A 419,625-nucleotide genomic window follows, 5' to 3' on the forward strand; every position below is an offset into this window, starting at 1 on the left:
GAGGCGGCCATGGCGGCCAGCCACTACGGGCTCGGCAACCTCGTCGCGGTCGTCGACGCCAACGGGCTCTCCGGCTCGGGGCCGACCTCGGAGGCGATGAACATCGAGCCGCTCGGCGAGCGGTTCGCCTCCTTCGGCTGGGACGTGCACGAGATCGACGGCCACTCCGTCGAGGCGCTCGTCGCGACCTTCGACGCCCTGCCGCCGGTCGACTCCCGCAAGCCGGTCTGCGTCATCGCCCGCACCCGCAAGGGGAGGGGCACCAGCCTCACCGAGGCGGCGCCGCAGGCCTGGCACCTCGGCCTCATGGACCCAGACCAGCGGGACCGGGCGATCCTCGAGATCAAGGAGCGGATGTCGTGACCAGCACCGACGCCAGCACCGATGCCCGGGCCGACGCCCCGACGATGGTCGACGTCTTCTCCGACGTCGACATCGACACCGAGCTGGCGACCAACCCGGCCGGCGTGGCGATCGCCCGGATGGCGGAGGCCAACCCGCGGATCGTCACGCTCACCGCCGACCTCTCGACCACGCTCGCCGACTTCCGCGAGCGCTTCCCGGAGCGCTACATCGAGCTCGGCATCGCGGAGACGAACTCGATCTCCGTCGCCGCCGGGCTCGCTGCCAGCGGCTTCCTCCCGTACGTCTACTCGATGTCGCCGTTCGGCGTCCTGAAATGCGCGGAGCAGCTGCGCACCGACGCGGCGTACAACCACCTGCCGCTGCGCCTCGTCGGCCGGCTCACCGGGCTCGCGATGGGCTGGTTCGGCACCAGCCACCACGCGGTCGAGGACGTCGCCGTCGGACGGGCGATCACCGGGCTCACCGTCCTCTCGCCGGCCGACAGCCAGTCGGTGCTCAGCCTGATGGCGGCGACCGAGGACCACCCCGGGCCGGTCTACCTCCGCATCGGGGAAGGGGCCGAACCGGTCTACGAGGAGCCGCCGACCTACGAGCGCGGGAAGTGGCTGCGGGTGCGCGACGGCGACGACCTCACCCTCCTCGCCCACGGCCTCGGGGTCGGGCTCGCCGTCCGGGCGGCGGCCGAGCTCGAGAAGCAGGGCGTCTCGGCCGAGGTCTACGACTGCGCCTACCTCAAGCCGTACGACGAGGAGGCGGTCCTCGCAGCGGCCGCGCACACCGGCCGGCTGCTCACCGTGGAGGACCACAGTCTCGTGGGCGGTCTGACCAGCATCGTCGCGGAGACACTGGGTCGCCACGGCGTCGTCGCCGAGCTGGCCCACGTCGCGCTGCCCGACGAGGACCTCGAGGTCGGCGCCCCCGCCGAGCTCTACGAGTACTACGGCATCACCGTCGACGGCGTCGTCCGGCTCGCCCTCGACCTGACGACCGGGGATGCGGCCGGGGACGGCGACGACCGATGAAGGCGGTCGTCTGCACCGCCGGCGGGACCGCGGTCGCCGACCTGCCCGACCCAGTCCCGGCCGCGGACGAGGTGGTCGTCGAGGTGGAGGCGTGCGGGCTGTGCGGCTCCGACGTGCACGCCGTCGAGCAGGGCCAGACGTACGACGGCCACGTGCTCGGCCACGAGTTCGGCGGCCGGGTCGTGGAGGTCGGCGCCGGGGTCGACCGCGGCCTGGTCGGGCAGGCGGTCGCGGTCAACCCGATCGGCGGCTGCGGCCGCTGCGCGGCGTGCGTGCGCGGCCTGCCGTTCCGCTGCAGCGTGCCGAACGTCGGCATCACCAGGCCCGGCGCCTTCGCGCAGTACGTCGCCGCGCCGGCCGCCCAGGTCGTCCCGGTGCCCGAGGACCTGCCGCTCGAGCGGGCCGCCGACGCCGAGCCGCTCGCTGTGGCGCTCGCCGCGGTCCGGCTGGCCCGGGTGCATCCCGGCGACGCCGCCCTGGTCTACGGCGTCGGCCCGATCGGCCTCAACGCGATCGTCGCGCTCCGCCTCGCCGGCGTCGAGCGGATCGTCGCGGCCGGCCGATCGCCCGGCCGCCGGGCGGCGGCCGCGCTGATGGGGGCCACCGACGTCATCGACACCCGCGAGGTGTCGGTCCGCGAGCACGCCGAGGCCGAGAAGCTGTCGTACGCCGCCGTGCTCGAGTGCTCCGCGGCGCCCGACGCGGTCCCGGACGCGCTGGGCGTGCTCGGCCCAGGCGGCGTGTGTGTCGAGGTGGCACTGGCCCCGCACGCCCCCGCCGTACCCCTCTTCCCGCTGCTCAGCGAGGGCCACACCCTCGTCGGGAGCTGCGCGTTCGACGCCCCCGACTACCGCGCCGCCGTCGACCACCTCGTGACCGGCCGCGCACCTACCCACGAGCTGGTCTCGGAGCAGGTGGACCTGCCCTCGACGCCCGACGCGCTGCACCGGCTGCGCACGCCGGGCGAGCTGGTGCGGATCCTGACCCGCCCGCAGCGGGTCCCGTCGACGGTCTGAGCCGGACGACCAGGACGACCAGGACGACCAGGACGACTCGGACGACTCGGACGATTGGAGAAGAGATGGAGCAGCTCACCGGCAGGGTCGCCGTCGTCACCGGCGCCGGCAGCGGCATGGGCGAGGCGTTCGCGAAGGCGTTCGCGGCCGAGGGCATGAAAGTCGTGGCCGCCGATATCCAGCGCGACGCGCTCGACGCGACGGTGGCCGACATCACCGCCCTGGGGCAGGAGGCCGTCGGCGTACCCACCGACGTCTCCAGCCTCCCCGCCGTCCAGCACCTCGCGGCCGCCGCCGTCGAGACGTACGGCGGCGTCCACCTGCTCTGCAACAACGCCGGGGTGGAGGGCTACCTCGACGGCCCGATCTGGGAGGCCACCGACAAGGACTGGGCCTGGACGGTCGACGTGAACTTCTGGAGCGTCGTCCACGGCATCCGCACCTTCGTGCCGCTGATGATCGAGAGCGGGCAGCCCGGTCACGTCGTCAACACCTGCTCGATGACGGCGGTGATCGCGGCGACCAACATGTACGGCATCACCAAGCACGCCGTGCTCGCGCTCTCGGAGGTGCTGCGCAACGACCTGCGCGAGCAGGAGCTGCCGATCGGCGTCACGGCGCTGTGCCCGGGCACGATCGCGACCAACCTGTTCCACGGCAGCCGCAACCGCCCCGCCGAGCTGCAGAACGAGGTCGAGACCTCCGGCGCCGTGCGCGGGCGTGAGCTGCGCGAGGAGATGCACGCGGTGCTCTCCGCCGGGATGCCGCCCTCGGAGGTGGCGGCGAAGCTGGTCGCGGCGGTGCGGGCCGACGCGCCCTACCTGCTCACCGACCACGAGTGGGACGAGCAGATCATCGAGCGCCACCGGAACCTGCTCGCGGGGGCCGTGGGACCGCTCGCGGGCGCGACCGGAGGAGCGGGCTGATGCGGTTCGACGGACAGGTCGCGATCGTCACCGGCGCGGCCGCCGGCTTCGGGCTGGAGGTGTCGAAGCGGCTCGCCGCCGAGGGCGCGCTGGTCACGATGGTCGACATCGCCGCCGACGAGCTGAAGGCGCAGGCCGCGGAGGTCCCCGACGCGCTGCCGATCGTGGCCGACGTACGCGAGGAGGCCGACGTCGACGGCTACGTCGCGCGCACCGTCGAGGAGCGCGGCCGGGTCGACCTCTTCCACAACAACGCCGGCATCGAGGGCCGGATGGCGCCGATGACCGAGCTCGACGTCGACGACTTCGACCGGGTCTGGGCGGTCAACGCCCGCGGCGTCTTCCTCGGCCTGCGCGCCGTGCTCCGGGTGATGAAGCCGCAGGGCTCCGGCGCCATCGTCAATACCGCCTCGCAGGCCGCCATCATCGGGGCGCCGACCTTCTCGCCGTACGTCGCCTCGAAGCACGCCGTCGCCGGCCTCACCCGGTGCGCGGCACTCGAGGGCGCGCCGTACGGCGTACGCGTCAACGCCGTCGCCCCCGGCCACATCGACACCCGGATGGCCCGCGACCTCACCCGGCAGATCAACCCCGAGGACCCCGACGCGGCGTACGCCGAGCTGTCCTCGCAGGTCCCGCTCGGCCGCTACGGCACCGCCGGGGAGGTCGCCGAGATGGTGGTCTGGCTGCTGTCGCCGCAGGCGTCGTACGTCTCGGGGTCGCTCCACCTCATCGACGGCGCGCTCAACGCCTGACCGATGCCGGACGCGCCGCGATGAACCCCGTCGTGTCGCTGACAGCGCGCCATCTCAGCGTGCCGTTCGAGGCCGGGGCGCCCGAGCTGGCGGTCGGGACGCCGCTGCGCCGCGACCTCGTGCTCGTCAGGGTGGAGTGTGCGGACGGCGCGGTGGGCTACGGCGAGGCGTTCCACGGCCAGGCCGGCGGCGCGGTCGCGGAGGTCGTCCGCACGACCCTGCAGCCCCTGGTCGTCGGCCGCCCGGTGGAGGACACCGCGGGGCTCAGCCGCGCGGTCCACGACCGATGCCTGTCGGGCAACGGCACCGGCGCCATCCGGCTCGCGCTCAGCGGCGTCGACCTGGCCATGTGGGATGCGCACGGGAAGTCCCTCGGCGTACCCGTCCACCGGCTGCTCGGCGGATCGGACACCGACTTCCCGGCGTACGCCGGCGGCTTCGCGCTCGGCTTCCAGCCGCCCGAGGAGCTGATGGCCGAGCTGGCGGCGACGCTGCAGCGGTCCGGCTGGAGGGCGGTGAAGATACGCATCGGTCGCGACCCGGTCGAGGACGTCGCGCGGGTCCGCGCCGCCCGGGAGGGGCTGGGGTCCGGGATGCGCCTGATGGTGGACGCCAACCTCGGCCAGCGCTACGAGATCGCCCGCATCGTGCCCGCCCTGCGCGAGCTCGACGTCGAGTGGCTGGAGGAGCCGTACGAGCGCACCGCCCGGCGCCGGTACGCCGAGCTGCGACGCACCGCCGGTGTGCCACTGGCCGGCGGCGAGAACCTGCACGGAGCCGCCGAGTTCCTCGACTGGATCGAGGCGGGCGCGCTCGACGTCGTCCAGCCGGACGCGAGCCGGACCGGCGGCATCACCGAGATGCTCCGCATCGCCGCCGTCGCCCGGGCCGCTGGGGTGCGCTTCGTGCCGCACATCTCCCACAGCGTGCTGAACCACGCGGCCGCGCTGCACGTCATGTCCGCGGTGGCCGGCGGCGACCTCGTCGAGGGCGACGCCTCGGTCGAGAACGGCTTCCGGGACGGCCCGATCTGCGGCGGCGTGACGTACGCCGACGGGCGGGCGGTCCTGACCGGCGGCGCCGGTCTCGGGGTCGACGTGGACGAGCACGCCCTCGACGAGCTGGCCGGCGGCCCGGGGTCACCGTTCCCGGCGACCCGCTGACCTCAGCGGTACGCCGGTGCCCGCGGCTCGCGCTGGTCGTCGGCGGTGGCGAGCAACGGGTCGGTGCGGCGCGGGATGAGGACCGCGAGCGCGACGACGCTGGTGGATCGCTCGACCACGGGGGAGCGGTTGAGGGTGAGCAGCACCTCCTGCAGCTCCTCGTGGGAGCGGGCGGCGACCTTGCACAGGACGTCGGAGGTGCCGGTGGTGGTGTAGGCCTCGAGCACGTGCGGGTTCGCCTCGAGCTCGGCGCGCAGCTCGTCGAGGTCGACCTGCGAGATCTCCAGGCTGACGAACGCCTGCACGGCGAAGCCCGCGGCCGCCACGTCGACGGTCGGTCCCCAGCCGGCGATGACGCCCGCCTCGGCCAGCCGGGCGAGCCGGCTCTGCACGGTCGCGCGGGCGACCTTCACCGTCCGGGAGAGCTCGAGGTCGCCGGCCCGGGGGTGCTCGGCCAGCGCGGTCAGCAGGGCCCGGTCGAGGCTGTCGACGGCGTACGGCGCGGAGGGTGGCACAGGTCACAAACTAGTCGATCTGACCAGTTCCGGTCGCCCCGAGATGGCCGGAACCGGCATTCCGACGAGTCGCGACTGCCCTGCTTGCGCACCCCCGACGGCGTACGCACGATCGTGCCAAGCCCGTCCGGAAGGAGCGCCATGACCACCCAGACCCGCTCGGAGCAGGCCCCGTCGGATCCGTTCGGCCTCACCGACGAGGAGCGCCTCGCCAGCCTCGACCTCGACACCCTCAAGCAGCTCGTCGGCCTGGTGGAGTACGACGACGCGAGCGACCCGTTCCCGGTCACCGGCTGGGACGCGATCGTGTGGGCCGTCGGCAACGCCACCCAGTCGGCCCACTACTTCCAGAGCGCCTACGGCATGGACCTGGTGGCGTACGCCGGCCCGGAGACCGGCAACCGCGACCACGTCTCCTACGTGCTGACCAGCGGCGCGGTCCGGTTCGTGATCCAGGGCGGCGCGGGCGCCGACAGCCCGGTCGCGCAGCACCACGCCCGGCACGGCGACGGCGTCCTCGACATCGCCCTCGAGGTCCCGGACGTCGACCGCTGCGTCGCCCACGCCCGCGCGCAGGGCGCCACGGTCCTCGAGGACCCGCACGACGTCTCCGACGACCACGGCACCGTCCGGGTCGCGGCCATCGCGGCGTACGGCGAGACCCGCCACACGCTGGTCGACCGGTCCCGCTATTCCGGTCCCTATCTGCCCGGCTACGTCGCGCGTACCTCCACCGTGGCGGACCGTACGCCGGTCTTCCAGGCCCTCGACCACGTCGTCGGCAACGTCGAGCTCGGCCGGATGGACGAGTGGGTCGGCTTCTACAACCGCGTCCTCGGCTTCACCAACATGGCCGAGTTCATCGGCGACGACATCGCGACCGACTACTCCGCGCTGATGTCCAAGGTCGTCGCCAACGGCAACCACCGGGTGAAGTTCCCGCTCAACGAGCCCTCGCCGGGGAAGCGGAAGTCGCAGATCGACGAGTACCTCGAGTTCTACGGCGGCCCCGGCGCCCAGCACCTCGCCCTCGCCACGGGCGACATCCTCGCGACCGTCGACACGCTGACCGCGCGGGGCGTGGAGTTCCTCTCGACGCCCGACTCCTATTACGAGGACCCCGAGCTGCGCGCCCGGATCGGCGAGGTCCGCGTGCCCGTCGACGAGCTGCAGCGGCGCGGCATCCTGGTCGACCGCGACGAGGACGGCTATCTGCTGCAGATCTTCACCAGGCCGATCGGCGACCGGCCCACGGTCTTCTTCGAGTTCATCGAGCGGCACGGCTCGCTCGGCTTCGGCAAGGGCAACTTCAAGGCCCTCTTCGAGGCGATCGAGCGGGAGCAGGAACGCCGCGGCAACCTCTAGCGCGCCTCGACCGGCTCGCCGTGGGGCTCCGGCTGCCGGCGGTGCGGCACGGTGAGGACCAGCACCGCGGCGAGCACCGCGGCGACGGCGCAGACCCCGAAGAGCCAGCGGTACGCCGTGAGGCTCGGCGCGCCTCCGACGACCTGGCCGTCGACGACCTGGTAGACGAGCGAGCTCGCCAGGATGCTGGTGCCGACCGCCGTCGCGAGCGTGCTGCCGAGGCTGCGGAAGAGCGTGTTGAGGCCGTTGGCCGCGGCGATCTCCGAGGGCGGCGTGTTGGCGTTGATGAGCGAGGGCATCGCGGCGTACCCGATCCCCGTGCCGGCGCCGATGATCGTCGTGGCCACGACGATCTCCCACAGCTCGGCGGAGAGGAAGATCCGCAGCACCCAGCCGACGGCGACGACGCTCGCGCCGATCGCCAGCGTCTGCGGGGCGCCGCGCAGGGCGATCAGCCGGGCCGCGACGGGGGAGAAGAGCAGCATCGCGATGCCGCTCGGCAGCAGGGTCAGGCCGCCGACGAGCAGGCTGACCTCGAAGCCGTAGCCGGTCCATTTGCCGGCCTCGACGAAGGTCGCCGTGCCGATGAACGACGCGAACAGCGCGAAGCCGAAGCAGATCGAGGCGAGGTTGGTCATCACGATCGGCCGGCGGCGCAGAGCGGTCAGGTCGACCAGCGGCTCCCGCCTGCGGAGCTCGACGAGCGCGAAGAGCACGAGAAGGACGACCGCGGCGGCCAGCAGGATCCACACCCGCGGCGAGCCCCAGCCCCAGTCGTGTCCCTGCTCGAGCGGCAGGATGAGACAGACCAGGCCGGCGGACATGAGCACGGCGCCGGGCAGGTCGACGTGACCGCCGGCGTGGAGCTTCGACTCGGGCACGATCGCGAGCACGCCGGCGAAGGCGATCGCGCCGACGACCGCGGTGATCCAGAACAGGACGTGCCAGTCCCAGTTCTGCGCGACGAAGCCGGCGAGCGGGAGGCCGAGCGAGCCGCCGACGCCGAGCATCGCGCTGATGAGCGCGACCGACGCACCGACCCTCTCCCGCGGCATCAGGGTCGCGAGCAGGCTGATGCCGAGCGGGATCGCGGCCGCCGAGGCACCCTGGATCGCCCGGCCGACGACCAGCAGCGCGAAGTTCGAGGTCACGGCGTCGACGAGCGAGCCGACCGTGATCGCGCCGAGCGCGACCAGCAGGATCTTCCGCTTCCCGAACATGTCGCCGAGGCGGCCCATGATGGGGACGCCGACGGCCGCCACGAGCAGCGTCGCCGTCAGCAGCCAGTTGGTCTTCTCGCCGTACTCCTCCTGCAGGTCACCCAGCACCGGCACCAGCACCGACTGGCTCAGCGAGACGACGAGCGCGCCGAGGCCGACGATGAGCAGCTCGAGGTTGGCGCGGCCGGAGGAGGTGTGCGAGCGGAGCTCGGCGTCCTCGGCCTCGGCTCCGGGCGCCAAGGCTTCACGGTCGGACATGGGCGTCCTTTCACGGAACGTACGACGGGGTTGGCACTCTAGGCCATGTGTGGCACTGAGTGCCAATGATGGCACCGATGATACGTTGGAGCTGCCATGACGACGGAGCGGTCCACCGAGAGCCTGCGCGACCTCGCGCGGCACGCGGTGCGTGACGAGGTGCTGCGCCACGCCTGGGTGCTCTTCGCCAGCCAGGGCTTCGACGCCACGACCATCGACCAGGTCGCCGAGGCGGCCGGGATGTCGCGGCGGACCTTCTTCCGGTACTTCTCCGGCAAGGACGAGCTCATCATCGAGAAGCTCGTCGAGGCCGGCGAGCTGGTCGCCGCGGCGCTCGCCGAGCGGCCGGCCGACGAGAGCCCCTGGGCCGCGCTGCGCGCCGCCTTCGGCGTCGTCGTACGCAGTGCCGAGACCCATGCCGAGCAGGCCCGCACGCTCCGCATCCTGCTGCGCGACGAGCCCGGCGTACGCGGCAGCCTCGAGGAGTGGCGGCGCCGATGGACCGAGCTGCTCGCCCCGATCGTCGCTGCCCGGCTCGCCCCCGCGGGTCGCCGCGCGAAGCGCCCCGACGTACGCGCCGACGTACGCGCCGAGGCCCTCGCCGGCAGCGCCCTCGCCTGCCTCGACGCCGCGCAGACCGTCTGGGCCGACCATCCCCGCAGCAGCCTCTCCGCCCTCCTCGACGAGGCCATGGGCGCGATCCTCCCCCTCGACCGTTGAATCCGGGGTTCTGACCGCTCGAGTCGGGGGTTTCGGTCGGTCGAGTCGGGGGTTTCGGTCGGTCGAGTCGGGGGTTTCGGTCGGTCGAGTCGGGGGTTTCGGTCGGCGTACGAGGTCAGCGCCGGTCGACCCGGGTGGCCCAGCAGCCCCGTCCGGCGTTGTGGACGTCCACGTGGTCGCAGCACTCGTCGGCGAGAAGACGGTCGAGGGTGCCGGCCAGGTCGGAGCCGTCGACCAGGGCGGCGTCGATCATCATCGCGCCGTCGTCGAACGCCCGGACCGAGAGCCGCCGGCGGGTGAGCTGCGGCGGCAGCGTGACCAGGTCGGCGGGCGGGTCGCACGGCGTACGGTGCAGGAAGATCGGGCTCGCCGAGCGGTACGGGCTGTCGGCGGAGAACGGGTCGTACGACACCAGGATCACCTCCTCGCCGACCTCCGCGTCGCGCAGGCACTGGCGGCACGGATAGCCGGGGTGGTGGTCGACGACGTACGCCGGCGCGTCGGGGTTGGCCGCCCGCAGCAGGTCAGCCACGGCGGGGTCGATCGGGTGCAGCCGGTAGGTGGTGGACATGCCTCCATCGTGCGTACGCCGGACGCCGCGATCTGGCGGATTTCGGCTACGGCACCCGGGCCAGCCAGGCACCGTCGCGGAACTTCTCCTCGGCGAGCGCCTCGGCCTCGGCGCGTGTGGCGTCGTCGAGCGGCACCCGCCGCAGCCCGTGGTCGGCGTCGAACGCGTCGAGCAGCGCCTCGACCACCTTCTCCCGGGTGAGCCCGGTCTGCGCGCGGATCGGGTCGACCCGCTTCCCGGCACTCGTCACGCCCTTGTCGGACAGCTTCTCCCGCCCGATCCGGAGCACGTCGAGCATCTTCGCCTGGTCGATGTCGTAGGCCATCGTCGCGTGGTGGAGCACCCCGCCGACCGCGCCGGTACCCCGCGTCAGCCGCTTCTGCGCGGCGCCGCCGATCTTGCCGAGCGGGGAGGTGATGTCGTTGAGCGGCGCGTACGTCGCCTCGACCCCGACCGCGCGCAGCCCGCGCAGGACCCACTCGTCGAGGAAGGCGTACGACTCCGCGAAGCTCATCCCGGCCACCAGCGTGTCCGGCACGTAGAGCGAGTAGGTGATCGTGTTGCCCGGCTCCACGAACATCGCACCGCCACCCGAGATCCGGCGTACGACGGTGATGCCGTGCTGCTGCGCGGCCTCGAGGTCCACCTCGTTGGTGAGCGACTGGTAGGAGCCGATGATGACGGCCGAGGACGCCCACTCCCAGATCCGCAGCGACGGCGTACGCCGGCCCTCGGCGACCTGCCGCGCCAGCACCTCGTCGAGCGCCATCTGTACGGCGGGCTCGAGCGGCCCGGTCTCGACCAGCTCGAACTCGTGGTCCTCCCAGGTCGTCGCGCGACCGAGCGCCCGCAGCACCGCCAGGGCGATGTCGCGCGGGGCGAAGCCCAGCATCGTCGCGTCCCGACGCGCGGCCTCGAGCCGCGTCGCGAGGTCGTCGAGGGAGATCCCGGCAGGGATGCCCTGGAGCGCCCCGGTCAGCCAGTCGAGCGCCTCGTCGGGCTCGAGGAAGAAGTCGCCCGAGAGGACGACGTCGTGGAGGACCCCGTCCTCCAGGCGTCCGTCGACGACCACCAGCTTGCCGCCGCGGACCTTGCGTTCACCGTGCACGTGTTCCACGCCGGGCATAGCGCCGGGACGGGCTCCGATATGCCCGGCCCGGGGGTCGCACCCGCCCGCGGCACCCTCGCCGAATGCCCGGCACCCCGCGCGGGCACCGAACCGGGCAAGGCACGACGAGAGGGAGACGAGATGAAGGGCAAGCTGGCAGTGCTCGCCGGAGCGGCGCCGAGCGGGAGCAGGTCGCTGTGACGGCCACCAGCGGGCACGACCCGACGACCGGTGAGCTGATCGCGCGGCTCTCCACCGAGGTCCGCGAGCTCGTCCGCGACGAGCTGCAGCTGGCGAAGGTCGAGATGACCGACAAGGCGCGCGACACCGGCTTGGGGGTCGGGATGTTCGGGGCGGCCGGCCTGATCGCGCTGTACGGCGTCGGCGTACTCGTCGCGACGGCGATCCTCGCCCTCGCGCTCGTCCTCGACGCGTGGCTCGCCGCGCTGATCGTGGGCGTGGTGCTCCTCGCGGCCGCGGGGGTCGCAGCGCTCCTCGGGAGGGGACGCGTACGCAAGGCCGCCCCGCTCGCGCCGGCCGAGACCACCGACAGCGTCAAGCAGGACGTCGAGACCGTGAGGAGGGCGGCGCACCGTGGCACCAAGTGAGAAGTCGACGATCGAGCAGGCCGAGGCCGAGGTCGCGGCGACCCGCGAGGAGCTGGCCGACACCGTCGACGAGCTCGCCGCCCGCCTCGACGTACCGGCCCGGGCGAAGGCGCGGACCCGTGAGCTCCGCGCCCGCGCCGCCGACGCCGCCTCGCAGCCCCGCGTCCGGATCGCCGCCGGAGCGGTCGCCGTCGCCGCGGCGGCCGCCGTCGGCGTACTGCTGTGGCGGCGGAGCCGCTGACCCGCGGCCGACAGAGGCGGGTCAGCGGGCCAGCCGCCGCGCCAGCGGCTCCGCGAGCCGCGGCGCGAGCGGGCCGAGGACCGCGAGCACGAGGACGTACGCCGCGGCGGTGGGCGCGAGCTCGGCGGTGACCGAGGTGGCGACCAGGCCGGCGATGATGATGGAGAACTCGCCGCGCGCGACGAGGGCCGCACCCGCGCGGACCCGGGCCGGGCGGGCGACGCCGGCGCGCCGGCCGGCGACCCAGCCGGTGGCGAGCTTCGTGGCGACGCCGACGACGGCGAGGACGACCGCCGGGAGCAGCACGCTCGGGAGCTCGCCCGGGTCGGTGGAGAGTCCGAAGAAGACGAAGAAGACGGCGGCGAAGATGTCGCGCAGCGGCTCGAGGATGGAGTGGATCCGCTCGGCGACGTCGGCGGAGAGCGCGATCCCGAGCAGGAACGCCCCGACCGCGGCTGACACGTGCGCGGCCTCGGCGAGCCCCGCGACCAGCAGCGCGAGGCCGAGCAGCCGGAGCAGCAGCACCTCGTTGGAGTGCGACGCCACGAACCGCGTCACGAGGGTGCCGAACCGGAGCGCGCCGAAGAGCACGACCGCGAGCACGCCTAGGGCCACGGCGACCGAGCCGAGCGCCGACAGGCCGCCGCTCGAGGCGGCGAGCGCGGTGATGATCGGCAGGTAGACCGCCATCGCCAGGTCCTCGAGCACGAGGATGCCGAGGACCGCAGGGGTCTCGCGGTTACCGAGCCGGCCGAGGTCGCCCAGCACCTTCGAGATGATCCCCGAGGAGCTGATGGCGGTGATGCCGAACATCGCCACCGCGGCCGTCGAACCCCACCCCATCAGGACGGCGAAGAGCACGCCCGGCAGCCCGTTGAGGACCAGGTCGAGGACGCCGCTCGGCGCCTGCGTGCGCAGGTTGTCGACGAGGTCCTCGGGGGTGTACTCCAGCCCGATCATGAGCAGCAGCAGGATCACGCCGATCTCGGCGCCGGTCGAGAAGAACCCCTCGGGCGCGTCGAGCGGTACGAGCCCGCCGGTGCCGAAGGCGAGACCGGCGATCAGGTAGAGCGGGACCGGGGAGAGTCCGAAGCGCCCGGCGAGCCGGCCCAGCACGCCGAGGGCGAGCAGGACGGCGCCGAGCTCCAGAAGCAGCTGCGCGGTGTGGTCGAGGTGCACCCCGCCTCAGCTCGGGTTCAGGATCTCGGCGGCAGCCCTCACGCCATCGTTGGTGCCGACGACGACGATCTTGTCGTCGGCGCGGAACCTGAAGTCGGGCGTCGGCGACGGCGTCACGTCGTCGCCCCGGACGACGGCCACGACCGACGCGCCGGTCCGGGTCCGCAGCGCCGCGTCGCCGAGCGTGCGACCGACGTACGGCGACTCCTCGGACAGCGGGATGCCGGTGGTGGCGAGCCCCTCGACCTGCTCGCGCAGCCGGTTGAGCCTCTCGACGACCCGCGGCGCGCCGAGCAGCTCGGCGAGCACCGTCGCCTCCTCGGGGTCCAGGTCGATGGACACCTCGACCGCGTCGGGGTCCTTCGCGCCGTACACGATCAGCTCCCGCGCGCCGTTCTTCAACGACACGACCCCGATCCGGCGCCCGTTGAAGCAGGCGAAGTCGTGGCGCAGCCCGACACCGGGCAGCTTGACCTCTTCGACCTCCATGGTCGGTTCACCTCCGAAGACTCAACCCGACCACCCTAGTGACTCATTCCTGCGGGCAGTCGGTGGCGTGGGTGTAGTCCGAGGTGAGCCGGTAGATCCCCTCGCGCGGCGCCTGCAGCACGGTCCAGCCGGTCGTCAGGTCCTTCTCGTCGGACGGCTCGTCGTCGCTGCCCGGCGGCAGCTCCTCGTGCACGCAGCCGTCGACGTTCGCGGCCATCGAGTCGGGGCTGGCGTACGGCGCACCGGTGGCGTCGACGAGCACCATGTGGCGGGAGTACTTCTCCTTGATCACGTAGCGCCCCGGTCGCGGCACGTCGACCGTCATCCCGGCCTCGTCCCAGCGCACCACCCGCGCGCCGCCCGAGACGGTCGGGCTGGCTCCGAGGACGCGGTAGACCCGCCAGTTGGCGTCCTGCCAGACCAGCCGGAGGTACGGCGCCCCCTGGGAGATCAGCTCGTTCTCCGTGATCGAGCCGTTGTCCGGCCGGCCCGGCGGCACGACGACGTACGACACCGCCCAGGCCCGCAGCCAGGTCTGGTACTCCAGGTGGGTCATTGGGTCGTGACGGTCGTAGAAGCGCTCGTTGAGCTTCGCGTCCACCTGGCGGTTCCAGCCCCGGGCGAGCACGAACGGCGGCGACAGCGCCGACACCTCCCGGTGGCTTGCGCTCGGCACGACCTCGATCCGGGTGGTCTGCGCGCCCAGGTCGCGCAGCTGCGCGACCACCCTCGCCGTGTCGACGTCCCAGGCCCGGTCGGGCGTGGTGTGCACGAGGTCGTGTACGGCGGTCGCAACCTGCCACGTGCCGGAGGTGACCAGCGCGAGGACCGCGAAGAGGACAACCGGGACCGCCCGCGACCAGCCGCCGAGCGACACGCGTCGGGGGAACGGGGTGCGGGCCTCCCCGGACACCAGGACAGCGGTCAGCACGACGCCGCCGAAGATCAGCCCGAGCCGGGTCACGTTGGTGCCGATCGGCGTCGGGATGAGCCAGCAGAGCAGCACGCCGACGACGTACACCACCGACGCGACCCGCGCGATCCGCCACTCCACCGGGGCCGTGAGGTAGACGAAAACGGCCATCAGGCACGGCAGGATCGCCGAGGGCCAGTGCATCGGCTGCACGCCGCTGAGAGGAAAGAACAGCTTCGAGAGCACCACGACCAGGACCGGCGGGACCCCGATGGCGTACGCCGCCGCCCGCTGCCGCTGCAGCCAGAGCGCGGCCGCCAGCAGGCCGAGGAAGAGCCCGTCGACCGGGCTGCCGAAGGTCGCCAGCAGCGCCAGCACCGCCGCCACCGCCTCGCGGCTGCGGCCCCCCGCGAACGACCACCGACCCGCCGCCGGCCACGCGACGAGCGCCGCGACGGCCGCCAGCCCGAACGCCATCCCGAGCACGAACGTCGTCCGCCCCGAGATCGAGTTGCCGAACAGCGCCACCGCCCCCACCAGCGCCGGCAGCAGCGCCCGGCGCCGGCCGGTCGTCCGGACCAGCAGGAACGCGATGAGCGCCGCCGACACGATGGCGGAGAGGATCATGGTGGTGCGTACGCCGAGGAACGCCATGAGGTACGGCGACATCACGCTGTAGCTGACCGGGTGGATCCCGCCGTACCACGCGAAGTTGTAGGCGCTGAGCGGGTGCCGGTGGGCGAACTCCGCCCAGGCGTCCTGGGCGGCGATGTCGCCGCCGCTGTTGGCGAGCAGGACCCACCAGACCAGCTGGAGCACCGCGGCGAGCACGGTGGTCGCCGCGACCGGGTGCGCCCGGGAGGTCCGGGCGAGGTCCGACCAGAGCCGGCGGGCGCGCGCCGCCGGCCTCGTGGTGGACACCTGTGTCACGAGGTCAATCCTGGGTCATCCGCGCGTCGCTCCGCCGCCCGGTTCCTGTAGCCCGGTTCTGCGGCGCAGCAGGGACTCGGGATGCACGGTGAGGTGGCCGAGCGCCACCGCGAGGACGGCGAGGACGACGCCGGCGACGACGTCGAGGACGAAGTGCCAGCCGAAGTAGACCGTCGAGACCATGACCAGCACGAGGTAGATCGCGAGGACCACCGTGAGCACGCGCTTGCGGTAGTACGCCGCGAGCAGCATCACCATGCAGGTCAGCCCGACGTGCAGGCTGGCGAAGGCGGAGATGCTGACGAAGGTGCTCGGGTTGCCCGGGTTCGCGAGGAACTCCGTCCGCTGCTGCATGTAGTAGGCCTGGTTGTCGGTGATGACCGTGTGCGGCAGCCCGGCGAACTCCGCGGCCGCGGAGTAGCACGGCCCCAGGCTCGGGATGGCGTAGTAGCTGACGGTCCCGAGGATCCACGCCCACATCCCCGCCACGGGCATGACCAGGCCCCGCCGGGTCAGCGTGACGAACGCCGGCGCGGCGACGATCGAGAGCGACAGCACCTGCGGGAAGGACTCGTAGACCCGGGCGAGGAAGCCCGCCGTCCCGCTGCCCTGCCCGATCAGGTCGTGGAGCAGCACCGCCGGGCTGTGGCCGAGGAAGAGCTTCTTGTCGGCCGAGAGCAGGAGGTCGTCCTTCGGGGCGTTGAACGCGTCCCAGCTCTTCATGTTGCGGTAGCAGATGTAGACCACGTGGTAGCCGACGATGCCCGCGAGCAGCACGCTCAGCCGGCGTACGTCCCAGCGGGCCTCGAACTGCGCCCGCAGCTCCGCCCGCGACCACCCGGCCCGCACGGTGCGTACGACGACGTCGGCCGCGGCCAGGACGAGGAACAGCAGCACGGCCCCGGTGAGCTTGTTGCGGAAGAGCCGTCCGGCCGGGTCCCGCACGGGTACGCCGACGTGGTTGCTCCACGCCAGCGTCACCACGACGAAGAGCGCGACGACGACCCACGTCGCCACGACGCCGACCGCCGCGACACGGCCGATGGACGTCCCGCCGGCGGCCTCCGGCGGCGACGACAAGGACTCGGTCTCGACCTGTGCGGCACCCACCCCGGAATCCTACGGCCCGGCACCTGTCGGCCGGATGAAGGCCCGCTGTCACACGACCGTTGCAGAACCTTCACGAGAGTTGTTCCGAAAACACGAAAGGGGGGATTCACACGGGGTCGCGAGTTGCTAGTGTCCTTCCCGCAACAGGTGCAAGGTTCCAGCTGGTCTGACGCCCGCGGAGTTCGTGATCCAATGGCGTTTCTGCTCTGTGCCCGGTCTTCCGGGGGACATCACAGGTCGGAGCGACGTGTCACCCGCATCTGATGTGGGGCCGTCGAACCTGGCGGCTTCTCGCCCCGACTAAGGAGTAACAGAGCAATGGCTCAGGGCACCGTGAAGTGGTTCAACGCCGAGAAGGGCTTCGGCTTCATCGCGCAGGAGGACGGCGGCGACGACGTCTTCGTGCACTACTCGGCCATCCAGACGCAGGGTTACAAGACCCTCGACGAGAACCAGAAGGTCGAGTTCGACGTCACCCAGGGCCCCAAGGGTCCCCAGGCGGAGAACGTCCGGCCCCTCTGATCGGAGGGCTCGCGCACACCGCGCGAAGCAACGACGAGGCCCCACTCGGATCCGGGTGGGGCCTCGTCCCGTCTCCGCCTCTGCGCGGCGACCGCGGAATCGTCGCCGTGCGCGCCACTCCGAGGAGGGATCACGCCCCGTTCAGCCTTCTGTGCCACGCTTGGAGGAGATCTCGGCGTGGGTTTGCCACTGATTCGGCGGCGCGAGAGGGCCCCGGCGGAGGATGATGGAAACATCCACGTGCGCCCACACGTTGGAGCAGGTGGAGGAGCAGGGAGGGAGTGCGATGGCCGACCAGTTCGACGTCACGCTCGAGGACCCTGAGCTGCTCCAGGAGGTCGAGCTGACCACCAACCTCATCGTCGCCGCGAGCGAGACCGACGAGCACCTCCCCCAGGAGGAGATCGACCGCATCCTCGGGGTCACGCCCGAGGATCGCTAGCAGGTCGCGAACAGCAGCGGCCCGGTGCTGAGGTCGGAGAGCACGTCGGCGTCCTCCACCGGATGGAGCGCCATCGTGACGACGTCGCCGTCGGCGGCGACCTTCCCGAGCCGGAACCGGTCGCCGAAGTCGCCGCCCTGGCCGGGCGCCGGCCCGGCCGCGAGCCTGGCCCGGGTGTCGGCGTTGGTGACCGCCTGCTCGTGGTTCTCGAACGACATCGCGACGCGTACGTCGCCGCCGGGCTGCGTCGCCATCGCGAACCCGTCCACGGGGTTGACCTTGCCGGCCTGCGCGAGCAGCTGGGACGCCGTCGCCTGGTCGTCGGCGCCCGCGTTGGTCATGGCGAGCTCGGAGCAGGTGTAGTCGCCGGAGTAGACCGCGGCCGCCAGCGGCTCCCCGGCGGCGTCGACGACCTGCGAGACGCCGGTCGGGAGGGCGTCGTCGTCGAGGTGGTCGACCGCCGACTGCAGGTAGTCGGACGCGTCGCTGGTCAGCACCAGGTGCCGGTCGGGCACGAGCGCGACGTACGAGATGACCGGGGTGACCTCGTCGGCCTCGCCGCCGGTCGAGCCGAACTCCACCGTGCTGCCGTCCCAGACGTCGCTGCCGTCGGCGGGCGGCGTGAAGCCGGAACGTCGCAGCCGGTCCCGCAGCCGGTCGTACGACGTCGAGTCGGGCAGTCGGCCGATCATGACGGCGCCGGTCGTCGACTCGCTGAACATCTCCCAGTCCAGCGTCGCGGGCGACCAGCCGTAGTACTTCTGCAGCAGCCCGGCCGAGTCGGTCAGGGACGACATCGGCGTCAGGTCGGCGTCGTACCCCTTGTCCAGGAAGGCCGAGACCTGTGCCGGGGTCGAGTCTGCGCCGACGTGCACCCCGAGCTTCTCGCGTACGCCGGCCCAGTCGGTCCACGTGTAGCGGGCCGCGTCGCCGGGCGCGAGCGCCATCGCGTCGCGGAGGTCGACCGGGCGGTCCCGCCACGCCCGCACCCCGGCCAGCGCCGCCGAGACGAGGAGGAGGACGGCCAGCCCGGCCACCACGCTCGCCCGCTTCGACACGTGTGCAAACCTAACGTCATGACCTCGGAGCCCAGCGCGCCCGTCCAGGCCGCGGGAGTCGTGACCTTCCGCTCGGGTCCCGAGGTGCTGCTGGTCCACCGCCCGAAGTACGACGACTGGTCCTTCCCGAAGGGCAAGCTCGACCGCGGCGAGCCGGCGCCGGCCGCGGCGCTGCGCGAGGTGGAGGAGGAGACCGGGCTGCGGGTGCGGCTCGGCCGGCCGCTGAAGTCGCAGCGCTACCCGATCCGCGGCGGCGAGAAGCTGGTCCACTACTGGGCCGGCCGGGTCGCCGAGGGCGCCTCGGACGACGTCGCGGCCTACGTCCCCAACGCCGAGATCGACCACGTCGTCTGGCTCCCGGCCGAGGCCGCGGCCAAGCGGCTCACCTACCCCCGCGACCGGGCCCTCCTGCGCGAGGCGCTGAAGGTCCGCAAGGCGACGACGCCGTTCGTGGTGCTGCGTCACGGCGAGTCCCGCGCGCGCAGCACCTGGCACCAGGACGACCGGCTCCGGCCGCTGCTGGTCACCGGCCGCCGGCAGGCCGTGACCGCTGCCGGCATCCTCGCGGCGTACGACGTGCGCCGGGTGGTCACCTCGACCAGCGCCCGGTGCGTGCAGACGGTGACGCCGTACGCGGACGACGCGCGCGTGCCGCTGGAGGGACTGGACCTGCTGACCGAGGAGGGCGCCGAGAAGGGCGCCGTCGTCGAGCTCGCGAACGCGCTCCTGGAGCGGCTCCCCGAGCGCGGTCCGACGGTGCTCTGCACCCACCGGCCGGTGCTGCCGTGGGTGTTCGAGGCGCTCGGCGTACGCGACCCGAAGCTGGAGAAGGGCGAGCTGCTCGTCATGCACGTGCGCAAGGGCCGGATCGTCGCCACCGAGCGCCACCTCCCCGGCTGAGGGCCCGACCGCACCGGCCGGCCCTTCCCGCGGGGCGTTCACCTCCTGTCCCCCTTTACCTCCCCGGACGGACCACGAAGATGCACGTCTCATTAACCCCTCGTTAACCGTCTCCAAGGTATCCGTCCACCTCGCCTCCCTACGGTCACCGCCGACCACTGTGAATCATCATCAGGAGATCTGCGTGAACACCACCTCCCTCCGCCGGGCGATCGTCCCCGGTGTAGCCGCCATCGCACTGGCTGCCTCTCTGGCCGCCTGCGGCTCCAGCGACGACGACAGCACCGCATCCGGCGGTTCCTCGAGCGCCTCGAGCGGCGGTGCCGCCTCGGGCCTCAGCGGCAAGGTCGCCGCTGGTGGCTCCTCGGCCCAGGAGAAGGCCCAGGAGTCTTGGCGGGCCGGCTTCGGCCAGGCGAACCCCGACGTCACGATCAGCTACGACCCCGTCGGCTCGGGTGACGGTCGCGCGAACTTCATCTCGGGTGCCTACGCGTTCGCCGGCACCGACTCCGCTCTCGACGACGACGAGCTCAAGCAGGCCAAGTCCAAGTGCGGCGGCGACCCGATCGAGGTCCCGGCGTTCATCTCGCCGATCGACGTCATCTTCAACCTGAAGGGCGTCGACACCCTCAACCTCGACGCGAAGACGATCGCCAACATCTTCAACGGCACCATCACCAAGTGGAACGACCAGGCGATCAAGTCGCAGAACCCGGACGCCGACCTTCCGGCGACCGCGATCTCGCCGGTGCACCGCTCGGACAGCTCCGGCACGACCGACAACTTCACCGACTACCTCTACCAGGCCAGCGGCGGCGCCTGGAAGACGGAGCACTCCTCCGACTGGCCGACCACCAAGGGCGAGACCGGTGAGGGCACCTCGGGTGTCATCGGCGCCGTCCAGGGCGGCGACGGCACCATCGGCTACGCCGACGACAGCGCGGTGCAGGGCACCAAGCTCGGCGTCGTCCACGTCAAGGTCGGCAGCGACTACGTCGAGCCGTCGGCCGACGGTGCCGCCGCGGGCCTCGCGGCGTCGAAGACGGCCACCGGCACCCCGGCCTCGGTGATGGCCTACGAGATCAACCGCACGACGACGGACCCGTCGACCTACCCGGTGTTCCTGACGTCGTACCTCGTCGCCTGCCCGACCTACTCGGACAAGACGACGGCCGACATCGTCAAGGGCTTCCTGACCTACGCGGTGTCCGACGAGGGTCAGAAGGCGGCCGCGGCGAACGCGTTCTCGGCGCCGCTGCCGTCCGACATCTCGGCGAAGGCCACGGACATCATCTCGAAGATCTCCTGACGTACCACCCAGCCCAGGCGGCGGGAACGGCTTCGGACCGGTCCCGCCGCCTCGGCCTTGAATCCGAAAGCCGCACTTCGTGAACACCACCACCGAGACAGCCACCGACAGCGGCACGTCGCCGTTCGCGTCCAGTGGCCGCCACGGGATGGGCGACCGCGTGTTCTACACGCTGGCGCTCTCCGCGGGCGTCGTCATCCTCATCGCGCTCGCGGCCGTCTTCGTCTTCCTGCTCGTGCAGGGCGAGGACGGCTTCCACGCCGACCGCGAGCTCTACCAGCCGTCGGCGACCAACTTCGTGTCGTACGCCGCCAAGCTCCTCTTCGGCACCGCCCTCGCCGCGGTCATCGCGATGATCATCGCCGTGCCGTTCGCCATCGGCATCGCCCTCTCGATCTCGCACTACGCCCCCCGCCGGCTCGCCGTGCCGATCGCCTACGTGATCGACCTGCTCGCCGCCGTGCCCTCCGTGGTCTTCGGCCTCTGGGGCGGGCGGACGCTCGCCCATGTCAGCCAGCCGGTCCAGGGCTGGCTCAACCACCACCTCGGCTGGCTGCCGTTCTTCTCCGGCCAGGTCTCCTCGACCGGTCGCACGATCCTCATCGCGGGCGTCGTGCTCGCGATCATGATCCTGCCGATCACGACCGCGATCTGCCGCGAGGTCTTCCAGCAGACGCCGCGTCTCCACGAGGAGGCGGCGCTCGCGCTCGGTGCGACGAGGTGGGAGATGATCAGGTACGCCGTCTTCCCGCACGCGCGCTCCGGCATGATCGCCGGCATCATGCTCGGCCTCGGCCGGGCGCTCGGCGAGACGATGGCGGTGACGATGGTGCTCTCCGCCGGCGGTCCGCTGGTCACCTGGCACCTCCTCACCAGCGACAACCCCGCGACGATCGCGTCCAACATCGCCTCGAAGTTCAGCGGCGAGGACATCGGGATCCAGTCGGTGCTCCTGGCGACCGGCCTGGTGCTGTTCGTGTTCACCTTCTTCGTGAACTTCGCCGCCCGATGGGTCGTCAACCGTTCGGAGAGGAAGTTCGCATGAGCGCGGTGGATCTCGACGCCGACACCGGTCTCCGGAACGGCTCCTTCTCCCACGTCAGCCTGCCGCGCTACGCGTCGCTCCTGGTCGTGGTGATCGCGCTGGCCCTGTCGGCGCTGCTGGTCCTGCTCCTCGGCTGGAACTGGGTGGCCTGCCCGGTCGTCGCCGCGGTCCTCACCGTGATCGCGCTGCCGCTGTGGTCGGCCGCCGTCGAGAACCGCCGCAAGGCGGTCGACCGGCTGGTGACCTCGCTCGTGTGGTGCGCGCTGCTCGTGGCGCTCGTGCCGCTCGTGTGGGTGCTCGCGCAGACCGTCGTGAAGGGCGCCCCGGAGCTCACCGGCTCGTTCCTGACCCACGACATGACCCAGAAGCTCGACCCGACGACCTTCAAGATGTTGCCCGGCGCCGGGGTCGCGCACGCCCTCGTCGGCACCCTGCTCGTCACGCTGGGCGCGACGATCATCTCGGTGCCGATCGGGCTGATGACGGCGGTCTACCTCGTCGAGTACGGCCGCGGGAAGCTCATCGCGCGGTGGACGACGCTGCTCGTCGACGTCATGACGGGCATCCCCTCGATCGTCGCGGGCCTCTTCGCCCTCGCGCTGTTCACCGTCATCTCCGGTGTCGGCACCAGGTTCGGCCTGATGGGCTCGATCGCGCTGTCGCTGCTGATGATCCCGACCGTCGTACGCTCGGCGGAGGAGATGATGCGGCTGGTGCCGAACGACCTGCGCGAGGCGTCGTACGCCCTCGGGGTGCCGAAGTGGCGGACGATCGTCAAGATGGTCATCCCCACGGCCTTCGGTGGGATCATCACCGGTGTCATGCTGGCCGTGAGCCGTGTCATCGGCGAGACGGCGCCGTTGCTGGTCGCGATCGGCAGCCTCGATGTCATGAACACCAACCTGTTCAGCGGACGCATGCAGACGCTGCCGGTCTACATCTTGAACGAGTACAAGAAGTCGACCCCGCACGACTACGACCTGGCGTGGGCCGGGGCGCTGCTGCTGATCCTGATCGTCATGATCCTCAACCTCATCGCCCGCATCGTCGGCAAGATCTTCGCCCCCAAGACCGGGCGCTAAGGGAGAAACGAAAACAGCTATGGCCAAGAGCATCGATGTCAGTGACGTCAACATCTACTACGGCGACTTCAAGGCCGTGGAGGACGTCTCGATGACGATCAAGGCGAAGTCGGTGACGGCCTTCATCGGGCCATCGGGCTGCGGGAAGTCGACCTTCCTGCGGACCCTCAACCGCATGCACGAGGTGATCCCGGGCGCCCGCGTCGAGGGCAAGATCGTGGTCGACGGCCAGTCGCTCTACGGCTCGTCGGTCGACCCGGTGGAGGTACGCCGCCGGATCGGGATGGTCTTCCAGCGACCCAACCCGTTCCCGACCATGTCGATCTACGACAACGTGCTGGCGGGCAACCGGCTCAACTCGAAGAAGCTCAGGAAGTCCGAGTCCGACGCGATCGTCGAGAAGGCGCTGCGCGGCGCCAACCTGTGGACCGAGGTCAAGGACCGCCTCGGCAAGCCGGGGATGGGCCTCTCGGGTGGTCAGCAGCAGCGGCTGTGCATCGCCCGCGCGATCGCCGTACAGCCGGAGGTGCTGCTCATGGACGAGCCGTGCTCCGCGCTGGACCCGATCTCGACCGCCGCGATCGAGGACCTCATCCACGAGCTGAAGTCCGACTACACGATCGTGATCGTCACCCACAACATGCAGCAGGCGGCGCGGGTCTCCGACGACACCGGGTTCTTCAACCTCAAGGCGGCCGGCCAGCCGGGCCACCTGGTGGAGTTCAACCCCACCAAGCAGATGTTCACCAACCCGGACAACCCGGACACCGAGGCCTACATCTCGGGCCGCTTCGGCTGAGCCGCCACGCTGCTCGTCAGCAGGGTGAGCAGCGCGACCACCGGCACCAGCAGGACCGCGCCGGCGACGTTCACCGCCTGGAAGCCACCGCCCGCGAGGAGCGGACCGGCGACCACGGCGGCGAGCGCGCCGGCGTAGTTCATCCCGGCGTCGGCGGCACCCTGCAGCGGGAGGCGTACGCCGTCGGCGGCCGTCGCCGCGATCACCGACGAGGCGGCGATCGTCGACGCCGACCAGCCCAGCCCGAGCAGCACCAGCGCCGCGGCGGTGACCGCCTCGCTCGCGTCCGTCGCGGCGCTCACGAAGCCGACGACGACCGCGAGGCCGAGCACCGCGGTACCGAGGGCGGCGGTCCGCAGCGCGCCCCACGCGTCGGTGAGCCAGCCGAAGAGCGGGCTGACGGCGTACATCCCGACGACGTGCAGGCTGATCACCAGCCCGACGACGGTGATCGACATGCCGTGGTGCTGCATGTGCAGCGGCGTCATCACCATGACCATCACCATCGTGGCGTGGGCGGCGGCGAGGAGGACGACGCCGAGCCTGGCCCTGGGGTGGCCGAGCGCCCAGCGGAGCGCCTCGAGCGCGGTGACGCGGGTGGCGGCGCCCTCGATGCCGGCGGCCGCGCTCGTCGGCTGGGTCAGCGCGGGCGCGGGCCCGGGGAGGCCGAGCGTGATCACGACCATCGCGAGGGCGAAGGCGGCCGCGGAGAAGAGGTAGGGCCCCGCCAGCCCGGTCGGGCCGACCGACTCGCCGGCGCGCTCGCCCACGTCGGAGAGGTTCGGGCCGGCGACCGAGCCGATGGTCGTCGCCCAGACCACGATCGACATGGTCCGCGCCCGGGAGGTGGCGGGTACGCCGTCGGTGGCGGCGTACCTCGACTGCAGGTTGGTCGCCTGCGAGACGCCGAAGCAGGCGAGGCCGAGGAGCAGGAGCGGCAGCGAGTGGACGGCGGCGCTGAGGAGTACGACGCCGGCGCCGGCCAGCGCGATCACGTAGCCGACGGCGAGCGAACGGCGCCGGCCGCGGCGCTCGGCGAGCCCGGCCAGGGGGATCGCGGCGACCGCGGCGCCGAGCACGCTGGATGCCTGACCCAGCCCCGCGATCGAGGTCGCGCCGAGGTGCTCGACGAGCAGCCCGCTGACGGCGACGCTCGAGGCGACCCCGATCCCGCCGAGCAGGTTGCTGACGACGAGGGTGCCGACGCGCCGCCGCTCGCCGGCCCCCGCGCTCACGCGGGTGCGGCTTCCCGCGGCGCCGGCACCTTCTGGAGGAACCGGTCGAAGTGGCCGGCGGGCAGCGGGGCGATCTCGGGGAGCGGGTCGGGGGTGAAGGGCGTCCCGTTGGTCATCACGAGGCGAAGGTAGTGAAGGACCGAGACGTCCTCGAGCGGGTTTCCGGCCACGGCGACGAGGTCCGCGGCGTAGCCCTCCTCGATCCGGCCCGTCACGTCCCCGACCCCGAGCGCCTCGGCGGCGTTGCTGGTGGCGAACGTGAGCACCTCCGCGGGCGGGATGCCGAAGGCGGCCATCGACTCCAGCCCGCCGACGTAGCCGAAGTGCGGGGTGTGGTTGATGCCGGCATCGGTGCTCGCGATGATCCGCGCCCCGCGGCGGTGCAGCTCGACGACCGCGAAGTCGCGGCCGGGCACGTGCCGCGCGAGCTCCGACATCCGCAGGTTGCACGTCGGCGAGACCCACGCGCCCGACGCGGCGACCCGGTCGGCGAGCTCGGGGTCGACGCGCGGCAGTCCGGTCGCCCGCTGGAACGAGCAGTGCTCGAGGGTGTCGACCCCGGCGTCGATCGCCAGGGCGATGCCCTCGATCCCGTGGCAGTGCGCGGCGACCCTCTTGCCCAGCCGGTGCGCCTCGTCGACGATGGTCCGCAGCTCCTCGACGGTGAACTGCGCGTGCCACGGCGCCGACCCGGCGGTCATGTTGCCGCCGGTCGCCATCACCTTGATCGCGTCGACGCCGGCCTTGTGGTGGAGCCGCACCATCCGGCGTACGTCGTCGGGGGAGTCGCACTCCGCTCCCATGAACCAGCAGTGACCGCCGGTCGTCGTCAGCGGGGCGCCGGCGGTCAGGATCCGCGGGCCGCGCGCGGTGCCGGCCGCGATCGCGTCCCTCACCACGACACCGAGGTAGCCGCGGGCGCCGAGGTCGCGGGCCGTCGTCACGCCGACGCTGAGCAGCTCACGGGCGCTGCGCAGCATGAGCGCGGTCTGCTCGGGGTCGCTCTCCCGGCGCATCCGGGCAACCGGGTCGGGCCCGCCGTCGAAGGCGAGATGGACGTGGCCGTCGATGAGCCCGGGCATCAGCGTGGCCGCGCCGAGCCGGCGTACGTCGGCCGTCTCGAGCAGGCTGGGGGCGAGATCGGCCTCGCGCCCGGCCCACGCGATCGCGCCGTTCTCGACGACGACGGCACCGTGATCGACAGGGACGAGGCCGCTCCCGAGCAGCACCCGATCCGCCAGCAGGATCTCCATGTTCTAACGCCTTCCGACGTGCACCCACGCAGCAACCTAGGAACCGGCGACGCCGGCCCACAAGGCAAAGACCTCAGGTGCAACAGACTCTTAACGTTGGGGCGATACGGTGCTGGAGGCGCCTGAACTCTGACCTCTCGGGCGTGTCTCCGCGCGCCCGAAGGGGGCTCCATGACCCAGACCGTGTCGTTCGACGACGTCACCGTGGCCGACCTGCGCCGTAGCGGTGGGATGAAGTGGGCGAGGTTCCCCGACAAGCTCGGGGCGTTCGTCGCCGAGATGGACTTCGGCACGGCGCCGGCGATCACCGAGGCGCTGCACCGGGCCGTCGACGACGGGCTCTTCGGCTACCTGCCGCCGCGGCTCTCCGAGGAGATGGCCGCGGCCGCGGCCGGCTGGCTGGCGACCCGCTACGGCTGGGAGGTCCCGGTCGAGCGGATCCGGCCGCTCGGTGACGTGATCGCCGGGCTGCAGGCCGCCATCGAGCACTTCTCCGAGCCGGGGTCGCCGGTGATCGTCCCGACGCCGGCGTACATGCCCTTCCTGACGGTGCCCGGCAGCCTCGGCCGCTCGATCCTCGAGGTGCCGATGGCGGTCGAGGACGGGCGGTACGTCTACGACCTCGACGCGCTCGACGCCGCCTTCCGGGCCGGCGGGCAGCTGCTCGTGCTGTGCAACCCGCACAACCCGATCGGGCGGGTGCTCGAGCCCGCCGAGATGGCGGCCGTGGCCGAGGTCGTCGACCGGCACGGCGGCCGGGTCTTCTCCGACGAGATCCACGCCCCGCTGGTCTACCCCGGCCGCCGGCACGTGCCGTACGCCGCGGTCTCCGAGCTCACCGCCTCCCACACGGTGACGGCGATGTCCGCCTCCAAGGCGTGGAACCTCCCCGGGCTCAAGTGCGCGCAGCTGGTGCTCTCCAACGACGCCGACGCCCGCCGCTGGGCGGAGGTCGGGAGGCACGACGAGCACGGTGCCGCCAACCTCGGCGTCGTCGCCAACACCGCGGCGTACTCCGCCGGCGGTCCCTGGCTCGCCGAGGTCCTCGACTACCTCGACGGCAACCGCCGCCTCCTCGGCGACCTGCTCGCCGAGCAGCTGCCGTCGGTCGGCTACGTCATGCCCGAGGGCACCTACCTCGCCTTCCTCGACTGCCGCCCCCTCGCCCTCGGCGACCACCCAGCGGAGTACTTCTCCGAGAAGGCCGGCGTCGCCCTCACCGACGGCGCCGCCTGCGGCGTCGCCGGCCGCGGCTTCGTACGCCTCAACTTCGCCACCCCACGCCCGATCCTCCGGGAGCTGGTCGGCCGGCTGGCGGACTCGGTGGTCGGGTCGGCGGGATAGGTGGTGGGGTCGGCGGGGTAGTCCGGGACGAAACGGTCGGCTACTCACGAGTAGAGCGACCGTTTCGTCCCGGACTACCCCGGAAATCGGGCATCACGCTGCCCGACCCTGCAGGAGCCGCGCCCGCTGATCGGCACTGAGAGCGCGCCGCTGCGCCACGGTGGTGACCGGCGTCCACCATGCTGGGGGATCGATGGTCCAGCGGCGCGGACCGGTCCTCGCCATGGCCCGCGCCCGCGCGTCCAGGGTGCGCCGCATGAACGCCGCCGGGTTGCGGCGGTCGGCGGCGACCATCGTGACGTACTCGAGTCCGACCCGCCTGAAGTCGGCCTCGCGGTCGAGGTCCTTCCGGCGCTGCTTCCCCTCGAAGTGGAGCGCGCCGTCGTACTCACCGATCAGACCCGCCGTCGGATCGAGCAGGTCCGGCGTGCCGATGTGCCGGCCGTCGAGGTCGAAGATCGGCTGGTTGCACAGCACGGAGGGCAGGCCGAGGTCGAGCATCCAGATGAGCTGGGCGTCGACCTCGGTGGGCGACCAGCTGTTCTCGCTGGCCAACGACATCGCCTTGCGCAGCTGCGGGATGCCGGTCCACCCGTTGAGCCCCGCGGCGTACGCCTTCATCTCGGCGATGCTGACGAGGTCGGAGTAGGCCGCCATGGCCAGCCACTTCACGGCCGTGCGGAGGTCGTCGGAGTGCCGCACCTCATAGCCGATCGACGTGACCGGATCGGTCAGTGGCACGCCGTCCAGGACGGAGAACTCGCGAGGGAGGAATCGCTCGGCGGTGACGGTGATCCCAGGTTGCGGCCGGATCCGGTGGTTGATGACGGCGAGCGTGACCGGCAGACGGTGGCCGCGGTCGTCGAAGCCGTCGAACCAGCGGGCGCCGTACCAGGCGAACGCCGCCCAGCCCGTCACGCCGCCGTAGCCCGGGGCGTCGAAGGCGGGGATGAGCTGCGCGGCCTCGAGCACGCGTTGTGCAGGATCGTCGCCGTCGATGTCTGCCGGTACGTAGAGCCCGTGGCTCGTACGCCGCCAGCCCGACCCGCGTGCCTGGCGCGGAGTCGGCCCGGCCTTCCCATCGGCATCGATGGCGATCGGACGGACGAGACCCGGGCGCGCGGCGGAGTACGCCGGCGGCCGGAAGTGGGGTGCTCGTCTCGTCACGCACCGAGGATCGGTCGTACGCCGCGGGAGCGCATCCGGCTCTCCACAGGCGGCCGAGTCAGCGGGGTAGTCCGGGACGAAACGGTCGGTTACTCGCGAGTAGAACGACCGCTTCGTCCCGGACTACCCCGGCCGGCGCGACCCCGCCCGCTCACGCCCCGAGCAGGACCAGCTTCAGGACCCAGTACGAGACAGCGGCCGCGAGCCCGGCAGCCGGGAAGGTGAGGACCCAGGCGGCGACGATGTTGCCCGCGACGCCCCAGCGGACGGCGGAGAAGCGCTTGGTGGCGCCGGCGCCCATGATGGCGGAGGTGATGGTGTGGGTGGTCGAGATGGGGGCGTGCCAGGCGAACGCGGTGGTGTAGAGGACGGTGGCGCCGACGATCTCGGCGGTGAAGCCGCGCGCGGGGTCGAGGTGGATGATGCGGCGGCCGAGGGTGCGCATGATGCGCCAGCCGCCGGAGTAGGTGCCGAGCGAGATCGCCGAGGCGGCGCACACGATGACCCACAGCGGCAGGTGGTCGCTGGACTCGGCGTGCCCGGAGGCGATGAGCGCCAGGAAGATGACGCCCATCGTCTTCTGCGCGTCCTGCAGCCCGTGGCCGAGCGCGAGCGCCGCGGCGGAGAGGGTCTGGATCAGCCGGAAGCCGCGGAAGACCTTGTGCGGGTTGCGCCGCCGGAAGATCCACAGCACCGCGAGCATGACCAGGAAGGCGAGTACGAAGCCGACGATCGGCGAGGCGACCATCGGGATGATCACCTTGTCGAGAACGGTCTTCCAATGGACGACGGCGTACGTCGACCCCGCGGCCAACGCCGCACCGACGAGCGCTCCGATGAGCGCGTGGGAGGACGACGAGGGCAGGCCGAAGTACCAGGTGATGAGGTTCCACACGATCGCGCCGACCAGCGCGGCGAGCACGATCACGAGCGCGTGCTTGGTGTCGGTCTCGCCCAGCGCGAGCACGTCGCTGACGGTGTGCGCGACCTCCTGCCCGAGGAGCGCGCCGACGAAGTTCATGACCGCGGCGAGGGTGAGGGCGATGCGCGGGGTGAGGGCCTGGGTGGAGATGGAGGTGGCGATGGCGTTCGCCGCATCGTGGAAGCCGTTCGTGTAGTCGAACGCGAGGGCGACGACGACCACCGCGATGACGATGGCGAGTTCCACCGGATCAGGATTCCTTCACGGCGATCTGCTCGACGATGTTGGCCACCTTCTCGAAGCCGTCGATGGCGTCCTCGAGGGACTCCACGATGTCCTTGAGCTTGAGGACCTCCATCGCCTTGAACTCTCCGGAGAAGAGCTTCGCGAGGATCCGCCGGTGGTTCTTGTCGCCCTGGTTCTCGAGCCGGTTGATCTCGATCCAGTACTCCTCGAGCTGATGCATCGACTGCAGCTTCGGCATGGCGGTCGCTGTCAGCTCGGCACACCGCTGGAGTACGTCGACCTGCTCGGACAGCTCGGGCGGGAGCACCTTGACCTCGTACACGAGGATCTGGTCGACCACCTCGTCCATCGAGTCCATGATGTCGTCGAGGCCGGAGCCGAGGGCGTAGATGTCCTCGCGGTCGAACGGCGTCACGAACGTGGAGTTCACCTTCCGGACCAGCGAGTGGGTGGTCTCGTCGGCCGCATGCTCGGCATCGCGCATCCGGCTGGCGACCTCCTTGTGGTCGGCCGTATCGCTCAGCATCTCGGCCAGGAGGGCGACCCCTCCGACCAGGTGCCCGGCCGACTCAGTGAACAGGTCGTAGAACGACGTGTCGACCGGACGTAGACGCAAACGCACGGAGAACTCCTGGCGTGTAGAGGCAGAACGATCCACATGCTAGGGGAGGCCGATCGCTGAAGCACAAGCGACGACGCGGCTACGCCGACGGCGTACGCCGCTGGCGCCGCTGCCGCTCGATGAGCTTCTCCTGCAGGTGGACCGGGGCGTGGTTGCGGGTCCAGTTCCCGTCCTCGCCGAGCAGCCAGGCGTCGGTGGTCGGCTGGAACGCGAGCGTCAGCAGCTCGTCGGTCTGGGTGACGAGGTCCTCGCTGGGCAGGCGTACGAGCGCCTCGACCCGCCGGTCGAGGTTGCGGTGCATCAGGTCGGCCGACCCGATCCAGGCCACCGGCGTACCCCCGTTCTCGAACCAGAAGACCCGGGAGTGCTCCAGGAACCGGCCGAGCACCGAGCGCACCTCGATGTTGTCGGAGAGGCCCGGCACGCCCGGCCGCAGGGCACAGATGCCGCGGACCAGCAGCTGCACCGGCACCCCCGCCTGCGAGGCGAGATAGAGCGCGTCGATGACCGCCTCGTCGACGAGCGAGTTGGCCTTCATCCTGATCCGCGCCGGCCGGCCCGCCTGCTGGTGGGCGATCTCGGCGTGGATCTGGTCGATGAGCCCCGAGCGGACGTTGTCGGGGGCGACGAGCAGCTGCTCGTACGACGCCTGCCGGCTCCACCCCGAGAGGTTGTTGAACAGGTGGGCGACGTCCTCGCCGATCGCCTCGTTGGTCGTGATGAGGCCGAGGTCCTCGTACAGCCGGGAGGTCTTCGGGTTGTAGTTGCCCGTCCCGATGTGGGTGTAGCGCCGGATGCCGTCCGGCTCGTCGCGTACGACGAGGGCGAGCTTGCAATGGGTCTTGAGCCCGACCAGGCCGTACACGACATGGCAGCCGGCCTGCTCCAGCTTGCGCGCCCAGCGGATGTTGGCCTGCTCGTCGAACCGGGCCTTGATCTCGACCAGCACCAGCACCTGCTTGCCGGCCTCGGCGGCGTCGATGAGCGCGTCGATGATCGGGCTGTCGCCGGAGGTGCGGTAGAGCGTCTGCTTGATCGCCAGCACGTACGGGTCGGCGGCGGCCTGCTCGATGAAGCGCTGGACGGAGGTGGCGAACGAGTCGTACGGGTGGTGGAGGAGTACGTCGTCGCGCCGCGCCGCCTTGAAGACGTCGACCGGCGCGGCCGACTCGACCGGCGCCAGCTTGCGGTGGGTGCTGGGGACGAACGCGGGGTACTTCAGGTTGTCCCGGTCGATGTCGGCGATCCCGTTCAGGCCGCGCAGGTCGAGCGGACCGGGCAGCCGGAAGACCTCCTTGTCGGAGATCCCGAGCTCGGAGACGAGCAGCTCGAGCACCGAGTCGGAGATCGACTCCTCGACCTCGAGCCTGACCGGCGGGCCGAACCGGCGCCGCAGCAGCTCCTTCTCGAGCGCGGTGAGGAGGTTCTCGGCGTCGTCCTCCTCGACCTCGAGGTCCTCGTTGCGGGTCACCCGGAAGGTGTGCACCTCCCGGATCTGCATGCCGGGGAAGAGCTTCGAGAGCCGCTCCCGCATGACCTCCTCGAGGGGCACGAACCGGTCGTTGCCGAGCGGCACGAAGCGGGTGAAGATTGGCGGCACCTTGACCCGGGCGAAGTGCTCCTTCTTCGTCTTCGGGTCCCGGATCAGCACCGCGAGGTTGAGCGAGAGCCCGGAGATGTAGGGGAACGGGTGGGCCGGGTCGACCGCGAGCGGGGTGAGGACGGGGAAGACCCGCTCCTTGAAGAGCTTCTTGCAGTACTTCTGCTCCTCGGCGTCGAGGTCCTCCCAGTGGAGCAGCTGGATGCCCTCGTCCTTGAGCGCCGGGACGATCTCCTCGGCGAAGACGCGCGCGTGCCGCTCGGAGAGCTCTCGGGTGGTGCGCCAGATCTGCTCGAGGACCTCGCGCGGCATCAGCCCGGACGCCGCGCGGACGGCGACGCCCGCGGCGATGCGCCGCTTCAGGCCGGCCACCCGGACCATGAAGAACTCGTCGAGGTTCGAGGTGAAGATCGCCAGGAACCTGACCCGCTCGAGCAGGGGCAGCGTCGGGTCCTCGGCCAGCTCGAGCACCCGCTGGTTGAAGCGCAGCCAGGAGAGCTCGCGGTCGAGGAACCTGTCGTCGTACTTCTCGACCTCGGCCAGGGCGTCGTGGTCGGGGAAGTACTCCGGCTCCACGTCGAACGGCTGGTCCGGTACGGCGGTCAGGCTCGCCGTGGTGTCGGCGGACTGGGTCGGTGCCTGCGGACTGTCGAGGCTCATGTCGCCCAGTGTCTCACCCGCGAGGTGAACAGCGGGTTGCGTACGGCTCGCCGCCCGTCGGGGCTACGGTCCAGTAGGTTGCCGTGCGTGACCCTCAAGCAGACCATCGATGAGACCCTGGTGCCGGCGCTGGGCACGGTGAGGTACGCCGCCGAGAAGGCCGCCTTCGTCGGCGCGATGAACCTCCCGCTCTCCGTGCAGCGGCGGCTCGCCGGCAGGCCCGTCGAGCTGGACGGCCAGACGCTGGCGCCCGACACGCAGCTGCTGCTGCTCCTCGAGCGGCTCGCGGGGGAGTCGGACCCCTCGCAGCTCGACATCCCGGCCGGTCGCGTCGCCATGCGGAGGCAGGCCGGTCTGGCCGGTGGCAGCCAGCCGATCGGCGCCGTCCGCGACCTGGTGGCGGCGGGTCTGCCGGCGCGGCTCTACGTCCCGACCGGCGCGGCCGCGGTCGGCCCGCTGCTGGTCTTCCTGCACGGCGGAGGCTTCATCTTCGGCGACCTGGAGTCCCACGACGCGGTCTGCCGCTTCGTCGCCGAGCGGGCCGGCGTACGCGTCCTCGCGATCGACTACCGGCTCGCGCCCGAGGCGCCGTTCCCCGCGGCGTACGACGACTCGGTGGCCGCCTTCACCTGGGCGGTCGAGCACGCCGCCGAGCTCGGCGCCGATCCGGCCCGGATCGGCGTCGGTGGCGACTCCGCGGGCGGTAACCTGGCCGCCGGGGTCGCGCTCGTCGTACGCGAGAAGTGCGCCTTCCAGCTCCTCGTCTACCCGGCCACCCAGCAGGAGCCGACCCGCAGCCGCGAGCTGTTCGCGGAGGGCTTCTACCTCACCGCCGGGTTCATCGACGCCGCGACCCGGAACTACCTGCCCGCCGGGACCGACCTCCGCGACCCGCGCCACGCGCCGCTGTTCGCCGACATCCCCGACGGCGTCGCGCCGGCGTACGTCGCCACCGCGGGGTTCGACCCGCTCCGCGACGAGGGCGAGGCGTACGCCGCCCGGCTCGAGGAGGCCGGCGTGAAGGTCACGCTCAAGCGGTACGCCGACCAGATCCACGGGTTCTTCAACGTCATCGGCGCCGGCCACACCGCCCGCGCCGCCGTCACCGAGATCGCTGCGGTCGTGCGCGGGGCGCTGTGAGGCCTCACGTTTCGCCGGGCTGACCCCTCACGTTTCCCCGGCTGGCAGGGGAAATCCGACCTTGTGGGGTGTTCAGACACCTGACAAGGTCAGGTTTCCCCGGCTGGCCGGGGATTCCTGACGCAGCCCGCCGCGCCTACCCCGCCGCGTCCGGCCGCCAGCGCAGGACCTCGCGGGTGAAGGCCTCGGCGTCGACCATGCGGCCGTCGACGACGACCGACGAGGCGTCAGAGCTGTGGAACTCGACCCGCCAGCGGCGCTGGCCGGGCTTGCCGTGGATGCGCACCTCGGTGGCCTGGTCGTACAGGTCGAACTGGTAGGTCCGGCTGCCCTTCCGGATGTCGAGCACGCCGTCCTCGGATACCGTGACCTCGCCCGCGGTGAGCAGGCCGAGCCGGCTCTCGGGAGTGAACGACCGCAGCGTGCCGGTGTCGTCGGGCTGTGCCGCGTGGGCCGACGGGTCGGGGGCGTACGCCGGCACGGCCTGCACCGGGCGCGGTCGCTCCGCCGGCTCCGCCCGGGCCAAGCGGGTCACGCTCGCCGGCGGGAGCTTGCCGGTCTCGGCCATCTCGACCGCCGCCATCCACGCGCTCTTCGCCGGCGTCGGCTCGGGGGTCGGCTCGGGCGTCGGCTCGGGCTCTGGCTCGACCGCCGTCCGAGCGGACCCACCGCTCCCACCGCTCCCGCTCGCGCCGCCGGCAGTCCCCGCCGCAGCGAGCATCGCCTCGAGCGCCTGGACGCTCTTCTTGGAGCCCTTCTCGCGCAGTGCCGCGGCGACGCCGTCGCGGAGGGCGGCGAGCTCGGTGGCGAGCTCGGCGGCGCGGCGCTCGGCGGCGAGCCGCTCCTGGAGCGCCTGCTCGACCAGCTCGGCGTGATGGCGGATGGACGCCTCGACGGCCTGCCGGTCGATCTGGTTCTTCTCCGCCCGCGCCTCGGCCTCCGCCAGCAGCCGGTGCGCCTCGGCGGCCGACGCCTCGGCGGTGAGCCGGTCCTCGAGGGCCGCGTCGACCATCGCGCGCGCCTCCTGGTGGGCGGCGTCGACGCGGGCGAGGGCCTCGGCGGTACCCCGCTCGGCGGCCTCCCGCTCGCCGATCGCCGCGGCGAGCGCCTCCTGGCCCGCCCGGACGGCCTCCTCCGCGCGGAGCCGTGCCTCGTGGGCGGCGACGGCGGCCTGCTCGGCCGCCCCGCGGGCCTGGTGAGCGTCGAGCGCGAGGTCGGCGTGCTCCTCGGCGCGCGCGTCGGCGGCCCGCCGCGCGGTGTAGGCCGCCTCCGCCTCGGTGTGCGACGCCGCGGCGGCCTCGGCGAGCTGCTCGGCGCGCTCGTGGGCGGCCTGGGCGGCGGCGTGCGCCGCGGCCGCGGCCTCGGCCTGCTCCCGGGCCGCCTGCTCGGCCCGCTCCCGCGCGGCGTGCGCCTCCTCGGCGACCCGCGCCGCCTCCTCGGCCTTTCGCGCGGCTTCGGTGACGGCCGCCTCGGCGGCGTACCTCTGCTTGTTCGCCGCTGCCGCCTCCGCGGCGTGGCGACCGGCGGTGTCCTCGGCGTCCGCCCGCGCCTGCGCGTGCTCCTCGGCGCGGGCGTCGGCCGCCTGCCGCGCGGCGTACGCCTCGTGCGCCAGCCGCTCCGCCTCCGCCCGGCCGGCGTACGCCGCCTTCGCGGCCGCCTGGGCCTCGGCCGCCGTCTGCTCGGCCTGCTGCCGGGCGGCGTGGGCCTGCTCGGCCTCCTCCGCCCGCGTCCGCGCGGCCTCCTCGGCGGCGCTCCGTGCGGCATGGGCGGCCTCGGCGGCCTCCGCGTGCGACCTGGCCCGCTCGTGGGCCTCCGCCGCGGCGGCGGTGGCCTGCTCGGCCTTCCCGGCGCTCGCCTTGGCCGCCTCCTCCGCCTCCGTACGCCGCTGCGCGAGCTCCTCGGCCGCCCGGGCGGCCTCCTCGTGGCGGCGTACGGCGTCGGCCGCCGCCTCCTCGGCGGCGACCCGCTCCTGGCTGCGGGTCTCGGCGAGCGCCTCCGCCTCGGCCCGCGCCCGCGCTGCCTCCTCGGCCGCGCGCTCCGCGGCCTGCCGCGCCTCGTGCGCCTGCGCGGCCTTCTCGGCGTGCTCCTTCGCGAGCCGGTCGGCCTCCTCGCGGGCGCGGGCGTGCTCGGCCGCGCTCTCCTCGGCGACGATCCGCTCGGCGGCCTGCTCGGAGGCGGCGCGCTCCGCGCTCGCCCGCAGCGCGTGCGCCTGCTCCGCGGCCCGGGCATGCCGATCGGCGAGCGCGCTCACCTCCGCGAGGCTCTGCGGCTCGCTGCCCTGCTGCTCGGAGTCGGTCGGCTCGTTGCCGGTACGCCGGAACCAGCGACGACCCTCACCGGGGTTCGGCGTGTCCATCCCGAGCATCGTATCGGCGCACCCGAGGCCCGGTCCTCAATACACGAGAGCCTGGACGCCGTCCTCGAGCACCTCCTCGGCGAACACCGCCGCCCCGGCGATGCGTACGCCGTCCAGCACGTCCGACTCGCCGATCTCCCGCCGGGCCGCGCACTGGCTGCACACCGTGACGCTCCCGCTCCCGAGGACCACCTGCAGCAGATCGGCGAGTGGCGTCGCCTTCGGCAGCGCGAACTCCGCCGCGCGCCCGGGCACCCCGAACCACGCCGCCTGCCCGGTCAACCACAGCGACACCGGCGCCCCGGCGGTCGCGGCCGCGGCGGCCACGGTGAACCCCTGGTTGCACCGCTCCGCGTCCTCCGCGCCGGCGGTCACCTTCACGACGAGCTTCCTCACCACGCCCTCACCCTAGACTTGGGCCCGTGCCCTTCGAGCTTCCCGACAACCTCCACCCCGACGCCGGCCCGGTCGCCTGGATGCTCGGCACCTGGCGCGGCAACGGCCATGGCGACTACCCGACGATCGAGCCGTTCCAGTTCGGGCAGGAGCTGATCTTCACCCACGACGGCCGGCCGTTCTTCCACTACTTCTCCCGCACCTGGATCATCGATCCAGAGACCGGCGAGAAGATCCGCGACGCCGCCCTGGAGACCGGCTTCCTGCGGACCAAGCCCGAGGGCCAGGTCGAGCTCGTACTCTCCCACGCCACCGGCTTCGTCGAGATCTACTACGGCCACGCCGAGGGCGGGAAGCTCGAGATCACCACCGACGCGGTGGCCCGCACCGAGACGGCGAAGGAGTACGTCGGCGGCAAGCGCCTCTACGGCAACGTCGACGGCGACCTGCTCTACGCCTACGACATGGCGGCGATGGGGCAGCCGCTGCAGCCGCACATCTGGGCACGGCTCCAGAGGGCCACGTCCTGAGGACGGTCACGATGTCGAGCGAGGACTGGCGCGAGCGGCTGCGGGCGGAGGGCTACCGGCTGACCCCGCAGCGCGAGCTCGTCCTCGCCGCCGTCGAGAAGCTCAGCCACGCCACCCCGGAGGACGTCCTGGCGGAGGTACGCCGCTCGTCCTCCGCCATCAACCTCTCCACTGTCTACCGCAACCTCGAGTTCCTCGAGGAGCTCGGCCTGGTGCGGCACGCCCACCTGAGCGACCGGGTGTCGACGTACCACTCCACCTCCGGCCACGAGCACTTCCACATCGTCTGCCGGAAGTGTCAGCGGGTCTCCTCTGTTGAACCCGATGTGGCCGCGCCGCTCGTGGAGCGGCTGCGCAAGGACTACGACTTCGAGGCCGACCTCGGTCACCTGACCGTCTTCGGCGAGTGCACGACCTGTGAGGAGCAACCAGACGATGACCACGGCCAGCCCGCTTCTTGACCTGCCCGACGCGGTAGCCGGCGACGGCATCGACGCCGCGGTCGCGGGCCACTACGGCTCCTTCAACGTCGAGCAGCGCACGCTGACGTCCGGGGAGGGGTTCGTCGACCTCTCACACCGCGACGTCGTACGCATCGCCGGACCCGACCGCCTCACCTGGCTCCACCAGCTCACCTCGCAGTACTTCGAGGACCTCGCGCCCGGCGTCTGGACCTCCGCGCTCGTGCTCTCGCCGCAGGGCCACGTCGAGCACTTCTTCTCCGGGGTCGACGACGGCACTGCCTTCACGGCGTGGACCGAGCCCGGCGCGGCCGCCGCGCTCGTCGAGTTCCTCGAGCGGATGAAGTTCTGGTCCGACGTCACCGTCACGGTCGAGGAGTCGCTGGCCACCGTGTGGCGTCCGGTGCAGGGGTACTCCTTCGTCCCGCGCGAATCCCTGCCGACCTACGCCGAGGCCGCCGGCCCCGCCTGCGGTCTGTGGGCCTTCGAGGCGCTCCGGATCGAGCGCGGCGAGCCGCGGTTCGGACTCGACACCGACGCGCGGACCATCCCCAACGAGGTCGGCTGGGTCCCCGGCGAGGTCGGCGAGACGAGCCCCGCCCTGAGAATCGACTGGGCCGCCGTCCACCTCGACAAGGGCTGCTACCGCGGCCAGGAGACCGTCGCCCGGGTCCACACGCTGGGCCGCCCGCCGCGCCGGCTCGTGCTGCTCCACCTCGACGGTTCCGAGAACCGCCTGCCTCCCGTGGGTGCGCCGCTCGAGCTCGACGGCCGCTCCGTGGGCTTCGTCGGCACCTCCGCCCGCCACTTCGAGCTCGGCCCCATCGCCCTCGGCCTCGTCAAGCGCAACGTCGACCTCGGCGCCCAGCTCACCGTCGACGGCATGCCCGCCGCGCAGGAGGTCATCGTCGACCCCGAGGTCGGGCTGCACGTGCGGCCGCGGCTCTGACCGCGCCCCGACGACGACCCAGGGAGACGTCGGTCAGTCGCGCACGTACTGCACGTGCGTGTCGGCCTGGGCGTGCGTGAAGCCGAGGCCGGAGTAGAGGCGTACGGCGGGCTCGTTGTCGGCCTCGACGTAGAGGTGGATCTCGTCCACACCAGGCCGGTCGTCGGACCGGGCGGCGAGGTGGTGGAGACCGGCGAGCGTGAGGTACCTGCCGAGACCACGGCCCTGGGCGTCGGGGGAGATGCCGACGACGTACACCTCGCCGAGCGTCTCGCTGTGCCGCTTCGTCCAGTGGAAGCCCAGCAGCCGCTCACCGCTGGTCGAGCCGCCTCCGATGGTCGAGCCTGTCGAGACCCACGCCTCGATCAGCCCGTCAGCGTCGAACCACGGCTCACCCATCCGCTCCTCGAGCCCGGCGCGGTCGAGCGAGCCCTGCTCGGGGTGATGGGCGAAGGCGGCGGCGTTGACCCGGAGCAGCTCGGACTCGTCGCCGGGCCGGAAGCCGCGTACGTCGACGCCGTCGGGCGCCGGCCCGAGGGGCGGCAGGCCGGCGGCGGGCCGCCGCATGACCCACAGCTCCCGGGCCCGTCGCCAGCCGTGCGAGGCGGCGAGCGCCGCGGCGGCGGGATGGTCGCCGTGGGACCACGCGGTGACGGGGCCGTCGGGGGTCGGCTCCGGCAGCGGCGCCTCGGCGAGGAGCCGGGTGCCGAGTCCGGTGCCGCGGTGGTGGGGGAGTACGACGAGGGACAGCTCGCGGCCGACGAGAAGCCCGAAACCGCGGTTGTCCCCCCAGGTGCGTACCCGCTCGGGATGGTGCCGAACGGTCAGCAGGGTCGCCTCGTCGAGCGGTGCGACGCCGTCGGCGGCGGCCGTCAGCGAGGCGATCCCCGTGACGTCGATCAGAGCTCGGCCTCGACCCGCGGCTGCGGCGCGGCCGACGCAGAGGCGGCGGAGGCAACAGACGCGGCAGAGGACGCAGCCGCGACGCGCGCGGCGTCGGCCTGGCTCTCGGCGGTCTTCGTGGGCAGCACGAAGCGGTAGCCGACGTTGCGGACGGTGCCGATGAGGGTCTCGTTCTCGGGGCCGAGCTTGGCGCGCAGACGGCGTACGTGGACGTCGACGGTGCGGGTGCCGCCGAAGTAGTCGTAGCCCCACACCTCCTGCAGCAGCTGCTGCCGGGAGAAGACGCGGCCCGGGTGCTGGGCGAGGAACTTGAGGAGCTCGAACTCCTTGAACGTCAGGTCGAGCGGGCGGCCACCGACCTTGGCGGTGTAGGTGGCGTCGTCGACGACGACCTCACCGGACCGGATGACGTGGGCCTCGGGGTCGGCCGCCTCGCGCTGTGCGGAGAGCCGGCCGATGGCAAGCTTGATGCGCGCCTCGAGCTCGGCGGGACCGCAGGTGTGCAGGACGACGTCGTCCATGCCCCAGTCGTGGCTGACCACGGCGAGGCCACCCTCGGTGACGATGAGGAGGACGGGGACGTCGGTGCCGGTCGTACGGATGAGGCGACACAGGTCACGCGCGTGGGCGAGATCCTGTCGGCCGTCGACCAGCAGCAGGTCAGAGTCCGGGGCCTCCAGGAGGGCGCTGCCCTCGGCGGGGAGGATCTTCACCTGGTGTCCCAGGAGTGCGAGGCCCGGCAGCACCTCCGCCGAAGGCTGGAGGGAGCTGGTCAGCAGCAAGAGGGTGCTCATGCGGGGGTTCCTTCTTCAGGAGTCAGGAGCACCGAAACGCAACGTTGGGCTTCGGCCTGTTGATCGTTGCCGCATACTAACGAAACGTGTCGGTCACATTGGAAGGGCCCCGGCGAGAAAAGTGACAAAGGCTATAACGGTCCGTTACTGGGCGGCGGCCAAAGCTGCCGCCGGCACGGGGTCCGACCTGCTCGAGGTGGACGGCCCGATCACGATGGCGGAGGTCGTACGCCGCGCCGCCGACCTGCACCCCGGCACCCGGCTGCCCGACGTGCTGGCCGTCTGCTCGGCCCTCGTCGGCGACCGCCCGGTCGGAACGGAGGACCCCGGCGGGATCGAGGTCCCACCGGGGTCCAGTGTCGAGTTCCTGCCGCCGTTCGCGGGCGGCTGATCCGCGGACGGTCGTCAGCTCTCGATCGCGGCCGGCTCGGACTTGCCGGACGGCGTGGTCGAGATCTCGATCTTGCGCGGCTTGGCCCTCTCGGCGACCGGGACGACCAGGCGCAGCACGCCGGCGTCGTACGCCGCCTCGATGTGCTCGAGGTCGAGGTTGTCGCCGAGGACCAGCTGGCGGCTGAACTGGCCGCGTACGCGCTCGTTGGCGAGCATCTGCCAGTCACCGTTGTTGGGGACTCTCTCCGCCTTCACGGTCAGGACGTTGCGCTCGACGTCGAGGTCGATCGTCTCGGGGCTGACGCCGGGGAGGTCGAACTCGATGACGAACTTGTCGCCCTCGCGCCAGGCGTCCATCGGCATGACGGCCGGCCGGTTGGTCGTACCGGTCCCGAACAGCTGCTGGGTCAGGCGGTCGAACTCACGGAACGGGTCGGAGCTACGGATCAGCATGGTGCCCTCCTTGGGACTCTCTGTCTCCTGTGACTGTCTGGGTGGGGCACGGCCCAGGGGGCCCGAGGCCGCGCCCGCATCTGTATCAACCGTTACAGGTTTCTTATATTCCAAACTTCAGCCAGAATCAAGGGTGTGAGCGAGAGAAATCGGGCCGTGTACGCCATCTCGGTGGCCGCCGAGATGGCCGAGCTGCAGATCCAGAACCTGCGCGTCTACGAGCGCCGCGGCCTGGTCGACCCTGCGCGTACGCCGGGCGGCACCCGGCTCTACTCCGCCGCCGACGTCGAGCGGCTGGTCCGGATCCGCGACCTGCTCGCCGACGGGCTCAACCTCACCGGGATCGCGCACGTGCTGGCGCTCGAGGAGGAGGTACGCCGGCTGCGCGCCTCCAACGCGAGACTGCGCCGCACGCTGGACGATGGCGCCGAGGAATGACCCGCGCGGTCGGGCGGTTGGGCCCCTCGTGAGTACCGGACTCTGGATCGCCGTCGCTGCCGTCGTCCTCGCCGTCGGGTTCGGCCTCTACCGCGCGCTCACCGACGGCCGCTTCCGCCGCCCAGCACAGTCCCCGACCTGGGACACCCTGGCCGAGGCTGCCGGCGTACGCCCCGGAGAGCGCGCGACGCTGGTCCAGTTCTCGAGCGCGTTCTGCGCGCCCTGCCGCGTGACCCGCCGGGTCCTCGCGGACGTCGCCGACTCGGTGCCGGGCGTGGTGCACGTGGACATCGACGCCGAGCAGCACCTCGACGTCGTACGCCGCCTCGGCATCCTGCGTACGCCGACGACGCTGGTCCTCGACGCGGGCGGCAACGAGGTCGCCCGGGCCGCCGGAGCGCCGCGCAAGGAGCAGGTGCTGGGCGCGCTGCCGGGCGAGCAGACCGCATCGTGATACGCGGATCCCATCATGCGGGACGTTCGTTTCTGGCCGATTTCGGGCCGCGTTAGGGTCGTCGCATGCTCTCGACCATGCTGACCAAGCGCCGGGCGGTGGACCACTGCCGCGTGCGCTCGTCGCTGTGTCGAATGTGCGGCTGACCCGCAGTGACTCCTCTTAACTAGACCCAGTTACTGCACTATCGTCGAGTCCGACGAACCTCCGTCCGCCGTCTCCGCCTCCACGGAAGAGCATTCGCCATGTCCACCACGCACCATCCGGTCGCCGAGCAGCAGCACTCGGCGCCCACTCCGCGGGCCCTCGACCCGCGACCCATCGACCCGCGCGGGCCGCAGTTCGCCGCCGCCGTGACGGCGGTCGTGCTGGTGCTCGCGTTGGCGCTGCCGACGGGCGCGTCGGTGGTGCTCACCGCCGTCCAGGCCGTCCTGTTCGCCATCGGCGCGGCCCTCGGCGTCCAGCACACGCCGCACGCCTGGGTGTTCCGCACGCTCGTACGCCCCCGGCTCGCGCCGCCCGCGCAGCTCGAGGACCCCGCCCCGCCACGCTTCGCCCAGGGGGTGGGGCTCGCATTCACGGTGATCGCCCTCGTGGCGTACGCCGTCGGCGTACCCACCCTCGCCCTGGTGGCGCTCGGCCTCGCGCTGGTCGCCGCCGTGCTCAACGCGGTCTTCAGGTTCTGCCTGGGCTGCGAGCTCTATCTCCTGATCAAACGAGTCGGTGGTTGAGGAGGTTGCCCTGGCAACCCTCGACACCACCACCACCGCACGACAACACAGACCCCGCGCCGGCCTGGCGCAGAAGAAAGGTACGAACTATGAGCCGCGAGAACGCTCTCGTCTCCGCCGAGTGGGTGGAGCAGCACCTGGACGACCCGAAGGTCGTGCTGGTCGAGGTCGACGAGGACACCTCTGCCTACGACAAGGGCCACATCCGGGGAGCCATCAAGCTCGACTGGACGACCGACCTGCAGGACCAGGTCCGCCGGGACTTCGTCAACAAGCAGCAGTTCGAGGAGCTGCTGTCGAGCAAGGGCGTCAGCAACGACGACACCGTCGTGCTGTACGGCGGCAACAACAACTGGTTCGCCGCGTACGCCTACTGGTACTTCAAGCTCTACGGCCACCAGGACGTCAAGCTCCTCGACGGCGGCCGCAAGAAGTGGGAGCTCGACTCCCGCGAGCTGACCGACGAGGCGCCGAACCGCCCGGCCACGTCCTACACCGCGCAGGAGCAGGACAAGAGCATCCGCGCCTTCCGCGACGAGGTCGTCGAGGCGATCGGCGTGAAGAACCTCGTCGACGTACGCTCGCCCGACGAGTACGCCGGCCGGCTCCTCGCCCCGGCCCACCTCCCGCAGGAGCAGGCGCAGCGCGCCGGCCACATCCCGACCGCGGCCAACGTGCCGTGGTCGAAGGCGGCCAACGACGACGGCACCTTCAAGTCCGACGAGGAGCTCAAGCAGATCTACACCGACGCCGGCGTCGACTGGTCGAAGGACACCATCGCGTACTGCCGCATCGGCGAGCGCTCCTCGCACACGTGGTTCGTCTTCCACGAGCTGCTCGGCGAGCCGAACGTGAAGAACTACGACGGCTCCTGGACCGAGTACGGCTCGCTCGTCGGCGTCCCGGTCGTCCTGGGCGACGAGGCAGGCGAGTCCTGACATGTGCGGAGCCACTGAGGGCGGCCTCTCGCTCGACGGCGTCGACGTCGCCAAGGAGGCGGTGATCCAGGGCCAGGTGACCCGTGCCGGCGAGCCGGTCCACGGCGCGTACGTCCGGCTGCTCGACCGCAGCGGCGAGTTCACCGCCGAGGTGCCCACGTCCGTCACCGGCCATTTCCGGTTCTTCGCCGGCGACGGCGAGTGGACGCTGCGCACCCTCGCGCCCAAGGCCGACCCGGTCGACAAGGTCGTCCACGCCTCCGTCGGCAACGTCGCCGAGGTCGTCATCCCGATCGGCTGACGCCTCTGGTCGGGTCTCTCGAGACCGCCCACGTACCGCGGCCCGCTCCGATGTGTCCTCGGGGCGGGCCGCTGCGGGTCCTGGCGGGTCGGCCGGGGTCGGCCGGGTGTCCCAGGTTTCCCCGGCCGGCCGGGGAAACCTGACCTTGTGGGGCATCTGAACACCCCACAACATCGGAGTTCCCCTGACAACCTCGGCGCGCTGGCCGATCAGGCGGCCATCTCGGCGAACGCCGCGCGGATCTTCGCAGCCAGCCGCTCGGGGTGGCGCAGGTCCTCCCAGTCCACCCGGATGCAGCGCCAGCCGGTCACCCGCTCGATGAGCTCCTGCCGCTTCTTCTCCTGGAGTACGACGTCGGTGACCGACTCGCCCTCGCGCAGCAGCTTCTCGTACTTCACCCGGCCGTCGAACTCGGCCCACACCTTGCGCTCCGGCCACGCGAAGTCGAGCCGACCCAGCAACGTGCCCCGCTCGTCGTACACCTCGAGCTGCGGCACTGGTCGCGGAAGCCCCTGTCGGAAGCACAGGTAGTCGAACCGGGTCTCGCCGACCGACTCGATCCGCGGGTCGGCAAGACGCAGCACGATGTTGGCGCCACTCGTGCCGGGCCAGTGGTCGATGCCGGCGTCGTACCGCTCGACGAGCTCCTCCCGCGTGAAGACCTTGTTGTGGAGCATGTGGTTCGCGACGACGAGTGCCGGCTCGACGGGGGCGTACGTCATCACCTCGAGCGCGGCCCGCAGTGCGCTCATCACCTCGACGTCGCCGATGGTGACGATGTCGTCGTCGAGGAGTACGCCGCGATGCTGCCGGATGTCGGCCTCGCGGCGGCCGGCCTTGCCGTCCCGGCGGGTGAGGTGTACGTCGGAGAGGTCCAGCCCCCACATCGGGGCGTCGTCGACGAACGCCAGCGCCGAGGCGTGCGAGATGACGACTGCGGTCTTGGCCTGGCGGGCGGCGGCACGAGCGCGTACGGCGTGGGCCGCCACCTCATCGAGTCGGGCGAACTGGCCCGCGTCGGCGTACGCGCCGTGGCGGACCCGGGTGAACACGCCATCGCGCAGGGCTTTGGCCAGGGCAGCTTCGTCCCAGCCGTTCTTCAGGAGGTCGCGCCGCAGGTGGATGCTGAGGAGGCGCGGATCATTCGGATCGATCATCATGGCGCCGATCTGCCCGCGTCACCGGGCGCGAAGCAGCGCGTGACGCGGGCTGTGGACGGACCGCGCTCGGGCGCCGCTTGTGGACAGTTTGTGGCCCGGTCCGGGAGCCGGGTCGCGGACGTGGGCGATCAGGTTGTCAGGGAAAATCCGACCTTGTGGGGTGTCTGAACAGCCCACAAGGTCAGGTTTCCCCGGCCGGCCGGGGAAACCTGGGACGCCGCCCCGGGCCTAACCCCGCGGCGACTCGAGAAGGAGCGTGACGGGCCCGTCGTTGACGGAGGCGACGTGCATGTGCGCGCCGAAGACGCCCCGCTCGACGTGGGCGCCGAGGCGCTCGAGCTCGTCGCAGAAGGCGAGGTAGAGGGGCTCGGAGAGCTCGGCGGGGGCGGCGGCGGTCCACGAGGGGCGCCGGCCCTTACGGGCGTCGCCGTACAGCGTGAACTGCGAGACCACCAGGATCGGCGCGTGTACGTCGGACGCCGACTGCTCTTCCTCGAGGATCCGCAGGCCCCAGATCTTGCGCGCGAGCCAGGCGACGTCGTCCGGGCCGTCGTCGCGTGCGACGCCGAGGAGCACGAGCAGCCCGGGGGAGGGCAGCGAGCCGACCACCGATCCGGAGACGGTCACGGAGGCGGAGGACACCCGGGTCACCACAGCACGCACGGCCGCGACGATAGCGACCCGCCGGCCGGCCTACCTGCCGGCCTGCCGGCCGGCCTACCCGCCGGCCCGCGACCGGCCGCGACGACAGCGGCCTACCGCCCGGCCCCCGGCGGCAGCCGCCGGTTGAGCGAGAACAGCCGCCCGAGCATGGGCATGAGCACGATGTTGATCGCGTGCAGCACCCCGATGATGAGCAGGATGCCGCCGACGCGGGCGACCTCGAAGCCGACCTGCTTGGCGGTGACGTCCGACGTCCCCCAGATCGTCCGCCACGACTCGCGCGGCTCGAACTGCACGGTGAAGAGGATGTACGCCCCGAAGATCAGGTAGTACACGATGTCGGTGAGCACGATGTAGCTCTTCCCCGTGCGCGGGTTGTCGTGGAACACGTCGGCGGCGTACGCCCTGCCGAAGCGCTTGATGAGCGGTCCGAGCCAGAGTGCGAGTGCGACGAGCACGACGTCGGTCGCGAGTTCGAGCGTCCACCAGGGCATGGCTGCCTCCCCGTTGTGTTCACGGTGCTTGTTGACGAGTACGACGGCCGCGACGACCGCCCCGACGAGCACGACCCCGCCGAGCAGCAGCCGCCGGCGCCGGCGGCGTACGCGGTCGTCCTCGATGCTCCGCACGACCCGCGCGAAGAGGTCGGGCGAGGGCTGCGGTGGGCGGCCGGGGTCGCCCATCGCGTCGCGCAGTCGGTCCTCGAGGCGGCTCATCGGGAGTCCTCCAGGGCGGCGCCGAGGGCCTTGCGGCCGCGCTGCAGATGGGTCTTGACGGAGTTCGCGGAGAGGCCGAGCGTGGCCGCGATCTCGGCGATCCCGAGGTCGTAGTAGTACAGCAGCGTCAGGCAGTCCCGCTGCCGTCGCGGCAGCGCTCGCAGCGCCGCGATCACCTCGGCGCGGTCGGCCCGGTCGCCGGCCTGCTCCTCCGCGGACGGCTCGTACGGGTCCGCCGGCGGCCGGTGCCGCAGCGACACGAACCCGCGCCGGTTGTGGTCGCGGGCGAGGTTGATGACGATCGAGCGGAGGTAGGCGACGGCCTTCCCCTGGTCGCGCAGCCGGTGCGCGTGCCGCGCGAGCCTGATGAAGGCCTCCTGGACGAGGTCCTCGGCGGCGGTCTTGTCGTCGACGTACCACCGCGCCATGTGCACCAGCGCCGCCGCCTCGCTCTCGAACAGCCTCCTGACCAGGGCGTTCGGGTCGTCGTACGCGGCGTCGTCACCGGCCGCGTCGTCGTCGACCCGAGCGTCCATGGCACCCGTCCCTTCACCTCTACGGACGAGTGAGCAGGCGCTCGGGGTGACAGCCCCCGAGAAGGAAAAAGACTTCTTCCGGCCGGTCACCCTCCCGGGCCGGCGCAGACGTCTCCGACCAATGTAGGGACACCCGGAGACACCAGGGAGGGTCCGATGTCCTATCGATCCAGCACCCCGACTCGATCCAGCACGACGACCGACACCCCCGCCCGGGCCAGCGGTGGTACGAGCGGTCGTACGCCGCACCCGATGCGCGACTCGCTCCTGCTGTACGCCGGCGTGGGGCTCGCCTGGGGCGTGGCCGCCCGGGTCTACATGCGGCTCATCTCCGACGACCCTGGGTTCACGCTCACGGGCACGGGGATGATCCTCGGCTTCGCGCTCCTGTGGTTCACCGGCCTCGGCGCCGTCCGCGGCGCGCGGCTCTCGCGACGGCGCTGGTGGTGGTGGCTCGCGCCGGTGCCCGGACTCGTACTGTTCGCCGGCCTCGGGATGGTCTACCTCCCGCTGGTCGTCTGCGGCCTCGTCGCCGGCCGCCAACCAAAGCGCTGGCGGCAGGTCATGCTCGCCCTCGTCGGCCTCGCGGTCATGCTGCTGCCGTTCGTCTTCGACCTGACCACCTACAGCGCGCAGGAGTACGCCGGCGGACTGCTCTACCTCGCCACCGGTGTCGCGCTCTTCGTCGCCGTCCAGGAGTGGTCGTGCGACTGACCGTCGGCCGCCCTAGTCTGACCCCCATGACCGGACTGCTGGTGACGGTGGCGCCCACGGGCGCCGAGACGGCCAAGGAGAACTGCCCGCAGCTGCCGACGACGCTGGAGGAGCTGGTCGAGACGGCGGTGGACTGCGAGCGCCGCGGGGCCCGGATGATCCACGTCCACATCCGCGACGCGGAGCACCGGCCGACGCTCGACCTCGGCCGGCTGACCGACACGGTCCAGGCGCTTCGCGCGGAGACCGACCTGATCGTCCAGCTCTCCACCGGCGGCAGCGTGCACGACCCGCTCGGCGACCGGCGCAAGGTGCTCGACGCCGCGCCCGACTCGTGCAGCCTCACGATGGGGACGACCAACTTCGGCGACGACGTCTTCTCCAACCCCTGGCCGTTCGTGACCGAGCTCTACCTGCTGACCAAGGAGCGCGAGGTCGTCCCGGAGTTCGAGCTCTTCGACCTCGGCCACGTGGCCGCGCTGCATCGCCTGCTCGACCGCTACGGCCTCCCGTACGGCGGCCGCGTCCACGTCGACTTCGTCATGGGCGTCCCCGGCGGGATGCCGGGGACGGCCGCCGCGCTCGTCGCCGCCGTCGCCGCGCTGCCGCCGCAGGTCACGAGCTGGTCGGCCACCGGCGTCGGGCGTACGACGCTCCCCGTCATGCTCGCCGCCCTCAGCATGGGCGGCCACCTGCGCGTCGGGATGGAGGACGTGCTGACGCTGCGCCGCGGCGTACCCGTCGACTCCAACGGCCAGCTCGTCGACCGCGCCGTCGAGGCCGGCCGGCTCGCCCAGCGCGAGCCGCTCACCGCCGCCGAGGCGCGCGAGCTGATCGGCCTGCCCAACGGCGGTTGAGTGGGTCGACCGACTGGTCTGGACGACCAGACCGGTATGGCTCATTTCGATGAACTGCGTGCGCGGGCCGCGGACTTTCGCCACTCTTTACTCGCGGAGATCCGCGTACGCGTACACCCCATCGCCTCGGCCCTGCTCCGGGCTCTCGGCAGGAGGACCATATGAAGAAGCTTGTCGCCGCACTCATCGCGGCGTTCCTGATGACCGCCGGGCTGGCGAGTTTGGCAGGGGACCCGGCACACGCCACCGGAGTCGTGGCCAAGAAGCAGTCCCCCAAGCCGCCGACGTCCGGACAGTGCAAGAAGGGGTCGAGCAAGTACGGCCCCTGCCCCAAGCCGCCGAAGCCGCACCCCAGGCCCCCGAAGCACCACGCGGGCCAGAAGGGCTGGTGGGGGTTCCCCAACCCGCGCCACCTCGGCGGTCGGGTGAAGATCGTGATCGTCGGCCCCCACGGCGCGAAGCGCGTCGTGTGGAAGTGGACGAGCAAGAAGGACGTCTCCGTGGCGTTCCCGCACCTGTCGGCCGGCAAGTACCGCGTCTGGGTGTTCTTCTGGCCGAACGGCAACTACCGCCCGATCTACCCGAAGTACTCCTTCAAGATCCGGTCCTGAGCGCCGCGACTGCTGAGCACGTCGGCGGGCCCCGCGCGAGGGCGCGGGGCCCGCACCATGTCTAGAGGTACCTGAAATGCGTGTCGCCCACCCGTGGCGCTGGGCGGTCTCCGGCGTCGTCCTCATCGCCCTTCTCGTCGTGGCGTACGCCGCCTGGCGGGCCCACCAGGTCAGCAGCGAGCTGTCGGCGGCGACCGACGACGCGGCCCGCCTGCAGGACGCGGTCGAGCGCGGCGACTCCGCTGCCATGGACCGCGCCCTCGACGACCTGCGCGCACACAGCACCGCCGCGCGGGACCACACCGCGGGCTGGGACTGGTCGCTGGCGACCCACCTGCCGGCCTACGGCGACGACGCCCGCGGCGTCCGTCTCGCCAGCCGGGTCGTGGCGGACCTGAGCGAGTCGGGCCTCTCCGACCTGGCCCACTCGGCCAACGAGCTCACCAGCGTCGTACCCAAGAAGGGCCGGGTCGACGTCGACGCCGTCGCCGGGCTCGCGGACGGTGTCGACTCCGCCGCCGACGCGCTGGCCGAGGCCCGCACGCAGCTGGCGACGCAGGACCCGGTCGGCTTCGTCGGGCCGCTCAAGCGGAAGTTCCGCGACCTCGAGTCGCGGGTGGACAGCGCGGCGTCGACGATGTCGACCGCGCGGACCGCCGTCGCGGTGCTCCCCGAGATGCTCGGTGCCGACGGGCCGCGCGACTACCTGTTCGTCTTCCAGAACAACGCCGAGATCCGCGCCACCGGCGGACTCCCCGGCGCCGTGTCGCTGCTGCACGCGCAGAACGGCAGGATCACCATGCCGCTGCAGGTGCCCGGCAGCGACATCGAGACGCCGACCACCTCCGTCGTGCCCCTCACCGCCGCGGAGCGGGACATCTACGGCGACCAGATCGGCACCTACTTCCTCGACGCCAACGTGACCCCCGACTTCCCGCGCGTCGCGCAGATCTGGAAGGCCGGTTGGGAGAGCGCCGGCCTCGGCGGGAAGAGCAGCGACATCGACGGCGTCGTCACGATGGACCCGGTCGTGCTCTCGTACCTCCTCGCCGCCACCGGTCCCGTCACCGTCGACGGCGTGACGCTGACCGGCGACAACGCGGTCGACTACCTGCTCCACGACGTCTACGTGAAGACGCCGGACCCGACGAAGCAGGACGCGTTCTTCCGCGACGTCGCCAAGTCGGTCTTCGAGCGGGTCGCCGGCGGCACCAGCTCGCCGCAGGCGCTCATCAAGGCGTTCGCGAAGGGCGCCGTCGAGCACCGCCTGCTCATCCACGACTTCGACGACGCGGTCCAGAAGCGGCTCGACGGCACCCCCGTCGCCGGCCAGCTCGCCACCACCGCCACCTCCGATCCGCAGGTCAGCTTCACCCTCGACGACTCGACGATGTCGAAGATGAGCTACTACCTGAGGTACGACGTCGCCGTCCGCTCCACCTACTGCACCAACGGCGTCCAGGGCCTCACCGGCAGCGCGACCCTGTCGAGCAGGCTCGACGAGGACCAGGTCGCCGGGCTGTCGTCGTACATCCTCGGCGGCTACCGCGACTACCAGATCCCCAAGGGCAGCCAGCTGGTCTCGATCTACATCCACGGTCCCATCGGCGGCTCCGTCGGCCACGTCCAACAGGACGGCAAGCCCGACGACTCCGCCTGGGTCTCGAAGGAGCACGGCCGCCCCGTCGTCCAGACGTACGCCATCCTCGCCCCCGGCCAGACCGTCGACCTCACCTGGCAGATGAAGTCCGGCAAGGGCCAGACCGGCGCGACCGACGTCAACGTCACCCCGGGCATCGAGCCGGGCAGCACCTCCAGCACCACGCCGTCGAGCTGCGGCTGATCGGTCGTCAGCCCCGGCCAGTTCCGAGCACCCGCGGCCCGAGGAACGCGATGGCGAGGGCGATCCCGGCGGCGACGAGGTAGTCGGCACTGCCGGTGACCTGACGCAGCACGGCGCTGAGCCCGAGAGCTGCCACGAGCAGCGCGGACTTGGCGACGAGAGCGCGTACGGCGAGCCGGTTGACGTGGGTCCGGTCCGCGGCGCCGAGCCGCCGCCCGATCACCCAGAGCGCGGCCGGTGCGACGACGAAGAGCAGCAGCCCGAGCCGCAGCGCGTGCTCCCAGAGCGGTGCGCCGGCCTGGAGCGCCCACAGGCCCCCGACGACGAGGCCGGTGACGGTGCAGACGCGCTGGATGGCGTCGGGATCGGTGAGCGCGGGGCTCGCTTGCTGGTCTGACATGGGTCCTCCGAGAGGCAGGGCGTACGGACGCTTCGACTCTCGCCTCCCGGACCGCCCGATGCCTCGGCGTACGGTCACGACCCCGCCATGACATCGGTCATCGCCGACCCCACCCCAGCGCGGGTCAAATCGCTCGAACCCCGCGACAACGGTCCACGGATGACGCAGTATTGGTGGTGCCCCGCTGGTGACCCGAGACACCAGCGGGGCTCTTCATTGCCCGTGGACGCCACGATGCCTGGCGGGATGTTTATAGCCTCCCTATCCGGGTAGCCCAGCAGTCATGGCCAAGCCAGACGAAGGCGGGGGCGGCGTCGACACCGGCGTCGTCGAGATCGATCCGGCCGGGATGGCCGACGTCGCCGACACCATCGGCCGCGCCGCGGCGGACGTCTCGGACGGACGGGACTCCCTCAACGCGGCCTGGGAGCTCAAGGACGCGGCGTTCGGGAGCGACTACGTCGGCGGGCTGTTCGACCGGTGCTGCGAGACCTGGGTCAACGGGACCAACTCGGTGGGCAAGCTGACCGAGGACGTCGGGACCTACACCCAGCAGGTCGCCAACCTCTTCGGCGCCACCGACACGAAGCTGGCGGGCGGGATGACCCCGATGTACTCCGGCGCCGACCTCCCCCCGGCGGACGGCGGCGACGACGACCACGCCCCGACGGACCCGAACCTCATCGCGTGAGCCGGAGCATGAGCCGGAGCATGAGCGGGAGCATGAGCGATGGTCCAGCCCTTCCCTGACGTCACCGAGGACCAGATCGAGGCCGCGGGGCACAAGTTCTCGACCGCGGCCGGGAGCATGGTCGGCGCGAAGCGCGGCGTGCACGGCGCGACGGCGTCGCGGGCGTGGCAGTCGCCGACCGCGCGACCGGCCTGGGACGACGCGCTGGAGGCGCGCGAGTCCGACCTGAAGATCGCCCACGCCGTGCTCGACGACCTGGGCGACGCGATGGTGAAGACGGCCGGCTACCTGCGCGAGCTGCGGGCGACGTACGACCAGGCGACCTTCTACCTCATGACGACCCCGGACCCGCGCGTCGCGCCGCCGGCCACCTCGTTGAAGGACCTGATGGTCCCGCCGGCGTTCAAGCCCGACCAGAAGGCGGTCGCGGAGTACGAGGCGGTCGAGCGGATGCGCGACGGTGCCGCCTCGGACGCGCGCTTCGTCCTCGACCAGCTGGGGGTCCAGCTCAGCAACGCCAGCGCGGTCACCTTCGCCGACCCGCCGACCGACCCGGTCCACGCGGTCTCGGACGTCGGGGCCGTCGTACCCCTCGGTCCGGCGTTCGGCGCGCCGAAGGGCGCGCTCTTCGCCAACGGGGTGCCGATCCAGTTCGGCCGCGGCAACAAGTTCGAGTCCGACATCCTCAAGGAGCTCGGCCTGGACAAGTTCCCGAAGAGCCTGTTCCGGCCGGCCAACGACGACGACCTCCCCTCGGACTACCCGTTCACGAAGAGCGGCCGCCTGCCGCGGGGCTCGTTCCCGGACTCGCGGTTCGCCGACATCCTCGAGATCAAGTCGGGGACGACGCAGATCAACGCGACCGACCCCCAGATCCGCGCCGAGCTCGAGCTCGCCAACCGCGAGGGCCGACCACTCAACCTCGTGACGGAGAGCCAGACGCCGGTCGACGAGGACCTGTCCTCCGAGATCGAGCGGACCGGCGGCTCCGTCTACGACAAGGTGCCGGGCGAGCCGGGGGTGTACTACGACCGCGGCACCGGTGAGTACGTCCGGCTCGAGGGCGCCCAAGGACCCGACTCCCGGGACCTGGGCCGTACGCCGCTCAGTCCCGAGGAGACCCGCGACGTCCAGACCCGCGTGCACAACCAGCCGCCCGAGCAGCCGGAGACCTCACCGCCGCAGCAGGAGGCGCCGTACGTCACCCAGGACGAGCTCGACAAGGCCTGGAAGGACGATCCCGGCGGCGAGCCGGTCGCACCCGGCAAACCCGGCGTCGAGGAGCCGGGGATGCCCGAGGAGCCGGAGATGCCCGAGATGCCCGAGCTCCCCGAGATGCCCGAGTTCCCGGAGATCATCCCGTGACGGGCAGAATCGAGCGGGAAGCCACGACGGAAGGGGCCCCGTGAGCCACTCGTTGATGTTGGTCAGCCGCGACGAGCCGACGCAGGAGCTGCTCGTGGCCGCCTGCGAGGCGTCCACGCGGCTCGGCTCGTACGCCGTCGACGGCAGCCTCGCCGACGGCGACAACGCCGTCGAGCTGAGCGCGACGGTGAGCGAGGGCGAGCCGTTCCTGGCGATGTTCGCGCCGCGGTCGGCGAGCGCCTCCGGCGCGGTGGTGTACGCCGACCGGCTCGGCCTCGCCGCCCCCCTCGGCGACGACGGCCAGTGCTGGCTGACCGCGATGTCGATGCCGGGCGGCGCGAGCGACGAGGAGATCCTGGCCGCGCTCGAGGTCGTGGCGTGGCTGGCCAGGGACCGGCACGGCTACCTGGTCGTCAACGGCGAGTACACCCCGCTCGAGGGTGTGCCAGGGCCGGCACCCGCGCCGAGCCCCGAGCCCGAGTCCGGGTCCGGGTCCGAGTCCGAGTCCGCGCCGGAGCCTACGGTGTTCGTCCGTGCCTTCTTCCCCCGGCCGCTCCCCGGCGCGGAGGGGTGGCAGTGGCTGCACGACAGGCTGCAGGCGCTCGCCGGCGCCGACCTCGCGCCGGAGGCCTTGAAGACCGCGGGTGGGACCGAGCCGTTCGTCGCGCGACCCGGCGAGGCGCCGTCAGGGTGGCCCCTCGGTGTCTCGTTGCACCGGTCGCAGCCCTGGGCTCGCTGGTCGGCGTACGGCGCGCGCTTCGCGCACGACCGCTACAGCGAGCTCGCGGTCGCCGCCGAGCTCGCGCCGGCGGCGGGCGAGGAGCTCCTCGACCGCGTCCTCCGCCTGGTCGACGACGGGGTGGAGTACGCCGCCGTGCAGCTGTGGCACGACGATGATGCCGTGGGGCCTGGCGGCCTGCGGGTGCCTGCCGGTCCGCCCGTCGCGGGTGAGCCGAGGCGGACGTTCTCGCTCACCGCGCGCCGCCTGGGGGAGTGGCTCCCCGACCTCTACTGGGCGCAGATCCTCGGCCCGCCCTGGGTGGCGCTCTTCGGCGAGGAGCGGCTGGCCACCACACCGGCGTACCGCGTCGAGGAGGTCGCCCCCGGGCACTGGCTCGTCCAGCTCACCGAGCACCTCGGCGACGTGGTCTCCGACCGCGAGGCGTACGTCGGCGTACGCGCCAAGGCCAAGCGGCACCTCGGGGAGGACTGCTTCTTCGACCCGGCCCGCGGGCCGGGCGGGGACTACCGCGCGGCGGTCATCCCCAGCCTCGGCGAGCGCGGGCTGGCCTGATTCGGGCGGCGCGCTCAGCGCCTGTCGTACGCCCCGGCCGCGATGTCCTCGAGCAGCGTCGGGCCGGTGGGCTCCCAGCCGAGCACCTCGCGGGTCTTGGCGCTGCTCGCGGGGGCGTCCATCCCGAAGAAGCGCGCCATCCAGCCGAAGTGCTCGGGTGCGTCCTCGGGCGAGACCGAGACGGTCGGCAGGCCGAGGTAGTCGCCCAGCGCCGCGGCGATGTCGCGCGTCGGGACGCCCTCCTCGGCGACGGCGTGGACCCGCATGCCGGCGGGCGCCTTCTCGAGCGCGAGCCGGGCGGCCCGGGCGGCGTCGGTGACGTGGACTGCGGCCCAGCGGTTGGAGCCGTCGCCGATGTAGGCCGCCACGCCCTTCTCGACCGCGATCTGCGCGAGCCGGGCGGTGAAGCCGTGGTCGCGCATGCCGTGGACCGTGGGGGAGAAGCGCAGGGCGACGGGGCGTACGCCGCGCTCGGCGTACTCCAGCGCCAGGTTCTCGCCCCCGCCCCGCATCGAGTCGACGCCGTGGAACGGCGAGGGGTCGTCCTCGGTCGCCGGCCGACCGGTGACGCCGGTGGCCAGGCCGGAGGCCATCAGGAACGGCCGGTCGCTGCCCTCGAGCGTCTCCAGCATCCGCGAGACGGCGGCGTGCTCGCTGTGGCCGGCGCCGACGTAGTCGCTGAAGTCGTGCTTGAACGCGAGGTGGATGACGCCGTCGGCGTCCTTGGCGCCCGCGGCGAGGCTGTCGAGGTCGTCGAGGCTGCCGCGGTGGGCCGCGGCCCCCTTGGCCTCGAGGGCGGCGGCGGACTCGTCGGAGCGGGCGAGGCCGACGACCTCGTAGCCCGCGCCGAGCAGCTCGTCGGTGACCGCCGAGCCGATCCACCCGGAGGCACCGGTGACGAAGATGCGCATGGCGTGACTCTCTTTCCCTGGCTATGTCAGTGACTGACATCGACGCTACACCTGATGTCAGGATCTGTCATCACTACACTTCTCGGCATGGGTCGCTGGGAGCCGGATGCGCGCGGGCGGTTGATCCGCGCCGCGATGGAGCTGTACGCCGAGCGCGGCTTCGACCAGACCACCGCCGGCGACATCGCCGAGCGCGCAGGCGTCACCGAGCGGACCTTCTTCCGCTACTTCCCCGACAAGCGCGAGGTCCTCTTCGACGGCTCCGACCTGATGCTCAAGGCGGCGTACGAGGCGATCGCCGACGCGCCCGCTGACTCGTCGCCGCTGGACGCGGCGCTCGAGGGAGTCGTCGCCTGCGGCCGGCTCCTCGAAGACCGCCACGAGTTCGCCGTACGCCGCGCCAAGATCGTCGCCGCCACCCCGTCCCTCCAGGAGCGCGAGCTCCTCAAGCTGGCCGCGATGACCGACGCCGTCGCCGACGCCCTGCGCCAGCGCGGCGTACCCGATCCCTCCGCCAGCCTCGCCGCCCACAGCGCCATCACCGTCTTCCACGTCGCCTTCGTGCGCTGGGTCTCCGACGACGACCCGCCCGACTACGCCGCCTGCGTCGCCGATGCGGCCGCGGCGCTCCGCGCGCTGACGTAGGCTCTCGTCACGAAGGGGGGCCGATGAGGATCGTCAAGCGGTTCTGGCGCTGGGTCTTCGCGCCCCGCCAGTTTCCCCTCGCGGACTGCTCGGTCGAGTGGCACTCGCCGGTCGATGAGCTGCTCGAGAAGCGCCTCGGAGAGCTGGACGAGCCGAAGAAGTCCTGGCATCTGCGGCGGCGGGAATGATCCGCCGCCCCGCCCCGTTGGACACCTCAGCTGGTCTGAATCATGCCCCCGGGCCTCACCATCTGCCGCTACGAGCGGCCACTCGCCGAGAGGCGGCTGACGGACCAGCGGGCAGCACCGCACAGCCACCCGCCGGGTAAGCCCCGGGCAGGGTGGCTGTGTGGATTTCGGGACCTTGGCGGGTCAGCACTCCGCGTCCCGCGGCACCGTTCTGGCCGAGGTTGTCAGGGAAAATCCGACCTTGTGGGGTGTTCAGATGCCCCACAAGGTCAGGTTTCCCCGGTCGGCCGGGGAAACCTGGGCCGCCCCCCGCCCGGTTTCGGCCGTCCTCACGCGTCACCCACCTGGAAGTCCCCCGCCTGCGGCGGGGCGAGCGGGGAGAAGAGGGACCGGTCCGGCTTCAGGTCGAGCAGAGGAGTGCCGTCGAGGCAGTCGAGGCCGCGTACGACGAGGGTGGCGCCCTCGACCCGCTCGAGTCGGACGATCGAGGTGCCGATCGGGTTCGGCCGGACCGGGGAGCGCAGCGAGAACGTCCCGCGGGCGGTGCCGTCGTCGCGCGGGCTCTGCCGGACCAGGTCGCGCCGCGACTGGTGCAGCCAGTAGAGCACCTCGAGCCGCTCGAACTCCTCGATCCCGTCGAGCGCCGCCACCCACGGCTCGTACACCTCGATCCGGCACGCCGGCCCGTCCAGCCGCCCCTGCCGCGGCGTCTCCAGCCGCGAGCTCCACGGCGTACGGATCCGCCCCACGAACACCAGCCCCGCGTCCGTCGCCGCCGGCGGCTCGACGGCGACCTCGCCCGTTCGGACCTCGTTCTCCCGGACCATCGCACCTCCTCGGACCAGCGGCTCGTACGCCGAGCCAACCGTAGACCGACGACCGTCCGGGGCCAGATAACGTTAGTTTGTAGATCGACATTGGAAGCAATACGGCAAAGGAGCCGAACGATGAACTCTCGGATGAGCCGCAGGACCCTCCTCCGCACCGGAGCGACGGCAGCCGCGACCGGCGCCGGCGCAGGAGCCGTATGGGCGACCGGCACGGCGGCGTACGCCGGCGCCAGCCGCACCGGCCGCACCAGCACACACGAGCGAGGAGCGGGCGACCTCGGCGCCCGGCTGTACGAGCGCGTGCTGGGCTACAGCAGGGCGTCGATCCACCGCACCGGCACAGCAGGCGAGGCGGCGTCGCTGGCGTGGCTCGAGCGCGAGCTGCGCGGACTCGGCGTGCGCCCCGGCCGATGGACGTACTCCTACCCGCACTACGAGTGGAGCGCGACCGTCCGCGTCGGCCGCCGCGCGGTGCAGACCGTGCCGCTCTACTACGAGGGCGTCGGCGGCGTACGCACCACGACGCCGTTCGTACGCTCCGTGACCACCTCCGCCGCCGGCAGCGACCCGGCGGTCCTGCAGGCGATCTCCGACGCGCAGGCCGACGGCGCCGAGCTGGCCGTGCTCCTGACGACCAACCAGGTGAGCGGCTACGCGCCGTACACCGGCCTCGTCGCCTACAACGCCGACCCCGACACCGCGAAGTCCGGCCTGCCCACCCTGTTCATCCCCGGCAACCTCGCCGACGCGGTCGCGGCGTACGGCGTCTCGGTGGACTTCCAGGCGGGCACTCGGCCGGGGCACGCGTACGACGTGACCGGCTGGCTCGGGACGCGTACGCCGGTCTCCGACCCGATCGTGATCACCACGCCGCTCTCCGGCTGGTTCACCTGCGCGGCCGAGCGCGCCACCGGGATCGCGCTGGCGCTCGAGGTCGCGTCCGAGGTGGCCCGCGAGCACCCGGTGTTCTTCCTCGGCAACACCGGCCACGAGCTCAACAACTACGGCGCCCGCGCCTACCTCGCCGACGAGTTCGACCTCGACCCGGTCGCGGTCTTCCACTTCGGCGCCTCGCTGGCCGCCGGCGGTACGAAGACCGCCCCCGGCTCGACGTTCGACCTCGTGCCACGCGTCGGCGCCAGCAACCCCGCCCCGGACGACGTACCCGGCCTGGTCGACGACCTCGCTGCCGGCAACTTCACCCCGACCACCGTCTTCCCCGGCGAGGGCGCGGAGTGGAGCAAGACGCTCGGCCCGTCGGTGCCGCTGCTGTCGATCGCCGGCCAGTTCCCGCAGTTCCACACCCCCGACGACCGCCCGCAGATCACCACCTCGCCCGACCTACTGGTCAAGGCGTACCGCTCCCTCCGCGCCTCGGTCCAGGACCTGCTCGACGCGATCTGACCGCGGCAGACCGGCGGGCCGGAGCCAGACAGCCGTACGCCGACCCCCTCCTCCGATTTTGAGCGAACGTTTGCTCAAACAGGGTGGGTGCTCATGGCCCCAGCGTCCGGTCTCGCGTCGCGGTTGACAACTGCGATCCGGACGCGGGCGACCTGCTCGACGCGATCTGACGGAATCGGGGAACCAACTGGCTCAGAGCTCGACGACTGCGTTGTGATCCGCGAGAACGCGATTCAGCAGCAGAAGTCCCGACCCTGAGTCGAGCGGACGCGTGTCCGCAACGCTGGCGCGGAGAGCGCCCGCGGCCCGTACCGACCTGCCGCCCAGTGTGTCGTTGTAGAGGACCCAGGCGAGCCGGTCCTCGTCGTGGCGACAGCGGTATTCGAAGCCGGCGACGTCGGGCAGCTCATCCAGCAGCCAGGCAGCCCACCGGCGGGTGGTCATGTAGTTGTCGGCCTCGCACTTCGTCAGCCACACCTCGGCCCCGACCTGCGTGAGCGCGGCGCCGTGGAGGACGAGGATCGGCAGATCCGGGTGATCTCGACGGCCGTGATCCGCCGACCCTGCACGCGCTTTCGCGGGACCTGGCGTACGCCACCGCCGACGGGGAGATCCCGACAGACAGTTTCCGCGATCGCGGCATCGGGGTCCTCGCCGACATACGTGTAGCCCCTGCCGGTGACGAGCGCGTCGAACCTTCCGCCGTGAAGCAGCGTTGGACGGGGGATCGGATTGAACGAGTCGGCTGGATGATCGCCATGAACCCGGAACAACCTGGTGCCCTCCGACAACGTCCGTACCACCGGCGCGCCCGGAATCCTTGCCGGTGGTTCGCGCATGCCGTACGGGGGAGATGCGGCTCCTGGCTCGGTCACTCGTCCGTCTCGGCACTCGCTAGCTCTAGGAGGTCCCGCTCACGGTCCGTGCCGAGGAGCTCGCGAGGCGCGGCGCCCTCCAGTCGAGCATTGCTGGTGACCCACCACGACGCCACACCCCACGGATCCTCGAGGGCTTCGAGAAGCCGATTGACATCGCCCGCGACTTCGCGAAGCTCTTGCTTGCCGAAGTCGAACTGGAAGGCGGGATAGAGGTAGCGGTTCTGCACCTTCACCCCGAGAAGGCGACCGCTACGTCGCAGGATGCTGGCGGCCTCCCGGGCGTTGGTGCTGGTGCTTCCGAGCGCTTCGCCGACGGCCGTGGACTCGAGCATCGTTTCTGCCAGCACAGCGCGACGCGCGGTCGAGAGCAGAGCAATGCGACGTAGGTGGTCGCTCAGGTGGTCGACGATGTCGACCGGTTGTCCAGCCAGCATCTCGACCTGGGTCTCACTGGTCAGGTATGCGGAGAGGACAGTCCCCACCTCAGAAGCGCGGGAGGCTCCGGTCCGTGCCGCCAGGAGGCGCTGAACAACAGTGCTGAAGTCGACCGCCGTCAACGCCGCCGCCTCGTGCCACACGACATCCGCGACATCCTGCGGCGGAAGGCCGCGAAGCAACTCGATCGCCTCGTCCACCTTGGTCTGCGACACGTGACCACTCCGTTCTACAGGATCGATGCTTTAGGCATCTGTCGAAAGTGTAGATCAGGGCGGGACGCACAGGCCACCGCTCTAGACCACCACCCCCTTAACTCTTCTGGGGCTGGACCAGTCCACCCAAAACGCGAACAGGAACCCCCTCCCGACGATCTAATTGCTTCCGCCGGACGGCAGCGCCGCCGCCGGCCCCAGCCCGCAACGCATGAGCCGCGGGCACTCGGAGAGTCGTGCTGGCGCACGACGTGGGAAGGAACCCTCGCCGGTGGAGATCACTGACTACCTCAAGGTCCTGCGCCGTCGCTGGGCGTGGATCGTGGTGACCGCACTGGTGTGCGCCGCGGCCGCGCTGGCGCTGACGCTGCTGCAGACGAAGGAGTACGCCTCGAGCGCCCGCCTCTTCGTCTCCACCTCGACGCTCGACAGCAGCAGCGAGCTCTACCAGGGCGGACAGTTCTCCCAGGAGCGCGTGCAGTCGTACGCCGACCTGGCCTCCTCGCGCGAGCTCGCCCAGCAGGTCATCTCGGACCTCAAGCTGTCGACCACGCCCACCGAGCTGGCCGGCCAGGTGAAGGCGGAGGTGGCCACGAACACCGTGAACCTCACGCTCACCGTCACCGACCCGGAGCCGCGCCAGGCGCAGGCGATCGCGCAGTCGTACGCCGAGCACCTCAGCGACATGGTCCGCCAGCTGGAGACCCCGCCGGGCAAGCACCGCGCCCCGATCAAGGCGACGATCGTCGACAACGCATCGTACTCCGCCTCGCCGGTCTCGCATTCGCCACTGCGCAACGCAGGTCTCGGCCTCGCTGCAGGTCTCCTTCTCGGGTTCGCGCTGGCAGTCTTGCGTCAGACGCTCGATACGCGGATCAACTCGGCAGAAGACCTGGGCGAAGTCACTGAGTCTCCGATTCTCGGCGTGGTCAGCTACGACGTAGAAGCCGCGAAAACACCGCTGGTGAGTGACATAGCCGGTCACTCGCCCCGCGCAGAGGCGTTCCGCGTACTCCGGACGAACCTGCAGTTCATCGATGTCGACAGCCCACAGAAGGTATTCGTCGTGACCTCGGCCATCCCGAACGAGGGCAAGACGTCGACGGCGGCCAATCTCGCGATCAGCCTCGCGCAGGCCGGCGTTCGGACGCTCCTCGTCGAGGGCGACCTGCGCCGCCCGAAGGCTCACCGCGTGCTCGGACTCGACCGGGCTGTTGGCCTCACGGATCTGCTCGTGGGCAACATAAAGCTGGATGACGCGTTGCAGCTTCACCTCCCAAGCAGCCTCGACTTCCTGCCTAGTGGGCGAATCCCGCCGAATCCCGCTGAGCTGCTCCAATCCAACGCCATGGCCGAACTGCTGCTCGAACTCCGGAAACAGTACGACGTGATCATCATCGACGCGCCGCCGCTGTTGCCTGTCACCGACGGCGCGCTTCTTGCGACGTCGGCGGACGGTGCCCTCCTTGTAGTCCGTCACGGGGCCGTGGCTCGGGACCAAGTTCGTCATTCCATTGAGCGGTTGCAGCAAGTAGATGCAACTCTCGTCGGGGTCCTGTTGAATGCCGTTCCGAACAGGGCTGCCCGCAGCGGCTACGGCTACGGCTACGGGTACAGCCAGGATGAACACGAGCAGGCCGGATGATGTCGTCGCGTGTTCTGCTTGCCCTCGACGATCCCCACCCTGACGATCCCGTCTGGCCTCGTTCTTCGTCCGAGACTGCAGGGCTCGGTGGCCTACTGAGATCTGGCACCAGACGAAGGTGCAGGGGCGATGAGTCAGGTTGAGCAGGTGGCGGACCGCAGCCGTCCGAATTCGGTTCTCAGGCGGATCACTGGCGTCGCCAACGAGTCGGCGCTGGTATCGCTGAATCAGATATTTTTCTCGGTTGGCGGAATATCGATCACCTCAGCGATCGCGCGAAGCGCGAGCAGCCGAATTGCCGCCGCGGTGTTGGCGGTCTACGCGCTCGAGTCAGTCGCGGTCGCTGTCGCTCGCGCATACTTTGTGCAGGCGCCGCTGCTTCGCCACGAGTTTCCCAAGCTCTGTCGCGGAGACGTTGCCGCTGCCAATTGGGGTATGGCGAAATTTGCGACAGCATGGCTTGCCGTCGCCCTTGTTGCCGGCGCCTGTTACCGACTTCCTCCAAAGTGGGTCGCGCTCATTGCTCTCTGGACTGTTGTCGCTCTGGTAGCTGACAACAGTCGCTCCATTGCCGTTGTTTTCGGTCGTCAAGTGTTCGCCGTCATGTCTGCTGCCACCTATGCCGGCGCGATGCTCTTGTTGGCTGCGTTCGCGGTTCCTCTTGGACCCTCATACTTCCTCATCGCCGCGTCGCTCTTGCTTCTCGCTCTGACATCCGTCACAAGACGCGTGCTTGCAACCAACTCGCAGCCCGGCAACTGCGAGTTTTGGCGTCGCGAATCCGACTTCGCCCGAAACCTCGCGATTGAGGCCGTTGGGGTGACGGCGGTTGGATCACTGGCGGCGATGTTGATCGCAGGAATCGCGCCGTCCGTGATGGTCGGTATCCAGGTTGCGAGCCAAGCGGCAGTCTATCCTGCGCTGCTGGTGACGAACGGGCTGTCCGTTCCATTGGCGCGGCGGGCCGCGGCCCGTCAACGTGCCGGGCTCTCCGACATTCCACCGCTTGCAGTCTGGGCTGGCGTCCAGGTGGCGCTCATCCTGTTGACTTTGCTCGCCTGCCTCGTAGCGGACCCGCTTCTCGCCAAGGTGTTTGGCAGAGGATGGGATGCGGCGAGGCCGCTCTTCCCAGTGTTGGCTCTGCAGCAAGGACTTCTTAACACTGCTCGCGTCGTTCTTGTGCGTTACAGGGCACGGATCGCTGCTCGAACCGTCCGCACCACCTTCCTAATTGGTCTGACTGTGTCGCAAGCATTCATCGTGGGGGGAGCGCTCGTGGGCGGATCTGTAGAGATCACCGTTGGGTACCTCGCCGCAAGCGCATGGATCGTCGTCTACTGGGTCGCCGTACTGGTCCATTGGGAGCGAGCCCCCAGAGCGATCACAACTGCGAATACGCCCCAGCAATCGTCGGGCGGAGCCTCCTGATGGCAAGATGGAATGAGAGGCACAATAGTGGCAATTGTGGCAGGCGCGTTTACGTAGTTGCCTATGCGTGCCATCCCAGGCAGGGGTCCGAGGCGGGAGCTGGATGGGCATGGATTGAGGCCCTATCCAGCCTGTTTCCTGTCACGGTCATGACGCGCCCAACAAACGACACCGACCTTGAGAGCGCAGTTCGAGCAAGCGGTGCCGATATCGTCGTGCAACGCGTCGGTTATCCCAAGTTGCATCGTGCTCTTGGGAGGCTCGGCTCCTATCCGCGGTACTTCTTCTGGATGCTCCAATGTCGCAGGGCACTGCGGAGCGCGTTTCGCGCTGGACACGTCGGTCTGATCCACCACGTGACCTTCGCGAGCGATTGGCTGCCGACGCCCGCAGTAGGCGTTGGTGCGCGCTACATCTGGGGACCTGTCGGGGGATCGACTTCGGCGCCTCGAAGTCTGGTTCGCAGGCTTACGCTGCGCGGACGGATCGCGGAACGGGTCCGCACGATCACGTCGACAGTCAGTCGAGTCATCCTGGTCCGAAGGACCATCCGGGGGGCTTCGCTCTGTATTGCGCTTAACGATGACAGTAAAGCAACGCTCCTGCGTGCGGGCGCCCGACGTGTCGTTACCCGGCCAAATGCCGTCATCGAGTTCGCCGAACGCGACCGGAGCAGCACCTATGCGGGTGTTGGACATCGCGACGGCCGACCGACAGCGGCCTACGTCGGCCGGCTCGTGGAGTGGAAAGGACTATCACTTGCGATAGAGGCGCTAGCGCGGCCCGAAATGGCGGACTGGCGCCTCATTGTTGCTGGGAGTGGCCCGTCTGCTGGCCTGTTCAGCCAACTCGCGCAGAGGCTCGGCTGCGCTGACCGCGTGGACTTTCTCGGACACGTCCCGCGCTCTGACGTTGCCAGCATACTGAGCAGTTCGGATGCCTTCGTCTTTCCAAGCTTCCATGACTCAGCACCGTGGGCAGTTGCCGAAGCGGCAGCCTTCGGGCTCCCCGTCATCTGCTTTCCGCTTGGCGGAGGGTCAACTCTGGCGGGGAGCCTAGCCCGTCTGATCGATCTGACGAATCCGGTCGAATCCATCGCTTCCCATCTCCGGGCGGTCACAGAAAGGCGAGATGAGCGCAGGCCAACTAGCGATTGGACTAGGTCGTCACTGCTGTACGATCTCGAAATGATATATGGGGAGGTCCAGCGTTGAGAGTGGCCTACATCGTTCGGACATTCCCGAAATTGAGTGAGACGTTCATTCGCAGTGAAGTAAGCGCTCTTCGCATGCTCGGCCACGAGGTTGAAGTCGTCAGTTGGGACGCCGAAGGCAGCCCTCGCCTTTACTCTTTGTTGAGGCTCCTGGCGTCGCTGCGGCTGAGATCGATACTGGCCGCCATTGCGCTAATCGATCCCAGGTTGAGAACGGCCTTCCCATGGCGGCGGCGCGCGCAGTTGGCGCTCTTGGTTAGCTTGACTCTAGCCCGTGTGCGGAAGTTTGACCCCGAGGTTATTCATGCGCACTTTGCGTCAATGCCAGCCGAACTCGCAGTAGAGTTGGGCCGCAGGCTTGGAATTCCGGTCACGGCGACGTTTCATGCGACCGACTATATCCGCCGTCTAGGTTCTGATGAGTTAGAAGAGGTCGCCTCGGCTCTCAGTCGCGTCGTGATGGTCTCCAATGTCGCCCTTTCGCAGATGAAAGACGCTCATCCGGCGGTTGCCAATAGATGCGTGCTCGTTAGGGCAAGCAGTTCAATCTCAGCGGAGGCGGTGTTGGACCGCAAGGCGTCGCGTAACCGCCTTGTGACGGTCGCGCGGCTCGTCGAAAAGAAGGGCCATGCATTCCTCTTGCATGGATTACGAGCCCATCTCGACGGCGGCGCGGACGTAGAGCTGCGGATCATAGGAGACGGACCTGAGCGGGAGAGACTTGAAGGGCTAGTAGTTCAATTAGACCTCGCGCGGAACGTCACATTTCTCGGCGAGTTGGGACACAGTGAGACAATTGCCGAGGTCGCCCAGGCGACAGCTTTTGCGTTGATCTGCGTTCCTGCGCGAGACGGTGACCTCGATGGTCTTCCGGTGTCTATAGTGGAGTCTCTGCGCCTTGGCGTGCCAGTGCTTTCAACGGACGTCTCCGGTATCCCCGAAGCCGTGCTCGACGGAGTAAATGGACTGACCCTGACTTCCGTTGACCCTTTGAGTATCGCAGACGGAATTGAGAAGATTGTTTCGCTGGCGCAGGTCTTCGACAAGGTGGCCGGAGCGAGTCGAGCGGAGATCGAGTTTGGTCCGATCTCGCAGGCAGAGAAACTGGTTACAATGTGGAGGTCGATCAGAGAATGAGGCGACCGACCCAAACTGGCCCCTACCTGCTCCTGCTGGGCCTGCTGATTCCAATCGCGTTCGGGCGATGGGGAAGTTACATCGGCGTAACTGGAACATCGATCTACCTGTCTGACGTCCTTGTCGCAGCGGGCATCTTCTTCTCGAGGCCGAGTTGCATCGAGGTGCCGAGATGGCTTCGGGTTGTCCCTGCGATCATGATTGCAGTCATTGCTCTTGGATGGGCACGCATGAGTGACTCGGCGCTCCTGGAGAACGCCATCCGAGACACAGCACCCCTCGTCTACTTCGCGCTCTTGCCGCGGATCATCCGCGTGGCGGGAAACCTGCATCCTCGAACGCTACGACGGTGGTTGGGGTCCGCGCTCTGTTTGCACTTGCTTTGGTTTGTGCCGGCGACGTTCCATGCGCTTCGGCCGGTCGAGACGCCGTTGTCCGGGGTGGCCCTTTTCACCGCGCGGGGTGACTACGATGCGCTTCTGTGTGGTCTGGCAGTGGCCTGGTTGTGCTCGGCAAACCTCCGGCCGGCACCGACGGCCTTTGTGGCCCTCGCTGGGTTGGCGGCCATGCTCGGCCAAGGCAGCCGCGGAGGACTAATCGGTGGCAGCGTCGCCATTGGGCTCTGCTTGGTCCGCTCGGGCGTGCTTGCTCGTCGAGGGGTCGGAGTCGCCCTGACCTCCGGCCTCTCCGCAGCCGGCGCAGTCTTACTGTTTGCGGTCATTGGTGGTGCGTCGGTCCCCCAATGGGCGGCGGGTGTTGTGCGTCTGTTTCCATCGACGTCTGCGGAACAGTTGCGGGCCGGCGACACATGGAATTCACGCTTGGCGGCGTGGCGCTTGATTTGGCACTGGTCGCAGGCAGATGGATCTAGGCACTGGCTTGGCGGCGGCGTGGGATCGGACTTTGTCGTCGACAGCGGCGCGCTTCCGTTTCTATCGGGAAACGTAGATGTACGACAGGCGCATAGCTTTATGTTTACGTGGCTTGCCCTGTATGGACTGGCGGGTATGGCTCTGATCACTCTTGGCCTTGGTGGGGTGCTCCTAGCTGCTCTGGTTGGTAGACGCCGCGATGGCGACGGTCTTGGCGCTGGGATAATGGCTGGACTGGTGCTGACGGGTTTGGCAGGAGTAATCATGGAGTCGCCGTTCGGTTATCAAGTCTTTGCCCTGGGCGCTGTCGTTGCCTTCACCACGCGTGCGCCGGTGGGTCGCGGACGCCTCCGCGTGGGGCACCAGAAGATCAGCGATATCAAGTCGGGTTTGAGGGGACACGAATTTGAAGATACTTGCGCTTCACGCGAATTATCGGACGTTGGGAGGTGAGGATGTTAGCCATCAGACCGAGGTTAACTACTTGACAGCTCTCGGACACGATGTCATTGACGTGCGTGAGCGCAACGCTGATTTGGCCCGCAAGACGCGACTGGCCCAGGCGCACTCCACCGTTTACAGTCGTGCCGTCGCGGACCGGGTTCGCGAGGAACTTCGTCGCAGTCGCCCAGACGTTGCCTATGTGAACAATACGTTTCCAGCCTTATCGCCGAGCGTGTACCGACCCCTCAAGTCCGCGGGGATCCCAGTAGTCGCGGTTATCAGGAACTATCGCAAGAGTTGCTTGTCGGCGAACCTTCGGACGGGTGGGGAGTCGTGTAGTCGCTGCGTCGGACACACGCTGAAACTTCCTGGAGTCCTGCGTGGGTGCTATGAGGGTTCCAGTTCCGCTTCTGCGGTGGTCGCCTGCACGCAGTTGCTTGACCGAGTAATGATGCGAAGTCTCGACGAGAAGATGCATCTGATCGCTGTTTCCTCATTTGTCAGAGGCTCCCTGGTAGCGGAAGGATTCGATCCTCGTCAAATAACGGTCAGGCCAAACCTTGTTTGGCTGGGACAACGGGAGATCTCGCGCAGTCCCAAGGTCGATAGACAGATCCTTTTCGTCGGACGTCCGACCGAGGATAAGGGATTCTACTTGCTTCTCGCAGCACTTGAACGCCTTGGGGCCAAGGCTCCGAGGGTGACGGTTATTGGAGATCCAACCACCGAGGCACGTCGAGCGTGCCGTGAGAAGTCTCTTGCTGTGACTTTTCTAGGTCTGCAAGATCATGAGCGAGTAGCGTCACTAATTGCGGGTGCGTCGGCGGTTGTGGTCCCATCGGTCTGGGCTGAGCCGTTTGGGCGAGTAGTCGTGGAGTCCCTCGCAGTCGGTACTCCGGTTATATCCTCTGATGCCGGCGGGCTTTCGGAATTCGCGGGGCTCTCGCCGTGTGTTGTAACCGTTCCCGCTGGGGAAGTTGAGCCGCTTGCGACAGCTTTGTCGGAGATATCCGCGCCGTCGGAGATGTTGAGGGCGGCGTGTAGACAGCGCTATATTGAGCGGTTATCTCCTGAGATTTGGCTACAAGGAACGATGGACGCAATCAACGCTGCTATTAGGGGCGCTATCTAGAGCGCACATCTCGCCCGACGGCAGATCCTCACGCTGCGATGGCAACCGCTCTTCCCGAGCGAGCGTGGCCGGAGAGAGTGCGGGCCGAACAAATCCGTTGATTCCTGAGACATCGGAACTGCTAGGGGCATAAACTTCCTGACCGTGACGGCAAGGTTGTTGTATTGCGGGACTGTTGTGTCCAACGGTGGCGACGCTGCAATCATGCATGCGCAATCGGAGGCACTCGCGGAGGTACTTCCTGAACTTGAGCCGCTGATGCTGGACATGCACCCGGAGGTGGCCCGCCGTCGTTTTCCGTGCATCGAACAGCGACGACCAGTTCTGCATCCAAGGCTGCGAACTCAGCGGCTCGCTCCAATCTCGGACTGGGCTAGGTCGCTGCACCGCCAGTACGTCATCGCAGCGGCCCGGTCGAGGCACTTGCCGCTGCCCGCGCGCGAGCGGCTAGCGATCGAGGCTATCCGCGCGAGTCGGCTGATCGCGTACACCGGGGGAACCACGCTCATCGAGCAGTATGGAGTGACGCCGAAGCTCCTGGAGCTGGAGATCGCGGCCGCCCTTCATGTGCCGTACGTGCTGCTGCCGCAGAGCCTGGGGCCCTTTACGAGTGGGCTGACCCGACGGAGGATGCGGCGCGTCGTCGATCGCGCGGCAGTCGCACTTGTTCGCGACGAGACCTCGAGGCAGCATCTCGATGACATCGGATGTTCGATGGAAAACGTGCGCGTGATCCCTGATGTCGTCTTCACGCTCGCCGAGACGGATGCAGCCAAGAGGCTACGCGAATCCGAGCGCCCCGTCACTGGATTCCGTGTAGTGATCAGTGCCCGCCCACTTGGACAGTTCGGCAGCGCCGACGGCGCAACGCAGGCGCGCTACAACGCGGCGATAAGGCGACTTGTGATCGTCCTGATCGAGCGCTTCGGTGCGAAGGTGACGTTCTTGTCGACCTGCCAAGGATTACCTGGGTATTGGGCGGATGACAGTCAGATCGCGTGCCAAATCGTTGAAGACCTTCCTCCAAGTGTCCAGCAGTCAGTATCAGTCGACCGCCGCATGTACGAGGCGGGGGAGCTGCAGCGCCGCTACGCCGAGTACGACCTAGCAGTATGCACGCGTTTGCATGCTGCGATCCTTGCGGTCAATGCAGGCACTCCAGTGCTACCTATCGCCTATGAGTTCAAGACCCACGGCGTGATGGGGGATCAACTCGGCCTCTCCGAATTCGTCTGTGACATATCGAATATCAGTGAGGAGGGGCTCGTCTCATCCGCGGAGCGTCTCTTGGGCGATTACGGTGCTGTCACGACGAGGCTCGCAAGCCGACTGGAAGATGTGGTGGCAGAGGCGCGTCAGGTGGGGCCACTCGTAGCGGGGGCCCTTGCCAGAATGCCCGCAGTCGGTCCCTGAATGTATCTAGCGTCGGCCAGACGAGCGCAACCAACCCTGGATCCAGTGCCGTGCTGCCGAGGAAAGAAAGCGTGGATTGCCGAAAAGGTAACGTCTGGCAAGCCGGCGCGGTTCCGATAGAAGGCGGTGGATCCACTCAAGGCCCGTTCCGTGTAGCCACTTTGGCGCTTCTGCCACGTCGCCGGACCAGAAATCGAATGCGGCTCCGACCGGAATTATGGGCATGTTGAGGCGCTGAGCGAGACGAGGGACGACATAGTCCTGGCGTGGAGTCCCGAGGCCAACCCAAACGATCGTGGCATTAGACCGCCGGATCCGGTCGGCGACCTCATCTAGATCCTCGTCAGTCAAGGCATGAAATGGCGGACATTCGGTGCCAGCGACTTGAAGGCCCGGGGCGTGTTCGGCCAGACGCTCCGCCATTCGCGCGGCAACGCCCTCCTTCCCGCCGAAGTAGTAGTGACGGAGCCCAGCGGGGACGCCGAGCTTCGCGACATCCCCAACAAGCCCAGGGCCCCGTACCGGCCCGGTTGTGCCGGCAGACCTGCCGAGCCAGGCGACGGGCGTCCCATCTGGGAGGTTGAGGTGGGCGCGCTGCAGCGAGGCGCGAAGCTCGTCGTCGCCGTCCACGAGGGAAAGGGTGTAGGCGTTGCAGAGATGGACCTCGAGCGGGGTCGAAACCATGGCCGCAGCGACGATCGTCTGTGCGGCGCCCAGCGCGGTCAGGCCAGCGATCGGGACGCTGCAGACAAGGTAGGAAGGAGTCCCCTGATTGTCGGACGCAACTGTGCTCAATGTTCCTCCCAATTGGGTACGCGTTCGCCGCCGAGACGCTAACTGGAGAGTGCCGCCTAGGGAGGTGCTTTGGTTAAATCTGCACGAGTCGAAACATAGTGGTCTAAACCGGAGAGGCGTACCGGTCTGCACCGGCCCCAAATTGGCCGATTTAGTGAACAGCGGACCTCCGGTCGACCTACGCTCCCGCTGACTTTCTCGATGGGAGCGAATGCATGACGAAGAAGGCGCTGATCGCCGGCATCACGGGCCAGGACGGCTCGTACCTCGCCGAGCTTCTGCTCAACAAGGGCTACGAGGTGCACGGGCTCATCCGGCGCGCCTCCACCTTCAACACCAGCCGGATCGACCACCTCTACGTCGACCCGCACGATCCGCAGGCGAAGCTCTTCCTCCACTACGGCGACCTCTCGGACGGCGCGCGCCTGGTGACGCTGCTGCACGAGATCGACCCGGACGAGGTCTACAACCTCGCCGCGCAGTCGCACGTGCGCGTCTCGTTCGACGAGCCCGAGCACACCGGCAACACCACCGGCATCGGCGCCATCCGCCTGCTCGAGGCGGTGCGGATGAGCGGCGTGAAGTGCCGCTACTACCAGGCCTCGAGCTCGGAGATGTTCGGCGCGACCCCGCCGCCGCAGAGCGAGCTCACCCCGTTCTACCCGCGCTCGCCGTACGGCGCCGCCAAGGTCTACGCCTACTGGGTGACCAAGAACTACCGGGAGGCGTACGACATGTTCGCCGTCAACGGGATCCTCTTCAACCACGAGTCCCCGCGCCGTGGCGAGACCTTCGTGACCCGCAAGATCACCCGCGCCGTCGCGCGGATCAAGGCCGGCGTCCAGCAGCACGTCTATATGGGCAACCTCGACGCGACCCGCGACTGGGGCTACGCCCCGGAGTACGTCGAGGGCATGTGGCGGATGCTCCAGGCCGACGAGCCGGACGACTTCGTGCTCGGCACGGGTACGCCGTACACCGTCCGCGACTTCCTCGTCACCGCCTTCGAGCACGCCGGCCTCGACTGGGAGAAGCACGTCCGCTTCGACGAGCGCTACCTGCGCCCGACCGAGGTCGACGCGCTGATCGCCGACGCCTCGAAGGCGCACGAGAAGCTCGGCTGGAAGGCCATCGTCCAGCCCGACGAGCTCGCCCGGATCATGGTCGACGCCGACATCGAGGCGCTCGAGTGCGAGGGGCGGCCGTGGATCGACCAGGTCAACCTCGAGGGCTGGATCAAGTGACCTTCCGCTACACGCTCGAGAAGGACGCCCCCTTCTACGTCGCAGGCCACCGCGGCCTGGTCGGGGGCGCCATCTGGCGGGCGCTGGAGCAGCGGGGCCACACCAACCTGCTCGGCCGCAGCTCCGCCGAGCTCGACCTGCGCGACCGAAACGCCGTCTTCGACTTCATGTCGACCGAGAAGCCGAGCTACCTCGTCCTCGCGGCCGCGAAGGTCGGCGGCATCCTCGCCAACAGCACCTACCCGGTCGACTTCCTCTCCGAGAACCTCCGCATCCAGACCAACGTCATGGATGCGGCACTGGAGTTCGGCACCGAGCGCCTGCTCTTCCTCGGCTCGTCGTGCATCTACCCCAAGTACGCCCCGCAGCCGATCCGTGAGGACTCCCTGCTCACCGGCCACCTCGAGGAGACCAACGACGCCTACGCGATCGCCAAGATCGCCGGCATCCTCCAGGTCCAGGCCGTCCGGCGTCAGTACGGCAAGCCGTGGATCTCAGCCATGCCGACCAACCTCTACGGCCCGGGCGACAACTTCTCCCCCACCGGCTCCCACGTCCTGCCCGCCATGATCCGCCGGTACGACGAGGCGAAGGCAGCTGGCTTGTCTTCGGTGACCAATTGGGGGACTGGCACGCCTCGCCGGGAGTTCCTCCACGTCGACGACATGGCGTCTGCGTGTCTCCACCTGCTGGAGAACTACGACGGCCCGCAGCAGGTCAACGTCGGCACCGGACGTGACGCCACGGTCCGCGAGATCGCCGCGCTCGTCGCCGAGGCGATCGGCTATGAGGGCTCGACGGAGTGGGACACCTCTAAGCCCGACGGGACTCCGCAGAAGCTGCTCGATGTCTCCACGCTTCGCTCGCTCGGCTGGGAGGCGGCCATCAGCCTGCGTGAAGGGCTGGCTTCCACCGTCCAGTGGTTCCGGGAGCAGCACGGCTCGCTGCGCGAGGCTGGGTGAGTACCACGCGTGCGTCAAGGGCGTGCGCGGCCGCTCCGTATCGGCGAAGTCGTTGTCGGTGGACCCGCTTAGAGTCAAGCCGTGACGCGGATCGTGGGCCTTGGCTTGCTGGCTTCGGCGTTCGCGCCGATGGTCGCGATGCTCGCGCTACTTCGGATCAAGCAGCTTGGTTGCGTTGGCTGGATTGTTGTGGCGTTGTGTATCGCGGCGGTCCTCTTGCTCAGCCTTGTTCTCCACGCGGTGTCCAAGATCCAGACCCGTACGGTGAGTACCACAGTCGTGCGCAGGGCAGACGATCGCGTCCTAGCGTTCACGTCCAACTATGTTGCGCCGACGGTCATCGCCATCTTCGGTCGCGAGGAAGTGTCGACGCTTGCGGTGTCGTCTGCCCTCGTGGCGCTGGTCGCGTTCATTTACGTTCGTGCCGGGCTCTACCACTTGAATCCAACACTCGCCGTTGTCGGCTTTCGGCTCTACGAGGTGACCGCTGACAACGGAACCGTGACTATGTTACTCACACGTGAAAGGCACATTCCGCAGCGAGGATCGATTGTGTGTCGCTACGTTGGACAGGACGTAGCCGTTCAATTGAGGAGATGACCGTGCCAGCGGGTGACGCTCGGGAGGTACTCGTCGACGCGCTGGGCGTTGAGAGCGACGCGTTGGAAAATTTCGTCGTGCGGGGTGAGGCGCTCGCGGACTCCCAAGTGACGAGGTTCGATGTCACTAACGAGATGTCGGTCGGAGTCGTCCAGGACGTGCGCAAGAGCGTGGAGGCTCTCACGGCGAAGCAATTCCTCGCCTATGACCCGTCATACCAGACCAGTACCTCGCAGGTCCTCGTCGAGGATCTCGATCAGATCCCAGAGCTTGCTGTGCTCGATACGAGCGTTCGACTCGGGGACGTTTCCGAGGATGAGGGAGGTGACTCGGTGGTGGCGATGGCACACGCGTTGGGCGTCAAAGACACCCGAATTGTGGCGTATCGGTTCAAAGGTCCTGGCATCGCGACGCGCAGAGCGAAGGGCATCACACTCATACCACGGGATGGTATCTATCGCCCCGTGGAGGGCGACATTCTCTTTTATGAGCCGCGGTTCGATGCCTTTACCTGTGGCGGCTTTGCCTACTTCACGACCGTGACTTTGATCCAAACCAAGCTGCACGCCGACGCGAAGGCGCGGGAGCTAGCACAGCGGACCCTTGTTGCGGTCACTGCGAAGGTAGAGATCGATGGCTTCGATGGGCTTGAAACGGCCGTGATGAATGACCCGACTTTGCGAGCCAAGATGGCGTACGTTGCCCGCTTGATTGAGAGCGACCCCGCTTACGCAGACCATCTGACAACGCAGAGGCTCGTGGAGTTCGTCGAGACCTATCCTGACTACAACATCCCGGTGTCGACCGTGAACGGCGCGAAGGCCCTCCTGTTCGATCCATCGCCACAGCATCGGCACCAGATTCCACGGCTGCTAGCCGATGACTACTTGCACAGTTACCTCACTGACCGCAACTACGAGGCGGGCTCGAAGCAGCGCGCGACTGGGTGAGGCGCCGTCCCTTCTTGCCGAGGGACGTCAGTCAGGGACGTTCGCCTCTGATGGTGCACGGTCCGATGGGGTAATCGCGCGTTTCCTTCGGCCCTTCGCGGACGGGGCCGGCGAATCGCGCGAAGAGCCGGTGAACCGCCGCTACCGGACCTATCCTGTTGATGCTTCGCATGCGGGCGCCGCACCGGCGCAGGGGGGACAACCAATGCACATCATCCGGAGGCTCCGACGGCCTCTGTCTCGAATCTTCGCGGCGTTGGCTCTGGGCGCGCTGCTCGTTGCCGGAATCGAGGTCTCGCCCGCGGAGGCCGCGGGCTCTACGGCCACCATCATGAAGCCGCAGGCCGAGCGTGCGCCGATCAAGGGCAAGGGCGGCATCATGTCGCCGTACGTCGAGTGCACCAACGCCAATATCGAGCCTCACGTCGACTGGACGATCCGCAACAACAAGACCGGAGCGACCAAGCGCTTCAGCTGGACCGGCGCGTACCCGGGAATGTACTTCCCGCGGGTTGTCCCTGGCGCCTACACCTCGAAGACGACGGTGACGTGCGGGAAGCAGACGACCGTCCGGACCCATCATCTCGTCGTACGCCGCAAGACCTACAAGACCACGATGTCCTGGGGCGAGTTCCGACGGATCAAGCGCGGCATGACGCGCACGAAGGTGCGCCAGATTGTCGGGTATCCCGGGCGGGACAGCTGGGCCTACAACGGGACCCGCACCGTCACGTACGACATCATGAAGTTCTGGTGCTGGACGAACATCGACTACCGCCAAGGCCGGGTCGTCGCGAAGTACTGGAACGTCGGGCACGACTGACGATCGGCCGCTGACCTGATCGGACCCCCGGAGGTCGCGACGCGATCAGCCGGTGATCCGGTCGACCTCGGCGCCGCAGTTCGGGCACCTGCCTCCGACGAGGTCGGCGTTGTCGCCGTCCTCGGCGCAGTCCGGGCAGACCCAGTCGGACCAGTAGGCCGGGGCAATCGGGTTCAGCGGGTCGAGCGGGTCGTCGTACACGACCATGAGTGTGGCCCGCGCCCAGGCAACCTTGCGGCCGATTCACGAAACTGGCTCGCCTCTCGCCGTCCATCGGCGCACGATGGTTGGCGGACGTGCAGCCGCGTCAAGCGGTCACCTCGGGCACATCGGGAGGGATGGGCCAATGCAACTCACGCTTGCAGACATCGGTGCGTGGATCCTCAAAGGCAATCCCAAGATGTACGCCGTTCAAGGGCTGATCGGGCAGCCGTCGTTCGACGATGACTGGGTGGTGAACCCGACGTATCGCACAGATCTGATGGAGCCCGGCCAGCGCGTCTATCTGTATGTCGGCGGCTCGCAGAAGGATCCGGTTCCTGGCATCTACGCCGTGGGGAAGGTCACCCGCAGGCCATTCGCTGCGAAGGCGGACGAGCACTGGGTCGACGAGAGTGACCGCGGCAGGCCCAGCCTCAAGGTCGGGATCTTGCTCGGGGAGATCGCGTTGAGATGCACCCGTCGTGAGCTGCAAGCCGAACCCGCTCTCGCCCAGATGGAGCTGCTGCGCAATCCGATCATGGGTAACCCAGTCGTCGTACGGCCTGAGGAGAATGCGATCCTCGCGCGCCTGGCGCACTCCTAGTCCGATGAGCGGTGCGGCGGGGCGCGCTTTGGGGCTACGTTGGCGCGAGCGGGGTTCAGGAGGCAGGAGTGTCAGCAGACGGCATCTTTCTCAAGGTTGGAGAGAGTCTCGAACTGCTCAGTCAGACGCCGTACGACTCCGAGGCGGTCCTGCAGGAAGCGCTAGCCGGCCATCCTGAGGTGATCGCCGGGCCGACGACGAGCGGCGATGGTGAGTCACGGCTCCTGTTGGTCAGACGCGAGATGGGGGTGCCCAGCGCCAGCAGCGCTGCGAACGTCTTCAGCCTCGATCACCTTTTCATCGATGACGAGGGCGTTCCAGTGCTGGTCGAGGTGAAGCGAGCTTCGGACACCCGCATACGCCGTGAAGTTGTGGGCCAGATGCTGGACTACGCCGCCAACGCGGTCGTGTACTGGCCGCTGGACCTGTTGCGTGAGTCCCTGGCGAGCCGGGCCACGGCCGAGTCCAAGTCCGTCGACGAGCTCCTGGCCGAGTTCCGGCCGGGCACGGACGCGGAGGAGTTCTGGCAAGAAGTGGAGGCCAATCTCCGGCAGGGGCGGATCCGCATGATCTTCGCCGCGGACAGCCTTCCCGCCGAGCTCGTTCGCATCATCGAGTTTCTCAACGAGCAGATGAACCCCGCCGAGGTACTGGGAGTGGAGCTACGACAGTTCCGGGCCGGGGATCACGTTGCCTACGTGCCCAGCGTCGTCGGTCGTACGACGACCGCTGCGCAGACCAAGTTGTCCGCGCAAGGGCAACCTTGGAACCGTGACTCCTTCGTGGCCGCGGCGAAGACGCGATGCTCGGTGGCCGAGATGAGGCTTATCGAGAGACTCTTCGCGCACGTCGACCAGCGGGGCACCCAACTCTCGTGGGGGCATGGGGTCACACCCGGGGTCGGAGGCTGGTATCGCATCGATGGCCGCCCCACGGGAGTCTGGGTCCTGAACGCCAATACAGACAGCCCTACCACCCGGGCCTACCTCGTCTTCTACTTCGGCGACATCGTCACCCGCACCGGGCCCGCGCGCATCGATGAGGCGGCGAGCAAGCTCGAGCGGATCGCCTCGATGAAGTCCAAGATCGGCGATGCGCGGGCTTCAGCCTGGAAGAAGTATCCGTCGCTCTATCTCGCCGACGTAGCCTCGGACTCTGCATCGGTGGACGCGGTCTTCGAGGCGATAGAGACAATCATTGATTGAGTCCGCTCACGGGGCGCAACCGCCGGCGCCCGCCGCTGTGCAGTTGTTATCAAGTTCGGATTGGGGTTGAAGTGCTTGTAGGCGCATACGGCACGTTTTGGGATCGCGGCCTCGTGAAGTGGAATGGGCATGGCTGGCGGTTACTGGGCAGGCAAGGTCTCAACCGTGGCAACCTACAGATTGCTGACTTCCGACGCGCTCGCGGTGTGTACGCGCTCTACGGGGACACCGGGATCTATTACGTCGGCTTGGCCTCTGGAGCCGAAGGGATCGGCGGCCGGCTTAGGGACCACACGGTCGATGATCACCAGTGGTACTGGTCGCGGTTCTCGTGGTTCGCATTCGACAGCCCTTCGGAGACTGAGATGTATCCAGACGGGGTGCTCAAACACGAGGCCTGGCCCAGTATTGAAGCCGAAGACAAGCTCGTGATCCGTGAGATGGAGGCGCTTCTTATCGCGGTCACCTCACCGCCGGGGAATGTGCAGCGGACCAGGTTTCGGTACGGGTCGAAGTGGTCGCAGGTCGCCGACTCGACACCTGAGGTCAAGACCTTTGCCGACTTGAAGGATCGGCTGACCTGAGGTGGCCTGACCCGGCGAGTGATCGACGCACTGACGGCTGGCGCCTACATCCAGGGATGCAGATAGCCGTCGCAGTCGTGGGGCTGATGGTCGGTGTACAAGCTGTCCAGATTGACGAGCGTCTCTCCCGATGGAGGGATGAGGTCGGGGTAACTCTCTCCGCCACCGACGATCTTCCCGCCTGGACCGTGGCAGATGACCTCGAACTGAGGACTCGTCAGGGGATCGGACGTTGGGTTCTTCACGGTGAACTTCGCTCCCCAAGAGCCGTATTCAGACTTGTAGATGTCGCCCTTGATGGGTCCGCCCCAACTGTCAGTGACTTGGTCCTCGAACGTCCCGTCGTCCTTGACCAGCACCGTTGCCTCCACACTCGTGGCCTTGACATGCGAGCCCAGGTCGACCTGTGTCGCGACAGGCAGTTTCTGGTCGGGCCAGTTGAAGGCCGCGGTCTGTGAGCCGCTGCCCACGAGCTTCCCGGTGTCGTCTTTGAGGTTGAAGTTGACGATCACCGTCTGTCCAGCGTGGTCGGCGTTGTTTTGGACCAGCGCCATCACCCAGGCGTACTGGTCTTGTTGTCCAAACCCGGACTGGATGATGGTGCCTTGCTCGGTCGTCGCGCTGGAGTTGTCTTCGCTTGGCGATGCCGTCGAGGTCTGAGTCTCGGTGACATCCGAGGTCTCGCTTCCGCCGCACCCCGAGAGCCCGGCGACGACAGCAGCCGTCGCAGCGACATACTTGATCATTCGGCAAAGGTAAAGCGCTCGGCTATTGATGTGCACGCGATTCGGTGAATCACGGTCGTCACGGACCCGGTTATGTGCGCAAGCCACGAGTGCGACATCTCGGCCTCTCCGGCCGTGCCACGTGGCCGCGCCCACGAGGTGGTGCTCAGAGAAGGGGTTCCGCATCGCAGACCAAGATCCTCCGGTCGGTGGCGACTGATCGTCGTGCACGACGACGTACGGCGTGCCATCGAGGGTGTGGCAGCGCAGGGTGGACCAGACCTGGCCGTCCTTCTCGGTCTTCGGCGTGCGGCTGATCCTGACCACCAACTCTGGGGCGTCGCCATCGAGTTGGATCCTCAAGCGATCGGTCCGAGGTGATCTGGTGGCGGAGCGTTGATGTGCGTCGCTGATGTTGGTCTCGAGCCCCTGAGAGCGGCACGAGCCCCGTGCCACCAGGAGGAGGCGCGGGGCTGATGTGCTGCGGGTTCAGTGCCGTTCGAGGTGCGGGCAGCGGCCGCGGCCGTACTTGCGATGGCACCTCAACCTGCGGCGCATGCGGCGGATCGTTCGGGTCATGCGTCCAATCGTGATGCGGGGCGCCGACCCGGTCGGGCGAATGCAACGCGATCCCCGATTTTGGCTATTGGCGCCCAAGGGTCCTTCGAGGGTCCCGGTCTGGACTGGCCGTAGGGACGGGCAAGCGTCCCGTCACAACCGAAGGGGGAGCGGTCCTGTGGCCGATTCACCCGTTCACGTACTTGCCGTAGTTGCTGCCCGAGTGCCGGGTGTTGCCCCAGACGATCTGGAAGGCGAACCACGCGACGTACGGCGTGCCGTCGAGGGTGCGGTAGTGCAGGGCGAGGCCGCCGTTGGCGGACCAGAGCCGGCCGTGCTGCTCGGTCTTAGGTGTGCGGCTGATCCTGACCACCAGCACCGGCGCGGTGTCCTCGGTGTTCTTCTCGACGCGCGCGCAGGCCAGCGGCTCGAGTCCGGGGTCGTTGCCCGGACGGACGCCCATCCCGATTTCGGTGTCGGAGATGAAGCTCGCGTCGAGCTTGATGGTGCTCAGGTGGACGGTGTCCTTGGGCGGGATGACCGTGACGTCGTCGAGGATGACGGGTGCGGACGTCTGGATGGGGAACGAGCTCGAGTCCCGGCGTCCCTGCATCCTCCAGGTCCAGTCGAAGCCGAACGAGTGCCCGTCCCACTCCACGGGCCCGTTGTCGTGCTCCGGCCCGTCCACGCGCTCGCAGACCGACCGATGGGAGTCGTGCCCGCCACATCCGGTGACCAGGAGCGCGAGGACGACGAGGAGGACCACAGCTGCAGCAGGCTTCACGGGGCCTCCACGAAAGTCGCACTGTCTGGCTATCGAAGAGCGCCGGTCGCCAGCGGCGATACCCCCAGAGCGGAGGAAAACCTGTTGGTCGCGCCCGCCTGCCGGGCTTAACCTGCGCGGGCGACCGTGACGCCGTACGAGGAGCTGAGTCCCATGAACGTTGGATCGATGTGGGTGCTCCCCTCGTCATCACGGTCGGGCAGCTGACGTAGGAGTTGCAGGGAGCGCCGAGACGGCACTCCGAAAGGCAACACCATGCAACCTCTGAGCTTCACCACCGAGACGTCGTACGACGGCGTCCTCGAGCGCGGCTTCACCCTCGGCGAGATCCCCGGCGTCCTGTGGACGCCCGAGTCCGGCTCCGAAGGGGCGCCGCTGGTGCTCCTGGGCCACAGCGGCGGCCTGCACAAGCGGGCGCCGGGGATCCTGGCCCGCGCACGCCACTTCGTCACCGCGTACGGCTTCAGCGTCGCCGCCATCGACGCGCCCGGCCACGGCGACCGGCCGCGCAGCGAGGAGGACAAGCGGTGGGTCGCCGCGCTCTTCGCGGCGCGGAAGGCCGGCGAGCCGCTTGGCCCGATCATCGCCGAGTTCAACGGCTCGCTGGCCGAGCGCGCCGTACCCGAGTGGCAGGCGACCCTGGACGCCCTCCAGGCGCTGCCCGGGATCGGTGCCGACGCGCGGGTCGGCGTCGGGGGCTCGACGCTCGGCACCGCGACCGGGCTGCTCCTGACGGCGGTCGAGCCGCGGGTCGCCGCGGCGTCGCTCGCCGGGGTCTTCGTGTACGACGCCCTCCTCGAGGCGGCGCGGAAGATCACCGTCCCGATCGAGCTGCTGCTCCCGTGGGATGACGAGGAGATCCCGCGCGAGCCCGGCCTTGAGCTGTACGACGCGCTCGCCTCGGAGGAGAAGATGCTCCACGTCCACCCGGGCCGGCACAGCCAGGTGCCGCCGTTCGCGGTCGACGACTCCGCGCGGTTCTTCGTACGCCACCTCGGCGGACCGGTCGCCAGATGAGATCGTCAGCCCGAGATCGAAGGGATATCAAGCGCTGGTCTGTTCAGCGATCTGGCCTTCGAGTTCGCGCCAGACGCCACCTATCGCGATCGCGAATACTCCTGATCCGCCGTGCAGCAAGTCAATGACCTCGTCTGTTGATGTCACCTCGTAGACGCTGACGCCGTCGGACATCAACGTGACGCGCGTGAGGTCGTCCGTGCCGCGTTGTCGCAGGTGCTCAACGGCCGGCTTGATTTGCTCTGAAGAGATGCCTGCGTCGAGCAGACGTTGGGTGACTTTGGCGACCAACAAGTCCCGGAACGAGTACAGCCGCTCCGCCGATGGCTCGGTGTTGTTCGATGCCGACGGGGTTACGAGACCGGATCTGGTCCAACGCTCGAGCTCGGGGAGGCGGACGCCCACAATTCTGCTTGCGAGCGCCGCATTGAACTCCGCGATCGAGTGGTCAGGTTCGGCCGCGTACGCCCCGTAGGCGCTTCTGGGCGTGTGCGCCATGGAACGGTCGCGCCGCGAACTCTCGGGATCTACTCCGTACTGGCGGAGGCGCTCATCGATGCGATGGAGCACCCGTGTGGCGAGTTCCAGGCGTCGATCATGCTGGGTCGGCATCGGGGACCACCTCCAACGACTCGACGATGATTTGGACGACCTCTCGGAGCATCGTCAACTCCTCTGCTTCAGCCAGTTTGCTCTCTATCAGCTCAAGGAGCACGCCCAGCCCGGCCTCCACCTCGACAGGTTTGTCGCTGACAGCATGATCGATGGCCCACTGAGCGCGCCGCCACCATTCAGCTCGGTCGTCCGCCTTCTTGCGGAGGATGACAGTCAGCACTCCCACCCCCAGTGCGATCACGGCACCGAACGCGGTCGCGATCGCGCTCCACTGGACCGCAGTCGCAGAACTACTTGAGTCTGCCGCCAGAAATGGGTGGATGAGGCATTGCACGTTTGCAGGCTAGGGGGTTTGCCACCCGTCGTCGCCTGAACGCAGGACGGCCCTGTGGACAGGGCGCCAGCGGTGCCCGAGCGACCACGACTTCGTTCGAACTAGCTCCGTTGACACGTGCAGACGGGGTGTGGAACGTTTTTACTTTGTCCGAAGATTCATAGGTTCCTCTCCACTCGGGAAGTGGCCCCCATGCGGGGACACCAGATGGTGCTCGTGGCAGTCGCGATGGCGCTTCTGCTGGCCGGATGCGGCGACACGGGCAACGGCTCACCACCACCGCGGAAGCCCAGCGGTGCCGCGTCATCCTCGGCCGCGGCGGCCGCGACCGACGCGTATCTCGCGGGCGAGGGGAAGCTGCTGGTCGACCTGTCGGCGTCGGCGGCGACGTTCCCGGACCGGATCGATCGGGCCGCGCTCGCGGACGGGTGTGAGCAGCTGGCCCGCTCGATGAACCGCCGCTTCCCGCCGGGCAGGTTGATCCGGCTCCTGCAGGGTCTGCCGGACGGAGTACTCAGCAGGCATCTCACCAACGAGATGTCGGCGATGCAGGAGGCGATCCGGGCCTGTTCGGACGGTGACGCCGGCAAGGCGCGTCGGCTGGCGCGGATCGCCCAGCAGAGCGCCGCGGACTTCGACAAGCGCCGGGACACGTTGCGCACACAGGGCTGAGCGATGCGACCGACAGTGCGGAGGACGACCCGGCCGGCGTTGCTGGTGGCGCTGATCGTCCTCGCGACGCTCGCCGCAACACTCTCCGTGACGCTCTTCGTGACACCGACCTCGGGAGCATCATCGAGCTACGCCCCGCCGGCGAAGAAGTTCGCGGTCCTGGCGCTCGGGGACTCGTACTCGTCGGGCGAAGGGCTGCAGGACCACGACGGGACCAGGTGCGCCCGCTCGCCCAGCGCCTACGCGTTCGTGGCCGCGCGGGACCCGTTGCTGCACGACTACACCGGCCCGGGGAACGTGCAGTTCCTGGCCTGCTCCGGTGCGCAAAGCCGGAGCGTCACCGCGAGCGAGGACCTCCCCGAGCAGATCGCCCGCGCGGTGCGGCAGGGGAGGAAGTACGGCCTGATCACGCTGACCATCGGCGGCAACGACATCGGGTTCGCCGACGTCCTCCAGGGCTGCATCAAGAAGACGTACACCTGGTTCCCCCGGGAGAAGATCGGCTGCCCCTTCACCGAGCAGCAGCTGAACGCCCGGGTCGCGCGGCTGAAGAACCGGCTGATCAACACCTACGGGACGATCACGCGCCAGCTCCTCGCCCCCGGCGGCCACCTCGCGGTGCTGGGCTATCCGAGCCTCTTCGAGGACCCCGCGCGATGGACCCAGCCGGAGCGGGCGATGGCGAGGTGCGCTCTCGTACGCGCTGCCGACGTCAGGATGCTGCGGCGTGTGGGCGATCGGCTCAACGCCACCATCCGGGCCGCGACGGCACCGCTCAGGGACGTCGAGTTCGTCAACGTCGCCTCCGGGTTCGAGGGGCACAACCTCTGCAGCCCGGACGAGTGGATCAACGGCCTCCACGACATCGTCTCCCGCGGCCCCCATCACGGGCGCATCATGACCGCCTTCCACCCGAACGAGGCCGGCCATCAGTGGGAGGGCCACCAGCTCGCCAAGGCGGTCAGGCTCTTCGACTGGTCCCGCTACGGCCGCAAGGTCGACGCCGGGAAGCCCGACGAGATCTGCCTCGACCCGTCCCAGAAGCGGGTGTGCGTCCACACCGACCTCCTCTCCGGGAGCATCGACTTCTACGGGATGGGCCACGGCCCGTACGCCCAGCCGAGTGCGATGTACGTCGGCTCTAACCTGGTCTTCAACAAGCTGAAGTGGACGCACTGGGGCGAGAACGTCGCGACGGCGTACGGCCAGACGCTGAGCAACGACTGCCAGCCGAGCTGCTCAGAGAGCACCACGCCGGTCCGGAAGCGGATCCAGATCGAGGTGTCCCGGATCGCCACCCCGTCCCGGTCCGGCGCGATCGGCGGCATCCTCGAATACACCTGTGCCCGCGTCCGCGAGGTCGGCAAGGCCTGGGGGTCCCTCGGGCCCGGCCTCGACCGCCCGGTGTGCGTGCTGCCGTGATCGGTGATCGTCGACGTGTCAGCACGGACCAGGAGAGCGATGACCGATCCGCAGGAGCCGGACGCAGCCGCCGCACGCTCAGTCTGCGTATGGGTCGAAGCCCGGCGGGATGCCGACGACCCATGCCTTCAGTTGTCCGGCAACGCTGTTGACGTCCAGTTGCCCTTCTGCGACGTCGACCACTAGGCCGACGATCTCTCCCTGGTCGATCGTGGACGTGGTGTATCCGTTCATCTGGTAGAAGACGGACATCGCGACCCAAGCCGTGCGCTTGTTGCCGTCGACAAACGGATGGTTGCGGGCGAGCCCGTGCAGCAGAGCCGCCGCCTTGGTGTGGATGTCGGGGAAAGCGTCCTCACCGAAGGCGGAGGCCTGCGGTCGGGATACTGCGGCATCAAGAAGACCGAAGTCGCGCAACCGGTCTGGGCCGACCAGTCGTCCGTTCATCCACAAGACGTCCTGTGCGGTCAGGTACAGGACCATCACAGTCCGGCCAGCTTCTCGATGGCGACCGCGTGGTCGCGCAGCGTCTTGTCGAAGGCCGCCTTGACCATGTCGGCACGGGCGTGCGCCTGAAGGAACTCAGCCACGGCCTGCTTGACGACGTCGTTTCCGGACGTGTTAGTGACGAACGCGTACGTGCGCAGCGCTTCTGCCATCTCGGTGGGGAGCCGGACGGTCAGTGAGGTGGTGTCCTTGGACATTGGCGCTGCTCTCGATCTGGGGAAGTCGGGACGGTATGACTTCATGGTGTCATGGTGTGTCCTGTGGGACAACGGCCCGAACTCCTTCCGGCCTCATTGCGTCGCCAACCCCGCAGGCGGTCGCACACGTGTTGGACCACCTGGTCGTGGCGCCGCTCTGGTGGTGGGCGGCGCCGATCTCGGCATCCTGTTGCGACGTGCGACGCCGTCGGAGCCCGTATGGCCGTGCGCTCTTTAACGAGCTCCCCGAGGGCGCCACGCCGCTGCCCTGCCTCGTGCCTCAGCCCGGCGGTGCCCGACAGGGATGAGGCGCACAAGCGGCCGGCCTACGCTTTCGAGGTCCACGTCAGAGAAACGTGTTAAGAAATCCGGAAGTACCTAACACATATCCGGAACGTGTCAGGTGATGTCACACGTCGGGCCCTCCTGGGCGCTGCGCGGGTGACGAGCGGCGTACGCACGGACGAGGATGAGCCGGTGATCAGCGATGCGGCGTTGCAGGAGCTGGCCGGCCGGCTCGTCGAGATCGGCGGGATCGAGGCGGTGACCCTGGGCGGCAGCCGCGCCCGCGGGGAGCAGACGCCGGAGTCCGACGTCGACCTGGGGCTGTACTACCGCCCGCCGCTGGACGTCGAGGCGCTCGGGCGGCTCGCCCGCGAGGTGGCCGGCGAGGGCGCTGCCGTGACCCGGCCCGGCGAGTGGGGGCCGTGGGTCGACGGAGGCGGCTGGCTGCAAATCGAGGGCACCGACGTGGACTGGATCTACCGCGACCTCGACCGCATGCACGCCAGCTGGCGCGACGCCGAGCAGGGCAGGTTCACCTTCCACTTCCAGGTCGGGCACCCGCTGGGCGTGCCCGACTTCGCGTACGCCGGCGAGGTCGCCCTCGCCCGCATCCTCGCCGATCCGTCGGGCGAGCTCGGGCAGCTCCAGGAGGCGGCGCGCGACTACCCGCCGCTGCTGCGGCAGGCGGTCGTCGGCCGGCTCCGGGAGGCCACGTTCTCGCTCGGCATCGCCCGGAAGGCGGTGACCCGCGAGGACAGTGCGTACGTCGCCGGCTGCCTCTTCCGCGTCGTACTCCTGTGTGCGCACGCCCTCCACGCCGACGCCGGCCGCTGGCTGCTCAACGAGAAGGGCGCGATCGCCTCCGCCGGCCGCCTCCCGCGGGCGCCGGCCGATTTCGGCGAGCGCGCCCAGCGGACCTGCGGACACGTCGGGCGCTCCGCGGACGAGCTCCGGGACACGCTCGCCGCCGCTCAGGAGCTTCTCGACGCCACCCGGGCCGTGTGCGGCGCGGGCTGATGGGCGCGTAGCGGCTCGAGCTTCGTCCAGCCCGTCCAGCCGCGCTCCTCGAGCAGCGCGAGGATGCGCGGCGCGGCCGGGACCGAGTCGAGGAACACCGAGTCGAGCAGCTCGGCGAGGTCGTCGGGGATCTCGGCGTTCCCCTCCCACTCCTCCGGGGAGATCGCCTCGAGCTGGCGCACCATCTCGTCCACGAGCGCGACCAGGCTCGGGTCGTCGGGCTCGCAGTCGATCGCCGCGTCGAGCTCGTGGTAGACCCTCACGCTCACCGGGTCGTCGAGCTGGCGGTCCTTGATCCGCATGTAGAGCGGCATGTGCTCGGGTTGCTGGGCGGCGATCAGGACCCAGCTGTCCCGCTCGGCCGCGACCATCCGCTCGGGGACGCCGAGGTCGCGCAGCCGGTCGAGGTACGCGACCGCCTCCGGCGGCAGCGCCAGGCTGTCTCCGGCCGCCAGCTGCGCGATCCGCTCCCGGTGGCGCTGCCGCTCCCGGATCTCGGCGCGCAGCCGCCGGTCGATCTCGGCGACCGCCGCGGCGAACTCCTCCTCGCCGGCGGCCAGCAGCTCCCGCACCCGGGCGAGGGGTACGCCGGCCTCGGCGAGGGTCCGGATCTTGATCAGCTCGGCGACCGCAAGCGCGTCGTACCGCCGGTAGCCGGAATGATCGCGCTCCGGCTCCGGCAGCAGCCCCTTCGCGTGGTAGTGCCGGACCGTGCGCACCGTGACGCCGGCGTACGCCGCCAGCTGGCCGATCGTGAGCACGGGACTAGCGTGCCCTGGTCTTCGGCACGCGGCGGTAGAGGCGGCGGGCCCACAGATAGCCGAGTACGCCGACGAGCACGCACCAGCCGATCGCCCACCACACCTCCGTGCCGGGGGAGCGGCCGTCCAGGAGGGCCCGCAGGGTGTCGATGATCGGCGTGAACGGCTGGTGCTCGGCGAACTGGCGTACGCCGCCCGGCATGCCGCCGGTGGGCACGAAGCCGGAGCTGACGAACGGCAGCAGCGGCAGCAGGTTCATCACGTTGCTCGCCGTCTCCGGGTCGGGCGAGACCAGGCCGAGCGCCACCGCCAGCCAGGTGAACGCCAGCGCGACGAGCACCACCAGCCCGACCGCCGCGAGGACGTCGACGGCGCTCGCGTGCGGGCGGTAGCCCATCGCGACCGCGACGCCGAAGATCAGCGCGACCGCGACCAGGGTGTAGACGATCGCGCCCAGCACGTGACCGGTCAGCACCGAGACCCGGGCGATGGCCATCGTGCGGAAGCGGGCGATGATCCCGTCGGTCATGTCCATCGAGACCGACAGCGCCGTCCCGATCGAGATGCTGGCCGCGGTCGCGACCAGGATCCCGGGCGCGACGTAGGCCAGGTAGTCGGCGCGGGTGCCGCCGTCCTCCGCGCCGGGGAGACCGGCGCCCAGGGTCCCGCCGAAGACGTAGACGAACAGCAGCAGGAAGATCAGCGGCATCCCGACCAGCATGATCGTCGCCGACGGGTAGCGCGTCACGTGCAGCAGGTTGCGGCGGAGCATCGTCAGCGAGTCGCGGATGGCGTACGAGCTCATGCGACGGAGTCCTTCTCGGTCGTGGTGTCCTCGGTCGTGTGGCCGGTCAGGGTGAGGAAGACGTCGTCGAGGCTGGCGGCCCCGCCGGGCACCCGGCGCTTCAGCTCGGCCGGGGTGCCCTCGGCGACCAGCCGCCCGCCGTCGAGCACGCCGACCCTGTCGGCGAGCTCGTCGGCCTCGTCGAGGTTCTGGGTCGTCAGCAGCACCGTCACGCCCTCGGCGACCTGCTCGCGCACGATCCGCCACAGCTCCCGGCGGCTGCGCGGGTCCAGGCCCGTCGACGGCTCGTCGAGGAAGATCACGCGGGGCCCGCCGACCAGCGTCATCGCGAGGTCGAGGCGGCGCTTCATGCCGCCGGAGTACGCCATCGCCCGGCGGTCCGCCGCGTCGCCCAGGTCGAACCGCTCCAGCAGCGTCTCGGTGGTCTCCCTCGCGCGGCGTCGGTCGAGGTGCGCCAGGTCGGCCATCAGCCGGAGGTTCTCCCGACCCGTCATGAACTGGTCGATCGCGGAGAACTGTCCCGTGACGCCGATCCGCGCCCGCACGTCGTCGGGCTCGCGGCGTACGTCGTGGCCGGCGACTCTCACCTCCCCGCCGTCGGCCGTCAGGAGGGTGGAGCAGATGTTCACCGTCGTCGTCTTGCCCGCTCCGTTCGGGCCCAGCAGGGCGTACACGCTGCCCTCCGGGACGGTCAGGTCCAGGCCCTTCAGCACCGGGGTTCCGGCGTACGACTTGGTCAGGTGTGTCACCTGTATCGCTGGTTCTCTTGCGTTCATGGCGCCATGCTCGGACCCTGACGCTGCGTCAGGGTCAAGCGGCATTCACGACCTAACGCCCGAATGCGGCACGGGTGGCGGCCGCGGTCTCGCTGAAGTACTCACGTGGATGGATGAACCACCACTCGCGGAACTTCACGCCGCCCTCGACGGCGCGCCGATACCCGGTGATATCGTGACTAGATATCGGAGGTAGTCGTCATGGAGCAGATTCTGATCCGGAACCTTCCGGCAGGGACCAAGGCCGCACTACGGGCACGCGCTGAGAGTCATCGGCGGTCCGTCGAGGCGGAAGCGCGTCAGATCCTCACCGAAGCGCTCGGGCGCGAGCCCGTCTCGATCGTCGAGCTGCTCAGCACTGAGGAGGGCGCCGACATCGAGTTCGAGCCGGAGCGCCTGGGGCTGGCCGGCGGGGCCCCTGAGTTGTGAGGTACGTGTTGGACACCAATGTGGTGTCCGCGCTGCGTGTGCGAGGACGCCACCCGTCCGTCGAAGCCTGGGCGGTCTCCGTCCCCGCGGCCGACCAGTTCGTGACGGCGTTGACCATCGCCGAGATCGAGCGCGGCGTGGTCGCCAAGGAGCGAACCGATCCCGACCAGGGAGAGATCCTCCGGAGGTGGTTTGATGACCACGTCCTGCCCGCCTTCGCCGGCCGGGTGCTGCCGTTCGACCTGGCCGCCGCGCGGATCCTTGCTGCGTACCGCGTGCCCGAGCACGCGCCGTACGACGACGCGCTCATCGCTGCGATCGCGCAGGCCTCGGAGATGACCATCGCGACTCGGAACACGAGGCACTTCGAGCGGGTGGGCGTTCGATGCGTGAACCCGTGGGATTGGGGCAGTGACGCAGGCCCAGGAGGGCGCGCATGAATCGGCAAGCTCGCGCGAACGCCACTGTCAGGCCCCGGCGATGCCGGGGACGAACAGGAGTCGGCGGTCGAGCGCGTCCTCGCGAATGCTCAGCGCCTCGGCGTAGTCGTCTGATGCATACCAGCTCTCGAGCCGGAGCGGTTCGGCGCCCCGGACGATGTAGCGCCCGCCGTGCCTCGCGATGGATGCTGCGGCCAGCTTCATGTACGTGTCGGCCAGGCGTTCATCGCGGATGCGCACTTCGGAGATCACGTAGGCAGGCACGACTTGGGATGCTAGGCGATGCCGCGGGGGTGCGGGAACGCCGAGAGCCATCGGCAGTCAGGCCGTGAGGGCGTAGTCGTTCGCGAGGACGAGGTTGACCAGTGGCCGGGTGGTGGGCCAGGGATCGGGTGGTCTGCTGCGGTAGGTGTGCCCGGTGGCGGTGGTGATCGTGATGCTGCCGTCGGGGCCGGGTCTGGCCTGCCAGCCGGGGGCCTCCTTGGCCTGGTTGCAGCGCTCGCACAGGCCTTGGAGGTTGGCGGCCGAGGTGGGGCCGCCGTCGGCATACCGCTGGATGTGGTCGAGGTGCCGGATCGGGGCACCGCAGTGCGGGTTGCGGCAGATGCCGCCGTCGCGCAGGGTGATGAACTCGGCCAGTCCGGCCGGCGCGGTGCGGGAGCGGGAGTCCATCGCGACCAGCTGTCCGCTGAGAGGGTGGGTGAAGAGCCTCTTGAGGAACACCTGCGCCTCGGTGAGGGTGTCGGTGAGGGCGCGGGTGACCGCGGTGCGGGCCCACTCGGCGGGGACCGGCCCGTAGCCGGGGACCAGGGCGGGTGCGTCGCCGCCGGGGCCGTCGGGGGCGAGCAGGGCGCGGTCGGTCATCACCAGCCGCAGGTCGATCCGGGCCGGGGCGCCCGCGGCGCGGCCGGTGACACGTTCGACGAGGGTGTCGGCCATGACCTGGCCGCGCGACCGGTCGTCCCCGGCACCCCCGGTGTGGCCGGTGGCGGAAGCGGTGTCGGCGACCGCCTTGAGGGCGGCGTAGACGGCGACGCCCTGCTTCATCGGGAGCAGCGCGGTCACGTAGCTCATCAGGTCGGGGGCGGGCCGGATGGTGACACTCCGCTCGGTCTCGGCCCGGGCGGCCCGGGCGACGACGGCGTGGGCGTCGAGGGTGTAGGCGAGCTTCTTGGCGGTGGCCTCGAGCTCGCGGTCGCCGAGCTCGGCGGCGCGGCCGGTGCCGGCCAGCTCGAGGTCGACCCGGCGGCGGTGCTCGAGGTCGAGGCAGGCGGTCTCGCGGGCCAGGATGGTGGCCCGCCACTCCGAGAGCCGCCCGGCGCGCATCAGGGCGAGGGTGGCGGGCATCTCGCGGGTCAGGATGGTGGCCAGACCGAGCAGCCGGGAGGCCTTGTGCGGGGAGATGCGACGGGCCAGGCCGATCTGGGCGGCCACGCCCTCACCGATGCGGCGGGCTGGCACGCCCTGCTCCCGGTGACGCGTGCGGGTGGCGGTGTCGAGGGCGACCGCGGCGGTGGCCTGGGCGGCCTCGAGCCGGCACTTGGCGTCTTCGCAGGCGGTGATCAGGTCGACCAGCTGCTGCTCGGACAGCTCGGCGATCCGCTCCTCCGACAGGTCACCCGACAGCGCACCGGCGAACACGCCGGCGGCCGCGGTGGCGCCGGTCGCGTCGGGGATAGCGCTGTCGATCACGTGATCGATAATACCGTGACACGAGGCTCGCAGCAAGGTGTTTCCGCAGGTCAAAGCCGACTCCGACGAATCCGTGGATAACTAGTGACCAGTGGTGCAGAACGGGCCAATCGATCGAGATATCGTGGTGTGTCGGAGCGTACGGCGAGAGGATGCCCATGGCCGCGACGGCACGATCGGACTCGGACGACCTGATCGAGGTGTTCAAGGCTCTCGGCAACCCCGCCCGCCTGCAGATCATGCAGTGGCTGAAGGACCCCGACGCCCACTTCGGCGACTACGCCGCGATCGCGGACCGCCGGTCGGTCGGCGTGTGCGTGACGCACATCCAGGCCAAGTCCGGCCTCGCGCAGTCGACCGTGTCCAGCTACATGAGCACGCTCGAGCGGGCGGGGCTCGTCCGCTCCACCCGGGTGGGCAAGTGGACGCACTACCGGCGCGACGAGGAGCGTGTCGAGCAGCTGGCGGGACAGATCGGCACCACCATCTGATTTACGGATCGCAATATGTCGATATGATCTCGTACATGTCGATGCCCACCGCCCTGATTGTCCACGCTCACCCTGAGCCGCACTCGTTCAGCACGGCCCAGATGACCACCGCAGCCGAGGCTCTCCGCGATGCCGGATACCGCGTCGACGTCCTCGACCTCTATGCCGAGGAGTGGGTCCCGACCCTCGCTCGCGACGAGTTCGCTCCGACCGAAGGCCACTTCAAGCCGCAGGCCGCGCAGCAGCGTGCGGTCGAGGACGGGACGCTCGACGCGAGCGTCAGGGCCCACCTCGATCGGCTGCTCGCCGCAGACCTGCTCGTGCTGTCGTTCCCGATGTGGTGGTTCTCGCTGCCCGCCATCCTCAAGGGCTGGGTGGACCGGGTCTTCGTGATGGGCGCGGTCTTCGGTGGCAACTACGGACTCTTCGGCGACGCGGCGCTGGCCGGCAAGCGGGCGATGCTGCTGTTCACGACCGGGGGCTCCAGGGACTCCTTCCGGCCCGGCGGCGTCTTCGGCTCGATGGAGGAGTTCCTGCGCCACATCCATCGCGGGATGCTCGAGTTCGTCGGCTACCAGGTCCTCGATCCCGTGGTCACCTACGGGCCGGCGCACCTGAGCGACCACGAGAGGGCGGCGGCGCTGAACAGCGTCAGGGAGTCCGTCGCCCTCATCGCAGCGACCCCGTGGCCCGCCGCTCGCTGACCTCGACGCGGTGGGCGGTCACCTGGTTCAGCCCGAGCGCGACGAGTGCCAGTGCACCGGCGGCGAGCGGAAGTACCGCGGTGCTCGTGGCGTCCAGCAGGATGCCGTTTCCAGCCGAGCCGATCGCGCTGCCCAGGTAGACGGCAGAGGCGAGGAGGGCGACCGCCGTGGCGGCGTGTTCGGGAACGGTCGTGGTCAGCTGGTACTGGAGCGGCACTTGCAGTGACCATGCGGCGAAGCCCCAGGCGAACAGCACCAGCGCGACGCCGACGGGCCCGGTGGCGAGGACCGGGATGAGGCAGAGCGCAACGGCGAGCAGGCAGATGGTGATGGTGAGCAGCTGGCCGGCGTCGCGCCCCTGGTCGAGCAGCCAACCGATCAGGGTGTTGCCCACGCCGCCGCCGACTCCCCAGACGAGCAGGTAGAGCGGCAGCTGCCCGGTCGTGACCTGTGCGCTGTGGTGCAGAACCGTGGCGAGGTAGGTGTACAGGCCGAGGTTGGCGATGCCGAGGACGAGCATGACCGTGACGCGGCCGAGCACGAACCGATCGCCCAGTGCGGCGAAGCGCTCCCGCAGCCCCGGTGGTGGCGGTGCAGTGATCGGGGGCAGGAGGACGGCAATGCCGGCCCCGGCGGCCAGGGCGAGCGCGGCGACGAGCAGCAAGGTGGCTCGCCAGCCGACGTGGACACCCAGCAGCAGCCCGACGGGTACGCCGAGCACGGTCGCGATGGTCAGCCCGCCGAGCACGACCGCCAACGCGCGTCCGCGCTGCTCGCGAGCAACCAGTCCGGTAGCGGCGGCAGCGGCCGACGGGGCGTAGAGCCCGGCGCCGGCACCGGCGACGACGCGAGCGGAGATCAGCACCCACAGGTCCGGTGCCGCGGCGCTGGCCAGATTGGCGGCGGCGAAGATCCCCAGCGCGACCAACAGGACCGTACGCCGGCTCGCTCGTGCGGACAGGACCGACAGAACCGGTGAGCCGAGTGCGTAGGCGACGGTGAACCCCGTGACCACCTGGCCCGCCGCGGCCGGTGAGGTGCCGAAGGACGATCCGATGCCGGGAAGGAGCCCGGTGAGCACGTAGGCGTCCAGCCCGAGCGCAAACGTTCCCACAGCAAGCAAGAAGACCCGCCGCATGCCACTTCCTCACCTTGTTCGTTGTTTGGCGAACAACGAACAAATTAGGAGAATGGCGGCCGTGCGACAACCCCACCATCCGGCGCTGGAGGACCTGACGCTGGCCAGAGCGTTGAAGGCGCTGAGCGACCCCGTCCGACTGCGGATCGTCACGACACTGGCGGATGGCTCCGAGCGCGGGTGGGGGGAGTTCGAGGTCGGGGTCAGCAAGTCGACCCTCAGCCAGCACATGAAGACGCTTCGCGAGGCGGGGCTCACCAAGACCCGCATGGAAGGCACCCGCTGCTATGTGTCCCTGCGCGAGGACTTCGACACCAAGTTCCCCGGCCTCGTCCCCGCTGTCCTGGCCCTGACCGGCCCGGGTCGGCGCTGAGGTCGACCGCGCTGCGTCTGGCTCCCGCCGCCGGCGGATCCGTCGTACGCCTGTTGCGCGTTGTGCAACCTATTGCGTGACCCGCAACACAGTGCTAGGCAGGTCGGGTCCGACAAAGTGGTTGGCGCCTGGAGGCGACGAATGCCCGAGAACCCAGAAATCCTGCTCTACCCCCGGATCCGCAAGTCCCCGTTCTTCTACGCGTCGAGGCGCCACGGGGTCGCGATGTACAGCGTCTACAACCGCACCTACCACCCGCGTCACTACGGGGACCCGGTGGCGGAGTACTGGGAGCTGCTCAACGGCGTCACGATGTGGGACGTCGGCGTCGAGCGGCAGGTGGAGATCACCGGCCCGGACGCGTTCGAGTTCACCAACATGCTCGTGACGCGCGACCTGACGAAGTGCCGGGTGGGGCAGTGCAAGTACGTCTTCCTGACCGACAACGACGGCGGCATCCTCAACGACCCGGTGCTGCTCCGGCTGGGGGAGAACCACTTCTGGCTGTCGTTGGCCGACAGCGACATCCTGCTCTGGGCGCGCGGGGTCGCGCTGCACTCCGGGATGGACGTGCGGATCCGCGAGGCCGACGTCGGCCCGGTGCAGATCCAGGGCCCGAAGTCGGCGGCGGTGATGCGCGACGTGTTCGGCGAGTCCGTGCTCGACGTCCCGTACTACTACCTGCGCGAGTACGAGCTCGACGGCATGCAGCTCGTCGTCTCGCGGACGGGCTACACCGCGGAGGTCGGCTACGAGATCTACGTGCGCAACGCCAGCCGCGACGGCGTACGCCTCTGGGACACGGTCTGGGAGGCCGGCCGGGCGCACGACCTCGCGGTCATCGGTCCCTGCCACATCCGCCGCATCGAGGCGGGCATCCTGGCGCACGGGTGCGACATCACCTTCGACACGAACCCGTACGAGGTCGGCATGGGCTACGACTGGATGGTGAGCCTCGACCAGGACGCCGACTTCGTCGGCAAGGAGGCGCTGACCCGGATCAAGGCCGAGGGCCCGCACCGGATGCTGGCCGGGATCGAGATCGGCGGTGAGCGGCTCGGCACCTTCAACGACGGCTCGATGATCGACGTGATGCCCGCGTCGTACGCCGGCGAGCGGGTCGGCGAGGTCACCTCCGCCTGCTACTCGCCGCGGCTGGAGAAGAACATCGGCTACGCCATGCTGCCCGTCGGGCTCACCGAGCTCGGCACCGAGATCGAGGTCGACACGGGGCGTGAGCGGGTCACCGCGACCGTCGTACCCAAGCCCTTCATCGACCCCACCAAGGACCAGCCGAAGCAGGACGTCAGCACGCTCACCGCGTCCGTGCCGGCACCGCGCGCCGACGAGGCGCCGACGCAGGCGCCGGCCCAGGCGGTCGAGCCGGCGCCGTAGCCGGGGATACCGTCGCCTTCGTGGACCCCGCCGCCCCGCCCCGCGTCCTCGTCGTCGGGCTCGACCCGCGCCGGGTGCCGGGGCCGTGGGACCCCGAACCGGTCGTCGAGGCGATCGGAGCGGGGATGGCGAGGTTCGCGGAGCACGGGGTGTACGCCGAGAGCTGCCTCGTCGGGCTCGACGGCAGCGACGACATCGAGGCGGTGGTGACCGACGCGCTCCGGGCCGGCCCCTGGGACTGCGTCACCATCGGCGGCGGCCTGCGGCACTCCGACGACCAGGTCGAGCTGCTCGAGCTGGTGGTCAACCTCGTACGCCGGCACGCGCCCGACGCCGCGATCGCCTTCAACGACCGCCCGGACACGACGTACGACGCCGCCGCCCGGTGGCTGCCCGGGCGATAAGGGATCTCCCACCTGACTCACAGCGGGCACCCAGGCCGCGCTGCGACGGTGGAGCTCCCTGCGGCGGCGCCCGGCCGCCCGTGGCCAGGCTCGGACGGGAGGAGTACGTGATCGACGCGCGCGGCTCGGCGTCCGCTCCGGTCTCCGGCTCGATCTCCGAGGTGGTGGCCGAGCTGGTCGGCGAGTTCGGGCACCGGCTCCGGCCCGCGCTGATCATGGTCACCGTCAGCAAGTGCCACCGCGACCTCGGCGGCGCCCCGAGGGCCCATCCGGGCCAGCTCGAGCGGATCGCCCGGCAGCGGCTGCGCGCGCTAGACGCGCACCTGCCCGCCGGCTCCCACCTGCGGTCGGGCAGCTAGGCACCCGTCCTTCAGGCCGCCTCGAGCTGGAGCGCGAGGTCGTCGAGACCCTCGGCGTACACGTCGAACGCGTCGGTCGCCCGCGGCGGATCGCCGACGGGGCGTACGACGTACGCCGTCCGCATGCCGACCGCCTGGGCGCCGCGCAGGTCCCACGCGTGGGCGGCGACCATGAGCAGCCGGTCGGGGGAGACGCCGGCGTCGGCGACCGCGAGCCGGTAGACCTCGGGGCGCGGCTTGTAGCTGCGCGCGTCCTCCGCCGAGAGCATCCGGTGCCAGCGCAGCCCGGCGTACGCGCTGAGCTGGATGAGGGCCGACCTGCTCGCGTTGGACAGCCCGGCGACCCACCGGTGGGAGGCGATCCGGTCGAGCCCGCGGATCGAGTCCGGCCAGGGCTCGAGCCGCCGCGCCTCGGCCGCGAGCGCGCGGACCGCGTCGGCGTCCTCCACTCCCGCTGCGGCGGCGACACAGCGCGCGGCCTCGGTGTCGACGACGGTGCTGGTGGCGTACGGCCGTCGGCCGGCGAGGATCTCGCGCTGCTGCTCGTCGACGTACGCCCGCCAGGTCCGGACGAGCTCGCCGACACAGGGGTCGTCGCGGCCCGGGACGAGGGCGCGGACCCCGCGCTCGATGCCGCCGGGCTCGTCGACCATCGTCCCGAGCACATCGAAGACGACGGCGTCGACGTCGAGCCGGGACACGCTCGCCGATGCTAGGCGTTGGTGCCGGTCGCGACCCAGCGCTTTTCGATGACGGTGGCGACGTCCTGCTTGTCGACCTCGTAGCTGACGTACGCCACGTGGTCGCCGTCGCAGGACTTGTAGCCGCGCGTGTAGCCGCCGGCGAAGCCGTCCTCGAACCATCCGGCCGTGTCGAAGATCTTGTGGACCTTCCACTTGTGCATGCCGATGGTGACCTTCTTGTACTCCCAGATCGCTGCGCAGCCGGGCGTGTCGGCCTCCACCGCGGGCGAGGTGAGGACGAGTCCGGAGACGGGTACGCCGGCGGCGAGGAGGCCGCCGGCGAGGCGTACGAGCGCGGTGCGGTGCATCGGATCCCCCAATCCAGGGACGTCGGGCGTCCCGTGCGGTCAACCTAGTAGACGGGGGAGGGGGTACGCGGGTTGCGTGGAGTTGCGTGGACCAGACAGGGTCAGCGACCGGAGCGGTCGGCGAGCCGCCACACGCCCGGTGCGCCCTTGGTCATGAGCCCCTCGGCGATGAGCGACTGGCGCGCCCGGCGGGCGGCGTACCGCCACCGCGGCTCGCCCTCCGGCGTCAGCTCCCGGTCACCGGGCAGGAGCCGCTCCTCGAGCATGGCCTCCAGCTCGGTGAACAGCTCCTCGGACTCCATCTCGCCGCCCGCGCCCTGCAGCGTCACGAGGATCGCCGGCTTGAGCGCCTCGGGCGGGGTCCAGCGGCGCTGCACCGGCCGGGAGGTGACGGCGGCCTTGCTCGCGCGCGGGGTCGTGGTCTTCTTGGGCTTGGCCCTGGGCTTCGGCGGGGCCTTCTTCGCCGGGGCCGGCGGCGGCTCGGGCGGCCGGCCGTGGATGCACTGCGACTTCGGGAGGTCGCACAGCTCGCAGTAGTCGTCGGACATCGGGGTCAACCGTAATCCGGGGTTGCACGGGCCCGTGGTGGGGCCTCCTCGGGTTGGCCCGATGTGACTATGGCAAGTGACCCTTCGGTGGTCTTTACCACCGCGCTGGCGCGACTACCGTTCTGGGTGTGTCCCCGCACACTCTGGCGGTCCTCCTCCTCGTCTCGGCCGTCGCCGTCGGACTCGCGTGGCGAGCCGGTTGTCGGCACGGATCACGCGCTGCCCTCGCGGGGCCGGAGCTCGGCGCCGGCCCCGGTGCGCAGCCGGGCGGCCACGTGCGCCCGTGGCGCCTGCCGACGGCACCGGCAGTGCCGGTGGCACCGGCCATGTGCACGCTGCTGACCGACTACGAGGACGCCGTCCACACCTACGCCTGGCACCGCGTCGCGGGCCGCGACACCCCGGACGAGGGCGCCTACCTCCTCACCGCGGCCGAGCTGCACGCCGACGTACGCCGCCTGCGGGAGCAGCTGCTCGACCGCGTCGAGCCGACCGACCGGCTCGAGGCGGCGTACGAGCGCGAGCGCCCGGCCTGACCGGTCACGCCTGCGTCGCACCCAGCGGCTCCCGGGCCGTCTTCGCCCACGACGTCGCGCCGCTGAGCTGGCGCGCGAGCGCGAGCAGCAGGGTCGGCAGCAGCAGCCAGGTGTAGAGCGGATAGAGCAGCCCGCTGCCCAGCGAGACCGGCAGCCGCCCGGTGGAGCCCGCCCGGCTCACCCCGGCGATCACCAGGGCGGGCACGAACGCCACCGCCGCCGGCAGCAGGAGCACGAGGAGCGGCGCCGCGTGGCTCGTGAACGGGTCGGTGCCGGAGGCGACGTCGTACGCCGCGGCCAGCAGCAGCTCGACGGCGACGACGAGCTGGAGCACGGGCGAGGCGAGGTAGACGACGGCGTCGAGCCGCGCGCGGCGCGGATGCGGCATCGCGCCGACCCGCGGCATGAGCGCGAGCGCCTGCCAGGCGCCCTGCGCCCAGCGGGTGCGCTGGCGGTAGAGCCGTCGCAGCGACGTCAGCCCCTGCTGGTGGACGCTCACCCGGTTCTCCTGGACGCCGCGCCAGCCGCGCTGGACGAGGCGTACGCCGAGATCCTGGTCCTCGGTGAGCCGGTCGCGCCACGGGCCGTCGGCGGCGCGGACGCTCTCCAGCGCCGCGAGCCGGTTGAACTGGCCGTTGCCGCCCATGTTGGCCGAGCCCCAGCGCGCCCGCCCGGCCTGCATCAGGTGGCCGAAGACGCCGAACTCGAGGTCCTGGACCCGGGTCAGCGCGCAGGTCCGGTTGTAGATGCGGACGAGCACCTGGACGCCACCGACGGCCGGGTCGGCGAAGTGTGCGGCGAGGACCGCCGGACCGTCTTCGTCGAGCCGCCCGTCGGCGTCCACGACCGCCACCACGGTGCGGGTGGGGTCGAACCCGGCGTACGCCGGGTCGCTCAGGAGCCGGTCGCGCACGTGGGCGTAGCCGGCGTTCAGCGCCGCCGCCTTGCCCCGGCGTGCCTCCGGCAGGTGCCGGGTGAGCACGCGCAGGGCCGGGTCGTCGATGCCGGCCAGGACGGCGGCGGTCCCGTCGTCGGAGCCGTCGTCGATCACCAGCATCACCTTGTGCGTGGCGCGGATGCGCTGCAGCCGGGCCACGCTGTCGGCGATCGTGACCTCCTCATTGAGCGCGGGCACCAGGAAGACCCACAGGAAGTCGCTCTCGGCGCTCACGGCAGCCGGCCGCGGCTGTGCGGGCCGCCGCTGCGCGCGCCGGCCGAGCACCGCGGCGACCGCGATCGCGACCGTCTGGGCGCAGGTGAGCACCATCGCCGCGAACGCCAGCCAGAACAGCGCCTGCAGCCAGGTCGGCATCCCCGACGGCAGGTCCCACCAGGCGGCGTCGGTGCTCATGCCGGCACGGCCCGGGGGTCGGCGTACGCCACCGGCGTACCGAACGCGAACGTCTCGCTGGCCAGCGCGATCCGGCGGGCGGCCCGGCCGTCGCCGTACGGGTTGGGCAGCCGGGAGCGGCGGGCGTGCTCGGCCGGGTCGTCGAGGAGCCGGCGTACGGCCGCCACGATCCTGTCCGGGTCGGTGCCGACGAGCTCCAGCGTGCCCGCGACGACGCCCTCCTGCCGCTCGGTGACCTCGCGGGTCACGACGACGGGTACGCCGAGCGCGGGCGCCTCCTCCTGGATCCCGCCGGAGTCGGTGATCACCACGGTGGAGCGCGCCAGCAGCCGGGCGAACGCGGCGTACCCCATCGGCTCGGCCAGCAGCACGTTCGCCTGGCCGGCGAGCTCGCCGAGCAGCGTGTCGCGTACGACGGGGTTCGGGTGCACCGGCAGGACGAACCGCGTGTCCGGGTAGCGCAGCGCCAGCCGGCGTACGGCGGTGGCGATGCCGCGCAGGCCCTCGCCCCAGCTCTCCCGGCGGTGGGCGGTGATGGTCACGACCCGGGTCTCGTCGTCGTCCTCGAGCGAGGCGAGAGCGGGCTGGTCGTACGGCACGTGCAGGCTCCGCGCCCACAGCAGCGCGTCGATCGCGGTGTTGCCGGTGACGTACACCTGCGAGGCGGCGACGCCCTCGCGGATGAGGTTCTCCAGGTTGCGGGTCGTCGGCGCGAAGTGGATGGTGGCGATCCGGCCGATGAGCTGGCGGTTCAGCTCCTCGGGGAACGGCGACCCCGTGTCGTGGGTCCGCAGCCCCGCCTCGACGTGGGCGACCGGGATCCGCAGGTGGAAGCTGGCCAGCGCGGCCGCCGCGGCCGTCGTCGTGTCGCCGTGCACGAACGTCGCGACCGGGTAGCCCGCGACCGACGGGTCGATGCCGTACGTCTCGCGGACGTACGCCTCCATCGCCGTCGTCACGTGCGCGGTCAGCTCGTTGAGGCTGCGCCCGGCCAGCGGTACGCCGAACTCCACGTCCGGCGTCAGGCCGCCGGCGCCCAGGACCTCGCGGACAAGCTCCGGGTGCTGGCCGGTCGAGACCACGACCGGCCGCATCCCCGGGCGCTCCTGGAAGGCCAGGATGACCGGCAGCATCTTGATCGCCTCCGGTCTGGTCCCGATGACGAAGAGGACCGGCGCGGGCGATGGTCCGGACCTGTCCGGTCCCCCCACGGCCACCGGCGCCGCGCCGGCCACTCCTCGTCCCTCCCCTATGGGCAGTCCCCCATGACCCATGTCCTCACCTACTGCATCCCAGGCGTTGTGTCGTCCGCCGGCCGCACCGTCCCCGTGGTGCGATCAACCGTCGGCCGCCTGACAGGGAGCCTAAGCACTTCTTGCTCGAAATCCCGAGAAATTGGAAAAGAATCCAATGGAATCCGTTGCTAAGACAAAGGGATTTCACAGGATCCGTAGGTATGTGACAGAGGCTGTTGACCGGAGTTGCCCGCCTCGCACGGTGTCGGCGGGCGCTCGGCGTACGCCTGTCTCGGCGGTTCTCCCGCGTGCGGACGGCGGGTTGTCTAGGTCCATCGACAAGTTTGTCCGACTTCTCTGACAGGAATCGCCCGCTCGTTCACACTGAGGCGCGTGGATGCCACGCACGCAGAGCTGTTGAGGACGGTCGACCTCGTCGACCTGGGCCGTCGTATCGCCGCGCAGCGCAAGGCCCTGGGACTCTCCCAGGCGGCGCTGGGCGGACCCGACATCACCGTCGGCTACGTCTCCCGCATCGAGGGCGGACAGCGGCGGCCCAGTGCGGACGTGCTCGCGCGGCTGGCCGAGCGCCTCGGCGTCGGGATCGACGACCTGCTGCTGGGCATCAGCACGAGGGAGTACGACGAGCTGCGGCTCGGCCTCGACTTCGCGGAGCTCGCGCTGGAGTCGGGCGGGGCCGAGGAGGCCTCGACCCGCGCCGCCCAGGTGGTCGCGCAGGCGACGTCACCCGGTCTGGCGGCGCTGCGCACGCGGGCGAGGTACGTCGGCGCCCGGGCCGCCGAGGCGCTCGGCCGCGTCAACGACGCGATCCTCGAGCTCGAGGCGCTCGTCGCCGAGCTCGAGCACTCCACGCTCCGCCTCGAGGCCGCGGTCGCGCTGAGCCGCTGCTACCGCGAGTCAGGCGACCTCGCCCGCTCCGTCGACGTCGGTGAGCAGCTCCTCCGCGAGCTGGCCGGCTCCACCTTCGAGGACACCGACGAGGCCGTGCAGCTCGCCGTCACCGTCGCCGCCGCCCACTTCGAGCGCGGCGACACCGGCCAGGCCGTCAGGGTCTGCCGGCGGGCCGTCGAGCGCGCGGAGCGGCTGGCCTCGCCGCGGGCCCGCGCCTCGGCGTACTGGAACGCCAGCATCGTCGAGGCCGAGACCGGCTCGGTCGGCAACGCCGTCGAGCTCGCCGAGCGCGCGCTCACGCTGCTCCGCGAGAGCGAGGCGAGCCGCAACCTCGGCCGGCTCCAGCTCGAGCTCGGCATCCTCCAGCTCCAGCTCGACCCGCCGCAGGTCGAGGAGGCGCGCCGCAATCTCGAGCGCGCCGCCGAGGAGTCCTCCTGGTCCAGCGCCAGCCCCGCCGACGCCGCTCGGACCGACCTCGCCCTCGCCCGCGCGCAGCTGCTCGGCGGCGACATCACCGCCGCGCGCGACCTGGCCGAGCAGGTCGGGGAGCGGCTCGGGGACCGGCTCCCGCTGCTCGCCGCTGAGGCGCGCTGCCTCCAGGGTCAGGCCCACATCGCCGTCCACGAGCCGGAGCTCGCGCGCACGGCGTACCAGCAGGCCGTCGTACTTCTCTCCGGCCTCGGCGCCGACCGTGCTGCGGGGCAGCTGTGGTACGAGCTCGCCGACATGCTGGAGCAGATCGGTGAGTACGACGCAGCCCGCGACGCCTACCGCAGTGCGGCGGCGTCGACCGGGCTGCGTCGTCTTCCGTCGATCGCTGCGGTCAGCAGCAGGTCAGCAGCACCAGCTGTGTGACGTCGACTCCCTGACCACCACGGCGCCCGCCGGGCTGACCGTACCGATCGCCAGGGTCGCGGCCACTGCCACGGCCACCGCGGCCACCATCGTCTTCGTGCGTCGCATCATGTCTTGCTCCCTCGCCTGTCCAGTCAAGTCTTGGCAAGGAGAGTAGGCCCTCTCCCGGCATACGTCAGGCGAATCGGTCAGGTCGCTCGCGCGCGCACGCGGCGCTGCGCCCCCGCGCAGGCTCAAAGCCCGCTCAGGCGGGTCGCCCAGCGCGCCGCGGCACGCGTGGGAACCGGTCCAGACGTATATAGGCGTTTTGCTGTGCAGATCCCGACAATTGAGTAGAGTTCAGTCAACACCGCGTGGCAACTAGTCCCCCCAATTCGAGTCGTCGGGCGGTGTGTGTGGTCACCCGGAGCTGGTCCCCGAAATCGCCTCCGCGTGAGCTCAATGGCGCGACTCGGCCGCCACGTTCGGCATTGGTGCTCCCAGGCCTGATGCGTAGATCGGGGCCCCACCGGCGGGTGGGGCCCCGACTCATTTGTCGAGGTTTCGCGCGTCTCGTCAGCCGTTGACCGGCCGGTGTCGGGAGATGTCGGCCTTCGGCGCCTCGGTGCGTGCCGGCCGGATCAGGGCCGCCGGGACCCAGGACTGCATGACGTGCACCTCGGAGCCCTGGCCGGTGGAGTACGTCGTCACCCGGATCACCCACCCCTCCCAGCCGTCGCGGCCCTTCCGCCAGGCGAGGAGTACGCCGGGCTCCGCGCGGGGGCCCCACGAGTTCGTGAGGTCCACCCAGACGTGGACCGGATCCGCGGCGCGCATGGGCACAGGATAGAACGTACGTTCGGAAAAACTATGAGCGCCATGAGACGAATGGAACACCCGTACGTGTGGGGACCAGATAGGGGTGCGGCAGTCATGCCGGGTGACCCGGAGCGGTGTTCACACAGGGACACTCGCGACACGGCTGCCGCACCTCACCGACATTAGGGCACGACCGGTGACGCTGGCACGGTCTCTCTTTACTCGATTGGAGCGGATCGGTTTGAGCGAACGTTCGCTCAAACGCCAAGGGGCCCTCCGAGCGCGCGCCAGATCGTCTCCGCCTCCTCGCGCGCGAGCGGCTCGGCGACCTCGGTCATCCGGATCCACAGCCCGAGGAGGAACACATGCAGCCGGCGTGCCTCCGCGATCACGGCCTCCTCGGAGACGCCCAGATAGCGCAGGAAGTCCGCCAGCAGGGACTCCTCGTCGAGGACGACCTCGGCCATCACCGCGCCGATGCGGGGATCGTTGCGGCCGAGCTCCGACCAGATCCGCCGGCGTACGGTGAGCTGGCGGTCGCGCTCGTCATAGGGCAGGAAGCCTGCCCAGCCGAGCGTGCCGACGCGGTAGCCCAGCTCGAAGCGCCAGTGGTCAGCGAAGGCGCGTGAGGCTAGCCAGAGCATCCGGTCCTTGGTCTCGAACCAGTTCATCAGCGAGGCCGCGCTGCACCTCATCGTCTTGGCCAGCGACCGCATCGAGGGCGTGCCGAAGCCCTCGTCCGCCAGCAGGGCGCCGACGGCGAGCGGCCTCAGTAGGCTCCGCGCCGCCCGAGCACCGCGCCGACTGTCCGCCCGAGGATCGAGATGTCCTGGAGCATCGACCAGTTGTCGACGTAGAAGAGGTCGAGCCGGATCGAGTCCTCCCACGACAGGTCCGAGCGCCCGGAGACCTGCCACAGACCGGTGAGGCCGGGCCGGACGCGGAGCCGACGGGCGGTGTCGGGGTCGTACGTCGCCACCTCAGTCGGCAGCGGCGGCCGCGGGCCGACGAGGCTCATGTCGCCGCGCACGACGTTGATCAGCTGCGGGAGCTCGTCGAGCGAGAAGCGCCGAAGGAGACGGCCGGGACGGGTGATGCGCGGGTCGTCCTTCATCTTGAACAGCCCGCCGGCGTACCCCTGCTCCTCGTGCAGCCGGGCGAGCAGCGCCTCGGCGTCGACGACCATGGTGCGGAACTTCAGGCAGGCGAACTCCACGCCGTTGCGTCCCGTCCGGTTCTGCTTGAAGAGCACCGGACCGCGGTCGTGGAGCTTGATCCACCCGGCGGCCACGACGAAGACCGGCAGGCCGAGCACGAGGAGGATCGACGAGCCGGCGACGTCGAAGGCGCGCTTCGCCCAGCGGGCGGCGTGCTGCCAGCGCGGCCCCTCGAGGTGGACCAGCGGCAGCCCGCCGACCGGGCGCGCCCGCACCCGCTCGCCGGAGAAGTCGGTGACGGCAGGGGCGACGACGAGCTGGACGGCGTACTGCTCGAGCTGCCAGACCAGCTTGCGGAGCTCGGTGGAGCCGTACGACAGCCCGCCGGTCATGAACAGCACGTCCACCCCGCCGCACCACGCCGGCAGGGCGCCGATGTCGTCGGCGCGGCCGAGGACGGGTACGCCGCCGGCGGTCTCGGGCTCGGCGTACGACGAGGGGACGACCGCCCCCACGACGGTGTAGCCCAGCCAGCGCTCGCGGCGCAGGACGGTGGCGACGTCGTCGATCTGGCTCGGTCCGCCGACGATGAGGACCCGCTCCTGGAGCACGCCCTTGGTGCGCGCCGAGTGCAGGAGCCGGCGCAGGACGGCGCGGCCGATGACGAGGGCGGGTACGCCGACGGCGTACGTGAGCACGAAGAAGCCGCGCGGCAGCGGGAACTTGCCGAGGTAGCAGACCACGCCGAGCAGGCCCGCGGCGTGCACGCTGGAGCTCACGACGCGCTTGAACTCGTCGGTGCCGGCCCCGAAGATCTCCGACCGGTAGGCGCCGAGCACCCACAGGGTGGCCGCCCAGGTGGCGATGAGGACCGGCCCGATCACGGTGACCCGCGAGCTCACGTCGGTGAGGCTGTGGAAGACCGGCAGGTGGAGGCGGCCGAGCACGCCGACCAGGCAGGCGCCGACCATCACGGCGAGATCGAGCAGGAAGGCCGTGGCGGGCAGGTAGCGCAGCGACCGACTGGGCCCTGCGATGCCGCGGACCCCCCGTCGCTCGGACAGGATCGTCATGCGTGCGCCCCCACGGGAAGAGATGTGCCTGTCCGCCTGAGACGGAACCGATCACCAGCGCCCCCCATTGGGCCGGTGCACGCCTCAAGTTAGGCAAAGAAAGGTCGAGTCACAGCAGAAATTGAGAAATCAGCGGCACCGGTCTGGTCGTCTGGACCAGTTGGGTCGCGCAGGGGAAGAACGCGCAGGTCAGGGCCAGTCCGACCGGCCTGCACGCGACCCGGTCGGGGCCGGTCACGGGCGGGTGAACGCAGCCCGAAATCTGCGAAGCCGCGCCGAAAGTCGCCCCGGGGGCTCCACAACTGGCGCGACGTCTGCGAATCTTAATGCGCAATCGCTTCCGTCAGTTCGACGCTGAACTGAGCCCGCCCATCGTCTCGGGCGACCATTGGAGGACTCAGATGAAGAAGCTCGTCCTTGCTGCGTTCGCGGCACTCGTCATGGCTCTCGGCCTCGTGTCGGTGTCCGGGCCCGCTGCCTCGGCGCTGCAGGCAAAGCCCCACAAGCCGGGCTTCGGTAGCCACAAGGGCTACCCCGGCACGATCCAGACCCACACCTCCTCCTGGGCCACCCCGGTGGTCCCGGCCGGCGGCGTCGCCGTGGCACTCTCGGCGGTCACGCCCTTCTTCGCCAAGGGCACGCTCGAGGTCGTCATCCAGGGCGAGGGTCACTGGGAGCACGAGGTCGCTCCCTGGCCCGGCAACTCGGCCTTCATGGTGAGCGAGCCGCTCAGCCCCGGCAGCTACACCGTCACGGCGACCTTCACCCCGGCACCGGGGTCCCTCTTCACCTGGTCGCGGGCGACGAGCCCGGTGACCGTCGTGAACGGGACGCCGTACGCCCGGCAGCTGGGCCAGCGCAGCTGAGTCAACCGGTGAGCCTCCCCGCTCCCGTGGAGGGCGGGGAGGCTCCGCACACCCGCGACGCGGGTGAGCGGGCGGGGCGGTCGACGACGACCACCCGGCACCCGCTGCGTTCCCAAGCCCCCCGTCATGAGGAGCTCCATGCTGGTCCGCCGTCACTGGCGCCTCCTGCTCGCAGCCGTGGTGATCGCCGTCCTCGCCCTCGGGGCGTACGTCGGCTATCTCGCCTACCGCATCAACCACGACCTGGCCGCGGCCCAGGACGACGCCGCGGCCTTCAAGACCGCCGTGACCAAGGGTGACAAGGCCGGCATCCGGTCGACGCTGCAGCGTCTGCAGGAGCACAGCGCCAGCGCCGCCGACCACGCGGACTCCCCGTGGTGGGGGCTGGCCACCCACGTGCCGTGGCTCGGCGACGACGCCACCGGCGTACGCACCGCCGTGGACGTCATCGACGACCTCTCGCAGCACGGGCTGGCCGAGCTGGCGGCCTCCAGCACCGACCTGCACGCCGTCGTACCCCAGCACGGGCGGATCGACGTGGACGCGGTGACGAAGCTGCACGGCAGCGTCGCCGCCGGCGCGAAGGCCCTCTCGGCCGCCGACGCGGAGCTCGGGGCGGTCGACCCGAGCGGCTTCGTGCGGTCGCTCCGGGACCGCTACCGCTACCTCCACTCGGAGGTCTCGTCGGCGGCGACCGCGCTGCGCTCGGCCGACACCGCGACCCAGGTGCTGCCCTCGATGCTCGGCAAGGACCGGCCGCAGAACTACCTGCTCATCGTGCAGAACAACGCCGAGGTCCGCGCCACCGGCGGCCTCCCGGGCGCCGTCTCGCTGCTGCACGCCGACAACGGGAAGCTCACCCTGGACAAGCAGGTGGCCGGCAAGGACCTCGGCGAGGCGCCGACGCCGGTGCTTCCGCTGACCAAGGCGGAGAAGGCGATGTACGGCCCCCAGCTCGGCACCTACTTCCTCGACGCCAACTTCACCCCGGACTTCGCCCGCGCCTCCGACCTGTGGAAGGCCCGCTGGGAGCAGGTCGAGGGCGACAAGATCGACGGCGTCCTCAGCCTGGACCCGGTGGCGCTGTCCTACATCCTCGACGCGACCGGGCCGGTCACCGTCCACCCGGAGACCGAGCTGTCGACCTCGTCGATCGCGGGCGGCGCCACCACGGTCCCGGCGGCGAGCCTCGAGCCGCTCACCATCACCTCGGACAACGTCGTGAAGACACTCCTGTCCGACGTCTACGCGAAGTACCCGCCCGAGGCGCAGGACGCCGTCTTCCGCGTCGTCGCGGGCGCCGTCTTCGACAAGGTGCTCTCCTCGGACGACAACCCCGAGACGCTGCTCAAGGCGCTCGCCGAGGGCGTCCGCGAGCACCGGGTCTACGTCCACTCCTTCCACGACGACGTCCAGAAGCGCCTCGACGGCACCAGGGTCGCCGGCACCGTCGACGGACCCTCGTCGGAGCCTCGGGTCGACGTGACGGTCAACGACACGACCGGCGCGAAGATGTCGTACTACCTGAGGTACGACGTGGACGTCTCCTCGACGTACTGCACCGACGGCGTCCAGGGCCTCGACGCCTCCGCGACCTTCAAGTCGGTCGCACCCGAGGACGCCGCGACGAGCCTGTCCGACACCGTCACCGGTGGCGCGTCGTACGGCGTCCCGCGCGGCACGCAGATCGAGACCGTGCGGGTCTTCGGGCCCGCCGGCGGCACGATCGACAAGGTCACCCAGAACGGCAAGCCGCTCGACGCGCTGCGCTTCCGGGAGCACGACCGCCCGATCGCGCAGTTCTACGTGCAGCTCGCCCCCGGCCAGACCGCCGACTTCGCCTGGACGATGACGTCAGGCAAGGGACAGACCGCCGACACCCAGCTCCGGACCACCCCCGGGATCGAGCCGGGTCGGCCGACCGAGAGCGTGGGATCGGCATGCTGATCCGTACGCCCCGGTACGCCTCAAAGGGCACCACCCGCGGCATGTGGTGCGTCACAGGCGCTCAGGTCCTGCCCCGACAGCCGCTACCCTCGGTTACTCCTCCTGGAGTTGCCGGACCCCGACCGGTGACCGCGACCGGGCGCGATGAGGAAGGAATCCGTTTGTGGAGCTGACCGACTACCTCAAGGTGCTGCGACGCCGCTGGCTCTGGGTCGCGGTGACGGCGGTCCTGTGCGCAGCCATTGCGCTCGGGCTCAGCCTGATGCAGACCAGCCGCTACTCGTCGAGCGCGAAGCTCTTCGTCTCGACGTCGTCCGTCTCCGATGCCGAGCTGCTCGCCGGCGGACAGTTCTCCGAGGCGCGCGTGAAGTCGTACGCCGACCTCGTCTCGAGCCGGGCGGTCGCCCAGAAGGTGATCAACAAGCTGGACCTCCCGATGACCCCCTCGGAGCTCTCCGGCGAGGTCTCGGCGAAGTCCACCGAGGGCACGGTCAACCTGACGGTCACGGCGACCGACAGCGACCCCCACCGCGCCCAGTCGATCGCCCAGGCCTATGCCGAGCAGCTCTCGGACACCGTCCGTGAGCTCGAGACGCCGCCGGGGCAGAACTCCGCGCCTGTGAAGGCGACGATCGTCGACACCGCGTCGTACTCCGACACCCCGGTCTCGCCGAAGCCCGCCCTCAACGCCGGGATGGGCCTGATCGTGGGCCTCCTCATCGGCCTCGGCCTCGCCGTGCTGCGCCACAAGCTGGACACCAGGATCAACTCCAGCGACGACCTCGCCGAGGTCACCAGCGCCCCCGTGCTGGGCTCGATCGTCTACGACAGCGAGGTCGTCAAGACGCCGCTCGTCAGCGACATCGGATCACACGCGCCCCGTGCGGAGGCGTTCCGGGTGCTGCGGACCAACCTGCAGTTCATCGACGTCGACACCCCGCAGAAGGTCTTCGTCGTCACCTCGGCCATCCCCGAGGAGGGGAAGACCTCCACGGCGACCAACATCGCCATCAGCCTGGCCCAGGCCGGCGTACGCACGCTGCTGCTGGAGGGCGACCTGCGCCGCCCGAAGGCCCACCAGAAGCTGCAGCTCGACTCCGCGGTGGGGCTGACCAACCTCCTCGTCGGCACGGTGAAGCTCGGCGACGCCGTCCAGACCCACCACGACACCGGCCTGGACTTCCTGGCCAGTGGCCCGATCCCGCCGAACCCGGCCGAGCTGCTGCAGTCCAACGCCATGGCCGAGGTGCTCACCGACCTGCGGGCCCACTACGACGTGGTCATCATCGACGCGCCGCCGCTGCTGCCCGTCACCGACGGGGCGCTGCTCGCCGCGAAGGCCGACGGCGCGCTGCTGCTGGTGCGCCACGGCCGGGTCACCCGTGACCAGGTCAGCCACTCGATCGAGCGGCTCGCCCAGGTCGACGCCCACCTGGTCGGCATCGTGCTCAACGCGGTGCCGGGCAAGGGCCGCTCCTACGGCGACGGCTATGGCTACGGCTATGGCTACGGCTACGCGCCGGAGCAGCGTCACCGGGCCGCCAAGGGGGCGGCGAAGGGCGCCGGCACGGGCACCGACCAGGACCGGGCGAGGCCCGCTGCCCGCGCCGAGATCTCCTCCGAGGTCGCGTCCGAGGTGAAGGCCGACGCCAAGCCCGAGTTCGGCTGAGCCGCGATGTCGAGCTCGGTGCTGTCGACGCTCCGCGAGGACCTCGACCTCGGCCCGCGCGGGATCTTCCGGCTCTTCACGGTGCGCTCGCTGGCGGTCGTCCTCGTCCGGATGGCGACGGCCGCCGGCGGCGTGCACCCGCTCCTCGGGCTGCTCGTCAAGCAGGTCAACCACGTCCTCACCGGCGCCGACATCGCCTGGCAGGCCGAGCTCGGTCCCGGGCTGCGGCTCTACCACCCGACGGGCGTCGTCATCGGCCCGTACGTCCGCGTCGGCCGCGACTGCCGCCTCCAGCAGGGCGTGACCCTCGGCGGCTTCGGCGGCGACGCGGAGGCCGTGGACACCTCCCCGGTGATCGGCGACGACGTCGAGCTCGGCTCGGGGGCGAAGGTCATCGGCCCGATCATGGTCGGTGACCGCTGCCGGGTGGGCGCCAACGCGGTCGTCACGCGCTCGGTGCCCGCCGACCACGTCGCCGTCGGCGTGCCGGCGCGGAGCCGTCCGGTCGGTGGCAGTGGCGGTGGCGATCCCACCGCGGAGGGCGACGTCAAGGGCGACGTCGCGGCCGGAGCGGCCGTCTCCACGCAGGCGTGACGCGCCGATGAGGCTGCTCCAGGTCGCCCAGCCGACCACGGAGGGGACGGCGGTCGTCGTCGCACAGCTGGCCCGCGCGGCCGTGGAGACGGGTCACGAGGTGATCGTGGCCTGCCCCGACGACGGCGACCTGCGCGCCTGGGCCACCGACGCCGGCGCGTCCTGGGTCGAGCTGCCGATGGAGCGCCGCCCCAGCGGGGCCGACCTCGCCGCCGTACGCGCCCTGCGGCCGCTCCTGCCGGCGTACGACGTCGTCCATCTGCACTCCAGCAAGGCCGGTGCGGTCGGGAGGATCGCTGCCGCCTCGCTGCCGCGCCGCCGGCGACCACCGGTGGTGTTCACGCCGCACGGCTGGTCGTGGTACTCCAGCCGCCGCCTCGGCCCCGCCTACCTCCGCTTCGAGCGCTGGGCCGCTCGCTACGCCGACGCGACGATCCCGGTCTCCCAGGAGGAGTACGCCGACGGGCTGGCCCACCTGCGCGGCCGCGGCGGGCTGCAGCTGATCGAGAACGGCATCGACACCGACGCCTACGCCCCCGGCAGCGAGCCGCGCGAGAAGGGGCTCCTCGTCTGCGTCGGCCGGCTGTCGGAGCAGAAGGGCCAGGACCGGCTGCTCCGCGCCGTGCAGCGACTGCGCGTGGAGGACGGCCGCGACGACGTACGCCTCGTGCTCGCCGGTGACGGGCCCGCCTACGGCGAGCTCCGGGAGCTCGCCGTGGTCCTCGGCATCTCCGACCACGTCACCTTCGCCGGTCGGGTCGACCCGGTCCCGCTGTACCGGTCTGCCGCGGCCGTCGTGATGCCCAGCCGCTGGGAGGGGCTCTCGATCGCGATGCTCGAGGCGATGGCGACCGGCAACGCCATCGTCACCACCCGGGTCGGCGGCTCGGGCGTCCTCGACGGCGCGGGCGTGTTCGTCGACGGTACGAGCGACGAGGAGGTCGTCGCGTCGCTCGCCGACCAGCTCGCCCGGCTGCTCGACGACCCCGGCCTACGCGAACGCACCGGCGCCGCCGCGCGCGCCCGCGCGGTCGAGCGCTACTCCGTACGACGGGTCGCCGAGGACCACCTGGCCCTGTGGGACGCGCTCGCCCGTGAGCGTCACCGCCAGGACTGACGCGTCGGGCCCGACGCGCCGGGCCTGACGCGCTAGGGTCGACGCGCGCCAGCGCCGACCGGCTCCCGCGGCGCGGGGACGGCGGGCTGCTTGCGGGTGACCTGCTCAGCGTCGGCCTCCGCGTCAGGCGTCGCGTCGGGCTCGGCGTCGGAGTGCGCCGGCTCGGTGCCGTCGGCCGCCTCGCCGGCCCGCGCCTGCAGCCGCAGCCGGAGGCCGAGGATGACGCCGAAGAGGAGCCAGACGTAGCGGACGTTCTGCAGGTTCAGCGTCATCATCTGGGCCGCGACGGCGATGACGCCGAGCAGGAAGGCCTTGTCGATCCGCCGGCCGAGCGGCTTGAGGCTGAACGTCGCCTTCGCCATCAGCACCAGCCCGGTGAGCAGCGCTCCGAGGCCGAGGACGCCGGTCTCGGAGAGGAAGCTCAGGAAGGTGTTGTGGGCGACGAAGCCGTTGCCCGTGCGGCCCGAGGTGCCGAAGACGTCGGCGGAGTGGAGCTGGTACTGCCCGATGCCGATGCCGAGGTAGGGGCTCTCCTGCCACAGCTCGATCGCGCGCGCCCACAGACCGAAGCGGGAGTCGGAGCTGGCCACCTCGCTCGCGGTCGTCAGCCGGTCGAGCGCCGGCAGCGACATCAGGTCGGGCGCGGCCGCCATCAGCCCCATGATCACCCACACCCCGACGACGGCGAGGACGATGAGCGTCCAGCGCACCCGCCGGGCCCGGATGAGCAGCGCCGCGAGCACGAGCATGACCGCGAGCGTGCCGGCGGCGCTGCGGGAGGCGGTGGCGATGATGCCGCCGGAGATCAGGATGAGCAGGATCGGCGTCTCGCGCATCCCCTTGTAGCACTCCCTCGCGATGACGACGGCGAGCGAGATGAGCAGGTAGCCGGCGTACAGGTTCGGGTCCTGGAAGAACCCGTAGGAGCGGGTGCCGCTGGTCGGGATGAGAGGTACGCCGGCGAACGAGGTCAGCATCGAGCCGCCGGCGAGCGCCGCCGCGACCCAGCCCCACATCCGCAGCGCCCGGAAGGTCTTCTGGACCGGCATCGCCGCGACCGCGGCGGCGACGATGCACGTGTAGCCGAGCACGATCACCAGCTTGGCCAGGTTGGAGATGCCGACTAGGAAGTCGAAGCCGAGCGGCGTGAGGGTGGCCCACGCGCCGGAGGCCACCGCGATCGTGACGCCGACGAGGCAGAAGCCGACGATCCGGCGCAGCCCGCGCTGCCGTTCGGCGTCGAGCTCACCGCTGGCCAGCACGGCGAGCGCCAGGAACGGGATGACCGCGTCGGAGACGGCGGCGTGCAGCGGCCCGCCGACGGAGACGTACGCCATGAACGGCGACGACACCACGACGTACTCCAGCAGCGTCAGCCACCGCAGCGCGATCGGCAGCAGCGCGACGACCAGCGCGAGGACGACGGGGCCGTGGCCGGCCACGACGGCGTACGCGCCGACGAAGGCGCTCAGCAGGACCAGGATCCAGGTCCACAGGACTCTCATCGGTAGGCCTCCATGACGCTCGGGGCCAGTGACTCCCAGTCCCGGCCCTCCAGGGCCGGGCGGGCGTCCTCGGGCCGGTGGCGGGAGCGCTCCCGTGCGGTGGTGAGCGTCCCGGCGGTGAGCTCGCCCGGGTAGGTGATGACCCAGTCCTCGCCGATCTCGTCGGCGAGCTGGCGGGTGACGGGGTTCTCCGGCACGAGGATCGGGGTGTCGAGCGAGAGCGCCAGGAGCGCGGCGCCGGAGTTGTAGAAGTCGTCGTAGGGGAGTACGACGAGCACGGCCGACCGTACCAGGGCGGCGAGCTCAGGATCGGGGACCCGGCGCAGCACCGCGTCCACCCGCGGGTCGGCGGCGGCCGCCCGCTCGATCCGGGCCCGCAGGTCGGGGTCGGAGGCGGAGCCGGCGATGCGCAGGCTGGCACCGGGGTCGTCGACGGCCGCGAAGGCGTCCAGCAGCGCCGGGACGCCCTTGTAGGGCCGCACCTGGCCGAAGAAGCAGAAGTCGACGGGCTTCACGTCCGGCGGCAGCTCCATGCCGTCGAACCAGTCGCGGTAGTGGCCGTGGGGAACCACGACGCGCCGCCCCGGAGCCTCGGCGCTCGGGTCGTCGGTGAGCAGGATCCAAGTGTCGGTGACACGGTGGATCGCGCGGACCAGTGCCCGCTCGAGGAGGCCGCCGGGCTCGTGCGGCCTCGGGTTGTGCAGCGTCTGCACGACCTTCGTGCCGGTCAGGCGCAGCCGCAGCAGCCCGAGGAGGACGACCGCCCGCTTCACCCAGGTCGCCCCGCCGCCCTTGCTGCGGACGAGCAGCTCGGGCCACTGCACGTGGAAGACGTCGTACCGCCCCAGCAGCAGGCGCTTCGGAGTGAAGTAGTGCACCTGCGTGTGCGCCCGGGTGCTCTCGACGAGCTGGGCGATGTAGGGGTTGTCGGTGCTGTAGCCCTCGCTGACCGACTGCAGCACGCGCGGCTCGGTGGCTCTGCTGCCGCTGCCCCCGCCCTTGAGCGCGGTGTAGCGGTCGCGCAGGCCGAGCTTGTTGGAGTACTGCGCCCCGAACCAGACCAGATCGCGCGGCACCTGGCTGACCGGGCGCCGCAGCCGGCGCGCGAGCATCCGGCGGGTGCCCAGGACCACCGGGATGTAGTGCCAGAAGGCGGTCACGTTGCGACCGGACTGGTGCGGGTGGACGCGGTAGGCGACGTACGCGTCGTCGACGACGGCGATCGGGCCCTGCGCCGCTAGCCGCATCGCCAGCTCGTAGTCCTGCATGCGGACGCAGCGGGTGTCGTAGCGCAGCGGGTTGCGGCGGAACATGAAGGTGGAGTGCACCAGTGCGTTGGAGCGCAGCAGCGCCCATGGCAGGTCCGACTGCCGCACCCGGGGGTAGTCGCCCACGGCGGCGCCCTCCGCGTCGACCACCTTCGCGTTGGTGACCGAGAGCAGCGCGTCGGGGTTCGCCTCGAGGGCGGCGACCTGCGCGGCGAACCGGCCCGGGAGCGAGATGTCGTCGGCGTCGAGGCGCGCGACGTAGTCGCCCCGTGCGGTCTCGAGGCCGAGGTTGTTGGCGCCCGGCGTGCCGACGCCTCCGGTGGCGACGTAGGTGACGCGCTCGACCCTGTCGGTCGGCATGGTCGCCTCCGGACCGTCCCAGACGACGATCACCTCGAGGTTGTCGTAGCCGTCCTCCTGCACGGAGCGGATCGCCTCGCGCAGGTCGGCGTCGTCGCGGATGGTCGGGATGATGACCGAGACCAGTGGCTGCATTCAGGAGACCTCACGGTCGCTGGCGGACGCCGCCGGGTAGGCGGCGGAGACGCCGTACTCGGCCAGCTCGGACAGGTCGGGCAGGGAGATCGCCTCGATCGCCGCGCTCACGTCGGGCGGGCTGAGCGGCGCCGGCCGCGCCAGCGCCTCGTCGAGCGAGCCCGCGGAGCCGGGCCTCTCGCCGATCGAGAGCAGGTAGTCGTCGTACTTGAAGGCGGGCTCGTCGCTCCGCGGGGTCACGAGCACGGCCGGTCTGCCGAGGGCGTGGGCGAAGACCAGGCCGTGCAGCGAGGAGGTGTAGACGAGCTCCGCGCGACGGATCTCCCGGCCGATCTCCGGCACGGTCGCGTCGATGTCGACGACGTCGTAGCGTCGCGTGGGCCGGAACTGCCGGCGCTCCCGGTAGTGCGGGACGAAGATGACCCGGCCCGGCTCGGCCTCCTGCCGCAGGACCTCCGGGTAGATCCTGCCGATGAGGAGACCGGGATCACCGAGGAAGCGGACCGCCGTGGTGTCGTGGCCGCCCTCCTCGAAGAGCTTCAGCGTCCTCGGGCCGCGTACGCCGAGCAGGCGCACCGGGGCGTGCGCCGCGGGAGGCACGGCGTCCTTCTTCGAGCCGATCCCGCACACGACGTCGCCGGGCAGGATCCGGTGGGCCACCGAGCCGACGAGCAGCAGCCGCCGGCCGTCGTCCGCGACGTTGTCGAGCTCCGCGCCGGGGTAGGCCCAGCGCAGCAGGTCGAGGTTGAACAGGTCGCCGGCGTTGCCGACCCGGAAGCCGGTGCCGCGGCCGAGGACGCGCCGCCAGCCCTGTGGCTGCCGGGCGGTCGCGGCGTCCCAGTAGAAGGTCCTCACGCCCACAGCGCCTCCACGGGAAGCTCGGCGAAGGAGTAGGTGAGGTCGTTGATGCCGTAGCCCAGCAGGAAGCGGCCCTCCCGGGCGACGAGGCCGGAGAAGTACGTCGCCGAGATCAGGTTCGGGTTGTGCCGGTCCCGCGGCGGCACGAGGGCGCGGTAGGAGTGGATGAGCCGGGCGTCGCCGGCGCGGACGGCGAAGCGCCCCCCGGACAGGTCCACCCGGACCGGCCGGCCGAGGTAGGCCCGCTTGCGGCCGATCACGACCTTCTGGTGGCCGATGAGGTACGCCGTCTGCGGATCGGCGAAGGAGAGCTGGGTCCCGATGGTGAGGTCGGGCAGCCTCGGCCCGCCGGAGGCGTCCGGCACGACCCGCTCGAACTTGAGGTCGTCGGAGGTGCCGACGTCCCCGGCCGTCAGGCGCAGCAGGACGAGCGGCCGCAGCGTGTAGATCGCGTGCAGCACGCCGTCACCGCCGTGGAAGAACGCCCAGTTCTTCTCCACGAACTGGCGGTCGGCCAGCAGGCAGCGCTGCGGCGGGCCGACCTCCGGGGTCAGCCGCATGACGCAGATCTCGTTGTTCGTACCGGCGGTGTAGCCGGTGTTGAACGTCGCGTACACCTCGCCGTCGAGCCTGAACAGCTTCGGATCCGCAGTCGGCGCGAGGCCCGCCGCCGCGGCGACCTCGGAGAGGTCGACCGGCGTACCGAAGCCGTCCGGCCCGCCCTGGGCGTAGAACGCGCGGAACGGCTTCTCGCCCGGCCGCGACTGGGCGCGGTAGGCGAGGTGCCAGGTGCCGTCCACCACCACGACGCTCGGGTTGAAGACGTTGAGGTGTCCGTGCTCGCTGGCGAGCCGGCCGAGCGCCTCGACGGGCGCCTCGAGCCGGTGGTCGGAGAGCCTCAGCAGGTGCATGCGGGATCCCTCTCAGGTGGACATCGGGGTCTCGGCGGGCGCGTACGAGCGCCTCAGCACGCGCAGGATGCGCAGGCACTCCTGCCAGGCGGCGGCACGCATGGTCGCCAGGTAGCACGCCACGACGATGAGGCCTGCCGGGATCAGGAAGGTCACGGTGCTCCACCCCACGTGCGCCCACGGCGTCGCCTGCAGGGCGAGGCCGACGGCGATGAGCACGGCCGTCGCGAGGATCGGCTTCACGAACTGGAGGAGGTACGACACGGGGGAGAGGCCGGTGTGCTTGTGCAGCGTGTAGATCCGCACCGGCCAGAAGACGATCTGCCTGATCGACCGGGCCGCGGCTACGCCGTTGATGCCGAACGGCACGGCCACCAGCAGCACGACGGTCCCGAAGACGAACTGGCCGGCGGCGACCTTGAGCGAGGCGTTGCCGCGGCCCCGCGCCAGCAGGACGCTCTTGTCGAAGAAGGTCACCGAGGCGAGCGCCGCCGAGGGCGCCATCAGGATCATCATCGGCACGGTCCGGTCCCAGCCCGACCCGAACAGCAGGTCGGTGATGGGGTGGCCGAAGGCGACGATCCCGCCGTAGATCGGGAACGCGATCGCCGCGCTGGCGAAGGTGAGCGCCTTGAAGTAGGTGAGCATCCGCTCCGGCTCGTCCTGGACCCGCGAGAAGGTCGTGAGGGAGACCTTCGCGAGCACGGCTGCGATGACCTCCATGACGATGGTCAGCAGCCGCTGCGCGATGAAGTAGTAGCCCAGCACCGCGGGCGTGAAGAACGAGCCGACGACGAGCTTGTCGACGTTGGACTGCATCGCGTTGAGGAACTCGATGCCGATGACCTGCATGCTGAAGGTCCAGATCCCGCGGATCGCGTCGCGGGAGTAGGTGAGCTTCGGCCGGAAGCCCGACAGGAACCACAGGATGAGCGCGGCGGCCGCGCCCGTGGCGACCGGCTGGAGGACCAGCGCCCAGACGCCCGCGCCGACCAGCGCGAGGGTGATCGCAACGGCGGCGCCGACGATGCTGCCGCCCAGCTGGCGGAAGGTCAGCTTGCGGAACTGCAGCTCCCGCTCGAGGAGGGCCGCGGGCACGCTGTAGAGCGACGCGATCGGCAGCACCAGCGCGGACACCGGGATGATCGAGGCGAGCCGCGGCTCGTCGAACGCCGCCGCGAGCAGCGGCGAGAGCGCGACGAGCGCGGCGTACAGCACGATGGCGGTGCCGACCGAGGTCCAGAAGGCGGTGTGGACGTCGCGCTCCTCGAGGTGCTTCTTCTGCACCAGCGCCTCGGCCATGCCGTTCTCGACGAAGACCTGGACGATCGCCCCGATGGACGCGGCGAGCGCCATCAGGCCGAAGTCGTCAGGCGACAGGATTCGACCGAGGATCGAGAAGACCAGCAGCGTGAGGAGTCGACCGCCCCACTTCTCGACCGCCACCCAGGCGACGCCTCTGACGGCGCGCGTGGGCAGGGACCGGGTGTCGCTCAACTGGCCTCCCGAGGGCTAGTTGTCACGTGGGATCGCCGCGGGAGGGGCACGCCGTCGTGACCTCCGGGGGGCGACCTCAGGTCCCTCACATACTGTCACCAGACCCCAACGCGGAGCACCGGCCCCGGCGGAGAGACGTGTCACACATCGCCCTCCGGAGACTGGCCGGGAGGTCTGGACCGCTGGCTAGCATCGGCCCATGCCCGCCCACATCGTGCACTGGAACCCGCGCCGGCTGCCGCTGCCCGGGCGCCTCTCCGAGATGTTCCGCGTGGGCCCGCGGGTCAACAACTTCGGTGACGTGCTGGGACCGGTCCTCGTCGACGCGATCCTGCGCGAGCGGGGCCTCGACCCTGCGGCCGGCCGCGGCCGGGTGCTGACGGTGGGCTCGATCATGCACTACTCCCAGCCCGGCGACGTGGTCTGGGGGAGCGGGGTCAACCCCAAGTCCGGCGACGACCTCGGCGGGGCGCCCGGCCTCGACGTACGCGCCGTACGCGGGCCGCGCACGCGCGAGGTGCTGCAGTCGGTCGGCACGACCGTCCCGGAGGTCTACGGCGACCCCGGCCTGCTCTGGTCGCGGTTCTTCCCCCGCGAGTCCTACACCGCCGGTCGTACGACGCGCCCGGTGACGATCGTGCCCAACATGCACGACTGGAGCGGCTTCGCACACGACCCGCGCGCGGTCAGCCCGCGCCGCCCCGTCCACGATGTGATCGCGCAGATCGCGAGCAGCGAGCTCGTCGTCGGCTCCTCGCTCCACGGGGTCGTGGTCGCCGAGTCCTTCGGCATCCCGGCCCGGCTCGTGGTCGGCGGCACCGAGCCCGGCTTCAAGTACGACGACTACTACCGCGGCACCGGCCGGCCGGCGTACGAGACGGCCTCGTCGGTGGACGAGGCGATCGCGCTCGGCGGCGAGAAGCCGCCCGTGTGGGACCCGGAGCCCCTCCTGGCCGCGTTCCCGGCCGATCTGTGGCGCTGAGACAGGTCTCACCCGCCCCCCTGGCGACATTCCCCCGTCGCCCTCGTTAGTCTCGACGCGACAGTTGACCACCGGCCGGACGCAACGATGCGTGGCTGACGACCTAGGAGTCGACGTTGTCCAACGCAGTTTCTCGGGCGGTTCGTTGGTGGAGGGCGCGGCGTACGACGGCCGAGCCGGTCGCGAACGCACGCCGCGACATCCAGGGCCTCCGCGCCCTCGCGGTCGTGGCGGTGATCCTCGACCACGTGCTCCGATGGCCCGACGGCGGCTTCGTCGGGGTCGACGTCTTCTTCGTGATCAGTGGCTACCTGATCACCGCGCTGCTGCTGCGCGAGCACGACCGCACCGGCACGATCTCGGCGAAGGGGTTCTACGCCCGCCGGATCAAGCGCGTCGTCCCGGCGGCGGTGACGGTGCTCTACACGACCGTCGTCGTCTCCGTCCTCGCCCTCGGTGCCCAGCAGGCGAAGCAGACGCTCGTCGACGCGGTCTGGGCACTCTTCTTCGCCGCCAACTGGCGGTTCGTGGCCCAGAGCACCGACTACTTCCAGCAGGGGCAGCTGCCGTCGCCGCTGCAGCACTACTGGTCGCTCGGCGTGGAGGAGCAGTTCTACCTCGTCTGGCCGTGGCTGCTGCTCCTCCTCTTCGCGATCGGCGCGAGGTGGTTCCGGTGGAGCGGCACCCACAGCCGCGTCGTCGCCGGCGTGGCGATCGCGGTGATCGGTGCCGCCAGCTTCGCCTGGGCGCTCCACGCCACCGAGGCGCAGCCGTCGGCGGCGTACTTCTCCTCGCTCACCCGGGCCTGGGAGCTCGGCCTCGGTGCCCTGGTCGCCGTGCTCGCGCCGGTCTTCGCGCGGTTGCCCGGCCCCGTGCGGCCCGTGCTGACGTACGCCGGCCTGGCCGGCATCGTCGGCTCGATGTTCGTGGTCAAGGAGGACGTCGGCTTCCCCGCCCCATGGGCAGCGCTGCCGGTGGTGGCGACCGCCGTCGTGATCGTCGCCGGCGAGGGCGCCCGGGTGAGGGCGTGGCCGCTGACCAGCGGCGTCGCCAACTATCTCGGGGACATCTCGTACTCGCTCTACCTGTGGCACTTCCCGGTGGCGATCCTGCTCGAGTCCTACCTGCTGCCCGACTCGGCGGCCTACATCGCGACCGCGCTCACCCTGGTCCTCGTGCTCTCGGTCGCGAGCTTCCACCTGCTCGAGGACCCGATCCGCAAGTCGACCTGGCTCGACGGCCGCTGGTCGCTGCGCCGCTTCCGGCGCGGCTTCTGGGGGCAGCAGCAGGGCTACCTGCTGTTGGCCGCCTCGAGCCTGGCGCTGGTCGTCTTCGCGGGCACCGCCCTCCAGTCGCCGACGCCGCCGGCGAGCTCCTTCCAGCTCTCCGCGGCCGCCGAGGCCGGCGGCTCCGGCTACCAGCCGAAGTGCTACGGCGCCGTCGCGGAGGTCCAGCCCAAGACGTGCGCCTCGGTCGACGGGGAGGGCGTCTACCCCGCGCCCGAGTCCCTGCGCGACGACTCGTCGGTGGCGTACCGCTGCTTCAACCAGTACGACGCCGTCCACTTCAAGTCCTGCGACTACGGCGACGCCTCCGGGAAGCTCAAGATCGCCGTGGTCGGGGACAGCCACATGGCGCAGTGGCTCGCCGGGCTCGACGAGACGGCGCAGGCCCGCGGCTGGCACCTGGTGTCGTACGTCGGCCAGGGCTGTGCCTGGGGCGACAGCGGCAGCTGCCCCTCGTGGTCGAAGGTGATGAGGAAGATCCGGACCGGTGGCTACGACGCGCTGGTCACCTCGGACTACCGCCGCAACTTCGGCGACGACCGCGAGGCCGCCGCCGAGCGCGCCGCGGACGCGTTCGCGGACGTCGGCAAGGTGCCGATGGTCGTGATCGGCGACGTGCCGCAGGTCAGCGACGAGGCGATGCGCTGCGTCAGCAGGCGCACCGTCAGCCCCGACGACGACTGCAGCACCCCGCGCAGCGACGCCCTCGAGCTCTCCGACCCGCTCGAGGACGCGGCGAAGGAGGCGGGCGAGCAGTTCGTGAGCATGAACGACGTCATCTGCCCGAAGGCCGACGACGGCTGCCCGGCGATCATGGGCCACGTGCTCGTCTACCGCGACGAGCTCGCCCACCTGTCCGACACCTACTCCGAGACGATCGGGAGCTACCTCGGTGCCCGGCTCGAGAAGCGGTTCGAGAAGCTCGGCGTCACCCACGCGAAGGCCGGTGGGAAGAAGGCGCAGGCGAAGAGGGGTGCCAAGGGCCGCACGAAGCCGAAGAAGGACACCTAGGAGGAACGAGTGCCCCCTCACCATCGCGCGCAGCAGATCAGGTACGCCGCGGGCATCGCCTGCCTCCTCGCGCTCATCGCCATCTTCGCCTACGCCTTCCACTGGTCCAGGCACTCGGACTCCACCGGCTCGGCGACGGCGGTCGGGCAGTCGATCGAGGAGCAGCGCTCGGAGGCGGAGCGGGAGCACGACCTCAAGGTGCGGTCCCTCCAGGTCGTGGTCCACTCCCGCAGACCGAGGATCCTCGTCGCGAGCGAGATGCTGGCGCCCGACGGAGTGGCGCGCAGGGGCACGCCCCTCGCGCTGACCACGCGCTGGCTGCGCCGGCAGCACGTCACCCCCGATGTCATCGACGTCCACACGTCCGGCCGCACGATCGAGGAGGTCCGAGGGGGGCTGACCCCCAAGGACGCGCCGGCGGACCTCGACGTCGCCGTGATCCAGCTCGGCGCCGGCAACGTCGGCAGGACGACGTCGGAGGACGCCCGGCTGCAGTACCTCGACCTGGCCCGCTGGCTGCACCGCCGGGCGCCGAAGGTGCAGCTGCTCTGCCTCGGCGCCTGGGGGGATCCGGCGCAGGTCGACGACGTCGACCACGCGATGTCGGCGGCGTGCCGGACCGCCGGCGGGAAGTTCCACCCCATCCGCCAGCTCTACAACGTCGACGGCAACCTCGGCGGGAAGCTGCCCGACGGCGCCGGCGACGACGCCCGCGCTCCGTCCGCGCAGGGCTACCGGCAGATCGCCGACGTCGTCGAGAACTCCATCCGGGTCGCGCCCGGCGCCGACTGACCGGGGCCGACCGACCGCGGCCGACTGACGTGGGCCACCGGTCTGGACCGGTCGGCCGCTCCACCTGACGAAGGTGCGCGGGCGCCCTAGCCTGCGGCCCGTGCTGAGCGAGCGCCGTTCCCGACAGGTCAGGTACGCCGTGGGGATCGGCTGCGCCGTCGCGCTGGTCGCGATCTTCGCGTACGCCGACTACGTCTGGCCGCACCAGGCCCGCTTCCCCGGCCCGGCGACGGCCGCCGGTCGCTCGCTGGACCAGCAGCACCAGGACGAGGAGGCGCAGCTGCGCCGACAGCAGCGCGCGGCCCAGGTCGTGCTCCGCACCCGGACGCCGGCGCTGCTCGTGGTCGGCGACTCGCTGACGCAGGGCTACGGCGCGACCGACGAGGACACGAAGGACTATCTCGCGCTCACCGTCGGATGGCTGCGCGGGCACGGCGAGACGCCGACGGTCACCGACGTCCACGCCTCGGGGCGCACGATCGGCGAGACGTTCCTCCAGCTGCGCGCCAAGGACGGGATCGACGAGGCGGTCCGCGGCGTCGACCTCGCCGTCGTCGAGCTCGGCACCAACAACGTCGGCACGGGCACGTCAGCCGCCGCCCGCCAGTACCGCCGACTCCTGCGCTGGATCCACGCCCACGCGCCCGAGGCACAGCTGCTGTGCCTGGGCACGTGGGGCGACCCCTCACGCACGCGGGAGTACGACGATGCGATCGCGGACGCCTGCGAGGCCGCCGGCGGGAAGTTCCACGCGCTGAGCCAGCTGTACGCCGTCCACGGCAACCGCAACCACGCCGGCACCCTGCCGAACGGCCGGACCGTCGACTCCTTCCACCCCTCCGACCAGGGCTACCGGCAGATCGCGAAGGTCGTCGAGCAGGCGATCCGGCTCAGCCGTTGATCATGCCCGCACCGACGGTGACGCCTGTGGCCTCGTCGATGAGGATGAAGGAGCCGGTGGTGCGGTTCTTGGAGTACGGGTCGCACAGCAGCGGCACGGTGGTGCGCAGCTGGACGCGGCCGATCTCGTTGAGGCCGAGCTCCTTGGTCTCCTGGTCGCGGTGGAGGGTGTTGACGTCCAGGCGGTACTGGATGTCCTTCACCAGCGCGCGGGCGGAGCGGGTGGTGTGCTTGATGGCCAGCTTCTGGCGCGGGCGCAGCGGCTGGTTGGTCATCCAGCAGACCATCGCGTCGATGTCCTGGCTCGGCGTCGGCGCGTTCTTGATCCGGGCGATCATGTCGCCGCGGGAGACGTCGACGTCGTCCTCGAGCCGCACGGTCACCGACATCGGCGGGAACGCCTCGGTGATCTCCTGGTCGAACAGGTCGATCCCGGCGATCTTGGAGGTCATCCCGGACGGGAGCACGACGACCTCGTCGCCCGGCTTGAAGACGCCACCGGCGACCTGGCCGGCGTACCCGCGGTAGTCGTGGTGCTCGTCCGACTTCGGCCGGATGACGTACTGGACGGGCATGCGGGCGTCGATCAGGTCGCGGTCGGAGGCGACGTGGACGTGCTCGAGGTGGTGCATGAGCGTCGGGCCGGAGTACCACGGCATGTTCTCCGAGCGGGTCACGACGTTGTCGCCCTGGAGCGCGGAGATCGGGATGACCTCGAGGTCCGGGATGTTGAGCTTGGTCGCGAACTGGGTGAACTCGGCGTGGATCTTGTCGTAGACCTCCTGCTTGAAGTCCACGAGATCCATCTTGTTGATCGCCAGCACGAGGTGCGGCACCCGCAGCAGCGACAGGATCACCGCGTGCCGCCGGGACTGCTCCGAGAGGCCGTTGCGGGCGTCGACGAGCACCAGGCCGAGGTCGGCGGTCGAGGCGCCGGTGACCATGTTGCGGGTGTACTGAACGTGGCCGGGGGTGTCCGCGATGATGAACTTGCGGCTCGGCGTCGCGAAGTAGCGGTACGCCACGTCGATCGTGATGCCCTGCTCGCGCTCCGAGCGGAGGCCGTCGGTGAGCAGCGCGAGGTCGGTGTAGTCGTAGCCCTTGTTCTGGCTGGTCAGCTCGACGGCCTGCAGCTGGTCCTCGAAGATCGACTTCGAGTCGAGGAGCAGTCGGCCGATGAGCGTCGACTTGCCGTCGTCGACCGAGCCGGCGGTCGCGAACCGGAGCAGGTCCATCTGGGGCATGGCCGGCGTACCGGCGTCCTGTGAAGCCATCAGAAGTAGCCTTCCTTCTTCCGGTCCTCCATGGCGGCCTCGGAGAACTTGTCGTCACCGCGGGTCGCGCCGCGCTCGGTGACGCGGGCCACGGCGACCTCCTCGATGATCTCGGGGAACGTGCTGGCCGTGGACTCGACGCAGCCGGTCAGCGTCATGTCGCCGACCGTACGGAAGCGCACGGTGCGCTCGGAGACGGACTCGCCCTCGCGGAGGGGGTTGTACGGCGTCTCGCTCAGCAGCATGCCGTCGCGCTCGAACACCCGGCGCTGGTGGGAGAAGTAGATCGAGGGGATCTCGATCTGCTCGCGGGCGATGTACTCCCAGATGTCCAGCTCGGTCCAGTTGGAGATCGGGAAGATGCGCATGTGCTCGCCCTCGTGGAGGCGGCCGTTGTAGAGGCTCCACAGCTCGGGGCGCTGGTTCTTCGGGTCCCACTGGCCGAACTCGTCGCGGTGGGAGTAGACGCGCTCCTTGGCGCGGGCCTTCTCCTCGTCGCGGCGGCCACCGCCGAAGGCGGCGGTGAAGCCGTTCTCCTCGATGGCGTTGAGCAGGGTGCCGATCTGGAGACGGTTGCGGGACGTCCGGCCGTCGTCGACGACGACGCCGTTCTCGATGGCCTCCTCGACGGAGGCGACGATCAGCTTCACGCCCAGACGGCTGACCCAGTTGTCACGGGTCTGGAGGACCTCGGGGAAGTCGTAGCCGGTGTCGACCTGCAAGACCGGGAACGGGATCTTCGCGGGGTAGAAGGCCTTCTCCGCGAGGCGCATCATCACGATGCTGTCCTTGCCGCCGGAGAACATCAGGACGGGCTTCTCGAACTCGGCGGCGACCTCACGGAAGATGTGGATCGACTCCGCTTCCAGCTGATCGAGCTGACTCAGCCGGTAGTCGGCGTGGGTTTCGGTCATAACAGAACCAAGGAACCTCTCGTCTTATGGGCAGCCGCCATCGTAATGTCCTGCCTGAACCCCAGGCGAACTGCCGCCCCGGGTGGACACAGTCTCTGACAACGGCGTCCGGCAGGTGTCGGCGCCCCTGGGTAGCGGGTGGTCGGCGTGCGAACGGCTGAAGTGGTGCTGCTGGTGGTGCTCAGCCTCGCGCTGTGGTGCGCCGTCGGCCTGGTGGTCGCGCTCACCGTCGGCCGCACGCTCAAGCGGCGCTCCGCCGACCCGACGGCCGGACGCGGCGTACCCCCTCTGGTCGAGGTCGCCGAGGAGCCCGCCGAGCCCGCTTCGCCGGTCCGGCCCGGGGAGACGCCGGCGCAGCCCGCCGTACGCCGGAAGGGGTCGAAGCCCGTCGCAGGTCCTCGCTCGGGCTGAGCCCGAACGCCGCGGTGTGGTCCGCATCACTGGACGTCACGGTCTAGACCGGTAGGTTGCTCGGGACCGCAACCACGTTCTCGGGAGACGTCCTGTGGCAGAGCTGACCGTTTCGCCGCCCCAGACCAGGGTCGGCCGCTTCGAACTCCTCGACTATCTGCGCTTCGTCGCGGCCGCGATGGTGGTGCTGATGCACTACCTCGTCAACGGCATCGCCGGCGGCAAGGTGACCAGCCTGAGTGCCAACGACTGGGCGATCCCCTGGGCGAAGTACGGCTACATGGGGGTCTCGCTGTTCTTCCTGATCAGCGGCTTCGTGATCACCAAGTCGTCGCACGGCAAGACCGCCCGCCAGTTCGCGGTCGGGCGCGCGGTCCGTCTCTACCCGTCGTTCTGGGTGGCGCTGCTGTTCACCTCGGTGGTGGCGATGTTCTTCGCCAACGACCAGATGTCGGTGACCGTCCCCCAGATTCTCGTGAACGCCACGATGATCCCCGGCGACCTCCGCGTCGCTCCCGTCGACGGCGTGTACTGGACGCTGGCGTACGAGCTGAAGTTCTACTTCCTGGTCTTCCTCTTCCTCTTCTTCGGCAAGGGCCGCTGGCTCGACCGCTTCATCCCGGCGTGGACCGTGGTGATGGTCGCCATCTCCGTCGTCTCGTTCCACCACTCGACGACGATCCCGTACGCCGGCGGCTACTACCTGCTGTTCGCCGCGGGGGCGCTGATCGCCCACATCCGCGACCACGGTCCGCGGTGGTGGACGGTCGTGCCGCTGCTCGGGGCGTACGTGATGAGCGTGCGGTTCGCGATGGACGAGGCCGACCAGTTCCTCGCGCACAAGGGCACGGCGCTCAACGCCGACGTCGTGGGCGTGATCATGACCGTCTTCTTCATGGCCGTCGCCTCGATGTGCATCCCGTGGGTCGCCGCGCTCCAGCTCCCGCACGCGCGGTCGATCGGGGCGCTGACCTTCCCCATCTATCTGCTGCACGCGCACTTCGGCTACATGATGCTCAACCACTTCGCGACCGACCAGAACAAGTGGCTGGTCTATCCCGTGCTCATCGCGGTCCTGCTGAGCCTGGCCTGGCTGCTCCACTGGGCCGTCGAGACCGGTCCACGGATGGCGTGGTGGAAGCAGCTGTTCGACAGGACGATCGGCCGGTTCGTCGGCGCGGTCCAGCCCGCCGGGGCGGAGGCCGCATGAGCGCGGCGGAGAGGCGGCCGCGCCGTACGTCGGCGGCTGGAACAGTGGGTGAACATCACATCGATCGGCTGCCGCGATCTGCAGCGCAGCCGTCGAGGCGTCCGTAGACTCGCGTCGTGCGTATCTCTGTCTTCGGCTGTGGCTATCTCGGGGCCGTCCATGCCGCCTGCATGGCGAAGCTGGGTCACGAGGTCGTCGGGATCGACGTGCTCGAGGAGCACATCGCGATGCTCGAGGCGGGTCGTCCGCCGTTCCACGAGCCCGGGCTGCCCGAGCTCCTGAAGGAGGCGCTGTCCTCCGGTCGGCTCCACTTCACGACCGACGCGTCGGCCGCAGCCGACGCGACCGTCCACTTCATCTGCGTCGGTACGCCGCAGAAGAAGCACGAGAACGCCGCCGACCTGAGCTATGTCCGCTCGGCGGTCGGCAGCCTGCTGCCCTCGCTCAAGCCGGGCGACGTCGTCGTCGGCAAGTCGACCGTCCCGGTCGGCACGGCCGAGGAGCTGCAGGAGCGGGTCCACGAGGCCCAGTCGGGCGCCGAGCTGATCTGGAACCCCGAGTTCCTCCGCGAGGGCTTCGCGGTCAAGGACACGCTCACGCCCGACCGCTTCGTCTACGGCGCGGAGCCCACGGAGCAGGGCCGGGCCGCGATGGCGGTGCTCGACGAGGTCTACGCCAAGGCGCTCTCCACCGGTACGCCGAAGATCGAGGCGGACCTGGCCACCGCCCAGCTGGTGAAGGTCGCCGCCAACTCCTTCCTCGCCACCAAGATCTCCTTCATCAACGCGATGGCCGAGCTCTGCGAGGCCACCGGCGCCGACGTCACGCTGCTCGCCGACTCGATCGGCCACGACGCCCGCATCGGCCGGAAGTTCCTCAACGCCGGCCTCGGCTTCGGCGGCGGCTGCCTGCCCAAGGACATCCGCGCCTTCATGGCCCGCGCCGGCGAGCTCGGCGTCGCCGACGCCCTGACGTTCCTGCGCGAGGTCGACTCGGTCAACATGCGCCGCCGGGTCCGGATGGTCGACCTGGCCCGCGAGGTGTGCGGCGGCTCGATCGTCGGCCGCACCATCGCCGTGCTCGGGGCGGCATTCAAGCCCGACAGCGACGACATCCGCGACAGCCCGGCGCTCTCGGTCGCCGCCCAGATGCAGCTGCAGGGCGCCCACGTGACCGTCACCGACCCGAAGGCCATCGACAACGCCAAGAAGAAGTGGCCCGACCTGGTCTTCGTCGACGGTGTCGAGGACGCCGTGGCCGGCGCCGAGGCGGTGCTGCTGCTCACCGAGTGGCCGGAGTACCTCGCGCTCGACCCCGAGGAGCTGCGCCAGCACGTCGCTGCCCCGGTGATCGTCGACGGCCGCAACGCGCTCGACCCGGTCGTCTGGCGGGCCGCCGGGTGGACCTACCGCGCGCTCGGCCGGCCCTGAGCCCAACGTCTGCAAACCGCACACTCGGGTGCATCGTCGCGCCTACGCTGAAACCGCCGACAGGAAGGCGATGACATGATCGGTGAGTCCGACAACCGTCCGTGGGGGTCCTGGCACATCCTCGACGAGGGCGACGGCTTCAAGGTGAAGCGGATCGAGGTGCTGCCGCACTCGCGGCTGTCGTACCAGACCCATCAGTACCGCGCCGAGCACTGGGTCGTCGTCACCGGCAAGGCGACCTGCGTCGTCGACGGTGAGACGGTCGTCGCCGGCCCCGGCGAGTGCGTCGACATCGCGATCGGCCAGGCCCACCGGATCGGCAACAACGAGGACGAGAAGCTCGTCATCATCGAGGTCCAGCGCGGCTCCTACACCGGCGAGGACGACATCGTCCGGCTGGAGGACGACTACCAGCGCGCCTGAGTGCCGGAGGTTGTCAGGGGAATTCTGACCTTGTGGGGTGTCTGTACGGCCCACAAGGTCAGGTTTCCCCGGCCGGCCGGGGAAACCTGGGACGACTCGACTACCGCAGCAGGTCCAGCAGATAGCGGCCGTAGCCGCTCTTGAGCAGCGGCTGGGCGAGCTCGGCGAGCTGGTCGTCGGTGAGCCAGCCCATCCGCCAGGCGACCTCCTCGGGAGCGCCGATCTTGAAGCCCTGGCGGTTCTCGATCGCGCGGACGTAGTCGGAGGCGTCGTTGAGGTCGCTGAACGTCCCGGTGTCGAGCCAGGCGGAGCCGCGCGGCAGGACCTCGACGTGCAGCCTGCCCGCCTCGAGGTAGAGCCGGTTCAGGTCGGTGATCTCCAGCTCGCCCCGCGCGGACGGGGTGAGCGTGCGCGCCAGCCCGACGACCGAGCCGTCGTAGAAGTAGAGCCCCGGGACGGCGTACGGGCTCCGGGGCTTCTCCGGCTTCTCCTCGAGCGAGACGGCGACGTTGTCCTCGTCGAACTCCACGACGCCGTACGCCGTCGGGTCGGCCACCCGGTAGCCGAAGACCGCGGCGCCGTCGAGGTCGCGGAAGCGGCGCAGCTGGGTGCCGAGGCTGGTGCCGTAGAAGATGTTGTCGCCGAGGATCAGCCCCACCCGCTCGTCGCCGTCGTCGGCGAGGAAGCCGGTGTCGGCGGCGATGGTGAACGCCTGGGCCAGCCCGTCGGGGGAGGGCTGGACGGCGTAGGTGAGCTGGACGCCGAGCTGCGACCCGTCGCCCAGCAGCCGGTGGAAGCCGGCCGCGTCGTGGGGCGTGGTGATCACGAGGATGTCGCGGATCCCGGCCAGCATCAGCGTGCTGAGCGGGTAGTAGATCATCGGCTTGTCGTAGACCGGCATCAGCTGCTTGCTGACCGCGAGCGTGATCGGGTGGAGCCGCGAGCCGGTGCCACCGGCGAGGATGATGCCCTTCATGATGCGTAAAGCCTACGGAAGACGCCGCGTCTTCATAGGATGAACGGGTGAAACGCATCCTCGTCACCGGCGGCGCCGGCTTCATCGGCAGCAACTTCGTGCACCACGTGGTCGCGCACACCGACGCGCACGTGACGGTGCTCGACAAGCTGACCTACGCCGCGACCCGGGAGTCCCTGGCGGCCCTGCCCGAGTCCCGCGTGGAGCTGGTCGTCGGCGACATCGCCGACGCGTCGGTCGTCGACCCGCTCGTGGACCGGCTGGACCCCGACACCGACGCGGTCGTGCACTACGCCGCGGAGTCCCACAACGACAACTCGCTCTCGGACCCGGCGCCGTTCGTGCAGACCAACATCGTCGGCACGTTCGTGCTGCTGGAGGCCGCGCGGCGTACGGGTGTGCGCTTCCACCACGTCTCCACCGACGAGGTCTACGGCGACCTCGACCTCGACGACCCGAAGCGGTTCACCGAGGAGACGCCCTACAACCCGTCCTCGCCCTACAGCGCCTCCAAGGCCGGCTCCGACCACCTCGTCCGCGCCTGGGTGCGGTCCTTCGGCGTCCGGGCGACGATCTCGAACTGCTCCAACAACTACGGGCCGTGGCAGCACGTCGAGAAGTTCATCCCGCGCCAGATCACCGAGGTGATCGAGGGCCGCCGGCCGCGGGTCTACGGCGACGGGCTCAACGTGCGCGACTGGATCCACACCGAAGACCACTCCTCGGCCGTGTGGACGATCCTCGAGAAGGGCCGGATCGGGCAGACCTACCTGATCGGCGCCGACGGCGAGCGCTCCAACCTCGAGGTCGTACGCGCGATCCTGCGGCACTTCGGCCGCGACGAGGACGACATCGAGTTCGTCACCGACCGGGCCGGCCACGACCGGCGCTACGCCATCGAGTCCGGCAAGCTGCGCGCCGAGCTCGGCTGGACGCCGCGCTTCGAGCACTTCGAGTCCGGTCTGGCCGACACGATCCGGTGGTACGCCGACCACGCCGACTGGTGGCGGCCCGCCAAGGCCGCGACCGAGGCGGCGTACGCCGCCCGGGGGATGTAGCGCTGGTGGTCGAGCCCGTCGAGACCCTCGCCGTCGAGGAGACCACGATCCCGGGGCTGCTCGTCGTACGCCTGCCCCTGCACGGCGACGCCCGCGGCTGGTTCAAGGAGAACTGGCAGCGCGCGAAGATGACTGCCCTCGGGCTGCCCGACTTCGGCCCGGTGCAGAACAACATGTCCTACAACGCCTCCCGCGGCGCGACCCGCGGGATCCACGCCGAGCCGTGGGACAAGTACGTCTCGGTCGCCTCCGGGCGGGTCTTCGGCGCGTGGGTCGACCTGCGCGAGGGGGAGTCCTTCGGCACGACGTACTGGACCGAGGTCGGCCCCGACGTCGCCGTCTTCGTGCCGCGCGGGGTCGGCAACTCCTACCAGGCGCTCGAGGACGGCACCGTCTACTCCTACCTGGTCAACGACCACTGGCGGCCCGGTGTCGCCTACCCGGCACTCAGTCTCGCCGACGAGAAGGCGGCGATCCCGTGGCCGATCCCCCTCGACGCCGCCGAGATCTCCGACAAGGACCGCGCCAACCCCGCCCTCGCCGACGTGGCGCCGATGGCGCCGAAGAGGACGCTGGTCCTGGGCGGCGGCGGACAGGTCGGCCGCGCCCTCGCAGCCGCCTACCCCGGCGCCGACGTGGTCGGCCGCTCCGAGCTCGACGTGACCTCCGCCGAGGCGGTCGAGGCCTGGCCGTGGGAGGAGTACGCCGTCGTGCTCAACGCCGCCGCCTACACCGCCGTCGACGCGGCCGAGTCGCCCGAGGGGCGCCGGGAGGCGTGGGCGGCCAACGCGGCCGCGGTCGCTCGGCTGGCGACCGTCGCCCGGGAGCACCGGCTGACGCTCGTGCACTACTCCTCGGAGTACGTCTTCGACGGGACCGCCGCCGAGCACGACGAGGACGAAGGGCTCTCCCCGCTCGGTGTCTACGGGCAGACCAAGGCGGCCGGCGACCTCGCCGCCTCGACCGCCCCGCGCCACTACGTCCTGCGCACCTCCTGGGTCGTCGGCGACGGCAGGAACTTCGTCCGCACCATGGCCGGGCTCGCCGACAAGGGCGTCTCCCCGAGCGTCGTCGCCGACCAGGTCGGCCGGCTCACCTTCGCCGACACCCTGGCCGCCGCCACCCGTCACCTGCTCGAGTCGCGGGCGGCGTACGGCACCTACAACGTGACCAACGCCGGCGACCCGCTCTCCTGGCACGCCGTCGCCGCCGAGGTCTTCGAGCTCTCCGGGCGCTCCCGCGACGACGTGACCCCGACCACCACCGAGGCGTACGCCGCCGGCAAGGCCATGGCCCCGCGCCCGCCCAGCTCGGTCCTCTCGCTCGACAAGCTCCGCGCCGCCGGCTTCGAGCCCGAGGACCAGCTCGTCGCCCTGCGCCGCTACCTGGGGGCCTGAGCGCCGATCAGTGGGCCCTCAGACGTGTCAGGCACGTCTGAGGGCCCACTGATGCCGGCATTCGGTCAGTCGCGGGTCTTCTCCGGCAGCCGCCAGGCGGCGAGGTTGTTGTCGAAGGCCGGGATGCCGCGGGTCTGGCGGATGAAGCCCCAGGCGAGCGGGCCGAGGAGGAGCATGCCGCCCGCGATGATGAGGAGCGCGTTGGAGGAGGCGCCGAGCATCTTGGCGCCCGACATGGTGAGCACGATGACGATGCCGCGGCGGATGACCGACTGCGAGACCCAGCGCGCGACCTTGGAGCCGATGAAGGTGCCCGGTGAGCCGCCGATGACGAGCGGGATGAGCACCGCCCACTCGACACCGTGGTTGAGCACCTGCCCGACCGCGGCGGAGAGCACCAGCGGGACGGCCTGGACGAGGTCGGTGCCGACCAGCTTGACGGCCGACAGGGTCGGGTAGACGAGCAGCAGCGCGATCATGATGACCGAGCCGGAGCCGACGGACGTGATGCCGACGAGCAGGCCGCCGACGGCGCCGATGGCCACGGTGAGGACCGGCCGCAGCTTCGGCTCGCCCTCGGGGGCGGTGTTGCCGCTGGTGACGAGCCGGAGCTGGAGATACATCCGGAAGGCGTACGACGCCGCCGCGAACAGCAGCGCATAGCCCAGGATCGTCTTGAGCAGGTCCTCCTCGTCGCCGCTCCCGGCCCACCTCGTGATGAAGGTGCCGAGGAACGCGCAGGGCACCGACCCGAGGATGAGGTAGGCCGCGAGGCGCAGGTTGGGCGAGCCGTGCCGCCAGTGCGTCGCCGCGCCGACCGACTTGTTGACCGACGCGGCGACCAGGTCGTTGGCCACCGCCGTGGTGGGGTTGATGCCGAGCAGGATCAGCGCCGGCGTCATCAGCGCTCCTCCCCCCATCCCCGTCAGACCGACGACGATGCCGATGAAGAAGCTGACGAGCAGGACGTCCAGCGCGTCGATGGTGAAGAGATCGTGCACCCTGTCACTCTTCCGTGTTGTCTTTACTTGTTCGGTCGACTTAGGACCTTCGCGAGTCTAACGGGGTGCCAGGGCGCCGAGGACAATCCGGAGCAGCTCGGCGATCCGCTCCGCGGCCGCTGCGGCCGCCTCCGGACCGCGCCGGTAGGGGTCGCGTACGTCGAGGGCCGGGTCGGCAGCGCCCCGCGCCGATGCCAGCCGCGCGAGCAGCTCCTCGCGCGACCCCGCCGACCCCGCGGGCCCAGCCAGCCGCTGCAGCGCCTCGGCCGCCTGGCCGAGGGTGAAGACCTTGCGGAACATCGCCGGGTGGTCGTCGAGGATGTAGGTCCGCTGTGCGACCTCCATCGTCAGCACGAGGTCGGCGTCGTCGAGGATCGCGGTCGTCAACGGCCGGCTGCGGAACGGCGCCGGGTCCACGCCGTCGGGCAGCACCTTCGCCATCTCCACGTCCAGCGGGTGCGCGTCCCAGCCGTGCGTGCCCGCGCTCGCGAACTCCAGAGTGCCGTCGGTGACGACGCTGCGCGCCACCAGCTCGGCGTACGCGCTCCGGCAGATGTTCGCCGTGCACACGAAGAGCACCTTGAGCGGCTTCGCCCCCACCTCCGCGGGCGTCCCGACGGCCTCGACGGTCTCGACCCCCTCGACGTCCGGCGCCGCCGTGAGGTCGACGTAGCCCGCGTCCCGGAGCGCGACGAGCACGTCGTCGAGCGCGTCCTCGATGGTGCGACCGGTGGTGTCGACGCGTACGTCGGCGTCCTGCGGCTCCTCGTACGGCGAGCTGATCCCGGTGAACTCCGGGATCTCGCCGGCCCGCGCCTTGGCGTACAGCCCCTTGCGGTCGCGCCGCTCGCACTCCTCGAGCGGCGTGGCGACGTGGACGAGGAAGAACGCGCCGCCGGCGTCCTCGACGTAGCGCCGCACGTCCTGGCGGGTCGCGTCGAACGGCGCGATCGGCGAGCACACCGCGATGCCGCCGTGGCGCGAGATCTCGGCGGCCACCCAGCCGATCCGGCGGATGTTGGTCTCGCGGTCCTCCTTCGAGAACGTCAGGCCGGCCGACAGGTTGCGGCGTACGACGTCCCCGTCCAGCGAGGTGACCGTCCGGCTGCCCTGCTCGAGCAGCCGGTCCATGAGCGCCCGGGCCAGCGTGGACTTGCCCGAGCCGGACAGGCCGGTGAAGAACAGAACCAGGCCGCGTTCCTCGGGCGCCGGCCGGTCGAACGCCACGACCTCCTCGATGTCGGAGGGGTAGTCGGCGCCGGTGCCGCCTGTCGAGCCTGTCGAGCCCGTCGAGCCCCTCGAGGTGAGCGCGTGGACCGGGTCGCCGGCGGCGTACGCCTTCGTCACCTCGACGCCCAGCTCGTGGTCGACGGTGGCGTCGCCGTGCGAGGCGAGAGGTACGGCGACGACGACCGCGTCCTGGAGGTGGCCGGTGGCCAGCAGGCTGGCGCGCAGCAGCGCGACCGGGGAGAGCGCCGGGGTGCCCGCGCCGACGAGCGCGAGCAGGACGATCGGGCCCAGCTCGGCGATCTCGTCCAGCTCGGTGTAGGTCAACGCGTCGGTGACCGGCACGAACGTGCGGCCGGCGTACGCCTCACGCACCTGCGCGGGGGAGAGGTAGAGCCGGCGGAAGGGCCCGTACGCCGCGCTCGCCAGCGGCGTCACCTCGCCGCCCGGCCACGCCACCCGGGCCAGCGGCAGCCCCTCCGGGTCGACCAGCTCGACGGCGCCGGCCCCGGCCGCCTTCGCCTCCACCTCCGGCGGCAGCGTCAGTGTCACGGGCGAGCCGGGTGCGTTGAACGGTCCCGGCAGCACTCCGTGGACGATCAGCTCGAGGTCGTCGAGCTCGCGGGGCGTCGGGTTGAACTGCGGTGCGGGCACGGATGCAACCTTCGCACAGCGGGGGTGCCCGGACCGAAGCGGATGTGTCCGGACCGACACCGGACCGACATGGGGCGCACGGGTCATCGCCCCTACCCTTGTCGCATGCCTGCGCCCGTGCCCTTCGCCGAGATCGTCCGCTCCGGCTTCGTCGAGGGGCGCCACTACGGCTCGCTCGTCGCGCTGGCCCCCGACGGCTCTGTCGACTGGTCGATCGGCGACGTCGAGTCGCCGGTCCTGCCGCGCTCGTCCAACAAGCCGGTCCAGGCGCTCGCGATGCTCGAGCTCGGCCTCGACCTGCCGCCCGACCTGCTCGCGCTGGCCTGCGCGTCCCACTCGGGCGAGGACTTCCACCTCGAGGGCGTACGCCGGATCCTCACCGGCGCCGGCCTCGACGAGGACGCGCTGCAGAACGTCGAGGGCTACCCCCTCGACGACGACGCCCGCGCCGCGATGGTCCGGGCGGGGGAGAAGCCGTCGCGGCTCGCGATGAACTGCTCCGGCAAGCACGCCGCCATGCTCGCGACGTGCGTGGCCAACGGCTGGGCCGTCGACGACTACCTCGACCCCCAGCACCCGCTGCAGCAGGGCATCATCAGCACCTTCACCAAGACCACCGGCGAGCCGGCCGAGGTCGCCGTCGACGGCTGCGGCGCGCCGCTGCTCTCCGCCTCGCTCCTCGGCCTGGCCCGGGCCTTCGCCACCATCGCGACCGCCACCGACGGCCCGGCCGCGCGGGTCGCCGAGGCGATCAGGAGCTTCCCGCAGAACGTCTCCGGCACCACCCGCGACGAGCTCGCTCTGCTGCGCGCGATCCCCGGTGCGATCGGGAAGGGCGGCGCGGAGGCGGTGTACGCCGTCGCGCTCCCCGACGGGCGCGCCTACGCGCTGAAGACCGACGACGGCGGCTCCCGGGCGCGACCGGTCGTCATGGCCGCGGCGCTCGTCAAGGACGGGGTCGACCAGCGTGCGGGCGTCGACGGGGACGCCGTACGCGCGACCGGCGTGCACCAGATCCTCGGCGGCGGGCGGCCCGTCGGGGAGATCCGCGCGCTGATCTGATTCGGACCGGGCCGATCTGAGATGGCGGGCCTCGCCCTCTTCGCGCTCGTCCTCGTGGCCGGAGTGGCCCCGCGGCTGGGGCGGCGTGGCGCCTTCGTGCTGGCGGTCCTCTCGTGCGTCTGGATGCTCGCCAACCATCCGATGGAGGGCACTCTGCTGTTCACCGTGTTCCCCGGCCACGGCTTCACCGAGGGGGACCTGGCCGGTATCGGGGGGCTGCTCGTCGCGGCGTACGTCTGGTTCACCAGCCGCCACTGATTGCTCATAGCTAGCACCCGCTGCTAGCGACAGCAGAGCCATTGAGCGCTCAACCAGCCGTCCAGCATCTGGTCGGTGCTAGCAGAAGGGTTGAATCTGCTAGCAAGAGTTAGCACCATGGAGGCATGGTCAAGAGCAAGGTCGGCAAGACCGTCGAGTCTCTGGGTGAGTACCTCAAGGAGCAGCGGATCTCAGCGAAGATGTCCCTGCGCCAGCTCGCCGACCAGGCAGGTGTGTCCAACCCCTACCTCAGCCAGATCGAGCGCGGACTGCGCAAGCCATCGGCCGAGGTCCTCCAGCAGATCGCGAAGGCGCTGCGCATCTCCGCGGAGCAGGTCTACGTCCGCGCAGGGATCCTCAGCCCCGACGACGACATCGGCGGCTCCGTCGAGCTCGCCGTTCTCAACGACCACCGCCTGACCGAGCGACAGAAGCGCTCGTTGCTGGACGTCTACCAGTCGTTCCTCGCTCTCAACAGTCGGGTCAGCGACGACGCCGACGCGACCGCTGACACCCCCCAAGGAGAGATGTAATGCCCAAGCTGCCCAAGTTCGACATCCCGAAGCCGGCGCTGCCCAAACTCGAGAAGCTCCCGAGGCTTCCGAAGGTGGAGCTGCCGAAGGTGGACCTGCCGAAGGACGTGAGCGTCCCGGTCAAGCCGCTCTACGCTGGCGCCGGCGTCGCCGACGCGGCCTACGCGACCGTGAAGGAGTACGCCGCCGGCGTACAGAAGAAGGTCGAGAGCTACCGCGGCGACGCGACCGCGAAGTACGCCGAGGTCAAGAAGAGCGTGACCTCCTTCGAGCCGAAGTCGCTCCAGAGCAAGGCCAAGGCGTCGTACGCCGAGTTCGCCGGCACCTCGAAGAAGACCGTCTCCGAGCTGCAGGCCGACGCCAAGGCGCTCCCGGGCAAGGCGCGGGCCAAGCTCGACGAGACGACCACCAGCGTCACCGGCACCTACGACGACCTGGCCAAGCGCGGTGAGGTCTTCGTCGCCAAGCTCCGCGGCAAGCCCGCTCCGAAGGCGCCCGCCACCAAGAGCAGCGCGAAGAAGGCCCCGGCGAGCAAGTCGACCGCGAAGAAGTCGACCGCCAAGAAGGCGCCGGCCAAGAAGTCGACCGCCAAGAAGTCGACCGCGAAGAAGACCGCCGCCGCCTCCTCGACGGCCAAGAAGACCAGCACCACGAGGACGACGCCGGCGAAGAAGGCCTGAGCCCGTCACACGGCTCCGTCACCGCAGCGAGGCCCGTCCCGGTTCGCCCGGGGCGGGCCTCGTCGCGTCTGGTTGTCAGGGAAAATCCGACCTTGTGGGGTGTCTGAACAGCCGACAACCCTGGGTTTCCCCGGCCGGCCGGGGAAACCCAGGGCTCCCGAGATGGGTCAGTACGCCCCGCGACTCCCGAGCACCGCGCCGGCGGTGCGGCCGAGGATCGCGAGGTCCTGGAGCATCGACCAGTTGTCGACGTAGTAGAGGTCGAGCCGGGCGGCCTCCTCGAGGGTGAGGTCGTTGCGGCCGGAGACCTGCCACAGGCCGGTGATGCCGGGGCGGACGTGGAGGCGGCGGCGCAGGGCGTCGTCGTACAGGTCGACCTCCTGCTGCACCTGCGGCCGCGGGCCGACGAGGCTCATGTCGCCGCGCAGGACGTTGAACAGCTGCGGCAGCTCGTCGATCGAGAGCCGGCGCATCCACTTGCCGGGGCCGGTGATCCGCGGGTCGTCCTTGAGCTTGAACCGCAGCGCGCTGAGGCCGTTCTCCTCCTGGAGCTGCTTGATGAGGGCCTCGGCGTTGACGACCATCGTGCGGAACTTCAGGCACTGGAACTGCGCGCCGTCGCGGCCGATGCGGGTCTGCCGGAAGAAGATCGGCCCGCGGTCGTAGAGCTTGATGCAGACGGCGGCGTACACGAGCACCGGAAGGGCCGCGAAGATCAGCAGCGACGAGCCGACGACGTCGAAGGTCCGCTTCGCCCAGCGCGTGGCGTTGGCCCACCGCGGCCGCTCGATGTGCATGAGCGGGAGGCCGCCGACCGGGCGGACCCGGACCCGGTCGCTGGAGACGTCGGTGACGCTCGGGGCGACGACGAGCTGGACATGGTCGTGCTCGAGGTCCCAGGCGAGCCGGCGCAGCTCGGTGGAGGAGTGGTGGGTGCCGCCGGTGACGAAGAGGACGTCCGCGCCGGTGGCGAGCTGCGGGAGGTCGGCGAGGTCGTCGGCATGTCCGATGACGGGTACGCCGCCGGGTGTCTCGGCGTGGCTGTAGCTGCTCGGCACGACTGCCCCGGCGATGCTGTAGCCGAGCCAGCGCTCGCGGCGCAGCACGGCGGCGACGTCGTCGACGTGGCGCGGCCCGCCGACGATCAGCACCCGCTCCTGCAGTACGCCGTGGGTGCGCGCGTGCTTGAGGAAGCGACGCAGGGCGACCCGGCCGAGCAGGAGGGCCGGGATGCCGACGAGGAAGGCGAGGACGAAGAAGCCGCGGGACAAGGAGTACTTCGCGAGGTAGCAGCCCACGCCGAGGAAGCCGGCGGCGTACATCCCCGCGTTGAAGACGCGCTTGAACTCGTCGGCGCCGGCGCCGAAGACGTCGCGCCGGTAGGCGCCGAACGCCCAGAGCACGGCCAGCCAGCAGATCACGAGGACGGGCCCGACGAGGGCGACGCTGCGGCTGATGTCCGTGTAGGCGTTGTAGACCGGGAGGTGCCGGCGGCTGAGCACCGCGACCATCACCGAGGCGGTCATGAGGGCGGCGTCGATGAGGAAGGCGACGCCGGGCAGATATTGGAGTGCTGGACTTCGAGCGGCGACGAGCCGCTGAGAAATGCGTGCAGAGACGATGGTCATGCGTGAGCCCCCCGGGTTACACGAGTCCGATTCGCCGAGATCGAGTGGACCGGCCACCCTTGGCCGGTGCTGACACATGGGGTCCGACTCGAGGTCGGACACCCACACTCTGGCGGACTAGACCGCGCGCCGTAAAGGGGGTTGCGACGACCGTCACGTTACCCGTCAGTGAACTTGACGAGGGTACGTCGGGACCTACTGACGGGTTACCCGGTGGGGTAGTCGTCGCCCGCCGCCTGACGTGCCTCCCAGGCGGTCGCGACCATGCTCCGCAGGTCGTGACGGAGCTCCCAGTCGAGGTCGCGGCGGGCGAGGTCGCCGGCGGCGACGATGCGGGCCGGGTCCCCGGCGCGGCGGGGCTGGATCTCGGGGGTGAAGTCGATGCCGGTGACCTCGCGGATCGTGTCCATGATCTGCCGGACGCTGGAGCCGTCGCCGGAGCCGAGGTTGTAGACCGGCTCGAGGTCCTCGCCGGCGGCGAGCTTCTGGGCGGCGACGACGTGGGAGTGGGCGAGGTCGGCGACGTGGATGTAGTCGCGGACGCAGGTGCCGTCGGGGGTCGGGTAGTCGTCGCCGAAGATCGCCGGCGTACGCTCCTTCGCGAGGGCGTCGAAGACCAGCGGGAAGAGGTTGTGCGGGCTGGAGTCGAACAGGTCGGCCCGCCCGGAGCCCACGACGTTGAAGTAGCGCAGGCTCGTGTGCCGCAGGCCGTGCGCCCGCGCCACGTCGGCGATGAGCCACTCGCCGATCAGCTTCGTCTCGCCGTACGGGCTCTCCGGACGGGTCGGCGTCTGCTCGGTCACGAGGTCGACGTCGGGCGTGCCGTACGCCGCGGCGCTGCTGCTGAAGACGAGCTTGTCGACCCCGGCGGCGAGCATCGCGTCGAGCAGGGTGACCGTGCCGCTGACGTTCTGGTCGTAGGTGTGCAGCGGGCGCCGGACGCTCACCCCGGCGTACTTGAAGCCGGCGAGGTGGATCACCCCCTCGACGTCGTGTCCGAGCGCCTCGTCGACGGCGGCGCGGTCGAGGATCGAGGCCTCCACGAACGGCACGCCCTCGGGCACGAACCGCCGGATCCCCGACGACAGGTCGTCGATCACCACCGGCTCGAGGTCCGCGTCGAGGAGCGCCTGCACGACGTGCGCTCCGATGTAGCCCGCCCCTCCGGTCACCAGCCAGCTCATGGCGCGCACCCTATCGGGCGCGTTCTGGCCGTCCACTACGTTGGTCGACATGCTCAAGCTGGGGCGGCACGCCTTCGCCGACGACCGGCCGCTCGTGATGGCCATCGTCAACAGGACGCCCGACTCCTTCTACGACAAGGGGGCGACGTACGCCGCCGGGGCGGCCCTGGAGCGGGTCGCCCAGGTCGTCGAGGAGGGCGCCGACATCGTCGACATCGGCGGCGTGAAGGCGGGCTACGGACCGGACGTCGACGCGGCCGAGGAGATCCGCCGGGTCGGCACGTTCGTGGGGCAGGTGCGGGCGGCCCACCCCGACCTCGTCATCTCCGTCGACACCTGGCGCTCCGAGGTGGCGCGCGTCGTCTGCGGCGAGGGCGCCGACCTGCTCAACGACGCCTGGGGCGGCCACGACCCGGCGCTCGTCGACGTCGCCGCCGAGCACGCCGCCGCCCTCATCTGCACCCACACGGGCGGGCTGGCGCCACGGACGGACCCGCACCGACAGGAGTACGACGACGTGGTGGCCGCCGCGATCGCCGACACGACGGCGTACGCCGAGCGCGCCCTCGCGGCCGGCGTCGCCCGGGAGTCGATCGTCATCGACCCGGCGCACGACTTCGGGAAGAACACCTTCCACTCCCTCGAGCTCACCCGTCGGCTCGGCGAGCTGGTCGCGACCGGCTGGCCGGTGCTGGTCTCGCTGTCGAACAAGGACTTCGTCGGCGAGACGCTCGGCCGCCCGACCGGGGAGCGGCTGGCCGGCACGCTGGCCGCCACCGCCGTCTGCGCGCTCGCGGGGGCGCGGATCTACCGCGTCCACCAGGTGCGGGAGACCCGCGACGTCGTGGACATGACCTGGTCGATCGCCGGTCGCCGCCCGCCGCTGCACGCGATCCGGGGGCTGGCATGAGCGCGTCGCTGCGGGCGGCCGTGGTCCCCGGCGCGCTCGCGCTGCTGCCGGCGTACGCCGCTGCTACCGACCCCTTCCCCGAGCTCCGGCTCGCCGTACGCGCCGCCGTCGACTGGCTCGGCCCCGCCCCCGAGATCCTCGGCGACGCCCAGGGGAGGCGGGTCGGACAGGCGTTGGTCGAGGCCCGCGGTGGTTTCGAGACGGTGGTTGAGGAGGGCGCCCCGCGCCCGTCTCGAAACCACCTCGTCGTCGCCAACGGCACCGCCCGCCGGTCCCGCACCTCGCCCGGGCCGTACGACGAGCGGGCGCGCCCGTTCGACGACCAGCTCGGCAAGGCACTGCTCGCCCCGGACCCGGACGCGCTCCGCGTCCTCGACCAGGGGCTCGCCACCGAGTTGTGGGCGAGCACGGCGGCGCTGGCCGCGCTCGCCGACCTGCTGACCGGAGAGGAGACCGTGACAGTGGACTACGACGCCGCGCCGTACGGCGTGCAGTACTGGGTCGTGAGGTACGAGCGGTGAGGGTCCTGATCGGCCCCGACGCCGACCCGGACACCGACGACGGCCTGCGGGAGATCTACACGCCGCCGCGGCTGCCGTGGCTGCGCGCCAACATGGTCAGCTCGGTCGACGGCGGCGCCACCGGCGGCGACGGCCGGAGCGGCACGGTCAACACCGGCGTGGACCAGGAGGTCTTCCAGCTGCTGCGTCGGCTCGCCGACGTCATCCTGGTCGGCGCGGGCACCGTGCGCGCCGAGCGGTACGGACCGGTCCAGACACCGATCCTCGTCGTCAGCGGCAGTGGCGACGTGCCCCCGTCGGCACGTGGAGGGGACCCCGGCGCGGTCCGGCTGGCGACCTCCGAGAGCGCCCCGCTGCTCGACGAGGCACGGGCCGTCCTCGGCGAGGACCACGTGTACGTCGTGGGGGAGACGGCGGTCGACCTGATCGGGCTGGTCGACCGGCTCCACGAGGACGGTTTCAGGCACGTTCTGTGCGAGGGAGGGCCCAGTCTGCTGGGCGACCTGGTCCGCGCCGGCGTGGTCGACGAGCTCTGCGCGACCCTCGCGCCGAGGCTGCTCGCGGGTGACGGACGGCGCATCCTGACCGGGCCGGCGCTCGACGTACCGCTGACGCTCGGATCGCTCCTGGAGGAGGACGGGACGCTGCTCGCCCGGTGGCTGGTTCAGTCGTGATTCGCGCTGTCGACACACGACGTTCACCCCGAGGGTCCCGCAGGTAAAGACGGCGTCGCTTGACTCCCGCCTCGTGACTTCGCTTGACTCCCCGACCGTGAGTCCGGGAGCCAGTGTGACGCATGCCACAAGTCCACCGCGGCGCCGGGTCACGCCCCGTCGGCTGCGCGAGTGGTTGGTCTTCCTCGCCTTCGTCGCGCCCAACGTCGCGCTGATCGTCGCGTTCACCTACCGGCCGCTGATCGTCAACGTCTACTACTCGACGCTCAACTGGACGCTGGGCTCGCCGACGGCGATCAAGGTCGGGCTGCAGAACTACCGGGACTTCTTCGCCTCCGGCGAGGCCAAGACGGTCCTGATCACGACGGTCGTCTTCACCGTCTGCAGCGTGGGGCTGTCGATGGCGCTCGGGCTGCTGGTCGCGATCGCCCTCAACAAGCGGCTGCCGGGGGCGATGTTCGCCCGGGCGACCGTCTTCGCGCCGTACGTCCTCTCCGGGTACGGCGTCGGGCTGACCTGGCTCTACATCTTCGACCCCAACATCGGGGCCCTCTCGGCGATCCTGCGGTCGATCGGCATCACCAGCCCGGAGTGGATCAACGACCCGCACTGGACGCTCACGATGGTGATCATCGTCTACGTCTGGAAGAACCTCGGGTACGCCGCGATCATCTACCTCGCCGGTCTCCAGGCGGTGCCGACCGACCTGCTCGAGGCCGCCTCGCTCGACGGCGCCGGGCCGGTCAGGAGGTTCTTCTCTGTCACGTTCCCGCTGCTGTCGCCGACGACGTTCTTTCTGATGGTGACGACCATGCTGAGCTCGCTGCAGGCCTTCGACCTGCTCATCGCGCTCGACCGGCAGGGCCGGGGCGCTAAGACGCTGATCTTCGACGCGTACCTCACCGGCTTCAAGGGCGCCAGCCAGGCCGGCGCGTCGGCGGCCATCTCGACGATCCTCTTCGTGATCCTGGTGCTCCTGACCCTGCTCCAGCTGGTCTTCCTCGAGAGGAGGGTGCACTACCGATGAGCATCGTGACGGTTCCCCTCGAGGAGACCACACCCACGCCCGAGAAGACCCCCGGCCGGGCGCCGCACCGGCGGTTCGGCGCGTGGATGATCCGTGACTACCTCGTCCTCGCGCTGGCCGTGCTGGTCGTGGTCCTGCCGCTCGCCTACATGGTCCTGTCGTCGTTCAAGACCCCCGGCGACCTCGCCTCGCGCGACCTGGTCGTCTTCCCGCACGTGTGGCGGGCGGAGAACTACTCCGACGCCATCCACCAGGTGCCGTTCGGACGGCTCTTCCTCAACTCGGCGATCGTGACCGTGATCGGCGCCGGGGTGAAGGTGCTGCTCGCGATCCTGACGGCGTACGGCCTGGTGTTCTGCGAGTTCCCCGGCAAGCGGATCGTCTTCTGGGCGATCCTCGCCACGCTGATGGTGCCGCCGCAGGTCACCGCGCTGCCGAACTACGTGCTGATCAGCAGCCTCGGGGGCGAGGACACCTACTGGGGCATCATCCTGCCGGGCCTCGGCACCGGCTTCGGCACCTTCCTGCTGCGGCAGGCGTTCCTGCAGCTGCCGTACGAGGTGCTCGAGGCCGCCCAGCTCGACGGCGCCGGCCACTGGCGCCGGCTGTGGCACTGCGTGGTGCCGATGGGTCTGCCCAGCATCGCGACGGTGGCGATGGTCAACATCGTCTACGAGTGGAACGACTACCTCTGGCCGCTCATCATCACCACCGACCCGCACATGATGACCCTGCCGCGCGGCCTCACCCTGCTCGTGAACCCCGACAACCAGGCGCAGACCTTCGGGGTGCTCATGGCCGGCACGGTGATGGTCCTCGTCCCGGTGCTGCTCGTCTTCTCGACCCTCCAGCGCCACATCGTGAACGGCTTCACCCAGGGCGGCGTCAAGGGTTGACGACGCCCCACATCCCGGAAAGGTGTCAACGCATGACCCAGTTTCAGCGTCCCGGCTTCCGCCCCGTACGTGCCGGCTTCGACCGGCGCGGCTTCCTCGGGCTCGCCGCAGCGGGCGTCTCCGCGGCAGCGCTCTCGGCATGCGGCGGCGGCCCCTCGACCAGCGGCAGCAGCAGCTCCACCGGCAAGGTCGACCAGATCGACTTCTCCGGAGTGACGCCGGCCAAGGAGATCACCTTCTGGTCCGCGAACCCCGGTGACTCGCAGGCGGTGACCCAGCAGATCATCAACGCCTTCAACAAGAGCCAGTCCGACATCACCGTCAAGCTGGTCACGGCGGGCGCCGACTACGAGGAGATCGCGCAGAAGTTCCAGACCGCGCAGACCGGCGGCAAGCTCCCGGACCTGGTCAACCTCTCCGATGTCTGGTGGTTCCGCTACATGATGAACGACCAGATCATCCCGATGGACTCGCTCTTCGACGCGCTCGACTACGAGACCGACGACTACGTCGACTCGCTGCTCAGCGACTACAAGTACAACGACGCCACCTGGGCGGTCCCGTGGGCCCGGTCGACGCCGATCTTCTATTACAACAAGGAGCACTTCGACAAGACCGGGCTCGACCCGGAGAAGGCTCCCGAGACCTGGGAGGAGTTCGCCGACGCGGCCCCCAAGCTCAAGGAGGTCTCCGGCTCGAAGTACGCCTTCCAACTCCCCGCCCTCGCCGGGTACGCCGGCTGGAGCTTCCAGAACAACCTCTGGGCCTGGGGCGGCGGCTGGTCGAAGAAGGACAGCTTCGACATCATCTGCGACTCCGACGAGTCGGTCGCGGCCATCCAGTTCCTCAAGGACCTGGTCTACAAGTCCAAGCTCGCCGGGGTGGCGAGCGTCGACTCCACCCAGGACCTCGCCGCCGGGGTTGCCAGCGCGACGGTCGGATCGACCGGCAGCCTCGTCGGCGTACTCGACGTCGCGAAGTTCGACGTCGGCGTCGGCTTCCTGCCCGGCGGCCCGAAGGTGCCGACGCCGTCCGCCGACACCCCGGTCTGCCCGACCGGCGGGTCCGGCGTGGCGATCCCGAAGGCGATCGACAAGCCGAACCAGCTCGCCGCGGCGACCTTCATCAAGTTCCTGACCTCGCCGGAGAACACCGTGAAGTTCGCCCGGGCGACCGGCTACATGCCGATCCGGAAGTCCGCCGACACCTCCGGGCTGCTCAAGGAGGTCCCGCAGGCCAAGACGGCGATCGACCAGCTCGACATCACCCGTCCGCAGGACTACGCCCGCGTCTTCATCCCCAGCGGCGACATCGAGATGGCCAACCACTGCGCCAACATCCTCACGCAGAACAAGGACGTGAAGTCCGAGATGGGCGCGCTCAAGACCAAGCTGGAGCAGATCTACACCCAGCAGGTCAAGCCGCACATCTCCTGAGCGGCTCACCGGTCAGAGGGGTCAGAGGTGTGGGGCACCGCCTGCGGGCGGTGCCCTACTCTCATGTCGCGTGAGCGACGACCTCCAGATCGAGCGCCGGCCCGGCGTCGTACGCGTGACGTTCGACCGGCCCCAGCGCCACAACGCCTTCACCGAGGCGATGTACGCCGCCCTGCACGACCTGTGCGACCAGCTGGCCGGCGACGAGTCCGCGAGGGTACTGGTGCTGCGCGGCGCCGGCGGGCGGGCGTTCGCTGCGGGCAACGAGATCTCCGACTTCCTCTCCCGCGACGCGGTGGCCTACGAGGACTGGATCCGCGACCTGCTGCTCAAGCTCTACGCGCTGCCGCAGGTGACGGTCGCCGCCGTCGACGGCGTCTGCGTCGGCGGTGGGCTGGCGGTCGCCACGCACTGCGACCTGCGCGTGGCCACGTCGTACTCGCGGTTCGGCTACCCGATCGCGAAGACGCTGGGCAACGCGCTCGCCGCGCCGATCGTCTACCGCTGCGCCACCGTCTTCGGCGAGCCGCTCACCCGCGAGATGCTCCTCGCCGCCCGGCTCGTCGGCGCCGACCGCGCCTACGCCGCCGGCGCGCTCACCTCCGTCGCGGAGACGTCGACCGCGCTCGACGAGGAGGTGGACGCCCTCGTCGAGTCGGTCCTGCCGCTCTCCCGTGTCACCATCGGCGCCGCGAAGTCGCAGCTCGCCGCCCGCTCTGCCAGCCTCGAGGCCGCGCCCGTCGGCGACGAGGACCTGCTCCACGACGTCTACACCGGTCCCGACTTCAAGGAGGGCGTCCGGGCGTTCCTGGCCAAGGAGCGGCCGTCCTTCCGTTGAGTCCGGGGTTGTGACCCGTCGAGTCCGGGGTTGTGACCCGTCGAGTCGGGCGTTGTGACCCGTCGAGTCCGGCGTTGTGACCCGTCGACTCAGGGGTTGTGGTCTGTCGACGCTAGCCTCGACAGCGATGCGTGACGATCTGGGCACGGCGTACGACGGCCCGCGGCCGGCCGGCCGCGTCGTCTCGCTGGTGCCGTCGCTGACCGAGACGCTCGCCTCGGTGGCGGCCGACCGCCTGGTCGGCGCGACCGACTGGTGCACGCACCCGACACTGCTCGACGTCGCCCGCGTGCGGGGGACGAAGAACCCCGACCTCGGCGCGATCCGCGAGCTGCGGCCCGACGTCGTGGTCGCCAACAAGGAGGAGAACCGCGAGCTCGACGTACGCCGCCTGCGTGCGGCCGGCCTCAGGGTCTGGGTCACCGACATCCGCACCGTGCCGGACGCGGTCGCGTCCATCGAGCGGCTGCTCGACGCGCTCGGGTGGGAGCGGCCGGCGTGGCTCGTGGAGGCCGGCGCGCGCTGGCGCGGCCCGCTCCCGCCGATCACCCGCCGCGTCGTCGTACCGATCTGGCGCGATCCGTGGATGGTCGTCGGCGCCGACACCTTCACCGGCGACCTGCTCCGGCGGCTCGGCTGGGCCAACGTGTACGACGGGCCGCTCAACCCCGGTCGCGAGCGCTACCCACACGTCGAGGTCAGCGACCTCGACGCCGCGGCGGCGGACGCCGTCCTGCTCCCCGACGAGCCGTACCCGTTCACAACCGAGGACGGCCCGGAGGCCTTCGTGCGTACGCCGGTGGAGCTGGTCAGCGGCCGACTGATCACGTGGTACGGCCCGAGCCTCGTCGACGCCGCCGCCCTGGCCGGCTGAGGGGCAGAACCCCCGACTCGACGGGGCGCAAGTCCCGAATCGACGGGTCGCAACCCCCGACTCGACGGGTCAGACGTTGCGACGGTAGGCGCCGCCCACCTCGAAGAACGCCTCGGTGATCTGCCCGAGCGAGCAGACCCGGGCGGCGTCCATGAGGACCGCGAAGACGTTCTCCTCGGAGGTGGCGGCGTCCTTGAGCCGGGCGAGCGCCTCCTTCGCCTCCTCGGCGTGGACGGCCTGGAAGTCGCGGACCCGCTTGAGCTGGGAGGCCTTCTCCTCCTCGGTGGCGCGGGAGAGGGCGAGGGCGGCGTTCGGGTCGGCGTCGTGGGCGACCTCCGGGCGGCGGAAGGTGTTGACCCCGATGATCGGGAGGGAGCCGTCGTGCTTCTTGTGCTCGTAGAGCATCGACTCGTCCTGGATCTTCCCGCGCTGGTAGCCGGTCTCCATAGCCCCGAGCACCCCGCCACGCTCGGAGATCCGGTCGAACTCCTCGAGCACCGCCTGCTCCACGAGGTCGGTGAGCTCGTCGACGATGAAGGAGCCCTGGAGCGGGTTCTCGTTGAAGGCCAGGCCCCACTCCTTGTTGATGATCAGCTGGATGGCGAGCGCGCGGCGCACCGACTCCTCGCTCGGCGTCGTCACGGCCTCGTCGTAGGCGTTGGTGTGGAGCGACTGGGCGTTGTCGTAGATCGCGGTCAGCGCCTGCAGCGTCGTACGGATGTCGTTGAAGTCCATCTCCTGCGCGTGCAGGGACCGGCCGGAGGTCTGGATGTGGTACTTCAGCTTCTGCGAGCGCTCGGACGCGCCGTACCTCTCCCGCATCGCGACCGCCCAGATCCGGCGGGCGACGCGGCCGATCACGGTGTACTCGGGGTCCATCCCGTTGCTGAAGAAGAACGACAGGTTGGGCGCGAAGTCGTCGATGTCCATCCCGCGGGCGAGGTAGGACTCGACGTAGGTGAACCCGTTGGCGAGGGTGAAGGCGAGCTGGCTGATGGGGTTCGCCCCGGCCTCGGCGATGTGGTAGCCGGAGATGGAGACGGAGTAGAAGTTGCGTACGCCGCGCTCGATGAACCACTCCTGGATGTCGGCCATGCAGCGCAGCGAGAACTCGGTGGAGAACAGGCAGGTGTTCTGGCCCTGGTCCTCCTTGAGGATGTCGGCCTGGACGGTGCCGCGGACGGTCCGCAGCGCCTCGGCGGGGTCGATCCCGCGCTCGCGGGCCTGGTCGATGACGGTGTTGAGGAAGAACGCCAGGATCGTCGGCGCCGGCCCGTTGATCGTCATCGAGACCGACGTGGTCGGCGCGAGCAGGTCGAAGCCGGCGTAGAGCGCCTTCATGTCGTCGAGCGTCGCGACCGAGACCCCCGAGGTGCCGACCTTGCCGTAGATGTCGGGACGCTCGTCGGGGTCACGGCCGTAGAGCGTCACCGAGTCGAACGCCGTCGAGAGCCGGGTCGCCGGCTGCCCTTCGGAGAGGAGCTTGAAGCGGCGGTTGGTGCGGAACGGGTCGCCCTCGCCGGCGAACATCCGGGCCGGGTCCTCGTTGGTCCGCTTGTAGGGGAAGACGCCGGCCGTGTAGGGGAACCGGCCGGGGAGGTTCTCGCGGCGGAGGAAGCGGAGCAGCTCCCCGTGGTCCTGGTAGCGCGGCACCGCGACCCGCGGGATCCGGTTTCCGGACAGGGACGTGCGGCCGTCCTCGTCGGCGTCGTACGCCGCCGTGGTGTCCGGCCAGGTCGCGAGCTGCTCCGCGACGTCGGTGGGGACCGCGGCCTTCGCCTGCGCGGCGAGCGCTTCGAGCTCGGTGGTTGAGGAGCTTGCGTTCGCGACCTCCTCAACCACCGTCTCGAAGGCCTGGGCCCGCCGCGCGGCGGCGACCAGCTCGTCGGTGCGGGCGTGGTAGTCGCGGACGGTCGCCGAGATCTCGGAGAGGTAGCGGACCCGCTCGGCGGGTACGACCGGGTGGAGTCCGGAGGAGTGCCGCACGGACACCGGCGGAAGGACGCCCTCGTCGGCATGGAGACCGCGCTCCACCAGGACCCCCCTCAAGTACTGGTACAGCGCGGTGACCCCATCGTCATCGAAAGTGGCGGCCGACGTCCCGAAAACGGGCATGTCCTCGGGCAAAGATCCGAACGCCTCGCGGTTGCGCACGAGCTGGCGGCTCACGTCGCGGAGCGCGTCGGCGGCCCCGCGGCGCTCGAACTTGTTGATCGCCACGACGTCGGCGAAGTCGAGCATGTCGATCTTCTCCAGCTGGCTGGCCGCCCCGAACTCCGGCGTCATGACGTAGAGCGAGACGCCACCGTCCTCGAGGAAGGGCACGATGGCGGCGTCGCCCTGCCCGATCCCGGGGGTCTCGACGATGACGAGGTCGAAGCCGGCCGCCTTCACGACGGTGAGCACGTCGGCGAGGTGGTCGGGCAGCTCGTGGGCGCCGCGGGTCGCCAGCGAGCGGTAGTAGACCCGGTCGCCGTCGACGGAGTTCATCCGGATCCGGTCGCCGAGCAGCGCGCCACCGCCCTTGCGACGGGTCGGGTCCACCGCGATCACCGCCACGCGCAGCTTGTCCTGCTGGTCGGTCCGCAGCCGGCGTACGAGCTCGTCGGTCAGCGACGACTTGCCGGACCCGCCGGTGCCGGTGATGCCCAGGACCGGGACCGTACGGCCGGCGGCAGCGGCCCGGAGCCGGTCGAGCGACGCGTCGTCCAGGCGGCCGAGCTCGGCTCCGGTGATCGCGCGGGCGACGGCGGTGCGGTCGCCGGTGAGGACCTCGTCCGCGGTGACGGGGCGCTGTGCCCACAGGTCGGTGTCGACGTCGCGCACCACCGAGTTGATCATCCCGACGAGCCCGAGCCGCTGGCCGTCCTCGGGCGAGAAGATGTGGACCCCCGACCGGGCGAGCCGCTCGATCTCGGCCGGGATGATGACGCCGCCCCCGCCGCCGACGACCTTCACGTGGCCGGCGCCGCGCTCGCGGAGCGAGGAGACGAGGTACTCGAAGTACTCGACGTGGCCGCCCTGGTAGCTGCTCACCGCGACACAGTGGGCGTCCTCCTCGACCGCCGCGTCGACGACCTCCTGCACCGAGCGGTTGTGGCCGAGGTGGACCACCTCGCAGCCCTGGCTCTGGAGGATCCGCCGCATGATGTTGATCGAGGCGTCGTGGCCGTCGAAGAGGCTGCTCGCCGTCACCACGCGGACGTGGTGCTGGGGGACGTACAGGTCAGGCATGCGGCGCTCCGTGACTAGAAACTAGGAAGTCCAAGTATCGCCCAGCATAGGACGCCGGTCACAGGACGTCGAGTGCTTCAGTCGACGGTGTCGCCGGCGGAGGCGCGCAGCTCGCCGAGAAGCCGGGTGAGCTCGCGGACGTGCTCGACGCCCGGCTTCTCGAAGACCTCGGTGTTGAGCCCGACCGTCGCCGTCTCGACGGCCTCACGGCCGGCGTCGGTGATGGCGGCGAGGACGACCCGCCGGTCCTGCTCGCCGCGGCTGCGGGCGACGTACCCCTGCCTCTCGAGGCGGTCGACGGCGCTGGTCACCGAGGTCGGGTGGACCTGCAGCAGCGAGCCGAGCCGGGCCATCGGCAGCGCTCCGGTGCGGGTGAACGAGAGCAGCCGGAGCACCTCGTAGCGGGCGAAGGAGAGGTCGAGCGGGCGCAGGACGGCGTCGATCCGCTCCATGAGCAGCTGGTGGGCGCGTACGACCGAGGTCACCATCGCCATCCCGTCAGCGGCCTCGTCCCAGCCGTGGGCGACCCACTGCCGGTGCGCCTCCCGGATCGGATCCATGACGCACAGGTTAAGGGTGGTCGACCTCCCGTGGGCGCAGGTCCGCGGATCAGCCCAGGCCGCCCCACGTGGCCCGGGCGCCGGCGTCGCCGGCACGGACCAGGACGACCGTCGCGCCCACCGCGGCGACCACCGCGAGGACGGCGAGCGCGACGTGCACCGAGCGGCGTACGCCGGTCGGGGCGCCGTCGGCGCCGACGAGGACCCGCTCCCCGGGGCCGCCCCACCACCACTGCACCGCGGCGAGCACGAAGAGCGCGATCGCCCACGGCAGCACCTGCTTGCCTAGCTGCTCGTGACGCGCGACGGCGGGGTTGGCGCCGAAGTTCCGCGCCAGGTCCTCGCCGGCCTTGATCGTCACCGGCACGAGGGCGACCACGACGAGCGCCAGCAGCGGCGTCACCACGCCGAGCCGCCGGCGCGCCGCCGGCCACAGCGTGTGCAGGACGAGCGCCCCGGCGGCCAGCGGTAGCAGCACCACCACGGCGTGGACGAGCAGGGGATGGGCCGGAAGTCCGTCGAACGTCATGCCCGTGACACGCGACAATGGCCGGAACGGTTCACGTGTCAGGTGAACCGGAGCCGCCCGGCCCCCGTGAAGGGGGTGGGAGGAGTGGGCCCACGTGACGATGCCGACCGGCGACCCCGACGTACTTCGGGAGCTGCACCGCGACCATGCGGCCGCGCTGTGGAGCTATGTCGTACGCCTGACCGGGGACCGCGCCCGGGCCGAGGACGTCGTCCAGGAGACGATGCTGCGCGCCTGGCGCAGCCGGCTGACCGACGGCGACGGCGGCTCCGCCCGGGCGTGGCTCTTCACCGTCGCCCACAACCTCGTCGTCGACGAGGCGCGCAGCGCCCGCAGCCGCCACGAGGCGGTCACCGAGTCGCCGCCGGAGGCGGTGCTGTCCGACCGGGTCGACGCACTCTTCGAGACGATGCTCGTCACCGACGCGCTGCGGTCGCTGTCGCGCGAGCACCTCGCCGTCGTCGTACGCGCCTACTACGGCCGCCTCACCACCGACGAGATCGCACGGGAGCTCGGCATCCCCTCCGGCACGGTGAAGTCGCGGCTCCACTACGGCCTGCGCGCGCTGCGGCTCGCGCTCGAGGAGAAGGGAGTGACCCGATGACCGGGCTCGAGGGCCACGAGAGGTACGCCGACTGGGACGGCGCCTACGTCGTCGGCGCGCTCTCGCCGGCCGAGCGGGCGGAGTTCGAGCGCCACCTCGCCGGCTGCGCGCTGTGCCGTCACGCCGTCACTGCGCTCGCGCCGCTGCCGGGCCTGCTCGCCCGGGTCGACCCCGAGGACGCCGAGGCCCTGCTGGAGGGCGGGCCCTCCGCCGTACCGGAGCTGCCGCCCGAGCTCGCCACGCCGCCCGCCGACCTCGAGCGGCGGCTGCTCGCCGCCGCCGGCCAGCAGAGCCCGCCGTCCTTCTGGCGGCGTACGTCGACCCGAGTCGGGCTCGGCCTCGCGGCTGCCGCCGCGGTGGCGGCCGCCGTCGTCGTGCCGGTCTCGCTGCAGGGCTCCGACGGGCCGGCGCCGCAGGCACAGGGGGTCGCCGTTGCGCTCCGGCCGCGGGTCGAGACCCCGCTGACCGCCGACGTGGCGCTGACCCCGGTGGCCTGGGGGACACGGATCGAGATGACGTGCTGGTACGCCAAGGAGCCCTACGACGCGACGCACTCCTACGCCCTCTACGTGCTCGACCACGACGGCCGGCCGTCGCTCGTCTCGCGCTGGCACGCCAGCCCGGGGGACACCGCCAACACCAGCGGCTCGACCGACCTCGCAGTCGCCGACATCCGGCAGGTCCAGCTTCGCGACGGCAGCACCGGTCAGGTGCTGCTCGCCGGTCGTCCGGGGTGAACCGGCGCCGCGGCGGCGTCGTGTGGGGAGGGTCCGATCCCCGACCGGAGGATCCTCGACCCAGGAGCAGCCATGATCGCCTCCAGGCGGCGCCCCGCGCTCGCCGTACTCGCCGCCGCCGGAGCACTGTCGCTCGCGGCGTGCGGCACGTCGTCCTCGAGCGCCTCGGGCACCTCGAGCGCCTCGGGCTCGTCGACCTCGTCGACCTCGTCGACCGGCTCCGCGCCGGCCGTCACCGCACTGAAGACCGCCTCGACGTCGCTCGGCTCGATCGTCGTGGACGAGGCGGGCCGCACGCTCTATCAGTACGACGACGACACCAAGGGTGCCTCGTCGAGCGTCTGCACCGGTGCGTGCGCGGTCGAGTGGCCGGCCGCGCACGCCGGGAAGGGTATGCCGCGGCTCGCCGGCGTGACCGGCGCCGTCGGCACGATCACCGGCGTCGACGGCAAGAAGCAGCTGACCCTGGACGGCTGGCCGCTCTACTACTTCCACGGCGATGCCGCCGCCGGCGACGTGCTCGGCCAGGGCTACGACGGGATCTGGTGGGTGCTCGGCCCCGACGGATCGAGGATCACCACCTCGCCGTCCGCGTCCTCCTCGTCGTCCCCGGACGACAGCGGCGGCGGGTACGCCTACTGAGACCCGCCGGCCCGGCTAGGTCCAGATGCTCCCCGGGCGCCCGCCGTCGGCGGTGACGACCGCACCGTTGAGGGCGACCGCCCGGGGCGAGGCGAGGAAGGCGACCAGGTCGGCGATCTCCGTGGCGTCGACGGTGCGGCCGAGGGCGTTGGCCTCCGACGCCGCCTGCATCGCCGGGGTGAAGTCCCGCGAGTCCGTACGGGTCATTCCCGGGTGGACGACGGTGACGGCAATGTTGTCGCGGCCGAGCTCGTCGGCGAGGTTCTTGGCGATCGCGACCACCGCGATGTTGCGGACCGAGCCCATGACCGACCCCGTCGTACGCGCGTTCATGCCGGAGATGTTGACGATGCGCCCGCCCCCGGCGGCGCGGAGGTACGGCGCGGCGGCGCGGGCGACGCGCAGGTAGCCCAGCGCCTTCGTGTCCACCTGGTCGAGCACGTCCGACTCGTCCACGCCGTCGAGGCCGGGGGCGCCGGCCGAGCTCGAGGCCGGCCGGGCGGCGGCGTTGACGACCACATCGAGCCGGCCGAAGTGCTCTGCCACCCGCGCCACCGCCGCGTCCACCTCGGCGGTCGAGGTGGTGTCGGCGGCGACGGTCAGCACACCGTCGCCGAGCTCGACCGCCGCCGCGTCGAGGGCCTCCTTGCCGCGGGCGAGCAGCGCGACCCGCGCGCCCTCGGCCAGCAGCGCCCTCGCGCACGCCTTGCCGATCCCCCTGCTGCCGCCGGTGACGAGGGCGACCTGCCCGTCGAGTCCTAAGTCCATAGGTCCAGTCAACTACATCCGGGCGGACCGAGCTTGTCAGGGAAAATCCGATGTTGTGGGGTGTCTGGATGGCCCACAAGCTCGGGTTTCCCCGGCCGGCCGGGGAAACCTGGCCCGGCCGGCCGGCTCACTCCGCCAGGTGTTCGTGCGCCTGCCGCAGCTCGCGCTTGAGGATCTTGCCGGACGGGTTCTTGGGCAGGGCATCGGCCACGACGACGTACTTCGGCGTCTTGAAGCCGGCCAGCAGGCCGCGGGTGTGCTCGATGACCCTCTCGGGGGTGAGCTCCGCGCGCGGCTTGGGTACGACGACGGCCGCGACCGCCTCCACCCAGCGCGGGTGCGGTACGGCGAAGACGGCGACCTCGGCCACCTCGTCGAGGGTGTAGATCGCCTCCTCGACCTCCCGGGTCGCGACGTTCTCGCCGCCGGTCTTGATCATGTCCTTCTTCCGGTCGACCACGTAGAGGTGGCCGTCCTCGGTGAGGTAGCCGAGGTCGCCGGAGTGGAACCAGCCGCCCCGGAACGCCTCCTCGGTCTTGTCGGGCTGCTCGTAGTACCCGAGCGTCGCGTGCGGCGAGCGGTGGACGATCTCGCCGACGGTGCGCACCGGCACCGGGTTGTCGGCGTCGTCGACGATCCGGGTCTCGACGTTGAGCGCGGGCCGGCCCGCGGAGCCGGCGTACGGGAGCTGCTCGTCGGGGCCGAGGATCGTCGCGAGCGGCGCCATCTCGGTCTGGCCGTAGAAGTTCCACAGGCGTACGTCGGGGAGCCGCCGGGTCAGCTCCTGCAGGACCGCGACCGGCATCGGCGAGGCGCCGTAGTAGCCCTTCCGGAGGCTCGACAGGTCGGCGGAGTCGAAGTCCGGGGAGCGGAGCAGGCCGATCCAGACGGTCGGGGGTGCGAAGTACTTCGTGACCCGGTGCTCGGCGATCGCGCCGAGGACCGCGGCCGGGTCGGGCGCGGGCAGGATGACCGAGGTGGCGCCGAGGTAGACGTCGACGCCGAGGAAGCAGTCGAGCTGGGCGCAGTGGTAGAGCGGCAGCGTGTGCAGCTCGATGTCGTCGGCGCTCATCTCGCCCTCGACGATGCAGGAGACGTACTGCCACATCAGCGACCGGCTCGACAGCAGCGCTCCCTTCGGCCGCGACTCCGTGCCGGAGGTGAACATCATCCGCACCGGGTCGTCGTCGGCGACGTGGACGACCGGCGCCGCCCCGTCGTACGCCGTCCAGCGGTGGAGGTCGGTCCAGCCGGCCGGCGGCGCCTCGCCGTGCAGGCGTACGACGACCCGCAGCTCGACGCTCGAGCCGGGCTCGCCCAGGGCCTTCTCGGCCACCGGCACCAGCGCGTCCTCGACGACGAACCCCTTCGCCTGCGACTGGCCGAGGATGTAGGCGATCTCGTCCGCGCCGAGCATGAAGTTGATCGGCACGAGCACGACGCCCACCCGGGCGGCCGCGAAGTTCAGTACGGCGAACTGCCAGCAGTTGTGCGACAGCAGCGCCAGCCTGTCGCCCTTCTCCAGGCCCGCCGCCGCGATCGCGGCCGCGGTCCGGTCGACCGTCGCCTCGAGCTCGGCGAACGTCAGCCGGGTCCGACCGTCGATGATCGCCGTCTTCGTCGGGAACCGCAGCGCGCTACGCCGCGGCAGGTCTCCGAGGCTGTGCTGGCGGGCGAGGTCGACGTCGGACATGGCTGCGCTCCTTGGGGCTGTGCCGGATGTGGGCCGGGTCACACATGCTAGGGCGCGGCGGGGTAGTCCGGGACGGTCTGCAGGGGCTACTCGCCAGTAACCCCTGCAGACCGTCCCGGACTATCCCGGCCGAGCCGCCCGGCAGCGACCCGGCTTACGCGGAGTCGCGGCGTACGAGCGCGGGGGAGAAGACGACCCGACGGGGCGCGCGGCGGTCGGAGGAGTCGAGCTGGTCGAGCAGGAGCCGGGCGGCCTCCTCGGCCATCGGGGCGATCGGGTTGCGCATCGTGGTGAGCGGGGGGTCGGTGCGCTCGGCGATGCCGAGGTCGTCGTGGCCGGTGACGGCGAGGTCGTGCGGGACCCGCCGGCCCCGGGCGGCGAGGGTGCGCAGGGCGCCGGCGGCCATCAGGTCGGAGGCGACGAAGAGGCCGTCGAGGTCGGGGTGCGCGTCGAGGAGCGCCGCACAGGCTGAGCCGCCGCTCTCCTCGGTGAAGTCGCCGTGGACGACCGCGTCGGCCTCGAGCCCGGCCTCGGCCATGGCCTGCCGCCAGCCCTCGAGCCGGTCCCGGCCCGGGCTCATGTCGGCGGGGCCGGCGACGGTCCCGATCCGGCGGCAGCCGCGCTCGAGCAGGACCCGGGTGGCGCCCCGGCCGCCGGCGACGTTGTCGGTGTCGACGTACGACACCCGGTCGGCGCTCGTCCACGGCCGCCCGATGAAGACGCAGGGCAGCCCGAGCGCGGCGAGGTGGTCGGCGAGGCTGTCGCGGCGGTGGTGGGAGACGACGATGGCGCCGTCGATTTGGTGTCCGCGCAGGTAGCGCAGCATCCGCTGCTCCTGCTCGCCCGGACTGGCGATGAGCAGCACGACCTGCAGGTCGTGCGCCGACAGCTCGCGGGTGACGACGTGCAGCGTGCGGGCGAAGAACGGGTCGCTGAAGACCCGCTCGTCGGGCTCGGGGACGACGAGCGCGACGGAGTCGGTACGCCGGGTGACGAGCGACCGTGCGGCAGGGTTGGGCGTGTAGCCCAGCCGGCGTACGGCGTCGGCGACCGCCTCCTGGGCCCGGGCGCTCACCCGCGACCCGCCGTTGATGGCGCGCGAGGCGGTGGCCCTGCTGACCCCGGCCAGCCGGGCGACCTCGTCGAGCGTGGGCGAGCCGCCCGATGCCACCGCCTCGTCCATGGCCCTCCCGCTCACGCCGCCCCGAGCCGGTTGCTGGCGGCGACGCGGGCGAACCAGAGCGCGCTGTCCTTCGGCGTCCGGACCTGGGTGTCGTAGTCGACGTGGACGATCCCGAACCGCTGCCCGTAGCCGTAGGCCCACTCGAAGTTGTCGAGCAGCGACCAGGCGAAGTAGCCGCGTACGTCGACGCCCTGCTCGATCGCGTCGTGGAGCGCGCGCAGGTGGAGGTCGATGAACCGCAGCCGCTCGCCGTCGTGTACGCCGCCGTCGGCGGCCACCTCGTCGTGGTAGGCGGCGCCGTTCTCGGTGATGTAGATCGGCGGTGCGGCGTACTCGTCGCGAAGCCGCAGCATCAGCCGGGTCAGCCCGTCGGGCTGCACCTCCCAGTCCATCGCCGTGGTCGGGCTGCCGGTGCGCGGCGTGACGATGTCGTCGCCGCCCGGATGCGGCGAGGAGGTCGGACGAGAGGGGCGGAGCACACGGCTGCCGAGCAGGTCGTCGTGAGGCCTGCCCGAGGGGATCTGCTTGTGGTAGTAGTTCACGCCGAGCAGGTCGAGAGGCCGGCTGATGACCGCGAGGTCGCCGTCGAGCACCCAGTCCTGCCACGGCCGCCCCTGGAACGTCATGCCCTCGGTGTCGGCCGCCAGGTCCTCGGCGTACCTCCCCTTGAGGATGGGGTCGAGGAAGCTCCTGTTGAAGAAGCCGTCGACCCGACGGGCGGCGTCCACGTCGACCGGCTCGGTGGGGTCGTAGGGCTCCACGGTGGTGAGGTTGAGCGTGATGCCGACCTGCTTGCCGCGGTCCGGCGTCGCACCCCGTCGGCGCAGCTCGTCGACGACGAGGCCGTGGGCGAGCATCAGGTGGTGGGCGGCGACGAGGCCCGCCACCCCCTCCTGCCGGCCCGGCGCCTTCTGGCCCGCGGTGTAGGCGAGGTAGGAAGAGCACCAGGGCTCGTTGAGGGTCGTCCAGTAGGAGACCCGGTCGGAGAGCGCGTCGTAGACGGTCGTTGCGTACTCGACGAATCGGTCGGCAGTGTCGCGCTTGAGCCAGCCGCCCTCGTCCTCCAGCGCCTGGGGAAGGTCCCAGTGGTAGAGCGTCACCCACGGCGCGATGCCCGCGTCGAGGAGCTCGTCGACGAGCCGGCTGTAGAAGTCGACGCCCTTCTGGTTGACCGCGCCACCGTCGGGACGTACGCGCGGCCAGGCGATCGAGAAGCGGTACGACGCCAGGTTCAGCCGCTTCATGAGCGCGACGTCCTCGGGCATGCGGTGGTAGTGGTCGCAGGCGACGTCGCCGGTGTCGCCGCGGACGATCGCGCCGGGGACGCGACTGAAGGTGTCCCAGATCGACGGCGTGCGGCCGTCCTCGTCGTACGCCCCCTCGATCTGGTACGCCGCCGTGGCGGCGCCCCACAGGAAGCCGGCGGGGAACTCGAGGGTCTCCTCAGTGGTCGAGCCGGTCGAGACCTCGTGGGCGTGCTCGTTCGTGCTGGTCATCCTTTGACGGCTCCTTGCATGATGCCGGCCACGAGCTGGCGGCCGGTCGCGATGAACAGAAGAAGTAGCGGCACCGTTGCCAGGATCGTCCCAGCCTGCAGCAGAGCCATGTCGCTCGTCCCCTGGCCCGGCGCGATCTTGAGCTGGTCGAGCGCTGTCTGGAGGGTCTGGACGTCGGAGCCCTGCAGCACCAGCAGCGGCCACATGAAGTCCGTCCAGACCTGCATGAAGGTGAAGAGCCCGAGGATCGCCATCGCCGGCCTCGCGGCCGGGACAGCGACCGTCCAGAACGTCCTGATCATCGAGCACCCGTCCACCCGGGCGGCGTCGATCAGCTCGTCAGGGATCGCGTCGACGAGGTACTGCCGCATGAAGAAGACCCCGAAGGCCGTCACCAGCCACGGCAGGATGACCGCGGCGTGGGTGCCCGTCAGCCCGAGGTTGCTGAACTCCTTGAGCAGTGGGATCAGCGCCAGCTGCGTCGGCACGGCCAGCGTGAGGATCACGAAGACCATCAGGGCGTCGGCTCCGCGGAAGCGGAGCTTGGCGAAGGAGTAGCCGGCCAGCGTCGCGAACAGCACGACCGAGAGGGCCGAGATCCCCGAGACGATCACCGAGTTGGCGAGCGCTGACCAGAAGTCGATGCGGTCGAAGACGCGGCCGGCGTTCTCGAGGAAGTGGCCACCGGGGACCAGTGGCGGCGGGGTCTGGATCGAGCGCTGCCGGGTGACCGAGCCGATCACGAACGACCAGTACAGCGGGAAGGCCGAGCCGACGAAGAACGCGGCCAGCAGGCCGTAGACGAGGAATCCGGGGCGACGGGTCACGTGTGGCTCCTCCGCTGGACGGCGCGGGTGACGACGAAGTTGACCAGGGCGAACGCCACGATGATGAGGAACAGGATCCAGGCGGCAGCGGCGGCCCGGGGATAGGGGTCGGTGCTGCTGTTGGCGGTGTTGAAGACGTACATCGTGAGCGTCTGGTACTCGTAGTTCGCCCCGCCCTGGTGCTGCAGGTTGGTGTCGAAGAGCCGGGGCTCGGTGAAGATCTGCAGCCCGCCGATCGTCGAGGTGACGATGACGAAGATCATCGTCGGTCGGATCGAGGGCAGGGTGACGTGGAAGAACTGCTTCACCCTGCTGGCGCCGTCGATCGCGGCGGCCTCGTAGAGGTCGCGCGGGATCGCCTGCATCGCGGCCAGCACGATGAGAGCGTTGTAGCCGGTCCAGCGGTAGTTGACCATCGTTGCGATCGCGAGCCAGCTGGCCGGCCGGTTCGAGTGCCACGAGATCTCGGGCAGCCCGATGCCGGACAGGATCTGGTTGACGAGGCCGGACTTGTCGGCGAACAGCGCACCGAAGATCAGGGCCGCGGCCGCGGGCGCGACGACGAACGGCAGCAGCACGCTCATCCGCCACCACGTCCGACCGCGCAGCGTGGTGTCGAGCAACGCAGCGACGACGGTCGCCACGGCGATCTGCGGCACCGAGGACAGCAGGAAGATCCCGATGGTGTTCCAGAGCGCCTTGTGGAACACCGGGTCGTGGAGGACGTGGGAGTAGTTGGCCCAGCCGATCCACGGGCCGTGGTCCGCGCCGAAGCGTGGCCACGAGAAGAACGAGAGATAGCCGGTGTAGAGCAGTGGGTAGAGCCCGATGACCGCGAAGACCAGGAAGAACGGCAGCACGTAGAGGTACGGCGACAGCCGCACGTCGAGGCGGGAGAGCCGGTGGCGCCGGGCGATCGTCGCCGTCGGCGCACCGCGCGGGGACGGGCGGCGCGGACCGCGCGTCGGGGACGCCGAAGGAGCGTCCCCGACGGTGGCCGTGGAGTTCTCGCTCATCAACCGCGACGGATCAGGAGAGCCCGTTGACGGCCTGGACGAAGGTGTCCCAGGACGAGTCCGCCGACTTGCCCTCGTCGACCCGCTGGATCGCTGTCTGGAAGAGGCCGAGGATGTCGGAGTACTTGTCGCCCTTGTAGGGCCGGTCGGGCTCGACCGCCTTGGCGCGGTCGGCGAGGATCTGCGCGGTCGGGGCGTTGTTGAAGTACGGGTCCGGCTTGGCCGACGAGCTGAGCTCCTGCTCCGCAGCGACGTTGGCCGGGTAGTTGCCGGCGGCCTTGAACGCGGCCACCTCCTGGTCCTGATCGGTCAGCCAGTTGGCGAACTGCTTCGCCTCGGCCTGGTGCTTGGACTGCGTGGGTACGGCGAGGAACGAGCCGCCCCAGTTGCCGCCGCCGCCCGGGAAGGCGTTGACGAAGTCCCAGCCCTTGACGTCCGGGGCCGCGTCCTTGATGTTGGCGAACATCCAGCCCGGGCACGGGATCGTCGCGAACCCGTCGTTGGTGAACTGCGCCTTCCAGTCATCGCCCCACTGGACGACACGTGTCGACAGGGTCGGGGCGTACTTGGTGACGGTGTCGTAGACGCTCTTCAGCTCCGGGTTGTCGACGTTGACCTTCTGGTCCTCGGTCTGGAACGGGTACTTCGTCTGGTTGAGCATCGCCTGGGCGATCGAGCCGCTCGAGTCGTACCACTTCGAGCCGGGGACCTTCTGGACGAACTGCTGGCCGGTCGCGAAGTAGTGGTCCCAGGTGTCGAACAGTGCCGCGACGTCCTCACGCTTCGTCGGCAGGCCCGCCTTCTTGAAGAGGTCGGCGCGATAGCAGAAGCCCTCCGGGCCGGCGTCCGTCGGATAACCGATCTGCTCGCCGTCGGTCGTCTGGCCGGCCTTGTACTTGTAGTCGACCCAGCGACCGTCGAGCGACTTGTCGGTCAGGTCGGCGAACTGGTCGGACGCGCCCTCGGCCAGGAACTGTGGCATCGCGTCGCCCTCGATGGCGACGATGTCGGTCAGCCCGGTGCCGGCCTGCAGGTCGGAGGTCAGGGTCTGCTTCCACGTGTCCCACTCGGAGACCACCGTCGGCTTGACCGTGAACGGACGATCCGGATCGGCGTTCCACTTCTTGATGAGGTCGGCATAGCCGAAGTCGCTGAAGGTGGTGATGGTGAGGGTGTCGTTCTTGCCGAGCGACGACTGCGAGCTGCCGCTGCTGCTGCTGCCGCACGCGGCCGTGAGGCCGGCGACGAGGGTCGCGACGGCGCCGAAGGCCAAGCCCCTGCGCCAGGAGGTGGAGTAGGTACGCACGTGGTGCTCCTGCCGTGTTGCACTGTGTGGACGGACCCGGACCGAGGCTCGGGCTGGGCGTGAGAGCGCTTCCACTCACGCCGCTGCGCCACTATGACGTGCGTCACATTCTGGTGTCAACCACGACTGCGACTCGGGAGGACCATGCTATGGGAGCGCTTCCAAGAAGCGGCGCTCGACCCGTTGCGCCCGGGACCTCCGGCGCGGGAGGCTGCCCGGTGTGGCCGGCGCCGCGCCGGCATACGAACGTCGAGAGGAGCCAGCAGTGACCGGACGTCTGGAGGGCAAGGTCGCCTTCATCACCGGGGTCGCCCGCGGCCAGGGCCGTGCCCACGCCGTACGCCTCGCGCGAGAAGGGGCCGACATCGTCGGCGTCGACCTCGCCAGCCCGCTTCCCGGCGTGCCGTACGACTCGCCGACCCCGGCCGACCTCGAGGAGACCGTCCACGCGGTCGAGACGGTGGGGCGCCGGGCGATCCTGGAGCAGGGCGACGTACGCGATCTCGAGCGCCTCCAGAAGGTCGTCCAGCACGGCGTCGAGGAGCTCGGCGGGCTCGACGTGGTGGTCGCCAACGCCGGCATCTGCATCCCGCAGCCGTGGGACGAGATCACGCCGCAGACGTTCAAGGACACGATGGACATCAACGTCACCGGCGCCTGGAACACCGTGATGGCGACCGCGCCCCACCTCATCGAGCGCGGCGGCGGGTCGATCACCATCACCAGCTCGTACGCCGGCAAGAAGGTCCAGCCGTGGATGGTCCACTACACGACCAGCAAGCACGCGCTCGTCGGCATGACCCGCGCGTTCGCCGCCGAGCTCGGCCGCCACAGCATCCGGGTCAACAGCGTCCACCCCGGTGCCGTGAACACCCCGATGGGCTCCGGCGACATGCAGAGCGCCATGGGCCACGCCGCGGAGACGACGCCGCATCTGGCGCCGATGGGTGGCGTCTTCCTGCCGAGGTACGCCGCCGAGGCCGACGAGATCGCCAACGTCGTCGCCTTCCTCGCCAGCGACGAGGCCGACTTCATCACCTCCGAGCACGTCAGCATCGACGGAGGGATGCAGTACTTCTAGCGGTTCGCCTTCTAGCGGTTGGCCTTGCGGGCGCGCGACGCCATCTTCGCGCGCTCGTTCTGGTCGAGGACGACCTTGCGGATCCGGACCTGGTCGGGGGTGACCTCGACGCACTCGCCCTCGCGGCAGAACTCCAGGCTCTGCTCGAGGGAGAGCTTCTTGGGCGGGATGAGCTTCTCGAAGTTGTCGGCCGTGGAGGAGCGGATGTTGGTCTGCTGCTTCTCCTTGGTGATGTTGACGTCCATGTCGTCGGCGCGGGAGTTCTCGCCGACGATCATGCCCTCGTAGACCTCGGTGCCCGGCTCGACGAAGAGGACGCCGCGCTCCTGCAGCGAAGTCATGGCGTACGACGAGGCGGCGCCGGCCCGGTCCGCGACGAGCGACCCGGACGCACGGGAGCGGATCTCCCCGGCCCAGGGGAAGTAGCCCTCCGAGATGTGGTGGGCGATGCCGGTGCCGCGGGTCTCGGTGAGGAACTCGGTGCGGAAGCCGATCAGGCCGCGGGCAGGGACGACGAACTCCATCCGCACCCAGCCGGTGCCGTGGTTGGTCATCCCCTCCATCCGGCCCTTGCGGTTGGCGAGCAGCTCGGTGATGGAGCCGAGGTACTCCTCGGGAGCGTCGATCGTCAGCCGCTCGTAGGGCTCGTGCAGCTTGCCGTCGACCTCCTTGGTGACGACCTGCGGCTTGCCGACGGTCAGCTCGTAGCCCTCGCGGCGCATCTGCTCGACGAGGATCGCCAGCGCCAGCTCGCCGCGGCCCTGGACCTCCCAGGCGTCGGGGCGCTCGGTCGGCAGGACCTTCAGCGAGACGTTGCCGACCAGCTCGGCGTCGAGCCGGTCCTTGACCAGCCGGGCGGTGACCTTGGATCCCTTGACCTTGCCGACCATCGGCGAGGTGTTGGTGCCGATGGTCATCGAGATCGCGGGCTCATCGACGTGGATGAGCGGGAGCGCGACCGGGCTCTCGGCGTCGGCGAGCGTCTCGCCGATCATGATGTCCGGGATGCCGGCCACGGCGACGATGTCGCCCGGCCCGGCCTCCTCGCCCGGCTTGCGCTCGAGGCCCTCGGTGATGAGCAGCTCGGTGATCCGGACGCTCTTCACCTCGCTGTCGCGGCGCATCCAGGCCACGGTCTGGCCCTTCCTCAGCGTGCCTTGGTGGATGCGCAGCAGCGCGAGCCGGCCGAGGAACGGCGAGGCGTCGAGGTTGGTGACGTGGGCCTGGAGCGGCGCGCCCTCGACGTACTGCGGCGCGGGGATCGTCTCCAGGATCGTCCTGAACAGCGGCTCGAGGTCCTTGGAGTCCGGCAGCTGGCCGTTGTCGGGCTTCTCGAGCGAGGCGATCCCGGCCTTGCCGGAGGCGTAGACGATCGGGAAGTCGAGCGCGTCCTGGCTGTGGGAGTCGTCGAGCAGGTCCATGAACAGCTCGTAGGTCTCGTCGACGACCTCGTCGATGCGGGCGTCGGGTCGGTCGACCTTGTTGACCACGAGGACGACGGGCATGTCGGCGTTGAGCGCCTTGCGCAGCACGAACCGGGTCTGGGGGAGCGGGCCCTCGGAGGCGTCGACGAGCAGGACGATGCCGTCGACCATGGAGAGACCGCGCTCGACCTCGCCACCGAAGTCCGCGTGGCCGGGAGTGTCGATGATGTTGATCGTCATGCCCTGCGGCGCGCTCGGCCCGGTGTAGTGGACCGCGGTGTTCTTCGCGAGGATCGTGATCCCCTTCTCGCGCTCGAGGTCGCCGGAGTCCATCACCCGCTCGGCCACCGACTCGGCCTCGTGCTCGGTGAACGCGCCGGCCTGGCGCAGCATCGCGTCGACCAACGTGGTCTTGCCGTGGTCGACGTGGGCGACGATCGCCACGTTGCGAAGGTTCGCGGACTGGGTTTCGGACATGCGTGAGCGACCCGACTTCTCAAGGGGAGGGAACGCCTCGATCCTATCGGCGGGCCCGGGTTTGGCCCGCATCGCGAGCGGCGCTCGTACGCCGGCGTACGGCTGCGGCTCCTAGGCTGGGCCGCATGCCGACCATCGCCACGAACACCCGCGTCTCGCGCAAGGAGCTGCTCGACTTCGTCCGCACCCGGCACCGGCTGGTGCTCTCGACCACGCGGGCCGACGGGCGGCCGCAGCTGTCGCCGGTCACCGGCGGCGTGGACGCGTCCGGGCGGATCGTGGTCTCGACGTACCCCGACCGTGCGAAGGCGGTCAACCTGCGCCGGAACCCGGCCGCGTCGGTGCTGGTGATCTCGGAGGAGTGGAACGACCCGTGGGTGCAGGTCGACGGCACCGCCGAGGTGCTCGACATGCCCTCGGAGGAGGCGCTCGAGGGTCTGGTGGAGTACTTCCGCTGCATCTCCGGCGAGCACCCCGACTGGGACGAGTACCGCGACGCGATGCGCAAGCAGGGCAAGTCGCTCATCCGGATCACCCCCACGTCGTGGGGGCCGGTCGCCACCGGCGGCTTCCCGCCGGACCGCGTGCCTGCCTCGTGAAGCTGACTCGTGAACCCGCCTCCTGACGCTGTTTCGTGAAATTGTCGGCGCCGCGGTGTTCTCTTGGCGCATGACCTCTCGGACACACACCCACTGCCAGTTCATCCCGCCCTACCTCATCGAGCGGCTCCAGCCCGACAAGCTCGCGCTCGACGAGTCCTTCCGTTCGGCGCGCGCCGCGGGGCCGAAGCCCGTGACCGAGACCGTCGCCGGCGGTGCGAAGGCGTGGGTGGTCCACACCTGCAACAACACCTCCGAGCTGCCGGGCACGGTGGTGCGGTCCGCCGGTGACCCGGCATCCGGCGACGACGCCGTGGACGAGGCCGCCGACGGCATCACGGCGTCGCTGGCGCTCTTCTCCGAGATCTACGGTCGCGACTCCTACGACGGGCAGGGAGCCTCGGTGAGCCTGTCGGTCCACTACGAACAGGGCTACGACAACGCCTACTGGGACGGCACCCAGCTCGTGTTCGGCGACGGTGACGGCCAGATCTTCGACCGGTTCACCAAGCCGGTCGACGTGCTCGGCCACGAGTTCACCCATGCCGTCACCGAGCGCACGGCCGGGCTCACCTACTCCGGCCAGTCCGGCGCGCTCAACGAGTCCGTCTCCGACGCGTTCGGCTCCTGCGTCAAGCAGCGCCTCCTCGGGCAGACCGCCGACCAGGCCGACTGGCTGATCGGCGAGGGGCTCTTCCTCGAGGGCGTCCAGGGCCGGGCGCTGCGCGACATGCGCAACCCGGGGACCGCCTACGACGACCCGCGGCTCGGCAAGGACCCGCAGGCCGCCGACATGAGCGGCTACGTCGACACCACCGACGACAACGGCGGTGTCCACACCAACTCCGGGATCCCCAACCGGGCGTTCGCGCTGGCCGCGCTCGCCGTCGGCGGCGACACCTGGGAGGGCGCCGGCCGGATCTGGTACGCCGCGCTCACCAACGGCTCCGTCACCGCCGACACCGACTTCGCGGGCTTCGCCGCTGCGACGATCGCCGCGGCAGGCGAGCACGCCGACGCCGTACGCCAGGCCTGGGAGACCGTGGGCGTCACCCCCGGCGACTCATCGGCGGGTGGCAGCGGCGGCCAGTCCTCGGGCACATCGACGGTCGCCGTCACGCGCAGCGGAGGCTTCGCCGGGCTGAAGCAGCAGGGCGAGGTCGACCTCGACGCCGACGACGACCGCGCCTCCGAGCTCCGCGACCTGGTCTCCCGGGTCGACGTCGCGGCACTGTCCAGCGACGAGGCCCCGAAGCCGGACATGTTCGTCTACGAGTTCCACCTCCGCGGGTCGAGCGTCCGCGTCCCGGAGCAGCACCTCACCTCCGACCTGCGACGCATCGCCGATCTCGTGCTGGGCCGCTGAGGAATCGCTCCTCGCAACATGACCGTGTTGTACTGCCGACGTGCAGACGATCGGACTCATCGGCGGCATGAGCTGGGAGAGCAGCGCCGCCTACTACGAGGGGCTCAACAAGGGCGTCCAGCAGCGGCTCGGCGGACTCCACTCCGCCCGGATCGTGCTCGCCTCGGTCGACTTCGCCGAGGTGATGGACCTGCTGGAGAAGGAACGCACCGACGAGGTCGCCGCGATCCTCGTCGAGGCCGCGAAGGGCGTCGAGGCCGCCGGCGCGGACTTCGTCCTGCTCTGCACCACCACGTTCCACCTGGTCTACGACCAGGTGGCGGCCGCCGTCTCGATCCCGGTGCTCCACCTCGCCGACGTCGTCGCCGAGCGCTGCAAGAAGTCCGGGATCACCGCCGTGGGGTTCCTGAGCACGGCCTACACCATGGAGAACGACTTCTTCGCCGAGCGGCTGTCCTCGCAGGGGATCGACGTCAACCTGCCGGATCCGGTCCACATCGACACGCTCGACTCGATCATCTACGACGAGCTGGTCTTCCGGAAGGTCAACCCGAGCTCCCGCCGCCGGGTCGTCGGCATCATCGACGAGCTCTGGGACGCCGGCTCCGACGGCGTGCTCCTCGGCGCGACCGAGCTCTCCCTGCTCGTGCGCCAGGAGGACGTCGAGGTCCCTGTGCTCGACGTCATCACCGTGCACGTCGAGGCCGCGCTCGACCGGGCGCTGGTCTGACCCGGTCTCGACGCGCGTCCTCAGTCCGACACCCGGTGGACCTTGTGCTGGGCGGCCTGGGCCTTGGGGCGGATGACGAGCTCGTCGACGCTGACGTGGGCCGGTCGGGTGACCATCCAGGTGATCGCGTCGGCGACGTCCTCGGCGACCAGCGGCTCGGCGACGCCGGCGTACACCGCCTCGGCCTTCTGCTCGTCGCCGCCGAAGCGGACCAGCGAGAACTCGTCGGTCCGCACCATCCCCGGCGCGACCTCCATGACGCGGACCGGCTGGTCGTAGAGCTCGAGGCGGAGTGTCTCGTTGACGACCTGCGTGCCGTGCTTGGCGGCGGTGTAGCCGGCACCGCCCTCGTACGCCACCCGGCCCGCGGTGGAGCCGACGTTGACGATCGTCCCCGCACCCGAGGCGACGAGCGCCGGCAGCAGCGCCTTGGTGACCTGCATGAGCCCGATGACGTTGACCTCGTACATCCGCCGCCAGTCCTCGGCCTTCGCCTCGGCGACCGGCTCGGAGCCGAAGGCGCCACCGGCGTTGTTGACGAGTACGTCGAGCCGCGGGCCGACCGTCTCCGCGAGGGCGGCGACCGAGGCCTCGTCGGTGACGTCGGTGACGACGGGCGTGCCGCCGAGCTCCTTGGCGAGCGCCTCGATCCGGTCGGCGCGACGGGCGGCGAGGAACACGTGGTAGCCCTCGGCGGAGAGCCGGCGGGCGGTGGCCGCGCCGATTCCGCTGCTGGCCCCGGTCACGACGGCGGTCTTCTGGGTCTCGGTCATGGCTGCATTGTCTCCAAGGCGAGTCGACATTTGCCCGGCGGGGTACCGATCGACTGACGCGAGCCTAGGGGAATGTCGGAACCCGATGCATGGTTGGACGCTCCGCAGGAGTAGGCCGGAGGCGTGAGGGCGGAGGTGAGAGGAGCGCCGTGGAGCGGATCGACCGGGTGGCGATGATCAGCCTCCACACCTCGCCGCTGGACCAGCCCGGCACCGGCGACGCGGGCGGGATGAACGTCTACGTGCTCGAGCTCTCGAAGCGGCTCGCCGCCCAGGGCATCGCCGTCGACGTCTTCACCCGCGCCACCTCCTCCCGGCTCGAGCCGGTCGTGCCGGCCTGTGACGGCGTCGCCGTCCACCACGTGCACGCCGGTCCGTTCGAGGGGCTGTCGAAGGGCGAGCTGCCCGGCCAGCTCTGCGTCTTCGCCCGCGAGGTGCTGCGCACGGAGGCCACGCGCCCGGTCGGCTACTACGACGCCGTCCACTCCCACTACTGGCTCTCCGGGCAGGTCGGCGCCCTCGCGCGCGACCGCTGGGGGGTGCCGCTCGTCCACTCCATGCACACCATGGCGAAGGTGAAGAACGCCGCGCTCGCCGGCGGCGACACCCCCGAGCCCGAGGCGCGGCTCATCGGCGAGGAGCAGGTCGTCGAGGCGGCCGATCTCCTCATCGCGAACACCGACCTCGAGGCGAAGCAGCTCATCGAGCTCTACGACGCAGAGCCCGGCCGCGTCCAGGTCGTCCATCCCGGCGTCGATCTCGGCATCTTCCGTCCGGAGGACAGGTCGGCCGCCCGGGCAGCCCTCGGCCTGCCCCAGCGCGCCCACGTGCTGCTCTTCGCCGGCCGGCTCCAACCGCTCAAGGCCCCCGACGTGCTCCTCCGCGCCGTCGCCGTGATGCTCGTCCGCGACCCCGGCCTGCGGCCCTCGCTCGTCGTTCCCGTCGTCGGGGGGCCGTCCGGCTCCGGGCTCGACCACCCCACCTCGCTCGCCGACCTCGCCCGCGAGCTCGGCATCGACGACGTCGTACGCTTCGTGCCGCCGGTGACCCAGCCCGAGCTGGCGCGGTGGTACGCCGCCGCGTCGCTCGTCGCCGTCCCGTCCTACAACGAGTCCTTCGGCCTCGTCGCCGTCGAGGCGCAGGCCTGCGGCACTCCGGTCGTCGCCGCCGCCGTCGGGGGTCTGACGACGGCCGTCCAGGACGGCCGCAGCGGCTTCCTCGTCGACGGCCACGACCCGGCCCGCTGGGCCGATGCCCTCACCGAGGTGATCTCCTCCGACGTACGCCGCGAGAAGCTGGCCGTCGGCGCGCTCGCCCACGCCCGGGACTTCTCGTGGGAGGCGACCGCGCGTGCGACACTCGCGGTCTACGAGCAGGCCCGCACCCTGATGCGCGAAGAGGTGGCATGACCCAGGCAGCACAGACGGCGCCCGGCTCGCCGGGCGCGCAGCTGGTCCGCGACTGGCTGCGCGACAACGACCTCGAGTGGCAGGAGACCGAGGCCGAGAACGGCGAGGTCAGGCTGTCGTTCTCACTGCCGGGCGAGAAGAAGCTGCAGACCCCGGTCCGGCTCGACGTCAACCAGCACGCGCTCGGCGTCCACGCGTTCGTCTGCCGGCATCCTGACGAGAACCTCGAGGGCGTCTACCGCTGGCTGCTGGAGCGCAACCTGCGGATGTACGCCGTCGCCTTCGCCGTCGACCGGCTCGGCGACATCTACCTCGATGCCCGGCTGCCGCTCGAGACCCTCACCCCGGACGGGCTCGACCGGCTGCTCGGCTGCGTGCTGACGTACGCCGACGAGTCGTTCAACGTCATCCTCGAGCTCGGCTTCGCCAGCTCGATCCGCAAGGAGTGGGAGTGGCGCAAGCTCCGCGGCGAGTCCACCGCCAACCTCGAGGCGTTCCGCGGCTGGCTGGAGTCCGACGCCAGCGGGCCGTGAGCCTGCGAGTCGAGACTGACTGAGTCCTGCGAGGATGGGTCGGTGGACGACCCCAGGGCCCTCGTCGGCGAGACGTACGCCGCGGTCACCGCGGCCGTCGACGCGCTGAGCGAGCGCGACCTCCTCCGCCCGACCCGCGCCCACGGCTGGGCGGTCCAGGACCTGCTGCTCCACCTGCTCTTCGACGCCCAGCGGGCGCTGGTCGCGATGGCGACGCCGGCCTCGGGCGAGCCGACGGTCGACGCGGCGACGTACTGGGCGCCGTTCAAGCCGGACATGGACGGCGCCGACGCGCACGCCCGGACCGTGCGCGTCCAGGCCTCGGCGCACCGCTGCCGGCCGCGTGGGACGACACCTCCGCCGCACTCCTCGCCTCCGGCCGCGGCGAGCCGTCCGCGGAGGACCGGGACGCCCTCGGCGAGCTCGCCGCAAGACTGCCGCTGCTGGGCTGACCGCCGCGGCGGACCGACGGCTACCAGCCGCCGGTGACCGCCTGCAGGGCGAGGCTGACGACCGACACGGTGACCCAGAGGATGCCGCCGAGCACGAGCGGCCGGGCGCCGGTACGCCGCAGCGCGGGCAGGTCGGTCGAGAGGCCGATCCCGGCCAGCGCGACGGTGATGAGGAACGTCGATACCTGGCCCGCGCCGGCGACGGCGCCCGCGGGCACGAGCTCGGTCGACCCGACCGCGGCCATGAGCACGAAGCCGACGAGGAACCACGGCACCAGGCGCGCCACCCGCAGCGGGGTGAGCGGCGCGGGCGCCTCGCCGGTCGGCGTACGCCGCCGACCGACCAGCACCGCGAGCGTCAGCACGATGGGGACGATCATCAGTGTCCGGACCAGCTTGACCACGACGGCGTGGTCGGCCGCGCCCGGGCCGTACGTCGAGGCAGCGGCCACCACCGAGGAGGTGTCGTTGACCGCGGTGCCGGCGAAGACGCCGAACGCGTGCTGCCCCATCCCGAGCGCGTGGCCGACCAGCGGGAAGACGACGACCGCGGCGATGTTGAAGACGAAGATCGTGGACACGGCGTAGGCCACGTCGGCGCTCACCGCGCCGATCACCGGCGAGACCGCGGCGATCGCGGAGGCGCCGCAGATGCCGGTGCCTGAGCCGACGAGCATGCGCAGGTCGCTCCCCACGCCGAGGCGTCGGCCGGCGACCTGGGCGACGAGCAGGCAGACGCCGAGCGTGCCCAGCATGACCGGCAGCGACGCGGCCCCGACGGACACCACCTGGCCGAGCGAGAGCCGCAGCCCGAGGACGACGACGGCGACCTGGAGAACCCGGGTGCCGGCGTACTGCAGGCCCGGCAGCAGCCGCGCGCTCGGCCGCCGGGCGGTGGCGATCACCGCGCCGAGCACGATCGCCGGGACCGCGCTGCCGAGCACCGGGACGTACCGGCCGATCACGGTGCTCACGACCGCCAGCGCGACGGCCGCCGCGAGTCCGGGCACGATGCTGCCCAGCCCGAACAGGCCGCCCAGCGTCAGGGCCGGCGCGGTCCTCGGGGCGGTCGTCGGGGCAGTGCTCGCGCTCATCGTCGCCAGTCTCCGGGGGATCGCGGAGGCGCAGTAGTGACCGCGTGGCTGTGAGGTCACAGGGCATCCCTGTGGGAACTCCACGGATGTGCCTGTGACCGGCCCTTAGGGTCGGGGCATGGCCACCCGTCCCGCGACCGTCGACGACGTCCACGCGCTGGCCCGCGCGATGCCCCACGTGACCGTTGAGCACGGCCCGAAGGGCAACGCGGTCTACCAGGTGGGACGCAAGTCGTTCGTCTTCTTCCGTACGCCGCAGCCGGACGCGGTCGACCCCGAGACTGGCGAGAAGTACGACGACGTGATCATGTTCTGGGTCGGCTCGGACGTCGAGAAGGACGCGATGGTGCGCGACCCGTCGACGCCGTACTTCACCACCCGGCGCTTCGACGGCCACCCGTCGGTCCTGGTGCGCGGCTCACGGCTCGGCGAGATCAGCCTCGAGGAGCTCACCGAGGTCGTGCAGGACGCGTGGCTGGCCCGCGCCTCCCGCCGCCGCGCCGACGCCTGGCTCGCCGAGCACGGGCCCGGGCCGGGTCCTCAGGCGCGCACCCGGGGCTGACGCCGCGCGAGGGCCACGCCGGCGAGTGCGAGCACGCCGCCGACGTACGCCAGCGTGGGCGGGGTCTCGCCGAGGAAGATCCAGCTCAGCACGATCGCGATCGGCGGGACGAGATAGGTCGTGATGCCGAGCCGCGAGGCGTCCATGTGCTGCAGCGCGTAGGCGTACGTCGTGAACGCGAGCGCCGTCGGGAAGGCGCCGAGATAGACCACCCACAGCGTCGACGACGCCGGAGCGGAGCCGACGTCGGAGACCAGCTGCCCCGCGAACGGGAGGCACACGACCGCGCCGACCGTGCACGCCAGCCAGGTGACGTGGACGGCCTGCAGCCGCGCGACCAGCGGCTTCTGGAGGACCAGGCTGACGGCGTACACCACTGCCGAGACCAGGCAGAGCACCACGCCGATCACGTCGTGGCCGCGCCCGTCGGCACTGTCGGCGCCGAGCCCGATGATCGCGACGCCGGCGAAGGCGAGGGCGAGCCCGAGTCCGAGGTACGCCGTGAACCGCTCGCCCAGGAAGGTCGCCGCCAGCAGCGCGATGAGGATCGGCGAGACCTGGATGAGCATCGACGACGTGCCCGCGTCGATCCGCTTCTCGCCGGCGTTGAGCGCGACGTTGTAGACGCCGAACCACAGCACCCCGATCGCCGCGATGGAGACCCACTGCCGCCAGGTCGGGTGGGGTACGCCGCGGCGCAGCGCGTAGGGCGCGAGGCAGAGCGACCCGACGACGAGGCGACCGAGCGAGAGCGACCCGGGCCGGAAGTCGGGGCCGAGGTGGCGGATCGCGACGAACGCCGACGCCCAGAAGAACAGCGTCACCGCCACCAGCGTGAGCGGCAGCCAGGTGCGGACGGCGGTCGCGGTCGTGGGGGACTCGGTGGTCGTCGTACTCGTCACGACACGACGCTACGTAAAGGAACCCCCGCGCGCACGCGGATATCGGCCAGCGTTGCCCGAGATGCCGCCAGCGTCGCCACAACTCCGGAATCGAGGGGGCACAACCCCCGACTCAACCGGTCAGAGGTCGAGCTTGTAGCCCAGGCCGCGGACCGTGACCAGGAACTTCGGCTCGCTCGGGTCGGGCTCGAGCTTGGCCCGCAGCCGCTTGACGTGGACGTCGAGCGTCTTGGTGTCGCCGACGTAGTCCGACCCCCACACGCGGTCGATGAGCTGGCCGCGGGTCAGGACCCGGCCGGGGTTGCGGAGGAACATCTCGAGGAGCTCGAACTCCTTGAGCGGCAGCCGCTGCTCCTGGCCGTCGACGGTCACGACGTGGCGCTCGACGTCCATCCGGACCGGCCCCGCCTCGAGCGTCGCGGGCGCGAGGTCGGGCTCCTGGCCGCGCCGCAGGACGGCACGGATCCGGGCCACCAGCTCGCGGGGGGAGTAGGGCTTGGTGACGTAGTCGTCGGCACCGAGCTCGAGGCCGACGACCTTGTCGACCTCGTCGTCCTTGGCGCTGACCATGATGACGGGGACGGAGGAGCTGGCGCGGATCTGGCGGCACACCTCGGTGCCGGGGATGCCGGGCAGCATGAGGTCGAGCAGCACGATGTCGGCACCGTTGCGGTCGAAGTCCTTGAGCGCGTCGGTGCCGTTCTCGGCCACGGCGACCTCGAACCCCTCCTTGCGGAGCATGTAGGAGAGCGCCTCGCTGTAGCTCTGCTCATCCTCGACGACGAGTACCCGGGTCACGGGCGGTCCTCCCTGATTGGCGACGTGGTGGCGGGGGTCGGGACGAGCGGCTGGCTGGCCTGCGGGCCCGACGGAAGGTGCTGGGGAAGGGTCAGGGTGAAGGTCGATCCCTGGCCCTCCACGGACCAGACCTTGACCTCGCCGCCGTGGGTGGCGGCGACGTGCTTGACGATCGAGAGGCCGAGGCCGGTGCCGCCGGTGGACCGGTGGCGTGCCGGGTCGACGCGGTAGAACCGCTCGAAGATCCGGTCGATCTCGTCGGGCGGGATGCCGATGCCCTGGTCGAGGACCGAGATCTCGACCGAGCCCTCGACGGCCCGGGTCGTGACGGTGACGCTCGAGCCGGGGTCGGAGTAGGCGACGGCGTTCGAGACCAGGTTGGTGACGGCGGCGAGGACCTGCTCCTCGTTGCCGAACACCTGCAGCCCCGGCGTGCCGGCGGTCACGACCTTGATGTCCTTCTCCGAGGCATCGACGGAGCTGGTGTCGACGGCGGTGGCGATGACGTCGTCGACGTCGACGGCGACCGGCGCCTCGAGCGGCTCGTCGCCCTGGAGGCGGGAGAGCTCGATGATCTGCTGGACCAGCTGGGTGAGGCGATCGCTCTCGGTCAGCATCCGCTCGGCGAAGCGGCGTACGGCCTCGGGGTCGTCGGCGGCGTCCGCAACCGCGTCGGCGAGCACGCGGATCGCCCCGACCGGGGTCTTCAGCTCGTGGCTGACGTTGGCGACGAAGTCGCGGCGTACGGCCTCGACCCGGCGCTCGCGGGTGCGGTCCTCGACGAGCGCGAGGACCAGACGGGAGCCCAGCGGCGCGACCCGCGCCGTGACGTGGCGGGCGGGTGCGCTGGGCCGGCCCATCACCAGCTCGGTCTCGCGGATCTGTCCGTCGCGGCGGACCTGGCGGACCTGGTCGGCGAGGTCCGCGGACACGAGCGACGACCCCCGGACCAGCCCGAGGGCGTACGCCGGTGCCGACGCCTTCAGGACGGTGTCGTCGTCGTCGACGACGACCGCGCTGCTGCGAAGCACGGAGAGCACAGTGGCCACCTCCGGCGGTACGACGGGCTCCTCAACGGGCGGGATCTGGTGTTGCTGACGGTCGCTCACATGCCAGGCAAGAACGCCGGCAGCCGCCACCACGGCTCCGAGGAGCGCAGCGAGGAACGCCTGCGTCGTCGAATCCACGACACAAGCGTAAGGCCATCATTCACCCTCGTTTCGCCGAGGGAACGGCCGCGCGCCCAACGTTCACCCAGGATTCACCCATCCCGTAGTGGTGGACACCTCTACTGGATACCGTCTCTGCCATGCGCTCCGCCTTCCATGAACAGCTCGACGCCGTCTTCGACGACCTCGCCTCCATCTGCGACAAGGTCCAGGAGGCGGTGCGGAAGGGGACGGAGGCGCTGCTCACCGGCCGCGCCGACCTCGCCGAGGGCGTGATCAGCGCCGACGCCGACATCGACCTCGCCCGCGAGCGGGTCGAGGACAACGCGCTCTCGATCCTCTCGCTGCAGGCGCCCGTCGCCGGCGACCTGCGCGTCGTCGTCGCGGCGCTGCGGATGGTGTCCGACCTCGAGCGGATGGGCGACCTGTCCGTCCACGTCGCCAAGATCGCCCGGCTGCGTACGCCGAACGTCGCGGTGCCGGACCAGTGCGTGCCGCTCATCAGCCGGATGGCCGAGGTCGCCGAGAGCATGGTCGGCCGGACCGCCACGATCATCCGCGACCGCGACGTGGCCGCCGCCGCGGACCTCCGCGATGACGACGAGGAGATGGACAAGCTCCGCCGGGCGTCGTTCACCGAGCTGCTCGGCTCGGACTGGACCGCCGGCGTCGAGGCCGCCGTCGACGTGGCCCTGCTGGGTCGCTACTACGAGCGGATCGCCGACCACGCCGTCTCTGTCGCCGGCCGGGTCGTCTTCGTCGTGACCGGGGAGAACCCGGTCTCCGCCTGAGCCTGACGGCGCGTCAGCCCAAGCGGCAGCGCCCTACTGCTTGCCCTGGTTCGCTACGGCCAGGGCGGCCGCGGCGGCGGCCTCGGGGTCGAGGTAGGTGCCGCCGACGACGGTCGGCCGCAGGTCCTCGTCGAGCTCGTAGACCAGTGGCTGCGCGGTCGGGATGTTGAGCGCGGCGATGTCGGTGTCGCTGATCGAGTCGAGGTGCTTGACCAGCGCCCGCAGGCTGTTGCCGTGCGCGGTCACCAGGACCGTCTTGCCGTCCCGCAGGTCCGGGACGATGGCGGACTCCCAGTACGGCAGCATCCGGGCCACGACGTCCTTGAGACACTCCGTGCGCGGCAGGTCGTCGCCGAGGTCGGCGTAGCGCGGGTCGCCGGCCTGGGAGTACTCGTCGTCGTCGGGCAGCGGCGGCGGGGGCACGTCGTACGACCGGCGCCACAGCTGGAACTGCTCGGGCCCGAACTTCTGCAGCGTCTCGCTCTTGTTCTTGCCCTGGAGGGCGCCGTAGTGGCGCTCGTTGAGGCGCCAGGACCGGCGTACGGGGATCCAGTGCCGGTCGATCACGTCGAGCGTGGTGTTGGCGGTGTTGATGGCGCGGCGCAGCAGCGAGGTGTGGACGAGGTCGGGCAGGAGCCCGGCCTCCCTCATCAGCTCGCCGGCGTTGACCGCCTCCGCGACGCCCTTCTCGGAGAGCGGCACGTCGACCCAGCCGGTCGAGAGGTTCAGCGCGTTCCACTCGCTCTCGCCGTGGCGGAGCAGGACCAGCGTGTAGGTCATGGGATCACCCCCCGAGTGGCGTGGCCGAGGGGTAGTTGCAGGAGTACGGGTCGGTGGTGCTGTCGCCGCTGACCAGCGGGGTCGCGGTCGGCGAGGACTTCCCCGAGGGGACGACCGAGGCGTACGCACCGCACTGCGTGACGACCGGGACCTGCACGGTGACCTTCTCGCCGTCGCTGAAGGTGAGCGTCAGCGGGACGATGTCGCCGGGCTCGAAGTCGCCGGTGACCGGGACGCCGCCGGTCTTCGGGTCGGCGAGGTTGACCAGGCCCGCGTCGCCGATCTTGACGTCGATCTTGCCCTTCGGCTGGACCGTCTGCTTCGCGTCGGACGCGGTCGAGAGGCCCGTGAACGACGGGTTCGGCGAGGCGACCGTGGCGGGGTCGACGGTCGGGTTGAGGTTGAAGGTGGCGATGAAGACCCCGGACCCCTGCTCGGCGGTCACGATCCGCGCGGCGTTGACCCGGATGTTGCTGTCCAGGTCGTAGCCGCCGTTGGCGATGTCGTTGGGGCGGTCGGTGGCGTAGTCAAAGCTGCCGCACGCGCTCAGCACTGGGACGGCGAGGGCCAGGAGGCCACCCATGAGGGCCAGCTTGCGGCGCAGGTGCGGTCGAACAAGGGTCGTCACGGCCGACAGCCTAGCGGTCGCATCGGGGGCGTCGTACGCCAGCCCGGAGTGACCGCCGGGACCCCGCCCCGACCCCCGCCTCGACCCCGCGTTCCGCGCCGCGCCGTCACCGGGAGAGACCCACCTCGTGACCGGCGTAGAGCAGTCCCGCGACGACGGCGGCGGAGTAGACGAGGTCCAGGACGAGCAGTCGGGTCGCGCCCATCCGCAGCCCCAGCTTGAGCGGGAGATAGGTCCAGCCGTCCTCGTTGTCGGCGACGAGGCCCCACAGCGCGAGCAGCACGTGGACGCCGATCCCGAGCGCAGCGGCGAGCACGACGATCACCGTCTGGGGCGGGTCGCCCTCGGCCGAGCCGCCCCATCCGCCGTACGAGAGGAAGAAGGGGTAGAGCGCGAACGAGGCCGCCCACGGGACGAAGGAGAGCGGCCCGCGGCGCAGGACGACGTTGCCGACCATCCCGATGACGACGGAGGCGAGATAGCAGAGACCGGCGGTGACGCCGTTGGACACCGCGAGGGGTACGACGAGAAGGACGCCCACGCAGAGCGCGAACCACGCGGTGCCGGCGTCGAGGCGCCCGTCGGCGATCGGCTTGCCGGTCCGCTCGTGGGCGAGGTCGACGGGCTCGTCGACGAGGTCGTTGTGCCAGCCGAGGATGCACTGCCCGACCAGCACGGTGCCGAAGACCAGGGCCAGCTCGCGGGACGGCCGGCCGTCGAGCGCGGCCGCCGCCGCGACGCCGAGCGCGGTCAGCACCGCCTGGCGGGGATGCGCCGTGCGGACGAGGAGGAACGGCGTCCAGTCGCGCAGCCCGCGGCGGCGTACCGGCTCCCTCGTCGCACCGGAACCGGCGCTCCTCGCCGCTCCCTTCGCAGGGGCGCCGGCGCCCGCGTCGTCGAGGCCCGCGTCGTCGAAGATGGTGCGGTGGTGGTCCGTGAGTCCGTCCTGCGACTTCGGCATGGCCTGCAGTATCCGGTACGCCGCCGTACCGGTCACTTCCGCACCGCCGGTCAGACACGAGCCGACCGGGTCGCGGCGATGGTCCCGGGCCGTCCCCGGAGGCGCCCCGCGAGCCTCGTTGTGGTGGCTGTCACAGCGTGCCACCATAAGGAAGGGCGATCTGTCAAGACCTCGTTGTCGGCTCTGACCTGCGGAAACGCCGAATCAGGGTTCCCGGATCCGTGGTAGTATGGATCGTCTAGGAAGGGGTACCTGACATATGACTTTCACCGTCGGCGAGACCGTCGTCTACCCGAATCACGGGGCCGCAGTCATCGAGGACATCGAGATGCGGACCATCAAGGGGGAGGAACGGCAGTACCTCGTACTGAGGATCATCGCCCAGCAGGACCTCGTTGTTCGGGTTCCGGCCAACAACCTCGATCTCGTAGGTGTCCGAGACGTCGTCGACAAGGACGGGCTCGACCGGGTGTTCGAGGTGCTGCGTGCAGCTCACGTCGAGGAGCCGACCAACTGGTCGCGTCGCTACAAGGCCAATCTCGAGAAGCTGCACAGCGGCGACGTCATGAAGGTCGCCGAGGTCGTGCGCGACCTGTGGCGCCGTGAGCGCGACCGCGGTCTCTCCGCCGGCGAGAAGCGGATGCTGGCCAAGGCTCGTCAGATCCTGGTCTCGGAGCTCGCCCTGTGTGAGCACACGAACGAGGACAAGGCCGAGGCCCTCCTCGACGAGGTCCTCGCGAGCTGACGCAGAACGCGCCCCGGGCATCGCCCGGGGCGCTTTCGTTTGTAGGTTGGCGCTCGTGATCGAGGAGTACGCCGTCCCGCCCGCGCTCGGCACCGTCGTCGAGGGCGACCGCGGCTCGCTCCCGTTCGCGCTCATCCACGGCGAGGCGCTCGTCGCCGCCGCGGTGTGGGCGCTCGGCGAGTCCGGCGTCACGCCGGTCGACTTCCCGACCACGTGGGAGGCGCTGGCGGACTCCGGCGAGCCCTTCGTGCTGCACGACCCGCTGTGCCCGATGACCCCGGCCGCGTTCATCGCCCGGTGCGTCGTCACCGCCGTCGAGCGGGGCGCGGTCGTCGTCGGCGTGCGGCCCGTCACCGACACGGTGAAGGTCCTCGACGACGGGTTCGTCGGCGCGACCATGGACCGCGGCGGACTGTGGTCGGTCGCCTCGCCGATCGTGCTGCCCGCACCGGTGGTCGCGGCGCTGGACGGCCTGCCGAGCACCGACTTCGCCGAGCTCGCCCCGACGCTCGCGGCGCGCTTCCCCGTCGTCACGCTCGAGGCGCCGGCCGACGCGCGCCGGGTGAGCACGCCCGACGACGTACGCCTGCTCGAGGCGCTGACGCTCCCGGCCGGCTAGCCCTCGCCGAGCAGCGCCGCCGCGGCGGCGAGGTCCTCGGCGAAGGTGACCTTGAGGTTGAGCGGCGAGCTCGCCACGGCGGCGATGCGTACGCCGTCCGGCCCACCGGCGTACCGCTCCAGGCAGACGGCGGTGTCCGTGCCGTCGAACCCGTCGGTCGCCGCGCGGTCGTAGGCCGCGAGGAGGTCCGCGGCGCGGAACGCCTGCGGCGTTTGCACGCCGACCAGCTGCTCGCCGGGGGCGGCCGGACGCAGGTCGCGCGTGAGGAGATGGGTGAGCGGCACGACCGGGATCGCGCCGCCGTGCTCACGGGCCTGAGCGATGGTCTCGGCGTACAGATCCGGCGAGGCGAGGGGGCGGGCGGTGTCGTGGATGGCGACGACGTCGACCGCGCCGCTCGCGATGTCGGCGCGCAGCACCTCGAGGGCCGCCTGCTCGGAGGCGTGCCGGGTCTCGCCGCCGAGGGTGACGGCGACCTCGCGGTCGCCGAGCAGGGGTACGACGGCGTCGGTGACCGCGTCCTGGTCGCCGTCGCGTACGACGAGGACGATCCGCGCGACGTCCGCCACGGCCAGTGCTGTCGTGACGGAGCGTCCCAGCGCGGTCGAGGCGCCGAGGGGCAGCAGCACCTTGTTGGTCGCGGCGCCGACACGGGTCCCGGACCCCGCGGCGAGGAGGACGAGGGCGGCTGGCACGGGCCGGACGTTACCGCCTCGGTGTCGGGCCGGGGTTGGGGCAGTGTTCACCGACTTGTTTTCACGCCCGTTACACAACGAAACAGCCGCCGAACAACTCGTCCCTACGTTCAGAGCCACCGAAGGGAGGCCCCTGAATGTCGACGAAGCTGCTCGGGCCGGCTACGTCCTCATGACTCCGCGTGCGGGCTCCGGCGACGAATGGCAGCCGGTCTGCAAAGTGGAGGATCTGGAGGTCGAGCGCGGTGCCACCGCTCTCGTGCACGGCCAGGCGATCGCCATCTTCCGGATGGCCGACGACACCGTCTATGCGCTCGGAAACCACGACCCGTACGCCAAGGCCTCCGTCATGGCGAAGGGGATCGTGGGGATGCGCGGTGACGTGCCGTTCGTCGCGTCGCCGACCCACCGGCACGGGTTCGACCTGCGCACCGGGCGCTGCCTGGAGGACCCGCACGTGGCGGTTCCGGCCTACCTCGTCAAGGTGGTCGACGGCACGGTCATGATCGGCCACCGCAAGGTGGGCGACGCGGCCTGACCGAACGCCGGGCGGGCGGTCAGGCCGGCAGGACCAGGGCGGTGGCGATCGCGGCCACGCCCTCGCCGCGGCCGGTGAGACCGAGTCCGTCGGTGGTGGTCGCGGAGACGCTCACCGGCGCGCCGAGTGCCTCACCCAGGGCGGCCTCGGCCTCCGCGCGTCGCGGGCCGATCTTCGGCCGGTTGCCGATCACCTGGACGGCCACGTTGCCGATGACGAAGCCCGCCGCGCGGAGCCGGCTGGCCGTCTCGGCGAGCAGGTCGACGCCCGCGGCTCCGGCCCATTCGGGCTCCGAGGTACCGAAGTTGGAGCCGAGGTCCCCGAGCCCCGCCGCGGACAGCAGCGCGTCGCAGCAGGCGTGGGCGGCGACGTCGCCGTCGGAGTGGCCGGCCAGCCCCTGCGGCTCCTCGGGGAACGAGAGCCCGGCCAGGTGCAGAGGCACGCCCCCCTCGAGCCGGTGGACGTCGGTGCCGATGCCGACGAGCGGCAGCAGCTGGTTGTAGGACATGGCGTGATCATGCCGGAGGCACACTGGAGGGCGTGACACAGGTACGGACCGGCGATGGTCCGACGGCGCCGGCCGACGAGCCCTCCCGCGAGCCCGCGGGAGGAGCGCTGGCGGCCCTCGCCGGCCTCGTCGCCGGGTGGGCCGGGCTGGCGGTGGCATGGTTCGCCGCGCACGCGCTCTCCGCGAAGGACGACCCGGTCACGGCCGTCGCCGAGCAGATCATCCGACGCGTGCCGGGCGGCCTCGCCGAGGAGGGGATCCAACGGCTCGGCCACCACGACAAGCCGGTGCTCGTCGGGCTCGTGCTGGCGTTCCTGACCGCGGTCTTCGTGGCGGTCGGATGGCTGTCGCGGCGACCGTGGGCGCCGGTCGCGGGGTTCGGCGCGCTCGCGGTGGTCGGGGCGCTCGCGGTCTCGGCGCAGCCGGGGACCGGCGTACGCGAGGAGCTGCCGGTCGCGGCCGGGTTCCTCACCTGGGTCGGGCTGCTCGCGGTCCTCCGCAGCCCGCTGCGTGAGCCCCGCGCGTACGGCGACGGGCGGCGGTTCCTGCTGCAGGCCGGCGTCGTGGCCGCGGGCGCGGCCGCCCTCGGGGCTGTGACACCGTCGGTCGGCCGGGCGCGGCGCCGGGTCGAGGCGGCCCGGTCCGCGCTGCGGATCCGCGGCCTGACCAAGCCGGCCACGCCCGCCGGCGCCGACCTCGGCGAGGCGCTGCCGTGGGCCACGCCGACGGGCGACTTCTACCGGATCGACACCGCCATCACGCCGTCGTACGTCGACCCGGCGGGCTGGACGCTCAAGATCCACGGCATGGTCGAACGTCCGGTCGAGGTCACCTTCGAGGACCTGGTCGCCCGGCGGCGTACGAACGCCTGGATCACGCTCAACTGCGTCTCCAACGAGGTCGGCGGCGACCTGATCGGCAACGCGTGGTGGAGCGGCGTACGCCTCCGGGACCTGCTCGCCGAGGCGGGCGTGCAGGACGGAGCCGACGCGGTGCTGCAGACCTCGGCCGACGGCTGGACCTGCGGGACGCCAATGGCCGCGCTCACCGACGACCGCCCCGCGATCCTCGCGCTGGCCATGAACGGCGCGCCGCTGCCGATCGAGCACGGCTTCCCGGTGCGGACGGTGGTGCCGGGGCTGTTCGGCTACGTGAGCGCGTGCAAGTGGGTCGTCGACCTGGAGGTGACGACGATGTCGCACGCCGTGGGCTACTGGATCACCCGCGGCTGGGCGGCTGAGGGGCCGGTCAAGCTGGCGTCGCGCATCGACCGGCCGCGTGCCGGCGCGACCGTCCCGGCCGGCCGTTACACCGTCGCCGGGGTGGCGTGGGAGCAGGAGACCGGCATCTCGAAGGTCGAGGTCGCGGTCGACGGCGGGGCTTGGCGGGAGGCCCGCCTCGGACGGGTGCCCAGCGTCGACACGTGGGTCCAGTGGGCCCTCGACGTCGACCTCCGCGCCGGCGACCACCGGGTCACCGTCCGCGCGGTCGACCGCCGCGGGACCGTGCAGACCTCCGTCCGTCGCGACGTGGTGCCGGACGGTGCGACCGGGTGGCACCAGGTGAGCTTCGAGGCTTCGTGATGTGAGGGCCCTCTTCCCTAGACTTGCCGGGTGACCCTCAGGCTCTACGACACCGCGGCCCGCGAAGTCCGTGACTTCGTCCCCTTGCAGCCCGGCAAGGCGTCGCTCTACGTCTGTGGCCTGACCGTCCAGTCGGCGCCCCACGTCGGCCACGTCCGCTCCGGCGTCAACTTCGACGTCCTGCAGCGCTGGCTGCGCGCGTCCGGCTACGACGTGACGTTCATCCGCAACGTCACCGACATCGACGACAAGATCCTGATCAAGTCGGCCGAGCAGGGCCGGCCCTGGTACAACCTCGCCTACGAGGTGCGGCGCGATCTCGACGCCGCCTACGCCTCGCTCAACGTCGCCCCGCCGACGTACGAGCCGCTGGCCACCGGCCACATCCCCGAGATGGTCGAGCTGATCGGCGAGCTGGTCGCCAACGGGCACGCGTACGCCGCGGAGGACGGCTCGGGGGACGTCTACTTCGACGTCCGGTCCTGGCCGGCGTACGGCGAGCTCTCGCACCAGTCGATCGACGACATGGAGCCGGCCGAGGACGCCGATCCGCGCGGCAAGCGCGACCCGCGCGACTTCGCGCTGTGGAAGGGCTGGAAGAAGGAGAGCGAGCCGGAGACCGCGGCGTGGCCGGCCCCGTGGGGGCCGGGCCGTCCGGGGTGGCACATCGAGTGCTCGGCGATGGTGGGCAAGTACCTCGGCCCGGCCTTCGACATCCACGGCGGCGGCATCGACCTGCGCTTCCCGCACCACGAGAACGAGCAGGCCCAGTCGCGCGCGGCCGGCCGGCCGTTCGCGTCGTACTGGATGCACAACGCCTGGATCACCACCGCCGGCGAGAAGATGTCGAAGTCGCTCGGCAACAGCCTGGTGATCCCGGAGGTCCTGAAGAGCTACCGCGGGATCGAGCTGCGCTACTACCTCGTCGCCGCCCACTACCGGTCGCACGTGGAGTTCAGCTTCGAGGCGCTCGACGAGGCGGCCAAGGCCCTCGGCCGCATCGAGTCGTTCCTCGAGCGCGCGGCCCCGCACGTGCCCACGGTGGTCGACCTGCCCGAGGCGTTCGTCGCCGCGATGGACGACGACCTCGGTACGCCGGCGGCGACCGCCGTGATCCACGACTGCGTGCGCGAGGGGAACCGGATGCTGGCCGAGGGGCGTCTCGAGGAGGCGGGCCGCTACGCGGCGTCTGTGCGGGCGATGGCCGACGTGCTCGGCATCGACCCGGCGGATCCGGCGTGGGCCGCGACCTCGGCGGGTGCGGATCCGAAGCTGACCGGTGTGGTCGGCGCGCTCGTCGCCGGCCTGCTGGAGGAGCGCGGCGCCGCGCGTGCCGCGAAGGACTGGGCACGCGCCGACGCGATCCGCGACCAGCTCAAGAAGGCCGGCGTCGAGATCGAGGACACCCCCGACGGACCGAAGTGGAGCATCTCCTGATGGCAGGCAACTCGTCGCGTCGCGGCGCTGTCTCGAAGGGCCGCAAGAAGGGCGCCACCGTCGGCTCCGGCGGTCAGCGCCGCCGCGGGCTCGAGGGCAAGGGGCCGACGCCGAAGGCGAAGGACCGCCCGCACCACAAGGCCCACAAGGCGGCGCAGAGGTCCGAGCGGCCCGGCAAGCCGGCCGGCGGCCGGCCGCGCAAGCGCACCGGCAGCGACGCGGAGTGGATCGCCGGGCGCAACTCCGTCGTCGAGGCGCTGCGCGAGGGCGTGCCGGTCAACGGGCTCTACGTCGCCGAGGGCGCCGAGCGCGACGGCCGCCTGCGGGAGGCGTTCCAGCTCGCCGCCGACGGCGGGATCAGCCTGCTCGAGGTCAACCGCGTCGAGCTCGACCGGCTCACCGGCGGAGCCGTCCACCAGGGGCTGGCGGCGCGGATCCCGGCCTACGACTACGCCCACCCGGACGACCTGCTCGACCGCGCCGACGAGCTCGGCGAGCCTCCGCTGGTCGTCGCGCTCGACCAGGTCACCGACCCGCGCAACCTCGGGGCGGTCATCCGCTCGGCGGCCGCGTTCGGCGCCCACGGCGTACTCATCCCCGAGCGGCGCGCGGCCGGCATGACCGCCGCCGCGTGGAAGACCTCCGCGGGGGCAGCCGCGCGCATCCCGGTCGCCCAGGCCGTGAACCTCACCCGGCAGCTGAAGGCCTACCAGGAGGCCGGGCTCATGGTCGTCGGGCTCGACATGGACGGCGACGTCTCGCTGCCCGAGCTCGCGGCCGAGGGCGGGCTCGCCGACGGGCCGCTGGTGGTCGTCGTCGGGTCGGAGGGCGACGGCCTCTCCCGGCTGGTCGCGGAGACCTGCGACCAGATCGTCTCGATCCCGATGGCCAACTCCGTCGAGTCGCTCAACGCCGGGGTCGCCGCCTCCGTCGTGCTGTACGCCGTGGCCCAGGCGCGCGGCACCTAGATCTCGGGCGGGGCGGTGATGGCCTTCTCCTCGGGGCGCTGGTGGATGACCGAGTCGAAGTAGTCGCGGGCGGCGTCGAGGAGCTTGACGTAGGCCCCACGGCGCTCGGACATGAACCAGCGGTGCTCGAGGATCTCGTGGAACATCTGGGCCGGCTCGAGCTTGCTGTGCGCCTCGGGCGGGATCATCGCGACCATCGGCTCGTAGATCTCCGCCATCCACCGCTGCGCGACCACCTCGCGGGAGAGGCCGCCGAGGTCGCGGGAGAGGGTGTAGGCGGCGATGTCGTTGAGGATGCGGCGGGCCTGCTCGTCCTCGACGTCGAGGCCGGTGAGGCCGCGCAGCTCGCGCTGGTGGTGGCCGGCCTCCACGACGCGGGGGCAGACCTGGATGGTGTCGCGGTCGTAGTCGGTGACGATGTCGAGCTCCTCCACGTCGAACCCGAGGTCGTTGAGCCGGTGGATGCGCTGCTCGAGCTCCCACATCCGGTCGGTCGCGAACTCCTGGGTCTCGGTGAGCTCGCCCCACAGCTCGGCGTACCGGCGGTGGAGCAGGGCGATGATGTCGTCCGGTGACTCGTCGGGGGCGACGGCGCCGCTGGCCATCAGGTCGAGGAGCTCGCCGTACACGTTCTCGGTGGCGATCTGGAGGTCCCACTCCCGCATCCGGTCCGACAGGGTGGCGCGGAGCTCGCCGGTCTCGGCGTCGACGAGGTACGCCGCGAAGCCGCCGGCGTCACGGCGGAAGAGGACATTGGAGAGCGACACGTCGCCCCAGTAGAAGTCGGCGAGGTGGAGCCTGACGAGGAGTACGACGAGGGCGTCGACCAGGGTCGGGAGCCGGTCGGCGGTGAGGCCGTGCTCGAAGAGGGCGCGGTAGGGGAGCGAGAAGGGCAGGTGCTCGGTCATCAGCGCCGCCGGCAGCTCCTGGCCGTCGCGGTCGACGCGGCCGGTGACGACGGCGTGGGGGACGACGGTGGGCAGGGAGAGCCGCTGCAGGTCGCGCAGGGTGCGGTACTCCCGGAAGGCGATCTCCTCCTGCGTCTCCTTCACGGCGTAGATCCGGCTGCCGAGCCGGACGATGCGGACGACATGGCGAGAGATGCCCTGGGCGAGGGGTACGACGACGTCCTCGCCCCACGCCTCGAGCGGTGTCGTCCAGGGCAGCGTCACGATCCCGGGGTCCGGGCGACTGGCGACGATGCGCAGTGCCATGGCAGCGAGACTAGTGGGCGCGCCGGGCCGGGCTCACCTCCGCGTGGCCCTCCGTCACAGCTGCCAGACCCAGAAGCCCGGGCCGTCGGACGGCGGGAGCTCGACCGTCGTGCCGGCCGGCTTCAGCGCCGCCGCCGCGCCCTCGGTGGCGGCCAGCAGCGAGCCGTCAGCCAGCGCGAGCTGCGCCGCCTCGAGCGTGACCGCCGGTCCGCCCGCGCGACGGGCGCACACGAGCACCGACCCGGAGGGGTGCTCCCGCAGGTAGACGAGGCAGTCGTCGTCGACGTACGCCCAGCGCAGGCCGCCGTAGGCCAACGCGGGATGGTCGCGGCGCAGCGTCGCGAGGGTCTTGTACGCCGACAGCGTGGCGGTGTCCCAGGTGTCGCGGTGTGCCCACGGCATCGGCCGGCGTCCGTCCTCGCCGTTGACGCCCTCGAGGCCGAGCTCGTCGCCGGCGAACACCATCGGGACACCGGGCAGGGTGAACTGCAGGCCGGCGGCGACCCGGTGGCGGGCCGGGTCCTGGGTGAGGGTGCGGATCCGGGCGGAGTCGTGGGAGCTGAGGATGTTCCACGACTGGGCGGTGGCGCGGTGGCCGTAGCGGGCCCGCCACTCCTGCAGGGCGCGGTGGATGAGCGGCCCGGGCCGTCGCGGGACGGCGACCGGGCGGCCGAACGGCCGGGCCGGCGTCTCCTCGGCGCGCAGCCAGGACCAGACCGGCCAGGAGAAGCCGGAGTAGTTCATCGTGCCGTGCCAGCCGTCGCCGTCGATGTCGCCCGACGCGTCGTGGTTGTGCTCGCCGATGACCCAGGCGTCGTGCTTCTCCGCCTCCGCGGTCCGGCGTACGGCGCGGGCGGCCTGGTGGTTGACGTCGATGGCACCGAGCCGGCCGGTCATGTTGGCGACGTCGATGCGCCAGCCGTCCAGGCTGTACGGCGGGCGCATCCAGCGGGCGACCGTGCTCCCGGGTCCCTCGATCATGGTCCGGCGCATCGCGTCGTCGGTGTGGTCGAGCTTCGGCAGCGTGCCGTGGCCGAGCCAGCACTCGTAGGCGCCGTCGGGGTGGAAGTAGTACCAGCTGCGGGTGTCCGCGGCAGGGTCCTCCTTGGCGCGCACGAACCACTCGTGGGTGTCGCCGGTGTGGTTGGCGGTGAGGTCGCCGAGGAGGTGCCAGCCGCGCTCGTGGACGGCGGCCGCGAGCCGGGCGTAGGCCTCGTCGCCGCCGAGCAGCGGGTCGATCCGGTCGAAGGTCGTCGCGTTGTAGCGGTGGTTGCTCTCGCCCGGGAAGACCGGGGTCAGATAGAGCACGGTGGCCCCGGTCCCCTCGACGTGGTCGAGGTGGTCGACGATGCCGTCGAGGTCGCCGCCGAAGAGCTGCAGCGGCGTGTGCGGGTCGGTCGGCTCGAAGACCACCGCGTCGTCCCACGCCGCCGGGACCGCCCACTCCGGCGTCGGCCGGTCGTCGGCCGCGCTGCTCCGGGCGAAGCGGTCGGGGAAGACCTGGTAGACGACCGCGTGCCTGGTCCACCCCGGCGCCGGCTCGTGCGAGCTCACCTTGAAGTCGAAGGCGTCCGGGCCGTCGTACTCGATCACGCCGGCGGCCGTGAGCCAGCGCTGGCTGCCGTCGGCGTACGCCAGCAGGAAGCGGTAGTGCGTCACCGGGTTGTGGACCGGCAGGTCGCCCTGCCACCAGGTCGTGTGCTCGTCGTGGCGGGTGACCGTGCAGGGGTGGTACGTCGGCTCGGCGTCGTAGGTCGTGCGGATCCAGATCCGCTCCACCGGGTCGTCGGCGGCCGTGCGGACGCGGACCTTCACCGTCCAGCCGCGCGTGGGCGACTCGTCGTCGAGGTACAGCGGCGACCCGTCGTGGTGCGGCTCGTGGAGCAGGTGCATGTCTCCATTCTCCGGATGACTGTCTACGATTGCCGCGCTGCCGCGAACGGGGCAGCGTGCCGCGTTAGCTCAGTTGGCAGAGCATTCGCCTTGTAAGCGAAATGTCGGGAGTTCGATCCTCCCACGCGGCTCGGCGCCTCAACGGAGCTGGCGGACCTCGAAGCGGGTCGGCGGCGTCGCGATGTCGTCCTGGGAGGCGACCAGCTCGAGCTCGCGGCGGCCGGAGGCCAGGGTGCGCTCGAGGATGGCGAAGAGCGTGTTGGCGGTCTTGCCGAGCGCATCCGGGGTGTTGCCGGAGAGCAGCAGGTGGGAGAGGTAGACCGCCGCCGTGACGTCGCCGCCGCCGTTCGGCGTGATCGGCAGCAGCGGGGTGGTGACCGCCCAGGCGCCCTCGTCGGAGACGGCGACCAGGTCGATGGTGTGCGGGTTCGTGGTGACGACCGAGGTGACCAGGACGTTGGACGGCCCGCCTGCCGAAGCGGAGCCCGAGGCGTTGGATCCAGCGCGTACGACGTCGACGGCGTCGAGCACCTCCTGCAGCGTCCGGGTCTCGACGCCGGCGAGGTAGTTCAGCTCGAAGTGGTTGGGCGTGATGACGTCGGCCGCCGGGACCACTTCGTCGCGCATGAACTCCGGGATCCCGGGGCGTACGAACATCCCGCGGCCGACGTCGCCCATCACCGGGTCGCAGCAGTAGAGCGAGCGCGGGTTCTCGCCCTTGACCCGGGCGACCGCGTCGAGGATCACCGCGCCGACGGCGGGGTCGCCCTGGTAGCCCGAGAGCACCGCCGAGACGGTCTGCAGCGCGCCCCGCTCGTCGATGCCCGCGATGACGTCGGCGACGTCGGACGCCGACTGCACCGGGCCGCGCCACTCGCCGTACCCGGTGTGGTTGGAGAAGTTGACCGTCAGGACCGGCCAGACCTCGTGGCCGAGACGCTGGATCGGGAAGACCGCGGCCGAGTTGCCGACGTACCCGAAGGCGACGTGGGACTGGATCGAGAGGATCTGCACCCTCGCATCCTCTCATTGTGAGCGTTGCTAAGTTTTCGAGCATGACGGACATGACGTACCGACCGCTCGGCGACTCCGGCCTGATGGTCAGCGCCGTGGGCATCGGCTGCAACCAGTTCGGTCGCCGCGTTGACCTCGACGGCGTCAGGGAGATCCTCACCGCCGCCCGCGAGGCGGGCGTGACGCTGCTCGACACCTCCGACTCCTACGGCCCACGGGGCCGCTCGGAGGAGCTCATCGGCGAGGCGCTCAAGGGGCAGCGCGAGGAGTTCGTGCTGGCGACGAAGTTCGGCAGCGACATGGGCGGGGTCAACGGTCCCGACTACGGCGCCCGCGGCGCGCGGCGCTACATCCGGCGGGCCGTCGAGTCCTCGCTCCAGCGGCTGCAGACCGACCACATCGACCTCTACCAGCTGCACTTCCCCGATCCGGTGACGCCGATCGAGGAGACCCTCTCGGCGCTCACCGACCTGGTCCGGGAGGGCAAGGTGCGCTACCTCGGCTGCTCCAACCTCGCCGGCTGGCAGATCGCCGACGCCGACTGGACCGCCCGCACCGCCGGCCTGGAGCGCTTCGTCTCGGCGCAGAACCGCTACTCGCTGCTCGACCGGAGCATCGAGAAGGAGGTCGTGCCCGCCGCCGAGCAGTTCGGGCTGGGGATCCTGCCGTACTTCCCGCTCGAGTACGGCCTGCTGACCGGGAAGTACAAGCGCGGCCAGGCCGCGCCGGAGGGCACCCGTGGGGCGAGCGGGCCGGCGCCGTGGCTGGAGAGCGCCGACTGGGACCGGATCGATGCGGTCGAGAAGTACGCCGCCGCGCGCGGCCTCACGCCGCTCGACGTCGCCATCGCGGGGCTGGCCGCCCAGCCCGCCGTCGCCTCGGTCATCTCGGGCGCGACCAGGGGCGAGCAGGTCACGGCGAACGCCGCCGCGCTGCGTTGGCACCCGTCGGAGTCCGACCTCGAGGAGCTCGACGAGATCACCGCAGTCTGAGGCTCCCGCGCGGCGGGAGCCCCAGCCCGGTCAGGACCTCGGCGAGCCGGTCGAAGTCGTCGGGCGTGGTGTACGGCGCTGCCCCGAGCCGCAGGTAGCCGGCTCCGTCGTGGAGGACGGGCGCGACCTCGACGCCGTGCGCCGAGAGCCGGTCGTAGAGGGCGACGACGTCGTCCTCCGTGGAGGCGACGCCGTCGGGGAGCCGCACCAGCCGCATGGCCGGGGCGGGCGAGCCGGGCAGGCCGTCGAGGGAGGTGCCGAGCGCCTCCGCCACTCGCTTCTGCCCGTGCCCGACCAGGTCGGTGTGGCGGGCCACCTGGTCCCAGCCGCCGACCTCCACCCAGAAGTCCAGCCCGGCGCCGGCCGCGAGCCAGCCGGCGTAGTCCCACGTGCCCGGATGGTCGAGGGCCCGTGCGAAGCCGTCCTCGAGCTGCCAGCTCTTCACCAGCGGCGCGGGCGCGGCGGCCAGCGCCGGGTCGTGCCACAGCAGCGCGGTGCCGCGCGGTGTGTAGGCCCACTTGTGCAGGTTGCCGACCCAGTACGCCGCACCGAGCGAGTCGATCCGGTCGTCGAGGTGTCCGGGCGCGTGCGCGGCGTCGACCAGCACCGGTGCGTCCACGGCCGCGGCGACGGCCGCGACCGGCAGCACTGTCGCCGTCGGCGAGGTGATCCGGTCGACCACCACCAGCCTGGTGCGCGGGCCGCACACGCCGGCGTACGCCGCCACGACCTCGTCGTCCTCCGCGCCGACGGGGAAGGAGGCCTCGATGACCCGCGCGCCGGCGCGGGCGGCGTGGTGCTCCAGCGCCAGGCGTACGGCGCCGTAGCCGTGGTTGCTCGCGACCAGCTCGTCCCCGGGGCGCAGGTCGAGGGAGCCGAGCACCGCCGAGACGCCCTCGGACACGTTGCGGACCCAGCCGACCCGGTCCGGGTCGACGCCGAGGAAGCCCGCCGCACGCACGCGCGCGGCCGCGATCAGGCCGGGCAGCTCGACCCGGTTGAAGCGGTGCGGGTTGCGCTCGGCGTGCTCGCGCCAGTCCTCGGCCGCACGGCGTACGACGACCGGGGCGACGCCGTAGGCGCCGTGGTTGAGATGGACGACGTCGGGGTCGAGGCCGAAGGCCTCCAGCATCGCGGGGTCCACGAGGTCATTCTGTCCTCAGCCGGGCAGCGACCAGTCCATCGGCTCGCCACCCTGGCGGACGAGGAGGTCGTTGACCCGCGAGAACGGCCGGGAGCCGAAGAAGCCGCGGTGGGCCGACAGCGGCGACGGGTGGGCCGACTCGACCCACGGCACCGACCCCAGCATCGGCTTGAGCGACTGCGCCTGGCGCCCCCACAGGATCGCCGCGAGCGGCATCCCGTCGGCGTCGTGGCGGCGTACGAGCGACTCGATCGCGCACTGGGTGACCTCCTCCCAGCCCTTGTTCTGGTGGGAGGCGGGAGCGCCGGGCCGCACCGTCAGCACCCTGTTGAGCAGCATGACGCCGCGGTCGGACCAGGCGGTGAGGTCGCCGTGCTCGGGAGGTGCGACGCCGAGGTCGTTCGCCAGCTCGCGGTAGATGTTGTCGAGGGACTTCGGCAGCGGCCGGACGTGCTTCTCGACCGCGAAGCAGAGCCCGATCGGGTGCCCCGGGGTCGGGTAGGGGTCCTGCCCGACGATCAGCACGCGTACGTCGGCCAGCGGCCGCCGGAATGCCTTGAAGATGCTGTCACCCGCCGGGAGGTAGGGCCGTCGCTTGGCCAGCTCCTCCCGCAGGAAGACCCCCATCTGGGCGATCCGGCCCTCCACGGGAGCGAGTGCCTGCGCCCAGTCGGGCGCCATGAGTCCGCGGTCGACGAGGCCTGCCAGCGTGGTCACGTCCAGGGAGGCTATACGTTGGCGACATGCGATTCGGAGTGTTCATCCCGCAGGGCTGGCGGTTCGACCTCGTCGGGATCCCCGACGCCGAGCAGTGGCCGACCATGAAGGCGCTGGCGCAGCGCGCGGACGCCAACCCGGGCTGGGAGTCGCTCTGGGTCTACGACCACTTCCACACCACCCCGCAGCCCTCCGACGAGGCGACGCACGAGGCGTGGACGCTGATGTCGGCGTTCGGCGCGGTCACCGACCGGATCCGGCTCGGGCAGATGTGCACCTGCATGAGCTACCGCAACCCGGCCTACCTCGCGAAGGTCGCGGCCACCGTCGACCACGTCTCCGGTGGCCGGGTCGAGATGGGTATCGGCGCCGGCTGGTACGAGCACGAGTGGCGGGCCTTCGGCTACGGCTTCCCCGAGGCCCGCGACCGGCTCGGCATGCTGCGCGAGGGTGTGCAGATCTTCCGCCAGGCGTGGACCGAGGGCACGGCGACGCTGGACGGGAAGTACTACCAGGTCGACGGCGCGCTCGTCCGGCCGCTCCCGCTGCAGAAGGGCCGCAGCGGCATCCCGATCTGGGTCGCCGGCGGCGGCGAGAAGGTGACGCTCAAGATCGCCGCGGAGCACGCCGACTACACCAACTTCGTCGGCATCCCCGAGGTGTTCCGGGCCAAGTCCGCCGCACTGGCCGAGCACTGCAGGAACCTCGGCCGCGACCTCGACGAGATCACTCGCAGCTCCAACTTCAACGTCTACATCGGCGAGACCGAGGCCGAGGCTGAGGCCAAGGTCGAGGGCCACGTGGCCCGGGTGGCGCCGTACCTCGGCCAGGCGAAGGCCGAGGAGTGGGTCGGCGGGCTCCGCAAGACCGCGCTCGTCGGCACGCCCGACCAGATCGTCGAGCGGCTGCAGGAGGTCGAGCGGCTCGGGCTGTCGTACGCCATCGCGAACTTCGCCGACGCGGCGTACGACGCCTCCTCGATGGAGCTCTTCGAGCAGAAGGTGATCCCCGCCCTGCAGTGACTCACAGCCGGTCGAGAACCTCGAGCGCGGCGCGCCTGCCGGCGCGGGCGGCGCCGTCCATGTAGCCGGACCAGTACGTCGCGGTCTCGGTGCCCGCCCAGTGCACCCGCCCGAACGGGCGGCGGATGTGCGGCCCGAAGGGCACGAAGGTCCCGGGGGCGTGGATCGCGGTCGGCGCGCCGCCGGTCCACCGCTCCTTGGTCCAGTCGTGCTCGACGTAGTCGATCGGGTGCAGCGCCTCGTCTCCGAAGAGCGCCGCGAACCCCTCGAGGACGGCCTGGCGCCGCTTCGCCCGTGTCATCGGACCGTAGGTCCGCCAGGTGCCGCCGCCGACGAACGCGAGCAGGACGCCGGGCGTGCCCGACCTCGGCGAGTTGTCGAAGACCGCCCGGGTCGCGCCGGTGGTCATCAGGCCGAAGCCGTTGAGCCCCTGGTCGCGCCAGAACGGCCGCGCGTAGACCGCGTCGCACTTCATCAGCTGGCCCATGTCGAGGTGGCGCAGCAGCTGCAGCCGACCGGTGGGAAGCCGCGGCTGCCACTCGATGTCGAGCACGAGCGGCGGCGGCGCGGCGACGACCACCCGCTTCGCGACCACCGTGCCGCGGTCGGAGCGGACGACCACGTGGCCGTCGCGCTGCTCGATCCGGCGTACGGCCGCCCGCAGCGCCAGCGTGTCGCCGAGCTCCTTCGCCATCCGCAGCGGGATCAGCTGGGAGCCGCCGACGAAGCGCCGCTCCTGGGCGCCGTCGGCGGTGTCGGAGTTGCGCGCGAAGGTACCGGTGTTGTCCTCGTCGCCCGAGCAGGCGACGTACCAGAGCACGAACAGGAACGACAGCTCGTCGGGGTCGGCACCGAACCCCGGCTGCGTCCAGGCCTTCATGATCTCCGTGATCCCGGGGGAGTTGACCGCGTTGCGGCGCAGCCACTCGCCGAGGCTCATCGCGTCCCACTCGGCCGCTCGCGGGTGGTCCCACGGCGCGCTCACGTCGATCTGCGAGGCGTAGTGGTCGATCCGGGTCGTCAGCAGCGCGGCGTCCGGCAGGATCAGCGGGTCGTACGGCACGGTGCCGGAGTAGTGCATCCGGCCGAACGTGGGGGAGACGTACGTCGAGCTGCCGGTGTCGTACTCGAGGAACGTGGGGACGGCGTACTCCTCGGCCAGGGCGGCGATGTGGGTCTGGGTCGGCCCGATGAAGGCGCCGCCGGACTCGATGGTGGCCCCATGCTCGCCCGGCTTGGTCAGGTGGTGGTTGAGCACCCGGCCGCCGACCCGGTCGCGCGCCTCGAGCAGGAGCACGGAGCGGTGGTGCCGCCGGATGGTGCGGGCGGCCACCAGCCCCGAGATGCCCGCCCCGACGACGGCCACGTCGACCTTCGTCGGCAGCGTCCCCTGCAGGCCGGCCGCCTCGGAGTCGGAGAAGACGCCGGTGCCGAGCACCACGCCGCCCGCTCCTAGTCCCGCGGCACCGATCAGCGAGCGACGGGTCAGGGAACTCTCGGGCATGCGGGCTCCTCGCGGTCGGGGTGACGGGCGCCGTTGCCTGGTGTCAGGTCCCAACGACGGGAGCCCGCGAGGGTCACGCGGTTTCGTGGTCCGCGAACCAGCGGTCGAGCAGCGGCCACGTCGTCGCACGCGCGGCGCGGCCGGTGAGCAGGCCGAGGTGGCCGCCGGGGACGATGTCGAACCGGGCCTCCTTCGCGTTGCCCAGCAGCGGCAGGACCGCCTTGACCGCGCCGATCGGCGCGATGCCGTCGCCGGCGCCGGCGACGACGAGCACCGGGACGCGTACGTCGGCGACGTCGATCGTCCGGTCGCCGAGGTCGACCCGGCCGGTGCGGAGCGCGTTGGTGCGGAAGAACCGGTGGTAGAGCTGCCCGAACGTACGGCCGGGGTAGGCGATGAGGTTCTCTGTGAACCGGTCGACCGCCTCGAGCTGGGCGAGGAAGTCGGTGTCGGCGAGGTGGGTGAGCTTCGCGACCGGCTTGGTGAGGAGCTTGTCCACCGCGCTGAGCTGGAAGGCCCACCGCACGAACGGCTTCGGCGCGCCGCCGAGCGCCTGGTAGAGCGCGGTGATGATCCGGCCGTCGGCGAGGTCGACCAGCGGCCGCAGCGGCGCGACGAGGGGAACCTGGGTCACGTCGAAGGGCGACCCGAGCACCGAGAGCGACGCGATCGGCAGGTCGGTGTCGTCGGCCGCGACCAGCAGCGCGAAGATCCCGGCCAGTGACCAGCCGACGACGTGGACCGGACGCCCGCCCGCGTTCGCCGAGACCTCGCGGATCGCCTGCGGCACCGCCTCCTCGATCCAGTGCTCGATGCCCAGGCTGCGGTTGGCGAAGGAGACCTCGCCGTACTCCACCAGATAGGTCGGCCGGCCGGTGCACAGCAGGTGCTCGACGACCGAGCATCCGCGGCGCAGGTCGTAGCAGAGCGCGGGCGCGGCGAGCGGCGTCACGAGGAGCACCGGGTCGCCGGCTTCCACCACCCCGGGTAGCGGGCGGTAGTGGTAGACCTCGCGCAGGGTGCCGTCGTCGATGAGGGTCCGCGGCATGGGCCGCAGGTCGGCGACCCCGCCGTACAGGACCTTGTGGGCGACGTTGCCGGCCGCCGCCCGCGCCTCCTGCACCACCGGGGACAGCAGGGGTTTGAGAGCGGCCCCGGCAGCGCTGTCGGGGTGGGGGATCAGAGGCACCACGGGAACATAACCGCCCCGGGGCGGCTCGGGTCACGTGTCCGTTACCGGGAGATGGACCTTGACGGCGGTGCACGCGCAACCGGCCGCGCGATCCGAACGGTTGTCAGTGCACCGCTGCTGCGGCCGGCGAGGCGGTCAGCGGGCGAGGCTGCGCGAGGCCGCCGAGCCGTGGCGCCGCTTGGGGTTGACGCCGATGTCGGCGGCCCCGGCGTGCTCGGCGCCGGGGATCCGGTCGACGAGCGACTGGGCCACGGTGAGACCGGAGGAGGCGACCGAGATCCCGGTCGAGAGCACCTTGTGGACCAGCGACCCCGCCGCGGTGACCGCGCGGCCGGGTGCGGGGAGGGCGGGGATCGAGGGCATGGCACGAAACTACCGGCCGACGAGGGCTGGCGGCCACGGTCGGCGCCCCGCGGGCCGCTCAGCCCGGCCGCACGGTGAGGACCTGGGCGCTCGTGCCGAACGGCCCCTCCGCGTCGTGGAGGACGCTGCTCGTCAGCCCGATGCCGCCCGGGCCGAAGGAGACGGTGGTGTCGAAGCCCAGCCATTCGCCCGACGGTTGGCGGAAGAGGTGCGCGGTGAGGTCGAGGTTCGGGAAGGCAACCTCCGTCGGCGCGACGCGCACGGTCATTCCGTTGGCGATGTCGACCAGCCCGACGAGCTCGGCGAGCCGGCTCACCTGCTCGCCCTCGACGAGGGGCACGTCCGTGCGGACCCAGAACGACGCCCGCCCCGGCTCCACCTGCCGGCGCCGCAGCTCGACCGACGCGATGAACCCGCCCGGCCACACGCTGGTCGGATCCCACGGCTCCATCGCGTCGGGTGGAGGGATCGCGGGCAGTGCACTGCCCTGCAGGGCATGCGTGTGGCCCGGCTGCATCAGCCAGGCGCGGAGGCGTACGGCGTCGCGCCCGCCGTGCGCCAGCACCGCCTCCACCAGCTCGATCGTCCGTCCCGGCCGGAGCACCTCCACCCGGACCTCGACCTCGTCGACGGGCAGCAGCCCGAGGATGTCGTACGACAACCGGCCGATGACCAGCCCGTCGCTGCGCCGCTCGTCGCGGTCGGCCTCGACGGCGTACGCCAGGAGGCCGAGCGCCGGGGCGATGTGCTGGGTGGCGGTGTCCCAGGCTCCGCCGACGTGCTCCGTCGCCGTGAAGGTGCGGGTGCCGGTGCGCTTGAAGTAGGCCACGCACGCAGCCTTCCATCTCCCGCCGTCTCCCGCCGAAAAGGGCTGGCGGCCACGGTCGAGGCGGACGAGGGTTCCGGCATGACGTCATCGATCTACTGCGTCGGCTTCGACTGTCGCAACGCCTACGAGCTCTCGGAGTGGTGGAAGCCGGTCCTCGGCTACACCGACGTTCCGGGCGATCCCAACGGGCCGGGCCACGAGGAGTGCGCCATCGTCGACCCCGCCGGGCAGGGGCAGGAGCTGCTCTTCCTCGAGGTGCCCGAGCCCAAGACGGTGAAGAACCGCCTCCACCTCGACCTCCAGCCCGAGGACCGGACCCGAGACGAGGAGGTCGAGCGGGTGCTGGGCCTCGGCGCGACGATGGTCGCCGACCGGCGCAACCCCGACGGCACCGGCTGGGCGGTCCTCGCGGATCCGGAGGGCAACGAGTTCTGCATCCTGCGCTCGCAGGCCGAGCGCGCCGCCACGGCGGCCGGCTGACTCAGGAGCGCTTCGCGGGCCTGACCGACTTGCCGTGGTCCGCCGGCACGTCGGCGAGGACGGCGAGGAAGCTGTCGGCCCAGTGACCCACGTCGTTGGCCGACACGGTCTTGCGCATCGCCTTCATCCGCCGGGTCAGCTCGCGGTGGTCGGCCTTGTAGGCCTCCAGCAGCGCGGCCTTCATGCCGTTCATGTCGTACGGGTTGACGAGCCACGCCTGGCGGAGCTCCTCGGCGGCGCCGGCGAACTCCGAGAGCACGAGCGCGCCGTCGTCCTCGTAACGGCAGGCGACGTACTCCTTGGCGACGAGGTTCATGCCGTCGCGGTACGGCGTGACGACCATGATGTCGGCGGCGCGGTAGAGCGCCGCCATCTCCTCGCGCGGGTAGGAGGAGTGCAGGTAGGAGATCGCGGGACGGCCGATCCGGCCGAGGTCGCCGTTGAGCCGGCCGACGAGCCGGTCGATCTCGTCGCGGAGCACGCGGTATTGCTCCACCCGCTCACGCGAGGGCACCGCGACCTGGACGAAGACCGCGTCGTCGACGTCGAAGTGGGCGTCGCGGAGCAGCTCGCCGAACGCGCGCAGGCGGGCGAAGATGCCCTTGGTGTAGTCGAGACGGTCGACGCCGAGGAAGATCTTGCGCGGGTTGCCGAGCGCCTCCCGGATCTCCTTGGCGCGGGCGTTGACCGACTCGGAGTGGGCGAGCTCCTCGAAGCCGGCGAAGTCGATCGAGATCGGGAACGCGTCCGCCCTGACCGTACGACCGTCGGGCAGGTAGACGAGGTCGCGGTGGGTCTTGTGGCCGACCCGCTGGCGTACGAGACGGACGAAGTTCTGAGCCGCTCCCGGCAGCTGGAAGCCGACCAGGTCGGCACCGAGCAGCCCCTCAAGCAGCTGCCGCCGCCAGGGGAGCTGCTGGAAGAGCTCGGCCGGCGGGAACGGGATGTGGAGGTAGAACCCGATCCGCAGGTCGGGCCGGAGCTCGCGCAGCATCTGCGGGACCAGCTGCAGCTGGTAGTCCTGCACCCAGACGGTCGCCCCCTCCGCCGCCACCTCGGCCGACTGCTCGGCGAAGCGCCGGTTCACCCGCTGGTAGCCGTCCCACCACTCGCGGTGGAACTCCGGCTTGGCCACGAGGTCGTGGTAGAGCGGCCACAGCGTGCCGTTGGAGAACCCCTCGTAGTGCTCCTCGACGTCCTCCTGCGTCATCGACATCGGCAGCAGCCGGAGGCCGTCGTCCTCGAAGGGCTCGAGGTTGCTCTCGGTGCCGCCCGGCCACCCGATCCAGACACCGTCGTTGGCCCGCATCACGGGCTCGAGCGCGCTCACCAGACCGCCCGGTGATCGCCGCCAACCACGCGTGCCGTCAGCCAGCTCGACCCGGTCTACGGGGAGCCGGTTGGCCACGATCACGAGATCAGCGTGCACGCTCCCAACCTAATGCACCGCTGTCGTGTGGGATCCTCCGGCGCGTCCTCACACGCAGGATTTCCGCGCAGTTTCATCCCTCGTGCGACGGGTAGGAGCCCCCTATGACCGAGCTTCCCGAAGCCCGCCTCGGCGACCCGACGGACGCCGGGAACCGCGAGATCGACCGGCGAAACGCGCCGTTGCGGACCGAGATCCGACTGGTCCGCGGGGGTGTCGGCAACGCCGACGCCTTCCGCCGGGCGCTCCGAGAGAGCGTGCTCTATGTGCTGCCGTGGAACGACGACGACCTGATGTGCGCCGACCAGGGCGGCATCCGGTGGGTCTACGCGTTCACCAGTGCGCTGAACGTCGCGGCGTACGCCCTCGCGCGCGGAGCGCGGCCCGACGTACCCGTCGACTACCTGACCGTGCGCGCCGACCGTCTCCTCGACGAGGCCGTGCCTGCGCTCGGTGTGCCGGCGGGGCTCGCCATCGACATCGGGAGCGAGCAGCCGATGCTCGTGCCCGCCCTTCCGGAGGCGGTCGCCTGATGGGCGGCGAGCTGAACGTCGACCCGGAGGCGCTGGCGCTCGCGGCGAAGGGGATCGACGGGACCATCGGCGAGCTCAACGACATGGGCATGCTCTCCGAGGGGGAGACCGGCCGCGGGTTCGGCTCGATGGCGCTCACCGGGATGGAGGCCGGCCACACCGGGCTCGCCGACACGTTCGCGTCGTTCTGCGACCGGTGGGGCTGGGGCGTGCGCGGCCTGGTCCAGGACGCCAACGCGATGGCCGCCGGGCTCAACATGTCCGCCGGCATCTACAGCGACGAGCAGACCTACATCACCGGAGCCCTGAAGGTCGCCGGCGCGTCGTTCGTCGCCGACCCGCACGCGACCGACGAGCAGCTCGAGAAGGAGTCCTGGGGCGACATGGTCGGCGACGCCACCTCCGTCGACTACAGCGGGGCGTCGTTCGAGGACGCCGCCCACCATGCCGGCGACACCTGGAAGGCGACCGCGGAGGACTACGTCGATACCGAGCAGCAGCAGATGACCGACCCGCTCGGCTACCTCGGTGGCGAGCTCGACGGTCTCACCGGCAAGGACGAGGACGAGGGCGAGGGCTGATGGGGTTCGGCGACTGGGTGTCCTCGACCGTCGACTCGATCGGCGACGGGCTCGAGGACGCCTGGGACCAGGGCAAGGAGTGGGTCGGCGACGGCGTCGAGGGGCTCTCCCACCTGGCCGAGGACGGCCTCGACCACGTCGGTCTCCACAGCGCGGCCGACTGGGTGCGCGAGCACGGCGACGATCTCGCAGACCAGCTCGGGGCCGACGTCGGCGAGATGAGCCTCGGCGAGACCGACGACCCGAAGCAGCTCGTCCACGGCGACACCGGGAAGATCCAGGACGCCGTCGACCACCTCACCGCGCTCAGCGGCTCCTTCGGCCAGGTGGCCTCGGGCATGAAGGGGATCGAGACCGGCGACTGGCGCGGCACCGGCGGCGGCGCCTTCGACGTCACCTGGGAGAAGACGCCCAAGGACTGGACCACGGCACAGAAGGCCTGCAGCGACGTCGCGGGCGCGCTGTCGACCTACAGCAGCACCCTGACCTGGGCGCAGGGCCAGGCCAAGGAGGCGATCCGGCAGTGGAAGGACGCCGAGAAGAAGCAGCAGGAGGCCCTCGACGCGCACAACGACGCCGTCGACACCTACAACGCCGCCGTCAAGGCCTACAACGGGAAGATCGACGCCGGGAAGGATCCCGGCGAGCCGCCGACGAAGCCCGGTGAGTTCCACGATCCCGGGCCGGCGCTGTTCAAGGCCGCCCAAGACGTCCTCGACGAGGCCCGCAAGCAGCGCAACGACGCGGCGGAGACCGCCGTCAGCACGATCCAGAAGGCGACCGACAGCGCGCCGCCGATCCCCGCGTTCCACAACCGGATGGGCGCCGACCTGCACGACCTGTACCAGTGGAAGGAGTACCAGGAGACCCACTTCGTCGGCGGCGTCCTCAAGGGAACCGGCGACCTCGTGCGGTTCGCGCGGACGCTCAACCCGACCGACCCCTACAACCTGACCCACCCGGCCGAGTACCTCTCCGGGATGTCCGACACCGCCGCCGGGCTGGTCTACGCCAGCCACCACCCCGGCGCGCTGGTCCACGGGCTCGTCGGCAGCGGATGGACCACCGACCCCGCGGAGGCGCTCGGCAAGCTCGTGCCGCAGGTCCTGCTGGCCGTCGGCACCGACGGCGCCGGGACGGCCGCGGACGCCGGCGCCGGGGTCGCGGAGCGGGCCGTCGTCGGCCTCGGCGAGCGCGAGACGGGTGGGATCGGGGAGCGTGCGGCCGGGCTCGGCGACGACCTCGCGGGCACCGCCGAGAAGGGCCGCCTGGACGACGTGAAGGTCTGCGAGCGCGACCCGGTCGACGTCGCCACCGGCGCCGTCGTCCTGGAGCAGCGCGACCTCGAGCTCCCCGGCGTGCTCCCGCTGGTCGTGAGGCGCAAGCACTCCTCGGACTGGACCTTCGGGCTCTGGTTCGGCCGGAGCTGGGCCTCGACGTTCGACGAGCGGGTCGACCTCGACGAGCACCACGTCGTCGTCGTACGCGCCGATGCGACCGCGAGCGTCTACCCGCACCCGACGGTCGACGAGCCGGTCGCCCCGGTCGCCGGCGGGGCGCCGCGGCTGGCACGGACCGAGGTGGGCGGCTTCCAGCTGACCGACCCGGAGACCGGCGAGATCAGGCACTACCTGCGTCCCGTCGACGGGCGCTCGCCGCTCGCCGCCGTCACCGACCGGACCGGCCACCGGGTGACCATCGTCCGCGACCCGTACGGCGCACCGGTGGAGCTGCGCCACACCGGCGGCTACCGCGTGCTCGTGGACACCGCCGAGCAGCGCGTCACCGGGCTGACCGTCATCAACGACGACGGGAGCGAGCCGGTCACGACCTCCCGCTACGAGTACGACGACGGGCGGCTCGCCCGCGTCGTCAACGCGTCTGGGCAGCCGCTCCGCTTCGCGTACGACGACGCCGGCCGGCTCGCCGAGTGGACCGACCGCAACGGCACCGTCTTCACCTACTCCTACGACGCCGAGGGCCGCTGCGTCGGCCAGGTCGGCCCCTCCGGCGTGCTGGCCAGCGGCTTCGGCTACACCGCCGTCGGCGACGGGCTCCGCGAGACGGTCGTGACCGACTCCGCGGGCCACGCGACGACGTACCTCGTCGACGACCGCTTCCAGGTCGTCGCCGTCACCGACCCGCTCGGTGCCCGGACCCGGTCGGTCCGCGACGACCGCGACCGGCTGCTGTCGCGCACCGACCCGCTCGGCCGGACCACGAGCTACGACTACGACGCGGACGGCAACCTCGTCGGCATCACCCGGCCCGACGGCGCCCGCCAGACCGTGGCGTGGACGACCGCCGGCGGCCGGCCGTGCCCGGTGCGGGCGACGCTGCCCGACGGGACGGTCTGGACCTTCGAGTACGACGAGCGCGGCAACCGCACTGCTGTCACCGACCCTGCCGGCGCGACGACCCGGTTCGGCTACGACGACCGTGGCCATCTCGTCTCGGTCACCGACGCCGCCGGCCGCACCCGCACGATCGACAACGACGGCGCCGGGCTGCCGCTCGTCGTCACCGAGGCCGACGGCAGCACCACCCGCCTCGAGCGCGACGCCTTCGGCCGCGTGGTGGCACTCACCGACGCACTTGGCGGCCGGGTCGAGCTGACCTGGACGCCTGAGGGCCAGCTCGCCTCGCGGACCCTGCCCGACGGGTCGACCGCGACCTGGATCTACGACGGCGAGGGCAACCCCGTCGAGCACGTCGACGCGGCGGGTCGGACCACCCGGACGACCTACACCCACTTCGACCTGCCCGCCGAGGTCACCGCGCCGGACGGGTCGGTCACCCGCTACACGTGGGACGCCGAGCTGCGGCTCACCGCCGTCACCAACCCGCAGGGCCGTGTGTGGCGCTACGCCTACGACGCCGCGGGCCGGCTGGCGTCCGAGACCGACTTCAACGGGCGGACCCTGCGCTACGAGCACGACGCCGCCGGGCAGCTCGTACGCCGCACCAACGGCGCCAGCGAGACTGTGGACTACGAGCTCGACGCGCTCGGCCGGGTGCAGCAGCAGCGCGCCGGCGACGCCGTCACGACCCTCACCCACGACCCGCTCGGCCGGCTGCTGCGCGCGACCGGCCCCGACGTCGAGCTGGTGCTGCAGCGAGACCCGCTCGGCCGGGTCGTGGCCGAGTCGCTCAACGGCCGCACCGTCTCCTCGGCGTACGACGTCCTCGGCCGGCGGGTGCGCCGGACCACGCCCGCGGGCGTCGAGGCGGTCTGGTCCTACGGACTCTCCGGGCTGCCGGAGCGGCTGACGGTCGCCGGCCACGAGGTGGCCTTCCACCGCGACCTGCTCGGCCGGGAGACCCGCCGCGAGCTCGGCGGCGCGGTCCTCGACCAGGGCTGGGACCCGCTCGGCCAGCTGGTCAGCCAGACCCTCGCGGTCCCGGCCGCCGCGCCGGAGGCGGCGCTGCGGGGCAGGCTCGAGGGCCGGCTCGGTGCATCCGGCGGAGGCGCGGGCGGTGTGCCCGAGCCCGTCGTACTCCAGCAGCGCCGCTACACCTACGCCGCCGGCGGGCGCCTCGTCGGCGTCGACGACCGGCTCTCCGGCGCGCGGCGGCTCGAACTCGACCTGGCCGACCGGATCACCTCGGTCAGCGGGCCCGACTGGTCCGAGGTCTACTCCTACGACCCGCTGGGCAACATCACCAGCGCGACGGCGGGCGATGACGCCGAGCGCCGGGAGTACGCCGGCACGCTGCTGACCCGGTCGGGCCGCAACCGCTACTCCTACGACGCCCAGGGGCGGCTCGTCTCACGGGTCCGGTCGCGGCTGTCGCGGAAGGCAGAGACCTGGGCCTACGAGTGGGACGCCGAGGACCGGCTCGTCGGCTGCCGCACGCCCGACGGGACCCGGTGGCGCTACGTGTACGACGTGCTCGGGCGGCGGGTCGCCAAGCGCCGGCTCGATCACGCCGGCGCCGTGGTCGAGGAGGTGCTGTTCGCCTGGGACGACTCGACGCTCGTCGAGGAGTCAGCGGCCTCCGGGGTGCGGTCGTGGGTGCACGACGGCCTCGCGCCGCTGGCGCAGGTCGAGCTCGCGCAGGAGCTTCCGCAGGAGGAGGTCGACGCCCGCTTCCTCGCGATCGTCACCGACCTCGTCGGCGCTCCGACCGAGCTGGTCTCCGCCGACGGCGAGCTGGTCTGGCACGCTCGTCGTACCGTCTGGGGCGCCCCGGCCGACCCCTCCGCCGACCCGACGCCGCTGCGCTTCCCGGGCCAGTACGCCGACCCCGAGACGGGGCTGTTCTACAACCTCAACCGCTACTACGACCCCGCCACAGGCCGCTACGTCTCCCAGGACCCGCTCGGGCTCGCGCCCGCGCCCAACCCCACGGCGTACGTCCACAACCCCACCACCTGGGCCGACCCGCTCGGGCTGTCGCCGTGTGACCCGGTGAACGGTCCGAGCTCCGCGGAGGGCCCGCGAGCCCTCGAGAGCGGCCGCAAGCTCGAGGCCCACTGGCAGGGCACCACGAACTACAACCACGGCGGCGAGATGACAGCCATCGAGCACATCAACTACCGGCATGCGTACGGCTCAGGGTTCACCAACGTCAGCCACTTCGCCGAGGGAACCAGCGCTCGCGACATCTACTCGATGGTCGACCAGGCGCTCCGGCGCGGCGAGGTGACCCCCAACGGCGACAGCTACAAGGTCGTGTATGACACCGGGAGGACGATTGGGACCGACAAGTGGGGTGCTCCGACCAGTCGCTTGCAGATCTATGTGCTTGATGGACGAATTCGGACAGCTTTCCCAGTGGGGTGATGACAGTGGCGCAATCGAAGAAGACAGTTCTCGAGGAGTTCCTGAGCGAGGAGATGGGGGAGCCCGGCAAGTTGGCGATCCTGCGTGCGGAGCGGGATCGTCATCAGGGTGTCGTGGAGCTGCCGGGCAACCTCATTGACGTCACCCTCGACTTCGATGCGGGCGAGGCCCAGATCGCGATGGTCGTCGATCCCGACAGAGCGGGCCACACGCAGAAGATGCCACTCACGCAGTTCTTCGACCGGGTGAGGCAAACCAACGTCGGCGCCGGACGCCCGCCGGGGCACGGTGGCGCTCGATTCCTGCTCCCGGGTGCCGGGCGGGACGGCACCGATCACTCACGGTGACCGATCGATGCAGCACGACCCCGTCGGCGCGGGTGGGGTCAGGTCTCCCGCGCGAAGCGGGCGCCGACGGTCTCGCGGATCCAGTCCATCTGCCGCATCAGGGTGAGCGTCTGGGAGAGCGGGACGAGCGGGGACTCCAGGAGTTCCTCGCGCAGGCAGCGGTTGACCTCGAGGATCTCGTTGCCGTAGCCCTTCCCGACGACCGGCTCGTCGCCGACGATCTCGACGACCCGGCCGGACGGCGTGCCGTGGGTGCCGGCGGCGTACTCGGTGAAGACTGCCTTCGCCGGGTGGTGGAAGTCGGCGAGGTCGATCCGGCCGCGGTCGGTGCCGATGGCGGCGGCCCGCGAGGACCAGGAGGACATCGAGCAGGCGAGGGTGGCGAGTACGCCGCGCGCGTACCTCCCGGTCATGACCAGGTCGGTGTCGAAGCTCCCCGCATCGGTCGTGCGTACGTCGGCCTGGGCGGTCAGCGCCTCGGCCTCGCCGAACAGCAGGTGGGCGAAGGTGAGCGGGTAGATCCCCATGTCCAGCAGTACGCTCGCGCCGAGCGAGGCGTCGAAGAGCCGGTCCGGGTCTTCGGGGGTCACCACGAAGCCGAGCTCGGCGTGGAGCTGCCGAGGGGTGCCGAAGCGCCCGTCGGCGAGCTCGGACTGCAGCGCCCGGATCACCGGGTGGCACGCCGTCCACATCGCCTCCATGAGGAACCGGTCGTTCGCCTTCGCGACTCCGACCAGCTCCTCGGCCTCGGTGGCGTTGAGGGTCAGCGCCTTCTCGCAGAGCACGTGCTTGCCGGCCTCCAGCGCGAGCCGGGCGTGCTCGAGGTGGTGTGAGTGCGGGCTCGCGACGTACACCACGTCGACGTCGGGATCCGCGACCAGCTCCTCGTACGAGCCGTGTGCCCGCGCCAGCCCGTAGTGGTCGTACGCCGCCGCGAACTCGCGCGCCCTCTCGACCCTCCGCGAGCCGACCGCCGTCAGCTGGGCGTCCGGGACGAGCATGAGGTCGGCGGCGAAGGAGTGGGCGATCCGGCCGGTGGCGAGGATGCCCCACCGGACGGGGGCGGCAGACTCGGGAGCGGGCTCGGAGGTCGACTCGGTCACGCCGCTCACGGTAGCGATCACGCGATCGGAGGCGCGCCGGTGACAACGAACTACAAGCGTGTAGTTCGTCGCGTATGGTGTCGCGTGGATCGTTGTTGTCGAGCTTTTGGGGGATCCACGGATGGACGCCGCGCACGCCCAGCCAAACGGGTCGGCCGATGGCGCGCCGCGACTCAGCGAGCGCGACCTCGAGATCCTCGCCTTCGAGCGGCAGTGGTGGAAGTACGCCGGCGCGAAGGAGACCGCCGTCCGCGAGAAGTTCGACATGTCCTCGACCCGCTACTACCAGGTGCTCAACGCCCTCATCGACCGGCCGGAGGCGCTCGAGGCCGACCCCCTTCTCGTACGCCGGCTGCGCCGCCTCCGCGCCGCCCGGCAGCGACAGCGCTCCGCCCGTCGGCTGGGATTCGAGGTCTGATCATGGGCAGGCGTGACCAGCGCGGCATCGCGCTCCCTTCCCCGGTCGTGCTCCTCAGCATCCTCGCCGTCGGCCTGGCGATCGTCGCCTTCGTCCTCACGGGCCACGACGGGCCCAAGGAGCGGGAGATCACCCCCGCCGCCGCCCCCGAGACCCATCCCTCCGCCTCGGCGAGCGCCGCCCCGAAGGTCCACAAGAAGCCCGCGAAGCCCAAGCCGAAGCCGATCGACCGCGGCAAGGTCTACGTCGAGGTCTACAACAACACCAACATCCGCGGCCTCGCCGGCACGGTCGCCGAGCAGGCCGGCACCATCGGCTGGAACGTCGTCGGCGCCGACAACTGGATGGGCACCGTCCCGGCCACGACCGTCTACTACCCGCCGAAGCTGCAGGCGGCCGGCAAGAAGCTGGCCCTCGACCTCGGCATCAAGCGCACCCACATCGCCGTCCAGGGCTCGATGAAGCCCGACCGGCTCACGATCGTCCTCACCGGCCCGCTGGGCTGAGACCGCGTCCTCCTGAGGGACGGCGAGAGTTCCGTCACGATTCAATGACGCCGCCCTGCCGCACCGGCGGCGTACGTGGGACGCTAGGGGCATGGAGTTCACCTCGCCCGAGGGCGAGCGGAAGTACGCCGCGTTCGCGGCTGCCGCCTCCGACGCGGTGGTCGCCCTCGACTTCGACGGCACCCTCTCGCCCATCGTCGACGACCCGGCGAAGGCCCACATCCACCCCGACGCCGGGGAGGTGCTGGCCGCGCTCGCCGAGAAGGTGAAGGCGATCGCGGTCGTCACCGGCAGGCCCGCCCGCCAGGTCCTCGACCTCGGCGGCCTCGAGGAGGTCGGCGATGCGCTCGCCGCGCACGGCAAGGAGCTGCACGTCTTCGGGCAGTACGGCAACGAGCGGTGGAGCTCCTCCCAGCGGGTGATCCACGGGCCGCGGCCGCCGGCCGGTCTCGCGACCTTCGAGCTCGAGCTGCCGTCGGTGCTCCGCCGCGCCGGCGCCGGCGACGCGTACGTCGAGGACAAGGGCCTCGCCGTCGCCGTCCACACCCGTCGGCTGCCCGACCCCGACGCCGCCTTCGAGCGGCTGCTGCCGCTGCTGCGGCCGCTCGCGGAGCAGCACGACCTCGTCCTCGAGCCCGGCAAGCAGGTCATCGAGGTCCGCTCGGGCGGGATGGACAAGGGCCTCGCCGTCGACAGGCTGGTCGACGACCTGAAGGCCGGTGCCGTGATGTTCGCAGGCGACGACCTCGGCGACGTCGAGGCGTTCGAGTCGGTCACCGCCTGGGGCAAGAACGGCCTGCCCACCCTGCTCGTCTGCTCGGCCTCGAGCGAGGAGAGCGCGCTCGTGCCGCTCTCCGACGTCGTGGTGCACGGCCCCGACGGCGTACTCGACCTGATGCGGCAGCTCACCGCCGACGCCCGCTGAGCGACGCGCCGCTCGCGCTTGCCGGCCACCCAAAGTGTCACCGTGACACTTCGCCGGGTCGGTGACACGTAGGACGTCAGCCTCGCGCGGCGGGCACGTCGAGCGTCACCGCCGAGCCGTCGATGGCGACGGTGCCGCGGTGCGCCTCGGCGACCGCCTTGACGAGGGCGAGACCGAGCCCGGTCCCGGGCGTGGTGCGGGAGCCCTCCGCCCGGCTGAACCGGTCGAACGCGGTCGCCACGAACTCCGGCGGGAAGCCCGGCCCCTCGTCGGAGACGGTGAGCCGCACCCGGCCGTCGTACGCCCGCGCAGCGACCGTGACGGTGCCCGCGCCGTGGCGCAGCGCGTTGCCGACGAGGTTGTCGAGGGCGAGGTCGAGCCAGTCCGGATTGCCGCAGAGGTCGGGCACGCCGGCGGTGTCGGTCGCGATCGAGCGGCCCGCCGCCTCGGCCTCCGGGCGGTGACGGGCGGCGACGCCGGTGACCAGGCCGGCGGTGTCGACGTCGCCGGTCGGCGGCTCCTGGGCGCGCACCTCCTCGAGGTCGAGGAGCGCCTCGCAGAGGGCGATCATCCGGCGTACCTGCTTCTGCAGCGAGCCCATCGTCGCCTCGGACTCGGCGGCGTCGCGCGGCCGCAGCCTCGCCCAGTCGAGCTCGGCCTGCATGACCGTGAGCGGCGAGCGCAGCTCATGCGAGGCGTCGGCGAGGAACTGCCGCTCGCGCTCGGCGGAGGCGGCGAGACGGTCGAGCAGGTCGTTGAGGGTATGGCCGAGCCGGGTGAGCTCGTCGTCGCGGTCCTCGGGCACCGGCAGGCGGTCCTCGGGCGCCGCGGAGGCGGCCGCGGCGCGGTAGCGCTCCACCGGTCCGAGGGCCGCCCGCGCCGTCCACCAGCCGACCGCGGACGCCGCGGCCAGGGTGGCGGCGCCGGCGATCGCGAGCTGGGCGAGCAGCTCCCGGAGCGCCTCGTCGTGGTGGGCCCGGCTGATCGCGTACGCGACGACGACCGGGCCGTCCGGTGTGCTCATCCGGGCAGTGACCACCCGCTCGGCGGGCTCCGTCGCGGGGAGGAGACGGCCGTGGTCGTGGTGCTGGACGTCACCGGCGTACGCCGCGCGGACCGTGGCCGCCGACGCCAGCCTGTGGTGGGCGCTGCCGCCGGTGACCGACCCGTCGGCGGCGTACGTCTGGTACGCCTCGCCGGGGGTGTCGCGGACCGGCGCGCGGCCCTCGTGGACCGACGCCTCGACCAGCTCGCGGTAGGCCGCGAGGTCCTGGTCGACCTGCCGATCGAGCGCGAAGGCCACCCGCCAGTAGACGAAGGCGCCCGCCAGGACGAGCACGACGGCCATCGCCGCGGCGACCGCGGCGACGAGGCGCCAGACGATCGGCCGGCCGGCGAGCAGCCTCATCGCCCGACCGGGTCGAGGCGGTAGCCCACCCCGCGCAGGGTCGTGATCCGGACCTGCTTCGAGCCGGCGAGCCGGGCTCGCACACGGGAGACGTGCACCTCGAGGGCGTTGCTGTTGATGTCGGTGTCCTCGAAGACGTCGTCGAAGAGCCGGTAGCGGGAGACGACGCGGCCGGCGTTCTGCATGAGCGAGACGAGGACGTCGAACTCCCGGCGCGACAGCGACACCTCCTCCTCGGCCACCCACGCGCGCCGCTCCCCGGGGGCGACGACCACGTCGCCGTACGCGAGCCGGGCGGTGTCGGGGACCTCGCGGCGCCGGGCGAGCGCGCGCACGCGGGCGTAGAGCTCCTCCATCGCGAACGGCTTGACCAGGTAGTCGTCGGCGCCCGCGTCGAGGCCGGCGACGCGCTCGGGTACGGCGCCGCGGGCGGTGAGGAGGAGGACGGGTACGTCGTACCCGTCCTCGCGGAGGCGGCGGCACACCTCGAGCCCGTCCATGCCGGGCAGCATCCGGTCGAGGACGACGACGTCGACGCCCGGCTCGCGCGCGGCGTCCAGGCCGGACGGGCCGTCGAGCGCCCCGCTGGTCGTCAGACCGACGTCGCGGAGGTAGCCGGTGATGAGCTCGACCAGCCTGGGCTCGTCATCGACGACCAGGACGTGCACGGTCTCAGGGTAGGTGCTCAAGGGGGTACTCCGGTTGGTGACAGACGTCGTCGGGCGGGATCGGTGCGAGCCGGCGGGTGACGCCGTCGCGCAGCCAGACCGGATGGCCGCACACCTCGGCCACCGCGCGGTAGCTGCCGTCGAGCGCGCCGTCGAAGCCGACGGGGTCCAGCCCGAAGCTCTCCGGGCGGTTCCAGCCGACGACCCAGGTGGGGCCGGTGGGCGCGGTGAGGGTGGCGTCGAGCAGCCGCAGGTGCGGGTCCTCGACCTGGGTCGGGAGGCTCCACAGGTAGGGGTATGCCGGCCGCAGCCCGGACGCGTCGATCACCTCGGCATGCGTGAAGGGGACGACCACGGTGTCGCCCGGCCGCGCCGACGCGGCCAGCCAGCGACCGGCGACCGCCGGTCCCTGGGCTGTGGCGTGCTCGGCGTACGCCGCGGGGATCGTGGCCACCGCCGTCGAGAGCCCGGCCGCGACGACGGCGGCCCGGACCAGTCGCCGGAGCAACCGCGGGGTCGCGCAGCCGTGGCGCAGGCACAGACCGACCAGGAGCGCGGTGGTGGGGACCAGGGCGAGCAGGTAGTGGTCCCAGTAGCCGCCGCCCGCCGCGATGCCGCCGAGCTCGACGAGGATCGCCGCGGCCAGGCCGCAGGTGAGGGGCTCGCCGCGCAGCAGGTGGCGGACCCGGCCGGCGAGGGCGGCGACGAGGAGCAATGCGAGGCCGGTTACCAGCGCCTCGAGCAGCATCGTGTGGAGCCGCTCGGGGGCGCCGCCGGGCCGGACGCTGAGCAGCGCGGCCGCGTCGAGGCGGAAGCCGAAGAGCGCGTGGCCGAGCGCCCGGACCCGTCCGTGGGCGGCGGCCCACAGCAGCGTCGCGAGGAGGGGTACGCCGGCGCCCACCGCCGCGGCGACGGCGACCCGGCGCACACGGTCCGGTCGCCGGCGCAGGCCGACTGCGAGGACGACCGCCAGCAGGACGAGCCCGTCGCCGAAGCTCTGCTTCATCGTGAGCGCCGCGCTCGCGGCGGCTCCGGACAGCAGACCGAGGGCCACCGCGTGCCGCTGCGCGCACAGCGCGTGGACGAGGAGCGCCGCGGCCAGCGACACGCACGTCGCGGCGAGCAGCTCGCCGTCGAGCCGCTGGCCGTCGAGCCGCACCGAGCAGACCAGGGCGGCGGCCGTCCACGCGGACCACGCCGCGGCGCGATGCCCGGCCACGGCCCGCGCGGCACTGCCGACGGCCGCCACGAGCACCGTCGCGGCGAGCGCCGCGACCAGCCTGACGCCGTACGTCCCGAGGTGGTCGGCGAGCGCGAACGCCGAGACCAGCCCGGGTGGGCGGTCGACCCAGGTCGGGCCGTAGAGGTAGGGGCCGGGCAGGTGCCACAGCCGCGCGACGACGGCGTACCCGCCCTCGTCGGGCGAGAGGTCGCGGGACAGGAAGAGCAGATGGACGACCAGGGTGACCAGCCCGGCCACCGCCACGGACACAGCCGGCCGGATGGGGACGGTCGACCGCCCTCGTCCGCCGCGCACCCGGTCGAGGGGGAGCGCGGTCGGGCGCGGTGCGGCGGGCCGGAGGTTCATGCCGCGGAACCTAGGAGCGCCACCTGAAGGAACCATGACCCCGGACCCGGCCGTCCGCTCAGGGCGAACAGCGGATCCGGAGGGAACATCCGGTGGCTCCCGAGAGTTGAGTCGCTATCACTCAAGTCTTGAAAGGGGACACCGTGGAGAAGCTTCCCGTCCTGTTCGTCTCCGACGTCGTCATCCTCCCCGGCATGGTCGTGCCGATCGCTCTCGACGAGGCCGCACAGGCGGCCGTCGACGCGGCCCGCGCCAGCAGCGACGGCAAACTGCTCGTCGCGCCCCGGCTCGAGGACCGCTACGCGTCGTACGGCGCCATCGCCTCCATCGACCGCGTCGGCCGCTTCAGCGGCGGCGGCCCGGCCGCCGTCCTGCGCGCCGAGCGGCGCGCGCGCATCGGCTCCGGCGTGACCGGCCCCGGTGCCGCGCTGTGGGTCGAGGCGGAGCCGGCCGAGGACTACCCGGGCGGCGCGGTCACGGCCAGGGCCAAGGAGCTCGCCGACGAGTACAAGCGGCTCGTCGTCGCGGTGCTCCAGCGCCGCGAGGCCTGGCAGGTGATCGACCAGGTCCAGCGGCTCACCGACCCCGGCGAGATCGCCGACACCGCCGGCTACGCGCCGTACCTCGGCGACGACCGTAAGCGCGAGCTGCTCGAGACGGCGTACGTCGAGGAGCGGCTCGAGAAGGTCATCGACTGGACCAAGGAGTACCTCGCCGAGGCCGAGCTGACCGACAAGATCAGCGAGGACGTCCGCGAGGGCATGGAGAAGTCGCAGCGGGAGTTCCTGCTGCGCCAGCAGCTGGCCGCGATCCGCAAGGAGCTCGGCGAGGGCGAGCCCGAGGGCGCGGATGACTATCGCTCGCGGGTCGAGTCCGCCGACCTGCCCGACCACGTCCGCGAGGCCGCGCTCCGCGAGGTCGACAAGCTGGAGCGCGGCTCGGAGCAGAACCCCGAGACCGCCTGGATCCGGACATGGCTCGACACCGTCCTCGAGCTGCCGTGGAACGTCACCACGCAGGACTCGACCGACGTCGCCGCCGCCCGAGCGGTGCTCGACGCCGACCACCACGGCCTCGACGAGGTCAAGGAGCGGATCGTCGAGTACCTCGCCGTCCGCGCCCGCCGCGCCGAGCGCGGCCTCCAGGTCATCGGTGGCCGCGGCTCCGGTGCCGTCATCCTGCTCGCCGGCCCTCCCGGCGTCGGCAAGACCTCGCTCGGCGAGTCCGTCGCGCGCGCCCTCGGCAGGAAGTTCGTCCGGGTCGCGCTGGGCGGCGTCCGCGACGAGGCCGAGATCCGCGGTCACCGGCGGACGTACGTCGGCGCCCTCCCGGGGCGGATCGTGCGCGCGATCAAGGAGGCCGGGTCGATGAACCCGGTCGTGCTGCTCGACGAGGTCGACAAGGTCGGCGCGGACTACCGCGGCGATCCGGCGGCGGCGCTGCTCGAGGTCCTCGACCCGGCGCAGAACCACACCTTCCGCGACCACTACCTCGAGCTCGACCTCGACCTGTCCGACGCGGTCTTCATCGCCACTGCCAACGTCGTCGAGACCATCCCGAGCGCGCTGCTCGACCGGATGGAGCTCGTCACGATCGACGGCTACACCGAGGACGACAAGGTCGCGATCGCCCGCGACTTCCTGCTGCCCCGGCAGCTGGAGCGCGCAGCGCTGACCGCCGACGAGGTGAGCGTGAGCGACGACGCCCTGCGCGAGCTGGCCGCGAACTACACCCGCGAGGCCGGCGTACGCCAGCTCGAGCGGCTGATCGCCAAGGCGCTCCGCAAGGCGGCCACTCTCCTCGCCACCGGCGAGGCGACCCACGTCGACGTCGGCGCCGACCAGCTGAAGGACCTGGTCGGGCGGGCGCGGTTCACGCCGGAGTCGGCCGAGCGGACCTCGCTGCCCGGCGTCGCGACCGGCCTGGCCGTGACCGGGCTCGGGGGTGACGTGCTCTTCATCGAGGCCTCGGCCGCGGAGGGCCAGCAGGGGCTGACCATCACCGGCCAGCTCGGCGAGGTGATGAAGGAGTCCGCCCAGATCGCGCTCTCCTTCGTCAGGTCGCACGCCGAGGAGCTCGGGGTCGACCGGTCGGTCCTCGACAAGGCGATCCACGTCCACGTGCCCGCCGGTGCAGTGCCGAAGGACGGCCCCAGCGCGGGCATCACGATGGTCACCGCGCTCACGTCGCTCGCGTCCGGACGGCCGGTGCGCAGCGAGGTCGGCATGACCGGCGAGGTGTCGCTGTCGGGCCGGGTGCTGCCGATCGGCGGGCTCAAGCAGAAGCTGCTCGCCGCCCAGAGGGCGGGGCTGACCGAGGTGTTCGTCCCGCAGCGCAACGAGCCCGATCTCGACGACGTGCCCGCCGAGGTCAAGGACTCGCTGACGATCAACCTCGTCGGCGACGTACGCGACGTCGTACGCGGCGCGCTCACTGCGGTCGACCAGGAGTCGCACGGCAACGGCGCGCACGCGGCCTGACGCCGCCGCCACAGTGTCACGGTGACACTTTGGGCGCCGCTGGTCGCAGGGCTCGGGGTCCGAATGGCGGACAGGCCATCCGCCATTCGGACCCCGATTTCTTGGCCCGGCCGCGTCGCCCCTAGAGTGAGTGCTGCTCATCGAGAGGGACTGAGGGAACGGCCCAGCGAAGTCCCGGCAACCGACCACGAGCCTCCGCCGCCCAGGCACGCCAGCCTCCGGGAGCGGACGTGGAGCAGGTGCTAATTCCGGCCCGCGGCGAGGGACGCCCCGGGGAAGATGAGGAGGAGGTTTCTCATGAGCGCCGCTGTGCAGGAGAGGACTGCGATCCGCGAGGGCGCCTTCGGCAACGCGACCGCACTGTCGTGTCGCGAGTGCGGGCACCGGATCGACCTCGGTCCGTTCTACGCCTGTCCGGAGTGCTTCGGCCCCCTCGAGGTGGCCTACGACTTCCCGGCCGTGACCCGCGAGGAGATCGAGGCCGGCCCGCGCAACATCTGGCGCTACAAGGCGCTGCTCCCGGTGCCTGCGGACATCGAGCAGAGCCCCAACACCGAGCCCGGCTTCACCCGGCTGCTGAAGGCGAACAACCTCGCCCGCGAGCTCGGCATCGAGACCCTCTGGGTCAAGGACGACAGCACCAACCCGACGAACTCGTTCAAGGACCGCGTCGTCGCCTGCGCGCTGAGCGCGGCCCGCGAGCTCGGCTCCACCGTGTTCGCCTGCCCGAGCACCGGCAACCTCGCCAACGCGGTCGCCGCCGCCGGCGCCCGGGCCGGCATCAAGACCGTCGTCTTCATCCCCAGCAACCTCGAGCAGCCCAAGCAGGTCAACTCGGCCGTCTTCACCGAGAACCTCGTCGCGGTCGAGGGCAACTACGACGACGTGAACAAGCTCGCCTCCGAGATCGCGGGCGAGGAGGACGGCTGGGCCTTCGTCAACGTCAACGTCCGGCCGTTCTACGCCGAGGGCTCCAAGACGCTCGGCTTCGAGATCGCCGAGCAGCTTGGCTGGCGGCTGCCCGACCAGATCGTCATCCCGGTCGCGTCCGGCTCCCAGCTCACCAAGGTCGACAAGGCCTTCCAGGAGCTCATCAAGCTCGGCCTCGTCGAGGAGAAGCCCTACAAGGTCTTCGGCGCGCAGGCGACGGGCTGCAACCCGGTCTCGACCGCCTTCAAGTCCGGGGTCGACGCGATCCGGCCGGTCAAGCCGGACACCATCGCCAAGTCGCTCGCCATCGGCAACCCGGCCGACGGGATCTACGTCCTCGACGCGACCCGCCGCAGCGGCGGTGCCGTCGAGGAGGTCACCGACGAGGAGATCCGCGAGGGCATCGTCCTGCTGGCCCGCACTGAGGGGATCTTCACCGAGACCGCCGGCGGCACCACGACCGCGGTCCTGAAGAAGCTCGTCGCGACCGGCCAGCTCGACCCCACGCTCGAGACCGTCATCATCAACACCGGCCACGGGCTGAAGACGCTCGACGCCGTGAGCGGCTCGGTCGCCCCCGCGGCGACCATCGCGCCGTCGTACGACGCGTTCGCGGCCACCGGGATCGGGCAGGCCTGATGTCGGTCTCGGTCCGGGTCCCCACGATCCTGCGCACCTACACGGGTGGCTCCTCGGAGGTGACCGCCGACGGGGCGACCCTCGCCGAGGTGATCGAGGCGCTCGAGGCGTCGTACCCCGGCATCAAGGGGCGCGTCCTCGACGACAACGGCGCGCTGCGGCGCTTCGTGAACGTCTACGTCGGCGACGAGGACGTCCGCTTCTCCGGCGAGCTGGCAACGCCGACGCCCGACGGAGCGAAGGTCTCGATCATTCCGGCGGTCGCCGGCGGCTGACCGCCGCGTGTTACGCGTGGTGTTAACGAGCGTGCTGTAACAAGGAAGCATGAGCTCACGCACGCAGGAGGCCAAGCAGATCGGCATCGCCGCCGTGACCGCCGGCGTGGCCGGTGCCGTCGGTGTCGTCGGAGCGGCCGCGGGGCTGGGGTTCGTCACCCTGCTCAAGCGTCAGGCCGAGCACGCTCGTCAGGTCATCGGGAAGCCGCTCGGCGAGGTCGCGCCGAATGCTGACAAGATCTACAAGAAGTCGTACGCCGGCCGCCCGATCGACCTGCTCATCGTCGGCGACTCGATCGCCGCCGGGCTGGGCGCCGAGACCGCCAAGGGCACTCTCGGTGCCAGGCTGGCGAAGGGGATCGCGAGGCGGGTCGAGCAGCCGGTGCGGTTGCGGACCATCGCGGTCGTGGGCGCCGAGACCTCGATGGTGCCGGCCCAGCTCGCGACGCTCCCGGCGTCCTACGTCCCCGACGTCGCGGTGGTCATCGTCGGCGGCAACGACGTCACCCACCGGATCCCGATCAGCGAGTCGGTGAGCGACCTCGTCTCGGTGATCGAGAGCCTCCGCGAGCGCGGCGCCGCGGTCGTGGTCGGCACCTGCCCCGACGTCGGCGCCGTACGCCCGCTGCCCCAGCCGCTGCGCTCCCTCGGCCGCCGGGTGGCGCGGCAGCTGGCCGCCGCACAGGCGGAGGCGTCCCTCGCCGCCGGCGCTCACGTGGTCTCGCTCGCCGAGGTGGTCGGTCCGTTCTTCATCACCAATCCCGACGAGATGTTCAGCATCGACCGGTTCCACCCCAGCGCCGCCGGCTACAAGCGCACCGCGAAGGCGATGCTCCCGTCCGTGCTCGCCGCGCTCGGCCACGTCGACGACGTGCCCTTCGGCCACCTGCTGCCGGTGCCGGACGAGCCCGACCAGGTGGGCTGACTACCCCGCCGCGACTCCCGCCCGCCGGGCCGCGAGCTCGACCCGCTCGGCCCCGTTGGAGCAGAGCGCGAGGGCCGCGTCGTACGCCGCCACGGCCTCGGCGTCGCGGCCGAGCCGCTCCAGCAGCCGGGCGCGTACGGCGGGCAGCCGGTGCCCCGGGAGGGCGACCTGCTCGAGCTCGGCGAGCCCGGCCTCGGCACCCTGTGCCTCGGCGACGGCGACGGCCCGGTTGAGGCGTACGACGGGGCTCTCGCGCAGGGCGAGCAGCTCGTCGTACCGCTGCACGATCCGCTCCCAGGCGGTCTCGTCGGAGCTCGGCGCGATCGCGTGCTCGGAGGCGATGAGCGCCTGGAGGAGGTACGGCGCCGGCGGGGCCTGCACGAGCGGCGCGAGCAGGCCGAGCGCCTCGGCGATCTCGTCGGTGTGCCACAGCGCACGGTCCTGGTCGGGGAGCAGCACGAGCCTCCCGTCGCGGACGCGCGCGTCCCGCCGGGAGTGCTGGAGCAGCATCAGGGCGAGCAGCGCGTCCACCTCGGCGTCGGGCTCGGGGAGCACCGCACGCAGCACCCGCACCAGCCGGATCGCCTCGCCGGCCTGCTCGACCCGGAGCACCTCCGCGCCGGAGCCGGGCGCGTAGCCCGCGGTGAACGCCAGGTAGGCCACGTCGGTCACCACGCCGACCCGCTCGGCGAGCTCGCGCCCCGACGGCACGCCGAACGAGGCCCCCGCCAGCCGCTTGCGCGCCCGGGTCAGCCGCGCCGCCATCGTCGGCGTCGAGAGCAGGAACAGCCGGGCGACGTCCTCGGTCGGGACGCCCAGCACCAGCCGGAGCGTCAACGCGGCCGCCGCCTCGCGGGAGAGCCGCGGATGGGCGCACAGCAGCACCAGCCGGAGCCTCTCGTCGACGATCTGCTCGCCTTCCCCCGAATCGGGCACCGTCGCCATCACCCGCTGCGCCCCCTGGGTCAGCTCCGCCTCGACCGCGAGCAGCGGCATCTTGCGGACCAGCACGTCCTCCGAGCGCAGCCGGTCGACGATCCGGCGCCGGGCGGCGGTGAGCAGCCAGCCCTGCGGATTGAGAGGTACGCCGTCGGCGGCCCACGTGCGGGCCGCCGCCTCGAAGGCGTCGGCGAGCCCGTCCTCGGCGAGGTCGAGGCGGCGGTACTGCGCGACGAGCAGGGCCAGCAGCCGGCCCCACTCGTCGCGCAGCAGCTCCTCGAGGCGCGCCGCGGCGGTCAGCGACTCACTCCTCGACCGTCGGGCGGATCTCGACGGTGAGGTCGTCCGGCAGCAGTCGTGCCAGCTCCTCGCGGCCCGCCGGCGACACCGACTCCCAGCGGTCGTAGTGGTCCGGCTCGGTCAGCATCACCATGAGCCTCATGACTGGTCCACCCCGCGGATCTCGATCGCCGACTCGGCCTTGGCGAGCAGCTTGCAGCACTCGGCGAGGTCGTCGCGGTCGTCGCTCTCCACGACGTACAGCCCGGCCAGGTGCTCGGCGGCCTCGGTGTAGGGGCCGTCGGTGATCCCGCTCGCGCGTACGGTGACGGCGGTGGCCGGGTCGGCGAGCGCCGCGCCGTAGCCCTTCAGGACGGTGTGGCCGCGCTCGGCGAGGAGCTCGGCGAACTGGCCGTGGACGGCGAAGACCGCCTCCTTCTCCTCCTCGCTCTTGGCCTGCCACTCGGCCTCGACGTTCGGGATGAGCAGGTAGTACCTGGCCATCACGCCTCCCCGTGCTCGACGACCGGCCGGATCTCGAGGGTCTGCTCGAGGTCCGCGAGGACCTTGCAGCACTCGACGAGGTCGTCGAGGTCGTCGGTCTCCACGGCGTAGAAGCCGGTGACGTGCTCGGTGGCCTCGGCGTACGGCCCCTCGGTGACGGTGAACCCGTCGCCGCTCTTGTGGACCGTCGTCGTGTGGCGCGAGTGGGTGAGCTCGGCGCCGGACGTGATCGTGTGGCCGCGCTCGGCGAGGAGGGCGGCGAACTTCCCGTGCACCTCGTAGCCGGCCGCCTTCTCCTCGGGCGAGGCGGCCTCCCAGCGGGCCTCGCCCTCGGGCAGCAGGATGATGTATCGGGCCATGTCGGTGTCCCCAATCGGTGAGTTGAAGGGAGTCTGTCACCGTGATGACGGACGAGGGAGGCCCCGATCGACAGCCGGGGACTACGTTGTACGCCGTGCAGCACCTCGTCCTCACCTTCCGCGACGCCGCCGAGCCCGACGTGGAGGGTCTGGTGGCACTCATCGAGTCCGCCTACCGCGGCGACACCAGCCGGACCGGCTGGACCACCGAGGCCGACATCCTGCACGGCCAGCGCACCGACCCCGACGGCGTACGCGAGGTCATAGCGACGCCCCACAGCCGACTCCTGGTCGCCGAGCTCGACGGCGTCCTCGTCGCCTGCTGCCAGCTCGAGCACCGCTCGCGTCCCGACGGCGAGCACGCCTACTTCGGCATGTTCGCGGTCAGCCCGGCCCTCCAGGGCAGCGGCCTCGGCACGCAGGTGATGGCCGAGGCCGAGCGGATCGCCCGCAAGGAGTGGGGCACGACGTCGATGGAGATGACCGTGATCTCGGTCCGCGAGGACCTGATCGCGTTCTACGAGCGGCGCGGCTACCGGCGTACGGGGGAGATGTCGCCGTTCCCGTACGGAGACGAGCGGTTCGGCATCCCGCAGCGCGACGACCTCGAGTTCGAGCGCCTGGTGAAGAGCCTCTTCTGAGCCTCCCGGTTTTCTTGCACTCGCCCGGGGCGAGTGCTAAACATGGCGTTGGCACTCGTAGCATGAGAGTGACAACACCGGACCGGTGACGTTGAGGCTCCTCGTCCGGCGGAGAAGGGTTCCGTCGGGTGCGCGGGGTCGTCCGTCGCGGGCAACCCATCGGACCGGGTCCAACGAACTTCCCTAAGCGAAGGATCGCAGGAGCAATGCCGAAGCTGATTGCTTTCAACGAGGAGGCCCGCCGCGGGCTGGAGAAGGGTATGAACACCCTCGCCGACGCGGTCAAGGTCACCCTCGGCCCCAAGGGCCGCAACGTCGTCCTCGAGAAGAAGTGGGGCGCCCCCACCATCACCAACGATGGTGTCTCCATCGCCAAGGAGATCGAGCTCGAGGACCCGTACGAGAAGATCGGTGCCGAGCTGGTCAAGGAGGTCGCCAAGAAGACCGACGACGTCGCCGGTGACGGTACGACGACGGCGACCGTCCTCGCCCAGGCGCTGGTCAAGGAGGGTCTGCGCAACGTCGCCGCCGGGGCCAACCCGATGGGCCTCAAGCGCGGCATCGAGACCGCCGTCGCCGCCATCTCCGAGCAGCTGCTCTCGCAGGCCAAGGAGGTCGAGACCAAGGAGCAGATCGCTGCGACCGCCTCGATCTCGGCCGCCGACACCACCGTCGGCGAGATCATCGCCGAGGCGATGGACAAGGTCGGCAAGGAGGGCGTGATCACGGTCGAGGAGTCGAACACCTTCGGCCTCGACCTCGAGCTCACCGAGGGTATGCGCTTCGACAAGGGCTACATCTCGGCGTACTTCGTCACCGACCCGGAGCGCATGGAGACGGTCCTCGAGGACCCCTACATCCTCATCGCCAACCAGAAGGTCTCCAACGTCAAGGACCTGCTGCCCGTCCTCGAGAAGGTCATGCAGTCCGGCAAGCCGCTGGTCATCATCGCCGAGGACGTCGACGGCGAGGCCCTCTCGACCCTGGTCGTCAACAAGATCCGCGGCACCTTCAAGTCCGTCGCCGTCAAGGCCCCCGGCTTCGGTGACCGCCGCAAGGCCATGCTGCAGGACATCGCGATCCTGACCGGTGGCCAGGTCATCTCCGAGGAGGTCGGCCTCAAGCTCGAGAACACCGACCTGCCGCTCCTCGGCCAGGCCCGCAAGGTCGTCATCACCAAGGACGAGACCACCATCGTCGAGGGTGCCGGCGACAGCGCCCAGATCGAGGGCCGGGTCAACCAGATCCGCGCCGAGATCGAGAAGTCGGACTCCGACTACGACCGCGAGAAGCTGCAGGAGCGCCTCGCCAAGCTGGCCGGCGGCGTCGCCGTCATCAAGGTCGGCGCGGCCACCGAGGTCGAGCTCAAGGAGCGCAAGCACCGCATCGAGGACGCCGTCCGCAACGCGAAGGCGGCCGTCGAGGAGGGCATCCTCCCGGGTGGTGGCGTCGCGCTCGTCCAGGCCGCGAAGGCCGCCTTCGAGAAGCTCGAGGTCGAGGGCGACGAGGGCACCGGTGCCGCGATCGTCAAGGCCGCCGTCTCGGCGCCGCTGAAGCAGATCGCCGTCAACGCCGGCCTCGAGGGCGGCGTCGTGGCGGAGAAGGTCGCCGGCCTCGAGCCGGGTCACGGCCTCAACGCCGCCACCGGCGAGTACGTCGACCTGCTGGCCGCGGGCATCATCGACCCGGCCAAGGTGACCCGCTCGGCACTGCAGAACGCCGCGTCGATCGCCGCGCTGTTCCTCACCACCGAGGCCGTCGTGGCCGACAAGCCGGAGAAGGCCGCCCCCGCGGGCGACCCCACCGGCGGCATGGGCGGCATGGACTTTTAGTCGGACAAGCCCAGCGACAAGGTCGAGGAGCGTCGGCACGGACCGCGCGCCAGCGCGGGACGTGCGACGCGTCTCGAGACCCGGTCGCTCGAAGCAACAACCGGCAGGGCCCCTCTTCCTCGCGAGGAGGGGCCCTGCTCCATTTCGGCGTCGAGCCGGGGTCTGTCAGCAACCCTTCGGGAGGTGGCCCGTCCAGCGGATCTGCAGCCCGGCGACACCGTCGGAGACCGAACCGCTGGTGGTGAGGTGGAGGACGGCGCCGGAGTCGGCCCACGTGGCCGGGACCGTCAGGCTGAACGCGTCCTGAGAGAGCCGTGCCCTCGTCGGTCCGCCGCACGGCCGTGTCGGCCCGTCGTTCGAGAGGTGCCTGCCGGCGCCGCTGTCGTCCCGCGCCGTCACCGACCTGCCGCCGTGGGCGGGCGCGGGCGGCGCGGCGCTGGCGTCGTAGTCGACGTCGGCCTCGATGCCGTGGGCGGCAAGGGCCTTCTCGAGGCCGGCGGCATCGTCGAGCCGGTGGATGGTGACGGTGACGTCGCCGGAGGAGTCCTCCGAGACGGCGTACGCCGCCGGCGACTGCGTCAGCGTGACGCCGACCGCGACGGCCGCGGCGGCGCCGACAGGTACGGCGGCCCAGCCCCACCGGCGGGAGCGGCGCGTGGTTGCGGGAGGAGCCGCCTCGGCGACGTGCCGGCGGAGCTCGGTGAGCAGTGACTGCTCGAAGGTGTCGAGGGTCATGGGAGTGCCTCCGTGATGCGTGGTTGGAGCTGTGACTGGACCCGGGCGCGGCTTCGGTGCAGCCGGACCCGCGCGGTGCCCGGCTTCACCCCCAGCACGGCGGCGGCCTCGGTCACGGACAGCCCGTCGACCGCGACCAGCTCCATGAGGGCGCGGTCGCGACGGGGGAGGGACGCCAGGGCGTCGTACAGGCGGCGGGTCTCGCGCTCGGCGTCGAGCCGCTCCTCGATCCGGGCGAGGGAGTCGGCGTCGAGGAGGCGGCGGCCCGAGATCCGGCGTACGGTCTCGCGGTCCTTCGCCTGCCGTCGGAACTCGGCGGCGACGACATGGCGGGCGACGCCGGTGAGCCAGCCGGCCGGCGAGCCCCGATCGGGCCGGAAGCCGCGCGCGCCGTCGATCGCGGCGAGGAACACCTCGGCGGTGAGGTCGGCCGCGAGGTGGGGATCGCTCACCCGCCGCGCGACGAACCGCTGCACCTGCTCGAGGTGCGTCCGGTAGAAGTCCTCGAACGCGTCCGGATCCTGGGCGATCCGGTGGAGGTCGGGCGTGGTCATGTCCCTACTTGGGAGAGCGTGCGTACGACGTTACAGCGGGTGTACGGCGGCGGGCGCGGCTCTCAGGAGGAGACCCGGTGCGCTCTCAGGAAGCCGGGCGCGGATGATGGGTGCATGAGCACCGACGCTCCGGAGCAGGCCCCGGACACCTCGCGGGGTCCGGACCCGGACTACCGCCTGCTGGTCCTCGCGGCGATCGTGCCCGCGGTGGTGATCGCGGCGATCCTGATCAGGATCCTCGTCGACCGACCGCACGACTCCAACCTCCATCCGGCCACCCAGACGGTGACGGTCCCCGCCGACGCGCCGGCGTCCGGCTGCGGGAAGGCCGACGCCGATGCGCTGGCCGGCCAGGAGGACGCGGTCGAGGCGACCGTGACCTCGGTGAGCGGTACGACGGTCACCCTGGAGCCGAAGCGGGTCTTCAAGGGCGAGCGGTCCCAGCGGATCGAGCTCCAGCTGCCGTCGGCGACGCCGGCGCCGGCACTGAGGCTGCCGACCTTCCAGGACGGCCACACCTACCTGCTCGCGATCGCCACGGACGGCACGCTGTCCGGATGCGGCCTGACGGGCGAGGAGTCCGGCTCCCTGGAGAGCCTCTACAGCCAGGCCTTCGGCTGACCGAGCGGGTGTCCCGCCGCAATCGACGACCGGTCGTGTCGCATCATGGAGACATGAGCCTCGACGTCGAGCCACAGACCAGCACGCCGACCCCGCCGCGCTCGCCGTGGCGCTGGGTCGCGGCGGCCGTCGCGGTCGCGGTGCTGGTCGTGGCAGCGGCCGCGTCGGCGGTGCTGTGGCTCGGCGAAGGCGACGACGGCCACACCGACGGCGGCCTCCGTGCCGACCCATCGGCCGCAGCGTCCACCGACACCGGCGCTGCGTCCGACTCGGCGTCCGACTCCGCGTCCGGGTCGCAGCCGCTGGCGCTCACCGTGACGCCGCAGACCGGCCGCTGCCTGCTGCCGTCCGCCGACCGGCTCAAGTCGGGCGCGACGCTGGCCTTCGAGGCCACCGTCGGCGAGGTCGACCAGTCCACCGGCACCGCCGTCCTCGACGTCACGAAGTGGCTCTTCTCCGACGGCTTCGGCGGCACCGACACCGTCCGGATCGCGCTCCCGGCCCGCACGACCGAGTCGACGCCCACCTTCGCGCCCGGCCACACCTACCTCGTCGCCGCGGGCGGCGACGCGCAGGTGATGGGGTGCGGCTTCACCGGCGAGAAGACCCCCCGGCTGACCAGGCTGTACGCCGCGGCGTTCCGGTGACCCCGCCCGCAACGACGCTGCACGGCCTGCTCCTCGCCGCCGGCGGCGGCCGGCGGATGGGGACGCCGAAGGCGCTCGTCGACGACTGGCTGATCACCTCGGTCGCGGTCCTGCGTCAGGGCGGCTGCGACGACGTCACCGTCGTCCTCGGAGCGGCGGCCGATCGGGCCCGTGCGCGGCTCGGAGGCGAGGAGCGGGTCGTGGTCGCCGAGGACTGGGCGGAGGGCATGTCGGCCTCGCTCCGCGCTGGGCTCGCCGCCGTCGCGGGCGAGCCGGCCGACGCCGTACTCGTCCATCTCGTCGACCTCCCCGACGTCGGCCCCGAGGTCATCGCCCGGGTCGGCGCCCTCGCCTCCCCGTCGGCGCTCGCGCGGGCGACGTACGCCGGCGTCCCGGGCCACCCGGTCCTGATCGGCCGCGACCACTGGGCCGGTGTCGCCGAGACGCTGGCGGGCGACCAGGGCGCGAAGGCGTACCTGCGGTCACACGGCACCGAGCCGGTCGAGTGCGGCGACCTCGCGACCGGGGCCGACGTCGACGCCCGACCATCCGGGCGCTAGCCGCCCGAGACCTCGTCGACGTGGATCGTGGTGCCGCCGTTGCCCACGGTGGCGTAGGCGAGCCGCCGACCGGCGGCGGCGCTGCCGACGGCATACCTCCCCGGCGGGAGCCGGACCTCCTTGGTGGAGGTCAGCGAGCGAACGACCCGGCGCCCGTCGGGGTCCCAGGACGCGAAGCCGTCGCCGGCCAGGGCGGGGGAGGAGAGGATGTAGCCCCGGTTGAGCAGGGTCGGCCGCCCGCCGTCGAGCGGTTGGGACCAGACGGTGTAGGGGTCGTCGAGGATCCCGAGGGCCGGCATCCGCTTCGGGTTCTGCTCGATGTGCTGGGTCCAGACGACGTCGTCGCCGGCGGCCGCGCACCCCATCGCGAGGGCGGTGTGGGTCAGTGGGGCCGGGTCGCCGCCGGTGATCGGGACGCTCCAGCAGTCGCCGCCGACGGTGTGGCCGCGCGCGCCGGTGGCGGCGGCGCCGAGGTAGACGAGTCGGTCGCCCGCGAGCGTCTCGCTCCCGGGCGTCATCTCGGTGTGGCGCAGCAGGTCCTTGGGCGCGCCCCAGCCCGGCTTCCACACGGACTCCCGCGCGCTCCGGTCGGACTCGGCGGAGGTCCAGAAGAACCAGCCGTCCTGGCCGAGGACGATGGGGACGTACGGGTCGGGCTCGTCGCCGTTCGAGGCGAGCTGCACCGTCTCGCCGGTCCTCGTGTCGACCGCCCGGATCCGCCACCGCACGTCGGGTGAGCTGTCGCTCTGCTCGGCCGACTGGTCGACGTACGCCACCCAGTCGCCGGTCGCGGCCACCCAGTTGATCAGGCCGTGCGGCCACGCGCTCTTAGCGACGACCCGCGGCCTGCTGTCGTCGAAGCCGGCCACGCCGACCTCGCGCCAGCTGTCGTCGCTCCCGTCCGAGAACGGGAAGACGACCTCGTCGTCTCCCAGCCTGACCGGGCCGACACTGCCGGGCACCCGCACCTTGGTCGTCGGGTGCAGCGCGAGCGGACCGGTGGACGGGCTCGACGCCGTGGCGGCCGATGGCGAGCGGCCCGTCGAGGAGCCGTCCGACGGCGTACCCCCGGACGGGCCGGCACCCGGCGACCCCGACCCACAGCCGGCCGTGATCGTGGCGAGGGCGACCAGCGCCCCGGCGACGACCACGGCCGGGGCGCGCGTCACGCCACGATCCCGTGGATGCTCGTGTGCATGACCGCCTGCCAGACGTTCCACAGCTGCTCGCGGTGCTTGCCGTAGGGGTTGCCGTACGAGCTCGAGCCGTAGGTGAAGACCGGGTCCCACTCCTCGCCGACGTAGACCATCCGCTTCGCCGCGTTGGTGTTGTCGTAGCCGTAGGCGAAGTCGAAGTGGTTGAGCGCCTTGCCGTTGAAGAACGAGTAGTACTCCGTGTCCACGTTGAGGATCACCGACTGGTGGTAGTCGTGGGTGTCGGCCGCGATCGTCGCCAGCATGGCGAACCGGTCGGACGGGCGCCAGGTCTTCCAGCTCCCGAACCGGGAGAAGTGGTTGTTGAGCGCGGCCGCGACGTTGGCCCGGGCGGTGCCGTTGCTCGTCGTGCCCTCCCAGATCGCGAACTGGTCCTCGCTGATGTTCTTGTAGCTGCCGTCGGCGTGCTCGTACATCGCGGCCACCATGTTGCGGGTCGCCGCCGGCCCGCAGGTGTAGCTCTTCCTCCCGTTGCCCTGGCCCTCCTTGAAGATCGTCATCCGCGCGACCTCGGGCAGGTAGTAGTTGCGCACCGGTGGCGACGCGGCGTCGTCGGCGCTCCTCCCGCTCGCCTGGGCGACGAACGCGGCGTGGAGGGTCGAGATCCGCTCGTCCTTCTCCGCCCGCTGCCGTCGCTGGGCGCCGGTGAGCGGATGCTGCTCCACCGGGGCCGCGCAGGTGCCCTGCTCGGTCGTGTAGCCCTCCGCGCAGGAGCTGGTGCTGGCTGCAGTGCTGGGTGCGGTGCTGGGTGCGGTGCTGGCTGTGACGGGTGGGGGCGTCGCGAGGAGTACGCCGCCGAGCAGCGCTCCCGCGACGCCGGCCGCCAGGGTCGGTGCGTGCATGGTTCCCCCGAGATCAGGACCGGGACCGGCCCGGCCGCTTTCCGACATGGTTTCCGCGGTCGCGGCAGGCTCAAACCACCCGATTGAGCGCTGAATGGAAGCCCAACCCGGATCCAACGCCGCTCGGATTACTCTCGAAGGTATGGAGCTGACCCCCGCCACGGTCACCGAGCGACTCGGTGCGACCGGCTACCTGAGCGACCCCGAGCTCGCGACCGTGGTGTTCCTCGCCCTCAAGATGGAGCGGCCGCTGCTGCTCGAGGGTGAGCCCGGCACCGGCAAGACCGCGATGGCCGAGGCGATCTCCGAGGCCTTCGGCCTCCCGCTGGTGCGGCTGCAGTGCTACGAGGGGATCGACGCCACCCAGGCGCTCTACGACTGGGACTTCCCGCGCCAGATCCTGCACCTGCGTGCCCTCGAGGCGGCCGGCCACGGGGCCGAGGTCGAGGAGGCCGAGAAGAGCCTGTACGACGAGCGCTTCCTGCTCGCCCGACCGGTGCTGGCCGCGCTCCAGCAGAGCCCCGCCGTCCTGCTCGTCGACGAGGTCGACCGGGCCGACGACGAGTTCGAGGCGTTCCTGCTCGAGGTCCTGTCGACCTACCGGGTGAGCATCCCGGAGCTCGGCACCGTCGCCGCGGCGGTGCCGCCTGTCGTCGTACTCACCTCCAACCGCACCCGCGAGCTCCACGACGCGCTCAAGCGCCGGTGCCTCTACCACTGGATCGACCACCCCGGCCTCGAGCGCGAGGTGGCGATCGTGCGCAGCCGCGCGCCCGAGGTGTCGGCCGAGCTCGCCCGCCAGGTCGTCGGGATCGTGCAGGAGCTCCGTACCGACAGCCTGCAGAAGCCCCCGGGCGTCGCCGAGACGCTCGACTGGGCCCGTGCCCTCAACCACCTCGGCACCCAGCGGCTCGACCTCGCCACCGCCGCGGCGACGCTGGGCGCCCTGGTGAAGTACCGCGAGGACGCCGACCGCGTCCGCGCCGCCCTGGACCGGATGCTGGCATGAGCGGTCCGAGCGGCGCGGGTGGTTTCCAGACGGTTGCTAGTGCAACCTCCTCAACCACCGCGTCGAACGATGCGGACGAGGTGTTCCTCGCCTTCACGCGGGCGCTGCGCGCGGCCGGGGTGCCCGTGACGCAGGACCGCGCCCAGGGCTACCTCGCCGCCGTCGCGCTGGTGGGCGCCGGCGACCCGGCCGGGACGTACGCCGCCGGCCGGGCGACCCTCTGCGCCGGGCCGGACGACCTCAGCCGCTACGACCAGGTCTTCGAGGCGTGGTTCGGCACCGACGAGCTGCCCCGGACCCAGCCGGTGGCCCGGGTGTCGACCCCCTCGCAGCTTCCCGAGACCGTCGGGACCGGTGAGGGGGCCGGTCCCGACGGCGATCCCGTGCGCGCCAAGGCCAGTGCGGCCGAGGTGCTTCGCCACCGCGACGTGGCCGGCCTTGACCCGGCCGAGCGCGAGCAGCTCGCCGCTCTCGTGGGCCGGCTCGAGGTGCGGCCGCCCCGCCGGCGTACGCCTCGTCAGCAGGCCTGGCGGCGCGGCCGGGTCGACCCCACCCGCACGCTCCGCGCGAGCCTGCGCCGGATGGGCGAGCCCGCCGAGATCCGATGGCGCCGCCGCGGCACGCGGCCGCGCCGGGTCGTCGTCCTGGCCGACGTGTCCGGCTCGATGAGCGCGTACGCCGACGCGGTGCTGCGCATCGCCCACCGCATGGTCACCTCGGCGCGAGCGCGTACCGGCTCGCGGGCCGTCGAGGTCTTCACCGTCGGGACGAGGCTCACCCAGCTGACCCGGGCGATGAGCCTGCGCGACGCCGACCGGGCGCTGGTGGCGGCGGGCGAGACGGTGCCCGACTGGTCCGGCGGCACCCGGCTGGGCGAGACGCTGCAGCGCTTCCTCGACACCCAGAGCGGTCTGGCGCGCGGCGCCGTCGTCGTCGTGATCAGCGACGGCTGGGAGCGTGGCGACGCGACCCTGCTCGGCGAGCAGATGGAGCGGCTGCACCGGATCGCGCACCGGGTCGTGTGGGTCAACCCGCACCGCGGGAAGGCGGGCTACGAGCCGGTGCAGGCCGGCGTACTCGCCGTCCTCCCGCATGTCGACGACTTCCTCGCCGGGCACTCGCTCGCGACCTACGAGGAGCTGATGGAGGTGATCGCCCGTGCGTGACGTACTGGACGAGCTCATGAAGTGGTGGGACTCGGGCGAGACCGTGGGGATGGGGACCGTGGTGGCGACGTTCCAGTCGGCGCCGCGCCCCGCCGGTGCCTCGATGCTGGTCGGGCCGGACGAGTCGGCGGTCGGGTCGGTGTCGGGGGGCTGCGTCGAGGGCGCCGTCTACACCCTCGCCCAGGAGGTCGTGGACTCCGGGACGCCGGTGCTGGAGAGGTACGGCGTCTCCGACGACGACGCCTTCGCGGTCGGGCTGACCTGCGGCGGGATCCTGGACGTCTACGTCGAGAAGGTGAACCAGGAGACCTTCCCCGAGCTCGGTGAGATCGCCGATGACATCCGGGAGGGCCGACCCGTCGCGCTGGCGACGGTGATCGAGCACCCGGACCCTGCCGTGATGGGCCGCCGGGTGATCGTCCGCCCGGACGGCATGAAGGGCTCGCTCGGCAGCTCCCGGATGGACGATGCGGTCCACGACGACGCGCTCGGACTGCTGGCTCAGGGCAACAACGCCACCCTGACCTACGGCACCGACGGTGAGCGCCGGGGCGAGGGCATGCGGGTCTTCGTGTGGGGCTTCGCGCCCAAGCCGCGGATGCTCGTCTTCGGGGCGATCGACTTCGCCGCCGCGGTGGCCCGGGTCGGCTCGTTCCTGGGCTACCACGTGACGGTGTGCGACGCCCGGCCGGTGTTCGCCACCCACTCGCGGTTCCCCGACGCCGACGAGGTGGTCGTCGACTGGCCGCACCGCTTCCTCACCACGGAGGCGGAGGAGGGCCGGATCGACGCCCGCACGGTCGTCTGCGTGCTGACCCACGATCCGAAGTTCGACGTACCCCTCCTCGAGGTCGCGCTCCGCCTGCCCGAGGTCGCCTACGTCGGCGCGATGGGCTCGCGGCGTACGCACGAGGACCGGCTCGCGCGGCTGCGCGAGGCCGGGCTCACCGAGGAGGAGCTGTCCCGGCTGTCCTCGCCGATCGGGCTCGACCTGGGCGCGCGTACGCCGGAGGAGACCGCCGTCTCCATCGCCGCCGAGATCATCGCCGGCCGCTGGGGCGGCTCCGGCGAGCGACTCGCCTCCACCGCCGGCCGGATCCACCGGGACGTCGCCCGGTCATGAGCAGGTCATGATCCGGGTCGCGGCGGCGATCACGGGGCTGATCCTCGCGCTCGCCGGCTGCGGTTCATCGGGGCCGTCCTCGGCGCCGTCGGGGCCGTCCTCGGGGCCGGACGGTCCTCCGAGCGACTCTGTTGGTCTCGGCACGCCGTCGCTCGTTCCTCGCTCCGGCGGCTCGACCAGCGTCCCGGTTCCCGTCCCGACGGCGACGCTTCCTCCTGTGACGCACCGGGTGTCGCTGCCGGCGCTGATGCGGGCGTCGTACGACGGCGGACGGCTGCGCATCGTGCGACGGATCGCGGTGACCGAGGCCTACACCCGCTGGGAGGTGACCTACCGCAGCGGCGACCTGAGCATCTCCGGCGTACTCGTGCGGCCGCACGGCCAGGGGCCGTTCCCGGGCGTCGTGCTGGCCCACGGCCACATCGAGCCGTCGATCTACGTCACCGGCCAGGGCCTCGCCCGGGAGCAGGACCGGCTGGCCCGCGAAGGCTTCGTCGTGCTCCACACCGACTACCGCGGCCACGCCGACTCCGACCCGGCCGGCCCGATCGACGTGGAGACCAGGCTCGGCTACGCCCGGGACACGATCAACGCCGTCCGCACCCTCCGCCGCCTCCCGTACGTCGACGGTGACCGGCTCGCGCTGCTCGGCCGCTCCATGGGTGGCGGCGTCGTCCAGGACGTCCTCGTCGCGCAGCCCGGGCTGGTGAAGGCGGCGGTCGTGTACGCGTCGGTGAACTCCTCCTTCCTCGACAACCTGCGCCGCTGGACGCTGCCGGAGCGGCCGGAGGCCGCGGAGGCGCTCTTCGACCGGTTCGGGACACCCCGGGCGGACCCGGGCTTCTACCGCGGTCTGTCGCCGCGGACCTACTTCGACCGGATCACCGAGCCTGTCCTCATGTTCCACGGCACCAGCGACGACTCCTGCCCGGTCGCCTGGTCCCGCACCACCTACCGCCTGCTGCGGCGGGCCGACGTCGACGCCCGGCTCGTCATCTATCCCGGCGAGGAGCACGCCTTCATCCCTCGGTGGGAGGACTCGATCCGGACCACAGTGCGGTTCCTGCGGCGCCACCTCGACCTCTGAGACCGCATCCCCGACCTCTACCGCCACCCGGAAGACCGGTCGACGCCGTCACGGGACCGGAGCCACCGTGGGAGCGTCGACATCTCGGGAGGCGACGATGCACTCGATCCGGCAGCGGCTCGTTGCGACGGTGGCAGGGCTGATGAGTGCGGTGGCGCTCGCGACGGGGGCCGGGTCGCCGGCCGACGCGCACCCGCCCGGGGGAAACTCGGGCAGCGGCCACTGGGGCAGCGGCCACTGGGGCAGGGCCGGCAGCGTGACGCTGGCCGAGCAGCGCTGCGACAGCCTCGTCGACCTCACGGTCGACCGGCGGCAGATCGGCCTGCCGACCAGCGGGGCGTACCTCGAGTCGGCGACCTGGACCACCAGCGGCGAGACGGCGTACTGCCAGGTGACCGGCTGGATCAGACCCGTCCACCAGGGGTCGCCCTCCATGCAGTTCGAGGTCAACCTGCCCGCGGAGTGGAACCGGCGGACGCTGCAGATGGGCGGCGGCGGGTACGACGGCACGCTGGTCACCGGGCTCGACGCCTACACCGCGCAGCCGAGCGGAGAGGCGACGCCGCTGCAGCAGGGCTACGTGACCCTCGGCAGCGACGGCGGCCATCAGGGCGGCCCTGGGTTCGACGGCACGTTCGGGCTCGACGACGAGGCGCTGCTCAACTACGGCAAGGAGTCGGTCAAGAAGACCCACGACGCTGCCGCGGTCGTCGTCCGCGCGGCCTACCACCGCAATCCGGCGTACTCCTACTTCATCGGCGGCTCCCAGGGCGGCCACGAGGCCCTCGACGCGGCCGCGCGCTACCCGAAGGACTACGACGGCGTCATCGCCAACTACCCGGCGTACAACGTCACGATGATGCACGAGGGCGCCGTCAACTTCCGCGACGCGCTGTACGGCGACGGTGGGGCCGGGTGGCTCAGTCCGGCCAAGACGAAGCTCATCACGGACGCGGTGTACGCCGCCTGCGACGGGCTCGACGGCGCCGACGACGACATCGTCAGCAACGTCCGCGGCTGCGACCGGGTCTTCGACCCCGACACGCTGCGCTGCCCGAGCGGGACCGACGAGGGCGACACCTGCCTCTCCGACGCCCAGCTGGCGGCCGCGAAGAAGATCGCCACCGACTACGACCTCGGCTTCCCGGTCGCGGGCAACCGGACCTTCGCCCGCAGCGCGCTCTTCGAGGGCGCCCTCTACCAGGGCTTCTCGGGCTTCGGCGCGCGCCCGCAGCCGTCCAACCCGATCGCCGGTGACGAGGCGCTGCAGTACATCGTGCTCGACCAGACCTCGAAGTACATCGTCACCCGCGACCCCTCGCTCGACACGATGAGCTTCGACCCGCGGCAGTGGCGGCAGCGGATCCAGCAGGTCGCGACGATCATGGACGTCACCGACGTCAGCCTCGAGCCCTTCCTGCGCCGCGGCGGGAAGATCATCCTCACCCACGGCACCGCCGACGACTTCATCACGCCGCACAACACGATCCAGTACTACGAGCGCCAGCTGCGGCAGTTCGGTCCGCGCCTGCGGAGCTTCCTGCGGTTCTACGAGATCCCCGGCTTCGGACACGGCCAGGGACCCTTCGACGCGACGTACGACGGCCTGGAGGCGCTGCAGGGCTGGGTCGAGCACGGGCGTGCACCGCGCAACCTGGTGGCGTACGACGGCAACCAGGGCGCCCACCGGTCCCGTCCGCTGTGCGAGTACCCGGCCTGGCCGTCGTACGTCGGCGGCGGCTCGATCGACGACGCGTCGTCGTACCGCTGCGTCGGCGGCTGACGGGCAGGTCAGCCGACGCCGACGTGCTGCCGCTCGGGCTCGATGAGCGCGACGATCCGGTCCTCACCGCGCGGGTAGGACTGGCCGGTGTACTTCCCGAAGATCCGGTCGATGATCTCCCAGCCGGCGTCGCCGTCGACCCACCGCTCCACCCGTCCGCGCAGGACCACCGGCTCGAACGGGTTGTCCGCCGAGGTCAGCGAGAGCGCCACCCGCGGGTCGTGGCGCAGGTTGCGGGCCTTGCGCGAGCCGGGCCCGGTGAAGATCGCGACCAGGTCGCCGTCCGTGCCGACACACATCGGCACGCTGTGCGGCGCGCCGTCGGGTAGCACCGTGGCCACGTGGGCGATCGGGGTGCCGTCGAGGAGGCGGCGTACGTCGGGGTCGAGCATGGTGTTCTCCTCCTGAGTTCCTTGAAGAAACTTGACCTGAGGGACGCTAGCACGCCTGAGTTCCCTGAGGGAACCCCATTTGCTAGAGTCGATCCCATGCAGCGCACGAACTTCGGCGAGATGGCCTGCTCGATCGCCCGCACGCTCGACGTGATCGGGGAGCCCTGGTCGCCACTCGTCCTGCGCGACGTCTGGGTCGGCATCAACCGGTTCGACCAGCTCCAGGCCGACCTCGGCATCTCCCGCAAGGTACTCACCGAGCGGCTCAACCACCTCGTGGACCAGGGCGTGCTGGAGCGCCGGCCGTACGACAACCGCCCTCGCCACGAGTACGCCCTCACCGAGAAGGGCCGCGAGCTCGTGGACATGCTCATGGTCATGGTCAGGTGGGGCGACAAGTGGCTGGCCGGCGAGGACGGTCCGCCGGTGCTCTACCGCCATCACGCGTGCGGTGAGATCGGCCGGGTCGACCTGCGCTGCGAGCGCTGCGGCCAGCCGATGCACGCCGGCGACATCGATCTGCTCCCGGGCCCGGGCGCCGCCTAGACCGGCGCAACGTCTGTGATCCGGGTCACGGGTCCGGTGCTACCGTGGCGACCACACATCGAGAGCGGGGGGAGCGGGAGGCACTGATGGTCCGTCCTGACCTCCAGGAGCGCCGCCTCGCGGCCGTGCGCGCCTGGTCCACGTTCGTGGAGAACGGCGATGCGGCGGAGGTGCTCGTCCGCCCCGAGATCCTCACCAGCTGGACCCGCTCCGGGGCGGCGGTGACCCCGGACGTCCCGGAGGCGCCGCTTGCCGACGAGACCGAGACGAAGGAGTACTTCCGCGAGTCTCCGCTCCAGGTCGCGGTCGAGCGGGTCGAGGAGGATCTGCGGCGTACGGCGGAGGACGGCGACCTCGTCATCGCCGTCACCGACCCGGACACCCGCATCCTGTGGACCTACGGCGGCCGGGTGATGCGCCGCCGCGCCGAGACGGTGAACTTCGTGCCGGCCGGGCGCTGGGACGACCAGTCGGTCGGCACCAACGCCCTCGACCTCGCGCAGCGCACCGGCGAGCCGGCGATGGTCTTCAGCGCCGAGCACTACGCCCAGGCGGTCCACAACTGGGTGTGCTGGGCGGCCCCGGTCTACGACCCGGCGACCGGCGCCCAGCTCGGCGTCATCGACCTCTCCACCACCTGGGACCGCACCCACCCGATCGGGCTCGCGACCGCCCGGGTGATGGCCCGGCTCATCGAGCAGGCACTGCCGAGCGTCCCGCAGCGGGCCACCTCGGGCTCGACCTCAGGAGGGCCCGAGCTCGGCGAGCCGGGCCTCGTCATGTCGCTCCTCGGCTCGGTCGAGATCTGGCTCGACGGCCAGCGGCTGCTGCTCAACCGGCGCCAGACCGAGGTGCTCGCCCTGCTCGCGCTCCACCCCGACGGGCTCTCGCTGGAGCAGCTGCACGCGATGCTCTACGGCGACCAGGCGGTCACCTTCTCCACCCTCAAGGCCGAGGTCTCCCACCTGCGCCAGGCCCTCGGCGGCCAGCTCTCCTCGCGTCCCTACCGCCTGCTGATGCCGATCTCCACCGACGTCGAGCACGTCCTGCGGCTGCTGCGTCGGGGCCTGGTCTCGGCGGCCGTCGAGGCGTACGGCGGCGACCTGCTGCCCGGCACCAACTCGCCGGCGCTCGCCGAGATGGGGGAGTACGTCGCCGTCGCGGTCCGCGAGGCGCTGCTCGCCGACCCCGTGCCGGACGCCGTGGTGCGCTACACCGAGCTGGCGCCGTACGACACCGAGGTCATCGAGGCCTGCCTCGCCACCCGGCCGAGCCTCGGCGGCCGCCCGCACCCCGCCGTACCCCTCCTCAAGGGGCGGCTCGCCGTCGCGGCGCGCTGACCGTCGAGGTCAGAGCGGGCGCACAATCCCACCACTGTGGGAATGTGGCAGCCCGGTCGGCCGGATCCGACCGCACTTCCGTGCATCTGCACGGAAGTGACAGATCCGCGCGTCTCAGCGCCGGGTTGGCCCGGGGCGGCGCGGGAGCAGGCAGCCGACCGAGCGCGACCGGAGCGCGCCGAGCCACAGTCCCGCCCCGTAGGCGAGGTCGTCGAGGCGGCGGCCGAGGAGCTGGTACGGCGCACCGGGGTGCTCGAGCTCGGCGACGACGGCGTCCACGGCGAGCGCGGTGAGCGCGGCCCGCCGGACGTGGCGGGACGGCAGCAGCAGGGCGGTGAGCGGCCACCAGTGGCGCAGCAGGAGCGCCGACTCCTGGCGGACCGCCCAGCCGAGCCCCTGCAGCGAGAGCCTCGCGGCGAGAGCCCGGCGACCGGGCACCTCGGGCAGGCGCCGGTCCAGCCGCCACGCTCCGACGGCGAGGCCCGCGGCGGCCACCGGCAGCGACCAGCGCCGGCGCAGCAGGACCGCGGCGCCGGCCACCGCGCCCGACACGGTGAGCACCGCCGGCGCTCCGGAGCGGCCGTGGCGGCGGGCGAGCGGCGCGCCGCCGGTGCCGTAGACGAGCTTGCGCCCCAGCCAGCCGCGCAGCGTCGGCCGGGTGTCGTGGTGGGCCACCTCGGCGGGGTCGTAGCGCACGGTCCAGCCGGCCTCCACCAGCCGCCACACCAGGTCGACATCCTCGCCGACGCGCATCCGCGGGTCGAAGCCGCAGGCCAGTCGGTCGGTGCGGCCGACCAGGCAGGCCGAGGGCAGCCAGCCGACGGCGGAGCCGGGGGCCACCGAGCAGGCCCGACGGCCGAGCGCGAGCGAGGAGGCCTCTTCGTCGTACCGCTCGAACCACCTCGCCCGCCCGTCCTCGCCACGGGTCGCCCGGCTGCGCACCAGCGGCCCGACCAGGGCGACCGTCTCGTCGGCGAAGTGCCTGGTCAGCCGGACGAGCATCGTGGCGTCGGCGACGACGTCGGAGTCGACGAAGGCGACGTACGCCGTCGTGACGCGCGCCAGACCCGCGTTGCGCGCCCCGGCCGGCCCGACGTTGTCGGTCAGCGCGACGACCTCGGCGCCGTGGGTGGCGGCGACCTTCGCGACCGACTCGGGGTCCTCCGAGGCGTCGTCGACGACGATGACCTGCAGGCCGTCGAGTGCGGCCAGGCAGCGGTCGAGCTGGGCGGGTCGGTCGCGGACGGGGACGACGACGGTGAGCCGCGCCGGGTCGACCGGCGCGCCGTCGATGACTGGGTCGGCGAGGTTGGCGTCGAGCAGCCGCGCGGCGAGCCGCTCCGAGCCCGGGTCGGCGGCGATGTCGAGCCGGCCATCCGGGGCGTCGGGCCCGTCGAGGCGCAGCCGCTCCACGGCACCCGGCCCGAGGCGGAGCGCCCGCAGCGGGGAGCCGCCGACGAGCAGGACGCCGTCCGGGGGTGCGGGCAGCCGGCGTACGTCGTCCCGGACCCGCACCGCGAAGCCGTCCCCGAATCGGCTCATGCGCGGAACCCGCCGTCGGCGTGCACGACCGAGCCGTTGAGGACCGCGCCGTCGCGGGAGCAGCAGTAGGCGATGGTCGAGGCGATCTCGTCCGGCTGCAGCGGCCGCCGCAGCAGCTGGTGGGAGGCGAGCTCGCCGACGTCGGCGTCCGGGTAGAGCGCGGCGGTCTCGGCGAGCATCGGTGTCGCGGTGGCGCCGGGGGAGACCGCGACCGCGGTGACGCCGGTGCCGACGAGGTCGGCGGCGAGCCCGCGGACGATACCGACGACGGCGTGCTTGGCGGCGTTGTAGGCGGCGAGGTGGAAGAGGCCGTGGGTCCCGGCGGCCGAGGCCACCGCGACGTACCGGCAGCCGGAGGGGTCGGGCCCCGTGAGCATGGCGGGTACGGCGGCGGCGGCGGTGTTCCACGCCCCGCGCGCGTTGGCCTGCCACAGCAGCTCGAGCTGGTCGTCGGGGGTGTCCCATAACGGCCGGCCGCCGCCGACCAGCCCGGCCGCGGCGACGGCCGCGTCCAGCCGGCCCCACCGCTCGACGACGGCCGAGACGGCGTCGGTCAGCGCGGCGCGGTCGCGGACGTCGGCGACGTGCGCCTCCACCTCGGCGCCTCCCTCGGCCGCGTCGTGGACGACGGTGTCGAGGTCAGCCTTCGTCGGCATCGGGTACGGGTCGGACTCGGGCCCGGCGCACCAGTCGAGCGCGAGGACGGCGTAGCCGTCGGACGCGAGCCGTCGCACGGTCGCCGCGCCCATGCCGCGGGCCGCGCCGGTGACCAGCGCGACCCGCCCGACCCCGCCCGCCATCAGCGCCTCACGACCCGAGGGCGAGGTGGAAGCCGTCCGGGACCAGCAGGTCGGTCTCGGAGAGCTCGGAGATGTCGGACTTGCCCAAGCCGAGGAGCGCGGAGTCGATGCCGCCCTTGAGGATGTCGAGGACGTTCTCCACACCCGCCTGGCCGTTGGCGGCCAGCCCCCACAGGTAGGCGCGGCCGATCATGACCGCCTTCGCGCCCAGGGCGAGCGCCTTGACGACGTCGGAGCCGCGGCGTACGCCGCCGTCGAGCAGCACGTCGACGTCGCTCCCGACCGCGTCGGCGACGGCCTTGAGACAGCGGATGGTCGCGGGCGTGCCGTCGAGGTTGTTGCCGCCGTGGTTGGAGACCGAGATCCCGTCGACGCCGGCGTCGACGGCCCGCTTGGCGTCGTCGACCCGGGTGACGCCCTTGAGCACGAACGGCCGGCCCGTCATGGCCTTCCACTCCTTGCCCATCCAGCCGACGTCCTCCCACGACGGCGGCGGGGTGGTCATCCACTCGTAGTAGGCGCCGAAGAAGGTGGGCGCGTCGCCACCCGGCGGCGCGAGGTTGGGGGCGGTCAGGTCGGGGATCGCCCCGGCCTGCGCGAACGCCTTCATCCAGCGCACCTTGGTCACGACCTTCGGCGCGAGGCGGAGCATCGTCCGGGCGTCGACCTTCTCCGGGATCTCCGGGCTTCCCCAGTCCCGTCCGATCGAGAACGACCAGTCGAGCGTCGCGATCAGTGCCTTCGCGCCGGCCCGGTGGGCCCGCTCCATCCGCTGGAGCATAACGTCGCGGTCGCCGGTCCAGTACATCTGGAAGAACGTCTGGTCGCAGGCGGCGCAGACCTCCTCGACCGGCTTGGAGGCGAAGTTGGAGAGCCCCATGATGGTGCCCCGGGCCGCCGCCGCGCGGGCGACGGCCACCTCACCGTCGGGGTGCACGGCCTGGACGCCGGTCGGGCTGATGATCACCGGCAGCGCGATGTCCTGCCCGAGCACGTGGGTGCTCATCGTCCGGTTGACCTGATGGCCCGCCACATGCGGCGCGAGCCCCAGGTCGGCGTACGCCCGCTGGTTCTCCGTCGATGTCTGGCCGCGCTCCGAGCCCGCCACCAGCGCGCCGTAGACCGGCTTGGGCAGCCGCTTCCGAGCCCGCTGCTGGGCCACCGCGACCGACTCGAACCAGGGGTTCTGCTTCCAGGGGTTCTCGATCCTCACAGCCCGACCCCTCCGGTCGTCGAGCCTGTCGAGACCCCCGCCAGCGGGTCGGGGTCGCACGCGGAGACCGGTGGCCGGCGCTGGAGGGTGAGCAGGACCGGTGCGTTGCGAGGAGGTACGACGCGGGAGTGGTCCTGGCTGGCGGCGGGGATCTGCCGCTCGGCGCTGAGCGCCGACTCGCCGTACCCCTGCACGCACTCGGGGTCCGGGCCGTCCAGCGGCAGCCCGGTGAAGAACTTGGCCGCCATGCAGCCGCCCCGGCAGGAGCTGTAGAACGAGCAGGAGGCGCACGCGCCGCCGGTCTGCGGGGCGCGCAGGTCGGCGAACAGCTCCGAGTCCTGCCAGACCCGCTCGAAGCCTCCGTCGGCGATCACGTTGCCGGCGCGGAACTCGTCGTGGATGGCGAACGGGCAGGCGTAGACGTCGCCCACCGGGTCGATCAGGCAGACCACCCGGCCGGCGCCGCACAGGTTGAGGCCGGGCAGCGCTCCGCTGCCGTCCTCGGGGCCGAAGGCGGCGAGGTGGAAGAACGAGTCGCCGGTGAGGACGTTCTCGCCGTGGGCGACGAGCCAGTCGTACAGCGTGCGCTGCTGCTCCGGCAGCGGGTGGAGCTCGTCCCACACGTCCGCGCCGCGGCCCGACGGACGCAGCCGGGTCAGCCGCAGGGTGGCGCCGTAGGAGTCGGCGATCGCCTTGAACTCGTCGAGCTGGCCGATGTTCTCCCGGGTGCAGACCACCGACAGCTTCGCGTCCTCGAAGCCCGCCTCGTGCAGGTTGCGCAGCGCGGTGATCGCGACCTCGTACGACCCCGGGCCGCGGACCCGGTCGTTGACCTCGGCGGTCGCGCCGTCGAGGGAGATCTGCACGTCGACGTAGCCCAGCGTCGCCGGGGAGGCGAGCCAGCGGGCCCGCTCCGGGGTCAGGCGTACGCCGTTGGTCGAGAACTTCACGCCGACGTGGTGGGTGACGGCGTACTCGACCAGGTGCCAGAAGTCGGGCCGTACGGTCGGCTCGCCGCCGCCGATGTTGACGTAGAAGACCTGCATCCGCTCCAGCTCGTCGATGACCGCCTCGCACTGCTCGGTGGTCAGCTCGCGCGGGTCACGCCGGCCCGAGGAGGACAGGCAGTGCGCGCAGGCGAGGTTGCAGGCGTAGGTCAGCTCCCAGGTCAGGCAGATCGGTGCGTCCAGGCCGTGCTCGAACTGCTGCTGGAGCGGGGCGCTGTCGCGGCCGCGAAGGAAGCTGAGCCGCCGGGTGGCGAAGTCGTAGGCCAGCGCCCCGAACCGCTCCGGCCGCAGCTCCGTAGTGGGCGGGAGACCCGCCCGCGCCCGCTCGAGAGCGGGCGCGAGCGGCGTGCTCGTGGCGGTCGCCATCAGTAGACGCCGCACATGCCGTCGATCGAGACCTCCTCGATGACCAGGTCATCGAGGGCGTCGGTGGCGTCGGACTGGGCGGTCTGCTCGAGCTGCGGGTCCATCTCGGCTCCTTCGTGTCGTTCCCGCGGACGGGGAGAGGGGTTGCGCTGTGTGACCCGAGCCACATTAATGGCACTCGTGGCCACAAGGAACCGTCCGAACGGACGGGCTCGATCCGGGCTTCTGCCGGACGGAAGCCCGCCGCCGGGCCGTGGGCGCCCGGTCGCGACCTCCCACGGCGAGATCGAGCAGGCCGCGTTCAGGCTGTTCGCCGAGCGCGGCTTCGCCGCCACGACCCTCGACGCGATCGCCGCCGAGGTGGGGGTCGGCCGGCGTACCGTCACCCGCTACCACCGGTCCAAGAACGACATCCCATGGGGACGGTTCGACCTCACCCTGATCGGCTTCCGGGAGATCCTCGACGGCCAGCCCGAGGACCTGCCGCTGCACGAGGCCGTCCACCGGGGCGTCCTCGCCTTCAACCGGTTCCCCGACGACGCCCGCCCGCCGCATCGCGAGCGGATGCGGCTGATCCTCACCACCCCCGAGCTCCAGGCCCACTCCGTGCTCCGCTACCAGGAGTGGCGCCGGGTCATCGCCGAGTACGTCGCCCGCCGTACCGGCGGGGCGCCCGACGACCTCCTCCCGCGCGTGGTCGGGCAGGTCTCGTTGGCGCTCGCCCTGGCGGCGTACGACGCCTGGCTGGCCGACGGGACCACCCCGGTCCCGGTGCTCCTCGACCGCGCGATGGGCGGCCTGCGGGCCTACCTTGAGGGCGGCGCGGACATACCCTGAGTACGCCGCCGGACACGTCGGTGTGGTTAGGTAGGCGTCGCTTTTTTCGCCCGATGACCGACTCGGAGGTGGGCCAGGCGGATGTGGGACTTCATCGAGGACCGTCACCGCGAGATCCTCTACAACGGCTTCCAGCACGCCTACCTGGTCGTGCTCGCGGTCGCTCTCGCGACCGTCATCGCCGTGCTGCTCGCGGTCCTCGTGACCCGGGTCCCGCGGCTGGCCGGCGTGGCCAACACGCTCAGCGCGATCGGGCTGACCATCCCGTCGTTCGCGCTCGTCGGGCTGCTGATGCCGGCCACCGGCATCGGCGCGACCAGCTCGCTGATCTGCGTCTGCTTCTACGCCGTGCTGCCGATCCTGCGGAACGCCGTGGTCGGCCTCCAGGGGGTCGACCCGGCGCTGGTCGAGTCGGCCCGCGGCATGGGCATGCACGGGTTCGCCGTCTTCGCGCGGGTGCGGCTGCCGCTCGCCTGGCCGGTGATCCTCGCCGGCATCCGGGTCTCGCTGCAGATGTCGATGGGCGTCGCGGCCATCGCGGCCTACATCCTCGGGCCGGGGCTCGGCAGCTACATCTTCACCGGCATCGCGCAGATCGGCGGGAAGAACGCGCTCAACTACGCGCTCGTCGGCACCCTCGGTGTCGTCGTCCTCGCCCTCGTCCTCGACCTGCTGCTGCTCCTGCTGGGGCGCGTGACCACCTCGAAGGGAATCCGAGTATGAGCACCACCGAGACCACGCCCGACCAGAGCCCCGAGCACGCCGGGACGGGCCCCGCGATCAGCGGTGCCCGGATCGAGTTCGACAACGTCGTGAAGCGCTACCCGGGCCAGGACGCGCCGGCGGTCGACTCGCTCAGCCTCACCATCCCGGCCGGCGAGATCGTCATGTTCATCGGCCCGTCCGGCGGCGGGAAGACCACCTCGCTGAAGATGATCAACCGGCTGATCGAGCCCACGTCGGGCACGATCAGGATCGACGGCGAGGACGTTCGGACCAAGAGCGTCGACGAGCTGCGACGCCGGGTCGGCTACGTCATCCAGGGCGGGAGCCTCTTCCCCCACATGACCGTCGCGCGCAACATCGCAATCGTGCCGAAGCTGCTCGGCTGGGACCGGGCCCGGATCAACGAGCGCGTCGACGAGCTGCTCGACCTCGTCGGCCTCGACCCGGCGCAGTACCGCGACCGCTACCCGCGTGAGCTCTCCGGCGGCCAGCAGCAGCGCGTCGGCGTGGCCCGCGGGCTGGCCGCGGACCCGCCGGTGATCCTGATGGACGAGCCGTTCGGCGCCGTCGACCCGATCACCCGGCAGCGGCTCCAGGACGAGCTGCTCTCGATCCAGCGCGAGCTGCGCAAGACGATCGTGATGGTCACCCACGACATCGACGAGGCGGTCAAGCTCGGCGACCGGCTGCTGGTGCTGGAGCCGGGCGGCCGGCTCGCACAGTACGACACCCCCGAGAACATCCTGGCGGCGCCGGCGAACGAGTTCGTCGACGACTTCGTCGGCTCCGGGTCGGCGCTCAAGCAGCTGACGCTGTCCCGCGTCTCCGAGATCGAGCTGACGCAGCGTACGACGGCGAGGGTGGGGGAGCGGACCGCCGACGCGCTCGCCCGGGCGAAGGCCGCCGGCGACGCCGCCGTGGTCGTCCTCGACAACCGCAACCGGCCGGTCGGCTGGTGGTTCCTGCGCCAGCTCCGCTCCGAGACGATCGGCGCCGGTGACCGGGAGAAGCTGGTCACGGTCGACGAGCGCGCGACGCTCAACGACGCGCTCGACGTCATGCTCACCTCGAGCCACGGCGGCGCGATCGTCACCGGCGAGCGGGACCAGTACCTCGGCATCGTCGACTTCGACAGCGTCACCGACCACATGCGCGCGGTCGAGCAGCAGGCGGCCGCCGAGACCGAGGCGGCCGCCGCGGCTGCTGCCGACGCGGGGGCCGCGGCCGACACGGAGGCGCCGGCGTGACGGCGACGACCGAGGTCACGGCCGAGGAGGCCCGCCCTCGGCGTACGCGCCGACGCCGGGCCGCCGGCGAGTCCCGCGCGCTGCTGTTCGTGCTGCCCGCGCTGGTCGTCGTCGTCTTCCTCGGCTACGTGTGGTGGCGCCAGACCGCCGACCTCGACGAGATCGAGCGGTCGACGCTGGCCTGGCCGGCGATCCGGGACGAGCTCGTCCAGCACCTCAAGCTGACGGTCGTCTCCTCGCTCATCGTCGTCGCGGTCGCCGTACCCCTCGGGATCCTGCTGACCCGCGGGCGGGCGCGCATCGTCGCCCCGGTCGTGGTCGCGATCGCCAACGCGGGCCAGGCCGCCCCCTCGATCGGGCTGGTCGTCCTGCTGGCGATCTGGCTGGGATTCGGCTTCTGGACGGCCGTGCTCGCCCTGTCGCTGTACGGCCTGCTGCCGGTGCTGCGCAACACCATCACCGGCCTGCAGGGCGTCGACCCGACCCTCGTCGAGGCGGGCCGCGGGATCGGGATGTCGGCCGTCGCCGTCCTCCTCCGCGTGGAGCTGCCGCTGGCGCTGCCGGTCATCATGGCCGGCGTACGCACCGCGCTCGTGCTCGTCGTCGGCACGGCCGCCCTGGTCACGTTCATCGGCGCCGGCGGACTCGGCGCCGCCCTGACCTCGGGCATCACCCTCTTCCGCTACCCGGCGATCGTGGCCTCCGCGGTGCTCATCGCCCTGCTGGCCCTGCTCATCGAGTGGATCGGCCGCGTGCTCGAGATCGTCTTCCGACCGAAGGGCATCTGATGCGCCTGCGCAGCACCCTCCTGGCCGTCCTCGTCACCCTGGCCGTCGCCACGTCGGGCTGCTCGATCGGGCTCGGTACGGCGGGCGGCTACTCGCCGAGCGGCCAGCTCGCCGGTCCGCTGGCCGACGTGAAGCGCCTCGACGGGGCGACCATCTCCGTCGGCTCGAAGAACTTCACCGAGCAGGTGCTGCTCGGGAAGATGACGGTGATCCTGCTCAAGTCGGCCGGCGCCGACGTCAAGGACCTCACCAACATCCCGGGGAGCGCCGCGGCGCGGCAGGCGCAGCTGGTCAACCAGGTGCAGATGGAGTGGGAGTACACCGGCACCGCCTGGCTCACCTACCTCGGCCACGACAAGCCGATCCCGCAGTCGCACCAGCAGTACGTCGCGGTCCGCGACGAGGAGCTGAAGGAGAACAACCTCGTCTGGCTGCCGCCGACTCCGATGAACGACACCTACGACATGGCGGTCACCCAGCAGACGGCGAAGAAGTACGGGCTCACGAGCCTCTCCGACATCGCGAAGGTGCCGGTCGCGGACCGGACGTTCTGCGTCGAGTCCGAGTTCACCGACCGACCCGACGGGCTGAAGGGCATGCTCGACACGTACGGCGTCCCGCTCGGCAGCGCGAAGGGCGTCCCGCGGAAGAACCTGCTGACCCTTCAGACCGGGGCGATCTACGACGCCACCGCGAAGGGCGACTGCACCTTCGGCGAGGTGTTCACCACCGACGGCCGGATCCAGGCGCTCAACCTGATCGCGCTGAAGGACGACAAGAGCTTCTTCCCGAAGTACAACGGCTCGCTCGTCGTACGCAAGGAGCTTCTCGACGAGTACCCGCAGATCGCCGACCTGATCGCGCCGGTGAGCCAGCGGCTGACCAACCCGGTGATCGCCAAGCTCAACGCGGAGGTCGACGTCGAGGGCCGCGAGCCCGCCGACGTGGCGTACGAGTGGCTGAAGAGCCAGGGTCTCGTCACCGACTGACCCCGGCTCGCAGTTCGGTCAGAAGAACTCGTCGAGCAGCCGGTAGTAGTCCAGCCGCCACGGGTCGGCCTCGACCGGGTAGGTGGCGAGCAGCCGCTGTGCGCACTCGAGGCCGTACTGCGGGTTGAGGTGCCGCGCCGCCATCGACCGCGTCATCAGCGCGAGGTCGGCGTGGCAGTCGGCGACCCCGAGCCGGCCGACGTCGACGACACCGGTGACGTCGTACGTCTCGGGGTCGACGATCACGTTCGGCAGGCAGTAGTCGCCGTGGCAGACCACCAGGTCGATGTCCTCCTCCAGGGAGGCGCGCAGTGCGCCGTCGTGGAGCTCCTCGAGCAGCTCGGGGGCGGTGCGGCCGAGGCGGGAGAGGTCGAAGTCCGTCTCGTCGACGAGACCCGCCGCGACGTGCTCGGCGGCCGCCGGCAGCGTTACCTCGAGCCTGCGGTCGAAGGGGCACTCGTCGACGTCGAGGTCGTGCAGGTCGGTGAGGTACATCGCGATGGACGAGGTCGCCCGTGCGGTGGCGTACGGCGGGACCTCGCTCGCCGGGATGCCCGGGACGGTGGTCGTCACCATCGTCCAGGTGTCCCCGCCGTCGTACCACTCCGCGACGACAGCGGTCTCCAGCCCGGCCTCGCAGAGCCAGATGAGTCTGTCGCGCTCCGCGACGAGCTCCTCCTTGGCAGGCTCCGAGGTCGCCGACTTGGCATAGCAGCGCCCGTCAGGGCTACGGCGCACGACGGTGTCCGATCGCCCGTGCGTCACCACGTGCCAGTCCTCCACGAATCGTCACTGTAAGGAACGGGCCGGTCAGCCCGCTGCTGTGCGGTCTGCACCAACCAGTACCCAACCGTCCCGCTCCTAGTGTGAATGACGCCACATCGGCTCGTTTCAGGGAGTCTTCATGACCCGGATCAACCTCACCGTCGACGGCATGAGGGTCGCCGACGACGTCGAACCACGCACGCTCCTCGTGCACTACCTGCGCGAGAGACTCGGCAAGACCGGCACGGTCATCGGCTGCGACACCAGCAACTGCGGTGCCTGCACGGTCCACCTCGACGGCCAGTCCGTGAAGTCCTGCAACGTGCTCGCCGTGCAGGCCGACGGACACGAGGTCACCACCATCGAGGGCCTCGCCGCCACCGCGGACGGCGAGCTGCACCCGGTCCAGGAGGCGTTCCGCGAGTGCCACGGCCTCCAGTGCGGCTTCTGCACACCGGGGATGATCATGGCCGCCGCCGACCTGCTCAAGCGCAACCCGCAGCCCTCCGAGGAGGAGATCCGCGAGGGTCTCGAGGGCAACCTGTGCCGCTGTACCGGCTACCACAACATCGTGCGCGCGGTGCAGTACGCCTCCGGCCACCTCGCCGCCGCCGCGAACGGCCGGGGCGCCACCGAGGAGGTCGTGGGATGACCACCACCGAGGCCCGCCCGCTCCCGGCCAAGGAGATCGGCCGCGACCGCCGCCGCAAGGAGGACCAGCGCCTCATCACCGGCCGGACCCGCTGGACCGACAACATCACGCTCCCGGGCATGCTCCACCTCGCGATGGTGCGCAGCCCGTTCGCCCACGCCCGGATCACCTCGGTCGACACCAGCGCCGCGAAGGAGAGCACCGGCGTCGTCGCCGTGGTGACCGGCGCCGACTTCGACGAGAGCCTCGGCGTCTGCATCAACGCCTGGCCCATCACGCCGGACCAGAAGGCGCCCACGCATCCGCCGATCGCGACCGACACGGTCAACTTCGCCGGCGAGATCGTCGCCGTGGTCGCCGCCCGCTCCGCCGCGGAGGCGCGCGACGCCGCCGAGCAGGTCCTCGTCGAGTACGACGAGCTCCCGGCGGTGGTGGACCTCGAGGAGGCGCTGGACGACTCCGTGCTCGCCCACCCGGACCTCGGCACGAACAAGAGCGCTCTGTGGGTCTTCGACAGCGCCCAGGCCGGCACCGGCGGCAGCGTCGACGACGCGATCGCCGCCGCCCGCCAGGACGGCATCGTCCTCGAGCGGACCTACCGCCAGCAGCGGCTGATCCCGGCGTTCATGGAGCCGCGCAGCGTCGTCGTCGACCCGACCGGCGAGCAGATCACCGTCTGGAGTGCGACCCAGATCCCGCACATCCTGCGGTTCGCGCTCGCCGCGACCACCGGGGTGCCCGAGTCGAAGATCCGGGTGATCGCCCCCGACGTCGGCGGCGGCTTCGGCGGCAAGCTCCAGCAGACCCCCGAGGAGATGCTCGCCTTCGCCGTGGCCCGCCGGATCGGCAAGCCGGTGAAGTACACCGAGACCCGCTCCGAGTCCCTCATGGCCGCCCATCACGGCCGTGACCAGATCCAGAAGCTCACCCTCTCGGCCGACAAGGACGGCCGGGTCACCGGGCTCAAGGTCGAGCTGAGCGCCAACCTCGGCGCCTACGTCGCGCTCGTCGGCGGCGGCGTACCGGTCCTCGGCGCCTTCATGTTCAACGCGATCTACAAGTTCCCCGCCTACCAGTTCAACTGCCAGACGGTGTTCACCAACACCGCCTGGACCGACGCCTACCGCGGCGCCGGCCGACCGGAGGCGACGTACGCCATCGAGCGGCTGATGGACGAGCTCGCCGCCGAGGTGGGCAAGGACCCGCTCGAGGTGCGCGAGCTGAACTGGATCAAGCACGAGGAGTTCCCGTTCACCACCGTCGCCGGGCTCGAGTACGACTCCGGCAACTACGAGGCGGCCACCGCGCGCGCCAAGGAGATGTTCGAGTACGACGCCCTCCGCGCCGAGCAGGCCGAGCGCCGCGCCAAGGGTGACCCGGTCCAGCTCGGCATCGGCATCTCGACGTTCACCGAGATGTGCGGGCTCGCGCCGAGCCGCGTGCTCGGCAGCCTCGACTACGGCGCCGGTGGCTGGGAGCACGCGGAGATCCGGATGCTGCCGACCGGCAAGGTCGAGGTCGTCACCGGAGCGAGCGCCCACGGGCAGGGCCACGAGACGGCCTTCAGCCAGATCGTCGCCGACCGGCTCGGGGTGCCGTTCGAGGACGTCGAGATCCTCCACGGCGACACGATGGTCTCGGCCAAGGGCCTCGACACCTACGGCTCGCGGTCGCTGGTGGTCGGCGGCGAGGCCGTCGTACGCGCGGCCGACAAGGTGCTCGAGAAGGCCCGCCCCATCGCGGCCCACCTCCTCGAGGCGTCGGTCGACGACCTGGAGTTCAAGGACGGCCGGTTCGGCGTGAAGGGCACCGACCAGGGGATCGCGCTCACCGAGGTCGCGACCGCCGCCTTCGCCGCGCACAACCTCCCCGACGGCGTCGAGGCCAGCCTCGACTCCGAGGCGACGTTCGACCCGATCAACTTCAACTTCCCGCACGGTACGCACCTGTGCGCGGTCGAGGTCGATACGGAGACCGGGCAGACCTGGATGCGGAAGTACGTCGCCTGCGACGACATCGGCGTCATCATCAACCCGCTGATCGTCTCCGGCCAGGTCCACGGCGGCCTGGTGCAGGGGATCGCGCAGGCGCTGTGGGAGGAGGCGGTCTACGACGACACGGGCACCCTCGTGACCGGGTCGTTCGTCGACTACCTGCTGCCGACCGCGGCCGACACGATCAGCTTCGACGTCGACCACACCACCTCGCCGGCGACCAGCAACTCGCTCGGCGCCAAGGGCGTCGGGGAGGCCGGCACCATCGCCTCCACGCCAGCGGTCGTCAACGCGGTCGTCGACGCGCTGCGGCCGTACGGCGTCCACGACGTACGCATGCCCTGCACGCCCGAGCGGGTGTGGCGGGCCATCCAGGAGGGCAGCGCCGGTGGCGAGACCACCGGTGCGGCCGCCCCGCACTTCGACGCCTCGACGGGCATGGAAGGCACCGTCGACCGCACGTCAGGAGCAGACGAATGATCCCCGCACCGTTCGACTACGTCGCCCCGACCACGCTCGACGAGGCGCTCGCCGCGCTCAACGAGCACAGCTCCGCGGGCGACGACGTGAAGATCATCGCCGGCGGGCAGAGCCTCCTGCCCGTCCTGCGGATGCGGCTCAACGCGCCGGAGTGGATCGTCGACCTCGGTCGGATCGACTCGCTCCGCGGCGTACGCGACGACGGCGACGCCATCGTCATCGGCGCCATGACGCCGCACTCGGTGGTCGCCACCGATCCGCTCGTCAACGAGCACGCGGCGCTCATCGCGCGTGCGACCGAGACGGTCGCCGACGAGCAGGTCAGGCACCGCGGCACCTTCGGGGGCGCCCTCGCCCACGCCGACCCTGCCGGGGACCTGGGGGCTCCGGCGCGGGCGCTGGGGGCGCAGTTCGTCGTCGCCGGCAGCGGCGGGACCCGGACGGTCGAGGCCGACGACTTCTTCCAGGGCCTCTTCGAGACGGCGATCACCGAGGACGAGATCCTTGCCGAGGTGCGGATCCCGAAGCACACCGGCTGGGGGGCCCACTACGAGAAGTTCGTCCGCGTCGCCCACCAGTGGCCCATCGTCGCCGTCGGCGCGAGCGTCAAGGTGGACGGAGGCACGATCTCCGGCGCCGCCGTCGGACTGACCAACATGGGGCAGACGCCGCTGCGTGCCCGCGCGGTCGAGGAGGCCCTCGTCGGCAGCGCGCCGACCGAGGACGTCGTACGCTCGGCTGCAGAGAGGGCCGTCGACGGTGCCGAGCCGCCGTCGGACCTCAACGGCGACGCCGACTATCGTCGCCACCTCGTCACCGTGCTCACCCGACGGGCGATCCTCGCCGCGCTGGGATCTTAAGGATCTGGAAGGACGACACCTTGGACCTGACCCACACCTTCACCGTCCCCACGCCGATCGAGGAGACCTGGGCGAAGTTCCAGGACATCGCCTCCCTCGCGGAGTGCTTCCCGGGCGCCCAGGTGACCTCGGTCGAGGGCGACAGCTTCCAGGGCACCGTCAAGGTCAAGCTCGGGCCGATCGCGCTCGTCTACGCCGGCTCCGGCACCTTCGTCACCAAGGACGAGGCCGCCCACAAGCTGGTCGTCGAGGCGAAGGGGCGGGACAAGCGCGGCAACGGCACCGCCGGGGCGACCGCGACGCTGACGATGGCCGAGGACGGCGGCGGCACCTCCGTGGAGGTCCTCACCGATCTGTCGATCACGGGCAAGCCGGCGCAGTTCGGCCGGGGCGTCATGCAGGACGTCTCCGACAAGCTGCTGGGTCAGTTCGTCCAGTGCCTCGAGCAGCGGACGGCGACCGAGCCCGAGCCGACCGCGGAGGCGCCCGCCGAGCCGGCGGCACCGGCCGAGGAGACGGCTGCCGCTGCGGCTGCCGCCGCCCAGTCCGCCGGGACGGTGGTCGAGCCGCCGGAGCGAGGCACGAGCGACGGCGCGTCGAGACCAACACAGCCAGCAGGCACGGCGTCGGCCCCGAGCACGGCGTCGGCCCCGAGCAGCAGCGCCCCGAGCGACGACGCGCTCGACCTCGGCGCGACGGTGCTGCCGGTGCTGATCAAGAGCTACGGCAAGCAGGTCGCCGCCGGGCTCGGCGCGCTGCTCGGGCTGGTGCTGCTCGTCCGGCTGTTGCGCAGGCACTGACCGCTGGCCGGGCGGGGCCGCGGACGGCGGTGACTGCACAACCATCCGACGCTCTGGATCGGTTGCTCAGGCACCGCTGCTGCCGGGGTCTGCGGCCTCACCACTGGTAGTCGTAGCCGAAGTCGCCGTAGTCGCGGTCGTCCCTCGACCGGTCCCGGTCGTCGCGACCCTGGCGGTTCTTCTCCTGCAGCTTCTTCAGCTTGTCCTTCTCCTCGGGGCTGGGCTGCTGTTGCTGCCGGTCCTTGTCGTTCTTGGGCTTCGACTGCTGCCTCGAGGAGCTCTTGAGCTTGTCCTCGAGGCGCTTCTTGACGGTCGCGGCGTCCTTCGACTGCAGCTTGCCCTGGCCCGAGTGGTGCGGGCAGTCGCCGGCGTCGAGGACGGCGATGCCGTGCTTCCACGCCTTGACGGCCTCCTCGTGCGACCCGGCCTCCGCGGCGCCGTCGCCGATCTTCTCGTCGGCGAGCGCGAGGTTGATCCGCACGGTGCACTCGTGCTCGTGGGGCACCGTGGCGAGCGCCTCGGTGTAGAGCGTCCGCGCCCGCGGGTAGTCGGTGAGCAGGAAGGCCGCGTCGCCGGAGTCGTACGGCGCCAGCCAGCGCTCGAGGATGTTGAACGACCGGTTGGCGGAGTACTCCTCCAGCGCCACTGCCCCGTCGCGCTGGTCCCACGCCTCGATCCCGGCGCTGTCGTGATGGGTCATCAGCAGGACCTTGACGAAGAACGCCACGGCGAGCACGAGCGGGAGCAGCCCGATGAGGTAGAGCACCCGGCGGTGGTGGGCCAGCCGCAGGTCGCGGGGGTCGGTGCGGGTCATCGCAGCAGCCCCTTCACCTCGCGGATGCGGCGGCGGTGGGGCAGGAGCTCCCAGATCAACAGCGGCACGAGCACGATCCCGAAGACCCAGGTGATCTCGCGCTCGTGGTGGCCCGTGCCACCCGACCTCGCGGGCGCCGCCCGGAAGGACCGCGCGGCCTCGGCGAGACTCGCGTCGTCCCGCTCGGTGCGGTGCTGGAACGAGATGTCGAGCTGGCTCGCCACGCTGCGCAGGTTGCCGGTGTCGATCCGGGAGACGGCGTCGCGGGCGGAGTCCGGGTCGGTCATGTAGCCCTGCCCGGGCCGCTCGTCGTCGATCAGCATCTTGCCGCCCTGCTCGGTGCCGTAGCCGAGGACGACGCCGCCGTCGACGTACTTCTTCAGCGGCTCGAACGACGCCTGGTCGCCGCCCGCGGTGTTCTCCCCGTCGCTGACGAAGACGACGATCCGGCGCCGGTCGGGATGCTGGTCGACGTCGTCGGCGAGCACCGTCTGCATCTGCTCCAGCGGGCTGTCGATCCGCGAGCCCACGCCGTCGAAGGGCCCCTCGGGCTTGATCGTCTGGGCGAACGCGCTGAAGGCGGCGGTGTCGGTGGTGTACGGCAGCTCGAGGCGTACGACGTCGCCGCCGAAGGTGATGCCGGCGAACCGCGCGCCGGGCAGGTCATCGGCGAGCGTGACGAGGTCGTCGATCGCGAGCGAGAGCCGGGGCTTGCCGCCGGGACCGTCGAGCGCGTCCATCGACCGGGTCCGGTCCACGACCACGAGGACGTCGAGGTCGGTCCGGTGCAGGACCGTCTTCGCCTCGCCCCACCCGGGCCTGACCAGGATGACGACCATCACCGCCACGATGAGCACGCGGCGTACGACGGTCAGCACCTGCCGCAGGGCCGGATTCGCGAGGCCGGGGCTCATGACGCGCTCCCGATCCGGCGTACGAGCGCCACTCCCCAGCCAAAGAGCAGCATCAGCACGCCGACCCCGGTCACGGCGATCGCGGCGCCGGGCTTCTCCTCGACGCTGAGCTGCGGCGGCTCCTGGACTCGCTCGGACTCGAGCGCGTCGATGCCGGCGACGATGCTCTCGGTCGAGCCGTCCTCGCCGAGCAGCGAGAAGGTGCCGCCGGTCGCGCGCATCGCGTCCTCGAACTCGGCCCGCGCCTGCGGCTCGGCCGCGAGGTCGAGGGAGCCGATGCCGTAGAGGCGCACGTCGTGCTTCTTGGCGTAGGTCGCCACGTCCTTCCAGCTGAAGATCGGGGCGCCGCCCTGCGGGTCGTTGTCGGAGGCGACGATGACGGCCCGGCCGCGGTCCTCGCCGGCATGGTCGAACCGCTGCGTGCACGAGACGATGCCGTCGGTGATGATCGAGGCGCGCCGGCCGAGGAAGGTGCCGGCCATGTAGTCGAGGTCCTGCATGCTGAAGGCGTCGGCGGCCTTGCGGAGCTGCTCGCGGACGAAGTCGTAGTCGTCGGTGAGCGGGAAGACCGTGACGGCCGCGTCGCTCCACAGCACCAGGCTGATCCGCTCGCCGCGGAGCTGGTCGACGATGTTCGTGTAGGCGTCGAGCACCTCGGCGTCCTCGTCGAACATCGACGTCGAGGCGTCCATGCAGAGCACGACGTCGCGGGTCGCGTGGCTGCGCTCGCTGACCGCGGTGGCCTGCGGCCGGGCCGCCAGCCAGACCGCCCCGGTGGCCGCGACGAGCACGGCCACCGTCATCCAGCGGGCCAGCAGCACCTCGCGCCGCGCCAGCGCACGGAACCGGTCGAGGATGCGGATCCGGTCGGAGTGGGCGACCAGCAGCGCGTCGGCCGGCGTACGCCGCCGCGAGCGGACCACCGACCACGCGACCAGGGCAGCCACCACGAGGGCGGCGAGGCCGAGCCCGAGCCAGGGCCACTTCAGATCCATCCGCGCACCGCCCTCATCCCCAGGTCCCCACGACCTCGCGGGCGCGCGAGACGGCCTCGGGGAAGCGGTCCTGCGCGTGGCCCTCGTCGCCGGGCGCGAACGACGGCGGGTACATCAGCGCGACCGCCTCCGCCAGCGGCCGCACGCCCGCCGCGCGGAGGTCGGCGAGGGTCATCCGGTCGGCGGGCAGCGGGGTCACCTCGCCGACGTAGGACCGGACGGTGAGGCTGACCCGCTGGTGCCCCTCGCGGGCGGTGATGACGCCGTCGACGACCGCCCGCTCGATCCGGTCCAGCTCGGCGAGGTGCAGCGGCCGCGGGTCGCGCCGCGGCGGGGGTGGCGCGGGCGGTGGCGGCGGCTCGGGCTTGACCCGCGCCCGGGTCCACCAGGTGACGACGGCGAAGTAGACCGCCACCAGCACCAGGCCGAGCAGCGCCAGCCACAGCCACAGCTCGGAGTGGCTGATCGGGCCGTGGAACTCGCGCGGGAGGTCGTCAGCGACGGGCATGCCGGTGCCTCTCCAGGAGCCGGAAGACCGCCCCGAGCGCGGTCCGCTCGTCGCGCACGCGCTCGTAGGCGATCGCGAGGCCGTCGAGGGTCTCGCGCATGATCTCGTCCTCGGCGGCGGAGTAGGCGGCGTACTCCCGGGCCAGCTCACCGTCGCGCAGCCACTCCGGCAGCCGCCGGCCCGACGCGATCTCGACGGCGCCCCCGCGGCCCTGGTCGAGGGTGGGGTCGAGGTCGTCGAGCGTCACGAACAGCACCTCGTGCTGGACCGCGAGCCGGCGCAGCGCCGCCTCCAGCCCGGGCTCGACGGTGTGCTCGTCGGAGACCACCACGAGGATCGCCCGTCGGCGTACGCTCCGGGCGACGTGGCGCAGCAGCGCGACCAGGTCGGACTCGCCGGCGGACGGCGACACCGCGTCGTGGACGGCGGCGAGCGACTGCTCCAGCGCGACCTCGGTCTCGGCGGCCGGCAGCAGCCGCTGCCGGTCGCGGTCGCCCTCGACGATGCTGACCCGGTCGCCGTGGCGTACGGCGAGCCAGCCGACCACTCCGGCCACGAAGACCGCGAGGTCGCGCTTGACCGCCGTCGGGGTCAGCTGGGCGGCCATCGAGCGCCCGGTCGACACCGCGACCACGACGAGGTGCTGTCGCTCGGCGGTGAACCGCTTGACGAGCAGCTGCCGGCTGCGGGCGGTGGCCTTCCAGTCGATGTCCTTGACGTCGTCGCCCCGGACGTACTCCCGCAGATCGTTGAAGTCCATGCTCCGACCGGTCTGCCGCGAGGCGTACTCGCCCTCGAGCAGGCCGACGACCTTCCGGTGCGCGTGGATCGCGACCCGGGCCTTGATCCGCGGGAGGTAGGTGGTCATGGGCTCGGGACCGCCCTGACGAGCGCGTCGACGATCGTCTCCGGCGCCACCCGCTCGGCGAGCGCCTCGAAGCTGAGGTGGAGCCGGTGCCGCAGCACGCTGTGGCGCAGGTCGCGGACGTCGTCGGGGGTGACGTAGCTCCGCCCCTGCAGCAGCGCCACCGCGCGGGCCGACTGGAAGAAGGCGACGCTGGCGCGGGGGCTGGCGCCGAACTCGACGTAGGCCGCCGCTTGCGGGCCCAGGACGGCGCCGATGTTCCGGCTGGCGTGGACGAGCGCCACGATGTAGCGCTTGATCGCGGGGTCGACATAGACCCGCTTGGCGAGCTCCTGCAGCTCGATCACGTCGGCGGGTGTCGCGACCGGCTCGGTGTCGGCGTGGTCGGGGCCGAGGGTGCCGCTCTCGATCCGGTCGAGCACCGTCAGCTCGTCGGCCTCGTCCGGGTAGGTGACGACCTCCTTGAGCAGGAACCGGTCCATCTGCGCGTGCGGGAGGACGTAGGTGCCCTCCTCCTCGATCGGGTTCTGCGTCGCGAGGACCATGAACGGCCGCGGCAGCGGATGGACGACGCCGGCGATCGAGGTCTGCCGCTCCTGCATCGCCTCCAGGGTGGCCGACTGGGTCTTCGCGCTGGACCGGTTGATCTCGTCGAGGAGGACGAAGTTGGCGTGCACCGGCCCGAGCTGGGTCTCGAACTCGTGGTTGCGCGGGTCGTAGACCTGGGTCCCGATGATGTCGCTCGGCAGCAGGTCCGGGGTGCACTGGATCCGGGAGAAGTGCGCGTCGACGGTCTGCGACAGGGTGGACGCCGCGAGGGTCTTGGCGAGGCCGGGGACGCTCTCGAGGAGCACGTGGCCCTCGGCCAGCAGCGCCACCAGCAGCGCGCTGCGGAGCCGCTCCTGGCCGACGACCCGCTCGCTGAACGCGGTGGTGATCCGGCCGAGGAGCTCACCGGCGCGGGCCAGCTCGCTCTGGGAGGGCGGGGGTGCTGCGGTGGCGGCGGTCGCGGTCATCGTGGCCTTCCGGTCGCTTCCGGGTCGACGGGGACCAGTCTCCCCTGGCCCCGATCTTCCCTCGTCCCCGAAATCCGCAAACCCCCGGCCGGTGGTCCGGCCTCTCGCGCGGCTCAGAAGACGTTGATCGGGCGGAACTGCACGGAGATCCGCGGACCGGCGTGGGCGACCTTCGGGACGGCGTGCTCCCAGGTCCGCTGGCAGCTGCCGCCCATGACGAGCAGGTCGCCGTGGCCCATCTCGATCGACGTGGACTCGCCCCCGCCGCGCGGGCGGAGCGCCAGCTTGCGCGGGTCGCCGACGGAGAGGATCGCGACCATCGTGTCGCTGGTGCGGCCGCGGCCGAACCGGTCGCCGTGCCAGGCGACCGAGTCGCGACCGTCGCGGTAGTAGCAGCAGCCGGCCGTGACGAACGGCTCGCCGAGCTCGTCGGCGTAGTGGGCCGAGAGCGCCCTGCGGGTCGCGGTGAGCGCGGGGTGGGGCAGCTCGTCGTCCTTCAGGTAGGTGTGGACGAGACGGGGGACGTCGACCACGCGCTCGTACATCTGCCGACGCTCGGCCCGCCACGGCACGTCGCGGACGAGGGTGTCGAAGACGTCGTCGGCGTCGGGCAGATAGCCGCGGCGGACGTCGACCCAGGCGCCCCGGGAGAGCGGGATGCGCTCGAAGCCGTCGTCGCCCAGCGGGCGCTCGCCGAGTTCGCCGTCACCGGCGGGTGCGAAGAGCGTGGCCTGGAAGTCCATGCCCTCCACCATAACCCCGGAGGTCGAAAATGTGTTCGAAGTTCGCCATTCTCAGGACGGGCGGCGATTTGCTACCTACTGTTCTCGCCATGGAGCAGGCGGTGGCACCCCCCGGAGGGACAATGAACGCGGGGAGGTCTCTGAAGCACGTGCAGGTCAGGGAGTACGTTCGGTCTCTCGTCACGGGGGTTGCCCCGGGGTCGCCGGCACCCTCCGAGCGCGAGCTGGTCCACCGCTTCGGGGTGGCCCGGATGACGGTCCGCCAGGCGATGGACGCGCTGGTCGTCGAGGGCCTGCTCGAGCGCATCCCCGGCCGCGGCACGTTCGTGGCCCGGCCGCGCCGGGCCACCAGCCCGGTCCTCGGGTTCACCGAGGAGATGGCCCGCCGTGGCCTCCAGGCCGAGTCCCAGACCCTGGTCGCCCGCCGCGAGCACGCCGGCCCCGGCGTCGCCCGCGCGCTCGCCATCCGCGAGGGTGACGGCGTCGTCCACTGGCGCCGACTGCGCCGCGCCGACGGCCTCCCGGTCTGTGTCGAGGACGCCTACCTCGACGAGACGCTGCTGCCGGGTCTGCTCGACGGCGTGATGCCGACCAGCCTGTACGCCGAGCTCACCGCGCGCGACCTGCGCCCCACCTGGGTCGAGGACAACGTCAACGCGGACGTCGCCGGTGCCGAGGAGGCGGGCCTCCTCGAGCTCGCCACCGGCGCCGCCGTGCTCCGCCGTCAGCGGCGGGCGCTCTCCTCGGACCGGGTCGTCGAGGTCTCGCGCTCGGTCTATCGCGCCGACCGCTACACCCTGCGGCTGCAGCTCGGCCGCTCCAGCTAGCTCAGCTCGTCGGGCTCCGTCGCGGGGCCGGCGGCGAGGCCGCCGAGCGGCGCGACGACGTCGCCGCTCTCCTCGCACACCCAGACCGGGTCGGGCCCGCCGAGGTCGGGGGAGATGCTCAGCGAGTGCAGCGGCGCGTGCGGCGGGCAGCTCGTGCAGACCGGCCACCGCTGGGAGCCGCCGGAGACGGCGCCGTCGAAGAGCGCGTCCTGCACGTCCTGGGCGACCAGCCCGGCGACGTACACCAGACCTTCGGGCCACTGCTCGGCCCACCACGCCCGCTCCGACATCGCCTCCTCGAGCGTCGAGACCGTCTCGGCGGTCGCGAGCCGGCGCGCCTCCAGGTCGTGCAAGACCTTCGCGCGAGCCTCGAACAGGGTGGCGGTGTCCATCGGCTCCATGGTTGCGCACGGAGTCAACCTCCGGCTCCGGAGGCGTCGCCGGCGTGCGCCTGCTTTGATGGCCGGGTGATCCTCATCGACCCGCCGAACGCCCCCGGGCACGGACGGCTGTGGTCGCACCTCGCGAGCGACGTGTCGTACGCCGAGCTCCACGCCTTCGCCGGCACGCTGGGGATCCCCGAGCGGAGGTTCGACCGGGACCACTACGACGTCCCGGCCGAGCTGTACGACGACGTGGTGGCCGCCGGGGCGACGCCGGTGTCGAGCCGGGAGCTGGTCGCGCGACTGGTCGCGGTCGGCCTGCGTCGACGGAAGACAGAGGGCCGACGCGAGGCGGGGGCCCGGCGCGCCGACGAGGTCAGGCGCAGACGCTGAAGTCCGACTTCGTCGGCTCGGCCGGGCCGCCGGGGACCGCCACCGGCACCGGACGGGCGACCCGCCGGTGGGCGGCGAGCGCGACGGCCGCGATGGCCAGGCCGCCGAGGCCGCCGAGCAGGAGCCCGGAGCTCCAGCCGCCGGCGTCCATCGCTCGGCCGACGACCGGCGCGCCGAGAGCGCTGCCGAGGGTCAGCGCCGAGCCGTGCCAGCCCATCGCCTCGCCCCGCACCCGGGGCGGGACGAGCCGGGTGAGGTCGTCGACCGTCGCGGTCAGCGTCGGGGCGCAGAAGAGGCCGCTGAGGACGATGAGGACCGCGTAGGTCGGCCGGTCCGGGGCGACGGACACCAGGGCCGCGGTCGCGCCGAGCAGCACGAGGAGCAGCGCCGCCGGCGGGTGACTGCGCAGGGCGCCGTACACCACCGCCCCGACGGCCGAGCCCGCCGCCCACAGCGCCATCACCCAGCCCAGCGAGCTGGTGTGGCCCATCGCGCGCATCGCGGCGACGGAGCCGAGGTCCTCGCTGGTGAGGATCAGCGACGCGGTGACGGTCACGACCAGCACGAGCACCACGCCGGGCGTCATCCAGCTGCGCAGGCTCGCCTTCGGGGTGTCGGTGGACGTGGTCTCCAGGCTCAGCGGCGGGTTGGCGATCCAGAGCGCCACGCCGGCGACGACCGAGAAGAGCTCGCACACCATCAGCGCGACCGGCGTGGGCAGGTAGGTGGCACCGAGGACGCCGAGGACCGGCCCGACCATGAACGAGAACTCGGTGACCACCGAGTCGATCGACAGCACGGCGGTCCGCTGGGCGGGGGAGACGGCGCCGATCAGCACCTGCCGCACGATCGAGAACGACGGCACGGTGAAGAGCCCGGCGATGCCGACGAGCACGATGAGCGGCCAGTACGACACCCACGGCGCGATGCTCCAGCCGACCGCCAGGACGACGAGGGAGGGCGCCACCGCCCGGCGCAGCCCGACCCTGTCGAGCAGCCGGCCGCGCCAGGGGCTGCTGACCGAGAGGGCGATCGCGAGGACGGTGGTGACGATCCCCGCCTCGGCGTACGACCGGTGGAGATGGCCGACCACGTGCAGCGCGACGACGACGGTCGAGGCCGCCATCGGCACGCGGAGGAGGAAGCCGAGAAGGAGGATGCGGCGTACGGCGGCGATCCTGCTGAGCTCGGCGTACGTCGAGAAGCTCACCGGAGGATTCTCCCAGCGAGGCCCTTCGGTGACCTAATCGTTATTTGCGGTCGTCTAGCCGGCCGCTTCGACCGGCGCCAGCGCGCTGAGCTCGCGGCGCAGATTGGCCCGTGCGCGGGTCTCCCAGCGCTCCCGTGCGTAGGGCGTGTGGAAGAGCTGCTCCTTCGCGAGCAGGCCCTGCAGCACCTGGGTCCGGCCGGCCCGGAAGAGCTCGTCGCCGAGGTGGGAGTACTCCTCGCGTACGGCGGCGGCGTACTCGTCGTAGCGGTCGGTGTCGGCCGCCAGGATCGCCAGGTCGGCGTCGGAGAGCACACAGCCGTTGCCGTCGGTGTCGTCGGGGGAGTGGAACTCGGTGAGCCGCACCAGTCGCGCGACCTCGGCGACGACGTCGGGGCCGAGGTAGTCCGGCAGCGAGTCCTCGGCCCACGCGGCCGAGCGCTCCTCCGCGTCCCGCTCGCCGTCGTAGACGGCGTCGTGGAACCACGCCGCCAGGATCACGACCAGCGGGTCGAACGGGGCGCCCGCCGACCGGAGCTCGTCGATGCGGGTCAGCACCTCACCGAGGTGCCGGGTGTCGTGGTAGTGCCTGCTGGGATCGGCGTACGCCGCCAGCAGCTCGTCCTTCAGCGCCGCTGCCTCAGGCAGCGGCCAATCTTGAGGCAGCTCCATGCCGCGCAACTGTAGCCGTGGGTCCCGACGGCTTCGACCCCCGATGGGGGATCTCCCTCAGCTGGTGGACGGGGCGGTGTAGGAGCGCAGCCACATCGTGTGCGGCGAGGCCTCCAGCTTGGCCAGCGTCTCGGCGCTGATGTGCTGCGCGACGTCGGTGACGACGTAGCCCTGCTCGCCGCGGGTGGCGAGGTACTGGCCCGAGACGTTGGCGCCCTCGGCGGCGAGCAGGTTGTTGACCTCGGCGAGCACGCCCGGCACGTTGAGGTGGAGGTAGCCGATGCGGGCGCCCTCGGCCAGCGGCGGCGGCTGGACGGCCGGGAGGTTGACCGACAGCGCGGTCGAGCCCTCGTGGACGAAGTTCTTCAGCTTGGTCGAGACGAAGAAGCCGATCTCCTCCTGCGCCTCCTGGGTCGAGCCTCCGACGTGCGGCGTCAGGATGACGTTGTCGAGACCGCGCAGCACCGACTGGAACTCGTCGCCCTGCGCCTTCGGCTCGATCGGGAAGACGTCCAGCGCGGCGCCGGCGATGTGGCCGGACTCGACGTGCTCGCGGAGCGCCTCGTTGTCGACGACCATCCCGCGGCTGGCGTTGATGAAGAGGCTGCGTGGCTTCATCTTCGCGAACTGCTCGGCGCCGAAGATGCCGGCGTTGCCGGGCCGTCCGTCGACGTGGAGGCTGACCACGTCGGCCTCGGCGAGCAGCTCGTCGAGGGTGTGCATCCGGCGGGCGTTGCCGTGCGCGAGCCGGTCGGCGATGTCGTAGAAGATGACGTACATCCCCATCGCCTCGGCCAGGTTGGACAGCTGGGTGCCGATGTTTCCGTAGCCGACGATGCCGAGCGTGCGGCCGCGGACCTCGTGGCTGCCCTTGGCGGACTTGTCCCAGATGCCGTCGTGCATCCGCTGGTTCTTCTCCGCCAGCCGGCGAGCGAGGACGATGATCTCGGCGATGACCAGCTCGACGACGCTGCGTGTGTTGGAGTACGGCGCGTTGAACACCGCGATCCCGCGGTCGGCGGCCGCCTTCAGGTCGACCTGGTTGGTCCCGATGCAGAAGCAGCCGATCGCCTTGAGGTCGGTCGCGGCGTCGAGGACGCGCGGCGTGATGTGGGTGTTGGACCGGATGCCGAGGAGCGTCACCCCGGGCAGCTTCTCGACGAGCTCGTCCTCGGACAGCGATCGACTGAGCAGCTCGACGTCGAAGCCGGCCCTCTCGAGGTTGTCCACGGCGACGGGGTGGATGTTCTCCAGCAGCAGCACCTTCACGGCTTCAAGGGTAGGTCGACCGTCCGCCCCTCGCGGAATCCCGCCGAGGGGCGGACGGCCAGGCCCCGACGTACGCCGGCCGGTCGGCGCACTCAGTCGCCCTTCACGTTCACGATCTGCCGCAGCGTGTGCCTGACCTCCACGAGGTCCTTGGCGTCGGCCATGACCCGGTCGATGTCCTTGTAGGCCGCCGGGATCTCGTCGAGGAACGCGTCGGTCTCGCGGTACTCGATCCCGGCCATCGCCGCGCGCAGCTGCTCACGGGTGAACGTCTTGCGCGCCCTGGTGCGGGAGTACTCCCGGCCCGCCCCGTGCGGCGCGGAGTTGAGCGCCAGCTCGTTGCCGAGCCCCACGACGACGTACGACGCCGTGCCCATGCTCCCCGGGATGAGGCCCGGTCGGCACCTCTCGGCGTTGATCGCGCCCTTCCGGGAGAGCCACACCCGCTCGCCGAAGTGGTGCTCGGGCTCGGTGTAGTTGTGGTGGCAGTTGATCTCCTCGGCGCGCACCAGCTCCTCGACCGAGCCCAGGCCGACCGACTCCGCGAACTGCCGCGCCACCCGGTCCATCATCTCCTCGCGGTTGAGCAGCGCGTAGTGCTGCGCCCACCGCATCTCCCGGATGTAGGCGTCGAACTCCTCGGTGCCCTCGGTCAGGTAGGCCAGGTCCCGGTGCGGGAGCGCGACCCCGGCCTCCTCGCAGAGCCGCGCCGCCACCTTGATGTGGTGGGAGGCGATCTTGTTGCCCACGCCGCGTGATCCCGAGTGCAGGAACAGCCACACCCGGTCCAGCTCGTCGACGGTCACCTCGATGAAGTGGTTGCCCGAGCCGAGCGTGCCGAGCTGGAGCTCCCAGCGGCCGGCGTACGCCGCAGGGTCGAAGCCGGCCTGCTCGGCCAGCGCGGTGAGCTCCTCGAGCCGGCGCGCGGTGTGCTCGCGGCTGACGGTGCGGTTGGCGGCGCCGGCGGACAGCGGCACCGCCCGCTCGATCGCCTCCCGCAGCGGCCGACGCTCGGCCGGCAGCTCGTCGCGGGTGAGCTCGGTCCGCACCGCGATCATCCCGCAGCCGATGTCCACGCCCACGGCGGCCGGCATGACCGCGCCGAGGGTCGGGATCACCGAGCCCACGGTCGCGCCCAGCCCCAGGTGGGCGTCGGGCATCAGCGCGAGGTGCGGGTGGATGAACGGCATCGTGGCCGTCGTCTCCGCCTGCTCGCGGGTGCCCTGCTCGAGGATCGAAGCCCAGCTGAGGAGCTTCGGCGTGATCTTCTCCATCGTGGTGTCCTGCGTCGTGGCCTTTCTCGTGTCTGTACCCGCCGGGCGGCGGGCCGACCGTCGACGCTAGGGACGCCGAATCCCGTTGTGCCACGGGTATTGCCTGTGCATCCGTCGTGCGCGGCCCGGTCCGGCCCGGCCCTGCCCGCCTGGTCGCGACCCCGCGCACGCGTCGCCCGGGTCCGGCCTCCGAGGGCGGTCGGGTCGGTTTGAGCGAACGTTCGCTCAACCGACGAGGACGGGGGTGGCGGTGACGGCCGTGATGTTCTGGGTGGGTCCTTGGATGGTGACGGTGCCGTTGACGTCGCGCCATGCGCCGCCGTCGACGCGGAAGTCGGCGGTGTAGGTGGTGTCGAGGCTGGGCTGGAAGGTGTCCCTGCTCAGGTACTTGTGGCTGATGTCGTGGACGTGGGCGGCCTGGGTGGTGAAGGGCTTGCCGGGGTTGTCGGTGACGGTCCAGTGGCCGTCGCCAAAGTGCCAGGTGTAGCGCGATGCTCTGATCCGGAAGTCGATCCGGTGGCCGAGCAGGTGGATCGTCCTCGTGAACGGCTTCTGGGTGGTGTAGAAGACGGTGTCAAGGTTGACCAGCGTCTTGCCGTGGGGTGGGTCGATCTTCAGCGGTGCCGCCGGCAGATATATGCGCTTGAACGCTTCGGTGATGCGCCCAATGGTAAGTGCCGGTTGTGCGGGCCGTCCTCCCGTACTCGGGCAATATTCACTGTCATAGTGATGGGCCCCGTCACTCGTCTCGAGCCAGCGATGTTGCATCACACTTCCGTCTGGGCAGGTCGCTGGCTCTCGGCAGGTTCCCGATCCCCCGAGGATGCAGAGATAGCCATTTCGCCACGTCCCTTCGTAGTGGGTTGTCGGGATGTTGCCCGAAGACTCACCTCCCCCGGCGCTGGCTCCGCTTCCGCCGCTCTGCCCCACAAGGGCGTTTCCCTGCAGGTACGACGGGCCGTGGTGTGCGGTTACGTCGCCGCCATGACCTGCAACTGCTGGTCCGGTAGGTGTAAGGAGCGCTACTACGACAATGAGAAGGGCTGGCATGAGTCGGGCTTGGCGGTTCATGACATCACCTCCCAATAGCCAACTGACCAGCCACCGGAGACTGGGTTCAGGATCAACCTGACCCGCGATGTCGATGGGTAGTAGATGTCCTTGTGGCCACTCGGCACCGTGATGACCTGCTTCGTGCTGTGCACATCGCTCGTTACCTCCATCGGGTAAGCGCTTCCCGACTTCAGGCGCACGACCTTGACGTTCTCAGTGCTGTTCGCACCCCCGGAGACCTCGGCCTTCTGTTTCCGCAGCTTCCTAATGCCGTTGAGAGCACCTCGGCATCCCGCGCATTCGTCAGACATCAGGGACGAGAACAGCGCGGTGTCGAGACTCTCGCTTGCATAGGTCGCAACCTGCCAGAAGTACTCGTTAAATGCCTTCGCCCCCGCGACCGTGTGCCGCTTGGCCGCGTCGGGCATCTCCGGCGGCTGCGGCTCGGTGGCAGCGCTGGACGACGCGGACGGCGAGGGGTCGGGGGAGTCGGTGAACTTCGGCTTCGGGTCGCCGCCGCCACAGCCGCCGAGGGCGAGCGCGGCGCAGAGCGCGAGGGCAGCGCAGGGCGCGAGGGTGGCGAGCGGCGTACGCCTCATCTGCGGTCCGTCCTTCCCGAGCTCGCCGGCGCCCGCGCGCGGCGACGGAGGCAACCTACCCATGACGAAGGCGGACGAACCACCACCGACGCCGAGCCTGTGGACAGCGTCGCGAGCCCCCGAGCCGGACGGGGCGAGCCTTAGGTCCCTGTCCACAGCGCAGGAACGGTGGCACGATGCCCGAATGGCGTACGACGACGCGCTGGCCGCGCGGGTGCGCGACGTGATCACGCCGCTCGCCGAGGCCGGGGAGATCAAGATGTTCGGCGGGCTCACGTTCATGGTGAACACGCACATGGCCGTCGGCCTGGTCCGCGACCAGCTGATGCTCAACGTCGGGCGCGACGGGGTCGACGGTGCGGTCGCCGCCGGCGCGTCGCCGATGAGGATGGGCGAGCGGGTGATGGCCGGGATGGTGAGCGTGCCCGCCGATGCGGTCGGTACGCAGCTGGAGCTGGAGTCCTGGGTCCAGCCCGCGGTGATGCGCGCGCTCGCGAAGCCGCGGAAGAAGCCGAAGCAGCCGAAGCAGCCGAAGCAGCCGGTCGGCTGAGCGGCGGGGTTCAGGCGAGGGCCGGGACCCCGGCGAGCGCGGTCGCGAGGTCGTCCTCGGAGAGCGTGTCGTCGGCGAGCCGGCCGGCGAGGTACTGCTCGTACGCGTTGAGCTCGAGGAGCCCGTGGCCGGAGAGCCCGACGACGATGACCCGCTCCTCGCCCGACTCGGCGGCCGCGAGGGCGTCCCGCCGGGCGGCGGCGAGCGCGTGCGAGGACTCCGGTGCCGGCACGACGCCCTGCGTCCGCGCGAACTCGATCCCCGCCTCGAAGCACTCGGTCTGGTGCAGCGCCATCGCCTCGATGAGGCCTTCGTGCACGGCGTGGGAGACCAGCGGCGCCATGCCGTGGTAGCGCAGCCCGCCGGCGTGGATGGGGGAGGGCACGAAGTCGTGGCCGAGGGTGTACATCTTCATGAGCGGCGTCATCCCCGCGGTGTCGCCGAAGTCGTAGCGGTACTCGCCGCGGGTCATCGTCGGGCACGAGGACGGCTCGACCGCGACGATCCGCGGTGACGCGGCGCCGGCCAGCTTGTCGCGCAGGAACGGGAAGGCGAGCCCGGCGAAGTTGGAGCCTCCGCCGGCGCAGCCGTAGACGATGTCCACGCCGCTCTCGCCGGCCTTGGCGAGCTGCTTGATGGCCTCCTGGCCGATCACCGTCTGGTGCAGCAGGACGTGGCTGAGCACCGACCCGAGGGCGTACTTCGCGGCCGGGTCCTGGGCCGCGACCTCGACCGCCTCGGAGATCGCGATGCCGAGCGACCCGGTGTGATCCTCTGGGAACGCCTTGCCTGCCTCGGTCAGCCGGGAGGGCGACCGGTGGACGGTGGCGCCGAAGACCTCCATGAGCGTGCGGCGCTGGGGCTTGGTGTCGTACGAGACGCCGACCTGCCACACCTCGCACTGCGCGCCGAACAGCGCGGCGGCGTACGCGAGAGCGGTGCCCCACTGGCCGGCGCCGGTCTCGGTCGTCAGCCCGGTGATGCCGTTCTGCACGTTGTAGAAGACCTGCGGGACGGCGGTGTTGACCTTGTGCGACCCGGCGGGGGAGACGCCCTCGTACTTGTAGTAGATCCGCGCCGGCGTCCCGAGCCTCCGCTCCCACCGACGGGCTCGGTAGAGCGGGGAGGGGCGATACTGCCGGTAGACGTCGAGCACCGGCGCCGGGATCTCGACGTACCGCTCGCCGGTGACCTCCTGCGCGATCAGCTCGGGCGGGAAGAGCGGCGCGAGGTCGTCGGGCCCGACCGGCTCGTGCGTCGCCGGATGGAGCGGCGGCGGGGGCGGGGTCGGGAGGTCGGCCACCAGGTTGTACCAGTGCCTGACCTCGTCCTCGGGCCCGAGCGTGTACGTCACCTGGTCGTCCGTCATGGCGCTAGCCTGCCAGCCGGTCGCCGGGCGGCGCCATGACCCAGCGGATGGTGCCGGTGGCGAGCTGGCCGAGGGCGGGGACGACGGTCCGCTCCGAGACCGGGAGCCACGGGAGCCGGAGCGGCCACCGGGTCCACACCGGCATCAGTCCGACCGCGGCCGCGACGAGCACGCCGTACGGCGCCCGGGCGGGCAGCGGCATCGGCGGCCGGAAGAGCAGGTACCTCACCGCCTCGCGGGCCGCCGGGGTGGCCCGCAGCTCGGGGCGGTACGACGCGAGCGTCTCCTGGAGCTCGGCCTCCGTGGTCGGAGGCTCGACGACGCCGAGGCGCCGGGCGACCTCGGCCATCTGGGCGACGTACTCGTCCCGGCCGGAAGCGTCGAGCGGCTCCGCGCCGTACCGCTGGTGCGCGAGGAGGAAGCTGTCGACCTCTGCCGCGTGGACCCAGGCGAGCAGGTGCGGGTCGGAGGCGGCGTACGCCGTCCCGTCCGGCATCGTCCCGGTGACCTGCTCGTGGATCCGCCGCACCTGGTCGACGGCCGCCTCGGCGTCCTCGGCGTGGCCGAACGTCGTCACGGCGAGGAAGTTGCTGGTCCGCGCGAGCCGGCCCCACATGTCGCCGCGGAAGCCGCTGTGCTCCGACACCGCCCGCATCGCGGCCGGGTGGAGCGTCTGGAGCAGCAGCGCGCGGATCCCGCCGACGAACATCGACGCATCGCCGTTGACCCGCCGGATCGCGCTGCCGGACGGGAACCACCGCGCCCCCGGGCGGCCGTGGATCCGGTCGCGTCGACGCGGCCCCTCGGGCCCCGCGACCAGCCCGAAGAGCGCCTCGCCCAGCCTCGTCCTCACGGTCTCGATGACCATGCTCCGAGCCTAGCCGCGGCAGATTTTCCGCCGCCGGTGTCCTTCTCGGCGCTTCCGGTTCGTCGTCTGGTTGTGAGCGCAGGATCCGGAGCGAGAGGGTGGGCGACATGAGGAAGTACGTGGCGTTCGTGGGCACCGAGGGCGGCATGCCCGAGGAGGCGCTCGCGGAGATGAACCGCGACTGGCCGGCGTACAAGGCGGAGCTCGAGCGCCGCGGCACCTGGCGGTTCGGCCGGGAGCTGGAGTTCCCGGAGACCGCGGTGACGGTCCGGGCGCGTGACGGCGAGACGCTCGTCGTCGACGGGCCGTTCGCCGAGACGAAGGAGTACGTCGCCGGCATGGACGTGTTCGAGTGCGCGGACCTCGACGAGGCGATCGAGGTGGAGGGGCTGAGCCCGGTGGCGAGGTTCCTGCCGTTCGAGATCCGGCCGCTCCGGGGGGAGCTGCGGCTCGGCGGGCTGGTGGACGCGTTCGCGGGTAGCGACGACACCGCGGGCATCCCCTACCTGCTGTCCGTGTGGGCCGACGGTGCCTCGGCGGAGTCGCTGGAGGACCCGGCGGTCCTGGAGGAGTACGCCGCCTGGCAGCAGGATCTCGACGCCCGCGGCGCCTTCGCGCTGGGCGGCCTGATCGGCGGACCGGAGACGGCGACGACCCTGCGGGACGGCGGGGCTCGGGTCAGCGACGGGTCGTTCCTGGAGCTCGACGAGTACGTCGCCGGCGTCGATGTCGTCTGCTGCTCGGAGCGCGCCCAGGCGGTGGAGGCTGCGGCAGCCCATCCGCTCGCCCGGAGCCACACCGTCGAGGTGCGGCCGTTCTACAGCGAGTCCAGCCATCCCGAGCACCAGGACGAGAGCCCGGCGTGACGACGCCGGCGGTCAGGGAGGCGGTCGACGCGGCGTTCCGCGAGGAGTGGGGCCGCGTCGTCGCCACCCTGATCCGTCGTACCGGCGACTGGGACCTGGCCGAGGAGTGCGCGCAGGAGGCGTTCGCCGAGGCGCTGCGCCGATGGCCGGCCGACGGAGTACCTCACCGTCCCGGCGCGTGGCTCACGACGGTCGCCCACAACCGTGCGCTCGACCGGCTGCGGCGCGCGGCCCGCGGCGCGGAGCTGCTGGAGGAGCTCGGCCGGGAGACCGCAGCAGCTGGGACCGCAGCAGCTGGGACCGAGGAGGACGCGATGCCCGACGGCGAGGAGATCGAGGACGACCGGCTGCGGCTGATCTTCACCTGCTGCCACCCGGCCCTCCCGCTCGAGGGCAGGGTGGCGCTCACCCTGCGCACGCTGGCGGGGCTCACCACCGCCGAGATCGCGCGCGCCTTCCTCGTGCCCGAGGCGACGATGGCCAAGCGGCTGACCCGGAGCAAGGCGAAGATCGCGGCGGCGGGTATCCCCTACCGGGTGCCGCCGGCGCACCGGCTGCCCGAGCGGACGGCGGGGGTGCTGGCGGTGCTCTACCTGACCTTCAACGAGGGGTACGCCGCGTCCTCGGGGCCCGACCTGATCCGCGAGGGGCTCTGCGAGGAGGCGATCCGGCTGGCCCGGGCCCTGCGCGGACTGATGCCGGACGAGCCCGAGGTGAGCGGCGCGCTGGCGCTGATGCTGCTGCAGCACTCGCGCCGCCGGGCGCGGGTCGGCGCTGACGGGGCCCTGGTCACGCTCGAGCAGCAGGACCGCGGCCGCTGGGATCGTGCCGAGATCGACGAGGGGCTCAGGCTGCTGGACGACGTGCTCCGGCGGGAGCCGGGCCCCTACCAGCTGCAGGCCGCCATCGCCGCCTGCCACGCCCGCGCGGCCACCGCCGCCGAGACCGACTGGGACCAGATCGCCGGCCTCTACACGCTGCTGGAGCGGCAGACGTCCTCCCCGGTGGTCCGGCTCAACCGCGCCGTCGCCGTCGCACTCGGCGGCGACCTCGAGGCCGGGCTGGCGATCGTCGACGAGCTCGCCGGCGATGCCCGGCTGGAGCGCTACCACCTGCTGGCCGCGACCCGCGCCGACCTGCTGCGACGGCGCGGCGATGCGGCGGCAGCCGTGGCGGCGTACGAACGGGCGCTGGAGCTGGCGCCCTCGCAGGTCGAGCGCGACTATCTGCTCCGCAGGCTGGCCGAGGTCCGGGGCTGACGGGCCACTTCCCGTCCACAGGCGGCGTTCGCGTTCGGGTTGTCCACCGGGCGGCCCGGACATCGCGGAACCCGTCGGTGACTCCGACAAACGTGGTCGTCACGAGCCGCGATCGGAAGGATGACCATGACCACGAAGGCCGACGAGACCCCTGAGAAGACCGAGGAGCCGTACGCCGAGCGGCCCATGTGCGAGTGCTCCCACGGCAGCCCCGACGGCGTGGGCGTCGCGTGTGAGGACGCCGCAGAGTTCGAGGTCACGGTGCTCTGTCCCGACGACACGTGCACCGCGCTCTACCTCCTGTGCCGGGAGTGCCGGGCGCAGTGGGCCCGCAACCTCCCTCCGCCGCATCGGCTCCTGGTCCGCAAGCTCAGCCGTGGTGCGGCGCCGTGGTGAAGCGCGCCGCACGACCTCAGGAGATAGCATCAATCCCTGCATCATCTGATGCTGAACTCGTCACCGGAGGTTCGATGCGCACCACTGTCACGCTCGACGACGAGCTGGTCGCTCGCGCGAGCGAGCTCACCGGGATCACCGAGAAGGCGGCGCTGGTCCGTGCCGGTCTGGAGGCGCTCGTGCGGCTGGAGGCAGGCAGGAGGCTGGCCGCTCTCGGCGGCACCGATCCCGGGGCCGAGGCGGCGCCCCGGCGAGGGGTGTCGTGATCCTTGTCGACACCGGTGTGGATCGACCATCTTCATCAGGTTGAGCCCCGACTGGTGCACCACCTCGAGAACGGTGAGGTCGGTCGGCATCGACTCGTCGTGGAGGAGCTCGCGCTCGGCCGGATCGACGACCGCGAGTCCTTCCTCGCGAGCCTGGCGGTGCTGGAGCCGTTCCCGATGCTCAGCCACGTGGAGCTGCTGGCCTTCGTGGAGGCTCATCGACTGTGGGGAGGAGGGTTGAGCCCTACAGACGCGCACCTCCTCGGAGCCGTCCGCATCGTCCCGGGCGGACGGCTCTGGGCGAGGGACAAGCGTCTGCGAGGCGCGGCACAGGAGGTGGGCGTCCCTCTCGTCGAGGGTTGACCCGCCCTGCTCAACCCTCCAGCGAGCCGAGTGCCTCGGCGTCGACGATCCGGTAGGCGTAGCCCTGCTCGGCGAGGAAGCGCTGCCGGTTCTGCGCGAAGTCGGCGTCGACGGTGTCGCGGGCGACGATCGTGTAGAAGTGTGCGGTCTTCCTCGCCCCCAAGTCGGACACGGCGCCGGGCCGCAGCAGCCGACCGAGCCGCTGGGCCTCCTCCTGCCGCGAGCCGAACGAGCCCGAGACCTGGATCGCGACCTCCGCCGAGGGCAGGTCGATGGAGAAGTTGGCGACCTTGGAGACGACGAGCAGCCCGATCTCGCCGTGCCTGAACGCCTCGAAGAGCCGCTGCCGCTCGTTGACCGAGGTCTTGCCCTCGATGACCGGTGCGTCGAGCGCCTCGGCGATCTCGTCGAGCTGCTCGAGGTACTGCCCGATGACGAGTGTCGGCTTCCCCTCGTGCGCGGCGACGAGGTCGCGTACGACGTCGATCTTGTGGTGCGTGCAGGACGCGAGCCGGTAGCGCTCGTCGGGCTCGGCGGTGGCGTAGAGCAGCCGCTCGTCGGACGGCAGCGTCACCCGCACCTCGACGCAGTCGGCGGGCGCGATCCAGCCCTGCGACTCGATGTCCTTCCACGGGGCGTCGTACCTCTTCGGCCCGATCAGCGAGAAGACGTCGCCCTCGCGGCCGTCCTCGCGGACCAGCGTGGCGGTCAGCCCGATCCGGCGGCGCGCCTGCAGGTCGGCGGTCATCCGGAAGATCGGCGCGGGGAGCAGGTGGACCTCGTCGTACACGATCAGCCCCCAGTCCCGCGCGTCGAGCAGCTCGAGGTGCGGGTAGACGCCCTTCCGCTTGGTGGTGAGCACCTGGTAGGTCGCGATGGTGACCGGCCGGATCTCCTTGGCCGAGCCGGAGTACTCGCCGATCTCCTCCGGCGTCAGCGTCGTACGCCGGACCAGCTCGTCCTTCCACTGCCGCGCGGAGACGGTGTTGGTGACCAGGATGAGCGTGGTCGCCTTCGCGTGCGCCATCGCCGCGGCGCCGACGAGGGTCTTGCCCGCACCGCAGGGAAGGACGACGACGCCCGACCCGCCGTGCCAGAACGACTCGGCCGCCTCGTGCTGGTAGGGGCGGAGCGACCAGCCGTCCTCGCGGAGGTCCATCGGGTGGGCCTCGCCGTCGACGTAGCCGGCGTAGTCCTCGGCCGGCCAGCCGAGCTTGAGCAGCGCCTGCTTGAGGTTGCCGCGCTCGGAGGGGTGGACGGCGACGGTGCCCTCGCTGTCGGGCACGGCGTCGATGCGCTCGCCGAGCATCCCGGCGACCTTCTTGGACCGGACGACCTCCTCGAGGACCGCGCGGTCGGAGGAGACGAGCACGAGCCCGTGGGTGGGGTGCTTCTCGAGCCGGAGCCGGCCGTAGCGTGCCATCGTCTCGGCGACGTCGACGAGCAGCGAGTGCGGGACCGAGTAGCGGCTGAACTCCAGCAGCGTGTCGACGACCTGCTCGGCGTCGTGGCCGGCCGCCCGGGCGTTCCAGAGGCCGAGCGGGGTGAGCCGGTAGGTGTGGATGTGCTCGGGCGAGCGCTCGAGCTCGGCGAACGGCGCGATCGCCTTGCGCGCGTCGGCGGCCCGCGGATGGTCCACCTCGAGGAGCAGGGTCTTGTCCGACTGGACGATGAGGGGGCCGTCGTTCACAGCGACCAAGGGTACGGGGCTCACCCAGCCCGGCGGACCGACCGGATCCGGGACAGCCGGTAGGTGAGGACATCGCCCGAGGGGACCCGGGCGGTGAGCTGCCCGCCCTCGACCGAGAGCGGCTCGACGGACAGGTCGGTGGAGACGCCGTGGCCGTCGACGTACCCGATGACGACGGCGGCGCCGGCGTCGATCGCCTCCCGGAGGGCCGACAGCGCGTTGGTGGGCCCGACGGCCGGCGCCGAGCGGGGCCGCTCGGCCTCGGCGCGGTCGCCCGCCCTGATCGCGGCGACGACGGCCGCGACCCGGGCGTCCTCGTGGGCGCGCAACGCGCCCGGCGAGCGGCGGTCGCGCGGCGTGCGGGCGCGGCGCGCGTCCGGCCGGGTCACGTGGACGGCGCCGTGCTCGTCCTCGACCACCGGCGAGGCGCCGAGCTCCCGCAGCCGGGCGAGGAGCAGGTCGATCGGCAGCGTGCTGATCAGGACGGTGGGCGCCAGCCGGCGCAGCCCGAGGCTCTCGGCGGCCGGGTGGGCGAGCAGCTCGGCGAGGACCGTCTCGTCGTCGCTGCGGAGGTACGCCTCGGCGTACCCGACCCTCAGCGAGCCGAACGTCCGCGCGGTGTCGTCGACGAGGTAGGTGAGCGGCTGGGGGACCGGCGTACGCGACACCGAGGCGAGGAAGGCGTGCAGCTCGGCGGCGGTCCAGCCAAGGTCCATCGCGCGGCGTACCGACTCCTTGGTGAAGCGGTAGACCGTCGCCCCGCCGCGGGACTCCACGTCCGCCACGAGCTGGAGCTGGCGGGCGAGGCCGGACTCGAGCGGTCCCGGCGCGACGGCGGTGAGGTCGGCCTGCAGCAGCACGTGGTCGACGGGCTCGGGGAGCAGGTCGGCGAGCGCGGGCCCGGGGTCGTCGCCGGCGAGGAGGAGCCGGGCGTACGACGCCAGTCCGCCCAGCGCCGTCACGCCCAGGGCCGCCGCCTCGTCGAGCGTCCACCCGACCTGCTCGGCGCGGGTGCGCGGTCGCCGGGGCCGCTCCCAGGTCAGCCGGGCGAGGACGGCGGCGCCGCCGGTGCCGGCCGCGAGGACCTCGCCCTCGGGCAGGCCGGCCAGCACGTCGAGGGTCATCCGCCGGGTCTCGGGCATGAGCGGGCCGGCGAGCTCGGGCACGAGGGCGTTCCACACCTTGCCGGTGGTGTCGCGCTGGCCGACCAGCCCGGGCATGCGCGGCGACTCGAGCCACGCTCGGCCGAGGACGGCCCAGCGGTCGGCCGCCGGCCGTTCCACCCACGCGTCGTACGCGTCGGTGGGGAGCCAGACCGGGTTGCCGTCGGTGTCCGCCGCGGTCGTCACCAGGCCGGCGGCAGCCGCCGTCTCGACCAGCAGCGCGGCGGTGGGCTCGTCGACCTGCAGGTGCTGGGCGGTCGCGCGCAGGTCGCGTACGCCGAGGCCACCGCTGCGGAGGGCGGCCGGCGGTTGTGCGCTCCAGCCGTCGAGGAGCACCTCCGTCCGGCGCACGGACTCGAAGGCGGCGCCGGCCGCCGCCCGGTCGACGAGGGACTGCTTCCTCGCCGTCGTGGGGATCTCGGGCGCGGCGTCGACCCGCTCCGTGGTCGTGTGGCCGCCGCGGAGGACGATCCCGACCTCGCCCGGCAGGAAGAGCGAGCCCCGTCCGCGCGGCACCAGCAGTCGCCGCGAGATCAGCTCCTCGGCCGGCGTCTCCGCCTCCGCCGGGGTGATCGTCGTACGCGCCGTGCCGGTCGTCGCCTCTCCGCCGTGGTCGGCGACGTGGTCGAGCATCGCGCGGGCAGCGGGGGAGATCTCCTCCAGCTGACGGGTGACCTCGTCGGCGGAGAGCGGGTCGCCGGAGAACAGCTGCAGTCCGCTCGAGCCCGGGGCGCCGCGCATCGCCTCGGCGACGCCGCTCAGCGCGCGCAGCCCGGCGGCCCCGCCCGGTCCGACAGAGCGCCAGGCGAGGGCGAGGTCCTCGAGACGCGCCAGCGCCGCGGATACGGTGGTCGACTCGGCGTTCACCATCGGACACAATGCCGACGCGGTGGTTTGGCCCGCGATCACGAGGGCATCAAGCACCGTGAGCTCGCACCGGTTCAGCTGGTCGAGTGCACGCACCAGCGAAGATCGGGTGGCCGCGCGAGTGGCCAGCTGGCCGGAGTCATGAGGGGCAGGAGTGGCGAGATCAGGACGCGCGAGCAGCAATCCGGACAGCCTGTCGTCCGGCCAGGAGCGGACCTGGTCGGCGAGGGATCGGAAGCCCTGGGCAGCCATCCCTTCAACGCTAGCGTCCCCCATCCGCGCCGGGGGGTGCCGGTGAAGAAGCTCGTCGTCCACCACGGCTCCGCCACCGATGTGGGGCGCGTGCGCGAGATCAACGAGGACTCCCACCTCGCCGCGCCGCCGGTGTTCGTGGTCGCCGACGGCATGGGCGGGTACGACGGGGGCGACATCGCCAGCGACATCGTCGTCCAGGAGTTCTCCAAGCTCGGCGGCGAGCGCTACGACCCGGACACCGGGCAGGACGCGATCACGACCGCCCTCGACGCTGCGCAGCACCGCATCACGACGTACGTCGCCGAGCAGCGCACCCGCGGCTCCGCCGACTTCCAGTCCGGGACCACCTGCGTCGCCGCCCTCCTCGTCGACGGCTCGGCCGGGCCGCAGTGGCTGATCGCCAACCTGGGCGACTCGCGGATCTACCGCTTCTACGACGGCGAGCTGTCGCAGATCAGCGTCGACCACAGCCTCGTCCAGGAGCTCGTCGACGCCGGCGACCTCAGCGCCGAGGAGGCCGCCCACCACCCCGACCGCAACGTCGTCACGCGTGCCCTCGGCGGCCTCGCCGAGTCGACCCCCGACTTCTTCCACGCCGTGCTCCCGCCGGGGGCGCGGCTGCTGTTGTGCTCCGACGGGGTGAGCGGGATGATCGACGACCCGGAGATCGCCGGGATCCTCGCCGAGTCGACCGATGCCCGCGACGCCGCGGAGCGACTGGTCGCCGCCGCGGTGGCGGCGGGCGGCCGCGACAACGCCACGGCGGTCGTCGTCGATGTGGTGGGATTGGTCGACGAGAACCCCTACGACTCCGCGCAGCAGCGCGCGAGCCTGGAGCAGAAGCTGGGAGTCCTTCCGTGAGTGAGTCCGTGAATGATGCCGCCGGTACGTCCTACACCCCGGGCAGCTGGTTCGGCATCGTCGGTGACAACGCGACCGTCCTCCTCCCGCCCTCGGAGAAGGGCCGGGCGGGGTCGCTGTGGGCGCTGGTCGACGACGGCGCCGGCTTCGACGAGGTGCTCGACGCGCTCGTCTCCTCCGGGCTGAGGACGCTCACCGGGTTCGTCCTCGTCGCGAAGCAGGACGACATCACCCGGGTCGTGGTGCGCGGTGAGGCGGTCGCGACGTTCGAGACCGCCGACGGGAGCGTGTCGGTCGACGGCACCGGCGCCGCGACCTGGACCGAGCGGTCCCTGACCGACGTGAGCGCGATGTCCGTCGACGTGGGCGAGGAGCCCTCCGGCCCGGCGCGCGAGTTCGTCGGCGGCCTGGTGCGGGTCTCGGGGATCCAGTCACCCGCCGCGAAGCCCGAGCCGGCCGCGGCGTCGGCCGCTGACGCTTCCGAGGCGCGGCCGGGCCCGCCCGTCGAGTCACCGGCCGCGTCGGCCGGTGCTCCGCCGGCTCCACCGACCGGACCGCCGACGGCTCCGCCGACCGGACCGCCGACCGGACCGCCGACGGGACCGCCGACGGGACCGCCGACCGGGCCCCCGCCGGGGCTGTCCGTCGTGGCTCCCGTCCCCGACGCCGACGCCCCCGAGCCCGAGGTGGCCGCGGAGTCGCCGCGCACCCCCGACCCGCTCACCGACCCGATCGAGGGCCTGTTCGACGAGGAGCCTGCCGAGGCCGCCGCTGAGCCCGCTGCGTTCGCTGAGCCCGAGGAGCCCGGCGAGCCCTCCGAGCCGCTCGAGGCGGCGGAGCCGGAAGAGCCGGGCGAGGCCGAGGAGCCCGAGGAGCCCGAGGAGTGGGACGAGGACGTCCCGACGGACAAGCGCCTCGGCGAGTGGCAGACCGGCGACGTCCTCGAGGCCGACGGACCGGTCGAGCCCGCCGAGGACCTCGGTCCGGCACCGAGCTTCCCGCCACCCCCGCCCGCGTTCCCGCCTCCGGGCGCCCCTGGTGCGCCCGGCGCGCCGACCCCGCCGCCTCCGCCGTCCGCGCCGCCGCCACCACCGCCGCCGGGCCTCACTCCCTCGTGGGACGCGCCTCCTCCGCCGCCGGCAGAGCCGCCGATCCAGCCGCCGATCCAGCCGCCGGCCGAGCCATCTGACGAGCCGCCCGCCGAGCCATCTGACGAGCCCGCGGCCGCCCAGCCTCGCGCCGACGACCACGACGGCCTGACCCAGGCGGGCGCGCCGGCGGCGGGCGACTACGCGCGCCCGACCGGCATCCCGGGCCAGCCGGAGGCCCCGAAGGTGACGGCGTACGCCGTCGCACGGCTGGAGTTCTCCCACGGCGACCGGATCGACGTCGACCGCTCGATCCTGGTCGGCCGGGCACCCGAGGCGGCCCGGCTCGGGCGTGACGAGCAGCCGCTGCTGGTGACGGTCCCGAGCCCGCACCAGGAGATCTCCTCGACCCACTGCGAGATCCGCCCGGGCACGGGCGTGGACCACGGTGCCGCCGTCGTCACCGACCTCGGCTCCACCAACGGCACCCTGCTCGTGCAGCCCGGGCTGCCCGCGGAGGAGCTGCGTCCCGGCGTACCCGTCCAGCTCATGCCCGGCGCCGTGATCGACCTCGGCGACGGGCTCACCATCCGGGTCACCCAACCGTGACCCACCTCGTCCAGGCGCCGGCCGCGGCGCTGATCGTCGCCGAGCCGGATCGTCGGTTCTATGCGTTCGCCGTCGACCGGCTGATCGCGTGGGTGCTGTACGCCGCGGCGGGGGTCGGGGCCTGGGCGCTGTTCCTCCGCCACGACAGGGTCCTGCTCGGGATCGTCCTGATCGGCGTGGTCGTGCTCGCCGTGTGGTTCGTCGGTTCGCTGATGACCGGGCTCGCCGGCGCGACGCCCGGCAAGAGCCTCTTCGGCCTGAAGGTCGTCGGCATCGAGAGCGGCCGCCCGGTCGGGCTCGCGAAGGCACTGCTGCGCCAGGCCGTGCTCGGCGTCGCGACCCTGCCGACACTCGGCATCGGCACGTCGACGCTCGCCTGGGTTGCCTCGGTGGACGGCACCGGGCACCGGCGCGGCTGGCACGACACCCTCGCAGGGACGGTCGTCGTCGACGTACGCCCGCAGCCGGAGGCGCCTCCGGAGGAGGCGCCCGCGCCTCGACGGGTCGTCAACCTCACCGCGATGCGGCTGATGCCCGCCCCGCAGGCCGCAGAGCCGACGGCCACGTCCGCCCGTCGGGAGTCGACCTTCACCGGCTCGCACCCGATCCAGCTCCGGCCGCTGTCGGTCCCGGGCGGCGCCACGCAGGGCGCGCCTCCGGCTCCGTCGGCGCCCGCCGCCCCCGCATCACCGCCCGCTCCACGGCCGGCGCCGCCGGTGCAGCCGGCCACGCCCGCGCAGCCGTTGCCCCAGATGCCGCAGCCGCCGACACCGGCGTCCCAGCGACCGGCACCGGCACCGGCACCGACGCCACCGCCTCCGGCGCGGACGCCGAAGCCGCCGGCCCCGGCCCAGCCCGCCGGCGGCGTACCTCAGGCGCCACGGCCGACACCCGCTCCGCAGGCGCGCTGGCGGGTCTCGTTCGACACCGGCGAGAGCTTCGTGGTGTCGGGCCTCGCCCTGGTCGGTCGGGGCCCCGAGCCGCGCCCCGGCGAGCAGGTCTCCCACCTCGTCGCGCTGACTTCCCACGACATGTCGCTGTCGAAGACCCATGCCCAGTTCCAGGTCGTCCCCGACGGCGCGCTGGTCGTCATGGACCGCGGCTCGACCAACGGGACCACCCTGATCCGCCAGGGCGCCGCCCGTCCGCTCGGCGCCCGCAAGCCGGCGACGCTCGTCCACGGCGACCGGGTCCGCTTCGGCGACCGCGAGATGAAGGTCGTGCGCGAGGCCTGAGCTACGGGCTCGGTACGGCGGAGAACGTCGCCGGCCGGTGCAGGAACGAGAAGTGCGACGCCGGCCAGACCAGCGCGACCACCTTCCCGACGACGAGGGAGGTCGGGACGTACGCATCGGCGCACCGGCGCGCCATCGCCGCGCTCGTCTTCGCCCGTCTCTGCTGCGTCGGACTGCACAGGTGGTAGGAGGAGTCGGCGGAGTCCCCGCGGTTGTCGCCCATGACGAACAGCCGGCCCTTCGGGACCTTCGCGGTCCAGCCCCGGCAGCCGCCGCGGTAGGTCCCGTCGGACTGCTCCATCGGCCCGTCGCATTCCTCCTGCCGGGCGATGAAGGAGTCCTCGTCCAGCGGCCGGCCGTTGACCTCGACGCGGCCCTGGTCGTCGCAGCAGTGCACGGTGTCTCCGGCGACGCCGATGACCCTCTTCACCAGGTGGCCGCCGGTCGGATAGAGCCCGACCTTGGCGAGCACCTTGCCCACCCCGCTCGCCGGGGCCGCGTCGGCGTCGGCGTCCAGCCAGCCGCCCGGGTCGGCGAACACGATGACGTCGCCGCGCTGGGGGGAGCCACCGAACCAGTACGACGGCTTCTCGACCAGGATCCGGTCGTTGATCTGCAGCCCCGGCTCCATCGAGATCGACGGGATGTAGAAGGCCTGCACGAAGAAGGTCTTCACGATCAGCGCGAGGACGACGGCGACCACCACGAGGACGACCGTCTCGACGACGACCCGGACGGGTCCGCTTCGCTTCGGCTTGGTCGTCTCGGGAGCGTCGATGGTCACGGCGGGACTCTAGCCACTCCGTGGTTGACCGAGACGCTCGGCTAGGGTCGGCGGCATGTCAGCCCAGCCCGACGAGCACCTCCTGACCACCCGGCTCGCCGCGCTCGAGGCGGATCTGACGGAGCGCGGCAGCGTGCTCGTCGCCTACTCGGGCGGCGCCGACAGCGCCTTCCTGCTGGCCGCGGCCGTGCGTGCGCTGGGCGCCGACAGCGTCGCAGCAGCGACCGGCTACTCCCACAGCCTCCCGATGGCCGAGCGCGACCCCGCGGCCGCGTTCGCCCGTGACCTCGGCGTACGCCTGCTGACACCGCGCACCCACGAGATGGAGCGCGAGGGCTACCGCGCCAACGGGCCGGACCGATGCTTCTTCTGCAAGGCCGAGCTGCTCGACACCCTGGTGCCGCTGGCCGCCGAGCTCGGGCTGGCCCACGTCGCCACCGGCACCAACGCCGACGACGCCCGCGCCGGATTCCGGCCGGGGATCCGGGCCGCGGCCGAGCGCGGTGCGATCGCGCCGCTGCGCGACGCCGGCCTCACCAAGGCCGAGGTCCGCGAGGCCTCCCGCCGCTGGGGCCTGCCGACCTGGGACAAGCCCGCGGCGGCCTGCCTCTCCTCCCGGGTGGCGTACGGCGTCGAGGTCTCGCCGGGGCGGCTCGCGCGCGTCGAGCGGGCCGAGTCCGCCGTACGCGCGCTGCTCGCGGACTCCGGGCTGCGCGACCTGCGGGTCCGCGATCTCGGCGACCGGGCCTCGGTCGAGCTCGACCGCGACCTGCTCCCGCTCGACGCCGGGCTGGAGGAGCGGGTCGTGGGCGCCGTCGTCGTCGCAGGGTTCCCCGCGGCCGCCGTGGACCCCCGCGGCTTCCGGTCGGGGTCGATGAACGAGGCCCTCACCGAGCGGTGACCGACGCCCTCCGCCGGCTCTGGGACCACGCGACCGCCACCCAGCCGCTGCCCGACCCCGGACTGGTGGTCGCGACGGGCGCGGTGGCGCTCGTCCTCGTCCTCCACCACGCGACCTGGCGCCGGGTCCGGCTCGGCATCACCGTCGTCCACGAGGCCGGCCACGCGCTGGTCGCCGTCCTCGTCGGCCGCCGCCTCGCCGGCATCCGGCTGCACTCGGACACCTCCGGCGTCACCGTCTCGCGCGGGCGGCCACGCGGCCCGGGGATGGTCCTGATGCTGGCGGCCGGCTACGTCGCGCCAGGGCTCCTCGGGCTGATGGCCGCCCTGCTGCTCGCCGCCGGCCATGCCCTCGGCCTGCTCTGGCTGCTCGTCCTCGTCCTGCTCGCGATCCTCGTCTGGGTGCGCAACGGCTACGGCCTCCTGACCGTCGTCGTGCTCGGCGCCGGCCTCGCCGCCGTCAGCATGTACGCCGCCGGGCAGGTGCAGTCGGTGATCGCCTACCTCGTCGCGTGGCTGCTGCTCCTCGCCGCACCCCGGCCGCTGCTCGAGCTCCTCGGCCGGGGCAAGGCAGGCAGGCGCGGGTCGGACGCCGATCAGCTGGCCCGGCTGACGCGGGTACCTTCGCTGCTGTGGGTGCTCCTCATGCTGGCCGCCGACCTGGCCGGCCTCGCCGTCGGCGCCGCGACGCTCGTCCCGCAGCTGGCCGACTGAGTGCGTGCCGGCACCCCGTCAGTACGTCGGGGCCGTGCTCCGCCGGGTGACCATCGAGAGGACGTACTCGACGAGCGAGATCAGCGTCCGCTTCGTGGACTCGCGGTCCCGGGCGTCGCAGCTGACGATCGGCACCTCGGACCGCAGCGCGAGCGCCTCCCGGATCTGGTCGGCCGTGTAGTGCTGGTCGGCCCCGAAGACGTTGTGGGCCACCACGAAAGGCACGTTGCGCGACTCGAAGTAGTCGATCGCGCCGAAGGAGTCGGCGAGCCGGCGGGTGTCGATGAGGACGACCGCGCCGATGGCGCCCTGGGTGAGGTCGTCCCACATGAACCAGAACCGGTTCTGGCCCGGCGTACCGAAGAGGTAGAGGATCAGGTCGGAGTCGAGCGAGACCCTGCCGAAGTCCATGGCCACGGTGGTCGTCGTCTTGTCGGGCACCGCCGACAGGTCGTCGACGCCCTCGCTGGCGGAGGTCATGACGGCCTCCGTGGTCAGCGGGACGATCTCGGACACCGAGCCCACGAAGGTGGTCTTGCCCACGCCGAACCCACCGGCGATCACGATCTTCGCCGAGGTGGTCGCCGCTCGCGTATCGGGAATCACGCAGTTCTCCTACTCAGAGGTTTCGCAGGCCGGTGAGCACGCGCTCGAGCAGCGCCGTGTCCGGCACGGAGTCCGGGATCGTCTGGGTGTGGACCTCGACCACGCCGCGGTCGGCGAGGTCACCGATGAGCACGCGCACCACCCCGAGCGGGACCCTCACCAGCGCAGCGACCTCGGCGACGGACCGGCTCTCGCGGCACAGCTCCGCGATCTTCCGCTCCTCGGGGGAGCGGACGTAGCCGTCGAGCGAGTAGCGCTCGGTCCGGACCAGGGCCTCGACAGGGTAGGTGCGGGTGGGCTTCGTACGGCCTCCGGTCAGGGCGTACGGCCTGACCATCGGCAGCGGCTCGGGGGTGTTGCTCACGGTCGGTCCTCAGGTCATGTCACGCGCCATCCAGCGCGGAGCGGTTGGCGGGGGTGAGTGCGGTGGTGACGCGCGCGATCAGCAGCTGCATCTGGTAGCCGACCTGGCCCAGGTCGCAGTCCGGGCTGGCCAGCGCGGCGAGGCTGGAGCCCTCGCCGACGGCCATGACGACGAGGTAGCCCCCGTCCATCTCGACGACCATCTGCTGGACGCTGCCGGCGGCGAAGCACCGGGCCGCGCCCTGGGTGAGGCTGGTGAGGCCCGAGGTGATCGCCGCGAGCTGGTCGGCGCGGTCGGGCGGGAAGTCCACCGAGCTCGCCATCGGCATGCCGTCGGCGGACACCAGGATCGCATGGGCGATGTCCGGGGTGCTCTGCGTGAGGCTGTCGATGAGCCAGTCGAGTCCTGCGGGGGCCGTCACTGCTGCTCCTCGTCGTTCAGGGGGTCGTTCAGGGGGTCGGTCAGCGGATCGTTGAGGGAGTCGTTGCGGGGGTGGCGGTCTGCCTGGTCGGTCGTGCTGCGGGCGCGGCTGACGCCCTGCTGGAAGCTGGACAGGCCGCGCGTACGACGCGGGTCGAGCCCCCGCTGCGGCTGGGCCGGAGCGTGCTCGGTGGCCGGCGCGGCACCCGGGATGAGGTTCTGGCCGGGCACGCGCACCGGCAGGCCACCGGCCGTGACCGCGGCCGGGCGGCGCTCCTGCTGCCGCTCGAGCTCGGCCGCACGGCGCCAGCCCTCGTCACCCGGCGACGCCCAGCCGCGGCGGTCGCGTCCGCCGAGGCCGTTCTCGGCGGTGTCGTCGGCGGCCACGGATCCGGTCCTCCTGCTGGTCGGGGCGCCGGGGTGCGGCCGGCGGGCGTTGAGCGGACGGCGCCGGAACCACTCCGACTCCAGGCTCTCGAAGATCGGCGAGACGTCGTCGTCCTGGACCTCGGCGGGCAGGTCCAGCGCGGACGGCCCGAGCAGGTCGACGATCGGGTCGCGGCGCTGGGGCGTCACCGGCCGTGCCTCGGGCCGGCCGGTCGCGGCGGATGTGCCGGCGAACCAGTTCTCGCCGGTCGTGGCGGCCGGGGCAACGCCGTACGCCGGCGTCGGGCCGGTCGCCGGAGTGACGGTCGGCGTGCTCCACGGCGTGGCGTCGGGTGCGATCCCGGGCGCGCTGCCCGGCGTACGCACCGGCAGCCCGCTCGGCGGCTGCGGTGGCTGCGGCGGCCGGGACGGCTGCTGGAGCGCCTGCTGGGACGCCTGCTCGAACGGGCGCGACTGCTCGTGTCCGGTGCCCTGGAACGACGCCTCAGTCGGCACCTGCGGGCGCTCCTGCGCCCACGGCAGCACGGAGCGCGGGTCCTCGGCCCGGCCGGCGAAGGCGGTGTCGGGGACGACGACCCGCGCGACGACGCCGCGCGGGTTGTTGGCGACCAGGTCGACGGCCAGCCCGTGGCGGGCGGCCAGTCGCGAGGTCACGACCAGGCCCATCATCCGGGCGACGTCGGCGTCGAGCCCCGTCGTACGCCGCAGCTTGGTGTTGGCCGCCGCGAGCTCCTCCGGCGTCATGCCGATGCCCTGGTCGCGGATCTCGATGAGCAGCTGGTTGCCCGGCTGCGTACGCCCGGTGCCCACCACGACCGGGGTGTCCGGCGGGGAGAAGTTGGTGGCGTTCTCGATCAGCTCGGCGAGCAGGTGGACGAGGTCGCCGGCCACCTGGCCGCGGAACTCCGCGGTCTCGGCCGAGTCGATCTCGACGCGGGCGAACTGCTCGATCTCGGAGGCGGCGGCGCGCAGCACGTCGAGGACGGGCACGTCGCCGCGCGCGGTCGGACCGTTGTCGCCGCCGGCGAGGACCAGCAGGCTCTCGTCGTTGCGGCGCATGCGGGTCGCGAGGTGGTCGAGGCGGAACAGGTTGGCGAGGTCCTCGGGGTCCTGCTCGTTGGCCTCGAGCTGGTCGATGAGCCGCAGCTGGCGCTCGACCAGGCTCGTGCTGCGGCGGGAGAGGTTGACGAACATCTTGTTGACGTTCGCGCGGATCTGCGCCTGCTCGCCCGCGAGCCGGACCGCCTCGGCGTGGACGGCGTCGAACGCCTCCGCGACCTCGCCGATCTCGTCGCGGCCGCCGATGCCGAGCGGCTCCACCAAGACGTCGACCGGCCCGTCGGCCCGCTCGAGCTCGCGGACCCGGCCGGGCAGCTCGCGGTGGGCGATGCCGAGCGCCGCCAGCCGCAGCCGGGCGAGCGGCCGCAGGATCGAGCGGGCGGCGAGCATCGCCGCGCCCAGGGCGGCGAAGAGCACCAGGAAGATCACGACCGCGTTGATGATCGCGGAGCGCTGCGCGTCCTCGCGGCTCGCGCTCACGTCGTCCGCGATGTCGGTCGCCGAGCGGACGATCACGTCCTGCATCTTCGTCACGAAGTCGGAGTACGCCTTCTGCCACTGCGGCAGCGTGACGCCCAGGCTGCTGACATCACCGGTCCGCAGGAGCTTGTCGACGGCGCCCTGCGCGGGCACGCCGCCGGAGCCGTACTCCGTGGTCCGGTCCGTGACCTTGTCGAACGCGGCCCGGGCGGCGGGTGAGGTGTGCTCGTAGTAGTTCGTGCTCACCGCCGTCCACGTGCTCTCCGCGCGGGCGAGCGCGGCGAGGTCGGCGATGCTGATGTGGCCGGCGGCCAGCGCCTTCGTCATCAGCTCCCTCTCGTCACCGAGCGCCTCCGACGCGGTCCTGATCTCGCCGAGCGCCTCGCTCTCGGTGAAGACGTCGCCGTCACTCAGCGCCGGCAGGTGACCGGCGAGGTCGAAGAGGTCGTTGAGCGTGACGGTGTACTGGCGCTGTGCCTTGGTGCGCGTCGCCGGGTCGGCGAGCTGCTTGCGCAGCGCGTCGATCTTGTCGAGCGTGTCGTCGGCGACGATCAGGTCGTGGCGCAGACCGGCGTCGTCCGAGAAGTCGACCTGGGGGAGCTTCGCCTGCCACGAGCGGATCGACTTGTCGGTGGCTCCCTGGATCTTGGCGAGCGTCTCGGCGGGGATGTCGGAGCTGCCGGCATCGCGCTCGACGGTCAGCTGGATGGCGAGCCTGAAGCTGTCGGGAAGGGCGTCGGCGATGCTCTCGGCGCGGGCGGCGTCGGAGCTCTCCGAGACGGCGGCCTGCATCCGCAGGGCCCCGAAGCCGAGCGCGGCGATCGTGGGCACCAGCAGGATGCCGATGAGGCGCGGGCGGATCCCGCGCCAGGCACTCCTGGTCTTCCGGTCGGCGGTGCGCGTGTACGACGGCTCGGCCATTGCTCCCTCTCCTGGCGATGCCCCCGCTACCAGATAGACGACCGGCGTCTTCCTCCTCGAGGACGGCACCGGTCAGTGGTTTCCCGGGCGCCGGACGGGCCGACGTCCCTGGATGGCAGCCGTCAACCTAAGGCATAACCGGGCCATAACTCCAACGGGTGCTGTGGATCACGCGCCGCGAGGAAATCCCGTACGCTACGCCGCCGGGGGATTCGGATCCGGTCGCGACGCGCCGGATCCGCGAGGGAATCGCGGGGACCGTCGCGGGGGACAACTGCAGAGGGAGCACGTCACATGTCCGGTATGTCCGAATCCGTCAGCCTCGGGTCGTTCGACCCGTCGCTGGTCGCCTTGTCGTTCCTGATCTCCGTCTTCGGGTCCTGGTGCGGACTGACCTGCGCCGGCCGCGCCCGTCGGCGTACGGGCGGCGCGTCGGTCGTCTGGCTGCTCGCCGCGGCGGTCTCGATCGGGGGCGGCGCGATCTGGTCCATGCACTTCATCGGGATGCTGGCCTACCAGAGCGGCACCGTCTACACGCTCGACATCAAGGTGACGGTGCTGTCCCTGCTGCTCGCGATCGTCGCCTCGGCGATCGGCATGACGCTCGCGATCCGGATCACCGGCGTCGCCGGGTACGTCGTCGGCGGGCTCGTGACCGGCGGTGGCGTCTGCGTCATGCACTACACCGGCATGTCGGCGATGAAGATGACCGGTGCCATGCAGTGGCGACCGACCGTCGTCGGGATCTCGATCGTCATCGCCGTCGTCGCGGCGACCCTGGCGCTCTACTTCGCGCTCAACCTGCGGCGTACCTCGGTCATGATCGTCGCCGCCGTCGTCATGGGGCTCGGTGTCTGCGCGATGCACTACACGGGCATGTTCGCGATGGTGGTGCACCCGTCCACGGAGCATCTCGACCTCGCGACCGCGAGCGCCGGCACCGACCCGTTCTCGCTCGCGATGCCCATCTTCGGGATCTCCTCGATCCTCATGCTCCTGCTCCTCTTCGCGGGCCTCTTCGACGAGTCCGGCCTCGACGAGCGGGACGGCGACCTCGAGCCCGCCGGCTGAGCCCGGCGGGGCCGGACGTGCCGTCCTGCGCCGGGACGGAAACACCGGCGTACGAGGTTGGCCCGATGGCCTAGGCTTCAACCCTGCCCGGCCCCCCGAGGCCGGGTTCACGTACGACGAGAAGGGTCAGACCGGTGCCTGTTGGCAAGGTGAAGTGGTTCGACGCGGAGAAGGGCTTCGGGTTCCTCTCCCAGGACGACGGGCCGGACGTCTACGTCCACGCCGACGCCCTGCCCGCCGGCGCGGCCAAGACCCTGAAGTCCGGCACCCGCGTCGAGTTCGGCATCGCGCAGGGCCGCCGCGGCGACCAGGCGCTCTCGGTCCGCATCCTCGACAAGCCCGCCTCCGTCTCGCGCAACCAGGCCGCCGCGAAGCGGAAGAAGCCCGACGAGATGGTCGCCATCGTCGAGGATCTCACCAAGATCCTCGAGCGCATCGAGGACGGCTACCGCCACGGCCGCCACCCCGACCCCAAGGTCGCCAAGAAGGTCGGCGAGGGGCTGCGCCGGCTCGCCGACGAGTTCGACCTGCTCTGATTCGTCGAGTCGCCAGTTCTGACCGGTCGACTCGGCACTTCCGACCCGTCGAGTCGCCGGTTCTGGCGGGCCCGGTCGCCGCGGACTGTCAGGCCTGGTCGACGGCGACCCGCGGCCGGGGCGAGGCGAGGACGTAGAACGCCCACGCGGCAAGCACGGCGAACGCGACCCACAGCCCGAGCCGGGCGTTGAGGGGCAGCCCGATCCCCACGAAGCCGCCGACGACCCAGGCCAGCTGGAGCGTGGTGTCGGACCGGGCGAACGCACTGGTCTGCACCCGCTCCGGCACGTCACGCTGGATCGTCGAGTCGAGGGAGAACTTCGCCAGCGCCTGACCCGCTCCGGCAACGAGCCCGATGACCGCGAGCGTCAGGATGCCGTAGAAGAGCGCGCCGACGAGCACCGCGGCCGCGTCGACGACCATGACCACCGACACGGTGACCTGCGGCTTGATCCGCTTGAGCAGCGAGGCCGCGACGACGCCCAGGAGGTTCCCCGCGCCGGCGCCGCCGGCCACGATGCCGAGCAGCAGGGTCGGGCTCCAGCCGTTGATCGGGTGCTCCTGCAGCAGGAACGACATGAACATCAGCAGGAACCCGTAGAGCCACTTCGGCGCGCAGTTGGCCCGCAGCGCGAAGGCGACCGAGTGCGGGATCCGCACCCGCGGGCGCCTCGTCCGGCGCGGTGCCGACGTCGCTCGCGCGATCGGCTGTGTGTCCTCTTCGCGCGCGCGCTCGCGCGCCTCGGACGTGGCGCCGTCACCGGTGAACGACAGCGTGCCCTCGCCCTGGCTGCTGTCCACCTTGCCCGGCAGGCGGATCGCCAGCACCGTCGCCACGATGAACAGGACCGTCGCGTAGCGCAGCACCCAGTCGGCGCCGGCCAGCGTGCAGAGCCCCGCGATCGGCGCCGAGACCGAGACGCCGACGATCCCCGACATGGACACCCGGCCGTTGGCCTTCACGAGCGTGAAGCCCTCGGGGATCAGCCTCGGCACCGCGGCCGCCCGCGTCACGCCGTACGCCTTGGACATGACGAGTACGCCGAGCGCCGACGGGAACATCGCCGCCGACTCGCTGGTGATCGCGTCGGCGAGGATCCAGCACAGGAACGCCCTGATCCCCATCGTCGCGCCGATCGCCCACCGCCGGCCGTGGGCGAACCTGTCGAGGAACGGCCCGAGCAGCGGCGCGACGATCGCGAACGGCAGCATCGTGAGGCCGAGGAAGAGCGCGACGTGGGACCGGGAGCTCTCCCCGCCGCTCCCGGGCATGGAGAAGAAGAGCGACCCGGCGAGCGAGATCGCGACGGCCGCGTCCCCCGCCGTGTTGAACGCGTGCATCTCGATGAGCCGGTTGAGCCCCGACGCGGCGGCGCCCTGGGCGTCGGCGGCCCTGCGGGCCGTCGTGAACGCGAACCGGCCGGCCCGCCGGGCGCCGCGCGCGGTCGCCGTTGCGCCCCGGCCGACGGCGCGGGCCGCCGCCTTCGCCGAGGCCCCGCGAGTGCCGCCCTCGACCCCGTGCGCGGCGCTGTCCTGCGGGTGCGGATCGCGCCAGCGCTGGTCGGGGCCGGTGGAGCTCATGCCTCCCATCCTGCCCTGTCCTGCCGACGACCGCGGCCGGACGACACGACCCCCGACCTGACAGCCGCGGGCCTCATGGGTGAGGATGTGCCCGTGACCACGACCGCCACCCCGACCGACCCCCGACACGGCGACCCGGCCGCCGTCGGCGCCGTCGACGAGGCCCGTGCTGCGCTCGTCTCCGACGTGCCCGCGGCGGACGTGGGGGACTACCTCGGTCCCGTCGTCGAGGACGAGCTGGTCGTCACGCACCTCTTCGACTGCACCCGGAAGGGCTACGTCGGGTGGCGCTGGTCGGTCACCGTGGCGAAGGCCCCGGGGGACTCGCCGGTGACCGTCGACGAGATCGTGCTCGTCCCCGGCGGCGACGCCATCGTCGCGCCCGTCTGGGTGCCGTACCGCGACCGGATCGAGCCCGGTGACCTGTCGCCGGGCGACCTGCTGCCCGTCGCCGACGACGACCCGCGGCTCGTCCCGACGTACTCCTTCGGCGACGACCCGCTCGACTCCGACGACAAGGCCCAGATCCGCCAGGTCGCCCAGGACCTCGGCCTCGGCCGCGTCCGCACGCTCTCACCGGAGGGCTTCGACCTCGCCGCCGAGCGGTGGTACGCCGGAGCCGGCGGCCCCTCTTCACCGCTCGCGCAGGCCGCGCCAGACCAGTGCCACAGCTGCGGCTTCCTGCTCCGGCTCACCGGTCACCTGGCGGCGTACTTCGGCGTCTGCGCCAACGGCGACGCCAACGACGACGGCCGCGTCGTGAGCCTCGACCACGGCTGCGGCGCCCACTCCGAGGTGCGGCTGGCCAAGAAGCACGAGCCGAAGCCGCTGCCCGAGCCGGTCTTCGACACGCTGACGATCGACGAGGTCGAGTCCTTCTAGAGGGCTAGAGGGACTGGTCGCCGGACTCGAGCCGCCTGGCCCGCAGCCGGCGGCACCACTCGACGCCCAACGCACCCAGCCCGACGCCAGCGAGGCAGGTCCACAGCAGCCAGCCGTGACCGTTCTCGTCGAGCCGGCCGTAGAACGGAAGCAGGGCGACGAACGCCAGCGCCCACAGCACCGTGCCGACCTCCATGGTGCGGACGCCGTCGACGTCGAGCGGAGGGATCTCCGGGAGCTCCTCGCGCACGCCGTCGTCGTCAGCCATGACCGCATGCTAACCCTCCCTGACCTGCGGAATCCGAGGCGGGCGACGAGGAATGATTAGCGACGGTAATGAGTTACGCTAATGACATGCCCACCGTGGAGAGCATCGCCCGGACCGACGCCGGACTGGCGGCCGTGCTGCGCATCTCGGTCATGCGGCTGCGTCGCCGCCTCGCCAACGAGCGTCACCCCGACAACGACCTGTCACTCGGCAGCATGGCGGTCCTCGCCGCCCTGTTCGCCAACGAGGAGATGACACTGGGCGAGCTCGCGACCCGCGAGCGCGTCCAGCCGCCCAGCATGACCCGGACGGTCAACTTCCTCGAGGAGGGCGGCTACGTCGTCCGCCGTCCCGGCGACGTCGACCGCCGCCAGGTGCTCGTCTCGATCACCGACAGAGGTCGTCGCACCGTCAAGGCCGACCGGGCCAGCCGCGACGCCTGGCTCGCCCAGAGGCTGTCAGAGCTCACCCCCGCCGAGATCGACCTGATCCGCCGGGCCGCACCAATCCTGGAGAAGATCGCCACCTCGTGAGTCCCACGTTCCGCGCGCTACGCAATCACAACTACCGGCTCTACCTTGCCGGAAGCGTGGTCTCCAACACGGGGACGTGGCTGCAGCGCACGGCACAGGACTGGCTCGTCCTCAAGCCCCTGCACGGCGGCGGCACCGACCTCGGCATCGTCACCGCACTGCAGTTCCTCCCGGTCCTCCTGTTGACGCCGTACGCCGGCGTCGTCGCCGACCGCTTCCCCAAGCGCCGGATGCTCCAGGTGACCCAGGCCGCGATGGCGGCCACCTCGTTCCTGCTCGGCGTGCTCGCGCTGGCGGGCGTGGCGGAGATCTGGATGGTCTACGTCATCGCCTTCCTCTTCGGCATCGGCTCGGCCTTCGACGTGCCCGCCCGGCAGTCGTTCGTCTCGGAGATGGTCGGCACGGACGACCTCACCAACGCCGTCGGCCTCAACTCCGCGAGCTTCAACACCGCCCGGATCCTCGGCCCGGCGCTGGCCGGCCTGCTGATCGCCGCGTTCGGCGGCGGCTCGGACGCGACCGGCTGGGTCATCCTGATGAACGCCGTGTCCTACCTTGCCGTCATCCTGCAGCTGCAGCGGATGGACACGCGGCTGCTCAACACACCGAAGACCCGCTCCCGTACGGCGGGAGCGCTGCGCGAGGGCGTCGCCTACGTGCGCACCCAGCCGAAGATGCTCTACGTCCTCGTGCTCGTCTTCTTCGCCGGCACCTTCGGCATGAACTTCCAGGTGACCTCGTCGCTGATGGCCACCCAGGTGTTCGGCAAGGGCGCCGGCCAGTTCGGCATCCTCGGCTCGACCCTCGCGATCGGCTCGCTGACCGGGGCGCTCATGGCCGCCCGTCGTACGACGATCCCGCTTCGCTTGCTGGCCTTCGCCGCCGGCGGCTTCGGGCTGGCCGAGATCGTCGGCGGCTCGATGCCGACGTTCGTCTCGTTCGCGCTGTTCTCGCCGGTGATCGGGTTCTGCACCCTCACCCTGCTCAACAGCGCCAACGCCACCATGCAGCTGGCCTCCGACCCGCAGATGCGCGGCCGCGTGATGGCCCTCTACATGACCGTCGTCCAGGGCGGGACCCCGATCGGCGCGCCGATCATCGGCTGGGTCGGCGAGCACCTCGGCGCACGCTGGTCGCTGTGGAGCGGCGGCGTGCTCACCCTCCTCGGCGTCGCGCTCGCGATCCTCGTCCTGACCAGGCTCAGCGAGCGGCATCGCAGCGTTTTGACCCCTTCTACGCAGGCCGGTAGCCTTTTTCCACGTGTCTGGGACAACCAGGCCGTTGCGCGTGCCCGGTCCTGCTCGAAACAGTAGGGAAGTCGGAGGGACCAGACCTCGGACCCCGGGTGCCACGCCCCACGCTCGTGATCGCAAGGATTTCGCTGCGACCATCGTGTGTGAGGTAGGGCGACACGCCCGACCTCGGGGGTGAGACGACACCGGTTGGTAGTGCACCACCCGGACACGACGCCGGAAACGGCAGCACGGTCCTGCGGGGCAGATCGCCGCGTAGTGAGAGCAGAAAAAGAAGGGGAACCACCAGGTGCCCACCATTCAGCAGTTGGTCCGCAAGGGCCGCCAGGACAAGGTGTCGAAGAACAAGACGCCTGCCCTGAAGGGGTCTCCGCAGCGCCGCGGCGTCTGCACCCGCGTCTACACCACCACGCCCAAGAAGCCGAACTCCGCCCTCCGGAAGGTCGCCCGTGTGCGCCTCTCGAGCGGCGTCGAGGTCACCGCTTACATCCCGGGCGTCGGTCACAATCTTCAGGAGCACTCCATCGTGCTCGTGCGCGGCGGTCGTGTGAAGGACCTTCCCGGCGTTCGCTACAAGATCATCCGCGGCACGCTCGACACCCAGGGCGTCAAGAACCGCAAGCAGGCCCGTAGCCGCTACGGCGCCAAGAAGGAGAAGTGAGATGCCTCGCAAGGGTCCCGCTCCGAAGCGGCCGATCGACGTCGACCCGGTCTACGGGTCCCAGCTGGTCAGCCAGCTCGTCTCCAAGGTGCTGATCGACGGCAAGAAGCAGGTCGCGCAGCGCATCGTCTACGGCGCCCTCGAGGGCTGCCGCGAGAAGACCGGCACCGACCCCGTCGTGACGCTCAAGCGCGCCATGGACAACGTCAAGCCGGCCGTCGAGGTCAAGTCCCGCCGCGTCGGCGGTGCGACCTACCAGGTCCCGGTCGAGGTGAAGGGCACCCGCGGCACGACCCTCGCGCTGCGTTGGCTGGTCGGCTACGCGCAGGACCGCCGCGAGAAGACGATGGCCGAGCGGCTCATGAACGAGATCCTCGACGCCAGCAACGGCCTCGGCGCGTCCGTGAAGAAGCGCGAGGACACCCACAAGATGGCTGAGTCCAACCGGGCCTTCGCCCACTACCGCTGGTGACCACAGGCGGGGCGCCAGCACGGAACGCCTCCGGGCGCCCCGCTTCACCCGCCAATCCCGACTTCTAAGGAACGCACAGACAGTGGCTGTCGACATCACCACGGACCTCAAGGTCGTCCGCAACATCGGCATCATGGCTCACATCGATGCCGGTAAGACCACCACCACCGAGCGCATCCTGTTCTACACCGGCATCACCTACAAGATCGGTGAGGTCCACGAGGGCGCTGCCACGATGGACTGGATGGAGCAGGAGCAGGAGCGCGGCATCACGATCACCTCCGCCGCGACCACCTGCTGGTGGAAGAACCACCAGATCAACATCATCGACACGCCGGGTCACGTCGACTTCACCGCCGAGGTCGAGCGCTCGCTGCGTGTCCTCGACGGCGCTGTCGCCGTGTTCGACGGCGTGGCCGGCGTCGAGCCGCAGACCATGACCGTGTGGCGCCAGGCCAACAAGTACTCCGTGCCCCGGATGTGCTTCGTCAATAAGCTGGACCGCACCGGCGCGGACTTCTTCCGCTGCGTCGACATGATGGTCGAGCGCCTCAACTCCACCCCGCTGGTCCTCCAGCTCCCGATCGGTGCTGAGTCCGACTTCCTCGGCGTCGTCGACCTGGTCGGCATGCGCGCGCTCACCTGGCGCGGCGAGACCAAGATGGGCGAGGACTACGAGGTCGAGGAGATCCCCGCCGAGCTCGCCGAGCAGGCCGAGGAGTACCGCGAGAAGCTCCTCGAGACCCTCGCCGAGGCCGACGACGAGATCATGGAGAAGTACCTCGAGGGCGAGGAGATCTCCGTCGAGGAGCTCAACGCCGCGATCCGACGCGCGACGCTGGCCGACAAGGTCAACCCGGTCCTGTGCGGCACCGCCTTCAAGAACAAGGGCGTCCAGCCGCTGCTCGACGCGGTCGTCAACTACCTCCCCTCGCCGCTCGACATCGACGCGATCGTCGGTCACAAGCCGGGCGACGAGGAGACCGAGATCGCCCGGAAGCCCTCGGACGAGGAGCCGTTCTCCGGCCTCGCCTACAAGATCGCGTCCGACCCGCACCTCGGCAAGCTGATCTACGTCCGCGTCTACTCCGGCAAGCTCGAGGCGGGCTCGACCGTGCTCAACTCCGTCTCCGGCAAGAAGGAGCGGATCGGCAAGGTCTACCAGATGCACGCCAACAAGCGTGAGGAGATCGCGTCGGTCGGCGCCGGCCAGATCGTCGCCGTCATGGGCCTCAAGGACACCAAGACCGGTCACACGCTGTGCGACCCGTCCAACCCGGTCGTCCTCGAGTCGATGACGTTCCCGGCCCCGGTGATCGAGGTCGCGATCGAGCCCAAGACGAAGGGCGACCAGGAGAAGCTGGGCATGGCGATCCAGCGGCTCTCCGACGAGGACCCGACCTTCACCGTCAAGACCGACGAGGAGACCGGCCAGACGATCATCGCCGGCATGGGCGAGCTCCACCTGGAGATCCTCGTCGACCGGATGAAGCGCGAGTTCCGCGTCGAGGCGACCGTCGGCAAGCCGCAGGTCGCCTACCGCGAGACCATCCGCCGCAAGGTGGAGAACCACAGCTACACCCACAAGAAGCAGACCGGTGGCTCGGGCCAGTTCGCGAAGGTCATCATCTCGATCGAGCCGAACCTCGACCCGGAGACCGGCCTGGGTGCGGGCTACGAGTTCGTCAACAACGTCACCGGCGGCCGGGTGCCGAGGGAGTACATCCCCTCGGTCGACCAGGGCGCCCAGGAGGCCATGGAGTTCGGCGTGCTCGCCGGGTTCCCGATGGTCGACGTGAAGGTCTCGCTCGAGGACGGCGGCTACCACGAGGTCGACTCGTCCGAGCTCGCCTTCAAGATCGCCGGCAACCAGGCCTTCAAGGAGGCCGCCCGCATGGCGAAGCCGGTCCTGCTGGAGCCGATGTTCGCCGTCGAGGTCACCACGCCCGAGAACTTCCTCGGCACGGTGATCGGCGACATCAACTCCCGCCGCGGCCAGATCCGCGCGCAGGAGGAGCGTCACGGCGACATCGTCGTCAACGCGCTCGTCCCGCTGTCCGAGATGTTCGGGTACGTCGGCGACCTGCGGTCCAAGACCTCGGGTCAGGCCTCGTACTCGATGGAGTTCGACTCGTACGCCGAGGTTCCCACGAACATCGCCGACGAGATCATCAAGAAGGTCCGTGGCGAGTAATCGCACCGGCCTCGGTTACACACACTCAGTACGAGTCAAGTAGAAAACACACCAGGAGGAGCCCACAGTGGCTAAGGCGAAGTTCGAGCGGACCAAGCCGCACGTCAACATCGGCACCATCGGTCACATCGACCACGGCAAGACGACTCTTACCGCGGCGATCACCAAGGTGCTGCACGACAAGTTCCCGGAGCTGAACCCGTTCACGCCGTTCGACGAGATCGACAAGGCTCCCGAGGAGCGTCAGCGCGGTATCACCATCTCCATCGCGCACGTCGAGTACCAGACCGAGGCGCGTCACTACGCGCACGTCGACTGCCCCGGTCACGCCGACTACATCAAGAACATGATCACCGGCGCGGCCCAGATGGACGGCGCGATCCTCGTGGTCGCCGCCACCGACGGCCCGATGCCGCAGACGCGTGAGCACGTCCTGCTCGCCCGCCAGGTCGGCGTGCCGGCGATCGTGGTCGCCCTCAACAAGTGCGACATGGTCGACGACGAGGAGCTCATCGAGCTTGTCGAGATGGAGGTCCGTGAGCTCCTGAACGAGTACGAGTTCCCGGGCGACGACATCCCGGTCGTCCGCGTTGCCGCCTTCCCGGCCCTGCAGGGCGACGAGAAGTGGGGCGAGTCGGTCGCCGAGCTGATGCAGGCCGTCGACGACTACATCCCGACCCCGGAGCGCGACACCGACAAGCCGTTCCTGATGCCGGTCGAGGACGTCTTCACGATCACCGGTCGTGGCACCGTCATCACCGGTCGTATCGAGCGTGGCATCGTCAAGGTCGGCGAGGAGGTCGAGATCCTCGGCATCCGCGAGGGCTCGCAGAAGACCACCGTCACCGGCGTCGAGATGTTCCGCAAGCTGCTCGACGAGGGCCAGGCCGGTGAGAACGTCGGTCTGCTCCTCCGCGGCACCAAGCGCGAGGACGTCGAGCGCGGCATGGTCGTCGCGAAGCCGGGCACCACGACCCCGCACACCCAGTTCGAGGGCTCGGTCTACATCCTCTCGAAGGAGGAGGGCGGCCGCCACACGCCGTTCTTCAACAACTACCGTCCGCAGTTCTACTTCCGTACGACTGACGTGACTGGCGTTGTGACCCTTCCGGAGGGCACCGAGATGGTCATGCCCGGTGACAACACCGAGATGTCCGTCGAGCTGATCCAGCCCATCGCCATGGACGAGGGCCTCCGGTTCGCGATCCGTGAGGGTGGCCGCACCGTCGGTGCCGGCCGCGTCACCAAGATCATCAAGTGACCGTGTGATCCAACGTGGAGGGTCCCCGAGCCGCGAGGCGAGGGGGCCCTTCGCTTTGGACCACACGATCCTGGTGCTGAGTCGGCCGTGACAGCACTTCGAGGAGACATGAGCGACGTACGACCCGCCCGTCCCCACCACAAGCTGATGGAGGACGGCCGACGGATGCGGGAGGTGCTGACGTACGCCCGCCGGGGGAGCAGGTTCACTCCCAAGCAGCAGGCGGCGTGGGACGCGTACGCCGAGGCCTGGGTGATCCCCGACGAGGCGGTCGACGAGCCCGGGTTCACCTTCGCCGACGCCTTCGGCCCCGGCCGGCGCGAGGCGCCGCTCGTGGTCGAGATCGGCTCGGGCGTGGGGGAGGCGACGGCCGCCCTGGCCGCCGCCCGGCCGGACCACAACGTGCTGGCCCTCGAGGTGTGGCGCCCGGGTGTCGCCGAGACGCTGGCGCGCGTGGCCGAGGCGGGTGCGGCCAACGTGCGGCTGTGCAGCGTCGACGCGGTCTGGTCGATGGAGCACCTCGTCGTGCACGGGACGGTCAGCGAGCTGTGGACGTTCTTCCCGGACCCGTGGCACAAGACCCGCCACCACAAGCGCCGCCTGGTCAACCCGGCCAACGCTGCGATGCTCGCCGAGCGGCTGGTCCCGGGCGGGGTCTGGCGGCTCGCGACCGACTGGGCCGACTACGCCGAGCAGATGCGCGAGGTGCTCGATGCCGAGCCGCGCCTGGCCGGCGGCGTCGTACCCCGTTGGGAGGAGCGCCCGGTCACGAAGTTCGAGCGCAAGGGCGTCGCACGGGGTAGGACGATCACCGACCTGCTCTACCGCCGGGTCGCCCCCAAAGTGTCACCGTGACAGTTCCGAACTGTCACCGTGACAGCTCACTTCGTCGGTGACAGTTGCGAGGTGTCACCGACGGCGCGACCTGTCACCGTGACACTTTGGGCGGGCACGGTCGGGGCCACCGGGAGTGGGCCTGCCCTCGGTCACTCCCCGCCCTCGAGGAGCGCCAGCTCCTCGTCGACGTACGGGTCGGAGGTGCCGGCGGCCTCGTGCTCGTCCCGCAGGCGGCGCTGGATGGCGAGCGCCTCCTCGGAGCGGCCGAGATTGCGCAGGGCCCAGGCGACCATCCACCACGCCTCGCGGGTGCGGCCGTCGGCGCCGATCCGCTCCCGGGCGGCCAGCGCCTCCTGGAACGAGCCGAGGGCGGCCTCGAAGTCGTCGGCGTCGGCGTGGACCATCCCGATGTTGTTGAGGACCGAGGCGTCCCAGTCGCGCGCCGCCGGGTCGTCCGAGCCCCGCGCGAGAGAGAGCGCCTGCTCGCCGACCGCGAGCTGCTCCTCGGGAGGTACGACGAGCGCGACCATGTGCAGGGCGTCGACCGCGAGGGCGTCCAGCCCGGCGTCGCGGGCAGCCCGGGCGGCGGCCTCGAAGAGCGGGCGGGCCTCCTCTGGCCGACCCGCCGAGCGGAGCAGACGCCCGCGCTCGAGGCCGACCCTGACGGTCGCCTCGGGGGAGTGCGGCGCCAGCGAGCCGAGGAGCGCGTGCCCGTCGTCGTAGCGCTCCTGAAGGCCGAGCGCGCGGGCGACCTGTGTGAGCATGATCGTCCGCTCCTCGCCCGACGCGGACTCCGCGGCCGCCCGGAAGCGACGCTCGGAGCCGGCCGGGTCGTCGAAGTCCCACAGCGGCGCGATCTCGGTCACATCGGCCATGTTCGCAGCCCCCGGCGCACCGCTGCGAGGGCGCAGATTTGGAGACACGCCCGGGAATCTGACAAGATTCACTAGTTGCTCCGGCGGGTCGCCGGGGTGCGGCACATCTTGATTACTGAATCGCGTCTCCAGAACGGGGCCCACGGCTCTGTCCCGGAAGTGTGGTCGGTGATCGACGTGCGTCCATCCCGACCAACGCGATTCGAACCTGGGAGATCCCCCGGGTGCCGCCAGACAACTGCAGGTGAGTCCCTCGCCGAGACGGGCGGAGTCGTGTGCGCAAGCATTACGACACGCCCGACCGCGGGGGTCGGAGCCGGCAGGTGGTCGGAGTGACGGGGCGGGACCTACTCAAACCGGAGGACGTCCCGGAACGCACGCGGCAACGCTTACGAGAAGGACGAGAGAGACAGATGGCGGGACAGAAGATCCGCATCAGGCTCAAGGCCTATGACCACGAGGTGATCGACACCTCGGCGCGCAAGATCGTGGACACGGTCACCCGCACGGGTGCCAAGGTCGCCGGCCCGGTGCCGCTGCCGACCGAGAAGAACGTGTACTGCGTCATCCGCTCGCCCCACAAGTACAAGGACTCCCGCGAGCACTTCGAGATGCGCACCCACAAGCGCCTCATCGACATCATCGACCCCACCCCGAAGACGGTCGACTCGCTCATGCGGCTGGATCTGCCGGCCGGCGTCGACATCGAGATCAAGCTCTGAGGTCGCCAAGATGACTATCGAACGCAACGTGAAGGGGCTGCTGGGCACCAAGCTCGGCATGACCCAGCTCTGGGACGAGAACAACCGCGTCGTCCCCGTGACCGTGATCGCCGCGAGCACCAACGTGGTCACCCAGGTCCGCACGCCCGAGACCGACGGCTACAACGCCGTCCAGGTCGGGTTCGGCGAGATCGACGGCCGCAAGGTGACCAAGCCGCAGGCGGGTCACTTCAGCAAGGCGGGCACCACCCCGCGCCGTCATCTCGTCGAGATCCGCACCTCCGACGCCGCGTCCTACACGGTCGGGCAGGAGGTGCCGGTCGACACCTTCGCCGCGGGCGACGAGGTCGACGTCACCGGCACCAGCAAGGGCAAGGGCTTCGCCGGCACGATGAAGCGTCACGGCTTCGCCGGCGTCTCCGCCTCCCACGGTGCCCACCGCAACCACCGCAAGCCGGGCTCGATCGGCGCCTGCGCCACCCCGGGCCGCGTCTTCAAGGGCGTCCGGATGGCGGGCCACATGGGCACCGACACGGTCACCACCCAGAACCTCACCGTGCACGCGGTCGACACCGAGAAGGGCCTGATCCTCCTCAAGGGTGCCGTCCCCGGCCCCAAGGGTGGCGTCGTGGTCCTCCGCTCGGCTGCCAAGCAGTCCCAGATGTCTGGCAAGGAGGCCTGAGCATGGCTGTCAACACTGTCAAGGTCGACCTGCCGGCCGAGATCTTCGACGTCGAGGTCAACCTTCCGCTGATCCACCAGGTCGTCGTCGCCCAGCAGGCCGCCGCCCGCCAGGGCACCCACGCCACCAAGACCCGCGGCGAGGTCCGCGGCGGTGGCCGGAAGCCCTACAAGCAGAAGGGCACCGGACGTGCCCGCCAGGGCTCGACCCGGGCGCCGCAGTTCGCCGGCGGTGGCACCGTCCACGGCCCGCAGCCGCGGTCCTACGACCAGCGCACCCCCAAGAAGATGAAGGCCGCCGCGCTGCGCGGTGCCCTCTCCGACCGGGCGCGCAACGACCGCATCCACGTGGTCGAGTTCGACCTGGGCGACAAGCCGTCGACCAAGGCCGCCCTCGCCGCGCTGGCCACGCTGTCCGACCGCCCGAAGTTCCTCGTCGTGCTCGACCGCACGGAGACCGTCGCCTGGCTGTCGCTGCGCAACGCGCCCGAGGTCCACATCCTGGCCGTCGACCAGATCAACACGTACGACGTGCTGGCCGCCGACGACGTGGTCTTCTCCAAGGCCGCGTACGACACCTTCGTCGGTGCCACGAAGACCGAGGAGGCTGCCCAGTGAGCACGCTGCACTACGACCCGCGCGACATCCTGATCGCGCCCGTGGTCTCCGAGAAGAGCTACGGCCTGCTCGACCAGAACAAGTACACCTTCATCGTCCGTCCGGACGCCAACAAGACCGAGATCAAGATCGCGGTCGAGCAGGTGTTCAACGTGAAGGTGACCTCGGTCAACACGATCAACCGCCCCGGCAAGTCGCGGCGCACCCGCTACGGCATGGGCAAGCGCAAGGACACCAAGCGCGCGATCGTCAGCCTCGCCGAGGGCGACCGCATCGACATCTTCGGGGGTCCGGTCAGCTGACCGGGGCCAGGTAAGGAAGAAGACAGATGGCTATCCGCAAGTACAAGCCGACCACCCCGGGCCGTCGTGGCTCCTCGGTGGCCGACTTCGTCGAGATCACCCGGACGACCCCCGAGAAGTCGCTGACGCGCCCGCTGGCCAAGAAGGGCGGCCGCAACAACCAGGGCCGCATCACCACCCGTCACCAGGGCGGTGGCCACAAGCGCGCCTACCGGCTGATCGACTTCCGTCGCTACGACAAGGACGGCGTGCCGGCCAAGGTCGCTCACATCGAGTACGACCCGAACCGCACCGCCCGCATCGCCCTGCTCCACTTCGCCGACGGCGAGAAGCGCTACATCATCGCGCCGAAGGACCTCGCTCAGGGTGCCGTCGTGGAGTCCGGCCCGACCGCCGACATCAAGCCCGGCAACAACCTGCCGCTCCGCAACATCCCGGTCGGCACGACGATCCACGCCGTCGAGCTCCGCCCCGGCGGCGGCGCCAAGATCGCCCGCTCGGCTGGCAACAGCGCCCAGCTGGTCGCCCGCGAGGGCAGCCGCGCCACGCTGCGGATGCCGTCCGGCGAGATGCGCTGGGTCGACGTGCGCTGCCGCGCCACCGTCGGCGAGGTCGGCAACGCCGAGCAGTCGAACATCAACTGGGGCAAGGCCGGCCGCATGCGCTGGAAGGGCAAGCGGCCCACCGTCCGCGGTGTCGTCATGAACCCGGTCGACCACCCGCACGGTGGTGGTGAGGGCAAGACCTCCGGTGGTCGCCACCCGGTCTCGCCCTGGGGCAAGCCCGAGGGTCGTACGCGCAAGCGCAAGGCCTCCGACTCGATGATCATCCGCCGCCGCAAGAGCGGGAAGGGTAGGAAGTAACCGCCATGCCTCGCAGCCTGAAGAAGGGCCCGTTCGTCGACGACCACCTGCAGAAGAAGGTCGACGCCGAGAACGAGAAGGGCACCCACAACGTCATCAAGACCTGGTCGCGCCGGTCGATGATCGTGCCGACCATGATCGGCCACACGATCGCGGTGCACGACGGCCGCAAGCACGTCCCGGTGTTCGTGACCGACGCGATGGTCGGCCACAAGCTGGGCGAGTTCGCCCCGACCCGCACCTACAAGGGTCACGTGAAGGAAGACCGGAAGGGCCGCCGCCGCTGAGGCGGGGCGCTCCCAACCTGGAGAAACTGGAGATAACGAGCAAATGAGCGTTACTGAGCGCCGGCGCGCTAGCGCCCGCCGCGAGTCGCTGCTCGGCGACCAGCCGGGTGCCTTCGCGAGTGCCCGCTACGTGCGGATCACCCCGCTGAAGGCCCGCCGGGTCGTCGACCTGGTCCGCGGCCTGCCCGTCGACGAGGCGCTGTCGCTGCTGGCCTTCGCGCCGCAGGCCGCCTCGGAGACCGTCTACAAGGTGCTGGAGAGCGCCATCGCCAACGCCGAGACCACCGAGGGTCTCGAGCGCGGCGACCTGGTGATCTCCGCTGCCATGGTCGACGAGGGCCCGACGATGAAGCGCTGGCGTCCGCGTGCCCAGGGCCGCGCGACGCGCATCAACAAGCGCACCAGCCACATCACGCTGGTCGTCCAGCCCGCTGACGCCGTGGCCAAGAAGGGTGGCAACAAGTAATGGGCCAGAAGATCAACCCGAACGGCTTCCGCCTCGGCATCTCGACGGACCACAAGTCCCGTTGGTACGCCGACAAGCTCTACAAGTCGTACGTCGGCGAGGACGTCGCCATCCGCAAGCTGCTCTCGAAGGGCATGGAGCGGGCCGGCATCGCCAAGGTCGAGATCGAGCGCACGCGTGACCGCGTCCGGGTGGACATCCACACCGCGCGTCCCGGCATCGTGATCGGCCGTCGCGGCGCCGAGGCCGACCGCATCCGCGGCGAGCTCGAGAAGCTCACCGGCAAGCAGGTCCAGCTGAACATCCTCGAGGTCAAGAACCCCGAGGTCGACGCCCAGCTGGTCGCCCAGGGTGTGGCCGAGCAGCTGTCCGGCCGCGTGCAGTTCCGTCGCGCGATGCGCAAGGCGATGCAGACCACGATGCGCTCGGGTGCCAAGGGCATCCGGATCCAGTGCTCGGGCCGCCTCAACGGCGCCGAGATGTCGCGCACCGAGTTCTACCGCGAGGGCCGCGTCCCGCTGCACACGCTGCGCGCCGACATCGACTACGGCTTCTACGAGGCCCGTACGACCTTCGGCCGGATCGGCGTGAAGGTCTGGATCTACAAGGGCGAGGTGTCCGGCTCCCGGGCCGAGCGCCAGGCCCAGGCCGCCGCCCGTGCGGGCGTCCCCGGTCGCGGCGAGCGCCGCGGTCGCGGCGACCGTCCGAACCGCGGCTCGCGCGGCGACCGTCCGGGTCGCGCCGACCGCGGCTCCCGCGGCGCCGACGCCCCGGCGGTGACCGAGGCTCCGGCCGGTGGCGACACGTCGGTCGCCACCACCCCCGCAGAAAACCAGGAGGGCTGACCGTCATGCTGATGCCCCGTCGCGTCAAGCACCGCAAGCAGCACCACCCGAAGCGCACCGGCGCGGCCAAGGGTGGCACCCGGCTGGCCTTCGGTGAGTTCGGCATCCAGGCGATCGAGGGTCACTACGTGACCAACCGGCAGATCGAGTCGGCCCGTATCGCCATGACCCGTCACATCAAGCGTGGTGGCAAGGTGTGGATCAACATCTACCCCGACATCCCGCTGACGAAGAAGCCGGCCGAGACCCGCATGGGTTCCGGTAAGGGCTCCCCCGAGTGGTGGGTCGCCAACGTCAAGCCCGGCCGTGTCATGTTCGAGCTCTCCGGTGTCCCGGAGGACGTGGCCCGCGAGGCGATGCGCCGCGCGATCCACAAGCTCCCCATGAAGTGCCGTTTCATCACGCGAGAGGCTGGTGAGTTCTGATGGCGAACTCCCTGAAGGCGCACGAGCTCGACGAGCTCAACGACGTCGACCTCGAGGCGAAGCTGCGCGAGGCCAAGGAGGAGCTGTTCAACCTCCGCTTCCAGGCGGCCACCGGCCAGCTCGAGAGCCACGGTCGGCTGCGCACGGTCAAGAAGGACATCGCCCGGATCTACACGGTGGTGCGCGAGCGCGAGCTCGGCATCCGCACCGCCCCGGGCGCGAGCAACGAGGATGGTGCCGCATGAGCGAGCAGACTGCGACCGAGCGCAACACCCGCAAGGTTCGCGAGGGCCTCGTCGTCAGCGACAAGATGGACAAGACCATCGTGGTCGAGGTCGAGGACCGCGTGAAGCACGCGCTCTACGGCAAGGTCATGCGTCGTACGAGCAAGCTCAAGGCGCACGACGAGCAGAACACCGCCGGCATCGGCGACCGCGTCCTGGTCATGGAGACCCGGCCGCTGTCGGCGACGAAGCGGTGGCGGCTCGTCGAGATCGTCGAGAAGGCCAAGTGAGCCGGCGGCGTACGCCGCGAAATTGACCCAGGTCGGCGGGCCCGCGGATCATTGATCCGCAGGCCCTCCGCCCGCCACCAATCCCGATTCAGGGGCCTAACCAGTTCGGCAAGGCTCATCCGCCGCAGGAGCGGATGAGAACCGGCTCGACAAGGAGAAGTAATGATCCAGCAGGAGTCGCGACTCAAGGTCGCCGACAACACGGGTGCCAAGGAGATCCTCTGCATCCGCGTTCTCGGCGGCTCGGGGCGTCGCTACGCCGGCATCGGCGACACCATCGTCGCCACCGTGAAGGACGCGATCCCCGGTGGCAACGTCAAGAAGGGTGACGTCGTCAAGGCCGTCGTCGTGCGCACCGTCAAGGAGCGCCGTCGTCCCGACGGTTCCTACATCCGCTTCGACGAGAACGCCGCCGTCATCCTCCGGAACGACGGCGAGCCGCGAGGCACCCGCATCTTCGGCCCGGTGGGCCGCGAGCTGCGCGACAAGAAGTTCATGCGAATCATCTCGCTCGCGCCGGAGGTGCTCTGAGCCATGGGTAAGAGCCACATCAAGAAGGGCGACACCGTCAAGGTGATCGCGGGCAAGGACAAGGGCGCCGAGGGCAAGGTCATCGCCGTCATCCCGTCCGAGGACCGCGTCATCGTCGAGGGCGTCAACCGGGTCAAGAAGCACACCAAGGTGCAGGACCAGGGCGGCCGCGCCGGCACGACCGGCGGCATCGTCACGACCGAGGCCCCGATCCACGTGTCCAACGTGATGCTGCTCGAGGACGGCGAGACCGTCCGCGTCGGCTTCCGCCGCGACACCGTCACCAAGCGCCGTCCCGACGGCTCGACGTACGCCGCCGAGCGGAGCGTTCGCATCTCCCGCAAGACCGGTAAGGAAATCTGACATGACCGAGACCCTGACCCAGCGTCCGGCGCCGCGTCTGAAGACCAAGTACCGCGAGGAGATCGCGCCGGCTCTGCAGCAGCAGTTCGAGATCAAGAACGTCATGCAGATCCCCGGCCTGACCAAGATCGTGGTCAACATGGGCGTCGGCGAGGCGGCTCGCGACTCCAAGCTGATCGACGGCGCCGTCCGCGACCTCACCGCGATCACCGGCCAGAAGCCGCTGGTGACCAAGGCCCGGAAGTCGATCGCGCAGTTCAAGCTGCGCGAGGGCATGCCGATCGGCGCGCACACCACGCTCCGCGGCGACCGCATGTGGGAGTTCCTGGACCGGCTGCTCACCCTCGCCCTGCCGCGCATCCGTGACTTCCGCGGTCTCAACCCGAACCAGTTCGACGGCCGCGGCAACTACACCTTCGGTCTCACCGAGCAGGTCATGTTCCACGAGATCGACCAGGACAAGATCGACCGCTCGCGGGGTATGGACATCACCCTCGTGACGACGGCCACCGACGACGACCAGGGTCGCGCGCTGCTCAAGGCGCTCGGCTTCCCGTTCAAGGAGAGCAACTGATGGCGAAGACCGCGCTCAAGGTCAAGGCCGCCCGCAAGCCCAAGTTCGCGGTGCGGGGCTACACCCGCTGCCAGCGCTGCGGCCGCCCGAAGGCCGTCTTCCGCAAGTTCGGCCTGTGCCGCATCTGCCTGCGCGAGATGGCCCACCGCGGCGAGCTCCCCGGCGTGACCAAGTCCTCCTGGTAATCCACTCACTGACGTTGAAGGTCGCCCGGCCGCGGGCCGGCGCGAAACCACGACGAGAAAGGGCCATCCGGCCATGACGATGACTGACCCGATCGCAGACATGCTGACCCGTCTGCGCAACGCCAACCAGGCGTACCACGACGCTGTGACCATGCCTTACAGCAAGCTCAAGGCGGGCGTCGCGGAGATCCTCCAGCAGGAGGGCTACATCACCAAGTACGAGGTCGCCGACCCCGCCGAGGGCCAGGTGGGCAAGACCCTCACCATCACCCTGAAGTACGGCCGCAACCGTGAGCGCTCGATTGCCGGCGTACGCCGCATCAGCAAGCCCGGTCTGCGCGTCTACGCCAAGCACACCGGCCTCCCGAAGGTGCTGGGCGGCCTCGGCGTCGCGATCATCTCGACGAGCCAGGGCCTGCTGACCGACCGCCAGGCGAACCAGAAGGGCGTGGGTGGGGAAGTCCTCGCCTACGTCTGGTGACGAGAGACCGAGAGAGGAGCAGAAGAACATGTCGCGCATTGGCAAGCTTCCTGTCCCGGTCCCGACCGGCGTGGACGTCGCGATCGACGGCGCCGTGGTGACCGTGAAGGGCCCGAAGGGCACCCTGTCGCACACCGTCGCGTCGCCGATCACGGTGGAGCAGGGCGAGGGCGTCCTCGAGGTGAAGCGCCCCGACGACGAGCGCGAGAGCAGGGCCCTCCACGGCCTCTCCCGCACCCTGATCAACAACATGGTCGTCGGCGTGACCGAGGGCTACGAGAAGAAGCTCGAGATCGTGGGCGTCGGCTACCGCGTCCTGTCGAAGGGCCCGACCACGCTGGAGTTCCAGCTGGGCTACTCGCACCCGATCACCTACAACGCCCCCGAGGGCATCACCTTCACGGTGGAGGGCCCCACCAGGTTCGGCGTCCAGGGCATCGACAAGCAGCAGGTCGGTGAGGTCGCGGCCAACATCCGCAAGCTGCGCAAGCCGGAGCCCTACAAGGGCAAGGGCGTCCGTTACGCCGGCGAGAACATCCGCCGCAAGGTCGGAAAGGCTGGTAAGTGACCATGGCCATCTCGCTGTCCAACAACAAGCACACCGCTTCCCGCGTCCGCTCGCGCCTGCGCCGTCAGGTCCGCGGCCGCAAGAAGCTGCACGGTACGCCGGAGCGTCCGCGCCTCGTCATCACCCGGTCGGCCAAGCACATCACGGCGCAGATCGTCGACGACCTGGCCGGCAAGACGCTGGCCTCGGCCTCGACCATCGAGGCGGACCTGCGTGCCGCCGCGGGCGACAAGACCGCCAAGGCCAAGCAGGTCGGCGAGCTCGTCGCCTCCCGCGCCAAGGCCGCCGGTGTGGAGGCCGTGGTCTTCGACCGGGCCGGCAACAAGTACCACGGCCGTGTCGCCGCGCTCGCCGAGGGCGCGCGCGACGGCGGTCTGACCTTCTGATCGCAAGAGATCGACAGAGAGTAGAGGAAAGTCTGATGAGCGGAGCCCAGCGCGGACAGCGTGGTGGCGAGCGCCGAGGTCGCGACGACCGTCGCGGCCAGGGCGCTGAGAAGACCGCCTACATCGAGCGCGTCGTTGCGATCAACCGTGTCGCGAAGGTCGTGAAGGGTGGTCGTCGCTTCAGCTTCACCGCCCTCGTGATCGTCGGCGACGGTGAGGGTCTGGTCGGCGTCGGCTACGGCAAGGCGAAGGAAGTTCCCGCGGCGATCGCCAAGGGTGTCGAGGAGGCGAAGAAGCACTTCTTCCGCGTCCCGCGCATCCAGGGCACGATCCCGCACCCGGTGCAGGGCGAGAAGGCGGCCGGTGTCGTCCTCCTTCGCCCGGCCGCCCCCGGTACCGGTGTGATCGCCGGTGGCCCGGTGCGCGCCGTCCTGGAGTGCGCCGGCATCCACGACGTGCTGAGCAAGTCGCTCGGCTCGTCCAACCAGATCAACATCGTCCACGCGACGGTCGAGGCCCTCAAGCAGCTCGAGCAGCCTGAGTCGGTCGCGGCCCGTCGAGGCATGGCCGTCGAGGACATCGCCCCGGCCGCGCTGCTGAAGGCGCGCGTCGAGGTCCCGGCCGGGACCTCGGAGGAGGTGTCGGCCTGATGGCACAGCTGAAGGTCCAGCAGAAGAAGGGCCTCGTCGGTCTGAAGCGCAACCAGCGCGAGACCCTGCGCACGCTCGGTCTCAAGCGGATCGGCGACGTGGTCGTCAAGGAGGACCGCCCGGAGATCCGGGGCATGGTCAACACCGTCCGTCACCTCGTGACGGTCGAGGAGGTCGACTGACATGACGCTCAAGCTTCACCACCTCCGTCCGGCCCCCGGCGCCAAGACCGCGAAGACCCGCGTGGGTCGCGGTGAGGCCTCGAAGGGCAAGACCGCCGGCCGCGGCACCAAGGGCACCAAGGCCCGCAACCAGGTGCCGGTCGGCTTCGAGGGCGGCCAGATGCCGATCCACATGCGGCTCCCCAAGCTGAAGGGCTTCAAGAACCCCTTCAAGGTGGAGTTCCAGGTGGTCAACCTCGACAAGATCAGCGAGCTGTTCCCCGAGGGCGGCGCCGTCACCCCCGAGGCTCTGGTCGACAAGGGCGCGGTCCGCAAGGGCCACCCGGTCAAGGTGCTCGGCCAGGGCGACCTCACCGTCAAGGTCGAGGTCAGCGCCGACGCCTTCTCGAACTCCGCCAAGGAGAAGATCGAGGCCGCCGGCGGAACCGTCACGGTTCGCTGACGTACGCCGTACCGGATCGTTGCTGTATTCCGATCGCTTGGGAGCGCGGACGGGAGCCCCTCACGGGGCACCGTCCGCGCTTCTCTCATAGGTGGCCTGTTAGGCTGCGCGGGGCTTCGCAGGCGTCGCAAGGACACCTGCGAAACTTGATTGTCGAAAGAGGAACTTCTCGTGCTTGGCGCGTTCGCATCCGCGTTCCGGACTCCGGATCTGCGCAAGAAACTCTTGTTCGTCCTGATGATCATCGTGATCTTCCGGGCGGGCTCGCAGATCCCTGCCCCCGGTGTGGACGTCGCCCACGTCCAGGAGTGCATCAACGGGGTGAAGTCGGGCGGTAGCCAGGGGCTCTACAATCTGGTCAACCTGTTCTCCGGCGGCGCGCTGCTGAAGCTGACGATCTTCGCGCTCGGCATCATGCCCTACATCACCGCGAGCATCATCCTGCAGCTCCTCGTCGTCGTGATCCCCCGCCTCGAGGCCCTGAAGAACGAGGGCCAGTCGGGGCAGACGAAGATCACCCAGTACACCCGCTATCTCACGCTCGGCCTCGCGCTGCTGCAGGCGACCGGCATCGTCGCGCTGGCGCGCTCCGGCAACCTGCTGCAGGGCTGCAACGAGAGCCTGCTGCACGACAGCGGCACGAAGACCTTCCTCGTCATGGTCGTCACCATGACCGCCGGGACCGCCGTCATCATGTGGCTCGGCGAGCTCATCACCGAGCGCGGCATCGGCAACGGCATGTCGATCCTGATCTTCACCCAGGTCGTCGCGACCTTCCCCGCGACGATGTGGGCCGTCAAGCAGGACCACGGCTGGTGGACCTTCGGGCTCGTCACCATCGTCGGCCTCGCGATCGTCGCCGCGGTCATCTTCATCGAGCAGGCCCAGCGGCGCATCCCGGTCCAGTACGCCCGGCGCATGGTCGGCCGCCGCATGTTCGGCGGCAGCTCGACCTACATCCCGCTCAAGGTGAACCAGGCCGGCGTCATCCCGGTCATCTTCGCCAGCTCGCTGCTGTACCTTCCCGCCATGGCGGCGCAGTTCAACTCCAACAGCAGCGCCACGTGGGTCGACTGGATCAACACCTACTTCGTACGCGGTGACCACCCGCTCTACATGGCGGTCTTCTTCCTGCTCATCGTCTTCTTCACCTACTTCTACGTGTCGATCACCTTCAACCCGCACGAGGTGGCCGACAACATGAAGAAGTACGGCGGCTTCATCCCCGGGATCCGGGCGGGCAAGCCGACCGAGGACTACCTGTCCTACGTCCTGTCCCGCATCACGCTGCCGGGCTCGCTCTACCTCGGTCTGATCGCGCTCATCCCGTTGATCGCGCTGGCGCTGATCAACGCGAACCAGAACTTCCCGTTCGGCGGTACGTCGATCCTCATCATGGTCGGCGTCGCGCTCGACACCGTGAAGCAGATCGAGAGCCAGCTCCAGCAGCGCAACTATGAAGGGTTCCTCCGATGAGGCTGATCATCATGGGCCCGCCGGGTGCCGGCAAGGGCACCCAGGCGAAGTTCATCGCCGAGCACTTCGGCATCCCCGCGATCTCGACCGGCGACATCTTCCGCGCCAACGTCACCCAGGGAACGCCCCTGGGCCTCGAGGCGAAGAAGTACATGGACGCCGGCGAGTACGTCCCGGACGAGGTCACCAACCTCATGGTGCGCAACCGCATCGACGAGCCCGACGCGGAGCACGGCTTCCTGCTCGACGGCTATCCGCGGACCCTCGCGCAGGTGGACGAGCTCGACGGGATGATCAGGTTCACCGGCCACCAGCTCGACGCCGTCGTCGTCCTCACCGTCGACCAGGACGAGATCGTCGAGCGGCTGCTCCAGCGCGCCGAGGTCGAGGGTCGCGCCGACGACACCGAGGACGTCATCCGGCGCCGCCAGGAGCTCTACCTCGAGCAGACCGAGCCGCTCATCAACGTCTACAAGGAGCGCGGTCTCGTCCACGAGATCGACGGCATGGGCGAGGTCGAGGACGTCACCAAGCGCATCTTCGACGAGCTCGACATCGTTCCCGAGAGCTGATGGGTCTTCTGGACCGCGGCGTCCAGATCAAGACGCCTGAGCAGATCGAGGCGATGCGCCGGGCCGGCGTGGTCGTCGGCGAGACGCTCGAGATCCTGCGCGGCGCCGTACGCCCCGGGATGACGACCGCCGAGCTCGACGAGATCGCGGAGGACGCGATCCGCTCACGCGGGGCGGTCCCGTCGTTCAAGGGCTACGAGGGCTTCCCGGCGTCGATCTGCACCTCGGTCGACGAGGTCGTCGTCCACGGCATCCCCGGGGAGCGGGTGCTCCAGGACGGCGACGTCGTCTCGATCGACTGCGGCGCCATCGTCGACGGGTGGCACGGAGACTCCGCCATCACCGTCGCCCTGGGCGAGGTGCCCGCCGAGGTGACCGAGCTGCTGCGGGTCACCGAGGAGGCGATGTGGCACGGCATCGCCGCCGCGCGGCTGGGGGGCCGGGTCACCGACATCGGCCACGCGGTGGAGGGCTACGTCCGCAGCCAGCCGGGCGGGGCGGCGTACGGCATCGTCGAGGACTACGTCGGCCACGGCATCGGCTCCGAGATGCACCAGCCGCCGAACGTGCCCAACTTCGGGAGGGCCGGTCGCGGGCCGAAGCTGCAGCGCGGCCTCGCGCTCGCCGTGGAGCCGATGATCACGCTCGGCACCAAGGAGACCGAGGTGCTCGACGACGACTGGACGGTCATCACGCTCGACGGGAGCTGGTCGGCGCACTTCGAGCACAGCTTCACCCTCACCCCCGACGGGCTGTGGGTGCTCACCGCCCTCGACGGCGGGAAGGCGAAGCTGGCCGAGCTCGGCGTGCCGTACGGCGGCCGCTGACCCGCGCTCTGCAGCCGGCCCCCGCCCGGGTGGCCGGCTCTCGTGCTTTTCAGCACACCGGTTGGGGTGGACTTATTAGGTAAGGCTGCCCTTATCATCGTCACATGATTGCCGAGCAGCAGACGACCGACCCGGCCAGCGTCCTCGTGACGGGTGCCGCCTCGGGGATCGGCAGGGCGATCGCCCTCCGGCTCGCCCGCCGAGGAACCGCCCTCGCGCTGCTCGACCGGGACGCCGAGGGTCTGGCCCTGACCGCCAAGGAGGCGCGCACCGCCGGGGCGCCGGGCGTCGTCGACCGGGCCGTCGACGTCTCCTCGCGGTCGGAGGTCGGCGTCGCCTTCGCGGCCGCGGCGCGCGAGCTGGGCCGGCTCGAAGCGGTGGCCTGCGCCGCCGGGATCCTGGTGCCGGGCGGCCTCGACGACACCACCTCGGCCGACTGGGAGCGGCACGTCGCCGTCAACGCGGCGGGAGTGCTGCACTGCCTGCAGGCCGGCGCCCACCACCTGCGGGACGGGGGCTCGGTCGTGGTGGTGAGCTCGAACGCAGCCAGAGTCCCGCGCACGGGCCTGCTCGCGTACTCCGCGTCGAAGGCGGCAGCCTCCGCCCTCACCCGCAGCGCCGGGCTCGAGCTCGCTGCGCGCGGGATCCGGTGCAACGTGGTCGAGCCCGGCTCGACCGACACCCCGATGCAACGCGACCTGTGGCCGGACCCCGAGACCGGTCGCGCCGCGGCGCTCGAGGGCGACCCGGCGGCGTACCGCCTCGGGATCCCGCTCGGGCGGGTCGCCGACCCCGACGACGTCGCCGCCGTGGTCTGCTTCCTGCTCTCCGAGGACGCGCGCCACGTCACCCTCCAGCAGGTGTACGTCGACGGGGGTGCGTCGCTGTGACCGCCCTGCACCCCGACGTACGGACCGCGGAGCCGGGCGCACGGACCGACGCCCCGCTCGTCTTCACCGGCGACGCCGGCTTCGCCGCGGCCGAGCTCCGCGGCACCAGCCTCGCCGACAGCACCGACGCCGCCTGGGCCGACCGGGTGGTCGCCGGGCTGTGGCCGGGGGAGCGGGCGCTGGTCTCGCTGTCCTTCGCCCCCGGCGGGCCCGGGGTCGCTCACCGCGTCCTCCCGCTGGCGACCGAGCGGCGCGGGTCCCGGAGCACGGCGGACGAGGCCGAGCACGCCGTTGCGGCGCTCCCCACCGAGGACGAGTACGCCGAGCGTGTGCGCACCGCCCTGAAGCGGCTCGGGACCGGCGAGCTCGACAAGGTCGTGCTCGGCCGCTGCCTCGACGTGGTGAGCAGGCCGGCGCTCGACCCGGACGCCGTCGTACGCCGGCTGCTGGCCACGCGGCCGGGGCGCCACGTCTTCAGCCTCCCTCTCGGCGACGCGCCCGACGCGCCGGTCCTCCTCGGGGCCAGCCCGGAGCTCCTCGTCAGGCGGCGGGGGGCGCTCGTCGCGAGCACGCCGCTCGCCGGGTCGGTCCCGCGGTCCGCCGACGACGACGAGGACGCCGCCCGTGCCGAGGCGCTCCGCGACTCCGCCAAGGACCTCGCCGAGCACTCCTACGTCGTCGAGGCGATCGTGCGGGCGCTGGAGCCGGTCTGCGTCGAGGTCGTCGCACCGCGCCGTCCGCGGCTGCTGGCCACCGACGCGCTCTGGCACCTGGCCACGCCGATCCGCGCCCGCCTCGCGCCGGGCCGCGGCCTCTCGGCGCTGCAGCTCGCCCGGCTGCTGCACCCGACCCCCGCGGTCGGCGGCGTGCCGACCGCCGCCGCGCTCGACACGATCGCCGAGCTCGAGGGGACGGCCTTCGAGGACGGTGGACGCGGTCCGCTCGCGGGGGCAGTGGGGCATGTCGACGCCGACGGCGATGGAGAGTTCGCCGTGACGATCCGGGCCGGCGTCCTCGACGGCGAGCGGCTCCGGCTCTTCGCCGGCGCCGGCATCGTGGCCGGCTCCGACCCGGACGCCGAGGTCCGCGAGACCGCCGCGAAGCTGGCCACGATGGCCCGCGCGGTCGGGCTGGAGGTGGCGCTGTGAGGTCGCCCGCGCTGCCCTACCCGACCTATCCGGAGGAGGCTCGCGCCTGCTACCGGGCGAGGGGCCACTGGACCGAGGAGACGTTCGCCGACTTCGTCGCCGACCGGACCCGGCGCTACGCCGGCAACACCGCGGTCGTCGGCCGCGACGCGCACGGCGCCGAGGTGCGCTGGACGTACGCCGAGCTCGCGGAGCAGGCCGACCTCGTGGCCCGCCGCCTCACGGCGTACGGCGTCACACCGGGCGACCGCGTCGTGGTGACGCTGCCCAACGTCGTGGAGTACGCCGCCGTCGTACTCGGCCTCTTCCGGCTCGGCGCCGTGCCGGTGTTCGCGCTGCCGACCCACCGTGAGACCGAGCTGGCCCAGTTCTGCGAGATCGCCGATGCGGCAGCGATGGTGGTCTGCGGCGACGCCGGCGGGACCGACCCCGTGGCCCTCCACACGCTGGTCGCCGACCGGCTGGCCGAGCGCGGCATCGAGCCGCCCAGGCTCGTCGACGTACGGACCTGGGAGACCGACACGGAGGCCGCGGTGCTGCCCGCCGCGCCGCCGAGCGACGCCACGTCGGAGAGTCTCGCCTTCCTCCAGCTCTCCGGCGGCACGACCGGCATCTCGAAGCTGATCCCGCGCGCCGCGGCGGAGTACCTCTACTCGGTCCGGGCCTCGGCGCAGATCTGCGGACTCGACGAGCGGACGGTGATGCTCGTCGTGCTTCCCGCCTCCCACAACTTCCCGATGAGCTCGCCCGGCATCCTCGGCGTCCTGCACGCCGGCGGCACCGTCGTCCTCGCGCACGACCCCAGCCCGCGCACGGGTTTCGAGCTGATCGAGCGGGAGCGGGTGACGACCACCGCGCTGGTGCCGCCCCTCGCGCAGGCCTGGATCTCGGCCGCGCGGCGCCGCGGCCCGGACCTGTCGAGCCTGCGGACCGTCCAGGTCGGCGGCGCGAAGCTCAACGACGTCGTCGCGCGAGACGTCCAGCCGGTCCTGCACGGCAGGCTCCAGCAGGTCTTCGGGATGGCCGAGGGGCTGGTCAACTACACCCGCGACGACGACCCCGACGACGTCGTCCTCACCACCCAGGGCCGGCCGATGAGCCCGGACGACGAGGTGCGGGTCGTCGACGAGGACGGCGACGACGTGCCGGACGGCGAGCAGGGCGCCCTGCTGACCCGCGGGCCCTACACCATCCGCGGCTACTACGGCGGGCCCACCTGGACCGAGGCGGTGAACGCCTCGTCGTTCACCGACGACGGGTTCTACCGCACCGGCGACCTGGTCCGCCGGCTCCCGTCCGGCCACCTCGTCGTGACCGGGCGCGACAAGGACCAGATCAACCGGGCCGGCGAGAAGATCGCGACCGACGAGATCGAGGGCCACCTGCTGGCGCACCCCGGCGTCCTCGACGCCGTGGCCGTCGGCCTGCCCGATCCCTACCTCGGCGAGCGGATCTGCGCCGTCGTACGCACGGAGACGGGGGTGGCTCCGCCCCGGGACCTCGGCGGCTACCTCCGCGGGAGCGGGCTGGCGACGTACAAGATCCCGGACTCCTTCGAGTTCCTCGAGGAGTTCCCGGCCACCCACGTCGGCAAGAACAGCCGACGCGAGCTGCGCCGCCTCCTCGGCGAACGGCTGACCACGAGCTGACCGCTGACCCACCGTCCCGAACGACCCCGACCAGACAGGAGCACGAGATGGCCCTGCCCACCCTGATCGAGTACGCCGCACCGGTGCCGCCCCGGCGGGAGCTGCCGGCGAGCCGGGCGCCGTGGGCGCTCGACCCCGCCCGCGCCGCGGTCCTCGTGCACGACCTGCAGGCCTACTTCCTCCGGCCGTACGCCGGTGGCTGCCCTGCGCTCGAGACCGCCCTGGAGTCGACCGCCCGGATCCTCGCCGCTGCCCGCGAGGCCGGTGTCCCGGTCTTCTACACGGCCCAGGACGGCGACCACGCCGACCGCGGCCTGCAGGCCGACCTGTGGGGGCCGGGCATGTCGGCGGAGCCCGACCACACCGACATCGTCGGCCCGGTCGCCCCGGCGGAAGGCGACACGGTGCTGGTGAAGCGGCGCTACAGCGCCTTCGCCAAGAGCGACCTCGCCGACCGGCTCGCTGCCGCCGGGCGCGACCAGCTGGTCCTCACCGGCGTCTACGCGCACATCGGCATCACCGCCACGGCCCTCGACGGGTTCCAGCGGGAGGTGCAGCCGTTCGTCGTCGCCGACGGTGTCGCCGACTTCGGGGCCGACCAGCACGCCCGCGCGCTCGACGAGATCGCGGCCTGCAGCGGCGTCGTCACGCTCGCGGACGACGTCGTCGCCGCCCTGTCGGCTCGTGCCTCTGCCGTGCCTGCCATGCCCGCCGATCCTGTCGATCCCGTGCGCGGCGAGGGGAGCGGCTGGGACGCCGAGGTCCGGGCCAGCCTGGCGCGGCTGCTGCCGCCGGAGGTGGTCGAGCGCGCGTTCGCCGATCCGCGGGCCGACCTGTTCGAGCTCGGCCTCAACTCGCTGCAGGCCTTCGACATGCTCGACGACCTCGCCGAGGCGGGGGCGGACATCGACTTCGGCGAGTTCACCCGGCGTGCGACGGTGGCCTTCCTGCGTGAGCAGGGGGCGGTGCTCGCTCGGTGAGCGACCGCGCCCTCCCCGACACGACCGACCCGGAGCAGGGCTGGTTGCCGCTGACCGCGGCCCAGCAGGGGCTCTTCTTCGCCCACCAGCTCGACCCGGACAACCCGTGCTACACGACCGCGGAGGTCGTCGAGCTCACCGGCCCGGTGGACGAGGAGCTGCTGACGTCGGCCCTCGCGGCGGCGTACGACGAGTTCGAGCAGCTCCGCACCGTCTTCCGGCTCACTCCTGACGGCCCGCAGCAGCGGGTCGTCGCCCGCGGGGCGACCCTCCGGGTGGTCCAGGTCGGCTCGGCCGCGGAGGCCGAGGAGTGGCTGCGCGCCGACCTCGCCCGGCCGATGGACCTCCTCGGCGAGCCGATCGACAGCGCGCGCACGGCGCTCCTCCGGCTGCCCGACGGCTCGTCGTGGTGGTACCACGCCGCTCACCACGTCGTCCTCGACGGGTACGGCGTCCAGCAGCTGCTCAAGCGGGTCGCCGAGCTCTACGCCGACCCCGAGCTCTACGGAGGCGACGCGGCGCCGGCCGCGACGCTGGCCGAGGTCGTCGCGGGCGAGCCCGACGACCCCGACGGCGCCGCCGCGTGGGACGCGCGGCTCGCGACCATGTCCGGGACCTCGTCGCTCGCCCGTCGTACCGCGGCGCCGTCTCCGGCCGCGATCAAGCGGAGCGTGGTGCTCAGCGAGGACCAGCAGGCTGCGCTGGCCGCCGGCGCCCGGCGGCTCGGGGTCGGGTGGCCGGACCTCTTCACCGCCGCGGTGGGCGGCTACGTCGCGCGGATGGCCGGCCTCGGTGCGGCCCGCGTCGGCCTGCCGCTCATGAACCGGAGCTCGCCCGGCGTCGGCACCCTCCCGTCGGCCCGCACCGTCTGCACCGCCATGAACGTCCTGCCCGCCACCGTGCCGGCCGACGGCACCGTCGCCGACGCGCTCGCCGCCACCGCCGCCGAGCAGCAGGCACTGCGCGCCCATCCGCTCGTACGCCAGGAGGAGCTCGCCCGGCGCCTCCGGGCGCGCGACCCCGGGGCGCAGCTGTTCGGTGCGCAGGTCAACCTGGTGCCGTTCGAGCTCGAGGTACGCCTCGCCCACCCCGACGGTCGCGAGGGCCGCGGGACGGTCCGCAACCTCACTGCCGGGCCCGTCGAGGACCTCACCGTCTGCCTGCGCGGGACCCCGGGCCGCCGTCGTACGGTGCGCCTCGAGATCGACGCCAACCCGGCGCTGTACGACGCCGACGAGGTGGAGCTCCACCTCGACCGGCTCGCCGCCTTCGTCGAGGCGTACGCCGCCGCCGACGCCGGCACGCCGGTCGCCGACCTCCCGCTCCTGACCGCGCGCGAGCGCGCGCTGGTCGTCGAGGGCTTCAACGACACCGCCGTCGAGCGCGAGCCGGCGACGCTGGGGGAGCGGTTCGCCGCCCAGGCGGCCCGCACGCCCGACGCGACGGCGCTCGTCTTCGAGAGCGAGCACCGCAGCTACGCCGAGCTGCTGGACGCAGCCCGGCGGGTCGCCGCGGGACTCGCCGCGAAGGGCGTCGGGTCGGGCGAGGTCGTCGGCGTCGCCCTGCCGCGGGGACTCGGGCTCTACGAGGTCGTCCACGGGATCGAGCTGCTCGGCGCCGTCTACCTGCCGCTGGACCCCGACCTGCCCGTCGCGCGGGCCGACGGGATGCTCGAGGACGCGCACGCGGCGTACGTCGTCACGCCCGAGACCCTGCCGGACGTCATGCGGATGGGGACCTCCCGCGGAGGCGACCGGATGACGTCCGCGGGAGCCGGCGTGGACGATCCGGCGTACCTCCTCTTCACCTCGGGGTCGACCGGGCGCCCCAAGGGCGTGCTCGTCGGCCATCGAGCGATCGACAACCGGCTGGCCTGGATGCAGCACCACCTCCCGCTGCGCGAGGGCGACCGGGTGCTGCACAAGACGCCGATCTCCTTCGACGTCTCGATCTGGGAGCTGTTCTGGCCGCTCCAGGTGGGCGCGACGGTGGTCGTCGCGCCGCCGGGGGCGCACCGCGACCCCCGGGCCCTGGCCGAGCTGGTCGTGGACGAGCGCGTCACCACGCTGCACTTCGTGCCCTCGATGCTGCGCGCGTTCCTGGGCGACCGGGTCGCCCGCGCGCGGGTGGCCGCGGGCGCGGTCAGGACGGTCGTGACGTCCGGCGAGGCGCTCACCCCCGACCTCGTCGAGGGCTGCGCAACCGCGTTCGGGGTCGCGCCGACGAACCTGTACGGGCCGACCGAGGCCGCCGTCGACGTCACGTGCTGGGACTGCGAGGTCGGCGAGGAGAGCGTCCCGATCGGCCGGCCGGTCTGGAACACCTCGTGCTACGTGCTCGATCCCCGGCTGCGCCCGCAGCCGGTGGGCGTGCCCGGCGAGCTGTGGCTGGGCGGGGTGCAACTGGCGGAGGGGTACGTCGGGCGGCCGGATCTGACCGCGGAGCGGTTCGTCGACACGGCGTACGGCCGGCTCTACCGCACCGGCGACCTGGCGGCGTGGCGACCCGACGGCGCGCTGCGGTATCTCGGGAGGACCGACGACCAGGTGAAGATCCGCGGCCAGCGGGTCGAGCTGGGCGAGGTGGAGGCGGCGCTGGCCGGCGTACCCACCTGCGCGGCGGCCGCGGCCGGCGTCGTCGAGAATCGACTCGTGGTGTGGTTCGTGCCGTCGGACGCCGACGCGGCGGAGACCGAGCGCGCCCTGCGCGACGCGGCCGCCGCACGGCTGCCCGAGTCCTGGCTGCCGCACCACTGGGTCGCGGTGGACGACATCCCGCTCGGCACCAGCGGAAAGACGGACCGCCGCAGGCTGGCCGAGACCGCCCCGCCGGTCGTGGACACCGACGGCGACGACCTGCCACGCAGCCTGCTGGAGCAGCGGCTCTGCGCGATCGTCGCCGACGTCCTCGACCGGCCCACCGTGGGCCCGCACGCCGACTTCTTCGCCCTCGGCGGCGACTCGCTGCTCGTCCTGCGGCTGCTGAGCGCGGTCGAGGACGACCTCGGCGCCACGCTTGCGCTCGCCGACGTCTTCGCGAGGCCCACCGCCGCGGGACTGGCGGCGCTGGTCGCCGGTGACGTCGACGGCGCCCCGGACATGGCCGAGGTCCTCACCCTCCGGCCGGGTGCGGAGCGCCCGCCGTTGTTCCTGCTGCCGCCCGCGGGTGGCCTGGGCTGGTGCTACGCCGGCCTGCTCCGCTCGCTCCCGCCCGAGCAGGGGGTCTACAGCGTGCAGGCGCCGGGGATCGCCGAGGGGCGACCCGAGCCGGTCGCCGACCTCGCCGCCCTCGCGCGGCGTCAGCTCGCGGCGATCCGGTCGATCGTCGGTGACGGCGCGTTCCACGTGGCGGGCTGGTCGCTCGGCGGCATGGCCGCCCACGAGGTGGCGGCCCTGGCCCGGAGCGAGGAGCAGGAGGTGGGCGCCGTCGTCCTCCTCGATGCCTACCCGTCCGACCAGTGGCAGCACCTCACCGAGCCCACCGAGGCCGAGGCGCTCGTCGGGATCCTGCGGCTCGGAGGTGTCGAGCCGCCGCCGAACCAGGGGCTGGACCGGGCCGCCGCCGTACGTCTTCTGCGGGAGTCGGGCAGTGCCGTCGGCCGGCTCCCGGAGCAAGTGCTCGAGGGCTGCCTTGCCTCCGTGGTCGAGGCGGCCCGGATCGTACGCACCTCGCGCCACCGCGTGCTGCCCGGCGACCTGACGGTCCTGGTGGCGGCGGCGCCGCGGGACGAGACCTGGCTGGACGCCTCCGGCTGGGCGCCGTACGTCGAGGGGGAGGTGTACCGGGTCGACGTACCCGCCAGCCACGGCGAGCTGCTCCGACGGCCCGTCGTCGACGAGGTCGGTTCGCTGCTCGCAGGGCTGCTCGGATGACCGCGGTCGTGAGGTTCGCGGCCGTCGGGGAGGTCGACGACGGTCTGCTCACCGACGCCGAGCGTGCCCGTCGCGACCGGCTTGTCGTGCCCGCCGACCGGGCCGCCTACGCCGCCGCGCACGTGCTGGTGCGCGAGTGCGCGGCCGAGCTGCTCGGCGTACGGGCCGCCGAGGTCGTCCTGGTCCAGCGCTGCCCGACGTGCGGGGGAGAGGACCACGGCCGGCCGTACGTCACCGGCCACGGGATCCACGTCAGCCTCAGTCACACCCGGGGACGGGTGGCGGCGGTCGCCGCGACGTCGCGCTGCGGCATCGACGTCGAGCCCGTCCACACCGGGCGCCCGCCGCGCGGGACGCTCACCGACCGCGAGGCGGCCTGGGTCGCCGCCCAGTCCGACCCGGGGCTGCCGTTCACGAGGCTCTGGGTCCGCAAGGAGGCCCTGGTCAAGGTCGGCGTCGGCGCGCTCGAGGACGCCGCCCGCTTCGGCGTCCTCGGCCCGGACGGGCCTGCCGACGAGGTCGCGGGGGTCAGGCTGACCGAGTGGTACGACGGCGCCGCGGTCGGCGCGGTGGCACTCGCCTGACCGCCCCCGCCCACAGGCAGACGGCGCCGGCCCCGTGGGGGAGGCCGGCGCCGTCGTACGCCGTGGGTCAGCGGCGGACGGGCGCCGTCGCCTTCGAGACCCGCGAGGCCGTCGCGTAGCCCGCCTTGGTGCCGGTCACCTTCACGGTGATCCGCTTGCCTCTCAGCTTCGCGACCACCTTCAGGGTCTTCGACCTCGCGCCCGCGATCGCCTTGCCGTTGGCGCGCCACTGGTAGGTCAGCCTCGCGCCCGAGGTCCAGGAGCCCGGCGCCGCAGTGAGCTTCCGGCCGACCCTGGCGGTGCCGGTGATCCGCGGCACCGCGGTCTTCAGGACGCCCTTCTTGACCGCTGCGGTCCTGGCGGACTGCCGGGTCACCGAGGCCTCGCCGGACTTCGCGCCGGTGACCCGCACCGCCAGCCGATTCGCGACGTCCGCCGCGACGACGGCGTACGTCTTGGTGGTCGCGCCCTTGATCGCCGCGCCGTTCCTGAGCCACTGGTAGGTGAGGTTCGTCCCCGTCACCCAGGTCCCGGCCTGCGCGGTGAGCCTCCTGCCCACCTGGGCGGTGCCCGAGATCCTCGGCACCACCGAGCCGAGCTCGTCGACGACGTCGAACGGCGCCGACTCGTATGTGCGGATCTTGTCCCCCGACTTCAGGCTGCCGGTGAGCAGCCGGAGCGTGTGGGAGCCCGTCGGGAGCTTCGGCGACGAGGTGTTGGTGGTGCCGTCCGGCAGCGTGATCGAGGTCGAGAACGTCCCGTCGGCGTCGGCCCTGATGATCGCCCAGACCGTCTTGTTGGCGTTGACGGTCGTGTCGAGGCGGGAGTAGGCGCCGTCGTCGATCTTGACGCCGATGACCGAGCCGCCGGAGTCCGGGTGGCACCAGCCGGTGCCGGTGAGGCGGAGCTTCCCGCCGAGCCCGACGGTCGGGGTCGCGATGGTCGCCACGACCGGGGTGGAGTCGGGGTCACAGGTGGCCGCCTGTGCCGGGGCGGCTCCGAGTGCGGTCACGCAGCCGGCGACGAGCGTGGTCGTGAGGCCCGCACAGCGGCGGGCGACGGTGCTGTTCATGGTCGTGCTCCTGGGTCGGGACGGCCCCGCCCGCGAGGCGGGGGCGGGACCGTCGGGTGGGGTCATCTGCGGGCGGTCCTGGGCTTCGAGATCCGGGTCGCGGTCACGTAGCCGGGCTTCGTGCCGGTGACCTTGACCGTGATCCGCTTGCCGACGAGGGCGCGGGTCACTCGGAGGGCCTTCGCGGTCGCGCCCTTCACCGTCCTGCCGTTGGCGCGCCACTGGTAGTGGAGCCTCGCGCCGGAGGTCCACGAGCCCGGCACCGCGGTGACCGTCCGGCCGACCTTGGTCAGCCCCTTGATCCACGGCCTCGACGTCTTCAGGGCGGCCTTCCGGACCGTCGAGGTCGGCATCGAGGTGCGGGTGACCGTGGTGTAGCCGGTCTTCTTCGCGGTCACCCGCACCGAGAGCCGGGTGCCGGCGTCGGCCGCGACGACGGCGTACTTCTCGTCGGTCGCGCCCTTGATCGCCTTGCCGTTGCGGAGCCACTGGTAGGTGTACGCCGGGGTCGGCGTCCACGAGCCGGTCCTGGCGGTGAGCCGCCTGCCGACCTGGGGGGTGCCCGAGACCGTCGGCGTCGTCGCCTTCAGGCCGGCGGCCCTGACCGTCACGGCCACCGCGACGGTGCGTACGCGGTCACCCTCCTTGAGAGAGCCCGTGAGCAGCCGCAGGTGGTGGCTGCTGCCGGGGGTCCACCCGGCAGGCACCGGAAGCGTGATCGACAGGTCGCCGGTGGCTGAGGCGTCGAACCTCTCGGCCGCGCCCTCGCCGTCGTACTTGACGGCGACCGTCGAGCCGCTGCTGCCGTCCGCGACGGTCCAGTTGGTGCCCGCCACCCGGATGTCACCGCCGTACGTCGCCGTGACCGACAGCGGGGTGGTCCTCGGATCGTCGGTGGCCTCGGAGAGCGGGGTTCCCGCGATGGCGGCGACGCCCGACGGGGTCAGCTTGGTGACGTTGTTGACCGGCGAGCTCTTGTCGACGGCATAGACGTCGCCGAGGCCGTCGATGGCGACGTGGTTGGGCCTGGCCACGCCGAGGTTGGCGACCTTGTTGCCGCCGGCGTCGGTCACCGTGACCGTGGTGCCGCCGAAGTTGGCGACGTAGGCCAGTCGGCGCACCGGGTCCCAGGCCACGTTGAGCGCCTGCGTGCCGGTCGGCACCTCCTTGATGGTCGCGCCGGTCCGGGCGTTGGCCACGAGGAGCTCGTCGTTGTTCTGGCTGGCGATGAAGAGGTGGTTGGTCTGGGGGTCGATGGCGATGCCGGAGGCGCCCCGGCCGCCGACGTCGAGGCCCGGGAGAGTCAGCAGCTCGACCGTCTTGGCGACCGTGTCGATGACCGCGACCCTGTCGCTCGACAGGCTCGGGGAGTAGAGCGTGTGGTGCGTGGTGTCGAGTGCCAGGCTGACCGGGTTGAAGGTAGTCCGCGGTCCGGTTGCGATGTCGGTGACGTGCTCGTACGGCGTGCCGTCGGCGTCGTTGTCGCCGCCCTCGAAGACCGCGATGTAGCCGTCACCGGAGGTGCCCTCGCTCGCGGAGCTCACGAAGACCTGGTTGCTGGCCGGGTCGTAGACGACATCTCGGCCGTGGGAGACGGTCCCCTGGCTGTGTGCCAGCGGCTCGAGGGTCTCCTGGTCGTAGACCGTCACGGTGTTCTGCCGCGTGTTGGTGACCCACACGGTCCCGTTGGTGTCGTCGACACCGATGCCGTACGGCGCGAGGCGGGCGCCCGCCTCACCGTCGACGTACGGCGCACGCACCGAGTCGAGGACCTCGAGGGTGTCGGGGTCGAGCTTGTAGACGTAGCCGTCCCAGCCGCTCGTCGGATCGTCCTCGGTGGCCGTGGTCTGGTAGGCGGCGGTGACGTACAGCGCGTCGGAGGCCGCGCTGTAGGCCGACTGGTACAGCCCCTGCTTCGCGGCGTCCTCCGTGGGCGCGGAGGCGGTGGCGGTGAACAGATCCTCGTTGGCCGTGGTCGCGCTCGGGGAGACCTTGACCGAGAACGTGTACGTCGCCGCCGGGTCGGTCTGGGCGACGGTGGCCGTCTGCGTCCCGAGGGTGGCGTCGGCAGGGATCGTGTAGGAGCCGGCGGCGGTGCCGGTGGCATCGACGGACAGGCCCGACGCGACGACGTCGTCGCCGACCGTCACCTCGGAGACGGTTGAGTCGCCGGTGAGACCCTCGAGGGTCAGGTCCCCGCTCGCGCCGAGGGTGGTGCCGCCGCTCCAGGTCGCGGCCGGGGTGACCGTCACGGGCACCTCGAGGTCGAAGCCCTCGTCGCTGCCGTCGTCACCGTGGACGATGACGGTGTAGGAGCCTGCACGGGTGTCGGCCGGAAGCACGACGTTGACACCGGTGACGGTGCCGGCTGCCCCGACCGTGTAGCTCGGGCCGGCGGTGATGCCCCGGCCGGAGAAGCTCAGCGGCGTACCGTCGAGTGCGGCGGAGAGCACCGTGCCACCAGCGAAACCGGACCCGGTCAGCGCCGCCGACGCGCCGGTGGCGCTGTAGGAGCCTGAGGCGGCGGTGAGGGTCGGGGTGGAAGCCGGGGCCGCGACCGTGAAGTCCAGGTAGGCCGAGCGTGCTGGGCTGCCGTCAGCACCGGTGAGGAGTCTGAGGTGGTGCGCGGTCCCGGCTGCCCAATCAGAGCTGGAGACCGCCGGGTCGGTGTTGTCGGGGGTCGGGAACGGGAGATCCGCCGCGAAGGCGCCGGTCTCGTCGGCCGGAACCAAAGCGAAGACTCCGTCGGGCGGCGTGACTCCGGCGCAGGATCCGGTCGGGTCGTCGCCTCCCACCTGCGTCACGCCGAGCGCGGTGCCCGAGGCGCCACTCCCGTCGCCGAGTTTGACCATGACGCAGGAGCCGACGCCGCCGGTCCTGGTCCACGCGCTTCCCTCGACGTGGATCGTGGTGCCGGTGAAGACGAAGTCGTCGACGTGCGCGGTCGCACCGCTGTCCCCACCGACGGTGAAGACCGCGTCGCCCGCAAAGGCGGGGGCGGCCGCGAGGGCGCCGAGGCCGACGGCCCCGGCGACCGCCGCCCCGACCAGCCTGGCAGTGAACACGCGGACGCGGGTGCGCCGGCGCAGGGGGATCGTGCTCACGTTCTGCTCCTGGTTCAGGGGGCCTCCCGAGCGGCCCAATCAAGTTAGGTGAGGGAAACCTAACTTAGATCAGATGAATTGGCGACGGTCCGGTCCAACACGAGCGGGATCCCTAGACTCCGGCGACGTGGCGGCAATGGGGAGCGAGCGAGCGCGGGACACGGTCCGTCGGCTGCAGGCGGACATCATGGCGGGGCGCTGGCCGGTGAACGGCCGGATCCCGACGGAGGCCGCCCTGGCGGCCGAGCTCGGTGTCGGGCGGAGCACGGTCCGCGAGGCGGTCCGCAGCCTCGCCCACCTCGGCATGCTGGAGCCGGCGCCCGGCCGCGGCACGTTCGTACGCTCCCTCACTCCGGTCCAGGGCGTGCTGGCCGAGTTCGCCGCGGAGCACTCGTGGAGCGACATCCTCGCCGTACGCCGGGCGCTCGAGGTCGCGGCCGCCGAGCTGGCCGCGGGGAACGCGGACCCGGATGCGGTCGAGCGCCTGCGTGCGGCGCACCAGGCCGACATCGACGAGCAGGCCGGCGCCGAGCGGGGGCGTACGCCGGGTCAGTTCCACGCCCTCGTCGTCGAGATGGCGGGCAACCGCCTGCTCGCCGAGCTGTACGCCGGCCTGGTGGCCGCCCTGCGCGAGGGGGTGCGCACCGGCGGGGTGGTGCTGGGCCAGGACGCCCGGGCGCGTCGGTCCGACCACGCGGCGCTGCTCGCCGCGATCGCGGCGAGCAATCCCACCGCGGCCTCCGCGATCGCGGCGGCCCACGCCGAGCACGACTTCGTGGTGGTGCCCGCCGACTCCTGACGGATCCTGCTCGCACAGGTGGCGAGACGGGCCCGGAGCCGAAAGATCAGATCGATGTTAGGGTCGGCTTACCTAAGTCCGCCGACCACGAATGACTCCGACATGCCCCCTGCCGTTCGCCCCGTCGCGCCCCATCGGGCCCTGATCGCCCTGCTCCTGCTCGTCCTCGCCGCGCCGCTGGCCCTCGCCGGCTGCGGCAGCGACGGCACGGCTGTGGCCGACTCGTCGCAGACCCGCACCATCACCGACGCCGAGGGGACGAAGGTCGACGTCCCGGTGAACCCCGAGCGCGTCGTCACCCTGAGCGAGCCGACGCTCGACGGCACGCTCGCGCTCGGCGTCACGCCGGTCGGGAGCATCGCCGGCCGCGGCCAGAGCGGCGTGCCCGGCTACCTGGCCGACCTCGCCGGCGACGTACCCGTCCTCGGCAGCGTCTCCGAGCTCGACTACGAGGCCATCGCCAAGGTGAAGCCGGACCTGATCCTCGTCGACGGCACCAGCGTCAACAGCGCGGACACGATGAAGATCCTGCGCAAGATCGCGCCGACGGTCTACGCGGGCTACGCCGGCGGCGACTGGCACGCCACCCTCGGCGTCGTCGCCGACGCGCTCAACCGGGAGGGCAAGGAGAAGGAGGTCGTCGCCGACTACAACGCGAAGGTGGCGGCGGCGAAGAAGAAGCTCACCAAGTACGCCCACGACACCTTCTCGATCGTGCGCTGGCAGGGCGGCTCCGCGTCGCTCATCCTCAAGGAGCTGCCCGCCGGGATGGCGCTGACCGACCTCGGCCTCCGGAGGCCGGCCGACCAGGACCGCAACGGCGGCGGCCACAGCGAGCCGGTCTCGCTCGAGAACCTCGACCAGATCGACGCCGACCACATGTTCTTCGGCACCCTCGGCGGCTCCTCGGAGCAGAACCCGAACGCCGGTGGCACCAGCGACGTCACCGGGGCGAAGAAGGCCCTCGCCGAGGCGGAGAAGGTGCCCGGCTTCACCGACCTCACGGCGTACAAGAACCACCAGGTCATCCCTGTCGACGGCTCGCTGTGGACCTCCACCGGCGGCCCGATCCTGATGTCGCGGCTCATCGACTCGGTCGTGGAGTCCCTGACATGAGGCTCCGGCTGCGGCTGCTCGGCGCCGGTGTCGTCACGGCGCTGGCGGTGCCGGTGCTCGCCGTCGGCGCGCTCTCCGGCGCGGCGTCGTACGCCGCCGAGCCGAAGCCCGACAAGGGCGACGGCAGCGTGACGATCACCCCCGCCGACCAGGTGGATCCGGGTGACGTCGTCTCGTTCCATGGCGAGGGCTTCGCAGCAGGAGGCAGCCCGGAGGACCCCGTCTGGCAGCAGCTCACGGTCAAGCTCGACGACACGGTGCAGTACGACAAGACCGTCCAGATCAGGGATGACGGCACCTTCGACGGGCAGGTGACGCTGCCGGCGGACACCGCCGACGGGCAGCACTGGCTGCGCTTCCTCGGCAGTGCCCCGGCCGTCTCCAAGCACACCGAGCCGTTCACGGTCGGCGCCACCGAGCCGGCCGACCCGCAGCCCACGGACCCGACGCCCAGCAGCCCCGCCGACCCGAGCCCCTCGCCGTCCCCGACCGGCACAAGGTGCACATCGACCACCGCCGAGCCCACGGTCACGGTGGCGAAGCAGGTGGCGATCGGCGGGCTCCTGCACGTCACCGGGACCGGCTGGTGCCATCCGACCGACGGCGGCTCGGTGATCGGGGTCAAGATCGACGAGGGCGCGTACGACCGGGTCGGCACGCCGCTCGTCGCGGGCAAGCCCGACGTGTTCGCCGTGATCAGGGCGAACGCGAAGGACGGCACGTTCGCCGCCGACATCCGGCTGCCCGACGGCACCACGACGACGTCGACGCCGGCGTTCCCGACCGGTGCGCACACGCTGCGGCTCCTCAGCGGGTCGATCAAGTCGGGCGACGAGATCCGCACGGTCCAGTCGGCGGAGTTCGTCGTCGGCGCCTACCGGCCCAACGGCATGCCGGAGCCGGTCTCGGTCGGACAGCTGTCGACCGGCGTCGACGCCTGGCGCGTCGGCACCGCCCTGCACGTGCACGTCAAGGGCGGGAAGAAGGGCGACTGGGTCTTCCTGTCCGGCCTGGCTCCGGACGGCTCGCCGCGCTATCCGTGGGGCGAGAAGTGGTTCCGGCTCGGGTCGGGTGGACTGCTCGTCACCGGGCTCGGCAGCACGCCGATGACCGGGGAGAACCGGGTCGTCGTCCAGGACGGCAACCAGGGCCACGTCGGCGAGCTGCTCGGCTGGGACACCGTCGTCTTCCCGGACGTCGCAACGGCCGGCACGACCGCGACGGACGGGGCGACGGCACCGGCGACGACATCGACAGCGACGGCGCCCACCACGACGGTGAGTCCTGCCGTCCCGCCGGCCACCGGACCGGCCGCGGCACCGACCGCGCCCGCCGGCCTGACCAACCCGGCTCCGCCGGTCGAGTCGTACGCCGACCTGCTGCTCGCCGACAGGCTGCCAGGCTCGCTGCGCGGGAAGGTGCTCACGATCCGGCTCCCCGGCGCGACGTCGGGGCCGGTCTTCGTCGACGTGTACGACGAGTCGCGGCTGGTCCCCGGCGGCTGGGCCCGCCCGGACGAGCGCGGCCGGATCAAGGTGGACCTGCACAACCTGCCGGCGGCCGCCTATCGCGTCACGGTCCAGGGCTCGACCGGTGACCTGATCGGCTGGGCGGACGCCGACCTCGCCCCCCTCCAGCCGGCGGTCGCGACGACCGGCGTCGACGGACCGGCGACCACGGCGGCACTCTCCTCCGCGGCACCCAGCGCCGACCGCTGGTTCTCGGCGACCGACGGGTGGCTCCTCGGCCTCGGCGCCGCGCTGCTGGCGGGCGTCGCGCTCGGCCTGGTCCTACGGCGGGGAGGTGCGGCATGAGGCGCCTGGTCGTCGCCGTCGGCCTGCTGCTGGCGGCCGGGGTCGGTGCGGCGGTCACCACGCCGGCGTACGCCATCCCGCCCGGAGGCGCGGGGTCCGACACCGCCGGGACCTCGGCCTCCGTCAGCCCGCGGACGCTGACCGCGGGCGGGACGATCGGCTTCACCGTCTCGGGCTTCCCGGCGGGCGAGACGGTCTACGTCAAGATCGACGACGGCAGCTTCTGCAGCAGCAAGGGCGTCCACGGCGCGTGCGTCGTCCACCAGCAGGCGATCGGCGCGAGCGGCACCGTCAGCGGCTCCTTCGTGCTCCCGACCGACCTGGAGCCAGGCCGGCACTGGCTGCGCTTCCTCGCCAGCGAGGAGGTGACGAAGGACGGCCAGTACGCCGGCGTCAAGCCCTACACCTGCCGTGGCAACTCGGACTTCACCGTCGTCGCGTCGGGCTCGACCTCCGGCGGGACGTCACCGCAGACGGGCGGCTCCGCGTCGAGTACGTCGGCGTCGGCCGCCCCCACGGAAGCGGCCTCCCAGGCGCCGGTCGGCTCAGCGGCCGACCCGGCCGCGTCCGCAGCCCCGAGCATCGCCGCGGCCGGCGTCGCGCTCGAGATCCCGGCGCCCAGCGGCGCGGCCCCGTCCGAGCCGGAGGCGTCATCCTCGTCCGCGTCGGCCACCGCGTCCGGCACGGACACGCAGACCGACCAGCCCGCGGCCAGGGCCGCGGACACGCCCGCCGACGGGCGGTTCCCGGTGGTCGGCGTGGCCGGCCTGGCCCTGCTGTGTGCGATAGCGCTGGCCCTCGCCCTGCGGGCGCGGGCCCGCCGCCGGTGAGCGCGCTCCGCGGACGCCGGGTCGCGCTGCTGCTGATCGGCCTGGTCGTCCTGGCCGCGGCCGTCGTCCTCAGCCTCTCGGTCGGCAGCAACCACATCACGCTCGGGCGGGTCTGGCGGCTGCTCCTCGACCCGGACGGGTCGAGCGACGCGACGGTCCTGCGTGAGCTGCGGCTGCCGCGCACGGTCGTCGCCGTCGCCGTCGGGGCCGCGCTCGGGCTCGCCGGTGCGCTCATGCAGAGCCTCACCCGGAACCCGCTCGCAGACCCCGGGATCCTCGGCATCAACGCGGGCGCGTCGCTGTTCGTCGTACTCGCCGTGGCGGTCGCCGGCACCAGCGGCATCTGGTTCTACCTCTGGTTCGCGTTCCTCGGCGCGGCGGTGGCGTCGGTGGGTGTCTACCTGCTGGCCGGGACCGGGCGGCAGACGGCGACGCCGGCGCGGCTGGCCCTGGCGGGCGTCGCGGTCAGCGCCGCGCTCGCGGCGATCACCCAGGCAGTGATCCTGGCCGACCAGGAGGCGTTCAACGAGTTCAGGTACTGGGTGGCCGGCTCCCTCGAGGGGCGCGGCTGGCCGGTCCTCGGCGCCGTCGGGCCGTTCCTCGCCGTCGGCGTCGTGCTCGCGCTCGCGCTCGGGCCCGCGCTGAACGTGCTGACCCTCGGCGACCAGGCGGGGCGGGCCCTCGGCGTACACCTCGCGCGCACGCGCGCCCTCGCGATGCTCGCCGTCACGCTGCTCTGCGGCGCCGCCACCGCCGCGGTCGGGCCGATCGGCTTCGTCGGCCTCGCCGTGCCCATGGTCGCCCGCGGCCTGGTAGGCCACGACCAGCGCTGGGTCGCGCTGCTCTCGCTCGTGCTCGGCCCGGTGTGGATGCTCCTCGCCGACACCTTGGCGCGTGTGGTCGTCGGGTCGCAGGAGACCCAGGTCGGCGTCGTCGCCGCCCTGCTCGGTGCGCCCGTCTTCGTCGCCGTCGTACGCCGCCGGAAGGTGCCCGCGCTGTGAGCGAGGTGCTGCTGCGGGCCGGCGGTCGGTCGGTCCGGTTCCGGCGACGGACGGGCGTGGTGCTGGTCCTCACGCTCGTCGCCGTCGTCGTGCTCGGGGTCGTCGGCCTGATGCTCGGCGACTACGACATCTCGGCCCGGGAGGTCCTGGCCGCGCTGTCGGGTGGGGGCGACGACCCAGTGGCGACGTACTTCGTCACCGAGCTCCGGCTGCCGCGCGTCGTGACCGCGATCGTCGTCGGCGCGGCGCTCGGGATCTCGGGCAGCCTGTTCCAGAACGTCACCGGCAACCCTCTCGGGAGCCCCGACATCATTGGCTTCACCACCGGCGCCGCGACCGGCGCGCTCGTGCAGATCATCGTCCTCGGAGGAGACAGCGACGCCGTCGCCGTCGGTGCGGTCGTCGGCGGGATCGGCACCGCGGTCCTGGTCCACCTGCTGACCCGGCCGCACGGACTCACCGGACAACGGCTCGTCCTCGTCGGCATCGGCGTCGGGGCGACCCTCGCCGCGGTCAACACGCTCCTCGTCGTCCGCGCCTCGCTCGTCGCTGCGCAGACCGCGGCCCAGTGGCTCGCCGGCTCGCTCTCGGCGGTGCTGTGGCCGCGCGCGACGGTGGTGACCGTCGCGATCGCCGTCCTCACGCTCGCGGCGCTGCTGCTCGCCCGGCCGCTGCAGCTGCTGGCGCTGGGCGACGACACTGCGCGAGCCGTCGGCGTACCCGCCCAGCGGGTGCGCACCGCCGCCGTGGCCGTCGGCGTCGGACTGGTGAGCGTCGCGACGGCCACCACCGGACCGATAGCCTTCGTGGCGCTCGCCGCGCCGCAGGTGTCGCGGAGGCTGGCAGGTAGCCCGACGCCGGGCGTCGCCGGCCCGGCCGCGACCGGTGCCGCCCTCGTGCTCGGCGCCGACCTGATCGGCCAGCACCTGCTCGCCCCGACCCAGCTCGCCGTGGGCGTCGTGACGGGTGCGCTGGGCGGCGTGTACCTGATCGGGCTGCTGGCCCTGGAGTGGAGACGACGTTGACGGAAGCGGAGCGCACCACCCGCCTCGAGGCACGCGACCTGACGGTGTCGTACGCGACCCGCGGGGGCGCGCCCGTGCTGCGCGACCTCGGCCTCGCGATCCCCGACGGCGTGATGACCGTGATCGTCGGCCCCAACGCGTGCGGGAAGTCGACCCTGCTGCGGACCCTCGCACGGATGCATCCCGCCGCCGGAGGAGCGGTGTACGTCGACGGCCGGTCGGCCACCGACTACGGCCACAAGGAGCTCGCCCGCGTGCTCGGGCTGCTTCCGCAGTCGCCGAGCGCGCCCGACGGGATCACGGTGGCCGACCTGGTCGCGAAGGGGCGCTACCCCCACCAGAGCCTGCTGCGGCAGTGGTCGCGAGCCGACGAGGAGGCGGTCGCGGCGGCCGTCGAGGCGGCCGACGTCGCAGGTCTCACCGACCGCCCGGTCGACGAGCTCTCGGGCGGCCAGCGGCAGCGGGTCTGGCTGGCGATGGCGCTCGCCCAGGAGACGCCGCTGCTCCTGCTCGACGAGCCCACGACGTACCTCGACATCGCCCACCAGCTCGAGGTCCTCGAGCTCGCCCGCCGGCTCGCCCGCGGCGGGCGTACCGTCGTGACCGTGCTGCACGAGCTGCAACTCGCCTTCCGGTACGCCGACCACCTCGTGGTCATGTCCGGGGGGCGGGTGGTGGCGTCGGGGGACCCGCGTGGGATCGTCACGGCCGACCTGATCGAAGAGGTTTACGACCTGCCCTGTCGGGTCATCGAGGATCCGCTGACCGGCACCCCGCTGGTCCTGCCGCTGGTCGGGACCGGTGCCGGCACTCGGGATGGAGAACGATGAGTACGACGACGAGGCGACCGCCGAAGGTCCCGCGTCCGGAGCCCGTGCCGCGGGTCCGCAGCTGCCTGATCGACCGGCTGGCGCCGGAGGACGTCCCGATGTTCTGGGACCGGATCGCGCAGCACCTGCCGCTGGTCGAGGAGACCGACGACCCCCACGAGGCGGTGGTGACCTTCTGCTGGCGCGACCGCGAGGCGGAGCAGGTGCTGCTCTTCGCGAACCGCCTCACCGACGAGACGAACCTCGCAGGCACCCTCCTCGAGCGGCACGACGACAGCGACCTGTGGCATGCGTCGTTCCGGATGCGCGCCGACTGGCGGGCGTCGTACGCCTTCCTCGTGCAGCACCCCGGCGAGCCGGCGCCGTGGGTGGTCGACGGCCACGTCGCGCTGCGGGCCGCGCTGGACCGGGGCGTGCCCGACCCGCGCAACCCCGACACCTGCCACAACCGACACGGCCTGCTCCAGTCGGTCGTCTCGCTGCCCCACGCGCCCGCGCAGCGCTGGCTCGCCCACCGCGCGGAGGTCCCTGCCGGCGAGGTCGTCCACCACGAGGGCCCGGACGGGCGCGACGTGTGGATCTACGATCCCGCGGGCCCGGCCACCAACGAGCCGCTGCCCCTCGTCGTCTGCCTCGACGGCGACGTGTGGACCTCCCACCACTCGTTGCCGACGACCCTCGACAACCTCGTCGCCGACGGGATGATCCCGCCGGTCCGGGCGGTGCTGCCCGCCTCCGGCGGCACGACGGAGCGCTGGGACGAGCTCGGCGGGGACGAGGGCGCGGCGTACGTCGTCGACGAGCTGGTGCCGTGGGTGCGCGGGCTCCGCGGCGTGGGCGAGCAGGTGGTCGTCGTGGGGCAGAGCCTCGGCGGCCTCACCGCACTGCGCGCCGGCCTCGCCCGCCCGGACGCCGTCACCGGGGTCGTCAGTCAGTCGGCGTCGCTGTGGCTGGACGACCTGGCCGACGTCGTACGCCCCGGGGTGGGCACGCGCATCCACCTCTCCTGGGGGCTGCAGGAATGGGTGCTCGCCCCACCGCACCGCACGCTCGCCGCGTCGCTCGAGAAGGCCGGCATCCCCGTCGAGGCGGTCGAGGTCAACGGCGGCCACGACTACGCCTGGTGGCGCGGGACGGTCGCCGATGGGCTGAGGGCGCTGCTGGGATAGTCCGGGACGAAACGGTCGGTCTACTCGCGAGTAACCGACCGTTTCGTCCCGGACTACCCCGGCCGCCGCGGAACAAACCCCGCCCGCACTCACGTTGCCCGAGCGTGACGTCGCCGAAGCTGTCAGTTCTCGATCTCGTCCCCGTCCGCAAGGACCAGTCGACCTCCGACGCGCTGGCGGCGACGCTCGCGCTCGCGAGGACGGCGGACGGGCTCGGCTTCGAGAGGTACTGGCTCGCCGAGCACCACAACATGCCGGCCGTCGGCTCGACCAACCCGCCGGTGCTCGTCAGCCTCGTCGCCGGCGCGACCGAGCGGATCCGGGTCGGAAGCGGCGGGGTCATGCTCCCCAACCACGCACCGCTCGTCGTTGCCGAGCAGTTCGCCCTCCTCGAAGCAGCCTTCCCCGGCCGGATCGACCTCGGCATCGGCCGGGCGCCCGGTACGGACCAGGTGACGGCATGGGCGCTGCGGCACGGCGCCGGGGGAGTGAGCGAGGAGAACGTGCTCCGCTTCCCCGAGTACGTCGACGACGTGCTCGCCATGATGGACACCGCCGGCGTCGGGCTGAACGTCGGCGGCCGCCTCCACGAGCTGCGCGCCACCCCGGCCGCGCGGACGATCCCCGCGATCTGGCTGCTCGGCTCGTCGGACTACTCGGCCCGGCTCGCCGCCGAGAAGGGCCTGCCGTACGTCTTCGCGCACCACTTCTCCGGGCAGGGCACCGCCGAGGCCCTGGAGCTCTACCGGTCCCACTTCAAGCCCTCGGCCGAGCTGGCCGAGCCGCGCACCTTCCTCACCCTGAACGCGTGCGTCGCCGAGACGCCCGGCGAGGCGGAGCGCCGCGCCCTGCCGCAGCTCCTCACGATGGTCCGCCTGCGCACCGGGCAGCCCCTCGAGGCGCAGCCGAGCATCGAGGAGGCGGAGAAGACGATGCAGTCGGGGGTCCCCGACTCGCACCTCGGGCTCGTCGACGCGATGCGCGCCAAGTGGGTCATCGGCGACGCCGAGCACGCCCGCGCGCGGGTGGCGGAGCTGGCGGCGACGTACGCCGTCGACGAGGTCATGGTCAACCCCGTCTCCGGGGCGTACGACGGCACCGACCCGCGCACGGCGCCGACCCGCGAGGAGACGCTGCGGCTGCTGGTCGGCTGACCTCCCGACGAGGCGACTCCGGCGGCGGCGTACGAGCCGCTGTCGATTGGCGATTCGTCACACGGCGCGGGTAGACTGGCGCTTCGGCCCAACGTGGGTCTGCTCCGTCCTGCCTCGCGGCTGCCCGGCCTTGCTCTCCATCGAAGTGATGGAGCCGCATGTCCGGGTGAGGGATGCGGACGGCTTCACGAGGTCCACCCGCCGGGTCAGCGACCCGGCCGGGAGGTTCCCGGGCCACCGGGGGAGCCCGCTCCTCCGGCATCACGGTAGACAAGCGACCAACAGATTGCGGAGGACATGCCGAAGAAAGAAGGCGTGATCGAGATCGAGGGCACCGTCGTGGAGGCCCTCCCCAATGCCATGTTCCGCGTCGAGCTGAGCAACGGCCACAAGGTTCTCGCCCACATCAGCGGCAAGATGCGCCAGCACTACATCCGGATCCTCCCCGAGGACCGCGTGGTGGTGGAGCTGTCCCCCTACGACCTGACCCGCGGTCGGATCGTCTACCGCTACAAGTGACCGGCGACCGCCGGTCGTAGCCGACTAGCAAGAAAGGGCTGACATGAAGGTCAACCCGAGCGTCAAGCGGATCTGTGACAAGTGCAAGGTGATCCGTCGCCACGGCCGCGTCATGGTGATCTGCGAGAACCCCCGCCACAAACAGCGTCAGGGTTGATTCGCGAAGCGAATCAAGGTCGAGCCCGACGGCGCGAAGCGCCCGAGGTGTCCAGACCTACACACCACAACCGAATACCGACATCGAGTCGCTAGGTCTCGACAAGCTCGACCAACGAGCGAGGCCGAATCACCTCCGGAGTAGAGGCCGGAGCCCCGGGAGCCACCCGGGGACGCGAGTCGACCGACACCTCTGCGAGAACACGAAGGAATCACATGGCACGCCTCGAAGGTGTGGACCTCCCTCGCGACAAGCGTGTGGAGATCGCTCTCACCTACATCTACGGCATCGGCCGTACCACCTCCCAGAAGCTCCTGGAGGCGACCGGGATCTCCCCGGACACCCGCGTCCACGCGCTGACGGAGGACGAGCTGGTCAAGCTCCGCGACGCGATCGAGGCCCAGGCGATCAAGACCGAGGGTGACCTCCGTCGAGAGGTCCAGGCCGACATCCGCCGCAAGATCGAGATCGGCAGCTACCAGGGTCGCCGCCACCGCATGGGTCTGCCCGTGCGCGGCCAGCGCACCAAGACCAACGCGCGCACCCGCAAGGGCCCCAAGCGCACCGTCGCCGGCAAGAAGAAGGCCAAGTGACCCTCAGGTCACTGACCTCCCGATCTCTCATCGACCAGCCAAACAGGAGTTAATGAATGCCTCCGAAGAGCCGTCAGGCTGCGGCGAAGACCAAGGTCCGCCGCAAGGAGAAGAAGAACGTCGCCCAGGGCGAGGCTCACATCAAGAGCACGTTCAACAACACGATCGTCACGATCACCGACCCGACCGGCGCGGTGATCTCGTGGGCCTCGGCCGGCACCGTCGGCTTCAAGGGCTCGCGCAAGTCCACCCCGTTCGCCGCGCAGATGGCCGCCGAGGCCGCCGGTCGCCGGGCCATGGACCACGGCATGAAGAAGATCGACGTCTTCGTCAAGGGCCCGGGCTCGGGCCGCGAGACGGCGATCCGGTCCCTGGGTGCCATCGGCCTCGAGGTCGGCACCATCCAGGACGTCACGCCCACGCCGCACAACGGCTGCCGCCCGCCCAAGCGCCGTCGCGTTTGATTCCCACCGAGACATAGAAGGAGACTGAAGAGTAATGGCCCGTTACACCGGCCCCATGACCCGCAAGTCGCGCCGTCTCGGTGTCGACCTCGTCGGCGGTGACGCCGCGTTCGAGAAGCGCCCCTACGCTCCCGGCCAGCACGGCCGCGGCCGCATCAAGGAGAGCGAGTACCTCCTCCAGCTGCGCGAGAAGCAGAAGGCCCGCTTCAGCTACGGCGTGATGGAGAAGCAGTTCGCCAACTACTACGCCGAGGCGCACCGCCGCCCCGGCAAGACCGGTGACAACCTGCTCCAGCTGCTCGAGTGCCGTCTCGACAACGTCGTCTACCGCGCCGGCTTCGCCCGGACCCGTCGCCACGCCCGGCAGCTGGTCGTCCACGGCCACTTCCTGGTCAACGGCAAGAAGGTCAACATCCCCTCGTACCAGGTCTCGGCCCACGACGTCATCGACGTCCGTGAGAAGTCCCTGGAGATGACCCCGTTCATCGTGGCTCGCGAGACCCACGGCGAGCGCGTCGTCCCGGCGTGGCTCGAGGCCATCCCGAGCCGCATGCGGATCCTCGTCCACCAGCTCCCGATCCGGGCCCAGATCGACATCCCGGTCCAGGAGCAGCTGATCGTCGAGTACTACTCGAAGCTCTAACTGAATAGCGCGAGCGTGTCGGCCTCGCCGCCACACCCGCGCACGCGGTCGGGTCGGCTGCCATTCCGGTTGGTCTGGCGGCCCGCCCGATCGCAGAAGTGAATCGCTAAACACTTCCGTCACACCCTTTGATATTCGGGTCCCTCATATAGCGGTCGGGCCCGGAAAGGACACCACCAGTGCTTATCGCACAGCGCCCCACCCTGTCGGAAGAGACCGTCGACGAGTTCCGCTCTCGCTTCGTCATCGAGCCCCTCGAGCCTGGCTTCGGTTACACGCTCGGCAACTCGCTTCGCCGTACCCTCCTGTCCTCGATCCCCGGTGCCTCGGTCACGAGCATCAAGATCGACGGCGTCCTGCACGAGTTCTCGACCATCGAGGGCGTCAAGGAGGATGTCACCGAGATCATCCTCAACCTCAAGGGCCTGGTCGTCTCCTCGGAGCACGACGAGCCGGTCACCATGTATCTCCGCAAGTCGGGCGCCGGTGACGTCACCGCCGCCGACATCGCGCCCCCTGCCGGTGTCGAGGTGCACAACCCGGACCTGAAGATCGCGACCCTGTCCGACAAGGGCAAGCTCGAGCTCGAGCTGGTCGTCGAGCGCGGCCGCGGCTACGTCTCCGCCGTCCAGAACAAGGGCGCCGACAACGAGATCGGCCGGATCCCGGTCGACTCGATCTACAGCCCGGTCCTCAAGGTCAGCTACAAGGTCGAGGCCACCCGTGTCGAGCAGCGCACCGACTTCGACAAGCTGGTCATCGACGTCGAGACCAAGCCGTCGATCCGGCCGCGCGACGCCCTCGCCTCGGCCGGCAAGACCCTGGTCGAGCTCTTTGGCCTCGCCCGCGAGCTGAACGTCGAGGCCGAGGGCATCGACATCGGCCCGTCGCCGGTCGACGAGCAGCTCGCCGCCGACCTCGCCCTCCCGGTCGAGGACCTGCAGCTGACCGTCCGCTCCTACAACTGCCTCAAGCGCGAGGGCATCCACACCGTGGGTGAGCTCATCAGCCGCTCGGAGCAGGACCTGCTCGACATCCGCAACTTCGGCGCCAAGTCCATCGACGAGGTCAAGGCGAAGCTGCACGAGATGGGCCTGTCCCTCAAGGACAGCGCTCCCGGCTTCGACCCGTCCGCCGCCCTCGCCGCCTACGGCGACGATGACGACGACGCCTTCGTCGAGGACGAGCAGTACTGATTGGCGCGAGCGCGTCGGCTTCGCCGCCGCGCTGCCGCGCTCCGGTCCGGTTGGGTGCCTGGCCAGTTGGTCTGGCGGGCCACCGACCTCGACAACTGAATCGGTCCGGTTTGGGTGCCTGACTGAGTTGGTCTCCGGGCCTACCAGTCTCGGCATCTGACCGGATCCAGCAGGACTCCCGGCTCGGCGCCCGCCGACCGGATCATCAAAATCGCAGTCGATCAGGCTGCGTCTACCCCGGTACCTCGTACGGCCGGAGAGAAAGGAAGAGGCAGATGCCTACTCCCAAGAAGGGCGCCCGCATCGGCGGTAGCCCGGCCCACCAGAAGCTGATCGTCTCGAACCTCGCCACCGCGCTGTTCGAGCACGGCCGCATCACCACCACCGAGGCCAAGGCCCGGCTGCTCCGCCCCGTCGCGGAGAAGCTGATCACCAAGGCCAAGAAGGGTGACCTGCACAACCGCCGCGAAGTCCTCAAGACCATCCGCGACAAGGGCGTCGTGCACCAGCTCTTCACCGAGATCGCCGAGCAGTTCGCGGAGCGTCCGGGCGGCTACACCCGGATCACCAAGCTCGGCCCCCGCAAGGGCGACAACGCCCCGATGGCAGTGATCGAGCTGGTCAGCGAGGCGTACGAGCCCAAGGCCAAGCCCGCCCAGGCCGCCACGAAGGCCGAGGCTCCTGCCGCCGCTCCCGCGGCTCCGGTCGAGGAGGCTCCCGCTGATGAGGCTCCCGCCGAGGAGACCGAGGTCGTCGAGGCCGAGGCCACCGAGGAGACCGCCGAGGCTCCGGCCGAGGAGGCTGCCGAGGCCGAGGCCACCGAGGAGGCGCCCGCCGCCGAGGAGACCGAGGAGAAGCCCGAGGCCTGACCTCGCCGCTCTCCGGCACCACGCCGAACCGACGGCCCGTCCCCGACCGGGGGGCGGGCCGTCGTGGCGTGTTTTCGGGGTACTCCGGGACGAAATGGTCGTTCTACTCGCGAGTAACCGACCATTCCGTCCCGGACTACCCCGCCAGATCGAGCCTCAGCGGTCCCCGACGGACCTCAGGGGAGCGCCGGAGACGCCGCGGGGAGGTCGGCGAGCCAGCGGTGGACGAGGGGTACGACGGAGGCCCCCTCACCGCTCGCCGCGGCGACCCGCTTCATCGAGCCCGCCCTGATGTCGCCGGCGGCGAAGACGCCGGGGACGGTGGTGGTGAGCTCGGCGGGCGGCCGGTCGCCGATCCAGGTCTCCCGGGGCACATCGCGCCCGGTGAGGACGAAGCCGCGGTCGTCGACGGCGACCTCCGGCGGGAGCCACTCGCAGTGCGGCTCCGCGCCCAGCAGCAGGAACAGCCCGGCGGCAGGGACAGTCGTGCGCTCACCCGTCGTGACGTCCTCGAGGCAGATCCACTCCAGCCGCTCGTCGCCGCCACCGTCGACGACCGCGGTGGGGCTCTGCACGGAGATGACCGGGTTGTAGGCGATCTCGCCGACGAGGTACGACGACATCGTCTCCTCCAGCGATCGTCGCGCGACGAGCCGGACCGAGCGAGCGAAGCGGGCGAGATGGACGGCCGCCTGACCCGCCGAGTTGCCGCCGCCGACCACGACGACGTCCTGGCCCTCGAGCTCGCGGGCGACCGAGGCGACGGTGCCGTAGTGGACACCCCGCCCGACGAGGTCCTCGAGCGGCTCGACGCCGAGCTTGCGATAGGCGACGCCGCTCGCGATCACCACCGACCGGGCGCGTACGTCGCCGCCGTCGGTCCGTAGTACGTGCGGACTGCCGGGCACCAGTGCCTCGACCGGCCAGCCGGTGAAGAACCGGGTGCCGAAGCGGATCGCCTGGTTGCGGGCCCGGAGCGCGAGGCGCATCCCGGAGATACCGCGCGGGAAGCCGAGGTAGTTGCGGATCATCGAGCTGGTGCCGGCCTGCCCGCCGATCGCCTCCGACTCCAGCACGACGGTGGAGAGCCCCTCGGAGGCGGCGTACACCGCCGTGGCGAGCCCGGCCGGGCCCGCGCCGACCACCGCGACGTCGACGACGTCGGGCACGCTGACGTCACCGGGGGAGCCGTAGAGCGACATCGCGACATCACGGACCGACCGTGGCGCCGTCGGCGGCCGGATGACCGACCACACCATCGGGTAGTCGGTCCCGGGCTCGAAGTGGTCCCGCACCCAGCGGCCGACATCGCTCTCGGGTTCGTAGAGCCGGCTCGGCATCCCCATCCGCTCGAGGTAGTCGCGGATGGCCAGGGTGAGCGTGTCGTGGGCCGGCGCGACGATCTTCGCCGTCGGCGCCTCCGGATCGGGCACCGTGGAGCCCCAGTCGGACAGCAGGTCGGTGATCGCGTTGTGGAACTCCTCGTCGCGGGGGCCGCGCGGCATGAGGAGATAGGCGTCGTACTTGCCCTTCGCCATCCCGGCCCGCAGCGGTGGCGCGTCGGCGAGGAAGCGCTCGGTGGGCGCGACGATGGCGCGCCGGGCGGTGGGTACGGCGGCGCGCCACTGCGCGAAGGCTTCCAGGACCGGAGCGTCGGGCAGGACGGAGTCGCTGACGAAGAGCGCGACCGACGTGCCTTGCGCGGTCAGCGCGGCGGTGATCTCGAGCGTCTCGGCGCATGAACGCGCGCCCCGCAGCTCGTAGTCGCGCTCGTAGCGGCAGAACTCATCGACCAAGCGGTCGGCGTACTCCTCGGAGCAGCAGACGATCGCGGGCCGGGCCCCGGTCGTGGTCACCCGACGATCGTAGGCGGGCTCAGTCCAGTTGGGCGAGGAGCTTCGCGGCGTCCAGGCTGGCGGGCTCGCCGCCGGTGCGGAGCAGCTCGTGGACGGTCCGCTGGACGAGCTCGTTGGCGGGCGTGGGTACGCCGTGGAGGCGGCCGAGCAGGACGATCTCCCCGGACAGGTAGTCGATCTCGACGTCGCCGGCCCCGCGGGCGAGGCTCTGCCAGGTGGAGCTGCCCTTGCCCACCTGGCGGAGCGCGATCGTGCCTCGGCGCCGCTCAGTGTCCTGCTCCCGGGTGGCGACCGGGATCCCGGCGGCCGCGATCACCGCCTCGCCCTCGATCTGGCAGCGGCGGACCAGCTCGTGCGCCTCCGGACTCTCGGCCGCGACCGCGTCCACGCCGTTGCCGAGATTGTTGATGAGCTTGCGGTACTTCCACGCCATGATGTCCGGCCGCGGCTCCGAGATGAAGCCGGCGGCGGTGAGGTCGGCCGCGACCGCCTCCGCGACCTCGTCGGTCCCGTCGGGGAAGCGGCCGATGTCGAGGACACCGGGGACGGTGTCGGAGTTCTGGACGACCACCCCTGGCACGAGGAACGTGGCCGGCAGCACGACATGGATGGCGTACGTCCCGGCGAACCGGCGCAGGATGCGGGCCTCGTTGGCGACGCCGTTCTGCACGGCGACGACCGGGGTGTCTGTCGGCGCGTGGTCGGAGAGCGCGTCGAGCGCCGCCTCGGTCTGCTGGCCCTTCACGCACAGCAGCACCACCGTGTCGTCGGTCCACTCGACGACGGCGGGCCCGTCGACGGCCGGGATCCGCTGGGTGAGCGGCCCCTCGGCGGTGTCGAGTGTCAGGCCCGTCTCCTGGAGCGCCTTGAGGTGCGCGCCACGGGCGATCAGCGTGGTCGCGATCCCCGCGCGATGCAGGTTGCCGCCGACGACCCCGCCCACGGCCCCGGCCCCGTAGATGACATAGCGCATGACCGAACGCTAGTCGCCTTAGGCGCGGGAATCTCGATCGGGGTGGTAGACAACCTGTCCGTGGACACCTTGGTGGTCGGGGAGGCTCTCGTCGACGTCGTACGCCGCGGAGAGGTGGTGGTCGAGCACCCCGGCGGCAGCGCAGCCAACGCGGCGGTGGCCCTGGCGCGACTGGGCCGGCCGGTGCGGCTGCTGACGGCGTACGCCGCCGATGACCGCGGTGCGCTGCTCGACCGGCACCTCGCCGACTCGGCGGTGGCGCCGGCCGTCGATCCCCACCTCCTCGCCCGCACCCCGTCGGCGACGGCCACGATCGGGCTGGACGGCGCGGCGTCGTACGCCTTCGACGTGGAGTGGCGGCTGGCGGCGCTGCCGGTGACCGACGGTGCGCGGTTCGTCCACGTGTGCTCGTGGGGGCCGGTGCTGGAGCCGGGTGCGGAGCGGGTCCTCGACCTGCTGGCGGCGACGCCGTCCGTGGTGACGTACGACGTCAACGTCCGGCCCGCCGTCACCGGCGCCGGCGACGCGCTCACCGCGGCCGTCGAGCGGACGGCGTCGTACGCCGCGCTGGTGAAGGCGAGCGACGAGGACCTCGACGTCCTCTACCCCGGACTCGGCACCGACGCCGCCGCAGCCCGGGTGCGCTCCCTCGGGCCGCGGGCGGTGGTGGTGACGCGGGGCGGCGACGGCGCGACGTGGTACGGCGAGGAGACGGTGCACGTGGCGGCGGTCCCGGTGAGCGTCGTGGACACGATCGGCGCCGGCGACACCTTCGGCGCGGCGCTCCTCGACGCGCTCTGGGACGATGACCTCGACGCCCTCGACGCCGGCCGCATCGAGGAGGTGCTGGCGTACGCCGTCCGCGCGGCGGCCGTCACCGTGTCACGCCCGGGCGCCGATCCGCCCTACCGCCAGGAGCTCGGCTGAGCAGCTCGCGCAGCCGTTCGCAGTTGCCTACGGCGAACCCCCGGTCGTCGTTGTCGAAGTACCCCCACACCTCACGGCCCTGGCCGCGCCACTCCCGGATCCGGTCGGCCCACCACCGCAGGTCGCCCTCGCTGTAGGAGCCGACGTAGAGGTGGTCCGGCGACGGGCCGTGCCAGCGGAGGTAGACGAAGTCGGCGGTCGCGCGCAGGACGCACGGCAGGTGCGCGCCGCTCATGACGACGTACGCCGCCCGGCGCTCCTCGAGGATCCGGTAGGTCTCCTCGTCGTCCCACGACGGGTGGCGGAGCTCGGTCGCGACCCGGACGTCATCGGGGAGCGAGGCCAGGAAGTCGCGCAGCCGGCCGGCGGTCTCCGGCGTCCGCGGGAAGTCGGCCGGGAGCTGGATGAGCACGATCCCGGCGTGCTTGCCGAGGGCGCGCATCGCCGCGGTCAGCCGGCGCGCCCAGGCGCCGTCGGGGTCGTGCAGGCGGCGGCCGTGGCTGATCCAGCGCGACGCCTTGACCGACATGGTGAAACCGTCGGGCAGCACCTCGCCCCAGCGGTGGAACGGCCGCTCGCCCGGCCAGCGGTAGAAGGACGCGTTGAGCTCGACGGTGTCGAACCGTTCGACGTAGACGTCCCGCCGCCGCGCGACCGGCAGCCCCGGCGGGTAGAGGACGCCCGCCCAGTGGTCGTAGCTCCAGCCGGAGGTCCCGAGGCGGATGCCGTCCATGGGTCAAGGTTGCCGGGTCTCGACAAGCCCGGCCACCGGCGGTCTGGGAGGATGCACTGCGTGCGGATCCGGATCGACCTCGCCTACGACGGCACGAAGTTCCACGGCTGGGCGACCCAGCCGGGGCTGCGGACCGTGCAGGGCGAGCTCGAGGCGGCGCTGGCGACCGCGCTGCGTGTGGCGGCGGTGCGGGTGGTCGTCGCCGGGCGGACCGACACCGGCGTCCACGCCCGCGGGCAGGTGGCGCACCTCGACGTCGACGAGGAGGTGCTGGCCGCCTCGGCGGGTCGGTCCGACGACCTGCCTCTGGACGCGCTCGTACGCCGGCTCAACGGCATCCTCCCCGCCGACCTGCGCGTCCATCGGGCGGTGGAGGCGCCGGCGGAGTTCGACGCGCGGTTCTCCGCGCTGTGGCGGCGCTACGCCTACCGCGTGGCCGACCGCCCGGCGTACGCCGACCCGCTGCGTCGCCATCACGTGCTCTACCGGCCTCGGCCGCTCGACCTCTCGGCGATGAACGTGGCGGCAGCCGACCTGGTCGGCCTGCACGACTACGCCAGCTTCTGCAAGCCGCGCGAGGGCGCCACCACGATCCGTACCGTCCACCGGCTCGTCTGGGAGCGGGACGAGACGGGCGTCGCGGTCGCGACCGTCGTCGCGGACGCCTTCTGCCACAGCATGGTGCGCGCGCTGGTCGGCTGCCTGCTCGCCATCGGGGAGGGCCGCAAGGACGTCGCCTGGGCGAAGGAGACGCTCGAGGCGGCCACCCGGTCGCCCGCCGTCCCCGTCGCTCCCGCCGCCGGCCTCACCCTCGAGGAGGTCGCCTACCCGCCCGACGCCGAGCTCGGCGCCCGGCTGCTGGTGACCCGGGCCAAGCGGCAGGCGCACGAGGTGGACGACGATGAGTGAGGACCACTACTTCACCGCCGACCCGTCCTCGAGCTTCACGCGGAGCCCGGTGGACGCCGAGGTCTGGGGCCACCGGCTGTCGCTGACCAGCGGCAGCGGCGTGTTCGCGCAGGGCCGCCTCGACGTCGGCACCGCGGTGCTCTTCCGCGAGACCGAGCCGCCGGGCGCCGGCGTACGACGCGTGCTCGACCTGGGCTGCGGCTACGGCGTCATCGGACTGGCCGTCGCGCTCGCGTCGCCGTCGGTCGAGGTGACGGGCGTCGACGTCAACGAGCGCGCCGTGCTGCTCGCCAACGAGAACGCCGCGGCGCTGAGCCTGACCCATCCGGGGCTCGGCGACCGCTTCCGCGCCGTCACGCCGGGCGAGGTGGACCCGTCGGTGGCGTACGACGAGATCTGGAGCAACCCGCCGATCCGGATCGGCAAGGACGCCCTGCACGACCTGCTGCTCAGCTGGCTGCCGCGGCTGGTGCCCGGCGGCCGGGCCGTCATGGTCGTCGGCAGGAACCTCGGCGGCGACAGCCTCCAGCGCTGGCTGACCACGCAGGGCTACCCGACCAGCAGGATCGGCAGCGCGAAGGGGTTCCGGGTGCTGGAGACGCGCCGGCCCTGACCGCGGCGGCCGTGCCCGGGGTGCCCGCCCCAAACTGTCACGGTGACACTTTGGACGTCGGCAGCCGACGGCTCAGACCGCGACCGGCTCGGGGGCCAGCCGCACCGGCAGCCGGTCGACGCTGTAGACGATCGAGAGGTCGCGGAAGCCGAGCTCGCCGAGGTCGTCGGTGGCGAGGCTGAGGTCGGGGAAGCGCCGGGCGAGCCCGGTGAGCGCCGCGCGCAGCTCCATCCGCGCCAGCTCGGCGCCGACGCAGCGGTGCAGCCCGTGGCCGAAGGTCAGGTGGGCGGTACCGGCGTTGCGGAGGTCGAACTGCTCAGGATGCGGCACGACCGAGGGGTCGCGGTTGGCCCCGGACAGGCTCACGATCACGACCGAGCCCTTCGTGACGTGCTGGCCGAACAGGTCGTGGTCCTCGCGGGCGAACCGCGGGAACGCGATCTGGACCGGGCAGAGGTAGCGGAGCAGCTCCTCGATCACGGTGTCGACCTGCTGCTTGTCGCCGCTTCGCAGCATGGCGTACGCCGCCGGCTGCTGGGTCAGGACGTAGGTGCCCATCGAGAGCATCGACGCGGACGTCTCGTAGCCCCCGAGGAAGACCCCGTCGGCGAGGCCGCCGAGCTCGACGTCGTCGTACTCGTCGCCCTTGGTGCGGATGATCTCGCCGATGAGGCCCTCGCCGGGGTTGTCGCGCTGCTCCCTGACGGCGTTGATGAGGAAGGTCCGCGAGTCGGCGGCGGCGTCGAAGGCGCCGGCGGCGCCGTCCTTGCTGATGTCGAAGCGGGCCACGCCGAGCCCGTGGAACTCCTCACGGACGTCCTCCGGCATGCCGAGCAGCTCGCAGATGACCCGGAACGGGATCTCGAAGCCGAAGTGCTGGACCAGGTCGACGACCGGGCCGTTGGCCTCGAGGTCGTCAAGGGCGTCCTCGACGATCCGGTCGATCATCTCGTCGAGCCGCGCGAGGCGGCGCATCGTGAACTCCGGCGTCAGCAGCCCGCGCAGCCGGGTGTGGTCGGGCGGGTCGGTCATCCCGAGGCCCCCGATGCCCTCGGCGTCGGTGCGGGGCCGGCTGCCGAGCAGGTGGCGCATGTCGTTGCTGTAAGACCTGCTGTCGGCGAGCACCGCCCGGGCCTCGGCGTGGCCGGTGACCAGGAAGATGTCGAGCCCGAGGACGTTGCCGAGGACCGTCACCGCCTCCTGCGCCCGGGCATCGGCGAGGGCCGGGACCGGATCGACTCCGTTGCGCCGGAGGGGGTAGGTGAGGTGCTCGGGGATCTTGCGGAGGGTCGTGATGTCCGGGATGGGCGTCGACTTCCCTCGCATCGCCCAGCGCAGTGCCAGCTTGCGGGCGAGCTCCTTCGCCTTCGAGATCGGCATGCTCCAAGTGTGACCGGTCGCCGAGGCGTCAAACCATCAGGGTTGCCCCGTGTCGCACCCTGAGGCCCCCGACGGGCCGTGCTCAGCCGTGGAGGAGCGTCCGGAAGTCGGCGTACGCCGTCTCGATCGCGGCCTGGGCCGCCCGGGACTGACGACCCATGGTGATGAAGCCGTGGATGAGCCCGGGGAAGTCGTGGTGGACGACCGGGACGCCGGCCTCGGCGAGGGCGGCGGCGTAGGCGGCGCCGTCGTCGCGGAGCGGGTCGAACTCCGCCGTCACGACGACCGCCGGGGGAAGCCCCGTCAGGTCGCCGTAGCGCGGCGAGAGCCGCGGGTCGGTGGCGTCGACGTCCGGTGCGTACTGCTTCAGGAACCACTGGATAGTCTGCTCGTCGAGGAAGTAGCCCTCGCCGTTGGCCACCCGCGAGGGGTGGACGGTCGCCTTGTCGGTGGAGGGATAGACGAGCAGCTGGGCCGCCAGCGGCCGGCCCTCGTCGCGGAACACCTGGGCCACGCCCGCGGCGAGGTTGCCGCCCGCGCTGTCGCCGGCGACCGCGACCCTCCCGCTGCGTCCGAACCCGGCCTCGTGGTCGGCGATCCAGCGGGCGGCCGCGACGGCGTCGTCGTAGGCGGCGGGGAACGGGTCCTCCGGAGCCAGCCGGTAGTCGACCGCCACCACGACCGCCTCGCAGAGGTTGGCGAGGTTGCGCCCCTCGATGTCATGGGTGTCGAGGTCGCCGATCACCCAGCCGCCGCCGTGAAACATCACGATCGTCGGCAGCGCCGCCGCGGTGGCGGGCCGGTAGACCCGCGCGGGGACGTCGCCGGCGGCGCCGGGGACGGTGATGTCGTCGACGGAGGCGATCGGCGGCAGCGTCGCCGGGTCACGGCCGTCGACGGACAGCGCGCGGTAGCCCGCCCGGGCGACCGCGGGCTCCTCCTGCCACAGCGGAGGCATCCCCGCGAGGACGTCGAGGACGGCGGCGAGCTCGGGGTCGAGCGTCCGGTCTCCGGGCACGGGTCACTCCAGGGCTGACAGCGCCGTCACGACGGCGCGATGGAAGGTGGGATAGGTGTAGATCATCGAGCGCAGGGTGTCCACCGGCAGCTCGGCGTGGACGGCGAGGGTGAGCATCGAGAGCACCTCGCCGGCGTACGGCCCGACGGCGGTGGCGCCGACCAGGACGCCCCGCTCGGCGTCCTCGACCACCTTGACGAAGCCGTCGGCGCCGGGACCGTGGGTGAAGCCGCGCGAGCCCCAGTCGGCGCTGCCGGTGCGGACGCTCAGCCCGGCGTCGCGGGCGGCCTGCTCGGTCATCCCGACGCCGGCGACCTCCGGGTCGGTGAAGGTGGTGTGCGGGACGGCGTGATAGGCCGCCGGCGGCCCGTCGACCCCGAGGATGTCCTTCTGGGCGATGCCCGACTGATACATCGACATGTGGGTGAACGCGCCGTGGCCGGTGATGTCGCCGATCACCCACAGTCCGTCGCCGGCCCGGAGCCGCTCGTCGACCTCGACGCTGTCGGGGGAAAGGCCGACGGTGTCGAGCCCGACGTCGTCGAGGTTGGGGACCCGGCCGGTCGCGACCAGCAGCCGGTCGGCGGTCAGCTCCTCGCCGGAGGCGAGCGTGAGGGCGAAGCCGTCGGAGTAGGCCACCCGGGTCACCTCGGCCCCGGTCATCACCCGGATGCCCTCGCGGACCAGCACGTCGGCGAGCACCTGAGAGGCCTCCGGCTCGTCGCGGGGGAGCAGCCGCGGGCCGTGCTGGACGATCGTCACGCGGACGCCGAATCGGGCGAAGGCCTGCGCCAGCTCCGCGCCCACGGGCCCGCCACCGAGGATGACCAGCGATCCCGGCAGCTCGGTGACGCGGACGGCGTCGCGATTGGTCCAGTACGGCGTGCCGGCGAGCCCGTCCACCGGCGGCTCGGCCGGGCGCGTGCCGGTGTTGAGGACGACTCCGCGACGGGCGGTGTAGGTGAGCGCATCCGAGCCGTCGGTCGGCTCGAGGATGACCCGCTTCGGGCCGGCCAGCCGGGCGGTGCCGTGGTGGACGGTCGCCCCGGTCTTCTCGAGCCGCTCGACCGCGGCGGCGTCGGACCAGCCGTCGGTGGCCTCCTCGGAGAGCCGTCGGGCCACCGGCGCCCACGAGGACACGACGCTGACGTCGCCGGCCAGCAGGCCGGCCCGGTCGGCCTCGGCCAGGGTGTCGGCGGCCCGCAGCATCATCTTGGTCGGGATGCACGCGAAGTAGGGGCACTCGCCGCCGACCAGGTGCTTGTCGACCGCGACGACCTCGAGCCCGGCCTTCGCCGTCTCGAGGGCGAGCGCCTCGCCGCCGGGACCGGTGCCGACGACGACGACGTCGACCTCGCGGTCGCCCCCCGTCTCGGTCATCAGAGCAGCCCCTCGTCGGTCAGGAACTCGTGCGCGACGTCGGCGGGCTTCTCCCGGTCGACCGAGACCTTGCCGTTGAGCTCGGTCAGCTTCTCGGTCGTGAGCGCCTTCATCAGCGGGTCGAGCACGTCGGGCAGGTCCGGGTGGTCGGCGAGGTAGTCGCTGCTGACCGCGGGGACGAGGTTCTGAGCGGGCTGGATGTGCTGGTCGTCGTCGAGGACGACGAGGCCCTGTGAGTCGAGGGTGCCGTCGGTGGTGCTGGTCTCGCCGAGCTGCGACTCGCCGTCGATCACCGACTTGTAGGTCTGGTCGCTGGCGTAGCCGAGCGGCAGCAGCTTGGTGACGTCGATGCCGTACTTGTCCGTGAGCCCGCCCTCGCAGTCGAGGCGGCCGCTGCAGTCAGGCGCCGCGGCAAGGACGACCTTCTTGCCCTTGAGGTCGGAGAGCCTGGTGACGCCGTCGTCCTCGGAATACTTCTTCGTGACGAAGAAGGCGTTGGTGTCGGTCGCGCTGGACTGGTCGAGCAGGGTGATCCCGGCGTCGTCGAGCAGCTTCTTGCCCTGCTGGGCGAGCTGCTCGCCGTCACCGGCCTCGAACGGCTTCGCGGAGTCGCCGTTGGCCTTGGCGTTGAGGAAGTTGACGATGCCGCCGACGTACTCCGGCACGACGTCGACCTGGCCGGGGAAGGTCGCCATGTAGGCGTCCCGGGTGTCGACGAGCTTGACGCTCGGCTGGTAGCCGGCGTTCTTCAGCAGCTCTTCGTACATCGCCGTGACGAGCGCCGCCTCGGGGAAGTTCTGGCTCGCGATCGAGATCTTGCCTCCTCCGCCGGAGGAGCCGGCGGAGGGGCTGTTGTCGTCGGAGGCGAGGTCGTCCCCGGCGCCGCAGGCGGTGGCCGTGAGCAGCACCCCCGCGGAGAGGAGCGCCGCCGCCGTACGTCGAACGTTCATGGTCACCTTCCTGCGGTCAGGAGTCAGATCGTGTCCACCCTAGGGACCTGCACGGACAGCCGCACCAGACCGGCGGCTGCCAGCTCGAGAACGACGGCGACGACCGCGACCACGACCGCTCCGGCGAGGCCCTCGCCGTACTGCGTCCGGGCGAAGCCGTCGGTGATGACGCGACCCAGGCCGGGGCCGGCCACGAGGGCGGCGATCGTGGCGGTCGCCCAGACCTGCACGAGCGCGAGGCGTACGCCGCTGAGGACGAGCGGCAGGGCCAGCGGGAGCTCGACCCGGGCGAACCGCTGGCCACCGGTCATGCCCATCCCGACGGCCGCCTGCTTGACGTCGGCCGGCACCTCGCGGACCGCGACGTAGGCGTTGGTGATGATCGGCGGCAGCGCGAAGAGCGCGAGCGCGATGAGGGTCGCGAGCCCGGCGCGCCCGTAGGGGCCGGCGGTGCGTACGCCGGGCCAGTCGGCGGTGACGAGCAGCGCGAGGAGCGCGAAGACGGGGACCGCCCGGCCGATGCCGCTGATGTTGACGGCGAGCCAGCCGCCGCGACCGAGGTGGCCGAGCCAGAGCGCCACCGGGAGCCCGATGACGAGCGCCATGGCGAGCGCGGTGACCGTGAGCAGCAGCTGCTGGCCGAGCAGGTCGAGCAGGCCGCCGTCACCGGTCCAGTGGCCGCCCGCGGTGAGGTAGCGCCAGGTGTCGCCGAACAGCCTCATCCGCGCCTCCACGGGGTGACCAGGCGGCCTGCAAGCACGAGCAGCAGGTCGAGGACCACCGCGAGCACCACGCACAGCACCGCGGCGGTGAGGAGCTCGGCCCGGAAGTCGGTGCGTACGCCGTCGGCGATGAGGTTGCCGAGGCCGCCGTACGCCACCAGGGAGCCGACGGTCGTCAGCGCCACCGTCGAGACCGTCGCCACGCGCAGCCCGGCCAGGATCACCGGGACCGCGAGCGGCAGCTCGACCCGGGCAAGCCGGCGTACGGGACCGTAGCCGAGACCCCGCGCGGCGTCGCGTACGTCGGCCGGCACGGAGTCGAGCCCGTCGACGAGCGCCCGGACCAGGATCGTGAGCGCATAGACCGCGAGCCCGATCACCACCGTCGTCATCGTGAGTCCGGTGAACGGCACCAGCAGCGGCAGGAGCGCCAGGCTCGGCACCGTGTAGAGCGCGGTGGTGAGCCCCAGGATCCCGTTGTGCAGCCACCCGACGCGGCGCGCGGCCAGCGCCAGCGGGACCGCGACCGCCAGCCCCAGCACGACCGCGAGGACGGTGATCTCCAGGTGCTGCACCGTGGCTGAGCGGATCTCGGAGCCGCGGTCCTGCCAGTAGTCGGGGCACACCCAGTGGTTGACGAGCCGGCTGTAGCACGACGGCCCGGTCGCCTGGGCCTGCGCCGCCGACGGGGCCAGTAGGGTCACGGCATGGACGTTACCGGGCCGATGATCGTGCTCGAGGGCGTGACGAAGACGTACGCCGACGGCACGACCGCCGTCCAGGACCTCTCCCTCAGCGTGGACCGCGGCGAGGTCGCGGCGCTCGTTGGCCCGTCGGGCTGCGGCAAGTCGACGACGCTGCGGATGGTCAACCGGCTGGTGGAGCCGACGTCGGGCACGATCACCGTCGCGGGACGGGACGTGATGTCGCAGGACCCGGTCGAGCTGCGCCGAGGCATCGGCTACGTCATCCAGCAGGTCGGCCTCTTCCCGCACCAGAAGGTGCTCGCCAACGTGATGACGGTGCCGGTCCTGCTCGGCCGGCCGAGGGCGGAGGCGCGCAGCCGCGCCCGGGAGCTCCTCGAGCTCGTCGGGCTCGACCCGGCGACGTACGCCGACCGCTACCCGCACCAGCTCAGCGGCGGTCAGCAGCAGCGCGTGGGCGTCGCCCGGGCTCTGGCCGCCGACCCGCCGGTGCTGCTCATGGACGAGCCGTTCGGCGCCGTCGACCCGCTCGAGCGGCGGCGGCTGCAGGACGAGTTCCGGCGGCTGCAGCAGGACCTCGGCACCACCGTCGTACTCGTCACCCACGACCTCGACGAGGCCGTCCGGCTCGGCGACCGGGTCGCCGTGATGGCGCCCGGCGGCCGGCTGGCCCAGTGGGGGACCCCGGCCGAGGTGCTCGCCCGGCCGGCCGACGACTTCGTCGCCTCCTTCGTAGGCTCGACCTCGGGGCTGCGCCGCCTCAGCGTCACCCGCATCGACGCCGGCCACCTCGAGAGGCTCGACGGCGTCTCCGCCGGCGATCTCGCCGCCACCCTCCCCGTCGGCGCCACCCTCGAGGAGGCACTCGCGCTCATGCTGCGCGACGACCGCCCGGTCGTGGGGGTCACCGACGGCCCCCGCTTCCTCGGCGTGCTCACCCCCTCCGGGATCCACGCCGCGCTGCGCGCCTCGCTCTGAGGCCGGTCGTCCCGACTGGCATAGGTGCCCTGCGAGGTTGGATGCCCCGATCGGCTAAGCGGATGGAACCCGGAGATGGGCGACCTATGCCAGTCGAGGCGACCTGTGGACAAGCTGCTGAAGTGCGCCGAGGCGGGCATGACCCGGTCATGGAAGCAGTAGATGCCCTGGCGATCGTGGGCGGAGTCGCGACGCCACGCGTGTTGATGCGGCTGACGAGCCGCCGCAAGGTCCGTCGCGCGATCGAGTGCGGGCTGATCCGGAGAGCCGGCCGCAAGCTCGTGCTCGCTGATGTCGCTGAGCACTTCCTGGCGGCACTGTCCCTCACCGGAGTGCTCTCGCACCTCAGTGCGGCGCAGCACTGGGGCTGGAAGGTCAAGACCCCGCCGGACCGCGCCTGGGTCAGCGTCCCGCGCCATCGGCGAATCGGTCCGGACCGCCGGCGGCGGCACCACGTCGTCTACGCGGACCTCGATCCGGAGGAGATCACCGACGGTGTCACCAGCCCGCTGCGCACGGTGCTCGACTGCGCCAAGCGCCTGCCCTTCGACGAGGCGCTCGCCGTCGCCGACTCAGCGCTCCGGTCAGGGATGGTGGACAAGGACGAGCTGGTGACCGCCGCCGCGCGGGTCCAGGGCCGTGGCCGGCGCGAGTGTCTGCGCGTGGCCGACGCCGCGACGCCGCTGGCTGCGAACCCCTTCGAGTCGGTCCTGCGGGCGCTCGTGCTGGAGTTCCCCGTGCTCGCGGTCGAGCCGCAGGCGGAGGTCGTGGCCCGCTCCCTCGTCCTGCATCCCGACCTGGTGGACCGCGACCACCGGATCGTGTTCGAGGCGGACTCGCACGAGTTCCACACCGGCAAGCAGGCGCACGACCTGGACTGCGAGCGCTTCACGGCACTCGGAGTCGCCGGCTGGCTGGTCGTGAGGTTCAGCTGGGAGCAGGTCATGCTCAGGCCGGACTACGTCCGGGACGTCCTCATGGAGCTGGTCCGGCTCGTGGAGGCCGGTCGCCCCGACTGGCATAGGTGCTCTCAGACCGCGTGCGCGCTCGCGGTCTGAGCGCGGCCGGCGGGGGAGAGCGCCTGCTATGCCAGTCCGGACGGCCGCGAAAACCAGGTGACAGCCGATGGGAGACTGGTGACCCATGGGCCACGTAGACGTCTCGGGTGTGCGATTCGAGCTCCCGGACGGCCGGGTGCTCCTCGACGACGTGTCGTTCCGGGTGGGCGAGGGCGCGAAGGTGGCGCTGGTCGGCGCCAACGGGGCCGGCAAGACCACGCTGCTGCGCATCGTGACCGGCGAGCTGCAGCCGCATGCGGGCGTCGTGACCCGCTCGGGCGGCCTCGGCGTGATGAGGCAGATGGTCGATGGCCGAAGCGGAGCCCGAGGCGATGGACACCGCGGCGCGACCACCGTGGCGGAGCTGCTGCTCTCCGTCGCACCGGCGCGGGTGCGGGCGGCGGCGAGCGAGGTGGACACGTGCGAGCTCGCGCTGATGGACCACGACGACGAGCGGACGCAGCTGCGCTACGCCACCGCGCTCGCGGAGTACGCCGACGCGGGCGGCTACGACCTCGAGGTCGTGTGGGACGTGTGCACGATGGCGGCCCTCGGCGTACCTTTCGACCGCGCGAAGTACCGCTCGCTCGACACGCTCTCCGGCGGTGAGCAGAAGCGGCTGGCGTTGGAGTACCTCCTGCGCGGGCCCGACGAGGTCCTGCTCCTCGACGAGCCGGACAACTTCCTCGACGTGCCCGGGAAGATCTGGCTGGAGGAGCGGATGCGTGAGTCGCCCAAGACGATCCTCTACGTCAGTCACGACCGCGAGCTGCTGAACAACACCGCCACCCGGGTCGTCACCGTCGAGCTGGGGAGTGCGGGCAACCAGGTCTGGACCCACCCAGGCAGCTTCGGGACCTACCACGAGGCGCGCAGAGAGCGGTTCGCTCGGCTCGAGGAGCTGCGCAAGCGGTGGGACGAGGAGCACGCGAAGCTGCGTGCCCTCATGCTCATGTACAAGAACAAGGCGGCCTACAACGCCGACATGGCCTCGCGCTATCAGGCGGCGAAGACCCGCCTGGAGAGGTTCGAGCAGGCCGGGCCGCCGATCGAGCAGCCGCGCGAGCAGCAGGTGCGGATGCGACTCAAGGGCGGCCGCACCGGCAAGCGGGCGGTCGTCTGCGAGCAGCTCGAGCTCACCGGCCTGATGAGGCCGTTCGACCTCGAGGTCTGGTACGGCGAGCGGGTGGCCGTCCTCGGGTCCAATGGCTCGGGCAAGAGCCACTTCCTGCGCCTCCTCGCCGCCGGCGGCACGCGACCGGACAAGGAGCACGAGCCGGTGTCGACGGGCTCGGCCGGCGGGGAGATCGCGCCGGTCGCCCACACCGGTGTCGCGCGGCTCGGCGCACGGGTCCGCCCCGGCTGGTTCGTGCAGACCCACGCCCACCCCGAGCTGATCGGGCGCACGCTGCTGGAGATCCTCCACCGCGGCGACGAGCACCGTGACGGGATGGGCCGGGAGCAGGCGTCCCGGGTCCTGGACCGCTACGAGCTCGCCCACGCCGCCGAGCAGACCTTCGACTCCCTCTCCGGCGGCCAGCAGGCGCGCTTCCAGATCCTGCTGCTCGAGCTCAGCGGTGCGACCCTGCTGCTGCTCGACGAGCCGACCGACAACCTCGACGTCCAGTCCGCCGAGGCACTGGAGGACGGGCTCGAGGCCTTCGAGGGGACGGTCATCGCGGTCACCCACGACCGCTGGTTCGCGCGCGGCTTCGACCGATTCCTGGTCTACGGCGCCGACGGGACCGTCTACGAGTCGCCCCAGCCGGTCTGGGACGAGACCCGCGTCGAGAGGGCCCGATGAGCCTCGAGATCCTCGAGGTGGACCCGAGGGACGACGCGGCGTTCGCCGAGTGGCACGCCGTCTACGACGCGGCGGACCGCGAGGGTCGCGTCGACCCGGTCACCTGGGACCTGCGCAGCCTGCGGACCATGTTCCTGCAGGACTCCGGCACCGAGCAGCGCAGAGGGTTCGTCGGGCGCGCGGACGGCCGGGCCGTCGTCGTCGGCGACCTGCGCCTGCCACTCGTCGACAACCGGCACCGGGCCCAGATCGTCGTCTTCGCCCGTCCCGACGCCCGCCGACGCGGCTACGGCGGTGCGATGCTCGCCCACCTCGAGCGCCTCGCCGTCGACCTCGGGCGTACGACGATGGGCGCGGAGGCCGTGTGGCCGTACGACGGCGGCCCGGAGGGCCACGGCGAGCCGGGGGCCGAGTTCGCCCGGCGCCACGGTTACGACCTGGTCCTCGCCGACGTACGCCGCCGGCTGTCTCTGCCGCTGCCCGACGACCTCCTCGACCGGCTCGAGAAGGAGGCCGCGCCGTCCTGGTCGACCGGGCCGTCGGCGTACACCCTCCGCTCCTTCCGGCGCCCTGTGCCCGACGACATCGTCGAGGGCTGGGCGCGGCTGGAGGCTGCCGTGGAGACGGAGGCGCCGGTCGGCGGCCTCGACATCGAGCCGGCGACGCCCGATGTGGGGGCCGTACGCCACATCGAGGCGCTGTTCGCCGAGCAGGGGCGGTCGAGCTGGGGCACCGTGGCCCTGGACGCCATGGGGGATGCCGTCGCCTACACCGAGCTGGTCATGGGCAGGCACGAGCGGGTCGCCTACCAGTGGGGCACGCTCGTACAGCGCCGCCACCGCGGCCACCGGCTCGGGCTGGCGCTCAAGATCGCCAACCTGCGTCTCCTCGTGCAGGACCGGCCCGATGCGACCGCCGTGAACACCTACAACGCGGAGTCCAACGACCACATGATCGCCGTCAACGAGGCGCTGGGCTTCGTGCCGGTGGAGCGGATGGGGGAGTTCCAGAAGCGTCTGTGAGCACAGACGAGCAGGGCCCCGCGGCTGGTGGACACGTGGGCCGCGGGGCCCTGCTGCTGCCCCTCCCGGCTGGACGGTGGGAGGGCTGGGTGCGGCTGTCGGACCCCCGCGTCCGGCGACCGCGCCCGGGATCAGGACGTCGACGAGCCTTCGTCGGAGTCGAGCGTGATGGTCGCCGACTTCGTCTTGCCGTCGTGGGTCCAGGTCACGGTGACCTTGTCGCCCGGCCGGTAGGCCCGGATTGTCGCGACCAGCGAGTCGGAGCTGGTGATGGGCTGGTCACCGACCTTGGTGATGACGTCGCCCTCGGACATCCCGGCGTCCTCGGCCGCCGAACCCTGGTTGACCTGCTCCACCTTGGCGCCGTCGCCGTCGGTGATGTCGGACTCGCTCTGGTCCTGCGCGCTGACGCCGGCGGTCGAGACGGAGATCCCGAGGCGGGCATGGGTCGGCGTCTCGCCCTTGATCATCTGGTCGACGATCGGCATGACCTCGTCGATCGGGATCGCGAAGCCGAGGCCGATCGAGCCGGATTCCTCCGAGTCGGACGAGCCGCTGGTGCGGATCGAGGCGTTGATGCCGACGACGTTGCCGTTGAGGTCGACGAGCGGGCCGCCGCTGTTGCCGGGGTTGATCGCCGCGTCCGTCTGGACGGCGGGGTAGACGGTCGCGTTGCCCTGGTTGTCGGACCCGACGTTGACCGGCCTGTTGAGGGCGCTGACGATGCCGGAGGTGACGGTCGAGTCGAGCCCGAAGGGCGACCCGATCGCGACGACGCTCTGCCCGACGACCAGCTTGCTGGACTTGCCGATCGTCGCGGGGGTCAGGCCGCTGACGCCCTGGGCCTTGATGACGGCGGTGTCGGTGAGCGGGTCGGTCCCGAGGATCGACGCGTTCGCCGACTGACCGTTGTTGAAGTCGACCTTGATCGTGCCGTTGTCGCCGGCGACCTCCACCACGTGGTTGTTGGTGAGGATCTCGCCGTCGGAGCTGAGGATGATGCCGGAGCCGGAGCCGGCCTCGGTCTGGCCCGAGACCTCGATCTTCACCACCGAGGGGAGCACCCGGGCGGCGACCTTCTCGACGCTCCCCTTCGGTGCCGCCTCGTCCACGACCTGCGACGAGGTGGCGCCCGAGGAGCTGGCGATATCGCCGCTGTTGTCGTGCTGGCTGGTGTAGAGCGCCGCACCGCCGATGCCGGCGCCGCCGCCGACGACCAGCGCGGCCGCCACCACGCCCGCGGCGAGGCCCAGGCCGCGCTGCTTCCGCGGCTTCGCGGGCATCACCTGCGTGGCCGGCGGCCCGTAGAGCGCGCTCGGCGGCGGCGACTGCGGCCCGAGGTTGCCGGCGTACGGACCCTGGGCGCGGGGCGCGCTCGGCGGCGTCCAGAGCGGGGCCGTGGGCTCGCCGGCGCTGCCGCCCTGGCTCGCGCGCTCGCTCCCGCGCGCGGCGTCGTCCGAGGAGGGGCCAGGCGAGGACTCAGCGGGGCGACCGGTCTCGTTGTCGCCCTGCGAGTCACCGCGTGAAGGGAACTCGTTCATGTCTCTCACTCTCCCGCCCGAGTCTGTGAGCCCGCTGAGACCGGGCTGGGTGGCCCAGAAGGATCACTGCCAGCGCTCATTGCTCGAGGCTGAGCGCCAGCTTCTTCAGGAGTACGGCGAACTGCGTGCGCTCGTCGGGGCCGAGCACGGCGAGGAGCTCCTCCTCGGCCTTGCCGCGCAGCTGCATGGCCTGCTTCCAGATCTCGATGCCCGCCTTGGTCACCTCGACGTCCACCCGGCGGCGGTCGTCGGCGGCGGTGCTGCGCTGGATCCACCCGGCGCCCTCGAGGGCGTCGAGCCGGCCGGTCATGCCGGCGCCGCTGAGCCCGAGCTCCTCGGCAAGCGCGGACGGCGTGGCGTGCCCGGGGGTCTCGCGGACCATGAGCTGGTGCAGCGTCTGGTACTCGAAGTCCTGCAGCCCCACCTGGTCCAGCGCCTCCTGGCTGGTCTCCTTGAGGTGGCCCATCAACCGGTGCATGCGCACCACGACCGCCTCCACCTCGGGATCGAAGCAGAGGCCGATCCAGTGGTTGCGCCACCGCGCGACGTGCCGGTCGGCCCAGTCATCCACACCGCCACTGTAGGTCCGGCCTGGTCATCGGAGCCCGATCCGTTGCCCCTCCCGGTGAACTGGGTCACACTCGCGGGCATGGATGCCCCGATCCCCGCGTTCGTCGACGACCGGCTCGCCCACTGGGCCGAGGTGGACCCCGACGGCGAGGCGATGACCTACCTGTCCCGGACCTGGACCTGGTCCCAGTGGCACGATCGCGTACGCCGAGCCGCGGGCGGGCTCCTCGAGCTCGGCGTCGGGCGCGGGGACGTGGTCGCCTTCCTCGACAAGAACCACCCCGCCTGCGTCGAGGTCTCCCTCGCGGCCGGGCTCGTCGGCGCGGCCAACGCGGTCGTCAACTTCCGACTCGCCGGCGACGAGGTCGACTACACGCTCAACGACTGCCGCGCGAAGGTGCTCTTCGTCGGTGCCGACCTCGCGCCCACGATCGAGGCGCTCCGCCCCAAGCTGCCGTATGTCGAGCGGGTCGTGCTGGTCGCCCCCGAGGGCGGCGACGACTACGAGGCCTGGCTGGCCGCATCGGCGCCGGCCGGCCGGCAGCCGGACACCTCACCCGACGACCCGTGCCTCGTCATGTACTCCTCCGGCACCACCGGCCGCCCCAAGGGCGTGCTGCTGACCCACCGCAACCTCGTCACGCACACCATCGCCGCCCACGACGGCTGGGAGTTCGACCCGGAGGACAAGAACCTCGTCGCGATGCCGCTCTTCCACGTCGGCGGCTCGTCGTACGTCCTCTTCGGGATCCACGACGGCATCCCCAGCGTGATGACCCGCGACCCCGACGGGATGTCGCTCGCCGGGGCGATCCTGCAGGGGGCCAACCGGATGTTCCTCGTGCCCGCCGTGCTCGCGCAGGTGATCCAGGCCGGGCCGCAGGCGATCGAGGTGTTCGCGAAGCTCAAGACGTTCACCTACGGCGCCGCCCCGATGCCGCCGCCGCTGCTGCGCGAGGCGATGAAGACCTGGCCGGACTGCGACTTCATGCAGGTCTACGGCCTGACCGAGGTGGCCGGGGTGGCGACCCACCTGCTCGCCGAGGAGCACCGGACTGCCGAGGCCGAGGGCCATCCCGAGCGGCTGCTGTCGGCCGGGCGCCCGATCCCGGGCATGGAGCTGAAGGTCGTCTCCCTGGAGTCCGGCGAGGAGGTCGCGGTCGGCGAGCCGGGGGAGATCTGGCTGCGCAGCGACCAGACCACGCCGGGCTACCTCGGCCGTCCCGAGGAGACGACGAAGGCGATCACCGAGGACGGCTGGTTCAGGACCGGGGACGTCGGCCGGGTCGACGCCGGCGGCTACGTGTTCGTCGAGGACCGGCTGAAGGACATGATCATCAGCGGCGGCGAGAACATCTACTCGCCCGAGGTCGAGCGGGTCCTCGCCGAGCACCCCGCGGTCCTCGAGGTCGCCGTCGTCGGCGTACCCGATGAGCGCTGGGGCGAGGCGGTCAAGGCGTACGTCGCGCTCCGGCCCGGCACGAGCGCGACGCCCGACGACCTGATCGGGTTCTGCCGCGAGCGGCTCGCCCACTACAAGTGCCCCTCCAGCGTCGAGTTCCTCGAGGCGCTGCCGCGCAACCCGACCGGCAAGATCCTCAAGCGAGACCTGCGTACGACGCTCGTGTAGCCCCAGCCGGGACGACCCGGTCAGGTTCGGCGGCTTCCCGGATTCCCGATCCGGGGTCCTAGGGTTCGGTCATCCACCGTTCACCTACCTCCGGAAGGGTCGCTGTGTGACCGACGCCCCCGCCGATCCGACGCTCGACCCGCTGCTGCGCGGCCGGCTCGCCCCCGCACCCCGGACTCTCGTCGACATCGTCCGGGCCTCGGTGGCCCAGGCGGCCGACGACCCCGCGGTGGACGCCGGCAACGGCGTGCTGACCTACGCCGAGCTCGAGGAGGCGGCCGAGGGGGTGGCCGCCGAGCTCAACGCCGCCGGTGTCGGCCGCGGCGACAAGGTCGGGATCCGGATCTCGTCGGGCACCACCGAGCTCTACACGGCGATCCTCGGGACGCTGCTCGCCGGCGCGGCGTACGTCCCGGCGGACGCCGACGACCCCGACGAGCGCGCCCGGCTCGTCTTCGGCGAGGCGCAGGTGGCGGCGGTCCTCGGCAACGAGCTGCAGCTCACCGTCCTGCGCCGCGGGCCCGCCCGGGAGCCGGAGGAGCCCACGCCCGACGACGACGCCTGGGTCATCTTCACCTCCGGCTCGACCGGCACGCCCAAGGGGGTCGCCGTCACCCACCGCAACGCCGCCGCCTTCGTCGACGCCGAGTCCCGGCTCTTCCTCCAAGGCGCCCCGATCGGCGTCGGCGACCGGGTGATGGCGGGGCTGTCGGTCGCCTTCGACGCCAGCTGCGAGGAGATCTGGCTGGCGTGGAGGTACGGCGCCTGCCTCGTGCCCGCGCCCCGTGCGCTGGTGCGCAGCGGCGTCGACGTCGGGCCCTGGCTGGTCGCCAACGACATCACGATCGTGTCGACGGTCCCCACCCTGGTCAGCCTGTGGCCGGAGGAGTCGCTGACCGGCGTACGCCTGCTGATCATGGGCGGCGAGGCGTGCCCGGCCGAGCTCGCCACCCGGCTGCAGGCGCCCGGGCGCGAGGTGTGGAACACCTACGGCCCGACCGAGGCGACCGTGGTCGCCTGCGGCGCGCTGTTGACGGGCCAGGGGTCGGTGCGGATCGGCCTGCCCCTCGACGGCTGGGACCTCGCCGTGGTCGACCCGGCGACCGGCGAGCGGGTCGGTGAGGGGGAGACCGGCGAGCTGATCATCGGCGGCGTCGGGCTGGCGCGGTACCTCGACCCGGCCAAGGACGCCGAGAAGTACGCCGCGATGCCCTCCCTCGGCTGGCAGCGCGCCTACCGCTCGGGCGACCTCGTGGTCAACGACCCCGCCGGGCTGCTGTTCGGCGGCCGGGCCGACGACCAGGTCAAGCTCGGCGGGCGGCGGATCGAGCTCGGCGAGGTCGACAGTGCGCTGCTGCAGCTCGACGGCGTCCACGGGGCCGCGGCCGCCGTACGGAAGACCAACGCGGGCAACGCGCTCCTCGTCGGCTACGTGGCCGTCGACGACACGTTCGACCAGCACGCCGCGGTCGCGCGGCTGCGCGAGGAGCTGCCGGCCGCGCTCGTGCCCCGGCTCGCGGTGGTCGAGACGCTGCCGACGCGTACGTCGGGGAAGGTCGACCGCGACGCGCTGCCGTGGCCGCTGCCGGCGAGCAGCGGCGGCCCCGCGGGGCTGAGCCCGACCGAGGCCTGGGTGGCCGAGCTGTGGCACGACATCCTCGGCGCCGAGGTCTCCGGCGCCGGCGACGACTTCTTCGACCTCGGCGGCGGCTCGCTGACCGCCGCGCAGCTGGTGTCGCGCGTCCGGGAGCGCTATCCCGAGGTCGCGATGGGCGACGTCTACGAGCAGCCGACCGTGCGCGCGCTGGCGGCCTACCTCGACGAGATGGGCTCCTCCACCGCCGTCGTCGACCGCGAGGTGCCCGCCGTACCCCCCAAGACGCAGGCCGGCCAGGTCGTCGGCACCGTGCTCCTGCGCTGCCTCGCCGCGCCGCGCTGGCTGACCTGGCTCGCGCTGGGGACGTACGCCGCCGGGCGGATCTCCGATGAGGCGGACTGGCTCCCCACGCTGCCGTGGTGGGCGCTGCTGATCGCGGTCGTCGCCTTCCTCACCCCGCCCGGCCGCATGCTCCTGGCCGCCGGCCTGGCCCGGCTGGTCCTGCGCGGCGTCGAGCCGGGCGACCACCCCCGGGGCGGGAAGGTCCACCTCCGGCTCTGGTTCGCGTCCCACGCCGTCGAGCAGCTCGGCGCCCACGCGCTGGCGGGGGCGCCGCTGATGACGTGGTACGCCCGGCTCCTCGGCGCGAAGGTCGGCAACAACGTCGACCTGCACTCGCTGCCGCCGGTCACCGGCCTCCTCACGCTCGGCAAGGGCGCCTCGGTGGAGCCGGAGGTCGACCTGTCCGGGCACTGGATCGACGGCGACGTCCTGCACCTCGGCCACGTCCGCGTCGGCGCCCGGGCGCGCGTCGGCGCCCGGTCGATGCTCTGCCCGGGCGCCGAAGTCGGTGCCGACGCGGAGGTCGCGCCGGGCTCGTCGGTCTTCGGGACCGTCCCCGCGGGCGAGTACTGGTCGGGCTCGCCCGCCGTCCGCGTCGCCGCCGAGGCGCGCGGGCCGTGGCGCAAGCGCACCGACCGGTCCCGGCTGTGGGTCGCGGCGTACGCCGTCGCGGCCGTCGTCCCCGGCCTGCTGCCGGCGCTCGCGATCGGCGCCGGGATCGCCGTCCTGGTCGCGCTCGGCGGAACCCCGGCGTCGTACGCCGACGTCCTCGGCCTGCTCGCGTGGAGCCCGGTGGCCGTCCTCGCGGGGCTCGTCCTGCTCGCCCTCCTGATCTGGGTGGTCGTCCGGCTGGCGGGGCTGGCGGTGCGTCCGGGGGTGCACCCGGTCCGCAGCGGCGCCGGCCTCGCGGTCTGGGCGACGATGCGGGTCCTCGACGACGCGCGGACCTGGCTCTTCCCGCTCTACTCCTCGACCCTCACCCCGCACTGGCTGCGGGCCCTGGGCGCCCGGATCGGGAAGGACGTCGAGGCGTCGACCGTGCTGATGATCCCGACGCTCACCCAGGTCAACGACGAGGCGTTCCTCGCCGACGACACGCTCATCGGCGGCTATGAGCTCGGCGGCGGCTGGGTCCGGGTCGAGCGGGTGAAGATCGGCAAGCGCGCCTTCGTCGGCAACTCCGGGATGGCCGCCCCCGGCCGCAAGGTCCCCAAGGCGTCGCTCGTGGCGGTGCTGTCCGCCGCGCCGCGGCGCAAGAAGGCGCACTCCGGGGAGTCCTGGCTCGGCTCGCCGCCGGCGCCGCTGCGGCGTACGGCCGAGGAGGGCGCGGACGGCCGCACCTTCCGGCCGCCGCTCCGGCTGCGGGTCGGGCGCGGGCTGGTGGAGCTGTGCCGCTGGCTGCCCGCTACGCTGGCGTACCTGCTTCCCGCCCTGGCCGCCGTGCTCGTCGTGTGGCTGTGGGACCGGACGAACCTCGTGGTCGCCTTGGTGGCGACGGGACCGGTGCTCGCCGTCACCGGCGCCGTGGCCGCCCTGCTGACCGCCGCCGCCAAGTGGCTGCTCTGCGGGCGGATGCGGCCGGGCACCCACCCGCTGTGGAGTGGCTTCGTGTGGCGCAACGAGCTCGCCGACACGTTCGTGGAGATGGTGGCGGCGCCGTGGTTCGCCCACGCCGTGTCGGGGACGCCGATCCTGAACGCCTGGTTCCGGCTGATGGGCGCTCGGATCGGGCGCGGCGTGTGGATCGAGACGCACTGGCTGCCCGAGACCGACCTCGTCGACCTCGGCGACGGCGCGACGGTCAACCAGGGCACCGTCGTCCAGACCCATCTCTTCCACGACCGGATGCTCGCCCTGGACGTCGTCAGGCTCCGCCGGGGGGCCACGCTCGGCCCGAACTCGGTCATCCTCCCGGCCGCGACCCTGGGCAGGAACGCCACCGTCGGGCCGGTCTCGCTCGTCATGCGCGGTGAGTCGGTGCCGGACAAGACGGTCTGGATCGGCAACCCGATCGGCCCGTGGGTCTGAGCGACGGGGCGGGCCGCTAGGGTGCCGCCCGTGCCGTCCCTCCCCACCGCCGACCCGTACCTGCCGGGCCACGGCGACCCGTCCTGGAGCGCCGAGCGGTACGACCTCGAGCTCGACTATGACCTCGTCGGCAACCGGCTCACCGGGACGGCCGTGATCGACGCGGTCGCCGTCACCGAGCTGAGCCGGGTGGTGCTCGACCTCGCCCACCTCCAGGTGCGGAAGGTGACGGTCGACGGCAAGGCGCCCCGCAAGTACGCCCACCGCAACCACCGCCTCGTCGTCGACCTGCGGACACCGGTCGCGGCCGGGGAGCGCCTGCGCCTCCAGGTGAGGTACGCCGGCCGGCCCCGGCCGCTCGTGCTGTCGCACCACGGCGACGCCGGCTGGGAGGAGCTCGAGGACGGAGTCATCGTGGCCGGCCAGCCCCACGGCGCGCCCACGTGGTTCCCCTGCAACGACCGCTGCGACGACAAGGCGGCGTACACCATCGCCGTCACGACCGCCCACAACTACACGGTCGTCTCCAACGGGGTGCTCGCACGGCGGATCCGGCGCGGGTCCGGGGAGACCTGGGTCTACGAGCAGGACGAGCCGATGTCGCCGTACCTCGCGACGGTGCAGATCGGCCGCTACGAGCTCCTCGAGGTCGACGGCGGCGAGGGCTCGGTCCCGATGCGGGCGGCGATCCCGGCGGACGCGCGGGCCGGCTACCGCAAGGCGTTCGGCCGGCAGCCCGAGATGATGGCGTACTTCTCGCAAGCGTTCGGGCCCTACCCCTTCCACGCCTACACCGTCGTCGTCACCGAGGACGACCTCGAGATCCCGCTGGAGTCGCAGTCGCTGTCGACGTTCGGGCGCAACTTCCTCACCTCCGAGTGGAAGCACGTCCGGCTCGTCGCCCACGAGCTCGCCCACCAGTGGTTCGGCAACACCGTCACGATGGCGTCGATGGAGCACATCTGGCTGCACGAGGGCTTCGCCTGCTACGCCGAGTGGCTCTGGTCCGAGGCCGGCGGCGGCGAGCCTGCGGCCGAGCACGCCGCCCACCACCACGCCCGGCTCACCAAGCTGCCGCAGGACCTCGTGCTGGCAGATCCCGGCCCGGACCTGATGTTCGACGACCGGGTCTACAAGCGGGGCGCGCTCACGCTGCACGCCCTGCGCACCGTCGTCGGGGACGACGGCTTCTTCCGGCTCCTGCGCGAGTGGGTCGCCCGGCACCGCGGCGGGACCGTCACGACCGCCGACTTCGAGGCGCTCGCGGCCGAGGTGACCGGGGCCGACCTGACCGGACTGTTCAACGACTGGTTACGTCGTCGCGGATTGCCGAGCCTGCCCTGAGGCGTGCGAACATCGAGACGTGCCGAGTGGCCTGATCCGGGTCGGGATGACCTGGGAGCAGTACCTCAACCTCGACGAGCCGCGCCTCAGCGAGTACTACGCCGGAGCGCTGGTCGTCGTTCCCCACAACAGCCCGCGCCACCGGCGGCTCTCCGACCGGCTGGCCGAGATCCTGCAGAGCTACCATCCGGAGGGGACGCAGGTGACGCGCGGCTGGGGCTGGTCGCCGGACGGCGTACGCGAGCGGCTGGTGCCCGACCTGATGGTGCACGCCGCCGACGACGTTCGCCCCAACGTCTCCGGTCCGCCCGCCCTGGTCGTCGACATCCGGACCAGCCGGCCCCACGACGACCACGTCGCGAAGGCGGAGCGGTACGCCGCGTGGGGCGCCCCGGCGTACTGGCTGGTCGACCCCGACCGGCCCGTGCTCGTGACCCACGAGCTGCGCGGCGGCCGCTACGCCCAGAGCGGCCGGTGGTCCGGCGGCCGGGTCCGGCTGTCGTACGCCGGCATCGAGGTGCCGGTCGACCTCAGCGAGCTCTTCGGCTGACCAGCGGCGCGCGAAGCGGAGCGAGCGCGCCGCGTGGGTGGCGACGGAGCCACGAAGCGGTCTAGAGACGCCGCCAGAGCGCGAGCCGGTGCGGCCAGGCACGCGTGGGCACCGTCACCTCCGGCCCGACGTGGACCTGCTCGAAGCCCTCGAGCAGAGCCCCGAGGTCGTCGACGTCGTAGGCGTACGGCGGGCCGCCCTCCGAGGCCGGCCGCCCGATCGGGAAGACGCAGCTCGCGAGGAGGCCACCGGTGGTGACCACCGCGTCAGCCAGCTCGGCGACGCGCGGGCGCAGCTCGAGCGGCACGGCGCAGAAGAAGGTGTGGTCCCACAGCAGGTCGACGGGTCCGCCGGTCCGCTCGAGGACGAAGGCCGTGTCGAGCGCGTCGCCGACGGCGGACGACACCGCCGGGTGGTGCTCAGCGGAGTAGCCGGCGGCCGTGGGGGAGAGGTCGACCGCGGTGACCGACCATCCGGCCGCGGCGAGCGCTCCGGCGTCGTAGCCCCGCCCGGCGCCGGGCACGAGCGCCGTGCCGGGCCGACCCAGCCGGCCCTCGTCGAGCGCCTCGGTGAGCAGCGGCACGGGCCCGCCGAGGTCCCACGGGGTGGTCTGCGCGGCGTACCTGGCGTCCCAGTCGACGGGGTCAGCGGTCATGGCCGGAGTATCGCAGCCGATCGGTCAGACCGGCAGGCCGGCCGCGCGCAGCTGCACGCGCAGGGAGTCGGCGTCGGTGAAGCGGATCGCGCGCATCCCGAGCTCGCTCGCCGCGGCGACGTTGGCCGGGCTGTCGTCGACGAAGACCAGCCGCTCCAGCGGTGCGCCGGCGCGCTCGCCCACGAGCCGGTAGATCGCCGGGTCGGGCTTCGCCAGCTTCTCCGTGCCGGACACCACGACGTCGTCGAGCAGCCCCACGACGTCGTACGTCTCCGGCGCGTGGGGGTAGAGCTCGTGGGACCAGTTGGTCAGCCCCAGCTGGCGTACGCCGCCGGCATGCAGCTCGCGCACGAGCTCGTGGGTGCCGGGCACGGGTCCGACGAGCGAGAGCGGGAAGTTGTCGACGTAGGCCCGGCCGTGGCGCAGCCAGTGCGGGTTCTCCTCCTCGAGCTGCCGCATCGCCTCGGCCCAGGTCCCGCCCGCGTCGCAGGCGTAGTTCCAGCTCTGGAAGTCGAACTCCTCGAAGAACCGGTGCGCCTCGGCCTCGCCGACGCCGGCCGCGACCGCGGGGAACGGGTCCCACGAGATCAAGACGTTGCCGAAGTCCCAGACGACCGCCGAGATCGTCTCACTCATGCGCGGTGAGTGCTCAGGTCCAGCGCTGCTCGGCAGGGGTGAAGGTGAGACCGCGCTGCCCGGTGTAGATCTGCTTCGGGCGGGCGATCTTCTGCTCCTTGTCCTGCACCAGCTCGAGCCACTGGGCCAGCCAGCCCGGCGTACGCCCGATGGCGAACAGGACGGTGAACATCTCCGGCGGGAACTCCAGCGCCTCGTAGATCAGGCCGGAGTAGAAGTCGACGTTGGGGTAGAGCCGGCGCTTGACGAAGTACTCGTCCTCGAGCGCGATCTTCTCCAGCTCCTGGGCGACCTTGAGGAGCGGGTTGACCCCGGTGACCTCGAAGACGTCGTCGCAGGCCTTCTTGATGATCTTGGCGCGCGGGTCGTAGTTCTTGTAGACGCGGTGACCGAAGCCCATCAGGCGCTCGTTGCCGGCCTTCACGCCGTCGATGAACGCCGGGATGTTGTCGACCGAGCCGATCCGCTTGAGCATCCGCAGGACCGCCTCGTTGGCGCCGCCGTGGAGCGGGCCGTAGAGCGCCCCGACGCCGGACGCGATCGCGGAGTACGGGTCGACCTGGGTCGAGCCGACGCTGCGGACCGCGTTGGCGGAGGCGTTCTGCTCGTGGTCGGCGTGCAGGATGAAGAGCGTGTCGAGGGCCTTCACGATGCGCTCGTCGGCGGCGTACGTCGGCTCGCTCATCTTGAAGAGCATCGAGAGGAAGTTGGCCGTGTAGGACAGCTCGTTGTCGGGGTAGACGTACGGCTTGCCCTGGGCGTGACGGAACGACCACGCGCCGAGAGTCGGCATCTTCGCGATCATCCGGACGACCTGCAGATGGCGGTTGTCCGGGTCCATGATGTTGCGCGCGTCGGGATAGAAGGTCGACAGTGCGCCGACCGAGGCCATCAGCATCCCCATCGGATGGGCGTCGTAGCGGAAGCCCTCCATGAAGCCCTTGATGTTCTCGTGCACGAAGGTGTGGAAGGTGATCTCGTGCACCCACTGCTCGAACTGCTCCTTGGTGGGCAGGTCGCCGTGGATCAGCAAGTAGGCGACCTCGAGGAAGCTCGAGGACTCGGCCAGCTGCTCGATGGGATAGCCGCGATACTCCAGCACTCCCTTGTCGCCGTCGATGTAGGTGACGGAGGAGCGGCAGGAAGCGGTGTTGACGAAGCCGGGGTCGTACACGGCCAGCCCCGGACTGTCGTCGGCGGCCTTGATCTTCCCGAGGTCGGCGGCGCGGATGGTGCCGTCGGCGATCGGGACGTCGTACTCGATCCCGGTGCGGTTGTCGCGCACGGTGAGAGATTCAGTCACACATTGAACGGTAACGCGCCCATCCCACCTGCCGGAACTCGGTGTCCCATGCTCTGACCCGATCGGCCGGGCCGGGGCTACTCGCCGGGATACTCGCCGGTCACCCTGTGATCAGGTCGTGGCAAGCTCCTCGAGAGCCGCGAACCAGCGCTCCGCGCTGCCGTCGTACGGCGGGGCGCCGCTGCTCACCGCGGCGTAGACCCGCTCCGCTGACTCCTCGGCCATCGTGATGATCTCCGGCGGGTAGCCGTACTCGAGCTGGTGGGCCTCGAACTCGTCCTGGTCGACGATCGCGATCGTCCCGTCGAACCTCCGCACCACGTCGAGGTCGAGGTCGATCGAGCTGACCACGTCGTCGTCCCACACCGGCGGCGTCGTCATGTCGACGTAGATCTCGGAGCTCACCGTGCTGTTGGGCCGGTTGAAGGTCGGAAGGTGGGCGGCGTCGTGGTGCGGCACGATGCCGACCGCCGCCCAGTCCGCCTCGATCGCCCTCCCCGGTCGCGAGTAGCGGGACCCGGGCGGGTAGCCGATCCACTCGCCGTGCTCGTCGGCGCCGAGGTAGACACCGTGGAAGCGCCAGTGCGGCCGGCCGCCCCACTTCGTCATCTCGACGGTGACGGGGTGGCCCGGCTCGAAGCGCTCCATGGACACAGTCTGCCCGGACTCACTCACAGGTGAGTGAGTCGAGGACCCTGAACCAGCGCTCCGAGCTGCCGTCGTACGGCGCCGTGCCGACGCGGACGCCGGCGAGGACGCAGTCTGCGAACTCGCGCGCCATCCTCACCACCTCCGCCGGGTAGCCGTAGGCGACCCGATGCTCCTCGAACTCGTCCTCGTCGTCGAGGAAGACCGTGCCGTCCTCGAGGCGTACGACGTCGAGGTCCAGATCGGTGATGCGGACCGTGTCGCCATGCCACGTCGGCGGGGTGCAGATGTCGACATAGGTGTGGACCTGGTTGGGGGTGCTCCGGAAGAAGGCGGAGAGGGCGGCCCGGCCGTCGGCGTGGACGAGGATGACGGCGGAGTAGGGCGAGACGTAGGTGGTCCCGCTGCGCTGCTTGGTGGTGCCGACCGGATGGCCGAACCAGTCGCCGTGGTCGTCGGCGCCGAGGTAGGGGCCGGTGAAACCTCCGTGCGGCCGGTCGCCCCACTTCATGGAGAGCAGGGTGACCGGCGCCCCGGGCGGCAGCCGGCCGCGCACCGGGTGTCAGCCCTTCTTGCGTGGCTGGAGCCGCGGGGAGAGGACGGCGACGATGTCCTGGTAGCGCGAGCCGGCGATCCTGCCGAACTGGTGGATGGCGTGGGCGTCGAGGCCGATGAGCACCCGGGCCTGCTTGTGCAGGACCCCGCGGATGATCACCTCGGCCGCCTTCTCCGGCGTCGTCTTCGCGAGCTTCTCGTCGAAGAACCTGGCGATCTCCGCCGCGTCCTCATGGGCCGAGGCGCGCCCGGAGCGGGCGATCGCGGTCTTGATGCCGCCCGGGTGGACGACGGTGACGCCGACCGGGTGCTTCGCGACCAGCATCTCCTCGCGGATGGCCTCGGACATGCCGCGTACGGCGTACTTCGCGGCGTTGTACATGCTCTGGCCCGGCATCGACACCAGCCCGAACAGGCTGGAGACGTTGACCAGGTGGCCGTCGCCGGAGGCGATCAGGTGCGGCAGGAAGAACTTCGAGCCGTGGACGACCCCCCAGAAGTTGATCCCCGTGATCCAGTCGATGTCGTCCCACTCGAGGTCGACGAAGTCACCCGACAGTGCGACGCCGGCGTTGTTGATCGCCACGTTCACCCGTCCGAAGTGGTCGGCCACGCCCGCGGCGTACGCCTCGAACGCGGAGCGGTCCGCGACGTCGAGCCGGTCGGCCTTGATCGCCTTCGCGCCGGCCTGCTTGGCGAGCTCGACGGTCTCCGCGAGACCGGCCTCGTTGATGTCGGAGAGCGCCAGCAGCGAGCCGCGCCGGGCGAGATCGAGGGCCAGCGCGCGGCCGATGCCGGAGCCGGCACCGGTCAGGGCGACGACCTTGTCGTCGAGGGACTTCATGCGAGGGCCTCTTCCTTGGTCGGGACCGGGGCGGTGACGGCGTACTTGTCGACGTCGAAGCTGTGGGTGAGATGGCGGAACGCGAACGTGGTCCGCGGCCAGAGGGTGGTGTTGCGGCCGTGCTCGTCGAGGTACCACGACGCGCAGCCGCCGGAGCTCCACACGGTCGGCTTCATCCGCTCCTGGATGTCGGCGTTCCAGGCCGCGAAGGCCTCCTCGGTCGGCTCGACCGTGGCGAAGTCGTTGACCCGCATCGTGCGGATCGCGTCCCGGACGTAGTGCACCTGCGACTCGATGATGAAGACCATCGAGGAGTGCCCGAGGCCGGTGTTGGGGCCGACGACGAAGAAGAAGTTGGGGAACTCCGGGACCGTCGAGCCCTTGTAGGCCGCCGTGCCGGTCTCGGCGAACCGCTCGCTCATCAGCCGGCCGGTGCGGCCGGTGATCCGGTGGGCGATCGGCATGTCGGTGGTGTAGAAGCCGGTGGCGACGATCAGCACGTCGATCTCGCGCTCCGTGCCGTCGGCGGTGACGACGGCGCTGCCGGTCACCTTCTCGATCCGGTCGGTCACCAGGTCGACGTTGTCCGCCGCCAGCGCGGGGTAGTAGGTGTTGGAGATCAGGATGCGCTTGCAGCCGATCTCGTACGACGGCGTGACCTTCCGGCGCAGCTGCGGGTCGGCGATGCCCTTGCGGATGTTGCGCAGCGCGGCGAGCTTCGCGGGCAGCGCGAGCTTCGGGTTCTTGGTGAACGCGGGGACGTAGAGCTCGCGCCCCCAGTAGATCGCGGTGCGGGCGGCCCGCTGGAGGCCGGGCACGTGCCGGAACGCCGCCTTCTCCAACGGGGTGTAGTGGTGCTCGTTGCGCGGGATCACCCACGGTGCGGTGCGCTGGTAGACGTCGAGGTGGCCGACCGTCCTCTGGATCTCGGGGACGATCTGGATCGCGCTGGCGCCGGTGCCGATGACGGCGACCCGCTTGCCGGCGAGGTCGACGTCGTGGTTCCAGCGGGCGGAGTGGAAGATCTCCCCCTGGAAGCCCTCGATGCCCTCGATGTCGGGAAGCTTCGGCTCCGAGAGGGCGCCGGGCCCGGCGATGAGGGTGCGCGCGGCGTACGTCGCCTGGCCGTTCGGGCCGGCGGTCCGCACGAGCCACCGCTGGACGCGGTCGTCCCAGGCGGCGCTGGTGACCTCGGTGTCGAAGACGAACCGGTCGAGGGTGCCGGACTCGCGCGCGACCCGCTGGATGTAGGCCCAGATCTCCGGCTGCGGGGAGAAGCTCATCGACCACTCCGGGTTGGGTGCGAACGAGTAGCTGTAGAGCTGGCTCGGCACGTCGCAGGCGGCGCCGGGGTAGGTGTTGTCGCGCCAGGTGCCGCCGACGTCGGAGCCCTTCTCGATCACGACGAAGTCGCGCTCGCCGTCCTCGTCGAGCTTGATCGCGGCGCAGAGGCCTCCGAAGCCGGCACCGATGATCAGGTGGTCGACCTCGTGATCAGCCTGGATCTGGTCCGTGGTGGTCATGGTCACTCACCGTAGGTTGCTTATTGAATGAGTGTCAATAGACTGGTGGGCATGTCGACGAGCGCCCGGACCCGGCTGTCCCCCGAGGAGCGGCGGGCCCAGCTGCTCGACCTCGGCGTACGCCTTTTCGCCCGACGCTCCCTCGAGGAGATCTCGATCGACCTGCTCGCCCAGGAGGCCGGGATCTCGCGCGGGCTGCTCTACCACTACTTCGGCGACAAGGTCGCGTTCCGCGAGGCGGTCGTACGCCGGGCCGCCGACGACCTCGTCGCCCAGTCGGAGCCACCGGGCGAGGGTGACGCCCTGTCCAAGCTGCTGCACTCGGTAAGGGCGTACGTCGACTTCGTGGACGCCAACTACGAGGGCTACCTCTCGCTGGTGCGGGGCGCCGCGAGCGACCCGGCGCTGCGGGCGATCTACGACGAGGCCTTCGGCAAGCTGACCGACCGCGTCTTCGCCACCGAGACCGACGTCGTCCCCGACACGCCCGCCTCGCGTCTGCTCGTGCGCGGCTGGCAGGCGATGACCGAGCAGCTCGTGCTCGCCTGGAAGGCCGGGGAGTCGGGTGTCACCCGTGACGAGCTGCTCGACCTGCTCGTCGGGTCGCTGCCGGCGCTGATGACCGCGCTGCCCGCCAGCGGTGCGTGAGCAACCGATCGATCGGGCTGTCTGGTTGCTCAGCCACCGCTGGTGACGGCGCTGCCCGGGCGGCGGTGCGTGAGCAACCGACATGATCGCTCAAAGGGTTGCGTGCGCACCGCTGCTCGATCACCCTCAGCCGCCGACGACCGCGGCGAGCTGGTCGAGCCCCCAGTGCAGGTCGTCGGGCGAGACGACCAGCGGGGGAGCGAGCCGGATCGTGGAGCCGTGCGTGTCCTTGGCGAGCACCCCGCGCGCCATCAGCGCCTCGCAGACCTCACGGCCGGTGCCGACGGACGGGTCGACGTCGACCCCCGCCCACAGCCCGCGGCTGCGGAAGGCGGTCACGCCGCGGCCGACCATCGCGGCGAGCCGGTCGCGGAGCTCGAGGCCGAGCTCGGCGGCGCGCTCCTGGAAGGCGCCGGTGGCGAGCAGGTCGAGTACGCCGACGGCGACCGCGCAGGCGAGCGGGTTGCCGCCGAACGTGGAGCCGTGCTCGCCGGGCCTGAGCACGCCGAGGACGTCGCGGTCGGCCACCACGGCCGAGACCGGGACGATCCCGCCCCCGAGCGCCTTGCCGAGGATGTAGAGGTCCGGGACGACGTCCTCGTGGTCGCTGGCGAACGTGCGGCCCGTGCGGCCGAGGCCGGACTGGATCTCGTCGCAGGCGAGCAGGACATTCTCCCGGGTGCACAGCTCGCGCAGCCCCGCGAGGTAGCCCGCCGGCGGGATGATCACGCCGCCCTCGCCCTGGATCGGCTCGACCAGCACCGCCACCGTGTTGGGGCCGATCGCCGCCTCGGCGGCGGCCAGGTCGCCGTACGGAACGGTCCGGAACCCGGGCGTGTAGGGCCCGAAGCCGTCCCGAGCGTCCGGGTCGTCGGAGAAGCCCACGATCGTGGTCGTGCGGCCGTGGAAGTTGCCGGCCATGACCACGATCTCGGCCTGCCCAGCCGGGACGCCCTTGACCTCGTAGCCCCACTTGCGGGCCACCTTGATCGCCGTCTCGACGGCCTCGGCGCCGGTGTTCATGGGCAGGACCAGGTCCTTGCCGCACAGGTCGCCCAGCTTGGCCGTGAACTCGGCGAACCGGTCGTTGACGAACGCCCGGCTGGTCAGCGTCACCCGGTCGAGCTGCTCGTGGGCCGCCGCGAGCAGCGCCGGGTGGCCGTGGCCGAAGTTGAGCGCGCTGTAGCCGGCGAGCATGTCGAGGTAGCGCCGGCCGTCGACGTCGGTCATCCACGCCCCCTCGGCGTGGGCCACGACGACCGGGAGCGGGTGGTAGTTGTGAGCGGTCCTGGCCTCGGCCGCCTCGAAGAGGTCCGGGCTCAGCGGGGTGCTCGTGGCGGCCTGGGGGTCGAGCATGGTCATGGCGCGCTCCTCGCGGTCGTCGTACGGGCTTCGTCGGATTGTCCGACAATGTCACCCTACGTGATCGTACGCGGGTTGTGCACCACCCCCGCCGTGTCTGTTCTCGGCGCCGCCGTAGCCCGCACACAGCCTCGCCACAGGCTGGGGGCGCAGGCTGGGCGCCATGAGTGAGCAGAGTGCCACCCAGACCCCGGCCGCGCCGGCGCCGCCGGTCTTCGGACCGCCGTCCACACCTCCGCCCGGCTGGCGGCCCGACAGCCAGCCCCCCCGGCGGCGTCTGCGCGACCGGCTCTTCGCGTTCCGGAGCATTGTCGCGGTCGGCGTGGCCGGGCTGATCGTCGGCGCCGGTGCCGGCGCCGGTCTGATGGCGATCGCGTCGAGCGGCTCCGACGGGCAGACGCCGGGGCGCGGGCAGTTCCCCGGGGGGCAGTTCCCGGGTGGTCAGCTCCCCGGCGGCCAGCTCCCCGGCGGCGGGCAGTTCCAGCAGCCCGGCCAGGGCGCGCAGGGCGGCAGCTCGGACGGCAGCTCGAGTGGCAGCTCTGACGGCAGCTCGAGTGGCCAGTGGGGCGGCAGCTCGAGTGGTCAGTGGGACGACCAGCAGGACGATCAGTCGAGCGGCGGCACCCTCAGCTGAGGCAGCCGCCGCCGGCGTACGCCGCGTTTTGACCCTCGCACGCGCGGGACCGTAATCTTGTGAGGTCGTGACTCCTGCCGCGTCACTGGTCCGCACGGCCAGGGCGCAGATCCGGATGATCATCACAGCCGAGAGGCCGGGATGAGGCAGGCCGGGCCGTGTTCGTCAGAAGTCACGAGAGCATCACCCGGCGGTGACCGCCGTCCGGGACCAACGAACGAAGAAGGCACACGTGCGTACCTACGCTCCCAAGCCGGGCGACGTCGAGCGCGCCTGGTACGTCATCGACGCGACCGATGTCCGACTGGGCCGGCTCGCCGTCCAGGTCGCCAACCTCCTGCGCGGCAAGCACAAGGCGATCTTCGCCCCCAACGCGGACACCGGTGACTTCGTCATCGTCGTCAACGCCGAGAAGGTCTCGCTCTCCGGTGACAAGGCGACCAAGAAGCTCGCCTACCGCCACTCCGGTTACCCGGGCGGTCTGACGGCCACCCCGATCGGCGACATCCTCGAGAAGGACGCTCGCAAGGCGATCGAGAAGGCTGTGTGGGGCATGCTCCCGAAGAACAAGCTCGGTCGGCAGATGCTGAAGAAGCTCAAGGTCTACTCCGGCCCGACGCACCCCCACCAGGCCCAGAAGGCCGTCCCGTTCGAGATCAAGCAGATCTCCCAGTAATCGATCCGAGGAACTTTCGTGACTGAGAACACCACCGAGGTCGAGGAGACCTTCGAGGTCGACGAGCAGGGCGTCGCCTACACCTCCGAGAGCGCCCCCTCCGCTGACACCCCGGCCCGCCCGGCCACCATCGCGCCGGCCGCCGCCACCGGCCGCCGCAAGGAGTCTGTCGCCCGCGTCCGGATCGTCCCGGGCACCGGCAGCTGGACCATCAACGGCCGCACCCTGGACAGCTACTTCCCCAACAAGCTGCACCAGCAGATCGTCAACGAGCCCTTCGCCGCGCTGCAGCTCGAGGGCCGCTTCGACGTCATCGCCCGCATCCACGGCGGCGGCATCGCCGGCCAGGCCGGCGCGCTGCGTCTCGGCGTGGCCCGCGCGCTCAACGACGTCGACGTCGAGGCCAACCGCCCGACGCTCAAGAAGGCCGGTCTGCTCACCCGCGACGCCCGCGTCGTCGAGCGCAAGAAGGCCGGCCTCAAGAAGGCCCGCAAGGCCTCGCAGTTCAGCAAGCGCTGAGCCTGCGCCATATGGCACGCCTCTTCGGCACGGACGGGGTCCGGGGCCGGGCGAACGGTGAGATCCTCACCAGCGCCCTGGCCCTGGACCTCGCCGTTTCTGCGGCCCTGGTGCTCACCGAGACCGGCGATTTCTCGGGCCGCAAGCCGGTCGCCGTCGTCGGCCGCGACCCGCGGATCTCCGGGGAGTTCCTGGAGGCGGCGGTCGCTGCCGGGCTCGCCTCGGCGGGCGTCGACGTGATCGACCTCGGCGTGCTCCCGACGCCCGGCGTCGCCCACCTGACCGCTGCGCTGGACGCCGACCTCGGTGTCGTGATCTCCGCGTCCCACAACCCGATGCCGGACAACGGCATCAAGTTCCTCCAGCGTGGCGGGCTCAAGCTCGACGACGCCCTCGAGGACCGCATCGAGGCCCGGCTCGGCCAGCCGTGGGAGCGGCCCACCGGCGCCGACGTCGGCCGGATCGGCTTCCACCGCACCGCGGTGGAGGAGTACGCCGCCTACCTCGTGCGCACCCTGGTCAAGCCGCTCGCCGGGCTGACCGTCGTCGTGGACTGCGCCAACGGCGCGGCCTGCTCGGCCGGGCCGCTGGCGCTGAGCGACGCGGGCGCGAAGGTCATCGCGATCAACAACGACCCCGACGGCCTCTCCATCAACGACGGCGTCGGGTCCACCCACCCCGAGAGCCTGCAGAAGGCGGTCGTCGACCACGGCGCCGACGCCGGGTTCGCCTGGGACGGCGACGCGGACCGCTGCCTGGCCGTCGACGCCGCCGGCAACCTGGTCGACGGCGACCAGTTGATCGCGATCCTCGCGCTCGGCCTCGCCGAGGACGGCCTCCTCCACGGCGACACCGTCGTGGTGACGGTGATGAGCAACCTCGGCTTCGTGAAGGCGATGGACGCCGCCGGCATCACGGTGAAGCAGACCGCCGTGGGCGACCGCTACGTGCTCGAGGAGATGCGCGCGCACGGCTACGCGATCGGCGGGGAGCAGTCCGGCCACATCATCCTGAGCGACCACGCCACCACCGGCGACGGCATCCTGACCGCTGTCCAGGTCCTCCAGCGGATGATCACGAGCGGCCGGACGCTCGCGGAGCTGGCCTCGGTGGTCACCAGGCTGCCGCAGGTGCTCGTCAACGTGCCCGACGTCGACCGGAGCCGCGCGCGCACCGACGAGGGCCTGCTCGCCGCCGTGGCGGCGGAGGAGGCGGCCCTCGGCGGGGACGGCCGGATCCTGTTGCGCCCGTCCGGGACGGAGAACCTCGTCCGGGTCATGGTCGAGGCGCCCACCCACGACCAGGCGCAGTCGGTGGCGGACCGGCTGGCCGAGGTCGTACGCCAGCGGCTGAGCCTGCCTGTCTGACCCGCCTCCCGGGCGAGGATCAGGCGGCGGCCCGTGCCGCGAGCCAGCGCAGCACCTCCTCGGAGGTGGCCAGCGCACCCTCCTGGAGGTGCTCGATCATCGCCAGCGCGTCGTCGTGCGCCTGTCGGCTCGACCCGGCGACGACGTCGGTCACCACCGTGACGGCAAGGTCGCGCTGGTGCGCGTCGACCGAGGTGTAGAGCACGCAGATGTCGGTGAACCCGCCGATGACGATCACGCTGTCCACGTCGTACGTTCCGAGGACGAGGTCCAGCGCGGTGGCGAAGAACGCGGAGTAGCGCCGCTTGCGCAGGTGGACCTCGTCACCGACCGGGCCGAGGCCGTGGGCGATCTCGGTGGCGAGGTCGCCCTCGAGGCAGTGCGGACCCTCGGAGCCGTCGAGCTCGCGGCCGATGTCGGTGAGATGGCGCTTGTGCACCTCCTGCACCCACACGACCGGGACCTCCTGCTCGCGGCAGCCGGCGACGAGCGCCTTGGCCAGCTCGAGCTGCTCGAGGGTGTACGTCGAGCCGGGGCCGGTCAGGTCGCCGCCCTGGAAGTCGACGACGAGCAGTGCGGGGGACCCGTGGACGTTCACGGCGCCTCCCCGGACACGTCGAGACCGTCGAGCCACGCGGTCACCGCCGCGTCGGAGACGAGTGCGTCACGCTGGAGGTACTTCATCGCGCGCAGCGCCGCGTCGTGCAGGCGGGCGCTCGAGCCGCGGAGCAGGTCGACGTCCGTCCGGAGGTGGTAGTCGAGCTGGTGGGCGTCGACCCCGCTGTAGTGGACGTCGACGTCGGTGAGCCCGCCGACCAGAAGGACCGTCTCCGCCCGGAAGCCGCGCAGGACGAGGTCGAGCTCGGTGCCGAGGAACGCCGACAGGCGCGGGCGCGGGACGACGTACTCCTCAGGGCGCGGGTCGAGGCCCGGCGGGAGCTCGACGCCGTCCCGCGGCGCGAAGACGACGGGGACGCGCTTGGCCCGGCAGGCCGTCACCAGCTCGGCGAGACGCCCGTCGTCGGTGGTCGCGCCGAGGACGACCACCACGACCCGACCGACCGGCGCCAGCGAGTCGGCCGGGGACCAGTCGAGCACCTGCAGCGGCACCGGGCTCCCTTCGTCGACGGAACCGCCGAGGCTAGCGGCCGGCGGTTTCGCCTCGTCGCCGCTCCGGTTTCCTCCCCATGACGCCCGGGCCGCGTTTCGCAGCCGGCCCGCCGGGTAGGCCCGGGTCGTGACAGTCCTCCGCCGCGTCGTCTGGGTGCTCGGGGTCGTCGCCGCCCTCGCCGTCGTCGGTACGTCGGCGGCCGCGCTGGTCCTCGACGACGACGCGGAGCAGCCGCGCCTGACGCTGCGCGGCAGCGGCGTCAGCGCGACGCTGCCGGCCGCGCACTGGCGGATCGCGCCGCCCGACACGGGCATCGTCTACCGGGATGCCGACGGCCGGCGGCTGGTGGGCCTCACCGGACCGGCGGTCTACCGTGAGGGCGCCTGCGTGTCGGACCGCACCCTCAGCCGTGCGTTCGCCGGGTTCGTCCCGCGCTCGGGTCGCCCGCTGCGGACCGTCGCCCGAGCGTGGGCCGAGGCCGCGACGCTCGACGTCACCACCGGGCGTCCGACCGGCCCCGTGCGGCTCCGGGTCTCCGAGGATCGGGTCGACGCGGACGTCGGCGTACCTCCCGGGCCCTGCAACCCCGCCCGGCAGCACCTCACCGTCGTCGCCGCCGGCGACCAGGCGCTCGTCCTCCTGCGCGACGTCGGTGTCGCCGGCGCGCTGCCGCAGGAGGCGGCCGAGGAGATCGTGGACTCGGTCCGTTAGGTCGGTGAGCCAGTGCCGCTACAGCTTGCGCAGGCGCACGTAGCGGACCGAGTGGTCGCGGTCCTTGCGCAGCACGAGCGTCGCGCGGGAGCGGGTGGGCAGGACGTTCTGGACCAGGTTGGGGCCGTTGATGGTGTCCCAGATCTGCGTGGCCCGCGCGACCGCCTCGTCGTGGGTGAGGGCGGCGTACTTGCTGAAGTACGACGACGGGTCGCGGAAGGCGGTCTCGCGGAGGCGGAGGAACCGCTCGACGTACCACTCCTTGATGTGGGCGGTCCCGGCGTCGACGTACACGCTGAAGTCGAAGAAGTCCGACAGCCCGAGCCCCGTGGTGCCGTCGGCGCGGGCGCGCGCGGGCTGGAGGACGTTGAGCCCCTCGACGATCAGGATGTCGGGGCGCTTGACCACGACCTTCTCGCCGGGAACGACGTCGTAGACGAGGTGGGAGTAGACCGGCGCCTCGACCTCGTCCTTGCCCGACTTGATGTCGACCACGAACTTGAGCAGCGCCCGCCTGTCGTAGGACTCGGGGAAGCCCTTGCGGTCCATCAGCCCGCGGCGCTCGAGCTCGGCGTTCGGGTAGAGCCAGCCGTCGGTCGTCACCAGGGCGACGTTGGGGTGCTCGGGCCAGTGCGCCAGCATCTGCTGAAGCACGCGCGCGGTGGTCGACTTGCCGACCGCCACCGAGCCGGCGAGGCCGACGACGAACGGCGTGCGCGCCGGGATCGGCTGGTGGAGGAACTCCTCCTGCTCGCGGTGGAGCCGGCCCGCGGACCCGACGTACAGGCTCAGCAGGCGGCTCAGCGGGAGGTAGACCTCCTCGACCTCGGTCAGGTCGATGAAGTCCCCGAGCCCCTGGAGGCGCTCGACCTCCTCGGCGGTCAGCGGGCTCTCGGTCTCGGAGGCGAGCTTCGCCCAGGCCTCGCGGTCGAGCTCGAGGTACGGCGAGGACTCGCGCTCGTCTCCGGCCTGGCCGTGGGAGGACATGCACTCGATTCTGACGTACGCGCGCCGGGCCGGGTCGGACGGGCCCCATCCGTAAGATCGGCGCCATGTGCGCGATCGTGGGCTACCTCGGTGCCAAGTCCGCCCAGGAGGTCATCGTCGAGGGGCTGCGCCGGATGGAGTACCGCGGCTACGACTCGGCCGGCGTGGCGCTCGTGGACGGCGCCGGCACCGAGTCCGCCGCGGTCGCCGTACGCAAGAAGGCGGGGAAGCTCGGCAACCTCGAGAAGCTGATCGACGAGGACCCGCTGCCGCCGTCCACGATCGGGCTCGGCCACACCCGGTGGGCGACCCACGGTGCGCCCAACGACCGCAACGCCCACCCGCACCTCGGCGCCCACGGGCGGGTGGCGCTGATCCACAACGGGATCATCGAGAACTTCGCCGAGCTGCGGGCCGAGCTCGAGGACGCCGGCCACGTCCTGCTGTCCGAGACCGACACCGAGCTCGCCGCCCACCTGCTCGAGCTCGAGGTGGAGTCGGGCGCGGACCTGACCACCGCGATGCAGCGGGTCTGCGGCCGGCTCGACGGGGCGTTCACGTTCGTGGCGCTCGACGCGCGCGACCCGGACCGGATCGTCGGCGCCCGCCGTAACAGCCCGCTCGTGGTCGGGCTCGGCGAGGGCGAGAGCTTCCTCGCCTCCGACGTGGCGGCCTTCATCGAGCACACCCGCGAGGCGCTCGAGCTCGGCCAGGACCAGGTCGTCACGATCACCCGGGACAGCGTCTCGGTCACCGGCTTCGACGGCTCGCCTGCGGAGGGGAACCGGTTCCATGTCGACTGGGACCTCTCGGCGGCCGAGAAGGACGGCCACGACTGGTTCATGCGCAAGGAGATCTTCGAGCAGCCGCGCGCGGTCGCCGACTCGCTGCTCGGCCGGCGCGGCGCCGACGGTGCCCTGCAGCTCGACGAGATGCGCCTCTCCGACCAGGAGCTGCGCGACGTCGACAAGATCATCATCATCGCGGCGGGGACGTCCTTCTACGCCGGGATGGTGGCGAAGTACGCCGTCGAGCACTGGTGCCGGGTGCCGGTGGAGGTGGAGCTGGCCTCGGAGTTCCGCTACCGCGACCCGATCCTCGACTACTCCACGCTCGTGGTCGCGATCTCGCAGTCGGGCGAGACCGCGGACACGCTGCAGGCGATCAGGCACGCGCGTACCCAGCGCTCCAAGGTGCTCGCCATCTGCAACACCAACGGCTCGACGATTCCCCGGGAGTCCGACGCGGTCATCTACACCCACGCCGGACCCGAGATCGGGGTGGCCTCCACCAAGGGCTTCCTCACGCAGCTGGTCGCCTGCTACCTGCTGGCGCTCTACCTCGCCCAGGTGAAGGGCACGAAGTACGGCGACGAGATCGACCAGGTGCTCTGCCAGCTGGAGGCGATGCCGGAGGCGGTGGCGGAGGTCCTCGGGAGCGCGGAGCAGGTCTACGCCCTGGCGAGGTCGTACGCCGAGCGGCGGTCCTTCCTCTTCGTCGGCCGCCATGCGGGCTACCCGGTGGCGCTCGAGGGGGCGCTCAAGCTCAAGGAGCTCGCCTACCTGCACGCCGAGGGGTTCGCGGCCGGCGAGCTCAAGCACGGTCCGATCGCGCTGGTCGAGGACGGCGTGCCGGTCTTCTGCGTCGTACCTCCGCGGGACCGCGACTTCCTCCACGACAAGATGGTCTCCGGGATCATGGAGGTCCGTGCCCGGGGAGCGCGGACGATCGCGCTCGCGGAGGTGGGCGACACGTCGGTGGAGTCCTGCTCGGACGAGGTCGTCCGGCTGCCGCGAGTCCCGGTCCTGCTGCAGCCGCTCGTCGCCGCCGTACCCCTCCAGCTGTTCGCCTGCGAGCTCGCCACCGTCCTGGGCCTCGACGTCGACCAGCCGCGCAACCTCGCCAAGTCGGTCACGGTGGAGTGAGCGCGTGGCGGTGATCGGCGTCGGGATCGACGTCTGCGACATCGAGCGGTTCGCGGAGACCCTCGAGCGCACGCCTGCGCTGCGCGGGCGGCTCTTCACCGAGGACGAGGCCGCCCGGCCGCCGGCGTCGCTGGCCGCCCGCTTCGCGGCGAAGGAGGCGCTGGCCAAGGCGCTCGGCGCGCCGCAGGGCATGCACTGGCACGACGCCGAGGTCGTCTCCGAGGCGTCCGGCCGTCCGCGCTTCGAGGTACGCGGCACCGTCCTGGCGCAGTTCGAGGCGATCGGCGTCGCCGGCGTACACCTCTCCCTGTCGCACGACGCCGGCATCGCCTCCGCGATGGTCATCCTCGAGGGGTGACGCCGACTCGGCTGCGGCGAAGCGCTGGCTGCGCTCACCACAGCCCACGGACTGACACGATGCTCGTATGCGACGAGCGCACACCGTGGACCAGGTGCGGGCGGCGGAGGCCGCGCTGATGGCGACGCTGCCGGAGGGGACGCTGATGCAGCGCGCGGCCGCCGGCCTGGCGTACGCCGTGATCGACTTCCTGGGAGGGGCGTACGGCCGCCGGGTCTGTCTCCTCGTGGGGAGCGGCGACAACGGCGGCGACGCGCTGTACGCCGGCGCGCTGCTCGCCCGACGCGGGTCGAGCGTCGAGGCATGGCTGCTGTCCGAGCGCGCCCATCCGGCCGGCGTCGCCGCGCTCCGGGCGGCCGGGGGACGGGTCACGACCCCCGACTCGAGGGGGCACAACCGGCGATTCGACGTGGTGGTGGACGGGATCGTCGGGATCGGGGGCAAGCCCGGGCTGCGGGACCAGGCAGCGGCCGCAGTGGGGGCGCTGGCCGGGGTGCCGGTGGTGGCGGTGGACACCCCGAGCGGGGTGGACGTCGACACCGGCGAGACGCCGGGCGCGCACGTGACGGCCGACCTGACGGTCACGTTCGGCACCCACAAGATCTGCCATCTCGCCGACCCCGCGGCGGCCGCCTGCGGGGCGGTCCAGCTGGTCGACATCGGCCTGGCGCCGTACCTGCCGGCGTCGCCGGTCGAGAGCCTGCAGGCGGCCGACGTCGCGGCGCTGCTGCCGAGGCCGGCGAGGGACGCGCAGAAGTACGCCCGCGGCGTCGTCGGCCTGCGGGTCGGCAGCGCGACCTACCCGGGCGCCGCGCTGCTGTCCGTCGCGGGGGCCGACACCGGACTGGTCGGGATGGTGAGGTACGTCGGCAGCGCGGCCGACACCGTCAGGCAGCACCACCCCGAGGTCGTCGGGCCCGGCCGGGTCCAGGCCTGGGTGGTCGGCTCGGGCGGCGGCGAGCACGCCGGCGAGGAGCTCGCCGCGGCGCTCGGCGACGCGGTGCCGCTCGTCGTCGACGCCGACGCACTCGCCCACGTGATCGGCCCGCTGCCGGTCCCCGCGGTCCTGACCCCCCACGCGGGCGAGCTGGCCGGGATGCTGCGCGCCGACCGGGCCGAGATCGAGGCGCGGCCGCTGGAGTTCGCCCGGGCCGCCGCGCGGGAGTACGCCGCCGTCGTACTCCTCAAGGGGCGACGCACCGTCATCGCGCGGCCCGACGGCACCGCCCGGGTCAACACCACCGGCACGCCGTGGCTCGCGACCGCGGGCGCGGGCGACGTGCTCGGCGGGCTGGTCGGCGCACTGCTGGCCGCCGGCCTCGACCCGTACGACGCCGCCTCCGTGGGCGCGTGGCTGCACGGGGCCGCGGCGACCTACGCCGCCCAGGACGGCCCGCTCGTGGCGAGCGAGGTCGCCCGGGCGATCCCGGCGGTGATCCGCGGCCTGCCGGGCCGCTGACGGGCCACGATCCCCGACTCGAGGGGTCACAAGCCCCGACTCGAGGGGTCACAAGCCCCGACTCGAGGGGCCGCAACCCCCGACTCGGCGGGCCCGGGCCGACGACGGATGGGACAATGGGCACCATGACCCGCGCCGAGATCGTCGTCGACGTCGCCGCCATCAGGCGCAACGTCGCGGTGCTCCGGCGCTTCGTCAAGGTGCCCGTGATGGTGGTCGTGAAGGCCGACGGCTACGGCCACGGGCTGGCCGCCTCCGCGCGCGCCGCCCGCGAGGCGGGCGCCGAGTGGCTGGGCGTCGCGTCGTGCCAGGAGGCACTGGCAGTGCGCGAGGCGGGCGACACCGGGCGCGTGCTCGCCTGGCTGACCGTCCCCTCCGACGACCTCACCCCGCTCGTGAGGCAGGGTGTCGACGTCACCGCCTACACCGTGGCCGACCTGCACCGCCTCGCCGAGGTCGCCCGCGAGACCGACCTGCGGCCCCGGGTCCAGCTCAAGGTCGACACCGGGCTCTCCCGCGGCGGGGCGACGATGGCCGACTGGCCGGACGTCTGCCGCGCGGCCCGCGAGCTCGAGCTCGCCGGGCTCCTCAAGGTGACCGGTGTCTGGTCGCACTTCAGCTCCAGCGAGGTGCCCGACGACCCGGCCAACGAGGAGCAGGAGAAGGTCTTCCGCGAGGCTCTCGACATCGCCGCCGAGGCCGGCCTCCGCCCCGAGGTGCGCCACCTCGCCAACTCGGCCGCGGCGCTGCTCCGGCCGAGCAGCCGCTTCGACCTGGTGCGGGTCGGCATCGCGTCGTACGGCCTCGACCCCGCTCCCGGCCTCACGCCGGAGCTCGGACTCGTCCCGGCGATGACGGTCCGGGCCGACCTCGCGCTGGTCAAGGAGGTCGGCGCGGGCGCGTCGGTCTCCTACAACCACACCTGGACCGCGGACCGGCCGACCACGCTGGGCCTCGTGCCGGTGGGGTACGCCGAGGGAGTGCTCCGCAGCGTCGGCAACCGGGCCGAGGTGCTCGTCGACGGCGTACGCCGGCCGGTGCGCGGCACCATCTGCATGGACCAGTTCGTGGTCGACCTCGGCGGCGACCACCCCGTGACCGGCACCGACGTGGTGCTGTGGGGCCCCGGCACGGCCGGCGAGCCCACGGCGCACGACTGGGCGGCCGCCGGTGAGACGATCTGCTACGAGATCGTGACCAGGATCGGAGGACGCATGACGCGTCGCCACGTCGACAGCGACCGTTCCACCACCGCCGGCGGAGAGGGGCAGAAGTGAGCCTCGCCGGCAGGATCGCGGGCGTCGCCGCGGGTGCGGTCGCGGCCGCCGCCGTCGGCGCCGGCGCCCGGGTCGCGGTCAGCGTCAACCGGCGCCGCAAGGTCATCGAGGGCCGCCCCGACCAGAGCGTGCCGCCGACGCCGTTCGGCTCGCTCCACTCCTGCCCGCGCACCGTGGTGACCGGCGACGGCGTACCCCTCCACGTCGAGGTCGACGAGGTCGACCCCGCCCACGAGCACGGCGGACGCACTCCCGTCACGCTGGTCTTCGTCCACGGCTACGCGCTCAACCTCGACTGCTGGCACTTCCAGCGGGCCGCCTACCGCGGGCTGGTCCGGTCGGTCTACTACGACCAGCGCAGCCACGGCCGGTCCGGCCGCTCCGGGCTCACCGACGCGACGATCGACCAGCTCGGCGACGACCTGCTCCACGTCCTCGACGCGGTCGTCCCCGAGGGTCCGGTCGTGCTGGTCGGCCACTCGATGGGCGGGATGACGATCGTGGCGCTCGCCGAGCAGCATCCCGAGCTGTTCGCGGCGTACGACCAGGGCGGCCGGATCGTCGGCGCCGCGCTGATCTCGACCACCGCCGGCGGCCTCGACCCCAGCCGGATGCTGATGCCGGTCGTGCCGGCCAAGCTGAGCGGAGGGATCACCCACAGCGCCGTGCGCACTCTCGCGCGCGGCCACAAGGCCGTCGACGGCGTACGCCGCATCGGTCGCTCGCTCGCGACCGTCGCCACCGACGCCTTCGCGTTCGGCGACGAGGTGCCGGCGGCGTACGTCGAGTTCGTCGACGACATGCTCGCGAGCACACCCTTCGAGGTGGTGGCGGAGTTCTTCCCGAGCTTCCGGGCGCTCGACAAGTTCGACCACGTGGGCGTGCTCGGCAACATCCCGACCACCGTCATCTGCGGCACCGACGACAAGCTGACCAGCATCGGCCACAGCCGGAAGCTGCACTCGCGGATCCCCGGCTCCACACTCATCGAGTGCCAGGGCGCCGGCCACATGGTCATCCTCGAGCGGCACGGCCAGGTCAACGCCGCCCTCGACCAGCTCGTCGCGGCCGCCACCCGCGACGCCGAGTCGGCCTGATGAGCGAGCGTCCGTGAGCTCCGACGTACCCCGGCTGACCATCGAGCGGGTCGGGCCCGAGGCGGCCGCGCCGCTGCTCGCCATCGTCCAGGCGGCCTTCTCCGTACGCCCGCCGCTGGACCCGCCGGCCGACGCCCTGTCGGAGACCGAGGCGACGATGAAGGAGCACCTCGCGGCGTACGGCGGCCTGCTCGCCCGGCTCGACGGAGAGCCGGTCGGCGGGCTGGTCCTCGACCCGGCCGGCAAGACGGTGTGGCTGCGCCGGTTCGCGGTCCTGCCGGACCGGCAGGGCCACGGGATCGCCCACAAGCTGATCAGCCGCGCGGCCGAGGTTGCGGGCGCCGACGGCTACGAGGACCTCGCCGTCGTCGCCCGCGAGGAGCTGCCGCGGACCGTGCGGTTCTGGGACCGGCAGGGCTTCCGCGAGATCGACCGGCCGGCGCCGCTGGTGCGGATGCACCGGCCGCTCAACACCTACGTCCTCGAGGTCGTCGACGCCGACGCGATGCGCGAGCTAGGCCGCCGGCTGTCCGCCCAGCTGCGGGCCGGGGACCTCCTCGTCCTGACCGGCGAGCTCGGGGCGGGCAAGACGACGTTCACCCAGGGGCTCGGCGCCGGGCTCGGCGTACGCGGCGCCATCACCTCGCCCACCTTCGTCATCGCCCGTGTCCACCCCAACGAGGGGGGCGGGCCCGAACTGGTCCACGTCGACGCCTACCGCCTCGGCAGCATGGCCGAGCTCGACGACCTCGACCTCGACACCGATCTCGACGAGGCGGTCACCGTCGTCGAGTGGGGCGAGGGGATCGCCGAGGGGCTCGCCGAGTCGCGCCTGGAGATCCGCATCGTCCGCGCCCTCGCCGACGAGGAGCCGCTCGACGACCCGGAGGACCCCGACGGCGCCGACCCGCGCCGCGTCGAGATCACCCCCGTCGGGCCGCGCTGGCACCGTCTGGACGTCTCCGGGCTGTAGCGGCCCCGCACGCTGGCTACCCTCGACCCGTGCTCCTCGCCTTCGACACCGCCACCCCGCAGGTCAGCGTTGCGCTCTTCGCCGACGGCGCGGTGGTGGCCGAGCGGGTCTCCGACCGCGCGATGAAGCACGGCGAGCAGCTCGCCCCGCTCATCGAGCAGGTCCTCGCGCAGGCCGGCGCGGTCAGGCAGGACCTCACCGCGGTCGCGGTCGGCGCGGGTCCGGGGCCGTTCACCGGACTGCGGGTCGGCCTCGTCACCGCGCGCACCCTCGGCTACGTCCTCGAGATCCCGGTCTACGCCGCCTGCACGCTCGACATGCTCGCCGTGGAGGCCGCCGAGCGCGGGCTGGTCGGCGGTCCCTTCGTGGTGGCCACCGACGCGCGCCGCAAGGAGGTCTATCTCGCGTCGTACGACGTCGACGGGCGGCGCCTCGAGGGGCCGGCCGTCGCCCGGCCGGCCGAGGTGGCGACCTCCGTGCCGGTCGTGGGGGAGGGCGCCGTGCTCTATCCCGACGCGTTCCCGAACCCGGTCGGCCCGACCCGGCCGAGCGCCGGCTGGCTGGCCTGGGCGGTGACCGAGGAGCGGCTGGAGCTCGTCGACCCGGAGCCGCTCTACCTGCGCCGGCCGGACGCCGTCGAGCAGCACCTGCCGAAGCCCGCCCTGCCGAGCAACAGCACATGACCGTGCGCACGGCGACGCTCGCCGACGTGGCCGGGCTCGCGGCGCTCGAGGCCGGTTCGTTCCCCGACGACGCCTGGACCGAGGACTACCTCCGGCTCGCCGTCTCGGGCGAGCTGCCCACCGTCGCGGTGCTCGCCGCCGAGGCGGACGGGGAAGTCGTCGGGCACGTCATCGTCAGCACGGTCTTCGAGATCGCCGAGCTCCAGCGGATCGCCGTCGCGCCCGAGCACCGGCGCCGCGGTGTCGCCACCGCCCTGCTCCACGCCACCGCCGCGCGCGCCGCGGCCGCCGGAGCCGAGCGGCTGCTGCTCGAGGTCCGCGAGCACAACCGGCCCGCGCTGGCGTTCTACCGCAAGGAGGGGTTCGCCGAGATCGACCGGCGGGACCGCTACTATCGCGACGGCACCACCGCGGTGATCCTGCAGCTCGATCTCGGCGCCCCCTCCGCGCAGGCTCAGGGCAGGTAGTACGTCGGGTTCGGCAGCTTGATCGGGTGCTCGGCGTACCCGCCGATCAGGTCGGAGTACTGGTCGCCGAGGTTCGCCACGATCCGGTAGCCCTCGGCGGCGACGTGCTTCCTGGTCTGCGACTTGTACTCGATCGTCGAGCAGGAGTTGTCCGAGCCGCAGTCGACGTACGCCGGCGGCGTCGCGCCGCTGACCCACTTGGTGTAGTAGTTCTCCGGCGTGAAGCCCTCGTAGCCGACCTTCGCGAGGTTGCCGAGCGTCGCGTCCTTCTGCGCGTCGTTGCGGCCGGTGAGCCCGACGATCGTGCAGCCGGCGTCGCCGACGGCGTTGACCAGGCCGACCATCGACGGCGTGGCCGGGAACTGCTCGTTCTGCACCCAGACGTCCTGGAGCGCGGGGTCGTAGTTGAACTTCATCGCCCCGTCCTCCATGTCGTAGGTCCACAGCGTCGTGTCGTCGGCGTCGAAGACGATCGCCGGCTTCGCGCCCCGGGCCGAGAGCCGCGAGCACTCCGAGACAAGCCGCGGCTTCCAGTGCCTGACCACGGAGGCCATCTCGTCGATGTAGGGCGAGTCGTCCTTGTCGCTGATGCCGGCGCTGGTGGCACCCTCGTACGTCCTGATCGTCGACTTCACCGAGTCGCTGTTCGGGATGCCCTCACCGCTCTCGGTGAGCCCGCTGGAGCCGTCCGGCTTCATGGTGAAGTGCGTCCGCGGGGCCAGCCACGGCTCCTTGAGCCCGGGCAGGTCGGCGCTGGGCAGGTAGTACGTCGGGTTGGGCAGCTTCAGCGTGCGGTCGGCGTACCCGCCCTGCAGGTCGCTCCACTGGTCGCCCACGTTGAGGACGATGTCGTAGCCGAGGCGCTCGATGTGCTTGCGGGTGTAGGCCTTGTACTCGACCGTGGTGCACGTCGAGACGCACGAGACGTACGCCGGCGGCGCGTCGCCGGAGTTCCACTTCGTGTAGAAGTTGTCGGCGTCGAACGGCGTGTAGCCGACGTCGGCCAGGTTGGTGAGCGTCGCCGGCTCCTGGTCGGCCGTGCGGCCGGTGATCCCGAAGATCGCGAAGCCCATCTTCGCCGCCTTGTTGACGAGCGAGACCATCCCGGGCGTGGCGGGGAACCGGGCGTCCTGCACCCACTCGTTCTGGAGGGTCGGGTCGTAGTTGAACTTCATCGCCCCGTCCTCCATGTCGTAGGTCCAGAGCGTGGTGTCGTCGGCGTCGAAGACGATCGCGGGGCGCTGGTGGTGCCGCTTGGCCTGCGCGTAGATCCGCGGCAGGCTCCTCAGCTCCCGGGCCTCGATCGCCTTCATCTCCGAGATGTAGGGCGAGCTGGTCTTGTCGGCGATGCCGTTGGTCGCGTTGTAGTAGGTCCGGATCGTCGACTTCACCGAGTCGATGTTGGGGATGCCCTCGCCGCCCTGGGTCAGGCCGCTGGAGCCGTCCGGCTTCATCGTGAAGTGGGTGCGCGGGGCGAGCCGCTGCGCGTGTGGCTTCGGCGCCTGATGGGCGTCGGCGGGGCTGGTGCCGGCGACGAGTGCGCCGGCGAGGAGGGCGGCTGCGGTGGCAGCGACGAGGCCCTGACGAGTCATGGTGTCTCCCGGGTGAACGACTGACCAACGGATCGCGAACCTATTGGTGGGGTGTCCCACCCCGCAAGGGTCCGTCCCTCATCCGGGGGATCAGCGGTCGACGACCCCCGCGGCGAAGGTGTGCACGGTGCGGTAGCCGAGCCGGCGGTAGATCGCCAGCGCGGGTCCGTTGTCGACGTACACCCCGAGCGACGCGACGCCGGTCGGTGCCATCGCCCGCCGGGTCAGCGCGGCCGACACGGCGGCGCCGAGACCGCGCCCGCGGTACGCCGGCCGGGTCGTGACCCCGCGCAGGTGGCCGGTCCCGTCGCCGACCCGGGTGAGCGCGCCGACCGCCGCGAGCGTGCCCTCGACCTCGCTGCCGAGCCAGGCCTCGACGTCCGGCTCGCCCGGCCGCGCGAACGAGTCCGGGTTGCCGTCGTCGAGGACCGCGCCGATCGCCTCGGCGTCCGCGACCTCCACCACCTCGACCCGCGGGGCTGGCGGCGGCTCGGAGCACAGCATCCAGTCCCACACGTGGGCCGTCGGCACCGGCCAGGGCAGCGCGCCGAAGGAGGGCTTGTCCACGACGACCCGGCCGGGCGGCGGCAGGGCCGAGGCCACCTCGGCGAGCAGCGGGTCGAGGTCGGCGGCCGGCCCGACGCAGGTGTACGCCGCCCCGGCGACCCGGTGCGGGTGCCGCGAGACACTCTGGACGACAGCGGCCCGGCCGCGCACCCACGCCCTCTCGAACGTGGCGGCGCCGACCTGGCGGCGTACGAACTCGTCCTCGACCTGATCCACCAGCTCCGGGAGCGTCACCTCGCGCACGGCAGAATGGAACCATGCCTGACGAGCCGCTGGTGCTGGGGATCGAGACCTCGTGCGACGAGACCGGCGTCGGCATCGTCCGCGGCCGCACCCTGCTCGCCGACGCGGTGGCGAGCAGCGTCGACGAGCACGCCCGCTTCGGCGGGGTCGTGCCCGAGGTCGCCAGCCGGGCCCACCTCGAGGCGATGGTGCCCACGCTCGAGCGGGCGGCCGACACCGCCGGCGTACGCCTCACCGACGTGGACGCCATCGCGGTCACCTCCGGCCCCGGCCTCGCCGGCGCCCTCCTGGTCGGCGTCGCCGCGGCGAAGGCGCTGGCGCTCGGTCTCGGCAAGCCGCTTTACGGCGTCAACCACCTCGCCTCCCACGTCGCCGTCGACCAGCTGCAGCACGGCCCGCTGCCGGAGCCGTGCCTGGCGATGCTCGTCTCCGGCGGTCACTCCAGCCTGCTGCGGGTCGCCGACGTCACCACCGGCGTGGAGCCGATGGGCGCGACCATCGACGACGCGGCGGGGGAGGCCTTCGACAAGGTCGCCCGGCTGCTCGGCCTCGGGTTCCCCGGCGGGCCAGTCATCGACCGGGCCGCCCGGTCGGGCAGCAGCGTCGCCATCGACTTCCCGCGCGGGCTGACCAGCCGGCGCGACCTCGAGCGGCACCGGTTCGACTTCTCCTTCTCGGGTCTCAAGACCGCCGTCGCCCGGTGGATCGAGACCAAGCAGCGGGCCGGTGAGGAGGTCCCGGTCGCCGACGTGGCCGCGAGCTTCCAGGAGGCAGTCTGCGACGTCCTCGTGCGCAAGGCCCTCGACGCCGCCTCCGCCGAGGGCATCGAGGACCTCGTGATCGGCGGCGGCGTCGCCGCCAACACCCGGCTCCGCGCCCTCGCCGAGGAGCGCGCGGAGCGGCTCGGCATCCGGGTCCGCGTGCCCCGGCCGGGGCTGTGCACCGACAACGGCGCCATGGTCGCCGCGCTCGGCGCCGAGATGGTCCTCCGCGGGCGTACGCCGTCGGCGCTCGACCTGCCCGCCGACTCCTCCCAGCCGATCACCAGCGTCCTAGTGTGATCAGACTTCCACGAACTCCCGCTGCGGCTCCTTCTCGTCCTCGTGGCCCGGCCACCAGGCGGCGTGCCCGATCAGCGCGGTGAGCGCCGGGGTGAAGAACATCGCCATCACGAACGCCGCGACGGCGATGCCGAACGCGATCGCGAAGCCCATCGTGGTGAGCAGGGAGTTCCCAGCGAGCATGAGCGAGGCGAAGGTGCCCGCCAGGATCACGCCGGCCGCGGCGATGGTCGGGCCGGCGTGCCTGACGGCCCGGCTGGCGGCCTCGCGCGGCGGACGCCCCTCGCGGGCCTCCTCGCGGAGCCGCGACACCATGAGGATGTTGTAGTCGGTGCCGAGTGCGACCACGAAGAGGTAGATGTAGATCGGCAGCAGGAAGATCAGGCCCTGGTCGCCCTTCGCGTGCTGGAAGACCAGCACCGTCGCACCGAGGGTCGCGCCGAAGCCGAGGCCGACCGACGCCATGAGGTACCACGGCGCCACGAGCGAGCGGAGCAGCAGCCCGAGGATCACCATGATGATGATGGCCGCGACCGGGAAGACGACCGCGTAGTCGCGGTTCATCGCGGACTGGAAGTCGACGAAGACCGAGGTGAGACCGCCGACGTACGCCTCGGTGCCGTCCGGCGCCGCCGCGCGTACGGCGGGCCGCAGGTCGTCCTTCACGACGTGGATGGCCGCATCGGACGACGGGTCGTCGGCGAGGACCGCGACGACGATCGCCGTGCTCGGGTCGGTCGGCGAGATCGTCGCGAGGTGCTTCTGCGCGGCCGGGACGACCGCGCTGACGCCCGGGGTCTTCGACACCGCCGTCCCGAAGGCATCGGCCTCCGCCTGGTCGATCGCCTTCCCGCCGGCCGCATGGAGCACGATCGGGGTCGGCTGGGTCGCGCCCGCGGTGAATCCGCCGTCCTCGAGCTTCTGCGTGGCGACCGAGGACTCCATCGAGGTGTCGGAGCTGCTTGAGCCCAGGTCGAAGGTCGGGTTGAACCCGCCCCAGACGAAGCAGAACAGGGTGAGGACCACCAGCACGCCGCCGGAGGCGGCCGCCGTACGGCCGGGGCGGCGGCCGAGCTGGCGGCCGATCCAGGCGAAGCGGGTCGCCCGGGGCTCCTGCCTCCACTTCTTGGAGGGCCAGAAGAGGGCCCGGCCGAGCACGGTGACGACGGCCGGCACCAGGGTCAGCGCAGCGAGCAGCGTGACCGCGACGGCGATGGCCAGCGACGGCCCGATCGAGCGGAAGATCCCGAGCGAGGAGAGGACGAGCGTCAGGAAGGCGACGAAGACGGCGCCGCCGGCCGAGGCGATCGCCTCGCCGGCCCGCTCGAGGGCGTGGGCCACCGCGGCGCGGTGCTCGTCGCCCTCGCGCATCCGCTCCCGGTAGCGGAACAGGAAGAACAGGATGTAGTCGGTCCCGATCCCGAACAGGACGACGATCAGGATGACGCTCGTCGAGTCGTCGGTCTTGAGGTCGAAGATCCTCGCGGCCCAGGCGATCAGCCCGTTGGCGATCGTCGAGACGAGACCCACCAGGACGATCGGCATGATCGCGATGAGCACGCTGCGGAAGATGATCGCGAGCAGGATGATGATGAGCAGGAAGGTTGCGAGCCCGACGATGGTCTCGGCGTTCTTGCCCGACTGTGACTGGTCGTAGCTCTGCGGCAGCGTCCCGGTCGTCAGCGCCTCGAGCCCGGTGCCCTGCGTGAGCCGGTCGAGCTGGTCGCGCTGGTCGGTGACCTGGTCGAAGTCGGACTGCTTCTGCCCGGTGACGCCGTCGGCCATGTCGATGTTGACGATCGCGACCTGCTTCGTGGGCGAGACCTGCACGGCCTCCGCCCGGGTGAAGTCCGAGCCGAGCTTGAGGTTCTTGACGACGTCGTTGATCTTCGCGACGTCGGCGGCGCCGAGGGACTCCCCGTCGGTGCGGTCGAAGACGATCGTGGCGCCGGCGTCCTGCTGCTGCGGGAACGCCTTGTCGGTCAGCGCCGTGGCCTTGATCGACTCGTAGTGCTTCGGCAGGAAGTCCGACTGGTCGGTGGTGGCGTGGATCGTCGGTGCCGAGGCCACCACAACGACGGCGAAGACGATCCAGGCGGCGATGACGTACCAGGGATGGCGCGCGACGAAGCGGCCGAGAGCACCGAACATGCGACCCAACCTAGGACACGCGGGCGAACGCCCTCGACGCGGAACGTTGTCGAGTGCGCAGGACAAATGTCATGGTCGGGCCGGTTCAGGCAGGCTCGGAGGCGAGCTCGGCGGCCCGCGTCGGCGCGACGTGGAGCGCCGGCCGCTCGCGTACGCCGAGGGTCGCGACGAAGCTGATCAGCGCCAGGGCCATGACGTACGCCGCGATCGCCGGCCAGCTGCCGCTGGCGTCGTACAGCGCGGTGGCGATCAGCGCCGCCGGCCCCGCCCACAGGACCGAGCCGAGGTGGTAGGCGAGCGAGACGCCGGTGTAGCGCACCGGTGCCGGGAACGACTCGGCCATGAGCGAGGCCTGCGGGGCGTACTGCAGGTCGTGCACCACCAGCACGAGCACGGTCCCGGCGATGACGGCCCAGCCGGCCGCGGTGTTGAGCAGGCCGAAGTAGGGGATCGCCACCGCGAACATCAGGGCGGCGCCGACCAGGTGCATCCGCCGTCGGCCCACCCGGTCGGAGACCCAGCCCCAACCGGGTGTCGTGAAGAGCTCGACGGCCGCCCCGACCAGCACGGCGTTTGTTAGGAACTGCTTGCTCAGCCCGAGCTGGTCGGTGCCGTAGGTGATCACGAATGTCGTGAAGACGTAGAACGGACCGGTCTGGCCGGCGCGCATGAAGGCGGTGACGAGGATCTGGCGCCAGTAGCCACGGATCGCCGTGAGGGCCGGGACGGTGTCCACCCGCCGCTCGGCGCGTACGGCGCGGAACTCGGTCGACTCCACCACGCCGATCCGGATCGCGAGGCCGACGGCCACGAGCACGATGCTGACCAGGAACGGGATCCGCCAGCCCCACGAGTCGAACGCCGCGTCGCTCATCGCGACCTGGGTGAGCGACATCGAGGCCGTCGCGAGCAGCATGCCGAGGGCCGAGCCGAGCTGCGGCCACGAGCCGTGGAGGCCGCGCCTCGTGGCGCCCTCCTTCCATTCGGTCGACATGAGCACGGCGCCGCCCCACTCGCCGCCGACGCCGAAGCCCTGGACCACGCGCAGCACGACGAGCAGGACCGGGGCGAGCGAGCCGATCGTGGCGTGCGTGGGGAGCACGCCGACGAGGGCGGTGCCCACGCCCATGAGCAGCAGCGTGGCGATGAGGGTCGACTTGCGCCCCAGCCGGTCGCCGAAGTGGCCGAAGAAGAGCGCCCCGACCGGGCGGATCACGAAGCCGAGCAGGAACGTCGACAGCGCCAGCATCGTGCCGGCAAGCGGGTCGGAGTCGGGGAAGAACAGCTTCCCGAAGACCAGCGCCGAGGCCAGGCCGTAGATGTAGAAGTCGTACCACTCGATGCCGGTTCCGATGGTCGAGGCGATCCGGGCGCGGCGGGCCAGCCGTGCCTCGTCGTACGCCGGCGCCGTGGGGCTGGTCGCTGACATGGGTACTCCTCACTTCCGAGCAGTGGGGGACAGGGTCGGTGGAGCGGGTCAGGTGTAGAGCGTCGGCGGGGCGAGCACGCCGGTGAGGAAGTGGGCGCCGACCTCGCGCTCCTTCCAGGCGACCGGGTCGTGCAGCGTGTGGGTGCGCGCGTTGCGCCAGAAGCGGTCGAGCCCGACCCTGTTCGCGGTGGCGCGGGCGCCAGTGACCTCGAAGACCCGGGTGGTGGTGTCGAGGGCGAGCTCGGTGGCGACCACCTTGAGGGCGGCCACCTCGGCGGCCAGCGCTCCGCGCTGCTCCCGGGTGAGGGCGTCGCCGGCGGCGATCGCGCCGTCGAGCTGCGCCGCGACCTGTGCCGCGAGCGCAGCGACCGACTTCGCCCGGGCGACGAGCCGGCCGTAGGTCTGCAGGATGTAGGGGTCCTCGGCCGCCGACTGCAGTCCCGAGAGCACCCAGGGGCGGGTCGTCTCGCGGGTGTAGGCCGCGGCGGTCTCCAGGGCCCCCTCGGTGATGCCGAGGTAGAGGTGGGCGAACATCGTCTGGATCTCCGGCGTCAGCAGGGTCTGCCTCGGCGAGGGGCCCGCGCCGACGGAGCCGTCGCCCGTCGCGAGCAGGTCGCGCTCGGCGACGAACGTCCCGTCGAAGGTGACCGAGCCGCTGGCCGAGAGCCGCATCCCGAGGTTGTCCCAGTCGCCCCCGAGCGTGATCCGGTCGCGGTCCGGCCCGAGGACCGCCTGGACGGCGGCGCCGGTGTCGGAGCGCCGCGCGCTGAGGATGTTCGCGTCGGCGACCGAGAAGCCGGTGGTGAACGTACGCCGTCCGTGGGCGGTGAAGCCGCCGGCGGCCCGCTCGAGGGTGACGCCGTCGTCGAGCGGGTTGACCGCGCCGCCCCAGAGCCAGCGCTGCTCCGCGGTCGGCGTGAGCCAGCGGTCGCGCTGCTCCTCGGAGCCGTTGAACCACAGCTTGGTCTGGTTGACGTAGGAGTAGCCGAGCAGCTGCCCGACCGAGGCGTCGGCCCGGGCGACGACGCGGACCGCCTCGAGCGCGGTCGCCACCGTCTGCCCGCCGCCGCCGTACGCCGCCGGGACGAGCAGGGCCGGCAGGCCGCTCCCCTTGAGCAGCGCGACCTCGTCGTACGGCTCGCGGCCGGGCCGGTCTCGCTCGACCGCGGTCTCGGCCAGCACGGCGGCGACCTCGGCGGCGCGCGCCAGCCACTCCTCGGTGGTCGCCGGGAGGGCGGCCACCGGCGCCTGCGGCTCGGTCTGCGTCATGCCGGGGTCTTCTGCGCCGCGAACGTGTAGCGGTGCCCGGGGTGGTCGGCGCGCAGCCGGCGCTGGCCCTCGCCGAAGAGCGACTCCCGCAGCGTGGTGCCCGGGTAGGAGGTGCGCATCCGGCCGCGGGCCTGCAGCACGGGCACCACGTGGTCGACGAGGTCGACGAACGTGCCCGGGCTGACGGCGTACGCGAGGTTGAAGCCGTCGATCCCGGACTCGTCCACCCACCGCTCGAGCTCGTCGGCGACGGTGGTGCCGGAGCCGACGATCACCGGGCCGCGGCCGCCGATGCCGAGCTGCTCGGCGATGTCGGCCCAGGTCCAGTCCCGGCCGCGGGTGTCGTCGGTCATCAGCTCGAGCACCGAGCGCTGCGCGTTGCTCTCGACGTAGCGCACCGGCTCGTCACGGTCGTACGCCGAGGCGTCGATCCCGGTCCAGCCGCCGAAGAGGGCGAGGGCGCCCTCGGGGTCGGCGTACCGGCGGTAGTCGGCCAGCTTGGCGGCCGCCTCCTCGTCGGTGGCGGCGGCGATCGCCGTCATGATCGCGAAGATCCGCACCGACTCCGGATCGCGCCCCACCGCCTCCGCCTCGGCGCGGATCGCGTCGACCAGCTTCCTCGCCTGGCGCGGGTTGTCGGCGTTGACGAACACCGCCTCCGCGTGGGTCGCGGCGAACCGGCGGCCGCGGCTGCTCGCCCCGGCCTGGAAGAGGACCGGCGTGCGCTGCGGCGACGGCTCGGCGAGGAACGCGTCGCGGGTGCGGTAGTGCCGCCCGTCGTGCTCGACCGGGTGCACCCGGTCGGGGTCGGCGAAGATGCCGGCGGCCGCGTCGAGCACGACCGCGTCGTCCTCCCAGGAGGACTCCCACAGCCGGTAGCAGACCTCCATGAACTCCTCGCCGACCTCGTAGCGCTCGTCGTGCTCGCGGTTGTGCGGCAGGCCGAGGTTGCGGGCGGCGGAGTCGAGGTAGCCGGTGACGATGTTCCAGCTCACCCGGCCCTTGGTGAGGTGGTCGAGCGAGGTCATCCGGCGGGCGAAGGAGTACGGCTGCTCGTAGGTCAGCGAGACGGTGACGCCGAACCCGAGGTGCTCGGTGACCGCGGCCATCGCCGAGACCGGAGTGATCGGGTCGATCATCGGCACCTGCACGCCGGCGCGGATCGCGGCGTCGGGCGAGCCGCCGTACACGTCGTACAGCCCGAGGACGTCGGCGAGGAAGAGGCTGTCGAAGCAGCCCCGCTCCAGGGTCCGCGCGAGGTCGGTCCAGTACGCCAGGTCGGTGTAGTGCCGCGAGCGGTCCTCCGGATGGCGCCAGAGGCCGGGTGACTGGTGTCCCGAGCAGCCCATCGCGAAGCCGTTGAGGTGGATCTGCCGGCTCATCGCCCCGCCCATGCCTGGTCACGCTCGGTGGCCCCGATCCGCCAGCGGTAGGGCGGCGGGGTGCCGTTGACGAGGTGGTCGCCGACCACCCGCGACTTGAGGATGCGCGGGTTGTGCGAGGAGACGGTGCGGGCGTTGCGCCAGTGCCGGTCGAGGGCGCTCCCACGGGCGGTCGCCGAGGCGCCGAGGGTGTCGAAGAGCTCGGTCGTGGCGGACAGGACCAGGTCGGTGACGGCGACCTGGGCGGCCGCCGACTCGATCTCGGCGATCTCGTTGACCGCCGCGAACCCCCCCGGCGGCGCCGCGGCCGCCTCGTCGACGGCGGTTGCGACGCGGACGACCGCCGCCTCGGCGGCGTACACCTTCGCGGCGATCTGGCCGACCCGATCGAGCACCTGCGGGTCGTCGCGGACCCGTGCGGCGTTGGCGTGGGAGTAGTTCCGCTCGCGACCGCGCACCGCCTCGGCGGCGTCGCGTACGGCGGCCCGGCCGATGCCGGCAAGGGTGGCGAGGAGGTTGAGCTGGTTGAGGGCCGTCTGGTAGCCGAACCGCCTCCCGAACGGTACGACGTCGGCCGGCTCGACGAGGACGCCGTCGAAGCTCGTGGTGCCGCTGCCGGTGCCGCGCTGGCCGAAGCCGTCCCAGTCGTCGACGACCGTCACGCCCGGGTCGGTGACGGCGACGACGACGCTGGCGAACTCGTCGCCGTCGGGCAGCTCATCCACCGGGTCGCCATGGCGCTGGACGTAGACCTCGACCCAGTCGGCGAAGATCGTCCCGGTCGTGTAGTACTTCGTCCCGTCGAGCCGGTAGGTCCCGTCCGGCTGCCGCACGATGACCGTCTGCTGCGTGCCGAGCTGGGTGGTGCCGACCTCGGAGAAGGCGTTGCCGGCGATCTGGCCGGCGGCGAACCGCTCCAGCCACCGGCTCTGGTCGTGGCCGTGGCGGTGCTGCCAGAGCCGGTCCTCGAGGCAGGCGAAGTGGCCACGGAAGGCCTGGACGAGGTTGGCGTCGGCGGCGGCGATCTCCACCCAGAGCTGGGTCAGCTCGGTGAAGGAGGCGCCCCGCCCGCCGTACTCGACCGGCAGGCGGAGCGCGCCGAGCCCGGCGTCGGCGAGCCAGCGCATCGGCTCGCGGGGGAGCTCGTCGGCCACCTCGCGCTCCAGGGCGCCGGCGGCGATCTTCTCGAGCAGCGGTGCGTAGTCCGCGAGGAGCTCGGCGAGGAGGGGGGTGGGGATGGTGGGGCGCGGGGTCACAGAACGCTCCTTGCTCTGTTTAGTCGATCTGCTAGATCAACTTAACAGCCCTTGGAGCGCCGCTGCGTCACCCCACGTCGAGTGGACCGGCTCCGAAGGAGTACGGCGGCTCGTGGCTGCCGCGAGCGGGGCGGGTGGCCTGGTGCTGGATGGTCACCCCCGACTTCGAGACGAACGCGAGCCCCCAGCTCAGCGTGCCGCCGGCCGGGCCGCGGACCGGGACGACGAGCTGGTCGCCCATCCAGGCGGCGTCCTCGACGTAGAGCGCCGTGCCCTTGGCGGCGGAGAAGCTCGCGACCGGGTGCAGCGTCCTCGGGTCGAGGAGGTGGATCCGGGAGACGCCCTCGGAGACGTTGTCGGCCCCGGAGTCCATCGCGTAGAGCTCGCTGCCGTCGGCGCTGAAGCCCAGCGGCACGTAGTCGCAGGTCTCGCCGCTCGTCCGCTTCCCGCTCTCGTCGACGAGCGCCCAGCAGGACCGCTGCTGGTCCGCGAGGTCTCTGGTCCTGACCACGATGTCGCCGGTGGCGGGGGAGACGGCCTGCGGCGTCGTGCCCGGGAGGACGTCCTGCTTCCCGCCCTTGTGGACCACGACCGCGCGGCCCTGGGGATCGCCGACGACGACGTTGCCGTCCGGAAGGATCCCGGCGACCTCCCAGCCGTCACCGGCACCGAGAGCGACCTCCCACGAGCTTCCGCCGGTCCCGCCGACCCGCAGCCGCTTGCCGATGCCGCCGTCGTCGAGGACGACGGCGTACGTGCCGCCGTCGGGGGTCACCGCGACCGACGCACTGCCGGCCTGCTGGTAGTCGGCGACGGAGCCGTCGGCGGCATAGGTGTTCCACCGGACCGTCCCGTCGTTCGGGCTCGTGGTCATGCCGTGCCACGTGCCGTTCACCAGCACCGGAGACTGCGGCCGGTCCTGCACCGGGACGGCGTGCCCGCCGTTGCCGTCGACGAGCCGGCCGTCGAACCAGTACGGGATCCGCAGCTCCGGCCCCATCCCCTCGGTGACGTCGTCGAGGTCGACGGTGAACGTCTCCAAGCTCGGTGCGCTCGACGACGCGGACGGGTCGGTGGCCGTGGACGGCGGCGGCGCGGTCGGCGACGCGGAGGCCGACGCCGACGGCGCGAGGGTGCGCAGCGGGGCCGGCGTGTTCGTGCTGGGCTGCGGCGCACCGTCGTGGTCGAGGCCCGGCGACACGGCGACGCCGACGCCGGCGATGACGGCGATCGCCGCTGCCGCACCGGTCGCGACGAGCGCCGTACGCCGCCGGCGGATGCGCCTGGCCCGGCGCTGCACCTCGGCGAGGCTGCTCGGGGTCAGCCCGGCCCCCTCCGCACGACGCTCGAGCGCGTCGCGCAGCTCTTGGTCCTCGGGGTTCATCGCTCCTCCTCCCGGGCGTTGCGAAGTGACTGCGCCGCGCCCGAGCGCAGGCCGGCCAGCGCCCTGCTGGCCTGGGACTTCACCGTCCCCTCCGAGATCCCGAGAGTGCGGGCGATCTCCGCCTCGCTGAGGTCCTCGTAGTACCTGAGCACGATCACCGCCCGCTGCCGCGGCGGCAGCGAGGAGACCATCGCCCAGACCTCCTCGGCCAGCCCGTCGTCGTACGCGTCCTCGGTGCCGCGCTCGGGAAGCTCGTCGGTCACCCGTTCGCGGCGCCGCCAGGCGCGACGGAACAGCGAGTTGGCCTCGTTCACCAGGATCCGCCGGACGTACCCGTCCAGCGACTCCCGGCGCTGCACCTTCTCCCACGCGAGATAGAGCTTGGCGAGCGCCGACTGCACGACGTCCTCGGCGGTGTGGGCGTCGCCGGTCAGCAGGTAGGCGGTGCGCAGGAGGGCCGGCTGCCGCGCGGACATGTACGCCGCGAACTCGGCGTCCCTCGTCGCCGACCGCGGCAACGACACCACCTCCACTCGGTTCACGACTCCAGGACGCGACTCCTCCCGCCAGGGTTGCACGGGCTCTGGTCGAACCCGTCGGATCAGCCCTCAGACCACCCGTCAGATCAGCTCGGCGAGCGGCTCCACGAGCAGGCAGGTTCCCTCGCCCTGCACGCGGGTGAGGACGATCGTGGCGCCCTGCGACCCCCGCAGCGCGAGCCGCTTGCGCAGCGCGTCGGGGGTGACGGCGACCCCGCGCTTCTTGATCGTGAGCCGCCCGATGTCGCGCTCGCGGAGCGCGGCGCGCAGCGCCTTCTCCCGGTAGGGGAGCTCCTCGACGACGCGGTAGCCGCGGGCGAACGGCGTGGTGTACGCCGAGTCGCCGGTCACGTAGGCGATGTGCTCGTCCACCAGCCCGCCCTGCACGCCGGCAGCCACCGCGGTGACCAGGCCCGCGCGGATGACCGCGCCGTCCGGCTCGTACAGGAACTCGCCGACCCCGCGCACCGGCGCGCCCGGGTCGTCCTCGTCGGTCAGCGTCGCCAGCCCGCCGTGGGCGATCACCGTCGCGCGGCGCTCGGTGGTGGCCAGCCGGCCGGACCAGAGCGCCGCCTCCTTCACCTCACCGTGGTCGCTCACCCACTCGGCCTCGACACCGTCCGGGACCAGCTCGTGCGGGATCCCTGGCGCGACCTTGACGCAGGAGTCGCGGCGCAGCAGCTCCTCGACGAACGACCACGGGGGCGTCCACCCCTCCGCGTCGAACACGCGCCCGCGGGCGCCCCGGCGGGCCGGGTCGGCGTACGCCACGGCGAAGGGGGTCGTGTCGATCTGTGTCGCGTCGGCCACCTGGACGGCCCCGGGCAGGCCGAGCGCGTCGAGGTTGGCCCGCGCGACCGCGACCCGGACCGGGTCGAGGTCGACGCCGGCCGTGGTGATCCCGGCCCTCGCGATCGCGATCAGGTCGCCGCCGATGCCGCAGCCGAGGTCGACGGCGCTTGCGGCACCGAAGGCCCTCAGTCGGGCGGCACGGTGCTCGGCCACGGGGAGCCGGGTGGCCTGCTCGAGGCCCTCGGGGGTGAAGTACATCCGCTCCGCCAGGTCGCCGAACTTCTCCCGGCCCTTCGCCCGGAGCTCGACCTGGGTCATCGCCGCCGAGACGTACGCCGGGTCGGCCTCGCGCCGCAGCACGGTCTGGGCCCGCAGCGCGGGCTCGTCGGCGAGCTCCCCCGCCCGGGCGAGGAGCGCCTGTCCCTCGTCGGTGAGGAGCCAGGCGAAGGCGTCGGCGTCCATCCCCCGATCCTGTCAGGTCCCGAGGGCTCGCCGGCGGTATGCCCCTTGCGCACGGCGACGGGCTACTGAAACAGTCGTGGTAGTCGGTTCTTGTGGGTGGCGGTGCGGCGGAGAGGAGCGGGGATGTTCGCACTCGACGGACGCCGGGCGCTGGTGACTGGGGCGGCGCGCGGGCTCGGGCTGGAGATGGCCCGCGGACTGGCGCGGGCCGGCGCCGAGGTCGTCCTCAACGGCCGTGACCAGCGGGCCCTCGACGCCGCCGTCGAGCACCTTCGCCGCGAGGGGCTGCCCGCCGGGACGGCACGCTTCGACGTGACCGACCTCGACGCCGCGCGGCGCGGGCTCGAGGAGGTCGGCCCGGTCGACGTCCTGGTCAACAACGTCGGACGGCGCGACCGGCGCGGCGTCGCGGAGCTGGCGCCCGAGGAGTTCGGGGGGATGCTCCACGACCACCTCGTCGCCGCCTACGGGCTGAGCCGCGAGGTGGCCGCGTCGATGGTCGAGCGGCAGGTGGCCGGGCGGATCGTCAACGTGTCGTCGGTGATCGGCCGGCTCGGCAGGCGCGACGACGCGGCGTACGCCTCAGCGAAGGCCGGCCTCGACGGGCTGACCCGCGCGCTGTCGGCCGACCTCGGCCCGTACGGCATCACCGTCAACGCCGTCGCGCCCGGTACCTTCGCGACCGAGACGAACGCCCACCTCGCCGACGACCCGGAGTGGACCGCGTGGCTCGGCCGGCGTACCGCCCTCGGACGGTGGGGCCGGCCGCCGGAGATCGCGGGCGCCGTGGTCTTCCTCGCGAGCGACGCGGCCTCCTTCGTCACCGGCCAGGTCCTCGCCGTCGACGGCGGGATGACCACGACGTTCTAGATCTGGAGGACTTCTGGCACTCCGTTCGGGTGAGTGCTAACGTCTGGCTTGGCACTCTCGACTCGAGTGTGCCAGCGCTTGCCAGCCGAGGGCGACCCCCGCGACGGCGTACGAGGCGGAGCAAGCGAAGACGTTGCAACACCCATCACCCGTAGAAGTGTGAAAGTGGAGGTCGACATCGTGTCGGTCAACATCAAGCCCCTCGAGGACCGGATCGTCGTGAAGCCGCTCGAGGCCGAGCAGACCACCGCCTCGGGTCTGGTCATTCCGGACACCGCCAAGGAGAAGCCGCAGGAGGGCGAGGTCCTGGCCATCGGTCCGGGTCGCGTCGACGACAACGGCAACCGCATCCCGCTCGACGTCGCCGTCGGCGACAAGGTCATCTACAGCAAGTACGGCGGCACCGAGGTGAAGTACGCCGGCGAGGAGTACCTCATCCTCTCCGCCCGCGACATCCTCGCAGTCGTCGTTTCCTGATCGCTTCCGGGACGTCATACGCGCCCGCGCTGCAGCTGCAGCCCGGCCGTATGACGTCCCGGACTGCTTAACCCTCCAGAGGAGAATCAATGCCGAAGATCCTGGAATTCGACGAGAACGCCCGCCGCGCGCTCGAGCGCGGCGTCGATGCCCTCGCCAACGCCGTCAAGGTGACGCTCGGCCCCAAGGGCCGCTACGTCGTCCTGGACAAGAAGTGGGGCGCCCCGACCATCACCAACGACGGCGTGACCGTCGCCCGTGAGGTCGAGCTGGACGACCCGTTCGAGAACCTCGGTGCGCAGCTGACCAAGGAGGTCGCCACCAAGACCAACGACATCGCCGGTGACGGGACGACCACCGCGACCGTCCTGGCGCAGGCGATGGTCCACGAGGGCCTGCGCGCCGTGGCCGCGGGTGCCAACCCGATGGCCCTCAAGCGCGGCATGGACGCCGCCGCCTCCGCCGTGAGCGACGCGCTGCGCGCCGCCGCGCGCGACGTCACCGACGAGAAGGACATGGCCAGCGTCGCCACCATCTCCTCGCGCGACTCGCAGATCGGCGAGATCCTCGCCGAGGCCTTCGCCAAGGTCGGCAAGGACGGCGTCATCACCGTCGAGGAGTCCAACACCACGGGCACCGAGCTCGAGTTCACCGAGGGCATGCAGTTCGACAAGGGCTACATCTCTCAGTACTTCGTGACCGACCCGGAGCGGATGGAGTCCGTCCTCGACGAGCCCTACATCCTGCTCCACCAGGGCAAGATTTCCGCGATCCAGGAGCTCCTGCCGCTGCTCGAGAAGGTCATCCAGTCGGGCAAGCCGCTCTTCATCCTCGCCGAGGACGTCGAGGGCGAGGCCCTCTCGACCCTGGTGGTCAACAAGATCCGCGGCACGTTCAACGCCGTCGCGGTGAAGTCGCCTGCCTTCGGTGACCGCCGCAAGGCGATCATGCAGGACATCGCGACCCTGACCGGCGGTCAGGTCGTCGCCCCGGAGGTCGGCCTCAAGCTCGACCAGGTGGGGCTCGAGGTCCTCGGCCAGGCCCGCCGCGTCGTGGTCACCAAGGACAACACCACGATCGTCGACGGCGCCGGCGACGCCGCCGAGGTGGCCGGCCGGGTCAACCAGATCAAGGCCGAGATCGAGACCACCGACTCCGACTGGGACCGCGAGAAGCTCCAGGAGCGGCTCGCGAAGCTCGCCGGCGGCGTCTGCGTGATCAAGGTCGGGGCCCACACCGAGGTGGAGCTCAAGGAGAAGAAGCACCGCATCGAGGATGCCGTCTCCGCGACCCGCGCCGCGATCGAGGAGGGCATCGTCGCCGGTGGCGGCTCGGCCCTCATCCACGCGGTCGAGGTGCTGGAGAAGGACCTCGGCCTGAGCGGTGACGAGGCCGTCGGCGTACGCGTCGTGCGCAAGGCCGCCGACGAGCCGCTGCGCTGGATCGCCGAGAACGGCGGCGAAAATGGCTATGTCATCGTCGCCAAGGTGCGCGAGCTCGCCAACGACGGGCACAGTGGCAACGGCTACAACGCCGCCACCGGCGAGTACGGCGACCTGGTCGCCCAGGGCGTCCTCGACCCGGTCAAGGTCACCCGCTCCGCGCTGGTCAACGCCACCTCCATCGCGGGCATGCTGCTCACGACCGAGACGCTGGTCGTGGACAAGCCCGAGGAGGAGGACGAGGCCCCGGCCGCCGGCCACGGCCACGGTCACGGCCACTGACCCACCGAGTCGGCGCCCGTGTGCGCCGGCAACGCGTCGAGTCGGCGCTTCTGCATGCGACGAGCGTGCGGAGGCGCCGATTCGACGTTTCTGGGGTGCATCGGCGCCGATCCGGCGTACGGGCGGGTCGTCGCTCGCTGCGTTACCGGGGCTTTACCAAGCCACCGTCTGGGGGTGACAGACGCCAGCTATCGTCGCCGGGCATCGGCAGCTCACCGTCGAGCTGCCTGCCGGAGGCAGCGTGCGCTCCGACCTCGCCCCGTGGTGGCCGACCTCCACGCCCCCGAGCTCGGGCCCGCCCCCTGCTTCTCCGGCCCACGTCGATCTCGGGTGCGTCGGCGACCGCGCGAACTCCATCTGACGGCTGACACCGTTCCCGGATCTGTCATCTATGATGTCGACTGACTTACTCAAGTTTAGATCGGCCGGAGGGTGCCAGTGTCTGCCGATGCTTGGACGAATACCTCGTCCCACAGCCCGTCCTCACAGCGACCGGAGGAGGTCGGACGCCCGCTCGTGACCAGGCCGGGCGACAGAGAGCTCCTCGCCGCCCGACTGGTGCCTCGGCGCAAGCCCGGCCAGTGGATCTCCGCGGCGGTCGTCCTCGTGCTCGTCGCGCTCGTGGTGCGCAGCCTCATCACGAACCCGCGCTACCAGTGGGACGTCGTACGGCACTTCTTCCTCCGCCCCTCGATCCTCGAGGGGCTGCTGCTCACGCTCTGGCTGACCGCCGGGGTCATGGTCTGCGGCTATCTCATCGGCATCGTGCTGGCGGTCATGCGGCTCTCGTCCAACCCGGTGCTGAGCACGGTGAGCTTCGTCTACGTCTGGCTGTTCCGGTCGGTCCCGCCGCTGGTGCAGCTGCTCTTCTGGTTCGAGCTGGCGTCGCTCTACCCGAAGCTCAGCCTCGGGGTCCCCTACGTCAAGACGTTCACGACCGTCGCGACCGCCCACCTCTTCACCGGGCTGCTCGCGGCCTTCGTGGGGCTGACCTTCGACATCGCGGCCTTCTCCTCCGAGATCGTCCGTGGCGGGCTGCTGTCGGTGGACGGCGGCCAGACGGAGGCGGCGAAGGCGCTCGGGCTCGGCAAGGGCAGGATCTTCCGGCGGATCGTCTTCCCACAGGCGATGCCCGCGATCATCCCCGCCTCCGGCAACCTGCTGATCGGGATGGTCAAGGCGACCTCCATCGTCAGCGTGATCGCCGTCCACGACCTCCTCTACTCGGTGCAGCTGATCTACAACCAGAACTACCTGATCATCCCGCTCCTGCTCGTGGCGACGATCTGGTACATCGTGATCACGACGGTGCTCTCCGTCGGGCAGTTCTTCGTCGAGCGCTACTACGCCCGCGGGAAGGGGTCGTCCGGCGGACGCGGGTTCTGGTCGGTCGCCCGCGACAACATCTCCGTCTTCGGGCGCACCCGGCGCGACCTGGCGGGGATCGCATGAGCGTGCGAACTGTCATCGAGCCACGCACGGACGGCGAGGCCACGCCGCTGGTCAGGATCCGCGGGCTGCACAAGAGGTTCGGCTTCACGACGGTGCTGGACGGGATCGACCTCGACGTCCACCGCGGCGAGGTGGCGGTCCTGCTGGGCCCGTCCGGCTCCGGAAAGTCGACGTTGCTGCGCTGTGTCAACCACCTCGAGAAGCCGGATGCCGGGTTCGTCGAGATGGGCGGCGAGATCGTCGGCTACCGGCGCGACGGCCGCCACCTGCGCGAGCTGCCCGACCGCGAGGTCACCCGGCAGCGGGCGCGGATCGGGATGGTGTTCCAGCAGTTCAACCTCTTCCCGCACAAGACGGCGCTGGAGAACATCCTCGAGGGCCAGCTCGCCGCCGGCGTACGCCGGAAGGAGGCGGAGCGCCGCGCCAGCGACCTGCTCGAGCGGGTCGGTCTCGGTGGCCGGGAGGCGTCGTACCCCCGCCAGCTCTCCGGGGGCCAGCAGCAGCGGGTCGCGATCGCCCGGGCGCTCGCCGTACGCCCCGACCTGATGCTCTTCGACGAGCCGACCAGCGCGCTCGACCCCGAGATGGTCGGGGAGGTGCTGTCGGTCATGAAGGACCTCGCCGAGACCGGCCTGACGATGATCGTGGTCACCCACGAGATCGGCTTCGCCCGCGAGGTCGCCGACCAGGTCGTCTTCCTCGACGGCGGCCGGATCGTCGAGTCCGGCCCGCCGGCGGACGTCATCGACAACCCCCGCCACGAGCGCTCCCGCGCCTTCCTCTCCGCCGTCCTCTGACGGCCGATCACCACCCCACCCCCGAAAGGAACCTCTGTGTTGATCTCGTCCCGCATCCGCCGCTCCCGGCGGGTGCGCACCGCCGCCGTCGCAGGGATCGGCGTCGCCGCGGTCCTCGCGCTCGCCGCCTGCAACAGCTCCGACACCCTCAGCGAGGAGGACAAGGCGGTCGGCCAGTCCGGCTCGGCCTCCTCCGCCACCGCTGTCCCGACGGAGGACGTGGTCTCGGGGGTGAAGGCGGACCCGGCGCTGCACGCGGAGCTCCCCGCGGCCGTCAAGAAGTCGGGCGTGCTGACGCTGGGCACGGTCGAGGCGACCGGCGAGGCCTCGCTCCCGCACGGCGGCTCCGACGCACAGGGCAACCAGATCGGGCTCGACGTCGATCTGCGCGACGCCGTCGCGAAGGTGCTCGGGATCAAGTGGAAGGTCGACTTCGGAACCTTCGAGACCATCGTCCCCGGCACGCAGAACGGCAAGTACGACGTGGGCCAGGCCAACTTCGCCGTCACGAGCGAGCGGCTCCAGGTGGTCGACTACGCGACGTACCTCAAGGACGGCCAGTCGTTCATGGCCTCCTCCGACAGTGACCTCGACTCGGTCAAGAAGCTCACCGACATCTGCGGCCACACCGTGTCCACGACCCCCGGGTCGAGCTTCCAGCAGATCCTCGAGCAGGGCGCGGGCGAGTGCAAGAAGGCCGGCAAGTCGCCCTACAAGGTGCAGTACTACAAGGACAGCGCCGCCATTCTCCTCGGCCTGCAGAACGGCAAGACCGACCTCTACTTCGGCCCGACCCTCAGCCTGAAGTACATCGAGAAGACCGTGCCGAACACGAAGTTCCTCGGCGAGATCAGCTCCACCGACGTCGGCTTCGTGACCGCCAAGGGCTCGCCGCTCGCCCACGTCCTCGTCGACGCCGTCAACGAGCTCATCAAGGACGGCGAGTACGACAAGATCTTTGCGAAGTGGAACGTCCCCGGCATCGGGATCCCGAAGTCGGAGTTCGACCCCAAGCCGACGTTCTGAGGCGTCAGGAGCCTGCCTGAGGGCCACAACCCCGGACTCGACGGGTCACAACCCCGGACTCGACGGGTCACAACCCCGGACTCAACTCCGGCGCGCCCACTCCTCGGCCAGCAGCTCGTAGGAGCGGACCCGGTCGGCGTGGTCGTGGGTGATGGTCGTGACGACGAGCTCGTCGGCGCCGGTGGCCCGCTGGAGCGCCTCGAGCTGGTCGGCGACCTGGGCCGGGCTGCCGACGAGCTGGGTGTCGACGCGGTCCTGGACGAGCGCGCGGTCCTCCTCGGACCACGTCCACTCGTGCGCCTCTTCCGGCGTCGGGAAGGGGATCGCCCCCTCCGCCGTCCGGATGCTGCGCACCCACAGGCCGTAGCCGGTGGCCAGCTCGCGGGCGGTCTCCTCGTCCTCCGCCACGACGACGTCGGCGGAGACGGCGACGTACGGCGCGGGGAGCTCGGCCGAGGGGTGGAACGCGGCCCGGTAGGCCTCGACGGCGTCGAGGACGGTCGCGGGGCTCACGTGGTAGTTGGAGGCGAACCTCAGCCCGCGCCGGCCGGCCACCTCCGCGCTCTCGCCGCCGCTGCTGCCCAGGATCCAGACCTCGAGGCTCGCACCCTCGCCGGGAACGACGTGGGCCTCCTCGCCGTCGGCCGACTTGTAGGTGCCGGCGAGGAGGGCGAGTACGTCGTCGACCTGCTCCGCGTAGGGCTGCGGCTGCGCCCCGGGGAGGCTGAGCAGGTCCCGCTGCAGCCGGAAGCGCGGCGAGCCGAGCAGGTGGGCGGGGGAGTAGCGCGGCGGGATGAGCAACCCCTCCGGCGTACGCCCGACGAACGGCTCGCGGTCGGAGGCGGCCGACGACGGCGGCTTCCCGCCGGAGCGACCGAGCCCCAGGTCGAGCCGGCCGGGGTGGAGCGCGTCGAGGAGGCCGAACTCCTCGACCGTCGAGAGCGCGGTCCGGTGCCCCATCTGCACGGCCCCGGAGCCGAGCCGGATCGTCGAGGTCGCCGCCGCGAGCAGCCCGAGGACGAGGGCGGGCGAGGTGCCGGCGACCCCGGGGTTGAGGTGGTGCTCGGCGACCCAGTAGCGGGCGTAGCCGAGCGCCTCGGTGCGCCGGGCGAGGTCGACGCTGTTGCGGAGCGCGTCGGCCGCGGTCGAGCCCGACGAGATCGGCACGAGGTCGAGGACGGCCAGCGGCGTACCGCTCATGACGCTGCCTCGGCCGGGTGCGCGGCCTGCTCCGAGCGCGGGCGCAGGCCGAGGTTCTCCCGCAGGGTCGTCCCGGTGTAGTCGGCGCGGAAGACCCCGCGCTCCTGGAGCAGCGGCACGACCTTGTCGACGAAGGGCGCGAGCCCGCCCGGCGTGATGTGCGGGACGAGGATGTAGCCGTCGGCGGCGTCGGCCTGGACGTACTCGTCGATCGTCGCGGCGACCGTCTCCGGCGAGCCGACGAAGCTCTGCCGGCCGGTGACCTCGACGACGACCTCGCGGGTGGAGAGCCCCTTCTCCTCGGCGAGGGCGCGCCAGCGCCGCGCCTCGCTGAGCCGGTCCTCGTGGCGGCGGACGCTGGCCCGGCCCTTGGAGAGCAGGCCGTCGACGTCGGTCTCGACGGGGTCGATGGCCGGCAGCGGACCGTCGGGGTCGTGGTCGGACAGGTCGGTGTTCCACAGCTGCTCGAGGAACTTGATCGCGGTCGCGGGCGAGACCTGCTGCAGCCGCACCTCGCGGGCGAGCTCGGCGGCCTCGGCGTCGGTGTCGCCGAGGACGAACGTGGCGGCGGGCAGGATGAGGAGGTCGTCGCGGCGGCGGCCGTACTTCGCGAGCCGGCCCTTCACGTCGGCGTAGAACCCCTGCCCGTCCTCGAGCATGCTGTGGCGGGAGAAGATCGCGTCGGCGCCCGAGGCGGCGAACTCACGCCCCTCCTCGGAGTCACCGGCCTGGAAGATCACCGGGCGCCCCTGCGGGCTGCGCGGCACGTTGAACTGGCCGGCGATGTCGAACTGGCTGTCGTGGTGCTCGAAGAGACCTGGCGTCGGCGTCGCGAGGAACCGCCCCGACTCCTTGTCCGCGACGATCTCGTCGCCGCGCCAGGTCTCCCACAGCTCGGTGGCGGTCTGCAGGAACGTCTTCGCGCGCTCGTAGCGCTGGTCCTGCGGGAGGTAGCCGCCCCGGCGGAAGTTCTCGCCGGTGAACGCGTCCCAGCTGGTCACCACGTTCCACGCGGCGCGTCCGCCGGAGAGGTGGTCGAGGCTGGCGAACTGCCGGGCGACCTCGTACGGCTCGTTGAACGTCGAGTTGATCGTGCCGGTGAGGCCGAGGTGGTCGGTCACGGCCGCGAGGGCGGCGAGCACGGTGAAGGTGTCGGGCCGGCCGACCACGTCGAGGTCGTAGATCTTCCCGGCCTGCTCGCGCAGCCGCAGCCCCTCGGCGAGGAACATGAAGTCGAACTTCCCCCGCTCGGCGATCTGCGCGAACTCGACGAACGAGGAGAACTCGATGTGGCTTCCGGAGGCGGGGTCGCTCCAGACGGTGGTGTTGTTGACGCCCGGGAAGTGGGCGGCGAGGTGGATCTGCTTCTTCGGCATGAGGGCTCCGGTGGTCAGGCGGTGGCGGCGTAGCGGCTGGCGGGACGGGGGAGGCCGAGCAGCCCGCGCAGGGTGTCGGCCTCGTAGTGGTCGTGGAAGAGGCCCCGGCGCTGCAGCTCGGGAACGAGCGTGCGGGTGATCCGGGTCAGGTCGTCGGGGAGCACGGCGGGCCGCAGCCGGAAGCCGCTCAGCCCGGCCGTGTGCCAGTCGGCGAGCAGGTCGGCCAGCCCTGACGGCGTACCGGTGAAGACCTGGGCGTCCGAGACGTACGGCGAGCCCGCCGACTCGTCGAGCCGGGCCAGCCGGTCACGGGCGGCCTGCTCCGTGTCGTCGAGGACGACGACGAGGTCGCCGAAGACGTGCACGGTCTCCTCGGCGCTGTGCCCACTGCCTCGGGCTCCGCTTCGGCGGCCGGCCGCGGACTGCGCCGCCCGGATCTCGGCGAGGATCGGCGCGATGTCGCCGGTGGCGTGCGGGGTGACGAAGCCGAGGTCGGCGGCTCGTCCGACCAGCTCGAAGGGGACCGACCGGTGGGCGAGGGCGGCCACGACCGGCTGCCCCTGCGGCGGTCGCGGCGTGATCGAGGGGCCTTTCACGCTGAAGTGGCGTCCCTCGAAGTCGATGTAGTGCAGCTTGTCCCGGTCGATGAACCGTCCGGTGGCGACGTCGCGGATCTCGGCGTCGTCCTCCCAGCTGTCCCAGAGGCGGCGCAGCACCTCGACGTAGTCGGCCGCCTCGTCGAAGCTGTCCCGGATCACCTCCTGCACGGCGGGCGCGTCGAGGTCGGCGTAGGAGATCTCGGGGAACTCCCGGCGGCCGAACAGCGCGGCGTCGCGCTGCCGCGCCGCGACCTGGACGCGTACGCCGGCGCGGCCGGTGCTCACGTAGTCGAGGGTCGCGATCGCCTTGCTGAGGTGGAACGGCTCGGTATGGGTCACGATCGCGGTCGGGACGATGCCGATGTGGCGGGTCAGCGGCGCGATCCGCGCGGCGGTCAGGACGGCGTCGAGCCGGCCGCGGACCCGGTCGGTGCGCTGGTCGGCGCTGGCCCGCCATCGGTCGTCGGTCTGCAGCGTCAGGCTGTCCTCGAGGGTCACGAGGTCGACGAGGCCGGCCTCGGCCTCGGTCACCAGGTCGGCCCAGTAGCGGGGCGTGAACAGCTCGGCCGGGCGGGCGTCGGGCTCGCGCCACGAGGCCGGATGCCAGCCGGTGCCGTCGAGCGCGACGGCGAGCCGGAGGCGGTCGGGGGAGGCGGGAGGGAGGCTCATGCCAAAACACTAGCAACTCGCTAGACTTAGGCCGTGAAGTTCCAGGTGCTCGACATCCTCCCCCACGTCCAGAACCCCGTGACCGGCCGTCTGGTCAGCCCCGCGGAGCGCTACCAGCAGGCGATCACGAGCGCGAGGTACGCCGAGCAGTTCGGCTTCGACGCCGTCGCCATCGGCGAGCGCCATGCCGAGGGTTTCCTTTCGTCGGCGCCGACGATCCTCCTCGGCGCGATCGCCGCACAGACGAGCCGGGTCCGGATCGGCACCGGCGTCACCGTCCTCTCGATCCTCGACCCGGTCCGCGTCGCCGAGGACTACGCCACGATCGACCAGCTCTCCCGCGGCCGCCTGGAGCTGGTCATCGGCAAGGGCAACGAGCTGCGTCAGCTGCCGCTCTTCGGGGTCGAGAACGGCACCCAGTGGGACCTGCTCGCGGAGAAGTACGCCCTGCTCCACCGGCTCTGGCGCGAGGAGGCGGTGACCTGGTCGGGCAGCGTCCGTACGCCGCTCGAGGACGCCACGACCTACCCTCGCCCGTACGCCGGCGCGCCGCGGGTCTGGCACGGCTCCGCCACCACCGAGACCAGCGCCGAGCTGGCGGGTCGGTGGGGCGACCCGCTCTTCTCCGCCAACGCCATCCAGCCGCGGGACAACTACACCGTCCTCATCGAGCACTACCGCAGGGCCTATGCCGAGCACGGTCACGACCCGCGCTTCGCCTACGTCGGCGCCGGCGCGGGCTTCCTCTACCTCGCCGACACTACCCAGGAGGCCCGCGAGGCCTTCGGGCCGACGTACGAGAAGATGGTCGAGTACCACCTCCAGCCGGGTCACCACACGCCCGGCAACGAGATGACCTTCCGCGACATCGACAGCGCGATCGAGCGCGGGCCGGTCCTGGTCGGCAGCCCGCAGCAGGTCGTCGAGAAGATCCTGTGGTGGCACGAGGCGTTCGGCCACGACCTGCAGTCGTTCAGCCTGCCGATGATGCTGCCCCACGAGCAGCAGCTCGACATGCTGGCGCGGCTCGCCACGGAGGTCCTCCCGACCGTGCGCGCCGCCGCACCGACGACGCTGTGGGGGCCCGAGGACCCCTACGCCGGCCGACCCGCCTTCGCCGGCGCCACGGTGCCCGACGCCGCGGCCGAGATCGAGAAGGCGCGCAGCACGGTCTGACGCGGCCCCGGCGTACGCCCGATTGCGTACGCCGGGCACGCTCCCGCGCCGATGTGCGCGGCCCGGCCTCGCGGCACGGTGGAGACGTCACCGATCCACCGACCCACGGGAGGGGCCATGACCACCCTGCTCACCACGCTCACCACCCACGACGGCTGGGGGCCGTGGGGCCACGACGGACCACCGGCGTACTGGCCGGTCTTCGGGATCGTCTGGTTCCTGCTCGTCGCCGCGGCGATCGTCACCGCGGTCGTGCTCGTCCGGCGCGCTCGTCAGGCCGAGCCGCGCCGCGTGGGGGAGCGGACGCTCGCGGAGAGGTACGCCGCCGGCGAGATCGACGCGGAGGAGTACCGCGCCCGCCGCGACGTGCTGCGCGAGCAGCCCTGAGCCCGCTACTCGGCGCTGAGCTCGCTGATCCGGAGGAAGCCGGTCGACGACCCCGGATCGGCGCTGGCGAGGACGAGCCGCACGGCCGTCGTACGGACCCGAGCGAAGGTCGCGACGGTCGGGTCTCCGGAGGAGTCCACCGAGACGTCGCGCGCCGGCACCCAGGCGCGCCCGTTCCAGTACTCCACGGCGATCGAGGCCGGCGGGTCGTCGGCGTCGTCGTCGACGAAGGACGCCCGGACGGTGTCGCGCGTGCGCGCCCGCGGCCACGAGAGCGAGACCCACTCGTGCGCGTGGGCGGAGCTCACCGCCGGCAGCAGGGCGGTGGCCTGCTTGACGTAGGCGTTGGACCAGGCGGTGGCGGCGTCATCGTCGACCATCGCCGCCGGGACGGTCTGCTCCGAGCCCGAGTAGCTCGCGTCCGGGGTCGCTCCGTCGGGGCCCGTCGGCACCGGAGGGACGGCCGCGATCGGCGGGGCCGTGGCAGCGGGCGGGGGCGGCGCCGTCGGGCTGGTCGGCCCGCTCGACCGGGTGCGGCTCACCGTCACCGTCCCGGTCCGCAGGCCCGGCGACGACGCGGTCACCGTGAGCCTGCCCGTGCCGACGGCCGCGCGGGCGATCGCCACCGCCTTGCCGGCGTACGCGGTCCGGAAGGGCGACTGGTAGTTCTCCGCGTCCTCCTCGCGGCCGTTGTCCGCACCGGCGTACGAGCCGCCGGTGACGGAGAAGTGCAGCAGGTTCGTCGCGTCGGGGACGACCGTGCCGTGAGCGTCGACGACCTCGGCGGTCACGTAGGCGAGCGAGCGGCCGTCGCCCGGCATGCTCCGCCGGTCGGAGGTCAGCCGGACCGCCGCCGGAGCGCCGGCCGTGCGTACGACGTCGGTGGCGACGATCCTGCCGTCGCGGCGCGCGACCGCGCTCAGCGTGCCGGGTCGGAACGGCACCGTCCAGGTCAGGTGCAGTTTCCCGGCGCTGCCGTTGGGACTGGTGTAGCTGCCCGGGTAGGGGCCGCCGGTGACGGTCTTGTCGTCGTGGGTCGCCTCGGTCGTCTCCAGGTAGCCGCGCCCGTCGGTCGTGGTCTTGTGGTCGAAGCGGCGTAGGCCGAGCGACCGGCCGTTGAGCGTCAGCTCGACGCTGTCGACGTTGCTGTAGGCCCACACCTGCACCGGGTCGCCCGGCTGGTGGTCGGTCCAGTCCATCGGCACGAGATGGACCATCGGGCGGCTCGTCCACTGGCTCCGGAACAGGTAGTAGGCGTCCTTCGGGAGGACCGCGGTGTCCATCGCGCCGAAGAACGACGACTTGACCGGGAAGACGGAGTACGGCGTCGGCTCGCCGATGTAGTCGATGCCCGACCAGAGGAACTCACCGGCGAACCACGGCCGGTCGCGGTCCTTCTTCAGCCCGTACTCGCCGCTCATCGTCCACGACGCCAGGTTGTTGTCGTACGACGACGTGGCGCGCTTCCCGGGCGTGTGGTTCTCGCCCGTGTTGAGCAGCTCGGGGTCCTGGTAGGCGCCGCGCGTCGAGGTCTCCGAGGACGACTCGGACTCGAACAGGAACGTGTCCGGATAGGCCGCGTGCAGCGCGTCGACGGAGGCGGCGGTGTTGTAGTTGAGGCCGAGACCGTCGAGCATCCGCAGGATCTGGTCCTGCGGCGAGCCGGCCGACGGAAGGCTGCGGTACTTGTCGGACCCCATCACGATCGGCCGGGTCGTGTCGATGGCGCGGACGTCGTCGATCAGCCGGCGCGCGATCGGGACCCCCGCGGCCGAGGTGGAGTCGGGGATCTCGTTGCCGATCGACCACATGACGACCGAGGGGGAGTTCTTCGCGGCGTTCACCATCTCGGCGATGTCGGCGTCGCTGTCGGCGTCGAAGAACCGGCCGTAGTCGTAGCGCACCTTGGGCGTACGCCACGTGTCGAACGCCTCCACCATGGTCACGATGCCGAGCCGGTCGCAGACCTCGAGGAGGTGCGGAGACGGTGGGTTGTGGGAGGTGCGCAGCGCGTTGACGCCCATGCTCTTCATGGCTCGCAGCTGCCGCTCCAGCGAGTCGGTCGTCACGGCCGCCCCGAGCGCGCCGTCGGTGTGGTGCAGGTCGACGCCCTGCAGCTTGAGGTGCCGCCCGTCGAGCGAGAAGCCGTGGTCGGGATCGAACGAGAACCACCGGGCCCCGAACGTGGTCGTGGTGGTGTCGACCCGGCGGCCGCCGACGAGCACGTCGGTGCGGAGCCGGTAGAGGTACGGGTCGTCGGTCGACCACAGGTGCGGGTGCGCCAGGCGCAGGTCGGCCTCCGTGCTCGACGCGCCGTCCGGCACCGCGGTCCGACCGCTCGCCACCGCACGTCCGCGTGCGTCCAGGACGGTCGAGGAGACCGCGACGTCGGCGGCCCCGTCGGGGGTCGCCAGGTCGGTGCGCACGTGCACGTCGGCGTACCCCTGCGCGGAGGTGCTCGCGAGACCGGGGGTAGTGACGAAGACGCCGTGCCTGGCCACGTGGACCGGATCCGTGACGACGAGGCGTACGTCGCGGTAGATGCCGCTGCCGGAGTACCACCGGCTGCTCGGCAGCTGGTTGCGCACCTGCACGGCGAGCACGTTCGGGGTGGTCCCGTCGGTGTGGAGGTACGGCGTCAGGTCGTAGGCGAAGCCGGTGTAGCCGTAGGGGTGGGTCCCGAGCTCGTGTCCGTTGAGGTAGACCGTCGAGTCCATGTAGACCCCGTCGAACTCCACCGACACTTGCTTGCCGGCGGTGGACGGCGGGAGGGTGAACGACTTGCGGTACCAGCCCAGCCCGCCCTGGAGATAGCCGGTGCCCGGGTCGGTCCCGTGGTCAGGCGTCGGGTCGAGCTCGATGCTCCAGTCGTGCGGGAGGTTGACGGTCCGCCAGGAGGAGTCGTCGTACGCCGGGTCCGCGGCGTCGGCGTACTCGCCCGTCGGGTCGGTGACGCCGTCGGGGTTGGCCAGCGCGAACCGCCAGGACGCGTCGAGGTCGACGGTCCTGCTGGTGGCGCTGAGCGCCGCGACGCCGGGGTTCGCAGCCGGCTCGCGTCCCATCGCGGACGCGTCGAACGGGAGCGCTGTGGCGGCGACGGCGAGCGCCACGGCGACCAGTGACCGGATGGCCGACCCGAGTCGGCGGTTCCTGGGCATGATGTGACGCACGTTACATCGGTAAAGCCCTCGCCGTCACCGGGCGCTTCCGCCGGCCGGGATTCTCCGCGGCCGGGAGTTGTCAGGCGTCGGTCTCGACCCAGCCGGCGCGGCGGCGCTGCAGCCACACCCCGATCGCGACGATGACGACCGCGGAGAGCACCGAGAAGCCGATCGCCTGCTGCTGGTCGTCGTCGAAGGCCATCAGCACCAGGACCGCGACGATGAACGCGATTACGACCCCGGTGAGCTGCGGGAAGAGCCACATCCGCACCGGCGTCGTACGCCCCGTGGCGCGCAGCCGCCGGCCGAGGACGAGCTGGCTGACCGCGATGGCGAGGTAGACGAAGAGCGCCACCGCGCCGCTGGTCGCGAGCAGGTAGCCGAAGATCTTGTCCGGCAGGGCGTAGTTGCCGACCACGGCGAGGAAGCCGACCACCATCGACGCGATGATCGCGACCCACGGCACGCCGTTCGGGGTCACGCGGCGTACGACGCGGGGCGCGTCGCCGCGCTCGCCGAGGGAGAACAGCATCCGCGACGCGGTGTAGAGCGCGGAGTTCAGGCACGAGGCGACCGCGGTCAGGATGACGACGTCCATGATCCGGGCGGCGCCGGGGACGCCGATCGCCTCGAGGACCGACTGGTAGGAGCCGTCCTCGAGCCGGTCGTACGGCATCAGCGCGACGACGACGAAGATCGAGCACAGGTAGAACAGGCAGATCCGCCAGATGACCGAGTTGACCGCCCTGCTGATCCCGCGGGCCGGGTCCGGCGACTCGGCGGCCGCGATCGTCACGATCTCGGTGCCCATGAACGAGAACATCGTGACGAGCATCCCGGAGATGACCGCGCCGAAGCCGTTCGGCATGAAGCCGTCCGGCTTCCACAGGTGCCCGACCCCGCTCGTCTCCGAGCCCGGGATGGCGCCGAGGATGGCGAGCACGCCGATGACGATGAACGCGATGATCGCGACGACCTTGACGAGCGCGAACCAGAACTCGAACTCGCCGTAGTTGCCCACGCTGGCGAGGTTCGTCGCCGTCAGCAGCACGGTCACGGCCAGCGCCCAGATCCACTGCGCGCCGCCGAGGAGGTCGGTGAGGATCGCCGCCGCGGCGGTCGCCTCGGCCGGGATCACCAGCACCCAGAACCACCAGTAGAGCCAGCCGACCGAGAAGCCCGCCCAGCGGCCGAGCGCGCGGTCGGAGTAGACCGAGAACGAGCCGGTGGCCGGGTTCGCGGTCGCCATCTCGCCGAGCATCCGCATCACGAGCACGACGAGCGTGCCGGCGAGCAGGTACGAGATGAGCACCGCCGGGCCGGCCGCCGCGATCGCCGACGCGGAGCCCACGAAGAGCCCGGCCCCGATCACCCCGGCGATCGAGATCATCGTGATGTGCCGCGGCTTCAGGCTGGTGCCGAGGCGCTGCCCGCCGGCGGGGGCCAGCGTGGTCGAGGTTTCTGCGGTGCTCACGGTGTCGCGCTCCCGAGATCGTGCGGTCAGGGGTCTGGAGGTCCGCAAGATTGTGCCTGCCACCGGTTCCGCTCCGGACACAGGGGGTCGGCCTGGGCGGCATCCGGTACCCGGTGTTTCACCGCGGAAACCGTCCGAAACGGCCGTGCAACAGCCGGTCGGTCACACTGGTCGCATGCTGTGGCGCGTGCGTACGACGCTTCCGGACCGGCCGGGGACGCTGGCCGTCCTCGCCCAGCGCTGCGGCGAGGCGGGGGTCAACATCCTCGGCCTGCAGATCTTCCCCGGCGTCGAGGACGTCACCGACGAGTTCGTGCTCAGCACGCCGGAGGGCTGGGGCGCCGCCGAGGTGACGGCCCTCCTCGAGTCGACGGGCGGCAGCAACGTCGTCGTACAGCCGGCGACCGAGGCCGCCCTCACCGACCAGCCGACCCGCTACGTCCAGGCGGCGCGGACGATCCTGGAGCGGCCGATGTCGTTCCCGGAGGTGGTCGCGCAGCTCTTCGACGCCGAGGCGGAGCCGCAGAGCCCCGGCGAGGTCCACGACACGATGGAGATGACGGTCGGCGACGTGCAGGTCCAGGTCCACCGCACCGCCGCCTTCACCCCGACCGAGCACGCCCGCGGTGCCGCGCTCGCCGACCTGGTCAACGACGTCCTGCAGCGCAGCCGCGAGTCGGCGGCGATCGGCACGTCCGCGCCGGCCCGCAGGCTCGGGGGTGGCGCGACGCCGGAGTACGTCGTCGCCGGCGACACGGTCACCGCCCTTCTCGACGGCGTCGCCGTCGGAGTCGCGCAGGTCCAGCCGCGCACCGACGACGGTGACGTCGAGGTCCGGCCGCTCGCACTCCGGGTCGACCCTGCCTGGCAGCGGCGCGGCATCGGCACCCGTCTCCTCGTCGACGCGGCCAGGCTCGCGCACATGCTCGGCGCCGACGAGGTCCTGCTGACGACCAGGTCCGACAACCAGGCGATCCTGCCGATGGTGATGGCCGCCGGGATGCGCGGCCGGATCCGGATGGCCGGCGACGTCCTCAGCGTGCGGATCCCGGTGCGCGACCTCAAGCCGCTCGGCCGCTGAGCGAAGAGACGCCGAACCCTCGTCGTCAGTGTCGTCAGTTGGGCCGGGCTGGGCGGGGCGCCGTAACATCTAGTCATGGAGATCCCGGAGAAGTTCGCCACCCTCGGCCTGACCTACGACGACGTCCTCCTGCTGCCCGGCTACTCGGACCTGGCGCCGTCCGAGATCGATACCACGTCCCGGCTGACCCGGGAGATCTCCCTGCGCGTGCCGCTCGTCTCCGCGGCGATGGACACCGTCACCGAGGCGCGGATGGGGATCGCGATGGCGCGCCAGGGCGGTGTCGGGGTCCTCCACCGCAACCTCTCCATCGAGGACCAGGCCTACCAGGTCGACCTCGTCAAGCGGACCCAGACCGGGATCATCTCCAACCCCGTCACCATCGGCGCCGACGCCACGCTCGAGCAGCTCGACCAGCTCGCCGGCGAATACCGCATCTCCGGCTTCCCGGTCGTCGACGACGACCACCGTCTTCTGGGGATCATCACCAACCGCGACCTCCGCTTCACGCCCGTGGCCGAGTGGGCGACGACCAAGGTCGACGAGGTCATGACCCACGCGCCGCTCATCACCGGGCCCGCCGACATCTCCCGCGAGGACGCCACCAAGCTGCTGCGCCAGCACAAGCTCGAGCGGCTCCCGCTGGTCGACGCCGACGGCCGGCTCGCCGGCCTCATCACGGTCAAGGACTTCGTGAAGTCCGAGCAGTTCCCGGACGCCTCCAAGGACGGCCAGGGCCGACTGCTCGTGGCCGCGGCGATCGGCTACTTCGGCGACGCCTGGCTCCGCGCCACCACCCTGATCGACGCCGGGGTCGACGTGCTCGTCGCCGACACCGCCCACGGCAACGTCCGCATGCTCATCGACATGGTCAGGCGGCTCAAGACCGACCCGGCGACCCGCCACGTCCAGGTCATCGGCGGCAACGTCGCGACCAAGGAGGGCGCCCAGTCCTTCGTCGACGCCGGCGCAGACGCGGTCAAGGTCGGCGTCGGGCCCGGCTCGATCTGCACCACCCGCGTCGTCACCGGTGTCGGCGTCCCGCAGATCAGCGCGGTCTACGAGGCGTCGCTGGCCTGCAGGGCCGCCGGCGTACCCGTCATCGCCGACGGGGGCATGCGCTACTCCGGCGAGATCGGCAAGGCCATCGTCGCCGGTGCCGACACCGTCATGCTCGGCTCGATGCTCGCCGGCACCGAGGAGGCACCGGGCGAGACGATCCTGGTCAACGGCAAGCAGTTCAAGGCCTACCGCGGGATGGGCTCCATGGGCGCGATGTCGTCACGGGGCAAGAAGTCCTACTCCAAGGACCGCTACTTCCAGGCCGAGGTCACCAGCGACGACCTGATCGTCCCCGAGGGTGTCGAGGGCCAGGTGCCCTACAAGGGCTCGCTCGCGACCGTCGCCCACCAGCTCGTCGGCGGCCTCCACCAGACGATGTTCTACGTCGGCGCCCGCACCATCCCGGAGCTGCAGGAGAAGGGCCGCTTCGTGCGGATCACCTCCGCCTCGCTCAAGGAGAGCCACCCGCACGACATCATGATGACCGTCGAGGCGCCGAACTACCGCAGTTGACCCTCACCGCCAAACTGTCACGGTGACAGATGGCGACGTCGGTGACAGGCGGAATCCAGCGGTCGAAGCAACGCTCCTGATGTGAGACGGAGTGGTGCAGATGACGAGGGCGTGTTCGCCTGAGGTCCGTTCGCGGTTGTTCGAGTTGGTGTGTTCGGGAGCGTCGCTGTCGGC

General features: G+C 71.5%; 432 protein-coding genes, 1 tRNA gene and 1 riboswitch (1 of these 434 only partly in view). Of the genes, 252 read left to right on the plus strand and 181 right to left on the minus strand.

Annotated features, from left to right (window positions below; all coding sequences use genetic code 11):
• The 6 genes from ABLE53_RS08480 to ABLE53_RS08505 all read left to right on the plus strand — a co-directional run.
• A protein-coding gene (locus ABLE53_RS08480; protein ID WP_348858361.1) for a transketolase crosses the window boundary here: on the plus strand, nt 1–363 show its final stretch. Its footprint begins 516 nt before the window's first position; 363 of the gene's 879 nt are visible here — the last part of the coding sequence; the start codon falls outside the window, past its left edge; its stop codon occupies nt 361–363.
• Nucleotides 360–1,388 carry a transketolase family protein gene (locus ABLE53_RS08485; RefSeq protein WP_348858362.1) on the plus strand — a complete coding sequence of 343 codons (1,029 nt, stop codon included), beginning with the start codon at nt 360–362 and terminating at the stop codon, nt 1,386–1,388. Before ABLE53_RS08480 ends, ABLE53_RS08485 begins: the two co-directional genes overlap by 4 nt.
• Nucleotides 1,385–2,404, plus strand: coding sequence for a zinc-dependent alcohol dehydrogenase (locus tag ABLE53_RS08490; RefSeq protein WP_348858363.1), 1,020 nt, complete (start codon nt 1,385–1,387; stop codon nt 2,402–2,404). The genes ABLE53_RS08485 and ABLE53_RS08490 overlap by 4 nt, the downstream gene beginning before the upstream one ends.
• 65 nt (nt 2,405–2,469) lie before the next feature.
• Nucleotides 2,470–3,330 (plus strand): SDR family NAD(P)-dependent oxidoreductase, encoded by an 861-nt coding sequence (locus tag ABLE53_RS08495; protein ID WP_348858364.1) that lies wholly within the window; start codon nt 2,470–2,472, stop codon nt 3,328–3,330.
• Nucleotides 3,330–4,085 carry an SDR family NAD(P)-dependent oxidoreductase gene (locus tag ABLE53_RS08500; protein WP_348858365.1) on the plus strand — a complete coding sequence of 252 codons (756 nt, stop codon included), beginning with the start codon at nt 3,330–3,332 and terminating at the stop codon, nt 4,083–4,085. The genes ABLE53_RS08495 and ABLE53_RS08500 overlap by 1 nt, the downstream gene beginning before the upstream one ends.
• Nucleotides 4,086–4,105: 20 nt before the next feature.
• The gene (locus ABLE53_RS08505) at nt 4,106–5,248 is read left to right on the plus strand and encodes a mandelate racemase/muconate lactonizing enzyme family protein (RefSeq protein ID WP_348858366.1); all 1,143 of its coding nucleotides are present in this window, start codon (nt 4,106–4,108) and stop codon (nt 5,246–5,248) included.
• Between the two features lie 2 nt (nt 5,249–5,250).
• On the opposite strand, the gene ABLE53_RS08510 is transcribed toward ABLE53_RS08505, so the two are convergent.
• Nucleotides 5,251–5,763, minus strand: a complete 513-nt coding sequence (locus ABLE53_RS08510; RefSeq protein ID WP_348858368.1) for an Lrp/AsnC family transcriptional regulator — start codon at nt 5,761–5,763, stop codon at nt 5,251–5,253.
• A 141-nt stretch (nt 5,764–5,904) separates the two neighbouring features.
• Between ABLE53_RS08510 and hppD the strand changes: the two genes are divergently transcribed.
• Nucleotides 5,905–7,128 carry a 4-hydroxyphenylpyruvate dioxygenase gene (gene hppD, locus ABLE53_RS08515; RefSeq protein WP_348858369.1) on the plus strand — a complete coding sequence of 408 codons (1,224 nt, stop codon included), beginning with the start codon at nt 5,905–5,907 and terminating at the stop codon, nt 7,126–7,128.
• On the opposite strand, the gene ABLE53_RS08520 is transcribed toward hppD, so the two are convergent.
• Complete coding sequence (locus ABLE53_RS08520; RefSeq protein ID WP_348858370.1) at nt 7,125–8,606, minus strand: MFS transporter; 1,482 nt, start codon at nt 8,604–8,606, stop codon at nt 7,125–7,127. The genes hppD and ABLE53_RS08520 overlap by 4 nt on opposite strands.
• A 96-nt stretch (nt 8,607–8,702) precedes the next feature.
• Between ABLE53_RS08520 and ABLE53_RS08525 the strand changes: the two genes are divergently transcribed.
• Complete coding sequence (locus ABLE53_RS08525; protein WP_348858371.1) at nt 8,703–9,326, plus strand: TetR/AcrR family transcriptional regulator; 624 nt, start codon at nt 8,703–8,705, stop codon at nt 9,324–9,326.
• A gap of 115 nt (nt 9,327–9,441) precedes the next feature.
• Here the strand turns inward: ABLE53_RS08525 and ABLE53_RS08530 are convergent, their stop codons facing one another.
• Nucleotides 9,442–9,897 carry a DUF1203 domain-containing protein gene (locus ABLE53_RS08530; protein WP_348858372.1) on the minus strand — a complete coding sequence of 152 codons (456 nt, stop codon included), beginning with the start codon at nt 9,895–9,897 and terminating at the stop codon, nt 9,442–9,444.
• Nucleotides 9,898–9,943: 46 nt separating this feature from the next.
• A complete protein-coding gene (gene lplB, locus ABLE53_RS08535) occupies nt 9,944–11,023 on the minus strand; it encodes a lipoate-protein ligase small subunit (protein WP_348858373.1) in 1,080 nt (359 codons plus the stop codon).
• Nucleotides 11,024–11,202: 179 nt separating this feature from the next.
• Here lplB and ABLE53_RS08540 point away from each other — a divergent pair, with 179 nt between their 5' ends.
• Nucleotides 11,203–11,613 carry a phage holin family protein gene (locus ABLE53_RS08540; protein ID WP_348858374.1) on the plus strand — a complete coding sequence of 137 codons (411 nt, stop codon included), beginning with the start codon at nt 11,203–11,205 and terminating at the stop codon, nt 11,611–11,613.
• On the plus strand, nt 11,600–11,854 hold the full coding sequence (locus tag ABLE53_RS08545) for a DUF3618 domain-containing protein (protein ID WP_348858375.1): 255 nt from the start codon (nt 11,600–11,602) through the stop codon (nt 11,852–11,854). The genes ABLE53_RS08540 and ABLE53_RS08545 overlap by 14 nt, the downstream gene beginning before the upstream one ends.
• Before the next feature lie 21 nt (nt 11,855–11,875).
• On the opposite strand, the gene ABLE53_RS08550 is transcribed toward ABLE53_RS08545, so the two are convergent.
• The 4 genes from ABLE53_RS08550 to ABLE53_RS08565 are packed head-to-tail and all read right to left on the minus strand — an operon-like array spanning nt 11,876 to nt 16,475.
• Nucleotides 11,876–13,033 carry a cation:proton antiporter gene (locus tag ABLE53_RS08550; protein ID WP_348858377.1) on the minus strand — a complete coding sequence of 386 codons (1,158 nt, stop codon included), beginning with the start codon at nt 13,031–13,033 and terminating at the stop codon, nt 11,876–11,878.
• 6 nt (nt 13,034–13,039) lie between these two features.
• Complete coding sequence (locus ABLE53_RS08555) at nt 13,040–13,522, minus strand: cation:proton antiporter regulatory subunit (RefSeq protein WP_348858378.1); 483 nt, start codon at nt 13,520–13,522, stop codon at nt 13,040–13,042.
• A gap of 43 nt (nt 13,523–13,565) precedes the next feature.
• Entirely contained in the window at nt 13,566–15,365 is a 1,800-nt protein-coding gene (locus ABLE53_RS08560; RefSeq protein WP_348858379.1) for an MFS transporter, read from the minus strand.
• 15 nt (nt 15,366–15,380) lie between these two features.
• A complete protein-coding gene (locus ABLE53_RS08565) occupies nt 15,381–16,475 on the minus strand; it encodes a phosphatase PAP2 family protein (RefSeq protein ID WP_348858380.1) in 1,095 nt (364 codons plus the stop codon).
• A 318-nt stretch (nt 16,476–16,793) separates the two neighbouring features.
• On the opposite strand from ABLE53_RS08565, the gene ABLE53_RS08570 reads away from it, so the two are divergent.
• Together ABLE53_RS08570 and ABLE53_RS08575 are read left to right on the plus strand one after the other, a co-directional pair.
• On the plus strand, nt 16,794–16,997 hold the full coding sequence (locus tag ABLE53_RS08570; protein WP_008360626.1) for a cold-shock protein: 204 nt from the start codon (nt 16,794–16,796) through the stop codon (nt 16,995–16,997).
• 286 nt (nt 16,998–17,283) lie between these two features.
• Nucleotides 17,284–17,439 carry a hypothetical protein gene (locus ABLE53_RS08575; RefSeq protein WP_348858381.1) on the plus strand — a complete coding sequence of 52 codons (156 nt, stop codon included), beginning with the start codon at nt 17,284–17,286 and terminating at the stop codon, nt 17,437–17,439.
• Here the strand turns inward: ABLE53_RS08575 and ABLE53_RS08580 are convergent.
• Nucleotides 17,436–18,497 (minus strand): hypothetical protein, encoded by a 1,062-nt coding sequence (locus tag ABLE53_RS08580; protein ID WP_348858382.1) that lies wholly within the window; start codon nt 18,495–18,497, stop codon nt 17,436–17,438. The two genes, ABLE53_RS08575 and ABLE53_RS08580, sit on opposite strands and share 4 nt — an antisense overlap.
• Before the next feature lie 18 nt (nt 18,498–18,515).
• Between ABLE53_RS08580 and ABLE53_RS08585 the strand changes: the two genes are divergently transcribed.
• The 5 genes from ABLE53_RS08585 (at nt 18,516) to pstB (ending at nt 23,632) form a co-directional block, all read left to right on the plus strand.
• On the plus strand, nt 18,516–19,397 hold the full coding sequence (locus tag ABLE53_RS08585; RefSeq protein ID WP_348858383.1) for an NUDIX hydrolase: 882 nt from the start codon (nt 18,516–18,518) through the stop codon (nt 19,395–19,397).
• Nucleotides 19,398–19,581: 184 nt separating this feature from the next.
• A complete protein-coding gene (gene pstS / locus ABLE53_RS08590; protein WP_348858384.1) occupies nt 19,582–20,706 on the plus strand; it encodes a phosphate ABC transporter substrate-binding protein PstS in 1,125 nt (374 codons plus the stop codon).
• Between the two features lie 79 nt (nt 20,707–20,785).
• Nucleotides 20,786–21,751, plus strand: a complete 966-nt coding sequence (pstC, locus tag ABLE53_RS08595; protein ID WP_348858385.1) for a phosphate ABC transporter permease subunit PstC — start codon at nt 20,786–20,788, stop codon at nt 21,749–21,751.
• Nucleotides 21,748–22,833: a phosphate ABC transporter permease PstA gene (pstA, locus tag ABLE53_RS08600; RefSeq protein ID WP_348858386.1), complete on the plus strand. Its 1,086-nt coding sequence runs from the start codon at nt 21,748–21,750 to the stop codon at nt 22,831–22,833. The genes pstC and pstA overlap by 4 nt, the downstream gene beginning before the upstream one ends.
• 19 nt (nt 22,834–22,852) lie before the next feature.
• Nucleotides 22,853–23,632: a phosphate ABC transporter ATP-binding protein PstB gene (gene pstB, locus ABLE53_RS08605; RefSeq protein ID WP_348858387.1), complete on the plus strand. Its 780-nt coding sequence runs from the start codon at nt 22,853–22,855 to the stop codon at nt 23,630–23,632.
• Here the strand turns inward: pstB and ABLE53_RS08610 are convergent.
• Nucleotides 23,608–24,867: an MFS transporter gene (locus tag ABLE53_RS08610; protein WP_348858388.1), complete on the minus strand. Its 1,260-nt coding sequence runs from the start codon at nt 24,865–24,867 to the stop codon at nt 23,608–23,610. The genes pstB and ABLE53_RS08610 overlap by 25 nt on opposite strands.
• Nucleotides 24,864–26,120 carry a metal-dependent hydrolase family protein gene (locus ABLE53_RS08615; RefSeq protein WP_348858389.1) on the minus strand — a complete coding sequence of 419 codons (1,257 nt, stop codon included), beginning with the start codon at nt 26,118–26,120 and terminating at the stop codon, nt 24,864–24,866. Before ABLE53_RS08615 ends, ABLE53_RS08610 begins: the two co-directional genes overlap by 4 nt.
• Nucleotides 26,121–26,291: 171 nt before the next feature.
• Here ABLE53_RS08615 and ABLE53_RS08620 point away from each other — a divergent pair, with 171 nt between their 5' ends.
• Nucleotides 26,292–27,464, plus strand: coding sequence for a MalY/PatB family protein (locus ABLE53_RS08620; protein WP_348858390.1), 1,173 nt, complete (start codon nt 26,292–26,294; stop codon nt 27,462–27,464).
• A 93-nt stretch (nt 27,465–27,557) separates the two neighbouring features.
• On the opposite strand, the gene ABLE53_RS08625 is transcribed toward ABLE53_RS08620, so the two are convergent.
• The 4 genes from ABLE53_RS08625 to ABLE53_RS08640 form a co-directional block, all read right to left on the minus strand.
• On the minus strand, nt 27,558–28,631 hold the full coding sequence (locus ABLE53_RS08625; RefSeq protein ID WP_348858391.1) for a hypothetical protein: 1,074 nt from the start codon (nt 28,629–28,631) through the stop codon (nt 27,558–27,560).
• Between the two features lie 151 nt (nt 28,632–28,782).
• A complete protein-coding gene (locus tag ABLE53_RS08630; RefSeq protein ID WP_348858393.1) occupies nt 28,783–29,799 on the minus strand; it encodes an inorganic phosphate transporter in 1,017 nt (338 codons plus the stop codon).
• Between the two features lie 4 nt (nt 29,800–29,803).
• Complete coding sequence (locus tag ABLE53_RS08635; protein ID WP_348858394.1) at nt 29,804–30,421, minus strand: DUF47 domain-containing protein; 618 nt, start codon at nt 30,419–30,421, stop codon at nt 29,804–29,806.
• A gap of 79 nt (nt 30,422–30,500) precedes the next feature.
• Nucleotides 30,501–32,681: an RNA degradosome polyphosphate kinase gene (locus ABLE53_RS08640; protein ID WP_348858396.1), complete on the minus strand. Its 2,181-nt coding sequence runs from the start codon at nt 32,679–32,681 to the stop codon at nt 30,501–30,503.
• An 87-nt stretch (nt 32,682–32,768) separates the two neighbouring features.
• Between ABLE53_RS08640 and ABLE53_RS08645 the strand changes: the two genes are divergently transcribed.
• Nucleotides 32,769–33,821: an alpha/beta hydrolase gene (locus tag ABLE53_RS08645; protein ID WP_348858397.1), complete on the plus strand. Its 1,053-nt coding sequence runs from the start codon at nt 32,769–32,771 to the stop codon at nt 33,819–33,821.
• Between the two features lie 136 nt (nt 33,822–33,957).
• Here ABLE53_RS08645 and ABLE53_RS08650 read toward each other — a convergent pair whose 3' ends face one another.
• Both ABLE53_RS08650 and ABLE53_RS08655 read right to left on the minus strand, forming a co-directional pair.
• Complete coding sequence (locus ABLE53_RS08650; RefSeq protein ID WP_348858398.1) at nt 33,958–36,177, minus strand: coiled-coil domain-containing protein; 2,220 nt, start codon at nt 36,175–36,177, stop codon at nt 33,958–33,960.
• A 36-nt stretch (nt 36,178–36,213) separates the two neighbouring features.
• Nucleotides 36,214–36,576, minus strand: a complete 363-nt coding sequence (locus tag ABLE53_RS08655; protein ID WP_348858399.1) for a DsrE family protein — start codon at nt 36,574–36,576, stop codon at nt 36,214–36,216.
• 23 nt (nt 36,577–36,599) lie between these two features.
• Between ABLE53_RS08655 and ABLE53_RS08660 the strand changes: the two genes are divergently transcribed.
• From ABLE53_RS08660 to ygfZ, 3 genes are read left to right on the plus strand one after another with little or no spacing between them, the layout of a single operon-like run.
• Nucleotides 36,600–37,103, plus strand: a complete 504-nt coding sequence (locus tag ABLE53_RS08660) for a heme-binding beta-barrel domain-containing protein (RefSeq protein WP_348858401.1) — start codon at nt 36,600–36,602, stop codon at nt 37,101–37,103.
• A gap of 11 nt (nt 37,104–37,114) precedes the next feature.
• Nucleotides 37,115–37,564, plus strand: a complete 450-nt coding sequence (locus tag ABLE53_RS08665) for a Fur family transcriptional regulator (protein WP_348858403.1) — start codon at nt 37,115–37,117, stop codon at nt 37,562–37,564.
• Nucleotides 37,539–38,513: a CAF17-like 4Fe-4S cluster assembly/insertion protein YgfZ gene (gene ygfZ, locus ABLE53_RS08670; RefSeq protein WP_348858405.1), complete on the plus strand. Its 975-nt coding sequence runs from the start codon at nt 37,539–37,541 to the stop codon at nt 38,511–38,513. Before ABLE53_RS08665 ends, ygfZ begins: the two co-directional genes overlap by 26 nt.
• A 33-nt stretch (nt 38,514–38,546) precedes the next feature.
• On the opposite strand, the gene mshD is transcribed toward ygfZ, so the two are convergent.
• Together mshD and ABLE53_RS08680 are read right to left on the minus strand one after the other, a co-directional pair.
• Nucleotides 38,547–39,416 carry a mycothiol synthase gene (gene mshD, locus ABLE53_RS08675; RefSeq protein ID WP_348858856.1) on the minus strand — a complete coding sequence of 290 codons (870 nt, stop codon included), beginning with the start codon at nt 39,414–39,416 and terminating at the stop codon, nt 38,547–38,549.
• Complete coding sequence (locus ABLE53_RS08680) at nt 39,413–40,210, minus strand: response regulator transcription factor (protein ID WP_348858406.1); 798 nt, start codon at nt 40,208–40,210, stop codon at nt 39,413–39,415. Before ABLE53_RS08680 ends, mshD begins: the two co-directional genes overlap by 4 nt.
• Nucleotides 40,211–40,331: 121 nt before the next feature.
• Between ABLE53_RS08680 and ABLE53_RS08685 the strand changes: the two genes are divergently transcribed.
• Nucleotides 40,332–40,601 (plus strand): MoaD/ThiS family protein, encoded by a 270-nt coding sequence (locus ABLE53_RS08685; protein WP_348858408.1) that lies wholly within the window; start codon nt 40,332–40,334, stop codon nt 40,599–40,601.
• 14 nt (nt 40,602–40,615) lie between these two features.
• Here ABLE53_RS08685 and ABLE53_RS08690 read toward each other — a convergent pair whose 3' ends face one another.
• A complete protein-coding gene (locus ABLE53_RS08690) occupies nt 40,616–41,056 on the minus strand; it encodes an Hsp20/alpha crystallin family protein (RefSeq protein WP_348858410.1) in 441 nt (146 codons plus the stop codon).
• 135 nt (nt 41,057–41,191) lie between these two features.
• Here ABLE53_RS08690 and ABLE53_RS08695 point away from each other — a divergent pair, with 135 nt between their 5' ends.
• From ABLE53_RS08695 to ABLE53_RS08715, 5 genes are all read left to right on the plus strand, one after another.
• Nucleotides 41,192–41,494, plus strand: coding sequence for a MerR family transcriptional regulator (locus tag ABLE53_RS08695; protein WP_348858411.1), 303 nt, complete (start codon nt 41,192–41,194; stop codon nt 41,492–41,494).
• A 28-nt stretch (nt 41,495–41,522) separates the two neighbouring features.
• A complete protein-coding gene (locus ABLE53_RS08700) occupies nt 41,523–41,948 on the plus strand; it encodes a thioredoxin family protein (RefSeq protein WP_348858412.1) in 426 nt (141 codons plus the stop codon).
• 245 nt (nt 41,949–42,193) lie between these two features.
• On the plus strand, nt 42,194–42,679 hold the full coding sequence (locus ABLE53_RS08705) for a DUF4395 domain-containing protein (RefSeq protein ID WP_348858414.1): 486 nt from the start codon (nt 42,194–42,196) through the stop codon (nt 42,677–42,679).
• A gap of 89 nt (nt 42,680–42,768) precedes the next feature.
• The gene (locus ABLE53_RS08710; RefSeq protein ID WP_348858415.1) at nt 42,769–43,617 is read left to right on the plus strand and encodes a sulfurtransferase; all 849 of its coding nucleotides are present in this window, start codon (nt 42,769–42,771) and stop codon (nt 43,615–43,617) included.
• Between the two features lies 1 nt (nt 43,618).
• Nucleotides 43,619–43,918, plus strand: a complete 300-nt coding sequence (locus ABLE53_RS08715; protein ID WP_348858416.1) for a DUF1416 domain-containing protein — start codon at nt 43,619–43,621, stop codon at nt 43,916–43,918.
• A gap of 209 nt (nt 43,919–44,127) precedes the next feature.
• Here the strand turns inward: ABLE53_RS08715 and ABLE53_RS08720 are convergent, their stop codons facing one another.
• From ABLE53_RS08720 to ABLE53_RS08735, 4 genes are all read right to left on the minus strand, one after another.
• Entirely contained in the window at nt 44,128–45,078 is a 951-nt protein-coding gene (locus tag ABLE53_RS08720; protein WP_348858417.1) for a hypothetical protein, read from the minus strand.
• A gap of 228 nt (nt 45,079–45,306) precedes the next feature.
• Complete coding sequence (dtd, locus tag ABLE53_RS08725; protein WP_348858418.1) at nt 45,307–45,741, minus strand: D-aminoacyl-tRNA deacylase; 435 nt, start codon at nt 45,739–45,741, stop codon at nt 45,307–45,309.
• 92 nt (nt 45,742–45,833) lie between these two features.
• The gene (locus ABLE53_RS08730; protein ID WP_348858420.1) at nt 45,834–46,457 is read right to left on the minus strand and encodes a hypothetical protein; all 624 of its coding nucleotides are present in this window, start codon (nt 46,455–46,457) and stop codon (nt 45,834–45,836) included.
• Complete coding sequence (locus tag ABLE53_RS08735) at nt 46,454–46,993, minus strand: RNA polymerase sigma factor (protein ID WP_348858421.1); 540 nt, start codon at nt 46,991–46,993, stop codon at nt 46,454–46,456. The genes ABLE53_RS08730 and ABLE53_RS08735 overlap by 4 nt, the downstream gene beginning before the upstream one ends.
• A gap of 156 nt (nt 46,994–47,149) precedes the next feature.
• Between ABLE53_RS08735 and ABLE53_RS08740 the strand changes: the two genes are divergently transcribed.
• The 4 genes from ABLE53_RS08740 (at nt 47,150) to ABLE53_RS08755 (ending at nt 51,018) form a co-directional block, all read left to right on the plus strand.
• On the plus strand, nt 47,150–47,707 hold the full coding sequence (locus tag ABLE53_RS08740; protein WP_348858422.1) for a hypothetical protein: 558 nt from the start codon (nt 47,150–47,152) through the stop codon (nt 47,705–47,707).
• Between the two features lie 26 nt (nt 47,708–47,733).
• A complete protein-coding gene (locus ABLE53_RS08745) occupies nt 47,734–48,564 on the plus strand; it encodes a beta-keto acid cleavage family enzyme (protein ID WP_348858423.1) in 831 nt (276 codons plus the stop codon).
• Nucleotides 48,565–48,725: 161 nt separating this feature from the next.
• Nucleotides 48,726–49,175: a hypothetical protein gene (locus ABLE53_RS08750; protein ID WP_348858424.1), complete on the plus strand. Its 450-nt coding sequence runs from the start codon at nt 48,726–48,728 to the stop codon at nt 49,173–49,175.
• Nucleotides 49,176–49,251: 76 nt separating this feature from the next.
• Nucleotides 49,252–51,018, plus strand: coding sequence for a DUF4012 domain-containing protein (locus tag ABLE53_RS08755; RefSeq protein ID WP_348858425.1), 1,767 nt, complete (start codon nt 49,252–49,254; stop codon nt 51,016–51,018).
• A 7-nt stretch (nt 51,019–51,025) separates the two neighbouring features.
• Here ABLE53_RS08755 and ABLE53_RS08760 read toward each other — a convergent pair whose 3' ends face one another.
• The gene (locus ABLE53_RS08760; RefSeq protein ID WP_348858426.1) at nt 51,026–51,418 is read right to left on the minus strand and encodes a hypothetical protein; all 393 of its coding nucleotides are present in this window, start codon (nt 51,416–51,418) and stop codon (nt 51,026–51,028) included.
• A gap of 283 nt (nt 51,419–51,701) precedes the next feature.
• Here ABLE53_RS08760 and ABLE53_RS08765 point away from each other — a divergent pair, with 283 nt between their 5' ends.
• The 3 genes from ABLE53_RS08765 to ABLE53_RS08775 are packed head-to-tail and all read left to right on the plus strand — an operon-like array spanning nt 51,702 to nt 54,768.
• Entirely contained in the window at nt 51,702–52,109 is a 408-nt protein-coding gene (locus ABLE53_RS08765; RefSeq protein WP_348858427.1) for a hypothetical protein, read from the plus strand.
• Nucleotides 52,110–52,148: 39 nt separating this feature from the next.
• On the plus strand, nt 52,149–53,474 hold the full coding sequence (locus ABLE53_RS08770) for a hypothetical protein (RefSeq protein ID WP_348858428.1): 1,326 nt from the start codon (nt 52,149–52,151) through the stop codon (nt 53,472–53,474).
• A 40-nt stretch (nt 53,475–53,514) separates the two neighbouring features.
• Nucleotides 53,515–54,768, plus strand: coding sequence for a hypothetical protein (locus ABLE53_RS08775; protein ID WP_348858429.1), 1,254 nt, complete (start codon nt 53,515–53,517; stop codon nt 54,766–54,768).
• Nucleotides 54,769–54,782: 14 nt separating this feature from the next.
• Here the strand turns inward: ABLE53_RS08775 and ABLE53_RS08780 are convergent, their stop codons facing one another.
• Nucleotides 54,783–55,679: an SDR family oxidoreductase gene (locus ABLE53_RS08780; RefSeq protein ID WP_348858430.1), complete on the minus strand. Its 897-nt coding sequence runs from the start codon at nt 55,677–55,679 to the stop codon at nt 54,783–54,785.
• Nucleotides 55,680–55,766: 87 nt separating this feature from the next.
• On the opposite strand from ABLE53_RS08780, the gene ABLE53_RS08785 reads away from it, so the two are divergent.
• Nucleotides 55,767–56,324 carry a TetR family transcriptional regulator gene (locus ABLE53_RS08785; RefSeq protein ID WP_348858431.1) on the plus strand — a complete coding sequence of 186 codons (558 nt, stop codon included), beginning with the start codon at nt 55,767–55,769 and terminating at the stop codon, nt 56,322–56,324.
• Between the two features lie 23 nt (nt 56,325–56,347).
• Nucleotides 56,348–56,512 (plus strand): hypothetical protein, encoded by a 165-nt coding sequence (locus ABLE53_RS08790; RefSeq protein ID WP_348858432.1) that lies wholly within the window; start codon nt 56,348–56,350, stop codon nt 56,510–56,512.
• A 329-nt stretch (nt 56,513–56,841) separates the two neighbouring features.
• On the opposite strand, the gene tsaA is transcribed toward ABLE53_RS08790, so the two are convergent.
• Nucleotides 56,842–57,339: a tRNA (N6-threonylcarbamoyladenosine(37)-N6)-methyltransferase TrmO gene (gene tsaA, locus ABLE53_RS08795; RefSeq protein WP_348858434.1), complete on the minus strand. Its 498-nt coding sequence runs from the start codon at nt 57,337–57,339 to the stop codon at nt 56,842–56,844.
• A 132-nt stretch (nt 57,340–57,471) separates the two neighbouring features.
• Between tsaA and ABLE53_RS08800 the strand changes: the two genes are divergently transcribed.
• Nucleotides 57,472–58,746, plus strand: coding sequence for a zinc-binding metallopeptidase family protein (locus ABLE53_RS08800; RefSeq protein WP_348858435.1), 1,275 nt, complete (start codon nt 57,472–57,474; stop codon nt 58,744–58,746).
• 192 nt (nt 58,747–58,938) lie between these two features.
• Here the strand turns inward: ABLE53_RS08800 and ABLE53_RS08805 are convergent, their stop codons facing one another.
• The 3 genes from ABLE53_RS08805 to ABLE53_RS08810 are packed head-to-tail and all read right to left on the minus strand — an operon-like array spanning nt 58,939 to nt 60,274.
• Nucleotides 58,939–59,223: a hypothetical protein gene (locus tag ABLE53_RS08805; RefSeq protein ID WP_348858436.1), complete on the minus strand. Its 285-nt coding sequence runs from the start codon at nt 59,221–59,223 to the stop codon at nt 58,939–58,941.
• On the minus strand, nt 59,214–59,585 hold the full coding sequence (locus ABLE53_RS24800; RefSeq protein WP_425474860.1) for an RES domain-containing protein: 372 nt from the start codon (nt 59,583–59,585) through the stop codon (nt 59,214–59,216). The genes ABLE53_RS08805 and ABLE53_RS24800 overlap by 10 nt, the downstream gene beginning before the upstream one ends.
• A gap of 32 nt (nt 59,586–59,617) precedes the next feature.
• A complete protein-coding gene (locus tag ABLE53_RS08810; RefSeq protein ID WP_348858437.1) occupies nt 59,618–60,274 on the minus strand; it encodes a hypothetical protein in 657 nt (218 codons plus the stop codon).
• Between the two features lie 271 nt (nt 60,275–60,545).
• Between ABLE53_RS08810 and ABLE53_RS08815 the strand changes: the two genes are divergently transcribed.
• From ABLE53_RS08815 to ABLE53_RS08830, 6 genes are all read left to right on the plus strand, one after another.
• Entirely contained in the window at nt 60,546–61,919 is a 1,374-nt protein-coding gene (locus ABLE53_RS08815; RefSeq protein WP_348858438.1) for a tyrosine-protein kinase domain-containing protein, read from the plus strand.
• Nucleotides 61,920–62,048: 129 nt separating this feature from the next.
• Entirely contained in the window at nt 62,049–63,347 is a 1,299-nt protein-coding gene (locus tag ABLE53_RS08820; protein ID WP_348858440.1) for a hypothetical protein, read from the plus strand.
• Between the two features lie 290 nt (nt 63,348–63,637).
• Entirely contained in the window at nt 63,638–64,561 is a 924-nt protein-coding gene (locus ABLE53_RS24805; RefSeq protein WP_425474861.1) for a glycosyltransferase family 4 protein, read from the plus strand.
• A gap of 32 nt (nt 64,562–64,593) precedes the next feature.
• Entirely contained in the window at nt 64,594–65,697 is a 1,104-nt protein-coding gene (locus ABLE53_RS08825; protein WP_348858442.1) for a glycosyltransferase, read from the plus strand.
• A gap of 1,788 nt (nt 65,698–67,485) precedes the next feature.
• Nucleotides 67,486–68,145: a glycosyltransferase family 4 protein gene (locus tag ABLE53_RS24810; protein ID WP_425474862.1), complete on the plus strand. Its 660-nt coding sequence runs from the start codon at nt 67,486–67,488 to the stop codon at nt 68,143–68,145.
• 144 nt (nt 68,146–68,289) lie between these two features.
• Complete coding sequence (locus ABLE53_RS08830) at nt 68,290–69,558, plus strand: polysaccharide pyruvyl transferase family protein (RefSeq protein WP_348858443.1); 1,269 nt, start codon at nt 68,290–68,292, stop codon at nt 69,556–69,558.
• 6 nt (nt 69,559–69,564) lie between these two features.
• Here ABLE53_RS08830 and ABLE53_RS24815 read toward each other — a convergent pair whose 3' ends face one another.
• Complete coding sequence (locus ABLE53_RS24815) at nt 69,565–70,242, minus strand: WecB/TagA/CpsF family glycosyltransferase (RefSeq protein ID WP_425474863.1); 678 nt, start codon at nt 70,240–70,242, stop codon at nt 69,565–69,567.
• Nucleotides 70,243–70,568: 326 nt separating this feature from the next.
• Between ABLE53_RS24815 and gmd the strand changes: the two genes are divergently transcribed.
• From gmd to ABLE53_RS08855, 5 genes are all read left to right on the plus strand, one after another.
• The gene (gene gmd / locus ABLE53_RS08835) at nt 70,569–71,597 is read left to right on the plus strand and encodes a GDP-mannose 4,6-dehydratase (protein WP_348858444.1); all 1,029 of its coding nucleotides are present in this window, start codon (nt 70,569–70,571) and stop codon (nt 71,595–71,597) included.
• Nucleotides 71,594–72,559: a GDP-L-fucose synthase family protein gene (locus tag ABLE53_RS08840; protein ID WP_348858445.1), complete on the plus strand. Its 966-nt coding sequence runs from the start codon at nt 71,594–71,596 to the stop codon at nt 72,557–72,559. Before gmd ends, ABLE53_RS08840 begins: the two co-directional genes overlap by 4 nt.
• Nucleotides 72,560–72,640: 81 nt before the next feature.
• Nucleotides 72,641–73,159 (plus strand): hypothetical protein, encoded by a 519-nt coding sequence (locus ABLE53_RS08845; RefSeq protein WP_348858446.1) that lies wholly within the window; start codon nt 72,641–72,643, stop codon nt 73,157–73,159.
• Nucleotides 73,156–74,109 (plus strand): hypothetical protein, encoded by a 954-nt coding sequence (locus tag ABLE53_RS08850; RefSeq protein WP_348858447.1) that lies wholly within the window; start codon nt 73,156–73,158, stop codon nt 74,107–74,109. The genes ABLE53_RS08845 and ABLE53_RS08850 overlap by 4 nt, the downstream gene beginning before the upstream one ends.
• A 331-nt stretch (nt 74,110–74,440) precedes the next feature.
• The gene (locus ABLE53_RS08855; RefSeq protein WP_348858449.1) at nt 74,441–74,932 is read left to right on the plus strand and encodes a hypothetical protein; all 492 of its coding nucleotides are present in this window, start codon (nt 74,441–74,443) and stop codon (nt 74,930–74,932) included.
• Nucleotides 74,933–74,977: 45 nt separating this feature from the next.
• Here the strand turns inward: ABLE53_RS08855 and ABLE53_RS08860 are convergent, their stop codons facing one another.
• On the minus strand, nt 74,978–75,133 hold the full coding sequence (locus tag ABLE53_RS08860) for a hypothetical protein (protein WP_348858451.1): 156 nt from the start codon (nt 75,131–75,133) through the stop codon (nt 74,978–74,980).
• Nucleotides 75,134–75,278: 145 nt separating this feature from the next.
• Between ABLE53_RS08860 and ABLE53_RS08865 the strand changes: the two genes are divergently transcribed.
• The 3 genes from ABLE53_RS08865 to ABLE53_RS08875 all read left to right on the plus strand — a co-directional run bounded on the left by ABLE53_RS08865 (nt 75,279) and on the right by ABLE53_RS08875 (nt 77,526).
• On the plus strand, nt 75,279–75,737 hold the full coding sequence (locus ABLE53_RS08865; protein ID WP_348858452.1) for an EVE domain-containing protein: 459 nt from the start codon (nt 75,279–75,281) through the stop codon (nt 75,735–75,737).
• Nucleotides 75,738–75,805: 68 nt separating this feature from the next.
• Entirely contained in the window at nt 75,806–76,942 is a 1,137-nt protein-coding gene (locus ABLE53_RS08870) for a hypothetical protein (protein WP_348858453.1), read from the plus strand.
• Between the two features lie 206 nt (nt 76,943–77,148).
• On the plus strand, nt 77,149–77,526 hold the full coding sequence (locus ABLE53_RS08875) for a GIY-YIG nuclease family protein (protein WP_348858454.1): 378 nt from the start codon (nt 77,149–77,151) through the stop codon (nt 77,524–77,526).
• Nucleotides 77,527–77,570: 44 nt separating this feature from the next.
• Here the strand turns inward: ABLE53_RS08875 and ABLE53_RS08880 are convergent, their stop codons facing one another.
• Nucleotides 77,571–78,272, minus strand: a complete 702-nt coding sequence (locus tag ABLE53_RS08880; RefSeq protein WP_348858455.1) for a hypothetical protein — start codon at nt 78,270–78,272, stop codon at nt 77,571–77,573.
• A gap of 724 nt (nt 78,273–78,996) precedes the next feature.
• Nucleotides 78,997–79,593: a hypothetical protein gene (locus ABLE53_RS08885; protein WP_348858456.1), complete on the minus strand. Its 597-nt coding sequence runs from the start codon at nt 79,591–79,593 to the stop codon at nt 78,997–78,999.
• A 255-nt stretch (nt 79,594–79,848) separates the two neighbouring features.
• Here ABLE53_RS08885 and ABLE53_RS08890 point away from each other — a divergent pair, with 255 nt between their 5' ends.
• Nucleotides 79,849–80,610: a dienelactone hydrolase family protein gene (locus ABLE53_RS08890; protein WP_348858457.1), complete on the plus strand. Its 762-nt coding sequence runs from the start codon at nt 79,849–79,851 to the stop codon at nt 80,608–80,610.
• Between the two features lie 27 nt (nt 80,611–80,637).
• On the opposite strand, the gene ABLE53_RS08895 is transcribed toward ABLE53_RS08890, so the two are convergent.
• Nucleotides 80,638–81,222, minus strand: coding sequence for a MerR family transcriptional regulator (locus tag ABLE53_RS08895; RefSeq protein ID WP_425474853.1), 585 nt, complete (start codon nt 81,220–81,222; stop codon nt 80,638–80,640).
• Nucleotides 81,206–81,559: a hypothetical protein gene (locus ABLE53_RS08900; RefSeq protein WP_348858458.1), complete on the minus strand. Its 354-nt coding sequence runs from the start codon at nt 81,557–81,559 to the stop codon at nt 81,206–81,208. Before ABLE53_RS08900 ends, ABLE53_RS08895 begins: the two co-directional genes overlap by 17 nt.
• Nucleotides 81,560–81,751: 192 nt before the next feature.
• Here ABLE53_RS08900 and ABLE53_RS08905 point away from each other — a divergent pair, with 192 nt between their 5' ends.
• Together ABLE53_RS08905 and ABLE53_RS08910 are read left to right on the plus strand one after the other, a co-directional pair.
• Nucleotides 81,752–82,231, plus strand: a complete 480-nt coding sequence (locus ABLE53_RS08905; RefSeq protein ID WP_348858459.1) for a hypothetical protein — start codon at nt 81,752–81,754, stop codon at nt 82,229–82,231.
• A gap of 15 nt (nt 82,232–82,246) precedes the next feature.
• Nucleotides 82,247–83,653 carry an SGNH/GDSL hydrolase family protein gene (locus ABLE53_RS08910; protein WP_348858460.1) on the plus strand — a complete coding sequence of 469 codons (1,407 nt, stop codon included), beginning with the start codon at nt 82,247–82,249 and terminating at the stop codon, nt 83,651–83,653.
• Between the two features lie 78 nt (nt 83,654–83,731).
• Here ABLE53_RS08910 and ABLE53_RS08915 read toward each other — a convergent pair whose 3' ends face one another.
• Together ABLE53_RS08915 and ABLE53_RS08920 are read right to left on the minus strand one after the other, a co-directional pair.
• Entirely contained in the window at nt 83,732–84,136 is a 405-nt protein-coding gene (locus tag ABLE53_RS08915; protein ID WP_348858461.1) for a type II toxin-antitoxin system death-on-curing family toxin, read from the minus strand.
• Nucleotides 84,136–84,357 (minus strand): hypothetical protein, encoded by a 222-nt coding sequence (locus tag ABLE53_RS08920; RefSeq protein ID WP_348858462.1) that lies wholly within the window; start codon nt 84,355–84,357, stop codon nt 84,136–84,138. Before ABLE53_RS08920 ends, ABLE53_RS08915 begins: the two co-directional genes overlap by 1 nt.
• A gap of 477 nt (nt 84,358–84,834) precedes the next feature.
• Between ABLE53_RS08920 and ABLE53_RS08925 the strand changes: the two genes are divergently transcribed.
• Nucleotides 84,835–85,659, plus strand: a complete 825-nt coding sequence (locus tag ABLE53_RS08925; RefSeq protein ID WP_348858463.1) for a nucleotidyltransferase family protein — start codon at nt 84,835–84,837, stop codon at nt 85,657–85,659.
• Here the strand turns inward: ABLE53_RS08925 and ABLE53_RS08930 are convergent.
• From ABLE53_RS08930 to ABLE53_RS08940, 3 genes are read right to left on the minus strand one after another with little or no spacing between them, the layout of a single operon-like run.
• The gene (locus ABLE53_RS08930) at nt 85,614–86,420 is read right to left on the minus strand and encodes a MerR family transcriptional regulator (protein ID WP_348858464.1); all 807 of its coding nucleotides are present in this window, start codon (nt 86,418–86,420) and stop codon (nt 85,614–85,616) included. The two genes, ABLE53_RS08925 and ABLE53_RS08930, sit on opposite strands and share 46 nt — an antisense overlap.
• A gap of 4 nt (nt 86,421–86,424) precedes the next feature.
• Nucleotides 86,425–87,225 carry an ABC transporter permease gene (locus ABLE53_RS08935; RefSeq protein WP_348858465.1) on the minus strand — a complete coding sequence of 267 codons (801 nt, stop codon included), beginning with the start codon at nt 87,223–87,225 and terminating at the stop codon, nt 86,425–86,427.
• Entirely contained in the window at nt 87,222–87,974 is a 753-nt protein-coding gene (locus ABLE53_RS08940) for an ABC transporter ATP-binding protein (RefSeq protein ID WP_348858466.1), read from the minus strand. Before ABLE53_RS08940 ends, ABLE53_RS08935 begins: the two co-directional genes overlap by 4 nt.
• Nucleotides 87,975–88,202: 228 nt before the next feature.
• Here ABLE53_RS08940 and ABLE53_RS08945 point away from each other — a divergent pair, with 228 nt between their 5' ends.
• Nucleotides 88,203–88,430 carry a FitA-like ribbon-helix-helix domain-containing protein gene (locus ABLE53_RS08945; protein ID WP_348858467.1) on the plus strand — a complete coding sequence of 76 codons (228 nt, stop codon included), beginning with the start codon at nt 88,203–88,205 and terminating at the stop codon, nt 88,428–88,430.
• A gap of 5 nt (nt 88,431–88,435) precedes the next feature.
• Complete coding sequence (locus tag ABLE53_RS08950; RefSeq protein WP_348858468.1) at nt 88,436–88,870, plus strand: type II toxin-antitoxin system VapC family toxin; 435 nt, start codon at nt 88,436–88,438, stop codon at nt 88,868–88,870.
• Nucleotides 88,871–88,897: 27 nt separating this feature from the next.
• On the opposite strand, the gene ABLE53_RS08955 is transcribed toward ABLE53_RS08950, so the two are convergent.
• A complete protein-coding gene (locus tag ABLE53_RS08955) occupies nt 88,898–89,134 on the minus strand; it encodes a DUF1330 domain-containing protein (protein WP_348858469.1) in 237 nt (78 codons plus the stop codon).
• 57 nt (nt 89,135–89,191) lie between these two features.
• Complete coding sequence (locus ABLE53_RS08960) at nt 89,192–90,562, minus strand: HNH endonuclease (RefSeq protein WP_348858470.1); 1,371 nt, start codon at nt 90,560–90,562, stop codon at nt 89,192–89,194.
• 158 nt (nt 90,563–90,720) lie between these two features.
• On the opposite strand from ABLE53_RS08960, the gene ABLE53_RS08965 reads away from it, so the two are divergent.
• Together ABLE53_RS08965 and ABLE53_RS08970 are read left to right on the plus strand one after the other, a co-directional pair.
• Nucleotides 90,721–91,053 (plus strand): ArsR/SmtB family transcription factor, encoded by a 333-nt coding sequence (locus ABLE53_RS08965; RefSeq protein ID WP_348858471.1) that lies wholly within the window; start codon nt 90,721–90,723, stop codon nt 91,051–91,053.
• 41 nt (nt 91,054–91,094) lie between these two features.
• A complete protein-coding gene (locus ABLE53_RS08970) occupies nt 91,095–91,757 on the plus strand; it encodes an NAD(P)H-dependent oxidoreductase (protein ID WP_348858857.1) in 663 nt (220 codons plus the stop codon).
• Here ABLE53_RS08970 and ABLE53_RS08975 read toward each other — a convergent pair.
• Nucleotides 91,723–92,871 carry an MFS transporter gene (locus ABLE53_RS08975; protein WP_348858472.1) on the minus strand — a complete coding sequence of 383 codons (1,149 nt, stop codon included), beginning with the start codon at nt 92,869–92,871 and terminating at the stop codon, nt 91,723–91,725. The genes ABLE53_RS08970 and ABLE53_RS08975 overlap by 35 nt on opposite strands.
• An 85-nt stretch (nt 92,872–92,956) precedes the next feature.
• Here ABLE53_RS08975 and ABLE53_RS08980 point away from each other — a divergent pair, with 85 nt between their 5' ends.
• The 4 genes from ABLE53_RS08980 to ABLE53_RS08995 all read left to right on the plus strand — a co-directional run bounded on the left by ABLE53_RS08980 (nt 92,957) and on the right by ABLE53_RS08995 (nt 95,426).
• Nucleotides 92,957–93,268 (plus strand): ArsR/SmtB family transcription factor, encoded by a 312-nt coding sequence (locus ABLE53_RS08980; protein WP_348858473.1) that lies wholly within the window; start codon nt 92,957–92,959, stop codon nt 93,266–93,268.
• 141 nt (nt 93,269–93,409) lie between these two features.
• Nucleotides 93,410–94,663, plus strand: coding sequence for a glycine cleavage T C-terminal barrel domain-containing protein (locus ABLE53_RS08985; protein ID WP_348858475.1), 1,254 nt, complete (start codon nt 93,410–93,412; stop codon nt 94,661–94,663).
• A gap of 20 nt (nt 94,664–94,683) precedes the next feature.
• Entirely contained in the window at nt 94,684–95,067 is a 384-nt protein-coding gene (locus tag ABLE53_RS08990) for a hypothetical protein (protein ID WP_348858477.1), read from the plus strand.
• Nucleotides 95,068–95,147: 80 nt separating this feature from the next.
• Nucleotides 95,148–95,426, plus strand: coding sequence for a hypothetical protein (locus ABLE53_RS08995; protein ID WP_348858479.1), 279 nt, complete (start codon nt 95,148–95,150; stop codon nt 95,424–95,426).
• 11 nt (nt 95,427–95,437) lie between these two features.
• Here ABLE53_RS08995 and ABLE53_RS09000 read toward each other — a convergent pair whose 3' ends face one another.
• From ABLE53_RS09000 to ABLE53_RS09010, 3 genes are all read right to left on the minus strand, one after another.
• Complete coding sequence (locus ABLE53_RS09000) at nt 95,438–96,127, minus strand: haloacid dehalogenase type II (RefSeq protein WP_348858481.1); 690 nt, start codon at nt 96,125–96,127, stop codon at nt 95,438–95,440.
• Nucleotides 96,128–96,138: 11 nt separating this feature from the next.
• A complete protein-coding gene (locus ABLE53_RS09005) occupies nt 96,139–96,477 on the minus strand; it encodes a hypothetical protein (RefSeq protein WP_348858482.1) in 339 nt (112 codons plus the stop codon).
• Nucleotides 96,478–96,578: 101 nt separating this feature from the next.
• Entirely contained in the window at nt 96,579–97,025 is a 447-nt protein-coding gene (locus ABLE53_RS09010; protein WP_348858484.1) for a hypothetical protein, read from the minus strand.
• Nucleotides 97,026–97,153: 128 nt separating this feature from the next.
• Between ABLE53_RS09010 and ABLE53_RS09015 the strand changes: the two genes are divergently transcribed.
• The gene (locus ABLE53_RS09015; protein WP_348858485.1) at nt 97,154–97,561 is read left to right on the plus strand and encodes a hypothetical protein; all 408 of its coding nucleotides are present in this window, start codon (nt 97,154–97,156) and stop codon (nt 97,559–97,561) included.
• Between the two features lie 4 nt (nt 97,562–97,565).
• On the opposite strand, the gene ABLE53_RS09020 is transcribed toward ABLE53_RS09015, so the two are convergent.
• Together ABLE53_RS09020 and wecB are read right to left on the minus strand one after the other, a co-directional pair.
• A complete protein-coding gene (locus ABLE53_RS09020) occupies nt 97,566–98,912 on the minus strand; it encodes a glycosyltransferase (protein WP_348858487.1) in 1,347 nt (448 codons plus the stop codon).
• Nucleotides 98,909–100,186 carry a non-hydrolyzing UDP-N-acetylglucosamine 2-epimerase gene (gene wecB, locus ABLE53_RS09025; RefSeq protein WP_348858488.1) on the minus strand — a complete coding sequence of 426 codons (1,278 nt, stop codon included), beginning with the start codon at nt 100,184–100,186 and terminating at the stop codon, nt 98,909–98,911. Before wecB ends, ABLE53_RS09020 begins: the two co-directional genes overlap by 4 nt.
• Nucleotides 100,187–100,540: 354 nt before the next feature.
• On the opposite strand from wecB, the gene ABLE53_RS09030 reads away from it, so the two are divergent.
• Nucleotides 100,541–101,914 (plus strand): helix-turn-helix domain-containing protein, encoded by a 1,374-nt coding sequence (locus ABLE53_RS09030; RefSeq protein ID WP_348858490.1) that lies wholly within the window; start codon nt 100,541–100,543, stop codon nt 101,912–101,914.
• Here the strand turns inward: ABLE53_RS09030 and ABLE53_RS09035 are convergent.
• The 4 genes from ABLE53_RS09035 to ABLE53_RS09050 all read right to left on the minus strand — a co-directional run bounded on the left by ABLE53_RS09035 (nt 101,894) and on the right by ABLE53_RS09050 (nt 104,942).
• Nucleotides 101,894–102,025, minus strand: coding sequence for a hypothetical protein (locus ABLE53_RS09035; RefSeq protein WP_348858491.1), 132 nt, complete (start codon nt 102,023–102,025; stop codon nt 101,894–101,896). The two genes, ABLE53_RS09030 and ABLE53_RS09035, sit on opposite strands and share 21 nt — an antisense overlap.
• 444 nt (nt 102,026–102,469) lie before the next feature.
• The gene (locus ABLE53_RS09040; protein ID WP_348858492.1) at nt 102,470–102,730 is read right to left on the minus strand and encodes a hypothetical protein; all 261 of its coding nucleotides are present in this window, start codon (nt 102,728–102,730) and stop codon (nt 102,470–102,472) included.
• Between the two features lie 239 nt (nt 102,731–102,969).
• Nucleotides 102,970–103,428, minus strand: a complete 459-nt coding sequence (locus tag ABLE53_RS09045; protein WP_348858493.1) for a hypothetical protein — start codon at nt 103,426–103,428, stop codon at nt 102,970–102,972.
• Between the two features lie 53 nt (nt 103,429–103,481).
• Nucleotides 103,482–104,942, minus strand: a complete 1,461-nt coding sequence (locus tag ABLE53_RS09050) for a sugar transferase (protein ID WP_348858494.1) — start codon at nt 104,940–104,942, stop codon at nt 103,482–103,484.
• 401 nt (nt 104,943–105,343) lie between these two features.
• Between ABLE53_RS09050 and ABLE53_RS09055 the strand changes: the two genes are divergently transcribed.
• The 5 genes from ABLE53_RS09055 (at nt 105,344) to ABLE53_RS09075 (ending at nt 111,135) form a co-directional block, all read left to right on the plus strand.
• Complete coding sequence (locus ABLE53_RS09055; protein ID WP_348858495.1) at nt 105,344–105,808, plus strand: hypothetical protein; 465 nt, start codon at nt 105,344–105,346, stop codon at nt 105,806–105,808.
• 138 nt (nt 105,809–105,946) lie between these two features.
• The gene (locus ABLE53_RS09060) at nt 105,947–107,755 is read left to right on the plus strand and encodes a DUF4012 domain-containing protein (protein ID WP_348858496.1); all 1,809 of its coding nucleotides are present in this window, start codon (nt 105,947–105,949) and stop codon (nt 107,753–107,755) included.
• Between the two features lie 163 nt (nt 107,756–107,918).
• A complete protein-coding gene (locus ABLE53_RS09065; RefSeq protein WP_348858497.1) occupies nt 107,919–109,424 on the plus strand; it encodes a tyrosine-protein kinase domain-containing protein in 1,506 nt (501 codons plus the stop codon).
• A 6-nt stretch (nt 109,425–109,430) separates the two neighbouring features.
• The gene (locus ABLE53_RS09070; RefSeq protein ID WP_348858498.1) at nt 109,431–110,018 is read left to right on the plus strand and encodes a serine O-acetyltransferase; all 588 of its coding nucleotides are present in this window, start codon (nt 109,431–109,433) and stop codon (nt 110,016–110,018) included.
• A gap of 7 nt (nt 110,019–110,025) precedes the next feature.
• Complete coding sequence (locus ABLE53_RS09075; protein ID WP_348858500.1) at nt 110,026–111,135, plus strand: glycosyltransferase; 1,110 nt, start codon at nt 110,026–110,028, stop codon at nt 111,133–111,135.
• Nucleotides 111,136–111,167: 32 nt separating this feature from the next.
• Here ABLE53_RS09075 and ABLE53_RS09080 read toward each other — a convergent pair whose 3' ends face one another.
• Genes ABLE53_RS09080 through ABLE53_RS09100 form a run of 5 tightly spaced genes read right to left on the minus strand, consistent with a single transcriptional unit; the run spans nt 111,168 to nt 117,669 of the window.
• Complete coding sequence (locus ABLE53_RS09080) at nt 111,168–112,640, minus strand: O-antigen ligase family protein (protein WP_348858501.1); 1,473 nt, start codon at nt 112,638–112,640, stop codon at nt 111,168–111,170.
• Nucleotides 112,637–114,403 carry a glycosyltransferase gene (locus ABLE53_RS09085; protein WP_348858504.1) on the minus strand — a complete coding sequence of 589 codons (1,767 nt, stop codon included), beginning with the start codon at nt 114,401–114,403 and terminating at the stop codon, nt 112,637–112,639. The genes ABLE53_RS09080 and ABLE53_RS09085 overlap by 4 nt, the downstream gene beginning before the upstream one ends.
• Complete coding sequence (locus ABLE53_RS09090) at nt 114,404–115,258, minus strand: polysaccharide pyruvyl transferase family protein (protein ID WP_348858506.1); 855 nt, start codon at nt 115,256–115,258, stop codon at nt 114,404–114,406.
• Entirely contained in the window at nt 115,255–116,172 is a 918-nt protein-coding gene (locus ABLE53_RS09095; RefSeq protein WP_348858507.1) for a hypothetical protein, read from the minus strand. The genes ABLE53_RS09090 and ABLE53_RS09095 overlap by 4 nt, the downstream gene beginning before the upstream one ends.
• Before the next feature lie 12 nt (nt 116,173–116,184).
• Nucleotides 116,185–117,669 (minus strand): lipopolysaccharide biosynthesis protein, encoded by a 1,485-nt coding sequence (locus ABLE53_RS09100; RefSeq protein WP_348858509.1) that lies wholly within the window; start codon nt 117,667–117,669, stop codon nt 116,185–116,187.
• A gap of 199 nt (nt 117,670–117,868) precedes the next feature.
• On the opposite strand from ABLE53_RS09100, the gene ABLE53_RS09105 reads away from it, so the two are divergent.
• From ABLE53_RS09105 to ABLE53_RS09120, 4 genes are all read left to right on the plus strand, one after another.
• On the plus strand, nt 117,869–118,651 hold the full coding sequence (locus tag ABLE53_RS09105) for a polysaccharide pyruvyl transferase family protein (RefSeq protein WP_348858510.1): 783 nt from the start codon (nt 117,869–117,871) through the stop codon (nt 118,649–118,651).
• Nucleotides 118,652–118,767: 116 nt separating this feature from the next.
• Entirely contained in the window at nt 118,768–120,948 is a 2,181-nt protein-coding gene (locus ABLE53_RS09110) for an acyltransferase family protein (protein WP_348858512.1), read from the plus strand.
• A 9-nt stretch (nt 120,949–120,957) separates the two neighbouring features.
• Nucleotides 120,958–121,740, plus strand: coding sequence for an SGNH/GDSL hydrolase family protein (locus ABLE53_RS09115; protein ID WP_348858513.1), 783 nt, complete (start codon nt 120,958–120,960; stop codon nt 121,738–121,740).
• Between the two features lie 100 nt (nt 121,741–121,840).
• Complete coding sequence (locus ABLE53_RS09120) at nt 121,841–122,641, plus strand: SGNH/GDSL hydrolase family protein (protein WP_348858514.1); 801 nt, start codon at nt 121,841–121,843, stop codon at nt 122,639–122,641.
• On the opposite strand, the gene ABLE53_RS09125 is transcribed toward ABLE53_RS09120, so the two are convergent.
• On the minus strand, nt 122,631–123,914 hold the full coding sequence (locus ABLE53_RS09125; RefSeq protein ID WP_348858515.1) for a sulfate adenylyltransferase subunit 1: 1,284 nt from the start codon (nt 123,912–123,914) through the stop codon (nt 122,631–122,633). The genes ABLE53_RS09120 and ABLE53_RS09125 overlap by 11 nt on opposite strands.
• Nucleotides 123,914–124,828: a sulfate adenylyltransferase subunit CysD gene (gene cysD / locus ABLE53_RS09130; protein WP_348858516.1), complete on the minus strand. Its 915-nt coding sequence runs from the start codon at nt 124,826–124,828 to the stop codon at nt 123,914–123,916. The genes ABLE53_RS09125 and cysD overlap by 1 nt, the downstream gene beginning before the upstream one ends.
• 147 nt (nt 124,829–124,975) lie before the next feature.
• Here cysD and ABLE53_RS09135 point away from each other — a divergent pair, with 147 nt between their 5' ends.
• The 4 genes from ABLE53_RS09135 to ABLE53_RS09150 all read left to right on the plus strand — a co-directional run bounded on the left by ABLE53_RS09135 (nt 124,976) and on the right by ABLE53_RS09150 (nt 128,302).
• Nucleotides 124,976–125,239, plus strand: a complete 264-nt coding sequence (locus ABLE53_RS09135; protein ID WP_348858517.1) for a hypothetical protein — start codon at nt 124,976–124,978, stop codon at nt 125,237–125,239.
• Nucleotides 125,240–125,333: 94 nt separating this feature from the next.
• Entirely contained in the window at nt 125,334–126,449 is a 1,116-nt protein-coding gene (locus ABLE53_RS09140) for an acyltransferase family protein (protein WP_348858519.1), read from the plus strand.
• A 116-nt stretch (nt 126,450–126,565) separates the two neighbouring features.
• Nucleotides 126,566–127,879 (plus strand): UDP-glucose dehydrogenase family protein, encoded by a 1,314-nt coding sequence (locus ABLE53_RS09145; RefSeq protein WP_348858521.1) that lies wholly within the window; start codon nt 126,566–126,568, stop codon nt 127,877–127,879.
• A 75-nt stretch (nt 127,880–127,954) separates the two neighbouring features.
• Nucleotides 127,955–128,302 (plus strand): phosphomannose isomerase type II C-terminal cupin domain, encoded by a 348-nt coding sequence (locus ABLE53_RS09150; protein ID WP_348858522.1) that lies wholly within the window; start codon nt 127,955–127,957, stop codon nt 128,300–128,302.
• Between the two features lie 100 nt (nt 128,303–128,402).
• Here ABLE53_RS09150 and rfbA read toward each other — a convergent pair whose 3' ends face one another.
• Nucleotides 128,403–129,278 carry a glucose-1-phosphate thymidylyltransferase RfbA gene (gene rfbA / locus ABLE53_RS09155; protein ID WP_348858523.1) on the minus strand — a complete coding sequence of 292 codons (876 nt, stop codon included), beginning with the start codon at nt 129,276–129,278 and terminating at the stop codon, nt 128,403–128,405.
• 47 nt (nt 129,279–129,325) lie between these two features.
• Here rfbA and rfbB point away from each other — a divergent pair, with 47 nt between their 5' ends.
• Both rfbB and ABLE53_RS09165 read left to right on the plus strand, forming a co-directional pair.
• Nucleotides 129,326–130,336, plus strand: coding sequence for a dTDP-glucose 4,6-dehydratase (gene rfbB / locus ABLE53_RS09160; protein ID WP_348858524.1), 1,011 nt, complete (start codon nt 129,326–129,328; stop codon nt 130,334–130,336).
• 5 nt (nt 130,337–130,341) lie between these two features.
• Entirely contained in the window at nt 130,342–131,733 is a 1,392-nt protein-coding gene (locus ABLE53_RS09165; RefSeq protein ID WP_348858526.1) for a sugar nucleotide-binding protein, read from the plus strand.
• 65 nt (nt 131,734–131,798) lie between these two features.
• Here the strand turns inward: ABLE53_RS09165 and ABLE53_RS09170 are convergent, their stop codons facing one another.
• Both ABLE53_RS09170 and cysC read right to left on the minus strand, forming a co-directional pair.
• Nucleotides 131,799–132,734: a sulfite exporter TauE/SafE family protein gene (locus ABLE53_RS09170; protein WP_348858527.1), complete on the minus strand. Its 936-nt coding sequence runs from the start codon at nt 132,732–132,734 to the stop codon at nt 131,799–131,801.
• A gap of 57 nt (nt 132,735–132,791) precedes the next feature.
• On the minus strand, nt 132,792–134,615 hold the full coding sequence (gene cysC / locus ABLE53_RS09175; RefSeq protein WP_348858528.1) for an adenylyl-sulfate kinase: 1,824 nt from the start codon (nt 134,613–134,615) through the stop codon (nt 132,792–132,794).
• Between the two features lie 105 nt (nt 134,616–134,720).
• Here cysC and ABLE53_RS09180 point away from each other — a divergent pair, with 105 nt between their 5' ends.
• The 4 genes from ABLE53_RS09180 to ABLE53_RS09195 all read left to right on the plus strand — a co-directional run bounded on the left by ABLE53_RS09180 (nt 134,721) and on the right by ABLE53_RS09195 (nt 137,148).
• Entirely contained in the window at nt 134,721–135,677 is a 957-nt protein-coding gene (locus ABLE53_RS09180; protein ID WP_348858529.1) for an asparaginase, read from the plus strand.
• 21 nt (nt 135,678–135,698) lie between these two features.
• On the plus strand, nt 135,699–135,935 hold the full coding sequence (locus tag ABLE53_RS09185; protein WP_348858530.1) for a hypothetical protein: 237 nt from the start codon (nt 135,699–135,701) through the stop codon (nt 135,933–135,935).
• Nucleotides 135,936–136,060: 125 nt separating this feature from the next.
• A complete protein-coding gene (locus ABLE53_RS09190) occupies nt 136,061–136,468 on the plus strand; it encodes a helix-turn-helix domain-containing protein (RefSeq protein ID WP_348858532.1) in 408 nt (135 codons plus the stop codon).
• Nucleotides 136,468–137,148 (plus strand): hypothetical protein, encoded by a 681-nt coding sequence (locus ABLE53_RS09195; RefSeq protein WP_348858533.1) that lies wholly within the window; start codon nt 136,468–136,470, stop codon nt 137,146–137,148. Before ABLE53_RS09190 ends, ABLE53_RS09195 begins: the two co-directional genes overlap by 1 nt.
• Nucleotides 137,149–137,315: 167 nt before the next feature.
• Here the strand turns inward: ABLE53_RS09195 and ABLE53_RS09200 are convergent, their stop codons facing one another.
• Together ABLE53_RS09200 and galE are read right to left on the minus strand one after the other, a co-directional pair.
• Nucleotides 137,316–138,776: a sugar transferase gene (locus tag ABLE53_RS09200; protein ID WP_348858534.1), complete on the minus strand. Its 1,461-nt coding sequence runs from the start codon at nt 138,774–138,776 to the stop codon at nt 137,316–137,318.
• 206 nt (nt 138,777–138,982) lie between these two features.
• On the minus strand, nt 138,983–139,960 hold the full coding sequence (gene galE / locus ABLE53_RS09205; protein ID WP_348858535.1) for a UDP-glucose 4-epimerase GalE: 978 nt from the start codon (nt 139,958–139,960) through the stop codon (nt 138,983–138,985).
• Between the two features lie 49 nt (nt 139,961–140,009).
• On the opposite strand from galE, the gene folP reads away from it, so the two are divergent.
• The 8 genes from folP to ABLE53_RS09245 all read left to right on the plus strand — a co-directional run bounded on the left by folP (nt 140,010) and on the right by ABLE53_RS09245 (nt 147,136).
• Complete coding sequence (folP, locus tag ABLE53_RS09210; protein WP_348858536.1) at nt 140,010–140,870, plus strand: dihydropteroate synthase; 861 nt, start codon at nt 140,010–140,012, stop codon at nt 140,868–140,870.
• Nucleotides 140,867–141,391, plus strand: a complete 525-nt coding sequence (locus tag ABLE53_RS09215) for a class III extradiol ring-cleavage dioxygenase family protein (RefSeq protein WP_348858538.1) — start codon at nt 140,867–140,869, stop codon at nt 141,389–141,391. Before folP ends, ABLE53_RS09215 begins: the two co-directional genes overlap by 4 nt.
• The gene (locus ABLE53_RS09220) at nt 141,388–142,065 is read left to right on the plus strand and encodes a dihydrofolate reductase family protein (RefSeq protein WP_348858539.1); all 678 of its coding nucleotides are present in this window, start codon (nt 141,388–141,390) and stop codon (nt 142,063–142,065) included. Before ABLE53_RS09215 ends, ABLE53_RS09220 begins: the two co-directional genes overlap by 4 nt.
• A 115-nt stretch (nt 142,066–142,180) precedes the next feature.
• Nucleotides 142,181–143,092: a carbohydrate ABC transporter permease gene (locus tag ABLE53_RS09225; protein WP_348858541.1), complete on the plus strand. Its 912-nt coding sequence runs from the start codon at nt 142,181–142,183 to the stop codon at nt 143,090–143,092.
• A complete protein-coding gene (locus ABLE53_RS09230; RefSeq protein ID WP_348858542.1) occupies nt 143,089–143,988 on the plus strand; it encodes a carbohydrate ABC transporter permease in 900 nt (299 codons plus the stop codon). Before ABLE53_RS09225 ends, ABLE53_RS09230 begins: the two co-directional genes overlap by 4 nt.
• Nucleotides 143,989–144,020: 32 nt before the next feature.
• On the plus strand, nt 144,021–145,424 hold the full coding sequence (locus ABLE53_RS09235; RefSeq protein WP_348858543.1) for an ABC transporter substrate-binding protein: 1,404 nt from the start codon (nt 144,021–144,023) through the stop codon (nt 145,422–145,424).
• Between the two features lie 70 nt (nt 145,425–145,494).
• On the plus strand, nt 145,495–146,262 hold the full coding sequence (locus ABLE53_RS09240) for an enoyl-CoA hydratase-related protein (protein ID WP_348858545.1): 768 nt from the start codon (nt 145,495–145,497) through the stop codon (nt 146,260–146,262).
• A gap of 127 nt (nt 146,263–146,389) precedes the next feature.
• Entirely contained in the window at nt 146,390–147,136 is a 747-nt protein-coding gene (locus tag ABLE53_RS09245) for a helical backbone metal receptor (RefSeq protein WP_348858546.1), read from the plus strand.
• A 69-nt stretch (nt 147,137–147,205) separates the two neighbouring features.
• Here the strand turns inward: ABLE53_RS09245 and icmF are convergent, their stop codons facing one another.
• The 3 genes from icmF to ABLE53_RS09260 form a co-directional block, all read right to left on the minus strand.
• A complete protein-coding gene (icmF, locus tag ABLE53_RS09250) occupies nt 147,206–150,370 on the minus strand; it encodes a fused isobutyryl-CoA mutase/GTPase IcmF (protein WP_348858547.1) in 3,165 nt (1,054 codons plus the stop codon).
• Between the two features lie 77 nt (nt 150,371–150,447).
• Nucleotides 150,448–150,930, minus strand: coding sequence for a MarR family winged helix-turn-helix transcriptional regulator (locus ABLE53_RS09255; protein ID WP_348858549.1), 483 nt, complete (start codon nt 150,928–150,930; stop codon nt 150,448–150,450).
• Between the two features lie 49 nt (nt 150,931–150,979).
• Entirely contained in the window at nt 150,980–151,459 is a 480-nt protein-coding gene (locus ABLE53_RS09260) for a hypothetical protein (RefSeq protein ID WP_348858550.1), read from the minus strand.
• A gap of 100 nt (nt 151,460–151,559) precedes the next feature.
• On the opposite strand from ABLE53_RS09260, the gene ABLE53_RS09265 reads away from it, so the two are divergent.
• The 3 genes from ABLE53_RS09265 to ABLE53_RS09275 all read left to right on the plus strand — a co-directional run bounded on the left by ABLE53_RS09265 (nt 151,560) and on the right by ABLE53_RS09275 (nt 153,442).
• Nucleotides 151,560–152,063 (plus strand): sigma-70 family RNA polymerase sigma factor, encoded by a 504-nt coding sequence (locus ABLE53_RS09265; protein WP_348858858.1) that lies wholly within the window; start codon nt 151,560–151,562, stop codon nt 152,061–152,063.
• Complete coding sequence (locus ABLE53_RS09270) at nt 152,060–152,800, plus strand: zf-HC2 domain-containing protein (protein WP_348858551.1); 741 nt, start codon at nt 152,060–152,062, stop codon at nt 152,798–152,800. The genes ABLE53_RS09265 and ABLE53_RS09270 overlap by 4 nt, the downstream gene beginning before the upstream one ends.
• Before the next feature lie 72 nt (nt 152,801–152,872).
• The gene (locus tag ABLE53_RS09275; protein WP_348858552.1) at nt 152,873–153,442 is read left to right on the plus strand and encodes a COG4315 family predicted lipoprotein; all 570 of its coding nucleotides are present in this window, start codon (nt 152,873–152,875) and stop codon (nt 153,440–153,442) included.
• A 15-nt stretch (nt 153,443–153,457) separates the two neighbouring features.
• On the opposite strand, the gene ABLE53_RS09280 is transcribed toward ABLE53_RS09275, so the two are convergent.
• The 7 genes from ABLE53_RS09280 to ABLE53_RS09310 all read right to left on the minus strand — a co-directional run bounded on the left by ABLE53_RS09280 (nt 153,458) and on the right by ABLE53_RS09310 (nt 161,731).
• A complete protein-coding gene (locus ABLE53_RS09280; protein WP_348858553.1) occupies nt 153,458–154,210 on the minus strand; it encodes an SDR family NAD(P)-dependent oxidoreductase in 753 nt (250 codons plus the stop codon).
• 127 nt (nt 154,211–154,337) lie between these two features.
• Nucleotides 154,338–155,903, minus strand: a complete 1,566-nt coding sequence (locus ABLE53_RS09285) for a fatty acyl-CoA synthetase (RefSeq protein ID WP_348858554.1) — start codon at nt 155,901–155,903, stop codon at nt 154,338–154,340.
• Between the two features lie 154 nt (nt 155,904–156,057).
• A complete protein-coding gene (locus tag ABLE53_RS09290; RefSeq protein WP_348858555.1) occupies nt 156,058–157,086 on the minus strand; it encodes a LacI family DNA-binding transcriptional regulator in 1,029 nt (342 codons plus the stop codon).
• 11 nt (nt 157,087–157,097) lie between these two features.
• Nucleotides 157,098–158,582: a GH1 family beta-glucosidase gene (locus tag ABLE53_RS09295; protein WP_348858556.1), complete on the minus strand. Its 1,485-nt coding sequence runs from the start codon at nt 158,580–158,582 to the stop codon at nt 157,098–157,100.
• Entirely contained in the window at nt 158,579–159,409 is an 831-nt protein-coding gene (locus ABLE53_RS09300; RefSeq protein WP_348858558.1) for a carbohydrate ABC transporter permease, read from the minus strand. Before ABLE53_RS09300 ends, ABLE53_RS09295 begins: the two co-directional genes overlap by 4 nt.
• A complete protein-coding gene (locus ABLE53_RS09305) occupies nt 159,406–160,425 on the minus strand; it encodes a carbohydrate ABC transporter permease (RefSeq protein WP_348858559.1) in 1,020 nt (339 codons plus the stop codon). Before ABLE53_RS09305 ends, ABLE53_RS09300 begins: the two co-directional genes overlap by 4 nt.
• 13 nt (nt 160,426–160,438) lie before the next feature.
• Nucleotides 160,439–161,731 carry an ABC transporter substrate-binding protein gene (locus ABLE53_RS09310; protein ID WP_348858560.1) on the minus strand — a complete coding sequence of 431 codons (1,293 nt, stop codon included), beginning with the start codon at nt 161,729–161,731 and terminating at the stop codon, nt 160,439–160,441.
• Between the two features lie 265 nt (nt 161,732–161,996).
• Between ABLE53_RS09310 and ABLE53_RS09315 the strand changes: the two genes are divergently transcribed.
• Nucleotides 161,997–162,812, plus strand: coding sequence for a mycofactocin-coupled SDR family oxidoreductase (locus ABLE53_RS09315; RefSeq protein ID WP_348858561.1), 816 nt, complete (start codon nt 161,997–161,999; stop codon nt 162,810–162,812).
• An 11-nt stretch (nt 162,813–162,823) separates the two neighbouring features.
• Here the strand turns inward: ABLE53_RS09315 and typA are convergent, their stop codons facing one another.
• Nucleotides 162,824–164,713 carry a translational GTPase TypA gene (typA, locus tag ABLE53_RS09320; protein WP_348858563.1) on the minus strand — a complete coding sequence of 630 codons (1,890 nt, stop codon included), beginning with the start codon at nt 164,711–164,713 and terminating at the stop codon, nt 162,824–162,826.
• Between the two features lie 125 nt (nt 164,714–164,838).
• Between typA and ABLE53_RS09325 the strand changes: the two genes are divergently transcribed.
• The 3 genes from ABLE53_RS09325 (at nt 164,839) to ABLE53_RS09335 (ending at nt 167,408) form a co-directional block, all read left to right on the plus strand.
• Nucleotides 164,839–165,312: a PPOX class F420-dependent oxidoreductase gene (locus ABLE53_RS09325; RefSeq protein WP_348858565.1), complete on the plus strand. Its 474-nt coding sequence runs from the start codon at nt 164,839–164,841 to the stop codon at nt 165,310–165,312.
• A 70-nt stretch (nt 165,313–165,382) separates the two neighbouring features.
• Entirely contained in the window at nt 165,383–166,678 is a 1,296-nt protein-coding gene (locus ABLE53_RS09330) for a protealysin inhibitor emfourin (RefSeq protein WP_348858566.1), read from the plus strand.
• Nucleotides 166,679–166,718: 40 nt separating this feature from the next.
• Entirely contained in the window at nt 166,719–167,408 is a 690-nt protein-coding gene (locus tag ABLE53_RS09335) for an aspartate/glutamate racemase family protein (RefSeq protein ID WP_348858567.1), read from the plus strand.
• 20 nt (nt 167,409–167,428) lie between these two features.
• Here ABLE53_RS09335 and ABLE53_RS09340 read toward each other — a convergent pair whose 3' ends face one another.
• The gene (locus ABLE53_RS09340) at nt 167,429–168,181 is read right to left on the minus strand and encodes an SDR family NAD(P)-dependent oxidoreductase (RefSeq protein WP_348858568.1); all 753 of its coding nucleotides are present in this window, start codon (nt 168,179–168,181) and stop codon (nt 167,429–167,431) included.
• Nucleotides 168,182–168,330: 149 nt separating this feature from the next.
• On the opposite strand from ABLE53_RS09340, the gene mshA reads away from it, so the two are divergent.
• The 3 genes from mshA to ABLE53_RS09355 are packed head-to-tail and all read left to right on the plus strand — an operon-like array spanning nt 168,331 to nt 170,612.
• Nucleotides 168,331–169,590: a D-inositol-3-phosphate glycosyltransferase gene (mshA, locus tag ABLE53_RS09345; RefSeq protein ID WP_425474854.1), complete on the plus strand. Its 1,260-nt coding sequence runs from the start codon at nt 168,331–168,333 to the stop codon at nt 169,588–169,590.
• Nucleotides 169,587–170,123 (plus strand): type III secretion system chaperone family protein, encoded by a 537-nt coding sequence (locus tag ABLE53_RS09350; RefSeq protein WP_348858569.1) that lies wholly within the window; start codon nt 169,587–169,589, stop codon nt 170,121–170,123. The genes mshA and ABLE53_RS09350 overlap by 4 nt, the downstream gene beginning before the upstream one ends.
• Before the next feature lie 42 nt (nt 170,124–170,165).
• Complete coding sequence (locus ABLE53_RS09355) at nt 170,166–170,612, plus strand: maleylpyruvate isomerase N-terminal domain-containing protein (RefSeq protein ID WP_348858570.1); 447 nt, start codon at nt 170,166–170,168, stop codon at nt 170,610–170,612.
• Here the strand turns inward: ABLE53_RS09355 and ABLE53_RS09360 are convergent.
• Nucleotides 170,596–171,669 (minus strand): YeiH family protein, encoded by a 1,074-nt coding sequence (locus ABLE53_RS09360; protein ID WP_348858571.1) that lies wholly within the window; start codon nt 171,667–171,669, stop codon nt 170,596–170,598. The genes ABLE53_RS09355 and ABLE53_RS09360 overlap by 17 nt on opposite strands.
• A gap of 118 nt (nt 171,670–171,787) precedes the next feature.
• Here ABLE53_RS09360 and ABLE53_RS09365 point away from each other — a divergent pair, with 118 nt between their 5' ends.
• Entirely contained in the window at nt 171,788–172,231 is a 444-nt protein-coding gene (locus ABLE53_RS09365; protein ID WP_348858572.1) for an MmcQ/YjbR family DNA-binding protein, read from the plus strand.
• Here the strand turns inward: ABLE53_RS09365 and ABLE53_RS09370 are convergent.
• The 3 genes from ABLE53_RS09370 to ABLE53_RS09380 form a co-directional block, all read right to left on the minus strand.
• Nucleotides 172,210–173,133, minus strand: a complete 924-nt coding sequence (locus ABLE53_RS09370; protein WP_348858573.1) for a DMT family transporter — start codon at nt 173,131–173,133, stop codon at nt 172,210–172,212. The two genes, ABLE53_RS09365 and ABLE53_RS09370, sit on opposite strands and share 22 nt — an antisense overlap.
• Nucleotides 173,134–173,253: 120 nt before the next feature.
• A complete protein-coding gene (locus tag ABLE53_RS09375) occupies nt 173,254–173,931 on the minus strand; it encodes a response regulator (protein ID WP_348858574.1) in 678 nt (225 codons plus the stop codon).
• Entirely contained in the window at nt 173,928–175,118 is a 1,191-nt protein-coding gene (locus ABLE53_RS09380) for a sensor histidine kinase (protein ID WP_348858575.1), read from the minus strand. The genes ABLE53_RS09375 and ABLE53_RS09380 overlap by 4 nt, the downstream gene beginning before the upstream one ends.
• 122 nt (nt 175,119–175,240) lie before the next feature.
• Between ABLE53_RS09380 and phoU the strand changes: the two genes are divergently transcribed.
• On the plus strand, nt 175,241–175,891 hold the full coding sequence (phoU, locus tag ABLE53_RS09385; RefSeq protein ID WP_348858576.1) for a phosphate signaling complex protein PhoU: 651 nt from the start codon (nt 175,241–175,243) through the stop codon (nt 175,889–175,891).
• 33 nt (nt 175,892–175,924) lie between these two features.
• Here phoU and ABLE53_RS09390 read toward each other — a convergent pair whose 3' ends face one another.
• The 3 genes from ABLE53_RS09390 to ABLE53_RS09400 form a co-directional block, all read right to left on the minus strand.
• Nucleotides 175,925–176,671: a phosphoglyceromutase gene (locus ABLE53_RS09390; RefSeq protein WP_348858577.1), complete on the minus strand. Its 747-nt coding sequence runs from the start codon at nt 176,669–176,671 to the stop codon at nt 175,925–175,927.
• A 4-nt stretch (nt 176,672–176,675) separates the two neighbouring features.
• Nucleotides 176,676–177,299: a hypothetical protein gene (locus ABLE53_RS09395; protein ID WP_348858578.1), complete on the minus strand. Its 624-nt coding sequence runs from the start codon at nt 177,297–177,299 to the stop codon at nt 176,676–176,678.
• A gap of 106 nt (nt 177,300–177,405) precedes the next feature.
• Nucleotides 177,406–178,260, minus strand: a complete 855-nt coding sequence (locus tag ABLE53_RS09400; protein WP_348858579.1) for a UbiA family prenyltransferase — start codon at nt 178,258–178,260, stop codon at nt 177,406–177,408.
• A gap of 259 nt (nt 178,261–178,519) precedes the next feature.
• On the opposite strand from ABLE53_RS09400, the gene ABLE53_RS09405 reads away from it, so the two are divergent.
• Complete coding sequence (locus ABLE53_RS09405; protein WP_348858580.1) at nt 178,520–179,005, plus strand: CarD family transcriptional regulator; 486 nt, start codon at nt 178,520–178,522, stop codon at nt 179,003–179,005.
• A 55-nt stretch (nt 179,006–179,060) separates the two neighbouring features.
• Entirely contained in the window at nt 179,061–179,624 is a 564-nt protein-coding gene (locus ABLE53_RS09410; RefSeq protein WP_348858581.1) for a 2-C-methyl-D-erythritol 4-phosphate cytidylyltransferase, read from the plus strand.
• Here ABLE53_RS09410 and ABLE53_RS09415 read toward each other — a convergent pair.
• Entirely contained in the window at nt 179,621–180,319 is a 699-nt protein-coding gene (locus ABLE53_RS09415) for an IspD/TarI family cytidylyltransferase (protein ID WP_348858582.1), read from the minus strand. The two genes, ABLE53_RS09410 and ABLE53_RS09415, sit on opposite strands and share 4 nt — an antisense overlap.
• A 172-nt stretch (nt 180,320–180,491) precedes the next feature.
• On the opposite strand from ABLE53_RS09415, the gene nirD reads away from it, so the two are divergent.
• Entirely contained in the window at nt 180,492–180,857 is a 366-nt protein-coding gene (gene nirD / locus ABLE53_RS09420; RefSeq protein WP_348858583.1) for a nitrite reductase small subunit NirD, read from the plus strand.
• A gap of 19 nt (nt 180,858–180,876) precedes the next feature.
• On the opposite strand, the gene ispF is transcribed toward nirD, so the two are convergent.
• Complete coding sequence (gene ispF / locus ABLE53_RS09425) at nt 180,877–181,365, minus strand: 2-C-methyl-D-erythritol 2,4-cyclodiphosphate synthase (RefSeq protein ID WP_348858585.1); 489 nt, start codon at nt 181,363–181,365, stop codon at nt 180,877–180,879.
• A 32-nt stretch (nt 181,366–181,397) separates the two neighbouring features.
• On the opposite strand from ispF, the gene ABLE53_RS09430 reads away from it, so the two are divergent.
• The 3 genes from ABLE53_RS09430 to rlmB are packed head-to-tail and all read left to right on the plus strand — an operon-like array spanning nt 181,398 to nt 185,353.
• Complete coding sequence (locus ABLE53_RS09430; protein WP_348858586.1) at nt 181,398–182,948, plus strand: molybdopterin-dependent oxidoreductase; 1,551 nt, start codon at nt 181,398–181,400, stop codon at nt 182,946–182,948.
• 30 nt (nt 182,949–182,978) lie between these two features.
• Nucleotides 182,979–184,385: a cysteine--tRNA ligase gene (gene cysS / locus ABLE53_RS09435; RefSeq protein ID WP_348858587.1), complete on the plus strand. Its 1,407-nt coding sequence runs from the start codon at nt 182,979–182,981 to the stop codon at nt 184,383–184,385.
• A complete protein-coding gene (rlmB, locus tag ABLE53_RS09440; RefSeq protein WP_348858588.1) occupies nt 184,385–185,353 on the plus strand; it encodes a 23S rRNA (guanosine(2251)-2'-O)-methyltransferase RlmB in 969 nt (322 codons plus the stop codon). Before cysS ends, rlmB begins: the two co-directional genes overlap by 1 nt.
• Here rlmB and ABLE53_RS09445 read toward each other — a convergent pair.
• Together ABLE53_RS09445 and ABLE53_RS09450 are read right to left on the minus strand one after the other, a co-directional pair.
• Nucleotides 185,350–186,567, minus strand: coding sequence for a DUF4032 domain-containing protein (locus ABLE53_RS09445; protein WP_348858589.1), 1,218 nt, complete (start codon nt 186,565–186,567; stop codon nt 185,350–185,352). The two genes, rlmB and ABLE53_RS09445, sit on opposite strands and share 4 nt — an antisense overlap.
• Before the next feature lie 54 nt (nt 186,568–186,621).
• Entirely contained in the window at nt 186,622–188,460 is a 1,839-nt protein-coding gene (locus ABLE53_RS09450; protein ID WP_348858590.1) for a glycoside hydrolase family 13 protein, read from the minus strand.
• Nucleotides 188,461–188,518: 58 nt separating this feature from the next.
• On the opposite strand from ABLE53_RS09450, the gene ABLE53_RS09455 reads away from it, so the two are divergent.
• Nucleotides 188,519–188,591 (plus strand) — tRNA-Thr (locus tag ABLE53_RS09455).
• A 7-nt stretch (nt 188,592–188,598) separates the two neighbouring features.
• Here the strand turns inward: ABLE53_RS09455 and pdxY are convergent.
• Complete coding sequence (pdxY, locus tag ABLE53_RS09460) at nt 188,599–189,474, minus strand: pyridoxal kinase PdxY (RefSeq protein WP_348858591.1); 876 nt, start codon at nt 189,472–189,474, stop codon at nt 188,599–188,601.
• A 41-nt stretch (nt 189,475–189,515) separates the two neighbouring features.
• Here pdxY and ABLE53_RS09465 point away from each other — a divergent pair, with 41 nt between their 5' ends.
• Entirely contained in the window at nt 189,516–190,466 is a 951-nt protein-coding gene (locus tag ABLE53_RS09465; protein WP_348858592.1) for an aldo/keto reductase, read from the plus strand.
• Here ABLE53_RS09465 and ABLE53_RS09470 read toward each other — a convergent pair.
• Together ABLE53_RS09470 and ABLE53_RS09475 are read right to left on the minus strand one after the other, a co-directional pair.
• Complete coding sequence (locus ABLE53_RS09470) at nt 190,453–191,610, minus strand: aminotransferase class V-fold PLP-dependent enzyme (RefSeq protein WP_348858593.1); 1,158 nt, start codon at nt 191,608–191,610, stop codon at nt 190,453–190,455. The genes ABLE53_RS09465 and ABLE53_RS09470 overlap by 14 nt on opposite strands.
• Nucleotides 191,611–191,625: 15 nt before the next feature.
• Nucleotides 191,626–192,291 carry a uracil-DNA glycosylase gene (locus ABLE53_RS09475; protein WP_348858860.1) on the minus strand — a complete coding sequence of 222 codons (666 nt, stop codon included), beginning with the start codon at nt 192,289–192,291 and terminating at the stop codon, nt 191,626–191,628.
• A gap of 62 nt (nt 192,292–192,353) precedes the next feature.
• On the opposite strand from ABLE53_RS09475, the gene ABLE53_RS09480 reads away from it, so the two are divergent.
• A complete protein-coding gene (locus ABLE53_RS09480) occupies nt 192,354–193,349 on the plus strand; it encodes an LLM class F420-dependent oxidoreductase (protein ID WP_348858594.1) in 996 nt (331 codons plus the stop codon).
• Nucleotide 193,350: 1 nt separating this feature from the next.
• Here the strand turns inward: ABLE53_RS09480 and ABLE53_RS09485 are convergent, their stop codons facing one another.
• From ABLE53_RS09485 to ABLE53_RS09500, 4 genes are all read right to left on the minus strand, one after another.
• Nucleotides 193,351–194,853: a flavin monoamine oxidase family protein gene (locus ABLE53_RS09485; RefSeq protein WP_348858595.1), complete on the minus strand. Its 1,503-nt coding sequence runs from the start codon at nt 194,851–194,853 to the stop codon at nt 193,351–193,353.
• 73 nt (nt 194,854–194,926) lie between these two features.
• Complete coding sequence (locus ABLE53_RS09490; RefSeq protein WP_348858596.1) at nt 194,927–196,042, minus strand: alpha/beta fold hydrolase; 1,116 nt, start codon at nt 196,040–196,042, stop codon at nt 194,927–194,929.
• Nucleotides 196,043–196,180: 138 nt separating this feature from the next.
• Nucleotides 196,181–196,408: a hypothetical protein gene (locus ABLE53_RS09495; protein WP_348858597.1), complete on the minus strand. Its 228-nt coding sequence runs from the start codon at nt 196,406–196,408 to the stop codon at nt 196,181–196,183.
• Between the two features lie 58 nt (nt 196,409–196,466).
• The gene (locus ABLE53_RS09500) at nt 196,467–197,237 is read right to left on the minus strand and encodes a thioesterase family protein (protein ID WP_348858598.1); all 771 of its coding nucleotides are present in this window, start codon (nt 197,235–197,237) and stop codon (nt 196,467–196,469) included.
• A gap of 78 nt (nt 197,238–197,315) precedes the next feature.
• On the opposite strand from ABLE53_RS09500, the gene ABLE53_RS09505 reads away from it, so the two are divergent.
• Nucleotides 197,316–197,717 (plus strand): VOC family protein, encoded by a 402-nt coding sequence (locus ABLE53_RS09505; RefSeq protein WP_348858599.1) that lies wholly within the window; start codon nt 197,316–197,318, stop codon nt 197,715–197,717.
• Nucleotide 197,718: 1 nt separating this feature from the next.
• Here ABLE53_RS09505 and ABLE53_RS09510 read toward each other — a convergent pair whose 3' ends face one another.
• Complete coding sequence (locus ABLE53_RS09510; RefSeq protein WP_348858600.1) at nt 197,719–199,146, minus strand: alpha,alpha-trehalose-phosphate synthase (UDP-forming); 1,428 nt, start codon at nt 199,144–199,146, stop codon at nt 197,719–197,721.
• A 104-nt stretch (nt 199,147–199,250) separates the two neighbouring features.
• Here ABLE53_RS09510 and ABLE53_RS09515 point away from each other — a divergent pair, with 104 nt between their 5' ends.
• The 4 genes from ABLE53_RS09515 to ABLE53_RS09530 are packed head-to-tail and all read left to right on the plus strand — an operon-like array spanning nt 199,251 to nt 205,394.
• Nucleotides 199,251–199,679: a hypothetical protein gene (locus ABLE53_RS09515; protein WP_348858601.1), complete on the plus strand. Its 429-nt coding sequence runs from the start codon at nt 199,251–199,253 to the stop codon at nt 199,677–199,679.
• Nucleotides 199,679–200,260: a hypothetical protein gene (locus ABLE53_RS09520; protein WP_348858602.1), complete on the plus strand. Its 582-nt coding sequence runs from the start codon at nt 199,679–199,681 to the stop codon at nt 200,258–200,260. The genes ABLE53_RS09515 and ABLE53_RS09520 overlap by 1 nt, the downstream gene beginning before the upstream one ends.
• Nucleotides 200,260–205,047: a putative T7SS-secreted protein gene (locus ABLE53_RS09525; protein WP_348858603.1), complete on the plus strand. Its 4,788-nt coding sequence runs from the start codon at nt 200,260–200,262 to the stop codon at nt 205,045–205,047. The genes ABLE53_RS09520 and ABLE53_RS09525 overlap by 1 nt, the downstream gene beginning before the upstream one ends.
• 5 nt (nt 205,048–205,052) lie before the next feature.
• The gene (locus ABLE53_RS09530; protein WP_348858604.1) at nt 205,053–205,394 is read left to right on the plus strand and encodes a hypothetical protein; all 342 of its coding nucleotides are present in this window, start codon (nt 205,053–205,055) and stop codon (nt 205,392–205,394) included.
• A gap of 38 nt (nt 205,395–205,432) precedes the next feature.
• Here ABLE53_RS09530 and ABLE53_RS09535 read toward each other — a convergent pair whose 3' ends face one another.
• On the minus strand, nt 205,433–206,497 hold the full coding sequence (locus tag ABLE53_RS09535) for a Gfo/Idh/MocA family protein (RefSeq protein ID WP_348858605.1): 1,065 nt from the start codon (nt 206,495–206,497) through the stop codon (nt 205,433–205,435).
• Between the two features lie 121 nt (nt 206,498–206,618).
• On the opposite strand from ABLE53_RS09535, the gene napA reads away from it, so the two are divergent.
• From napA to otsB, 3 genes are all read left to right on the plus strand, one after another.
• Nucleotides 206,619–206,915 carry a nucleoid-associated protein NapA gene (gene napA, locus ABLE53_RS09540; protein ID WP_348858606.1) on the plus strand — a complete coding sequence of 99 codons (297 nt, stop codon included), beginning with the start codon at nt 206,619–206,621 and terminating at the stop codon, nt 206,913–206,915.
• A gap of 2 nt (nt 206,916–206,917) precedes the next feature.
• Nucleotides 206,918–207,421: a LytR C-terminal domain-containing protein gene (locus ABLE53_RS09545; protein WP_348858607.1), complete on the plus strand. Its 504-nt coding sequence runs from the start codon at nt 206,918–206,920 to the stop codon at nt 207,419–207,421.
• A 91-nt stretch (nt 207,422–207,512) separates the two neighbouring features.
• Nucleotides 207,513–208,346 (plus strand): trehalose-phosphatase, encoded by an 834-nt coding sequence (gene otsB / locus ABLE53_RS09550; protein ID WP_348858608.1) that lies wholly within the window; start codon nt 207,513–207,515, stop codon nt 208,344–208,346.
• 76 nt (nt 208,347–208,422) lie between these two features.
• Here the strand turns inward: otsB and ABLE53_RS09555 are convergent, their stop codons facing one another.
• The 3 genes from ABLE53_RS09555 to ABLE53_RS09565 are packed head-to-tail and all read right to left on the minus strand — an operon-like array spanning nt 208,423 to nt 212,010.
• Nucleotides 208,423–209,754 carry a sensor histidine kinase gene (locus ABLE53_RS09555; RefSeq protein ID WP_348858609.1) on the minus strand — a complete coding sequence of 444 codons (1,332 nt, stop codon included), beginning with the start codon at nt 209,752–209,754 and terminating at the stop codon, nt 208,423–208,425.
• Nucleotides 209,751–210,443, minus strand: coding sequence for a response regulator transcription factor (locus ABLE53_RS09560; RefSeq protein ID WP_348858610.1), 693 nt, complete (start codon nt 210,441–210,443; stop codon nt 209,751–209,753). The genes ABLE53_RS09555 and ABLE53_RS09560 overlap by 4 nt, the downstream gene beginning before the upstream one ends.
• A complete protein-coding gene (locus tag ABLE53_RS09565; protein ID WP_348858611.1) occupies nt 210,427–212,010 on the minus strand; it encodes a hypothetical protein in 1,584 nt (527 codons plus the stop codon). Before ABLE53_RS09565 ends, ABLE53_RS09560 begins: the two co-directional genes overlap by 17 nt.
• A gap of 143 nt (nt 212,011–212,153) precedes the next feature.
• Between ABLE53_RS09565 and lon the strand changes: the two genes are divergently transcribed.
• From lon to ABLE53_RS09585, 4 genes are all read left to right on the plus strand, one after another.
• Complete coding sequence (lon, locus tag ABLE53_RS09570) at nt 212,154–214,490, plus strand: endopeptidase La (RefSeq protein WP_348858612.1); 2,337 nt, start codon at nt 212,154–212,156, stop codon at nt 214,488–214,490.
• A 134-nt stretch (nt 214,491–214,624) separates the two neighbouring features.
• A riboswitch (SAM riboswitch) is annotated at nt 214,625–214,776 on the plus strand.
• A gap of 11 nt (nt 214,777–214,787) precedes the next feature.
• Entirely contained in the window at nt 214,788–216,059 is a 1,272-nt protein-coding gene (thrC, locus tag ABLE53_RS09575) for a threonine synthase (protein WP_348858613.1), read from the plus strand.
• Nucleotides 216,059–216,334, plus strand: a complete 276-nt coding sequence (locus ABLE53_RS09580) for a MoaD/ThiS family protein (protein WP_348858614.1) — start codon at nt 216,059–216,061, stop codon at nt 216,332–216,334. Before thrC ends, ABLE53_RS09580 begins: the two co-directional genes overlap by 1 nt.
• 49 nt (nt 216,335–216,383) lie before the next feature.
• Nucleotides 216,384–217,259 carry an SGNH/GDSL hydrolase family protein gene (locus ABLE53_RS09585; protein ID WP_348858615.1) on the plus strand — a complete coding sequence of 292 codons (876 nt, stop codon included), beginning with the start codon at nt 216,384–216,386 and terminating at the stop codon, nt 217,257–217,259.
• Here ABLE53_RS09585 and ABLE53_RS09590 read toward each other — a convergent pair whose 3' ends face one another.
• The 4 genes from ABLE53_RS09590 to ABLE53_RS09605 form a co-directional block, all read right to left on the minus strand.
• The gene (locus ABLE53_RS09590) at nt 217,260–218,270 is read right to left on the minus strand and encodes an RNA polymerase sigma factor (protein WP_348858617.1); all 1,011 of its coding nucleotides are present in this window, start codon (nt 218,268–218,270) and stop codon (nt 217,260–217,262) included. It abuts the gene before it with no gap.
• Between the two features lie 232 nt (nt 218,271–218,502).
• Nucleotides 218,503–218,640 (minus strand): hypothetical protein, encoded by a 138-nt coding sequence (locus ABLE53_RS09595; protein ID WP_348858618.1) that lies wholly within the window; start codon nt 218,638–218,640, stop codon nt 218,503–218,505.
• On the minus strand, nt 218,637–218,981 hold the full coding sequence (locus tag ABLE53_RS09600; RefSeq protein ID WP_348858620.1) for a YciI family protein: 345 nt from the start codon (nt 218,979–218,981) through the stop codon (nt 218,637–218,639). Before ABLE53_RS09600 ends, ABLE53_RS09595 begins: the two co-directional genes overlap by 4 nt.
• Nucleotides 218,981–219,340: a YciI family protein gene (locus ABLE53_RS09605; RefSeq protein ID WP_348858621.1), complete on the minus strand. Its 360-nt coding sequence runs from the start codon at nt 219,338–219,340 to the stop codon at nt 218,981–218,983. The genes ABLE53_RS09600 and ABLE53_RS09605 overlap by 1 nt, the downstream gene beginning before the upstream one ends.
• Nucleotides 219,341–219,435: 95 nt before the next feature.
• On the opposite strand from ABLE53_RS09605, the gene ABLE53_RS09610 reads away from it, so the two are divergent.
• Together ABLE53_RS09610 and groL (ABLE53_RS09615) are read left to right on the plus strand one after the other, a co-directional pair.
• Complete coding sequence (locus ABLE53_RS09610) at nt 219,436–219,981, plus strand: GNAT family N-acetyltransferase (RefSeq protein ID WP_348858622.1); 546 nt, start codon at nt 219,436–219,438, stop codon at nt 219,979–219,981.
• A gap of 206 nt (nt 219,982–220,187) precedes the next feature.
• Nucleotides 220,188–221,813 (plus strand): chaperonin GroEL, encoded by a 1,626-nt coding sequence (groL, locus tag ABLE53_RS09615; protein ID WP_348858623.1) that lies wholly within the window; start codon nt 220,188–220,190, stop codon nt 221,811–221,813.
• 165 nt (nt 221,814–221,978) lie between these two features.
• On the opposite strand, the gene ABLE53_RS09620 is transcribed toward groL (ABLE53_RS09615), so the two are convergent.
• Both ABLE53_RS09620 and ABLE53_RS09625 read right to left on the minus strand, forming a co-directional pair.
• The gene (locus ABLE53_RS09620; protein ID WP_348858624.1) at nt 221,979–222,548 is read right to left on the minus strand and encodes a hypothetical protein; all 570 of its coding nucleotides are present in this window, start codon (nt 222,546–222,548) and stop codon (nt 221,979–221,981) included.
• Nucleotides 222,545–223,102 (minus strand): RNA polymerase sigma factor, encoded by a 558-nt coding sequence (locus ABLE53_RS09625; protein ID WP_348858625.1) that lies wholly within the window; start codon nt 223,100–223,102, stop codon nt 222,545–222,547. Before ABLE53_RS09625 ends, ABLE53_RS09620 begins: the two co-directional genes overlap by 4 nt.
• Nucleotides 223,103–223,216: 114 nt before the next feature.
• Here ABLE53_RS09625 and ABLE53_RS09630 point away from each other — a divergent pair, with 114 nt between their 5' ends.
• The 3 genes from ABLE53_RS09630 to ABLE53_RS09640 are packed head-to-tail and all read left to right on the plus strand — an operon-like array spanning nt 223,217 to nt 224,930.
• Entirely contained in the window at nt 223,217–223,723 is a 507-nt protein-coding gene (locus tag ABLE53_RS09630; protein ID WP_348858626.1) for a hypothetical protein, read from the plus strand.
• Between the two features lie 53 nt (nt 223,724–223,776).
• Nucleotides 223,777–224,370, plus strand: a complete 594-nt coding sequence (locus tag ABLE53_RS09635) for a hypothetical protein (RefSeq protein WP_348858627.1) — start codon at nt 223,777–223,779, stop codon at nt 224,368–224,370.
• Nucleotides 224,367–224,930: a nucleotidyltransferase family protein gene (locus tag ABLE53_RS09640; RefSeq protein ID WP_348858628.1), complete on the plus strand. Its 564-nt coding sequence runs from the start codon at nt 224,367–224,369 to the stop codon at nt 224,928–224,930. Before ABLE53_RS09635 ends, ABLE53_RS09640 begins: the two co-directional genes overlap by 4 nt.
• Here ABLE53_RS09640 and ABLE53_RS09645 read toward each other — a convergent pair.
• Both ABLE53_RS09645 and ABLE53_RS09650 read right to left on the minus strand, forming a co-directional pair.
• A complete protein-coding gene (locus tag ABLE53_RS09645; RefSeq protein WP_348858629.1) occupies nt 224,927–226,099 on the minus strand; it encodes a TolB-like translocation protein in 1,173 nt (390 codons plus the stop codon). The two genes, ABLE53_RS09640 and ABLE53_RS09645, sit on opposite strands and share 4 nt — an antisense overlap.
• Nucleotides 226,096–226,986 carry a hypothetical protein gene (locus ABLE53_RS09650; protein ID WP_348858630.1) on the minus strand — a complete coding sequence of 297 codons (891 nt, stop codon included), beginning with the start codon at nt 226,984–226,986 and terminating at the stop codon, nt 226,096–226,098. The genes ABLE53_RS09645 and ABLE53_RS09650 overlap by 4 nt, the downstream gene beginning before the upstream one ends.
• A gap of 142 nt (nt 226,987–227,128) precedes the next feature.
• Between ABLE53_RS09650 and ABLE53_RS09655 the strand changes: the two genes are divergently transcribed.
• The 3 genes from ABLE53_RS09655 to ABLE53_RS09665 are packed head-to-tail and all read left to right on the plus strand — an operon-like array spanning nt 227,129 to nt 230,284.
• Nucleotides 227,129–227,995, plus strand: coding sequence for an AAA family ATPase (locus ABLE53_RS09655; protein WP_348858631.1), 867 nt, complete (start codon nt 227,129–227,131; stop codon nt 227,993–227,995).
• Complete coding sequence (locus ABLE53_RS09660) at nt 227,992–229,161, plus strand: vWA domain-containing protein (RefSeq protein ID WP_348858632.1); 1,170 nt, start codon at nt 227,992–227,994, stop codon at nt 229,159–229,161. The genes ABLE53_RS09655 and ABLE53_RS09660 overlap by 4 nt, the downstream gene beginning before the upstream one ends.
• Entirely contained in the window at nt 229,154–230,284 is a 1,131-nt protein-coding gene (locus ABLE53_RS09665) for an XdhC family protein (RefSeq protein WP_348858634.1), read from the plus strand. Before ABLE53_RS09660 ends, ABLE53_RS09665 begins: the two co-directional genes overlap by 8 nt.
• Here ABLE53_RS09665 and ABLE53_RS09670 read toward each other — a convergent pair.
• Nucleotides 230,279–230,428, minus strand: a complete 150-nt coding sequence (locus ABLE53_RS09670; RefSeq protein ID WP_348858635.1) for a hypothetical protein — start codon at nt 230,426–230,428, stop codon at nt 230,279–230,281. The genes ABLE53_RS09665 and ABLE53_RS09670 overlap by 6 nt on opposite strands.
• Before the next feature lie 73 nt (nt 230,429–230,501).
• Between ABLE53_RS09670 and ABLE53_RS09675 the strand changes: the two genes are divergently transcribed.
• Both ABLE53_RS09675 and ABLE53_RS09680 read left to right on the plus strand, forming a co-directional pair.
• Nucleotides 230,502–231,371, plus strand: a complete 870-nt coding sequence (locus ABLE53_RS09675; protein ID WP_348858636.1) for an alpha/beta hydrolase family protein — start codon at nt 230,502–230,504, stop codon at nt 231,369–231,371.
• Between the two features lie 97 nt (nt 231,372–231,468).
• Nucleotides 231,469–233,154, plus strand: a complete 1,686-nt coding sequence (locus ABLE53_RS09680; RefSeq protein ID WP_348858637.1) for a tannase/feruloyl esterase family alpha/beta hydrolase — start codon at nt 231,469–231,471, stop codon at nt 233,152–233,154.
• 8 nt (nt 233,155–233,162) lie between these two features.
• On the opposite strand, the gene ABLE53_RS09685 is transcribed toward ABLE53_RS09680, so the two are convergent.
• On the minus strand, nt 233,163–233,546 hold the full coding sequence (locus ABLE53_RS09685; RefSeq protein ID WP_348858638.1) for a PPOX class F420-dependent oxidoreductase: 384 nt from the start codon (nt 233,544–233,546) through the stop codon (nt 233,163–233,165).
• A gap of 96 nt (nt 233,547–233,642) precedes the next feature.
• Here ABLE53_RS09685 and ABLE53_RS09690 point away from each other — a divergent pair, with 96 nt between their 5' ends.
• Nucleotides 233,643–234,092, plus strand: a complete 450-nt coding sequence (locus ABLE53_RS09690; RefSeq protein WP_348858639.1) for a winged helix-turn-helix transcriptional regulator — start codon at nt 233,643–233,645, stop codon at nt 234,090–234,092.
• 86 nt (nt 234,093–234,178) lie between these two features.
• Nucleotides 234,179–235,432 (plus strand): transcriptional regulator, encoded by a 1,254-nt coding sequence (locus ABLE53_RS09695; protein ID WP_348858640.1) that lies wholly within the window; start codon nt 234,179–234,181, stop codon nt 235,430–235,432.
• Nucleotides 235,433–235,546: 114 nt separating this feature from the next.
• Here ABLE53_RS09695 and mftF read toward each other — a convergent pair whose 3' ends face one another.
• From mftF to mftA, 5 genes are read right to left on the minus strand one after another with little or no spacing between them, the layout of a single operon-like run.
• A complete protein-coding gene (gene mftF, locus ABLE53_RS09700) occupies nt 235,547–236,974 on the minus strand; it encodes a mycofactocin biosynthesis glycosyltransferase MftF (RefSeq protein WP_348858641.1) in 1,428 nt (475 codons plus the stop codon).
• Nucleotides 236,971–237,774, minus strand: coding sequence for a mycofactocin-coupled SDR family oxidoreductase (locus tag ABLE53_RS09705; RefSeq protein ID WP_348858642.1), 804 nt, complete (start codon nt 237,772–237,774; stop codon nt 236,971–236,973). Before ABLE53_RS09705 ends, mftF begins: the two co-directional genes overlap by 4 nt.
• A gap of 7 nt (nt 237,775–237,781) precedes the next feature.
• The gene (mftD, locus tag ABLE53_RS09710) at nt 237,782–238,987 is read right to left on the minus strand and encodes a pre-mycofactocin synthase MftD (RefSeq protein ID WP_348858643.1); all 1,206 of its coding nucleotides are present in this window, start codon (nt 238,985–238,987) and stop codon (nt 237,782–237,784) included.
• Entirely contained in the window at nt 238,984–240,360 is a 1,377-nt protein-coding gene (mftC, locus tag ABLE53_RS09715) for a mycofactocin radical SAM maturase (RefSeq protein ID WP_348858644.1), read from the minus strand. The genes mftD and mftC overlap by 4 nt, the downstream gene beginning before the upstream one ends.
• Nucleotides 240,360–240,464 (minus strand): mycofactocin precursor MftA, encoded by a 105-nt coding sequence (gene mftA / locus ABLE53_RS09720; RefSeq protein ID WP_348858646.1) that lies wholly within the window; start codon nt 240,462–240,464, stop codon nt 240,360–240,362. Before mftA ends, mftC begins: the two co-directional genes overlap by 1 nt.
• Nucleotides 240,465–240,540: 76 nt before the next feature.
• On the opposite strand from mftA, the gene mftR reads away from it, so the two are divergent.
• From mftR to ABLE53_RS09745, 5 genes are all read left to right on the plus strand, one after another.
• Nucleotides 240,541–241,197, plus strand: a complete 657-nt coding sequence (gene mftR / locus ABLE53_RS09725) for a mycofactocin system transcriptional regulator (protein WP_348858647.1) — start codon at nt 240,541–240,543, stop codon at nt 241,195–241,197.
• A gap of 81 nt (nt 241,198–241,278) precedes the next feature.
• Complete coding sequence (locus tag ABLE53_RS09730; RefSeq protein WP_348858648.1) at nt 241,279–241,920, plus strand: ABC transporter permease; 642 nt, start codon at nt 241,279–241,281, stop codon at nt 241,918–241,920.
• Nucleotides 241,917–243,170: an ABC transporter ATP-binding protein gene (locus ABLE53_RS09735; RefSeq protein WP_348858649.1), complete on the plus strand. Its 1,254-nt coding sequence runs from the start codon at nt 241,917–241,919 to the stop codon at nt 243,168–243,170. Before ABLE53_RS09730 ends, ABLE53_RS09735 begins: the two co-directional genes overlap by 4 nt.
• A complete protein-coding gene (locus ABLE53_RS09740; RefSeq protein WP_348858650.1) occupies nt 243,167–243,958 on the plus strand; it encodes an ABC transporter permease in 792 nt (263 codons plus the stop codon). Before ABLE53_RS09735 ends, ABLE53_RS09740 begins: the two co-directional genes overlap by 4 nt.
• Nucleotides 243,958–244,947 (plus strand): glycine betaine ABC transporter substrate-binding protein, encoded by a 990-nt coding sequence (locus ABLE53_RS09745; RefSeq protein ID WP_348858652.1) that lies wholly within the window; start codon nt 243,958–243,960, stop codon nt 244,945–244,947. The genes ABLE53_RS09740 and ABLE53_RS09745 overlap by 1 nt, the downstream gene beginning before the upstream one ends.
• An 18-nt stretch (nt 244,948–244,965) precedes the next feature.
• Here ABLE53_RS09745 and ABLE53_RS09750 read toward each other — a convergent pair whose 3' ends face one another.
• Nucleotides 244,966–245,730, minus strand: coding sequence for an APH(3') family aminoglycoside O-phosphotransferase (locus ABLE53_RS09750; protein ID WP_348858653.1), 765 nt, complete (start codon nt 245,728–245,730; stop codon nt 244,966–244,968).
• 121 nt (nt 245,731–245,851) lie between these two features.
• Here ABLE53_RS09750 and ABLE53_RS09755 point away from each other — a divergent pair, with 121 nt between their 5' ends.
• From ABLE53_RS09755 to ABLE53_RS09770, 4 genes are read left to right on the plus strand one after another with little or no spacing between them, the layout of a single operon-like run.
• Entirely contained in the window at nt 245,852–246,364 is a 513-nt protein-coding gene (locus tag ABLE53_RS09755) for a (2Fe-2S)-binding protein (RefSeq protein WP_348858655.1), read from the plus strand.
• Nucleotides 246,361–248,838: a xanthine dehydrogenase family protein molybdopterin-binding subunit gene (locus ABLE53_RS09760; protein WP_348858656.1), complete on the plus strand. Its 2,478-nt coding sequence runs from the start codon at nt 246,361–246,363 to the stop codon at nt 248,836–248,838. Before ABLE53_RS09755 ends, ABLE53_RS09760 begins: the two co-directional genes overlap by 4 nt.
• Nucleotides 248,835–249,698 (plus strand): FAD binding domain-containing protein, encoded by an 864-nt coding sequence (locus tag ABLE53_RS09765; RefSeq protein ID WP_348858657.1) that lies wholly within the window; start codon nt 248,835–248,837, stop codon nt 249,696–249,698. Before ABLE53_RS09760 ends, ABLE53_RS09765 begins: the two co-directional genes overlap by 4 nt.
• A 20-nt stretch (nt 249,699–249,718) precedes the next feature.
• The gene (locus ABLE53_RS09770) at nt 249,719–250,498 is read left to right on the plus strand and encodes an SRPBCC family protein (RefSeq protein WP_348858658.1); all 780 of its coding nucleotides are present in this window, start codon (nt 249,719–249,721) and stop codon (nt 250,496–250,498) included.
• A 97-nt stretch (nt 250,499–250,595) separates the two neighbouring features.
• Here the strand turns inward: ABLE53_RS09770 and ABLE53_RS09775 are convergent, their stop codons facing one another.
• The 7 genes from ABLE53_RS09775 to ABLE53_RS09805 form a co-directional block, all read right to left on the minus strand.
• Nucleotides 250,596–251,312: a hypothetical protein gene (locus ABLE53_RS09775; RefSeq protein WP_348858659.1), complete on the minus strand. Its 717-nt coding sequence runs from the start codon at nt 251,310–251,312 to the stop codon at nt 250,596–250,598.
• On the minus strand, nt 251,309–252,226 hold the full coding sequence (locus ABLE53_RS09780; protein ID WP_348858660.1) for a vWA domain-containing protein: 918 nt from the start codon (nt 252,224–252,226) through the stop codon (nt 251,309–251,311). The genes ABLE53_RS09775 and ABLE53_RS09780 overlap by 4 nt, the downstream gene beginning before the upstream one ends.
• Complete coding sequence (locus tag ABLE53_RS09785) at nt 252,223–253,221, minus strand: VWA domain-containing protein (RefSeq protein ID WP_348858661.1); 999 nt, start codon at nt 253,219–253,221, stop codon at nt 252,223–252,225. The genes ABLE53_RS09780 and ABLE53_RS09785 overlap by 4 nt, the downstream gene beginning before the upstream one ends.
• A gap of 13 nt (nt 253,222–253,234) precedes the next feature.
• On the minus strand, nt 253,235–253,729 hold the full coding sequence (locus tag ABLE53_RS09790; protein ID WP_348858662.1) for a hypothetical protein: 495 nt from the start codon (nt 253,727–253,729) through the stop codon (nt 253,235–253,237).
• Nucleotides 253,716–254,597: a DUF58 domain-containing protein gene (locus ABLE53_RS09795; protein ID WP_348858663.1), complete on the minus strand. Its 882-nt coding sequence runs from the start codon at nt 254,595–254,597 to the stop codon at nt 253,716–253,718. Before ABLE53_RS09795 ends, ABLE53_RS09790 begins: the two co-directional genes overlap by 14 nt.
• Nucleotides 254,594–255,610 carry an AAA family ATPase gene (locus tag ABLE53_RS09800; protein WP_348858664.1) on the minus strand — a complete coding sequence of 339 codons (1,017 nt, stop codon included), beginning with the start codon at nt 255,608–255,610 and terminating at the stop codon, nt 254,594–254,596. Before ABLE53_RS09800 ends, ABLE53_RS09795 begins: the two co-directional genes overlap by 4 nt.
• 113 nt (nt 255,611–255,723) lie before the next feature.
• A complete protein-coding gene (locus tag ABLE53_RS09805) occupies nt 255,724–256,353 on the minus strand; it encodes an alpha-ketoglutarate-dependent dioxygenase AlkB (protein ID WP_348858665.1) in 630 nt (209 codons plus the stop codon).
• A 122-nt stretch (nt 256,354–256,475) separates the two neighbouring features.
• On the opposite strand from ABLE53_RS09805, the gene ABLE53_RS09810 reads away from it, so the two are divergent.
• Nucleotides 256,476–257,180, plus strand: a complete 705-nt coding sequence (locus tag ABLE53_RS09810) for a GntR family transcriptional regulator (RefSeq protein ID WP_348858666.1) — start codon at nt 256,476–256,478, stop codon at nt 257,178–257,180.
• Here ABLE53_RS09810 and ABLE53_RS09815 read toward each other — a convergent pair.
• On the minus strand, nt 257,177–257,572 hold the full coding sequence (locus ABLE53_RS09815; RefSeq protein WP_348858668.1) for a hypothetical protein: 396 nt from the start codon (nt 257,570–257,572) through the stop codon (nt 257,177–257,179). The two genes, ABLE53_RS09810 and ABLE53_RS09815, sit on opposite strands and share 4 nt — an antisense overlap.
• Nucleotides 257,573–257,647: 75 nt before the next feature.
• On the opposite strand from ABLE53_RS09815, the gene ABLE53_RS09820 reads away from it, so the two are divergent.
• A complete protein-coding gene (locus ABLE53_RS09820) occupies nt 257,648–257,956 on the plus strand; it encodes a DUF4031 domain-containing protein (RefSeq protein ID WP_348858670.1) in 309 nt (102 codons plus the stop codon).
• Here the strand turns inward: ABLE53_RS09820 and ABLE53_RS09825 are convergent.
• The 6 genes from ABLE53_RS09825 to ABLE53_RS09850 all read right to left on the minus strand — a co-directional run bounded on the left by ABLE53_RS09825 (nt 257,940) and on the right by ABLE53_RS09850 (nt 264,030).
• Nucleotides 257,940–259,166, minus strand: a complete 1,227-nt coding sequence (locus tag ABLE53_RS09825) for an MFS transporter (protein ID WP_348858671.1) — start codon at nt 259,164–259,166, stop codon at nt 257,940–257,942. The genes ABLE53_RS09820 and ABLE53_RS09825 overlap by 17 nt on opposite strands.
• 54 nt (nt 259,167–259,220) lie before the next feature.
• Nucleotides 259,221–259,835 (minus strand): HD domain-containing protein, encoded by a 615-nt coding sequence (locus ABLE53_RS09830; protein ID WP_348858672.1) that lies wholly within the window; start codon nt 259,833–259,835, stop codon nt 259,221–259,223.
• Nucleotides 259,836–259,892: 57 nt separating this feature from the next.
• Entirely contained in the window at nt 259,893–261,104 is a 1,212-nt protein-coding gene (serA, locus tag ABLE53_RS09835) for a phosphoglycerate dehydrogenase (protein WP_348858673.1), read from the minus strand.
• Between the two features lie 92 nt (nt 261,105–261,196).
• Entirely contained in the window at nt 261,197–262,378 is a 1,182-nt protein-coding gene (locus ABLE53_RS09840) for an RtcB family protein (RefSeq protein ID WP_348858674.1), read from the minus strand.
• Between the two features lie 225 nt (nt 262,379–262,603).
• Nucleotides 262,604–263,146: a hypothetical protein gene (locus ABLE53_RS09845; RefSeq protein ID WP_348858676.1), complete on the minus strand. Its 543-nt coding sequence runs from the start codon at nt 263,144–263,146 to the stop codon at nt 262,604–262,606.
• A gap of 299 nt (nt 263,147–263,445) precedes the next feature.
• Entirely contained in the window at nt 263,446–264,030 is a 585-nt protein-coding gene (locus ABLE53_RS09850) for a DUF6318 family protein (RefSeq protein WP_348858677.1), read from the minus strand.
• A gap of 184 nt (nt 264,031–264,214) precedes the next feature.
• Here ABLE53_RS09850 and ABLE53_RS09855 point away from each other — a divergent pair, with 184 nt between their 5' ends.
• Nucleotides 264,215–264,580: a TfoX/Sxy family protein gene (locus ABLE53_RS09855; RefSeq protein WP_348858678.1), complete on the plus strand. Its 366-nt coding sequence runs from the start codon at nt 264,215–264,217 to the stop codon at nt 264,578–264,580.
• Between the two features lie 10 nt (nt 264,581–264,590).
• Here the strand turns inward: ABLE53_RS09855 and ABLE53_RS09860 are convergent, their stop codons facing one another.
• Nucleotides 264,591–265,949, minus strand: a complete 1,359-nt coding sequence (locus tag ABLE53_RS09860; RefSeq protein WP_348858679.1) for a TrpB-like pyridoxal phosphate-dependent enzyme — start codon at nt 265,947–265,949, stop codon at nt 264,591–264,593.
• A 4-nt stretch (nt 265,950–265,953) separates the two neighbouring features.
• Complete coding sequence (locus ABLE53_RS09865; protein WP_348858680.1) at nt 265,954–266,817, minus strand: oxygenase MpaB family protein; 864 nt, start codon at nt 266,815–266,817, stop codon at nt 265,954–265,956.
• 107 nt (nt 266,818–266,924) lie between these two features.
• Between ABLE53_RS09865 and ABLE53_RS09870 the strand changes: the two genes are divergently transcribed.
• The 5 genes from ABLE53_RS09870 to ABLE53_RS09890 all read left to right on the plus strand — a co-directional run bounded on the left by ABLE53_RS09870 (nt 266,925) and on the right by ABLE53_RS09890 (nt 269,967).
• Nucleotides 266,925–267,683: a YciI family protein gene (locus ABLE53_RS09870; protein WP_348858682.1), complete on the plus strand. Its 759-nt coding sequence runs from the start codon at nt 266,925–266,927 to the stop codon at nt 267,681–267,683.
• Entirely contained in the window at nt 267,680–268,942 is a 1,263-nt protein-coding gene (locus tag ABLE53_RS09875; RefSeq protein WP_348858683.1) for an RNA polymerase sigma factor, read from the plus strand. Before ABLE53_RS09870 ends, ABLE53_RS09875 begins: the two co-directional genes overlap by 4 nt.
• A gap of 126 nt (nt 268,943–269,068) precedes the next feature.
• Nucleotides 269,069–269,338, plus strand: a complete 270-nt coding sequence (locus ABLE53_RS09880) for a hypothetical protein (protein WP_348858684.1) — start codon at nt 269,069–269,071, stop codon at nt 269,336–269,338.
• Between the two features lie 74 nt (nt 269,339–269,412).
• On the plus strand, nt 269,413–269,604 hold the full coding sequence (locus ABLE53_RS09885; protein WP_348858685.1) for a type II toxin-antitoxin system VapB family antitoxin: 192 nt from the start codon (nt 269,413–269,415) through the stop codon (nt 269,602–269,604).
• 54 nt (nt 269,605–269,658) lie between these two features.
• Nucleotides 269,659–269,967, plus strand: a complete 309-nt coding sequence (locus ABLE53_RS09890; protein WP_348858686.1) for a VapC toxin family PIN domain ribonuclease — start codon at nt 269,659–269,661, stop codon at nt 269,965–269,967.
• A 10-nt stretch (nt 269,968–269,977) separates the two neighbouring features.
• Here the strand turns inward: ABLE53_RS09890 and ABLE53_RS09895 are convergent, their stop codons facing one another.
• Both ABLE53_RS09895 and ABLE53_RS09900 read right to left on the minus strand, forming a co-directional pair.
• Nucleotides 269,978–271,657 (minus strand): DNA repair helicase XPB, encoded by a 1,680-nt coding sequence (locus ABLE53_RS09895; protein WP_348858688.1) that lies wholly within the window; start codon nt 271,655–271,657, stop codon nt 269,978–269,980.
• A gap of 20 nt (nt 271,658–271,677) precedes the next feature.
• Nucleotides 271,678–273,690, minus strand: a complete 2,013-nt coding sequence (locus tag ABLE53_RS09900; RefSeq protein ID WP_348858690.1) for a helicase-associated domain-containing protein — start codon at nt 273,688–273,690, stop codon at nt 271,678–271,680.
• A 291-nt stretch (nt 273,691–273,981) separates the two neighbouring features.
• On the opposite strand from ABLE53_RS09900, the gene ABLE53_RS09905 reads away from it, so the two are divergent.
• From ABLE53_RS09905 to ABLE53_RS09915, 3 genes are read left to right on the plus strand one after another with little or no spacing between them, the layout of a single operon-like run.
• Nucleotides 273,982–274,803, plus strand: a complete 822-nt coding sequence (locus tag ABLE53_RS09905; RefSeq protein ID WP_348858692.1) for a PP2C family protein-serine/threonine phosphatase — start codon at nt 273,982–273,984, stop codon at nt 274,801–274,803.
• Nucleotides 274,800–276,500, plus strand: a complete 1,701-nt coding sequence (locus tag ABLE53_RS09910) for an FHA domain-containing protein (protein WP_348858693.1) — start codon at nt 274,800–274,802, stop codon at nt 276,498–276,500. The genes ABLE53_RS09905 and ABLE53_RS09910 overlap by 4 nt, the downstream gene beginning before the upstream one ends.
• Nucleotides 276,497–277,735, plus strand: a complete 1,239-nt coding sequence (locus ABLE53_RS09915) for an RDD family protein (protein ID WP_348858694.1) — start codon at nt 276,497–276,499, stop codon at nt 277,733–277,735. The genes ABLE53_RS09910 and ABLE53_RS09915 overlap by 4 nt, the downstream gene beginning before the upstream one ends.
• 1 nt (nt 277,736) lies before the next feature.
• On the opposite strand, the gene lepB is transcribed toward ABLE53_RS09915, so the two are convergent.
• Entirely contained in the window at nt 277,737–278,519 is a 783-nt protein-coding gene (gene lepB / locus ABLE53_RS09920; protein ID WP_348858695.1) for a signal peptidase I, read from the minus strand.
• Nucleotides 278,520–278,574: 55 nt separating this feature from the next.
• Between lepB and larE the strand changes: the two genes are divergently transcribed.
• Together larE and ABLE53_RS09930 are read left to right on the plus strand one after the other, a co-directional pair.
• Nucleotides 278,575–279,420, plus strand: a complete 846-nt coding sequence (gene larE / locus ABLE53_RS09925; protein ID WP_348858696.1) for an ATP-dependent sacrificial sulfur transferase LarE — start codon at nt 278,575–278,577, stop codon at nt 279,418–279,420.
• A complete protein-coding gene (locus tag ABLE53_RS09930) occupies nt 279,417–280,133 on the plus strand; it encodes a M50 family metallopeptidase (RefSeq protein WP_348858697.1) in 717 nt (238 codons plus the stop codon). Before larE ends, ABLE53_RS09930 begins: the two co-directional genes overlap by 4 nt.
• Nucleotides 280,134–280,151: 18 nt before the next feature.
• On the opposite strand, the gene ABLE53_RS09935 is transcribed toward ABLE53_RS09930, so the two are convergent.
• The 4 genes from ABLE53_RS09935 to ABLE53_RS09950 are packed head-to-tail and all read right to left on the minus strand — an operon-like array spanning nt 280,152 to nt 284,370.
• Entirely contained in the window at nt 280,152–280,739 is a 588-nt protein-coding gene (locus ABLE53_RS09935; protein WP_348858698.1) for a GTP-binding protein, read from the minus strand.
• A gap of 13 nt (nt 280,740–280,752) precedes the next feature.
• Nucleotides 280,753–281,103: a DUF742 domain-containing protein gene (locus ABLE53_RS09940; RefSeq protein WP_348858699.1), complete on the minus strand. Its 351-nt coding sequence runs from the start codon at nt 281,101–281,103 to the stop codon at nt 280,753–280,755.
• A gap of 19 nt (nt 281,104–281,122) precedes the next feature.
• A complete protein-coding gene (locus ABLE53_RS09945) occupies nt 281,123–281,524 on the minus strand; it encodes a roadblock/LC7 domain-containing protein (protein ID WP_348858700.1) in 402 nt (133 codons plus the stop codon).
• Nucleotides 281,521–284,370, minus strand: a complete 2,850-nt coding sequence (locus ABLE53_RS09950) for a sensor histidine kinase (RefSeq protein ID WP_348858702.1) — start codon at nt 284,368–284,370, stop codon at nt 281,521–281,523. Before ABLE53_RS09950 ends, ABLE53_RS09945 begins: the two co-directional genes overlap by 4 nt.
• Nucleotides 284,371–284,673: 303 nt before the next feature.
• Between ABLE53_RS09950 and ABLE53_RS09955 the strand changes: the two genes are divergently transcribed.
• A complete protein-coding gene (locus ABLE53_RS09955; RefSeq protein ID WP_348858703.1) occupies nt 284,674–285,441 on the plus strand; it encodes an MHYT domain-containing protein in 768 nt (255 codons plus the stop codon).
• A gap of 134 nt (nt 285,442–285,575) precedes the next feature.
• Complete coding sequence (locus ABLE53_RS09960; RefSeq protein ID WP_348858704.1) at nt 285,576–285,977, plus strand: cold-shock protein; 402 nt, start codon at nt 285,576–285,578, stop codon at nt 285,975–285,977.
• An 88-nt stretch (nt 285,978–286,065) separates the two neighbouring features.
• Here the strand turns inward: ABLE53_RS09960 and ABLE53_RS09965 are convergent, their stop codons facing one another.
• Nucleotides 286,066–287,559 (minus strand): MFS transporter, encoded by a 1,494-nt coding sequence (locus tag ABLE53_RS09965; protein WP_348858705.1) that lies wholly within the window; start codon nt 287,557–287,559, stop codon nt 286,066–286,068.
• Nucleotides 287,560–287,634: 75 nt separating this feature from the next.
• Between ABLE53_RS09965 and ABLE53_RS09970 the strand changes: the two genes are divergently transcribed.
• Nucleotides 287,635–288,441, plus strand: a complete 807-nt coding sequence (locus ABLE53_RS09970; RefSeq protein ID WP_425474855.1) for a DUF3027 domain-containing protein — start codon at nt 287,635–287,637, stop codon at nt 288,439–288,441.
• A gap of 4 nt (nt 288,442–288,445) precedes the next feature.
• On the opposite strand, the gene ABLE53_RS09975 is transcribed toward ABLE53_RS09970, so the two are convergent.
• Complete coding sequence (locus ABLE53_RS09975; protein ID WP_348858707.1) at nt 288,446–288,709, minus strand: DUF2530 domain-containing protein; 264 nt, start codon at nt 288,707–288,709, stop codon at nt 288,446–288,448.
• Nucleotides 288,710–288,795: 86 nt separating this feature from the next.
• On the opposite strand from ABLE53_RS09975, the gene ABLE53_RS09980 reads away from it, so the two are divergent.
• From ABLE53_RS09980 to trmB, 7 genes are all read left to right on the plus strand, one after another.
• Nucleotides 288,796–289,242: a MarR family transcriptional regulator gene (locus ABLE53_RS09980; protein ID WP_348858708.1), complete on the plus strand. Its 447-nt coding sequence runs from the start codon at nt 288,796–288,798 to the stop codon at nt 289,240–289,242.
• On the plus strand, nt 289,239–290,555 hold the full coding sequence (locus ABLE53_RS09985; RefSeq protein ID WP_348858710.1) for an MFS transporter: 1,317 nt from the start codon (nt 289,239–289,241) through the stop codon (nt 290,553–290,555). The genes ABLE53_RS09980 and ABLE53_RS09985 overlap by 4 nt, the downstream gene beginning before the upstream one ends.
• A gap of 229 nt (nt 290,556–290,784) precedes the next feature.
• The gene (gene rpsL / locus ABLE53_RS09990) at nt 290,785–291,156 is read left to right on the plus strand and encodes a 30S ribosomal protein S12 (RefSeq protein ID WP_028660598.1); all 372 of its coding nucleotides are present in this window, start codon (nt 290,785–290,787) and stop codon (nt 291,154–291,156) included.
• Nucleotide 291,157: 1 nt separating this feature from the next.
• A complete protein-coding gene (rpsG, locus tag ABLE53_RS09995) occupies nt 291,158–291,628 on the plus strand; it encodes a 30S ribosomal protein S7 (RefSeq protein ID WP_348858711.1) in 471 nt (156 codons plus the stop codon).
• A 133-nt stretch (nt 291,629–291,761) separates the two neighbouring features.
• The gene (gene fusA, locus ABLE53_RS10000) at nt 291,762–293,822 is read left to right on the plus strand and encodes an elongation factor G (protein ID WP_425474864.1); all 2,061 of its coding nucleotides are present in this window, start codon (nt 291,762–291,764) and stop codon (nt 293,820–293,822) included.
• A 67-nt stretch (nt 293,823–293,889) separates the two neighbouring features.
• Nucleotides 293,890–295,083: an elongation factor Tu gene (gene tuf, locus ABLE53_RS10005; RefSeq protein WP_348858713.1), complete on the plus strand. Its 1,194-nt coding sequence runs from the start codon at nt 293,890–293,892 to the stop codon at nt 295,081–295,083.
• 108 nt (nt 295,084–295,191) lie between these two features.
• Nucleotides 295,192–295,938 (plus strand): tRNA (guanosine(46)-N7)-methyltransferase TrmB, encoded by a 747-nt coding sequence (trmB, locus tag ABLE53_RS10010; RefSeq protein ID WP_348858714.1) that lies wholly within the window; start codon nt 295,192–295,194, stop codon nt 295,936–295,938.
• Between the two features lie 131 nt (nt 295,939–296,069).
• Here trmB and ABLE53_RS10015 read toward each other — a convergent pair whose 3' ends face one another.
• On the minus strand, nt 296,070–296,795 hold the full coding sequence (locus ABLE53_RS10015; RefSeq protein WP_348858715.1) for a tetratricopeptide repeat protein: 726 nt from the start codon (nt 296,793–296,795) through the stop codon (nt 296,070–296,072).
• A gap of 413 nt (nt 296,796–297,208) precedes the next feature.
• On the opposite strand from ABLE53_RS10015, the gene rpsJ reads away from it, so the two are divergent.
• From rpsJ to ABLE53_RS10165, 30 genes are all read left to right on the plus strand, one after another.
• Complete coding sequence (gene rpsJ / locus ABLE53_RS10020; RefSeq protein WP_008360994.1) at nt 297,209–297,517, plus strand: 30S ribosomal protein S10; 309 nt, start codon at nt 297,209–297,211, stop codon at nt 297,515–297,517.
• 10 nt (nt 297,518–297,527) lie between these two features.
• A complete protein-coding gene (rplC, locus tag ABLE53_RS10025) occupies nt 297,528–298,199 on the plus strand; it encodes a 50S ribosomal protein L3 (protein ID WP_348858716.1) in 672 nt (223 codons plus the stop codon).
• A 2-nt stretch (nt 298,200–298,201) separates the two neighbouring features.
• On the plus strand, nt 298,202–298,816 hold the full coding sequence (gene rplD, locus ABLE53_RS10030) for a 50S ribosomal protein L4 (RefSeq protein WP_348858717.1): 615 nt from the start codon (nt 298,202–298,204) through the stop codon (nt 298,814–298,816).
• Complete coding sequence (gene rplW / locus ABLE53_RS10035) at nt 298,813–299,118, plus strand: 50S ribosomal protein L23 (protein WP_348858718.1); 306 nt, start codon at nt 298,813–298,815, stop codon at nt 299,116–299,118. Before rplD ends, rplW begins: the two co-directional genes overlap by 4 nt.
• Before the next feature lie 26 nt (nt 299,119–299,144).
• Nucleotides 299,145–299,981 carry a 50S ribosomal protein L2 gene (gene rplB, locus ABLE53_RS10040; RefSeq protein WP_348858719.1) on the plus strand — a complete coding sequence of 279 codons (837 nt, stop codon included), beginning with the start codon at nt 299,145–299,147 and terminating at the stop codon, nt 299,979–299,981.
• Between the two features lie 5 nt (nt 299,982–299,986).
• Nucleotides 299,987–300,268, plus strand: coding sequence for a 30S ribosomal protein S19 (rpsS, locus tag ABLE53_RS10045; RefSeq protein WP_348858720.1), 282 nt, complete (start codon nt 299,987–299,989; stop codon nt 300,266–300,268).
• A 43-nt stretch (nt 300,269–300,311) separates the two neighbouring features.
• Nucleotides 300,312–300,734: a 50S ribosomal protein L22 gene (rplV, locus tag ABLE53_RS10050; RefSeq protein ID WP_348858721.1), complete on the plus strand. Its 423-nt coding sequence runs from the start codon at nt 300,312–300,314 to the stop codon at nt 300,732–300,734.
• Nucleotides 300,734–301,579: a 30S ribosomal protein S3 gene (gene rpsC / locus ABLE53_RS10055; protein ID WP_348858722.1), complete on the plus strand. Its 846-nt coding sequence runs from the start codon at nt 300,734–300,736 to the stop codon at nt 301,577–301,579. The genes rplV and rpsC overlap by 1 nt, the downstream gene beginning before the upstream one ends.
• Nucleotides 301,580–301,584: 5 nt before the next feature.
• Complete coding sequence (rplP, locus tag ABLE53_RS10060) at nt 301,585–302,004, plus strand: 50S ribosomal protein L16 (RefSeq protein ID WP_348858723.1); 420 nt, start codon at nt 301,585–301,587, stop codon at nt 302,002–302,004.
• Nucleotides 302,004–302,249, plus strand: coding sequence for a 50S ribosomal protein L29 (gene rpmC, locus ABLE53_RS10065; protein WP_348858725.1), 246 nt, complete (start codon nt 302,004–302,006; stop codon nt 302,247–302,249). Before rplP ends, rpmC begins: the two co-directional genes overlap by 1 nt.
• A complete protein-coding gene (rpsQ, locus tag ABLE53_RS10070; protein ID WP_348858727.1) occupies nt 302,246–302,518 on the plus strand; it encodes a 30S ribosomal protein S17 in 273 nt (90 codons plus the stop codon). Before rpmC ends, rpsQ begins: the two co-directional genes overlap by 4 nt.
• A 162-nt stretch (nt 302,519–302,680) precedes the next feature.
• Nucleotides 302,681–303,049 carry a 50S ribosomal protein L14 gene (rplN, locus tag ABLE53_RS10075; RefSeq protein WP_348858728.1) on the plus strand — a complete coding sequence of 123 codons (369 nt, stop codon included), beginning with the start codon at nt 302,681–302,683 and terminating at the stop codon, nt 303,047–303,049.
• Nucleotides 303,050–303,052: 3 nt separating this feature from the next.
• Nucleotides 303,053–303,412, plus strand: a complete 360-nt coding sequence (gene rplX, locus ABLE53_RS10080; protein ID WP_348858729.1) for a 50S ribosomal protein L24 — start codon at nt 303,053–303,055, stop codon at nt 303,410–303,412.
• A 1-nt stretch (nt 303,413) separates the two neighbouring features.
• Entirely contained in the window at nt 303,414–303,986 is a 573-nt protein-coding gene (gene rplE, locus ABLE53_RS10085) for a 50S ribosomal protein L5 (protein ID WP_425474856.1), read from the plus strand.
• Nucleotides 303,986–304,171, plus strand: coding sequence for a type Z 30S ribosomal protein S14 (locus tag ABLE53_RS10090; protein WP_017932844.1), 186 nt, complete (start codon nt 303,986–303,988; stop codon nt 304,169–304,171). Before rplE ends, ABLE53_RS10090 begins: the two co-directional genes overlap by 1 nt.
• A 73-nt stretch (nt 304,172–304,244) precedes the next feature.
• Nucleotides 304,245–304,652, plus strand: a complete 408-nt coding sequence (gene rpsH / locus ABLE53_RS10095; RefSeq protein ID WP_348858730.1) for a 30S ribosomal protein S8 — start codon at nt 304,245–304,247, stop codon at nt 304,650–304,652.
• Nucleotides 304,653–304,680: 28 nt separating this feature from the next.
• Complete coding sequence (gene rplF / locus ABLE53_RS10100; RefSeq protein ID WP_348858732.1) at nt 304,681–305,220, plus strand: 50S ribosomal protein L6; 540 nt, start codon at nt 304,681–304,683, stop codon at nt 305,218–305,220.
• Between the two features lie 2 nt (nt 305,221–305,222).
• Complete coding sequence (rplR, locus tag ABLE53_RS10105) at nt 305,223–305,606, plus strand: 50S ribosomal protein L18 (protein ID WP_348858862.1); 384 nt, start codon at nt 305,223–305,225, stop codon at nt 305,604–305,606.
• Between the two features lie 35 nt (nt 305,607–305,641).
• Nucleotides 305,642–306,256 (plus strand): 30S ribosomal protein S5, encoded by a 615-nt coding sequence (rpsE, locus tag ABLE53_RS10110; RefSeq protein WP_348858733.1) that lies wholly within the window; start codon nt 305,642–305,644, stop codon nt 306,254–306,256.
• The gene (gene rpmD / locus ABLE53_RS10115) at nt 306,256–306,438 is read left to right on the plus strand and encodes a 50S ribosomal protein L30 (protein ID WP_348858734.1); all 183 of its coding nucleotides are present in this window, start codon (nt 306,256–306,258) and stop codon (nt 306,436–306,438) included. The genes rpsE and rpmD overlap by 1 nt, the downstream gene beginning before the upstream one ends.
• Before the next feature lies 1 nt (nt 306,439).
• Entirely contained in the window at nt 306,440–306,880 is a 441-nt protein-coding gene (rplO, locus tag ABLE53_RS10120) for a 50S ribosomal protein L15 (protein WP_348858735.1), read from the plus strand.
• Nucleotides 306,881–307,051: 171 nt separating this feature from the next.
• The gene (gene secY, locus ABLE53_RS10125; RefSeq protein ID WP_348858736.1) at nt 307,052–308,356 is read left to right on the plus strand and encodes a preprotein translocase subunit SecY; all 1,305 of its coding nucleotides are present in this window, start codon (nt 307,052–307,054) and stop codon (nt 308,354–308,356) included.
• Nucleotides 308,353–308,928: an adenylate kinase gene (locus tag ABLE53_RS10130; RefSeq protein WP_348858738.1), complete on the plus strand. Its 576-nt coding sequence runs from the start codon at nt 308,353–308,355 to the stop codon at nt 308,926–308,928. The genes secY and ABLE53_RS10130 overlap by 4 nt, the downstream gene beginning before the upstream one ends.
• A complete protein-coding gene (map, locus tag ABLE53_RS10135; RefSeq protein ID WP_348858739.1) occupies nt 308,928–309,755 on the plus strand; it encodes a type I methionyl aminopeptidase in 828 nt (275 codons plus the stop codon). The genes ABLE53_RS10130 and map overlap by 1 nt, the downstream gene beginning before the upstream one ends.
• 104 nt (nt 309,756–309,859) lie before the next feature.
• Nucleotides 309,860–310,645, plus strand: a complete 786-nt coding sequence (locus tag ABLE53_RS10140) for an SDR family oxidoreductase (RefSeq protein ID WP_348858740.1) — start codon at nt 309,860–309,862, stop codon at nt 310,643–310,645.
• Nucleotides 310,642–311,793 carry an isochorismate synthase gene (locus ABLE53_RS10145; protein ID WP_348858741.1) on the plus strand — a complete coding sequence of 384 codons (1,152 nt, stop codon included), beginning with the start codon at nt 310,642–310,644 and terminating at the stop codon, nt 311,791–311,793. Before ABLE53_RS10140 ends, ABLE53_RS10145 begins: the two co-directional genes overlap by 4 nt.
• Complete coding sequence (locus ABLE53_RS10150) at nt 311,790–313,442, plus strand: (2,3-dihydroxybenzoyl)adenylate synthase (RefSeq protein WP_348858743.1); 1,653 nt, start codon at nt 311,790–311,792, stop codon at nt 313,440–313,442. The genes ABLE53_RS10145 and ABLE53_RS10150 overlap by 4 nt, the downstream gene beginning before the upstream one ends.
• A 47-nt stretch (nt 313,443–313,489) precedes the next feature.
• Nucleotides 313,490–314,422 carry an isochorismatase family protein gene (locus tag ABLE53_RS10155; protein WP_348858744.1) on the plus strand — a complete coding sequence of 311 codons (933 nt, stop codon included), beginning with the start codon at nt 313,490–313,492 and terminating at the stop codon, nt 314,420–314,422.
• On the plus strand, nt 314,419–318,294 hold the full coding sequence (locus ABLE53_RS10160) for an amino acid adenylation domain-containing protein (protein ID WP_348858745.1): 3,876 nt from the start codon (nt 314,419–314,421) through the stop codon (nt 318,292–318,294). Before ABLE53_RS10155 ends, ABLE53_RS10160 begins: the two co-directional genes overlap by 4 nt.
• Entirely contained in the window at nt 318,291–318,878 is a 588-nt protein-coding gene (locus ABLE53_RS10165; RefSeq protein ID WP_348858746.1) for a 4'-phosphopantetheinyl transferase family protein, read from the plus strand. The genes ABLE53_RS10160 and ABLE53_RS10165 overlap by 4 nt, the downstream gene beginning before the upstream one ends.
• A 67-nt stretch (nt 318,879–318,945) precedes the next feature.
• Here ABLE53_RS10165 and ABLE53_RS10170 read toward each other — a convergent pair whose 3' ends face one another.
• Nucleotides 318,946–319,950 (minus strand): hypothetical protein, encoded by a 1,005-nt coding sequence (locus tag ABLE53_RS10170; protein ID WP_348858747.1) that lies wholly within the window; start codon nt 319,948–319,950, stop codon nt 318,946–318,948.
• A gap of 62 nt (nt 319,951–320,012) precedes the next feature.
• The gene (locus ABLE53_RS10175) at nt 320,013–323,054 is read right to left on the minus strand and encodes a YncE family protein (protein ID WP_348858749.1); all 3,042 of its coding nucleotides are present in this window, start codon (nt 323,052–323,054) and stop codon (nt 320,013–320,015) included.
• A gap of 136 nt (nt 323,055–323,190) precedes the next feature.
• On the opposite strand from ABLE53_RS10175, the gene ABLE53_RS10180 reads away from it, so the two are divergent.
• The 16 genes from ABLE53_RS10180 to rplQ all read left to right on the plus strand — a co-directional run bounded on the left by ABLE53_RS10180 (nt 323,191) and on the right by rplQ (nt 337,233).
• Entirely contained in the window at nt 323,191–323,853 is a 663-nt protein-coding gene (locus ABLE53_RS10180) for a FadR/GntR family transcriptional regulator (protein WP_348858863.1), read from the plus strand.
• Nucleotides 323,854–323,955: 102 nt separating this feature from the next.
• Entirely contained in the window at nt 323,956–324,969 is a 1,014-nt protein-coding gene (locus ABLE53_RS10185) for an ABC transporter substrate-binding protein (RefSeq protein WP_348858750.1), read from the plus strand.
• Nucleotides 324,966–326,783 carry a hypothetical protein gene (locus ABLE53_RS10190; RefSeq protein WP_348858751.1) on the plus strand — a complete coding sequence of 606 codons (1,818 nt, stop codon included), beginning with the start codon at nt 324,966–324,968 and terminating at the stop codon, nt 326,781–326,783. The genes ABLE53_RS10185 and ABLE53_RS10190 overlap by 4 nt, the downstream gene beginning before the upstream one ends.
• A complete protein-coding gene (locus tag ABLE53_RS10195) occupies nt 326,780–327,613 on the plus strand; it encodes a hypothetical protein (protein WP_348858752.1) in 834 nt (277 codons plus the stop codon). The genes ABLE53_RS10190 and ABLE53_RS10195 overlap by 4 nt, the downstream gene beginning before the upstream one ends.
• Nucleotides 327,610–328,614: a FecCD family ABC transporter permease gene (locus ABLE53_RS10200; RefSeq protein ID WP_348858753.1), complete on the plus strand. Its 1,005-nt coding sequence runs from the start codon at nt 327,610–327,612 to the stop codon at nt 328,612–328,614. The genes ABLE53_RS10195 and ABLE53_RS10200 overlap by 4 nt, the downstream gene beginning before the upstream one ends.
• Nucleotides 328,611–329,639 (plus strand): FecCD family ABC transporter permease, encoded by a 1,029-nt coding sequence (locus ABLE53_RS10205; RefSeq protein WP_348858754.1) that lies wholly within the window; start codon nt 328,611–328,613, stop codon nt 329,637–329,639. The genes ABLE53_RS10200 and ABLE53_RS10205 overlap by 4 nt, the downstream gene beginning before the upstream one ends.
• Entirely contained in the window at nt 329,636–330,469 is an 834-nt protein-coding gene (locus ABLE53_RS10210; protein WP_348858755.1) for an ABC transporter ATP-binding protein, read from the plus strand. The genes ABLE53_RS10205 and ABLE53_RS10210 overlap by 4 nt, the downstream gene beginning before the upstream one ends.
• Entirely contained in the window at nt 330,466–331,638 is a 1,173-nt protein-coding gene (locus ABLE53_RS10215; RefSeq protein ID WP_348858756.1) for an enterochelin esterase domain-containing protein, read from the plus strand. Before ABLE53_RS10210 ends, ABLE53_RS10215 begins: the two co-directional genes overlap by 4 nt.
• Nucleotides 331,639–331,742: 104 nt before the next feature.
• On the plus strand, nt 331,743–332,792 hold the full coding sequence (locus ABLE53_RS10220) for an LLM class flavin-dependent oxidoreductase (RefSeq protein ID WP_348858757.1): 1,050 nt from the start codon (nt 331,743–331,745) through the stop codon (nt 332,790–332,792).
• A 297-nt stretch (nt 332,793–333,089) separates the two neighbouring features.
• Nucleotides 333,090–333,311: a translation initiation factor IF-1 gene (gene infA, locus ABLE53_RS10225; protein WP_011757309.1), complete on the plus strand. Its 222-nt coding sequence runs from the start codon at nt 333,090–333,092 to the stop codon at nt 333,309–333,311.
• 43 nt (nt 333,312–333,354) lie between these two features.
• Complete coding sequence (gene rpmJ, locus ABLE53_RS10230; protein ID WP_056734976.1) at nt 333,355–333,468, plus strand: 50S ribosomal protein L36; 114 nt, start codon at nt 333,355–333,357, stop codon at nt 333,466–333,468.
• Between the two features lie 215 nt (nt 333,469–333,683).
• Nucleotides 333,684–334,061 carry a 30S ribosomal protein S13 gene (rpsM, locus tag ABLE53_RS10235; protein WP_348858759.1) on the plus strand — a complete coding sequence of 126 codons (378 nt, stop codon included), beginning with the start codon at nt 333,684–333,686 and terminating at the stop codon, nt 334,059–334,061.
• A gap of 56 nt (nt 334,062–334,117) precedes the next feature.
• Nucleotides 334,118–334,525: a 30S ribosomal protein S11 gene (gene rpsK / locus ABLE53_RS10240; RefSeq protein ID WP_325573739.1), complete on the plus strand. Its 408-nt coding sequence runs from the start codon at nt 334,118–334,120 to the stop codon at nt 334,523–334,525.
• A 34-nt stretch (nt 334,526–334,559) separates the two neighbouring features.
• A complete protein-coding gene (gene rpsD / locus ABLE53_RS10245; protein WP_348858761.1) occupies nt 334,560–335,168 on the plus strand; it encodes a 30S ribosomal protein S4 in 609 nt (202 codons plus the stop codon).
• Between the two features lie 179 nt (nt 335,169–335,347).
• Nucleotides 335,348–336,364, plus strand: coding sequence for a DNA-directed RNA polymerase subunit alpha (locus ABLE53_RS10250; protein ID WP_348858762.1), 1,017 nt, complete (start codon nt 335,348–335,350; stop codon nt 336,362–336,364).
• 275 nt (nt 336,365–336,639) lie between these two features.
• Nucleotides 336,640–337,233 (plus strand): 50S ribosomal protein L17, encoded by a 594-nt coding sequence (gene rplQ / locus ABLE53_RS10255; protein ID WP_348858763.1) that lies wholly within the window; start codon nt 336,640–336,642, stop codon nt 337,231–337,233.
• 176 nt (nt 337,234–337,409) lie between these two features.
• Here the strand turns inward: rplQ and ABLE53_RS10260 are convergent, their stop codons facing one another.
• Nucleotides 337,410–339,089, minus strand: coding sequence for an NAD(P)/FAD-dependent oxidoreductase (locus ABLE53_RS10260; RefSeq protein ID WP_348858764.1), 1,680 nt, complete (start codon nt 339,087–339,089; stop codon nt 337,410–337,412).
• Nucleotides 339,090–339,108: 19 nt separating this feature from the next.
• Complete coding sequence (locus ABLE53_RS10265) at nt 339,109–340,062, minus strand: ketopantoate reductase family protein (RefSeq protein ID WP_348858766.1); 954 nt, start codon at nt 340,060–340,062, stop codon at nt 339,109–339,111.
• 60 nt (nt 340,063–340,122) lie between these two features.
• Here ABLE53_RS10265 and ABLE53_RS10270 point away from each other — a divergent pair, with 60 nt between their 5' ends.
• On the plus strand, nt 340,123–340,989 hold the full coding sequence (locus ABLE53_RS10270) for a PfkB family carbohydrate kinase (protein ID WP_348858767.1): 867 nt from the start codon (nt 340,123–340,125) through the stop codon (nt 340,987–340,989).
• On the opposite strand, the gene ABLE53_RS10275 is transcribed toward ABLE53_RS10270, so the two are convergent.
• Complete coding sequence (locus ABLE53_RS10275) at nt 340,937–341,722, minus strand: DUF72 domain-containing protein (protein ID WP_348858768.1); 786 nt, start codon at nt 341,720–341,722, stop codon at nt 340,937–340,939. The genes ABLE53_RS10270 and ABLE53_RS10275 overlap by 53 nt on opposite strands.
• 60 nt (nt 341,723–341,782) lie before the next feature.
• Between ABLE53_RS10275 and truA the strand changes: the two genes are divergently transcribed.
• Both truA and ABLE53_RS10285 read left to right on the plus strand, forming a co-directional pair.
• On the plus strand, nt 341,783–342,631 hold the full coding sequence (gene truA, locus ABLE53_RS10280) for a tRNA pseudouridine(38-40) synthase TruA (protein ID WP_425474857.1): 849 nt from the start codon (nt 341,783–341,785) through the stop codon (nt 342,629–342,631).
• The gene (locus tag ABLE53_RS10285; RefSeq protein WP_348858771.1) at nt 342,624–343,244 is read left to right on the plus strand and encodes a class I SAM-dependent methyltransferase; all 621 of its coding nucleotides are present in this window, start codon (nt 342,624–342,626) and stop codon (nt 343,242–343,244) included. The genes truA and ABLE53_RS10285 overlap by 8 nt, the downstream gene beginning before the upstream one ends.
• Before the next feature lie 72 nt (nt 343,245–343,316).
• Here ABLE53_RS10285 and ABLE53_RS10290 read toward each other — a convergent pair whose 3' ends face one another.
• The 6 genes from ABLE53_RS10290 to ABLE53_RS10315 all read right to left on the minus strand — a co-directional run bounded on the left by ABLE53_RS10290 (nt 343,317) and on the right by ABLE53_RS10315 (nt 349,398).
• Nucleotides 343,317–344,624, minus strand: a complete 1,308-nt coding sequence (locus ABLE53_RS10290) for a cytochrome P450 (protein ID WP_348858772.1) — start codon at nt 344,622–344,624, stop codon at nt 343,317–343,319.
• An 82-nt stretch (nt 344,625–344,706) separates the two neighbouring features.
• The gene (locus tag ABLE53_RS10295) at nt 344,707–345,642 is read right to left on the minus strand and encodes an alpha/beta hydrolase (RefSeq protein ID WP_348858773.1); all 936 of its coding nucleotides are present in this window, start codon (nt 345,640–345,642) and stop codon (nt 344,707–344,709) included.
• Between the two features lie 3 nt (nt 345,643–345,645).
• Nucleotides 345,646–347,022: a dihydrolipoyl dehydrogenase family protein gene (locus tag ABLE53_RS10300; protein ID WP_348858775.1), complete on the minus strand. Its 1,377-nt coding sequence runs from the start codon at nt 347,020–347,022 to the stop codon at nt 345,646–345,648.
• Nucleotides 347,022–347,972, minus strand: a complete 951-nt coding sequence (locus tag ABLE53_RS10305; protein ID WP_348858776.1) for an ABC transporter substrate-binding protein — start codon at nt 347,970–347,972, stop codon at nt 347,022–347,024. The genes ABLE53_RS10300 and ABLE53_RS10305 overlap by 1 nt, the downstream gene beginning before the upstream one ends.
• Nucleotides 347,973–347,995: 23 nt before the next feature.
• Nucleotides 347,996–348,694, minus strand: a complete 699-nt coding sequence (locus tag ABLE53_RS10310; protein WP_348858778.1) for an ABC transporter permease — start codon at nt 348,692–348,694, stop codon at nt 347,996–347,998.
• Complete coding sequence (locus tag ABLE53_RS10315) at nt 348,691–349,398, minus strand: ABC transporter permease (protein ID WP_348858779.1); 708 nt, start codon at nt 349,396–349,398, stop codon at nt 348,691–348,693. The genes ABLE53_RS10310 and ABLE53_RS10315 overlap by 4 nt, the downstream gene beginning before the upstream one ends.
• A gap of 3 nt (nt 349,399–349,401) precedes the next feature.
• On the opposite strand from ABLE53_RS10315, the gene ABLE53_RS10320 reads away from it, so the two are divergent.
• The 4 genes from ABLE53_RS10320 to ABLE53_RS10335 all read left to right on the plus strand — a co-directional run bounded on the left by ABLE53_RS10320 (nt 349,402) and on the right by ABLE53_RS10335 (nt 354,260).
• Nucleotides 349,402–350,376 carry an ABC transporter ATP-binding protein gene (locus ABLE53_RS10320; RefSeq protein WP_425474858.1) on the plus strand — a complete coding sequence of 325 codons (975 nt, stop codon included), beginning with the start codon at nt 349,402–349,404 and terminating at the stop codon, nt 350,374–350,376.
• Nucleotides 350,377–350,525: 149 nt separating this feature from the next.
• A complete protein-coding gene (locus tag ABLE53_RS10325) occupies nt 350,526–351,434 on the plus strand; it encodes a DUF559 domain-containing protein (protein WP_348858780.1) in 909 nt (302 codons plus the stop codon).
• A gap of 85 nt (nt 351,435–351,519) precedes the next feature.
• Nucleotides 351,520–353,238: an ABC-F family ATP-binding cassette domain-containing protein gene (locus ABLE53_RS10330; protein WP_348858781.1), complete on the plus strand. Its 1,719-nt coding sequence runs from the start codon at nt 351,520–351,522 to the stop codon at nt 353,236–353,238.
• Nucleotides 353,235–354,260 (plus strand): GNAT family N-acetyltransferase, encoded by a 1,026-nt coding sequence (locus ABLE53_RS10335; protein WP_348858782.1) that lies wholly within the window; start codon nt 353,235–353,237, stop codon nt 354,258–354,260. The genes ABLE53_RS10330 and ABLE53_RS10335 overlap by 4 nt, the downstream gene beginning before the upstream one ends.
• Before the next feature lie 131 nt (nt 354,261–354,391).
• On the opposite strand, the gene ABLE53_RS10340 is transcribed toward ABLE53_RS10335, so the two are convergent.
• Both ABLE53_RS10340 and ABLE53_RS10345 read right to left on the minus strand, forming a co-directional pair.
• Entirely contained in the window at nt 354,392–355,801 is a 1,410-nt protein-coding gene (locus ABLE53_RS10340) for a S1C family serine protease (RefSeq protein WP_348858783.1), read from the minus strand.
• Nucleotides 355,802–355,877: 76 nt separating this feature from the next.
• Nucleotides 355,878–356,372 carry a MarR family winged helix-turn-helix transcriptional regulator gene (locus ABLE53_RS10345; protein ID WP_348858784.1) on the minus strand — a complete coding sequence of 165 codons (495 nt, stop codon included), beginning with the start codon at nt 356,370–356,372 and terminating at the stop codon, nt 355,878–355,880.
• 78 nt (nt 356,373–356,450) lie between these two features.
• Here ABLE53_RS10345 and ABLE53_RS10350 point away from each other — a divergent pair, with 78 nt between their 5' ends.
• The 4 genes from ABLE53_RS10350 (at nt 356,451) to ABLE53_RS10365 (ending at nt 363,862) form a co-directional block, all read left to right on the plus strand.
• The gene (locus tag ABLE53_RS10350; RefSeq protein WP_348858785.1) at nt 356,451–358,001 is read left to right on the plus strand and encodes a long-chain-fatty-acid--CoA ligase; all 1,551 of its coding nucleotides are present in this window, start codon (nt 356,451–356,453) and stop codon (nt 357,999–358,001) included.
• Between the two features lie 106 nt (nt 358,002–358,107).
• On the plus strand, nt 358,108–361,968 hold the full coding sequence (locus ABLE53_RS10355) for a Pls/PosA family non-ribosomal peptide synthetase (RefSeq protein ID WP_348858787.1): 3,861 nt from the start codon (nt 358,108–358,110) through the stop codon (nt 361,966–361,968).
• 30 nt (nt 361,969–361,998) lie between these two features.
• Nucleotides 361,999–363,312: a M1 family metallopeptidase gene (locus ABLE53_RS10360; protein ID WP_348858788.1), complete on the plus strand. Its 1,314-nt coding sequence runs from the start codon at nt 361,999–362,001 to the stop codon at nt 363,310–363,312.
• Nucleotides 363,313–363,331: 19 nt separating this feature from the next.
• On the plus strand, nt 363,332–363,862 hold the full coding sequence (locus ABLE53_RS10365; RefSeq protein ID WP_348858790.1) for a Uma2 family endonuclease: 531 nt from the start codon (nt 363,332–363,334) through the stop codon (nt 363,860–363,862).
• Nucleotides 363,863–363,923: 61 nt separating this feature from the next.
• On the opposite strand, the gene ABLE53_RS10370 is transcribed toward ABLE53_RS10365, so the two are convergent.
• The 7 genes from ABLE53_RS10370 to ABLE53_RS10400 all read right to left on the minus strand — a co-directional run bounded on the left by ABLE53_RS10370 (nt 363,924) and on the right by ABLE53_RS10400 (nt 370,026).
• Nucleotides 363,924–364,517, minus strand: coding sequence for a class I SAM-dependent methyltransferase (locus tag ABLE53_RS10370; RefSeq protein WP_348858791.1), 594 nt, complete (start codon nt 364,515–364,517; stop codon nt 363,924–363,926).
• A 24-nt stretch (nt 364,518–364,541) separates the two neighbouring features.
• Nucleotides 364,542–365,153: an HAD family hydrolase gene (locus ABLE53_RS10375; protein ID WP_348858792.1), complete on the minus strand. Its 612-nt coding sequence runs from the start codon at nt 365,151–365,153 to the stop codon at nt 364,542–364,544.
• Between the two features lie 13 nt (nt 365,154–365,166).
• Complete coding sequence (locus ABLE53_RS10380) at nt 365,167–366,456, minus strand: citrate synthase (protein WP_348858793.1); 1,290 nt, start codon at nt 366,454–366,456, stop codon at nt 365,167–365,169.
• Between the two features lie 111 nt (nt 366,457–366,567).
• Nucleotides 366,568–367,104, minus strand: a complete 537-nt coding sequence (locus ABLE53_RS10385) for a DUF402 domain-containing protein (RefSeq protein ID WP_348858794.1) — start codon at nt 367,102–367,104, stop codon at nt 366,568–366,570.
• A gap of 19 nt (nt 367,105–367,123) precedes the next feature.
• The gene (locus ABLE53_RS10390) at nt 367,124–367,615 is read right to left on the minus strand and encodes a DUF402 domain-containing protein (protein WP_348858795.1); all 492 of its coding nucleotides are present in this window, start codon (nt 367,613–367,615) and stop codon (nt 367,124–367,126) included.
• Nucleotides 367,616–367,666: 51 nt separating this feature from the next.
• Entirely contained in the window at nt 367,667–368,503 is an 837-nt protein-coding gene (locus ABLE53_RS10395) for an SDR family NAD(P)-dependent oxidoreductase (protein WP_348858796.1), read from the minus strand.
• A complete protein-coding gene (locus tag ABLE53_RS10400; protein WP_348858797.1) occupies nt 368,500–370,026 on the minus strand; it encodes a flavin-containing monooxygenase in 1,527 nt (508 codons plus the stop codon). The genes ABLE53_RS10395 and ABLE53_RS10400 overlap by 4 nt, the downstream gene beginning before the upstream one ends.
• A 51-nt stretch (nt 370,027–370,077) precedes the next feature.
• On the opposite strand from ABLE53_RS10400, the gene ABLE53_RS10405 reads away from it, so the two are divergent.
• The gene (locus ABLE53_RS10405) at nt 370,078–370,674 is read left to right on the plus strand and encodes a TetR/AcrR family transcriptional regulator (RefSeq protein ID WP_348858798.1); all 597 of its coding nucleotides are present in this window, start codon (nt 370,078–370,080) and stop codon (nt 370,672–370,674) included.
• 126 nt (nt 370,675–370,800) lie between these two features.
• Here the strand turns inward: ABLE53_RS10405 and rocD are convergent, their stop codons facing one another.
• Nucleotides 370,801–372,030, minus strand: coding sequence for an ornithine--oxo-acid transaminase (gene rocD, locus ABLE53_RS10410; protein ID WP_348858865.1), 1,230 nt, complete (start codon nt 372,028–372,030; stop codon nt 370,801–370,803).
• A 169-nt stretch (nt 372,031–372,199) separates the two neighbouring features.
• Between rocD and ABLE53_RS10415 the strand changes: the two genes are divergently transcribed.
• The 4 genes from ABLE53_RS10415 to glmM all read left to right on the plus strand — a co-directional run bounded on the left by ABLE53_RS10415 (nt 372,200) and on the right by glmM (nt 375,232).
• Nucleotides 372,200–372,670, plus strand: coding sequence for a hypothetical protein (locus ABLE53_RS10415; RefSeq protein ID WP_348858799.1), 471 nt, complete (start codon nt 372,200–372,202; stop codon nt 372,668–372,670).
• A gap of 232 nt (nt 372,671–372,902) precedes the next feature.
• On the plus strand, nt 372,903–373,346 hold the full coding sequence (gene rplM, locus ABLE53_RS10420) for a 50S ribosomal protein L13 (RefSeq protein WP_348858800.1): 444 nt from the start codon (nt 372,903–372,905) through the stop codon (nt 373,344–373,346).
• An 18-nt stretch (nt 373,347–373,364) separates the two neighbouring features.
• Nucleotides 373,365–373,865: a 30S ribosomal protein S9 gene (gene rpsI / locus ABLE53_RS10425; protein WP_348858801.1), complete on the plus strand. Its 501-nt coding sequence runs from the start codon at nt 373,365–373,367 to the stop codon at nt 373,863–373,865.
• Between the two features lie 11 nt (nt 373,866–373,876).
• Nucleotides 373,877–375,232, plus strand: a complete 1,356-nt coding sequence (gene glmM, locus ABLE53_RS10430) for a phosphoglucosamine mutase (RefSeq protein WP_348858802.1) — start codon at nt 373,877–373,879, stop codon at nt 375,230–375,232.
• Between the two features lie 19 nt (nt 375,233–375,251).
• Here the strand turns inward: glmM and ABLE53_RS10435 are convergent, their stop codons facing one another.
• Both ABLE53_RS10435 and ABLE53_RS10440 read right to left on the minus strand, forming a co-directional pair.
• Nucleotides 375,252–375,830 (minus strand): cysteine hydrolase family protein, encoded by a 579-nt coding sequence (locus ABLE53_RS10435; RefSeq protein ID WP_348858803.1) that lies wholly within the window; start codon nt 375,828–375,830, stop codon nt 375,252–375,254.
• Complete coding sequence (locus ABLE53_RS10440) at nt 375,827–376,342, minus strand: cysteine hydrolase family protein (protein WP_348858804.1); 516 nt, start codon at nt 376,340–376,342, stop codon at nt 375,827–375,829. The genes ABLE53_RS10435 and ABLE53_RS10440 overlap by 4 nt, the downstream gene beginning before the upstream one ends.
• Before the next feature lie 127 nt (nt 376,343–376,469).
• Here ABLE53_RS10440 and ABLE53_RS10445 point away from each other — a divergent pair, with 127 nt between their 5' ends.
• The gene (locus ABLE53_RS10445; protein WP_348858805.1) at nt 376,470–377,054 is read left to right on the plus strand and encodes a DUF8017 domain-containing protein; all 585 of its coding nucleotides are present in this window, start codon (nt 376,470–376,472) and stop codon (nt 377,052–377,054) included.
• An 18-nt stretch (nt 377,055–377,072) separates the two neighbouring features.
• Here ABLE53_RS10445 and coaA read toward each other — a convergent pair whose 3' ends face one another.
• Nucleotides 377,073–378,041 (minus strand): type I pantothenate kinase, encoded by a 969-nt coding sequence (coaA, locus tag ABLE53_RS10450; protein WP_348858806.1) that lies wholly within the window; start codon nt 378,039–378,041, stop codon nt 377,073–377,075.
• A 65-nt stretch (nt 378,042–378,106) separates the two neighbouring features.
• Here coaA and glmS point away from each other — a divergent pair, with 65 nt between their 5' ends.
• The 8 genes from glmS to rimI all read left to right on the plus strand — a co-directional run bounded on the left by glmS (nt 378,107) and on the right by rimI (nt 386,280).
• A complete protein-coding gene (glmS, locus tag ABLE53_RS10455) occupies nt 378,107–379,966 on the plus strand; it encodes a glutamine--fructose-6-phosphate transaminase (isomerizing) (RefSeq protein ID WP_348858807.1) in 1,860 nt (619 codons plus the stop codon).
• 4 nt (nt 379,967–379,970) lie between these two features.
• Entirely contained in the window at nt 379,971–380,324 is a 354-nt protein-coding gene (locus ABLE53_RS10460) for a holo-ACP synthase (protein ID WP_348858808.1), read from the plus strand.
• 67 nt (nt 380,325–380,391) lie between these two features.
• Entirely contained in the window at nt 380,392–381,783 is a 1,392-nt protein-coding gene (locus tag ABLE53_RS10465; protein WP_348858809.1) for an NAD(P)H-hydrate epimerase, read from the plus strand.
• 125 nt (nt 381,784–381,908) lie between these two features.
• Nucleotides 381,909–383,060 (plus strand): alanine racemase, encoded by a 1,152-nt coding sequence (alr, locus tag ABLE53_RS10470; protein ID WP_348858810.1) that lies wholly within the window; start codon nt 381,909–381,911, stop codon nt 383,058–383,060.
• Nucleotides 383,057–384,157 carry an alpha/beta fold hydrolase gene (locus ABLE53_RS10475; RefSeq protein WP_348858811.1) on the plus strand — a complete coding sequence of 367 codons (1,101 nt, stop codon included), beginning with the start codon at nt 383,057–383,059 and terminating at the stop codon, nt 384,155–384,157. Before alr ends, ABLE53_RS10475 begins: the two co-directional genes overlap by 4 nt.
• A 13-nt stretch (nt 384,158–384,170) precedes the next feature.
• Nucleotides 384,171–385,130, plus strand: a complete 960-nt coding sequence (tsaE, locus tag ABLE53_RS10480) for a tRNA (adenosine(37)-N6)-threonylcarbamoyltransferase complex ATPase subunit type 1 TsaE (protein ID WP_348858812.1) — start codon at nt 384,171–384,173, stop codon at nt 385,128–385,130.
• A gap of 29 nt (nt 385,131–385,159) precedes the next feature.
• The gene (gene tsaB, locus ABLE53_RS10485; RefSeq protein WP_348858813.1) at nt 385,160–385,813 is read left to right on the plus strand and encodes a tRNA (adenosine(37)-N6)-threonylcarbamoyltransferase complex dimerization subunit type 1 TsaB; all 654 of its coding nucleotides are present in this window, start codon (nt 385,160–385,162) and stop codon (nt 385,811–385,813) included.
• Nucleotides 385,810–386,280, plus strand: coding sequence for a ribosomal protein S18-alanine N-acetyltransferase (gene rimI, locus ABLE53_RS10490; RefSeq protein WP_348858815.1), 471 nt, complete (start codon nt 385,810–385,812; stop codon nt 386,278–386,280). Before tsaB ends, rimI begins: the two co-directional genes overlap by 4 nt.
• On the opposite strand, the gene ABLE53_RS10495 is transcribed toward rimI, so the two are convergent.
• Nucleotides 386,268–387,872, minus strand: a complete 1,605-nt coding sequence (locus ABLE53_RS10495; protein WP_348858816.1) for an HAD family acid phosphatase — start codon at nt 387,870–387,872, stop codon at nt 386,268–386,270. The genes rimI and ABLE53_RS10495 overlap by 13 nt on opposite strands.
• 90 nt (nt 387,873–387,962) lie before the next feature.
• Nucleotides 387,963–388,682: a GNAT family N-acetyltransferase gene (locus tag ABLE53_RS10500; RefSeq protein WP_348858818.1), complete on the minus strand. Its 720-nt coding sequence runs from the start codon at nt 388,680–388,682 to the stop codon at nt 387,963–387,965.
• Between the two features lie 14 nt (nt 388,683–388,696).
• On the opposite strand from ABLE53_RS10500, the gene tsaD reads away from it, so the two are divergent.
• Nucleotides 388,697–389,743, plus strand: a complete 1,047-nt coding sequence (gene tsaD, locus ABLE53_RS10505; protein WP_348858819.1) for a tRNA (adenosine(37)-N6)-threonylcarbamoyltransferase complex transferase subunit TsaD — start codon at nt 388,697–388,699, stop codon at nt 389,741–389,743.
• Here the strand turns inward: tsaD and ABLE53_RS10510 are convergent, their stop codons facing one another.
• The 8 genes from ABLE53_RS10510 to ABLE53_RS10545 all read right to left on the minus strand — a co-directional run bounded on the left by ABLE53_RS10510 (nt 389,744) and on the right by ABLE53_RS10545 (nt 400,407).
• Entirely contained in the window at nt 389,744–391,894 is a 2,151-nt protein-coding gene (locus ABLE53_RS10510) for an MMPL family transporter (RefSeq protein ID WP_348858820.1), read from the minus strand.
• 85 nt (nt 391,895–391,979) lie between these two features.
• Nucleotides 391,980–393,323 carry an MFS transporter gene (locus ABLE53_RS10515; protein WP_348858821.1) on the minus strand — a complete coding sequence of 448 codons (1,344 nt, stop codon included), beginning with the start codon at nt 393,321–393,323 and terminating at the stop codon, nt 391,980–391,982.
• Nucleotides 393,324–393,371: 48 nt separating this feature from the next.
• Nucleotides 393,372–394,592: an acyl-CoA dehydrogenase family protein gene (locus tag ABLE53_RS10520; protein ID WP_348858822.1), complete on the minus strand. Its 1,221-nt coding sequence runs from the start codon at nt 394,590–394,592 to the stop codon at nt 393,372–393,374.
• Nucleotides 394,589–395,974: an LLM class flavin-dependent oxidoreductase gene (locus ABLE53_RS10525; RefSeq protein WP_348858824.1), complete on the minus strand. Its 1,386-nt coding sequence runs from the start codon at nt 395,972–395,974 to the stop codon at nt 394,589–394,591. Before ABLE53_RS10525 ends, ABLE53_RS10520 begins: the two co-directional genes overlap by 4 nt.
• Nucleotides 395,971–397,230, minus strand: a complete 1,260-nt coding sequence (locus tag ABLE53_RS10530) for an acyl-CoA dehydrogenase family protein (RefSeq protein WP_348858825.1) — start codon at nt 397,228–397,230, stop codon at nt 395,971–395,973. Before ABLE53_RS10530 ends, ABLE53_RS10525 begins: the two co-directional genes overlap by 4 nt.
• Before the next feature lie 67 nt (nt 397,231–397,297).
• A complete protein-coding gene (locus ABLE53_RS10535; RefSeq protein WP_348858826.1) occupies nt 397,298–398,614 on the minus strand; it encodes a hypothetical protein in 1,317 nt (438 codons plus the stop codon).
• A complete protein-coding gene (locus ABLE53_RS10540) occupies nt 398,611–399,156 on the minus strand; it encodes a SigE family RNA polymerase sigma factor (protein WP_348858827.1) in 546 nt (181 codons plus the stop codon). Before ABLE53_RS10540 ends, ABLE53_RS10535 begins: the two co-directional genes overlap by 4 nt.
• Nucleotides 399,157–399,234: 78 nt before the next feature.
• Nucleotides 399,235–400,407, minus strand: coding sequence for a class I SAM-dependent methyltransferase (locus ABLE53_RS10545; RefSeq protein WP_348858828.1), 1,173 nt, complete (start codon nt 400,405–400,407; stop codon nt 399,235–399,237).
• Between the two features lie 123 nt (nt 400,408–400,530).
• On the opposite strand from ABLE53_RS10545, the gene ABLE53_RS10550 reads away from it, so the two are divergent.
• The 6 genes from ABLE53_RS10550 (at nt 400,531) to ABLE53_RS10575 (ending at nt 406,753) form a co-directional block, all read left to right on the plus strand.
• The gene (locus ABLE53_RS10550; protein WP_348858829.1) at nt 400,531–401,277 is read left to right on the plus strand and encodes an SDR family oxidoreductase; all 747 of its coding nucleotides are present in this window, start codon (nt 400,531–400,533) and stop codon (nt 401,275–401,277) included.
• 180 nt (nt 401,278–401,457) lie between these two features.
• Nucleotides 401,458–401,754, plus strand: a complete 297-nt coding sequence (gene groES / locus ABLE53_RS10555; protein ID WP_348858866.1) for a co-chaperone GroES — start codon at nt 401,458–401,460, stop codon at nt 401,752–401,754.
• Nucleotides 401,755–401,843: 89 nt separating this feature from the next.
• Nucleotides 401,844–403,478, plus strand: a complete 1,635-nt coding sequence (gene groL, locus ABLE53_RS10560) for a chaperonin GroEL (protein WP_348858830.1) — start codon at nt 401,844–401,846, stop codon at nt 403,476–403,478.
• 516 nt (nt 403,479–403,994) lie between these two features.
• Nucleotides 403,995–404,930 carry an amino acid ABC transporter permease gene (locus ABLE53_RS10565; RefSeq protein ID WP_348858831.1) on the plus strand — a complete coding sequence of 312 codons (936 nt, stop codon included), beginning with the start codon at nt 403,995–403,997 and terminating at the stop codon, nt 404,928–404,930.
• Nucleotides 404,927–405,727 (plus strand): amino acid ABC transporter ATP-binding protein, encoded by an 801-nt coding sequence (locus ABLE53_RS10570; protein ID WP_348858833.1) that lies wholly within the window; start codon nt 404,927–404,929, stop codon nt 405,725–405,727. Before ABLE53_RS10565 ends, ABLE53_RS10570 begins: the two co-directional genes overlap by 4 nt.
• Nucleotides 405,728–405,763: 36 nt before the next feature.
• Nucleotides 405,764–406,753 carry a transporter substrate-binding domain-containing protein gene (locus ABLE53_RS10575; RefSeq protein WP_348858834.1) on the plus strand — a complete coding sequence of 330 codons (990 nt, stop codon included), beginning with the start codon at nt 405,764–405,766 and terminating at the stop codon, nt 406,751–406,753.
• A gap of 81 nt (nt 406,754–406,834) precedes the next feature.
• Here ABLE53_RS10575 and ABLE53_RS10580 read toward each other — a convergent pair whose 3' ends face one another.
• From ABLE53_RS10580 to ABLE53_RS10590, 3 genes are read right to left on the minus strand one after another with little or no spacing between them, the layout of a single operon-like run.
• The gene (locus ABLE53_RS10580; RefSeq protein ID WP_348858835.1) at nt 406,835–407,953 is read right to left on the minus strand and encodes an LLM class flavin-dependent oxidoreductase; all 1,119 of its coding nucleotides are present in this window, start codon (nt 407,951–407,953) and stop codon (nt 406,835–406,837) included.
• Nucleotides 407,950–409,329 carry an NtaA/DmoA family FMN-dependent monooxygenase gene (locus tag ABLE53_RS10585; RefSeq protein WP_348858836.1) on the minus strand — a complete coding sequence of 460 codons (1,380 nt, stop codon included), beginning with the start codon at nt 409,327–409,329 and terminating at the stop codon, nt 407,950–407,952. The genes ABLE53_RS10580 and ABLE53_RS10585 overlap by 4 nt, the downstream gene beginning before the upstream one ends.
• A gap of 14 nt (nt 409,330–409,343) precedes the next feature.
• Entirely contained in the window at nt 409,344–410,597 is a 1,254-nt protein-coding gene (locus ABLE53_RS10590; protein WP_348858837.1) for an LLM class flavin-dependent oxidoreductase, read from the minus strand.
• Nucleotides 410,598–410,630: 33 nt separating this feature from the next.
• Here ABLE53_RS10590 and ABLE53_RS10595 point away from each other — a divergent pair, with 33 nt between their 5' ends.
• Together ABLE53_RS10595 and ABLE53_RS10600 are read left to right on the plus strand one after the other, a co-directional pair.
• Nucleotides 410,631–411,773, plus strand: coding sequence for an LLM class flavin-dependent oxidoreductase (locus ABLE53_RS10595; protein WP_348858839.1), 1,143 nt, complete (start codon nt 410,631–410,633; stop codon nt 411,771–411,773).
• Nucleotides 411,774–411,890: 117 nt separating this feature from the next.
• A complete protein-coding gene (locus ABLE53_RS10600) occupies nt 411,891–412,160 on the plus strand; it encodes an SHOCT domain-containing protein (RefSeq protein WP_348858840.1) in 270 nt (89 codons plus the stop codon).
• Between the two features lie 5 nt (nt 412,161–412,165).
• Here the strand turns inward: ABLE53_RS10600 and ABLE53_RS10605 are convergent, their stop codons facing one another.
• On the minus strand, nt 412,166–415,318 hold the full coding sequence (locus ABLE53_RS10605) for a glycoside hydrolase family 2 protein (RefSeq protein WP_348858841.1): 3,153 nt from the start codon (nt 415,316–415,318) through the stop codon (nt 412,166–412,168).
• A gap of 82 nt (nt 415,319–415,400) precedes the next feature.
• Complete coding sequence (locus ABLE53_RS10610) at nt 415,401–416,795, minus strand: amino acid permease (RefSeq protein ID WP_348858842.1); 1,395 nt, start codon at nt 416,793–416,795, stop codon at nt 415,401–415,403.
• Between the two features lie 175 nt (nt 416,796–416,970).
• Between ABLE53_RS10610 and ABLE53_RS10615 the strand changes: the two genes are divergently transcribed.
• Together ABLE53_RS10615 and guaB are read left to right on the plus strand one after the other, a co-directional pair.
• Entirely contained in the window at nt 416,971–417,876 is a 906-nt protein-coding gene (locus tag ABLE53_RS10615; protein WP_348858843.1) for a GNAT family N-acetyltransferase, read from the plus strand.
• Nucleotides 417,877–417,951: 75 nt separating this feature from the next.
• The gene (guaB, locus tag ABLE53_RS10620; RefSeq protein WP_348858844.1) at nt 417,952–419,451 is read left to right on the plus strand and encodes an IMP dehydrogenase; all 1,500 of its coding nucleotides are present in this window, start codon (nt 417,952–417,954) and stop codon (nt 419,449–419,451) included.
• Nucleotides 419,452–419,625 lie beyond the last annotated feature (174 nt).

It is taken from the genome of Nocardioides asiaticus, assembly GCF_040049175.1.
Lineage (GTDB): Bacteria > Actinomycetota > Actinomycetes > Propionibacteriales > Nocardioidaceae > Nocardioides > Nocardioides cheoyonin.

Excerpts from the sequence above, each read along its gene's own strand:
- ABLE53_RS08490 (WP_348858363.1), top strand. The coding sequence starts at position 1,385 with ATGAAGGCGGTCGTCTGCACCGCCGGCGGGACCGCGGTCGCCGACCTG.
- ABLE53_RS08495 (WP_348858364.1), top strand. The coding sequence starts at position 2,470 with ATGGAGCAGCTCACCGGCAGGGTCGCCGTCGTCACCGGCGCCGGCAGC.
- ABLE53_RS08500 (WP_348858365.1), top strand. The coding sequence starts at position 3,330 with ATGCGGTTCGACGGACAGGTCGCGATCGTCACCGGCGCGGCCGCCGGC.
- ABLE53_RS08505 (WP_348858366.1), top strand. The coding sequence starts at position 4,106 with ATGAACCCCGTCGTGTCGCTGACAGCGCGCCATCTCAGCGTGCCGTTC.
- hppD (WP_348858369.1), top strand. The coding sequence starts at position 5,905 with ATGACCACCCAGACCCGCTCGGAGCAGGCCCCGTCGGATCCGTTCGGC.
- ABLE53_RS08520 (WP_348858370.1), bottom strand. The coding sequence starts at position 8,606 with ATGTCCGACCGTGAAGCCTTGGCGCCCGGAGCCGAGGCCGAGGACGCC.
- ABLE53_RS08525 (WP_348858371.1), top strand. The coding sequence starts at position 8,703 with ATGACGACGGAGCGGTCCACCGAGAGCCTGCGCGACCTCGCGCGGCAC.
- ABLE53_RS08530 (WP_348858372.1), bottom strand. The coding sequence starts at position 9,897 with ATGTCCACCACCTACCGGCTGCACCCGATCGACCCCGCCGTGGCTGAC.
- lplB (WP_348858373.1), bottom strand. The coding sequence starts at position 11,023 with ATGCCCGGCGTGGAACACGTGCACGGTGAACGCAAGGTCCGCGGCGGC.
- ABLE53_RS08555 (WP_348858378.1), bottom strand. The coding sequence starts at position 13,522 with ATGGAGGTCGAAGAGGTCAAGCTGCCCGGTGTCGGGCTGCGCCACGAC.
- ABLE53_RS08570 (WP_008360626.1), top strand. The coding sequence starts at position 16,794 with ATGGCTCAGGGCACCGTGAAGTGGTTCAACGCCGAGAAGGGCTTCGGC.
- ABLE53_RS08575 (WP_348858381.1), top strand. The coding sequence starts at position 17,284 with ATGGCCGACCAGTTCGACGTCACGCTCGAGGACCCTGAGCTGCTCCAG.
- ABLE53_RS08585 (WP_348858383.1), top strand. The coding sequence starts at position 18,516 with ATGACCTCGGAGCCCAGCGCGCCCGTCCAGGCCGCGGGAGTCGTGACC.
- pstA (WP_348858386.1), top strand. The coding sequence starts at position 21,748 with ATGAGCGCGGTGGATCTCGACGCCGACACCGGTCTCCGGAACGGCTCC.
- pstB (WP_348858387.1), top strand. The coding sequence starts at position 22,853 with ATGGCCAAGAGCATCGATGTCAGTGACGTCAACATCTACTACGGCGAC.
- ABLE53_RS08615 (WP_348858389.1), bottom strand. The coding sequence starts at position 26,120 with ATGGAGATCCTGCTGGCGGATCGGGTGCTGCTCGGGAGCGGCCTCGTC.
- ABLE53_RS08620 (WP_348858390.1), top strand. The coding sequence starts at position 26,292 with ATGACCCAGACCGTGTCGTTCGACGACGTCACCGTGGCCGACCTGCGC.
- ABLE53_RS08640 (WP_348858396.1), bottom strand. The coding sequence starts at position 32,681 with ATGAGCCTCGACAGTCCGCAGGCACCGACCCAGTCCGCCGACACCACG.
- ABLE53_RS08650 (WP_348858398.1), bottom strand. The coding sequence starts at position 36,177 with ATGGACACGCCGAACCCCGGTGAGGGTCGTCGCTGGTTCCGGCGTACC.
- ABLE53_RS08665 (WP_348858403.1), top strand. The coding sequence starts at position 37,115 with ATGTCGAGCGAGGACTGGCGCGAGCGGCTGCGGGCGGAGGGCTACCGG.
- ygfZ (WP_348858405.1), top strand. The coding sequence starts at position 37,539 with ATGACCACGGCCAGCCCGCTTCTTGACCTGCCCGACGCGGTAGCCGGC.
- ABLE53_RS08680 (WP_348858406.1), bottom strand. The coding sequence starts at position 40,210 with ATGAGCACCCTCTTGCTGCTGACCAGCTCCCTCCAGCCTTCGGCGGAG.
- ABLE53_RS08690 (WP_348858410.1), bottom strand. The coding sequence starts at position 41,056 with ATGCTGATCCGTAGCTCCGACCCGTTCCGTGAGTTCGACCGCCTGACC.
- ABLE53_RS08705 (WP_348858414.1), top strand. The coding sequence starts at position 42,194 with ATGTCCACCACGCACCATCCGGTCGCCGAGCAGCAGCACTCGGCGCCC.
- ABLE53_RS08710 (WP_348858415.1), top strand. The coding sequence starts at position 42,769 with ATGAGCCGCGAGAACGCTCTCGTCTCCGCCGAGTGGGTGGAGCAGCAC.
- ABLE53_RS08715 (WP_348858416.1), top strand. The coding sequence starts at position 43,619 with ATGTGCGGAGCCACTGAGGGCGGCCTCTCGCTCGACGGCGTCGACGTC.
- ABLE53_RS08720 (WP_348858417.1), bottom strand. The coding sequence starts at position 45,078 with ATGATGATCGATCCGAATGATCCGCGCCTCCTCAGCATCCACCTGCGG.
- ABLE53_RS08730 (WP_348858420.1), bottom strand. The coding sequence starts at position 46,457 with ATGAGCCGCCTCGAGGACCGACTGCGCGACGCGATGGGCGACCCCGGC.
- ABLE53_RS08735 (WP_348858421.1), bottom strand. The coding sequence starts at position 46,993 with ATGGACGCTCGGGTCGACGACGACGCGGCCGGTGACGACGCCGCGTAC.
- ABLE53_RS08740 (WP_348858422.1), top strand. The coding sequence starts at position 47,150 with ATGTCCTATCGATCCAGCACCCCGACTCGATCCAGCACGACGACCGAC.
- ABLE53_RS08745 (WP_348858423.1), top strand. The coding sequence starts at position 47,734 with ATGACCGGACTGCTGGTGACGGTGGCGCCCACGGGCGCCGAGACGGCC.
- ABLE53_RS08750 (WP_348858424.1), top strand. The coding sequence starts at position 48,726 with ATGAAGAAGCTTGTCGCCGCACTCATCGCGGCGTTCCTGATGACCGCC.
- ABLE53_RS08755 (WP_348858425.1), top strand. The coding sequence starts at position 49,252 with ATGCGTGTCGCCCACCCGTGGCGCTGGGCGGTCTCCGGCGTCGTCCTC.
- ABLE53_RS08760 (WP_348858426.1), bottom strand. The coding sequence starts at position 51,418 with ATGTCAGACCAGCAAGCGAGCCCCGCGCTCACCGATCCCGACGCCATC.
- ABLE53_RS08765 (WP_348858427.1), top strand. The coding sequence starts at position 51,702 with ATGGCCAAGCCAGACGAAGGCGGGGGCGGCGTCGACACCGGCGTCGTC.
- ABLE53_RS08770 (WP_348858428.1), top strand. The coding sequence starts at position 52,149 with ATGGTCCAGCCCTTCCCTGACGTCACCGAGGACCAGATCGAGGCCGCG.
- ABLE53_RS08780 (WP_348858430.1), bottom strand. The coding sequence starts at position 55,679 with ATGCGCATCTTCGTCACCGGTGCCTCCGGGTGGATCGGCTCGGCGGTC.
- ABLE53_RS08785 (WP_348858431.1), top strand. The coding sequence starts at position 55,767 with ATGGGTCGCTGGGAGCCGGATGCGCGCGGGCGGTTGATCCGCGCCGCG.
- ABLE53_RS08790 (WP_348858432.1), top strand. The coding sequence starts at position 56,348 with ATGAGGATCGTCAAGCGGTTCTGGCGCTGGGTCTTCGCGCCCCGCCAG.
- tsaA (WP_348858434.1), bottom strand. The coding sequence starts at position 57,339 with ATGGTCCGGGAGAACGAGGTCCGAACGGGCGAGGTCGCCGTCGAGCCG.
- ABLE53_RS08800 (WP_348858435.1), top strand. The coding sequence starts at position 57,472 with ATGAGCCGCAGGACCCTCCTCCGCACCGGAGCGACGGCAGCCGCGACC.
- ABLE53_RS24800 (WP_425474860.1), bottom strand. The coding sequence starts at position 59,585 with ATGCGCGAACCACCGGCAAGGATTCCGGGCGCGCCGGTGGTACGGACG.
- ABLE53_RS08820 (WP_348858440.1), top strand. The coding sequence starts at position 62,049 with ATGAGTCAGGTTGAGCAGGTGGCGGACCGCAGCCGTCCGAATTCGGTT.
- ABLE53_RS24805 (WP_425474861.1), top strand. The coding sequence starts at position 63,638 with ATGCTCCAATGTCGCAGGGCACTGCGGAGCGCGTTTCGCGCTGGACAC.
- ABLE53_RS24810 (WP_425474862.1), top strand. The coding sequence starts at position 67,486 with ATGCATCTGATCGCTGTTTCCTCATTTGTCAGAGGCTCCCTGGTAGCG.
- ABLE53_RS24815 (WP_425474863.1), bottom strand. The coding sequence starts at position 70,242 with ATGGTTTCGACCCCGCTCGAGGTCCATCTCTGCAACGCCTACACCCTT.
- gmd (WP_348858444.1), top strand. The coding sequence starts at position 70,569 with ATGACGAAGAAGGCGCTGATCGCCGGCATCACGGGCCAGGACGGCTCG.
- ABLE53_RS08850 (WP_348858447.1), top strand. The coding sequence starts at position 73,156 with ATGACCGTGCCAGCGGGTGACGCTCGGGAGGTACTCGTCGACGCGCTG.
- ABLE53_RS08855 (WP_348858449.1), top strand. The coding sequence starts at position 74,441 with ATGAAGCCGCAGGCCGAGCGTGCGCCGATCAAGGGCAAGGGCGGCATC.
- ABLE53_RS08865 (WP_348858452.1), top strand. The coding sequence starts at position 75,279 with ATGCAACTCACGCTTGCAGACATCGGTGCGTGGATCCTCAAAGGCAAT.
- ABLE53_RS08880 (WP_348858455.1), bottom strand. The coding sequence starts at position 78,272 with ATGATCAAGTATGTCGCTGCGACGGCTGCTGTCGTCGCCGGGCTCTCG.
- ABLE53_RS08890 (WP_348858457.1), top strand. The coding sequence starts at position 79,849 with ATGCAACCTCTGAGCTTCACCACCGAGACGTCGTACGACGGCGTCCTC.
- ABLE53_RS08895 (WP_425474853.1), bottom strand. The coding sequence starts at position 81,222 with ATGCCGACCCAGCATGATCGACGCCTGGAACTCGCCACACGGGTGCTC.
- ABLE53_RS08905 (WP_348858459.1), top strand. The coding sequence starts at position 81,752 with ATGCGGGGACACCAGATGGTGCTCGTGGCAGTCGCGATGGCGCTTCTG.
- ABLE53_RS08915 (WP_348858461.1), bottom strand. The coding sequence starts at position 84,136 with ATGGTCCTGTACCTGACCGCACAGGACGTCTTGTGGATGAACGGACGA.
- ABLE53_RS08920 (WP_348858462.1), bottom strand. The coding sequence starts at position 84,357 with ATGTCCAAGGACACCACCTCACTGACCGTCCGGCTCCCCACCGAGATG.
- ABLE53_RS08935 (WP_348858465.1), bottom strand. The coding sequence starts at position 87,225 with ATGAGCTCGTACGCCATCCGCGACTCGCTGACGATGCTCCGCCGCAAC.
- ABLE53_RS08945 (WP_348858467.1), top strand. The coding sequence starts at position 88,203 with ATGGAGCAGATTCTGATCCGGAACCTTCCGGCAGGGACCAAGGCCGCA.
- ABLE53_RS08965 (WP_348858471.1), top strand. The coding sequence starts at position 90,721 with ATGGCCGCGACGGCACGATCGGACTCGGACGACCTGATCGAGGTGTTC.
- ABLE53_RS08970 (WP_348858857.1), top strand. The coding sequence starts at position 91,095 with ATGCCCACCGCCCTGATTGTCCACGCTCACCCTGAGCCGCACTCGTTC.
- ABLE53_RS08985 (WP_348858475.1), top strand. The coding sequence starts at position 93,410 with ATGCCCGAGAACCCAGAAATCCTGCTCTACCCCCGGATCCGCAAGTCC.
- ABLE53_RS09005 (WP_348858482.1), bottom strand. The coding sequence starts at position 96,477 with ATGCACCGCACCGCGCTCGTACGCCTCGCCGGCGGCCTCCTCGCCGCC.
- ABLE53_RS09010 (WP_348858484.1), bottom strand. The coding sequence starts at position 97,025 with ATGTCCGACGACTACTGCGAGCTGTGCGACCTCCCGAAGTCGCAGTGC.
- ABLE53_RS09020 (WP_348858487.1), bottom strand. The coding sequence starts at position 98,912 with ATGAGCACCGACGCCGCCTGGTGGGACCTGCCGTCGGGGATGCCGACC.
- wecB (WP_348858488.1), bottom strand. The coding sequence starts at position 100,186 with ATGGGTCATGGGGGACTGCCCATAGGGGAGGGACGAGGAGTGGCCGGC.
- ABLE53_RS09035 (WP_348858491.1), bottom strand. The coding sequence starts at position 102,025 with ATGATGCGACGCACGAAGACGATGGTGGCCGCGGTGGCCGTGGCAGTG.
- ABLE53_RS09040 (WP_348858492.1), bottom strand. The coding sequence starts at position 102,730 with ATGCGCGCCGCGGATCCGGTCCACGTCTGGGTGGACCTCACGAACTCG.
- ABLE53_RS09045 (WP_348858493.1), bottom strand. The coding sequence starts at position 103,428 with ATGCGGTCGCTGGCCAAGACGATGAGGTGCAGCGCGGCCTCGCTGATG.
- ABLE53_RS09050 (WP_348858494.1), bottom strand. The coding sequence starts at position 104,942 with ATGACGATCCTGTCCGAGCGACGGGGGGTCCGCGGCATCGCAGGGCCC.
- ABLE53_RS09055 (WP_348858495.1), top strand. The coding sequence starts at position 105,344 with ATGAAGAAGCTCGTCCTTGCTGCGTTCGCGGCACTCGTCATGGCTCTC.
- ABLE53_RS09060 (WP_348858496.1), top strand. The coding sequence starts at position 105,947 with ATGCTGGTCCGCCGTCACTGGCGCCTCCTGCTCGCAGCCGTGGTGATC.
- ABLE53_RS09070 (WP_348858498.1), top strand. The coding sequence starts at position 109,431 with ATGTCGAGCTCGGTGCTGTCGACGCTCCGCGAGGACCTCGACCTCGGC.
- ABLE53_RS09075 (WP_348858500.1), top strand. The coding sequence starts at position 110,026 with ATGAGGCTGCTCCAGGTCGCCCAGCCGACCACGGAGGGGACGGCGGTC.
- ABLE53_RS09080 (WP_348858501.1), bottom strand. The coding sequence starts at position 112,640 with ATGAGAGTCCTGTGGACCTGGATCCTGGTCCTGCTGAGCGCCTTCGTC.
- ABLE53_RS09085 (WP_348858504.1), bottom strand. The coding sequence starts at position 114,403 with ATGCAGCCACTGGTCTCGGTCATCATCCCGACCATCCGCGACGACGCC.
- ABLE53_RS09095 (WP_348858507.1), bottom strand. The coding sequence starts at position 116,172 with ATGCACCTGCTGAGGCTCTCCGACCACCGGCTCGAGGCGCCCGTCGAG.
- ABLE53_RS09105 (WP_348858510.1), top strand. The coding sequence starts at position 117,869 with ATGCCCGCCCACATCGTGCACTGGAACCCGCGCCGGCTGCCGCTGCCC.
- ABLE53_RS09125 (WP_348858515.1), bottom strand. The coding sequence starts at position 123,914 with ATGGCTTCACAGGACGCCGGTACGCCGGCCATGCCCCAGATGGACCTG.
- cysD (WP_348858516.1), bottom strand. The coding sequence starts at position 124,828 with ATGACCGAAACCCACGCCGACTACCGGCTGAGTCAGCTCGATCAGCTG.
- ABLE53_RS09150 (WP_348858522.1), top strand. The coding sequence starts at position 127,955 with ATGATCGGTGAGTCCGACAACCGTCCGTGGGGGTCCTGGCACATCCTC.
- rfbA (WP_348858523.1), bottom strand. The coding sequence starts at position 129,278 with ATGAAGGGCATCATCCTCGCCGGTGGCACCGGCTCGCGGCTCCACCCG.
- ABLE53_RS09180 (WP_348858529.1), top strand. The coding sequence starts at position 134,721 with ATGCCTGCGCCCGTGCCCTTCGCCGAGATCGTCCGCTCCGGCTTCGTC.
- ABLE53_RS09185 (WP_348858530.1), top strand. The coding sequence starts at position 135,699 with ATGGCGGGCCTCGCCCTCTTCGCGCTCGTCCTCGTGGCCGGAGTGGCC.
- ABLE53_RS09190 (WP_348858532.1), top strand. The coding sequence starts at position 136,061 with ATGGTCAAGAGCAAGGTCGGCAAGACCGTCGAGTCTCTGGGTGAGTAC.
- ABLE53_RS09195 (WP_348858533.1), top strand. The coding sequence starts at position 136,468 with ATGCCCAAGCTGCCCAAGTTCGACATCCCGAAGCCGGCGCTGCCCAAA.
- ABLE53_RS09200 (WP_348858534.1), bottom strand. The coding sequence starts at position 138,776 with ATGACCATCGTCTCTGCACGCATTTCTCAGCGGCTCGTCGCCGCTCGA.
- galE (WP_348858535.1), bottom strand. The coding sequence starts at position 139,960 with ATGAGCTGGCTGGTGACCGGAGGGGCGGGCTACATCGGAGCGCACGTC.
- folP (WP_348858536.1), top strand. The coding sequence starts at position 140,010 with ATGCTCAAGCTGGGGCGGCACGCCTTCGCCGACGACCGGCCGCTCGTG.
- ABLE53_RS09215 (WP_348858538.1), top strand. The coding sequence starts at position 140,867 with ATGAGCGCGTCGCTGCGGGCGGCCGTGGTCCCCGGCGCGCTCGCGCTG.
- ABLE53_RS09230 (WP_348858542.1), top strand. The coding sequence starts at position 143,089 with ATGAGCATCGTGACGGTTCCCCTCGAGGAGACCACACCCACGCCCGAG.
- ABLE53_RS09235 (WP_348858543.1), top strand. The coding sequence starts at position 144,021 with ATGACCCAGTTTCAGCGTCCCGGCTTCCGCCCCGTACGTGCCGGCTTC.
- ABLE53_RS09245 (WP_348858546.1), top strand. The coding sequence starts at position 146,390 with ATGCGTGACGATCTGGGCACGGCGTACGACGGCCCGCGGCCGGCCGGC.
- icmF (WP_348858547.1), bottom strand. The coding sequence starts at position 150,370 with ATGCCTGACCTGTACGTCCCCCAGCACCACGTCCGCGTGGTGACGGCG.
- ABLE53_RS09255 (WP_348858549.1), bottom strand. The coding sequence starts at position 150,930 with ATGGATCCGATCCGGGAGGCGCACCGGCAGTGGGTCGCCCACGGCTGG.
- ABLE53_RS09260 (WP_348858550.1), bottom strand. The coding sequence starts at position 151,459 with ATGACGTTCGACGGACTTCCGGCCCATCCCCTGCTCGTCCACGCCGTG.
- ABLE53_RS09265 (WP_348858858.1), top strand. The coding sequence starts at position 151,560 with ATGCCGACCGGCGACCCCGACGTACTTCGGGAGCTGCACCGCGACCAT.
- ABLE53_RS09270 (WP_348858551.1), top strand. The coding sequence starts at position 152,060 with ATGACCGGGCTCGAGGGCCACGAGAGGTACGCCGACTGGGACGGCGCC.
- ABLE53_RS09275 (WP_348858552.1), top strand. The coding sequence starts at position 152,873 with ATGATCGCCTCCAGGCGGCGCCCCGCGCTCGCCGTACTCGCCGCCGCC.
- ABLE53_RS09280 (WP_348858553.1), bottom strand. The coding sequence starts at position 154,210 with ATGGACTTAGGACTCGACGGGCAGGTCGCCCTCGTCACCGGCGGCAGC.
- ABLE53_RS09285 (WP_348858554.1), bottom strand. The coding sequence starts at position 155,903 with ATGTCCGACGTCGACCTCGCCCGCCAGCACAGCCTCGGAGACCTGCCG.
- ABLE53_RS09290 (WP_348858555.1), bottom strand. The coding sequence starts at position 157,086 with ATGGACGAGGCGGTGGCATCGGGCGGCTCGCCCACGCTCGACGAGGTC.
- ABLE53_RS09295 (WP_348858556.1), bottom strand. The coding sequence starts at position 158,582 with ATGACCAGCACGAACGAGCACGCCCACGAGGTCTCGACCGGCTCGACC.
- ABLE53_RS09305 (WP_348858559.1), bottom strand. The coding sequence starts at position 160,425 with ATGAGCGAGAACTCCACGGCCACCGTCGGGGACGCTCCTTCGGCGTCC.
- typA (WP_348858563.1), bottom strand. The coding sequence starts at position 164,713 with ATGTCCGAAACCCAGTCCGCGAACCTTCGCAACGTGGCGATCGTCGCC.
- ABLE53_RS09325 (WP_348858565.1), top strand. The coding sequence starts at position 164,839 with ATGCCGACCATCGCCACGAACACCCGCGTCTCGCGCAAGGAGCTGCTC.
- ABLE53_RS09330 (WP_348858566.1), top strand. The coding sequence starts at position 165,383 with ATGACCTCTCGGACACACACCCACTGCCAGTTCATCCCGCCCTACCTC.
- ABLE53_RS09340 (WP_348858568.1), bottom strand. The coding sequence starts at position 168,181 with ATGACCGAGACCCAGAAGACCGCCGTCGTGACCGGGGCCAGCAGCGGA.
- ABLE53_RS09350 (WP_348858569.1), top strand. The coding sequence starts at position 169,587 with ATGACCCAGGCAGCACAGACGGCGCCCGGCTCGCCGGGCGCGCAGCTG.
- ABLE53_RS09360 (WP_348858571.1), bottom strand. The coding sequence starts at position 171,669 with ATGAGCGCGAGCACTGCCCCGACGACCGCCCCGAGGACCGCGCCGGCC.
- ABLE53_RS09365 (WP_348858572.1), top strand. The coding sequence starts at position 171,788 with ATGGCCACCCGTCCCGCGACCGTCGACGACGTCCACGCGCTGGCCCGC.
- phoU (WP_348858576.1), top strand. The coding sequence starts at position 175,241 with ATGCGCTCCGCCTTCCATGAACAGCTCGACGCCGTCTTCGACGACCTC.
- ABLE53_RS09390 (WP_348858577.1), bottom strand. The coding sequence starts at position 176,671 with ATGACCTACACGCTGGTCCTGCTCCGCCACGGCGAGAGCGAGTGGAAC.
- ABLE53_RS09400 (WP_348858579.1), bottom strand. The coding sequence starts at position 178,260 with ATGCCGAAGTCGCAGGACGGACTCACGGACCACCACCGCACCATCTTC.
- ABLE53_RS09405 (WP_348858580.1), top strand. The coding sequence starts at position 178,520 with ATGACTTTCACCGTCGGCGAGACCGTCGTCTACCCGAATCACGGGGCC.
- nirD (WP_348858583.1), top strand. The coding sequence starts at position 180,492 with ATGACTCCGCGTGCGGGCTCCGGCGACGAATGGCAGCCGGTCTGCAAA.
- ispF (WP_348858585.1), bottom strand. The coding sequence starts at position 181,365 with ATGTCCTACAACCAGCTGCTGCCGCTCGTCGGCATCGGCACCGACGTC.
- rlmB (WP_348858588.1), top strand. The coding sequence starts at position 184,385 with ATGGCAGGCAACTCGTCGCGTCGCGGCGCTGTCTCGAAGGGCCGCAAG.
- ABLE53_RS09445 (WP_348858589.1), bottom strand. The coding sequence starts at position 186,567 with ATGGCACTGCGCATCGTCGCCAGTCGCCCGGACCCCGGGATCGTGACG.
- ABLE53_RS09450 (WP_348858590.1), bottom strand. The coding sequence starts at position 188,460 with ATGCACCTGCTCCACGAGCCGCACCACGACGGGTCGCCGCTGTACCTC.
- ABLE53_RS09465 (WP_348858592.1), top strand. The coding sequence starts at position 189,516 with ATGACGGACATGACGTACCGACCGCTCGGCGACTCCGGCCTGATGGTC.
- ABLE53_RS09475 (WP_348858860.1), bottom strand. The coding sequence starts at position 192,291 with ATGGCGCCCGACTGGGCGCAGGCACTCGCTCCCGTGGAGGGCCGGATC.
- ABLE53_RS09480 (WP_348858594.1), top strand. The coding sequence starts at position 192,354 with ATGCGATTCGGAGTGTTCATCCCGCAGGGCTGGCGGTTCGACCTCGTC.
- ABLE53_RS09485 (WP_348858595.1), bottom strand. The coding sequence starts at position 194,853 with ATGCCCGAGAGTTCCCTGACCCGTCGCTCGCTGATCGGTGCCGCGGGA.
- ABLE53_RS09495 (WP_348858597.1), bottom strand. The coding sequence starts at position 196,408 with ATGCCCTCGATCCCCGCCCTCCCCGCACCCGGCCGCGCGGTCACCGCG.
- ABLE53_RS09505 (WP_348858599.1), top strand. The coding sequence starts at position 197,316 with ATGACGTCATCGATCTACTGCGTCGGCTTCGACTGTCGCAACGCCTAC.
- ABLE53_RS09515 (WP_348858601.1), top strand. The coding sequence starts at position 199,251 with ATGACCGAGCTTCCCGAAGCCCGCCTCGGCGACCCGACGGACGCCGGG.
- ABLE53_RS09520 (WP_348858602.1), top strand. The coding sequence starts at position 199,679 with ATGGGCGGCGAGCTGAACGTCGACCCGGAGGCGCTGGCGCTCGCGGCG.
- ABLE53_RS09525 (WP_348858603.1), top strand. The coding sequence starts at position 200,260 with ATGGGGTTCGGCGACTGGGTGTCCTCGACCGTCGACTCGATCGGCGAC.
- napA (WP_348858606.1), top strand. The coding sequence starts at position 206,619 with ATGGACGCCGCGCACGCCCAGCCAAACGGGTCGGCCGATGGCGCGCCG.
- ABLE53_RS09545 (WP_348858607.1), top strand. The coding sequence starts at position 206,918 with ATGGGCAGGCGTGACCAGCGCGGCATCGCGCTCCCTTCCCCGGTCGTG.
- otsB (WP_348858608.1), top strand. The coding sequence starts at position 207,513 with ATGGAGTTCACCTCGCCCGAGGGCGAGCGGAAGTACGCCGCGTTCGCG.
- ABLE53_RS09555 (WP_348858609.1), bottom strand. The coding sequence starts at position 209,754 with ATGAGGCTGCTCGCCGGCCGGCCGATCGTCTGGCGCCTCGTCGCCGCG.
- ABLE53_RS09565 (WP_348858611.1), bottom strand. The coding sequence starts at position 212,010 with ATGAACCTCCGGCCCGCCGCACCGCGCCCGACCGCGCTCCCCCTCGAC.
- thrC (WP_348858613.1), top strand. The coding sequence starts at position 214,788 with ATGAGCGCCGCTGTGCAGGAGAGGACTGCGATCCGCGAGGGCGCCTTC.
- ABLE53_RS09580 (WP_348858614.1), top strand. The coding sequence starts at position 216,059 with ATGTCGGTCTCGGTCCGGGTCCCCACGATCCTGCGCACCTACACGGGT.
- ABLE53_RS09585 (WP_348858615.1), top strand. The coding sequence starts at position 216,384 with ATGAGCTCACGCACGCAGGAGGCCAAGCAGATCGGCATCGCCGCCGTG.
- ABLE53_RS09595 (WP_348858618.1), bottom strand. The coding sequence starts at position 218,640 with ATGAGGCTCATGGTGATGCTGACCGAGCCGGACCACTACGACCGCTGG.
- ABLE53_RS09600 (WP_348858620.1), bottom strand. The coding sequence starts at position 218,981 with ATGGCCAGGTACTACCTGCTCATCCCGAACGTCGAGGCCGAGTGGCAG.
- ABLE53_RS09605 (WP_348858621.1), bottom strand. The coding sequence starts at position 219,340 with ATGGCCCGATACATCATCCTGCTGCCCGAGGGCGAGGCCCGCTGGGAG.
- groL (WP_348858623.1), top strand. The coding sequence starts at position 220,188 with ATGCCGAAGCTGATTGCTTTCAACGAGGAGGCCCGCCGCGGGCTGGAG.
- ABLE53_RS09620 (WP_348858624.1), bottom strand. The coding sequence starts at position 222,548 with ATGACCCTCGACACCTTCGAGCAGTCACTGCTCACCGAGCTCCGCCGG.
- ABLE53_RS09625 (WP_348858625.1), bottom strand. The coding sequence starts at position 223,102 with ATGACCACGCCCGACCTCCACCGGATCGCCCAGGATCCGGACGCGTTC.
- ABLE53_RS09630 (WP_348858626.1), top strand. The coding sequence starts at position 223,217 with ATGAGCACCGACGCTCCGGAGCAGGCCCCGGACACCTCGCGGGGTCCG.
- ABLE53_RS09635 (WP_348858627.1), top strand. The coding sequence starts at position 223,777 with ATGAGCCTCGACGTCGAGCCACAGACCAGCACGCCGACCCCGCCGCGC.
- ABLE53_RS09650 (WP_348858630.1), bottom strand. The coding sequence starts at position 226,986 with ATGCACGCACCGACCCTGGCGGCCGGCGTCGCGGGAGCGCTGCTCGGC.
- ABLE53_RS09655 (WP_348858631.1), top strand. The coding sequence starts at position 227,129 with ATGGAGCTGACCCCCGCCACGGTCACCGAGCGACTCGGTGCGACCGGC.
- ABLE53_RS09660 (WP_348858632.1), top strand. The coding sequence starts at position 227,992 with ATGAGCGGTCCGAGCGGCGCGGGTGGTTTCCAGACGGTTGCTAGTGCA.
- ABLE53_RS09680 (WP_348858637.1), top strand. The coding sequence starts at position 231,469 with ATGCACTCGATCCGGCAGCGGCTCGTTGCGACGGTGGCAGGGCTGATG.
- ABLE53_RS09685 (WP_348858638.1), bottom strand. The coding sequence starts at position 233,546 with ATGCTCGACCCCGACGTACGCCGCCTCCTCGACGGCACCCCGATCGCC.
- ABLE53_RS09690 (WP_348858639.1), top strand. The coding sequence starts at position 233,643 with ATGCAGCGCACGAACTTCGGCGAGATGGCCTGCTCGATCGCCCGCACG.
- ABLE53_RS09695 (WP_348858640.1), top strand. The coding sequence starts at position 234,179 with ATGGTCCGTCCTGACCTCCAGGAGCGCCGCCTCGCGGCCGTGCGCGCC.
- mftF (WP_348858641.1), bottom strand. The coding sequence starts at position 236,974 with ATGAGCCGATTCGGGGACGGCTTCGCGGTGCGGGTCCGGGACGACGTA.
- ABLE53_RS09705 (WP_348858642.1), bottom strand. The coding sequence starts at position 237,774 with ATGGCGGGCGGGGTCGGGCGGGTCGCGCTGGTCACCGGCGCGGCCCGC.
- mftC (WP_348858644.1), bottom strand. The coding sequence starts at position 240,360 with ATGGCGACCGCCACGAGCACGCCGCTCGCGCCCGCTCTCGAGCGGGCG.
- mftA (WP_348858646.1), bottom strand. The coding sequence starts at position 240,464 with ATGGACCCGCAGCTCGAGCAGACCGCCCAGTCCGACGCCACCGACGCC.
- ABLE53_RS09730 (WP_348858648.1), top strand. The coding sequence starts at position 241,279 with ATGTGGGACTTCATCGAGGACCGTCACCGCGAGATCCTCTACAACGGC.
- ABLE53_RS09735 (WP_348858649.1), top strand. The coding sequence starts at position 241,917 with ATGAGCACCACCGAGACCACGCCCGACCAGAGCCCCGAGCACGCCGGG.
- ABLE53_RS09745 (WP_348858652.1), top strand. The coding sequence starts at position 243,958 with ATGCGCCTGCGCAGCACCCTCCTGGCCGTCCTCGTCACCCTGGCCGTC.
- ABLE53_RS09755 (WP_348858655.1), top strand. The coding sequence starts at position 245,852 with ATGACCCGGATCAACCTCACCGTCGACGGCATGAGGGTCGCCGACGAC.
- ABLE53_RS09760 (WP_348858656.1), top strand. The coding sequence starts at position 246,361 with ATGACCACCACCGAGGCCCGCCCGCTCCCGGCCAAGGAGATCGGCCGC.
- ABLE53_RS09765 (WP_348858657.1), top strand. The coding sequence starts at position 248,835 with ATGATCCCCGCACCGTTCGACTACGTCGCCCCGACCACGCTCGACGAG.
- ABLE53_RS09775 (WP_348858659.1), bottom strand. The coding sequence starts at position 251,312 with ATGACCCGCACCGACCCCCGCGACCTGCGGCTGGCCCACCACCGCCGG.
- ABLE53_RS09780 (WP_348858660.1), bottom strand. The coding sequence starts at position 252,226 with ATGAGCCCCGGCCTCGCGAATCCGGCCCTGCGGCAGGTGCTGACCGTC.
- ABLE53_RS09785 (WP_348858661.1), bottom strand. The coding sequence starts at position 253,221 with ATGGATCTGAAGTGGCCCTGGCTCGGGCTCGGCCTCGCCGCCCTCGTG.
- ABLE53_RS09790 (WP_348858662.1), bottom strand. The coding sequence starts at position 253,729 with ATGCCCGTCGCTGACGACCTCCCGCGCGAGTTCCACGGCCCGATCAGC.
- ABLE53_RS09795 (WP_348858663.1), bottom strand. The coding sequence starts at position 254,597 with ATGACCACCTACCTCCCGCGGATCAAGGCCCGGGTCGCGATCCACGCG.
- ABLE53_RS09800 (WP_348858664.1), bottom strand. The coding sequence starts at position 255,610 with ATGACCGCGACCGCCGCCACCGCAGCACCCCCGCCCTCCCAGAGCGAG.
- ABLE53_RS09805 (WP_348858665.1), bottom strand. The coding sequence starts at position 256,353 with ATGGACTTCCAGGCCACGCTCTTCGCACCCGCCGGTGACGGCGAACTC.
- ABLE53_RS09810 (WP_348858666.1), top strand. The coding sequence starts at position 256,476 with ATGAACGCGGGGAGGTCTCTGAAGCACGTGCAGGTCAGGGAGTACGTT.
- ABLE53_RS09815 (WP_348858668.1), bottom strand. The coding sequence starts at position 257,572 with ATGGACACCGCCACCCTGTTCGAGGCTCGCGCGAAGGTCTTGCACGAC.
- ABLE53_RS09830 (WP_348858672.1), bottom strand. The coding sequence starts at position 259,835 with ATGGAGCTGCCTCAAGATTGGCCGCTGCCTGAGGCAGCGGCGCTGAAG.
- ABLE53_RS09840 (WP_348858674.1), bottom strand. The coding sequence starts at position 262,378 with ATGGAGAAGATCACGCCGAAGCTCCTCAGCTGGGCTTCGATCCTCGAG.
- ABLE53_RS09845 (WP_348858676.1), bottom strand. The coding sequence starts at position 263,146 with ATGCAACATCGCTGGCTCGAGACGAGTGACGGGGCCCATCACTATGAC.
- ABLE53_RS09850 (WP_348858677.1), bottom strand. The coding sequence starts at position 264,030 with ATGAGGCGTACGCCGCTCGCCACCCTCGCGCCCTGCGCTGCCCTCGCG.
- ABLE53_RS09855 (WP_348858678.1), top strand. The coding sequence starts at position 264,215 with ATGGCGTACGACGACGCGCTGGCCGCGCGGGTGCGCGACGTGATCACG.
- ABLE53_RS09860 (WP_348858679.1), bottom strand. The coding sequence starts at position 265,949 with ATGACGGACGACCAGGTGACGTACACGCTCGGGCCCGAGGACGAGGTC.
- ABLE53_RS09865 (WP_348858680.1), bottom strand. The coding sequence starts at position 266,817 with ATGGTCATCGAGACCGTGAGGACGAGGCTGGGCGAGGCGCTCTTCGGG.
- ABLE53_RS09870 (WP_348858682.1), top strand. The coding sequence starts at position 266,925 with ATGAGGAAGTACGTGGCGTTCGTGGGCACCGAGGGCGGCATGCCCGAG.
- ABLE53_RS09880 (WP_348858684.1), top strand. The coding sequence starts at position 269,069 with ATGACCACGAAGGCCGACGAGACCCCTGAGAAGACCGAGGAGCCGTAC.
- ABLE53_RS09885 (WP_348858685.1), top strand. The coding sequence starts at position 269,413 with ATGCGCACCACTGTCACGCTCGACGACGAGCTGGTCGCTCGCGCGAGC.
- ABLE53_RS09900 (WP_348858690.1), bottom strand. The coding sequence starts at position 273,690 with ATGGTGAACGCCGAGTCGACCACCGTATCCGCGGCGCTGGCGCGTCTC.
- larE (WP_348858696.1), top strand. The coding sequence starts at position 278,575 with ATGTCAGCCCAGCCCGACGAGCACCTCCTGACCACCCGGCTCGCCGCG.
- ABLE53_RS09950 (WP_348858702.1), bottom strand. The coding sequence starts at position 284,370 with ATGGCCGAGCCGTCGTACACGCGCACCGCCGACCGGAAGACCAGGAGT.
- ABLE53_RS09955 (WP_348858703.1), top strand. The coding sequence starts at position 284,674 with ATGTCCGAATCCGTCAGCCTCGGGTCGTTCGACCCGTCGCTGGTCGCC.
- ABLE53_RS09965 (WP_348858705.1), bottom strand. The coding sequence starts at position 287,559 with ATGAGCTCCACCGGCCCCGACCAGCGCTGGCGCGATCCGCACCCGCAG.
- ABLE53_RS09970 (WP_425474855.1), top strand. The coding sequence starts at position 287,635 with ATGGGTGAGGATGTGCCCGTGACCACGACCGCCACCCCGACCGACCCC.
- ABLE53_RS09975 (WP_348858707.1), bottom strand. The coding sequence starts at position 288,709 with ATGGCTGACGACGACGGCGTGCGCGAGGAGCTCCCGGAGATCCCTCCG.
- ABLE53_RS09980 (WP_348858708.1), top strand. The coding sequence starts at position 288,796 with ATGCCCACCGTGGAGAGCATCGCCCGGACCGACGCCGGACTGGCGGCC.
- rpsG (WP_348858711.1), top strand. The coding sequence starts at position 291,158 with ATGCCTCGCAAGGGTCCCGCTCCGAAGCGGCCGATCGACGTCGACCCG.
- fusA (WP_425474864.1), top strand. The coding sequence starts at position 291,762 with ATGGCTCACATCGATGCCGGTAAGACCACCACCACCGAGCGCATCCTG.
- trmB (WP_348858714.1), top strand. The coding sequence starts at position 295,192 with ATGAGCGACGTACGACCCGCCCGTCCCCACCACAAGCTGATGGAGGAC.
- ABLE53_RS10015 (WP_348858715.1), bottom strand. The coding sequence starts at position 296,795 with ATGGCCGATGTGACCGAGATCGCGCCGCTGTGGGACTTCGACGACCCG.
- rpsJ (WP_008360994.1), top strand. The coding sequence starts at position 297,209 with ATGGCGGGACAGAAGATCCGCATCAGGCTCAAGGCCTATGACCACGAG.
- rplC (WP_348858716.1), top strand. The coding sequence starts at position 297,528 with ATGACTATCGAACGCAACGTGAAGGGGCTGCTGGGCACCAAGCTCGGC.
- rplD (WP_348858717.1), top strand. The coding sequence starts at position 298,202 with ATGGCTGTCAACACTGTCAAGGTCGACCTGCCGGCCGAGATCTTCGAC.
- rplB (WP_348858719.1), top strand. The coding sequence starts at position 299,145 with ATGGCTATCCGCAAGTACAAGCCGACCACCCCGGGCCGTCGTGGCTCC.
- rpsS (WP_348858720.1), top strand. The coding sequence starts at position 299,987 with ATGCCTCGCAGCCTGAAGAAGGGCCCGTTCGTCGACGACCACCTGCAG.
- rplV (WP_348858721.1), top strand. The coding sequence starts at position 300,312 with ATGAGCGTTACTGAGCGCCGGCGCGCTAGCGCCCGCCGCGAGTCGCTG.
- rpsC (WP_348858722.1), top strand. The coding sequence starts at position 300,734 with ATGGGCCAGAAGATCAACCCGAACGGCTTCCGCCTCGGCATCTCGACG.
- rplP (WP_348858723.1), top strand. The coding sequence starts at position 301,585 with ATGCTGATGCCCCGTCGCGTCAAGCACCGCAAGCAGCACCACCCGAAG.
- rpmC (WP_348858725.1), top strand. The coding sequence starts at position 302,004 with ATGGCGAACTCCCTGAAGGCGCACGAGCTCGACGAGCTCAACGACGTC.
- rpsQ (WP_348858727.1), top strand. The coding sequence starts at position 302,246 with ATGAGCGAGCAGACTGCGACCGAGCGCAACACCCGCAAGGTTCGCGAG.
- rplN (WP_348858728.1), top strand. The coding sequence starts at position 302,681 with ATGATCCAGCAGGAGTCGCGACTCAAGGTCGCCGACAACACGGGTGCC.
- rplX (WP_348858729.1), top strand. The coding sequence starts at position 303,053 with ATGGGTAAGAGCCACATCAAGAAGGGCGACACCGTCAAGGTGATCGCG.
- rplE (WP_425474856.1), top strand. The coding sequence starts at position 303,414 with ATGACCGAGACCCTGACCCAGCGTCCGGCGCCGCGTCTGAAGACCAAG.
- ABLE53_RS10090 (WP_017932844.1), top strand. The coding sequence starts at position 303,986 with ATGGCGAAGACCGCGCTCAAGGTCAAGGCCGCCCGCAAGCCCAAGTTC.
- rpsH (WP_348858730.1), top strand. The coding sequence starts at position 304,245 with ATGACGATGACTGACCCGATCGCAGACATGCTGACCCGTCTGCGCAAC.
- rplF (WP_348858732.1), top strand. The coding sequence starts at position 304,681 with ATGTCGCGCATTGGCAAGCTTCCTGTCCCGGTCCCGACCGGCGTGGAC.
- rplR (WP_348858862.1), top strand. The coding sequence starts at position 305,223 with ATGGCCATCTCGCTGTCCAACAACAAGCACACCGCTTCCCGCGTCCGC.
- rpsE (WP_348858733.1), top strand. The coding sequence starts at position 305,642 with ATGAGCGGAGCCCAGCGCGGACAGCGTGGTGGCGAGCGCCGAGGTCGC.
- rpmD (WP_348858734.1), top strand. The coding sequence starts at position 306,256 with ATGGCACAGCTGAAGGTCCAGCAGAAGAAGGGCCTCGTCGGTCTGAAG.
- rplO (WP_348858735.1), top strand. The coding sequence starts at position 306,440 with ATGACGCTCAAGCTTCACCACCTCCGTCCGGCCCCCGGCGCCAAGACC.
- ABLE53_RS10130 (WP_348858738.1), top strand. The coding sequence starts at position 308,353 with ATGAGGCTGATCATCATGGGCCCGCCGGGTGCCGGCAAGGGCACCCAG.
- map (WP_348858739.1), top strand. The coding sequence starts at position 308,928 with ATGGGTCTTCTGGACCGCGGCGTCCAGATCAAGACGCCTGAGCAGATC.
- ABLE53_RS10140 (WP_348858740.1), top strand. The coding sequence starts at position 309,860 with ATGATTGCCGAGCAGCAGACGACCGACCCGGCCAGCGTCCTCGTGACG.
- ABLE53_RS10155 (WP_348858744.1), top strand. The coding sequence starts at position 313,490 with ATGGCCCTGCCCACCCTGATCGAGTACGCCGCACCGGTGCCGCCCCGG.
- ABLE53_RS10165 (WP_348858746.1), top strand. The coding sequence starts at position 318,291 with ATGACCGCGGTCGTGAGGTTCGCGGCCGTCGGGGAGGTCGACGACGGT.
- ABLE53_RS10170 (WP_348858747.1), bottom strand. The coding sequence starts at position 319,950 with ATGAACAGCACCGTCGCCCGCCGCTGTGCGGGCCTCACGACCACGCTC.
- ABLE53_RS10180 (WP_348858863.1), top strand. The coding sequence starts at position 323,191 with ATGGGGAGCGAGCGAGCGCGGGACACGGTCCGTCGGCTGCAGGCGGAC.
- ABLE53_RS10185 (WP_348858750.1), top strand. The coding sequence starts at position 323,956 with ATGCCCCCTGCCGTTCGCCCCGTCGCGCCCCATCGGGCCCTGATCGCC.
- ABLE53_RS10190 (WP_348858751.1), top strand. The coding sequence starts at position 324,966 with ATGAGGCTCCGGCTGCGGCTGCTCGGCGCCGGTGTCGTCACGGCGCTG.
- ABLE53_RS10195 (WP_348858752.1), top strand. The coding sequence starts at position 326,780 with ATGAGGCGCCTGGTCGTCGCCGTCGGCCTGCTGCTGGCGGCCGGGGTC.
- ABLE53_RS10215 (WP_348858756.1), top strand. The coding sequence starts at position 330,466 with ATGAGTACGACGACGAGGCGACCGCCGAAGGTCCCGCGTCCGGAGCCC.
- infA (WP_011757309.1), top strand. The coding sequence starts at position 333,090 with ATGCCGAAGAAAGAAGGCGTGATCGAGATCGAGGGCACCGTCGTGGAG.
- rpmJ (WP_056734976.1), top strand. The coding sequence starts at position 333,355 with ATGAAGGTCAACCCGAGCGTCAAGCGGATCTGTGACAAGTGCAAGGTG.
- rpsM (WP_348858759.1), top strand. The coding sequence starts at position 333,684 with ATGGCACGCCTCGAAGGTGTGGACCTCCCTCGCGACAAGCGTGTGGAG.
- rpsK (WP_325573739.1), top strand. The coding sequence starts at position 334,118 with ATGCCTCCGAAGAGCCGTCAGGCTGCGGCGAAGACCAAGGTCCGCCGC.
- rpsD (WP_348858761.1), top strand. The coding sequence starts at position 334,560 with ATGGCCCGTTACACCGGCCCCATGACCCGCAAGTCGCGCCGTCTCGGT.
- rplQ (WP_348858763.1), top strand. The coding sequence starts at position 336,640 with ATGCCTACTCCCAAGAAGGGCGCCCGCATCGGCGGTAGCCCGGCCCAC.
- ABLE53_RS10265 (WP_348858766.1), bottom strand. The coding sequence starts at position 340,062 with ATGCGCTATGTCATCTACGGGGCCGGGGCCGTGGGCGGGGTCGTCGGC.
- ABLE53_RS10275 (WP_348858768.1), bottom strand. The coding sequence starts at position 341,722 with ATGGACGGCATCCGCCTCGGGACCTCCGGCTGGAGCTACGACCACTGG.
- ABLE53_RS10285 (WP_348858771.1), top strand. The coding sequence starts at position 342,624 with ATGAGTGAGGACCACTACTTCACCGCCGACCCGTCCTCGAGCTTCACG.
- ABLE53_RS10290 (WP_348858772.1), bottom strand. The coding sequence starts at position 344,624 with ATGCCGATCTCGAAGGCGAAGGAGCTCGCCCGCAAGCTGGCACTGCGC.
- ABLE53_RS10300 (WP_348858775.1), bottom strand. The coding sequence starts at position 347,022 with ATGACCGAGACGGGGGGCGACCGCGAGGTCGACGTCGTCGTCGTCGGC.
- ABLE53_RS10305 (WP_348858776.1), bottom strand. The coding sequence starts at position 347,972 with ATGAACGTTCGACGTACGGCGGCGGCGCTCCTCTCCGCGGGGGTGCTG.
- ABLE53_RS10310 (WP_348858778.1), bottom strand. The coding sequence starts at position 348,694 with ATGAGGCTGTTCGGCGACACCTGGCGCTACCTCACCGCGGGCGGCCAC.
- ABLE53_RS10320 (WP_425474858.1), top strand. The coding sequence starts at position 349,402 with ATGGACGTTACCGGGCCGATGATCGTGCTCGAGGGCGTGACGAAGACG.
- ABLE53_RS10325 (WP_348858780.1), top strand. The coding sequence starts at position 350,526 with ATGGAAGCAGTAGATGCCCTGGCGATCGTGGGCGGAGTCGCGACGCCA.
- ABLE53_RS10330 (WP_348858781.1), top strand. The coding sequence starts at position 351,520 with ATGGGCCACGTAGACGTCTCGGGTGTGCGATTCGAGCTCCCGGACGGC.
- ABLE53_RS10335 (WP_348858782.1), top strand. The coding sequence starts at position 353,235 with ATGAGCCTCGAGATCCTCGAGGTGGACCCGAGGGACGACGCGGCGTTC.
- ABLE53_RS10340 (WP_348858783.1), bottom strand. The coding sequence starts at position 355,801 with ATGAACGAGTTCCCTTCACGCGGTGACTCGCAGGGCGACAACGAGACC.
- ABLE53_RS10350 (WP_348858785.1), top strand. The coding sequence starts at position 356,451 with ATGGATGCCCCGATCCCCGCGTTCGTCGACGACCGGCTCGCCCACTGG.
- ABLE53_RS10370 (WP_348858791.1), bottom strand. The coding sequence starts at position 364,517 with ATGACCGCTGACCCCGTCGACTGGGACGCCAGGTACGCCGCGCAGACC.
- ABLE53_RS10375 (WP_348858792.1), bottom strand. The coding sequence starts at position 365,153 with ATGAGTGAGACGATCTCGGCGGTCGTCTGGGACTTCGGCAACGTCTTG.
- ABLE53_RS10385 (WP_348858794.1), bottom strand. The coding sequence starts at position 367,104 with ATGGAGCGCTTCGAGCCGGGCCACCCCGTCACCGTCGAGATGACGAAG.
- ABLE53_RS10390 (WP_348858795.1), bottom strand. The coding sequence starts at position 367,615 with ATGAAGTGGGGCGACCGGCCGCACGGAGGTTTCACCGGCCCCTACCTC.
- ABLE53_RS10395 (WP_348858796.1), bottom strand. The coding sequence starts at position 368,503 with ATGAAGTCCCTCGACGACAAGGTCGTCGCCCTGACCGGTGCCGGCTCC.
- ABLE53_RS10400 (WP_348858797.1), bottom strand. The coding sequence starts at position 370,026 with ATGACCACCACGGACCAGATCCAGGCTGATCACGAGGTCGACCACCTG.
- ABLE53_RS10405 (WP_348858798.1), top strand. The coding sequence starts at position 370,078 with ATGTCGACGAGCGCCCGGACCCGGCTGTCCCCCGAGGAGCGGCGGGCC.
- rocD (WP_348858865.1), bottom strand. The coding sequence starts at position 372,030 with ATGCTCGACCCCCAGGCCGCCACGAGCACCCCGCTGAGCCCGGACCTC.
- ABLE53_RS10415 (WP_348858799.1), top strand. The coding sequence starts at position 372,200 with ATGAGTGAGCAGAGTGCCACCCAGACCCCGGCCGCGCCGGCGCCGCCG.
- glmM (WP_348858802.1), top strand. The coding sequence starts at position 373,877 with ATGGCACGCCTCTTCGGCACGGACGGGGTCCGGGGCCGGGCGAACGGT.
- coaA (WP_348858806.1), bottom strand. The coding sequence starts at position 378,041 with ATGTCCTCCCACGGCCAGGCCGGAGACGAGCGCGAGTCCTCGCCGTAC.
- glmS (WP_348858807.1), top strand. The coding sequence starts at position 378,107 with ATGTGCGCGATCGTGGGCTACCTCGGTGCCAAGTCCGCCCAGGAGGTC.
- ABLE53_RS10465 (WP_348858809.1), top strand. The coding sequence starts at position 380,392 with ATGCGACGAGCGCACACCGTGGACCAGGTGCGGGCGGCGGAGGCCGCG.
- alr (WP_348858810.1), top strand. The coding sequence starts at position 381,909 with ATGACCCGCGCCGAGATCGTCGTCGACGTCGCCGCCATCAGGCGCAAC.
- rimI (WP_348858815.1), top strand. The coding sequence starts at position 385,810 with ATGACCGTGCGCACGGCGACGCTCGCCGACGTGGCCGGGCTCGCGGCG.
- ABLE53_RS10495 (WP_348858816.1), bottom strand. The coding sequence starts at position 387,872 with ATGACTCGTCAGGGCCTCGTCGCTGCCACCGCAGCCGCCCTCCTCGCC.
- tsaD (WP_348858819.1), top strand. The coding sequence starts at position 388,697 with ATGCCTGACGAGCCGCTGGTGCTGGGGATCGAGACCTCGTGCGACGAG.
- ABLE53_RS10510 (WP_348858820.1), bottom strand. The coding sequence starts at position 391,894 with ATGTTCGGTGCTCTCGGCCGCTTCGTCGCGCGCCATCCCTGGTACGTC.
- ABLE53_RS10515 (WP_348858821.1), bottom strand. The coding sequence starts at position 393,323 with ATGTCAGCGACCAGCCCCACGGCGCCGGCGTACGACGAGGCACGGCTG.
- ABLE53_RS10520 (WP_348858822.1), bottom strand. The coding sequence starts at position 394,592 with ATGACGCAGACCGAGCCGCAGGCGCCGGTGGCCGCCCTCCCGGCGACC.
- ABLE53_RS10525 (WP_348858824.1), bottom strand. The coding sequence starts at position 395,974 with ATGAGCCGGCAGATCCACCTCAACGGCTTCGCGATGGGCTGCTCGGGA.
- ABLE53_RS10535 (WP_348858826.1), bottom strand. The coding sequence starts at position 398,614 with ATGAACCCCGAGGACCAAGAGCTGCGCGACGCGCTCGAGCGTCGTGCG.
- ABLE53_RS10545 (WP_348858828.1), bottom strand. The coding sequence starts at position 400,407 with ATGGACGCCGACGCCTTCGCCTGGCTCCTCACCGACGAGGGACAGGCG.
- ABLE53_RS10550 (WP_348858829.1), top strand. The coding sequence starts at position 400,531 with ATGTTCGCACTCGACGGACGCCGGGCGCTGGTGACTGGGGCGGCGCGC.
- groL (WP_348858830.1), top strand. The coding sequence starts at position 401,844 with ATGCCGAAGATCCTGGAATTCGACGAGAACGCCCGCCGCGCGCTCGAG.
- ABLE53_RS10570 (WP_348858833.1), top strand. The coding sequence starts at position 404,927 with ATGAGCGTGCGAACTGTCATCGAGCCACGCACGGACGGCGAGGCCACG.
- ABLE53_RS10580 (WP_348858835.1), bottom strand. The coding sequence starts at position 407,953 with ATGAGCGGTACGCCGCTGGCCGTCCTCGACCTCGTGCCGATCTCGTCG.
- ABLE53_RS10585 (WP_348858836.1), bottom strand. The coding sequence starts at position 409,329 with ATGCCGAAGAAGCAGATCCACCTCGCCGCCCACTTCCCGGGCGTCAAC.
- ABLE53_RS10590 (WP_348858837.1), bottom strand. The coding sequence starts at position 410,597 with ATGAGCCTCCCTCCCGCCTCCCCCGACCGCCTCCGGCTCGCCGTCGCG.
- ABLE53_RS10600 (WP_348858840.1), top strand. The coding sequence starts at position 411,891 with ATGACCACCCTGCTCACCACGCTCACCACCCACGACGGCTGGGGGCCG.
- ABLE53_RS10605 (WP_348858841.1), bottom strand. The coding sequence starts at position 415,318 with ATGCCCAGGAACCGCCGACTCGGGTCGGCCATCCGGTCACTGGTCGCC.
- ABLE53_RS10615 (WP_348858843.1), top strand. The coding sequence starts at position 416,971 with ATGCTGTGGCGCGTGCGTACGACGCTTCCGGACCGGCCGGGGACGCTG.
- guaB (WP_348858844.1), top strand. The coding sequence starts at position 417,952 with ATGGAGATCCCGGAGAAGTTCGCCACCCTCGGCCTGACCTACGACGAC.